Genomic DNA, 461373 nt, shown 5'->3' with positions numbered 1-461373 from the left:
CTGCCCATGCTGACGCGCGGTCACCAGGCCGATAAAGGAAATCACCAGCGCCAGGCCGATGGTCGAAGAAACTTCCATACGATGCTCGGGCGTCACCATCATCACCGCCAACGCTGCGCAGATGAAGGCGATGACCAACCAGGTGAGCCAGGGGAACAACCACATCTTGAAGGTCAGCGTGACGTTCTGCCGAAGCAGAATCTTGCGCATGCGCAGTTGCGACACGGCGATTACCAGGTACACCAGCAAGGCAATGGCGCCGGAGCTGGCGAGCAGAAACTGGAATAAGCCGGCGGGCATGAAGTAGCTGAACAAGGTCACACCGGCACCCAGTACGGTGCTGGCGATCACTGCAGCCCTCGGCACGCCCGCCGACGACGTTACCTTCAGCGGCTGCGGTGCATCACCGCGCTTGCCCAGCGAAAACAACATGCGTGAGGCAATATAAATCGACGAGTTCATGCAGCTGGCCACGGCAATCAACACCACCATATCGACCATGAGCTTGGCGTGGGGAATATTCATCAGCTCAAGCGCTCGTTGGTAAGAACCCACCGACGCCAACAACGGATCGTTCCAGGGCACCACTGAAATGACCACGAAAATGGACAGCACGTAGAACACCCCGATGCGCCAGATCACAGAGCGGGTAGCTTTGGCGATGTTCTGCGCAGGGTTGCTGGATTCAGCCGCAGCGATGGTCACCGCTTCCGTACCGATGAAGCTGAACATGATGGTGATGAATGCCCCTACAACCGCTGACAAGCCGTTGGGCGCGAAACCGCCATGTTCCTCCATGAGTCGGCTCAATCCGCTGGCTTCGCGCTCTGGAATCCATCCCATCAACACCGCAAAACCCAGGCCGATGAATCCAATGATCGCCACGACTTTGGCCATCGCAAACCAGAATTCGAACTCACCGTATTTGGACACACTGAACAGGTTAGTCACCACCAACAAAATGATCGACAGCAAGGCAAACAACCAGGTATCGATCTGCGGGAACCATTGATTCAATACATGCCCGGCCGCAAGCGCCTCGATCGGTATCACCAGCACCCAGAACCACCAATACAGCCAGCCGATGGTGAAGCCTGCCCAACGCCCGATTGCCTGGTCGGCGTAGGTAGAGAAAGATCCGGTGTCCGGGTTGGCAACCGCCATTTCGCCCAGCATGCGCATGACCAGAACGACCAACAGGCCGGAAAACAGATAAGCCAGCAATACTGCCGGCCCTGCGGCAGCGATGGCATGTCCGGAGCCAACAAACAAACCTGCGCCGATAATCCCCGCAATAGAAAGCATTGTGACGTGACGCGGCTTGAAACCCTGCGCCAATTGTCCGTTCGAATCTTTGGAGTTCAGGCTATTCATTGTTTTTTTGTTCTCTGGTGATCGACGTTAGGGCGTACTGACTGAGGGTCAGGCGATCATCATTTCTCCCTGTTGCCGCGTCCGAACGCGGCGCACCTCAAACGCTCCTGAGCTTCTAAATCAGGCATCACGGCTGTACACGACCGTGAAGTGACGCGCCACCTTACGCGTCTTGTCTTGAAAGCCAATAGCCCGAATGCGCCACTTATGAGTCTGATTTCGACATGCGTTGCGCGTAACGCGCCTGGTGAAATGTCGTCCGAAACTAGCCGCCCTCATAACAAGGGCGCGACCTGTCTACCTGTTACAAAGTGTACGAGAAACCCATTTGCACGGTTCTCGGCGCCCCCGGATAGGCGTAAACGTTGCCAAAGGCGCCTTCATCGTAGTCGCTGTCGAACACATTCTTCAGGTCAAGGTTAAGCCGCAGGTGCTCGTTGACTTTGTAAAAGCTGAGCAGGTCGAACACCTCGTAGCTGTCCATGGAGAAGGCATTGGCCGCGGTCTGGCCGGCGCGCTCGTCGACATACTTGGCGCCCAGCCCCAGGCCCAGTCCTTTGAGGCCGCCGTCCTGAAACTCGTAGACGTTCAGCAGGCTGAAACTGTTGCGCGGAATGTTCATCAGGCGGGTGCCTGACTTCAGGTCGTTGTCCTGGGTGACTTCGGCATCCACATAGGCATAGCCACCGATCATGCGCCACTCTGGCGTAAGGTTGCCCGCCACATTCAGATCGAAGCCACGGCTGCGAACTTCACCCGCCGCAACTTTGAAGTTCGGGTCCACCGGGTCGTTGGTCTGGACGTTGCGTTTTTCGATCTGATAAACCGCGGCATCCACGCTCAACTGGCGATCCAGAGCTTGCCACTTGACACCCACCTCGTAGGATTTGCCTTCTTCAGGTTTGAAGCCGCCACCCGTTCGACTGGCACCGCTGTTGGGCTTGAAGGATCGCGCCGTGTCGGCATAGATCGCCACGGTCGGGGTCAAGTCGTAGATCAGCCCAAGACGCGGGGTGACAGCGTTGTCGCTGTTGGTCCAGCTCACACCGTTGACGAGTTTGTTGTCGTAATCATGTTCGAAGCGTTCGAAACGTACGCCTGCCAAAGCTTTCAAGCGCTCGGTCAGCGTTACCTGGTCTTGCACGAAAGCGGCATAGGTCTTGAGGTTTTCCTGATCGTGGGTGGTGGTGCGAGTCAGCGCCGGACGCGGCTGGCCGTAGACCGGATTGAAGATGTCGATGGGGTAGGCACTCACCGCCCCACTGGAGCGACGGATGATCGACTTGTAATCGTAATCCTCATACTCGATGCCCGTGAGCAACGTGTGGTCGAACCCAACGGTGGAAAAATGCCCGGTCAGGTTCAACTGCACATCAAGGTCTTGCCACTCCAGCTTGCGATAGTTGAAATTGCGCCCCAGCGTTCGGCCGTCGGCAGCGACTCCGTTGCCTTCAATGGCATTGCCTTGCAGGCTGCCATCGAGAAATTGCGTGCCGCCACCCAAGGTCCAGTTGTCGTTCAGGAAATGCTCGAAACGCAGTTGCGCCATGTTGTTGTCGTTGTGCAGCTTGCCGATATCCTTTTCACCGAAAAAAGTATCCCGCGAGGCAACGCCGGCCTGATTGCGATAGCGAGTCACGCCCCGATCGAGCGGCGCGTTGTTGCGCATGAAATCGCCTTCGAAGGTGATGCGGGTGGTGTCGTTGACCTGCCAACCGAGCACCGGCGCCACACCGTAACGCTCGTTTTCGACGTGATCACGGAAGGTGTCGCCACCCTCGCCTATCACGTTCAGCCGATAGGCCAGTCGCCCTTCATCGTCCAGCGGTCCTGAGGCATCCAGCGTTCCGCGACGCATACCCTGATCGTTGAGTTGACTGCCCAGGGTGACGGTGCGTTCGGCCAGGGGTTGTTTGGACACCACGTTGAAGGTGCCGCCCGGGTCGCCACGGCCATACAGCGTGGTGGCTGGCCCGCGCAGGACCTCCAGGCGCTCGATGGTATTGGCATCGGGCATGTTCGGATAACCGCGGTTGATCGGGAAACCGTTGCGGTAGAACTCACCGGTGGTAAAGCCACGCACGGTGAAAGTGGTCAGGCCCTGGCCGCCGAAATTGTTCGCACGACCCACGCCCCCGGCGTAATCGAGCGCGTCTTGCAGACGGGTCGCGCCGAGGTCCTCCACGACATCCTTGGTGACAACGCTGATGGATTGTGGGGTTTCATGAATCGGAGTGTCTGTGCGCGTCGCACTGGCCGAACGGGTTGCTCGATAACCCTGAACCGGCCCTTGAGCCTGTTCTTCCAATGTGGCGTTGATGTCGATCGCTTGTAACTCTATTGACGCAGGATCAGTCGGTGCTTGTTCAGCCCAGGCGGTCTGGGAAATAGCTTGGATCACACACAGAGAAACGAGAGTTCGACGCATCGACAGACAACCTTGAGAAGATGCCGGGCACATCAGGAGCTCGGCGAGAATTGATGACGAATAATATCAATTCCCATTCTCTGCTGATACGTTTTATCTCGGTAAAACAGGTGCGAGAGCAAAATTAATTGCGCTCATGGCCGGGCCTCAGTGACGCAATAGCCTGCGCAGCGGAACCCCATCTTTGAGGACCGGCGATTTGATGACGATGTAACTGAAGTACTTGGAGATACCGATGTTCTTGTCCAGCAGACCTTCCATCACTTCCTGATAATGCTGGATGCTGCAGGTCATGAAACGCACCAGGTAATCGTAACCACCGCTGATCAAATGGCACTCAAGTACTTCATCGACCAAACGGATATTGGACTCGAACTTGGCGAAGTCCTCCCGCTTGTGGTCGCTGAGCGTGATCTCGGTAAATACCGTGACCGAGTCGGTGATCTTGGCAAGATTGAGATGGGCTCTGTAACCGGAAATATAGCCGGCCGACTCGAGCCGCTTGACCCGTTGCAAACATGGGCTGGACGACAGACCCACTGCATCGGCCAAGCTGACGTTAGTCATTCGGCCGTCTTTTTGCAGTTCAACCAGGATACTGATATCAATTCGGTCTAGTTTGATCAAACCTTCCATCGCGTACCTCGTGATTGCCGTTCCGATGTCCAAAGATATAGCAAAATCAGCGGTGTAACGATCGCTGATGCTGAGCGACCAGGTCGGCCATGCTATTGATGCAAAAATCCGCAGGACATTGCTGGGTATCATTCCCGTGATCACGATAGATCAGGCACAAACCCGCCGATTTTGGCGGCTCGGCAGGAGGTCTGGAAACCTGCAGGATATCTTCAGGTTTCAGTTTGTTGGCTTGCAGCCAGGCGCTGTCCTCTAACGGATTGCTGACCCGCGATAGCAAATCTTCGGGCGTAATCCCCAAACGCTCACAGAGCTGTTCGCGATCCGCGGCATCACGATCGCAGCACACCAGCAGCCGATAAAACTTGCGCAGGTACAACATGGCGCCGGGTGCGTCCTCGAACAGTGACCAGTTGCCCACCGATCGGGCGAAACTCATCCCCTCCTCCCAACTGGCCTTGAGCCCGAAACGCTCTGCCAACTGACGATGGGCGAAGCACAGCAACCCACTGAAACCCAACTCTGCAAAACGTGGATAGAGCGTACGCACCGCCTCGTCAAACGCAGCCAATACTGCTTCCCTGTCCAGCCTGTCCGAATGGTTTTCGAGCAACGGTTGCAGGGCCGTCCAGATACCCGAATCCCGATCGACCAGAACATCATCGCAATCGATCAGCAGTGCACGATAATCAGTCAGGTACATGGTGTGTAGCCTCCCATGATGCATTCAACAATCCATGCGTTCCAAACGCTCCGGTTGACGCAGCGATGCTGCGCCAACCGAAGTCTGAGGTTAATTCAACACGCGTAACAATGCTGCCTCAAGAATCGCCAGCGCTTCGTCGATCTGTTCCTCTTCGGTGACCAGAGGCGCGAGGAAGCGCAGCACATTACGGTACACGCCGCATTTGATCACCAACAGCCCGCCAACCCTGGCCTGATCGATCAGTTGCTGGGTGAGTTCGGCATCGGGGCTGCGGGCCTCATCGTCTTTGATCAGTTCGATCGCCAACATGAAACCGGTGCCACGTACGTCACCAATACGCGGATGACGTGCCTGCAAGCGCAGCAGGCCCTGACGCAGACGCTCGCCCAATGCCTCACCGCGCGCAAGTAGCTGTTCCTGTTCGTAGGCGTCGATCACCGCCAGCGCCGCCGCGCAAGCCAGGGCATTACCACCATAAGTACCGCCGAGACCACCGGGTAATGGCGCGTCCATGATGTGCGCACGACCCACCACGCCCGATATCGGCAAACCACCGGCCAGGCTCTTGGCGACTGTGACCAGATCCGGCTGAATGCCTGCGTGCTGGAAACCAAACCATTTGCCCGTGCGGCCGAAGCCGGTCTGAATTTCATCGAGAATGAGCACGATGCCATGTTGTTCGGTCAGAGCCCGCAGCGCCTGGAGAAACTCCGGCGGCGCCGAGAGGAAGCCGCCATCGCCCTGCACCGGCTCGATGATGATCGCCGCTACCCGGTCCGCAGGGACTTGAGTCGCCAGCAATTCGTTCAGGGCTTGCAGGGCCATCTCGCTGGTGAAACCGCGATAGGCGTTCGGGTACGGGGTATGAAAGACCTCGGGAGCAAAGGGCCCGAAGTTCTGCTTGTAGGGTTGGCTCATGCCAGTCAAGGTCGTGCCGAGCAACGTGCGTCCATGGAAACCGCCACGAAAGGAGATGACCGCTGGGCGATTGGTGTGCGCGCGAGCGATCTTCACCGCGTTCTCCACAGCCTCTGCACCGGAGGTAAACAGCGCCGCCTTATAGGCTTCGCGACCACCGACCAACTCGCACAAACGCTGGACCAGGTCGAGATAGGGTTTATAGGCCACTACCTGGAAGCATGCATGGCTGACCTTTTGCAATTGGGCTTGCACCGCCGCGACCACCTTCGGGTGATTGTGACCGATGTTCAACACACCGATGCCGCCGACGAAGTCCAGGTAACGCGCCCCGTCCACGTCCCACATCTCGCAACCCTGGGCACGATCGATAACCAGCGGGTGTGCGGTGACCAAACCCCGGGGCACGAATTGATCGCGTTGACGGAGCAAACTCGGGGTTTCTTCGACTTTACTGTTCATTGGCATCTCTCATAGTGGGCCTGGCAACCGGGAAGCGGCTGCGACGTGTTTCACAGGTTAAGCTTTCGACGCAATTGTCTAAGCCGAACTTGGCCTCTGAGAAATTCGGATCGGCTGTTTTCACCCCGGCAAACAGCAGAATCCTTCAGCGGTGGCCAGCCCCATGGAATCTGCCGATAGGTGCCCCCTACAACGCAGCGTCGTGTGTTTACGCAGAGTCTTTCGACATATCCTGCTTTGTCACTCGGGCATGCTTGATGCTCCCTATTTAATGCGAGAATTGACCCATGGCCCTGCTCTATAAAGCTGACCCGGTGCGCGGCGAACATTGGAAGCGCCTATTCGCCGAGCACGCTCCAGATATCGAATGGCGTGCCTGGCCAGACATCGGCGATCCGCAGGATATTCGCTACCTGGCGGCGTGGCAGGCGCCGGACGATCTCGACACCTTGTTGCCAAACCTGCAGGTATTGTTCGCCTTGTCGGCCGGGGTCGATCAGCTTGACCTTGACCGCTTGCCCACGAGCCTGCCGGTGGTCCGTCTGCTCGATCCGAGCATCACCCGGGGCATGTGCGAATACGCCACTTTTGCGGTGCTGAGCCTGCACCGGGATATGCTCCGTTATCGCCAGCAACAAATGGCCCGGTGCTGGCAGGCTCACCTGCTGCAACCGGCAGCCAAACGTCGAGTGGGCGTGATGGGGCTCGGCACACAAGCTCAACAGATTCTGGCCACGTTGCAGCCTTTTGGCTTTGCCTTGTCGGGCTGGGCACGCAGCGAGCATCACATCGACGCAGTGGACTGCTTTGCGGGTGCCGAACAACTTCCGGCCTTCCTCGGCCAGTGCGACATCGTGCTGTGTGTCCTGCCACTGACCGAGCAGACCAAAGGGATTCTCAACCGTCAGTTATTCCAGCACCTGCCCAATGGTGCTGCCTTGGTCAACATGGGCCGCGGTGGGCATCTGGTAGAAGAGGATCTGCTCGAGGCTCTGGCCAGCGGCCAGATCAGCGCGGCGGTGCTCGACGTACTGCAACAGGAACCGGCAGCGCCGGATCATCCCTTCTGGCACCATCCGCAGATATTGCTGACACCGCATATCGCTGCAATGACTCAGCCAGAAAGCGCGTTTAGCGTGCTGCTGGAGAACATCCGTCGGCATCAACGCGGTGAGTCAATGCTTGGCCAGGTTGACCGCAAGCGAAGTTACTAACTGCCGGCCTTACCCCTCGTTTGAGCAATAACTGCGGCCTGTGAAGTCGCAACTTATGCAATCTACCGAATTGACTGCAGCCCATTGCCAGGCTCCGCCGTAGCTGCGATACAGCCACCGCTGCGTGCAGCCCGGCCGTGCAGTGATCGACAAGATCCAGGGTTCTCCCGGTTTGCTTCGCAGTGTTCACCTGAGCAGAACGTTGCCTGCCGTACAGGCAACGAATACTAATAAGATCAAATGAGGTAAGCGATGAACATCGCAAAACAAAGCGCTCTCTCCTTGGCGGTCATTGCCGCCACCGCGCAACTGGCAATAGCGGATCAGCAACAGCAAGCCAAGGGCTTCATTGAAGACAGCAGCCTAGTGCTGCTCAACCGTAATTTCTATATGAACCGCGACTTCCGCCATGGCGGCAGCAACAGCCAGGGTATCAATGGCTCGTTGCCGTCCAGCGAACGCAACGGCTATCGCGAGGAGTGGGCACACGGCGCCATGCTCAACTTCGCCTCCGGTTTCACCCAAGGCACCATCGGCTTCGGCACTGATGCCTTCGCCTACGGCGGGGTCAAGCTGGACACCGGCCGCGGTCGGGTCGGCAACGGCCTGCTGCCGATCAGCAACAACCGCACCAACGAAGCCGACGTGCCGGACTCCTATGGCAAGATTGGCGGCGCAGTGAAGATGCGCATTTCCTTGACCGTGCTGAAGTACGGCGAACAACGCCCGACCGCTCCGGTATTCGCCACCGGCGACAACCGTTTGCTGCCGGAAACCGCGACCGGTTTTCAACTGACCAGCAATGAGTTCGATGCCTTATCCCTCGAGGGTGGCCATTTCACCGCCTTCAACAATCGTAATTCGACCAACTCCGATGACGGCCTGTTCACCACCTACGGAGGGACCGAAGCTGACAGCGTCGACTTCGTCGGCGGCACCTATAAAATCAACGAAAACCTCATCCTGAAGGCGTACACCAGTGAGGCCGTCAATGTCTGGCGCCAACACTTCGGCAGTGCCTCCTATACGATTCCCCTGGCTGACAAGCAGTCGCTCAATTTCGGTCTGACGGCCTACAAGACCAGTGACCAGGGCGAAGCGCGTGCCGGTAAGATCGACACCACCAGCTGGTCAGCCAAAGCGGCTTATTCCTTGGGCGCCCACAAGCTCACCCTGGCCTACCAGAAGATCGATGGCGACGAGTACTTCGACTACATCGGTGTGGATTCAATCTGGTTGGCCAACTCGGTTCAGTACTCCGACTTCAACGCCCCCAACGAGCGTTCAGTCCAGGCTCGTTATGACCTGAACATGGCCTCCTACGGCATACCCGGGCTGAGCTTCATGGCCCGCTATGTCAAAGGCGATCAAATCGATGGCACCAAGGCCGATCCGAATGGCGCTTACGCCAACAAGGTGGGTGACGACCAGAAACATTGGGAACGCGATCTGGAAGCCAAATACGTAATCCAGGAAGGTGCGACCAAGGACCTGTCCTTCCGCCTGCGTCAGGCCACCCACCGCTCCACCTCGTTCGACAGCGATATCGACGAGGTCCGCCTGATCATCGAGTACCCGCTGAGCATTCTGTAACGGCTGTTCCCGGCCGGTTTAGCTCGTGGGCCGGCCGGCTTTTTTAAAGGCCTCCTCCTCGCTCCTTAGCCTTGAGGCGCCCATTCGAACTAATGCCAGTCGGTTAAGACGCAGAACCTGTGGGAGCGTGGCTTGCCCGCGAAGAACGATGACGCGTAGTACCTGAAAAACCGCGGTGCATTCTTCGCGGGCAAGCCACGCTCCCACAGGAATTTCGTCGCTCAAATTTCTTAACAGATCGGCATTACCCATCCGGGCGTCTTTTTTTAAGCAATGTAACCATCAGGAATGTCTTTCGCTTCGACCTGCATCCTGAAAACCGACCCGGTATTTGCTGCCGATCCTGATTCTCATTTGAGCAGTAACTGTGGTCTGCGGAGCCGTCGCTGACGGAATCTGCCGAATCAATTGGAGGCTCTTGTCAGGCCTCGCCGCAGGTGAGATACCAATACTTTGCGCGCAGAAATCCGACCGATTACGCGCCCTGTCAATGGAGACCTGCCATGTCCATTTCGCAACGCCCAGCCTATATCTATCGCCCCATGACCTCAGCCGATGTGGCGTCGGCCCATGCCTTGTCCGTGCAGTTGAAGTGGCCCCACCGCCTGGAAGACTGGGCCATGTTGCAGCGCATCGCGCAGGGTTTTGTCGTAGAAGACGCAGACCGTCTGATCGGTACCGCGTTCACTTGTCCGCAGGGAGATTACGCCACCATCGGCCTGGTGATCGTCAGTGATGAGTACCAGGGCCAGGGTATAGGTCGCAAGCTGATGGAGTTGGCGCTCGAGGCTTGCGGATCGCGTACCGCCGTGCTCAATGCGACGCTGGCCGGCGCCCCGCTTTATGCCAGCCAGGGGTTCATTGAGTTTGGACATATTCAACAACATCAAGGGCTCGCTCGGGTTCCTGCACCCAATGACCTGGCAGCCGGTGAGCGCTGCCGCCCACTGACCGAAGCCGATCGGAGCGTCCAGATTGAACTGGCCAACGCCGGCAGCGGCCTGGACAGACACGCCGTACTCAATGATCTGTTCGATGTTGTCGAACACTCGGTCGGTATCGAGCGCGATGGTCAGCTGCGTGCTTTCGCCCTGCTACGCCCATTCGGCCGTGGTCGCTGTATCGGCCCGGTCATCGCAGAAAATCCAGAGCAGGCCAAGCACTTGATCGCGCTGTTGTTGGCCCACGTGCCGGACGCCTTCGTGCGCATGGATATACCGTCCGACAGCGGTCTGGCCCCTTGGCTGGAAGAGGCCGGGCTGAAGCACGTCGACACCGTCGCACAAATGGCTCGCGGTACCCCACCGCAGGCGATCGGCGAAGTGCACCAGTTTGCGCTGGTGACTCAGGCCATCGGCTGACAAACCCCTCCGTTACATCCAACGCTTCACAATGCACACTCCTGGAGAAACAGCATCATGCTAGAGCCCACTGCAGTGCTGTTGGCACACGCCGACGGCAGTCCCGTTCTAACAAAATTTACCCCTGGTTCGTTGGGCGCCAACGATCCTTTCGAAAGACAGATTGCTTATGTCGGGGCGGATGACATTGCTGCCGGTGTGGTCCAGGCGAGCGGACAATTCAGCGTCGATGACTATCCCTACAGCGAAATGATCGTGGTGCACGCGGGACAAGTTGTCCTGCAGAGCCAGGATCACTCGCTCCAACTCAATCCTGGTGACAGCGCGGTGATCGCCCGCGGCACCTCGATTCAGATCGAGGCGCAACCCGACTCTATCTGGGCGTTCTGCGCCGATACCCAGCCTGTTGAGGCGTGCAATATCGGGCTAACGCCTCTCCCTCAGCGAACCCTGCTCTCTCCCTCGACACCACCGGGTGCAGAAATTCTGCTGACCCCGGCACCACAATGTCGCTCGAACAATTTGTTCGTCGAAGAAGCGACTGACCTGCGCATCGGCGTCTGGGACTCGACACCCTATACCCGCAAGGCGAGGCCGCACCTGCTGCATGAGCTAATGCACCTGCTCGAAGGCAGCGTCACCCTCCAGGTAGCAGACGGGACCCATCTGACGGTCAACAGTGGCGATACGGTGTTCGTGCCCCGAGGTGCCCCATGCGCCTGGAATAGCAGCGTCTATGTGCGCAAGTTCTACGTCGTCAAATAACTCGAACCACGTTAGCGCCGGCAGATGAGTTCTCCTCCGCCGGCCCCACCAAAACAGACCAATCACTTGCGGAGTTCAGACAATGGGATTAGGTGGCTTCAGTACCGGGAAACTCCTGATCATCCTGTTGATCGTGATCATGTTGTTCGGAACCAGGCGTCTGAAAGGTTTGGGGGCGGATATCGGAGATACGATCAGGGGGTTCCGCAAATCCATGGGCGACGATAAGCCAGTCACTGAGGAGCCCGAGGGCCAGTCCATTGACGTCCAGGCACGCACGTTCAAGGATTCGTAAAGGTGCAGCGCGCACTCCAGTAAAACCATCAGCAACATCCGCATTCAAGACGTCCCTCACATTCCGCGCCCCCTCCTTCGTTACCTCCTTCGCAACAGCAAAGGCAGGTTAAACACGAGGGCGATAGGCAAAAAAAAGCCCGCAGTGTGGACGGGCTAAAAGGGTGAGACACAAGAATGAATAAAGCTTCCTGCTGAGCAGTTGTTGCCTCGGCTCAAAGCAACGCGGCGATTGCCCTACCGACATCCTGGGTCGAGCCCTGCCCGCCCAGATCGGGAGTGATCGGCCCCTGGGCGATGACCTGTTCGATCGCCTGCAGAATTCCGTCATGGGCCGCGCGATAGCGTTCATCGCCATTGCCCAGGAAGTCCAGCATCAAGGCACCGGACCAGATCATCGCAATCGGGTTGGCGATGTTCTGCCCATAGATGTCCGGCGCCGAGCCATGCACCGGCTCGAACAGCGAGGGGAAGCGTCGCTCCGGATCGAGGTTGGCCGAGGGTGCGATGCCGATGGTTCCAGCGCAGGCCGGTCCCAAGTCGGACAGAATGTCGCCGAACAGATTCGACGCCACCACCACATCGAAACGATCCGGTTGCAGCACGAAACGCGCGCACAGAATGTCGATGTGTTGCTTGTCCCAGGTGACGTCCGGGTACTTCGCAGCCATCAATGCGGTGCGCTCGTCCCAGTACGGCATGCTGATGGAAATCCCGTTGGACTTGGTCGCCGCCGTCAGGCGCTTGCGCGGCCGGGTCTGGGCCAGATCGAAGGCGAACTTGAGAATCCGGTCCACGCCGCGCCGCGTGAACACCGACTCTTGCAGCACGAACTCATGCTCGGTGCCTTCGAACATCTTGCCGCCGACCGACGAATACTCGCCTTCGGTGTTCTCGCGGATCACCACGAAATCGATGTCCCCGGCTTCACGTCCGGCGAGTGGGCACGGCACACCGGGAAACAGCCGCACCGGACGGATGTTCACGTATTGGTCGAAGTCACGGCGAAACTTCAGCAACGAACCCCACAGGGAAATATGGTCCGGCACCTTGTCCGGCCAGCCAACGGCGCCAAAGTAAATCGCGTCGAAGCCCTTGAGCTGTTCGAACCAGTCGGCGGGCATCATCTGCCCGTGTTCCAGGTAATAATCGCAATGCGCCCAGTCGAGCACTTCGATGCTCAAGTCCAGTTGCCATTTTTTCGCGGCCTGCTCCAGTACCCGCAGCCCTTCCGGCAAGACTTCCTTGCCGATGCCATCGCCGGCAATCGCGGCGATTCTGAATGGTTTGCTCATCAATCGTGGCTCCTCAATGTCTGTTCAAAACGGTAACCGGATCACAGCCCGCCGATGTGGAAGGCTTTGACTTCAAGGTATTCATCCAGGCCGTACTTGCTGCCTTCACGGCCCAGGCCCGATTGCTTGATACCGCCGAATGGGGCGACTTCCATGGAAATGAGCCCGGTGTTGAGACCGATCATGCCGAACTCCAGCGCCTCGCCGAACCGCCATGAACGGCGCAAGTCCTGGGTGAAGAAATAGGCGCCCAAGCCATAAGGCGTGGCATTGGCCAGGGCCAGCGCCTCTTCCTCAGTGGCAAAGCGCATCAGCGGTGCGACTGGGCCGAAGGTTTCTTCGGTGGTCAGCAACATCCCGGCATGGGCGTCACCGAGCACCGTCGGCTGGACGAACTGGCTGTCGCCCTCAGGGATTGCGCCACAGAGCAGACGGGCTCCCTGACTCAAAGCCTCGTCGATATGCCGAGCGACCTTGCTCACCGCCGCCGCATTGATCAGCGGGCCGATGGTCACGTCGGCGTCCAGGCCATTGCCGACCTTGAGCTTGCCCACCTCCTCCACCAGGCGCTGGGCGAAGCGTTCGTAGATACCGTCCTGCACCAGAATCCGGTTGGCACAGACGCAGGTTTGCCCGGCGTTGCGAAACTTGCTGAGCATGATGCCGGTCACTGCCTGCTCAAGGTCAGCGTCGTCGAACACAATGAATGGTGCGTTGCCGCCCAACTCCAGGCTCAAGCGCTTGATGTGTTCGGCGCTCTGGCGCATCAGCAGCCGACCGACAGCGGTGGAACCGGTGAAGGAGATTTTGCGCACCGTCGGGTTGCCAGTCAGTTCTTCGCCGATGCCGGCGGGCATGCCGGTGACGACGTTGAACACCCCGGCCGGAATGCCGACCCGTTCGGCGAGTACGGCCAGCGCCAGCGCCGACAGTGGCGTCAGGTCCGAAGGTTTGACAATGATCGTACAGCCGGCGGCCAGGGCCGGCGCGCACTTGCGAGTGATCATTGCATTGGGGAAGTTCCACGGGGTGATCGCGGCGCAGACCCCGACCGGCTGTTTGAGCGTGAGCAAGCGGCGGTCGCCGCTAGGTGCCGGTATGGTTTCGCCGTAGACCCGTCGAGCTTCTTCGGCGAACCATTTGACGAAGCCGGTACCGTAGCGAATTTCGCCCTTGGCTTCATTCAGCGGTTTGCCCTGTTCGCAAGTCATGATCAGCGCCAGATCGTCGAGGTTGTCGATCATGGCCTGATACCAGCGCTCCAGCAGCGCCGCCCGTTCTGCCGCCGGGCGCGCGCGCCAGGCCGGCCAGGCGCGGTCGGCGGCTTCAATGGCGCGTCGGGTTTCGCTGCCTTGCATCGCGGGTACGCGAGCAAGCAACTGGCCGCTGGCCGGGTCGATGACGTCAAGGGTAGCGGCGTTGTCGGCGCTGATCCACTGACCGTCGATGTAAGCGAGTTCTACCAGCAGGCTGGGGTCTTTCAGGCGATTCTTGAGCATGGTATCGAGTCCTGTTCCGAGACAGCCTTCAGTCTATTGGGTCGTCCCGGACGAGGATGCTGAAAGCGCCGCCCCAGCAGCCTTCGAATGCTGAAAATCGGTATTCGACGGCAGGCTCTACTGTTGGTGGGTGATGGATATTGTCGTGGGATTCACTGTCGGGGCCTGGTGATTGGGAGTACATATCCGTTTCTGCGGTAACGGCCGCTTAGGGTTCCGCCCTGACGGAGGGTCACTTTCGAAAAGCGCGAAAGTAACCAAAGCGCTTTTGCCCCACCATTCGGTGCCTCGCCTAGGCTCGGCATGCCCTCACTCCGGTCCTGCTCCGGGGGCCCGCCGCCATCGGCCATCCATGGCCGGGGGCGGCTACCGCGGCATCCTTGCCGCGGTGCCCCCTGCGCAACGCCTGCGTTCGGCCTCTGGGAAAGGGGCGGCAGGTCAAGATCAAAAGCCAAAGCAACGGCAATGGCAAGATCAACAGCTTCGCGAGCAAGCCCTCTCCCACAGTTGGAGTGGGTACATCCGGGGGAAGATTGATCGGCTGACAGGCCGCCATCGCAGCGATGCGGCAACCCGGCAAGCCAGCTCCCACAGGAGCAGCGGGCATATACAAAATCTGTGTACGACACACATCCTGTGGGAGCGGGCTTGCCCGCGATAGCGGTGGGTCAGTCAATGTGATGTTGAAGGTGCCGCCGCCATCGCAGGCAAGCCAGCTCCCACAAAAAATCAGAGCACATCCAAAATCAGCGCACAGCCACTCTGCCTTTCACCACTCAACAGGCCGAGCGTTAGCTCGCTTGCAGCTCTTGATCTTGAGGCACCGCGCCCTCGAGAGGCCGAGAGGAGGTTCTGCGCAGTGGGCAACCCGGCATGGATGCCGGGTTAGCCGCCCCCGGCCATGGATGGCCGATGGCGGCGGGCCCACGGAGCAGGACCGGAGCGAGGGCATGCCGAGCCTAGGCGAGGCACCGAACGACAGGGGCAAAAGCGCTTTGGTTACTTTGGGGCTTTTCCAAAGTGACTCGCTGTAAAAGCGAAACCAATAGCAGCCGTGACCGCAGCAACGGATATGTACACCGATCAAAATCGGGAAGCGGAACTCTAAAGCCGCATCGAGCCCAACAACCCTTGCAGGAAGCGCTCGCCGGCTTCCATCTGGCTGATCTCGATGAACTCGTCAGGCTTGTGCGCCTGTTCTATCGAGCCCGGGCCGCAGACCACCACCGGCACATCCAGCCGCTGTTTGAACAACCCGCCCTCGGTGCCGAAGGAAACCTTGGCAGTGCCGGTGTCCGGGGCGGCGAAGTTTTTCAGAAAGCGCACCGCCTCGACACTCGGGTGGGTATCGAGACCGGGATAGACGTTCAGGGTTTCAATTTCGATATCCGCCACGCTGGACAGCTTTTTGGCTTCGCGCACGATCACTTCGGCACGCTCGCGCATCTGCTCCAGAAACTGATCCGGGTCGTCCGCCGGCAAGTTACGCACTTCGAAATCCAGGGTGCACAGGTTTGGCACGATATTCAGCGCCTTGCCGCCGACAATCTGCCCGACATGCACAGTGCTGTAAGGCACGTCGTAATCCGCATCCTGGGCGCCCTGCTCTTGCAGTTGCTGCTGGCTCTGACGCAGTGCCGCGATGAAATCGCAGGCCACGTGAATCGCATTGACCGAACGCGGCGCCAGCGAGGAATGCGCTTCCAGGCCGCGACAATAAGTGCGGTAAGAACCCTTGCCCTTGTGCCCGAGCACGAACTGCATGTTGGTCGGCTCACCGATCACGCACAAAAACGGCCGTACCGGCGCCAGGTGCAGCACGTCGAGCAAACGCCGCACACCGACACAACCGATCTCTTCGTCATGGGACAGCGCCAGTTGCAATGGCCGGTTCAATGAATGGTCGGCGGCATCGAGCATGGCGTCGATGGCCAGCGCGATAAAACCCTTCATATCGCAACTGCCACGGCCATAAATCCGTCCGTCCTGCACCGTCGCCTGAAACGCCGGGAAGGTCCAGGCCTGTCCCGCTGCGGGAACCACATCGGTGTGCCCGGACAGCAAAATCCCCGGCACTTCCCGTGGACCGGTACTGGCGAACAGGTTGGCTTTTTTACCGCTTTCGTCCTTGACGATCAACGACTCGATGCCCTTGGTCAGCAGCAGATCGCGCACGTACTCGATCAAGGCCATGTTCGACTCAGAAGAAACGGTGTCGAAGGCCATCAGACGCTTGAGAATGTCCAGTACGCGGGGTTTCATGAGGCCTTGCTCCGTTGCTCGGCTGAAGAAGCGAACCGGTTGATGGAGAACGGTAAAATCGAAGTGCTGGTGCTACCGGTGCTGATCAGTTCGGCCATCACGTCGCCCACGCCCGGACCGAGCTGGAAGCCATGGCCGGAGAAACCGAAGGCATAGAACAAGCCATCAACGGTGCCGCTTGGCCCCATGATCGGCAGGGAATCAGGCAGGTAACCTTCAATACCACTCCAGACCCGAATGATGTTCAGGTTGCCGACACCCGGCAGCAGACGCCGCATCTGATCCATCTGATTGAGAATGCTGCGCGGCTCGACATAGGCCCGGCGGTTGAGCATGTCGGGTTCGCTGCGATAGCCGCCACCAATGATGATGTTGCCGCGAGGTATTTGGCGGAAATAGATCACTTCCTCGGGAATCTTGGTGTACACGCCGATCACCGTCGGCAAGGCGTACGGCACCGGTTCAGTCACGGCCATCTGTGGGCCAAGGGTGTTCAGCGGCACCGGCTCGCCGAACTGCGCCGAGAGTTTCTGGCCCCAAGCGCCGGCAGTAATCAGCAGGCGCTCAGCGCTGAACTGGCGGCCATCGGTGGTGCTGATGCTGAACTCGCCGCCGACCTTCTGCACCTCGGCCACTTCAGTGCGCTCTTCGATCCGCGCACCGAGACGTCGTGCTGCCCGGGCAAACGCCGGGGCCGCCAGACGTGGATTGGCGTGACCATCGTGAGGGGCGTAGGAGCCGCCCTTCACATCCGGGCCGAGGAACGGAAAACGCTTGTGCAACTCGTCGCCACGAAAGATCTTCAAATCCAGTTGCTCCGCCTCAGGGGCGTCTGCGTAGGCTTGCAGCTCAGCGATCTCGTCTTCGCGGTAACACACGCGCAAATGCCCGCTGGCGATGAATTCCAGGTCATCGTCGATCAGCTCCGGCAGACGCTTCCAGAGCCCATACGAGCGATTGGCCAGTTCCAGTTGGCCGAGGAATCGGCCTTGGCGCCGTACGTTGCCGAAATTCACGCCGCTGGCGTACTGACCGATCTGGTCGCGTTCCAGCAGAATCACCGACTGCCCGCGCTGGCGCAGGAAAAACGCCGCTGCCGAACCCATGATGCCACCGCCGACAATCACGACATCGGCTTTCTGTACCGTCATGGCGACACCTCCTCGGTGAGCATCGAAAGGGGTTTGACCGGTGCCTGACCGCGCTGACGACCGACCTGTTCCACGCAAACACCGGCGGCCGCGGCAATCACTTCAGCCCCGGCCTGGGAGCAATAACGCCCTTGGCAGCGGCCCATGCCGACCCGGCTGAAGGCCTTGGCCCGATTGACTTCACACGCACCTTTGTCCCGGACCACTGCACGCAATTCGCCCGCGCTGATCATTTCGCAGCGGCAGACGATGGCCGTGTCCGGCAACGCTTTGGCTTGCGCCGCCGGCCAGGGAAACGCCTGGGCCAGGCCGAGACGAAACTGATCCATTACCGCCAGCGCGTGCCGTTGTTCGTCGCGCAATCCGGCGTTCACCGGTTGCTGCAGATCCTCCAGCAGCGCCATGGCCACCAGTCTCCCGGCGTGCTCGGCGGCATCGGCACCGCGAATTTTCGAACCGTCGCCGGCGGCATATACACCGCTGACCGAGGTCCGGCCATCTTCATCGACGGCCAGCCACCATTGGCTGGAGGCCTCGTCAAAGCGCATACGGCAACCGGCCAGGTCGGCCAACTGGGTTTCCGGACGCAAGTGATAACCCAGCGCCACGGCATCGCATGCCACCGTCAAGGTTTCGCCGCGCGCCGTGCGCACCCGTACGCCACTGACACCATTGGCCGCATCGCCCAGCACTTGAAGCGGCGAAATGCCCAGATGCACCGGGATCTTCGCTCGATAGAGCTGCGCCAGCAGTTTCATCCCGGTAAACAACAGTCCGGGACGCGCCATCAGCTTCGGCAATGCGCCGATTCGCTTGCTCAACGGCGAGGTGTCGAGCACCGCCGCGACCTTGGCCCCGGCTTTCACATACTGACTGGCGACCAGATACAGCAACGGCCCGCTGCCCATGAACACCACGCGGTGGCCGATGGAAACAGCTTGGGACTTGAGCGCAATCTGCGCTCCGCCCAGGCTATAGGTGCCCGCCAATTGCCAGCCTTCGATCGGCATCAAGCGGTCGGTGGCGCCGGTGCACAGGATCAGGGCGTCGTAATCCACCGTCGAGTGCTTGCCCTGGCTGACGCAGCACAGTTGCCCCGGCGTCAGGTTCCACACCAGCGTGTCCGCACGGTAGTCAATCTGCCCGCGCAAGCGGTCGAAGCTCTGGTGCAGGTCGTTGGCCTTGGCGGCTTCGGTGCCATACAGCGTGGCGTAATCGCGGGTAAAGCCTTCGGGTTGGCGACGATAGATCTGCCCGCCATCCCGGCGATTCTCGTCAATCAGGATGGGCTTGAAACCAGCGGCGACCAGGGTTTCGGCACAACGTATGCCGGCCGGCCCGGCACCGACGATCACGACTCGTTGAGTGTTCAGCCGCGCAGTGGCCATATCGCCTCCGGTTGGGTGGTGACAATATCCAGGCCTTCACGGACCTCATTGGAACAGGCGCGCAGACGCTCGCCGCTGCGGGTCCAGACCCAACAGTCCTGACACGCGCCCATCAGGCAAAATCCGGCGCGGCGACCCGAATCGAATTCCGATTGGCGCAACGCCGAGCCCTGAGTCAGCAACGCGACCATCAGCGTATCGCCCTGCAGTGCCTCGATAGGCTTGCCGTCTACCTGCAGTTTGACGGTGGGCCGGCCCTGTTCGGCCAGCCTGACGAAACGCCCGTTCATGCATAGGCTCCCGCGGTCATGCTGTTTGAATCCTTCTGGGTTTTCAGCAACTCGGCACTGTCGTGATGACAAAGGACTTCACTGCCGCCAACAATCAAGTGACGGTCCGGCGGGACGCAATTGCACAGGCCGTCAACCCGCACCGGGCAACGATTGAGGAACGTGCACAGCCCAGGCACATTGGCTTTTGCACCAATGGGCGGCAGCGTGCCGCAGGTCGTTGTTCCGCAGCCTTCCAGCCAGCCCTGGCGCAACTCCGGCACCGAATGGATCAACAGGTCGGTGTAGGGATGGAACGGCGCCTCAGCGTACGACTGGCGACTGCCGGCCTGAATTTTGTGGCCGCTGTACATCACCACAATGTCATCGCACAGCGCTCGCACGGTGGAGATGTCATGGCTGATGAACAGATAGGACACCCCCAGTTGCTGACGCAGGTCACGCAGCAGTTCGAGAATCGCTGCCCCCACCACGGTATCCAGCGCGGAGGTCACTTCGTCGCACAGAATCAGATCCGGCTTGGCCGCCAGGGCCCGGGCCAGATTGACCCGTTGCTTTTGCCCGCCGGAGAGTTCGTTCGGGCGGCGTTCGGCCATGGTTCGCGGCAAGCGCACCAGATCCAGTAGCTCGCCAATACGCTCGCGCAACGCGGCCCCCTTAAGGCCGAAATACATCTTCAGCGGACGACTCAGAATGGTGCTGACGCTGTGCATCGGGTTGAGTGCGGTGTCGGCATTCTGGAAGACCATTTGAATGCGTCGGAACTGCTCGTCGGTGCGCGACGACAGGCTGCCACCCAAGGGTTGGCCATCGAAAGTCAGACCGCCAAGTGCGGGCTCCAACAATCCGGCCACCACCCGTGCCAGGGTCGACTTGCCGGAACCCGACTCACCGATCACGCCGATGGCCTGGCCTCTGCGAACCGTCAGGTCGATGTCTTCCAGCACGCGAATGGCCGGCATGCCTTGCGCGTTCTTGTTGCCGTAACCAGCGGTCAGGCCCTGGATGGTCAGCAGCGGCGTCTCTTCGGCGATGCCGCAAGGCGGACGAATCGTCGTGTCCGGCCGCGCCGCCGCCAGCAGGCTGCGGGTGTATTCATGGGCCGGGCCGTTGAGCAACGGCGCCGTGGCGCTCTGTTCGAAGATCTCGCCGCCATTGAGCACCACGATCTGGTCAGCCATTTGCGCGACCACGGCCAGGTCATGGGAAACATAGACCGCCGTCGCGCCGCGTTCGCGCACCACCCGTTTGAAGGCACGCAGCACATCGATCTGGGTCGTCACATCAAGTGCCGTCGTTGGTTCGTCGAGCACCACCAGCAGCGGATCGCTGATCAGTGCCATGGCCGCCATCACCCGTTGCAGTTGCCCGCCGGAGACTTGATGGGGGTAGCGCTGGCCGATGCGATCGGGATCCGGGAGGGCCAGGTCGCGGAACAACTCGATGGCCTTGGCCTCAAGCACAGCCCGGCTGCCCAGACCATGAATCAACGCGCCCTCCACCACTTGGTCGATAAGTTTTTTCGCCGGGTTGAACGCCGCCGCAGCGCTTTGCGCGATGTACGACACCCGATTGCCGCGCAGGCCTTGCAGCTCGCTTTCGCTCAACGCCAGCATGTCGTGTTCGCCGATTTGCACCACGCCGCCCGACAGACGACAACCGCGTCGGGCATAACCGAGCAACGCCAGGGCGATGGTGGTCTTGCCGGAGCCAGACTCACCGATCAACGCCAGCACTTCACCTTTTTCCAGGGAGAAGCTCACGCCCTTGACGATTTCCACCTCACCGAGCTCGCCACAGGCGACCACTCGCAGGTCCTGGACTCGAATTAATTCGCTCATTTCAATGGCCTCCCGAACGTCGACTACGTCGCGACGACAGCCGGTCGATAAACAGATTCACACCGATGGTCAGCGTGCCGATGGCCAGGGCTGGAATCACGATGGCCGGTGCGCCCTGATTGAGGCCACCGATGTTCTCGCGCACCAGGGAGCCGAGGTCGGCATCCGGCGGTTGCACACCCAGGCCCAGAAAGCTCATGCCGCTGAGCAGCAGGACGATGAAACCGAAGCGCAAGCCCAGGTCCGTCAGCACCGGGTTGAGCATGTTCGGCAGGATTTCCACGCAGGCGATGTACAGCCGACGCTCGCCGCGAGTACGGGCCACTTGCACGTATTCCAGCGCTTCGATATTCACCGCCATGCTGCGGGCGATACGGAACGCGCCCGGGGTGAAACTCAATACAGCCGTGCAGATCAGCAAGGTGACCGAGGAGCCGAAGGCCGAGACCATGATCAATGCCAGCATCTTGCTGGGGATCGAAATGAAGGCGTCCATCAGGCGACTGATCAACTCATCCAGCCACTTGGGTGAAACCACCGACAGCAACGCAAAGCTGGTCCCCAACCCGCTGGCCATTACCGCGGCTATCAACGCCAGGCCAACGGTGAATCGTGCGCCGACGAGGATTCGGCTGAGCATGTCGCGGCCCAGGTAATCGGTGCCGAACGGGTAAGCAGCACTCAGGTTGTCGAAGACATTATCAGAGACCACTTCCCCCACCGGATGCGGCGCCAGCCACGGACCGAAGATGGCCACCAGCAACCAGATCACACACATCGCGGCGCCGATCAGGCCGAGCCAGGACGATCCGTGGGAAACCTTGCCCAGCGCCAATTTGTTAGTAGCCGGCGATTTCACAATGAGATTGTTCATTGATTTCTCAGCCTCGGATTGGAAAGAATCGCGCACAGGTCGGCAATCAGCACCAACGTCAGATACGCCGTACAAAACAACATGGTGCAGGCTTGAACCAATGCCATGTCGCGGTTGGTCACTGCATCGACCATCAGGCTGGCGATGCCGGGGTAGTTGAAGATCGTCTCGACGATCACCACCCCGCCCAACAGATAGGAAAGGCTCAGGGCGATGGCATTGGCGATGGGGCCGATGGCATTGGGCAAGGCATGGCGCAGGACGATCCGAATCTTGCTCACGCCTTTGAGCCGGGCCATTTCCACGTAAGGACTGTCGAGCTGATCGATCACCGCCGCCCGGGTCATGCGTGCCATTTGCGCGACGATGACGCAGCACAGCGTCATCACCGGCAATGCGTAAGTGCGCATGAATTGCCAAGGTGAAGTGATGTCACTGGCGTAGGACAGCGCCGACAACCAGCCCAGGTTCACCGCGAAAATCAGCACCGCCAGGGTCGCCACCAGAAACTCCGGCACCGCCACCATGGTCAAGGTCAAAAAGCTGAGGAAACTGTCGATGCGCCCGCCCCGCCCCATCGCCGAACCGATACCCAGGATCAACGCCACCGGTACTGACACCAGCGCCGTGGCGGCCGCCAGCATCAGGGTGTTGGGCACCCGCCCGGCCATCAACTCGCTGACCGGCATGGCGTTGGAGACGGACAGCCCCATGTCACCACTGAGCAAGTTCATCAACCAGTGCAGGTAACGCAACACACCAGGCTGATCCAGCCCCATTTTCAGGCGCAAGGCTGCCACTTGTTCCGGCGTGGCGAACTGCCCCAGAGACTGTTGCGCCGCGTCCCCCGGCAGCACCGCCGTGATGGCGAAAACCACCATGGACACAATCAACAAGGTCACGATCGCCGCGCCCAGGCGCCGGCCGATCAACCACAGTGTGTTGCTATTCATCACCCTATCCTCATGCAATATCGCTGCAGCAAAAACCCGACTTTCATCAAGCGTCCAGCCAGATCTGCTCGGCAAACATGTAGCCCATGAAACCACCCAGAGGGTTGGTGCCATAACCTTTGACTCGCTGATCGGCGCCATCGATGTTGCTGATGAACACCGGCACGCCGATGCCGCTGTGTTCATGCACCAGGGTTTGCATGTCTGCGTACATCTTGCCGCGCTTGGCCTCGTCGGTTTCGCCTCGGGCTTGTACCAGCAGCTGGTCGAACTGTTCGTTTTTCCAGCCGGACTCATTCCAGGGTGCTGTCGACTGGAAGAACTGCGAGAAAAGCATGTCGGCATTGGGCCGCGGGTTGATGTTGCCGAAACTCAGCGGGTGCTTCGCCCAATGGTTGGACCAGTAGCCATCGCTCGGCAGGCGGTTGACGTCGAGCTTGAGCCCGGCCTGTTTGGCTGACTGCTGCAGTAGCACAGCGATGTCCACCGAACCGGTCGCGGCAGGCGAGCACATCAGCGGCATGGTGATGCTTTCCATACCGGCCTTTTTGAGCAGGAACTTGGCTTTTTCCGGGTCGTAGGCACGTTGTGGCAGGTCGGCGTTGTAGAAGCGCGCACCGGGTGCGATCGGGTGATCGTTGCCGACCCTGGCGTAGCCCCGGAATATCGCCGACTTGATCTGTTCCCGGTCCAGCAGCAACTTCATGGCCTCGGTGAACTCTGGGCTTTTGCCTGGCAACTGGTCCTGACGAATGATCAGGTCGGTGTAGTTACCCGACGGCGAGTCCACGACCCGATGCTTGGTACTGGCCTTGATACGAACCGTTGAACGCGGGTTAACTTCGTTGACGATTTGTACGTCGCCCGACAACAGGGCGTTGATCCGTGACGGCTCGTCGGCAATGGCGATAAATTCGATCTCGTCCAGATACGGCAAACCGGGTTTCCAGTAATTGGTATTGCGCACACCAATCGAACGCACTCCAGGCTTGAACTCTTTGGCCTTGAACGGGCCGGTGCCGATGCCCTGGCTGAAATCACTCGTCCCCTCGGGAACGATCAACATGTGAGAGATGGCAAGCACCGATGGCAGTTCAGCATTTGGGCCGCTCAACTGTATCTGCACTTCATGGGTGCCGTTGGCTTTGACTTCGGCGAACTGCGACGCCAGCGGCAGGACCTTGGAACCGGTGATTGGATCCTTGTGCCGCAACAGAGAGAACACCACGTCGGCGGCGGTCAGAGGCTTGCCGTTGTGGAAGACTACTTCCTTGCGCAGGGTGATCACCCAGAGCGTGGCGTCAGTGGTGTCGATACGCTCGGCCAACTCGAGTTGCGGCACCATATGGCTGTCGAACCGCGTCAGGCCGTTGTAGAACATGTAATGGCGCACGTAGTCGGTGGACGATGAACCTTTGGCCGGGTCCAGGGTGTCGGCGGTGGAACTGGACGAGCCTGCGACGCGGATACGACCGCCAGGTTTGCCTTTGCCAGGGCTTGCGGCTTCATCATCGGCAAACAGCTTGCCGGCGGCGCCGAACAGGCTGCCGGCGCCCGCGACGGCCACCCCTGCCAACCCCAGCATTTGCAATGCATTGCGGCGTGACATGCCGCGATTGAGCCCTTCGAAAATGCGCAGACTTTCTTTCCCTGTGATCAACTGGGAGTCGATACTGTTTTTGTTGTCAGTCATGTCAGTTCTACCTTTCGAAAAATGATAAGGCTCGAGTGCTCGCGATTAATCGTGTGTGGTTGAAACGTAAAGCAAATACCTTGAACTCAGTGCAGGTAGTCCTGCAGGCGGTAATACGCACCCACCAAGGGCAGGAACCAGGGCTTGCCGAAATGCCCGGGAATGGCTGGCCAGTCGAGTTCGCGCCAGGGATTGGCTTCGACCTTGCCGGCCATGACCTCGGCCATGACCTGCCCCATGTGCACCGACATCTGTACGCCATGACCGCTGTAACCCATGGAGTAATAAACGCCTCCATGCTGGCCGGCCCGGGGCAGCCGATCAGAGGTCATGTCCACCAACCCGCCCCAGCAATAGTCGATCTTCACGCCAGCCAGCTGCGGGAACATCTGCACCATCGCCGCTTGCAACACTTTGCCGCTCTTGGCGTCGGAAACGCTGTCAGACATGGCAAACCGCGCACGACCGCCAAACAGCAAGCGGTTGTCCGGCGTCAGGCGGAAGTAGTTACCGATCATGCGGCTGGTGACATAGGAACGCCGTGCCGGCAGCAAGCTGTCGATCAGGGCCTGCGGTAGCACCTCGGTGGCGATCACGAAACTGCCCACCGGCACGATCCGCCGCCGATACCAGCCCAATCCGCCCTGCTGGCACGTGCCTGTAGCCAGCAGAACCTGTTTGGCGTGCAGCGAACCCTTGGTGGTGTTGACCTGATAGCCGCCGGCACGGGCTTTCCAGTCCGTCACCGACACGCCCTGGAAGATCAACGCACCGTGACGTGCGGCCGCTTCGGCCAGACCGACACCGAAGCGCCCGACATGCATCTGCACGCCGTTGCGCTGCAGCAAGCCGCCATGGAACTGGGCCGAGTTGACTTCAGCACGGGCCTCTTGCGCAGAGAGCAATTCAACTTCGGCATCGACCTCCCGCCGAATCAGTTCGCAGGTGCGCGCCAAGCCTTCGTAATGCATCGGTTTGGCGGCCAGTTTGAGCTTGCCATTGCGCTTGAGGTCACAGGCAATCTGCTCCTGCTCTACCAGCGAGACGACACTCTGCACGGCGCTTTCATAGGCCAGGTAATAGGCTCGCGCTTTATCAGCGCCGAGGCTGGCGCTGAGCGCCGCGTAGTCCTGGGCAACGCCGGTGTTGCACTGACCGCCATTGCGCCCTGACGCTTCGCCAATCACCCGCCCACCTTCCAGCACCACCACACTGGCCCCCTTCAAGGCCAGGGCCCGGGCCGCCGCCAGGCCGGTGAAACCACCACCGACGATGGCCACATCGACCTGCCCGGGCAACGCACCGAGCTGGGCACCGGTGAATACCGGTGCGGTATCGAGCCAATAGGACTCACTGCCCATGTCTATCCCCTTTTGCCTTGAAGAGTGCCCTGAGACTCAGAGACCGACCAAACCGGCCAAACCGCCGATATCGGGGATCTGGTGGTAGCCATAGACCGCATTCGCCGGCTGTTCGTGACCACGGGCAACGAAGGCTTTGTGCTTGATCTTCATGTCGTGGGCCGACATCAGGTCATAGCGGAAGCTTGAAGATACGTGCAGAACGTCCTCCGGCCCGCAGCCGAGGTTATCGAGCATGAACTCGAAGGCGGCCAGGCGCGGCTTGTAGGCTTGAGCTTGCTGGGCGGTGAAGACTTTATGGAAAGGCGCGCCGAGCTTGTCGACGTTGGACATGATCTGCTCGTCCATTGCGTTGGAGAAAATCACCAGCGGAATCTTGTCGGCGATTTTCGCCAGGCCAGCCGGCACGTCGGCATGCGGCCCCCACGTCGGTACGGCGTCGTAATAAAGTTGGCCTTCGCCTTTGTACTCGATGCCCCAACGTTTGCAGACCCGCGCCAGAGAGGTCTTGATAATTTCATCATACGGCCGCCAGTCACCCATCACCTGATCCAGACGATAGGCGGAGAAGTCCTTGACGAACTGATCCATTTGCCCGGCAGGGACACGGTCGGCGAACAGCTCGCGCGTCATGTTTCCCATTTGGAAGTTGGTCAACGTGCCGTAGCAGTCAAAGGTAATAAACTTGGGTCGAAGAAAGCTCATGAGTGCAGTCCTGAATGATGGTTGAGGTCATGACGGGGCAAGCAGTTACTCCGTTCGAGAAGCATCGGGGTAACGCTGCATCACGAAATTATTACAACACCAAGAGACCCTGCATAAATCGTTAAAAGTATAGGTTGCTTGGCACAAACCACCGTTTTACAGGGCTTGCTCAGCAGACTGTGCGGGACGCTCCAGACTCGGGCGCTGCCCCCCTTTTTCTGAGCTTTGTGGGCCGTTATGGCACACCGGCGAGCGACTCGGAACCCAACATGCGGCAGAATCTGCCTGCGCAACGAGAACGGGCGCATCCCCCTGAGGAATGCGCCCGTTTATTGTTTTTACGAGTGAGTGACAGGGCCCATTCGGGCCTGTGCCGAGCAGCCGTTTGATTAGATCTGCATCGGTAGGCGGCCCATTTTCAGAATTCCGCGACCTTGCCCCACGCCGAAGACTGGAATCGGTCCGGGTGATAGGGTCGAGGATCAACCAAGGGGTCGCTGCCGCTGACAATGTCGGCGATCAAGTGGCCTGCCCCAGGGCCGATGCCGAAGCCATGGCCACTGAACCCGGCCGCAAGCACCAGGCCAGGGAGGGTCACCATCTCGCCGATTCCCGGGACGCCGTCAGGCGTGCTGTCCACATAGCCTGCCCAGGCTCCGGTGACCGACGACGCTTTCAGCAGCGGGACCAGATCTACTGCGCGTTTGTAAGTCAATTCAACAATCGATGCGTCTGCCTTCGGATCAAGAATTCGCATCCTCTCCATCGGCGTTGGCTGGTCCAAACGCCAGCGGCCCAAGCCTTCATGACCCGACTGGAAGCCTTGCAGGCCGCCAGGCGCAAGCTTGCGCCATCTGCGCTGGAACATTGGCAGGAACTGCGGGGCGAAACGCAGAAGTTGCAGGGTGGGGTCAACACGCCCACTACCGCTGATGGACAGTGTGAACTCTCCATTGGAGCGACGGGTCATGGAGACGTCAGCCGTGTGGAGCGCATCAGGTATCTCTTTGGCGCCCTGGGAAACCGACAACACCGTCTGGCGAATGGTTGCCTGGGGAAACCGAATGCCGTACTGACGGCAGAAAGAGGAGGCCCACGCGCCTCCGGCAAGCACAGCGAGCTTCGTGCGAATGGCGCCCTTCTCGGTGACGACTGCAGACAACCGGCCACCCTCGGTCTCGAGGCCACGTGCTGCGCACCCCTGGTGCACAGTGCCGCCAAGTTTAATGATGGCCCGTGCAACCGCCGGAGCCGCACGAGATGGGTCCGCAATACCGTCGGTAGGCGCAAAGACCCCGCCTTTCCAGGGTTTACCGGTCGCCCGGCCGTGTTGAGCAGCTTGTTCCGCGGTCAGCATATGGGTTTTTACATCGACAGTACGGGCAAATTCACCCCATTGTGCCCAGCCAGCCAGTTCCTTCTCGTTGTTGCTGAGATAGAGCAAGCCGCATCGTCTAAATCCTGTGTCCTCACCAGATTCTGCTGCGAACTGCTCCCACAGCTCCAGGCTTTTGGTCGACAACGGCAGCTCACGGGCGTCTCGATTTTGCTGACGGCACCAGCCCCAGTTTCGACTCGACTGCTCAGCACCGATGCGTCCTTTTTCCACCAGTGCGACCTTCATGCCGCGCTTGGCCAGGTAATAGGCAGTAAAAGTTCCGACAATGCCGCCGCCAATCACGACAACGTCAGCGTCCGTCGCAAGTACAGAATTCGTCTCTACGGGAGTTAAAGGTGCAGGCATTTTAGGGATGTCCATTGAGGGCCGGGGTCGCTGGTGCGCCGGCCATTCGCTGAGGATTGCGACCAAGGCAAGCAGTTGCTCCGTTCGGGAGGCATCGGCGCAATGCTGCATCACGGATTTATTACAACACCAGGCGACCATGCATAAACTATTAAAAATATAGGCTGCCTGGTACAAACCACCGTTTTACAGGACTCGTTCAGCAGACTGTGCGGGACGGTCCTTTCGCGCTCTTGCTCTGCGGCTACGGGGCACTGGCGTAACCGGGTCAAGTGACGTTGATGCAAAGTTAGCCTCGCAGATACAGCAGATTATCCCTTGCAAACTTAAAGAACGGCACATTTTGTCTGGGCCGCTTTGTTAGCTTATTGATGACCGCCCTCTGCTGCTTGCAGTGCCTATTACCGCTCTAAGGAGCTAGTTGGATGACAACACAATCTTCGAATGGCTACAGCGTTGATCCGCAAACGTCTCACCAGTTTTATATCAACGGTTGTTGGTCTTCCCCGGCAATCCCGGCCAGTTTGCCGGTGGTCAATCCGGCAACTGAAGAGGTTGTTGCGCACGTCGCGCAAGGGTCTGCCGAGGATGTTGATCGGGCAGTCGCTGCGGCTCGTGCAGCATTGGCTGGTTGGTCTGCCACCTCGGCAGCATCGCGCGCGCTTTTCCTTGGAAAGATCTATGACCTCATCCTTGAACGAAAAGAACTGCTCGCGCAGGCGATCTCTCTGGAAATGGGCGCTGCCATCGGTTCCGCCCGGGCCATGCAAGTGCCACTCGCGGCCGAACACGTTCGGGTCGCACGCGATTTGCTGTCCACCTATCGTTTCCAAACCGTTGAAGGCAGCACCGCGATTGAACACGAACCGATAGGCGTTTGCGGTCTCATCACTCCGTGGAACTGGCCGCTTTATCAGATCACCGCAAAAGTCGCCCCGGCTATTGCTGCCGGCTGCACAGTGGTCCTGAAACCCAGCGAACTGTCGCCACTGAGCGCCCTTCTTTTTGCACAACTGGTGCATGACGCAGGCCTTCCACCGGGCGTGTTCAACCTTGTGAATGGAAGTGGTTCCGAGGTCGGCGCAGCCATGGCGGCGCACCCTGATATCGATATGATTTCGATCACCGGCTCAAACCGCGCAGGCGCGCTGGTCGCACAGGCGGCCGCCCATACGGTGAAGCGCGTTACGCAAGAACTGGGAGGCAAGTCCCCGAACGTTCTGCTTCCCGACGCCGATTTCGCCAAAGCCGTCCCGCTGGGCGTGATGTCTGCGTTTCGCAACGTCGGACAATCCTGCAGCGCCCCGACAAGAATGATCGTCCCAAAAGACAGACTGGCAGAGGTCGAATCGCTGGCCGCAGCAACCGCCAATGCAATCATCGTCGGTGATCCGCGTTCGGAAGAGACGGTACTCGGCCCCATAGCCAACGACGCCCAGTTCAGCCGGGTGCAAGCAATGATCGAAGCAGGCCTGAATGAGGGCGCAAAACTCGTGTGCGGCGGCCCCGGACGCGTACAGGGTTATGAAAAGGGCTTCTACACCCGACCGACTGTTTTCTCCGAGGTCGATTCCGCCATGCGGATTGCCCAGGAAGAAATTTTTGGTCCAGTGCTGTGCATCATTCCCTATGAGACAGTCGATGAGGCGATCGCTATCGCAAACGACACGGTCTATGGGTTAGGCGCCCATGTCCAGGCTCAGAACCTTGATCTTGCACGTGCCGTCGCCTCTCGTATCCGCGCCGGACAAGTGCACCTGAATTACCCTGCCTGGGATCCAATGGCGCCATTCGGTGGCTACAAGCGATCTGGTAATGGTCGTGAGTATGGTGTCCATGGCTTTGAAGAGTACCTCGAAACCAAGGCAATCATTGGGTTTGGCGAAGATCGATAGAGACTCCTTCGGGGATCACCATGAAGAACTGAGGCGAGCCGTGCGCGGTTCGCCGACATTGAGTGAAGTCTTGTACCCGATTTCAGCAGGACGCCACCAACAAAATAACTTGTTAAAACAATGGGTTGAAGCGCCTTAGTAGATTATTGGACAGAAGGCTATATTTTTGACTAGTGACATTTGACAGGCCGTCTGGAGTGGTCGATACCTAAGAGGGTCGACGTATAACAAAAGATGTAACTCCATTAATAGATATACGTCACCCCCTGCGTTCAAGTTCACGATCGAAAGTGTTTGTTTTTCAAAGGACCGAGAGTTCGGACCCTGCGGTAGCTTTGGCCATCGCAAAGAAACAACCCTCCTTTGATGACGCGACGATATCACTTATAGCGTTAAGTTACGTTTACACTTTTCGATCCAGAGTTCTGCTTGAGTGCAGTTCGGCGAAGAGAATCTTCTGCACTAAGCGGCGCTCGCGCCAGATTATTGACTTGAACTCTACTTGTGCATTAGATGCTTCATTATTGATACACCTGTTCCATTGACTTAACACCTTCGCGATTCCGCATTCTCTATAGAACATTGGAAGCGCAGTGGCATTGCTGATGCGAACAGGCATGCTTAACCAATACTCCGGAGCTTGCCAGAATGCTGACGAGTACCCCAGGTTCCAGTTGGTATCTTTTGCAGTGCAAGCCGCGTCAGGATGAACGGGCTCAAATCAATTTATTGCGTCAAAACTACGTCATATTTTGCCCGCAAATTATTAGCGAGCGCCTGATTCATGGCAAACCCCATCAATCGCTTGAATCTCTCTTTCCGGGGTATCTTTTCATTCAGCTGAGCCGTGACGACAAATGGGCGCCCTTGCGCTCTACCCGCGGGGTCAGCCGCATCGTCGATTTCAATCACGGCCCGGCAACGGTACCGGACGACGTCATCGAACATCTGCGCGCCCGGTGTTTCAAACCACCAGAATCGCACACTCCCCAACCGTTCAAGCCTGGCGAAACGCTGCAAATAACCCGAGGCCCCCTGTCGACACTTGAAGGTATTTTCCTGAGCATGTTAGGTGACGAACGAGTCATGATTCTTCTGCACTTCTTGAATAGAGAACATCAGGTTGGCGTGCCATTGACTGACATTGAGCGACCCCGGCCTCATTTATAAATAAATCATTACGGCTATTAACTAGCGCACTTCACAACAACCTACGCCGCTCCAGCATACTGTGTCTTTACTACTCCCCGGCCAGTTATTAATTAAACTTACAAACTCTTCCCCCACAATTAAATCATTGATAGCTACCGGCATTACACAACCACACTCATCCACTATTTTTCCGGTCTATAGTCATTGAACTCACCCCCAGGAGCAATGATATGGCTCTCAAGACCCGCGGCCCTTTCGCGCTGATCATGATCTATTTATGTCCCGGAACGGCCTGGAGTCTCGATCCCCAGTCCATTGATATTTATGGGTTCGACTTCACCCCTACCCTGCTGTTTTCAGAAAGTTATGATGACAATTTCCGCGAACTGGAGCGCGCGCAGTCATCCATGGTGACCAAAGTGGCACCCACTTTCGAACTCAAGGCTGAAGACCGCAACAGTGCCACCCGACTTATCTGGCAGCCTACCCGGTACATTTATCATGACGACTCGGATGCTTCGAATACGGCACAACGCGTGCGCCTCAACAGCATCATGGAATTCACGGATCGCCATCGCCTGAAACTTGACGCGGAAGCACGTAAATACGAGCGCACGACGTCGACCGCTGTCGATGGCATCAATGACAAGATTCGCAGTAACCGCGTCAATGGCCTCTATACCTATGGCGCCAGAAGCGCTGCCAATCAGATCGATCTGGGCGCCAGTTATGCGCAACTTCGCTACGACAATTCGGGAGGCATCAACGACGACAAAGAGCGCGATACCACTGGCCTGACCACCACTTGGTACCACCGCATCGGCAGCAATACACGTGGATTGCTGGAATACGACCATACCGACTTTGATTACCGATCCAACAGCCGCCTCAATAGCACATCCGATGCGGTGCTTGCCGGTGCCGAATGGGACTTCACCGCACGCACCACCGGTAAAGTCCGCGTTGGTTATGAGCGCAAGAACTTTGATGACAGCAGTGTCGATGACCTCAGTAACCCGACCTGGCAGGTGGATCTGCGATGGAAACCACGAACCTATTCGACCTTCTCGTTTGTTGCCCGCCAGGCCATGGCCGAGGGCGACGACGGTGCTGATGCCGTCAAGACCACCTCGGCCCTGGTCGGCTGGCGTCATGGCTGGACCGAACGCATCACCACGGTGGCCGAAGTCGGGCTGGCCCGCTACGAATACGAAGGGCAGGACCGCACCGATGACCTTCGTGACTACAACCTCGCCGTGGAGTACGCAATGCGCCGCTGGCTGGATATCGAGCTGGGCTATCGCTACCGCAACGATGACTCCGATGTCGACAATCAGAGTTTTGAACGCAACATTTTCCTGCTCAGCTTCAACGTCAGTCTTTAAGAGGTTTTCCCTATGAACGCCCGAATGCTTGGCTTGTTGTTCTTGCCATGGCTGTTGCCCGCGACTTTTGCAGCAGACCCCGGCACCCAGTACAAACTGGCAGCCGGCGATGTGTTGCGCATCACGGTATTCGGTGAGCGGGACCTGAGCTTCGAGAAAATCCGTCTCAACGATGCCGGAATGTTTTCCTATCCATTTTTGGGTGACATTGCCGCCAAGGGGTTTACGCCCAATCAGGTGGAAAAGATCATCGTCGATGGGCTCAAGCAAGGTTACCTGGTCGACCCCAAGGTCAGCGTCAACCTGATCGTCTACCGCTCGTTCTACATCAATGGAGAGGTACAGAAACCCGGTAGCTATCCGTTCGAGCCCGGCTTGACGCTGGAAAAAGCCATCGCCCTGGGCGGCGGCCTGACTGAACGAGCCTCGATCAAACGGGTGACCATCGTGCGCGGCGATGGCTCCCCACCACTGACCGACAAGGTCACGCGCAGCACCGCCATCGCCCCCGGTGACACCATTTCCATTGCACAAGGCTTTTTCTAATCATGGATAACAGCCCAAGCCTATATGTCGAGCGTCCGATCCAGCCGCATGTGCCGCAGCATCAGCCGTACAGCGAGGAAAAGGACACCATTGACCTGCTCAAATACTGGAGGGTGATCTGGCGCGCCCATTGGAAAATCGGCGGGTTGATAGTGCTCGGCTGTGTACTGGCGATGGCCACGCTGTCGTTCATTCCTGCGCAGTACACCGGTAGCACCACCCTCCTGATCAAAGAAAAAACGCCCCCGCTGCTGACATTTCAGCAAGTCACGGATTCAAGCTCCGGTACCGTCGACTATTTGCAGACGCAACTGGCACTCTTGCAATCGCGGGACTTGGCTGAACGCGCAGTCAAAAAGCTGAGCCTGACCACTCATCCGGTCACTGATCCACGTCAGCAACCGAAGTCCTGGTTTGCGCCACGGCGATGGTTGGCCGCGCTTGAACTGGACCAATGGCTGCCAGTACTGGGCCGCTTTATACCCGTGCAGGTGAGGCCCTCCGAAGCCGATGTCTTCAATCAAGTCACGCAGGATCTGATGCGGCGTACCCATGTCAAATTCGTCGGCAAGAGCCAGCTGATCAAGATAGAAGTGGAATTGCCCGACCCTGGTTTGGCTGCCGCTACCGCCAACGCCATTGCCCAAGGCTTCATCGATAGCCAGTTCGACAACAATCTGAGGTCCTCACAGACCAATACCAGCTGGATGAATTCACGCCTGATCGAGTTGCGTAATAACCTGCGCAGTGCCGAAAACAAACTTCAGGCCTATCGGGAAGCACAAGGCCTGGTTGACGTCGGCGGCGTCGGCGGTGTCGCCACCATCAGCGCCAATGAACTGGAAATGACCGGCAACCGCATGATCGATGCGCGCCGTAACCTGGCAGAAGCCGAGAGCCGGTTCCGCCAGGTACAGACCTTGAGCAATGGCAACCTGAGCAAACTGTCCAGTGTGCCGGCCGTCTTGAGCAATCCTCTGGTGCAAAAATTCCAGGCGCAACAGGCCAAGGCTCAAGCCAAGGTCGAAGAACTGTCCGGGCGCTATGGTCCAAAACACCCGACTCTGGCCGCCGCGCGCGCCGAGTTGCGTACGGCCACCGACAGCTTGCGCCTGCAGGTTCGACAGGTGGTGGCTAGCATCGAACAGGATTACCAGCTAGCCCGAACCAGTGAAAACTCACTGCGTAAATCATTCAACAGCAACAAGGCGCAGATACAGGACATTTCGCGCAAGGAGTTCCAGCTGCGTGAATTTCAGCGTGAGGTCGACAGCAGCCGCGCGCTGTATGAGACCTTCATCACCCGTTTGAAAGAAACCACGGCCACGGCCGACATGGACGCTACCAAGGCGCGCATCGTCGACCCTGCGATTGTTCCTCTGGAACCGAGCAAGCCTCGTAAATCATTGATTGTAGCGATTGTTGCCATCGTGGCGGCACTGATCGGTGTTGTGCTGGCATTACTTTCAGAAACCCTTAACAAAACCTTCAAGACCGACGAAGCGATCGAAAGCACGCTTGACGTTCCCCTGCTCAGCGTGGTGCCGCTGGTCACGAGGAAAAGCCGCCGGCAACTCGCGCGACTGTTCGACGACAACGACCATCCGCGTTTCTGCGAGACCATTCGTAACCTGCGCACCTGGTTGATGTTGCACAGCAGCGACATGCCGTCTCATGTGGTTCTCGTTGCCTCGACCATGGCCGATGAAGGTAAAAGCACCATCGCCAACAATCTGGCCTACTCACTCGCCAAGCTGGAACGTGTCCTGTTGATCGACGCCGACATGCGCAGACCCAGCCTGTCGCTCAACTTCGATTTTCCGGCGGACGGCCCGGGGTTGGCCAACGTTCTGGCAGGCACTGCGCGGCTCGAGGACTGCATCCGCACTGTCGGCAATCTCGACATGCTGCCGGCCGGGAAGCTGTCACCGCCACCGCTGGATCTGCTCAGCTCGCCGCGCCTGGCCCCCATGCTAGAGGCGCTGAAGTCGCGGTACCAACGCATCATCATCGACTCCCCGCCTGCGCAAATGGTCAGCGATGCACTGTTGCTGGCCAAGCATTCGGATGCGGTGATCTACGTGATCAAGGCCCAAAGCACGCCTGTCAGCCAGGTGCAGAAGTGCCTCGCGATACTGCAGCAGAGTCATGCGCCGGTGTTCGGTGTGGTGCTTAACCAGGTTGACTTGAGCAAGGCCCGCAAACAGGGCTACAGCCATTCCGATACGTTCCAGAACTACGACTACATGTCCAGGTAAAATCTTGTACCTGTCTGTCCAGTAGTCTCCCTCCAAACATCTACCAAAAGCTGCTTCATTCCAGTCGAGCTATACCAGCGTGCGGGAACGAGGGCGTGCAGTATTCGGCGCCGAAGTCCAACCCATGCCCGGAGGTTGAGCCGATGACATCGCTCTACACCGCTCAAATGACGCGCCGTCGAGGTCTGACCTTCTGGGGCCAATGGCTGTGCGCACTCACCCTGGTCAACCTGCTGCTGGTGTTGCTCGTGTACGGGCGAGTCGGCAGCCTCACCAGCGAATACCGCGTTCTGATGATTCTCACCGTTCTAGGTTCGGTGCCGATCTACAGCGTCATGCAGGTTTACCACAAGCGTCATGAGTGGTTGTCAGGGCTTGCTCGGCTGCTGGCGGCCTGGATGATCTTGCTGGCCGTGCTGATCAGCATTGCCTTCGTCACCCAGACCAGCGTGATTTTCTCGCGTCAGGTGATCATTGTCTGGGCCGTATTGGGATATCTGGTCCAGGCGGCGAGCTTTTTGCCCCTGCATTACCTGGCCCGACTGCATTCACACAAGCTCTGCAACGAGCGCCGCGCGGTGATCATCGGGACGTGTCCGACCGCCCATAAGCTGGCGAGAAAACTGTCCAGACGCAATCGCGTACCGCTACTGGGTTTTATTGCAACCGCCGAACATACCGGCCCGGCCCCGAGCATTCTGCCGCTGCTGGGACGCATCGACGAGATTCGCGAAATTATCACCCGCCTACATGTACGCCGCGTCTACATCGTCTTGCCAATGGCACAAGCCGCCATCATCGAAGCCTTGTACATCGATCTTCTGGACATGAATGTCGACGTGGTCTGGATCCCCGATTTCGGCAGCATGGTGCTGCTCAATCAGTCGATCTCGGAAATAGAGCGAATGCCGGCCATCTACCTCAATGAAAGCCTTATCAGTTCGCACCCCGGCAGCCTGCTCTGCAAAGAGCTGTTCGAACGTAGCCTGGCCGCCGTGGGCATTATTGTGCTCAGCCCCTTGCTGCTGATCGTGGCGGCAGCCATCAAGCTTTCCTCGCCCGGCCCGGTGTTGTTCAAACAAAATCGCTACGGCTGTAACGCTGAGGTGATCAAGGTCTGGAAGTTCCGGTCGATGCGTTTGCACGACGACAACGAAGTCCGTCAGGCCACCCGCGAGGATGACCGCATCACCCCGCTTGGGCGTTTTCTGCGCCGTAGTTCCATCGACGAGTTACCGCAACTGTTCAACGTGCTCTGCGGTGAAATGGCCCTGGTCGGCCCGCGACCGCACGCGGTCACGCACAACATTTATTACACCGGCAAGGTTCGCGCCTACATGGCCCGTCATCGCCTCAAGCCGGGCATCACCGGGTTGGCCCAGATCACCGGGCATCGAGGTGAAACCCAGACGCTGGAAAAAATGCAGCAGCGCGTCGCCCAGGACCTCAACTACATCAACCAATGGTCGCTGTGGCTCGATATCAAGATTCTGGTCAAGACCCCTTTTACGTTGTTCTCAAAAGATATTTATTGAGGTATCAGGCAATGATCGACCTGGAATTAATCGGCCATTACGCACCCACTCTGCTGGACGCCAACAAGGCATTTTCCTTCATCAATTTTGCGTCTGTCGGCAGTCTGTTCGACCGACACCCGACGTCCATCGCCTATTTTTGCGACGGCATGCTGATGTCAACCTTCATGTCGCGCATCACCGGCCGCACGATCGGCCGGGTCAGCTTCGACTTCACGTCCATCGCCGACTCTGTGTTCAGTTGCGCCGAGAAACAAGGCAAGCGCCTCTATTTTGTCGGTGCCCGGCAAGCCGAACTGGACCTGTTCATCGACAAGATCAAGGCTCGCTACCCGGCGCTGATTATCGCCGGTCATCACAACGGCTATTTCGACGCGCCGCAGGCCGCGTGCATTCAAACAGACATCTGCCGCAGTGAAGCGAACATCCTGATCGTAGGCCTGGGCGCCGGGCTGCAGGAACAGTTCGAGCAAGATGCCCTGCGTGCCGGCTTCACCGGTGTGGCATTCACCTGTGGTGGTTTCATTCGCCAAGAAGCCACGGCCACTCATGATTATTACCCTGAGCTGATCAACCGCCTGCATCTGCGCGCGTTCTATCGGATGTACTGCGAACCGCACACCATCAAACGCTACCTGATCGACTACCCGACCAATTTTGTTCATCTATTGGTGAAGATCGTTCGGCGGGAAGTGACCATCAATGTCACTTATCCTGAGCGCCTTGATCAATGCACATTGATCACTGAGCAATAACCATGCATATCCTGTTCATCCTCAAGGACTTCAAGCCCGATGGTGGCCTGGAGCGTGTTCAGCAACGCCTGGCCAGACAGTTTCTCGAGGATGGCCAGCGTGTCAGTTATTTCGTCATGAACGGCGACACGCCGGACGATGAAGGGGCTGCCACGCTCAATGGCGGTGGCAATGGAATCGTCGGTCTGATCAAGTCCATCGTATTGCTGCGGCGGATTATTCGTCGCGAACAGGTGACCCACCTCATCGCCGCCAAGGAACGAGCCAACCTCTGCACCTGGTTTGCCACCTTGGGTAGCCCATGCAAGGTCATCTACAGCCGTCATGCCGCACTGGATTGCAGCGAACAAAAAATCAGTCCCGCCACCCTGCGTCTGCTCTATGCGTTGTACCTCTGTGGCAACGGCCGGGTAGTGACGGTTTCCAACGGGCTGCGCCAGTCCCTCGCCGAGCGGGTGCCCTGGGGTCGCGAGCGCATCCGTTATTGCCCCAATGCAGTGGTCACCGAACAACTGCTCAGCGCCGCACAGACGCCCATGCTCACCGGGTTGCCGGCCGAGTTCTGGTTAGCGGTGGGCCGACTGGTGGAACCGAAGGGTTTCCACCTGCTGCTCGACGCCTATGCCATGGCCTTGCGCAGCGCCGCGCTGCCGGATCTGGTGATCATCGGCGATGGCCCGTTACTCGCCGCGCTGACCTCACAGGCTGGCCGCCTGGGCATCGAGAATCGTGTGCATTTCACCGGTTTCCTGAGCAATCCGTACCCATTGATCAGGCAGGCTCGACTGCTGATCCTGAGTTCGTTTCATGAGGGCTTGCCGACCGTGCTGATCGAAGCCCTGGCGCTGGGCACGCCAGTGTTGGCCTGCGACTGCGAAACCGGGCCCAGGGAACTGCTTGATAACGGCCGCCTTGGCGATCTGGTCAAGGTCAATGATGTACCGGCGCTGGCCGAAGGGATGCTGCGCAGCGTGACCTCGCAACGCCATGCTGCGCCAAGCGGTCAGGTGGCCGCTGACGCCATCCGACAGTACACCAGCCAATACGCCGCGCAGGCGTACTACCAGGTATGGAATCAATGAAAAGGCTGCTGATTATTCTGCAGGACCTGGGCGGGGGCGGCGCCGAAAAAATGATGGTGCGCCTCGCCGGTGCGCTGACTGACGCAGGCAATGACGTGACCTTACTGATGCTCACCGATACAGGTGTGAACTCGGCGTGCATCGACCCAAGGGTCAAGCGCGTCGAGCTGCACAGTGCGCGCAGTTCCAGGGCGGTGCCGGCGCTGGCACGCTTTCTTCGCCAAAACCGCTTTGACGCGCTACTGGCTGCCCTCACCCACGTCAACGTGGTAGCCATCGCCGCGGCCACGCTGTCCGGTACTCTGGCGCGCCTGCATGTCAGTGAGCGCAATGCGTTTTCTCATGACAAACACGTCAACCCCGCATTGGCGGTGCGCACCGCGTATCTGTTGGCACCGCTGCTGTACCGACTCATCCCCAATCCGGTGATCTGCGTCTCGCGCGGTGTCGCCCAGGATCTGGTCGACACCACCATCACCCGTGCGCAGGATGTCACCATCGCCGATAACCCGGTGCTCGATAACGACTTTCGCGACAAGGCGCCGGGACGTCCGAATCACCGCTGGCTGCTGAAAAAAACCACCCCGGTGATTGTCGCCGTAGGTCGCCTGGCACGGCAAAAAGGCTTTGACGTATTGATCGATGCCTTCGCCCGATTAGCCGATCCCGATGTTCGATTGATCATTTTCGGCGAAGGCGCGCTCAGAACCGAGTTATTCGAACAGGCCGTCGCCTTGGGCGTGGCCGACCGCTTCGATCTGCCGGGCTATACCAGCGATCCATTGGCGGAAGTGGCAGCGGCCGATTGCTTTGTGTTGTCGTCGCGTTTCGAGGGCAGCCCCAACGCGCTGGTCGAAGCCATGTCCACGGGCACCCCGGTGGTATCGACCCACTGCCCTTATGGCCCGCAAGAGATTCTCGACAATGGCGCGATTGCACCGCTGGTGGCGGTCGACGACCCTGATGCACTGGCGCAGGCGATCACCGTGGAACTGACGTTGCCACGTGATGCAAACCGTCAGGCGCGCATTGATGCTGCGGCACGCTTCATCAGTGCCCGCGCCGCAAAAACCTATCTCGATGCATTGGCAGGGCTGTCGTCATGAACAAACTGGAAGTCAGGTACACCACCCTGCGCGACGCTTTCACGTTGTTCGGCGTGCTGTTCTACATCCAGGTCATCGGATTTTTTTTCGGGTTGGCTGATGTGTCGAATCTGGGTGCAGCCGAAAAAGACCTCGAAGGCAACGTGGTCAACCAGATCTGCGGCCTGATCACCCTGCTGGTTCCGCTGTTCTTCTTCATCCGCAACAAGGTCTTCATCAGCAAAAGCTTTTACCGGAACAATGCCTTCCTGCTGCTGTTCATACTCGGCCTGGCTGTTTCGATCAGTTGGTCCCACGACCCGATGTTGAGTTTCAAACGTTTTGTGGCGTTGATCAGCGTGGTGTTCTTTGCAGGGTTCATCGCCTACAACTACAGCCTCGAGAAAATCGCCTTCATGCTCGGCTGCATCATTGGTGCCGCTGCGTTGTTCGGCTTGATATTGGGACTTCTCAGGCCTGACATCGCTTTCATTGACGGCGGTATTCGCGATGGTGCGTTCAAGGGGATTTTCCCGGAAAAGAATGCCGGCGCCCGGATCAACGCTATCGCCATTCTGTTACTGCTGCCGATGATTCGTCAGCGCAATCCCTGGGCCATCCTCTACTCGATATTCTCGCTGATCGCGATTGCGCTGGCCCAATCTGCCACGGCCTTGGCGCTGATTGTTGCCGGCACAGTCAGTTATTGGTACTTCCTCACTCTGATCCGCATGCACATCAATCGCTCACTGACAGCATTCCTTGGTACGACATTTATCTATTTGCTGATCTGCCTTTTTCTCTATGGCAATTACACGCTGCTGCTGGGGCTGATCGGGCGTGACGACTCACTCACCGATCGCACGCTGATCTGGGGCCTGCTCGCTCCGCTGATCGATGCCGAATTCCTCAAGGGTTACGGCTTCGGCGCCTTCTGGTCCAGCCCGGGCGCCGAGACATTCATCAACCGCTGGGGTTATATCGGCAATGCCCACAGCGGCTACATGGAAACCTTGCTTAACGGCGGCGTCATTCAGCTGACAGCGCTTATCCTCATGCTGATCGAAGCGCTGATCAAACACTACCGGGCCGTGGTGGCGGATCAGTCGCCACGGTTTCACGCCAGCGCAATGGTCATCATCGGATCGTTCATGCTCACTAACTATGTGGCGTACGTCGTTCCCAACTACCGCAGCGCAGAGTTTCTGGTGTTCTGCATTCTGGCCCTCTCATTTCGGCATCACCACGTGACATACCCCCAGTTGTCACCGGCAACCCTGCGTCAACGTCCGCCTGGCAAGGCATTACCACGCGACTCGGCCAAGGCGTAACAAGAGGAGAAATAACCGTGCCAGACCAAGCCCCCCCTTCACCCCATTCAGTGTGCGTCATAATCGCGATGTACAACGGCGCCGACAGCATTGAGCAAACACTGGCGTCCGTGGCCGGGCAAACGCGACTGCCCGATCATGTCATCGTCATCGACGATGGTTCCACCGATGATGGCCCCCAACGGGTCAAAGACTTCGCGGCGCCGTTTCGCCTGACGCTGTTGCACCAAGCCAACGAAGGCCAAGCCAGTGCCCGCAACCACGGACTGCAGCACTGTGAAGAGACTTTTGTGGCGTTTCTCGATGCCGATGACAGATGGTATCCGCAAAAACTGGAGCAACAAGTGGCACTGTTTGACGAACTGATTCGTCAGGGACGGCCGGTGGGGCTGGTAGATTGCTACGTGCATAACGATTACAGCGACGGAAAGCGAATACTGGAAAACCGGCAAAAAAACGGTAGGCATTTCGACGATTTCATCCGCGCCAACGTCCTCAATGGCGTGTCCTCCGCGATGGCCAGACGCGACGTGATCATGCAACTCGGTGGCTTCAATGCCAGCCTGCGTTACTCCGAAGACCGCTTCATGTGGACCCGGATCGCCGAACACTGGGAGGTCCACACGGTGCCAGAGGTGCTGCTGCAGCGCATGGTCAACAGCGCCAATATGACCGCGCAACCGACAAGGTACTACCCGTACAAGATCAGGTTCATCGAAGCGTACCTCGCCCAGTTTGGCGCGCAGCTCAGCAAGCAGCAACGGATCGATTTCGCGCTGGGCAGCCACAGCGACTTTCTCGAACTGTTTTCCCGCAGAGGCGAGCATGCCCAGGTGATCGGTGTGTACCGGCGAATGCTGGAGTACTCCTGGCAAACGCTGATCTTCAGGAACGGTAAACCGACATTGCGCTTCCTCTACGCGTGCGTCCGATCATTGCGCAAGCCAGCTGCGTCAACCACCGCTCATTGAGCCGGCATCCGCCATGGCCAATCACCGCCTGGTTAAATTGATCTGGATTTTCACCGAGAAATTCGGCCTGATTTTCCTGTCGATGATTACCTTTGTTGCGTATGCCAGGCTGATGTCGCCGGCAGAGCTGGGTGTGGGCACGGTGATCATTGTGATCGTCGAGATGTTCGCCATCCTCTACTCGTCAATGCTCGAAGATCCGCTGGTACGGTTGGAGCGTCTGGAAGAAAAACATATTTGCACGGCCTTCTGGTTCGCGGTGCTGATCAGCTTGGCCTCCATCGTCGTCATATCGTTCGCGGCCATGCTGTATACGAAATCCTCGGTGCTGCAATGGATGACGGCGGTCGCCTCGGTGAAAATTCTCTTCACCATGATGGCGCGGGTCTATGTCGTGGAAATGCGCCGCACCGGCAACTTCAAAATGCTGGCCTCGCGCACGCTATTGGGCAAAGTGGCCGGCGGTGTGGGGGGAATCGCCATTGCGTTCTGGGGATTTGGCGCCTGGGCCGTGATCGCTCAAGCGCTGATCATGGAGTTCGTTTCCATCGTCGTATTGATGCTCGGAAACCGCCGGCGGATTGCCTTCTACATTGACGGACCCTTCCTGCGCGAATTGTTGACGGCCGGAGCACCGCTTGCCATCAACGTAATGAGTTCGCAGACGCTGCAGCGCGGCGTCAATGTGGTACTTGGCATTACGGCCGGCGCCCATGCCGTCGGCATGTTCAATATGGCTATGCGCATCATCGATCTGCCTCGCTCGGCGATCTATAACGGCCTCTTGAGTTATGCGCTGCCGGTGTTCGCCCGGCGCGGAAGCGATACTGCGCGGTTGATCGAGGTGATCAGCGACTCGACGGCCATCAGCGGGTTCCTGCTCACGCCACTGTTCGTCGGTATCGCGTTAACGGCCGAGGACATCATCCTGTTGATATTCGGCGCCAAATGGGCAGACGCCATTCCCTTGCTGCAAGTACTTGCCTGCACGGCGGCCATCGGCAACACCGCCATGTACGCCATGACAGCCCTGGTGGCGGTCAATCGAACCCACCTGATCGTCAAGGCTGAATTGGCAACCACCCTGCTGGCGCTGGCGCTGGTTTACAGCCTGGGTCACCTCTACGCAGGCATGGCTGCCGCCGTGGCCTTGCTGGCGCGGATGGTGATCATGACGCCCCTGCAGGTCCGCGGGCTGAACACGGCAATAGGTTATGGCTGGCGAGTATTCATCGAATCCAATTATCGCAGCATGATCGCCTCGCTCATCATGGCCGCCGCCGTGGTGCTTGTTTCTCCGTACCTGGATTTTCGGGGCTATTGGCATCTGGCCGCCAACATCGGAATCGGCACGCTCACTTATGCGCTGGCCTATAGCGCGTTGCACCCACGATGGCCGCAAGAATTCAAATCGGTGTTCACTGCTCGTTGAATGCTCTGATCGACGCATCGAAGCTTGGTGTCGGTGTACATATCCGTTTCTGCGGTTGTGTTGGCTGGCGATTGTTGCCCCTTTGTAGGAGCGAGGCTTGCCCGCGAAGGCGGCCTGATAGCCGATGGGATTTTTGATGGTGTACATATCCGTTTCTGCGGTAACGGCTTCTATTGGTTTCGCTTTTACAGCGAGTCACTTTCGAAAAGCGCGAAAGTAACCAAAGCGCTTCTGCCCCGCCATTCGGTGCCTCGCTCAGGCTCGGCATGCCCTCACTCCGGCATTGCTCCGGGGGCCCGCCGCCATCGGCCATCCATGGCCGGGGGCGGCTACCGCGGCATCCTTGCCGCGGTGCCCCCTGCGCAATGCCTACGTTCGGCCTCTGGGAAAGGGGCGGCAGATCAAGATCAAAAGCCAAAGCAACGGCAACGGCAACGGCAACGGCAAGATCAACAGCTTCGCGAGCAGGCTCGCACACACTTGGAGTGGGTACATTCGGGGGAAGACTGGTCGGCTGACAGGCCGCCATCGCAGGCAAGCCAGCTCCCACAGGAGGAGCGGGCATATATAAAATCTGTGTACGACACAAATCCTGTGGGAGCGGGCTTGCCCGCGATAGCGGCAGGTCAGTCAATGTGATGTTGAATGTGCCGCCATCATCGCAGCACACAAAAAATCAGAACACATCCCCAACCAACGCACATCCGCTCTGCTGTTCACCACTCAACAGGCCGTGCGTTAGCTCGCCTGCAGCTTTTGATGTTGACGCACCGCCCCCTCGAGAGGCCGAGCGCAGGTTCTGCGCAGTGGGCAACCCGGCATGGATGCCGGGTTAGCCGCGCACGGCCATGGATGGCCGATCGCGGCGGGCCCACGGAGCAGGACCGGAGCGAGGGCATGCCGAGCCTGGGCGAGGCACCGAACGAAAGGGGCAGAAGCGCTTTGGTTACTTTCGCGCTTTTCGAAAGTGACTCGCTGTAAAAGCGAAACCGCCAGCGGCCATGACCGCAAAAACGGATATGTGCACCCTCTCCCGCATCCCGCATCCCGCAAGAACCCAGGAACCACACGACCCGCACGGACCGCACGGACCGCACTCCCCATCTTGTCCAGTCTTCTTGTGACCGGAGCGCCCTATCATGGGAAAAACCACGCTGATTACAGGCGGAGCCGGATACATCGGTTCCCATACCACCTTGGCCCTGATCAACGCCGGCCAGCAGGTACTGGTGCTCGATAATCTATGTAACAGCTGCCGCGAATCGCTCACGCGTCTGGAGCGTTTGACCCAGACACGGGTCGATTTCATTGAAGGCGATATTCGCAACACCAAGCTGCTCGACGACATTTTCAGCCGCTACGATATCGACGCCGTGATGCATTTTGCCGGTCTCAAATCCGTCGAGGAAAGCGTTCGAAAGCCACTGGATTATTACGCCAACAATGTGGTCGGCACGCTCAATCTCTGCCATGCGATGGCCCGACACGAAGTCTTCAAACTGGTGTTCAGCTCATCGGCCACCGTGTATGGCGCCCCCCGGCAGATACCGATCATTGAAGACCTGGGCACCGGCAAACCGATAAGTCCATACGGTCGCACCAAGCTCCTGATCGAAGAATTGCTCACCGACCTATGCCTGTCGGATCCGCGCTGGAGCATCGCTGTATTGCGCTACTTCAACCCGATCGGCGCGCATGAGAGCGGGCAGATCGGGGAAAACCCCAACGGCAGGCCCAACAACCTGTTGCCTTGCCTGACCCAAGTCGCGATGGGGCGAGTGCCCGAATTGATGGTGTTCGGCAGCGACTACCCCACCGTCGACGGAACATGCGTGCGCGACTACGTGCATGTGGTCGACCTTGCCGATGGCCATCTCAAAGCGCTGCAAGCGTTGCAGAGCAGAAATGGCGTCCATGTCTGGAACCTGGGAACCGGTATTGGCTACAGCGTTCTGCAGATCATCCGTGCCTTCGAGGACATCACCGGCATTAGCATCCCCTTCCGATTCGCGCCGCGCCGCGCCGGCGATATCGCTGAATGCTGGGCCAATCCCACCAAGGCCGGGCGTGATCTGGGCTGGTACGCACAGCGCGACCTGGTGCGGATGATCATCGACACCTGGCGATGGCAGCTGCGTAATCCGCATGGCTACCACGCCCAGTCCGAGTTATTGGCAACCGTTGCGTTAAAGCAACGGGTATGAGCAAAAGGCCCATGTCCAGGTATGTTCTGCTGATTGTCCTGGCAGCGGTTGTTTGCCACGCACCTGGAGCGTCCCCGCAGCCGCTTGCCGATGGTTTGGTGCTGTGGCTCGACGCCGCCGACGCCTCGAAAATGACCCTCGATGCCCACGGTCGTCTCTTGCGCTGGCACGACAAGTCCGGCAAGTCCAACGACGTTACCGTAGACGATGCAGCAAGCACCGCGCTGCCGCTGCGCGTGGAGAACGCCATGAATGGTCATTCCGTGGTGCGTTTCAGTGGCGCTTCGGCGTTCCTCGGCAAGACGATTCGCGCTGCAAAAGGCCCCGTTACTGTGTTGGTCGTGTCACGCAGACTGACTGAACAAAGCAGCGGTGAGACCTGGCAACGGCTGTTCAGCTCGCGCCCGCAAATCGCCGATAACGACAACGTGGCACCGAATTTCGCGATCAGCGTGCATCAGCCCACCGCCTATGAGCCGACCCTGTTTTTTCTGGAACTCAACGACGTGCCCATCGGCCCCTACGCGGTGGGGCGCAACGTAGTCGGCAGCACCGAAGACCTGCGCGGCGACATCGCCGAAGTACTGGTGTACGACCGCCGCCTGGCCTCGCTCGAGGAACGGCAGCGCGTGTTTCAGTATCTGGCGAACAAGTGGTCTGTCGCCATGCCCAAGGCTGCCAATACCTGGACCCGTGTCGGCCCTCTGGGCACAACACCGAAACAGATCAACGCCCAACTGCCGCTGTCCGATCAGGGCAATGTCGGCCAATGGAGGCTGGACCCACGATTCTGCGACGACTTCGATGGTGCGACCCTTGATGCCAGTCGCTGGCACGTCAACAATGCTAAAGGCACTGAATCGCTCGGGCGTAAGCCGGCGCTGTTCAAGCCGGACAATGCCTACTTGAGCGATGGCCATCTGAACATCGTATTTCGCAAGGACACCTTGCCGCAAAAGTACGTACGACTCGGCTATGAAGGCTATAGCTCGGCGATGGTCCGTACGATCGAGCGCAGTTTTTACGGTTACTACGAAGCCCGGGCCAAACCGATGGACTCGGCAGGTTCCAGCGCCTTCTGGCTCGCGTGGACGGGGCTTGCCGATAACGCCACGGAAATCGACATCTTCGAAATCGGTGGCAAAACCAAAAACGCCTCCTTCGACCGCATGTACAACATGAACGCCCACGTTTGGGCCACGCCGCACAGCACCGAGCATTTGAGCGATGGCAGCAACTGGATCAGCCCTTGGCGGCTGGCCAGCGACTTCCATGTCTACGGTTTTGACTGGCAGCCCGACACGTTGCGCTGGTACGTAGACGGCGTCCTGGTACGCGAGGCAAAGAACACCCACTGGTTTTTCCCGATGGAGATCGTCTTTGACAGCGAGGCCATGTGGAAGTGGTTCGGTGTTGTCGACGACGCCGACCTGCCCTCCACCTTCAGCGTGGACTACCTCAAGGTGTGGCGTCGCGGCAAATAGCCTGACTCCTGCACTGCACTACCCAAAAACCGGGAACACACTCATAAAAGAGGTCGCAGCAATGAACGGTACGATGACTTCCGATCAAGCGATAGCCTGCCTAAACCTGGCGCTTGAACGTAACAAACAACTGTTCAGCGAAGCCTATCACTTGAGCCACACCGCCCTTGATCTTCTCGACCAGCCCAACATGGACGTCGAACAGTTCACGCAATATCAGAAGAAAAGACGACAGGCCGATCTTAAATACCTGGAAGCTATCGAACACTTGCGATTAATCATGGTTGAATATTCTATTCATTTCCCCGCAGCGGAGCCCCCACTGCATGAGTCGTCGGTTTGGATAGGGATGACGACGGCTTTCAGAGGCTATTGCGGGGACGCCACAGACAGATAGTTCGTTGACACAAAAATGGACCTCTTTTCAGAGGTCCTTTTTTTTTCTAAATAATCGGAAGCCCCTTGTTGATAATCTCACGCGTGTAACTCGCCAGCTCTTTGGTAGTCATGCTCGCGACCACATCCGCCTCGATGGGCTGATGGGCTACGATACTGACTTCAGTAGAGCGCAATGAGTTGTAAGCCACGTCCCCAACAGCAGGACTGATCGTTACTGGAACGATACCCACCCCCATGTCCTTGGCAACCCGGAAGGCTCCCGACTTGAAAGGCAACATATCCCCGCCTTTGTTTCGGGTGCCTTCAGGAAAGATCCAGAGGGAAGTATTGTCAGCAACAACGCTCTTGGAGATCTTGCGCAGACTCTGGATCGACGCCCGAGGGCTGTTCCTGTCAATGAACAGGCTGCCCGTCAGCCAATACAATTGCCCGACCAGAGGCAACCACTTAAGTGATTTTTTACCGACAATAACCGTACCTGGTTTAAGCGCCTCAGCAACAATCAGAACATCATAATTACACTGGTGGTTTGCCACATAGATATACGGTTGGGCGGTGGAGATGGTGTCGAATCCACTGACAGCGACGCGAACCGAGAATATTTTATTGATCACTGTGTATGACCGGCAGGCCACATGCAGGTTTTTGTTCTTTAAAGGATTGACTAACATGAACAAGCATAAAAAGGGAAAACTCAGAACAATGAACAGCAACACCAACAGCCACCGCACAAAAAAAATCATAACTTATCCACCTTGCCTAAATCACTTGAGCCACTGAAAAGACCGCCCCGAACATCAGTACGTTCGATCAGCGCGACACCATAAAAGCCTTCATCATCAACACACACCATCAATCCAAAACCGTGGGCCAGGACGCCATTCGCCAGTTCGGCCAATTGATAGGCCCCCACCAGAGACAGACTCAAAGCCTTTGCCCGATCCAGAATATCGAGCCTCGCCCCGAGGATCAGATTCAGTCCGCCAGTACAACAAACCGAGACCTATGTTAGTAGCTGCCCGAATGGGCAGGTTAATTAAAGCGACATCCCATGACGAGCAGCACTGATCGCTCAATGATGATTAATTTGTCCTCTCCGGCGAGTTGAAAATGGTGACATCTTTATATCGAACGTAAAAAATTTCAGACACTCCAAACCCTGATTCTCTAGTACCTCCGTACCAAAAAAACATATGAAATAACTAACCTTTTTTTCACAAGCTTGACACTCCGCCCCCCTTGCGAGGCATTCATCTGTGCTACGGACCCTACCTGGCGAGGTGCTGCCATTGTATTCAAGAAATTACAACTCAGGCCATCCTTCCTGCAGCGCTTCGATCCTGTATGATAAGCCCCCCGCTCTTCTCACTAAGAGCGCTGACCACGGAAGGTAATATTGGTGAATGACTGGCGCGAATATTTCATAGAGTTGATTTCTGGCTGTACTTCTGAAAATGAATTATTCAATGAACTGATTAAAATAACTTCCAACTTGGGTTTCGAGTTCTGTTCCTATGGATTAAAAACCCACTCACCGTTAGCCCCAGCCCCCCCACAATATTTTCTACGGTCAAACTACCCTGGTGCCTGGGAGAAAAAATATGTAGCCGACGATTATTTTTCTCAGGACCCGACCGTTGAACACGGGCTGACACGCTCCATTCCCATGCGCTGGTCCGCGGAAGAGCAAAGTCAAAAACTGGAGTTCTGGGAAGAAGCGCGACATTACAACCTCAATCATGGTTGGTGCCTTTCTTCGCAACGCGAATACAACACTATTGGCTTGCTCTCTGTTTCCCGCTCCGCTGAATATATTTCCACGGCAGAGTTGGAGAGCAAAGAGACTAAATTAATTTGGTTGACTCAGTTAGTGCATGAGTCCATGACGCGTTTTTTTGCCGAAAAATCCACACCTGAAAAGTACAAGCCATTGACCGCACGCGAAAAAGAAACCCTGAAATGGACGGCCATGGGAAAAACTTATGTCGAAATCAGCATTATTCTGAATATCGACACGCGAACCGTGAAATTTCATTTGGTCAACTCCATGCGCAAACTCCAAGCCTCGAATAAAGCCGAAGCAGCGGTCAAAGCATCCTTGATGGGTTTGCTGCTCTAAGCCAGGGCCTCTGCGGCACCTACAAGAACTGTCGTGCTGGAAGGCAGCGGGAAATAAACCATAGCGCAGGGATACGTCAACGAGGTGACATCGGCGTTGCCGAATTCCACGTTGTAGTCGATACCTGCGGTGCCGCATATGGCACAGGCTGAAGCTGGCCCATGAGGCCGCCTCAGCAGCAGGAAGGACACAGGTCAGGGCGTCAGCTCTTCAAGCTTGCGATCGCCAACCATCGTCCCGTGCAAACACTCATCCAGGAACCTCACTACCGTCCCCATGCAGGCGACCCGCTCCTCGACATGGGGCATGTGGCTGGAGTTCTGGAACAACGCCCAACGCACGTTCGGGATCTGCTCCAGATAAGGTCTGACCACCGTCGGTGTTGCTTCGTCGTAGCGACCGGAGATCACCAGCGTCGGCACGTTGATGTGCCGCAAGCGGTCGACAATGGTCCAGTTTTTCAGGCTGCCTATCACATGAAACTCCGTCGGCCCGCTCATGGCATGGTAAACGGTGGGGTCGGCATCGACCTGGGCAAACGTACGCGCGACTTCGTCCGGCCAGGGAAGGACGCGACACACATGGTTGTCGTAAAAAACCCTCGACGCTTGCTGATAGGCGACCGCTTGAAAATCCCCTGCCCGTTCGTGTTCAAGCAATGTTTCATGTACGCCGGCAGGCAACAATTGACGTAAACGGTTGGCTTCCTCAACCCAGACGCGCATATCCGAAGGGGAATTGGCGGCGATCAAGGCCCGTAGCCCCGCAGGTTGCCGTACGGCGTGTTCACTGGCGAGCATGCCGCCCCAGGATTGCCCCAGCAGCGCGTAATTGTCGCTGATTTCCAGATGATCCAGCAGGTTGTCCAGTTCATCGAGAAACAGCGCTACATTCCAGAACGAGGCGTCTTTTTCCGGTAGGTGAGTCGAGCGACCGTTACCCAGTTGATCGTAATGAACCACTGGATAGCCACTCGCGGCGATGTCCTTGAAAGCGTCGACGTAATCATGCGTGCAGCCCGGGCCGCCATGCAGAATCACCAGCGGCGTGTTCTTACCGTCGAAGTGACCCGTGACGCGGTACCAGGTCTGATAAGGACCAAAAGGTGCGAAGCCTTCACGTATTCCGATAGATTCCATTTCTTCATGCCGCCCCTGAAAAACCGTACGGCACACGATACCGGGATCAGATCCTCGAAATAACTAGAGAAACAAATAGGTTTCTGCCCTATTTCAGCTATCGAGCAATCGATAGTGGGTTGCCCGAACCACGGCCTGGACCCGATTCTTGGCCCCGAGTTTATGCATGGCCGAGGTCAGATGGAGGCTGATGGTGGCCAATGAGCGATTCAATTGGCTGGCAATCTCGCCGGCGGTCAGGCCCTCAGCCGCCCATTTCAGGCACTCGCGTTCACGTTTGGTCAGGTGAATGGGAGGCGTGTGAGCCTCCTTGCCAAGCAACGGATAGGCCGCTTCCTGCAAGGCATGGGAAATCAGGCTGAAATCCGCCAGGGTCCGCCGGGCATCGCACAGGACACTGCTGTTGCCGGTACGCAACCCGGTCAAGGAGGCAAAGCCGCCTCTGGGCAGATGAATCGGGACCGACACACCACAGGTCATCTGCGCGTCCTCCAGATAATTCACCACCGGCGCATGGCGCTGACTGATGACCGGCTCCAGCAAGGTGTCAGTCCCGGGTTTGTAAGACCAGACAAAGGGTGAAACACAATTGAGTGCTACCTGCTGGACAGGGTCGATCTGGTAGTAACCCTCTGTACACCAACGCGCATGCCAATCAGCTGGCGTGTTGCGCAGTTTGAGCACCGCGGGTGTGATCAACTTGCCTTCATGGTCCAGCGGCACCGGGCTGTAGTCGTACACCAAGGCATCAAAGCCAAGCTCCTCGGCCAATAGCATGGCGTTGTCCATCTGCTCATCCAGGCTCTTGCCCGACAACAGACGGGGATTGAGGTCTGATAGCTTGGCCTGCATCCATTGCGCTCCCTAATTAATTTCAATCCTGAAATTCAGCACGTAGAATGCCACGCCTCGGCGAGGGACTGCCAGACAAAACCTATAAGAAATACTAGCTTTTGGACGCATGACTTACTCAGTAGGGTTGAGTGATTTGGTCAGCGTGCGAACCGGCCAGCATCATAAAGGGAGAGTGCGATGTGGCGTGAAATCGAACCGGACCAACAAATAAACGTTGAAGTCGACGGCCACAATCTGGTGGTTTACAGCTTTGGCGAGGGCGATGAGGTCCTGCTGTGCCTCAATGGAGGCCCGGGGCTTCCCTGCGATTATCTGCGTGACGCCCATGGCTGGCTCAAGGACAAGGGGTTGCGCGTTGTCGCCTTCGACCAACTCGGCACCGGGGCGTCTGACAGACCCGAAGACCCATCCCTCTGGGACATCACCCGTTATGTCGCTGAGGTGGAAACCGTCCGGCAGGCCCTCGACCTGGGCCGGGTGCACTTGTTGGGGCACTCCTGGGGCGGCTGGCTGGCAATCGAATATGCCATTTACCACCCTCACGCACTCAAAACGATGATTCTGGAAAACACGGTAGGCGATATCCCGCATCTGTCTCAGGAACTGGAGCGTCTGCGCGGCGCTCTGGGCAGCGAAACCGTGGCCATGATGCAGCGCCATGAAGCCATGGGCACCCTCGATCACCCTCAATACCAAGCGGCGATCACCCTTCTCAACTACCGCCATGTCTGCCGCCTGGACGAGTGGCCGGCGCCGGTCACGCGCTCGCTGGGCGACTGGAACATGGGACCGTACACAACCATGCAGGGGCCGAATGAGTTTCTCTACGTCGGCAACCTGAAAAACTGGAACCGTCTGCAGGAAATGGCCGATTTCACCATGCCGGTATTGATTACCACCGGCCAGCACGACGAACTGACGCCGGCCTGTGCCATGCGCATGAAAATGGCGCTCAAGGATGCTGCACTGCATGTGTTCCCCAACAGCAGCCATATGCCCTTCTACGAAGAACCTCACGCCTACTTTCCGGTGTTGCTGGATTTCCTCCAGCGGCACCGAGGTTAGTCGATGAATCTGTCGCGTTACCGTTTCATCCTGTCACGGCCCCTGCAACTGCTGCCGGTGCTGTTCGGCATCAGTCTCATCACGTTTGTGCTGGTGCGCTCGATTCCCGGCGACCCGGCGCGCGCCCTGCTCGGCTCGCGCAGTACGCCGGAGGGGCTGCTCAGGGTTCGCGCTCAGTTCGGCCTCGATCAGCCGCTGTGGATGCAATATTTCTACTTTCTGAAAAACCTGTTCAACGGCGATCTCGGCCAGTCATTGCTGTACAAGGTCGACGCCTTGAAGTTGATCAGCACGCGGATCGAACCCACGCTGTTTCTGGTGCTTGGCAGTGTGCTGCTGGCAATGTTGATCGCGGTGCCACTGGCCACCGTTGCGGCCCGCAACAAGGGCGGCTGGGGCGACAACCTGATCCGCCTGTTCACCACCGCCGGCCTCGGCATGCCGGCGTTCTGGCTGGGGATCATGTTGATCCTGCTATTCAGTGTGCAACTGGGCTGGTTCCCGGTTTCCGGCTACGGCCGCTCCTGGCTGGACAAACTGCACCATATGGTCCTGCCCTGCCTGACCATTGCCCTGGCGTTATCGGCGGTGTTGGTACGCAATCTGCGGGCAAGCATGCTAATGGAGCTGCAAGCCGACCATGTCACGGCGGCTCGGGCTCGCGGTCTGTCTGAAGACGCGGTGTTTCGTCGCCATGTACTGCCCAACTCGCTCGTACCCGCCGTCAACCTGCTGGCGGTGAACATCGGCTGGCTGATCAGCGGCACAGTGGTCATCGAGAGTCTGTTCGCCATTCCCGGGATCGGCCAGTTATTGGTCCGGGGCATCTTCACCCGTGACTACATGGTGGTCCAGGGCGTGGCAATGGTGCTGGCCTGCGCCACCGTGGCGGTAAACTTCCTCGCAGATGTGATCACGGTAGCCATCGATCCACGCGTGAAAATCCGATGAGCAGTCAGGCAACGACGATTCCCCGACTGAACCTGCGCCTGGGTTTGCGCAACCCTCGATTGGCAATGGGATTGGGCCTGGCAATCCTGCTCGGCTGGCTGGTGCTGGCGATCTTCGCGCCCTGGATCGCGCCCTTTGATCCAATCGCCCAGAACACTGATATTCGTTTGCTGGCGCCGCATCTGGCCCACCCGTTCGGCACCGACAATTTTGGCCGCGACGTCTTGTCTCGAGTGATCTGGTCAGCCCGCATCGACTTGCAGTTGGCGGTGATCGGGGTGATTTTTCCGTTTCTGATCGGCACCTGCGTCGGGGCCTTGTCTGGCTATATCGGCGGGCGTTTCGACACGTTTTGCATGCGCCTGATCGATATCATCCTGGCCTTCCCGTTCCTGGTGTTGATGCTGGCGATCATGGCAATCCTCGGCCCCGGCCTGATGAGTTTTTATATCGCCATGGCCCTGGTGGGCTGGGTGTCCTACGCACGGTTGATCCGCTCGCAGATCCTGATACTCAAGGAAAGCGATTTCGCCCTGGCCGCCAAAAGCCTCGGCTTCGGTCATGGGCGCATCCTGTTTCGGCACCTGCTGCCGAACGCGATGTTCGGCTCGATCGTGTTTTCCATGTCCGATGCGGTGCTGGTACTGCTCAACGGCGCGGCGGTCAGTTACCTCGGCCTCGGGGTTCAACCACCGACCGCCGAGTGGGGCACGATGGTCGCCGAGGGCCAGAGCTTCATCACTTCCGCGTGGTGGATCTGCACCTTCCCGGGATTGGCGATCGTCACCCTGGCCATGGGCTTCAGCCTGCTGGCTGACGCTGTTGCCGAACACTTGGGTAAACGCTCATGAGTGCGCCCGTGCTGAAGGTCGAGGAGCTCAGTGTCATCGCCCGTAAGGGTGAGCACGAAGTGACCCTGGTGGATCGCTTGTCCTTTGACCTGGCCGAGGGTGAAGTGCTCGGACTGGTGGGCGAAAGCGGCTCCGGCAAGACCATGGCTTGTCGGGGTTTGATGCGTCTGCTGCCGTCGCCAAACCTGCGAGTCGAAGGCACAAGCGTGCAGTTGGCCGGGGAAAATCTGTTGCACCTGGACGAGGCTGGCATGCGTCGCATGCGTGGACGTCAGCTGGGTATGATTTTCCAGAACCCCAGCAGCCATCTCGACCCGTTGATGCGCATCGGCGAGCAGATTGGCGAAGGTATTCGTCTGCACCAAGGCGCCAGCAAACGCGAAGCCCGCGCCCAGGCCATCGACGTACTTCGGCAAGTGGGTATTCCCGATCCGCAGCAACGAGTCGACAGTTACCCTCACGAATTTTCCGGCGGCATGCGTCAGCGCGCGATGATCGCCGTGGCACTGGGGTGCAACCCGAACGTGCTGATCGCCGACGAACCGACCACCGCCCTCGACGTTACGGTGCAAGCGCAAATCCTGCGCCTGCTGCTCGATCTTCGTGACCAGCGTGGCCTGTCGATCATCTTGATCACCCATGACCTGGGGGTGGTTGCCCAGACCTGCGACTCGATTGCCGTGATGTACGCCGGACGCTTGTGCGAGCACGGCAACAAACACGAGGTGCTGGCGTATCCGCGCCACCCTTACACCGCTGGATTGATCGACTGTCAGCCGGCCACCAGTCACGGTCACGCATTGCTCAAAACCATCGCCGGGCAACCGCCCCTGCTCGATGCCCTGCCCCAAGGGTGTCGCTTCAATCCGCGCTGCCAGCAAATCGGCAACCGATGCACATCACTGATGCCCAGTTTGCAGCCCGTCAGCCATGGACACCGCATCGCTTGCCATTACCCCTTGGCCGTCGGAGACCGCTCATGACCCTGCTCAAGGTCAAGGATCTGCAGGTGCGCTTCGCCGCTCCGGGCACTGGTTTTCTGGGCATGAACCGGCAATGGCTGACAGCGGTCAACGGCGTTTCGCTGACCCTTTCGGCCGGAGAAACGCTCGGGCTGGTCGGCGAGTCGGGTAGCGGCAAAAGCAGCTTGGGACGGGCGATCCTGCACCTCAACGAGATTTACGCCGGGCAGGTGCTGTTCGATGGCGTCGACATGGCCCACGCCGGGAAGGTCGACATAGAGCGGCTGCGTCATGAGACGGCGATGGTTTTTCAAGACCCTTACGCCGCTCTCAACCCACGCCTGAGCATCGGCCAGACTCTGGCAGAAGTGCTCCGGGTACAGCGCAAAGTGCCGGAGCCACTGATTGCCGCCCGAGTTGATGAACTGCTGACTCTGGTTGGTCTGCGCCCCGAATTAGCCTCGCGCAAGCCGCACGCCTTGAGTGGCGGCCAATGCCAGCGTGTCGGGATCGCCCGTGCGCTGGCCGTGGAGCCGCGCCTGATCGTCGCCGATGAATGCGTGGCCGCGCTGGATGTGTCCATCCAGGGGCAGATCATCAACCTGCTGCTGGAGCTGCGCCAGCGCATGAACCTGGCGATTGTGTTCATTGCCCATGATCTGGCGATCGTTCGCCGGCTCTGTGATCGGGTGGCGGTGATGTACCTGGGCAAGATCGTCGAAGAAGGCCCCGTGGAGGAAGTATTTCGCTCCCCGCGACATCCTTATACCGCCGCACTGATCCAGTCGATTCCGGAAATCGATCCGGCCCGGGCGCTACCCACCGACCCTTTGCCCGGTGAACCGCCCAGCCCTTTGCAGCTGCCATCCGGCTGCGCTTTTCACCCGCGCTGTCGCTACGTTCGTCCGACCTGTAGCCAGGTGGCGCCCCCTACCCGTCAACTCGACGCTCGCCGTTACGACTGCGTACTCGAGGAGCCTCTGCTTTAAAAACAACGTACTCATCAAGAAGGAGTTTGACCATGCGATCCAGGCATTTGAAATTGCTCGCCGCAGCCACATTGACCGCTTGCACCCTTGCCAGCGGCATTGCACAAGCGGCCGGCGTACTCACCATCGGTTGCCGTGAAGAAAGCACCACGTTCGACCCGATCAAGAGCGCGCAAAACCGCGATACCTGGGTGTTTTCCAATGTCTACGACACACTGATCCGGGTCGACAAGGCCGGCAGCAAAATGGAACCCGGCCTGGCTGAAAGCTGGAAAGTCTCCGACGATGGCCTGACCTACACCTTCAAAATGCGCGCGGCGAAATTCTCCGACGGCTCGCCAATCACGGCCGATGATGCGGCATTCAGTCTGTTGCGCACTCGCGATAACAAGGCCTCGCTGTGGAGCGATGCCTACAAACTGATCGACACGGCAAAAGCGACCGATCCGCGTACCCTAGTCGTCACCCTGACCACCCCGTCGGTACCGTTCCTCTCGCAATTGGCCTCGCCGACCGTGTCGGTTCTCTCGCAGAAGGCCATGACCCGTATGGGCGAAGATGCCTATGCTCAGGAGCCTGTGGTCTCAGGGGCATTTTTTGTCAAGGAGTGGCTGCGCGGCGACCGCGTGAAGCTGGAGAAGAACCCGCATTTCTGGCAGGCCGACAAGGTCAGCCTGGATGGCGTGGAGTGGATTTCCATTCCGGACGACAATACCCGGATGCTCAAGGTGCAGGCAGGCGAACTGGACTCCGCGATCTTCGTACCATTTTCGCGAGTCGATGCACTGCGCAAGGACCCCAACCTGACCATCCACTCCGACCCTTCCACTCGGGAAGATCACCTGCTGATCAACCATGAGCACGGGCTACTGAGCAAGCCTGAAGTGCGTCAGGCACTGGACATGGCCATCAACAAAAAATCGGTGGTCGATACCGTCACCTTCGGCCATGGCCAGGAGGCTTACTCCTACATCCCCAAGGGCTCGCTTTACCACTACGCCGACAACTTGAAGCGTCCATTCGACCCAACCAAGGCCAAGCAGATGCTCAGCGATGCCGGCGCAGCGGGCATGAAGCTGAACTATGTCGTCAACGCCGGCAACGAAGCCGATGAGCAGATTGCCGTGCTGGTTCAGCAGCAACTGGCGGCCGTCGGTGTGACCGCCACCCTGCAAAAGGTCGACCCCACCCAGAGCTGGCAGATGCTGGTGGACGGTGACTACGACCTGTCTGTGATGTACTGGACCAACGACATCCTTGACCCGGACCAGAAGACCACCTTCGTTCTGGGCCACGACACCAACATGAACTACATGACCCGCTACAAGAACGACAAGGTCAAGAATCTGGTGTCGGCTGCCCGAGTGGAAGCGGAGCCGGCCAAGCGTGAACAGATGTACGTCGACTTACAGAAGGTCGCCAAACAGGACGTCAACTGGATCGACCTCTACTACAGTCCGTACATCAATATTTCGCGCAAGAACATCGAGCACTTCCAGCAGAATCCACTGGGGCGTTTCTCTCTTGAGGAAACGGTGAAGAACTAAGGAATAAGTTGTGCTGAAGCAAGCAGCTCCAGCGCAACCCAGACTGATCCAGAAAAAAAATGGACCTCTGAAAAGAGGTCCATTTTTTTTGGCATAAAAAAACGCCGGACCGGATCGGCGTTGGCGTTTTCTGTAAAGACAATCATCCGGGACTCCCGCAATACCTGCCGGCGGAGGCCATACTTGGATGAGTATAAGGAAAATGGCAGGGGCGGCTGGATTCGAACCAACGCATGGCAGGATCAAAACCTGCTGCCTTACCGCTTGGCGACGCCCCTGTATCTGTTGCGGCGAGTGCTCGGCACTCTCTTTCTGATTTGTCCTTGTGGACAAGCCCTGTAAGGGCCGCTGCAAGAACGGGCGGGAATTTATCAACTTTCGCTTCGTCTGGGAAGGCCAACACAAAAATATATTTGTTTTAAAACAGATGCTTACTCCTGATCCTGGAGGGTGCCATGGCAGCTGTTACCGACACACTGAAGCTGTTTCTCGCCGGCGATGTCATGACCGCCCGCGGCATCGACTCCGTACTGCCACATCCTGGCGATCCGCGGCTTTACGAAGACTACGTCAAGAATGCCGGCGTTTACGTCCGGCTGGCAGAAAGACTCAATGGCCCGATCCCCCTCCCCGTCGATTTCACCTATGTGTGGGGCGCTGCGCTAGATGAGCTTGAACTTCGCCAGCCACATGCACGCATCATCAATCTGGAAACTGCGGTGTCCCGCCGTGGACGACCGGAGCAAAAGGGCATCAATTACCGCATGACCCCGGAGAACTTCCCGGCCATCAGTGCAGCCGGCATCGACTGCTGCGTGCTGGCCAACAACCATGTGCTGGACTGGGGAGCAGCCGGCCTGGCCGATACGCTGGAGACCTTGTCGAGCAACGGCATGTGCAGCGCCGGCGCCGGGCACAACCGACAATCTGCCGAAGCGCCTGCCGTGCTGCCGCAGTCTGGCGGACGGCGCTTGCTGGTGTTTGGCCTCGGCGCACCCGACAGTGGCATACCGCCGGACTGGGCCGCCACGGATAAGCGAACGGGCGTGGCGCGGCTGGAAGATCTGACTATGCAAAGCCTGCGCCCTGTGGCCAAACGGATTCTCGAAAGCAAAAAACCGGGGGATCTGGTGGTCGCTTCCATTCATTGGGGCGGCAACTGGGGGTTCGATATCCCGCGCGAGCAGGTCCGGTTCGCCCATGCCTTGATCGACGAGGCCGGAGTTGACGTGGTGCATGGGCATTCCTCGCACCACATCAAGGGCATTGAGGTGTATCGCGAACATCTGATTCTTTATGGCTGCGGTGATCTGCTGAACGATTACGAAGGCATCGAGGGCCACACAGCCTTTCGCGGCGACCTGGGGCTGCTGTACTTTGCCTCGCTGGACCCGAGCGGGCACCTGCAGTCGCTGGAGTTGATCCCCACCCGCCTCTGTCGCTTTCGCATCTGTCGCGCCGAAGGTGATGACCGTCAATGGCTGCACGACACCCTTTCCCGCGAGTGCGCACGCTTGGGCAGCAGCATCCAGCCGGGTGCAAAAAATGCCTTCGAGTTGCGTTGAGGTGCCTCTGAACACATGAAAGTTTCCCAATGCCTTTTTTTGTAGGAGCCAGGCTTGCCGGCGAAAGCGCTCTTAAGGACGCCTTCGCCGGCAAGCCTGGCTCCTACAAAAAGCGCTTTGCTCGCTTCCCGTTTTTTTTCATTTCTGCGTCGCTTTTGCATTTTTGTGCGACAGATTCCACTTCCGGGACTCCCGTACCACTCCCTCGTGGTGTTAGTTTGGGAAAGTTTCTGACTCATCGACCAGATATTTCTCACAAACTGCCTGCAAAGGAATGCCTCAACAATGGATTTATCACTCAAGCACCTGGCCGCGACAACCCTGATGCTGGCCAGCCTTTCGTCGTTCACCACGTCAGCGCACGCCAACATCACTGCGCAACAGAGCGCGACCATCCTCAAGACTTTCAGTGACGCATCAGTAACCGATTTCAGGCAGTTCCTGAGTCGCTTGGCCAAGAGCGACCTTGCCAAAACCAGCGATCTCGGCCCGGCAATCAGTGCCTTCCAGAGCAACAAGACCCTTACCCCTGAACAACAGAACGAAATCCATCGCCTGCTTGGCCTCTATGCACGGGTGAAATACGGCAATGCGGCCACCGAGACCCTGCGCGAGCTGGTGGCAATCCCGACCTTCCGCGTGGACGGCGTTGAACAGCACGATAATCCCGAATTCATCAAGATCGCCGACAAGCTCAAGGGCCTTGCCCAGGCCTTCAACCTGAACTTTCGCAACATCGACAACCGCGTCTATGAGATTTCCCTCGCAGGCAACGGCGATGAAGTCGTAGGTATTCACGCGCATGCCGATGTGGTGCCCGTAACCCCAGAGAACTGGGTCCTGAAAGACGGCACCCGACTCGATCCGTTCAAGGTCACCCTGGTCGGCGACCGCATGTATGGCCGGGGCACCGAGGATGACAAGAACGGCATCGTGGTGGCGCTCTACGCCATGAAAATCATCAAGGAAGAGAAGCTGCCGCTGGCCAGGAATTTCAAACTGCTGGTGGACACCACCGAAGAAACCACGGGCGACGCCATCCCCTATTACTTCGAACACAACCCGACACCCAACTACAACCTGGCGCTGGATGGCGGCTATCCGGTGGTGATTGCCGAGAAAGGCTACGGCACCGTCATGGCCAGTTTCCCTCGGCGCGCCGCAGAGGGCAAAGGCGCCGAAATCACCGCAATGACCGGCGGCCTGGCAACCAACCAGATTCCGTCGACTTCGGTCGCCACTCTGGTGACTGCCAAGCCCGCCGAATTGGCCGCCAGCCTGCAGAAGGCAGGTAGCGATTATGCCAAGCGCAATGGCGGCGACTTCGAGGTGGTCGCCAAGGTCGTCGGCAAGGACGTCCAGCTGACGGTCACCGGCGTTTCCGCCCACTCCTCCGAACCCGAGTCAGGCGTCAACCCGGTGGCAAGGATGCTGGACTTCATCAACAGCCTCGACGGGAAGGTTGCGCTCAAACACAACCACATTACCGACGCCGCCCGCTACGCCGCCGAAAACTGGGGACTGGACTACCTGGGAGGCAAATTGGGGGTCGGTTTTTCCGATGACTTCATGGGACCGCTGACCGCATCCCTGACCTATGTCGGAATGGATGAAAAAGCCATCAAACTCGCGGTCAACCTGCGCGTGCCAAAGGGCAAATCCCCTGAAGTGCTCAAGACCGAAATCGCCGACAAGCTTGGCGCCTGGAGCAAGAAGACCCACATTGCAGCGGGTTTCGACTACTCGATCGCCGAGCCGATGCATCGCAACCCCGAGGGTGAATGGGTCAAGGCCCTGCTGGCCGTGGCCAGCGAAAACCTTGGCATGGAACACAAGTTCGGCACCTCGGCCGGCGCCACCTCGGTCCATGAGCTGCCCAATGGCGTGCAGTTCGGTCTGGCCAGGCCCGAGGTCAAGTACACCGGCCACAACGACAACGAGTTCAAGACTGTCGACCAGTTCCTGCTGGACCTGCAGATCGTGACCGAAATGTTCGGGCGCATCGGGCAGTTGCCGAAACTCTGATCCCCCTTTCGGACCCGCTATTCTGGCGGGTCCATTTCTATGCGAATGGGGCTGGGTGGCCTTTAAACGTCAACTCATCCCATGCCTGGTCGACAGGATCTCTTTATGCCGCTGAGTTTTCATAAAATGCACGCCAATGGCGATGACTTCGTCATTGTGGACTCGCGAAATTCGGCCAATCCAATGACAAGTGCCCTGGCTCAGCGATTGGGTGATCGGCACCGAGGAATCGGATTCAATCAACTCGCGGTGGTGCTCGATTGCGATGATGCAGCGGCGCGCTTGATGTTCTGGAACGCCGATGGTTCCACGCTGGATGCGTGTGGCAGCGCAACGCGTGGTGCCGCGGATAGGCTGATGCGTGAATCAAATGTTACTTCGATAGCGCTGCGAACCAACCGTGGTCTGCTCACGTGTGAACGAACCTCAAGCGGCGCGATTTCCGTGAACATGGGGGAACCGCTTTTCGGCTGGTCGGATATTCCCCTGGCCCTGGAACTGGATACTGCTGTTTTACCACTGGCGGGTGACCCAGCAGCGACCAGCATGGGCAATCCGCACTGCACCTATTTTGTCGATGACCTAACCGCCGTTGATATAGCGACCCTCGGACCGACCATTGAAACCAACCCTCTGTTTCCCCTCAAGACGAACGTGCATTTCGTCCAGATCATTAACCGAAAGCACATTCGGTTGCGCATTTGGGAGCGCGGCGGTGGCATTCCGCTCGGTTCAGGCTCCTGCTCTTGTGGCGCCGCGGTTAACGGAATTCGTCGCGGCTTGTTAGACCATTGCGTTGAGGTTGAATGTGATGGCGGCACAGTAACGGTTCGATGGGATGGCGTGGGACCGGTCTTTCTCATCGGGCCGGTAGAAACAACGTTTTCGGGAACGGTTCACGACAGTCTCTCCTTCAGGCTATGAACCGGCGGCCATCGCATAACTGACCTATTCTGAATCGACCGACAAAAGATCACCCTTTTGAGGTACCTGAACTCGTTACAGCAATGGAGGCTGAATGATGAAGGAGCAATCGATTGAGTTTCGCGCTGGAGAGGCGCCTACGCCGCACTCTTCGCCCCTCGCCATGACCCGTCCCACCCAATCCCCCACGCTCAATAGCCGCATCGAGCTTTATACCCAGGAGGCGATGGTCAACTGGCTAGGCCCGTTGCAGCTAATGCGCACGGGCTTGCAAACGGCTGTCGCCACCACGATGGGTGCCTTCGCGGACCCACGTGAGGTGTTGGCCATGCTCAACCCTCGGGACTCTAACCCGCCTATCCAGGTGGCTGCCGACGGTGACGTATGGATCGATTATCTGGCCGATACCGGCGATGGCTGGGACTCCACCTACTCGATGGCGCTGTGCGTCAGCCATGCTGTCGAGTTGCCGGAACACCAGCTCTCGCTGCCGCGCGGTGATGTGCTGCTGCTTGGCGGCGATCAGGTCTATCCCACACCGGCCCGCAACGGCTACCGCACTCGCTTCCTTGATCCCTTCCGCGCCGCATTTCCCGCGCCGGTACCCAAGGAGCGCCCTAATGACCAGGACCAGCCCGTGCGGCAGCCGGGTGCACCGTGGATATTGGCGACGCCCGGCAACCATGATTGGTATGACGGTCTGCGCGGTTTCTCCCAACTGTTTTGCGAGCAGAAGCCCATCGGCGCCTGGGAAACCCGCCAGCGCACCGGTTACTACGTGCTGCAATTGCCCCATGGCTGGTGGATCTGGGGCCTGGATCTGCAGTTTGAGTCCATGATCGACCGACAGCAGAAGCAATACTTCGAGCAGATGCACGCCAAACTGCAGCCAGGCGATCGCGTGATCCTCTGTACACCTGAGCCGAGCTGGGTGGATGAGGCCGAACGGCTGGCACGCGAGGAGAGCAAGGCCTTGCCCTCGATCGAAACCCAGACGCCGCGCTTTCGCAGCCTGCGCGAGATCGAGGAACTCTTGGGTGATCACCTGGCGGTGGTCTTGGCCGGAGACTCGCACCATTACGCGCGCTACCAGCCAAAAGCTGGCACCCAGGCGCCGCAGCGCATCACCTGCGGAGGCGGTGGCGCCTTCTTGAATGCCACACATCAGCTTCCCGATCCGCCCAAGCCGATCAACGTTGGCGGCACCCGGCAGCACTACGAGCTGGCGGCGGTCTACCCGGACAAAAAAACCTCCGAGCAACTGCGTAATCGGGCATGGCGGCTACCTACCCGCAATCTCTCGTTCTGCGGCATGCTGGCCATCTTGTACCTGCTGTTTGACTGGATGGTACAAAGCGCCAGCACGGTGCCCCACCCGGCACGAGGCAACCGCAGCCTGATGGACGTGTTGTCTGACCTCCAAGCGTCTATTTCCAACATCAGCGAAGTGTGGCGACACCTGCTCCTGGTCATGTCACACAGTCCTTCGTCAGTGATGTTCGCCGTGATCATTGTGCTGGGTTGCGCAGTGTTCTCAGCCGCCGGGGTCAAGCGCACCCGAAAGCTCGCCTATGCCATCGGCGCTGCTCACGGGGTACTTCATCTGGGACTGGCGATCGGACTGCTGTGGCTCATGGGCCGCGTCAACATCCACTACTTGCAGCTCGAGGTAGAAAACCTGCACCAGGTTTTGTTGTTCCTGGCGGAGACACTGGTGCTCGGCGGCAGTTTGGGAGGCCTGTTGTTCGGTGCATGGATGGTGATGGGCAACACCTTTTGGGGGCTACATAGCGAGGCGGTTTTTTCCTCGCAGTGCATCGCCGACCACAAATGCTTCCTGCGCATGCACTTCAAAGGCGACCAACTGACCCTTTACCCACTCAAGCTGGAGAAGGTCTGCCGGCGCTGGTCCCTGGGATCAGGAGTCGCCAAACTGGCGAAGGTGCAGCGCACCTGGAGGTTGCGGGCAACGCCTGAAAGCACCGGCCCGCGCTTCGTGCCAGCCTCGGGTGCGCTCGAACTGCAACTGATCGAGCCGCCCATCGAGATTCAGCGTGGAAGAGCTGTCCCGTAGGAGCCAGGATTGCCGGTCAGTTAAGCGAAATTTCTGTAGGAGCGAGGCTTGCCCGCGAAGAATGCACCGCGGTTTTTCAGGTATTACGCGTCATCGTTCTTCGCGGGCAAGCCTCGCTCCTACAGATTTCGCCTTAACTGACAGGCATTACGGCAAGCCTGGCTCCTACAGGTTCGGCCTGTCGCAGATGAAGCAGAAATCAGAACCAGGTTTCCATCTGTATGCCGTACTGCCATACACCACCGGCGTTGAAGTCCGACTTGCCGAAGTTGTCTGTGGAACTGTATCTGTCCAGGTCCGAAGACCAGTTCATGAGGCTTGCGAACAATCGCAATTCGGGGCGTGTGAGCAGGTCTCCAACGTCAGGTTTGAATGTCGGGGCGATCGTGAATTTCCAGAAGTTACCGTCGACCGCATTACGTTGCATGTAGCCCTTGGGGTCGAGGTCCATGGTTTGCCAGCTCATTTCGTAGGCCATCTCGAAATTGCTGTTGATTTCATTGGCCAACCGCACGTTCAGGGTCATCCAGCGGTAATCGTCACCCTTGACGTACCTGTCCTTGCTCTGTTCGGCCAACAAGCTAGGACCGATGCGCCAGCCGGGGGCAATGGGCGTCTCACCATAAACCGCCAGACGCAGCGCGCGGGCGTCGTCGATCAGTTCGCCATCCGAGCCAATGTTCTTGACCTCTGCCCCCAGACCTTGCCCGTAGAGCAGTGCCGTTTTGAAGAAGCCTTCCCTGCCGAAAAAGTCTTTCTGGTGATTGGCCAGCATGCTGTGCAAGCCGGAATCCGCCGGCGCCAGGCCCGCCTCATTGGTGCGGGTGGCAAAGTCGTTTTTCTTCGAGCCAATGCCATTGAACATCCACTGCCATTGACCATTATCGAAGTATTGGTTGGAGGTCAGGATGTAGCTTTCCACATCGGCATTGACACCGCCCTCACTGAAATCCCCGTAGTTACGCCCGATCAAAGAGTAGTTCGAGCGCCAGTCCTTGTTCATCTGCACATCGTAGATTCCACCCCCGGTGCCGGCCAGAAAGATGACGTCCGAGTCCAGCCAGTGGATGTCGAAGTTATCTCTGTCGAATCGTTTGCCTGCCCACAGAGTGGAATTTTCAAACACTGAGTTGCCCTTGAAGGCGGCGAGATGATCGAGTTCGGTAAATACCTGACGCACGTTCAGGTTGCTCTCATCGGCCGTCCAGTCATTGGAACTCTCCACACCGTCGGCGATGGACACCGTGAATTTGGAACGGGTGCCGTTCTGCGCATAGAGCTCTTTCGACAGGTCTATGCGCATGTAAGTATCGTCTTCGTTACCCAGTCGCCCGACTGCGCCACCGACTGAACCGGCAGGGGTTGTGTAAGGACCGCCACGGCCACCACCCAGCCCATCGTTGATCAGCAATCCGGAACGGGCGTAGCCCTTGAAGCTGAAGCCGTCAGTCAGGTGTCCGCTACTGTCCTGCTTTTCCATGCTTTGCTGACGGGCTTCGAGTTTTGCCAGTCGAGTATCCAAAGTGGGCGCCGCAGTGGCTGCTGCAGTAGACGCCGCCGACTGCAAGGCGGGAGTAGCCAGTTTGATCTGCTGCAATTCTCTGGCAAGTGCCTGGGTTTGCTGTTCAGCTGCGGCTGCACGTTTTTCCGCGGCGCTGGCACGGGCTTCAAACGCGGCCATGCGCTCTTCCAGAGTCGCGGCCTGAGAGGTTGCCGCCGAGGTGCCGAGCACGCCTGCGAGTAGCCAGCTTGATGCTTTTTGCATGTGGGTTTCCCTGTTTTGTTTTTATTGTTCTGTTGCCGCGACTGACCTTTTTCCTATGAATTCTGAATTGTCCAAACCCATGAAAAAAAGGATGCCTCATCGCAAATACGCTGCTACATTTGGCGATGTTAACGTTAACTTTTCTTAAAACAAAAATAAAGAGGGCTTTATGAAACAGCTGAAATCTCTCCTTCCAGCAGCACTGCTCACCCTTTTTGCCGGGCTTCCATCCCTCTCGAGCGCAGCCGATTTGACGATCTCGTGTGGGGCGGTGGGGGCGGAGTTACAACTCTGCAAGGAGGCTGTCGAGGCGTGGTCGAAACAGACCGGCAACCACGTCGAGGTGGTCTCAACACCTAACTCGGCAACCGAGAGGTTGTCGTTCTACCAACAGATCCTCAGTGCGCAGTCCAGCGACATCGACATCATTCAAATCGATATGGTGTGGCCGGGAATGCTGGCCAAACATCTGATGGATCTGCGCGAGGTGCTTCCTGCCAACGCAACACAAGGCTACTTCCAGGCACAGGTGGATAACGCCACGGTGAACGGACGGCTGGTGACGATGCCGTGGTTCACCGACTCGGGTCTGCTGTATTACCGCAAGGACTTGCTCGAGAAGTACAACCAACAGGTTCCCCAGACTTGGGAAGAAATGACCGCTACCGCCCGGAATATTCAACAGGCCGAGCGCACTGCCGGGAATCCCAATGCCTGGGGTTACATCTTTCAGGGGCGCGCCTACGAGGGCCTGACGTGTAATGCGCTGGAGTGGATCAGCAGCCAACCGCAAGGCGGGCTGGTCAATCCGCAAGGCGACATCGTGGTCAACAGCCAGGCCTCAAGAACGGCGTTGACCCTGGCGAAAAGCTGGGTAGGAGACATCTCCCCGCGTGGCGTACTCAATTACACCGAGGAAGAAGGCCGGGGCGTATTCCAGTCGGGCAATGCGCTGTTCATGCGTAACTGGCCGTATGTCTGGGCCTTGGTGCAAAGCCAGGACAGTGCGGTAAAAGACAAGGTCGGGGTCGCTCCCCTGCCCCGTGGCGGCGAGACCGGCACCCATGCATCCACCCTCGGTGGCTGGGGTCTGGCGGTATCGCGTTACAGCGCCCATCCAAAACTTGCGGCAGAACTGGTGAGCTACCTGACCAGTGCCCAAGAGCAAAAACGCCGCGCCCTGATAGGCGCCTATAACCCGGTGATCGAGTCACTCTATCAAGACCCCGAATTGCTCGCGGCCATGCCTTATTACGCTCAGCTGCACAGCATTCTCAACGATGGGGTCATGCGCCCCGCCTCAATAACCGCCGATCGCTATCCACGGGTCTCCAATGCGTTCTTCGATCGAGTGCATGGCGTGCTGGCGGGCGAGTTGCCTGTCGATCAGGCGCTGGCCGAGCTGGAAAGCGAACTCACACGCATCAAACGCCGGAACTGGTAAGCCACAAGGAAGAAAATCACCATGTCTGTCTCTACTACCCATGTCCCCTGTGACGAGCTTCTGCTCACCAGGGAAACGCCCGTACAACGACGCCGGGTACGCGCCGCCTGGCTGTTTCTGACACCGATGTTGCTGTGCCTGGCCCTGGTGGCGGCCTGGCCGCTACTGCGCACATTCTGGTTCAGCCTGACCGACGCCAGTCTGTCGGACACCGGTGGCGGATCCTTCATCGGCCTGAGCAATTATCTGTTCCACAACGGTACCAACTGGTCGGGCATCCTGGTCGATCCACAATGGTGGAACGCGGTGCGCAACACCTTGCATTTCACCGTGGTGTCGGTGGGACTGGAAGTCGTACTGGGACTGTTGGTGGCGTTGCTGCTCAACATCAAATTCACCGGACGTTCTCTGGTGCGGGCGATGATTCTGATTCCCTGGGCGATTCCGACCATTGTCTCGGCAAAGATCTGGTCATGGATGCTTAACGACCAGTTCGGCATCATCAATCACCTGATGCTGAGCCTCGGCCTGATTGACGCGCCCCTGGCCTGGACGGCCGATGCGGACCTGTCGATGTGGGCAGTGATCCTCGTCGACGTCTGGAAGACCGTCCCGTTTGTCACGCTGCTGATGCTGGCGGCCTTGCAGATGTTGCCGAGCGATTGCTACGAAGCCGCGAGGGTCGATGGCATTCATCCGCTGAAAGTGTTCTGGCGTGTCACCCTTCCCCTATTAATGCCTGCATTGTTGGTGGCGGCAATCTTCCGCATCCTCGACTCGCTGCGGGTATTCGACGTGATCTATGTGCTGACCTCGAACTCATCGAGCACCATGAGCATGTCGGTGTATGCCCGTCAGCACCTGGTGGAGTTCCAGGACGTCGGTTACGGCAGCGCGGCCTCGACGCTGTTGTTTCTGGTGGTAGCGGTCATCGCCCTGCTTTATCTCTACCTCGGACGTCGTCAACTGGAGGTCCGGTCATGAGCCTGCGCCTACTGAAAAAAGCGCTGTTGCGCCTCGGGTTTTGGTGCCTGATCGGGGTGTTACTGCTCTATGCGGTTTTCCCTTTCTACTACGCCATCGTCACGTCGCTGAAGCCATCCAGCGCCTTGTTCGAGGTGAGCTACTGGATCAAAAACCCCGACTTCTCCAATTACGCGGCAGTGCTCAGCCAAGCCTCATTCCTGCGAGCTATCGGTAATTCACTGGTGGTCGCGCTTAGCGTGGTGACACTGGCGCTGTTCCTCAGCCTGACCGCCGCCTATGCCTTGGGCCGGGTGAAGTTCCGTGGCCGTGGCACCGTCTTGATGATGGTCCTTGGCGTGTCGATGTTTCCCCAAGTCGCGGTGCTGTCGGGGCTGTTCGAAGTGATCCGCGCACTGGGTCTTTACAACACCTCCTGGGCATTGATTCTGAGCTACACGATTTTCACCCTGCCCTTCACCGTTTGGGTGCTGACCACGTTCATGGGGCAACTGCCTCATGAACTGGAAGAAGCGGCAATCATGGATGGCGCCTCGCCCTGGGTCACGCTGACCCGCGTGCTGTTGCCGTTGCTCTGGCCCGCACTGGTCACCACTGGCTTATTGGCCTTCATCGCAGCGTGGAACGAGTTCCTGTTTGCCCTGACCTTCACCCTTACCGACACCCAACGCACGGTACCGGTCGCCATCGCCTTGATTTCCGGCGGCAGCCCCCATGAGTTGCCTTGGGGGTTGTTGATGGCCGCCTCGGTGGTGGTCACCGTCCCATTGGTGATTCTGGTGCTGATCTTCCAGCGCCGAATCGTTTCCGGTCTCACTGCCGGCGCGTTAAAGGGTTGATGCCCAACAAAGACAAGGAACAGCATCGTGATCAAATTGAAACTGGACAACGTGAACAAACAATTGGGCGGCGCGCGGATTCTTCGCGACGTCAACCTGGAAATCGCAGCGGGTGAATTCGTCGTGTTCGTCGGCCCTTCGGGCTGCGGAAAGTCGACCCTGCTAAGACTGATCGCCGGGCTGGATTCGATCTGCGGCGGCGACCTGCTGATCGACGGGCGTCGTGTCAACGACCTGGAGCCGCGCGAGCGTGGCGTCGGCATGGTGTTTCAGTCCTATGCGCTGTACCCGCACATGAGCGTCTACGACAACATCAGCTTTGGCCTCAAACTGGCCAAGACGGAAAAGACCAGCCTGCGCGAGCGCGTGCTGAAAACGGCGCAAATCCTGCAATTGGACAAACTGCTGCAACGTAAGCCAAAGGAACTGTCCGGCGGGCAACGTCAGCGTGTGGCCATGGGCAGAGCCATGGCGCGGGAGCCGGACATTTTGTTGTTCGATGAGCCGCTTTCCAACCTGGACGCGTCCTTGCGGGTGCAGATGCGCAACGAAATCGCCCGGCTGCATGCTCGACTCGGCTCGACCATGATCTACGTCACCCACGATCAAGTTGAAGCGATGACCCTGGCCGACAAAATTGTCGTGCTCAATGGTGGTCGCGTAGAACAGGTCGGCTCACCGCGCGAACTCTATGAGCGCCCGGCCAGCCGCTTTGTCGCCGGTTTTCTCGGTTCGCCCCGGATGAATTTTCTGCCGGCACGCCTGCAAACGCCAGGCGAAACCAGCCTGGTCGACACCTTCGTATGGGGTATCACGTCCCTGCCCTTCGACAGCTCGAAGCTGGTGGCAGGTACGCAGCTGACCCTGGGGATTCGCCCAGAGCACCTGTCGCTCAAGGCGGCAAATGGAACCGCCGGCGTGGTCGTGACCGCCGTCGAATACCTGGGCAGCGAAACCTATGTGCACCTCGAGACAGGCCAGGAGGAACCACTGATCTGTCGTTGCGAAGTCAGCGCCGGATGGCAGGCAGGCGATCGGGTTGAGCTGCAGCTGGACATCGACAACCTGCACCTGTTCGACGCCGACGGCGCGGCCTTGAGCCGTCACCCACACGCCATTGAAACCCTGCCGGATGGCGTTTCACAACGCCCGGTACGAGCACGCGCCCTATGACTGTGTCTTTGAATTCCATGAGTGTTCCAATGTCCGCTGCCCTTGATATTGCGCAGCATGCGCTGCGTGAGGGTCTGTCTCGCGTCGTCGATGATTATCGACCCGGTTATCATATTGCCCCTCTCGTGGGCTGGATGAACGACCCCAACGGGGTGGTGTACTTTCGTGGCGAATACCACGTGTTCTATCAGCACCATCCCTTCGACGCGAAATGGGGCCCGATGTATTGGGGGCATGCCAAGAGTGCCGACCTGGTCCATTGGCAGCATCTGCCCATTGCACTGGCGCCCGGCGATGACTTCGACCGCGACGGTTGTTTTTCCGGTAGCGCGGTGGTGTGTGGAGACACCCTGGCGCTGATCTACACCGGGCACACCTGGCTGGGGGAAGTGGGTGACGAGCGCTCGATACGCCAAGTCCAGTGCCTGGCCACCAGCACCGACGGCATCCGGTTCGTCAAGCATGGCGCCGTCATCGAGACCGCGCCGCAAGACACGATCATGCACTTTCGTGACCCCAAGGTGTGGCAGGAGGATGACTGCTGGTACCTGATTGCCGGCGCGCGTCTGGGCGATGTGCCGTTGCTCCCGCTGTACCGTTCCACGGATCTGCACACCTGGGAATTCCTCGACTATGTGTCCAGCGGCAGCGAGGGCGATGGCTATATGTGGGAGTGCCCGGATCTGTTCCGACTGAACGGACGCGATGTGCTGCTCTACTCCCCCCAAGGCATGCAACCCGAGGGTTACGAACGGCTGAACAAGTACCAGACCGGTTATCGAGTGGGCCAACTCGACAGCGAATGGCACTTCACCGGCGGGCCTTTTATCGAGCTGGATAACGGCCACGATTTCTATGCCGCGCAAACGCTGGTGGCTGCCGATGGTCGGCGCCTGCTGTGGGCGTGGCTCGACATGTGGGAAAGCCCGATGCCGAGCCAGGCCCATCACTGGTGCGGCATGCTCGGTTTACCGCGCGAACTTGAACTGCACGGCGATCGCCTTTGCGTGTATCCGGCACGGGAGCTCACCGCTCTGCGCAAGGCGCCATTGCCGGGTACGCCTTGGTGGGATGAGTCGGGAACCCGGTGCGTGCCGCAAGTGAATGGCGACATGCTCGAAATCCATGTGCATCTGGATTTGCGCGGTTGCAGCGACGGCCACCTCGGAATCGCCTTGCGTTGCAGCGACGATGACCATGAAGAGACCTTGCTTTACTACGATGCATTGCTGCGGCGTCTGGTGCTGGACCGCAGCCGCTCGGGTGCGCAAGTCACCGGTCAGCGCAGCGTGTCGATAGACCCGACACAAGAGCGACTGGAATTGCGCGTGTTTCTCGATCGCTCCTCCATCGAGGTGTTCGACGAACACGGCCGCTTCAGCTTCAGCAGTCGCCTCTATCCGCGGCCCGACAGTCTGGGAGTGAAGCTGTTTGCCAGCGGGAGTGGCGGACGTGTCTCGATTCCCAAGGCATGGCCTCTGGCCTCGGGATGGCTATGAGCGGCGTCATTCGAGTCGCGAGAAGCCCGAGCCCTGTGTCATGATCCTGCGTCAACCTGACCGGCCTCGCCTCGCATGACTTCAGTGAAAGACGTTGCACAGCTGGCCGGCGTATCCCTGATGACGGTTTCTCGAGCGCTCAATAATCCGGAAAAACTGAGCCCCGAAACCCTTCAGCGGGTGCGTCGCGCCATTGACGAACTGCAATTCGTACCGAGCCTGTCGGCGCGCAAGATGCGCGGCGACAACCTCCAGTCGCGCACCATCGGTGTGTTCGCACTGGACACCGCGACCACACCGTTCGCGGTCGAGTTGCTGCTGTCCATCGAACAGACCGCGCAGCAGGCGGGCTGGAATGTGTTCATCCTTAACCTGTTGAGCAACCCGCCCACCGACCAGAACATCGACCTGATGTTGTCACACCGTCCCGACGGGTTGATCTTCAGCGCCATGGGGTTTCGCCAAGTGAGCATTCCCGAGCGCTTGAAGAGCAAACCCTTGGTACTCGCCAATTGCCTGGCCAATGACAGTGACCTGGTCAGTTATGTGCCAGACGACGAAACGGGGCAGTATCGAGCCGTACATCACGCGTTGAGCCAGGGCTATCGGCGCCCTCTGTGCATCAATCTGCCAAAACAGAGTCTGGCCTGGGGCTTGCGACAAAAAGGCTTGCAGCGTGCCTGTCAGGCATTCGGCCTGGCGCCTGACGCGCTCCTGCAATACGACCTTTCCGATCATGACGCCTATGGTGAAACCGCAGCCATCCTCGACCGACACATCATCGAGGGTCGCCCCCAGTTCGATATTCTGATCTGTGGCAACGACCGGATTGCCTTTTGTGCCTATCAGCTGTTGTTGGGCCGTGGCCTGAAAATTCCCGCCGATGTCGCCGTGCTTGGTTACGACAACATGATCGGCATCGCCGAACTGTTCCTCCCGCCGCTGACCACGGTGCAACTGCCGTACTACGAGATCGGTCGCAATGCCGCCCGGCACCTGATCGAGGCCCTGGAGGTCTCGGGCGCCCAGCCGGTTGATTGTCCATTGGTGGTCAGGACGTCGTTGTGAGCCATCAAAACCCTTTACCGAGGGGCAAGCCTCTCGGTAAAGGGCTGAGTGATTACTTGGGTGGAACGAAGTTATCCAGCATTCGATTCACCGCCAGTTCAGCCAGCATGACGACTTGCTGAAGCGCCAGCAGGGTATTGCGGTGGGTGCCCTCCACCAATGCAGCGATGTTGCTGGCCATGACACTGGCCGACGCCAGGTTCTCGCACGTTTGAACCAGCAAGGCTTCATGGTCGACATCCGGCGCAACCATGTACATGGTGCTGGGTTTGCGTGGGGTGTTGTTCATGATCGCTGCCGGGTTGAGGTAGAAATTGAGGGCGCGCTCGGCGGCTTCGTTGAGTTTTTTTGGATCGAGGGATTCGTACGGGGATGCCGGATCGGTATCCGGTGGGTTGGGCGTAACTTTGAACATAAATCAAACTCCTGATACGAGTTTATTAAAAAGAGCCATCACACTCGCTACCAACGAAGGGTGGTGGCCATACGCGGGTTGGTAGACCGGTCGTATCAGTTCCCGGCGCCCTCGAAAGGACCCCGCGCATGACCACCATAATAGGTGACGCGATGCGCCGTGATACGAAACCGGGCTACCAAACCCGATCGCTGTTATTCAGCGACAGGGAAACGATAGAGCCCGGGCCATCGGCGCACAAGCCGGCGGATTCTGTCTTAACCGTAGGTAACGGCGCAAGGTCTTGTAGCCCTTCGGGAAGTAACACGGAGTGTCTTTAAACACGCATCGTTAAACGCGTGAGCGCTATCAAAATCGAGAAAGCGGCCCAACGCCGGTCAGTTAAGCGAAATCCCTGTGGGAGCGGGCTTGCTCGCGAAAGCGGTGTGTCAGACGACATCAATATTGACTGTGCCGCCGTCTTCGCGAGCAAGCCCGCTCCCACAGGTTCCGTGGCTTAACTGACTGGCATCAGGAACCGGCCGGCATTTGTTGGCCACATCTGCCGTCCGCTTAAAGTCAGCCTTTCCCATTAAAAGAGGCGCGGCCCCTTCGCGCCATCCCGTCTCCCCTCCCAAGTAGTCCGAAACTCCCACCCCGCTTGGGAGTATCGGGCAATGCGCAATCCGTGGCGCTTAGCCATAGTGACGACCAAAGGTCAACGGTCAGGCCTCGATGACCGCATCTGCCCGGGAAAAAAGTCATGACTCTTGACGAACAAAACTCATTGCTGACAACGTCGATTACCGCCAACGCTCTGAGCGTCGTGGCCACCGGCGAGGACGTTTCGCTGGACGAAACGACCGGGTTGCAGAACCTCACCGCCACCCCAACCCCTGCGGGAGACGCTGACGACAACGACATTCTGGTGGCGTCCCTGAACTCAACTTTCGCTGCCCGTTTGACCGCACTTGGTGCAGGTACCGCAACGGGTGCGGCCTTGAGTGGCTATACCGGTGTCGCGGGCAACACGGGCAGCAATGCGTTTACCATCAGTGTTGACCCCGGAGCAGGCATTACTGATCTCAGCTTCGTCGGCAGTAACGGCGCACCGCTCAATGGCTTGGACAGCGAGCTGGATACCCTCGATGGAACCAGCATCCTTCTCTATACGGACACGAACAACAACATCGTTCTGGGCCGAGCCGGGGGCCCAACCGGCGCGATAGTGTTCGCTGCCTATATTGAAGAAACCGGATCGCCGGTCACGGGCGGCAAGATCTGGATGGTGGAGTACCAACCGCTCAAGCATCTAAATACTACGAGCGCCGATGATTCGCTCAATCTGCTTAATAAGGTTTTCATCGGAGCCACTCAGGACGCGAATTTCAGCCTGGCTGGGGCGCCGTCGGGTCAGCAGTTGTTCCTGATGTTCACGACCATGGGCGCGACGGCCGATGTGAACGGCCGGATTCCCGGTGTCTCGATCATCGTCACCGGCAAGAATCCGCTGGATCAGTCGGCAAGCAGCGCTGCCATCACCAGCGCCGACACGGTCAATAGTAGCCAGGGCGGCGGCAACACGACCCTGGGCACCAACAACCAGGCGATCACCGAACAGGAAGGCCTGCGCTTCAGCTTCGTCACCGGTGCCAGGGCGGACGTCACGATCCCCAACCTGAGCCCGGGCGAAGCGGGTTTGGAAGCGAACATCGACTTCACCCAGTACTTCGGTGCCCGCGCTGCGACCTTCCAGGTCGTACAGGAGACGGGCGGCACGACCGCGAAGATCTTGCTCACCGCCTTCAAGAACGCCGACAACGTCAACGGGTCGCAGAGCGGCGTCAACTTCATCAATAGCTACGCCAACGACGACGGTGAAAAGGTCGCGATCACCAACGGCAGCGTCACCGTGAAAACGTTCGCGGGCGTCACTATCAGCACCGCCGTCATCACCTACAACGCCGACGGCACGGTGCTGATCACCGGTGTTCCGACCGACGCGCAGATCACCTACGGCACGGCGACCGACCACAACCGCGTGCTGATCGAGAACGCCGGGTTGCTGACCGCCAAGAACGGCGACAAGACACACGCCGACTTCGACATCGGCGGCTTCAAGGTGCTGCAGACCAGCACGTCAGCCACCGAAATCGGCTCCAAGATGATCTTCGACGACGACGGGCCAAGCGCGGATGTGGCTGATGGCGGCGGCGCGGTGACGATCGACGAAACGGCCGGCAACCAGGATAACGACAGCGACTTGGCGGCGGTTCTGGCGCTGTTCGACACGGAAGTGGTGAACAAGGGCACAGACTTGAATCCAACGGAGTTCGCGATCAGCACCACGCCTTTGGTCACCACCACGCTCAGCAGCTTTGGCCAGGACGCGGCGGGAGGGACGAAAGTGCTGTCGCTGGCGATTGTGGGCGGCGACGGCACCGACTCGCTGCTCAACACCACCGATGGCAAGGACATCAAGCTGTTCAAGGAAGGCAATCTGATTGTCGGCCGCTATGACGTGGCCAATGGCACGGTCACGGTCGACGATCCGGCGGCGTTCGCGATTGCGCTGCAGCAGGACGGCAACGTGGCGGTCGCGCAGTATGTCTCGCTCACGCACCCCACCGCCGGCAGCTCGGCGGCGGACCATGACGACCGGATCGATCTGGCGGGCCTGATCAACGCGGTGGTGACGGTGACCGACGGCGACGGCGACACCAGCACCGACAGCGTCGGCATCGGCGACGACATCAACTTCGACGACGACGGGCCGAGCGCGGATGTGGCCGATGGCGGCGGCGCGGTGACGATCGACGAGACGGCCGGCAACCAGGATAACGACAGCGACGCGGCGGCGGTTCTGGCGCTGTTCGACACGGAAGTGGTGAACAAGGGCACGGACTTGAATCCAACGGAGTTCGCGATCAGTACCACGCCTTTGGCCTCCACGGCGCTCAGCAGCTTTGGCCAGGACCAGGAGGGTGGTACGAAAGTGCTGTCGCTGGCGATTGTCGGCGGCGACGGCACTGACTCGCTGCTCAACACCACCGATGGCAAGGACATCAAGCTGTTCAAGGAAGGCGATTTGATTGTCGGCCGCTATGACGTGGCCAATGGCGCGGTCACGGTCGATGATCCGGCGGCGTTCGCGATTGCGCTGCTGCAGGACGGCAACGTGGCGGTGGCGCAGTATGTTTCGCTCACGCACCCCACCGCCGGCAGCTCGGCGGCGGCCCATGACGACCAAGTCGATCTGGCCGGTCTGATCAACGCCGTGGTGACGGTGACCGACGGCGACGGTGACACCAGCACCGACAGCGTTGGCATCGGCAACGACATCAACTTCGATGACGACGGACCAGCGGTGTCAGCCAACAGCACGGTGCTGCTCGACGACGATGCGCTCACGGGTGGCAATGCTGACGGCACGGACGACGACGCAGACTCGGCTAACACAAGCGGCACTCTGGGCCTCGACTTCGGTCAGGACGGGGCCGGCACAGTGGCCTATCTGACCAGCGGAGCGCCCACAGGCTTCACCTATGTGGCCGATGGCACCAGTCTGTTGGTCAAACAGGGCACGACCACGGTGCTGACACTGACGATGGTCGCGGCAACGGGCGCCTACACGGTGGCGCAAAACAACCCGATCCTCCATGCGGCAGGCATGACCGAGAACAACCAGGCGTTCACCATCAACTACCGGGTGACCGATGGTGATGGCGATACGGCCGATGGCACGCTGGGGATCAATGTCGACGACGATACGCCCGTTATAGGGACAGCCCCTGTGCAGGATGCCGATCCCGATTTGGGTGCGACGTCATGGACCTTTTCGGGTGACTTCGCCTACTCGATAGGTGCGGACAAGCGCGGGCCGACCTACTCTTCGGCAGCGGACAGTGATTTTGCCAACCTCGCCCTCTCTGGTTCGGCGAACGATGTTGCGATCGTTGATCCAACGGTCACCTGGGCTTCAGAGAATCTCGACACTGCCACGTTTAACGTGTCGTTCAAATACGATCACGATCGGAGTGCTGCTACCACGCCTGAACTGGTGGAAGGCACGCTGGTGTTTGACAAAGTCAATGACACCTATACCTTCGAGATGGATGCGCTGCAAACGACGCAAGACGTCACGCTGGGCGAAGGCACTGGGTACGAAACGTATGACATGGATGGCACGATCCCTTCCAGTGGCCCATCACCTGTGGCCACCGGGAAGCTTGGGGAAGGTTTCTTCATCCAGATCACGGGCTTCGAGGCACCATTGAGTGCCGGCGGCAATACTGCTGTGGTGGCGGGTGAGCTTGTGAGCGGCTCGGTTGCCGCTGTAACCTTGTCCAGCACTGCTCTGGGCGTCTCCGGAAACACGATCCAGGCAGGTGAAGCGGCCAACATCAATTTCTTCGAGACTGATCCGAAAGGAGATCTGGGCGCCGACGATTTTAGTTACGCGACCGATTTCTTTATCAAGTTCGATGGATACGAGACTGAAAGCGATGATCTTTTGCTAATCGTCAGTCTTGCTGATGCAAATGATTCCTCCATCACTACAACACGTGCCATCTACGTCGACCAAGGCGATGTGTACGAGAACGATACAAACAACTCCGATCTTGTTGGAACCAAGTACGAGGCCCTTATCGCCAACGACCCTGCCGATCCGAACGACCCGTTTTTGGACAATAATGATGCTCTATTGATTGTTGAAAGTAATGACTTCAACATTCAGACCGGTGATAACTGGCTCATCAAGGGTATTCAGATTCTTTCGAATGATGCTGGCCTTACGGGCAGCGCGATAAATCTGAATCGCAATGTCGGTGCCGATGGCGCAAGCAGCACTTCCGCACAGCCGGTCGTTGGTCTGATGGGGCCTGGAAACACGATTGCGGAGGATACGAGTACGAATCCGCTGAAGATCATCGATGCTGGTTTCTCCACCACCACGACTACACCCGCTACCCTTGATCTAGAGCTGGATTTCCAGGTCGTCGATAGAGATAGCGATTTCACCGCTGTCCAGACGATTGATATCGAAAATCCTGTGATCGAACTGGTGGGAGTAACTAACCTGGCACCGACAGATTTGGTGCTTTGATCCGCTAAGAAGAGGTGCACGCGCGAGACAGGACGGCCTGGCTCCCACAAGGGGCCAGGCCGTTTTTTTACTGGGCCATTGCGGTCCCTGAGCCAAGGCCAGACGAGCCTTGCGGCATGTCCTCATTCGCAAACGGAATAGGCGGCTCCGTTTCTTAACGCCCTCGTGCTGTTCCCCCTCCCAAGTAGTCTGAAACTCCCACCCCGCTTGGGAGTATCGGCCAATGCGCAACCCCCTGCGCATGCTCATAGTTGCGAACTATGGTCAACGGTCAGGCCTCGATGACCGCAATCGTTCGGGAGAAAATCATGGCTATTGAAATCACCGGCGAGGACGTTGTGCTGGACGAAACACCCGGCTTGCAGAACGCCACCGCCACGCCAACCCCTGCGGGAGATGCTGACGACAACGACATTCTGGTGGCGTCCCTGCCCTCAGACTTCTCTACCCGTTTGACCGCACTTTCGGCAGGTACCGCAACAGGTGCGGCCTTGAGTGGCTATACCGGTGCCGTGGGTAACACGGGCAGCGATGCGTTCACCGTCACCAACGGAGAAAGCATTACCGATATCAGCTTCGTCGACAGCACTGGCGCACCGCTTGATGGCGCGGACAGCGGACTGTTTACCCTCGATGGCACCAGCATCCTTCTCTATACGGACACGAACAACAACATTCTCCTGGGCCGAGCCGGGAGCGCAACCGGCGCGATCGTGTTCGCGGCCTATATCGAAGAAACCGGATCGCCGGTCTCCGGCGGCAAGATCTGGACCGTGGAGTACCAACCGCTCCAGCATCCAGATGGTACGAACCCCGATGATTCGCTCAATCTGCTGGATAAGGTATTCGTCGGAACCAGTCAGGACCTGGAATTCAGCCTGGCCGGTGTGCCCTCCGGGGCGAACCTCTTCCTGATGTTCACGAAGGCGAACCCGACAGTAGTCGACGTCGGTGGTGTTCTGCGGATCACGGATCCCACCATCATCGCCACCGGTAAGGACCCCGCAGACGAGTCAAGCGGCGCCAATATAAACACTGGCGACACGATCATTACCAGCCAGGCGGCTAACCCGACCACCTTCGGCACCAACAGTCAGATGATTACGGAACAGGATGGCATCCGCTTTTCGTTCGTCACGGGTGCCAGGCAGGATGTGACCATTCCCAACCTTAGTCCGACCGAAGCAGATGTTGAGTCCAACATCGACTTTACCGACGTCGTCAATGCGAAAAAGGCCAGCTTCGACGTCGTGCAGTTGCAAAGCGGCAAGAGTGCCGTGGTAAAAATCAGCGCATTCAGCACCGCTGCTGAACCTGACGTGAATTTCATCAACGGCTATGCGAACGATACGCCAGTTGCCATCACCAACGTTCGCGTCTTCAACAGCGCCGGGGTGGTGATCGAGAATTCAGACGGATCGGTGAATGATCCGACCATTGGCATCAGCTTTTCTGGTGGGGTTGCAACCGTCACCGGCGTTTTGGCCGGCTACCAGATTGAATACACCACAACGGAGGATCACAACCGCGTGCTCGTCGAGAACGGGGCGGCCCTCGACGCCAGGGGCAATACCCACGCCGATTTTGATATCGGTGGGTTCACGCTGCTCCAAACTGCTGTTACGACCGCCGAAATCGGCTCCAAGATCATCTTCGAAGATGACGGCCCAGCACTCGCCTTTGGCAACCTGATCGGGACCGGTAGCGTCCTGCCGCAAACTGGCTTCTGGAGTAATTCGGCCGGCGCCGATGGGCTGGATGCGGCCGGTCTGGATATCTCGGTGAATAGCCAGTTCACCCTCGTCAGGCCAAACAATACGACCACGACCGGGACCGCCACGCTCACCGAAGTGGTGCCCTCACCGGACGGCAATGGCGCGTACCAATTCGCTGGGACGTTGACCGGCGATTTCGATAACAACGCCGACACGGCGGATACCACCGTCGACTACACGCTGACCGCCTTTGACGATGGCAGCTATGCACTGGATCTGGTGCAAGGCTTCAGTTCGACGGTCGTGCTCAGCACTGCCGATGGTTCGCTCGCTGCCGGCGGTCCGGACCCAGTGCGCACATTGTTAATTCCAGATACGAATGACCCGACTATTCCTTCGGCATCTGAGGAGGTTGTGTTCTTTTCCGCGAAGGCGCTTGCGTCGACTACGGACATTCTGGCCGGTATCGGGCTTGGAGCACCCGACCCTACCGAAGCCGAACTACAGACCACCCCCCTGCCCTCGTACATCGACCCGAGGGCCATGAACGTCAGCACGTCCGGCATCGGCGTCGCCAATAACGTCCTCCAGGGAGACAACCTGGTGGCAATCGGCGCTACCGATGAAAGTTTCGTCGTCAATCCGGAGAGTCTGGTGACGGCCATGAAGGTCTTCATTGACAACTCTGTAGCGGGTTACAACACCGCGACCGAGGACCTGTACTACAGGATCTACTACGAAGACGGCACGACTTCGAACCTCATCGAGGTGAATACACTGACTCCAGAGCCCCGTGGACAGGTGTCCTTCCTCATTGAACAGGAGGGCTCGCTGCTGATCGACGCTGTTCAGCTCACGATGGGCCGAGGCGACATCAAGATCCCGGTGATCCAGTTCATTCAGGAGACCGAGAGCCTGGCCAGTGATATCCAACTGACGTTCAACGCGACTGTGACAGACAGGGATGGGGACTCGGCATCAAGTACGTTTGACGCCAACCTGTTCGCCAACGACTTGGCCGGCGCCTTCGACTACACGCTGGTGGGTACGGACGATGAGCTTGATGCCTTCAACGTCGACTTGTCATTCGATGAAAACCTGTACCAGATTACCGGCTTCGATACGGACGCAAACCTGCGAGACACCCTGGTGCTCAACGGCGACCAGAGCGCCGTTGTTCAGATCGACACCAGTGGCGCAGACAGCATCGTGACGGTTACCGAAACGGGCGGAGACGTCACGACCATCACCTTGGTCGGGGTTGATCTTCTGTCTAGCGACATCGTTCTTGGCAGCGCCTGAGGCGTCGTGCGCGTGAGAAATGCGAGGGTGGCGCAAGCCACTCTCGCATTGTTTTTTGCAGTTCCAATAGGCGATCCGCACTCTCGAATCACCTTGGGCACCCTGCAGCAGACCACCAACGAGGACGACTAGGCCGAAACTCCCATTGCGCTTGGGAGTATCGGCCAATGTGCAATTCCCGGCGCTTGGGCATAGTTGTAGAGGTCAATGGTCACACCTCAATGACCGCAATTGCTCGGGAGAACAATCATGGCTATTGCAATCACCGGCGAGGACGTTGTGCTGGACGAAACGGCCGGGTTACAGAACGCCACCGCCACTCCAACCCCTGCAGGCGACGCTGACGACAACGACATTCTGGTGGCATCCCTGCCCTCTTCCTTTTCTACCCGTTTGACCGCACTTGGAGCAGGTACCGCAACGGGTGCAGCTTTGAGTGGCTATACCGGTGCCGCGGGCGACACAGGCAGCAATGCATTCACTTTCACCGGCGGAGGAAGCATTACCGATATCCGCTTCGTCGACAGCGCTGGCGCACCGCTTAATGGCGTGGACAGCGGACTGGACACCCTCGATGGCACCAGCATCCTTCTCTATACCGATACGGACAACAACATCCTTCTGGGCCGAGCCGGGGGCGCAGATGGCGCGATCGTGTTCGCTGCCTACATTGAAGAAACCGGATCGCCGGTCACGGGCGGCAAGATCTGGACCGTGGAGTACCAACCACTCAAGCACCCAGATGCTACGAACCCCGATGATTCGCTCAATCTGCTGGATAAGGTTTTCATCGGAGTCAGTCAGGACCTGGGATTCAGCCTGGCCGGTGCGCCCTCCGGCCAGAACCTCTTCCTGATGTTCACGAAACTGAACCCGACAACTGAAACGGTCGATGGTGTCGTGCGGATCACGGATCCCACCATCATCGCCACCGGCAAGAACCCCGCTGACCAGTCAAGCGGCGCCAATATAAACACTGGCGACACGATCAATACCAGCCAGGGGGGGGGCCCGACCACCATCGGCACCAACAGCCAGATGATTACGGAACAGGAAGGCATCCGCTTTTCGTTCGTCACGGGTGCCAGGCAGAATGTGACCGTTCCCAACCTCAGTCAGACCGAAGCCGATGTTGAGTCCAACATCGACTTTACCAGCGTCTACGATGCGACATCGGCCAGTTTCGACGTCGTGCAGCTGCAAAGCGGCAAGAGTGCCGTGGTAAAAATCAGCGCATTCAGCACCGCTGCTGAACCTGGCGTGAATTTCATCAACGGCTATACGGGCGATGCGCCGGTTGCCATCACCAATGTCAGCGTCATCAACATCAGCACCGGGCTGGTGATCGAGAATTCGGACGGATCGGTGAATGATCCGGCCATTGGCATCAGCTTTTCTGGTGGGGTTGCAACCATCACCGGCGTTTTGGCCGGCTACCAGATTGAATACACCACCACGGCGGATCACAACCGCGTACTCATCGAAAACGGGGCGGCGCTCGACGCCAGGGGCAATGACCACGCCGATTTTGATATCGGCGGCTTCACGCTGCGCGAAGCCTCTACTACGATCGCCGAAATCGGCTCCAAGATGATCTTCGAGGACGATGGGCCGAGCATCAGCGCCACCGGCACGGAGCCAACGCTAACGGTGGACGAAACGGTGCTGGCGACCGACGCCACCCAGAACTTTGCCGCCAACTTCACCTCGGCGTTTGGCGCTGATGGCCCAGGTACGCTGACCTATGCGCTGGGCGTGGTAGCGGGAGCCTCCGGGCTGACCGACACGGCCACCGGTGAGGCGGTCAACTTGTCGCTCAACGGCACCGTGGTCGAAGGCCGCACGGCCACCACCAACCTGCTGGTGTTCACCGTTAGCGTGGCCGCCAACGGTGACGTCACCCTCGATCAACAGCGGGCGGTGGTGCATCCCGATGCCACCAACCCGGATGATTCGACGAGTTTGACCTTGGACGATCTGGTCACGCTGACGGCGACCACCACCGACGGGGACGGCGACAGCGTCCAGGCGACGCTCAACATCGGTTCAAACCTGGTGTTCAAGGATGACGGTCCGAGCATCACCGCCACCGGCGAGGAGCCGACGCTGACGGTCGACGAAACGGTCCTGACCACCGATGCCACCCAGAACTTTGCCGCCAACTTCAGCTCGGCGTTTGGCGCTGATGGCGCGGGTACACTGACCTATGCGCTGGGCGTGGTAGCGGGAGCCTCCGGGCTGACCGACACGGCCACCGGTGAGGCGGTCAACCTGTCGCTCAACGGCACTGTGGTCGAAGGCCGCACGGCCACCACCAACCTGCTGGTGTTCACGGTCAGCGTGGCCGCCAATGGTGACATCACGCTCGATCAACAGCGGGCGGTGGTGCATCCCGATGCCACCAATCCAGATGATTCGACGACGCTGTCGGCGGACAACCTGGTGACACTGACGGCAACCACCACCGACGGGGACGGCGATAGCGTTCAGGCAACCCTCAACATCGGTTCAAACCTGGTGTTCAAGGATGACGGTCCGAGCATCACCGCCACCGGCGAGGAGCCGACGCTGACGGTCGATGAAACGGTGCTGACAACCGATGCCACCCAGAACTTCGCCGCCAACTTCAGCTCGGCGTTTGGCGCTGACGGTGCGGGCACGCTGACCTATGCGCTGGGCGTGGTAGCGGGAGCCTCCGGGCTGACCGACACGGCCACCGGTGAGGCGGTCAACCTGTCGCTCAACGGCACCGTGGTCGAAGGCCGAACGGCGACGACCGGCCTGCTGGTGTTCACGGTCAGCGTCGCCGCCAATGGTGACGTCACCCTCGATCAACAGCGGGCGGTGGTGCATCCCGATGCCACCAACCCGGATGATTCGACGAGTCTGACCTCGGACGATCTGGTCACGCTGACGGCAACTACCACCGACGGGGACGGCGACAGCGTTCAGGCAACCCTCAACATCGGTTCAAACCTGGTGTTCAAGGATGACGGGCCGAGCATCACCACCACCGGCGAGGAGCCAACGCTGACGGTGGACGAAACGGTGCTGGCGACCGGCGCCACGCAGAACTTTGCCGCCAACTTCACCTCGGCGTTTGGCGCTGATGGCCCAGGTACGCTGACCTATGCGCTGGGCGTGGTGGCGGGGGCTTCCGGGCTGACCGACACCGCCACCGGCGAGGCAGTGAACCTGTCACTCAACGGCACCGTGGTCGAAGGCCGCACGGCCACCACCAACCTGCTGGTGTTCACGGTCAGCGTCGCCGCCAATGGTGACGTCACCCTCGATCAACAGCGGGCGGTGGTGCATCCCGATGCCACCAATCCCGATGATTCGACGAGTCTGACCTCGGACGATCTGGTCACGCTGACAGCAACTACCACCGACGGGGACGGCGACAGCGTCCAGGCGACCCTCAACATTGGTTCGAACCTGGTGTTCAAGGACGACGGGCCAAGCATCACCACCACCGGCGAGGAGCCAACGCTGACGGTGGACGAAACGGTGCTGACGACCGACGCCACGCAGAACTTCGCCGCCAACTTCACCTCGGCGTTTGGCGCTGACGGTGCGGGCACGCTGACCTATGCACTGGGCGTGGTAGCGGGAGCCTCCGGGCTGACCGACACCGCCACCGGTGAGGCGGTCAACTTGTCGCTCAACGGCACCGTGGTCGAAGGCCGCACGGCCACCACCAACCTGCTGGTGTTCACCGTTAGCGTGGCCGCCAATGGTGACGTCACGCTCGACCAGAGCCGCGCGGTAGTGCATCCCGATGCCACCAACCCCGATGATTCGACGAGTCTGTCGGCGGACAACCTGGTGACACTGACGGCAACCACTACCGACGGGGACGGCGACAGCGTCCAGGCGACCCTCAACATTGGTTCGAACCTGGTGTTCAAGGACGACGGACCGAGCATCAGCACCACCGGTGAGGAACCAACGCTGACGGTCGACGAAACGGTACTGGCGACCAACGCCACTCAGAACTTCGCCGCCAACTTCAGCTCGACATTTGGCGCTGATGGCGCGGGTACGCTGACCTATGCGCTGGGCGTGGTAGCGGGAGCCTCCGGGCTGACCGACACGGCCACCGGTGAGGCGGTCAACCTGTCGCTCAACGGCGGTGTGGTGCAAGGCCGCACGGCCACCACCAACCTGCTGGTGTTCACGGTCAGCGTCGCCGCCAATGGTGACGTCACGCTCGACCAGAGCCGCGCGGTGGTGCATCCCGACGCGACCGATCCCGATGATTCGACGAGTCTGTCGGCGGACAACCTGGTGACGCTGACGGCGACCAAAACCGATGGCGACGGCGACAGCGCCCAGGCGACCCTCAACATCGGTTCGAACCTGGTGTTCAAGGATGATGGCCCGGCACTCGCGTTCGGTAACCTGATCGGTACCGGTAGCGTCCTGCCGCAAACCGGGTTCTGGAGCAAGTCGGCCGGTGCCGACGGGCTGAGTGCGGCTGGTCTGGATATTTCGGTGAATAGCCAGTTCACCCTCGTCAGACCAGACAACACGACCACCACCGGAACCGCCACGCTCACCGAGCTGGTGCCCTCACCGGACGCCAATGGCGCGTACCAATTCGCAGGGACGTTGACCGGCGATTTCGACAACAACGCCGCCACAGCGGATACCAGCGTCGACTACACGCTGACCGCCTATGCCGACGGCCGCTATGCACTGGATCTGGTGCAAGGCTTCAGTTCGGAGATCGTGCTCAGCACTGCCGATGGCGCGCTCGGTGCCGGAGGTCCGGATCCAGTGCGCACCTTGTTAATTCCAGAGCAGGATCCACCGACTATTCCTTCGCCATCTGAGGAGGTTGTGTTCTTTTCCGCGAAGGCACTTGCGTCCACTTCGGACATCCTGACCGGTATCGGCCTTGGGGAACCCGACCCCACCGAAGCCCAGATACAGACCAACCCCCTGCCCTCGTACATCGACCCGTCGGCCATGAACGTGAGCACGGCCGGCATCGGCGTCGCCAACAACCTGTTCCAGGGAGACAACCTGGCGGCAATCGGCGTTGACGACGAAAGTTTCGTCGTCAATCCGGAGAGCCTGCTGACGGGCATGAGGGTCTTCATCGACAACTCCGTGGGAGGTTACAACACGGCGACCGAGGACCTGTACTACAGGGCCTACTACGAGGATGGCACGTTCTCGAACCTCATCGAAGTGAACACCCTGACTCCGGAGGCAGGCGGACAGGTATCCTTCCTCATTGAGAGCGATGGCACGAATCTGATCGACGCTGTTCAGCTCACGATGGCCCGAGGCGAGATCAAGATCCCGACGATCCAGTTCATTCAGGAGAGCGAGAGCCTGGCCAGCGATGTCCAGCTGACGTTCAACGCGACGCTGACGGACAAGGATGGTGACTCGGCGACAAGTACGTTTGACGCCAACCTGTTCGCCAACGACGCGGTCGACGCCCTCTTCGACTTCTCGCTGGTGGGTACGGGCGGTGAGCGTGATGCCTTCAACATCGATTTGTCAGTCGATGAGAACCTGTATCAGGTCACCGGCTTCGATGCGAACGCAAACCTGCGAGACGCCCTGGTGCTCAACGGCGACCAGAGCGCGGTTGTCCAATCGATCGACATCAGCGGTGCAGACAGCATCGTCACGGTTGCCGAAACGGGCGGACAAGTCACGACCATCACCTTGGTCGGGGTCGATCTTCTGAGTAGCGACATTGTTTACGGCAGCGTCTGAGAAACGCGCGTAAAAAGATGCGAGGGTGGTACAAGCCACCCTCGCATCTTTTTGCACTTCCAGTAGGAAATCCGCACGCTCGCATCAACTTGAACACCCTATGGCAGGCCACCGACAAGGACGGCGATACAGTGTCGGCTCAGGCGCGCCAGAGGGTGTCAGATCGTCTTGTTTCGACGTGCAACCAAATCCAGTTCCACCCACGTGGATTCGGGTGGTTTTTCGTTGTTGATGAGCCCGTGCTTCAGCGCATACATCAGCAAATCGATACGGTTGATCAGATTAAGCTTTTGATAAATGTTGCTGAGGTGGTTGTGCACGGTGTGTTCGCTGATGCCCAGGCGCCCGGCGATGCTCATGTATTTGGCGGACGGATCCCCCACAATGGCGCGAATCAGTTCCCTCTCGCGCAGCGTCAGCCGCGCCTGTTTTGCCTGCTCCAGATTGCATTTCAAGTGAATATTCCCGGTCGCGGAATAGCCTGAAAGCCCACCGGCCCAGGCTCTATCTTTTCCGGTGTCGCGGTGGTGGACCGTGATGATGGCCTGGATGATCGATTCCGTCGGGTCTTCCGCCAGCACGATACCGCGTGCGCCCGCCTCTATTGCCTGGGCAACAGGGACGGCTTCGTACAGGCCCTTGAGCACCAGCACTTTCATTTCGGCGCTGCGGGTGAGCCCCGCAACGACCTCCAATGGGTTCAGCGCATCTGGAAAGAAACTGAAAAAAATCACATTGGGACGCAACTGATCGGCAAGATCCAGCGCATTGGTATAGGTGGTGGCCTGGCCGCTCACTTCCATCTGAGGCTTCCTGGCATTGATCAAATCTTGAAGGCCCATGAGAACGAGGGGACGACAATCGATCAGCATCACGCGTATTGGTTTTTTGTGGGTCGTCATACGTTCCTGACTCCCTTGAAGATTAACTCTGACCTCCCTCCCTTGGCCTTCATGGATCAGCAGCTCCCTCACCTGACCACCGTGATCGAAGGACAGATGCGAGCGCCGACAGGCCTAATGGTGCCCACCCGGCTATTCATCCCTGGGGGACACTTCCACTGGCTTCACCGGCAGGCGTTGCGGACGTTTCCAAAAGCCGGGCAAAGCCATCGAGGCAACATAAATAGGAATAATCATCAATAGCTTGCGCATGATTGATGTGCTCCCTCGATCTGTTCAACTGAGTCTAGGCCAGACCAGCACACTGCCAGCACGCCCATCCGCCAGTCGTCGACTCAAGCTTCATGCGAGTAGCCCGGTCGATCTTCCCAAGGGTGCCCTCCCCCTAAGAAATCAAGGTGTTAGGCTTGCGCCAGGCGAACTGCGAGCAATCCTGATTCCGATCAAAATCGTCAATTAACCGACGAATGGTGTGAAAGCAAGCACGCAATAAACTATGACGTCAATTTTTCGGCGAAGCTCACCTCGCAGAGCCATGGGAAAGCTCTCCCACTCGTGGTTTTTGCCTTCCGGTGCGCTCGGGCAACAGCGACTGCGGTGCTCGAGTTTTTTGCGACAACGCCACAGCAACCACCACCTGAACTGCTGGAGGTTATGGCTCAAATTGGCGGTCAGTCGGGATGGGGATACACGGTCGGTATTGCGGGGATCAGGGGGATGTGAGCTTTTGGCTGGAGCTGCCGGGGCTCAACCAGCCATTAACGCTTTCGACACTTTCGGCAGGCAGCTTTCCCGCCCAGCGGTTGAGCGTGAGGACATTGGTGACGAACTCGTATTGCGTCTTGAGCAGGTCACGACGAGCCCGGAATTCGTTGCGTACGCTGGTCAGTACATCGACGGCATTGACCATTCCGTAATCAAGCGCTTTCTCTGCCGCCACTCTGGACAACTGGGCCGAGGCCAGGGCATTTCGGCTTGCACTGATTTTTTCTCCGCTCGAATTGGCGGTCAGGTAAGCGCTGGTGATCTCCTTGACCACCCGGCGCCGGATCGCTTCCAGTTCCTGTTCGGCGGTAATCTGATCCTGGTAGAGCCCACGGACCCGCGCCGAGGTAGAGCCGCCGCTGTACAGCGGCACCTGCACGCCAATACCGGCGACATAACTGTCGGTGCGCGGCGCCAGGGCATTGTTGTAGCCCTCGTTGGTCTGCTGCGCGCTCAGCGTAAGGCTCAGGGTCGGATAGTGCCCGCCCTTGCCGCTGCGCAACGCAGCGCCCGCTGCTTCGACACCGCTTTCGTTGGCCTTCAGCGCCGGGTTTAGCGCTATACCCTCGCGCACCCAGGTTTCCAGACTCTGCGCCGAAACTCGTAGTTGCACGTCATCGCGAATCCGGTTGAGCTTCTCCTTGACCGGACGGCCGACGATCTCCGCCAGTGCCTCGCGACTGATACTGGCCTGGTTCTGGGCATCCAGCTCCTGCGCCGCCAGCAAATCTACCCGGGCCTTGAGGTCGAGCTGATCAGTAATCATTGCCAGCTGCTTTTCGTACAACGCATTGACTCGGTCCAGACTCTTTTGCGTGGTTCGACGCTCCGCCCTCACCAACTCCAGTTCATCTTCGGCCGCCAACGCGGTGAAGTAACGCTCCGCCAAGTCCACCGTGGCTTCGGCCTGGGCATCCAGCGCTTGCGATTCGGACTGCCTGGCCAGGCTTTTGAATTTTTGGTAGTTCTCCCACGCGGTCTTGTTGTAGAGGTATTGACGCAGCACCAGGCTGTAGTTTTCGCTATCGTAACTTTGCTCCACCAGGTCGCTCTCCTGATGAATCCGATTCGTCCCGGCATTGAGCGATACCTGCGGGAACAGCGCACCCATAGCCTCGCGCTGATGCTCCTTACCCGCCTGCGCTTGCGCATAGGAGGCCAATACCCGCGGATCTTCCAGCCGTGACTCACGATACAACTGCATGAGGTCGGTGGAAAACGTCGAGGCGCTGACCCCGGTCGGCGTTGCCGCAATGGTTTGCGCCAGGGCGGCACCCGCTGCAAGCATAAACACACCGCCCAGCAGAACTGCCGACGCGCTCATGGTTATTCCTCGATCATCGATTGAGCCATGGCATCGCGAGCCGGCTGCATCAAGTACTGCAACAGCGTGCGTTCCCCGGTGATTATCAATACGTCCGCCGGCATCCCAGGCAACAACTTGCGCTCACCCAAGGTGCGCGCGCCCTCCTGGGTTACCCGAACCCGCGCCAGGTAATAGGCAGTCCCGGCCTTTTCGTTGACCAGCCGGTCAGCCGATACGCTGCTGACCTCGCCTTCGATCACGGGAGTGGTCGAGCTATTGAACGCGCCGAAGCGGATATCGGCACGCTTGCCGATGGCGACACGATCAATATCCACTGGCGCCACCTGGGCCTCGATGACCAGCTCGGAAACCGATGGAACAATATCCAGCAACGGCGTCGCCGGGCTCACCACACCACCAATGGTGTGCACCGTCATGCCAATCACCATGCCCGCGTCGGGTGCGCGGATGACGATACGACTGAGCCGGTCTTCCAGGGACGAGGTTTTCTCTTGCAGGTCGTACATCCGGGTCTGAACCTCGGCCAGCTCCTTGACCACCTCGGTACTGAAATCCTTGTCGATTTGCAGTATCTGCAGCTGAGTTTCGTTGATCTGCAGACGAGTCTTGTTAATAGCGGACCGGTGATCAGCCACCTCCGACCTGAGCATCCCCAGCTTGCGCTCCTGATCGAGCAGACGTTGTTTGTCAACGAACCCTTGCTTGAGCAGGTCGGTCAATTCAACGATTTCACCGCTGTAGGATTTCTCCAGATGAACCTTGGCACCAATCATCGCTTCCAGTCCCTTGATCTGTTGATTCAACTGGCCAATGCGCTCGCGTAACACCGCAATCTGGCCCAGCCGCGAGCCCTGCCGGGCGTTGAATACCTGCGTCTCGCCCTGACGCGCTTCCACTCCTCGCAGACTCTCGGAATCGGCTATCTCCCCAAAGCTGATCGCCGACAGTGTGTCGCGCTCGGCCCTGAGCCTTGCCTCCATGGCTCTGGTCGCAACCAGCTGACCTCGGGATATCTCGTATTCGAAGCGCAACTGGGCATCATCAAGAATGATCAGCGGATCACCACCCTTGACGATGTCACCGTCATGGACCAGTACCGCTTTGACGATGCCGCCTTCAGGATGCTGGACCGTTTTGCGGTAAGTCTGCACGGTGACCACCCCCGGCGCGTACGCGGCACCGTCGAGGGGCGCAAGCGCCGCCCAGGTGCCGAACAGGCCGAAGGTCACCCCAACAATACCAATGCCCAGGCGGCGTACTTTACGGTCGGATATCGGCAGGCCGGCGAAGCTTTCAATTTGACGACTGGGCATCGTAGGGTTCATCGGCATCACCCTTGCTGGTTTTGACCGAAGCCATGCTGGCGCCTGCCGACATGGCGTGCTTTTGTGCCTGCTGTCTCTGTGCGTTGAGTTCGGCGAGTACCTGCTCGCGTGGCCCGTAGAGACTGATAACCCCTGCGTTAATCACCATGAGTCGGTCAAGTTGCGACACGATGTTGGTTCGGTGGGTAATGACAAACAGGGTCGCGCCGGTCTGCTTGAGCTGCTGGATGGCTGCCACCAGGGCGCGATCACCGACTTCGTCAAGATTGGAGTTGGGCTCGTCGAGAATAATCAGCCGCGGGCTGCCATACAGGGCACGGGCCAGTCCGATGCGCTGGCGCTGCCCTCCCGACAGCATGAGGCCCTCGCTGCCAATGACGGTGTCGTAGCCATCGGGCAACAGCAAAATCATTTCGTGAACGCCAGCGGTCCTGGCAGCCTGAATGACTTTCGCCGAGTCGACCTCGGTGAAGCGGGCAATGTTCTCGCTGACACTGCCTTCGAATAGTTCAATGTCCTGGGGCAAGTAGCCTATATACGGCCCAAGTTCATGTTTGTCCCACGCGCTGATGTCAGCGCCATCGAGCCGGACCACGCCATACAGCGGCGCCCATACCCCTATCAGTGCCCTGGCCAGGGTCGACTTGCCCGCGGCACTTGGACCGATGATGCCGACAACGCAGCCGGCAGGTACGCTGAAACTTATGTTGTTGATGATCGGGGTTCTCGAGCCAGGTGCCGCGACGACCAGATTCTCCACCTGCACGTGCCCCTGAGGCGCAGGCAATGACATGCGTTCGGGCTGAGCCTGTTGTTTGTCGAGGATGTCGTTGAGACGGCCGTATTGCGAGCGAGCCGCAATAAAGCCCCTCCAACTGCCGATGATCAGATCGATGGGGGCCAATGCGCGCCCTAGCAGCACGGCCCCGGCAAATACCACGCCCGCCCCCACCTGATGGTCCACGGCCAGGTACGCCCCCAGGCCAAGAATCAGTGATTGCACCAGAATCCGGAAGGTCCTGGAAAGCGTGCTGACGATGGCACCTCTATCGCTTGCCTCGGCCTGCAGCAACAGGACGTTTCTTTGGCGAAGTCCCCAACGGTCCATCAGGGTTTCAAGCATGCCCATGGATTCGATGACTTCAGCGTTGCGCAGATTTTTCGTGGTGTAGAGCGTCGCGCCGATATGTTCCTTGTTCGCCTGGGCCAGCGCCGGCCCCGTCAGCCTCTCATTGATAAACGCGAGCAATAACAACAGCAGCGCACTGCCCGTCGCTACCCAGCCAAACCAGGGATGAAACATGAACATCACGGCGATGTAGATAGGCAACCAGGGTGCATCGAAGAAGGCGAACAAACCGTTACCGGAGAGAAATTGTCTCAGGCCCGTCAAGTCGTTGAGCGACTGGGCCGAGGCATCCATCCCGCCACTGTCCAGAGCCCGTTTGAAACTGGCCTTATAGACCTGGCGACTCAGCAACACATCCAGCCGGGTACTGACCCGAACCATGATGCGCGAACGGATCCATTCCAGGGAGCCGAGCGTGATGATCAGCCCGGTCATGATCAGCGTCAGCATTGCCAGGGTTGTCAGGCTTCCGCTGGCCATCACCCGCCCATACACCTGAAGCATATAGAAGGTAGGCACGAGCATTAGCGCGTTGATGAAAAAGCTGAAAAAACCGACAGAAATGAAGCTGTCTCTACAGGCTTTCAACGCATTTTTCAGGCTGTTTTCAGGTGTGCTTCGCATTGCAACCCCTGCTCGAAAAGCCATACCTCGTGGAGCTTAGATCATGCGAAACGACTGTGCGTAGCCATTGGCCGGATCGCTTCAACCCGCGGCAACGACTCGACGGTGAGGAGCGCAAGCGATCGGCGACGACGCCAGGATGCGCTATGACGTGCTGTCGCCCTTATCGCGGGGCTGATGAGAGGTTTGTGGTGCCGGTTACTGGCCAAATAGCACTTCGTCGTGCGCCCTCCTTCACTTATGGCAAATCCGATGGTCGGCACCGACAGGCCGTACTTCGTTGACCAGATCTCTCAATGAGTCTGCACGGTCCACGCCACAAGTCGGGCAACGATTGGGCGCACGACGAGCACGCAGACGAACGCCGAAGGCATTGCCACCTGGTACGCATTCATCACATTTTCCATGTAATGTTCGCCTATTCCGAATTCAGCGATTGTGATGACGAGACACATGAGAAACGCCATGATAGTGGCCATGTAAAGCGCAAAGACGTAAGGCGTCGCGTGTTTAGGCAAGCGAAAACGTGCAGTATTTCTAGCTGTTCTATCGGTCATCGATTTGAGCCTTGTCGATCTTGAGTGGCGAGAGCGGCTAACCTAGCAAGCTGCCGAACGCGCCGGTAGACGCGTGACGCTTGAATCATTCTTAAGAAAAATCAACGAATCGAGCAAGGGCACCCGATGGATATTCTTGGTTTGATCAATACCTATATCCGTGTGGTAGAAAACGGCAGCATCGCGGCGGCGGCCCGTGCCCAAGGCATGAGCGCTGCGGCGGTCAGCCAGAGCATCACGCGGCTCGAAGCCCACTTGGGCGTGCGCCTGCTCTCTCGTACGACCCGGAGCATGGCGCTCACCGAAAGCGGCACCCGCTATTTCGAGAAGGTGCGCCACATTCCGGGCGATATTGATCTCGCCTCGCAAGCTGCCACGGTCGAAACCAAGCCACATGGGTCGCTTTGCATCGCCACCACGGCGGCATTTGGTCGGCATGTACTCGCGCCATTAATGCCCGCATTCAAGGACGCCTACCCGCGCATCAACATCGAACTGATCAGTACGGATCGCAGCGTCGATCATCGGCTCGAGGGCGTCGACGTCAGCATCCGTATTGAAGCGCAGCTGAACGATCAGCTCATCGCCCGGCGTATCGCCTCGCGTCCTTTCGTGTTCTGCGCGTCACCCGCGTATCTCGACCGCGCGGGCATGCCGACAACACCAGAGGAGCTGAAGCAACACACTTGCCTTGTCTTTCGCTATCCAACTGATGGTCGTTTTCTGCCCTGGACCTTTGTACTCAATGGCAGCCGTTTCGAAGCCAAAGTCAATCCGGGCTTCGTCTGCGATGATATTGATACGATCGCGCAGATTGCTGTAAACGGCGGCGGGATCGCACGCCTCGCCAGCTTCGTCGCTCAGCCATTGATCGACAGCGGCCGACTACTGCCATTGTTCGAGTCGGGCAATCGCAATGCAGCTTGCGCAGAGCCTGAACCGATGCACATCTATGCCTGCGTCACCGAGCGATCGGCTTTGAATGCGAAGGTGCGCGCGTTCATCGATTTTCTTGAACGAGAGATGCAAAGCCAGTCGTATGGGCTCGCATAAGCGCTCTTTCTCTTGCGCAGTTCGGCACTCAAAACCAGACCATTAAAGGCTTGCCGTGACCCAACGAGCAGGGCTCACTCCTGAAACCGCACCCGATACCGCCCCGGGCTCTCCCCCGTCCATTTCTTGAACGCCCGATGAAACGCACTCGGCTCCTGAAATCCCAACTGTTCGGCAATATCGCTGATGCTCGCCTTGCTCTGGCGCAACCGTTCAAACGCCACCGCGCGCCGCACTTCATCCTTGATTTCCTGATACGAACAGCCTTCACTTCCCAGCTTCCGGCGAAAGGTGCTGGGGCTCAGGTGCTGCTCCAGGGCGAAGGCCTGCAAGGTCGGCCATTCGCTGTAATGGCTGTGGCGCAGGCGTTGATGCACCTGCGACGCCAGCCCATGCTGGTTGCGGAAGCGGATCACCAGCCATTGCGGTGCGGTGCGCAAAAACACTTTCAGCGAGGCAAGGTCTTGAACCACCGGCAGCCGCAGGTAGTGACTGGCGAACTCGATTTCGGTGCGTTCGGTGCCAAAGGTCAGGTTGGGGCCCCAGAGCATCGCATCATCACGCAGCGACAAACGCTGATGACGAAAGTCCGCACGATCAATCGGAATGCGCCGCCCGCCCAGCCAGCACAGCAGACTGATCATCAACACCAGAAACGTTTCTTCGCCCAACCGGCTGACCTCGCTGTCCTGCGAACGGGTCTGCAAGCTGATGACCGCACGCTTGCCTCGCACACTCAACGTGCCGCGAAAATCACGCAGGAACAGGGCGAAATTGGCCAGGCACTGACGCATGGCCTTTTCCAGCGTCGGCTCCTGAATCAATGCCCGACAGATCAAGGCAAAACTGCCCGGCGGCATACCATGGGAGTCCAACTGGAAAAATTCGTCGTTCAACTCACGAATCTGCACCAGCCATAACGCGGCGAACGCCGTGGCCGGCACCCGTGCCGTCGGCTGATCCAACAGTGCCGGATCAATGCCCACCTGTTCAAGTACTGCCCGCAGACGCTGCGGTTTTTCGCGCAGCGCATGGATCATGGGGTACATGAAGTAAACCGCCACCGAATCCGTTTCTCGCATTTGAATGCCTCTCTCATCACATCTGAACATGGCAAAAAACGCCATCACCCTTGAACAGTTTTGGCATAGGCCAGTGGCGCTGCTGATTCTAGACTCGTGCCCAACAAAAAAGACCTATTCAGAGAGCCAACATGAACCATTCCGATATTTTTGTAGTGAGCGCCGTCCGTTCTGCCATCGGCGGCTTTGGCGGTTCACTCAAGGATGTGTCGCCTATTCAGTTGGCAACCGACGTTTGCCGCGCCGCTATCGAACGATCAGGCCTGGCGCCCGAGCACATCGGCCATGCGGTGATGGGACATGTGATCCCGACCGAGGCGCGCGATGCCTACATCTCCCGGGTCGTAGCGATGAATGCCGGCCTGCCGAAAGAGACCCCCGCCTTCAACGTCAACCGCCTTTGCGGTTCGGGTTTGCAGGCGATTATCAGTGCCGCGCAAAGTTTGATGCTGGGGGATGCGGGCGCTGCGCTGGCAGGTGGCGTCGAGTCCATGAGCCGAGGCGCGTACTTGTTGCCGCAGGCGCGCTGGGGCGCACGAATGGGCGACATGCAGGCCGTCGACTACATGCTTGGGGCGCTGCAAGACCCGTTTGCCGGTTTCCACATGGGTATCACCGCTGAAAATATCGCCGAGCACTATGGCATCACGCGCCAGACCCAAGATGAATTGGCGCTTCTCAGCCAGCAGCGTGCTGCCCGGGCGATCGCCGAAGGGCGTTTTGCCGGGCAGATCGTGCCGATCGAAATTGCGACCCGCAAAGGGACGGTTTCGTTTGCCACGGATGAGCACGTACGGGCCGAGGTCAATGCCGAGCAATTGAGCCGCATGAAACCCGCCTTCAAAAAGGACGGTAGCGTCACCGCCGGCAACGCATCCGGCCTCAATGATGGTGCCGGCGCACTGATCATGGCCACAGGCCAAACTGTTCAGGAACAAAACCTCAAACCTATGGCCCGACTGGTGGGTTATGCCCATGCAGGCGTTGAACCTTCGATGATGGGGCTGGGACCGATTCCCGCCACCCGCCTGGTGCTCAAGCGCGCCGGTCTGACCGTTGCCGACCTTGATGTGATCGAGTCCAACGAAGCCTTTGCCGCCCAGGCCTGTGCCGTAGCGCAAGAGCTGGGCTTCGATCCGCAGAAGGTCAACCCCAACGGTTCGGGCATCTCGCTGGGCCATCCGGTGGGCGCCACTGGCGCGATCATCGCCACCAAAGCCATTCACGAACTGCATCGCTGCCAAGGTCGTTATGCCTTGGCGACCATGTGCATCGGCGGCGGCCAAGGCATCGCCGTGTTGTTCGAGCGGGTTTGATAAGGACATGCGCATGAATCTTCAGAACATTGGCGTCATCGGCGCCGGCACCATGGGCAATGGCATCGCGCAAGTCTGCGCCGTGGCCGGCTTCAACGTGACCTTGATCGACATTTCCGAGAGTGCCTTGAAAAAGGCAATCGCGACCGTCGATAAAAACCTCGATCGGCAGGTCGCCAAAAACACGCTGACGCACGAGCAAAAGCTCGCCGCCCTCGACAAGATTCGCACCAGTACCGATTACAACGGCCTGCAAAACGTGCAGATGGTGATCGAAGCCGCCACCGAAAACCTCGACCTGAAACTGCGCGTGCTGCAACAAATCGCCGCGCAGGTCAGCGCCGACTGTGTGATCGCCTCGAACACGTCGTCGCTGTCCATTACTCAACTCGCCGCCAGCGTCAGCCAGCCTGAGCGTTTCATCGGCCTGCACTTTTTCAACCCGGTGCCGGTAATGGGCCTGATTGAAGTGATTCGTGGCCTGCAAACCAGCGATGCCACCCACGCCCTGGCGCTGGACATGGCGACCACACTCGGCAAAACCGCAATCACCGCGGGCAACCGTCCGGGTTTCGTGGTCAACCGGATTCTGGTGCCGATGATCAATGAAGCGATCCTGGTGTTTCAGGAAGGCCTGGCCAGCGCCGAAGACATCGACGCCGGCATGCGCCTGGGCTGCAACCAGCCGATCGGCCCGCTGGCGTTGGCGGACCTGATCGGCCTGGACACCGTGCTGGCCATCCTTGAAGCCTTCTACGACGGCTTCAACGACAGCAAATACCGCCCCGCTCCGCTGCTCAAGGAAATGGTCGCCGCCGGTTACCTGGGACGCAAAACGGGGCGCGGTTTCCATGCCTACGCCTGAGCGTTGCTCGCGCTTCGCCGAATACCGGGATAAGGTGCTGGAGCTCTTTGCCAGCAAGGGTTTCGGTCAGGTCGGCATGCGTGAGCTCGCGACCTGCCTGGGGCTCGCCCCGGGCTCGCTGTATCACCATTACCCCAGCAAACAGCACATGCTGCTCGACCTGATCGAGGAATTTTACGAAGAGCTGCTCGCCACTCTGGGACGCATCGAACAAACGGCCCCGGCAAAACGCGACAGACTCAACCAATTGATCCGCGCGCACCTGAATCTGCATCAGGAAATGCCCTGGCATTTTCGTCTGGTGGAGCGCGACGGCGGCTGCCTGAATGAAGAGCAACAGGAACGGGTCCGGCAACTGCGCGAGCAGTACGAACGCAAGTTGCTGCTGATGCTCGGCATCCGACTCCGACTCAGTGAGCAGGGCCGGATGGCCGCAAGTCATGCCATTGCCGCCTTGCTCAACAGCGCGCCCAGTTGGCTGACGCACTATTCGCTGGATGAACAAGAGCGCGATAACCTGATGGAAAACATGGTGAGTGGCGCCATCGAGCGGTTGCTGGCACCAAAACGCACACATGAGACGATAAGCGCCCGACGCCCGGAACCAGATAAGGATAGTGATCCGAAAGGAAGTGACGAACATCGCCCTCGCCATTCAGAGTTCCGTGAAAATGGACGATCTTCGCGTCGTGCGTAAAGGACTAGATCGATGATCTTTAGGGAAGAAACTCATCTTTGCCTCCTGTGCTTGACGGCACCGGGCACTCGGCTTCTAGAACAAGAAATACAGGAGAATTTGTCATGGGACGTGCGAGTTGCATGTGTACTATTACGACAGACTAGTCATTCCCTGAAACACAGAGGGGCCTATTCGCATCCTGCCCGAGGTCTGAGCCTCGGACATGCGAATAACGTATATATCCCAAGGTATGGCAGCCTTCTATAAAGGCTCGGCTGTCTGGATAAGCGAGTTCAACACCAGCTTTATCTCAGAGGCCGGATCTTTATGTCCTTGCAGTATCAAACCTTCCGACAAAGCGGTGAAAGTCCTTGCAAGATCGGCATACGCCAAAGGAGGCTTCTTGCCTGCATGATTAAATATGATGGTAATCAGCTTGCCCAAGGCTTCACTGTTTTCCTGATGCAGATCGTAGTAATGCTTTGAGAACTCTTCATCGCGCAAGGCGATTAGTTGCAGCTCAGCATCAAGAATCGCACAGCTGGTGTTATTTTTAAGCGTGTCAATATAGGCATTCAATCCATGGGTCAACTCTTCCGATGAATACCCCGAAGTCAAAGTAACACTCAACCGATTTATTTCAACTCCCTTAAACCTCTGAGTCAACTGCAGAAGCAAGTCCGCCTTACTTGTAAAGTTTGAAAAGAAGGCGCCCTTCGAAAAACCGGCCTCCTCGGAAATAGCGTTGACGCTGGCGGCGTGAAAGCCTTTTCTCACCATAAGCTCAGTGGCAGTATCGAATAATTTGTCTCTTGTTACTTGCTGACTTTCTTCTCGACCTAATCTCTTTTTAATCACGCCTCGGCTCCTTTGGCCAAACAAAAAATCTATTTGTAACTGAATGGAACATATCTGACACACTCACTGCACAAAACCTGTATTAACTATCATATCTTATACCAGACCTTATTAATAACTTTGTGTATAAACTTTTAAGGAGTGCCATGTAAATGCCATGCATCGGGCCGACGGGAGGGGGAACTCCAGATGGGCTGCATCGATGATTTTTCGTGCCTTGTGACTCCCCCAGGAGGCAATCGAGGGGTGACTGACATGTCTTGCGATGACCTTGATCCGCTCGATCCGGGTGAATGCCTGCTGTCGACAACGCTCTAAACCGCTGGATCTTCGTATTTTTGGTCGGGGTTCAAGGACGTCAACCTTCCGGCGCCATTAAATACCGCTTGATTTTCAGATACCGAATGGTTTTTACTTGCCGCCGTTGATGCAACCAACGCCTGATCAAAGATCGAGCCCGGTGACATCAATCTCAATGCAGCAGAAGGTTACCCCACAGGAGCTGGATTTTAATGGAATATGCCTTTGTTACAGGCGCTACAGGCCTGCTCGGTAATAATGTGGTTCATGCGCTTTTAAAGCGAAATATCAAAGTAAAAGCGCTGGTTCGCTCCATCGAAAAAGCCAAGAAGCAGTTTGGCAACCTGCCTGTTGAACTTGTCGAAGGCGACATGCTCAATGTCGATGCCTTCAGTCATGCCTTGCAAGGCTGTGATGCCTTGTTTCATACAGCTGCCTATTTCCGCGATAGTTACAAAGGCGGAAAGCACTGGCAGAAACTGTATGACACTAATGTGACGGGGACCGAGCAATTATTGCAAGCCGCTTATGCCGCCGGTATTCGTCGTGCAGTCCATACCTCCTCGATTGCGGTGTTGAAGGGCGATAGAGATCAAGTGATCGATGAAACAATGTCTCGCAGTGAATTGGAGGCTGACGATTACTACTTGAGTAAAATATTGTCTGAACAAAAAGTTCAGGAATTTCTGTCACAACACCCGGACATGTTTGTCGCCATGGTATTGCCAGGCTGGATGTTTGGCCCCGGTGATATCGGCCCCACCTCATCAGGACAGTTCCTGCTCGACTTTGTCGGAAAAAAATTGCCCGGCGTACTGCCTGGAAGTTTTTCCGTTGTCGATGCCAGAGATGTGGCGGAGCATCAACTTGCGGCAATCACACACGGCAGATCCGGAGAACGCTACCTGGCAGCCGGCAATCACATGGACATGAAAAGCATTTTCCAGGCGCTCGCCAGTGTCAGCGGCGTAAAAGCGCCCGAGCGCAAAGTGCCACTATTCATGCTGCGTGTCATTGCGTTGATCTATGAAGGTTATTACCGGATCACAAAAAAACCGGTACTCATCAGTACCTCCACTGTCAAACTCATCGAGCAAGAACAAGGGCGCACCCATTTTAGCCATAACAAAAGCTTAAATGAGCTGAAGTGCAAGTTCCGCCCCGTAGCTGAAACATTGACCGATACCCTGGACTGGTATCGGAAAAATAACTACATAGATGCCTAATTGAAACAATTCATATATAGCCTGCCTCTGTAGTACTTTTTTGTCTAACCATAAATTCAAGGATTGAGAGAGGTTGGTAAATGAAAAGCCTTTCATATAAAGAAGGTTTTCTGCATCGGTTCGTCGGTTTTTCAAAGTCTTTCCCCGACCACATTGCTATCCGAAATCTGGATGCGGAAGAAGATACCGTCACTTACCGCGAGTTGCGAATAAAGGCTGAAGAGTGCAATGGCACCCTCACAGCATTGGATGTATTGCCGGGCGACAAAGTAGCGCTTGTTCTACCTAATGGGGTGGAGTTCATCGCTTACTATCTGGCGATCATCGGGCGCGGTGCGGTTCCGGTCATTCTCAACTACAAACTGACGTCATTCGAAATGACCAGCGTCATCAGCCTTGCCAGGCCGACGCTGGTCGTGACGACCGAAACGCTGTTCGAACAGCATAGCGAGACATTTCAGCCTGCCTACGGCGTTCGTCACTCCTTGGTGTTGAACGCCGGAAGCGAGCCGTCATCGCCCCTGCCCGACAACGCAACGGCGGATTCTCGGCTTCCACGACAGACCGAGCCCTTGTTATTGCCCGAAGGTAATCCGATTGTCTCGGTACAGTTCACCTATCGGGGCATCGGTAAACCTCTGGCCGTTTCTCACCGCTACCTTGACCTGACGCAATCGAGCGATGGGTTGCATGAGCAGTTTCATCTTCAAGGCGTCGGGTCCGTTCATCTGGTGACGCTGCCGCTGTATGCCATCTTCGGACTGTCCGTGATGATGGTTTTTCCATTGAGCGTGGGCGCCACCCTGCTAATGACCAACACCCTGCTCAATAGGGATCTGGCAGAAGTCTTGTCTGAGCATAAGGTCACCTTTGCCTGCCTGGTGCCCGACGTCATTCGCTACTTCAATACGCGACTGGCCAAACGCAAAGGCGCGCTTTTGCCGATGCACCCACAACTGATGATTTATTCGGGTGGCAGCCATTTACCGGCGGACGAAGCCGAGAAACTGGGCAGGCTGCTGGGCTGCAATCCGGTGCTGCAAGGCTATGGTTTGACCGAGAGCATGCCGGTGATCGTCCAGAGCTCGATTGGCAAGGTCCATCGCGGCGCCATGGGCCAACCGATTAGTGGCGTAGAACTGCGGGTTATCGATGCCGAGGGGCGGGATGTCGCACCTGGACGTATTGGCGAACTGCTGATTCGCGGCTCGATGGTGATTGACGGCTATAACGACGCAGAGGACGCCAATGCCCGGTTCTTCCGTGATGGCTGGCTACACACGGGGGATCTGGTCTGGCGGGACGACGATGGACATGTGTTCTTCTATTGCCAACGCCTGCGAATCTCGAAGATCAAAGCGCAAATGGTCGACCTGACGGAAATCGAATCCATTGCCCTGAAGCATCCGGACGTGGTGCGCGCGAAAGCTTACATCGTCCCGGACAACAAGGAGGTCAACGTACTGCACCTGTGCGTTGAAGGGAGCGGCGGCCTGACCCAGAGCGCTATCTCTACCCTGCTCTCGCGCTACCTCTCGGGCTTCAAGTTGCCCAAAACTATCGAGATCATCTCTCTCAAGGAAGAGATTCATGCAAGCTAATGGCACACAACCGGTACTGGCCGTTTTTGACTTTGACGGCACATTGACCGACAGACATACGTTCTGGCGCTACATGCGTTTTATCGTGGGCACCAAATCGTTCTGGCTCAGGATCATTCCCCTGCTGCCCAAAATGCTCAGTGTGATCCTTGGCATCACGCCGTTGATGCAAGCCCGACTGGCGTTCATCGCCTGTTATCTGGGCGGACTGTCAGTAGAGCAAGAACGCGAGCATGCCAAGTATTTCATTAGCGAGCAGCTACCGCTCTGGCTCAGGCCCGAGGCCCTGCGCCGGCTGCAATGGCATCAGTCCATGGGACATGTCACTGCGCTGGTCAGCAATTCGCCGGAAAACTACCTGATTCCCTGGGGTCAGGCAGCGGGTTTTGACTATATCTGCGGCACCCGCCTGGCGACTTCGAAGAACAAACTGACCGGAGGGATCTCAGGTACCAACTGTGTTGAGAGAGAAAAAGTCACACGGCTCAAAGGCTGTCTGAGCAATCTTGATGACTTTTACATTTATGCCTACGGAGATTCATCAGGTGACGATGCTCTTCTCGGCATTGCCAACTCTCCCTTCTACAGAAACTGGTACTGACAGATGAACACGCTGAGCACTTTGGCCCCCAAGCACTTCAGGCAACCCGGTAACACCCCGACAGTTATGATCGTAGGCGCCGGCCCTATTGGCCTGTCCCTGGCAATCATGCTGAAAAAGTGGGGCGTCTCTTTTCGCATTATTGAAAAGAATGCCGGCCCCTCGACCGCTACCAAAGCGATGGCCATCCACTCCAGAACCCTGGAAATTTTTCGAGATCTGGGCGTTGCCGATCAGGCCATCAGCGACGGGTTCACTATCAACCAGTTTTCGGTGCAGTCGAACGCCAAACGGGTACTGAACTACAACTTCTCCAACCTGGATGCTACCTATCCCCTACTCCTCAGCCTGCCACAACCGCAGACAGAGAAGATTCTGCTCGAGCGACTGAATACGTTGGGAGCAGATGTTGAGTGGAATACCGAACTGGTCGATATAGAAAACCAGCCGGGATCGGTACAGATGACGCTTCATCATGCGGACGGCAGCGACGAATCCTTTTCCAGTCGTTGGGTGGTCGCGTGCGACGGAGCTCGCAGCAACATTAGAAAACGTCTTGATATGACCTTCGAAGGATCGTCCTACGACCGATTCTTCATGCTCGCCGATGCCGATATCGAGTGGTCTGGTAGTAAGGACGAAGGCGCTTTCTTCCTCGGTGCACAGGACGGTTATGTGGCGGTCGCGCCAATCAGCGACCAATCCCGTTATCGACTTTTCATCGAGATGCCCTACAACCTGCCACCAGAAGGTGAGCGCCCTTCCTTGAGTCTGGAGAACTTTCAGCGGTTGTGCGAAGGACGCGGGCAAAAGATGACGCTGTCCAATATTTCATCGACCACCATCGCCTCTTTTCAACATCGCCGCGTGCAGTCAATGCAGCAAGGCTCCGTGTTTCTGGTAGGCGACTCGGCGCATATCGGCAGCCCGATCGGTGGGCAATGGATGAACCTGGGGGTTTCCGAAGCCTATAACCTGGCGTGGAAAATGGCCTATGTCGATCAGGGCCTGGCGGACCCATCATTGCTGGAGAGCTACAACGAAGAGCGCTACCCGGTTGCCCTGGAAGTCGAGAACACGGCACACCGACTGACCGGACTGATTACCGTCAAGCATCGCGCCCTCGTTTGGCTGCGCGACAATGTTCTGCCATTGCTGAGCAACAGGCGCAAGGTTCAGCGCAAATTGCCCTCGATGATTTCCGGTCATCAGTACCACTACGGCAAAAGTGATTACATTCAAGAATCGCTGACGAAAAAGCAGCGCAAGAACTGGAACAAAAAAGGCAAGAAACCCGAATTTCAGGCCTCTGTGCCTCGCGCAGGTCAACTGGCTCCCGATGTCGAGTTGTGGCAACTGCAAGGCATGCCACCAAAACGCTTGATCGACTTGTTCCACGGAACGTTCACGTTGTTGATTTTTAGCGCCGCCGATCAGTTTTCACCTTTATTACCGGGCTATTACTCGCTGGCCGAGTCGGTGGAGAAGGACTACCCGGGCATCAAGGCTTATTGCGTTATTGATGCACTGAATAGCACCGAGTTGCCTTCCTGGCACTCGACATTGCTGGACCCCGATTGGCGGTTGCACAAGCGTTACCATGCCAAAGAGGGCACGTTGATGCTGATTCGTCCTGATGGCTACATCGCTTTCCAGGGGGCTGATGCAATGACGCTCTTCACTTATCTGAACGTAAGATCCGGGCTGCTCAAGGGCGCCAAAAAAACAACATCTTCCGAGATCGACGCAGTGCAACTCCAACTTTAAGTCTCTATATGGCTACTGCCAGTTTGGTTCATTGATTTACACAAGGCCCACCCGTGGGCCATGACTTTTGATTTCTTATTCATAGAAAACATATACCGACTTTGGTTAGGAGAACCTCATGCGCTTCCAACTCAACGATGTTGTGCAGGAATTCATCGTGTCCAATGGAAAAATAGCTCATAGCTATTTCTCTCTTTCAGAAAAGATCATTGATTCACTTTGCGAATCCAATGTAGCAAAAGAATCAATATTGATGCGTCTGCTGGAGCAGGCCGAATCTGTCACGGCACATTACTTCAATGCTCATCAACAAGTTCTCGAGGGCGTTTATGCCCACGGGATTGAAGCCCCCGTCAATAAAAACCTTCCGGTGCTGGAACCCGTGCACTCGAACCCGGTAATACAGGCAGCGGCGCCCGTTGCCGAACAAACACCTGCACTCAGTTACGGGCAATGGTTGCGCGCCGAAATAAGCTCCGTCACTGGATTCAAAAAAGAACAAATCGACTTTGATCAAAGTTTCGAGAGTCTGGGCATCGACTCTCTGGGGTTGGTCGATATTTTCGAATCCCTGGCCCAGCACTTCCCGGAAAAGAAAGAGCTCACCTCACTGCTCTTTGATGCCCCCACCCCTACCGCCTTGCTGGCGCGGCTTGAAGCCAATCCGCAGGCGCCTGGCATGGATATCGAAGCATGGGTACTTGAGCAACTGGCGAATATCACCGGTTTTACGGTTGACCAGATCGACCAAAAGCAAAGCTACGAAAGCCTGGGCCTGGACTCCCTGGTGCAGCTGGACTTCCTTGAGTCGGTTGTCGCATTGTGGCCGCAACTCAAGGCCAACAGCACTGAGCTGGCCAACGCCAAGTTCCCGCAGGAAACAATCACCCTTATTAAAGCCGCCCTGGCCACCCCTGAGTCGACATCAACACTCTCCACCGAAGTGCAATCACCTGCCACAACGGACTCCCAAGGGCAGATAAGCGATCTGCTTTTCAACTCCCTGTCACCCCTGATCCCGGACGCGCCACAGTCGATCGACATTGAGACGCCCTTTGCACAGTTGGGGCTCAACGGTTTCGCCCGAGAAACACTCTGCCAATCAATGGCGCAACAGTGTTCCGCCAGCGAGTTTGCCGGTGAAGCGCTGATGTCGCGTCGTACGCCGCAGGACGCCTTGTCGCTTCTGACAAGACTGAGCTGAGCACTGAGCCGCGGTAAAAAAATGGCATGGAATCCGGGTGATCGAACAGATCACCCGGCATTTGGCAATCAGGAGATAGGGTATGAGTGGCGCGGTAACGACAGAGGGCGATTTTTGCTTCAGCGCAATGGCTGGCGAGTTTCCCGGGGCACCGTCAACGGATGCGCTTTGGCACTTGCTCTGCGAAGGACAGATCGCTCCTGTCAATTCGATGCTGACACGCTGGGAACTGAATAAGGCGTCAATCTATTCAGCAAAGGCAGGAGAAAAGGATCGCGTTTACCTGGACAGTGCTTTTTGCCTGACCGATGACCTATCAATCCCTTCAAGGCATGAAGGACGGCAGGTCGCCATCGGTAAGAAAGTTCTCCAGACTCTCCTCGCCCAGCTTGCCGGACAAGGCTCGGCACTGATCAAGGAACGCACCGCATTGGTGGTCGCGACGTCCTGGAGTGACGAGAGTTATTTCGTCACAGGAATGTCCGAAAAAGCCGATGCACCAAGGGGCCATTCATTCCAAGGCTATACGCCGGGTGAACAAGTTGCTGAACTGGCAGCAGCTTTTGCCTTCGGTGGCCCGGCGTTATCGGTAGACACCGCCTGCAGTTCGTTCCCCTATGCAATCGATATGGCTAAGGCCCTGATCAATAGCGGACAGGCGGATAACGCGATTGTCATGGCACTGAACACCGTGCTGCCACCGGCGCTGTTTCTGGGGTTCTCGCAGTTGACCGCCTTTTCCTCCCGGGCCCAAATGCAGGCGTTCGGCCAGGACGCTGACGGCATAGTGCCGGGCGAATGTGCAGTCGCCTTTCTGGTCGAACCCCTATCCCAGGCGCTGATTGCGCAGCGCCGCCCACTGGGCGTTTTGCGGGCATTGGGACTTTCCGCCGATGGCGCCGAAGGCTCAGTGTTTGCGCCTGGCAAACAGGCCCAGTACACGGCTTACCAGCGTGCCTATGTCGGTCTTGATCCCAATGATGTGGATTACATCGAGACCCATGGCACCGGTACACCGCTGGGTGATGCGACAGAGCTGGGCTCATTGAACAGCTTCTTTGCCCCCCACCGCACAGACGACAAAAAAATCACCATCGGTTCGATCAAGTCCGTCATCGGTCACCCGCTGGCCGCCGCCGGAGGCGCTTCGCTCGCCAAGGCGTTGATGATCTTGCGTCACAAAGGTATTCCGCCTCAGCCCGACTACCGTCCCAGCGCAAAAGTCGACGAGACCTGCCTGCAACTGGCCACAGAGCAGGTACAACCCCTTGCTGATCGTCAGTCGGCAATCCGGGTAGGCATCTCCAGCTTTGGTTTTGGCGGCGCCAATGCGCATCTGGTGGTGGATGAATACATTCCCGACAACCACCCTGCCGCCCCCCTGGCCGTCCCTTTAGCCGCCCCCGGCGTGTTGATGCTGGACCTGGCCATTGTCGAGGCTGAAGCGGCGATTGGCAGTCATTGCTCATTGCAGTCATTCAAGCAACAGCTCGATCAGCCAGCAGCACCCTCCGTCATTTTCCCTTATGGGCGCTTCGTTGATTACGCCGCTGCGCCAGCTCAGCCTTTACTGGGAAAATTCCTGGCGCAGGATCGCGTCATCGACATCGACGGTTTCGGCATGGGCCCCAAGCCTCTGGCCCATGTCGATCCGTTCAAGCTGTTGATCACCGATCGCGTCAACCATTTACTGCGACGCTTGCCGTCGGGTGTGGCCGGCTCATCCGGCACTGCGATGGTCATGTGCTGCAACATGGGTGGCGAACGCTTCAGCAATGCGTATAGCAGCGCTCACAACTTCTACGGCCAGGCTCAAGGCATGCCACCGGGCGTGGAGGTGACGGACGTGGCAACCATGTTGCCGAATATGTTGTCCGGCTACCCGGCGCAGATTTTTGACTTCAAGGGTTTCCATCAAACACTGGTTGGCACCCCGGGTTTGTTCTGGCAAACCTTGCTGGCATCCCGGCAATGGTTCAAGGAGGGCATAACCACTCTCTTGCTCGGTGCAGGACGCTTTATCAGTGCTGAAATCGAGATCGAACGCGCCCGACACTCGGCGACCGTGCAAGGTGAAGGACTGGGGCTGATTGCGCTGCGTCCTTATCAACCGGATTCCAGCGACAAACCTTTGCTGGTGATCCGCGCAGCGGTCCTCGCCCATGCCGCGAACTCGCTGGATGAGGCTTGCCAACTGCTGGGCAAAGAGCGCGGTCATTACCAGAACATTGAAGTCTGCGAGCTGCAGCCTGATGCGACTCATGCAAGCGGATCACTGCAAGAGATTACCGGCTTCCTGGCTGAAGCCAGCGGCATCGAAACCCTGCTGGCGGTGATGTTGAGTGCATCGGCTCACACGGTGATCGAGGTTCGCGAAGCCGGCAAGGCAGTGATGTGGTTATTTACTGAAAAGCTTCAGGAATGGAGCCCGGCGGCGGCCGAAACCACGCCTGCCATCAAGCATCCCTTCACATTGCGCTTTGCTCACTCGGCACCCCACGAACTGCAGCAGGTCATCGCGCCTGCTCGCCCTGTCAGCCTTGTCCGCGAGGCTCAACACGACGGCGTCGACGTGCTGCAACTCAGCGACATGCTGACCAACACCCTCCTCGCAGGGCTGCGTGTCAGAGTTCGCGCCATGGAGGGCCTTTTCACCCTGCACCGTGGCGCTGAAGTCCAGCGCCCGGCGCACTGGCAACGTTGCCCGGAAAACATCGTGATCGCCAACGTCCAGCGAGGCCCTCAGTCACTGCAGGCCCAGCTTGTGGTGAATGAAGCGCACCCTTACTTCTTCGATCACCCGCTTGATCACATCCCCGGCATTTTATTGCTTGAGGGTGTGTTGCAACTGATTGAACTCGCCATGCCACCATTAAGTGGACGAGTCGCCTATGTCAAAACCCTGACTATCAAGTTCCAGCAATACGTACAAAAGCAGGGTGTGATTGATCTGCATCTGGAACACGGCGAAGACCCCCAGGTATTCAATGCGAAGGTCATGCAGGCCGGAAAGCTGATGTGCACCTGCATCCTTGGGATGGCCTACAGCTCGGCGTTCGAGACATTGCCCGCCGGCGAGTTCACGGCCACTCGCTGCCGCGACAAGGCCTTGCTGCACAAGGCCAGAGAAGAAAACGTCATCGTCAGTGACATGAGCGGCATCGCTCAGGGCTTGAGCGTGGACACGCTCAAGCTGCCGGATGAGCACTTCTTCCAGGAAGGCGACCCCGAGCACTATTCGATGGTGTATTTCCTCGAAGTTGCCCGCCAGTGCTACATGCAGATTGCCCACAGCTATCTGCGGATTCCACTCAAGACCCCGATGAACCTGCTGGCCTTGAGTTTCACCCTGGATCGGCCAATCCCCAGGAGCAGTCCGCTGTCATTGGCACCGCAAGCCGGTTTTGACGCGCAACATCAGCCGTTCAAAACCAACCGCATCTATATCGACCTGTTCAACCGGGGCGAAAAAATCGGTCAAGCCAGTATTACAGCTCAAGTGCTGAGTCAATCCGTACCCGCAGCCTGAGACATTGAATTGATCCCACTCTCCAGCATGACCGTGCCCCCAACAATCAAGGTGTCGCCGTGAACGATGTCAAAGTGCAAGTCATAGTCAAATCGCCGCCCGCTGAAATATGGAAGATCTGGAGCAATTTTTCAGAAGCGCCGTTATGGGATACCGACGTCAGCCATTGTGAACTCAATGGCCCGTTTCAACCTGGGACGCGAGGCAAATGCATCCTCAAAAATGGCCTGAACATGCCGTTGAAACTAGAGGCGGTGAGTCTGCATGAAAGCTATCGGAACACGGCAAGACTGCTTTGGATCGACCTTGAATTCGATCACCAGATGCGCAGGCTTTCCCCGAATGAAACCCAGGTCATCCATAGCGCGAAGATCTCTGGCCCCTTGAGTTTTTTATACCGTGGGCTGCTACGCAAAATGCTGACCGCGGCAATGACCACCGCACTGGGCAACCTGTGCACTTTGGCTGAACAACGAGCGAATGCCATCAGTACCCCAGGGCTCGAAAAACCTGGAGCGCATTTGCACCGAGTATGAAATATCCCGGGAGGAGAGTGTTGAACGCTCGCTCCCGAACACGCTTCGCTTACTTATCGATAACGGCACACTTCGGACCGAGCATGAACCTACTAAAAAAACCTCAGTATCTCGTGATGGGCGTCATTGGCATGGGTTTTATCGCCCCGGAGTCCAGTTCCGCCGACACGCTCGGCCCCTACATCAGTGTCATGGGCGGCCTGAACTGGGTTGCTCCGCAGGACCTTAACCAGAACAACCTCGATTTTGTCGAGATGGAGTTCAACCAGCCGTTACACTCCGGCTTCGCCACCGGACTGGCATTGGGCTGGCGATTTCCCATCGGGCTCAGACCTGAAGTGGAAATCAGCTACCGTAAAAACACCCTGACCCAGTTCAATAACCGGGTCTACGAAGGCGGCGGGAGCATCGACGGTAAAGGCGAAGAAGAAGCCACCAGCCTGATGGCCAACCTCTGGTATGACGTCTTGAACCTGCCAGCACCCTTCAGCCGGTTCACCCCCTATATTGGCGGCGGTCTGGGCTACACCACCCTGACGGTCAGTGGCCTGGAAGCCGGCGGCGTCCAGTTCGGCGGCACCCATCGCGACACCGTATCGGCCTTTCAACTCGGAGCCGGGGTAGGTTTCGAGCTCACCGATCAATGGTCCTTGTCCATGGATTATCGATACCTCAAGACTCGCGATGCGCACTTCGGTGACATTCAGGGCCTGCCCCAAGGCGATGTGAGCACTGACTATAGCGCCCAGTCATTAATGCTCGGCCTGCATTATTGGTTCTAAGCGGTACACAGATCGGCGCCTTGCAAGGCGTCGCTACGACAAGCCGGTGAAAAGCTTCGGCGCAGAGTCTCACCGGCTTGCGCCCTATGTCAGAGAGAATTAAACAGGTTCGACACATCTCGCCGTTGTAAGCGCCCCCACGACGTCAATCTAGCGCACCACCTCCAAGACTCAACACCTGTAAATCACATCGATGCTGAAGCCTGTGAAGAAAGTACTGGTTTGACCGCAATGGCTGAGTTGACTACTTTGGTGAGTTAAAGGAAATCATCTCGTGCGACAAGGAGTGTCGACAATGTACCCGTCCGTTCGTTCGTCTTTTACCTTGGCCTGGACTCTGCCCCTGGCGTTCTGTGCGGTTGCCGCCCAGCCGCCGCTCGATCCGCTGCAGACCCTGAACCGCATCAACCACAACTACAACACCCTCAAGGACGCTTGCCAGGAACCCGATACCGGTGCCGCACGCGGTCACTACTACTGCAGCGGCGTGACCTTGCGCATGGTCAACGACGGCCCCTTCAACCCCTGGGACTACAGCCCCTACGCGATCAAGATCGGTGCGACCTCCTACTCCTGGATCCGCAAGGACCTGAGCACCCGGATTCTCATCCACCCGGCCGGTTTCATCCTGCGCACCCCAACCGATGCGGCGGCCTTGAGCCTGCCGGTCAAGGAGCAGGGCTGGACCTGCATCTACGCCTTCGATGGCGGTACCGGGCCGGAGCGCAAGTGGTACGGTTGCGGCTTCTTCGACAGCCGCGAGCCACCGCGTGCGGCCCAGAGCGCGATGAACAATCGCAACTCCGCCCTCGCCTACGGCACCTGCGCGGAAGCCTCGGTGAGCACCGCCGAGCAATGGACCCAGAAATACACCGGGCTGATGAAGGGACCGATCCAATACAGCCAGTGCTCCTGGAACGCGGAAAAACCCAGCGACTGGAACACCATGATCCGGGTCCACGAGTCCCGGCCGAACACCACTCACAAGGATCCCTTCGCCTTCAGTGCCCAGGTCAACGAGTTCATGTTGAAGAATGCCTCGGCGACCAACGATGGCAGCGAAAACATGAAGTACATCGATGCCTTCATCTACAACGTCAACAGCACGCAGAACTTCGCCACCCGCGGTGATCAGGCACCACCGAAACCGGAAGACGGCCTGAACAGCGCGCGCAACTTCCAGAAGAAACTCCAGGCCCAGGGCTACAGCGTGCCGATCCTGCGGCTGGACTTCACCAAGCCTGCGGAGCAGCGTTTCAGCTATGTCGCCGCCGACCAGGCGATAGACCTGACGGTTGCCGGTGGTGCACAGCCAATGCCGGCTGCGCCTGCGCCCAGCTACATCGCTGCAGCCACTTGGGTCAAGCGTTACGACCCGGGCACCCGCAAGGACGAATGGACCTTGAGCGTGGTGCCCACAGCGGCTGGCCGCGCCTTGCCCAACGAGCAGGCCGGGGCTTTGTACAACCAGCTGTTCGCCCTCAAGGGCGCGGATAGCAACTGGCGCGACAATGAAAATTCCGTCGGCAGCATGCGCCAGCAATTGAACTGCGTGCTGGTCAACTACCGCAGCAAGACGCCGTGGAATCTCGAGCCTTTCAGGCCTGCGTTATCTGACAGCGAGACCCGGGCCGCAGGTTGCAACCCAATCCTGCGTTGAATGGCCGGAGTGCTGTGGCGCCCTCGCCCGAGGGCGCTGCCGTTGTCTGCGCAAGGTCGCGCAAGTCGTCGGCGAAAGAGGCCGGCGCGTGCAGCGAACCATTGTGTTTTTTGTATCACCGGCATGGACGCCCGCGCCGGCTATCGGCTCCAACCACAAGGAAGTAGCGCCATGAAAAAACGTCTGAACAGGATCACTCCATTACTCATATTTCCGTTGCTCTTGCAAACGACATTGGCCAACGCCGAATCATGCGAGGAGACGCTGAAACGGGTTGAAACGTTGTACAACAACACAGTCGATAGTTGCAGGCAGGATCCGGCGTCGGACTGTTCGGGGTTGTTGGTCAGGGGCACTCACCGAGCCAACCCGGCGAAGGGGGAGAAATGGGATGTATGGAATCCAAGCCCGAAAGCCAAGGAGTTGGGTACTTTTGCCGCTTCCTGGATGCGTGCCGATGGCATCAGCTATGAAGATCCTGGCATGAGTACTCAGAACGGCTACCTCATTACCCCGATAGATCAAGTACGCGATCCAGAGACTCCGGTGCATGTCTACTGTGCGTTTCCTAACGACGCCTGGACCGATTTTCGAGATGACCGAGGCTGTGGCAACAATAAGAACACCAGCCAGACAGAGGCAGTATGCCAGGCCATGGCGCCGCCTATCACTAGCGCTAACACCTGGGTCGCGCATTTCACCAGGTTCAACAACGACAGGAAGCAGGACCAGTTGCAATGTGGCTTCAATATGCGCAACCCCATGAGCAGCAAGGATCGGGTAGACGCTTTTCGAAACTTTATGGGGGCTCGGCAAGTCATCAACACCCGTGAGTTTCAAACCCAGACAGAATTCCGCCTGGGTAACCCGAAAGATGACGAACTACCGATTCTGGCCTTTTTCTACAGCGATCAACGTGGTTTGAATGATGCTTTGGCCAATCAGCGGGACTATAAAAACAAGACAGGAAAGGATCGCAACGTCATCAAGATTGATTTTCCAAGAACGCCGGTTAGCAAGGCCACCTTCTCCTGCGCCAGAACCACGCCTCCACCCACGCAACAATTTTGTGACAAGTACATCGAGTCAAGCACCTGGTTACGACGCGACGATCCGAAACTCGGGCCCGACACGTGGTCACTTGAGGTAGTGCCCACCGCTTGCGGCCGCGCTATCAAGGACGATCAGACCGACAGAATGTTTGCTGAGTTGTACAACAAGCACAAAAACGATGAGCAATGGAGGCAATACAGCGTCAATGGTGGGTCAATCCGCCGGCAAATGGTTTGTCATCTGGCGGCAACCTTCGACGGCAAGCCTGTCAGGAACAAGCCCGAGTGGAACCTCGAACCGAAGCGGCCATACGTCGACCAGGCCAAGGCCATAGCGCAACACTGTAATCCTTACTGAGGCTTTTGAGCGGCAAACCCGATCTGCCGATACCCCTGGTATCGGCAGGTTGCATTTTTTACACCAGCATTTGTCCTATCCTTCATCCACCCAACAACTCTGGACATCGAAATGCCCGCCCCCGAATCCACCCTCCTCCAGAGCTGGCACCACAACGCCCACTTTTGGATCGAGGCCATCCGTGCCGGCACCATCGAAAGCCGCCTCAAGGTCACCGACCAGGCAATCCTGCTGGCGGTGCTAGGCCGTCAACCCGAGCGCGTGCTCGACCTGGGCTGCGGCGAGGGCTGGCTGTTGCGGGCGCTGGCTGAACGGGCCATCACGGCGGTCGGTGTGGATGGCGATGCGACGCTGGTCGACGCGGCGCGGTCGTCGGGCTCTTCGCCGGTGCATTTGGCGAGTTATGAAGAGTTGGTGGAGGCGAAGGTGGACATCGGCAGCAACTACGACCTGATCTGCGCCAACTTCGCCCTGTTGCACCAGGACATCATCCCTCTGCTCGCCGCCATGAACGCCCTGCTCGCCCCTCGCGGCGCGCTGGTGATCCAGACACTGCATCCGTGGACCGCGGCGGCGGGTGACTATCAGGATGGTTGGCGGGAAGAGACCTTCACTGGGTTCAAGGGGCAGTGGCAACCCATGCCGTGGTACTTCCGCACGTTGTCCAGTTGGCTCAATGCTCTGGACATGGCCGGTTTTCAGCTGGCCGGCCTGCAGGAGCCGCAGCACCCGCAAAGTCCTGTGCCGCAGTCGTTGCTGTTGGTGGCTGAGCAACGGGGTGATTGCGATTAACCCGGGGCAAGCCCTAATGCCAGTCAGTTAAGGGAAAATCGGACCTGTAGGAGCCAGGCTTGCCGGCGAAGGCGTCCTTAAGAACGCCTTCGCCGGCAAGCCTGGCTCCTACAAAAAAGCGGCTTACTCGCTTAACTGACTGGCATTAGGGCGAGCCCAGCAAATGACGCACAAACAAAAACGCCGCTCAAGGAGCGGCGTTTTTGCGTTTGGAGCGCAATACAAGACTCACCTGTATTTTGCACGCCTCAGGGCGTTTCAGCTCCAGGGACGGTCTCCATTCTCATCCTTGATGCGGGTCGGCAGGCCCATCACATCCAGCGCCTTGAGGAACGGCTCGGCCGGCAGCTCCTCGACGTTGGCCATGCGCTGCACATCCCATTCGCCACGGGCGACCAGCAGGGCTGCTGCCACAGGTGGCACGCCAGCGGTATAGGAAATGCCCTGACTGTCGGTTTCCGCAAAGGCTTCTTCGTGGTCGGCGACGTTGTAGATGAACACTTCGCGCGGCTGACCATCCTTGGTGCCTTTTACCAGGTCGCCGATGCAGGTCTTGCCGGTGTAGCCAGGCGCCAGCGAGCTCGGATCAGGAAGCACGGCCTTGACCACTTTCAGCGGCACGACTTCCAGGCCTTCAGCGGTTTTGACCGGTTGCTCGGAGAGCAGGCCGAGGTTCTTGAGTACGGTGAACACATTGATGTAATGCTCGCCAAAGCTCATCCAGAAACGCACGTTGGGCACGCCGAGGTTCTTCGACAGGGAGTGCACTTCATCGTGGCCGGTCAGGTACAGATTCTGCGCCCCTACAACCGGCAGGTCGTCGGTGCGTTTGACTTCGAACATCGTGTTGCTGGTCCACTGGCTGTTCTGCCAGCTCCACACTTGTCCGGTGAATTCGCGGAAGTTGATTTCCGGATCGAAATTGGTGGCGAAATACTTGCCATGGGAACCGGCATTGACGTCGAGAATGTCGATCGAATCAATACGGTCGAAATACTGTTGTTGTGCCAACGCTGCATAGGCGTTGACCACACCCGGGTCGAAGCCCACACCGAGGATCGCGGTGATGTTCTTCTCTTTGCATTCCTCGAGGTGCTTCCACTCGTAGTTGCCGTACCAGGGCGGCGTCTCGCAGATTTTGCCTGGTTCTTCGTGAATGGCGGTGTCCAGGTAGGCCACGCCGGTATCGATGCAGGCACGCAGCACCGACATGTTGAGAAAGGCAGAACCGACGTTGATGACGATCTGCGATCCGGTTTCGCGGATCAGCGCCTTGGTCGCCTCGACATCCATAGCGTTCAGCGAGAAGGCTTTGATGTCAGCGGGCTCTTTGAGGCTGCCCTTGGCCTTGACGCTGTCGATGATGGCCTGGCATTTGGAGATGTTGCGCGACGCGATAGCAATACGACCGAGTTCATCGTTGTGCTGCGCGCACTTGTGGGCCACCACCTTGGCGACACCTCCTGCACCAATGATAAGCACGTTCTTCTTCAATTTTTCTCTCTCTCCTTCTCAGCCAGCTTACGAAAGGCTGGACATGTAGTCGTTGTAACCAAACTCACGAACCACCTCGACACTACCGTCAAGTTGTTTCACTACGATGGACGGCATTTTCAGGCCGTTGAACCAGTTCTTCTTGACCATGGTGTAACCCGCTGCGTCGATGAACGACAGCCGATCGCCGATGGCCAGAGGACGATCAAATTGGTACTCACCGAAAATGTCGCCGGCCAGGCAGGATTTGCCGCACACCATGTAGGTATGTTCGCCTTCGCTGGGCGCCAGCTTGGCATTCAGGCGATAGATCAGCAGATCGAGCATGTGCGCCTCGATGGAGCTGTCCACTACGGCCAGGTGCTTGCCGTTGTAGAGGGTGTCGAGCACGGTGACTTCCAGCGACGCACTCTGAGTGATGGCAGCTTCGCCCGGTTCCAGGTAGACCTGCACGCCGTATTTCTGCGAGAAGGCCTTGAGCCGCGCGCAGAACTCGTCGATCGCATAGCCTTCACCGGTGAAGTGAATACCGCCGCCCAGGCTGACCCACTCGACCTTGTGCAGCAGATGGCCGAAGCGCTCTTCGATGGTGCACAGCATCTGGTCGAACAGGCCGAAGTCGGCGTTCTCGCAGTTGTTGTGGAACATGAAGCCCGAGATCTGCTCGATAACTTGCTCGATCTTCACCGGATCCCACTCGCCCAGACGGCTGAATGGCCGCGCCGGATCGGCTAGCAGGTAATCCGAGCTGCTCACCTGCGGATTGACCCGCAGACCACGCACCTTGCCTGCTGAAGCTTCAGTGTAGCGCTGCAACTGGCCAATGGAGTTGAAGATGATCTTGTCGCAGTTGTCGAGCATCTCCTCGATCTCGTCGTCGGCCCAGGCCACGCTGTAGGCATGGGTCTCGCCAGCGAACTTCTGTCGACCGAGCTTGAGCTCATAGAGCGACGACGACGTAGTGCCGTCCATGTATTGCTGCATCAGATCGAATACCGACCAGGTGGCGAAGCACTTGAGTGCCAGCAGGGCCTTCGCCCCGGACTGTTCGCGCACGTAAGCGATCTTCTGCATGTTCGCCAGCAGCTTTTGTTTGTCGATGAGGTAGTACGGCGTCTTGATCATTTCGAGGCCTCCGGCAAGGCCAGCCAAAAAAAGGATGCGCATTGTGCCTTCACTTGCCACATATCGAAAGAGCAGAGAGCGCAGTTCGCTGAGCCGTCCTTAATTGGATCCAGGAGCCAGCGTCACCGGCACCTTAAACGGCCGTCAGTCAGTTCTGCTCAGAATGATGCATAGCGGGGCGCCGCGCCATTGGATGCTGCCTGGTCTTCACGATGACGAAATGCCGTCTTCGATGCATAAAAATTCGTCATCGTTTTGTAACCTTCCGAAGGCGATACTCAGGCTGCTCAACGCCTGCTGTTTTTTCTGCTGCCACTTTAGGCGGCTTTTTTTTGCTTGATGATTTTGGCGGAATTTACCGAAACGAAAGAAACTAAAAGGTCATAATTTCAATCACTTACAAAACTCAATAGTACTCTGAGGCACCATATTTTTAGCGGGAAACGAGTCTCGGTGATTCCAAGCCACGCTACCGAGTTCTATCTACAACCCATCGAAACAGCAGTCATCAGGCTGACTGTATTAATGGCGTTGGACTGGCCGCGATGGAGTCGAGCTCGCCGGTCAACTCACAACTGTCGGCGCTGATTGAAAACAGGCATACCCGGAGCTGCCCTTACTGCTCTCGCAAACTAGCGTCCATAGCTCGACATCTGGCAAAAACGGACAAATCCAGATCGGTCAGGCGTTTCGAGCGTCTGAAGTTGGCTACAACCTGATTTACACCCTATCCGGTCCGGCAATCAGATATTGCGACCAGGTTTTCAACGGCCAGAGCCAGTCTGCATGTAATGCCTGCCATCTCTGAAATAGCTTGCCTTATACGAAAAAGTATCATTTAAAGCACCACCATTTTTTCAAACCCATCAGTCAACTTCTTTAATACATAACCCAGCATCAAATCATCGAAGGCAATCCATACTCAAACTCTATCGCGCCGAAAGTTATTCCCCCCAACAAATAAACCCATCACCAATCATCACACTGCACCTGACTGTGAAAGTCATTATCTTGACGCACCGACACTAACACTTCCCACAAACAACATAACACTTTAATAACACTCTATTAACATTAACAAGCCTCCCTGACTTTTTATAACATTCATTGACACTCAGACGCAGCCACCCTAGATTAATGGCACTCTGCCAACGCCAAAACGACACATCAACTTTGTCAAGTTAATGGAATGCTGAGTTTCTGAGTTATTTCATTCCTGGTACAACGCATGAAATATGTAGACGATATTACGAAACTCTTTACACGTTTTGGCGCCAATGCGCAGAGTTACCAGGAAATACAACCGAACTATAAAGATTTCAAAGACGATCCGGTTACATCTGCGCTGGCTGAGCCAGGACCGTCGGTGGCCTTGTCTCCCCCAACACCAACACCAACGCCCTCTGTGTTTCTACTGAACGAGCCACAGCCTTCTTTATTGATTGGCGCGCCGGTCGAGCCCGTGAAGAATGTTGTCCTCTCGCTACCTTCGCCCAAATCCCCTCCCCTGACCGAGCCACCTGCGAGTTCTGCTACCGGTGACCGTCAGCGATTGAGCGACCTGTTGCGTGAACTCAACCAGGTTCGTCGAGACGGTCTGCCAGAAACGACTCGCAGGCGGACCAAGGCGAAGGTCATTGCTATCGTTTCAGCGAATGGTGGGGTGGGTAAAAGCACCGTCGCCGCTGGCCTCGCGAAAACATTTCGGCGCCCTGGCGGGCGAACCATCGCGATTGATCTGGACCCTCAGAACGCGCTGTCCAGCCACTTGGGTATCACCAGACAGGTTCCCGGGCTGATCCAGCTCAAAGAGCAAGACGCAGACTGGGGCGCTCATCGTCTGCCGGGCTTTAGCGACAGTGAGTGCCTGCCCTTCGGCACTGGCGAGATGAACGATCGCCGCTTGCTCAGGCAGTTGATGCTTGAAGATGCTGACTGGTTGAATCAGCACCTTGCGTCAATGGACCTCAGCGAAAACGATACCGTGATCCTGGACACGCCTTCGGGTGCGACCGTCTATTCGCAACAGGCGCTCGACGCCGCCGATCTGGTGCTGGTGATGACGGTGGCCGACGCGGCCTCCTACCTGGCACTGGACACCATGACCCAGTGGCTGGAAACCACCCGACGACGCGCGCAGCGGCACCGGTATGTGCTCAACCAACGGGATGACTCGCGCTCGTTCAGCAGGGACATGGGCGTGCTGTTTCTGCGGCGGCTCGGCGCTGACCTGATCGGGACGATTCGCCTCGATCACCAATTCAACGAGTCGCTGGCCTATGGTCGGGACCCCCTCCAGTACGCACCTGAGAGCATTGGCTGCCAGGACATTCTTTCGCTGTCCGGCGCGGTCCATGCCCTGCTTTTCGCGGATACTTCCAGCCAGCAGGGCACGCCATGACCGCGCAGCTGAATCAGCTACCTGCAAAGACGTGGTGGTTGCAGGGGCTACTGGATACTTTCCAGGCTCGCGTCAGTCGATGGCCCCTGCGTTGGCGCCAAGGCCTGAAGGTCTCAGCCGGGCTGGTCGCAGCATCGTTGGTGCTGGGTATCCTCACTGCGCCGCTGAATCTGTATTCCCAAGCCGCGTTTGCCGCCGTCTGTTTTGCCGCCAGCCTGATCATCCGCAAGCAAGCCGGGCGTCTGGCGATCCTGACCCTGATCACCCTCTCGCTGATCGCTTCGTTGCGTTACATGTACTGGCGCCTGTCCGACACCCTGGACTTCGACAACTGGCAGGATGCCGTATTTGGCTACGGGCTGGTGCTGGCCGAACTGTATGCCTTGCTCGTCCTGGTCTTCGGCTATGTACAGACCGCCTGGCCGTTGCGCCGCAAACCGCAGTTTCTGCAACAGCCGCCCGCAGAATGGCCGACGGTAGACGTCTTCATTCCTACCTATAACGAAGCATTGGGTATCGTCAAACTGGTGGTGCTCGCTGCTCAGGCCATTGACTGGCCCGAGGGCAAACTGCGGGTGCACATGCTCGATGACGGACGCCGTGAGGAGTTCAAGGTTTTCTGTCAGCAGATTGGTGTCAACTACATCACCCGCGACAACAATCAACATGCCAAGGCCGGCAACCTCAACGAGGCACTCAAAGTCACCGATGGCGAGTTCATTGCCATATTCGACGCCGACCACGTGCCCACCCGCTCCTTCCTGCAGATCACCATGGGCTGGTTTTTAAAGGACCCGAACCTGGCGTTGCTGCAAACGCCGCACTTTTTCTATTCACCCGATCCGTTCGAAAAAAACCTCGATACCTTTCGCTCGGTACCCAATGAAGGTGAGCTGTTCTACGGCCTGGTGCAGGACGGCAACGACCTGTGGAACGCGGCCTTCTTCTGTGGCTCCTGCGCGGTCATCCGGCGGACTCATTTGCTGGAAGTCGGCGGCATCGCCACCGAAACCGTGACGGAGGATGCGCACACGGCACTCAAGCTCAATCGCCGTGGTTTCAATACCGCTTACCTCGCCGTGCCACAAGCGGCGGGACTGGCCACCGAAAGCCTTTCCCGACACATCAGCCAGCGCATACGCTGGGCGCGGGGCATGGCGCAGATTTTTCGGACCGACAATCCGTTGTTTGGCAAAGGACTGAACCTGGGGCAGCGCATCTGCTACCTCAACGCCATGATGCACTTTTTCTACAGCCTGCCCCGCCTGGTGTTCTTGACCGCGCCCTTGGCCTACCTATTTTTCGACGCGCAGATTTTCCATGCCTCGGCGCTGATGGTCACGGTCTATGTACTGCCGCATATTTTCCATTCCAGCCTGACCAACTCCAGCATCCAGGGGCGCTTCCGCCATTCCTTCTGGAACGAAGTGTATGAGTCGGTATTGGCCTGGTACATCATGCGACCGGTGCTGTTGGCCCTGATCAGCCCTTCGCTGGGCAGATTCAACGTGACCGACAAGGGCGGCACCATCGAAAAGGACTATTTCAACTGGAAGCTCGCGCGGCCTTATATCGTCCTGCTGACCTTGAATATGATCGGTCTGGCGATCGGCGTGGTGAAACTGATCGGGAGTGATTCTGCCGAGGCCACTACCCTGCTGATCAACCTGGCCTGGACCGTGTACAACATCGTCATCGTCAGCACCGCCGTGGCGGTGGCCACTGAATCCTCTCAGGTGCGCAACGAACCCAGGGTGCCCGCGGATCTGCCCGTGCGCGTCTATCGCGAAGACGGCACCTGGTTCGATTGCATAACCCGGGACTTCTCACAAAACGGCGTGGGTCTGGCACTGCCACCGCAGGCTCTGCTCAACGTCAATGAGAAGCTGCGGCTGTGCATTCTGCGCACACCGCCCTCAAGCCTCTTTCCCGCAAAAACGGTCTTCAGCAACGACAACGTGGCGGGCGTGCAATTCGAGGCTTTGACCCTGCGCCAGCAAAGTGAGCTGGTGCGACTGACCTTTTCACGGGCCGACACCTGGGCCAACACGTGGGGTAACGGTCGCCTCGACGCGCCAATGTCGGCGTTGCGCGAGGTCAGCAGCATTGGCTTGCGCGCCATCCTGCGCTTGTTCATTGCAACCCTAAAGGACAGCCAGGCGCTGCTGCGCAAACGCCCGGACGCTCCATCACCTATCGACTCCACCGCGGATACGCAACGATCTTGAAGCCTTCCACTCGCCGGACCTTTCTTCCTCGTCGCTCACTCATGCTGATCACCTGCTCGCTAGTGGGCTGGAGCGGCTGGGCATTGAGTGCTGCCGCCCAAATCAGCGCCACAGAGCCGGCGGTGATGCCGGTCGCAGCGTTACCCGGGACCGATGCCCCGGGCAACAGCTATACCCGCACCCTCAAGGACCTGGGCAAAAGCTATTCGATGACCCTTAAAGGCGTGGAGGCTACCGACAGTGTGAACTTCGATGTACGCGCCGATGAAGTCGTCACGGCGGCGCAGGTCACGCTGCAGTACAGCTACTCACCGGCGCTGCTGGCCGACCTTTCGCAGATCAATGTGCTGGTCAACGATCAAGTGGCCGCCAGCCTGCCCCTCCCGAAGGAAGAGGCCGGTAAATTGCAGACCCGGACCGTGCAGATTCCGCCGCAGACCATCACCGAATTCAACCGGCTCAGCCTGCAGTTCATCGGTCACTACACAATGCAATGTGAAGACCCTTTGCACTCCAGCCTGTGGGCCAGGATCGGCAACGAGAGTCAGCTGAGCCTCCAGGTGTCCTCGATTAAACAGCCCAACGACCTGTCCGCTCTGCCGCTGCCCCTGTTCGATCGTCGAGACGCCTCGCTCCTGAAGCTGCCCTTCGTGTTCACCGGGCGCCCGGGCGGCCCTGAGCTTGAGGCCGCCGGTATCCTGTCGTCCTGGTTTGGCGCCCTGGCCAGCTACCGCGGCGCAACCTTCCCCGCCAGCCTCTCCAGCCTGCCGGCCAAAGGCAACGCCGTGGTGTTTGTCAGCGGCAGCGAATCAACGGCCTTGAGTGGCTTACCGATCAAAGAGGCCACGGGGCCGACATTGACACTCGTGAGCAACCCGAATGATGCTCAGGGCAAACTGTTGATCGTCTCCGGGCGCGATGGCGCCGATCTCAAGGTCGCCGCGACAGCGCTGGCTCTCGGTGGCTCGGCCTTCTCCGGGCAGAGCGTAGTGATCGACCGGATCGACTCGCTCAAGCCACGCCGACCGTACGACGCGCCTAACTGGCTGCCCTCCGATCGCCCGGTTCGCCTGGGTGAACTGGCGAAGCCCGCCGAACTCAATGTGTCGGGTTATAACCCGGGGCAAATGACGGTTGCGCTGCGCTTGCCACCCGACCTGTTCAACTGGCGTGAGCCTGGTGCGCAACTTGACCTGAAATACCGCTATACGCCGCAACCGGTCTCCACCAATTCCTCGTTGCTGGTCAACTTCAACGATACCTTCATCAAGTCGATCGATCTGCCCTCGATCGAGAAACTCGGCAACAGCGACAGCCTGCTGGCAATGCTCAAAACCGACGACAGCCTGGCCCGCACATCGCGCATGCTGTTGCCGCTCAATTCCGTAGCCCTACAATCGCGCCTGCAATTTCGCTTCATGTATGACTACATCAAACAGGGCGAATGCCGCGACATCATCATCGACAACATGCGCGGTGTGATCGACCCAGACTCGACCCTGGACCTCAGCCAATACGAACATTTCATGGCCATGCCCAACCTTGGGGTGTTCAAGGACAGTGGCTTCCCGTTCACCCGCATGGCCGACCTTTCTGAAACATCGGTGATCCTGCCCAACGAGCCAGGCCCGGCCGATCTGAGCGCCTACCTGACCCTGCTGGGCCGCTTCGGCGACTCCACCGGTTATCCGGCCACCGGCATGAAGGTAGTCCACGCCGACCAGATAGCCGAGCAAAGCGACCGGGATTTGCTGGTGCTCGCCTCGGGCAACAATCAGCCGCTGCTGGAGAAATGGCAAAGCCTGCTGCCGGCCAAGGGCGAAGATGCTGCGCAGTACTTTGAACTGTCTGACCTGCCCTTGCGTCTGCGCAACTGGATCAGCCCGGATACGAAAACCAATCTGCGTGAAGCGCGCAACAGCTTCAGGTTTACCGCTGACGACGGCAGTGCTTATCTGACTGGATTCGAATCGCCGCTCAAGAGTGGGCGTAGTGTGGTGTTTATCGCCAGCGCAAGGCCAAACGGCTTGGCCGACGTAACCAACGCCCTGCTCAGCAGCGAAGAAAACGCCCGCGAGTTGCAAGGCAGTCTGGTGGTGGTCAGGGGCAAGCATGTCGAGTCGCTGGTCGCCGAGCAGGATTACTACGTCGGGAGCTTGGGCCCATTGCGCTACCTGCAGTGGTACCTCTCGCAAAACGTAATGGCGCTCATGCTGTTCACTCTCCTCGGGATCCTGCTGCTTGCTTCGATGGCCTACCTGGCCCTGCGCTTACGGGCCAAACGTCGTCTTGGTCAATGAGCCGCGCATGCCTGTGTCGTCCATGAGCAGCCGGGGTGTTTCACTTCGCCATTGCCTGCGCGGTAACACGCGCAGGTTGAGCGCTGTGCTTGCGCTGGCGCTGCTGGCGCCTGGGATAGCGGCCGCAACCCCCTGTGAGCTTCCAGCCTGGCCACTGTGGCAAACCTATGCAACGCGCTTCGTCCAGGCCGACGGCCGGGTTCTGGAATCGAGCCTGGAGAACAATCACAGCACTTCTGAAGGGCAGTCCTACGGCATGCTCTTCGCACTGATCGGCAACGATCAGCCACGCTTTGACAAACTCTGGCGCTGGACCTCAGCCAACCTCGCAGGCTCCGCCACCGCCACACGCCTGCCGGGCTGGTTATGGGGGCAAGGCACGGACGGTCAGTGGCGCCTGCAAGACGCCAATTCGGCCGCCGACGCCGACCTGTGGATCGCCTATGCCCTGCTCGAAGCCGCACGCCTGTGGCATCGGCCGGACTATCACCAGGACGCCCTGCACCTGATGGCGACGATTGAAGCGCAATTGGTCGTCAGGCTCCCCGGGCTGGGCCCGATGGTGTTGCCTGGACCACAGGGCTTCGTCCAGCCGGACGCTCTCTGGCGCCTGAACCCCAGCTACCTGCCACTGCCACTGTTACGACGGCTGGCCAAGGAGGCACCCTCGGGGCCCTGGCAAGCGATTGCCAACAACACCGCGACGATGATTGCCCAATCAAGCCGCCACGGCTTCGTCGCTGACTGGGTCGGTTATCGAGGCACTTCAGCGCAATCGGGCGCCTTCGTAAGCGACCCGATCCACGGCGACACGGGCAGCTACGATGCTATTCGCGTGTACCTCTGGCTGGGCATGAGTGATACCTCCGAACCGCTGACAGCGCTCCTGCTCAAACGGCTGGACGGCATGGCCCGCAGCACTCTCGCGACGGGTTCCCCCCCGGAAACAGTCCAGGTTCTCCACGGCAGTGTTCAGGGTCAGAGCCCGTTCGGATTCTGGGCCGCACTGATTCCCTACCTTGAGGCCAAGGGCCAACCCGGGCTGGCCGATCAGCAACGGCGCCGCGTCGAACTCGCCTTGCACGAGGCGCTGGCCATGCCTGATGCCGATGCCGGGCCGCCGCGTTACTACAACTTCATGCTCAGCCTGTTCGCCCTCGGATGGGCAGATAAACATTACCGATTCCGGGAAGACGGAACGCTGAAACTCTCCTGGGAGACCGCATGCACGCGCACCACCGCACGCTAGCCATCGCCGTCATGAGCGCATGGACGGCCGCTGCTGCCCACGCTCAAAGTCCGACGCCACAGACGTTACTCGTCGAGCAAGGGCAGTACTGGCAGCAGCACAACAACCCACAACGCGCTGCGGAAGTCTGGCTGAAAGTCTTGCTGCTGGACCCGGTCCAGGTTGACGCACTGTATGGCCTGGGCTTGATCGGCGTGCAACAGGGCAAGCCACAACAGGCGCAGCAATACCTCGCCCGCTTGCAGGCCATCCAGCCACCGCCTCGGCAGGCACTGCAATTGGCGCAGGACATCAGCGTGGCCCAACCGCAGAACCAGCAGCGCCTGGAAGAGGCTCGGCGCCTCGTCGATGCCGGTGAGCGTGACAAGGCGAGCGCCGTGTTTCGCTCGCTGTTCGATGGCCGTCCACCCCAAGGTACGATCGGCCGCGAGTATTACAACAACCTTGCCTTCAATCAGGCGGACTGGTCTGAAGCACGCGGCGGATTCCAGCGCCTGCAACGTGAGATGCCCAACGACTCGATCGTCGCGCTGTTTTACGCCAAGCATCTGGTCCGCCGTGAAGACAGCCGTGCCGAGGGCATCCGCGCCCTGGCCGCGCTGACCCAGCGTGCCGACATTGCCGGTGATGCCGACGAAAGCTGGCGCCTGGCGTTGACCTGGATCGGTCCGCCCAATCCGGCACAAGTGCCGTTGTTCGAGGCGTACCTCAAGACGCATCCGGATGACGTGGAAATCCGCGCGCAGATGAACAAGGGCAAGCAACAGGTGGCAACGACGGCCAGCAAGGAATGGCAACCGCCCGCCGAAGTCGCGCGCGGTCTGAAGGCGCTCAAAGAAGGCGATCAAGCCACCGCCGAACAGGCTTTTCAAGCGCGCTTGAAAACCCGGCCCGAGGATGCTGACGCGCTGGGCGGCCTTGGGGTTATTCGCCAGCAGCAACACCGACTGGCCGAAGCGGAAAAACTCCTGGGTCAGGCCACGCGACAAAACGACGGCAGCCGCTGGCAAGTTGCGCTGAACGAAGTGCGCTACTGGTCGGCGTTGCAGCAGGCCCGCGACGCCCAGGCCAAAGGCCAGACAGCCCAGGCACAGGTTTTGGTCAACCAGGCGCTGCGGCTGAATCCAAACGGGGTCGATGCTCGCCTCACCCTGGCGGATATTCAGGCCAGCGCGGGCCAGTTCGATGATGCTCAGCGCAACTATCGGCAGATTTTGATCCAGCGCCGCGACGACCCTCAGGCACTGGAAGGGCTGGTCAATGTGCTGCTCAAGAGCGGCAAGAACGATGAAGCCCTGCAACTGATCAACAGCCTGCCCGCCACCGGTCAGGCAAAGATCGGCCAGTCCGCGCGCCTGCAAGCCTTGCGCGCGACGCAACTGGCCGCACTCGCCGAACAACGCAACGACCTGCCCGCTGCGCGCAACGCCTTGCAAGACGCGCTGCGCTACGAACCGGACAACATCTGGACACGTTTCGCCCTGGCCCGCCTGAACCTGGCGATGGGCGAACCGCAAAAGGCTCGGGACCTGATCAGCGCCATGCTCCAGGCCCATCCCGACAATGCCGATGCGCTTTACGTCAGCGCCTTGCTGTCGGTGCAAATGGGTGAGTGGAAAGCCGCCCAGACAACCTTGGGACGCTTGCGCCCCGACCAGCGCACCCCGGACATGGAAGCGCTGGCCGCTGATGTCAGCCTCAACCTGCAACTCAGCCAGGCGATCGAGTTGGGCAAGCGCGGACAGCGCCAGGAAGCCCTGACCTTGCTCGATCGTATCCAGCCGATGGCCAACAACAGTCCAGATCGCACGGCGAGCCTGGCCTCGGCGTATGTCGACATCGGCGAGCCAACCCGTGCGCTGGCCCTCATGCGCAGCCAGTTGCAAAACACCACGGCGCCCTCGGCGGACTTCATCCTGCAATACGCCGCTGTCCTGCTTAAAACCGGAGAAGACGTACAGGTCAACGAGATTCTGCGCGACCTTCAGAACAGGCCCTTGAACGCGCCGGCTCGCAAGCGCTTTGACGACCTGCTCTATCTCTATCGCATCCGCCAGGCTGACCAGCTGCGTGAACGAGGCAATCTGGCCAGCGCTTATGACACGCTAGCGCCTGCACTGGCGCAACGTCCCGGTGACAGCGCTGCCATCGCGGCGCTGGCGCGAATGTACTCGGCCAACGGCGACACGGCAAAAGCCCTCGAACTCTACAAACCGCTGTTACAACGTCAGCCGAACGACCCGCAACTGCTATTGGGTGCCGCCGACGCCGCGGTATTGGCACATGACAGTGCCTTTGCCGAACAGGCACTGCAACAGCTGCTCAAGACTGAATCCGGCAACCCTCAAACGCTGACAGAGGCCGCCCGCCTCTACCAGAACATGGGCAAGACCGGCACGGCGACCGATCTGCTGCGCAAAGCGGTGGCCATTGAACAGAGCGAGAAACGCAGAAGCCAGAGCGGCCAACTGGCCGGTTCGACGGTGGCGCCCAACCCTTTTGCCGGGGTGTCGGGTTCACGTAACGAAGTCAGTCGCGACACCTTGCTGGCAGCGATCCCGCCACCGGTTCAGGAGATGCCGGGCAGCGTGAGATCTCACAGCCCCTTTGGCATCGACGCCCTGCCAAGTCCGCAGCAGGCGAGCAATCGATTCGAGTCGCAGCTGCCGCGCGCAGCACGGGTGAGCGAGGACATCAGCCCCGCGCAACTGGCGCTGAATAAAATCCTTCAGGAGCGCAGTGCCTACGTCACCCAGGGCGTGAGCATTCGCAGCAACAACAGTGAGTCGGGGCTGAGCAAACTGACTGATATTGAGACACCGCTGGAAATCAATATCCCATTGGATGAAAGCCGCGTCGCCCTGCGCGTGACGCCGGTCTCGCTGAACGCCGGCAGCGTCAGCAGCGACGCGCTGTCGCGTTTTGGTAGCGGTGCGCAGAGCGACGGCGTCGGCTCGCAAAAAGCCGAAGGTGTCGGCCTTTCCGTCGCTATTCAACGGCCCGCGGATGGGTTCAAAGCTGATCTCGGCACCACCCCGCTCGGCTTCAAATACAGCACCGCCACTGGTGGCATCAGCATTGATCGCCCGGTGAGCGACTCCTCTAATGTCCGTTACGGCGTGAGCGTTTCCCGGCGTCCGGTGACTGACAGCGTCACCTCGTTTGCCGGCACCACGGACAAACGCAGCGGGCAGTCCTGGGGCGGCGTGACCGCCAATGGCGGGCGTGGCCAGTTGAGCTTTGACGACAACGAAGTCGGCGTCTATGGCTACGCCTCCTGGCACCAGCTATTGGGCAACCATGTCGAGTCCAATAGCCGCAGTGAACTGGGCAGCGGTGTGTACTGGTACCTGCAAAACGCAACGGACAGCAAGCTGACCGTCGGCCTGAGCATGACCGGCATCAGCTACGCCAACAATCAGGACTATTTCACCTACGGCCACGGCGGCTATTTCAGCCCGCAGACGTTCTTCGCCCTGGGCGTGCCAGTGACCTGGGCACAACGCACCGGGCGCTTGACGTATCAAGTCAAGGGCTCGGTCGGCGTGCAGCATTTCGAGCAGGACAGCGCCGACTATTTCCCCAACGACAAAGCCCTGCAAGCGGCCTCGGGCCTGCGCTACGAAGGGCAAAACAAAACCGGGATCGGCTACAGCGTCGCCGCGGCGGCTGAATACAAGGTCGCTTCGAACTTCCTGCTGGGCGCCAACCTGGGAGTGGACAACGCCCGCGACTACCAACAACTGAGCGGCGCCCTGTCTTTGCGCTACCAGTTCGAGGAGATCAGCGGCCCCATGAGCCTGCCGGTCAGCCCGTACACCTCGCCTTATTCCAACTGATCATTCTGGAGTTTTCGATGCCCACTTCTGCCCTTGCCGGCCTGTCCCTCCTTGTTCTTGGGGAGAGCCATATGAGCCTCGCGGACCATTTGCTGGAGCCGCTGCACGACAACCTGACTCGCCAAGGCGCCCAGGTTCATTCCATCGGTGCCTGCGGTGCCAGCGCCGGCGATTGGCTGATCAGCAAGAAGGTCGACTGCGGCGCCGAGCGCAAAGGCAACGACAAGATCGTGATCAAAGGGCGCGAGGCAACCACCACACCGATTCAGGACCTGATCGCCGCCGAGAAGCCCGACCTGGTGGTACTCGTCATCGGCGACACCATGGCGTCCTATGACAAGCCAGTGTTTCCGAAGGCTTGGGCGTGGCAAAGCGTCACCGGCCTGGCCAAGGCCATCGCGGCCACCGGGACCCGTTGCGCCTGGGTGGGCCCGGCCTGGGGCAAAGCCGGTGGCATGTACCAAAAAAATGATCTGCGCACCCATTTGATGTCCCAATTTCTGGCCGCCAACGTTGCGCCTTGCACCTACATCGATTCGCTGGCGTTCTCCAAACCCGGGCAGTGGATGACCACCGATGGGCAGCACTTCACCGTCGCCGGATATCAAGCATGGGGCACCGCCATCGGCACTGCATTGGCCAAACTGCCCGCCGCCAGCCTCGCCAGCAAAGGAGCCGGAAAATGAATCGAGCAAAGCTGGCCGCTGCCCTGTCCTTGTTGTTGAGCCTGCACGCCCAGGCCGCCGACATTGCCTTGTACCCGACGGGCCCGGATCAGGACTCGGCCTTCCTGCGCTTTATCAACGCCGCCGACCGCCCCTTGCAGCTGCTGGCCGAAGGCTCGCGGGCCAGCCTCAAACTGGATGGCTCGAATGCCGTGTCCGACTACCTGCCCGTGCCCGCCAACCAGCCGATCAAGGGAATCCTGGAACGCAACGGTAAAAGCCAGCCGCTGGACATCCAGGTGGCAGCAGGCGAATTCGCCAGCGTGATCGCTTTGCCAGACAACGCTCAAGGTTTCCGCCAGGTCGTCATCCGTGAGCAACCCGACGACTTCAATAGCCTGAGAGCCTCGCTGGCGTTTATCAGCGCCGATCCAGCGTGCCCCCAGGCCGGTTTACGCGCAGCGGGGAAGAATGCCGACCTGTTCAAGGAGGTGGCCGACGGCAGCGTGCAACGCCGCGCCATCAACCCGGTCAGCCTGTCGGTTCAATTGGTCTGCGCCCAAACCAACGTCGGCGCCCCACTTGACTTGGGCCAGCTCAAGGCCGGCGAGCGCTACAGCGTTGTGCTGCTGCCTGGCGCAAATGGTCCTTACCTGTTGCTCGCGACTGACGTCCTGGCCCACTGATCGGATCTCGCCACCACCATGGTTTTTGCCTCTCTCGAGTTTCTGACGTTGTTCCTGCCGCTGTTCTTGTGCACTTATGCAGTGTGCCCAGCCGCCTGGCGCAACGTCACGCTACTGATCGGCAGCTGGCTGTTCTATGGCTGGTTGAGCCCACGATTCCTCGCTGTGCATGTGATGCTGACGATCACGGCGTGGGTGGGTGGCTTATTGATCGATGCCTGGCGACAGGAGAGCAAGGGCCGTGTGCGAATACTTGTCGCCCTGATCGTGCTCAACACAGCAATGCTCTGCTGGTACAAGTACGCCAACATTGTCGCTGGCACATTGAACGAAGCGATGGTCTGGTCCGGAGCCGCGCCCCTGTCCTGGCAACGGGTCATCATGCCGGCCGGATTGTCGTTTGTCGTGCTGCAGGCGATTTCCTACCTGGTGGATGTGCATCGTCGCACCGTGCCGGTCGAGCGCAGCTTCATCCATTACGCGACCTATATTTCGATGTTCGGCCATTCGGTCGCCGGCCCCATCATTCGCTATGACTGGGTCCGGCGCGAGTTGCATCGGCGTTCCTTCAACGCGCAGAACTTTTCGCTGGGTGCACGCCGGTTCATGGTCGGGATGTGTATGAAGGTACTGGTGGCCGACACCCTGTCGCCCGTCGTCGACGTGGCGTTCAATGTGCAGACCCCCAGTTTTTCTGACGCCTGGCTGGGCTGCCTGGCCTACTCCCTGCAGCTGTTCTTTGACTTCGCTGGCTACAGTTCCATGGCCATTGGTCTGGGACTGATGCTGGGCTTCCACTTTCCAGAGAACTTCAACCATCCTTATCTGGCCAACAGCATCCAGGATTTCTGGCGCCGCTGGCACATGTCGTTGTCCAGTTGGTTGCGTGACTATCTGTATATCCCGCTGGGTGGCAATCGCCACGGCCCCTGGAAAACCTATCGCAACCTGTTCCTGATCATGGCCATCGCCGGCCTCTGGCACGGTGGCGACAATTGGAATTATCTACTGTGGGGCTGCGCCCATGGCATTGCGTTGTGTGTTGATCGTGCCTGGAACCGCTCCTCCCTGCCCCCTGTACCTCCCGTGCTCTCCCATGGGCTGACACTGCTGTTCGTCTGCCTGGCATGGACACTGTTCCGCGCCCCTGACTTTCACAGTGCACTGAACCTGTATGCCGGACAGTTCGGGCTGCAGGGCATTGCCCTCAGTGAGGAACTGTCCGCGACCCTGCGCCCGATCCATGGCCTCGCGGGGTTGTTGGGTGTGCTGAGTATCGTCGCACCGCTGCTACGCCCTTACGCTGAAAAACACCGGGTCGGCGTAGCGCTCGCCCTTTGGCCCATTGTCGGTTTCATGCTGTCGTTCGCGCTGACCGCCAGTCGCGAAACCGTACCCTTTCTGTACTTTCAATTCTGATGAAGACGCCAGAGCACACCATTACGCTTGCTCAACCGGACGATCCGGTCGCACGCACCAGTCCATTGGCAGGCGCATCTCTGCTGATACTCCTGTTCGTCGGGCTGCTGTCCTCTGGCTGGCTGATCGGGTCAGGGCAAATAGCGCCGCTACCACCGGGATTATCGGTGACGCAGATTCTTGACGGAGCTATCACCCATAAAATCGCCAAGTCGCTGTCGAAAGCCGCCTTTCCCACCACGTTCGCCAAGCTGGAGCGCGGTGTCAGTTGGCTGCTCCTCGGTGACACCGGGCCGAGGGTTCGCTCGGGTTGTCCTGACTGGTTGTTTTTGGCCGATGAGCTCAAGGTCGATCATCTAGCGCAGCGCAATGCCGATGCCAAAGTCCAGGCGGTGATTGATCTGAAACAGCAGCTCTCCCAACGTGACATCAGCTTGCTGGTGGTCATCGTTCCAGACAAGAGCCGCATCGCTGCTGAGCAGCGTTGTGCACTGCACCGCCCAGCCGCTCTCGAAGGGCGCATCCAGGCCTGGACCTCGAAGCTGGATGTGGCTGGCGTGTCGAGTCTGGACCTCACCGGTGCGCTAACGCCGCTGGGGGCCAATGCCTTTTTGCGTACCGATACGCACTGGAGTGAATCCGGCGCGAAGGCGGCGGCCGAGGCCATCACCCAGCGCCTGAAGACCCTGGGCATCAGCGCAACGCCACGCAGATCGTTCAACGAAAGTCATGCCCCGCTCGCGGTACGACCTGGCGATCTGGTCCATCTGGCGGGCATCGACTGGCTGCCGCTCAAATGGCAACCCGCACCCGAAATGGTCGCCCAAACCAGCACCCACGAACTTCCCGTTGCTTCAGCCGACAGCCCTGATGCTGAGGCAGACCTCTTCGGCGATGCCGACCTCCCCAACACCGTGCTCATCGGCACTTCATTCTCACGCAACTCCAACTTCGCAGGATTTCTGCAGCAGGCACTGGGTGCCCCCGTGGGTAACTTCGCCAAAGACGGCGGAGCGTTCTCTGGCGCGGCAAACAGCTACCTCAACAACCCGGCCTCCAAAGAAACGCCGCCAAAGCAAATCATCTGGGAGATCCCGGAGCGGGACCTGCAGTCGGCTTACATCGACCCCATTGCCTATCGCTCGTTGCGGTAGGCCAATCGCTCGGACAAGGATGCGGTAGTTACCATAGATACCGGGAGTTTAAACATTGTCTGAGTCCCTCCACTCTACATAACCCTCAAAGCAACCTTTAAATGGCAGAATCTCCTTAACTTGATCGTTTCGGAGACCACCATGCTTCGCGTATTTGAACAAAGACTCGACCCCTTCCCGCCCGACGAGGTACCACCGCCCCCCGAAGGCCTGGCTCGGTTCCTTTGGGCGTGCACACGGGGCGCCCGCGGCTATATTCTTGCGTTTGCGCTGCTCAGTGCCGGAGTGTCGATCTACGAAGCCTGGCTGTTTTCTTTCCTTGGTCAGGTCGTGGATCTGCTCTCGACCTGGCAGGCTGGTGGTGATGCGGCGGCGCAGGAAAGTCGCGTGTTGTGGGGCATGGGCATCGTAATGCTGGCCAGCATCGGGCTGGTGGCGTTGCGTACCATGGTGCAGCACCAGATATTGGCGATCAATCTGCCGTTGCGATTGCGTTGGGACTTCCACCGCCTGATGCTGCGGCAAAGCCTTTCGTTCTTTTCCGATGAGTTCTCCGGCCGGGTCACCACCAAGGTGATGCAGACTGCGCTGGCCGTGCGCGACGTGCTGTTCACCCTTATCGAGATCGCACCCGGAATCGGGGTGTATTTCATCGCGATCATCGCACTGGCCGGCGGCTTCGCACTGAAACTGATGCTGCCTTTCGTTGCCTGGATCGTGTTGTTCGGGCTGGCCATGCTGTACTTCGTCCCCCGCTTGGGGAAAGTCGGACAGGAACAGGCCAATGCGCGGTCGATGATGACCGGGCGTATCTCGGACGCCTACACCAACATCACTACGGTGAAGCTGTTTTCCCACTCCAATCGAGAAGCGCACTTCGCACGTGCTGCGATGGAGGACTTCAAGCAAACCGGCTTCCGTCAGATGCGCCTGGTCAGCCAGTTCGAGATCGTCAACCAGGCATTGGTGGTGGCGTTGATCATGGCAGCAGGTGGTTATGCGCTGTGGCTATGGCACCAGGGTGAGGTCGGCGCAGGCGCTGTGGCGGCAATCACCGCCATGGCGTTGCGTATCAATGGCATGTCGCACTGGATCATGTGGCAAATGACCTCGCTGTTCGAGAGCATCGGCACCGTGCAGGATGGCATGGCAACCCTTACCCGCGGCCCCAAGGTGCAGGATGCGCCGGACGCGGGCGTGCTGGTGACCTCCGGCGGGGCGGTAACCTTCGACAACGTGAGCTTCAACTACAATGGCGAACGCCAAGTGCTCGATGGCCTGAGCCTGAACATTCGTCCGGGCGAAAAAATCGGCCTGGTGGGCCGCTCCGGCGCGGGCAAATCCACGCTCATCAACTTGCTGCTGCGCTTCTATGACGTCGACAGCGGGCAGATTCGCATTGACGGGCAAGACATTGCGCACGTGACGCAAGACAGCCTGCGCGGCGCCATCGGCATGGTCACCCAAGACACTTCCCTGCTGCACCGCTCCATTCGCGACAACATCGCCTACGGCCGTCCCGGCGCGACCGACGCGCAAATCCGCAGCGCCGCGGCCAATGCCCAGGCCGATGAGTTCATCAGCCAACTGAGCGACCGGCAAGGGCGCACCGGCTACGACACCTTGGTGGGCGAGCGCGGCATCAAGCTTTCGGGCGGCCAGCGCCAGCGCGTCGCGATTGCCCGAGTGATGCTCAAGAACGCCCCGATCCTGCTACTTGACGAGGCTACCAGCGCGCTGGATTCGGAAGTCGAAGTGGCCATTCAGGAAAGCCTCGATGAAATGATGGAGGGCAAAACCGTCATCGCCATCGCCCATCGACTGTCCACGATTGCGGCGATGGATCGACTTATTGTCATGGACGATGGACGCATCATCGAACAGGGCACCCACACCGAATTGCTCGCCAGGAACGGCATCTATGCGCGGCTGTGGCACCATCAGAGTGGCGGGTTCCTGGGTGAGGATCGGGGGGTGACCGAGGCTATGGATCAGGTATGAGCGTGAACGACCCGGGGATGATCAGCAAGTGTCTGCTTTGGGTCGTTTTCTCCTCTTCATGACATCGGGGGATTGGTAAAAAGGGACAGGCAATCTCGCCATTTCTGCGCATCGGCAGGGTCGGCCATGTATAGGATGCACATTGAAAACTCCCTATTCGCCTTTCAGATGCGCATAGCTATCTACGAAACGCTTAAATTTGTGTTTGCCACAAGTGTACGCTTCATACTTTGCGGGTAGAGCCTCACTCACGCAGGTTGGCACGGGCTCAACTAGCGCATCGAAATCCAAATCAATAAAGAACGGTATTGAATAACGCTCCAGGCCGCTGGTATTTATGACGCGATGCATTGTCGAGGTGTAGCGATCGTTGGTGAGGGTTTGAACCAGATCACCAATGTTGACGATAAAAGTGCCCTCAACGGGTGGGGCGGTAACCCACTCCCCTGCACGGTTCCTGACTTGCAAACCGCCAACTGCGTCTTGAGACAGGACAGTCAAGAAACCGTAGTCCGTGTGCGCCCCAATACCAATCTCCTCTTGAGAAACCCTTCCGATCTGGGGCGGGTAACGCAAAATTCGCTGAATAGTGATGGGCTTGCGCTGAAGATGCTCAAAGTAATCTTGTGGTAAACCCAAACTCAGCGCGATCCCGCCAATAAGCATTCGCGCGAGCGCCAACACAGAGGAATGGTAATCTTCGGCAACCTTCTCAAATTGCGGCAGTACAGACGGCATTTGATTAGGACCAAAAAATGGAGAGACCTCATCGTAATGAGCTCCGCAATCAAAACACTCTTTGAAATCTCGGGTATTAGCAGGGTCTACGTTTTCCGCGTACATCGGAATATAGCCACGTAGCGTGAGCCCGGAATTCACGACATTAAGCTTGTTCTTCTCCTCAAAAGGAAGCTTGAAAAAGCTTTTGGTAAGCGCATACATCTCATCTATTAACTGCTGGTCAATGCCATGGTTTTTTATATAAAAAAAACCCACCTTTTCGCATGCGTCACCTATTTGGCTTGCCACACTCAGCGGATTTTCGCCGTTTATGAGCAGCGATATATCTATGACTGGAATTTCAGTGAACGCTGTTTGTTTGCTAGCCAGACGAATATCAAATAACTCTGTCACCTATGCTCTCCTTTCCGAAATATCAATAAGGCAGAAAATTTGGAAAGCACGACTGTGCCCTCTTCAATTCCACTGAATCACACCTGAACCGTCACCTATAACACCCACTTTTACGTCCGCCTCAACGAGTGCGGTTTGCCGCTGCGCGCACGTTCATCACTCCGCGGGCACTGACCGCTCAATGCGATGGCAACCAGGCGCGTACGAATCAAATCAGCCCGGGTTTTGACGGATGTTAATCCTGGATTTTCTGGCATGCAAGCAAAATGTACACCTATGTCATCAGCCGTTGACACAGGTGTACATTTATCCTAATTTTAAGTCATCGAGTCTGATGAAGCCCACTTTGGAGCGCACCACGATGTCCAGCGATCCCTTGCTGCAACCCTATAAAATCAAGAATCTGACCCTCAGAAACCGGATCATGACCACCTCCCATGAACCGGCCTACCCTGTGGACGGCATGCCCAAGGATCTCTACCGCGCCTACCACGTGGAGCGCGCCAAAGCCGGTGTCGCACTGACTATGACTGCCGGTTCCGCTGCCGTTTCCCGAGACAGCCCGCCGGTGTTCAACAACGTGCTGGCCTACAAGGACGAAGTGGTCGGTTGGTTGAAGGACCTGACCGATGAGTGCCACGAACATGGCGCGGCAGTGATGATCCAGTTGACTCACCTGGGCCGTCGCACCCGCTGGGACAAGGCCGATTGGTTACCGGTGGTGTCGCCGTCACACCGTCGCGAGGCTTCGCACCGCTCCTTCCCGAAGAAAATGGAGGAATGGGACATTGAGCGGATCATCAAGGACTATGTGGACGCCGCGGAACGCATGAAGGCGGCAGGTCTCGATGGTCTGGAGCTTCAGGCCTACGGGCACTTGATGGACCAGTTCTGGTCGCCGCTGACCAATGACCTCGACGGCCCTTACGGCGGCTCGCTGGAAAACCGCATGCGCTTTACCTTCGACATCCTGCGTGGCATCCGCCAGCGGGTCGGAGAAGATTTTCTGCTCGGGGTTCGCTACACCGGTGACGAAGAATTACCCGGGGGCTTCACTGCCAGCGAGGGCATGCAGATTTCTCACATGCTCAAGGACAGCGGACTGGTCGACTTCCTGAACGTCGTGCGCGGCCACATCGATACGGATGCGGGGCTGACCGATGTCATCCCGATTCAGGGTATGCGCAACTCACCCCACCTCGACTTCGCTGGCGAGATCCGTTCGGCAACAGGCTTCCCGACCTTCCACGCTGCGAAGATTCCCGATGTCGCCACCGCGCGCTACGCGATCGCCTCGGGCAAAGTGGACATGGTGGGCATGACCCGTGCGCACATGACCGATCCGCACATCGTGCGCAAAATCATCGAGAAGCGCGAAGAAGACATTCGCCCGTGCGTGGGCGCCAACTATTGCCTGGATCGCATCTACCAGGGCGGCGCGGCCTACTGCATTCACAACGCGGCGACCGGCCGCGAAACCACCATGCCCCATGACATCCCCAAAGCCGCCGTCAAGCGCAAGGTGCTGGTGGTCGGTACCGGCCCTGCCGGGCTGGAAGCGGCGCGGGTCGCCGGTGAGCGCGGCCATGATGTAACGGTGCTTGAGGCGGCTGACCAACCTGGCGGGCAGATTCGTCTGACTGCGCTGAGCGAGCGTCGTCGCGAGATGATCAGCATCATTGATTGGCGCATGGCGCAATGCGAACGGCTCGGGGTGAAGTTTCACTTCAACACCTGGGCCGAAGCTGACACCGTGCAAGCCTTCGAGCCTGACGTGGTCATCGTTGCGACCGGCGGCCTCCCTGATACCGAGGTGCTCCGCGAAGGCAACGAACTCGTGGTTTCAACCTGGGACATCATTTCCGGTGACATCAAGCCCGGTCGCAACGTACTGATCTTCGACGATGCTGGGGATCATGCCGCCCTGCAGGCTGCCGAGGTCATCGCGCAAAGCGGTGCGACCGTGGAGATCGTCACACCTGACCGCTCGTTTGCACCTGAAGTCATGGCCATGAACCTGGTGCCCTACATGCGCAGCCTGCAGGACCTGGACGTCACCTTCACCGTCACCTACCGGGTCGATACCGTGGAAAAACGTGATGGCGGGCTCGTTGCAACCTTTGGCAGTGATTACGGACAGGTCCACAAGCAGCGCGTGGTCGATCAGGTGGTCGTCAATCACGGCACCCTTCCCCTGGACGACTTGTACTTCGACCTGCGTCCTCTCTCCACCAATGGCGGCGCGGTAGAGCAGCATGACCTGATCGCCGGTACGGCGCAGAACATCGTCACCAACCCCGAAGGACGCTTCCAGCTGTTCCGGATCGGCGATGCGGTGTCGGCCCGTAATACCCACGCGGCCATCTATGACGCTTTGCGCCTGGTGAAAGAAATCTGAAGCCATGAAGGCCCTTCAAAGGGCCTTCATTGCCTATCTCTTCGGCTACATGCCTTTGCGGGCAATTTCAGCGCCTGCCTGCACCGCCCGCCCCACAATCGACTCGATGTTCTGATCGGCCATCGACTGCAGCGCTGCTGCCGTCACGCCACGGTAAGCCATCAACGACTCAATCATTTGCCGCGGATCGCGACTGGCAAGCATCTGGCCGCCCCCCACCACCACGCCTTGTGCAGCACGCTGCGCGATGACAAGAGGAATTCCCGCAGCCACCGCCTGATTAGTCAGTGCCATTTGCAACATTGCCGGGAAGGCCGGCCCAGTCCCGGACAACGCGCTGAGGTAATCAATACAGTCTTCTTCAGGCACTTCGTCCGCCGAACCTACGCACTCGAACAGCCGCTGCACCCACTGGCGGTCGTGTTCAACTAGCTTTCCGACACTGTACCAGGGCGTGAACGACTGCCTGATTTCCACGGCCGCATTCGGCATGGCCCGCACTATTACATCCGCACCGGTTGCCGCGCTGATGGCTGCCGCCGGAACGCCGGCCATCAGAGAAATCACTACCTTGCCGCGGGCGTTGATCAGCAGTTCGCGAAACTGCTCCGGCCGGATAGACAGCACGACAATATCGCTGAGGTCCACCAACTGTTGGTTGTCGGCCAGCAGTCTCACGCCAGGCTCGAAGGTGCTGACGCCGGAGCGGTTCGAGATCAACAAACGGTCAGGCCCGATGAACCCGCTATCGAGCGCCGCCTCGGCGATTGCGCGCCCGAGCCAGCCGGTGCCCCCAATGATGCCCAGAGTTCTATTCTCCATCGGCAGTGGACTCCTCGAAGGTATCAACCAAAGGAACGAAAACGCCGGGCTCTTTTTCTGCGTAGCCGAACTTTCCATAAAAGCGGTCCAGCTCGCGCCGCTTCGGTACCTTGCCGGTAAACACGCTCACGTACTGAGGAATCCGTCGAAATCGAACGACGATATCTTCATTGGTTTTCATGGAGATGTAGCCGATTTGCGTGAGGTAGATCGTCCTGGCCCGAACATCGGCCCCCTCTGCGTCGTAGCCAAACCGTCGGAACATGGCAGCCAGGGCATTCATCCGCGCCTCATCGGCCAGAGCGATTTCAGCCGTGACCTCGTCCGATTGCAGCGCCCAACTGCGCACGGCAAATTCGAATTGCGAGTCGAACAGCTCAGGGTTCACCCAACACTCGAAGACGTTGAGAATCGCTTCGGAAATACTCTCTGCGTAACTCTCACATTGGCTGACCATACCGCCGGTGTTCTTGTCCCGCCATCGAGCCAAGAGTGCCGCGAGCAGCTGCTCCCGATCCTCATAGAACCAGTAGAAGCTGGTACGAGACAAATTCAAGCGTTTGGCCAGCGGCATCACCCGCACAGCATCCACACCCGACTCTTTAAGAGCATCGTAGGCGGCGTCCAGCCAACCATCTACGGAGCCTCGCCAGCCTGCGTCCTGCGCTTTGGTTTTCGCCCTTCCTGTCTGTGACATTCGGGTTGTACCTTTATTAAAAATTCTTCCCCACTGTACACCTCAGGATCTGTGGCGTACACGGCATGTACATAAACGTACATTTTCGAGACGCTTCGATGGGAAACTGTTTTCGAGCAGCCGAACTGACGGCTACCAAACGGCGATATGGGAATCGGCTCGCGGCTCGGTGCCGCCGCACAGCACACCGGTGTCCGGGTCACGGATGATGATCTGCCCTCGGCCATAGTTGATCAGGTCGCAATCAACCTGAATCTGGTGTCCGCGCCGTGCCAGCGAAGCGGCCAAGTCCCGAGACGCCCCGTGTTCGATGCCGACCTTCAGATCGCCCAACCATTGCCACCGCGGAGCGTCCAGCGCGGCTTGGGGGTTGAGGCCAAAATCCACCAGATTCATAACCATCTGCACATGGCCTTGGGGCTGCATGTAGCCACCCATGACGCCGAACGGTCCCACCGGTGCGTCACCTTTACTGATGAAACCGGGAATGATGGTGTGAAAGGTTTTTTTGCCCGGTGCCAGGCAGTTGGCGTGGTCAGGGTCGAGACTGAATTCCTGTCCGCGGTTCTGCAAGGCGATGCCGCTGTCTGGCAGTACCACACCGGAGCCAAAACCGTGGTAGTTGCTCTGGATGAAGGACACCATATTGCCCTCCGCATCCGCCGTGGCCAGATACACCGTACCGCTGGCGTGGGGATCGCCCGGATTGGGTTCACGCGCCTGATCGGTGATCTGTTCGCGACGTTGGCTGCTATAGGCATCGCTGAGAAGGTCAGCCACGGCCACACGCATGTGCAGCGGATCGGTGATGTAATGCAGGCCGTCGCTGTAGGCCAGCTTCATGGCTTCCAACTGACGATGCCATGTCTGCTGGCTGTCTCGGTGATCGAAGTCAAAGCCCTCAAGGATTTTCAGGGTCATCAGGGCCACCAATCCCTGCCCGCTTGGGGGAATTTCCCACACATCGTAGCCGCGGTAGTTGATGCTGATCGGGTCCACCCATTGGGCGCGATAATCCTGCAGGTCGCTGGCTCGCAAGTAGCCGCCGGTGGCGCGAGAATGGGCATCCAGACGCTGAGCGAGATCGCCGCGATAGAGGCTTTCGCAAGCGCTGTCCGCCAGTTCTTCCAGCGTTCGGGCTTGCGCCGGGTTGCGGAATAATTCACCGGCCTTGGGCGCACGGCCATCAATCAGGAACGTGTCGAACCAGACGTCGAGCACTGGGTCTCGATGGGAGCTGAATTCATCCAGAGCAGTCTGCCATTGTTGGGCGACCACCGGTGACAGTGGAAAGCCATCCCGGGCCAGACTGATGGCAGGCTGCAGCAGTTCGGCAAAGGGCAGCTTGCCGAAACGTCTGGACAGCTCCGCCCAGGCCGAAGGGCAACCCGGCACCGTGACCGGCGTCCAGCCATAAAGCGGCATCTGCTCGTGACCACTCGCTTTGACGGCATCGATCGTCAGTGCCGCCGGTGCGTGGCCGTTGCCGTTGAGTCCGTGCAATTGGCCTTTGCTCCAGACCAGGGCAAAGGCGTCACCGCCCAAGCCGCAGCCGGTGGGTTCCACCACAGTAAGCGCTGCCGCCGTGGCGATCGCTGCATCAATGGCATTACCGCCGTTGCGCATGATCTCGATGCCAGCTTCGGCGGCCAGTGGCTGGGAAGCCGCGACCATGCCGCGGCGGGCAAACACACTCTGACGTTGCGACGGATAGGGATACTCGTGGGCAGAAAATTTCAACATGGCAAAAGTTCTTCCAAACAAAGATTCATTGGTCGCAGGTGTCCGGTTCCATTGCCGGGTGAAAAACGACCCGACTGAGAAGGTCACAGCACGCGGCTGAGAAAGGCTTGGGTTCGCGGGTGTGTCGGGCGACTGAAGATCTGCTCCGGCGGCCCCTGTTCGATCAATTCGCCCTGATCGAGGACCACCACGCGGTCAGCGACTTCTCGGGCAAAACCCATTTCATGGGTGACCACCACCATGGTCATGCCGTCATCGGCCAACTGCTTCATCACCTGCAGCACCTCGCCGACGGTTTCCGGATCGAGGGCGCTGGTGGGCTCGTCGAACAACATGGCCTGAGGCTTCATCGCCAGCGCCCGGGCGATTGCCACGCGCTGCTGCTGTCCACCAGACAACATCGACGGGTAATGCATGGCTTTGTCCGCCAGACCGACCCGGGCGAGCAATGCCCGGGCCTGTTCCAAGGCTGCGGCGCGCGGCACACCCAGCACCTGGATCGGTGCCTCAATGATGTTTTCCAGCGCGGTCATGTGGGGGAACAGATTGAAACGCTGGAAGACCATGCCGATGTCCCTACGCTGGCGAGCGATGTTGCGCTCGGAGTCGCGCACCAGGCTGCCGTCGGCGCGCTCGCGATACCCCATGGCACGGCCGTTGACGCGAATGCGCCCGCCCTGAATGTCCTCCAGCAGATTGATGCAGCGGATAAAGGTGGTCTTGCCCGAACCCGAGGCGCCGATCAATACCACCACTTCACCGCGCCGCACCTGCAAGGAAATCCCTTTGAGAATCTCCAGGTCACCAAAGGACTTGTGAATGTCCAGGGCCTCGATGATCAGTTCTTCACTTTTGTGCGCCATGCTTAACGCCCCCTCAGCAATTTGAGCGTGCCGCGGCCGAACATGCGGCTGCCAGCCGCCGGCGGCACGGGTCGATCGGACTGTCCGAAACGCGCTTCCAACCAACGCTGGAAGAAACCCCAGAGGGTAGTCAGCAGCAGGAAATAAATCGCCACCACCAGATACAGTTCAAATACCCGGAATGTCGCCGACGTGACCATTTGCGTACTCAGCAATAACTCCTGCACGCCAATCACACTGACCAGGGTCGTATTCTTGAGCATCACGTTGAACTCGTTGCCCAACGGCGGAACGATGACCCGGAACGCCTGAGGCAGAACGATTCGCCGCATCAGTTTGGCGAAGGTCATGCCCAGCGAACGCCCGGCCTCGTACTGCCCCTTGTCCACGGCGCCGATCCCCGCACGGATAATCTCGGCCATGTAGGCGCCTTCGTTCAGGCCCAGGGCGATGATCGCGGCCTGGATGTTGCCCGGCACCACCAAACCAAACAGTTCCACGTCTTCGAAGCGGAAGATCCCGCCGGCTGCCAATGCGGTGTATAGAAAGACGATCTGCACCAACAGCGGCGTACCGCGCATCAGCCACACGTAAAAACGCACCGGCAGGTTGAGTAACGGGTTGTGCGAAAGACGCATCAACGCCGCCGCCAACCCCAGTACACAGCCCAGCGCCATCGCCAGCACACTGATCAGACAGGTCAGCCAGAGTCCGGTGAGGTACACCCCGCTGGGCTGCAACAGGTATTGCCAGAACACATCCCAATTGAAGTTCATCGAGCGTTCGCCTCAGTCGAGTGTGTCGCTGGAAACATGCCATTTGCTCAGCAACTGCACGTAACTGCCGTCGCTGCGCATGTCACTGATGACCTGTTGTACCGCCGCGGTGAGCTGCGGATCATCCTTGCGAATCCCTAGACCGGTCAGAATCCGGCTGAAGGCCGGCACCCCTTCCTCAAACATATCGGGCGCCATAGTTGCGTAGTAACCAGCGGTTTCCACGGTAGTGCCGTAGGCGTCCACTTGACTGATGCGCAGCGCCTGAAAGGCGTCCGTGTCGCTGTTGTAAACCACCAGTTTCATCGGCGTCTTGCCAGCCTTGGTCAGCTTTTCGTTCTCGGCGTCCAGTAAGGTTTTGATCGTTGAGCCGTTGAGTACTGCCACCTTGTGCCCGGACAGTCCATCGAGGGTCTTGATGCCCTTGGGATTGCCTTTGGGGACTACCACTGACTGGCTGGAATACATGTAGTTGACGATGTCGATCACCTCCCGCCGTTCGGGCTTGTCGAACAGCTGATCAACGATCATGTCGCACTGCTGGGCGAGCAGTGCCGGCAGCAACCCGGAGAACGGAATGACCCGCCATTGCACCGGTTTGTCCCCCAGGCGCTTGGCGATTTCCAGCCCCAGATCGACCGTCAGGCCCCTGGGTTTTTGCGCCTCATCGAAAGACACCAAGGGCGGTGAATCCATGCCCGAGCAATACGTGAGTTTGTCGGCCTTTTGCAGTCGCTCCGGCACCTGGGGCGTGGCGACCGCCCACTGTGCGCAGAGTCCCAGGGATACAGCAGCGAGCAACACACGGCGTTTATGCATGACGAGACACTCCAGTTGTTTAGTAACGGGGCAGTACTCAAAGTCAAAACACGGTCGGGCTCGAGCCCGATTCTATTTTTCCGATTGCAGAAACTGGGTCAGCGCCGGCACTGTGCCCTCGATGTGCTCGCGCACCACGGCCTCGGCCCGGTCGGCATCACCTGAGCGGATGGCGTCAAGGATCACCGCGTGCTCCTGGCGAGCGCTCAGGGGTTTTTCGCTGTGTTGCAACCACAGGCGCATAGGCGCTTCGATCAGCGAATACAGCGCCGAGATCTGCTTCATCAACCGAGGACGGCCGCTGAGGCTGCACAGGTATTCATGGAAGGCACGATGAAGCCTGACCCACTCGGCGCTTTCGTCGCGGTAGTCATCCATTTCATCCAACATGCGTTCCAGCGCCGCCAGCTGACGCTCACCGATCTTGGCCACGGCTACGCGGATGGCCAGGCCCTCGAGGGCGCTGCGCATCTCGAAAACCTCATGCAGTTCGTCGAAATCCAGACCACTGACAATGGCCCCGCGGTTAGGCCGCAATGTCACCAGGCCTTGAGCATCGAGACGGCGAAAGGCTTCGCGCACCGGCATTCGGCTCATGCCGATTTCGCTGGCAATGTCCTCAGCGATCAGCCGGTCGCCTTTGCGATAACGGCCCCCACAGATCGCTTCCAGCAGAAAGTTATAAGCCTCCTCCTCGGCAGTCAGGGGCTGACGTTCAACATAGGTGGGAGCGAATTGCATAAAGTCACCTTTTGCAGTTTTGTATCCAATTATCCATATATTCAAAAAAGCAGAATCCGTGCCAGTCTGTTTGGAACTGCCTCAAGTTATTAATCAGGAAGGAGTTTCGATTCAAAAACCGATGATCTTGAGATCGGCGTAGTACTCACCGAGTGCTACGAAATGGCCCAGCGCGCCCCAAACAGGGGAAAAACGGTATCCAGGTAACAAATAATTTCACCGAATGTTCTCCAAAGTTTTCGTACCACGAAAGAACGCACTACAGAAATTAGCGCTTTAAAAGTTTTACTCGATTAAGTATTTTGCATGGATGATTGGGCGACATCCGCCCCTCCTTTTTCATAGCGACAGGATCTCCCGTGAGCGGACTACGTGAACGTCAGAAAGTCGAACGACGCCAAGCCATCAGCAAGGCAGCCATCGAACTGTTTGAGCGTCAGGGTTTTCAGAACACCACCATCGAACAGATCGCCAACCAGGCTGGGGTGTCGGCGCCCACCGTGTTCAAGTACTTCGGCAACAAGCAGGAAATCATCCTGGAAATCCTGCACGACGCCGACCAGCGTGCACTCAAGGACACCCGCAGTCAGATCCCTGAAATGGAGGATCCAGTCGACACTCTGTGCTATCTGGAACGCTTGCTGACCGGTTACGCCCTGGAAGTCATGCACCCCAGCCTCTGGCGGGAACTGCTGCCATTGATCCTGTTTGGCGGCGACAAAGGGCTGCCCGAAGGCTATCGCGCCATGAACGATGCGCTCAGGGCTGAAATCAGCGGATTGCTCAGAGAGTTGCAGCAGGCCGGCAAACTCCGCGCCGACCTCGACGTAGACCTGGCCGCCTTTTTGTTGAACGACTACTCACACCTGCAGTTGTTCAGGCTGGTCAACCAGGAGCAGCCGGATATCGAGTCGCATTCCGCTCAGGTTCGTCATATCACCGAGCTGCTCTTTTACGGTATGCGGGCCTGAGAAAAGCGCCCCATCGACGCGCAGAGTCAGCACACGTTACAGGTTGGCGCAGCTCCGAAGATTCCTGTCGAGCCCGGCACAAAAAGCGCCGGGCCACGATGATCAGCGATTGGTCTTGATGCTGGTCCAGGTGCGAGTGCGGATCCGCTCCACGGCTGGCGGCATGGGCTGCAAAGCGAACAGGGTTTTGCGCGCTTCGTCCGGCACATACATGTTGGGGTTATTACGGATGTCGGCGTTCACCAGCGCGGTGGCATCCTTGTTCGGGTTGGGGTAACCGATCTTGTTGCTGATCCGGGCGATCACATCCGGGCGCAGGATGTAGTTGATGAACTCGTGGGCCTCCTTGGTGTGGGGGGCGTTAGTCGGCACCATCATCACGTCTGACCACATCGGCGCACCTTCCTTGGGCAACGCCATTTCCACCCGGACACCCTTGCCGGCGGCATCGGCCAGTTGTTTGGCCAGCGCCATGCCTCCCGACCAGCCCACGGCGACGCAGATGTCACCGTTGGCCAGGTCCATGCCATAGCGCGACGAGTTGAAGTAGGTAACGTAAGGACGAATCTTCATCATCGTCGCCTGAGCCTGCGGGTAGTCCTCGCGTTTCTGGCTGTTGGGATCGAGGCCCTGGTAGTGCAAGGCGATGGGCACGATTTCGTTGGCCGCATCGAGAAAACCGACACCACAACTGGCTAGCTTGGCGAGGTTATCTTCCTTGAAGATCATGTCCCACGTATTCATCTGCACATTGGCGCCCAGAATCTGCTGAACCTTGTCGACGTTGTAGCCGATCAGCGTGGTGCCCCAAAGGTATGGCGCAGCATAGCGGTTGCCCGTATCACCCACCGTCTCCAGGGATTTCATGAACTCCGGATCCAGATGCTGCCAGTTCGGCAACTGACTGCGGTCCAGAGGCTGGACGGCACCCGCCTTGATCAGGTGGCTCAGGTTGGCGCTGCCGGGGTAGACCACGTCATAGCCAGAGTTGCCGGTGAGCAATTTTGACTCCAGCGTCTCGACGCTGTCGAACACGTCGTAGATCGGACGGATCCCGGTTTCCTCCTGGAAGCTCTTGAGGATCTCCGGTGGCAAGTACTCGATCCAGTTATAGATCCGCACCGTGCGCTCTTCAGCCAGTGAAACGCCCGCCGTCAGCAACGACAGCGCAACGGACAACAGGGTGTTGCGTACATTCTTGTTCATGGTGAAACACTCCTACGCGGCCGCGTTGGCTCGCGACACTTAATAGCGGTAGGTGAAATAAAGTTCGAGTGCACTGAATTTTTTATCATCGCCGAACACCTGCTTGGCAGCGGCCAGCGGCTTGACCCAGTTATAGGAGAGCGATGTATAGAACGACGGCGTCGGGGTCCAGTCGAGGAAAACCACACTCTCATCGGCAAAACGCCGATCGCTGACGGGTGCCCCCATGTAGTTTTTCTCGTCCAGCCAGAACTGATAGTGAATCGCGCCGAGGGTCACGGTTTCGTTCAGGTGGGTCTTGAGGGAAAACTGTTGGACGTTTTCGTTGCTGTTGAACAGCAGGTAGTTGCCGACAATGTCCCCCACCAGCCAGGTGCTCCAGTCGATGAAGCCTTTGCTCAACGGGTCCCAGGCTTTCTGGCGGTTGTCGGTGAGGTTGTCATCGCCGGAAAAACTGGCGTAGCGATAGCCGATGACCGGCGTCAGCGGCAAGGTATTGAAGGCATAGTCCGCCTGACCATACCAAGCCTTGGCATCGTAATCGACGCCCTCGCCGCTGCCTTTCTCCAGCCCGTATTCGGCGTTGAGCGTCAGGGCGGAAACCCCCGGCACCTTGGCATTGAGTGCCCTTACGTTGTACACCAGCATCCCATCCCGGAATCGAGGGGCCGTACTGCCCTTGGGCCCCAGCGCATTGACCTTCATCGCCATGGCACCCAGCGTCACCTGGTCGTCGAGGTTGTAATCCAGGTTGGCACCCGTCATGCGGAAGTCACCCAGATCATCGTCGGTACGCAAGCTGAAAGCCTGGGCCTTCAACGCACCATGATCCCAGGCCAGGATCGCAGAATCCTTGAAGGCGGTTCTTGGGCCAAGCCAGTAGGCGCCGTCGTCGAGCTGGTCAAGGTTGCCGTCCATGACGATGAAGCCAGTACCGATCATGTAGTTCTGGCGTCCGGCAGTCAGCGTCCACTCCCCGGCCCGGAAACCGCCATAGAGTTCTTCGGCGGCCACATCACCATCAGAGCTGCGCGTAAAGCCGCCGGCATCGCCATCGCCAAAGGTGGTCGCCGCCACGAGCGAGCCGCCGGCCAGCAGACTGAAGTCAGGCTGCAGCGAATAGTCCAGCTTGATACCTGGCTTTACGTAGAACTCCTGCCAGTCGATTTTCGTTCCGCCATTTTTGCCGCTGCGCACATCGACGCGGCCGCTGCCGAAGTTGACGTTACGAGTGGAAAGGGTCGCACCGCCGGCGGTGAAGTTGACCTCGCCCTTAAGGTTGCCGTCCTCGAAGGTGTAGCCCGCCAGCGCCACGTGGGTAGTCAGGGGTAAGCCGAACGCTAAGAGCGCTCGAGAGAAACGCGTCATCGAAACCATATGAAGCTCCTGTGTGATTATTGTTGTTACAGGGCAGTGAAATGGCGGCGCAGAGCGCCGCCAACACCTGGCCGAGCCAGGCGAACAGGACGCAAACTTCTTGTATTTATGGGGCGTTTCAGTGGCTAAGTTGCGCGGCGATGGCACGCAGCATGCGCACGCTGTCAGCATCGAACTGGCTGACAGCGTCGGTCAGCGATGACTGCTTGACGATCACCACACCGGACGGCTTATCGACGAACAGGTATTGGCCGTGAATACCACCCGCCATGATCGCCTGGCTGTGGTCGTTGAAGACGTACCACTGGCTGCGGTAGGAAGCGCCGGGGGTCCATTGCGAGAAGTCGGAGTCTTTGGCGTAGATCGCCGGATCGGCGCCAGCGAAGAGGCGTGCGACAGTCTCGGCGGATAGCAGTTGCAGACCATTATGTCGGCCATCGTTGGCCAGCAGCCGACCGAATCGCGCCATGTCTCGCAAGGTCGCGCTGAAACCGGCGCCGGCAACGCTACGTCCCCAAGGGTCAGCCATGAAGTAGCCGTCGCGCTCACACCCCAACTGGCTCCAGATGTCTTGCAGTAACTGATCGCAGGCCTTGCCCGAGGCGCGCTCCATGACCCAGGCCAAGGCTTCGGTGGTAGCGGTCACGTAATGAAAAAAGCCACCGTGGGTGCCGCGTTTCTTTAGAGACGGCAGGTATTGGTACAGCGACTCGAACTGGGCGTACTGCGCAGGTGCGGGCTGAAAACCGCAGGCATAGCCGTATTGCGAACTCTCCGAGTTGGGGTCGTCATAGACCTCGCTGTAATCGATGCCCACCGCCATGTCGAACAACTGGCGTACGGTGGCATCACCAAACGCGCTGCCCACCAATTCAGGCACGTAATACGCTGCGGGCAACGTTGGGTTGAGTACACCGTCACAGACCAGTTGCTCACCGAGGGTGCCGATCAGTGACTTGGTCACCGAGAACATGATGTGCCGGTCCCGGGGACGCTGACCATTGAAGTAGCGCTCGAACAGCACGGTATCGCCTTGCATCACCAAAAAGGCATCGGTCTGACTGGCCACCAAGTGATCGATGACATTGACACTCAGGCCACACTCACTGTCGAAGTGCAGCTCATCCAACGCTTGTGGTGCTTCCTGCAAAGTACTGACTGGCCCGGAACCCGCCTGCACATCAATCGAGGGACGCAGGCGCGCCAGATTACGGAAACCCCACTGGTTGAACGGTGGGCGCATCCAGTTGTTCCAGGTGACGCGGCGTTGCGGCTCTGCCGGGAAGCCCTGCATAAGCAAAGGCGCCTGGCGCGCGTCGAATGACGATCCATTAGTCTCGACGTAAAGACTGGCCAGTGAAGGCACGGTGTTCTGACTCATCGGGTTGACCCTGAAAATGACTCTGCGTGAGAGCAGATGCAGGAAAATAATTACCCGATATTATTTTTTAGTCAATAAAACATTTATTCGGATTAACATATTTTGTGGCTGCTGTGCTTTTGCGAGCACCCGAGTCGATCCCTTGGCAGAAAAGGCACGGACTCCACACAAAAAAACGCGGCGCACGAAGTACTTCATGCCCCGCGCTGCTGGAGATCAACTCAGCGATATACCGTTACGGGTTCACCGACGACGTCCCGATTGATCGTGATGCCCAATCCTGGGGTCTGCGGGGCACGGCTACCTTTATCACCGGGCAAGTACTGGTGGTGGATGGGGGGCGCACGGCGAAACTGCCACTGCCGTTTTGATCGAATCAGCCCGACTTGCGACGGAGGAGTCACTCCCCCACTTCCGTTGCACCATCTGTTCACGCCTTCGCTTTAATCGCGTACAGCCCCCCAACAATCACCAACGCTGCGCCGACAACCACCCAGGTATCCGGGCGCTCGGCAAAGACGATCACCCCAATCAAAGTGGCGAACACCAGAAGCGCATAGTTGAAAGGCTGCAGGGTAGAAGCGGTCGCGTATTTCAGTGCTTGAATGAAAAGAATCTGAGCGACTACGCCCGTCAATGACAGGATCCCCAACAAGAGGCCCTGGACCAGAGTCGGAGCAACCCAGGCGGGTAGCCCCGCAAATGTGATCGTCAGCGCACCCACACCTGCCATAAAGAGCATGTTCGTCGCAAAGGAGTCGTGCTGGCTGATCCGGCGCGTCAGTACGTTGAACACCGCGAACGCCAAAGCAGCCACCAGGGGAATCAGCGCCGCGAGTTCAAAAACGCCCGCGCCTGGTCGAAGGATGATCAGTGTTCCGGTGAACCCTATGGCGGCGGCAATCCAGCGCCGCAGACCTATGAACTCCCCAAGCACGGCCCCCGCCAATGCCAGTGCCATCAGCGGAAATACGGCATAGAGCGCATGCATTTCGGCCAGGCCCAAATATCGTAGCCCCACTGCAAACAGTATGGTTTCACCCACGGCTAACAGCGCTCGAATGATTTGGAGCCAAGGGTGCTTACTGCGAAATGACTCTTTGCCCCTACCTTGGTAGGCGGCATATCCGAGGGCAAAAACGACAAACACCCAATAGCGCATCATGACCAGTTGGGCAACCGGGAAGTCTTTGACAAGCACCTTGGTTAGTCCGTCCTGGCTCGCAAAGATAAGCATTGAAAGCAGGCATAAAAAAATCCCGAGTTGGGGCCTTGCGACCCCAGGACTAACGGCAACGGTGGGCGTAGTTAAGTACGCCGTGTTTTTTGTTTGATCGCTCTTCAATCGCACCTCGGTCATGCCCTCCTCCTTAGCGTGTGAACAGGCGTTCTTTACTTCACCAGCCGCGTTTCTCTCGAAGGCCGGTAACCAAAATACGAGCTGTAGCATTTGCTGAAATGGCTCGGTGAAACAAAGCCGCATGCGACCAGCACATCAACCTGAGACAGCTCTGTGTGCTGAAGCAATCGCCGTGCTTCGGTAATGCGTAATTCCAGGTAATACCGTTGCGGTGTGCTACCCAGTTGTTCTTTGAACAAACGCTCTATTTGTCGACGGGAACGTCCGGCATAGGCCGCCAGTTGCTCCATTTGCAACGGCTCTTCCAGGTTGGCGTCCATCAGTTTGACCACCTCTTTGAGGGGGGCGCTCAACGAGATGTTCTGCGTCGGTTTGATGCGCCGATACCGCGACTCTTCGAAAGAAAGAATGTCTTCGATGCCTTCGACGAGCGCCTTGCCGTGCAGCCCCTTGATCCACTCCAGAGCCATGTGAAAAGCACCCGCTGGACTCGACGCCGTGAGCCTGTCTCGATCCACGACAAATGCTTCACTGGTGACATGCGTGACTTTTGAAATTTCTGCGAGTGCAGGTCGGTGCTCGGGATGAATCGCACAACGATACCCTTCAAGCAAACCTGACACGCCCAAAAACCACGCCCCATTCCACAGTCCGGCCAGTGTGATACCAAACTCTGATGCTGTTTTGAGGAGGCTGATCAGCTCGTGATTGACTTTGAGTTCCGTGCGGTAGCCGCCGCATACGACCAACAAATTGAGGTCTTTAAGTGCTGCGACCTCCAGACGCGAATCAGGCCGAATGACCAGGCCAAGGTCGCTGGTTACTTCACCGTCTTGCAACCCGAAGGTTCGTGAAGAGAACGACGTGGGATGCAGAAGGTTGGCGGTGACTATCGTATCGAGCGCTTGCGTAAATGCAGGCAACGAGAAGTGTTCGAGCAGTAAAAATCCTGCCCGGGCATGAGCTGTCGGCTCACTCCGAGTCTCTTCCAGATAGCGCAGGTTTTCACCTTTCATACACCCGCTGAAATCTCGCCGTTCGATCACTTTACGCCTCGCTTACACTAAAAAAAGCAGCCTTTGTGCAAACCACGGTTGAATCTGCGCATCGAAGAACCAACCGCTGACGCCGTGACCAAACTGTTTATGCGAGCTGGAACCCTTGGGCTATACGGCCTTTGCCATCCCTTAGTAGTGACTTGTTAAACGGCCTTTATTGGAAAAGCCGACGACTTAACTTGTTAACCTTCTCGCCCGGCCCAAAACTCATGCCAGCGAATAACCGAACTGACACCCAGCTTCGTTATTATCTTGGGGGGTAGCTTGCTGGGGCCTGGTGCGTGACTGAAGCTATCGAGAAACTCCGAACGCGTACCCGACGCCAACTCCGCAGCCATCACACCTGCCAGGGTGCTTTTCACAGTACCCAACCCATTTTCGCAGCAAGCCGAATACAGGTTTTCTTCGATCTCGCCAAATGCAGCGGCGCTGTTACGGCTCAAACACAGGCGGCCGGCCCAGCTGAACTCCAACGCAGTGGATTTCAATTCGGGAAAGCGGGCATCCAAGGAATGTCGCTGTTCTTTGGCCACCGCAGCTACCCGCTCTGGAGTGACCTGGATACTCGGGTCATAGGTGAACTTTGTCCGAATGACAATACGCGAGAGACCGTCTGAAGATATCTTGCGAACGGTCGCGCCCATTGGATCCGCCGGCAACAACGCCCACCTGGCTTTGCCCGGCACCTCTTTCCTGAATGCATCATCACTGTACGCCGCTGTCATGGAGGCGTAAGTGAAGACGTGCAACAGGCGTCCTTGATAATGGCCAAAGTCTTCAATGTGGCCGTTGACCCCAAGAATGACCTTGGGTGCTTGCACCGTCCCGTTATGAGATCGAGCGATCCAACCACTTCCCTGCTTGGTCAATTCAATAATCGGAGAGCGTTCGAACAGCGTGATTTTCCCTTCGAGCCCTGCTGCCAGGTCTCTAATGTATTGCGCGGGTTGAATCATCACTGCGCCGGGGGTGTAGATCCCACCGTGGTAATAGGTGGACCCGGTGATTTCGCGCATTTGCGCGGCATCTAACATCTCGAACTTCTCGCCAATGCGTTCAAGGGATTGAGCGTAATTGACGTTCAGCTTCAATCCCCGCTCAGTGGCGGCCGCGTTGATCTTCCCGGAAGGGTCGAACGTGTCGGCAGACATGCCGTACTCCCGCGCGGCTTCAGCGGCAAAAGCAATCGCAAAACGATTTTGCGTAATCTCCAGCGCCGTTGCAGACTCACTCGCCACGGAGTATTCCCCGGACGACAGACTGTGCGGCACATCGATCATGAAGCCAGAGTTTCTGCCCGACGGCCCCTTGGCGACTTCATGCGCATCGACCACAACAATGCTGTCACCCGGGTGCAGCTGTGAAAGTCTGCGAGCGGCGGACAGGCCGGCAAACCCGGCCCCGATAATCAGCCAGTCCGCCGTCACGTTTCCATCAAGCATGCGGACAGGCGCAGTGCGTGCGGAAATCGCCTCCCAACCTGAAACCCCGGTGTCTACCGGCAGGCGCTTGATGGTATGGGTGCTCATTTTTCGGTCTCTTCATCCGACCGATCAGACACATCGATCCAGATGGTTTTGATTTCGGTGTACTGGTCATGGGCAAAAATGGATTTGTCCCGACCGCCGAACCCGGATTCCTTGTAGCCACCGAAAGGCGTCGATGCATCGCCCTCGCCAAAGCAGTTCACGGTGACGATGCCGGCACGAATTTCACGCGACAACTTGATCGCCCGACGCAGACTGCCGGTATAAACCGAGGCCGCCAGGCCGTATACCGTGTCATTGGCCAGGGCAATGGCTTCGGAGATCGTGTTGAAGGTGGTGACCGAGAGAATCGGGCCGAAGATCTCTTCCTGGAACAGACGGTTGTCTCGACCGACACCGTCAATCACCGTTGGCTCTACAAAGGCACCATCTTTGGTCGCGCCACCGTAAACAACTTCAAGCTTTCCGGCGGCGGCGTGCTCAAGGTACGACTTCACTTTGGCAAAATGCTCAGGGCTGACCAGCGACCCTACGCGGTTTTCCGGATCGAGTGGGTCGCCCATCTTCCATTCGCGGATGTAGGCGCCCATGCGCTCTAGCAGCTCGTCTTTAACAGACGCATGGACGATCAGACGTGACGTCGCGGAGCAGTTTTCGCCCATGTTCCAGAACGCGCCGTTGACGACATGCTGAGCGACGAGATCCAGATCCTGGGCATCGTCCATCACCACGGCCGGGTTTTTCCCGCCGCACTCAAGCACGATGCGTTTCAGGTTCGAATCGGCGGCGTAATGCAGGAAGCGGCGGCCGGTCGCGGTGGAGCCGGTGAAGCTCACCATGTCGACATCGTTATGCAAACCGATCGGCTCACCGACCTCTTTGCCCGTGCCAGTCACAATGTTCAGTACACCAGCGGGTATACCGGCTTCAAACGCCAGTTGAGCGACACGCAACGTGGTCAGCGAGGTTTGTTCAGCAGGTTTGACGATGACCGAACAGCCCGCAGCGAGCGCCGGGCCGATTTTCCAGGCCAGCATCAGCAGCGGGAAGTTCCAGGGCAATACGCAGCCCACCACGCCGATCGGCTCCCGAACTACCATGGTCAGCGCGTCGCTGCCCACCGGGGCGGTGTTGTCATAAATCTTGTCAATCAGTTCTGCGTGCCAGCGGATCGTGTGGATGGTGTCCGGGATGTCGACCAACTGACATTCACTGACCGGTTTGCCGCTATCGAGGCTTTCGAGGACGGCCAGTTCGTGTTGATGGCTTTCGAGCAGGTTTGCAAACTTCAACAGAACAGCTTTGCGCTCCCGAGGAGAAATAGATCTCCAGCGTCCATCCTCAAAGGCCTCCTTGGCATTGCTCACCGCGAAGTCGACATCCTCGGACGAACAAGCTGCGACGTCGGTCAAAAACTCACCGGTCGCCGGATTGTTCGTGGCGAAGGTTTTGCCCGAGATCGCGGGTTTAAACGCGCCATTGATGAACGCCTTGGATGGCAACGAAATGTCTTTGGCCAAAGCGGCATATTCGGCCTTGCTCAGAAGATCACCCATGGCTGGCTCCCGAAGTAATGTTGGCTACGTTACGTTTGAGTTCAGTAATGACCGATGCGAAACTCTGCTTTTCGTCCGCTTCAAGTGGCTGCAATGGCAGGCGCACGTTACCGACTTTCAATCCGGCAACTTCGCAGCCGTACTTGATCGATTGCACGAACTTGCCACCGTCCAACGCATTCATCAGCGGCATCATTGCCGACATGATTTGACGGCCTTTGTCGAAGTTCTTTTCGATCACGCAGGCTTCATAAAGCGCAACGTGTTCCTTGGGCAGGAAGTTGGAACCTGCGCACACCCAACTGCGGGCGCCCCAGGCAAAAAATTCGAGGGCCTGGTCGTCCCATCCGCAGGACAAGGCGATGTTGGGGAACTGCCGGGCCAGCCTATGCACCTGGCCCATGTCGCCGGAACTTTCCTTGATGGCGATGACGTTTTTCGATTGACTGACACGTGTGAAATATTCTTCATCCATCGAAACGCACATGCGCCCCGGATAGTTGTAAAGCATGATCGGCAAGTCCGCTGCGCGATCGATAGTGAGCGCGTGAATCGCGTTTTCCTGTGAGGTTGGCAGCGCGTAAGGTGGGGACGTGACGAGAATCGCGTCCGCTTTGATCGATTTCGCATCCTTGGCGTACTGAACCGCATCTTCGGTGCGAATCGCCCCGGTACTGACGATCAGTTGCACCCGAGTGCCAATCACATCTTTGGCGTAGGCCGCCAACTCGGTGCGTTCTTCCGAAGTCTGCGCATAATACTCGCCGGTCGACCCGCCGATAACAATGCCGTGCACCTTCGCCTCAATCAGCGACTCCAAAACTTCCGAGTACACATTCCAGTCAATCTCCCCATCAGAGTTATAAGGCGTTACTGCTGGCGTATAGATACCTTCAAATTTCAAGATAAATGCTCCGAATGCGAGTTAGGTGGAAGATCAACGAGCGCGTCAGCTTTGATGCCTTGAGGCGCGATAAAAATCTCCATGTTTTCACGGGACAGTTGCCAATGCTCAAACACGAGATCGCCAGAGGTTGTTTTACTGACTAAGTACCGTTAGCTGTTGAATCCAGACTGGCATGGGGCAATAGAGTGGTCAATAGCGTGTCTTCCCCGCGCAGACATCTTTAAAGCGATATAGCGCACAGAGTCGAAAAATATTTATCCTTTAAATTCAATTGGTTACGAATAGCATCTTAACGCTACGCTATCGATCGATAACATTTGTTTATGTATTGATAAGCGTAAAAGTTTCTTGTTGGGGTGTGATTGCAGACGTAGTCTTTACAACAGCGATATTTTATTGGCGAAATGGCGTTACCTAATATCGAGATTGATGCAAACAATGGTCTTTTGTCGTCCCTTTGGTATTTTGGAGTGTGTTGACCGTGAGCACTAAATCGGCAGTTTCAAATCTTATTGCGCAGCGCAAGCCTGACCATGCGCTGCCAGGTGCCCTCTATAGCGACCCAGATGTTTACAGGCAGGATCTGGAACAGATCTGGCACAAAAGCTGGATCTTCGCAGGGCACACATTTGAGCTGGAGAAGTCGGGTCAGTACCTGTCGCTGCAAGTCGGCGACTACCCCGTCGCGGTCGTCCGTGGCGCAGACAAACAGATTCGGGCCTTCCACAACTCCTGCCGTCATCGCGGTTCCAAGGTGTGCCCGGAAGCAAGCGGCAAGGTCGCCAAGCTGGTGTGCCCTTACCACAAATGGACATTCGAACTGGATGGCCGCCTGCTGTTCGCCGGGAACATGGGGGACGATTTCGACAAGTCTCAGCATGGGTTGAAGTCCGTGCATTGTGAGGTCGTCGAAACATACATCTATGTGTGTGTTGCTGACGTCGCCCCAGACTTTTCTTCGTTCAGAAAATCCGTCACCCCTTTCGTTGCGCCTCATAATCTGGACGACTGCAAAGTCGCGTTTGAGTCGAACATCATCGAGAAAGGCAACTGGAAACTGGTTTTCGAGAACAACCGTGAGTGCTACCACTGCGACTGCACTCACCCGGAATTGATGCACTCATTCGTGGACAACCCATCAGTGGGCGGCGCCGGCGGCGATGAAGATCTCGAACTCAAAGAGCACTGGGATCGCTGCGAGGCGGCAGGTCTGCCTAGCCGATTGGTCATGGATGATGAAGGTCGTTTCCGCATGACGCGCATCCCCCTGTTTTCCGGGGCCGTCAGCTACACCATGGATGGCAAGCCTGCGGTCGCTGGCCGGTTGGACACAACCGGTGAAGCCAACATCGGTGCGCTGCTTTATTTCAACTACCCATCAACCTGGAACCACTTTCTGGGCGATCACGCGCTGAGCTTCCGCGTCCTGCCCCTTGGTCCGGGCGAGACAATGGTCACTACAAAATGGCTCGTCAAGAAGGACGCGCAGGAAGGTGTCGACTACGACATCGATCGCCTGACCAAGGTTTGGCTTGCAACCAATGACCAGGATCGCACCTTGGTTGAAGGCGCACAGGTTGGCGTCAGCTCTCCTGCTTACGAGCCGGGTCCATTGTCGGTGGCCAGCGAAATTGGTGTATGTCAGTTTGATGATTGGTACTGCAAAACGATGCTTGAGCAGCTCAATGACACGATCCCGTTAAGATCTGTCGGCTAAGGGCAACACTGCCGGTGGTGAGAACCACGAATGATCACCACCGGTACATCCACGCCATCCGAGTCACTGCTCCGCCAGTGCTCCTATCTTCTAAACAGCTCAGGAAAACTGGGCGAGGATCCAGTCGCGTAGCCGGCAACAGGCGTCGTCATTGATCCGGTCTTCACGAAATGTCAGATAGTGCTGACTTTCATGGAGAACCACTTCTTCTTCGATCGGACGAATCAGCGTGCCGTTTTCGATCAGGTTTTCGACCAGGTGATTCCATCCCAGCGCTACGCCTTGGTGGGTTAACACCATGCTGATTACCAGGTTGTAGTCGTTCGCGTTGAAGACGTGAGGGCTGTCGTGGGGACGTTTCTCGATATCAACATCGTGATAAGCCAGCCAAACGCCCCAGTCAACGTGCTCCGCTACCTGGGATCTGCCATAGGGGCTGAGGTTTAGCAAAACCCCGTCGCGTAATCCTTCCAGGCTGGACAGTTCAGGGTGCTCCTCTTTGTAACGAGGTGTGCACACCGGGTAGATGACGTCATGAAACAACGGATAACTGCGGTAGCCATCCTGAATCCTGGCCATTTTGGTGATGAAGATGTCCGGAGTTACACCCGGCTCCATCGATAAAAAGTTTTGAGTGGTTACCAGATTGAGGTCGATGTCTGCGTTCTTGGTAAAAAACCCCGGTAGCTTCGCTGCGAGCCAGAGGGCTGAAAACGCGGGAGAACAGCAAAGCGTCAACGTGCGTTTGCCTGCATTGTTGGTGCGAATGCGCTCCGCCGCCTGGGAAATGTTGACGAAAGATAACTGTGCCGCATCAAAAAAGATGGATCCGGCTTCCGTCAACTCGACTGCTCGCCCCACCCTCTTGAAGAGATCCACCCCAAGGTACGCCTCAAGCTCCCGAATCTGACGGCTAATTGCCGCTTGAGTAACGCACAGCGCTTCAGCCGCACGCGTAAAACTCTGATATTTGGCGGCGGCTACGAATGACTTCACTGCTTTCAGAGACGGCATTTTCAGCAGCGTCATGTCTGGATCGATGTGCTTAACCATAACCTAGAGTATTGAATATCCGGTTCGGGGCCCTTGGGAGGGCCGTTAGGGACGAGATCGGCAAGAGGGTTTCCACCTAGAACCTATGCTGGAGCGTAGCTGAAACAGAGGGTCTAAGACAGGGCCAGCGGCAGTCCCCTTCGCAACCAGCACTGTCGCAGTCGTAAATTGATACGACTAATTAATTGATAACATGACGTTATTGATTGGCCGGAAGAAATGTTGTTAGACGCTGACTCTATTAGGTAATAACTTGTCACTCAAGGCACTGCCCAATTCAGCGTCGATAAAACAAGAATAATAAACATCACATAATAAAGAGGATGGTCACAATGACTAACTCCCAACCTTTCTCCCAGCTTGACTGCCCTTATAAGCACCGTCTTAACTGATTAAGATACGTATATCTAAACTCTTGATCTTACGTCGTATTTGCAGCAGGAGGGGTTATGAGTCTTGGTGACGAGATACTCTCGGTAAAAAACATTTACAAAGTCTTTGGTACTCAGCCAAAGCTCGCGATGGAGATGCTGGCTCGCGGTGCTGATAAAAGTGAAATTTTCAGCAAAACCGGTCAAGTCGTTGGCGTTTTTGATGCCAGTTTCTCCGTAAAACGTGGAGAGATTTTCGTCATCATGGGGCTTTCCGGTTCCGGGAAGTCGACGATGGTGCGGTTGTTCAATCGACTGATCGAGCCAACCTCCGGAACGATCCATCTTAACGGACAAGAAATCACTGGTCTGTCGGACGCCGATCTTCTCAGCGTTCGTCGCAAAGACATGAGCATGGTGTTTCAGTCGTTTGCCCTGATGCCCCACATGAGTGTTATCGACAACGTTGCTTTCGGCCTGGAAATCTCGGGCGTCGAGGAAAGTGAACGGCATAAGCGTGCTCTCGAGGCACTTAAACAGGTGGGGCTCGATGGCCACGCCTACAGCTATCCGCACCAACTGTCCGGCGGTATGCAACAGCGGGTAGGCCTGGCCCGAGCGCTGGCCAACGACCCCGCCATCCTGCTGATGGACGAAGCCTTCTCGGCACTTGACCCGTTGATTCGCCACGAAATGCAGGGCGAACTGATCCGCCTGCAGGCAGAACAGCATCGCACCATCATCTTCATCTCCCATGACATTGACGAGGCGATTCGCATCGGCCATCGCATTGCGATCATGGAGGGTGGTCGGGTAGTTCAGATCGGTACCCCGCAAGAGTTGCTTTGCAACCCCGCGAACGATTACGTCAGGGCTTTCTTCAAAGGCTTTGATGCCTCGAAGATCCTCAAGGCGGGTGATGTTGCCAAAATTTGCGCAGAGCATCCGTACGCCATGGATCAATCCACGCCTACGCTACGCGACGATGTACTCCTGCAGGACGTCTTCCACATCGTTGCCGATGCAGTTAATCCGGTTGCCGTGCTGGATCGCCAGGGTGTGTTCAAAGGCACGATCTCCAAGAGCCTACTGCTCCAGACAATGAGCCGTCACTAATAGGCTCTACTCGCTGGCTTGCCAGGCTCGGACATTCAGGTGATTAGCATGAACGAATTCAGCTTTCTAGACCCGTTTCAATCCATCAACGTCCCTTTGGGCCAATGGGTAGAAGTTGCCCTTAATTATATGGTTCAGAATTTCCGCGAGGTATTCCGCTCGATAAGATGGCCAATCGACCAGGTACTTAATGGTATTCAGTACGGACTACTGGCCATTCCTCCGTCAATATTCATTATTATCGCCACGCTCTTTGGCTGGCAGGTAGGCGGAAAAAGAATAGGTATTCTTTGCTTTGTTACTCTTACGCTATTAGGCGTGATCGGCGTGTGGAATGACGCCATGATTACCCTTGCTCTGGTGCTCACTTCACTGTTTTTCTGCGCAGTTATTGGCATACCACTAGGTGTCTTGTGTGCCCGTAGTGACCGACTGGAGATGCTTCTGCGTCCGGTACTCGACGCCATGCAAACGCTGCCCGCATTTGTTTACCTGGTACCCGTCGTGATGCTGTTTGGTATCGGCAACGTACCGGGCGTACTGGTCACGATCATCTTTTCGGTAGCACCACTCGTGCGGCTCACCAATCTGGGAATTCGCCAGGTACCGGAAGACAAGGTTGAGGCCGCCCGGGCATTCGGATGCACCCCACGCCAGATGCTGAGGCGGGTTCAACTTCCTTTAGCTGCACCGACGATCATGGCGGGCCTGAATCAGGCATTAATGTTGTCACTTTCCATGGTGGTGATCGCATCAATGATTTCGGTGGGCGGGTTGGGGATGATGGTGCTTCGCGGGATTGGTCGCCTTGATATGGGCTTGGCAACCGTCGGTGGATTGGGGCTGGTATTGCTGGCGATTTTCCTTGACCGCCTGACTCAGGCAATGGGCGAACGCAGTAACAGGGCAACCAAAGGTGAACACTGGTACCAGACCGGCCCGGCGGGTGTCATTTATCGCCTGAAGAGAAAAAACACTGTTACAAAAATAGAAGTTAGTCCCAAAGAAAGTTAACCCGCTTAGCGGCGCGTTGTGAACAAAAAGAAATGCCAACTTAGTAACCCAGCCAAGGTAAACGATAATGAACTTCACAACCTTCGGAATAAAACAGAAATTCATTCATTCTGTGGCGCTTTTAGTTTTAGCGGTATCACCTGTGTTTGCATCGGCCGCAACGGCGCAGGAGCCCGGAAAAGGGGTATCCATCACCCCGATCTTTCCGTCAATCGCCGAGGAGCGGTTTCGCGGAGAGATTGCAATGGCGGGTCTCAAGGAGTTGGGCTACGACGTTGAAACACCAAAGGAAACCGAGTACTCCACCATGATGGTTGCGCTTGCCAATGGTGACGCGGATTTCTCAGTGCATTTGTGGGAGGAACTGCACAAATCTTTCTACCAGAAGGCCGGCGGCGATGAGACGATGGTGAAAACCGGCGACATTATGCCGGGTGTGTTGCAGGGCTATATGATCGATAAGAAAACGGCTGATGAGTATCACATCACCACTATCGATGATTTGAAAAAACCAGAAATTGCCAAGCTGTTCGATAGTAATGGCGACGGTAAAGCCGACCTGACAGGTTGCAATCCCGGTTGGGGCTGTGAGCTCATCATTGCGCACCATATGAAAGCCTATGGCCTGGAAAAAACCGTCACAAATAACCAGGGTTCCTATTTTGCCCTGATGGCGGACACCATCGCTCGTTATAAACAAGGTAAGTCGATTCTCTACTACACCTGGGTACCTCAGTGGATCTCCGGTGTTCTGGTCGAAGGCAAAGATGTTGTCTGGTTAACCGTGCCGCGTACGGATCTTCCAGGTGGCAAAAACGATGTCAACACTACCTTTAATGGTAAAAACCTTGGTTTCGCTGTAGACAGTGTCAAAGCGGTTATTAACAAAGAGTTCGCCGAGAAAAATCCGGCTGCCGTGAAGTTCCTGTCTGAAATGCAGATCACTACCGACGATGAAAGCGCGCAAAATCTCAAAATGCACAATGGTGAAAAAAGTGCAGCTGACATTACTCGTCACGCCAAAGAATGGATCGCGGCCCATCGCGCGAAATACGACAGCTGGCTGGCAGACGCACGAGCCGCGGCTAATACCGCCACCGCAAAAAAATAGTTCCTTCATTTAAATCTGCATAAAAGGTTGCCCTGCCCCGGGCAACTTTTTATCCGTTTCGGCGTTCATCATTCAGGAATCATGAAATGCAGTTGTATTCATTCGTCCAGAATTTCAGTTACAAGGACGCGCCCCTGCATACACGCGAGTTGGTTAAAACTTGCCTGCTCGACATCATTGGTGTGGCCGCCGGTGCTCGCGACAATCAAACCAGCGTGATGCTCAAAACCTACGCAGACACCCACTACTCTGCCAACAAGCTGTCCAGCCGCCTTTGGTTCGACGGCAGAGCCGTACATCCATTGGGCGCCGCGTATGCAGGCGGTTTCTGCGTTGATAGCCTGGATGCACATGAAGGTCACTTCACCTCCAAGGGGCATGCGGGTGCAACCGTTGTCCCGGCCATTGTTGCATTGGTTGACGCGTATCGCAGTCAGGGCAAAGACATCAGTGGCGAAGAATTCCTCAGCGCACTGTGCATCGGTTACGAGACCGCTTTGCGGGCGGGCCAGGCATTGATGGCCACTGCCCCTGAATATCATGCCTCAGGCGCCTTTTCCGGGATCGGGGTCGTTTGCGCTGGCGCCCGCTTGCTGAAGCTTGATGAAACGACGTTCCGTCATGCGCTGGGTATCGCGGAATACTTTGGCCCCAGGTGCCCGATGATGCGCCTGGTGAGCTTTCCGACGATGTTGCGTGATGCTCACGGCGCCGGGGCGTATGCCGGACTGAACGCACTACTGATGGCGCAGCTCGGTGTCACTGGCGCTCCTGCCGCCACCGTTGAACCTTTGGAGATTTCCACTTTCTGGCAGGACATTGGAACCCGCTGGGAAATCGACGAGCAATATTTCAAACCGTGGCCGGTATGTCGCTGGGCGCAACCGGCACTCACGGCCATGACCGATTTGATGCGAGCACATCCAGCCATCACTGCGGAGTTGATCGAGACCATTGATGTCGAAACGTTCCACGAGTCTGTGTGTTTGCAGGGGCATTTTCCGAAGAATGCGGACGAGGCCCAGTATGCGCTAGCGTTCCCGCTGGCTGCCTTGATCGTTCGCGGCAAGCTGGGACCTAAAGAGGTCACCGGGGATTCCATTCATGCGCCAGACATCTTGAGTATCAGCGCGAAAATAACCCTTCATGAGGCGCCTGACCTGTCCACCAGGTTCCCGGAGGAAATTCTGTCCCGCGTCACGGTTACCCTGAAAGACGGCACGTGTCTTACGAGCCCAACCGCGACAGCCAAGGGCGACCCCGGCAACCCTATGTCGAGCGACGAATTCGCTGCTAAATACCATTTACTGGCTGATGACAGTCTGGGATCCACACTCAGCAATGCCATCAAGAACAGTGTTGAAGCATTGCCCGGTAGTGATGACTGCCAATCGTTCTTTGATTTGTTGCTGTCCGCTACAAAAACCGCTCCCTGGATTCCGCAACGGTTTCTTGGCTAGTCGTTCAGGTGTCAAAGAGGATTTATGCCATTCGTATTCGAGAGCGTGCTCAAAGACAAAAACATGGGGTACTCCTATACGGCGGAGAAACCAGTAAAGCCGCAGGCAGTGACTCGTGTAGCTTTCGTGCTTTTGAACAATTTCTCGATGATGTCGTTCACCGGCGCTATCGATGCGCTGGTGACCGCCAACCTGATTAGCGAGACACCAGCGTTTGAGGTGTTGACTGTCGGCATCAGGAGCCGTCTGGTGATGAGCGATCTGGGTATTGCGATTTCAGCAGACTTGGAGCTTTCACAACTACCGGATCGTATCGACGTTCTGATTGTCGCCGGGGGTTTACGGGTCAAACTGATCAGCGACCCGCTATTACGTCGCAAGCTACGTAACGTCGCCTCTCTTGGCGCGACCATGGGCGGTTTGTGGAACGGTGCATTTTTCCTGGCGGAAGCTCAGCTTATGGATGGTGTCGAGTGTGCTTTCCATCCAGACGGGCGAGCGATGATGGAGGATGTTTTTCCCAAGGTGCTGGTCTCTTGTCGAACTCACGTAATAGACAAAAACCGTATCACGTGCGCCGGCGCCAGCAGCTCGTTACGCATGATGCTGGAGCTCATCACCGCTAAACAAGACGTGTCGCTGACCCATGCTGTCGAGGAAATACTCAGTTGCGATCAAACCTCTGAAGTCTCAGGGATATCGACCGTCATAGTTGACTCTGATCCCACCTTGCCACAAACCCTGAAGCTCGCTTTAGAACTGATGCAAAAGAACATCGAAGAGCCGCTATCGATCGACGAACTGGCTGAGTGTGTGAACATTTCCCGACGACAATTGGAGCGTCGCTTCTGCCGTTTTGTGGGTGCGACGCCCACACGCTACTACCTTGAGCTGCGCTTGACTCGAGCGCGGCAGCTTATTCTGCAGAGCAATCGGCCGATCACCGATATCGCGATTGCGACCGGCTTCTGTAGTTTCGCCAACTTCCATATGCGCTTTCGTGACTTCTTTGGCGTTGCGCCAAGCAGTTACAGAGCAACGTATGAGCGCAGGCGCTAAGTTTTCCGAAACCCGGGCACGCGACAAACATACGAAACCCGCACCGTCTAAGCCGAGTAAACGATGGCGAGCGTCATCGATAAGGATTACCGAGAATTATGAATGCTCCATCGCCGATATTGGTACCCACGGCTAACCACAGCGAGCGGATGTCTACACGCATCGCCTTCCTTATCGCGGGCTTACTCATGTCCGCATGGGCGCCTCTGGTCCCATTGGTTAAAGCCCGCGCTGGTCTGGACGATGGTGGCCTGGGGTTGCTGCTGCTTGGCCTGGGCGGTGGATCTATTGTGGCCATGCCCTTCGCTGGGTATCTCACTGCACACTATGGATGCCGACCGGTCGTAATCTGGGCGACGATTGTCTTGTGTGCCGTTTTTCCGCTGTTGAGCACCGTGGCGTGGCTGCCTGGACTGGTCATCGCTGTCGTTATCTTCGGTGCCAGCATGGGCATGCTTGATTGCGCCATGAATATACAGTCCGTCATCGTCGAGAAAAACAGCGGGCAGGCACTTCAGTCCGGCTTCCATGGCCTTTACAGCGTCGGAGGCATATTGGGCGCCGGGGCGATGACCGCTCTGCTGACCTTGGGCCTGCATCCGTTGATTGCTGCGCTCTGCATCGTTGCCACAGTATTGGGAGCGCTTTACAAGGCTGCGCCTGCTTTTCTGACTTATGGCACTGAACGGGGTGGACCCATGTTCGCGGTGCCCAGGGGTATCGTGCTGTTTTTGGGAGCGCTCTGTTTCATCGTCTTCCTCACTGAAGGCGCAATCCTCGACTGGAGCGCGGTTTTCCTGGTCTCGAGCCGAGGGTTAGAGCCGAGCATCGCCGGTTTGGGCTACGCATCCTTCGCCGCTGCGATGACGGTGGGCCGCCTGACAGGAGATGCCATCGTCAGCAAACTTGGCGGTGTGCGCGTCGTTGCACTTGGCGGACTCTGCGCAGCCGCAGGCATGGTGGTGTCGCTTGGGATCGAAGGTTGGGTCGCGTCCTTGATTGGCTACGCTCTGGTCGGTGCTGGATGCTCAAACATTGTCCCAGTGCTCTTTACCGCTGTAGGCCGCCAGCAACGGATGCCACAGGCGGTAGCCATCCCCGCTGTCATCTCGATGGGCTACGCGGGCATTCTGATCGGTCCCGTATTTATCGGAGCAGTCGCCCATCTAAGCACCTTGTCATTCGCTCTGGGTTGCGTGAGTGTTCTGCTGGTTTTTGTCAGTGCGACCGCTCGATTACTTCGCAATTAACCGAATCTTTTCAGGCGCGCTTTCAACCCAAAAGCGAGGATGTTTCAAGATCGGCATACGACGGATTACTCTCGTCGCCGTAATTGACCAGCCAGAAAGTCGAGAAAGGAACACCGGATGCTTTATTTTCAGGAAATGTTAGGCATAGCCGTGTTTTCTGACTGAACGTTGGCCGCCGAGGAGACGTTGCGTCCCCTCGGCGGCAGGGTGTCAGGTAAACAGATCGACGCCCAACTGGAAGGCGACCCACAGCGCGAGGCCTGTAGCAAAAAGCAGCGCGATGTTTTCAAACAGGTTGTTGCGATATTTCTTGTCCAGCAGCTTCTTCTGGTTGGACATGATCAGCAGGCCCAGGGAAATGACCGGCAAGCCAATGATGTTCAACGCGCTGACACCAATGGTCAGGGTCACGAAGTCCGGCATGCCTGGCAGTGACCAGATCAATGGCGTCACGAGGATGAACAGCATGAACCATTTATGCATCGGATCATGATGAAACTCTTTGCCGTACTTCTCGCGACGCTTGGGGAGAACGTGTTGGAAAGCATCGGTAATCAGCATCGGGAATGCAGTGGTCTTGCCGGAAATACTGGCAAACAGTGTCGCGAACACGCCGATAAAGAACACGTACCAACCCATCGGGCCGAAGAAGATTTCCAGCGCCGTGCCCAAGTCACCCAAGGTCTTCACCTCAATGCCGTTGGGCCGCAGGATTTCCGCGCCGACGATCCAGATGGCCAGGTTGATGACGATCCCGACGAACACTGCAAACAGCAAATCGTTACGTTGAACACGCTTGTGCTGCGGCCCTGTCCAGCCCTTTTGGCGCATGACATACGGATGCACGAAATTGGCAATGGAGCCTGCAACCGCGCCGATAACCGATACCGCCACCAGCAGCGCGCCATGCACGCCCTCATCCGGCGGGATGCTGAAGCCGATGGTGCCTTTGACGATGCCGACGACATCGGGACCGGACATCACGGCCAAGGCAATAAAGGCCAGGGTCATGATCGCCAGCAGCACCTTCATCACGCCTTCGATCATCGAATAAATATTTCGACCCACCAGCATCCACACCGCGAGTACCACCGCCAGTGAACACAGCAGTGGCTGGTCGATTTTCAACAGCATCGCCAGCGACTCACCCGCCCCCTTGATCATGTAGGCGTTCATCAAGTGCCCCATCAGCAGGGCATAGACGAGCATGAACCAGGCGAAAAAGGGATTCAGCTGCGCATAGCCTTGCAGGATGGTCATGCCCTGGTTATTGCACAACTGGAAGCGAGCGATGATGTTGACGATCAGGTATCTCAAGAGCAGAGAGACCGCCAGCACCCACATCATTGCGTAACCGTAATTGGCACCGGCCACGGACGACGTGATCAGGTCACCAGCGCCCAGCCAGGACAGTACGGCGATGATTCCGGGGCCCAGCAGTTTGAGAATTCGGGAAAATCGGTTTTGAGCGGGCGCCGCAGCCTGGCCTTCGACGGAAGGAATGCTCGTCATAGAGGGTATCTCCATTTATTTTTTTTGTGAGAACGAGCGCAGTCGAACACAACAGATAAGACGTCGTACAACATTTCTTATACAAGTGTGTTTAGAAATGTTTCAAGCTCGCGGGTTGGCGTCGGGCTGCGTGGATGGCATCGAACCGGGACAAAGTCACGCAAACAATGCGCAGTAGCCACTACGTCTCTTTCCAACCTGAGAAAAACAATATCTTCGGGCGGAAAAAGACGCGACGCATGGAGGTCTGGAGTTGGCTCATTCCAACCTCCATGGTTTGGCGGTCATCCATAAAACGCAGCGCAAGGTGTTTGCCGTGAACCCACCACCATTTTTGAATGACCTCACCCTGTCGCTAGCCTGCCCCTCGCAACATTGAGATATCTCGTTTAGGCGCGACGCCAAACAGTCGGCTGTATTCGCGGCTGAACTGCGAAGGGCTCTCATAGCCGACTTTGAACGCCGCGCTCGATACATCCTGATGCTCGTTGAGCATCAAGCGCCTCGCCTCGTTCAACCGTAGCCATTTCTGGTACTGCAATGGGCTCATCGCGGTGAGCTGACGGAAATGGTGGTGAAAGGTCGGCGTGCTCATCTGTACCCGGGCGGCAAGGTCGTCGACGCGAAGGGCCAAGGTGTAATTCAACTTCAGCCAATCGATGGCTTTGGCGATTCGATAGCCCTGGCCATCGACAGAAGTGATTTGCCGCAACCTGCCCGCCTGATCACTTTTCAAGAGACGGTAGTGAATTTCACGCTGGATCAAAGGGGCGAGAACAGGAATAGCTTCCGGCTCATCGAGCAGCGCCAACAAGCGCTCGAACGGCGCCAGCATGGCTGCGGTCACTGAACCGATGCCTACCCCTTTCGCGACTGAACGTTCACGGGTGGGCGGCAGGTCACTCTGCGCAATCAGCTCTGCCAGCATGCGCAAATCGAGCTTGAACGTCAGCCCCAGGCACGGTTGCTCCGGGCTCGCCGCTAGCACCTGCGAGTTGGCCGGCAAATCCAGTGAGGTGACCAGAAAACGCGAGGTGTCATACGGATAACCCTCACCGCCTACCCACAGCTGTTTCTCGCCTTGGGCGACAAGAATGATGCTCGGTTCGACCATGCAAACAACGGGCGGCGACGGGTGTTCGCGCCTGAAGAAGCCGAGGCCCGCAATCGAGGTTGCGTAGTCACCGGGTTTCAAGACCCGCGAGCCAATGATCTGGGCGAGCGCCTCCTGGGGCGATGCGGCGGTTTCGTGTTGGGTCATCATGTTCGTCTCGTACCTCTTCGCTGAACTCTAACTCGCCCACACGCAAGCGTCCTGCAATAGAACGCAGACTCATAGAATCAAGCAAGTAATCCAGCGGATTGCACTACAGAGCCTCTGGGCAGAGCGGGAGAATGTTCATCCGACACACCATCGAGGACTCTCCCATGCTTGTACAAGCCTATGGTGCTCATGCGGGCGACAAACCCCTTGAGCCTTTGCAGATCATTCGCCGTTCCCCGTGATCGACAACGCCACATTGGCTGGCCAAGCGAAAGACGCCAGCGAATAACCACTCAATCGAAAGGACTATCCAGTGAAAGGCATTTTGCTTGCCCTCGGGCTGCTTGTTACCTCTTTTTCTTCAATGGGCGCCGATAGGTCGAACGGCGCAGAGAATTTCTACAAAAGCGAAAAAGTGACGGTGGAGAAGGTCACCTTTAAGAATCAGTACGGTATGAACGTGGCGGGCAATCTGTTCACTCCGAAGGGCCTCGACCCGAAATCAAAAAATGCCGCCATCATCGTCGGTCACCCCATGGGCGCGGTAAAGGAACAGAGTGCAAACCTGTACGCCACCAAAATGGCCGAGCAGGGATTTGTCACGCTGTCGCTGGATTTATCCTTCTGGGGTGAAAGCGAGGGCACGCCTCGTCAGGCAGTCTCGCCTGATATCTACGCCGAAGACTTCAGTGCCGCCGTGGACTTTCTCGGCACTCGACCCATTGTTGATCGTGAGCGTATCGGTGTTATCGGCATCTGTGGCAGCGGCAGCTTCGCCATCAGCGCGGCCAAGATTGATCCGCGTCTCAGGGCCATCGCCACCGTCAGCATGTACGACATGGGCGCGGCCAATCGTAATGGTCTCAAGCACGGTGTAACGGCTGAACAGCGCCAGCAGATCATTCGCGAGGCGGCGCAGCAGCGCGACGTGGAGTTCCAGGGTGGCCAGACCCGCTATACCAGCGGCTCACCACTCAAACTGACCGGAAACGCCGTGGGTGACGAGTTTTACGACTTCTACCGCACTCCACGAGGAGAGGTTACGCCTGCCGGTGCGTCGGCGCAGACAACCACCATGCCGACGCTGACCAGCAACGTGAAATTCATGAACTTCTATCCGTTCAACGACATCGAGACGATCTCCCCTCGCCCGCTGCTGTTCATTGCTGGCGCCCAGGCCCACTCACTCGAGTTCAGTGAGGACGCCTACAAACGCGCTGCCGAACCCAAAGAACTGCTCATCATTCCTGATGCCGGGCATGTGGATCTCTACGACCGAGTCAACCTCATTCCATTCGCCAAGTTGACCTCGTTCTTCAAAAGCAACCTGAAGTAGCCTGATCGGCGCCCTGGCCGGGCACCGGCTCTCTCTCGCGGCCTCGTTCACGGGGCCGCGACGCTTCGCGCATGACAGGATTCAATCAATGACCAACCACTCTCCCGTCCCCCGGAAAGCCGAACAGTCGTGGGGCGCCGTATTCGCCATGTCACTTGCAGCCTTCGTGCTGGTGGCGTCGGAATTCATGCCCGTCAGCCTGCTGACGCCGATTGCCGCCGATCTGCATATCACCGAGGGGCAAGCGGGCCAGGGCATTTCTGTCTCTGGGCTGTTTGCGCTGTTCGCCAGCCTCCTGATCGCTTCGGTGGCGGCGCGGGTCGACCGCAAACCTCTGCTGTTGTCTCTGACTGTGCTGATGATCGTCTCGGGAACAGTGGTCGCTTTCGCGCCGAATTACTGGGTATTCATGATCGGCCGCGCGTTGATCGGGGTAGCGATAGGCGGCTTCTGGTCGCTGTCGGCGGCAACCGCCATGCGCCTGGTGCCTGAAGACCAGATCACTCGCGCCATGGCAATCGTCAACGGCGGCAACGCTCTGGCAACAGTGATTGCAGCGCCGTTGGGCAGTTTCCTTGGCGAGTTGATCGGCTGGCGCGGTGCCTTCTTGTGCGTCATCCCGGTCGCGGTAATCGCCTCTGTCTGGCTTCTGTTTAGCCTCCCGGCGATGAAGTCGCAAAGTGGTTCAGGCACTGGGAATGTCTTCAGGCTGATGAAAATCCTACCGGTCGCGTTAGGCATGGTGGCGGTCAGTGTCTTTTTCATGGGTCAGTTCATGCTGTTTACCTACCTGCGCCCGTTCCTTGAAACGGTCACGCACGCCAGTGTTTCCATGCTCTCGCTGATGTTGCTCGTCCTCGGTCTGGCGGGCCTCGCGGGAACCTTCCTGATTGAAGCCTTCTTGAAAAATGGCCTGCATCGCACCCTCATCGTCATACCGATCTTGATGGCAACGATCGCACTGGCGCTCGTTTCATTCGGCAGCTCGGCGGCGACCACTACTGTCTTGTTGGGTCTCTGGGGACTGGTTGCAACGGCGGCCCCGGTGGGATGGTGGACATGGCTGGCCAGAACATTGCCAGAGGCTGCTGAAGCGGGAGGCGGCTTAATGGTGGCGATCATTCAACTGGCCATTGCTTCGGGTGCAACCGTTGGCGGGCTGGTGTTTGACTCGAGCGGCTATCGAGCAACCTTCGAGTTGAGCGCCGCGTTGCTGGGCGTGGCGGCTGCTCTTGCCTTCCTGGCTGCACGCGCAGCCACGCGGGAGCCGGTTGCATCGGTGAACATCGCATGAAAAAACCACAAGACACGCCAAGGCGTTTCTTGTGGTTCCGGTGGAGCAATCGTTCACAGGCTGGACGGTAAATCAGCGTGCGCTGTCGATGATTTGGCCACTGTCCGGCGTCAGGCTGTATCCCGTCAGAAATTGCCCATCCTTGCTGGCGAGGAACAGCACCACCGGCGCAATATCTTCCTCCGGCGATCCATAACGGCCAAGTACGTTAGCGGGCGCAGGCACATCGGCCGCTCTTCGTCATGACCCCGTTTATCAGGGCCATGATTTCGTATTGTCTTCGGCCAGCCTTGAGAAGGCGTAACGCTCGCCCTCGCGAACGTTTGCCCGCTCAATCAGGCAGGACGTACATGTGTCGAGAGTTCCTGTGAGGCTTCAGACTTGATCTTGAACCAGAGGGCGTACATCGCTGGCAGGAACACCAGGGTCAGCACGGTGCCGGCAAACGTACCGCCAATCAGGGTGTACGCCAGCGTTCCCCAGAACACCGAATGGGTCAGCGGAATGAACGCCAGCATCGCCGCCAACGCCGTGAGAATCACGGGCCTCGCGCGCTGCACAGTGGCTTCGACCACTGCGTCATAAGGCGACAGGCCGGCTTGCTCATTGGAGTGAATCTGGCCAATGAGGATCAGCGTGTTGCGCATCAGAATCCCTGACAAGGCAATCAATCCCACCAAGGCGTTGATCCCGAACGGCTGCTGGAACAACAGCAGAATTGGCACCACTCCAATCAGGCCCAAAGGCGCGGTGGCGAACACCATCATCATTGCCGACATCGAGCGCACCTGAATGATGATGGTCAGCAACATCAACGCGATCATGATCGGGAACAACGGCAGCAATGCCTTGTTTGCTTTACCCGACTCCTCGATCGCGCCAGCAAACTCAATGCGGTAGCCCGCCGGCAGTTTTTCGATGATCGGCTGCAACTGCGTTATCAAGGCGTTGGAGACATCGGGGGGCTGAAGACCTTCAGCCACGTCACCGCGCACGGTGATGGTCGGCGTCCGATCACGACGCCGCAGGATGGGCTCCTCCATGCGCACATCCACCGCCCCTACCTGGGACAGCGACACGCGCTGGCCTTGAGCGCCGGTCAGCGTGAAGGCGGCAATTTTCGACGGATCCAGACGCGTCTCCCCAGCGGAACGAGCCACCACCTGAACAGCACGAATGTCCTCACGCACCTCGGTGACAGGCACCCCCGTTAGCAGGAATTGCAACTGTTGCGCGACATCGCTCGAGGTCAAGCCGAATGCTTGCAGGCGATCCTGATCCAGCGTGAGATGAAGTGCCGGTGCGCGCTCGCCCAAGTCGGTGTTGACGGTCCTCATCAGGGGGCTGGCGCTCATGACCGCACGCACCTGCGCGGCGATATCTCGTAACACCGCGGGGTCGGCGCCCATCACCCGGAAGGCCACCGGATACGGTGAATAAGGACCAAATACCAACTGCGTTACCCGCACCCGAGCTTCAGGCGCCAAGCCATCGGCCGCGGTTTGTCTGAGGCGGAGCTTGAGCGCTTCACGCTCTTGCTGATTCGCGGTCAGGACGACGATTTTGGCGAAGGATGGATCGGGTAGTTCAGGGGCCATCGCCAAGTAGAAGCGCGGCGCGCCCTGGCCAATGTATGCGGTGACGATCCTGGCCTCCGGCTGCTGAGCCAACCACGCCTCGACCTTGGCCGCCGCCACATCAGTCTGTTCGATAGAGGTGCCGTAAGGCATCTGCACCTCAACCAACACCTCAGGTCGGTCGGACGTTGGGAAGAACTGCTTGTTGACCACGCCCATGCCCAGAATCGCAACAACGAACAAGCCCACGACGGATGTCGCCACCAGGCCTTTGCGGCGGATCACACCGCCCAGCAGGCGCCTGAAACGCTGGTAGTTCGGTGTACCGTAAATCGCCGTATGCCCGCCTTCAGGCACCTTGATCTGCGGCAGCAGTTTGACGCCCAGGTAAGGGGTAAACACCACGGCCACCACCCAGGAAGTGATCAGCGCAATGCCAACGATCCAGAACATGTTCGCGGTGTACTCACCAGCGGTCGACTTGGCAAAACCGTTGGGCATAAAGCCGATCGCCGTCACCAACGTCCCCGACAACATCGGCGCGGCCGTGTGGCTCCAGGCATAAGCGGAGGCCTTGATTCGGTCGTAGCCCTCCTCCATCTTCACCACCATCATTTCAATGGCAATGATTGCATCGTCCACCAGCAGCCCCAGCGCCAAAATCAACGAGCCCAGGGTAATTCGATCGAAGTCCTTGCCCGTGGCCGCCATGACAATGAACACGGCCGCCAGGGTCAGCGGCACCGCCGCGGCAACCACAACGCCAACACGCCAGCCCATGCTGAGAAAACACACCAGCAGCACCACGCCCAGGGCAGCAAAAAACTTCACCATGAACTCGTTGACGGACGCGCCAATATTCACCGCCTGATCCGTGACCTTGGTCAGGCTCATGCCCAAAGGCATTTGCTCGTTGATCGCTGTCGCCTCAGCCTCCAGCGATTTCCCCAGGTCCAGACCGTTCCAGCCATCGCGCATGACCACGCCGAGCAACAATGCGGGCTCGCCATTGTTGCGTACCAGGAACGTCGCAGGGTCCTCATAACCGCGCTTGACCTCAGCCACATCGGACAACTTGAGGGTTCTGCCCTGCACCGTCAGTGGGGTATTGCGAATCTTCTGCAGGTCATCAAACGCGCCATCCAGGCGGATGAAAACCTGTGGGCCCTTCGCTTCAACTGAGCCGGCCGGCGTTATCATGTTTTGCGTGTTCAACGCACTGAAGATGTCTCGTGCGGAAATGCCCAGTGTCGCCAAACGCTCGTAGGACAGCTCGACAAAAATGCGCTCGGCCTGTTCACCGATGATGTTGACCTTCTTCACACCCGCCACATGCAGCAGACGCTGGCGCAAGCTCTCGGCTTCGCGCACCAACAGACGTTGCGGCTCGCCCTTGGCCTTGAGCGCATAGAGCGCGAAGGTGACATCGGAATACTCATCATTGACCATCGGGCCGATCACCCCGGACGGCAACCCCTTCTGCTCATCCAGGATTTTCTTGCGCGCCTGGTAAAACTCCTCCTGGACGGCTGAGGGCGGCGTGCTGTCGAGCAGGTACACCGTAGTGAATGCCAAGCCGGGCCGGGTAAAGGTCTCGGTCCGATCGTACCAACGCAGCTCTTGCATGCGTTTTTCCAGCTTTTCTACCACCTGATCTTGCATCTCCTGGGCCGTCGCCCCAGGCCAGGCGGTGACCACCGTCATTTGTTTAATGGTGAATGCGGGGTCTTCCGCACGCCCCAATTTGAAGAAGGCGTACAACCCACCCACAGAAATCAGCAGGATCAAAAACAGGGTGATCGAGCGCTCGCGTACGGCCAGCGCCGAAAGATTGAAGCCGCTCATCGACTCACCTCAACCACCGTTTTTTGCGTGGCACCGGCAAGTTCTGTCCTGACTTTCTCTCCCTCATTCAATAGGTGCGCACCCAATGCGACGACACGATCACCCACCTGCAGATCACCCGTCACGCGCACGCTGGCCTCGTTACTCAGGCTGCGAACCTTGACCGGGCGCCATGCCACCTGCTCAGGTTCCCCGCCCACCACCCAGACCCCCGGGCCTTTACCGGCGTCGTAGAGGGCCCCCATGGGCACCTGTAATTCCTTGGCATCAGCAACATCCGTGTCAGCGATAACCACCGAGATCGTCGAACCCAGGGTGGCGTTGGAGAGCCCCCCCTCCAGCACATAACGCGCTTCAAACGTTCGGGTCTGTCGGTCGGCAGAGTCGGACAACTGGCGTAAACGCGCTTTACCTGCAGTCTGGTGCTGGCCGTATAGCTCAACCGTCGCCGCCGAGCCCAGCGCAGGACGTAGCGTCTCGGGTAACTGGATAACGGCTTCGCGCTGCCCTGAGTGGGCAACACGCACCACCACCTGACCTGCACCAACCACCTGCCCCGGCTCCGCCAAGGTATCCACTACCACCCCGTCAGCATCCGCCAGCAACGTCGAATAACCGGTCGCGTTTTTCGCCACATCAGCCTGGGCCTGGGCAGCGTTGAGTTGGGCTTTCGCCGAGTCGGCAGCCGCTTTAAACCCTGCGTAAGCTGAAGCAGATACCGCTCCGACGGACACCAGATCACGGTAGCGACGCTCATCATCGGAGGCCTGCCGGGCTCGGGCCATAGCGGCCAGCACCGATTCCTGTTGCGCCCTCGCGGTCAGCGTCAGGTCGTTGGCATCGATGCGCATGAGGGGCTGCCCGCGCTTGACACTCTGCCCAGCATCCACCAAACGCTCCAAGACCTTCCCAGGTACCCGAAAACCGAGATCGCTCTGAACTCGAGCCGCGACGACACCGGTGAATACCCGTGCCGCAGGCGCTGAGGGTTGAACCACGCCGATGCGCACCAAGGGCACTTGAAGGCGAGGATCGGCAGGCGTGGCCGCGTTGCAGGCCGCTAGGGCAAACGGCAACAAGCCAATGAAAATGAATGACAGGTGGGGGCGCGGGATCATAGAGACCTCTCAGTAGCGGATGCCCCATGCTTATTCAAGTGACCAATTATGTCAATAGTCACTACCAAGACGAATGAACATCGCCCACTTGATCAGAGCAAGGCAAAGAGGCTTGATATCCAGTTTTTTTAGGCGCACACGCTGATACGGATGCGCAGCGCATCCGTCAGCAGAGGTTCAAGGCATCAGGCTGCGCAGAACAAGATTGGAGATGAGCGAAGGGGCTTCTTCAACAAAATCGAGGTTGTACTGCAATAGCAGAGGATTGATGAAGGGCCGCAGAGCGAGATGAATCGCCTCTACCGTCTCGTCCAGCGGTGTCTTGCGTTCAAACTCGCCGAGTTCTCGCCCCTCACGCACGATTTGCAACACGAAGCTCTTGATCTGAGCGTCATAGACTTGCGAGCTCGGCCAGCGCTCCGAGGCGGAGAACGCCGCGATGTCATAGAGTTTACGGTCATTAAAGAACAGGCTCACACCTGTGGCGATCAGGGTTTTGACCAATCGCCGAAAACGCTCAGTCTGCGAGATGCCGTCTGCATTGATGGCTTGCTCCACAGCTGCAACGATTTCCGTCAGGCAATTGGTACAGATAGCGTTACCAATCGCCTGCTTGGATTCAAAAAACTTGTAGATGTAAGCCTTGGAAAAACCGATGGCCTTGGCTAGGTCAGAAACCGTTGTCTTGCCGTAACCGTACTGACTGAAATGCTCGTTGGCCGCCGCGACAATCTGGTCTCGAATGTCGTGATCGGCTGGGCCACGGGCGCTGGGCGAAGAAACGGATGGCTGATTCATGCGAGCAGCTTACTCATCCTAAAGGTGGTTGACAACTTGTGACCAAATTGTAATATCGTCACAAACCGACCCTTTCGCAGGTATCGCATGCACCCTCCTCCTCGTTTCGCCGTCTTACTGTGTTTGGGCATGGTTGCAGGTTGCGCAGTGGGCCCCGACTACTCAAAACCCAGCGTGGAATTGCCCGAGCATTTCTCGGCGCAAACGTCCAAGGCACGACAACTGGCCGCCGAAAATGCCGATCTCGCCGCTTGGTGGAACGCATTTAATGACCCAATACTCAGTCAGCTGATAAATCGAGCACTTGAACAGAACCTCGATTTAGCCCAGGCAAACGCAAGGATCGAGCAGGCTCGCGGCGGTTTGGGAGCAGCTAACGCAGCCCTCCTGCCTTCAGCTACCGTCAACGGTCAAGCGGCCCGCGCCCGTCAGTCATTGGAGACTCCGTTGGGCCAATTGCTGAATTCAGACCCTTCCTATAATCGCTACGGCAGTGCCTATGAGGCGAACTTGAATGCCGGCTGGGAGCTGGATGTGTTTGGCGGGCTGCGCCGAGGTAAAGAAGCCGCCTTCGCCGATTATCAGGCCTCGCAAGCCGGAGCGATTGCCACACGCCTGGCGGTGGTCGCGCAGACAGCCGATCTTTACATCAGCATCCGTGGCCTTCAAGCACGCCTGGAAATTGCCCGGCATCAAGTAGACACGCGACAACAACTGCTCACCACCATCGAACACCTCTATGCAAAAGGATTGGCAGCTGAACTGCAGTTGAACCAGACCCAAGGAGCGCTGAATCAAGCGCAGGCAACCCTGCCGGTACTGCAAGCTGGCCTTGACTCGGCAATGAACGCGCTGGATGTCATGCTGGGCAAGGCACCGGGCACTTATAGCGCGCAGTTGACTAAGCTGGCGCCCATCCCTGATGTGCCAGGCCTCGCCTACATGGGCTCTCCGGCCGACCTGCTGCGTCGGCGTCCAGACTTGATCGCCGCTGAGCGCCGTCTTGCGGCATCCAGCGCGCGCATCGGCGAAGCCATGTCCGAGTACTACCCCAAACTGTCTGTGGCTGCGCTGCTCGGCAGTGCTACCTCGGTATCCAGCGCAAACCTGTTCAGCAACGGCGCCAGTCAGGCTTCGGCGGCACTGGGATTACGCTGGCGGCTGTTCGATTTTGGCCGCATCAACGCCCAGATTGATTTGGCAAAGGGCCAGGAAGCCGAAGCCCTGGCCGCTTACCGCCAGTCCGTTCTGCGGGCCTGCGAAGATGTGGAAAGCGCTGTTTCGGCACGGATCAACCGCGAGCAACAATCGACCCGACTCGCCCAGGGCGAGTCGGCGTATGCGAAAGCCAGAGCGACGTCGTTTGCCGCCTATGAAAAAGGCGTGGTCAGCTTGATCGAAGTGCTGGATGCAGATGAACATCTCCTAGCGGCATCTGATGGCAGAGCCCAGGCACAAACTGAATCGGCTCGCGCTGCAGTGGCCACGTTCAAAGCATTGGGTGGCGGTTGGCAGCGAGACGACTCAGGGGCGCGTGTTGCCTCAAAGGCACTATAAGGCCTTGGTTTCGACCCGTTTGGCATCGTGACGTGACGCAGTTCGGCCCAGTCGATAAGCGAGGTCATCGTAGGGGCTAGCGCATGACCCAACCGGACTGATGTACTGGAAAATGCGCCTATTGGGGCTGGATCTGAGTGTTTTCGGGGTGGGCGCGGCAAAAAGTCAAAGAAAGACTTTTCTTTGGACGAAAAAAAATGGACCTCTTTTCAGAGATCCATTTTTTAATGCTTGGAGCGGGAAACGAGACTCGTATCTGGCGTCCGACCCATTGAAATCTATAGGGTTTCTGTTATTCCTGAAGCAGGAATGGACTTGATTCTGGACTTGTTTTTGAAGTATTTCAAGATCCAAGTCTGGTATGACACCAGCGTTGGAGTGGATCAATCACTGCACGCCGCATTCGATGCCCGCGCCGTTTACGCGGGGCTGACCATGGACTTCTAAGGGACATAGGTCAGGGAGCGTTATCGCAGGATGATCCTCCTCTTGGCAGACCTATCGGCGGTTGTCACCTTCTGCCGGTACAGTCTTACCCCCTGAAAGCACCGTCAATGGAATGTTCCATGAGCTCCTGCATTCGTATCAGAGCAAGCGCAAACCCAGCTGATTTCTTCGATGAGGTTATTCCAGAGGAGGTCTTGACCTGAACGGTTGGCGGTTGGAGTGATCAATACAAGGCCTGGGACGCTCCCGCCTGGTTCGAAAATGTGAGTTGACGGCCTCTCTGTTACCCTGAATGGGCTTCTCGCTTCTGTTTCCAGCGCTGGTGTCGAGATCCTGAAACACATTTCCCCACAGAACCGACCTGGCTGGTATCGTTCTCGACGATCAGCTTGATATCGCCGAGTTCCTCCTTGGGAGGCGGCGAGCGCAAGCCGTCGAAGAGGTTGCGGGCAGGCGTCGCGGCTTGCCGACGCTGCAGCTGCGCAATGCCTGCCCTGATGGCGCTCAGCGCGGCTGAAGACGCAGCAGTTTGCCATCCTGTTCGTCGGTGAGCACGTAGAGCAGGCCGTCAGGGCCCTGCCTGACATCCCGAATACGGGCATGCCCGTCCTCCAGCAACTTGTGCTCGGCCACGACCTTACCGTCTTTCAGTTCGATACGGTCGAGGTAACCGAACTTGAGCGAACCGACGAAGAGATTGCCCTTCCATGCCGGCCCATAACGGTCGCTAGTCAGGAAGGCCATGCCGGACGGCGCGATCGAGGGCACCCAGTAATGCAGCGGCTGCTCCATGCCGTCCTTGGCGGTCAGGCCGTCGCCAATCTTCCCGCCGCCATAGTTTTCGCCGTAGGTGATGACCGGCCAGCCGTAGTTGCGCCCCGCCAGCGGAACGTTGATCTCGTCGCCGCCCTGCGGACCGTGATCGTTCATCCAGAAGCGGCCGTCCGGACCGAGCGTAGCGCCCTGGCTATTGCGATGGCCATAGCTCCAGATCTCCGGCAAGGCACCGGCGCGGTCGACGAAAGGGTTGTCGGCCGGTACCGCGCCGTCCTTCTGGATGCGCACCACTTTGCCCAAGTGGTTATCGAGTTCCTGCGCATCCTCCTTCCGGCTGTAACGCTCGCCCAACGTGACGAAAAGCGTCCCGTCCTTCGCCTCGACGATGCGGCAGCCGAAATGCGCGGAGCTGCTCACCTTCGGTCGCTGACTGAAAATCACCTGCAGGTTGTCGAGGCGCACCATGTTGCTCGACAACGTCGCGCGTGCCACTGCCGTGCTATTGCCCGCGCCACCAGCGGCCGGTTCGGAAAAGCAGAAGTAGACCATGCGATTCACGTCGAAAGCACTGTCGGTCACGACATCCAGCAGCCCGCCCTGCCCGCCTGCCGCGATCGCCGGCAGCCCCTCAACCGGCGGGCCGATGCTCCCATCGGCACCAACCACCCGAAGCCGGCCCGGCCGTTCTGTCACCAAGTAGCGATGTGCCGGCAGAAAGGCCACTGCCCAGGGATTCTCCAATCCGGTTGCCACACGCTCAGCCCGCACCTCGGCGGCCAGCGCGCTGGCAGCAAAACCCATGGCAAGAAATGCTGGGACCAGAACCCACTCAAGTTTCAGATTCATGTCTGTTCCAATGGTTGATTTGACAGCCGCTAGCACACCCTACGAAGAAAGATATAAATTAGTAAATCTTTGTGCTACGCATGTGCATCCAGATATTTCTCTGCTTTTGCGATCCCGTTCATGCGCCGAAGTTTCTGCATCGTGAAAGCGCCCCCCTGCGTCCGAACGCCAATGGCGGGAGGCTTCGACGCCAGGTGTTTAGGCAAGGCACCTCAAGTCGGCGGCTCGCTGAACTTGGCGACGAACATCTCTATGAAGCTCGGTGATCCGGCGAGGGTCAGCGTCACTTCGTGCCAGCCTCCCAGCTCGACGGTCACTGCAGGTCGTGGTCCCACAGTACATGCCCACTGAGGTATTTCATCTCGCCCCACCGAGAACGCGTGCGCCACGGCGCCCGTGGTAACGGAGCCTGCGTCAGTCAGCGCACTTGGTCACGACCCTGCCGTCGACCGACGGATGTACCGGAAATGGCGCCATGGTCTCGAACACGCCGTCGCGTCGCACCAGCGCGTGGAACAGAGCGGCCCCGAGGTGCAGCAGGATCAGCGCGAAGAAGCAGAACGAGAGGAACTTGTGAGCGTTCCACAGCCAGCTGTGCAGGCCGGCGTCGGGCGACACGATGGCGGGCAGACGCAGCCCGGCGACGAGCACCGGGTAGTCCGCCGCCGACAACATGGCCCAGCCAAGCAAGGGCATCGCGAGCATCAGCACATAGAACGCGACATGCGAGAGTTTGGCGGCGAGCTTCATCGGCTCGGGCATGTCACGCGGCAGCGGCGGCGCACCAAGGCGCCAGCGGACGATCAGGCGCAGCACCGCGAGCACGAGGATCGCAATGCCCAACGGCTTGTGGATCGAGACCAGCATCAGGTACGCGGGCGTGATCGTCGAGACCATGCCGACGCCGATGAACAGCATCGCGAGGATGCAGATCGCCATGCCCCAATGAAGCGCCCGCTGCAACGGTGCGAATTGCTGGTTGACTTGGCTCATGGCTTGGCTCCGGCGGTGGTGGTGGACGGGGTGCGCGGATAGTCTTTTTCTTCGGCGGTCCGGCGGTTGTACGAGACCGAATAAGCGGCCGAACGTGCGGCGGGGAAAGGGTCGTCGGATGTGCGCATGCCGGCCGGCAGCACGGTGGGATCGAAGTTGATGTCGCGGCATGAGCCATCGGCCTCGGGCTCAATTTTCGTCACCGACAGGGTGCCGACGCCGACGCTGCGGCGATCTTCCGGCCAAACCTTGCTCGGGTCGGCGGTCGGGTCGCCCGGGTCGGCGACCATGACCGTCATAGCCCAGCGCTGCGTCGCCTTCGCGACGCGCTCGGTGATGTCTGCCAGCAGGAAATCGGGCTCGCGCTTCTTGAGTTCGTCGCCCGAGACCAACACAGGTTTGGCGGCCGGCTTAAAGGACCAGCGCACGGCCTGGTCTTGGCCCTGCGCGTTGGTGAAGACGAAGCTGTTGATGCCGTTGTAGCGGTCTTCCGCGTACGAGCTGGTGAACGGCGCGCTGCCGGCCCACTGGCTAAACGCGCCGATCTCGGGGTGCACAGCGGCGAAGCTCTTCAACGCATCCGGATGGCTCTTGTCGGCGGAAGCCACCTGCAAGTCGTAGAAGGCCTGCGGCGTCGCGACTGGGAAGAACGGCGCATTGATCATTGCGGAACGCCACTCCTGGCCGTCGGGCGTTCGGATGCGCAGGCTCAGGGAGCGCACGCGCGCGCTGCCATCGGGCGCCTTGAGGTCGGGCGAGGCGAGGTTGAAGCGGCCGGTCACAGGATAGGTGCCGGCGGCGAACATCTGTGCCTTGGACAAATCGCTGCCAGTGCCGTTGGCCTCGAAGGTACCAGTGAAGCAGATACCCTTGGCATGGGCGCGGCGGAAGCCGAGCGCCGGTCCGGCGGGCGGCGCCAGCACCTCGACGATCTTGGTCGGCGTGAGGCGTGCGGGTGTCAACCAACCGGCTGTGTATGCGAACGCGGCGCCGACGGCGACAACCACCGCCGCGATCAGTACGAGCGGCCCGAGAAAAGACTTATTGGAGTGAGGATGTCGCTCGTTCATCGAAATTTCTTCCGGAGTGCGGGGTGGAGAGTTCTGTAACGAATTTAACGCTTTACCCTAAACCTTGTGCGAAGTCGCTACGGCGCTGAAGACTTCTATACGCACCGACCAGCAACATTACGTTGCCGCCGGCCGCGCGGCTCGGCGAAGAAGCAGTACAGGTGGCGACGATCCTATTCCCCCAGGCAAAACTGCACAGCGAGGTGATGGTGAATCTGCATCCGGGCTCCAGAGTGATGCTCTGCGACGCGTTTTGTCTGCACCCCCTCAACGGGGTGCAGGCTTCTTTGATTTCTACCGTGCCGACCTGAAAGTACGCTGGCCGGAGATAGCTTGGCGCTTAATGGGCAAGACATACTGCGGCAAATGCCGAGTGTCAGTCATGCCTTCCAAACGCTGGCGACGTTTATGCTCGTAGATCAGGGCTTGCCTGTCGAAGCGACGAAAAGTGCCTGCGCATGCCCTTCCGCTCATCCCGATCTGGGGGTCAGGGCATTGCCCGAACGATTGCGGGCTGCAATCACTTTGCCAAACTGGCCATAACCGCACTGTGCCACTTGGTGTTTGACCCAAGAGGCGACGACGCGTTGGCCAACATCATCCTGATCTATCGCCTCAATCGTGGTGATCTTGCGGCCGTATATACCTGCAATGAGGATGACACAGGAACGCGCCACAACGCCGTCGATCAAGACGGAACAAGCGACGCACTGAGCGAGACCACACCCGTAATCCCCTTTGCAGGTATACTTTGTTCCCGTCATACCGATTTCGTCACGAATCACCCACGGCAGAGGCTGTGTCGCCCTCAGCTTCGACCTGATAGGTCTTATCGTTAATCTGAAGCTCCATAACTCTCCAGCCATCTTGGCTCTAAAAAGCGCTATTAACGGGGCATCGCGTAATGGCTACCTATACACCTATACATGGTTTGAAAGTATCACGAGCTTAGTGGGCTCAATCATGCAGCCACGTGCTAGGCCCTATGAATAAAAGTACGCAATGCAAGAAATCACCGCGCTTCGATGGCACATCAACACAGTGATTTAGTGCCCGCTCAACTACGAGCGAGCACGACTCACAACTAAGTAACATGCTTGAGACGATTACTGTTACCGATTCAGGGCTCCGCATTTTTTCTTTTGGAAAAACCTACCAGCCCACAACCTGGATGAAGTATTACTTTTCGGCCAGCGGCTAATTTTTCAAATGGTCTCTTGCCCCTACAGACCTGAAGAACGGGTTTAGAAGCAGCTTCCGCAGGAAGCGCCGGAACGGAAACAGAGGTTGTGATCTCTCTTTCGACGCAGCCCAACAAGCCTTGACCAAACAAGCTTTCACGTCCGTTAAGCACTTGGCGGATGTCCTCTACAAGGTCTCGTCCATCGCCTGTCCCAGACCGAGTCACTCGAATCGGCGACCAACGCAGCCTGCGGCGGGTTTTCCGCCGGTCATCAAGCGAGGCTGAGCTGATGCAGACGGACCGAATACTTCCATGTACGGGACTCGATGATCAATGGTCATCGCAGCGTGGTGATATGTCATTCGAACAAGCATGAACTCATCGGGGTAGGTTTCCATTTCGAACCGCCTGGGACTTGGGGGCGCGATTATCCAATAGCGTGCATAGATGCTTGCAATTTCATGGGATGTTTTGGGGCAGTGACAGGCATACATTAGTTGGCAAAGCCAATCCCGACGCGCGACGCCATTTGCGAAACGAATATTCCCCATGGTTATAAAAGTCTATGACGCCTACGCCGACGACAAGCCCTGCTGCTCGACGGGTATTCAGGCTGGCAGGAACAATCTCAACTACATGTAAGGCAAGCTCATGCAACTGACACAGGAATGGGACAAGACTTTCGCCAAGAGCGACAAGGTGGACCATAAGAAAATCACCTTCACGAACCGCTATGGCATCACCCTGGCGGGCGACCTGTACCAACCGAAGAACGCCAGCGCAAAGCTGGCAGCTATTGTCGTCTGTGGCCCGTTTGGCGCGGTGAAGGAGCAGGCCTCCGGGCTTTATGCGCAAACCATGGCCGAGCGCGGCTTTGTCACGCTGGCCTTCGATGCATCCTACACCGGGGAAAGCAGCGGTGAGCCGCGCAACGTTGCCTCGCCAGACATCAACACCGAGGATGTGAGCGCGGCAGTTGATGCTCTTGGCCTGCAACCCTCCGTTGATCGCGAGCGGATTGGCGTCATCGGCATCTGCGGTTGGGGTGGCATGGCGCTGAATGCCGTGGCCTTGGATAAACGCGTCAAGGCGGTTGTCGCCAGCACCATGTACGACATGACCCGCGTCATGTCCAAGGGCTACAACGATAGCGTAACCCTCGAACAGCGCACGCGAGGGCTCGAACAACTGAGCGCACAACGTTGGGTCGACGCGGAAAATGGGGCCCCTGCATACCAGCCCCCCTACAACGAACTGAGGGGTGGTGAAGCGCAGTTCATGGTCGATTATCACGATTACTACAGCACGACCCGCGGACACCATCCGCGCGCGGTCAACTCGGGCAACTCGTGGACGATCACTACACCCCTGTCGTTCATGAACATGCCGATCCTGACCTACATCGCGGAAATTTCTCCACGCCCGGTCCTGTTCATCCACGGTGAAAGCGCCCACTCGCGCTACTTCAGCGAAACCGCTTACGCGGCCGCGGCGCAGCCGAAGGAGCTGATGATCATTCCAGAGGCCAGCCACACCGATCTGTATGACCGTGTGGACGTGATTCCTTTCGACAAGCTGACGACCTTCTTCACGCAGTACCTGGCCACGGCGGCACGCGCCGCTTGACGTCTTGAGGCAGTCGCATCCAGGCGGACAATGCATCTGGATGCGACTGAGCGGGATGACGCGCCCTACGGTATGGATTCATGCCACTCAGCACTTCTGACTTTCCAGTGAGGATCGCAACCAGAACTGGCAATAGGCCACTCGCTGAGGAGCATCTGCGCCATATTGCTGCGCTAATTCGCGCTCGAAACCTACGAATTCAAGTGCAGGCGCGGCAACGCGTCTGGCCCATTTTTCGCATTGCAAAGGAGAACAACATGCAGGGCAAAACCGTTGACGTCGGTACAGGCGGCGCTCTCTCCTCTCTTGGCGCTGCAAGCCGTAGGCATTCCTGGCACCGGCGGGCCATGCAACAGCTTGGAATGCCGTTGCTTCTCCTTGCACTGTGCAGCGGCCATCCTGCCCACGCCGCCAGCACTGCGCTGCCCGTGGCCGCTGAGCAGGATGTCACTCAAGCACCCAAGAAATCGGATGAATCACGCCTGTGGATGACCGTCGGGGAACGTCGCTTCGCCATCACACTGGCCGACAACGAGGCCACTCGCGCGTTCGCCGCCACGCTGCCGCTGACACTGGACATGGAGGACCTCCACGGAAACGAGAAGAAAAAAGAGCTGCCTGACGCGCTGCCCACCAGTGAGAGCCGGCCCGGCACGATCCGCAACGGAGACCTTATGCTTTGGGGATCGCGCACCGTGGTCATCTTTTACAAGACCTTCGACTCAGCTTACTCATACACCCGTCTAGGCCGCGTGGACGATCCGACTGGCCTGGCCCAGGCGCTCGGCCGTGGCGATGTTCGGGTGGTGTTCTCCCAAGAGCAGCGTGCATTGACAAAGTAGTCGCCCCACGCTCAACACCGACCTGAGATACCGCCTCATCATCTGCTGCGTCTCCTTCGCAGCCAGAATCCAGAGAGAGAAATCATGATCAAAGACAAAGTAGTCATCATCACCGGCGCATCGTCCGGAATCGGCGAGGCAACCGCCAAGCTGCTCGCGAGCAAAGGCGCCAAAATCGTGCTCGGTGCGCGACGCGAAGACAAGCTCAAGCAGATCGCGGACGAGATTCTCCTGAGCGGTGGACAGGTGGTTTATCAGATGCTGGACGTGACAAAGCAAGAGGAAAACGACCGCATCGTTCAACTGGCCAAAGAAACATTCGGCCGTGTGGACGTCATTTTCCTGAACGCAGGGCTGATGCCGAACTCGCCGCTGTCCGCCCTGAAGACCGAAGACTGGCACCAGATGATCGATGTCAACGTGAAAGGTGTTCTGAATGGCGTAGCGGCCGTGCTGCCCGTGTTCCTGGCACAGAAGTCCGGGCACGTGATCACCACCTCGTCGGTGGCGGGGCTCAAGGCCTATCCGGGCGGCGCCGTCTATGGCGGTACGAAGTGGTTCGTGCGCGACTTCATGGAAGTCTTGCGCATGGAGTCCGCCATGGAGGGCAATAACATTCGCACCGCGACGATCTACCCGGCCGCAGTCAACACTGAACTGCTGGCGACAATCAGCGATAAGCAGGCGCTAGACCAGATGCAGGACATCTATGACAAGTACGGCATTTCTCCAGACCGGATCGCCAACGTTGTCGCCTTCGCAATCGACCAGCCCGATGACACGACAATCAACGAGTTCACAGTTGGCCCCGCGAACCAGCCTTGGTGAATGCATTGCAGTCACGCAAGGCGTCCGACAGCCCACCACTGCCCTGATAAGGAGCTCTCATGAAGACCGTAGCACTAGGATCAACCGACACTCGGGTTCCCAACGTCGTCGCGGGCATGATGCGCATCGCCGGCAGCACCGATGACCAGATCCGCGCGCTCTACACCACGGCGCGCGAATCGGGCATCAATTTTTTCGATCACGCGGACCTCTACGGATTCAACCATCCCGGCGGTGGCCCGCATTTGTGCGAGCGCCGGTTCGGCGAGGCGCTGCGACTAAGCAGCGCTGAGCGCGAGCAGATCTTCCTCCAGTCCAAGACCAGTATCGTTGACGACCCGTGGCACTATGATCAGTCGTACGAGCACATCGTGGAATCGGCCGTGAGGTCGCTGAAAGCGTTAGGTACCGACTACCTGGATGTGCTACTGCTGCACCGTCCCGACGCACTCGTGGAGCCGGAAGAAGTCGCCCGCGCGTTCGACCATCTGGAGTCCACCGGCAAGGTTCGCGCGTTCGGCGTTTCCAACCATACTCCCCGTCAGATCGATTTGCTCAAGACGGCCGTGACTCAGCCGATCCTGGCGAACCAGGTCCAGCTTTCGGTGACGCATTCGACGATCGTCGCTCAGGGCCTGTCGTCGAACATGACCGGCTTCGACGACTCAATCACTCGTGACGGCGGCGGCATCGTCGACTATGCGAGGATCAACAAGATCACACTGCAGGCGTGGTCTCCATTCCAGAAAGCTTTTCAGGATGGGGTGTTCTTCGACTCTCCCGACTACCCGCAGCTGAATGCCGAACTCAAACGATTGGCTGAGAAGTACGACGTCACTCCGACCGCAATCGCAACAGCCTGGATCACCCGTCACCCCGCCGGCATCCAAGTAGTGCTGGGTACCACGAGACCCGAGCGCCTCGTCGAGGCAGCCGCGGGCTCGAATATCCCGCTCACCCGCCCCGAATGGTACGGGCTTATCCGAGCGGCTGGTCACAACGTTCCCTGAACTGCCCGGCCGCCGAAAGCGGCGCCCGTCTCCTGATGCGAGCCTCTCGCCTCTCCTGACTCGAGTTCCGCTTGGATCATGCCCGACGAAGCGTAATGATCGAAATTTCCCGCGGCACACCGATACGCAAGGGTAGCCAGTGGCCGAGTCCCGAGGTCACATCAAGAGACGCTGCGCCATCACGATAGATTCCATGCATATAGTCGTAAGCGACGATTACTGGCCGCCCGAAAAGTCGTACCTGTCCGCCGTGTGTATGGCTGGACAGGGTCAATACCGCACCACGCGAGGCAGCAATGGGAAAGAACTCAGGATGGTGCGACAGCGCAATGAGCGTATCGCCAGGCGACGCCTCGGCGAACGCCAGGTCTGCGAACCTGCGCATGGCAGCATCCTGCTCGTCCCGCGGAAGCATGTGACGTCCATCCGAGGCGAGCGGGTAATCTACGCCAGCAATGCGCAACGGCACGCCGCGCGGGTGCACTACGACACTGTTGTTGATGAGTACCTGGATACGAGGGTTGCGCGCACGCAAGGCGGCGACTACGGCGGCTTCGTTAGGGTACTTGTCATGATTTCCCAGGATGGAGAGCACAGGCAGCGCGTCACTTCTCTCCAAAGCGTCCAGCGTCGGCTCCAGCTGGCTGAGATCGTCGATGAGATCACCCGTAATCGCCAGCAAGTCCACCTTACGCGAATTGACGATGTCGATGGCCTGGGCAAAGTCCTCGGGCACGATGAAAGGCCCGATGTGGACATCACCTATGTTAGCGACCCGCAGTCCGTCCAAACCTTCGGGCAGACCGTTCACATGGACCACTTCTTCGCGAACCACTGGGCCTCCGACGGTGCCGAAGCTCACACCAATCCCAACGATCAGTGAAACTGCGACGAAAGTCAGAGGAACGCGCATGCCGACGGTCGAGCGCCGTCCAAGAAGGCCACGCGCAACAAGAAACAGCCCGACGGGCAGAGTCAGGAACAAGGCCGTCAGCACCGCACCGACCCACGCACTGACCAGCCAGCGACCGGCTTCGCTCCATCCACCTTTGAGTTCGGGTAGACACCACCAAATAAGGTGTACCGCGGCAGCCAATACGCAGAACGCCACGATGCAACCCCGCTTGCGGGCGGCGCGACCAGTCACCAGGAGAAACAAGCCTATGATGATCGTCAACACAATCGAACGAACGAACACAAACTCGTAACTCATAGCCGACTCACTTCGTTTCTATAGCGAGGGTCTTGGCGGGACCCTCGCCCTACTCTCTCAACGCATCTGCAGGATGATCGGGTTGCTGCTGGCCGGATTGGTTCGCTCACGCAGTTCCTTCACCTCGTCAGCCTTCACTGCGCCTCCCTGATTACCCCATGACGTGCGAACGAAAGTCAGTACATCGGCGACTTCCTGATCAGAGAGTTGGTTGCGGTACGGGGGCATGCGATACGAATCCGGAATGCCATTGGCAACGACACGTTCGGAACCGTTCAAGGTGGCATTGATGCTCGTAGCGCTTTCCTTCACCATCGACGAAGATGCGCCTGCCAAAGGAGGTATCCATGGCGCCTGCCCGCTGCCGTCACTGCCGTGGCAACTGCTGCACTTGGCCATATAGTTGGCTGCCCCAGGTGTCGACAAGGGTGGTGATTGTTCAGCCGCCAGTGTGGCCGATGGCTTCCATGGCGGCCCGTCACGCTTTGGGTCGCCCGGCAACGACACCAGGTAATGCGCAATGGCTTTCAGGTCCGGGTCGGACATGTATTGCGTCGAGTTGTTGAAGACTTCCGCCATAGTGCCCACGACCACGCTGTGAGCGTTACGTCCGGTCTTCAGGTAGTCGACGATTTGCTGCTCACTCCAGCGACCCAATCCAGTGTTCGGATCCTGGCGCAGGCTCGGCGCGTACCACCCATCGAGCAGCGAACCGCTGAGGAAAGTAGCGCTGCTTTCATCCAGCGACTTCTCGTTCATCGTCAAGCTTCGTGGGGTATGGCAACTACCGCAATGCCCCGCGCCCTGGACGATGTAGGCGCCGCGGTTCCACAGCGCATCCTCTGACGGCTTGGCCTGATAGGCATCGTCATCGACAAACGCGGTATTCCACAAAGCCAGCGGCCAGCGCATGTTGAGCGGCCAGGGGATGTGGCTTTGCTGATTCTGCTGCTGCGCCGGCTTAACGCCGGCCATGAAGAACGCATAAAGCGCCCGCACATCATCATCGCTGAGCTTGGCATAGGATGGATACGGCATAGCCGGATACAGCCTGTGTCCGTCAGCCGCGACTCCGCTGCGTACTGCGCGATCGAAGTCGGCCAGGCTGTAGTTGCCGATGCCCGTTTGTTTGTCCGGGGTAATGTTGGTGGCATAGATCGACCCCATCGGGGTCGCCATCTCTAACCCACCGGCAAACGGCGCACTTTTTGGCGTGCTATGGCAGGCCACACAGTCGCTCAGCCTGGCAACATATTCACCGCGTTGGACAAGTTGTGCATCTGTCGACGGGGGAGCTGTCTCATCAGCAAAAGGCGAAGATGGCGTGCGATTGACAAACCAGCCCAAGCCAGCTGCCACGACGATGCCTGCTGGCAGCAGATACTTTATAGTTTTATTCACGAGCCATTCCTCATCAGGTGTCGAAGCGGTACTGCGATAGAGGCATGCTGCGAATTCGTTGACCGGTCAGTCGCGAGACGGCGTTAGCAACCGCCGGTGCCACCGCAGGCAGAGGCGGTTCGCCGATTCCGCCCATTGGCGCGCCACTTTCAACCACGCGGACATGGACCCTGGCCATCATCTCCGGTGTGAGAATGCGGTAGAGGTCGTAATTGCGCGCTACCGGCGTGCCACCTTTGTAGATGGCTTGTTCGATCAGGGTTTGAGACAAGCCGAGGGCCACGGCTGAGTTGACCTGAGCCTCGATGATGGCGGGATTGACGATGCTACCCGGATCGATTGCCTGCCAGATATCGTGAACCTTCACGGCTCCGTTGCTGATGGAAACCTCTGCGATCACCGCCGTTTCGGTACCAAATGGCGATGCCATTGCAACGCCTCTCGCTCGCTTGGTGCCGTCTTGCGCCGTGAACGGCCCTCGTTTCCACCCCCCGGACAGGTCGGCCACTGTCTTGAGCAGGTGGCTTAACCGATCGTTGCCCTGCAGCAGCTTGGCCCGCAGCTCATAGGGATCTTGACCGCCGGCATCCGCCACTTCATCCAGAAAAGCTTCATACATAAAGTCATTGATGGAGTTCCCGACTGAACGCCAGTAGCCCAGCATCACGGGGGTCTGCGAGTACAGTTGAGCGATCCGACGATGCGCAATGGCGTATTTTTTACCGGCCAGGCCCTCGACGGCGGTCGGGTCGATTTTGTCTCCTTGTTTGTTAGCGATACCCTCGGTTGGCCCTTCCGTGGCACTAATTGCTTCAAAGGCCACCGGTATGCCCTGTTCATCCAGGCCGGCGCGAAAGCGCACTACGGCGGAAGGACGAAGCACGTCACGCAAAAATTCTTCCTCGCGACTCCAGATCACCTTGATCGGTCGACCTGTGGATTGAGCCAGCTGGATAGCCTGAGGGTAAGGTGATGCATTCGGGTATAAAAAATGCCGGCCGAAAAAGCCACCCAGCAGCGGAGAGTGGAGAGTGATTTTGGAAGGGTCCAGACCGGTGCGCTTGGCGACGTCGGCCAAAAACAAATCCGGGGCCTGGTTCGGCAGCCACAAATCGAGATTGCCTTCAGCCCCGAAGCGCGCCAGGGCCGAGGGCGGCTCCAACTGGGCGTGGTTGAGGTATTGGGTATGATAAGTCGCGCTGACGATTTTCTTGGCGCCGGCCAGCCCTTGCTGCAGGTCGCCCTCACGTTCGGCCTCATCCCCAGCGTCGGTGGTTTTACTCAGTTGCTCCGCATAGGCCTGGGTGTCGAAATTAGCCGGCATGTAGCGCACGGTTGAATCGCCACCCGGCTCCGTCCACTCCACTTGCAGAGCCTCGACGGCACGCTTGGCCACCCACCAGCGTTGCGCAACCACCGCCACTGCCCCTTCAAGACGGTGCACCGAATGCACGCCTTTGAGGTTTCTGATCTGATCCTCGTTGCGCACCAGCCCCACTTGCAGACCCAGGCGCGGCGCATGCTGTACCGCGGCGTGGAGCATGCCTTCGACACGAGTATCGATGGTGTATTGCGCCTTACCAGTGGATTTGTCGTAGACGTCTATTCGCTGGACCGGCTTACCGATCCAGCGGAATGTGGCAGGGTCGCGCAGAGTAACGGTTTGCGGATCGGGAATGGGCAAATCGAGCGTTAGCGGCGCGAGTTCACCGTAGGTGATCGATCGATTGGAAGCGGCATGAATGACCCGCCCTGGCTCGGTAGTTAGCTGCGCCAGAGGAACCTTCCAGTGGGAAGACGCGGCCTGCAATAGCATCAGGCGCGCCGATGCGCCCAGTCGGCGCATGGTCATGTAGCTCGCGCGCATCGACCGGCTACCACCCGTGAAGCGCATGCCACCTTCCATGACTTTGAAGTCACTCCCGGGCGCCGCGTTCTCCACCAGAAAGCTGGCTGGATCTATATCGAGCTCCTCACCCACGACCTGTGCCATGCCCGTGAAAATACCCTGCCCACCCTCGATAAAGGGGCTCTGCAGGCGAACGGTATTATCCGGACGAATCTCCAGGAACGCCGGTACACGGGCGCCAGGCAGCAATGCCTGGGCACGCTCGGCAGCACGCAACGGGCCAAGGGGAATTCCGAAGCTGATAACAAGCGCACCCGCCGTGACGCCAGCCGATGCCTGCAAAAAACGGCGGCGAGAGACGTTCACAGGTTGCGCGTCGGAGAGTACGCCGCGCTCGGCGATTGAATCATCCAGTTTTGACATAGTGTTCCCCTGTGTTTGCATTCAATGCTCGGCCTGGCAGCAGACCAATCCCTGCTCCATTAAAGGTGGTCAGGATTAGCCGTCGGCATTGTCACCAGGCACGTCGCAGCTCAGTCGAATTGCGCGTGCTCAAGCACCAGCAAGCTCATCGACAGCAGTCTTGATCGCGTTATAAGTGCCGCAACGGCAGAGATTCGTCATGGCGGCAGCAATATCGGCTTGGGAAGGTTTGGGAATGCGCTGCAACAGCGCAGTGGCGGCCATTACCTGGCCAGACTGGCAATAGCCACACTGGGCGACTTGATGCTTGACCCAGGCGGCCACTACGCGTTTGCCCAACTCGTCGTCTTCAATGGCTTCGATTGTGCGAATCTGTTTGCCCTTTACACCTTCAACCGGTGTAACGCATGAGCGAAGCAGCACGCCGTCCACCATGACCGAACAGGCGCCGCATTGCGCCAAACCGCACCCGTACTTGGTTCCGGTCAGGCCGATATCGTCGCGAATCACCCATAACAATGGTGTATCCGCATCCGCCTCAACCTCATACACAGTGCCATTTACGTTGAGTTCCATTGTAAGAATGCCTCGATTGAAAACAGTGTGAAAAACCTGGCCGAGCACGACCTGCGGATAATCTTTGGCAACTGACCATTCGCAATAACAACAACTGCAACGTCGTTTTTTTAGACGAGCCTTACCCTACTGGGCTCGTCCGTGGCACAGCAAGCGAACCACGTGAGCAAGCTCGCAAGGTGCTATTAATCAGATGAATAAATACTCTCTTCAAACAGCAGGCGTGCCGCGCCAATCATCGGTGCGGCAGCGTTTGGTTTTGGATAGTCGTATCAGGCCTTCAACGACGGCAGTGCTGCGGCTTCCTCGTCAAAGCCATAGACCGATTTGATTTCCAGATACTCTTGCAACCCGAAAACACCCATCGAGCGGCCAATGCCGGATTCCTTGTAACCCCCCATAGGCGTCAGCGAGTTAGTCGGCGCACCGTTAAAACAAACACGCCCGGCACGCAGGCCGCTGGCGAACTCATACGCCTTGCGCCGGTCCCCACCGAATACATAGCCACCCAACCCATAAGGCGAGTCATTGGCTATTTCCAATGCCTGCGCCTCGGTGGAATAAGGCACCACCACCAAGACCGGCCCGAAAATCTCTTCCCGGCAAATAGTCATCTCCGGCGTCACATCGACGAACACGGTCGGACGGGTGAAAAAGCCACGTTCGAAGCCTTCGGGGCGCCCCAGTCCGCCAACAATCAGCCGTGCCCCCTCATCGATGCCCGACTGTATGTGACGCTGGATGCTGTTGAATTGTGCCCGGCTGACAATCGGCCCCATGGTCGTGGCGGGATCTCGCGGGTCTCCGAGACGGAATCGGTTTGCTTCGTCGACCAGAAACGGAATGATCTGCTCCACCTGGCTTTCATGCACCAGCATGCGACTCGGCGCGTGGCAGGATTGTCCAGTATTGAAGAAGCCGCGCTGAATGTTCCAGCGCGCGGCCTTTTCCAGATCGGCGTCTCGCAGCACGATATTCGCCGACTTCCCGCCCAGCTCCAGACACACGCGCTTGATGGTGCGTGCCGCTGTCTCGCCTACCTGCGCACCGGCACCGGTCGAGCCCGTGAAGGAAACCATGTCGACATCGGGATGCCTCGACATCGCCTCGCCAATCACTCGCCCCGAGCCGTTGAGCATGTTGAAAACGCCCTTGGGTACGCCCGCGGCATCCAGCACCTCTGTCAGCAAAATAGCGCTGACCGGAGAGTTGATACTGGACTTGGATACGACTGTACAACCGGCGGCCAGCGCATAGATCAGCTTGATGACGGTTGTCTGGATCGGCCAGTTCCAAGGCGAGATCAGTGCGCAGACACCCAGGGGTTCACGGCGAACGATCGTATTGCCAATTCGCGCCTCGAACTCGTACGTCTTCAACAGGTCGCGAGCGACCTTCATATGTTCGATTGGCCCCATGACCTGAGCACGGGCGCTGCAGGGAATACCCACCTCTTGCGCAATGGCCTGTACAAAATCATCGGCGCGCAATTCGTAGGCTTCGATGATACGGTTGATCAGGTCGTAACGCTCATCGAGGGAAGACTGCGAATAGCTTTTGAATGCACGCCGAGCTGCGGCCACGGCAGTGTCCACCTCTTCAACGGTCGCCATGGCGACCGTGGCAAACGCTTCTTCGGTAGTCGGATCAATCAATTCCTGGCGCTGGGAGGTCGCGGCCTCTACCCATTCACCGTAGATATAAAACTTCGCGTAATCGTGCATCTTGCTGGTGCCTCCAGTTGTTGTTATTCGGTGAGGATTTTCGTGACAGGTGGCAACACGGTACCCGCCGATTCAACCAACAGTTTCGACCGGCGAACTGCTTGCCCGGCGAGCCATTGCATCTTCACGAATCAGGTCGGCGGCTTTCACACCAATCATGATGGACGGCGCATTGGTGTTGCCCGACGTGATGAATGGCATGATCGAGGCATCCACCACCCGCAGTCGCTCGATACCGCGGACACGCAGTCGTTCGTCCACCACCGCCATCGCGTCGTTACCCATCTTGCAGGTGCCGCCCTGGTGGTGGGCCGAATTGCCGGTTTCGACCAGATAGTTGTAGATATCTTCATCGGTACGAATGTGGGGCCCCGGCAACTCTTCCGAAACCACGCGAGACTTGATGGGCTCGCTGTTCATGATTTTGCGTATCCAGCGCACACCACTGATCACGGCATTGATGTCGTAATCGCTGCTCAGGAAATTTGGTGTGTAATCGGCCGGGTCAGACGGGTTGGTTGAGCGCAGCGTCACTGTTCCCGTGGTGCTGGGACGCAACTGATAGACCGACACCCCGAGCCCGGGATGCTTTTCAACGTCAACCGTGCCGTCAGGGAAGTATTGAAAGGTCATGGGCCGAAAGCTGATTTGGAGATCAGCGTAGTCCTCGTCCGGGCTACTTTTAACAAACGCCGCGACCTGGGAAGAGCCAAGGGCAAGATACCCTTTGCGGGTCATCAGGTAACGGAAGCCTTCCCAGTACTTTCGCAGGCCTACGAGGTTGGCGTTGTACGAACTGTCTGGGGTGCAACGGAAGGCTGTGTGAATATAAAAATGATCCTGCAGGTTTTGCCCTACTCCTGGGGAATTCAGAACTTCGGGAATTGCGTGTTTTTCCAGTTCAGCCCTTGGGCCGATGCCGGACAACATCAGCATCTGCGGTGTCTTCAGCGAGCCTGCTGACAGAATCACTTCGCGCGCCGCATAGATACGCTCCAAACGGCCACTCTTCAAAACCTCTATACCGACAGCGGTACGCCCCTCGAATAAAACGCGCTGCAGCTCGCATCCGGTTCGAACCGTCAGGTTCGGCCGTTCAATGACAGGCTCGATAAATGCCCGGTAAGTCGACATCCGTTGCCCGTCCTGGATGTTGTGCTGCATGAAACCTACGCCATCGTGCAAGGCGCCGTTCATGTCCTCGGTCACCGGGATACCGATACGGTTAGCGGCCTCTATAAAATCGTAGCTACTCTTTTCTTTGACGACCGGATCACTGATCCATAGCGGACCATTCGCTCCGCGATATTCATCGCCGCCCCGCTCAAAGTGCTCCATCTTTTTGAAATACGGCAAGACATCTTCATACCCCCAGCCTGGGTTGCCCAAGGCACGCCAGCCGTCAAAATCTTTTTGGTGACCTCGGATGAATACCATGCCGTTGATGGAGCTGGATCCACCGAGCAATTTGCCCCTAGGCCAGTACATCCGACGCCCTTGAAGCTTCTCCATTGGCGAGGTGCGGAAACTCCAGTTCAATGACTTATTGAAATAGAGCTTGCCCATTCCCGCGGGCGTATTGACCCAGAAACGATCTGAAGCAGGTCCCGCCTCAATAAGCAGGACGTTGTTCCGGGGATCGTCAGACAAACCGCGCGCAACCGGACAGCCCGAAGAACCGGCACCGACAACGATGTAATCATAAATCTGCATGTACCCGCTCCTCCCGCTATTTCCCGACGCGGGAAGTGCCTTTGAACAACCTGTCAAAACGCTCGAAGCGATAAGCCCATTCGGGCCCCTGGTCCGTTTCGTAAGCCAACACTGCGGAGAGCATCGCGAAAGGCTCTATATAACGGGCAACCTTCAGAGCCCCAGCGTCCACCGGATCAAAGCCCACCTGACTGATAAGATCCGAAACTGTGGCTTTACTGGCTTCGTCCTCGCCACAGAAGATCAAACTGGGACGTAACGCCTCGCCCCTGGCCGCGAACACATCGAACAGAACTTCACTGGGCGTCGACTGGAAGGCCGCAACGACATGGGCCCCAGGTATCATCTGTGCCAGCGTTTCCGCACCGGAAATCGTGTGGCCGATGACAAGCTCGGTGTCCTCTTCGTTTAAAGGATTGCAGCAGGTCATGACGATTTTGCCGCTCAAGTCATCCACCTGGCTGAGGACGTCAGGCACTTGAAGCCAATGCACAGCCAGGAGGACCAAGTCAGCATTTAATGCCGCGTCTGCCGGTGTGCTGGCCTGTGCATTTTTACCTGCCGACGCAGCCAGATCGGAAAGTTTCTGCTGATTACGCGAGTAACTGAAGGAGACCTCATGGCCAACCCGGGCGAACATGGTGCCCAGATGACTGCCCATTCGGCCGGAGCCCAGGATTCCGATTCTCATGAAAGGCCTCTTGCTATTTTTTCGATTAAAAACACGGATGGCGTTCGGGTGAAAGGCTCGACGGCGAATAGAGGTATGATCCAAATTGATTAATCCCCTACACGATCGGCATGGCCAGCTCATGAACATAGATCCTTGGCGCGGGCGCTTGAGCTGATACAGTATTCGCCCCCACGCAGAGAATGATGAATGGCAAAGGAACACTACAGCGACCTGCTCGCGCTCATTGCAGTTGCACGAGAGCAAAGTTTCACGCGAGCGGCCTCCCAGCTGGGAATCTCTCAATCGATGCTCAGTCATAGCATCCAGAGACTGGAAGCTCGGGTCGGGGTACGTCTGCTCACTCGAACGACCCGCAGCGTATCCGTTACCGAGGCCGGTGAACGTCTGCTCAATACCGTTGAACCGCGGTTACGGGAAATCGAAACCGAACTGATCGCCGTGGCCGAACTTGGCGACACCCCCGCCGGTAACATTCGCATCACCGCAACCGACCATGTCATCGAAACGGTTCTTTGGCCGAAATTGGCGCAAGCCCTGCCGAAATACCCACAAATAAGTGTAGAAGTCGTTATCGACTATGGCTTGACGGACATCGTGGCCGACCATTTCGACTTTGGCATCCGGCTCGGGGACGGATTGGCAAACGGGATCGAAGCCGTTCGTATCGCTCCCGACATGCGTTTTGTAATGGTGGGCGCGCCGTCCTACATGGAGTCTCGTGCCATGCCCACCAGACCTCAGGACCTCATGGAACATGAATGTATAAATATGCGCCTGCCAACACGTGGAGGCCTGTACGCGTGGGAGCTGGAAAAAGACGGCCAGGAAATCAATACGAGAGTCAAAGGCAGGCTCGTATTCAATGGCATCAATCAGATTTTGGATGCCGCTGTATCGGGTTTCGGACTGGCCTATGTTCCCGAGGACATCGCCCATCCCCATCTGGTTGATGGCACCCTGGTCCCTGTCATGGAAGCCTGGTGGAGAACATTTCCGGGACTGCACCTTTACTACTCAAGCGAGCGCGAGAAGTCTCGGGCGATGCAGGTTCTAATCGATGAGTTACGGTACCCCGGATAGTCACCGACGCTCTGAGCCTCTTCCTTCTTCGCATCTGAAAGTGCCATGCAGGGGCACTCAGGGGCAGGTCCCGATCAGTAGAGACCGACTCATACCAATCACTAATGAGGTTGCCGCGCCGGGCATCGGCGCGGGCTTTACCGAACTTAGTTGTCGTACAGACCGGCGGCTTTCGCCCGCTGCACAGCCAGGTCAACCACCAGATCAAGCGCAGGCGTCTCGACATCAGCCAGCCGTGCGAGCTCCAGCGGGGCCCTGAGTATCGTGTCGACTTCCATTGAGCGCCCCAGCTCGAGGTCTTGAAGAATGCTTTGTTTATGCGTCGAAACGGCCAATCGACGAAGCCCCTCCTCGACATCTCCCGGGTCGCATCCCAGCTTCCGAGCAATCGAGGCAGCCTCGTTTGCCATAGCCTGGGCAGTTTTCGAAATTGCTGGGCTAGCCAGGGCTTGCTTCATCGTCGACGCAGTCAGAATGGCCAGCGATCCACCCGTCAGATTGATGACCAGCTTAGTCCAGATAGCGTCCCGTATCCTGTCGGTGACTTCAATTTCCAGCCCCCCTCTGATCAAACACTCGGCCAAAGCATCCAGGCGCGCATCCGATTTCCCATCCGGGCGCCCGAGAATGAGCCGGTTACGTGGATTTTCCGCCTTGATCACTCCCGGCGCGGTAACCGTGCAAGCGGTATAAGCGACCGCACCCACTACGCGCTCGGGGGCAATGGCAGCCGTCAGGAGCGATTGCGGATCGATCCGAGGAAGTGATGCCCCCTCAAGCATTCCTCCTTGGCCTTGCAGGTACCACCAGGGAATGCCATTCAAGGCGAACAACACCAACGTTTCATCGCCCAATAATGGCTTGATACCTGCCACAATCCCGGGAAGCGCTGGTGCCTTGACCGATACAATCACGACGTCCTGTCGACCCAGCGATGAGGGATCATCGGTGGCCACTGGCTGACTCACGAAAACGCCATCCTTTGTTTCCACGCGCAATCCATTTGCGCGGATAGCAGCCAAATGCTCTCCCCGAGCGACCAGAGAAACCTCGGCTCCCCCCTCAGCAAGTCTCGCTGCAATATGCCCGCCGACAGCGCCGGCTCCGTAAATGCAAACTTTCATTCTTCTGCTCCGCTGCACGCACTCCAGCGGGCGAATCAAGGCATCACGCACGGACGCCTTGAGTCACCCTACGTTCGTGCAGTACCGATAGTTGTTGAGGCTTAGCTGCAGATCAGCCGGGTTATGCAAACTGTTGGCGTTTCTGTATCGCCGCCGCGAGAAGAAATGAGATGTCGTTGCCGGTTGAAACATATCGTGCGCCCAACGCCACGAGCTCTTTGATCAAGTCGGGCCGGCTGCCCAACCCTCCTACACCGAGAACCTTATTGTTCGCCAGACAGGCATTCAACACGCGCCTGTAGGCGTTACGCACCAGTTCATGGTCCATCTCGCCAGACACACCGAGGGCGCTGCTGAGGTCGTTGGCCCCCACCAGCAGGATGTCGACGCCTTCTACTGCTGCGATTTCCTCAACCGCTTCAAGACCTTCCAACGATTCGATCATGGCAATAATCATCGTCGCGTCGTCGAGTTGCTGCGTAGCGTCTACTGCGGGCAGGGATCGATAGTGAAATTGCGGCGGCGCGCCGGCCACCGACCGTTCGCCCAGCGGGGCATGCTTGGCCGCTCGTACGATAGCCCTGGCATCTTCCGCCGACTGCACACTTGGAACAATGATGCCCAAGGCGCCGGAGTCAAGCACGCGCGCGATGAAGTGCGGGTCTGTGCTGGGCACGCGCACGAATGGAGTTACGTCCAGACCGAGACACGCCATGCATACTTGCCCAGCAGCTTCCAGGGAATAGCTGCTGTGTTCCATGTCGATGTAGATCGAATCGAAACCTGCCGTATAGGCAATGCTGGCGATGTCAAAGGTTCTGACGAGCCGAGATGTCATCGAATACACCGTCTCGCCCCTGGCGAGCTTTTCTTTGACCCCGTTTCTGAGTGACGCATTCGAAGCATTCATGTTTTTGTTCTCTGAAAAGATTCATAGGCAAGCACTGCACTATTGCCAGGGCTGTGCACAGTAGTGCCGTGGCCCTGGATGGAGCATGGGTATCAGGCCTTCAATGACGGTAGCGTCGCGGCCTCTTCTTCAAAGCCATAGACCGACTTGATTTCCAGGTACTCTTCCAACCCAAATACCCCCATCGAGCGACCGATTCCGGATTGCTTGTAACCCCCCATTGGGGTCAAAGAGTTAGTCGCCGCGCCATTGAAGCAAACACGCCCGGCCCGCAGGCCGCTGGCAAACTCATAGGCTTTGCGCCGGTCCCCGCCAAATACATAGCCACCCAATCCATAAGGCGAGTCATTGGCGATTTCCAGTGCCTGCGCCTCGGAGGAATAGGGCACCACCACCAGGACCGGTCCGAAAATCTCTTCGCGGCAAATACTCATGTCCGGCGTCACGTCGACAAACACGGTAGGGCGAGTGAAGAAGCCACGCTCAAAGCCTTCGGGGCGTCCCGGACCGCCAGCGATCAACCGTGCACCTTCATCGATTCCCGCCTGGATGTGACGCTGAATGCTATTGAATTGAGCCTGGCTGACAATCGGGCCCATCGTTGTGGAAGGATCACGCGGATCCCCTAGACGGAACAGGTTTGCTTCGTCAGCCAGGAACGGAATGATCTGCTCCACTTGGCTTTCATGCACCAGCATGCGGCTCGGTGCGTGGCACGATTGCCCCGTATTGAAGAAGCAACGCTGTACGTTCCAACGTGCGGCCTTTTCCAGATCGGCGTCTCGCAGCACGATATTCGCCGACTTCCCGCCCAGCTCCAGACACACGCGCTTGATGGTGCGTGCCGCTGCCTCGCCTACCTGCGCACCGGCACCGGTCGAGCCCGTGAAGGAAACCATGTCGACATCGGGATGCCTCGACATCGCCTCGCCAATCACTCGCCCCGAGCCGTTGAGCATGTTGAAAACGCCCTTGGGTACGCCCGCGGCATCCAGCACCTCTGTCAGCAAAATAGCGCTGACCGGAGAATTGATACTGGACTTGGACACGACCGTGCAACCAGCGGCCAACGCATAGATCAACTTGATGACGGTTGTCTGAATTGGCCAGTTCCACGGTGAGATCAGCGCACACACGCCCAGGGGTTCGCGGCGAACGATCGTGTTGTCAATCCGAGCTTCGAACTCGTAGGTTTTCAGCAGGTCCCGAGCCACCTTCATGTGTTCGATTGGCCCCATGACCTGAGCCCGAGCGCTACGAGGAATACCCACCTCTTGCGCAATGGCGAGGACAAAATCATCGACGCGCAGTTCGTAGGCTTCGATGATGCGGTTGATCAGGTCGTAACGCTCATCGAGGGAAGACTGCGAGTAGCTTTTGAATGCCCGTCGAGCCGCGGCAACCGCGGTGTCCACCTCCTCAACTGTCGCCATGGCGACTGTCGCAAACACCTCTTCAGTGGTCGGGTCAATCAACTCCTGCCGATGGGGCGTTGCGGACTCTACCCATTCACCGTCGATATAGAACTTGGCGTAATCCTTCATCTTGCGGGTGCCTCCAACTGGTATGCGGCGAGCGTCTGGAATCAGCTGCTGTGGGTGTAGCCGCCATCACAGGCAATGGTCTGGCCGGTGATGAACGACGCCGCCGGGGTGGCCAGGAACAACATGATTCCGACAAGGTCGGTGGGCAGCATTCCACGGGGAATGCACTGCAAGGCCGCCGCGCGCTGACGCAGCTCAACTGTGGGATTGGCGACCCGCTCCACTTCCGTGGCAACGCTACCGGGACGAATGCAGTTCACAGTGATGCCGTGTGGTCCGAGCTCTCGAGCAAGCGAGTTGGTCATGCCGATCAGCGCCGATTTCGACGTGACGTAGTGCAGGTAATTCATCGTGCCGCGGGGCACGGCGTCTGAGGAAATATTGATGATTCGGCCGAATTTCGCGTCACGCATGGCCTGAGCAACGGCGCATACGCACAGATAGGTCCCAGTGATATTGACGTGCAGGACCTTCTGCCATTGTTGATATGGAATTTGATCGAACGCGCATTTTTCCAAGGCTGCGAAAATGGATGCATTGTTGATCAAGACGTCGATACGCCCATGAACCTTCAGGACCTGCGCGACCATGGCGTCAACCGAGGCCTTGTCACCCACGTCGACTTGCACTGCCAAGGCCTGACCACCCGCGACCTCAATTTCTTGCACGACCGAAGCCGCCTTGTCGAGATTCAGATCAGCGATAACCGGAAAGGCACCTGCCGCCGCGTACTGCCGGGCCAGTTCTCGGCCAATGCCCTGGCCCGCACCGGTGATGATCACAACCAGTTCCTTGACGCTGAAATCACGGGCCTGCAGCGGAACGCCGGAGTCGGCGGGGGCGTGGGTAATGGATGATTCGCTCATGTCTATTCCTGGATTGAATTTTTTGTGAGGCCACAGGGACCTTTTTTTAAGTTGTTGTGAGTCACGCTTGGCCCTGGCAGAACCCAAACATCCTGCTCGCCCACAACCGCTGATCAAGGGGGCTGACCGGCAACTGCCCGCCCTCCCCCCAAAAGTCCCGGTCATCGACGATTGATGCAAAACGATGAAACCACCAACCTGCGAATAGAATTATGTCGAATTGTGGGATTTGTCAAGCCAATCGACATCCTAGGATTCCGACTAAAAAAGCTTTATTAACGTCCCTACTCCAGCTCATACCGCCTTTATAGAGCTCATCTCTACCGTGAAGCACCAATGAAAAAGCCGACAACGCCAGCTTGTCCTCCCGCCCAATTCAAAATTTGACCATATCTCACAGTGCGGGATATATTTAATCCGTGGTCACAAATCGATCTTGGGGTTCCCATCACTACACGGGCGCCGAAAAACATCCCGCTGACAGGATTGAATAATCCAGCCACGACCAACATTCAGTTAAACGAGGAATGAAAAATGCGAGTAGGCAAGGCTGCAGACACGAACAGTGAAATGGTTGGAACCATGCGTGAAGGCAAGCTCGCGCAAAAGCATCTGCTGTTTGGCGAAGACGGTTCACCCAACAACTACGACTTGAACATGGGTCGGGCTGGCTCCGGGGGCTGGAGAACGCCACGCCATCGTCATAATTTCGATCAGATCCGCTACGTCATCAAAGGCGTCCTGCCTTACGGCGAGAACCAGTTTCTCAAACAAGGCTGGGTGGGTTACTTCCCGGAAAGCGTTCCCTACGGTCCTCAAGATCGTTCCGAGGGGCTTGAGACGCTCGTGCTGCAACTCGGCGGCGCCAGCGGCTTCGGCTACCTGAGCGTCGCCCAGCGTGAAGCGACAAATGCGATCCTCAACGAGAAAGGCGAGTTCAGGAAAGGCCTTTACTACTGGAAGGATGAGAACGGCAACGAGCAAAGCATGGACGGCTCCGATGCCTGCTTCGAACATGCGACCGGGCGCAAATTGCAGTTCGCCGAGCCTCGCTATACCGATGTGATCGCAATGAACCCCGATGCCTTTGACTGGCTGCCAGAAGGTTCGGAAGGTGTCTCGGTCAAGTGGCTCGGCACCTTTACCGAACGAAACATGCGCATCGGTTTTGTTCGACTGGACGCAAACGCTGTGTTCGGGGCCGGCCAGCACCCTTCCCTCCAGGTTCTCTATCTCACAAAAGGCCGACTCGCCGTTGGCAATGATGAATATGGCCCTGAGACCGGCTTTGAATTGCTGGCAAACGAAGGTCCCGTCGCCATGCGCGCGCTCGAACCAACCGAGCTGCTTTGTGTGGTCTTCCCGCAATTCTAAAGACGATAGCCGCGCGGCTTGTGCTGTGAGCAGCTCGTAAACAGCGCTGCGGTCGGATAGGACTGCAAATAATTATTCAAGGGATACTCCAATGTCTAATGCAAACAATAAGATCACCCTCAACGACCCTGAGCTGCTGAGAAACCAGAACTACATCAACGGTCAGTGGGTGTCCGCCGATAGCGGTGCCGTGATTGAGGTACGCAATCCTTCGACAGGTGAGCTCGTAGGCACTGTCCCATCCATGGGCGCGGAAGAAACCCGCCGGGCAATCGAGGCCGCCGGAGCAGCGCTCCCGGCCTGGCGCGCCATGACTGCCAAGGCTCGTGGCGCAATCATTCGTCGAATCGGCGAACTGATGCTGATCCACAAAGACGACCTGGCTACCATCATGACGGCCGAGCAAGGCAAACCCTGGGCGGAAGCCAAGGGAGAGATCGAATATTCGGCTGGTTTCCTGGAGTGGTTTGCCGAGCAAGGGCGCCGCGTGTATGGCGAAACCATGCCTGGGCACGTGCCGGGCCGGCGTGTCTTGATCACCAAAGAGCCGATCGGGGTTTTCGCTGCGATCACGCCGTGGAATTTCCCGTCAGCGATGATCACCCGTAAAGCTGGCCCCGGCTGGTCGGCAGGCTGCACCGGGATTATTCGCCCCGCCTCGCAGACGCCTTTTTCTGCCCTTGCCATTGCAGCGCTCGCCGAGCGCGCCGGCATGCCCAAAGGCGTTTGTAATGTCATCACCGGCCCTTCAGGTGCGACCGGTGGCGAACTGACCGGCAACCCGATCGTACGCAAGCTGTCTTTCACCGGATCTACCGAAGTGGGCCGTGTGCTGCTGGAGCAATGCGCCAAGACCATCAAGAAAACATCCATGGAGCTCGGGGGCAATGCGCCTTTCATCGTTTTCGACGATGCGAACCTGGATGAGGCGGTCAAAGGCGTCATGGCGTCCAAGTTCCGTAACACCGGCCAAACCTGTGTATGTGCGAACCGCATTCTGGTTCAGGATGGCGTCTACGATGCCTTCACCGAAAAATTGAAAGTCGCCGTGGAAGCCTTGTTCGTGGCGGATGGCATGGAAGAGGGAGCCACCCAAGGACCGCTGATCAACCAGGCATCAGTGCTCAAGGTCGAACAGCACATCAACGATGCCCTGGCCAAAGGAGCATCGGTCATCACTGGTGGTGCCCGACACGCAAGGGGTGGCAACTTCTTCCAACCTACTGTGCTGGCCAATGTGCCGAAAGATGCGTTGATCTTCCGCGATGAGACCTTTGGCCCGGTCGCCCCGCTGTTCCGATTCTCGACGGAGAAAGAAGCCATCGACCTCGCCAACGACACACCGTTTGGCCTGGCAAGCTACTTTTACGCCCGAGACCTGGGCCGCGTTTTCCGTGTGGCGGAAGCTTTGGAGTACGGCATCGTCGGTATCAACGAAGGCTTGATCTCCACCCCTGAAGTACCTTTTGGTGGTGTCAAGGAAAGCGGCCTGGGTCGGGAAGGCGGCCATAACGGTATCGAGGAATACCTCGAAATTAAATACATGGCGCTGGGCGGCCTGTAAGCCAATAGGCCTCGCCATTCTCTAAAAGCACGGGCGCGTTATGCGCCCGAAGCCCTACGACGGCTATTTTGCTGACCACATATCAACCCTGCCAATTCGTGATGCACGAAGGCTCATGTTCGCCTCGAAAACGCGTCACCTCAATCGCCAAACGCCTCCTACCCCCAGCTCGTCGTTGCCTTTGAGCTGCTCCTCCAAAAACTCACAGAAACCTTGTGCTGCCGGAGACATCGCACGTGTGCTTGAATGGTAAATACACACCTGCCTGGTGACTTCCGGCTGAACAATCGGCCGCATCGTCAACCCGAGTAGTCGGGCCAGTAATCCCACGTATGCCGGGCCCAGTGTGGCTGCCATGCCCTGTGCTGCAATCCCCAACGCCGTACTGACATTCTCGACAATGTCCACGGGGATGATTCGTCCTTGCTCGAACTGTCCCCCGTGAGTGAGCGCGACGGTGCGTTCATAGTCGCGACCCGCGACAACAAGCGGTTGATGCCTTAACTGGCTCCACGGAATGCTTTGATATCCCGCGAGCGGATGGCTTGCCGAGCACCACAGCACCCAGGGACTCTTGAAAAGATCCTTGCGCACAATGTCATCTCCCGCCGGCTGATCTGCGCCGATAGCAAAATCGGCGTCTGCATTGCTCACCCTATCTACCAGGCCATCCACGGGTGCGTCGCGTATACGAATTACAAGCTTAGGCCGCGTCCGGGTGTACTCCTTGATCAACGCTGGAAGCACCGAACTGGCCATGATCAGTGGAGCTGCAATCCGAACGACACCTGAAGCCCTGTTGCAGATGTCGTCAGCGGCGTTCTGTGCCAATTGCATGTGTTTGAGAACGCTCGTGGCTGAAGGAAGAAACTCCCTACCTGCCGGGGAAAGGACGACGCTGCGCGTCGTTCGATCAAATAAACGAAGCTCTAGAGCCAACTCCAGATCACCTACCAACTGGCTGACCGCAGAACTTGAAAGACTCAGTTGCTCACCAGCTTTGCGAAAACTTCTTGCCTGCGCCACAGCAACGAACGCAGCCAGCTGACGCGGGGTGAAACGTGGATGCGGCATCGGGCGGCCCTTTGATTATCCAGTTTTGCTTAATGATAGTCCGTAATTCATTGCTTGTTGATTGTAAGTCTCACCGGCAGATTGAAGGCGCTCACTAAGCCCACGGACGGGCTGCACAGGTGCTCAAGGAAGGTCCCAATAACAATTTCCCCGAGTGAAAGCGCCACTATGTCAACGATCGATTTAAGCCATGAAATTGCGCGTCATGTCGCTAATACCCGCTATGAAAATCTACCTGCTGAAGCCATTGAGGCGGCCAAAAAATCCATTCTGGACACCTTGGGCGTCATCCTTGCCGGCAGCGGAATGGAGCCTGCAGTCCAAGGCGTAGCCGATATCGTGCTGAACGGCGGCGGACGTCCAGACTGCTCCGTCCTGGGATTCAACAGCAAAGTTCCTGCCCCGATGGCCGCCTTCGCCAACGGGGTAATGGCCCACTGCTTGGATTACGACAACCAGACCCCATGGGGTGCGCACCCTGACAGTTCCGTGGTACCTGCCGTCCTCGCCATCGCACAGCACAAGGGCGGTGTCAGCGGCATGGACCTGATCACTGCGGTAGCCCTGGGCGAGGACCTTTTCGTCCGGCTGCGATGCAACGTGCGCTGGAAGCAGGATTGGAACCTCTCCTCTGTCCTCGGAGTGTTTTCCGCCGCCGCAGCTGCGGGCCAGATTCTGGGACTGAATGCAAAACAACTTGCTCATGCCCTCGGCATTGCGAGCATGCAGTCTGCCGGGACAATGGAAGTCATCTTCGGTATCGGCAGTGATCTGCGCGGCATGTACGCAGGGTTCACAGCCCAAGGCGCAGTGCTTGCAGCGCTGATGGCGGAGCGAGGGATAACTGGAATCAACGATCTGTTCGAAGGCAAGGCCGGCATTTTCAACGTCTACTTCGGCGGCGAATATGATCGCGCCAAAATGGTTGAAGGACTGGGCAAGACATTTTTTGGCGCTTCGATGATCTACAAAGCCTGGCCTGCGGTCGGCAACGTGCATACCTATATTCACGCAGCGATTGAAATGATGCGTGAACATTCCCTCAAGGCCAGCGAGATCGAGCAGATCTACGCCTACGTGGGCGACTTCCATATGCGCATGTGCACTCCCCTCGACGTGCGCCGCGCCCCGAAAACTCTCGTGGATGCGAAATTCAGTCTTCCTTACTGCGTTGCCTTGGCCCTGGCACGCGGGGAAATCCGAATCAGCGATTTCAATTCGGCAGCCTTGGCCGATCCGGAAGTGCTCGCTTTAGCGCAAAAAATCGTTCCGATTGAGGACAGTGATCTGGACTGGAAAGTGACGATCCCCGATGGCCGCCTGGAAATCCTCATGCGCGACGGCCGACGGCTGCAACGCAAGGGCGACAACGTCCCGGGCAGCCCGGAAACGCCATTGTCCTGGGATCGACTGATTTCAAAATTCCGGGACTGCGCTTCGGTCGCTGCACATCCTGTGGCACCGGATGCCATCGATGCGGCTGTGCAGATGGCGCGAAATCTGGAGTCTTTGGACGACTGCGCCAAATTGCTGAACGCACTGAGCTAACCGCAAAGGCTTCCTCCTCGGCAGCCGGACGTTCGACTGCTTTTCCCAACGTTGAAATCTAGTCACTCATCCAACAATAAGAGGTGCATTCATGAAACGGTTCGAAGGCAGAGCAGTTCTGATAACGGGCGCAGCCAGCGGGATTGGCGCGGCTTGCGTGCAACGCTTGTACGACGAAGGTGCAAGCGTCGCAATCGCGGACATCGATCAGGCTCGAATCAACGATATAGCGGCTCGGTTCGATGAACCCGAGCGGGTTTACGCAGCAGCACTCGATGTATCTGATCCCGAGCAGGCGAAAACATTTGTCGCTGAAGCTCAAAACAAGTTGGGCAACCTGCATGGGCTGATCAATTGTGCCGGGATCAAAGGTGTCGGCAACGTTCTCGACTGCGATCTGGAAAACTGGAAGAGAGTGATGGCGGTGAATCTGGATGGCACGTTCTTGATGTGCCAAGCCTTCGCACGCGCGGTCCGAGACGACAAGAGCCCGCGCGCGATCGTCAACATTTCCTCAGGTGCCGGCATCCTCGGCGTTCCGAATCGTTTGCCCTATGTCGCGTCGAAGTTTGGCGTTTCCGGCATCACCCGCACCATGGGCGCGGAACTCGGAGCCTTCGGAATCCGCGTGAATGCCATTGCACCTGGGATGATCCGCACTCCGTTCACCGCCTATATGTTCGAAGACCCCGAGAAGACCAAGCGCATTCGAGCAGCGCACGCGATCGGTCGCGAAGGCGAACCAGAAGAGATCGCAGCAGTCGCCGCGTTCCTGCTGACCGATGACGCAAGCTTCATGACTGGAGCGGTGGTCAGCGTCGACGGAGGCCAGACCGCCTGCATTCCGCCGGTGTAACGCCGGGCTAAAACCGGCACCTCCCGATGGCGTTTATCTATCAGAAACGCAGGGAGAGTGCCGTCAGCCCGGCGAACAATACGCATGCGAATCGCGGCCCCAAAAAGAGCCTTAGAAGACCTAAGCAATCCAGGCGCTGCGCAGAACAACGCTGAATAATAAGGGAGAACACCATGACAACTGCCGATGACACCGCGGCAAAAAAGGCATTTCGGCGACTGATGCCGTTAATGATTGTCTGCTATTTCGTCGCTTATCTGGATCGCGCAAACGTAGGATTCGCCGCACTTCACATGAGCAAAGACATCGGCCTCACCGCTGCCGCGTTTGGGCTGGGTGCCGGGCTGTTTTTCCTGACTTATTTTTTATTCGAGATCCCCTCCAATCTGATGCTGGCCCGCTATGGTGCACGACGTTGGATAGCGAGAATATTATTTACCTGGGGCCTGATGTCCGGGGCCATGGCCTTCGTTACCACAGATACGGAGTTCTATGCTCTGCGCCTGTTATTAGGCGCAGCAGAGGCAGGATTTTTCCCAGGAATCACTTACTTCGTGACACTCTGGTTCCCCGCCCGTTATCGCGCCCGGGTTATGGGAACGTTTCTGTGCGCAGCTCCAATATCGCTATCACTCGGGGGGCCGGTCTCCGGTGTGCTTCTGGAGCTCGACGGAACCCTCGGCATTCCAGGCTGGCGCTGGATGTTCTTTCTCGAGGCGCTGCCGGCGATTGTTCTTTCGTTCGTCGTTCTTCGGTATTTGACCGATCGCCCCCACGACGCAACCTGGCTATCTCCTCAAGAGAAACAAGCGTTGGCTGCACGTCTGGCCGAGGATGCCGACGCCTGCCCTCCTTTGCCCCATGACAGCCTGTTTCGTGCATTGACCAGCGCACGGGTTCTGCTGCTGGGGCTGGCCAACTTCGCGATCGTCGTAGGCGCCTATGGCGTAAGCTTTTTCCTTCCCAGGATCATCAAGGAATTTGGCCTTGGCGATCTGCAGACCGGATTAATTTCTGCCGTGCCTTATGCTCTGGCCGCAATCGCCATGATCTGGTGGGGAAAACGATCCGATGCCAGGCTGGAACGTCGTTTTCATACCGCCGCCCCGATCGTACTCGCAACGCTGGGTTTAACGGCGGCGGCGTTGCTGAGCGATCCCCTTGCCCGGATGGCGGCTTTTTCCTGCGCAGCGATAGGCTGTTGGGCTTCGATCTCGCCATTCTGGTCGTTGTGCTTCAGTCAGATCCCCACGAAATTCGCTGCCGGCGCGATCGCCGCCATTAATGCGATAGCCAACTTAGGAGGCTTCACGGGTCCCGCCATCATGGGTTTCTTCCGCGACCGCACCGGTGATTTCACCGTGGGCCTGCTGATCCTGGCGGGCATCAATTTGAGCGCCGTGGCAATCGTGTTGTTTATCAACCGAACGCGCACGAATCATGTCCCGGCCGTACAGCCTGAAACGTCACTCAGTTAGGAGATTTTCGTGAAAACTTACGCGCATTGGATTGACGGCAGTTATCGAAATCCGACGAGCATGCAATGGATGGACAGTGTCGATCCTTATCGCGGCGAGCCGTGGGCAAAAATTCCCCTGGGTTCTGCTGCCGACGCGGATGCTGCGGTCGCATGTGCCAAACGCGCCATGACAGTGGGCCCATGGGCACGCATGAGCGCAACCGAACGTGGCAAGATCATGCGGCGTATTGGCGACCTCACGCTAGAACATATTGATCTGCTCGCGGAGCTCGAAGTACGTGACAACGGCAAACTGTTCGCCGAGATGCGGGGGGCGATAAAAAGCGTCGCGGATATCTGGTACTACTACGCGGGGCTCGCCGACAAAATCCAGGGCTCCGTGATGCCGATCGAGAAGACGGGAATAGTCGCAATGACCACCCGGGAACCGGTTGGGGTGGTGCTTGCGTTGACCGCTTGGAACGCCCCCTTGAACTTCCAGGCACTCAAATGTGCCCCCGCGTTGGCAGCCGGTTGCGCTGCAGTCGTAAAACCTTCCGAATACTCCTCGATCAGCTCCCTCGAATTTGCCCAACTGACCAGGCAAGCCGGATTGCCGGATGGCGTCCTCAATGTGGTAACCGGACTTGGTTCGGATATCGGCGCGCCCCTCGTCGAGCACCCGGACGTTGCGATGGTCACCTTCACCGGCTCTGATCTGACCGGGACAAAGGTATACGAAACTGCTGCTCGCCATATGAAACGAGTCGCCCTGGAGCTGGGCGGTAAATCGCCTAATATTGTCTTCGAAGACGCTGACCTGGAGCTGGCCGTTGCCGGGGCGGTTTCCGGTATCTTCGGTGGCGGAGGTCAAATGTGCACGGCAGGCTCACGCCTGTTGGTGCAGAGTTCGATTCTTGAAACCTTCACTGAGCGGTTGCTCGAAAGCGCTCGGTCCGTGAGGCTCGGTAACCCCATGGATCCAGCCACCCAAATGGGTCCCATGTCCACCGCACCACAATACCGAAAAGTACTGGAATACATCGAGATCGCCCTGGGCGAAGGGGCGCATTGCATTCTGGGTGGCAAGCCCGCAACCGGACCCGGCCTCACGGGCGGCCAATTTGTCGAGCCCACAATATTTGTCGGCGTTTCAAACGGTATGCGTATCGCCCAGGAAGAAGTATTCGGTCCAGTCTTGTCCGTCATTGCCTTCGAAGACGAAGCCGAAGCTATTTCGATCGCGAACGACATCCCTTACGGATTGGCTGCAGGCGTTTGGACGCGCGATACTGGACGATTGTTCAGGATGTCCAAAGCACTGGAGGTTGGAACCGTCTGGGGTAACACTTACCGCACCTACAGCTACATGATGCCGTTTGGAGGCATGAAGCGTTCAGGCATCGGTCGCGAAATGGGGATCGAAGCCGTCGACGAGTTCCTGGAGACGAAAAGTCTCATGATCTCGATTGCAGATGCGCGTCCGGGTAACAATTTCATCCCACGCTAAAGCATGACCAAGTTGCTGTTTACCCACTCACTTGGGCGCTAGTCAAACTGGAAGCGGGCACTCAACAAAGCCGCTTCCAGCTCATGCCCCCCTTTACTGATGGGAAAACAGTGGAAGTGCCTGCGCAAACCCTCGCGCCCGGAAAATCATCGACCCTTGTCCCCGATCACCGTCGTTCGCCACAAGATACACTTCCCGGGTGCCTGGCTTGAGAGCCATGCTGGTAGAGAACAGGAAATGCCCCGCTTCTCTACCCGGTAGCAGAATCTGTCCGATTGGTAGACCGTTGGGATTAAGTACCAGTACGCGCCCCTGACTGTATTGCGCGACATAGACGTTGCCGTCTGCATCCACCCTCATCGAGTCAGGCGACGGCCCATGGAAGCGGTAAACCACCACCGCCCCGAACGGCGCAATTGACTGTGCGTCCTTTAGCTCAACGCGGTGCAGCAACCCCGTACCAAACTCTGTGACCCACAATCTCTTCCCATCCGGAGAGAGAGCTATGCCGTTGGCGTTCGCCATATTAGGCAGGATTGGCACAATGCTCTTGTGATCGGCTGGTACGTAATATACGCCGCCAGTGGGCTCCGTGGAGGTGCCCTTAAGGTCGGTAAAGTAGAAGCCGCCGTGAGCATCGAATACCAGATCATCGACCAGGAAACCCTTATTCGCGTCGATAATCACCTCAGGTTTTTTACCGTTGGCATCGTAGACCGTAAGATTGCCTGTATCGACGTAATTCCCCAGCCCGGCGACAAACAAGCGCCCGTCCTTGTGTATGGCGAGGCCCGCAGAACCACGCGCGTTTTTCGCCACCGCCACCTGAAGCTGGCCTTGAGTGTCGACCTTCAGTACCTGTCCGCCTAATACTTCCACAAATAACAGATTGCCTTGGCGATCGAAGGCGGGTCCTTCCAGTTGCCATGCCTCTCCCGTCACTTTGAACCAAGGCTGCGCGGTGATTGTAAGCAGATCCTTTTCTGCTGCGGCTGTGGCGTAGAGCTGTTGGCCCTGGGTCGGGTAGTTCAACGTGGGTAAGGTGTCCGAATTATCTGCCAGTGACAATCTGGAAGTCAGCGCTATGGCAAGGGCTACTAAGGTCGATTTCTGCATGGAACAACACCTCTGTACTTATTTTTGGAGTGGAGTGCCTGGGCCTGCGTACTTTGGATATGAGTGAATAAAACACAGGGACGTAAGCGCTTTTGACATACACCACGGTCCCAAGAATTTTCCTCTTCGTTCAGCTTGCCAAATCCCGCCCGCGGGTTTCTTTCACCAGAAACCGCACAGCCAACACCGCGATAAGTGCCAGCGTCATGAAGTAGAAAATAAAGGCATTGGGCGAAACATATGCCGTCAGCCATGACTTCATGTAGGGCGCGGTTCCGCCGAATATGACGGCTGAAACAGACGAGGGAATGCTGATCACCTGGGCCCGGACCCGGTTGGGGACCAGTTCACTCATAAAGGCGACCTCAGTGGAGGCCACCGCCGCGAAGAAGAACAAGCCGATCGCCATGGGCAGCAGAATCTGCAGAAAGCTTGGACCCAGTAAAAAATGTTGTAGCGGGTAAACGAGCAGGAAAATGGCCCCGAATCCAACTGTGTAGTTGAAGCGCCGCCCGCGACGGTCAGAGATATAAGCCCAGACGGGCAACATGAACAGGTACATGACCTGCGCGACGAGGACCGCCCAATAGGCATCCTTTGGCTTGGCCCCAAGCATGGTGATGGCGTAATCGCCAAAGGTTACGAGCATGGTGTATGAAGCGACATAATTGGCGGGCCAGATCAGGAACAAGATCAGCACCGTCTTTCTGTATCGCCAGACATTTCGCCAATAGCCGTTATCCTCGAGATTCGCCTGGTGCTTGGCATCCTCGTAGGTGGACGATTCGTCCATTCCGTGGCGCAGGAATACCGTCAAAAGCCCATACAGAACGCCAATCGCGAAGGGAATGCGCCAGCCCCAGCCCTGCATGTCTTCTGCACTGAGGACCGAGCTGAGGATCGCGCCGAACAGCGTTCCTTGGATGATGCCAAGAATCAGTCCGATCGGATAAGCGCAGCTCTGCAGCGTTCGCCATTTAGGGTCGGCCATTTCGCCCACATAGACGAACGCCGAGATACTCTCCATCCCATGGGCAAGCCCCTGCATCAGCCGAGCCGCCACAAGCACAAACGCCGCAGTGGCCCCGATGGAACCGTAGGTCGGGGCGCAGGCGATGACCAAGCTGCCCAGGGTGGCAAGCATCAAGGCGCACAGCATGATCGGCTTGCGTCCGAAACGGTCCGCCAGTCTGCCGGCCAGCATCGCTCCAACCGGCCGCGCGAGAAAGCCGATGGCGAAAATGCCGAGCACATTGAGCGACGCGGCAAGCGCGCTGTCCTGAGGGAAAAACAACCTGGAAAAATAAGGAGCGAACGTCGCATAGACGACGAAATCGTAATACTCGAACGAAACCCCCAGCACGCCTCGAATCAGCGATTTTCGACGAGCCTTTTCAGCCGACAAGGTTGCGTCCGAGGGGCGGATCGGATGTTGTTCTTCAATAGGTTTTGCGTAACGCGGAGATGAGTCGGCCGTCTGGCCAAAGGAGTCTGTACCTGCCATTTTTATTGTCCTTGTGATGACCGTAAGACGGCCGCCTTCCATCGCGAAAGACGGCATCCAGGGATACTTCACTCACTGATGATCGATCCAGCTGGCGGGCACGTTGCCAGCCGGCACCCACGTGCCCTGATGTCGCTACCTCTCAATGAAAGGAACGACCACCGTCAACGGCCAACGCCGTACCGGTGACGTAGGAAGATTCCGTAGAGGTCAAGAAGAGGATGGCCGCGGCGATCTCCGATGCATCGGCCAAACGCTTGAGTGCGTAATTGCTGACGTTGGCCCGGTAGCCGTCCGCCATCGGCGTGTCCACCATGCCTGGGCAGACGCTGTTGACCCGCACCCGTGGCGCCAACTCCGCTGCCATGCATCGTGTCAGGTTGATCACTCCACCTTTGGATGCCGCATAGGCGGTAAGGCCCGGCGCATTGGGTAGCAGGCCCGCCGCTGAGGCAATGTTCACGATCGTTGCAAAGGGCTCATCCGTCATCCATCGCAGACAGTTGCGCGAAACGATGTAGGTGCCCACCAGGTTGATCTCGATCTGTTGACGAAACTCATCGGCAGGTACTTCAAGGATGGAGCCCTTGCCCATGATCCCGGCGGCGTTGACGACGCCGTCGATACCGCCCATGTCCCGCGCCGCTTGCTCAGTGACTTGCGCTACAGCCTTCTCGTCGCTGATATCGACAGCGAAGCAATGGCCCCTGCCCTTGAACGCCGCGTTCAATGCCTCGCCATTCCTGTCAAGCAACGCGACGCTGGCCCCTTCCGCTAGAAAGCGCTCCGCTGTCGCTCGCCCGATACCCGATGCAGCGCCAGTGATTACGATTCGCCGTCCGTCCAGACGGGCGTGGCTGGATTGATGAGAAGCCTTATCGGTCATTTTCTTGTTTTCCTTTTTTGTTCTGTAAGGACAAACAGTCATGAGCGCTGATGTCGTCACTCGCTCATGCTGCTATCAGCCGGCTCAACGCGGAATGAAGTTGTTTTGCGGGCGTGCATCTGCGATGGAAATCATCAGGCTTTTGGTTTCGAGGAACTCATCCACCGCCTCGATGCCCATCTCCCGTCCTATGCCGGACTTTTTCATGCCGCCGAAGGGCATCGTGTAGCTGTAGGTGCGGTATGTGTTGCCCCAGACCGTTCCGACCTCGAGCGCCTTGGCCATGCGAAACACGCGACCAATGTCACGGGTCCACACCCCAGCTGTCAGCCCATAAGCAATGTCATTGGCGATGGAGACAGCTTCAGCCTCGTCCTCAAAGCCGATGACGGACAGCACCGGGCCGAATACCTCTTCCTGAGCAATGCGCATCGAATTGGATACGTGGGTAAAAATCGTCGGTTCGACGAACTGACCGCCGCGAATGCCCGGCCCACTGGCAGGCTGACCGCCGAATACGCAGCGCGCTCCTTCTGCCTTGGCTATCTCGATGTAATTGAGCACTTTCTGATATTGCGGAGCGGTGGACATGGGTCCCATCTGGGTGGCCGGGTCCATCGGATTGCCCAATTTTACCGAACGCGCACCGGCAATTAACTGCTCGGTAAAAGCCTCCAAGATAGAATTTTGAACCAATAGCCGGGAGCCGGCCGTGCACATCTGGCCGCCGCCGCCGAAGATACCGGAGACAGCTCCGGCCACAGCTAGCTCCAGGTCCGCATCGGCGAAAACGATATTGGGTGATTTGCCGCCCAGCTCCAGAGCGACTCGTTTCATGTGGCGAGCCGCGGTTTCGTAAACTTTGGCGCCCGTTGCGTCAGATCCGGTAAAGGTGACCATCGCAACGTCGGGGTGCTCAACGAGCGGAGCGCCAATGCCAAGGCCCAAGCCTGTGACCACATTCAGGACGCCGTCCGGCAGACCGGCTTCCTTGGTCAGCGCTGCGAACTCCAGCGAACTGACCGAAGAAAACTCCGAGGGTTTAACCACCACTGCGCAACCTGCGGCTAATGCGGGGGCACACTTAAGCGCCAAAAAATTCAAGGGCGCATTCCAAGCAGTCAACGCAAGCACCACCCCAACCGGTTCCCGGGTAGTCATCGCAACGATGCCTTCTTTCTCGATCGGCATCACGGAGCCTTGGATCTTGTCGGCAAGGCCCGCGTAGTAATACCAAATCTCCGCCACGTTGCTGATCGCGCCGCGCATTTCCGCCAGCAACTTGCCGTTGTCGCGCACCTCAAGTTCGGCTAGACGATCAGCATTCTCCAAGGTCAGGTCACCGATACGCCGCATGATTTTTCCACGCTGGGTTGCGCTCATGCTTGCCCAGGGCCCGGACGTCATCGCGCGTTTGGCCGCAGACACCGCCGCGTCGGCATCAACTGCCACTCCCAGGGGAATTCTTGCCCATGCCTCGCCCAGATAAGGGTCCTGGGTGTCCATCCATTCGCGCCCCGCCGGCTCTTGGTAAGCTCCATCAATCCAATGTGCGTAGGTCTTCAACTGCCATTCTCCTTTCTGCTGGTTTGCGCCCTTGCAAAGGTGCGCGGAAATGCCGCACAGCATAATAAAACTATCTCGCATAGTGGGATAAATCAACAATAAATCTATAGCTGACTTTATTGCCGTCGAGTTCAATATCGTAGGATCAGACAGGAACGATCCTGTCTGACTACGTTAAAAACAGGTGCAAGCACGCAATGGCGCACCGAAGACTCGGTGTTCCGGAGGGCGGGAAAAGCGATCAGTGGGAGGGAAGTAAACCGATAGACGGTGGCTTACGAGCAAAACTCTCTTAGTGGTAACGACCCATCCAGGCGGCCAGAATCAGGCGCCTGGATTCACGTAAGAAGGATGACCTTGGCTGGTCGGAGAGACCATTCACTCTGAGTTGGAACGGCTAGATGTTTACTTCTGCCTGGGCAAGGCGACTGGAGATCTCTCGCGCCGCGCGCTTGACAGATACCACCGCACGCTTGACGTCGACATCGCGCCGCTCCTTTTCATCCCAAGCAACGCCAATACTGCCCAAGACGATATTGCTCTCATTGATAATAGGCGCCGCCACACCATAGACACCGGGATTGAATTCGCCCTTGGTGATGAGATAGCCGTCTTTTTTGATTTTGCTGAGCGTGCTCCGGAACTCCTCCCATGTGTCGCCTAGGCCCGCTCGCTGTATATCGGGTTGCGCACGGCTATAAAGGCTTTTGAGCCGATGATGAGGGAAATAAGCAAGGATGACCTTGGACACGGCGCCTTGGAACAGTGGCCTGCGCTGCCCACGTCGAAAGCGATTTTCGGGACTCAGAGGCGCACGATGCTCCCGAATACATAGCACCGAGTCCCTGAACGCCGTACACAAGAGCGCCGAGTGACCGATCGTATCGACCAATTCCTCCAGCACACCCTTACTGGCCTGCAGCAGCGGATCGGTATTACGGATTTGTAAGTCCAGCTCGATAATGCGCGAACCCAATACGTAGTTGCCATTTCCAACGGTACTTAGCAAACCTGCAGAGTGCAGCGCCTTGATGTAGCGATACCCTGTAGACCGAGAGGTTTCGAGTGCTTCGATGATGGCAGTGGTCGATAACACAGCCTGATTGGAACTGAACAGATCGAGGATGCTGAGCATCTTTGTAAGACTGCTCGCGCCGTCGCGAGCATGCTCTTCTCTCTCGTCTTCAATGGCCGGGTTTTCCCCCTGAAGCGCTTCTATGTCCATTACCCACTCTATCCTACGTTAAAGGGTCCCTCGGAATACCTCAGGCCCCCGTGAAAACCATGATTGCGTTGCGCGCAATTCGGAGTGCGCTGGCTTTTGATCATAGTCTCAAATTGTAGGATCGAGCAAGAAACAGACAAACAACAAAAACTTTAATCCCATAATATGAATAAAATTCGAGATACACAGGAAAAGCCCGAAGTGACGATTGAACGTCATCGGGCTTGCCCTTAACGGCTCGTTTGACCTGTTGCCTATTTGTGGAAGGACAAAGGATGAAAGAAGTTTTCTTCGATCAAACCTTCTGTTTTTCGCAGAAACTCTTTCACATGCGGTGCGTGCACATGAGCCTCGAAATCCTCGTAGGTTTCCCATTCCTCGATGAACACGAAGCGTCTCGGCTCAGTGCGATCACAGTACATTTCATACTGGATCATGCCCTTTTCCTGATGAACAGGCTCGATCAACGCTTCAAGCGCCGCCTTTACCGCATCCAGATGTTCAGGCTTGGCCAGCGTTACAGCTACGCAGTGCACTCTTTCCATCGTACGGACCTCATTTTTGTGGTTCTTCAAAATAGGCTGCGCAGGTATCAACCCGTCATTGCAACGTGCGCATCAACTCGGCAACATCCTCGACGTCTTCCAGTAACTGCACCAGCCGCTGGACTTCTGCAATCCTGTGAGAGCTCAACGGACTCACCGCGACCGCTGCGCATTCGGCGAATTTCGAACAGAGATCGGCCCAGGTCATTGGGTTGTCCGCATTACCGGGAATATGGGTACCGGACCTTTCCCAGCGACGACCATCCGCTGCTACCACTTCGACACGCCCTAGTGGCAGTTCCAGCTTCCAGTCCAGTGACGCATCGGCGACCAAGGAAATTTTGTTGGCGGTGGCCAGGACCTTCGTATCACGCAGGCCCGACTCGGTGAAATCCAGCACACTCATGCCACGACGCACAGCTGCAACCGCGACGAGAAAAGGTAGGCTGAACTTCGCATCCGCCAACGTCGCCGGCGCCTTGCGTACGTCCAGCGGCTCGCACATGAGCGCGTGATAGTCGCCCACGAACAACCGGATTTCGGCGATATCGTCGGGCGCAAGATCGTTGTCCGAAACAATGTCGATAATTGCTTTCATATGACTGTGCGCGGTACCCACCGAGGGCCAGCGCTTGTACAAGGTGACGCTACCCTTGTAGTCGACACCGATATCCTCAAGGATTTTGTCTCGATCGTAACGGCCGTCGAAATAGGTGTTGAAAAACCCGTACCCGCCTTCAAAAAGACAATCGATACCAGGCACGCCTTTTTCCGCCATGAGCGCTGCTAGCACTGCGCCTTTGGCCGAAAAGCCGGCATATAAGCCGCGCAGGTCGCTACCCGTACCACACACCATCTCCATGATGCCCGAACACTGCATACTGGCGATGCCCAGGGCGTTGGCGGTCTGCTTCGCATTGAAGCCCATGACGCGCCCGGCAGCCGCGGTGGCAGCAAACACCCCCATAACAGTGGACAGGTTCCAGTCTTTCTTCCAACCGACATTGCACCGCAGTCGCGCAAAGATGTCCTGCCCGGCAGCCACGGCGGCAATCATGTCCTTGCCAGTCACGCCCCCCTTACGTTCGGCCAAGGCAAACACCGCTGGAATGATCGAGCTCGCCGCGTGCTGCCCCCAAGGTGTTTGATCGTCGTAGTCCAGGCAGTGCGCCAGCGCCCCGTTGGCCAGGGCCGCCATCGTCGCTGGGACGCGCCCCCCAAAGCCCAGAATCGACGCCTGGGGGGTACCTGCAGACTCCTTGACCACCTCGATGACCCCCAATACCGCAGGCTCCATCCCGCTCGCGGCGAGCATTACCCCAAAGGTATCGAGAATGCTTTTCTTCGCGGCTTCGCGTGCGGCCTCAGGCAAGTCTTCGTAACGCAGCCCGGCCGCCAATGCAGAGAAGTGATGGACGATGTCGGCGCTTATGGCCACGTGTTTCGCATTGAATATCTGTTCTGACATGAAACGGTCTCCCGTCGCTGCAACCAAAATCACGGCCCCGTACGCTGATCACAAGCTGGGGCCCCTTGCTTAGACGCGGACCGTCTTTTGCAGCACTGTCTTGCTGACCATGTAGGACTCAAGACTCCACGGCCCCCCTTCTCGACCAATCCCACTGTCCCTCATACCCCCGAACGGCGTATCGGGATCCGGCGCACCGAAATGGTTGATCGACAGAACTCCCAGGTCCAATTCGCGACTCAGCCGCTCGGCCTCCTCGAGAGTATTGGTGAAAGCAAACGCGGCTAAGCCCACGGAAAGGCTGTTGGAGATTTCGATCGCCTCATCAAGGGTCTTGAACGGGACGGCCACCGCGACCGGACCAAACGGCTCTTCGCGCATGATTTCGCAATCGAGCGGGGTATCGACCAGCAGCGTTGGCGCAAAAAAGTAGCCACGATCACCGACGCGATGACCACCCACGGCAGCCTTGCCACCGCGCTCGAGCGCGTCATCGACGAAATGCTGCATTGCCGCCAGCCGTCGCCCGCTGGTGACGGGTCCCATATCTGCCTTGAGGTCTAGCCCATCAGCGACACGCACCTGCTGCGCCGCTGCAACGAACCCAGCGACAAATTCCTCGTAAAGACTTTCGTGAACCAGGAAACGTCCCGGCGCGGCGCACCACTGAGAATTGATACGGATCTTGCTTTTGAGCGCCATCTTGCCGATTTCGCTCGCATCAACCCCAGCACAGACAATCACCGGCGCATGACCACCAAGCTCCATCAGCACCGGTTTCATAGCGGCTCCTGCCAAGGCGCTGAGGTGTTTCCCCACGCCGACCGAGCCAGTCAGCGTGACCATGCGAGTCACTGGAGAGTCAATCAGCGCCAGGGAAACCTCGGCGGGGTTACCAAACACCAGATTCAGGACTCCCTTGGGCAAGCCGGCCTGCTCGAAACATTGAACCATGGCGACAGCCGCCCCAGGCGTTTCTTCCGGAGCCTTCAGGATAATCGAGCAACCCGAACATAACGCGCCGCTGATTTTTCGACCTGGCGCGCTAAGCGGCACATTCCAAGGGGTGAAGGCAGCTACCGGCCCGATCGGTTGGCGTAGAATCAGCTTTTGCATCTGCGCTTCGCCCGGAACAATGGTGCCGTAAGCACGTAACGCCTGCGCCATGTCCCAATCAAAGAAGCTCGCCGAGCGTTCAACTTCGGCCCGCGCATCTGCGATCAACTTGCCATTCTCACGGGTAATGATCTGTGCGATTTCCTCGGCGCGCTCACGCACGCCAGCGATGGCACGAGCAATAATAAGGTTGCGCTCAACCGGTGGCGTCGCTCGCCATACCTTAAACCCCCGCTCCGCAGCGACCAATACGCGCTTCAAATCTTCGGAGTTGGCGCCGGGTACCGTAGTGAGCACGGCTTCGGTGCTTGGATTGCGGACTTCGAAACATGATGGACGATCAAAAATCCATTCACCATCGATGAACAAGCCAACTTGCGGATGCGTAGCATCGGCGACGTGACTTTGAGTTTCTGTGGACATGGGATTTTCCTCTGCAAGTGGCGACACGGTGTTCACCGACTCGCTCAATTAGTTTCGGCCAGGGAGCTGCTTGCGCGGCGCGCCAGCGCATCTTCACGAATCAGGTCGGCGGCTTTCACACCTATCATGATGGACGGCGCATTGGTGTTGCCCGACGTGATGAATGGCATGATCGAAGCATCTACCACCCGCAGTCGCTCGATACCACGGACACGCAGTCGTTCGTCCACCACCGCCATGGCGTCGTTACCCATCTTGCAGGTGCCGCCCTGGTGGTGGGCCGAGTTGCCGGTTTCGACCAGGTAGTTATAAATATCTTCATCCGTACGAACATGGGGCCCCGGCAGTTCTTCGGCGACCACCCGGGACTTGATGGGCTCGCTGTTCATGATTTTGCGTATCCAGCGCACACCACTGATCACGGCATTGACGTCGTAATCGCTGCTCAGGAAATTGGGTGTGTAATCGGCCGGGTCCGACGGGTTGGTCGAACGCAACGTCACTGTTCCCGTGGTGCTGGGACGCAACTGATAGACCGACACCCCGAGGCCAGGATGCTTTTCAACGTCAACCGTGCCGTCAGGGAAGTATTGAAAGGTCATGGGCCTGAAGCTGATTTGGAGATCAGCATAGTCCTCGTCCGGGCTACTTTTAACAAACGCCGCGACCTGGGAAGAGCCGAGGGCAAGATAACCTTTGCGGGTCATCAGGTAACGAAAGCCTTCCCAGTACTTTCGCAGGCCTACGAGATTGGCGTTGTACGAACTGTCTGGGGTGCAACGCCAACCTGTGTGAATATAGAAGTGATCCTGCAGGTTCTGCCCCACCCCCGGGGAATCCAGGACCACAGGTATCGCGTGCTTTTCCAGTTCAGCCCGTGGGCCAACACCCGATAGCATGAGCATCTGCGGAGTCTTCAGTGAACCCGCTGACAAGATCACCTCACGCGCCGCATAGATCCTTTCCAAACGACCGCCCTTCAAAACCTCTACGCCGACGGCGGTGCGTCCATCGAATAAAACGCGCTGCAGTTCGCATCCGGTTCGAACCGTCAGGTTCGGTCGTTCAATGACCGGCTCGATAAATGCCCGGTAAGTCGACATCCGCTGTCCGTCCTGGATGTTATGCTGCATGAAACCCACGCCATCATGCACAGCGCCGTTCATGTCCTCGGTCACCGGGATGCCGATACGGTTCGCGGCCTCTATAAAGTCGTAGCTACTCTTTTCCTTGACGATCGGATCGCTGATCCATAGCGGACCATTCGCTCCCCGGTATCGGTCGCCGCCCCGCTCGAAATTCTCCATTTTTTTGAAGTAGGGCAAAACATCTTCATAGCCCCAGCCTGGGTTGCCCAGGGCACGCCAGCCGTCAAAATCTTTCTGATGCCCGCGAATGAATACCATGCCGTTGATGGAGCTGGATCCACCGAGCAATTTGCCTCGAGGCCAGTACATTTCGCGCCCTTGGAGCTTGTCCATCGGCGCGGTGCGAAAGTTCCAGTTCAACAGCTTGTTAAAATACAGCTTGCCCATTCCTGCCGGCGTGTTGACCCAGAAACGATCTGCCGCGGGACCCGCCTCGATTAGCAGGACGCTGTTCTGTGGGTCGTCAGACAAGCCGCGCGCAACCGGACAGCCGGAAGATCCAGCACCGACAACGATGTAATCATAAATCTGCATTGACCCTATTCCTCGCTCTTTCAAACCTGGTAGCAACGAACAGGCGATGCCTGCCCGGGCTCAACCATGGGATGCCCTAACCGCAAACCGTTGATATCAGCAGCCGATCTGGCTTCGTTGTTCAGGATCCAGCACGAGGAATGTCGACTTGCACTTGGTTAAGCGCCCCAAGTCGCTTGCGCGCTTGCTGGTCAGGGATCGTGCCATCATAGGTAGTAATAAAGAGGGTATGGCCGTCCTCACCGCCCAGTTCGCAGGCAACGGCGCTACCTGGGAAATGCAAACGATGTGTGATTTCCCCTCCCTCCAAGACCCGCAAAACTTCCCCTGTATTGAACGAGCAAACCCAAACACCGCCTTCTGCATCGGCGCACATACCGTCCGGCTCTCGTCCTGCGATGTCGGCAAATAGCCGGCGATTGGACAAAGATCCATCCAGCGCACGATCAAATGCCGTCAGCCGGCCGCGCCAGGTTTCTGCGACCACCAGCGTTCGCCCATGATTAAGAATTACCGCGCCATTGGGGAATTCGACGCCATCGCTACCGTGGCTGACGGTGCCATCCAGCTCGACGATATGGAGAGAGGTTTCGCGCTTCTCTTCGCCCATGAACAGGTCATAGCCAAAATTGCCGACATAGAGACAGCCATTGTCGGCCACCGCGAAATCATTCAAATCACCAGTGGCCCACTTCGAGAGGTCAGCGTGTACAAGCAACTCTCCATCCACCAGCTTCAATATCTGGCGAGCGACGGATGACACGATAAGAGGAGTTCCATCAGACAGGAATCCGAGACTATTAGGCCGCGGTGGCAAATTGTCTTTCAGCACAAGCCGGCGCCCGCTCACGTCGACTTGGTAGAGAATCGAGTCAAAGACGTCTGGCACCCACAGGCAACCGTCGTACCACCGAGGAGCCTCAAGGAAGACGAAATCATCAGCGAAGCGATGCGCCTTTAGCTCTTGCATGTTCTGCCTGCCCTTTCTTTTATTTTTAGATGAAAAACGGTAGAGCGAATGCGATCTGTGCAGACCACCGAGCGAAGCCCAATGAAAACCACCTGCTGTCACAAACCCTATCGAACAATAAAAATTGTGTCAATAAATGGGATTAATTAATTTCTAGACATCCAAAGCTGGCCTGTAAATCCTGCAAACAGGTGAGTTCTGCGTAGGTTATCGGCATCGTGGACGGCTCATTATCATTGTCCTCAAAGGCCCGGCGAGACGCCTGAAGCCACACATCACTCGTGCTTCGGTGTGATCGTAAAACATGATTGGGTTGCCTGTTCCCAAGGCTTGGCACCTTAATCGTTGGGAATGACTGTAGGACTCCCGACGCCAACCGCCTCTTACAAATAGCGAGCGCTCCGATGGTGCAGCGATTCGGCGCGGCGCTGTGCCCCGCCAGACGGTAGACCCGAACCAGGAAATGATCGAATCAAAATCTGTTGCGCAATCCCACAATCAGGGATATGTTGATTTTGAGCAACGCAAAATTGACTCGAATGTGCCTAGCGAGAAACCCACCCTCCAACCGGTAGGGCAGGTATTCACGCAAAAGCGCCTGCAGATCGGATGAATGTGTCGTGCGCATCACGGCGGTTCGCCCTCTGAGTTTCGTGATTGGAAATGCGTGCTTTACCAAGGCAAAACCAAGAAAGACCTGACGCAAAACACAAAAACAACAACGTTTCGACAAGTTTCAGGGAGCTATAAATGCCGAATAAGAATTTCAGCGTGCGCCAAAACCACGCTATCCGTGCGCTTTTCAAACACATGATCCCCGCCGTCCTGGCAGTGACTGCCACCGTCAGTAACGCTGCCGAGCTGACCTTCGGCTATGTTCCAGGCAACCTCGCCTATCCCTACAACGTAGCGACCGCTAAGGGCTTCGAAGCCGCAGCCAAAGCTGCCGGCGTAAAAGCAGTCATCATCGACCCGCGAGGCAGCGTCGAGAAGCAGGGCAATGCGCTCGACGACATGATCGCGCAGCGCGTCGACGCTATCGGTTTTCTGCCCCTGGATTCGGTGGTGGCGCAATCTTTCGTCGACAAGATCGTAGACCACGACATTCCCGTGGCTGCGGTTGCCGTGATGGTAGGTGACCCTCAGGAACGGGCGATCAACAAGCCCTACGAACAACTTGTTGCCTTGGTTACCACTGATGACATCCGCGCTGGCGAAGTGGCCGGTGAGCACGCAGCGACGCTGTTGCCTAAAGACCGTGTCGCAAAAATCGCAGTCGTCGAAGGCGTACCTGGCTACGCCGTGGTCAAGCAGCTCACCGAGGGCTTCAAGACGGGCCTGAAAAAAGCCGGCGCGAAATATGAAATTGTTGCGTCTCAGCCCACCGACTGGACGCCTGAGCAGGGCGAGCGCGTTTGCCAGAACATGCTGACTGCCCATCCAGACCTCGACCTCATCTTTAGTCAGGCCGAGGACATGGCCATTGGTTGCGCACGCGCCTTGGCTGCCCAAGGTTCAGAAATCGCCCTGGTCGCAACAGGGGGCGGTTCCAAGGTCGGGTCTACCGGGATCGCGGCTGGCGAAATCAATGCATCGGTCTGTGTGCGTCCCAAGCTGCTCGGCGAACTTCTCTTCAAGTCTCTTTATGAGTCTGTGACCCATCCGGAAACACCGAAAGGCAAGTACGTGACCTACGACCTGCCATTGCTGACCAAAGACACGCTCAACGCCTGCCCCGACAAGTGGTAAGCCGCTTTATATAAGCCGATAACAAAGAACAAAAACGGATTATCGAGATGACTCATCAAGAAACGCTTCTCATGCGGCTCCAAGGGGTTGCGAAAGAATACCCAAACGGGACTGTCGCACTGCGCGGCGTCGATCTCGACATTGCGAGGGGCAAGGTTCACGGATTGCTTGGCGCCAACGGCGCTGGCAAGTCGACCCTGATAAAGATCCTGTCCGGCGCGAATGCTCCCACGAGCGGTGAAATTGTCTGGCGCGGCAAGCCAGTGACGTGGGCGAGTCCAAAGGTGGCCAACGACATGGGCGTAGCCACCATCCACCAACATATACCGCTCGTGCCCACCCTCTCCGTGATCGAAAACGTCTTTCTCGGAAAGAACGGCACGTGGCGCTATCCCAATTCGATGCGCGAGCGCTTTGATGAGCTCTGCCAGCGCGTCGGCTACAGACTGGATGCCGATAGCAAGGTGTGCGACCTCTCGATAGGTCAGCGCCAGATGGCAGCGATTTACCAAGCCTTTGCCACGGGTGCGGACTTGATTGTCATGGACGAGCCAACCGCCTCTCTGGCTACAGAGGAGCGGGAAATTGTCTATGACACTGTCCGCCGCCTGTCAAAAGTAGAAAACAAAGCGATTCTCTTCGTCTCGCACTTCCTGGACGAAGTCATAGCTCTGACAGACTGCGTCACGGTCCTGCGTGATGGGGTCGCAGCCATGCGAGCCAACACCTGCGATCTGGACGAAAATCTTTTAGCCGAAGCCATTGTCGGCAAACCCATTGCCAAACAAGCGCGTGCGACCGCTCAACGCAACAGTTGCGCCGATCCATCCCGAACCGTGCTGGAACTGCAGAACGTCTCTTCCTCGGGCAAGCTGCACCCGATATCGCTGAAACTCGCAGCAGGCGAGGTCATAGGGATAGCCGGTCTTCTGGGCTCAGGTCGAAGCGAACTGCTGCACGCAGCATTCGGCGCCGACCCGCATGCCTCAGGCAAGGTCATACTCAATGGCCGGGAGATTGGGCGCAGCACCGGGGCTTCCGTGAAAGCAGGCATAGGCCTGGTGCCGGAAGATCGTATAAAGCAGGGCCTGGTACCGGATTTCGAGATCTGGCGTAACACTTCCCTGCCCGCCTTGAATTCCGTGTCGGCATTCAATTGCCTTCCCAACGAGCAACGTGAACTGAACCGTGGCTGGGATGCCATCCAACAACTCTCCATCAAGGCCAGTTCGCCTGACATTCTCGTCAGCGAACTCAGTGGCGGCAATGCCCAGAAGGTGACGATCGCGAAGTGGTTATTCAGCGACGTCAAGGTGCTTCTTTTGGACGAGCCAACCGCCGGCATCGATATCGGTGCAAAGACCGAGATCATCTTCCTGATCCGTCGGCTTGCCGCAGAAGGCAAAGCCATCATCGTCGTGTCGTCAGAGTTTGAAGAACTGCTCGCCGTCAGTGACCGCATCATCGTCATGCGCGATGGATGCTGTGTCGCGGAGCGCCCCGTCCATGAAACATCGGAACATGAACTGCTCCTGCTCGCTGGCGGTAAATGCGTTACTCCTGAAAGCAGAGGTCACTGAGCAATGGACAATCTAGCTATAGAGATAAAAACAATGAGTACAACAACTCAACCAAAAATCGAACCGGTGCGGCTCGCCAGTCAAAATGTAACACCGCCACCGCCCGCGCCTGTCTATCGTCAGGTTGATTGGCGACGCCTCTTCAGCCTGCGTGAAATGGGTGTCTATTATGCATTGCTGCTATTGCTGGTTGGCCTATCGTGTATCACGACTTACCTGGGGAAATCCAACTATCTCAGCGTTTTGAACATTACCAATATCGTCTATCAGTCCTCACTCATCGCCATTATGGCCGTGGCCATGACGGTCATATTGATCAGCGGTAATTTCGATTTGTCAGTCGCGTCGGTCGCGGCGCTTTCGGCCGCGATTCTTATCGGTTTCGCCGATCAGCTGGGCTTCTGGCCCGCCTGCGCCTTTTCGATGACGGTCGCCATTTGCGCCGGCTTGCTGAACGGGTCCATCGTGCAATTCGTGGGTATCAATGCTTTTATTGTTACCCTCGGCACCATGACTGCGCTACGCGGCGCGGTTTTGATTTTCACTGACGGCCAATCTCTGTCTGTGCAAAAACCCGAAGTCATCGAAGCCATGAAAGCGTTCGAGTCGGGTCGCCTGGACGCTGGCGTGGTTGCAATCCTCCTGGGTGCGGTACTGCTCGGCATCAGCGCCCTGCAAGCGGTGCGGGCACGAAAAGCGGCGAGACCCTTGACACCAGCCATGCTCGGAATGGCTCTGGGCGGCCTCTGCCTGCTAGCAATGAGCTGGGGCGCCGGGGGCAAAATCATGCTGCCGAAACCGGTCATCTACATGGCGATTTTCACCACCATCGTTTGGGTGACGCTGAGTTTCACCATGGTAGGCCGTCGCCTTTACGCCGTCGGCGGCAATGCCGAAGCCGCCCGCCTCTCCGGTATCAATGTTGTCCGTTACAAGTTGGTTGCCTTCGTGTTGTGCAGCGCCGCGGCGGGCTTTGCCGGGATCCTTTTTGCGAGCCGCCTGCGCTCCATCAACCCCGCAGCCCTGAGTGGTGCTGAATTGGCTGTTATCGCGGCGGCAATTCTGGGCGGCACTTCGCTGTTTGGCGGCGCCGGCAGTGTTATTAAAACCCTGGCTGGGGCACTGCTGCTTTACTCGCTCACCAACGGCTTCAACATCTTGAATCTGGGGGCGAATTATCAGGGGTTGATCGAGGGCATCGTGCTCATTGGTGCTGCCGCGCTATACACCGTTGGCAACAGCCGAAGCAAAGCCAAATCCAAGTGACCCTATGACCGAGACCGGTGCCCCGCCGCTGTAACAGAAGGCGAGGCACTGGCCCCAATCTCTGCTCGAACCCTTCAGTAAAAAACAAATCAAGAGGACAGCACCATGACCCTATCTACCGCAGGGACCTATACCGGCAAAGTTGCATTTGTTACCGGCGCCGGTAGCGGCATCGGCCGCGCCACGGCCATCGCATTCGCCAAAGCCGGTGCCAGCGTTACGGCTGTAGACATTTCAGAAAAAGGTCTACAAGAAACCGCCGCACTCATCGAAGCGTTTGGTGGTCGGGTCCTCACCATCCCCTGCGATGTGACGAGCAGCAAGGGTATCAAAGCGGCTCTGGATAAAACCGTGGCGACTTTTGGAGGGCTCGACTGCGCTTTCAATAACGCCGGCATCGAGCAACCCGTGAACAAGCTCAAAGACATCGACGAAGACCTCTGGGACCGCGTGCTCGCGGTCAACCTGAAGAGTGTTTATCTGTGCATGAAGCACCAGATCGATATCATGTTGACGAATGGAGGCGGTGCGATCGTTAACACCTCCTCTGGGGCCGGAGTATTGGCGATCCAAGGGCAATCGGCTTACTGCGCTTCAAAGTACGGCGTCACCGCCATCAGTAAATGCGCAGCTCTGGAACATGCCTCCCAAGGTATTCGAGTGAATGCCCTGTGCCCTGGAATTATCGATACCGATATGATCTCTCGCTTCACTGGTGATACCGAACAAGGCCGCGCTCGCGTGATTGCACAGGAACCGATTGGTCGTATGGGTCGCCCCGAGGAAATTGCCAATACCGTCCTGTGGCTCTGCTCCGAACAGGCAGGTTTCGTCACCGGCCATGCCATGGTCATTGACGGTGGTCAGACTGCGGGAATCTGAAGCCCACACATCGTCGCATTGAGATTTCGCTGCCGGGCCTTATGGTTCGGCAGCGACGCCATTCATGGCCCAGCGTCACGTTCGCCAGAACCCAAATGACGCCCGCCCCAAACCGCCCCTGGCCGCCGCCCCGTTTCGTCCGAAACCGAAACCGAAACCGAAACCGAAACCGCCGCATATATCTCTGAGCTTATCAACGCGTCCCAGCGGTTTTTGCCGATATAGAACTCGTCGATGCCAGGGGCTGACTTCGCATTTGCGTTTTGTCTGAAGAGGGACGCGAGTGGAGACTTGAGCGAGGAGCATATAAATCAAACTGCGGATAAGCCAAGGGCGGATCGATGATCCGCCCTTGGCTTCCGGCTGCAGTTTTACCAGTAGTGAAATCAGCGATTGATCAGTTCAAGTACCGCGTCGGTGATCTGCCGAGTAGTGGCTTTACCACCGAGATCAGGTGTATGCAGGCCGCTTTCAGTCACCGCTTCGATGGCCGACATCAAGCGGTTTGCGGCGTCCACTTCACCCAGATGTTCGAGCATCATCGCTGCCGTCCAGAACGTTGCAATCGGGTTGGCCACGCCTTTGCCAGTGATGTCGAAGGCAGAGCCATGGATCGGCTCGAACATCGATGGAAACTTGCGTGAAGGATTAAGGTTAGCCGTCGGAGCGATGCCCAGGCTACCGGACAACGCCGCAGCCAGATCGGACAGGATGTCGGCGTGCAGATTGGTCGCCACGATGACGTCCAAGGTCGAAGGTTTGAGAACCATGCGAGTCGTCACCGCATCGACCAACTCTTTGTCGATTTTTACGTCCGGAAAATCCTTGGCCACTTCGTAAAAAATCTCGTCCCACAACACCATACCGTGGCGTTGGGCATTCGACTTGGTGACCATCGTCAGGTGCTTGCGTGGACGGCTCTGTGCCAGCTGGAAAGCAAAGCGATGGATACGCTCAACACCGGCCCGCGTGAAGACAGACACTTCAGTCGCCACTTCTTCTGGCAGACCACGGTGGACACGACCGCCATTGCCGGAGTACTCGCCTTCGGAATTTTCCCGGACCACCACCCAATCAATTTGGTCGCCGTTGATCAGCGGGCTTTTTACCCCTGGCAACACACGGGCTGGACGCACATTGGCGTATTGGTCAAAGCCCTGGCAAATCGGCAGGCGCAGGCCCCAGAGAGAAATGTGGTCAGGCACATTAAGCGCACCGACAGCGCCAAAGAAGATGGCGTCGAATGTTTTCAATTCCTCAAGGCCGTTCTCAGGGATGTAGTAACCGTTTTTCAGGTAATTGTCCGAATTCCAATCGAAGTGTTTGAACTGCAAATCGAAACCGGATTTTTTTGACAGTGCCTCGAGCACCTCGACGCCCGCTGCAATGACTTCAACACCAATGCCATCACCGGGAACTGCAGCAATTTTGTACGCGCTCATTTTCATCTCCGCTCTTGTTTTGGCTCTTGCAACCCGCCATACCGGACTGGCCAGGCGGGGTCGTGAGCCAATTATATGGAGCGCAAAAAGAAGCAGAGTCGACTCAAAATCACTACATACATAACCTTGAGTTACGAATCAGAATCTTAACTGTGTTCCGGTAGGTGCAAGTGATGCTCCCAATCCGGGAAGTGTCTTGAACAACCTACCGAAATGCCCAAAGCGAATTACAGGAATAACTCAATCGGCGCTCAGTCGTAGCATCCAGAGAAGGAAGCCTGGGTTGGCGTTCGCCTTCTCACACGAACGAGCCGCAGTGTTTCCATCACAGAGACAGGGAACGTCTGCTTCAATCTGTAGAACTCCGACAGAGGGAAATCGAAGCCGAACTGATTGCTGAATATGCGTCCTTTACGCAGCTGAATTATTCGCCAGCATTCATAGGTGCTTTCGGATTTCAGATCATTACAGATCATCCTTAGCACCCTATCATTCCACCTCAAACAATTCGCGATGAGGCAGTGACCCATCGCCCGCCGGGTCAATCCCTGGCGTTCTCAATTTCCTTGCATTCATTCGTCCATTTGCGCAGTGCCCCTATCGTTTGGGGCGTTGTGTATTGGCTATTTCATGGGAACAACGATGACTACCTCAACTTTTACTTCGGCCCAGGTCGACAGCCGGATCTGGAGCGCCGTGGGGTCTTTGACACTCTGCGTCGCTCTGTTGATCGCGGCAGAGTTCATGCCCGTGAGTCTGCTGACTCCAATCGCCAACGACCTTCATACTTCTCAAGGGATGGCTGGACAGGCGATTTCCATTTCCGGTTTCTTTGCGGTGGTGGCAAGCCTCTGCATCGCCTCTATCGCCGGACGCTTCGATAGACGTCATGTCCTGATTTCAATGACCGTGCTGATGCTTGTTTCGCTGGTAGTCATCGCTCTGGCGCCTGGCTTCACTTGGTTGATGATTGCCCGAGCCTTCTTGGGGGTCGCCATCGGCGGTTTCTGGGCTTTATCCACTGCCACTGTCCTGCGAATAGTCCCCGAGGATTCGGTGCCTAAAGCCTTAGGCATGATTTACATGGGGCATTCGGTGGCCGCTGCATTTGCCGCGCCGATTGGGGCTTACGTGGGAGGCCATTTGGGATGGCGCTTCGTGTTCGCTGCGCTGGTGCCGATTGTCATCGTTAACGTGATCTGGCAATACAAAAGCTTGCCCAAGATGCAGCCAGAAAAAACCATTCCCCTTTCCAGGCTGTTCGGCGTACTGAAACGCAGAAATGTAATGTTCGGTCTGCTGGCCGCCATGCTGACTTTCGGTGGTACGTTTACCGCCTTCACCTACTTGCGCCCATTTCTGGAACAAGTCACTGGCGTTGACTCGACCCAACTGTCGGTTTTGCTCTTAAGCCTGGGTATCGCCGGTTTCGGAGGTACATACCTCGTCAGTCGGCTGCTGGAAAAACAGTTTCTCTTCCAACTGTTGCGCTGGTTGCCAGTGGCCCTGGCTGTCATGACGGTGGCTTTGGCCGAGCTTGGATACATCTTCGCGGCCGCCGCCATCATGATGTTTGGCTGGGGGATGCTGTATTCAGCCATCCCGGTATGCTGGTCGACCTGGCTGGCCAAAGAGGTGAGCGATGAGCCAGAAACTGGCGGTGGGTTGATGGTTGCAGCTATTCAGATGGCGATCATGGTCGGCGGCGCGTTCGGCGGGAGCCTGTTGGATCATGTGTCGGTGGCTGCCCCTCTAATCGGCGGCAGCGCACTGCTCATCCTGGCAGCACTGGTGGTTGGAAACGGTGAGCGGCTCACCCAGTCCTCGCCGGCTTGATAGGCCCGATCGAGGCAAGCGGCTGCCAATAGCATCCGCTAGCCCAATAAAATGGTTCCATCGTCTTTAAGGACACTCAGCAACATTTGTGCGGCCGGCGATAAATAGGCGCCCGCGCGGACAAAAACGACGATAGTACGTTTCATAGTGGTCTCCTTCAGTCTCACCTCACGAAGGTGCGTGACCCCCTTGACGTCTTCGAGGGTCTCCCTGGCTAGAAAGCTCAGCAGGTTGGTTTCACCAATCAGGCGTGGCAACAAAGAGATCGAGGTGGTTTCGATCTGTACCTGAGGTAAAGGCAGATCCCTGGACTGGAACACATTGTCTATCCAACGCCGCGCCGGCACAGTGGAGGCCGGCAACACCCATTGGTACTGACACAAATCGCGTAACTCATAACTGGCGCTGAATAACGGATGATGACGGCTGGCGACCACCACCGCCTCGTCGTCAAACAAGGCATGAAACTGCAGTAACGGATCCGCTTCGTATTGTGGGCAAATCACCATATCCAGCCTCCCGGAGAACAGTGATTCGCGCAGTAAATCGTCTTGGCCGATCACCAAGTTCAAGGTGATCTGCGGCGCACGCGAAAGCAGTGTCGCGGTCAGGTGTGGAAGCAGGTGATCAGCCATGGAGGCTGCGCACCCCAAGCGGATGTTTCCCATCACACCGTTTGCAAAATCACGTATTTCTCGCTGGGTTTCGGCAACGCTCTGCTGCAGCTGTTTGCCACGCACTTTTAGCAACTCTCCCACTGGGGTGAGCTTAATCCGCCGCCCATCGCGCTCGAACAGCCGGGTCCCTAGAGACTCCTCAAGCCGCTGGATGCTTTTAGACAGCGCAGGCTGACTGCGGTTGAGCTTTTGCGCAGCCCGGCCCAGGTGCCCCAACTCGGCGATGATTTCAAAATAGGCAAGATCACGCAGGTCCATATCCATCAACCAAAGTTATCAATCAATCGATATTAGAAAATAGACTTTATCAAACCAGGTATCAATAATTATCAGCACATCGATAGCGATGCCACGCCCCCGCGGCGACCAGCGTTTTGGAGTACGACTCTTGTCTTCTTCTGCCAGATTTTCCCTGCATATCTACCCCGCGCCGCTTCAATGGTTGGCGCTTGCACTGTTGGCTGGAGCGGGCGGTCAGTTGCTGAGGTTTCTAGAGGTGCCCGCAGGCCAATTCCTGGGGCCTATGCTGGTTGCCATCATGTTCGGCGTATGCGGTGCGAGCATTCGACTGCACCGCTACGCCTTCAAGCTTGGCCAGGGCTGCATCGGCATTCTTGTCGCTCATTCGATGACACTCGCCGTACTCGTTTCGATAGCACAGTCCTGGCCAATGATGCTGTTTGCGACCGTGGTGACGGTCAGCCTTAGCGCGCTGGTGGGGCTTGCGTTGGTGTGGATGGGCATCCCGGCCAGTACCGCAGCTTGGGGTACATCGCCAGGCGCAGCTTCTGCCATAGTCTTGATGGCTGACGAATATGGCGCCGACTCTCGAGTGGTCGCCACTATGCAATATGTGCGCGTGGTGTGCGTGGTAATGATCGGTGCGTTGGTGAGCAACTTGCTGGAAGCACCGGTCGGAGGAAGCGAGGTGCATGCTGCAGACGTCGCGTTGCAAAGCTTCGGCCTGCTGCATCTGGGCCTCACAATCGTCACTCTACTAATCGGTGTGGCGTTGGGAAATCGATTGCCGGCCGGTGCGCTGCTGATGCCGCTGATGTTGGGCGGAGCGTTACAGATCAGTGGCCTGTTGCATATCACCCTGCCCAGCTGGTTACTCGCTATCGCCTACGGCACTATTGGTTGCTACGTTGGCCTGCGCTTTGATCGAATGACCGTCAAATACGTCTGGCGGCGATTGCCGGCAATGATACTGGGAGCGCTCCTGATGATCGCTTTGTGCGCATTGTCCGCATGGCTGTTGGCAGCAGTGTTGAACAAGGACTTCCTCTCGATTTACCTGGCCACGAGCCCAGGAGGGCTCGATACGATGGCAATCATCGCGGTGGACACGCACTCCGATGTAGGACTGGTATTGGCCATGCAAACCCTACGGCTGTTTGCGGTGATCCTGACGGGGGCTTTTGTGGCCCGATTGATTATTCGCTTGGGCAGTTATCGTCGGATAACGTTATAGACTTGAGCCCCACCGCAACGATCTCCAGCGCAGAAGCCAGCGTCCGCGGCTCTGCTCCTCCCCTTCCCTTCTCCAAGAGGCGGCAGCGTATGGCTGCCGCACATCTAGCACTCTTGCGCATCATTGAAAAATCCGTTTCGGCCAGGTGTCAGCCACTGCATGCCAGGCTGTGCTCTGCGCTGACAACGCATCTCCAACGAATGAGCGCCTTGGGTTAGACGCGCCACGACGAGCTCACTGTGGTTTAGCTCATGAATTCACATCTCAATTTAATCAAATAAATCCCACAATAAGATTTTTTCAAAAAAATAAACGCACAGGCATTAGCTTTTAGGCATCAGCCTGATATTTTACATGTTATAAAATGTATCTAATTCAATCAGTTAATAGATTTATTTGTCTGAATGGTCAATAAAAACCTCAGACTCTCCGCTAAAAATGGAAACCAGACAAAAAATACCATATTGACTAAAAATCCCACCATGTGCATATTTGCCACAACGACGCAAGCGAATGGCAGGTGACAGTCTGATGTCGAGCAAAGCGAGCATTGCTGCTTGGGCGCATGCCCAATGCTGACTGATCAATTCCGTTCTTGACCGACCATCAAGGGCCCATGAGCGCGAATCCAGCTGAACTCGGCTGTAGGACGCCGACCTGAGAATTTTCGATAACGCTAGCCAGCACAGCGTGAAAGTTCATAGGTATTTATAACGAAGTCACGAATGAATCTTCTCCATAACAATCAGAATCGGAGAGTCGCTCCATGGCCAAGGTAAATATGAGCACACGTTCTCTTGCCCCCTATGAGCTGTTGCGCCCTGCCCCATCAAAGCCACTTCTAAAATCTTCTGCCTGTCTTCCCAAGCCCGCTTAGCTAAGCGTTTCGCCCCCCAAATATCCAATTAATAACCCTAGAGGTCGCTATCGCCGAAAAACACTAGACGCGTCGTACCACTCAATGCCATTGCACAACACCCTTAGGCCGATACTCAGTATTCGGTCGACAGCGGGGTGCGCTCAATTATCTGACCAACAAAAACAAAAGCAGAGATCAAGATGATTACCCACTCGAACCGCACTACACGGAACAAGATATCAATGGCACTGCTGCTGCTTTGCGGAGCGACCAGCAGTCAGGCGCAAGAAGCCTTCAATCCCGAGTCCCCCTGGATGTTGGGAGACTGGGGCGGCCTACGCTCAGAATTACTGGAGAAGGGTTATACCTTTAACGTGCTCTACACGGGCGACGCCGCGACGAATCTGGCCGGTGGCTATGATTCGCACACCACGGCGCGGTATACCGACCAACTTGCACTGATGAGCAATTTTGACCTTGAGAAAATACTCGGTTGGGAAGGCGCTGATTTTCAATTCACGATATCGGATCGTAACGGGCGCAATCTCACCAATGATGTCATCACCGATCCTCGGGTAGGCGGCATCAGTCAGGTTCAAGAGGTATACGGGCGCGGCCAGACCTGGCGGCTTACGCAACTCTGGTATCGTCAGAAGTTCTTTGACGGCGGGCTGGATATCAAACTGGGCCGCATGAATTTTGGCGAGGACTTCGGCAGCTTTCCCTGCAAATTCCAGAACTTGGCGTTCTGCGGCGCGCAGCCGGGTAACTGGGCCGGCGATATCATTTATAACTGGCCAATCACTCAATGGGCGGGCCGCGTAAAGGTCGCGTTGAGCGATAACACTTATGCGCAGATCGGTGCGTACGAGCAGAACCCGTCCTACCTGGAAATAGGTAACGGCTTCAAACTCAGCGGCAGCGGTAATGAGGGTACCTTGGTACCTGTCGAGCTGGTCCATACCACGTCGCTGGGAGCCGGACGGCTGCCAGGGGAATATCGCGTAGGGGCATATTACAGCAGCCGTGACGCAAACGACGTCAACACAGAAGAAAACGGCATAGCCAAATCCCGCGACAGTAAATACGGCGCATGGATTGCCGGGCAACAACAAGTCTGGAAAGATCCGGACTTCGCCGCTCGCGGGCTGACGGTGTTTGCCTATGCCACCGTGCATGACAAAGCCACCAATATGATCGATCGTTATGCGCAAGTAGGCGCTTACTACACGGCCCCCTTCAAATCTCGCCCGAATGACGAAATCGGCGTCGCCATCGCCAGTCTCCATGTGAATAACCGCTTCACAGATCATCAGCAGCAACTGAATGACCGGGCGGGCGTCAGCGACTATGACGATCCTCGCTACACGCCGACGCAAAGCTCAGAAACCAACATGGAAATTTACTATGGCTTTGGCGTCACCAAATGGCTGACCGTGCGCCCCAACATCCAGTTTGTTGGTAATCCCGGCGGTGTCAGTGAAGTCAAGGACGCTTGGGTCGCAGGTTTGAAGTTTGAGACCAGCTTGTAATCCAAATCTGAACCCAGATGAAAGAGTTAAACCAGCACAACGCGCTGGTTTAACTCTCGATTAAGCAGCCGACGATAATTAGAAACTCTTCAACAGGCCCACCAGCCATACAAACCAATAAGCCTAGTGATGCGATGAGGAAAATAGAAGTGGATAAAGAAGCAGCCGTTGAATCGTTGACTGACGTCATGGCCAAGTTTACTGCCTATATTGGTAAGCGCTTGCCGACCGACGTAAAAAAGAAGACCGCCCAACTGCGCGCAGCGGAAACCAATCCGCTGGCCATCGCCGTCTACGACTCCATGGCGGAAAACCAGGACTATGCTGACAAGCTCGACAGACCGAGCTGCCAGGACACCGGCGTGATTCAGTACTTCATCGCAGCAGGTGCCAAGTTCCCGCTATTGGGGGAACTTGAAAACATTCTGGAAAATGCAACTCTGGAAGCAACCATCAAAGGCCCGCTACGTCATAACGCCGTAGAGACCTTCGTCGAAAAGAACACAGGGACCAACACGGGCTCCAAAATTCCGTGGCTTGACTGGGAGATTATCCCGGACGCCGATTACGCAATGATCGATGTTTACATGGCTGGCGGCGGTTGCACACTACCGGGCTCCGCTAAGGTTTTGATGCCTGGTCAAGGCTACGAAGGCGTAACGGAATTTGTTTTCGACGTCATTACCTCCCGCGGTGTGAACGCTTGTCCGCCGTTGCTGGTGGGCGTCGGCGTGTCCACCTCCGTAGAGACAGCCGCCCGTTTATCCAAGCGGGCCATCCTGCGACCAGTCGACTCCAGCCATCCCAACGAAAATGCAGCCTTGATGGAACGGCTTCTTGAGGAAGGCCTCAATGAGGTCGGCATCGGCCCACAGGGCCTGACCGGCAACAGCAGTGTGATGGGTGTGAACATCGAGTCTTCAGCGCGCCATCCATCGACCATCGGCGTTGCGGTCTCCACCGGTTGCTGGGCACATCGCCGCGGCAAAATCCGCATCAATGCCGACCTGTCCTACGACATCCTCTCCCATGAAGGAGTAGTCCTGTGATTAAAGTCCTCAACACACCTATCAAGGACGAAGATCTCGCAGAGCTCAATGTCGGCGACGTGGTTTACTTGACTGGGCAATTGGTCACCTGCCGCGACGTGGCTCACCGACGCCTCATCGAGCTCAAACGTGAACTACCGGTAGATTTGCGCGGCGGGGCAATCTTCCATGCGGGCCCCATTGTGCGTAAAAAAGATGATGGCAGCTTTGAGATGGTGTCCATTGGCCCAACTACCAGCATGCGAATGGAGAAATTCGAAAAGCAGTTCATCGAGGAAACCGGCGTCAAGATGATTATTGGCAAAGGTGGCATGGGGCCCGAAACCACCGCAGGCTGCCTGGAGAACAAGGCCGTACATGCCGTATTCCCTGGCGGTTGTGCGGTCCTTGCGGCCACCAAGGTGGAGGAGATCGAACGGGCTGAATGGCAGGATCTTGGCATGCCGGAAACCCTTTGGGTTAACCGGGTTCGGGAGTTCGGTCCGCTGATCATCTCCATCGACACCAAAGGCAATAACCTTTTCGAACAAAACAAAGCGCGATTTAACGAACGCAAAGGTGCAATCATCGATAAAATCAACGCTCAGGTTCGCTTCATCAAGTGACCTGGTAGATCGGCCGCGACCTGGCACCGTGGCGGCCGTTCTTTATCAGAAGACACTTTGGAATCAAGCATGAACAATGCTCAAGACCTGGCTTTTTTTCACTTGCTAGCCAAACAAGGCAGCCTTGTCGCAACCGCCAGAGAACTTGGCGTTACCCCTCCTGCAATCAGCAAAAGACTTTCCGCGCTGGAGAAAAGGTTGGGGGTGCGGCTCGTTAATCGAACTACACGATCGATGAGCCTTACTGCAGAAGGTGAGCTGTATTACACCCACGTCGCCCGCATCCTGACCCAGATCGACGAGGTAGAACAGCTCGTCAGCAGCCGTCGCGCTACGCCCAAGGGCCTGATACGGGTGAATGCATCGCTCGGTTTCGGCCGTCGCCATATCGGACCCGCCTTGGCCGCCTTCTACGCCCTGTACCCGGAAGTGGAGATTCAGCTTGAGATCAGCGACCATCCTTTGGATCTGGCCACTCATGGCTTTGATTTGGGCATTCGCTTCGGCACGTTGCCAGACGCTGCCTTCCACGCACGTAAAATAGCCTCCAACCGCCGCCTGCTTTGCGCCTCCCCTATCTATCTCGAAAAGTATGGAACGCCGCAAAAATTGACGGACCTGCAACACCACAACTGCATCTTTATTCGCCAGAATGAATCGCCCTACGGCGTGTGGAGATTCGCTAACGGCGAACGCACAGAAAATATTAAGGTACACGGCGCCCTGTGCTGCAATGACGGTGAGGTTGCCCTAAACTGGGCCTTGGAGGGCTATGGGTTGTTGCTCCGAGCCGAATGGGATATAGCTCGTTATGTGCGTAGCGGACGACTGCGCCTCGTACTGGAAAACCATATGCCCACCCATGCTGACGTCTACGCAGTCTATCCGCAGCAACTGCATCTCTCGGCACGAGTCCGGCACCTGATCGACTTCTTGATTGAACGCTTCAAACAGATCGACCACATCGACGATCGGGAATAGCCCTGCAGCCTCACCACGACCATCTCAGCGCATAGCAAGGCCTGCGCGCTGTAAGCTCTGCGAACAATGCACCAGAATGTTATTGTTCATGCGCACTCACAAAGATCATTCAAGCCATGCAAGACGACATCCTTAAGCAATCCTTTGGTGGATTGATGGCCTTTATTGCCGTCGCCCGCGAAAAGAGTTTTACTCGAGCAGCGGCGCATCTTGGCCTGTCTCAATCGGCGGTCAGCCATGCCGTCAGCTCACTGGAGCGAAATCTGGGCACGCGCTTGCTCGCGCGCAACTCCCGCTCAGTCTCGCCAACGGAAGCCGGTGAAAGACTACTGGCAACGGTCGGTCCCCGCTTCGAAGAGATAGACGCTGAATTACTGGCATTGTCAGAACTGGGCGAAAGCCCAACCGGGACCGTACGCATCACCGCATCGGATCACGCCATCCGATCGATCATCTCGCCAAAGCTAAAGAAATTCCTACCGAAATACCCTGGGATAAAAGTCGAGCTGTTCGCAGACAATGGACTCATCGACATCGCTGCGGATCGTTTCGATGCCGGCGTTCGATTGGGTGAAGCGGTGGCCCAAGACATGATCGCCGTACGCATCGGTCCTGACATGCGATTTACCGCAGTAGCGACCAGGCGCTACTTCGCCAGTCGCCCAAAACCAGAGACACCCGAAGACCTGATGCAGCACAATTGCGTCAATCTACGTCTTCCCACCCATGGTGGATTGTGGCCTTGGGAGTTCGGGGAGGATGGTCGACAGCTTAACATTCGGGTTGACGGTCAGCTGATTTACAACAGCATTTATGATTGCCTTGACGCAGCCATTGCCGGTTTGGGTATCGCCTATGTACCTGAAGACATCGCCGAGCCCTACGTCAAGGCCGGCCACCTGATTCCGGTACTGAAGGACTGGTGCCCCCTGTGGACAGGACTTCATCTCTATTACCCAAGCCGTAGGCAACCCTCAGGGGCTATGACCTTATTGATCGCCGCCTTGCGACACGAGTCATGACGGATAAAAAAAAGGCCCTGCACAGCGTGCAGGGCCTGAAAGAGCCATGAAGACTCAAGGGATGAACGTTCCACCAAGGGCAAGTCGAGCGATGCGCACTACGACCTACGTTCAGACTTGAAGCCACAACATCCTATGCAAACCGGGCAGTTGCGGCTTCAAAGATGGGTTACTTCAGGTTGGTCCGGAAGAAAGAAGTCAGCTTGTCGAACGGAATGAGATTTACCCGATCATACAAGTCCACGTGGCCTGCGCCTGGCACGATGACCAATTCCTTAGGCTCACCCGCCAGCTTGAAAGCCTCTTGGCTGAATTCCAGCGAGTGTGCTTCAGAACCTGCGATGAACAGCATAGGACGAGGCGAAATCGACGCAATATCGTTGAACGGATAGAAGTTCATGAACTTCACGTTGCTGGTCAGCGTTGGATGCGTCGTCACGTCAGGCGAAGACCCGGCCGGGGTGTACTCACCGCGAGGCGTGCGATAGAAATCGAAGAATTCGCGCTGGATGGGATGGGTGTTCGCGTCCAGTTTATGCACGGTGCCGCCGGTGTACTTGGTTTCGCCACCGGTGAATTCCACATAACGCTGCTCAGCCGCCTCTGCGATGATCTGCTTGCGCTGCTCAAGTGTTTGCGAGTGCTTGAGCGCGTCGCGGTTGGCTGCGCCCATGTCATACATACTGACCGTGGCAATCGCCCTCATCCGAGGATCGATTTTTGCCGCACTGATGACAAAGCTGCCGCTGCCACAGATACCGAGAACGCCGATGCGGTTACGATCGATATACGACTGGGTTCCCAGGTAATCGACCGCTGCGCTGAACGCTTCGGAGTAAATATCCGGCGCCACGGCGTTACGCGGTTGTCCCTCGCTTTCGCCCCAGAATGATTGGTCTATCGCAAGGGTCACAAAGCCTTGTTCAGCGAGTTTCTGAGCGTAAAGGTTTGAGCTTTGCTCTTTGACCGCACCCATCGGGTGGCCAATGATAATCGCAGGGCTTTTGTTGGCCTTATTCAAATTCTTCGGCACATACAGATTCCCAACGACTTTCATGCGGTACTGATTATTGAAGGATACCTTCTGCTCAGTCACCTTATCACTCTTGAAAAAGTTGTTCGCGCCGTTGGACATATCGGCTGCCATCGCAGTAAACGAACTAGCCAGCAGGGCCAGCGTTAAAAAAAATTTCTTCATGGTGTTGTTCCTAATTAAGAACCGATGTGTGGACATCCAGAACGACTGCGGCCTGACCCAGGCTCGATGAACGCCAGTAGAGTCCAATCCAGTTGGCCAGCTACGCTGAACGAGGCATTGGGCTTTTATGCTGGGCACTTCCCTTCATGGCATTACGTCTAAGCCCACAAAGGATCAATTCGTCGACGTCAATGTATTCGAGGCGCTGCCCGAAAAACACCACATCCAATTGAATGGCACCATGCATAAAAGTAATTAATAGAGGTCGAATCGCCTGAGACCGAGGACTGGTGCACTGACGATTTTATTAGCGGCAGCTCAGGGACCGCCCACGGAGTCCGGGAGGCTCATCGACCTACCCTTCAATAAATAACAAAAAAGATACCGGCGACCCACTGCGCCAAGCATCAATGTAACAGAATAATGCAAACCTAGTTGTCGACTTTTCCATCCCAGTTTCAAACTAGACTGCGTGGAACCGCAGATGCCTGGAGGGCTTCATTGCAAGTGCCCGTACTGCTCATCAGTAACCGGTTCCAGCCACTCGACATTTTTCCCGTCCTGTACCTCTTGAATTGCCAAATGCGTCATGCCGGTGGAATTCGTGGCCCCGTGCCAATGCTTGACACCCGGAGGGGTCCAAATCACATCGCCAGGCTTGATGACGATTTTCTCACCCCCTTCTTGCTGGATCCATCCAACGCCGGAGGTGACGATCAGATTCTGGCCCGCAGGATGAGTGTGCCAAGCTGATCGGGCCCCTGGTTGAAAGGTTACAGCACCTGCCGTAACCCTCGATGGCGGTCGCGCTGCAAATAATGGATCAACCCTGACGGTGCCGACGAAATTGCTGGACGAGCCCAGGACAGAAGGTTGCTCCCCGTTTCTGGCAATTTGCATCGTATTCTCAGGCTCATCGGCAGCGTGCAACCAACTTGAAATCATTAAGGTTGCGCTCAGCACTGACACGGCAAACGTTATTCTCATCGATAAGCTCCTGATTGAAATGGGTACTCAAAAAAAGAAGGGACGGTACTGCCGATCATCCTCCAGAGGGACGTATAACGTCCTGGATTCTCATCAATGCCGGCGCCAACCCCCGCACGATTTCGGTGGCCTTGGCCGTGGGCACTAGCTCCTTCGAACGTCGGATAAACAAGGGGTCTTTAAAGTGGACGCGCAGCTTCGCCAGCGTATTGCTCACCGCTGGCTGCTTTACGTTCAGTCGTTCGGCTGCCCGCGTCACGCCTCGCTCGCGATAGACCACCAAGAGAATGAACAAGGCATTGAGATCGATCGCCGTAAATAGCGCTTCATCAAGCTTCATCGTGCGGTCCCCTTCCGATTTGGGGCGTGAAACTGGCAAACGTCAGGTTGGAACAGGACGTTACCAAATGATTGACCAACGCCGTCATCGACTCACTCTCAAAGTGCTCAGTCATCATCGATGCCGCGCTCCAGTAGCCACTGAAGACCCACAAACCATGATCGCTGGAGCTACGAATCACGCTATAGCCCAGGCATCCGTGTACTTTTTCAAAAGTCTCCGCGTACGCCTTTAAACGCTGTTCAAAGTGTTGGTCAACCTCTTCGATCACTCGAATCTCCAAGGTATTAACTGCGGCGATATTCATATCCGGCCCTGCTTTGCTTGGGTAATAAAATTAAATTACGACTGCGTGCAATGCCTGTGGTGCGCGCGTTCAAGTCCCGCATCCAACGAAAGCATTTCCGCTGCAGCAGCGAGACAAACCTAGCCCCGGCATCGGCCGCTGGCTATACGGCACCTTGTTGATACGCTCATGAACTTTTCTCAACAGTGCTCGTGCTTGAACTGCGCCACCACGAGTCCCGTTGAACAACGGTGGCTAAGCCATGAGCGGCAAGTTCTACAAAGACAGATGTCGCCGAATCAAGAAGGCCCCCATGAAAACAACGAGTTAAGAGGTATCGCGATAAACAGAACGGCATCACTCGAACATCGCCGGGTCGCGATTCGGTGACTGCCGACTGAGCATAAGGCAGCAATGAAACGCAGTCGTGAGGATTGCATCTACGCCGCGCGCTCTTCCTGGGAGATATATCCCGCAATAATTTACTGCCGTGGAAAGGCGTGACGTCTCCCTCCCATGACCACCACGAGGGAAGCGCTAACGATGAGCAGCGCAAAACCCGAGAGACTTACTATCCCGAAGTAGCTTAGGAACAAACCACCTACGGCACCTCCGCCAAAAATCCCCAAGTTGTAGATGGTCGTCAATATCGCCGTTGCCAGCTCCGCATTATCTTCTGCCACCCGCCCCGTCGCTGATTGGAAAACAGTAGGCATGCCGCCGAACGAAGCCCCCCACACAAATATCGCAGCCGAAGCGATCATTTGATACGGAGCCGCTATCAGCACAAGCATCGTCACAGCCGTGCACGTCAACGCGGTGGTCGCTATAAGCCGCAGCCTCGTATCGACGAAACGTCCGGCGATCAGTACGCCCAGGATGGCGCCCGTACCGAACAGAAACAGGCCCTGAGCGGTCCCGCCCGATAGCCTGGTTTTTTCCGCGAGCGGCGCCATATAGGTGTACAGCGTGTAATGAGCCAGGATCGCGCAAAAAGCCGACAGCAAGATCACTCTCAACCCCGGGGTGCGAATGACGTCATGAATCGAAGTGCCGTCCTTGCGCTCCTCTCCCGGCATGGGCGGCACGACCAGCAAAACCCAAACGATGACAAGCAGCGCGAGCAGCGAAAGCAATCCATAGCTGAAACGCCATCCAAGCAATGAACCCAGCATGCTACCCAAGGGCAAACCGGCGACCATGGCCACGGTACTCCCCGCCAGGGTAATCGCGACAGCCCGTCCCATGTCTTTGCGATCGACCAAGCGGATGGCATAACCACAGATGACCGGCCAGACAACTCCTGCGGCCAGGCCAGCCACCACCCGTGACGCGGCCGTCAGCGCATAAGACGTCGAGATGGCGGTAATACCGTTAGCCACTGCAAAGCTCAGCACGAGCATGATGTACAACGATTTGCGAGGCATACTTCGAGTGAGCGCCACAATGGGGATTGCGGCTGCAGCGGAGGCCAATGCATAGATGGAAACCAATAAACCGATACCAGCGGGGGGCTGTTCAAGGCTCTCCGACATCGCAGGCAGAACCGCTGCCGGCATCGTCTCGGTCAGAATGGTGAGAAACGCTGTAGTGGACAGGGCAAGTAGCCCAATCATAGGCAGGCGACCACTATGGGCACTCATGGCCAGACTCCTTAGTCGGATGCGTTCTTGCGAAGGCGCATTGATGCCTTGCGTATCAAAAAAACTCCGACGTTAGCAGGAAGCTGCTTCAGGAAATGCCTGCCTCAGTGAATGCTCCTATGAATCCAAGTGGTCACTGGATTGGCCTTGATCATCAAATAAAGCCAAAGCCCCCAACGCCCGTCACGGAAACTGGGGGCACTGAGTCAAACGCGAGCAGTTTTCTGTAGCACGGTCTTGCTGACCATGTAGGAGTCCAGGCTCCACGGCCCCCCCTCTCTTCCAATACCACTGTCCTTCACACCGCCAAACGGCGTGTCAGGATCCGGCGCACCGAAATGGTTAATCGACAGGACTCCAACATCCAGCTCACGACTCAATCGTTCAGCCTGTTCCAGTGAATTGGTGAACGCAAAAGCAGCCAAACCCACGGATAGACTGTTGGAAATCTCGATGGCCTCCTCAAGGGTCGAGAAACGAACCGCGACAGCGACCGGACCAAAAGGCTCATCGGTCATGATGGCGCAATCCAGTGGAGTGTCGACCAGCAGAGTCGGCGCAAAATAATAACCACGCTCACCTACACGATGCCCACCCACGGCAACCTTGCCGCCACGCGCCAATGCGTCATCGACAAAATGCTGCATCGCGGCGAGGCGCCGGACACTGGTGACCGGCCCCATGTCAGACTTTGTATCCATGCCGTTGGCCACACGTACCTGATCGGCGGTTGCCACAAACGCAGCGACGAACTCGTCGTAGATGCTCTCGTGTACCAGGAAACGACCTGGCGCAGCACACCACTGAGCGTTGATCCGAATTTTGCTCTTGAGTGCCATCTTGCCGATTTCCGCGGCATTGACCCCATCGCAAACGATGACCGGGGCATGGCCGCCGAGCTCCATCAGCACCGGCTTCATGGCCGCACCCGCCAGCTGGCTCAAATGCTTGCCGACTGCCACCGACCCCGTCAGGGTCACCATGCGGGTCACTGGCGACTCGATCAGGGTCGAGGACACTAGCGCCGGGTTGCCAAACACCAGATTCAATACGCCCTTGGGCAAACCGGCTCGCTCGAAGCACTGAACCATGGCTACTGCCGCGCCAGGGGTTTCTTCTGGGGCTTTCAAAATGATGGAGCACCCGGCGCACAGTGCACCGCTGATCTTTCGCGACGGCGCGCTCAGCGGCACATTCCATGGCGTGAACGCCGCAACTGGACCGATTGGCTGACGAAGAATCGATTTCTGCATTTGGGCTTCGCCCGGAACGATGGTCCCGTAGGCTCGCAGGGCCTGTGCCATGTCCCAATCGAAGAAGCTCGCCGAACGCTCCACCTCCGCACGCGCATCTGCAATTAATTTGCCGTTCTCTCGGGTGATGATCTGCGCGATTTCTTCGGAACGTGCACGCACGCCTGCGATGGCACGACTGATGATGATATTACGCTCAGCCGCTGGTGTGTCCCGCCAGATTCTGAACCCCCGCTCAGCGGCGGCCAACACGCGTTCCAGGTCAGCGGTCGTGGCCCCAGGAACGCTGGTGAGCGATGCTTCGGTGCTGGGGTCCAACACTTCAAAGCAAGAGGGGCGGTCGAAAATCCATTCACCGTCGATGAAGAGGCCGACGCGCGGATGATCAGCATCGGCGATGACATTATTATTGGTTTCAATGGACATCTGAATTCCCTCTACATTTGGCGCCAAGGGGCTCGGTTGATATCGCCCTCAATCACCAAAAAAAACACTGCGCCGGAAAGGCTATTAATCAAATCTCGACCATCTCGAAGTCCAGCTTCGTCGCCGAACACTCAGGGCAAATCCAATCCTGGGGAACATCTTCCCACCGAGTTCCGGCAGGTATGCCCTCTTCCGGAATACCTTCGGCTTCGTCATACATGAAGCCGCATAAAATGCATTGCCAAATTTTGAATTCGCCCTCGGACAAGGCTTGTGTGGACGTGTCACTGCTCATGATTTTTCTTCCGTTTCGTTTCTACTTGTTGGCCCCTTTGCCGACCATGGGAAGCGTTTCGTAACCCTTGGGGGACAGCAACCAGGGCGTTGCTTTCATTAAAAGAACAACCGTTACCGGCCGCACACGGCCATCGTTGCCGTGCTTTTCATATGACTGATTTCAGCTCTCTCAGGGACAGCCCTTCATTGGCCGCTTTCGACAGCAGCGGACTAGGAGTCCAACGCCTGCCGTATTGCTCATGCCATTGCTGCACTTGCAGATGGATTTCCTTGGCCCCGATCGTGTCAGCCCAGTACAGCAGCCCTCCTCGATGGCGAGGAAATCCAAAGCCGTACAACCACATGACATCAATGTCACTGGCTCGATATGCCTTGCCTTCATCCAGGATCTTGCAGGCCTCGTTGATCGAGGCGAATAACAGACGTTTGAGGATTTCACTGTCGGTAAAGGTACGCTGAGGCGTGCCAAGCTCATGGGCGACGGTCGCGATGATCCGCATCACTTCTTCATCGTGACGAGGTGTGCGGCCACCTTCTTCATAGCGATACCATCCGGCCCCATTTTTCTGGCCCTTGCGGCCCAGCTCGACCATCCGATCCGGGACATGGAGCTTCCTGTATTGAGGGTCAGCTGCCGCGCGACGCTTGCGCGTGTCATAGCTGACATCCAGACCGGACAGATCGCTCACAGCGAACGGCCCCATCGGATAGCCAAATTCAACCATGACCCTGTCGATCTGCTCAGGGCGTGCTCCCTCCTCAAGCAGTAGCATCATTTCCGTGACCAGCGGCGCGCGACTGCGATTTGCCGCGAAGCCATCGCACGTCCCGGAGACCGCACAGACTTTTTTAAGATCGCGGCCCATCTTCATGGCCCGCACAACTGTCTCGATCGAGGTTTGATCGCCCTTCACGATTTCGCACAGTTTCATCGCGTTCGCGGGAGCGAAGAAATGAGCGCCGGCGACGTACTGCGGTCGGCTTGTCATGTTGGCCATGACGTTGATGTCAATCGCGGACGAATTCGTCAGCAACAGCGCGCCAGGTTTCATCACGGCATCGAGTTTGGTGAATACGTCCTTCTTCAGATCTATCCGTTCAAACACCGCTTCAACCACAACATCGCAGTCGCCGATCTCTTCGTAGTGGGAGACAGGCTGGACAAACTGAAGGCACGCATCCATCTCTTCCACGGTCATGCGTCCGCGCTTGACCTTTACGGCGTAGATGTCACGTATGCGCTGCAGGCCCCTGTCGAGTGCTTCGGCACTCGCTTCCAGGAGCTTCACCACAATGCCTGCGTCAGCGAAGCAAATGGCAATACCCGCGCCCATTGTTCCCGCGCCGATCACCGCAGCGGACCTCACTTCAACAGGCTTGAAACCCGGGGGCGCATCCGGGACCTTGGCAGCCTCACGCTCAGCAAAAAATGCATAGCGAAGTGCCTTGGCAACATCAGAACCCTCCAGCTCAGAAAACAAGCGGCTCTCAACCTCCAAAGCCTCATCAAACGGCAGGCTGAAAGCTGCTTCGATACAGTCGATCGCGTACTGTGGCGCCTTGTTGTGAGGAGACTTTTTGGCTGCTTCACGTCGTGCCGCTTGCAGCACATCCATGGTTGTCGCATCCATCGGTTCGAGCACCAAATCGCGTACGCGCTGCGGTTGAGCGTGCGCCACGGCCTTTGCATAGCTTACGGCGGCGTCACGAAGCTCTTGGCTTTGTGTTCCTGGAACAATCTGGGAGATAAGCCCGATCTTCAATGCTTCGGCGGCATGGACATGGCGGCTGGAGACGAGCAAATCGGTGGCTACGGCAGCCCCGACCAGCCTCGGCAATCGCTGCGTACCGCCGCCTCCCGGTATCAACCCGAGAGCGACCTCGGGCAATCCGAGCTTGGCTGTGGGCAATGCAATCCGGTAATGGCAAGCGAGGGCGTGCTCGAGACCGCCTCCCAGCGCATATCCATGAATAGCAGCGACAGTCGGCTTGGCGCTGGCGTCGAGTGCCGCAGCACTCATGCGGGTAGTGATTGTTCTCGCCTTGCCGAACCGTCGAATATCAGCACCCGCGATGAAATTCTGACCGCCCCCAATCAACACGATCGCCGCGACAGCCGGGTCGGCGTTCGCATGGGCAACGGCGTCAATGATGCTCCCTCTCATCTCGGGAGTCAGGGCGTTGACGGGCGGATTGTTGACTGTGATTACGGCCACAACGCCTTCGACTTCGTAACTGACCATCAGGCTTTCGCTCATCTCATCTTCCTGTCTCAAAAAAATAAGGCCTGCCCCTACCCCGCGACCGCTCGCATCCAATGAGCATCCTGGTTTGGCCCGGAAATTTGAGTGCAGCGCCATCCTGCGCTCCAAACAACGTTGAATCGATGGTAGCATGAGTTTTGATAATCAGCACAGATTTCACTGATCGAAACTTTGCGTCATACTACTTTTGTCTTTTACGGTGGGCCGCCCCCCCCCTGAACGAAGGTACCGGAAAGCACATTCGAGCTTCATCTTCATGCACTGAGGAAACCCTAGAGATGACAATAAAAGGCAGGGCATACATCGTCGGAGCGTATGAGCACCCCCTACGCAAGGCCCCCCATCATTCGGTGGCGCAGCTACATGCGGAGGCGGCGAAAGGAGCAATTGAAGACGCGGGATTAAGCAAAGATGACATCGACGGATATTTCTGCGCGGGCGATGCACCCGGCGGGAATGTATGGTCGATGGCCAACTACCTGAATCTGGACAAGCTGAGGCATGTCGATTCGACCGATATGGGAGGATGCTCTTATCTCGCCCATATCGCCCACGCTGCAGAATCAATAGCAGCGGGCAGATGCAACGTGGCGCTGATTACACTGGCCGGTCGCCCCAACTCTGAAGGCATCTCTGGGATACAGGCGCGCGTACGAGGCGTCAATCTACCGGACGCGCCATTCGAGATGCCCTATAACCCAGTCACGTTGAACCTCTATGCCATGTGTGCGATGCGCCACATGCATGAGTACGGCACAACCAGCGAGCAACTGGCCTGGGTCAAGGTCGCTGCCTCTCATCATGCGCAACACAACCCTCTGGCGATGTTGCGCAAAGTGGTCTCGGTCGAAGATGTATTGGCATCGCCGATGATTTCTGACCCCCTGCGGCGTCTCGACTCCTGCGTCGTGAGCGACGGCGGCGGCGCAGTTATCGTTGCCCGCCCGGAGATTGCCAAGGCCCTCAACAGACCACGGGTACGGATACTTGGCTGCGGTGAATCCACTAAACACCAGATGGGTGGACGCCTCGACTTGAGCTATACCGGCGCCGCGTGGACCGGCCCTCGAGCTTTCGAAGAGGCAGGTGTGACGCCGGCCGACATCCAGTACGCCTCCATCTATGACAGCTTCACCATCACCGTCATCCTGCAACTTGAAGACCTGGGATTCTGCAAAAAAGGCGAAGGCGGAAAATTCGTGTCGGACGGCAACCTTATTTCGGGCATCGGCAAGTTGCCGTTCAACACCGATGGCGGCGGCCTGTGCAACAACCATCCCGCCAATCGCGGCGGGATCACAAAAATAATCGAAGCCGTACGACAGCTTCGAGGCGAGGCTCATCCAAAGGTGCAAGTTCCCAACTGTTCGCTAGCCCTCGCCACCGGCATCGGCGGCGCGATAGGTCATCGGCACGGTGCAGCCACCGTCATCATGGAAAGGGAGTAAAAACATGTCGACCCCCTACACAGAACGCCCCATCAGCGACCCCATCCTGAACCCCGGTGATGAACCCTATTTCGACGCGGCGGCCGAGGGGCGTCTGCTCTTGAAGAGCTGCAATGCCTGCCATCAACCGCATCATTATCCTCGTGCGTTGTGCCCGTTTTGCTGGAGCACCGATGTCGAATGGATCACCGCAAGCGGGACTGGGGCGATCTACACCTTCAGCATCACACGACGTGGCGCATCAGCACCGTACTGCATTGCCTATGTGCGCCTCGACGAGGGACTGATGATGCTTACGAACATTGTCGATGTTGATCTGGACAGTGTTCGCATCGGGCAGCGGGTCAGGGTCGCGTTTAAAGAATCAGAAAGCGGCATGTCCGTTCCCATGTTCACCATTGACCATTCGGAGGCTTGAATGAGCAGCCGCGCCGTACTCTACAGCGCCGTAGGTGATGTCATCACGCGCTATATGATTGACGTAGACAGCGCAACGCTCCACAGGATGGAAAGCGTCACTGTGGCCTCAAAGGTGCAATACGCATGGCCTCATCCATCCGGCGGCTTCCTGTATGTCTCAACAAGCGACGGTGGCCCGAGGGTGGAGTCCCATCACAATCACGTCAGCGCTTACTCGTTGGGACCTGACGGGCAACTCAACACTCACGGCTTACCTGCGCGACTTCCCTACCGAGCGGTACATTTGTGTATCGACCCCCTGGGACGATTTATCGTCAATGCCCACAATTTCAAGCGCGGCTCATTGACTGTGCACCGCATCAACGCAGACTGCACAATTGGCAGCTGCCAGGCTCAGGATCCGAACACCGACTTTGGGGTCTATCCGCACCAGGTCATGTTTTATCCATCCGCCAAACACGTCCTGGTAGTTGACCGCGGCAATAACGCAACGACAGACAAGCTGGAAGATCCCGGGGCACTCCGTTCATTTCGGCTAACTGAAGAACATCTCCAAATGAGCGATGTGGTTGCGCCGAATCATGGCCATGACTTCGGCCCGCGGCATGTCGACTTTCATCCGACGCATCCATGGCTTTACGCAGCCGACGAGCGAACCAACCGTCTCTACATGTTCCGACATGACGGTGACCGGATCGAGGCCGAGCCAGCCTTCACGCGGGGAACGCTGCGAACCCCTGAGCACGTGCACCCGCGACAACTCGCCGGTGCAATCCATGTCCATCCAAGCGGGAAGTTTGTTTACCTGGTAAATCGCGCAGATGCGACGCACTCCCACCAGGGGCACCCAGTGTTCTCCGGAGGTGAAAACAACATAGCCGTCTACGCTATCAACCCTGAAACAGGCGAGCCCACACTTGTTCAGCATGTGGACACTCGTTCCTTTCACGTCCGAACATTTGCCTGTGATCCCAGTGGCCGCTTGCTCGTCACGGCGAGTATCAAGGCCTTGGCCGCATACGATGATGAAAAAGGGCTGACTGTAACGCCCGCGACACTGTCGATATTCCGGATAGGTGATGACGGGCATCTCAAGTACGCTCGAAGCGTTGATGTCGAGACGTCAGGAAATCAACTTCAGTACTGGATGGGTATTGTCGGGCTACGTTGATTGAGCGGTAATGCGCCGATGGTCCCCCACTGCCAGCAGTGGGGGACTACGATTAAATACGATTGAGCAACCGGCCGCCGTCCACCGCCAATGAGATACCCGTGATGAAATTGGCTTCATCGGACGCAAGAAACAGGGCCGCGTTCGCAACATCCCAAGCGGTTCCCTGGCGGCCGAGCGGCACCTTGGCGTTGCGCTCCGCGCTGACCTGCTCACGCGTCTGGTTCCACGCTTGAATACGCGCCTCGACCGCCATCGGCGTCGAGATCAAGCCTGGCAGGATGCAGTTCGCCCTGATCCCATAAGGGGCATTTTGAAGCGCCAACTGCTCGGTGAAAGCAATGACACCCGCTTTTGTAGCCTTGTACGTTACGTAGGGATACTTACCCAATGCCGCCGCGGATGACACATTGACGATAACCCCGCCCCCTTGTTCACGCATGATTGCTACTGCGTGCTTACAAGCAAAGACGGTACCGCGAAGATTGATACGGCAAATGTTATCGAACTGATCTTCGGTGATGTCCATCAAGTCGCCGTCACCACCGGCGAGGCTGACCCCCACATTGTTGTGCAGGACGTCCAGGGACCCCCAACGTTTTTTTGCCATCTGCATGGCAAGGGCCAACTCGTGTTCCCGGGTCACATCCGCAGAAAATGCTGCAGCGGAACCGCCCTCCTGAATGATCATCGCCGCAGTTTCCTCAGCGGACTCGATTTGCCGATCAACGGCCAGGACGTGCGCCCCTTCACGCGCAAATCGAATGGCCGCCGCTCGACCGTTACCCATGCCTTCGCCCGGGCTTTGTCCAGCACCAATAACAACAGCAACTTTCCCGGCAAGCCGCCCTGCCGGTGTGTGCCCCTGCGTTTGATCCAGTGAGCTTGCCATTTCCGCCCTCTCTTATTTTCATGTAAGCGATTGAACTAACTAATAATTTCAAATAGTAGACTGGCACCAACGTCGTTTTCCTGAACAGGTGTCGACCCTCGACCTGCCATAGAGACGGTCAGGTAGGTAACGCCTGCGCCCGGACGGATGTCAAAATCGATACTATCACATGTTCTTATTATCGATACCTGTTCCAATCATCAGAACCACGAAAATCCAGACTGACTTTTTATCCAACGACATGATGCCTGTACAAATCGTGGTCATGCCGTTTTCGCGGTGCTATTATTAGTTCTATCTAGCAGCATCTGTTTCATTGACCGAAACCATAAATTTCCCACAAAAATAATAGGAGGGAAAAATGACATCGAACGCCACCATACTGATCGGCGGGGACTGCGGCCCCACGCATGGAGCGAAAGACGGCTTCCCGGTGGAGGGGTACACAGAACTCGTCCTGCCGACTCTTGCCTCGGCCGATATGCGTTTCATCAACTGCATGCGCACCTACTCGGATCGCACCGTGCGCGCAGACCATGCCCCTCAAGTCGGTCAGCCCGTTGAAATGGCTGCTATTTTCACCAATGGCAGGTTCGACGCGGTGACTCTGGCAAACAATCACAGCTACGACAGCGGCCCGGATGCCCTCGTGGATACCCGGGACTTTTTTGTCTCGCGCGGCATCCAGGTGACAGGCGCAGGTCGGGATCTGGAAGAAGCACGACGTCCAGCCATCATTGAACACGACGGCATCAAGGTCGGTTACTTGGGCTATACCTCGCTCGGTCCTGCCGGCAGCGAGGCAGGACTGCAAAAACCTGGCGTGACCAGTATCAAGGTCGATACCTCCTATGAAACACGAGGTCCCCACCAGCCCGTTCGCATTCGCACGGAACCTGACTCCAGCGACCTGGCGAACCTGGTCGAGGACATCAAGAAGCTGAAAGGTGAGGTAGACGTCGTTATCCTGGCTTTTCACTCCGGCGTCATCCGGCTGCCTCGCGTGATCTCCGATTACCAGGTGACCGTAGCCCATGCTGCCATTGATGCAGGTGCAGATATGGTGGTGTGCCACGCACCGCATATTCCCAAAGCGATCGAGATGTATAAGGGCAAAGCCGTCTTCTACAGTCTCGGTGTGTTCGCAATGACCAAGTCGTTTCCCGCGCCTTCATGGAGCGAGCCCGCCTGGTCTCACGGTGCGGTTCGCAATCACGCGGACCTCGATCCCGAATATCCTTTTATGCCCTACGGCAAGGCCTGTACGTTGAGCTTGCTCGCCAAAGCAGTGGCGACCAAAGACGGCATACAAAAGGTTTCGTTCCTTCCGATGGTCATGGACGCACGGTATCGGCCTGAAGTGCTGAATCACGACGATCCTCGATTCCAGGAAGTGCTTTCCTACCTGGAGTGGGCCTCCGAAGACATGCCACATCGATTCAGCGTCGAAGGCAATGAAATCATCGTGTCGGAGTAAATCATGGACTTGAAGATCAACGGAAAAGTGGCAGTCATCACCGCCGCCAGCGCAGGTTTAGGCAAAAACATTGCTCACGCGCTGGCAGCCGAAGGCGTTCATGTGGTGCTGTTTGCACGTTCGGCGGACAAACTGACCGCCCTCGCCCAGGAAATAACGGCAAAGCACGGCGTGCGTGCAGTCGCGGTTCCCGGCGACATGCGCGTCGCCGCTGATGTAAAGCGCCTCGCCGACACGGTGAACGCTACATTCAACGGCACCGACATCCTCGTCCTGAACACGGGACGAGCCCCCAATCCGCTGCGGGCGACGCTCGACGAAACTGAAGAGGAACGGTGGCAAGAGGCCTATCAAAATCAACTCTGGGGGACCATCCAGGTCGCCAAGGAAATGGTTCCTCAGATGCTCAAGAAACAATGGGGTCGCGTCATCGCCATTACCTCGGCATCGGTGAAGCAGCCCATGCCGCACCATAGCCTTTCAACCGTTTTTCGCGCCGGCGTCACCGCGTACATGAAACATCTCGCGAACGAGGTGGGCTCTTGCGGCATCACTGTCAATTGTGTAGCGCCGGCATTGATCGACACATCGCACCGCACCGGCACCGCCGCGTACACCCCGGAGCAGGCAGAGGCACGCCGCAAACTCACACCGCTCGGCCGCATGGGGGAGCAAGACGAGGTCTGTGGCGTGGTCGCGTTTCTCGCATCCACACAGGCGGGTTTCATCACTGGATCGAGCATCAGCGTTGATGGCGGCATGATCGGTTCATTGCTTTAGCGTTCAGGCAATACGCTTTCATCGCACCCCAGGACAATAAAAGTATCTGCACCATTCCCCCGATACGCCGCATGCGTCGGTTGAATGGTCACAAGAGAGGCGACAGGCAATGAAAATCGGATACATCGGACTCGGTGCCCTCGGCAGTCAACTCGCTCGTCGATTCCTGTCTCACTCGTTATGCGTGTGGGATATCAACACGGCCGCCGTCGACACGTTCAAGAAACTGGGCGCCGACGTCGCGCCCACGGCGGCCGACCTGGCTCGCCGGTGTGACGTCATCTTCCTGTGCCTGCCACGCAGCTCGGACGTCAGGTCTGCGCTGTTCGGTCCAAACGGCCTCGCGGCCGGATTGGTGCCGGGGACACTGATCATTGATCAGACAAGTGGCATTCCGGGTGAGACCAGACGTATGGCCGAAGAACTGGCCGAACGCGGTATCGACATGATGGATGCTGCGGTGTCTGCAAGTCCGCTGGTCGTTGCCGAAGGCAAAGCCACGCTGATGGTTGCGGGCTCGGATACGGTATACGAGCGCGCCCTCCCCGTTTTACAAGTTATTACCCAAACGATTTATCGTTGTGGCGACAGGGTCGGCGACGGCCAAGCCATGAAAATGGTCAACAACGCCATGAATGCTGGCTGCCGACTAGGGACCCTTGAGGTCGTGGCCATGGGCAAAAAAGCCGGCCTTTCACTGCCCCTGATGGCGGACGTGTTGAACCGCAACAAAGCGCGAAATCAAACCACAGACAGGATGCTGCCCGCGCTCGCCCAGGGAAAACCCTCCACCAATTTCGCCCTCGCTTTGATGCTCAAAGACGTCGATCAAGCCGTCGCGCTGGGAATGTCCAGGGATGTCCCGATGCCGCTAACCGCTCTGGTCAGGGCATTGTTGCAAATCGGAACCAACACCTTGGGGCCAAACGCGCAGCTCGAAGACATGGTCGGGCTCATCGAAAGCATGGCGGCGACAAAATTGTACGACGGCGATGCCGTGACGCCGAACACGGATGGTGCCCCTCAAGCGTGCCCTGAAGATCACGCCATCGAGCTGGTCACAGGTGCGATCGCATCGCTATGCAGCGCGATTACTTATGAATGCACGGCGGCAGGCCTGCGATATGGGCTGGCATTGGAAGACATGGCACTGGTCCTGGAAAAGACATCGGGATGGAGTGAATCCTCTCGCTCTATTTATACCCAATTGTTATCCAGTCACGCCCTGGATAACACGGCACTCTCGAGCGAAAAAACCATCCTCAAAGCGGCCTGTTTGCGCGGCAACGATCTTGGCGCTCCCATGTTGATCGCCAATGCTGCACGAAGCCTCTTCGAGCAAGCGGATCATCAGATCAGCGAACCCGTCCCGATAAAAGACTTGAGCACGTTCTACAGCTCTATTTCCGCGGTTCAGTTCAAGCCCTCCTCCAACTGCAATTGATTGGCGGCTCACGAATAGTGAGCGTGGAATCGATCGAGGTCTATATGAAAACCAAAATCTGTCCTGATGCGGCGGTAAGCCAGTGGCACCTTCTGCAGGAAACAAGCCCACGCTCGGCTACCTGCCTGGCCCGGCAAACCTCGCCAACCTATTAACAAATAGTGAACGCGTATTGCTTTTAAACCCCAGCAACACGCGTCTTTCTAACATAACCTCCGTTAGCGGATTGCGTCATCGCAGAAACGCTTTTCACAAACGTTACGCTCGCTGACTACCACGATTCATCCGGCGAAAACGCAACATTGATCCACGCCTCGAACATCTCTAAGGCCTGATGGCGAAGCAACACTGTTTCATCCTGCAGTCTTGATGCATCAGCTTTGCATCAACTAATAAAAACCATCCTGTCACAGGAGAAGACGCATGACGAAGACGAAAACGACCAGCTCTCGGCGATCGCTAGCCGCTGGCGCTATCGGGAACTTCGGTGAGATCTACGATTTCGCTGTATTCGGGTTCTCAATACCCATTTTATCCGTCCATTTTTTTCCCGGCTCAGATCGAACTGCCGCGCTTCTGAGCACGTTCGCAGTCTATGCAGTGGCCTTCGTAGCCCGCCCCCTGGGTGGCTTGATGTTTGGCTATCTGGCGGACCGCCTTGGCCGTATCAGGGTCATGGCGATGACCGTTTGGCTCATGGCACTAGGCACCGCGATCATCGGGCTGCTTCCGACCTACGCAACCATCGGGATCGCCGCACCGTTACTGCTGTTGCTCTGTCGAATCGCACAAGGCTTGGCACTGGGTGGCGAAACGACCGGCTCGACCAGCTACATCGTCGAGTCGGCACCGGAGAATCGCAGAGGATACTGGCTTGGCTTCACGCTGATTTTCTCTCACCTGCCCAACGCCGTCGTGGCCGGTTTGGTCGTCGCACTCCAGCTTGGAGCGGGGGATCAAGCGTATTCAGACTGGGCGTGGCGCATCCCTTTCCTTCTTGGAGGCATTATCGGAGTGGTCGGGTTCTGGCTGCGCCGCAACATCGATGAGCCTGAAGAGTACAAGCAAGCCCGCCAGGCCAGTAAAGCCAGCAAAATCAAGAAGAATCCGCTGATAGCGGCCATTCGCTGCGGTGGATTGAGGGGTATGTTGCACGTGTTCATGGTCCAACCGGTTTTTTCGGTAGGGGCTTACCTATTGCTCGGCTTTATGTACACCTTTCTAATTGAGGTCGGAAAGCTGGATTCCACCTCGGCTTTGATCTCAAACGCCATCGCCGTCATCGTACTTTCAGCCCTACTTCCGTTAGGAGGTTTATTGAGTGATCGGTTTGGCCGCAAGCGAGTACTGACATTTGGTGCGGCATGGATAGCGCTCTCGGCATATCCGGCCATGTACTTGGCTGCCTCGGGTTCTTTCGCTAGCGCCGTGGCCGGGCAAACACTCCTCGCTGCCGGATTGGGGATTTATGGGGCAGCCAGCTTTGTGGCCGCAGCGGAATTTTTCCCGACATCGTTCCGTGCAACCGGACACGCCATTTCCTATCAGACAAGTGTCGCGATGTTCGGCGGAACGTGCCCATTGATCGCTGCGTACCTGTCCCAGGCGTTTGGCTCCCCGCTGGCGCCGGCCTTTTACGTCACGTTGATTGCCGTGCTCTGTCTGATCACAACTCAGTTTGTTCCTGAGACTCGTGGAATAAACCTGCGCACCTCAGTGGGCAACAAGGCAAGCAACAAGGCGAGTGAACTACCGCAGCCCCAGAAGACAATGCGGCAAGAGCTCTCTACATAACCCTTTTTGCAATCAACTGATCGGTGAGCGGCTCAAGATGTGTGCGGACTGAAAACAGTCCGCTTCATCGGCGGAGCCGCCGAACATATCGCACCCGAGCAGAGTCGGGTGTAAAGGCGACTACCGCGTGAAATTGGCCGTTTGCCCGTCCTCCCTGTTTATGGGCTTCACAATGAAAATAAAAAACAAGCTTGTGCTGACGTTCGTATTGGTCGCCTTTATACCCGTGAGCCTGGTCGCAGCGGTTTCCGTGACCAACACGCGAACGCTAGCGGCTGATCAGTTTATGGATGGCAGTACGCGGGAAATACGCCAGATCGATGGCAACATTCGCCAGTTTTTCGAGGCCAGCCTGCAAAATGTCGATCAAATGGCAACCGATCCAGTTTATGTATCGGTTGGCGCGCTGAAGAACTATCAGACCGGTGATGCCGCCAGCCGGCCATTGCCTCCTGCGGCCCAGCAACTGATCGAAAGGTTTGCTCATTACGGCGCAGCCCACCCGTCCGCGGCGATTCTCTCCATCGGCCTGGAGGACGGCTCCTATGCCAAATGGCCAGATGATCCTCAGTTGGCCAACTACGATCCACGTTCACGCCCCTGGTATAAAGCGGCGATGGCGAGCCCTGGCAAAACCGTACGAACACCCGCTTTTTACCCGGCTTATGATTACGGTAAGGAAGATGCAGCACTGGTGGGGACAGCCAGGGCAATGATCACGAGCGATGGCATCGTCAAAGGTGTGTTAGCCGTGAACGTGTCTTTGAAAAACCTCACCGAGCTGGTCAAAAGCATCAAGCTTGGCGAAAGCGGCTACGTGATGTTGATCGAGGACGGCGTCGTACTGGTAGACCCCCGCGACACAACGCATAGCTTCAAGCCGCTCAAGGACCTGGGCGAGGCCTATGCAAAGTTGGCCGCCACCCCGCAGGGATCAACCGAGGTTGAACTCAATGGGATCCCTTACATGGCCAACGTCTGGACGTCGCCTGATCTTGGCTGGCGCTATATCGGCTTGATCGAGCGCAGTGAAGTCATGAGCGCGGCCACTCGCATGACCTACCTCACCGCCCTCATCGTGGGAGGATTGACAGTCATTTTTGCCCTGGTCGCCGTGGCATTTTCCAAGTCCATCGTCAAACCCATCAGCCAGGTCAGCACCGGACTGCAATCGATCGCACAGGGCGAGGGAGATCTGCGTCGCGAACTAGAGTTTCAGGGTAACGACGAAACCGCTGAGCTGGCAGGCTGGTTCAATAAGTTTCTCACCGCCATACGTCAGTTGATCCAACACATCGGCGCCGCATCGAGCAATCTGCAAAATGCCTCGAGGGTTAACAGCGAGGTTGCCAACAACATGAACGAGGCCGCCGGGAGACAGCGCGAAGCGGTGGAATTGGTGTCGACCGCGTTCAACGAGATGGTCGCAACCGCCAATGAGGTGGCCCGCTCATGCAGCGGCGCAGCAGAGTCCGCCGAGAACGGACATCGCCGTGTGGCGGAGGGCAAGCAGCAGATCGAGATCACCACGGACAACGTGAATCGCCTGGGACGCCGTCTGACCGAGTCGTCGCAGTCCATGACAGAGCTCGAAGCCGGCAGCCGCAGCATCAACCAGATCCTTGGCACCATTCGCGCCATTGCCGAGCAAACCAATCTGCTGGCCCTGAATGCAGCCATCGAAGCCGCCAGGGCGGGTGATCAAGGTCGAGGATTTGCAGTGGTGGCAGATGAAGTCAGAGCACTGGCCAAACGCACATCCGATTCGACCGGCGAAATCGAGCAACTGCTCGGCGCCCTAGGCAGCAAGACCCAGGAGGTGATGGGCAAAATGGGAAGTTGCCTTGAGCTTTCGCGAGCCAGTGTGTCGTCCATCGAAAGCACCCGGGACAGCTTTGAAGGCATCCAATTGTCGGTCAATGAAATAAGGGATCAAAACCTGCAGATATCCGCCGCCGCTGAAGAGCAGCATAGCGTGGCCGAAGAGATCAATCGGCATATCCAGCAGATTTATGACGAGGCTCGGCTGGTGGAGAGCTTGGCCAACTCTGCACAGGATGACTCCGGCAAGTTGTCGAGTCTGTCAGATGAGCTGAACGGTCTGGTGGGGCGCTTCAAATCGTGAAACGTCGTCGTTCGCCTGGAAGTCCCAACTGGTCCATTCGCATGGAAGTGACCAGCGGAGCGTTTCTTTCTCGCGATGAGCCGCTGTCAAGAAGTCCAGGCTTGAGGCCAGGCGCACATCATCAGTCGGATGTAGGCGCGGGCAAGGCCACCTCTCCACCGAATTGTCGCGATATGACTTCAGCACCTTTGACCGCCAACTCGATAAACTCCTTTTCATTCATGTTCATTCGGACAGTCGGTGCCCCCACCGACAAGCAATAGTGCACTTCTTGATTGACGTCCTTGATGGGTACCGAGATCGCCGAGATGCCTAACAGCCGTTCCCCATGGGAAACGGCATAACCCTGCTCCCGGATCATGGCGAACTCTTCAAGCACCGCGCCATTGGTGCGCTTCGTCGCTTTGGCAACATTTTTGACTAACGGGGTGAGCTGGGCTTTGGGCATATAGGCCATCAAGACCTTTGAAGCAGATCCTACCAACAAGGGAATCTGTTCACCCGCCTGGACCACCGCGCGCAACGGTGCCGAGCTGGTAGTGACCGAGTCGAGACAGACTCGATTGCGATCACTCACCGCATGGATGGAGACTGTTTCTTCAGTCTGCTCAGCGAGTTCTTGCAATACGGGTCGAGCGATCTCACGAATACCCAGGGTACTTTTTACCAGGCCAGCCAAGCGCGTGAACCGGAAGGACAAGCAATATTGCTGCTCGAGACGTACCAGGTAGCCAGCCTTTTCAAGACTCTGGACAATACGAAACGTCGTCGACTTCGGTAGCTCGATACGGTCTGCAATGTCTTGAAGCGTAAGGCTGCTGCGGTCTGAACTAAAGCTTTCGAAAACTGCCAAGATACGTTGCACAGAGCGCATCATTCTTGAAAAACCCCATCAAAATCGTTGATCGTAACGATCCTCCTCGACACGAAATGCTTCATTCGCCAACAAACGAGAATCAGTCTCAAAATAACATACTAGCATGACGCTATTTCACTCGCCAACTTCAGTTCCACCCACCGAACTCGAGAACGGAGCCACATCGAGACGGCTGGCTACCGCGCCTTGTTCAGTCGGGCACCGTTACCAGTTGCGTGCCCAGCCAACGTTTATCCGAAACCAACGTGCGAACGACGTCAGCCAAAACAACACGTGCTGCCAAACCCGCCGGCGACAACTCATCGTCCGACAAACTGGCGACTTGATTCAAGCGGGTAAAATTGAACTCGGAAATGGGTACCGTATCGAAACGGTCTTTATCATGCCTTGCAAGTGCCGCGCTAGGTTGCACCGTCATCCCCAAGCCCGCCCCCACCGCGTCCATGAGTATCGCAAGCCCGTCGATTTCCGCGATGACGTTCATCGTGCAGCCTTCTCTTTCAAAAGCATTGTTTATCAGCGCCCTGAGGCCGTGCGTACTGCCGGGCAATATAAGGGGGACGTTGGAAAGCTCACTGATTGACAGCGATTCACTCTTGCGGACCAGGGAAAAGTCAGCTGCGGAAATAGCGAAAAGACGTTCATTTACCAGCGGTTGAGTGCTGAATCTGCGCCCATGATCAGCGCCAAACAATATCGCAAGATCGATCTGTCTAGCACTCAGCATCCGCTCCAGGTTGCCCGATAACGCCTCGACAATACGAAGGGAAATATCCGGGTATCGCTCTCGCATCGCCTCCATGAACGGCAGTGCAACGACGCCTGAGGTGGATGGAGCCAATCCCACCGTGACATGCCCGGCGAACCGTCCAGTCCTGGCCGCGTGGGCCGCATCCTCTGCGTTGCGCAACACCAGTTGTGCTCGATGCCAGAATGCCAATCCGGCGCTGGTGGGCTGCACGCCGCTCTTCTTTCTTAGCAGCAACCGAACGGACAGTTCATTCTCCAGTCGACTGATTTGTTGACTGAGGGCCGAGGTGACAACATCGAGTTCAAGCGCTGCTCGCCCCATGCTTCCACACTCAACTACCCGGACAAAGTAGCGCAGTTGACGCAGTTCCATCGGACACCTCCACTATCACAACGATGCCTGGACCGGTCGGTCCAGGCACGACACGCTATTTGCCGATAAAACGCGGTTTCCTTTTTTCCTTGTAAGCTTTGATGGCCTCCTTGTAGTCATCCGTGGATTGCACCACGGCCATCTGCGCAGCCACCGACTCCAAGCTCGTCCGCAAATCAGTCCGCAGCGATTGGTATAGCAGCTTCTTTATGCTGCGTTGCTGGATGGGAGGGCCATCCGCCAGGCGTGTAGCAAAATCCAGCGTTTGCTGCATGAGTTCGTCATCACTGAATACTCGGTTGACGATGCCCAATGCCAACGCCTCCTCAGCACTGACGAAATCGCCCGTCCATAATAATTCCAGGGCTTTCGCGGTACCGACTATGCGCGGCAGCAAATAGCAGCCGCCATTTCCAGGGATCAGGCCAACACGAATATAAGCCTCAGCAAATCGAGCCGACTCTGATGCGAAACGCATATCGCACTGCAACGAAAGATCCATGCCCGCCCCCACCGCCGCGCCGTTTACCGCCGCGATGAGTGGCTTTTCAAAGTTCTCGATCGCTAATGCCACCTGGTGGGTGACTTTTTGCAATCTGATTTTACGCTCGAGCGGCGTTGGATCCCCCTCTGCGCTTTCGGCGGCCCGACGGCCCAGGTCGCCTCCGGAGCAGAATGCATCACCGGCACCGGTGATAACGAAACAACCGATGTCATCATTTTCATCGGCAGCCAGCAATGCAGCGCGAAGTGAATCCAGCATGCTCTCGCTCAAGGCGTTCTTTTTTTCGGGCCGGTTTAGCTTGGCTACCATGACCCGGCCAACGGTACTGACTTCTAGATCAGACATCATATTCCCTCAGTTCGATATGGACACGCCGCCCGTGCAAAACCACACTCGTTGCCCGCTGCGCTATTGCTCGGCCTGAGCCAGTGCACGGTGTCGTGCATGCTCGTCCCGAGCCTGCAACAATGCAGCTCTCAGCGAACGATTGAGCCACCGCTTGTTTTCGGCAAACGTGCGCGGGTTCTTTGCCCCCAACGCCTGCCCCAGCGCCGAAGCTTTCAAATGGAGTTCGTCTCGCAGGGCTACCTCGCGGACCAGCCCTCTCGCCAATGCTTCGGTAGCCTTCATCGCCCTGCCGCTCTGAATCAGATCAAGCGCCAAAGCGCGCCCGCCGATGACCTCTAAAATGTTCGCACCCGAGAAGGTGGCGATACCCAAATCAATTTCGGGCAGCGACAGTTTCGCGGTATCGACGGCGACACAGGCATCTGCCAAGAGCGCAAGCATCGCGCCACCTCCCGTCGCGGTACCATTGAGCACTGTGACAACTGGCTTGGGGCAGTCCATCACGGCGTCCTGCAGCGCCGCCAACGCCAACGACCTTCGTTCACGCTGGCGTGCCGTATCACCGTCCGCCGGTTGTTCACGAATATCGACCCCTGCGCAGAACACGCGCTCGCCAGAGCCGGTCAGCATCACCGCGTTTATCTGCGGGTCATCAGTGGCTGCCTGCAGTGCAGCCGTCACACGCTCCATCATATCCACCGTCATGGCATTCGCCTTGGCGGCACGATTCAGAGTGATCCACAGGAGCGACTCATGTCGCTCAACCGTCAACTCGCTGGCTAGTTCATCCACGGACATCTTCCTCCACGTGCTTGTTTTTATTTTCAATCGAGACACACGACACGAGTTCTACTGGGCAGCCTTTTGTCCCGACACAAACATGTCCGCGAAGAACTCTTCCTCGGGGAGGTTGCGTAACGCCACAAAATCCTGCCTTGCCGATTGCACGACGATGGGCGCTCCACAGGCATAGACCTGATGCTGGGAAAGATCCTCGTAATCTTCCATGACTGCACGGTGAACAAAGCCGACCCGGCCTTCCCATAGATCGTCGGGGTGTGCTTCTGACAGGACAGGTATGAACGTGATGTTGTGACTTTTCGCCCAAGCCTCGGCAACGGAACTCAAATACAGATCCGAGGCCCTTCGCCCGCCCCAATAGAGCGTTATTTCACGACTCGATGCTTTTTCAAGTTCGCGCTCAATCATGGCTTTGATCGGTGCGAACCCTGTGCCGCTGGCAACGAAGACCATTGGTTTACTACTGTCTTCACGCACAAAAAAAGTACCTAGCGGGCCTTCAAGGCGCACCAGGTCGTTTTCTTTCATGACATTGAAAACGTGTTGGCTAAACGGGCCACCGTAATTCCTGAGATGCAATTCCAACACGTTGTCGTCGGGCACGTTTGCCAGCGACAAACTGCGACGAATACCGCCTGGCATCACGACGTTGATGTATTGCCCAGGCAAAAACCTGAAAGACTCCTTGGCAGGAAGGCGCAGGCGAATTCTCATCACATCCTCGGCCAGGCGCTCGAGACGATCGACACGGGAAACAAGCCGTCGAATAGGGATGTCTTGTGTTGCTTCCACCACCTCGCAGGCGATCGTCAATGCGGTTAAAGCCTTTGCCTGGCACAGGAGCGCGTAGCCCTGCTGCCGGTCCTCGTTGGAAAGTATCGCCATGCTGGACCCCGCATGATCGACCACCCCGTCGAGTACTTTGGCCCGACAGGTTCCGCAGATGCCATTTTGACAACTGTAGGGCAGTTGACACCCGCTTTTGAGGGCGGCAGCAAGTATCGTATCGTCTTGCTGCACCTCGAACGTGCGGTCGATAGGCTTCACATTGACCCGATGCATCAATGTGGCGGACAGGCTGTCATTCATAGCGATTCACCCCTTTACAGAATGTTTTGTACATTGCTCTTTCTCGCGACAAGCTTGGGGGCGGTTCATTAACCGCGCACAATCAAGGCGTCCGCGGCAATCACACCGTGGGGCAATACAAACATTGGATTGATGTCGATTTCGGCTATATCGCCGCGCTGCTCCCAGGCAAACTGCGATAACGCCACCAACGCGCGGGCAACAGCATCGACGTCAAGGGGAAGCGCGCCCCGAACCCCGCGCATGATCACGCTGCATTGCAGTTCATCGAGCATTTCCATAGCGGTTGGCAGGCCGAAAGGAGCGATTCGACACGCGGAATCCTTCAGTACTTCCGCATAAATCCCACCTGCGCCGACTACCACCACTGGGCCAAATGAAGGATCCTTGACCACCCCGGCAATCAGTTCGAAGCCACCTGTCACCATCTCGGAAACGAGGACACCTTCAATGTAGGCGGCAGGCACATGCCGCTGCGCATTGGCCAACACCTGCTCGATCGCTGACTCAAGCTCCTGGGCGGTCCGAATGCCGACCTTTACGCCGCCTATTTCGGTTTTGTGCGCAATGTCCGCAGAGACAATCTTGACGACTAGTGGCGCTTTGACTTTGTCGAACAGCGCAGCGTCAAAACCCTTCACGATCAGGTCGGTTGTGACGGGGATCCCGATGGAACGCAGCATTTCCTTGGACTCGACCTCGGACAACGATGACCGACTGCCAACGGCGGTGCTAAGCGGTACAGAAGCTCGCTCTACTTTGAGCCCCTCATCCTCTTGCATCTGCAAAATGCGCGATTGAGTCCGCTTGAATCGCATCAGCATTGCGATAGCTTTGGCGGCTCGCGACGGCGAAGGCAACACCGGAATTCCCGCATCAGCGAATACACGCAGCGCCTCTGCAATCTGAACGCTGGGGGCTGAGGAAAAAACCAGGATCGGCTTCGACGCCGACGCGGCAATTCGAGCCAATACCTGGGCTGCCGCCAGGCTGCCGGAGACGCCTGTGGTTGCCAGGTTAATGCAAAGCGATCCTACGGCGGGGTCTTCAAGCGTCGCGCCTACAGCGGCTTCCAACTTCTGCGCATTGGCCGCTGAAAAATACCCTGCGGTAAGGTCGATTGGATTATGGACGGCGCCGATGTTAGGCACGACCGCCAGCAGCTTTTGCTGGGTATCGTTACCCAGTTCACACAAGGTCAGACCTTGAGGCTCACCCGCATCTGCGAATACGATCGCAGACCCGCCCGATACCCCCATCACCGCGACACCCCCATTGTCCGGGTATTTTTTGCTTTCCAATGCCTTGAGGAAATCCACTGCTTCATGGATCTCTCTGATCTCGACGATCCCCGTTTGCTTGAACAGGGCACGATAGAAATCATAGACACCCGTCATACTGGCGGTATGCGATGCGGCCGCTAGTGCGCCCTGCTCGGTGACGCCCCCCTTCCACAGCAGGATCGGCTTGCCGCGCGCCGTAGCCTTGCGGCCGATTTCCAACAGCGCACGACCGTCGTTGGTTCCCTCGATATAGGCAACAATGGTGTGTGTCTCGTCATCATCAAGCAGCGCCTCAATGAGCTGTACCGTGTTGACATCACTTTCGTTGCCCGTCGCGATGACATGCCGGAAACCAATCCCGGCTTCGGCGCATGCAAGGGCGATGCTGTAGCCGAATCCCCCACTCTGCGTCACCAGCGATACCGACCCTTTCTCGAGTTTCGGTTCACGCGTAATGCTGCCGAATGCGGCGTAGACACGAGAATGGATGTTGGCAAAACCGAGGCAGTTGGGCCCGATGATACGCATGCCCGCCGCCCGGGCAATCGCGAGCATTTTCTCCTCTCGGAGAACCCCTTCCGGACCGCTCTCTCGAAAGCCACCGCTCAGAACCACCGCAAAAGGAACCTTCTTCTGCGCACTCGATTCCAGCACGGCTAAAACGCCCTGCGCTGGGACACCAATCACTACGAGGTCGACATCTCCTTCGATATCAGCAACGGACCCATAGCACTTCAAACCTTCAAAGGTTTCGTATTTTGGATTCACTGGATAGATCGTGCCGGTATATCCATTGCTCATCAGAGCTCTCACAGCCTGAGAGCCGGGACGTCCCGCATCCTCCGACACGCCTACAACCGCAATCGAACGTGGTTCAAGCAAGTTTTTGTAATTATTCATATCGGTACTGAAGCCCTTGATCGCTATCGAAAATCGGGAGACGAGGTAAAGAGATGCAGTCGTTTCTCTGCTCTCCCCAAAAGCAGAGCTGCCACGATGCACTGTCGTCCGCAGCCAGCCGAAAGTCAATTATTTTTGGAATAGGTTTCAATGAATGAAACTACAAACACCATCTTACACAAGCTTGCACCGGCGCTAACCCAGCACGCAGCCGTTACGCAAAAGTTCCATTCATTGAAACTTGTGCTAATTATCAAAACACATGCTAGTATGATTTTGCGTCGACCGAGGGCACGCTACGGCCTCGTATGGACGGTTGATTTGTCCTGCATACATGCAGATTCAATAGGAGCATTGGTGATGATTTACACGCGCAGTGGGGCAGACGCCCTTGCAAATCGGAGCGTTATCGTTTCGCCCGGTACCGGAAACCAGCATTGGGGAACGACCTTCTTTGGCCCGCGGAGCTCTCAAGAGCGGGCCCCAGGCCCCCAGGCGACAATGTCTGAACTCAGAGCACACGAAGCAGTAGTGCCTCATTTCCACGGGGTGTCGATGTTTCAGTTGTTCATCGCTGGCAGTGGCACACTGGGTAATCGCGGGCAGGTACTTGAACCGCTCACCGTCCAGTTCAAAGATCATCACACGGCTTACGGACCGATCGTGGCGGGTCCGCAAGGGCTGTCCTTCGTTGCCATGCGGATGTACACCGGAAACTCCCAACCGGTCTATTTGAGTGAACCTGGCTACCGAGAGCAACTGCGTCCAAGCAAACGCCGGCACCTGACGTCCGAGCCCATCAAGTTCTCCATTGCCCCTGTGATGCAGGCCCGCGAAGAAGCGAGTTGGGAACTGCTTTTTGAAGATGAGGCAGATGGGCTGCGCGCTCAGGTATTGCGATTGGGCGCTGGTATGAAAGTGGACGGTCCGCCCCCTGGTATTGCATCCGGTTATTACGTTTTCGTCGGAAACGGCAGCGTGCTGCATGGCGAAGAAGAGCTTCCTCTCTGGTCCATGATCGTCGTGGAATCAATTGAGGAAAAGTTCGAGATCCAAGCAGGTGGCGAAGGTGCCGAGGTCCTCGTGCTCCAGTACCCACGGGAAGAGATTTGAAGTAGGGGTTCCCTCCGGCGGACTGACATTCGCTGGTCGTGTGCCCAACGTTAGCGCGCAAGAAACACAGCTTCACCCTATCAAACAATAAACAAGTCTACGCCCCTGAGGGGGAGTAAAAGGCTTTGCACAATGGAGTTCGTTATGAGCATTGGCGTAACGTTCAATTTCAAAGGGCTGGTCGCGCCGATATCCGGCGCGCCCCCCAGCCGGCTATTCGCTACGACCGCTTTACCCACGCTGACACAACTCGACATGCCTGCGGTGCACACAGCGATCAACACGACAAGCATTCATGCCGGTAGGAAACGTTCGGATAGAAGAAGCAGCGCTCGTGTCCCTGGAGTGCTCAGAAAGCTCCAGCTAAGCAGCCTGCTGGCCTGTCTGGCTATCGGCGCCGCCGGCATCGCTACAGGCGCATACGCTGGACAACTCCCCGCCTCTTCAGCATTGGCCTACGACAAGCAGACACAAAGCCCTGTACCCATTCCAGTATCGGAACGAGGCCTTCCAACGGTTACTGCTCAAACCTGGTTCAAAGCATCCAACGAAGGTCGGATACTGGAAGGCGCGATATTTGACCGCGAGGGCAACCTGCTTTTCTGTGATGTTTCGGGTAAACGCGTACTTCGCCTCTCGCCGACCAAACAGCTTTCAATCGTAGCCACGATAGAGAACCTCTCCCCTGGCGGACTGGCATTTCATCCCGACGGACGTCTGTTCATCGCGGCTCTCGATCTGAACCGCAACCTCGGCGCGATTTTCGCGGTCAAACCCGATGGCACGGGAATGCAAACCATCATCGCGCAAGACGCCGGATTCATGCCCAATGACTTGGCGTTCAACAAACAGGGTGGTTTCTACTTCAGTGATTTCAAAGGTATCTCGACCGAGCCAAAGGGCGGGATCTATTACGTTTCTCCCGATCTTTCGCCTCCTGTTGTCGTCTTGCCGCATCTCTCGATGGCCAACGGCGTTACGCTAAGTCCAGACGGAAAAACGCTGTGGGCAACCGAATTTGGCCGCAACCTTCTACATCGCATCGACCTGGCCAACGCTACTACCATCGCCACCATCAGTTCGTCCATCCCCTACCGTTTCACGGGGCCCTCCCCCGATTCGATGCGGGTCGACGCCGATGGCAATGTCTATGTGGCGATCTATGGGCAAGGTCGTGTAATGGTCTTTAACCAGATCGGTATCCCGATTGGCCAGGTGCTGCTGCCGGGGCGCGAACAAGGGCACAACCTGCTATCGACTAGCCTCGCCATTGATCCCAATACGAACACCTTGTACTCCGTCACCAGTGATGGAGATAAGGGGCAAGGAGCGACAATATTCAGCGCCAAGGTGTTCACCCATGGCTTGCCTCCGGCGTCATTCAAATGAGCCGCCTCAATGCTTGTTCCCAACACGTGTGTCCTATTGATCACATGGAGAAACCCTTATGACCCCTATTGGCGCAGAGCCTGACTCTTTGAATGCCAAGCGCGATACGACGAAAGCTTCACGATGGGTGTGTCGTATCTTTGCCATTGTATTACTGATACTCGGCCTGGCCCTTTCCATTGGCGGTGTCATCTTGGTTGCGGACGCAGGTTCTGCGTACTACCTGATCACCGGACTGGCCTTCATCACAAGCGCTGTATTTCTCTGGCGCGGCGATGCGCGAGGGATTTGGGTCTATGCCGCAATGCTGGTCTGGACCACGGCCTGGAGCTTGTGGGAAGTGGGTTTTAACGGCTGGCAGCTGGCGCCCCGACTGATTGGTCCGTTCGTTCTCGGCGCAGTACTTCTGCTACCGCATTTCACCCGACTCACGCCTGCGCCGAACACCCGGAAGCTTCCACGCGGCTGGCCATCGTTTGCCGGCGGCCTGGCCGCTGCAATCGCCTTGGGGAGCGTCAGTCACGCTTTCGGACCTGACGCGCCGGACTTTCCGATGTTGAGACGCGGCTTGCAATCGCAGGCGCCAGCGAAACTGCCTGAGCCAATGGCCAACAACGAACGTACCGACTGGCAAGCCTACGGCAATGACCAGGGTGGGACCCGCTTCAGCCCGCTTGCCGACATAGACACAACCAACGTCTCGAAGCTGGTCAAAGTCTGGGAAGCCGACATGGCGCCGGTGAACGGCGATCTCAACGCGATCGAAGGCACCCCCATCATGATGGGTAGTTCCCTGTACGCGTGTGATGGCAATAACGGCATCCATGCATTCGATGCGGAAACCGGCAAGGAATTGTGGCGCCGCGACATTTCCAACGGTGTACCGCAGTCAGGTAAACCTTGTCGGGGTGTGGCGTACTACAAAGTGCCTGACGCCAATGGGTTTTGCTCGGAACGCATCTACGCCCCCAGCCACAACCCCACGCTGGTGGCACTGGATGCGAAAACCGGTGAATATTGCCCAGGGTTTGGTAACAACGGCGCGGTCGATCTGACAAAGGGCGTCGCACCTTACCCACATGGCTTGTTCTACGTCAGCTCGGCACCGCAAGTTATCCGCGGCAAGATTGTCGTCGGTGGCGGCATCCCCGACGGGCAATATTGGGGTGGTCCGTCGGGCGTCATCAGGGCTTTCGACGCGGTGACAGGCGAACTCGCCTGGGCTTTTGATGCCGGCGCGCCGAATCGCCTCGGCCTGCCACCTGAAGGACAGTATTACACGCCTTCCACGCCCAACAGCTGGGCCCCCATCAGCGCGGATGAGAAGCTCGGCCTGATTTATTTGCCCGTGGGCAACGCGACACCTGATGCTTACGGTGGCCAGCGCCGTCCCTATGACGAGGACATCTCCAGTGCGGTGATCGCTCTCGACGCGGAGACGGGTCGGCTGCGCTGGAAATTCCAGGCCACGCACCACGACATCTGGGATTATGACGTCGCCTCTCAGCCCACCCTGTTGAACTGGCCTACCGCAAAGGGCATGCGGCCAGCACTGATCCAACCGACCAAGCGCGGCGAGATTTTCGTGCTCGACCGCGAGACTGGCGAGCCGATCAAGGCGGTGGAAGAACAGCCTGTGCCTCAGCGTGATATTGCCAAAGGCGAATGGCTGTCCCCTACCCAACCTGCCTCTGTCGAGCTCCCTGCTTTCAGGGGGCCTCAACTGCGCGAAAAAGACATGTGGGGGGCGACGCCGATCGACCAGATGGTTTGCCGGATCATGTTCAAACAATCGCGCTACGAGGGCCAGTTCACGCCCATCACGCTCGACAAGAATGTCTTGATCGATCCCGGTTCAATGGGTGGTGTGAACTGGAATGGCATCTCGCTGGACGTTGATCGCGGGCTGATGATCGTCAACTGGACTCAGGTCCCTGACCGAATCGAGTTGGTAACACGCGAAGAAGCAACGCAACGCAATTTCAAGATTGCACCTGGTCTGGACGCAGGGGGACAAGCCGAGCAGCCTATGCTTGACACGCCATACGGTGCTTATCGGGTCAACTTCCTTTCGCAGCTTGGCATTCCTTGCAATGCGCCGCCTTGGGGCCTGATTGGCGCTGTTGATCTTGTCAGCGGCAAGCTCATCTGGTCCAAGCCATTTGGCTCACCGCGTGACATTGGCCCGTTCGGTCTGCCGACCCTGGTCTCCATCCCGATCGGTACACCGACCGCCGGTGGCGCCGTGACGACCCGTGGCGGCCTGGTATTTATCGGTGGCGCAGCAGAGCATACGTTCCGTGCCCTGGATGCCGCCACCGGTCGGGAGCTGTGGAGCAGCCGCCTGGCCACCAGCGCAAATGCTACGCCCATGACCTATCGCAGTCCGGTCAGCGGAAGGCAATTTGTGGTGGTCGCCGAGGGTGGGCGCCCGCATTATCGTACGAAGCCTGGTTCGAAGCTGGTTGCTTTTGCAATTCCAGACGGCAAGTAATGACGGCTGACAATAGCTGATCAACTAAGGAGCCGGTCCATCGTGACCTGTCTCCAAAGTCTTGGACTGGGTAAATCTGCCTGTCTCTGAAATGGGTCTATATCCATTTCACTATCAAAGCGCCCGGTGCATTTGCATCGGGCGCTTTGTATTTCAGGGAGCGTGGTAACGCCCGCCACATATCCCCCTGCACAGAAACATCACCCTTCACTAAAACTGAAGCCCTCACCTCTAAATCCGCCTTTCGCGGCGATAAGCCCATCCCTATGGTTAATCCACTGGCCGGCAGTCACTTCGACCTGCCAGTGAATCGAGGAGATACGATGGTCGACGTTCTGGTGATAGGTGGCGGCAACGCTGCGTTATGTGCCGCATTGATGGCACGAGAGGCAGGCGCCAGCGTGATGCTGCTGGAAGGCTCGCCGAAAGTCTGGCGCGGCGGAAATTCGCAGCACACGCGCAACCTGCGCTGCATGCACGATGCGCCTCAGGATGTGCTGGTCGATGCCTATCCCGAAGAAGAATATTGGCAGGATCTGCTTAAAGTCACCGGTGGCCTTACCAACGAGAAACTGGCGCGCATCGCCATTCGTGCCTCGTCATCTTGCCGTGATTGGATGCGTTCACATGGCGTGCACTTTCAGCCGCCCTTGTCGGGTGCTCTTCATGTGGCTCGCACCAACGCGTTTTTCATGGGCGGCGGAAAGGCACTGGTCAATGCCTACTTTCGCAGCGCCGAACGCCTGGGCGTGAAGATCCGTTATGACGCTCAGGTCACTGACATAGAACTGGAAAACGGTGCTTTCGTCGCAGCTCACCTGGCCGAACGCGAGGTAGATGGACAACGATTGCCAGCGGAGCGTATCGAAGCACGCGCCTGCGTCTTGGCTGCTGGCGGGTTTGAATCCAACCGCGAATGGCTACGGGAGGCTTGGGGGCAAAACGAGCGCGGTGAATGGCCATCGGACAACTTCCTGATTCGCGGCACCCGCTTCAATACTGGTGTGTTGTTGCGACGGATGCTCGATCTTGGCGCCGATGCAGTCGGCGACCCGACTCAGGCGCATATGGTGGCCATCGACGCACGGGCTCCGCTTTACGACGGCGGTATCTGTACCCGCATCGACTGCGTATCCCTGGGCGTGGTTGTCAACCGCGATGGCGAACGGTTTTACGATGAGGGTGAGGATTTCTGGCCCAAACGTTATGCGATCTGGGGCCGTCTCGTTGCAGGACAACCCAACCAGCAGGCCTACTCGATTATCGACCAACAGGCACTTGGCCGCTTCATGCCGCCGGTGTTCCCTGGAACCACAGCACGGACATTGCCAGAACTTGCTCGCCTGTTGAACTTGCCGCAAACGCAGTTCGTTAAAACCATCGAAGACTACAACAACGCTTGCCATGTCGGCACGTTCGACCACACCACGCTCGATGACTGCCATACCGAAGGGCTTACTCCCGCCAAGACTCACTGGGCAAGGCCGCTCACCAAACCACCCTACTACGCCTACCCCCTCAAGCCAGGTGTCACCTTTACCTATCTCGGCTTGGCGACCGACGAAACGGCCGCCGTGCACTTTGATGGCAAGGCCAGCCCGAACCTGTTTGTCGCCGGAGAAATGATGGCTGGCAACGTACTGGGCAAGGGTTATACCGCGGGTATTGGCATGGCCATCGGTACCGCCTTCGGACGAATCGCCGGCGTACAGGCCGCGCTTTGTGCGGGGTTTGGTCTTTCTCCTGTGAACTCGGAGCTTCAACATGCAGCTGTTTGATCCCCAGGTATCCAGCCAACTGATCCCGGTCCTCAACCTGCAGGAAACCGAAGTCGAACGGCAGATGACCATTTGCAATGCCTGCCGCTATTGCGAAGGTTTCTGTGCCGTATTCCCCGCAATGACCCGGCATCTGGAATTCGGCCAGGCCGACATTCATTACTTGGCGAACCTTTGCCACAACTGCGGCGCGTGCCTGTCGGCCTGTCAATACGCTGCCCCGCACGAATTTGCAGTCAACGTACCCAAAGCCATGGCCAAGGTACGGCTGGAAACCTACACCAATTACGCCTGGCCGCAGCCACTGGGTAAATTGTACCAACGCAACGGCCTTACCTTGGGGCTGGCTTCAGGCGCTGGGTTGGCGCTGTTCCTGTCGCTTACCTTGATGATCATGGGCAACCTGTTCGTTGCCATGCCAGGCGGTAACTTCTACGGGATTTTCCCACACAACACGTTGGCACTGATGTTCAGCGCGGTGTTCGGTTTTGCCGTGTTGGCCCTGGGCATCGGCGTGCGTCGATTCTGGCGCGAAATCTCACCCGCCGAGGCACCTCTGCCGTTGAAAGCCAGTGCAGCACTGGAGGCCGGCGCCAACGTCGCACAACTCAAATACCTGGACGGCGGACATGGGGAAGGCTGCAACAACGCCGACGACGCATTCACCCTATGGCGCCGCCGCTTTCACCACCTCACCTTCTATGGGTTCATGCTGTGCTTCGCAGCCACAGGCGTTGCCACTCTCTATCATTTTTTGCTGGATTGGTCGGCCCCCTACCCGGTTTTAAGCCTGCCAGTGCTACTCGGCATTTTCGGTGGCGTAGGTCTGCTGATCGGCCCAGCAGGTTTGCTCTGGATGAATCTGCGGCGTAACCCGCAACAAGGGGACGAGAATCAGAAACCGATGGATCGTGGCTTCATCGCGCTTCTGTTCCTGGTCAGCGCTAGCGGTCTTGCATTGCTTGCCGGGCGCGAAACCAGCGCGTTGGGCTTGTTGCTTGCGATCCACCTAGGTCTGGTCATGGCGTTCTTTCTGACCATGCCCTATAGCAAATTCGCCCACGGCATATTCCGCAGCGCTGCGTTGCTGAAATACACCATTGAAAAACGCCAACCCAACCCGATCAGTGCGGCCGGCGAATGACCGGTATTTTCAAGAGCGTGCCGACGGCATCATCGGCGCCGCTAAGTTGAAAGCAACCTTCATAGCAATCACAAGGAGAGCATTACCGATGCTCAAATAAATTACCGAGCTGTTTCGCAAGAACAGACGAGGCATGAGTTAGGTCCCGTCTTTTCATCAACTTACCGTGTGTCACGTCAAGCTCGACGCCTTTACAAACCCAGACTCCAGTCGCTCTTCGCTGGGATCAACCCGTTGCAGACATTCTTTAATGCTCTTCCGGGCGGAGGATCAACCTGAAGATGTGTTCGATTATCTGACTAATAAAAACAAAAGCAGAGATTATCATGACCACTCATTTGAACTGCAACACGCTTAATACTTCCGTCGCATTGCTGCTGCTTTGCGGAGCGGCCAACAGTCATGCACAAGAAGCCTTCAGTCCTGAATCCCCTTGGATGTTGGGAGACTGGGGCGGCCTACGCTCAGAATTACTGGAGAAGGGTTATACCTTTAACGTGCTCTACACGGGCGACGCCGCGACGAATCTGGCCGGTGGCTATGATTCGCACACCACGGCGCGGTATACCGACCAACTTGCACTGATGAGCAATTTTGACCTTGAGAAAATACTCGGTTGGGAAGGCGCTGATTTTCAATTCACGATATCGGATCGTAACGGGCGCAATCTCACCAATGATGTCATCACCGATCCTCGGGTAGGCGGCATCAGTCAGGTTCAAGAGGTATACGGGCGCGGCCAGACCTGGCGGCTTACGCAACTCTGGTATCGTCAGAAGTTCTTTGACGGCGGGCTGGATATCAAACTGGGCCGCATGAATTTTGGCGAGGACTTCGGCAGCTTTCCCTGCAAATTCCAGAACTTGGCGTTCTGCGGCGCGCAGCCGGGTAACTGGGCCGGCGATATCATTTATAACTGGCCAATCACTCAATGGGCGGGCCGCGTAAAGGTCGCGTTGAGCGATAACACTTATGCGCAGATCGGTGCGTACGAGCAGAACCCGTCCTACCTGGAAATAGGTAACGGCTTCAAACTCAGCGGCAGCGGTAATGAGGGTACCTTGGTACCTGTCGAGCTGGTCCATACCACGTCGCTGGGAGCCGGACGGCTGCCAGGGGAATATCGCGTAGGGGCATATTACAGCAGCCGTGACGCAAACGACGTCAACACAGAAGAAAACGGCATAGCCAAATCCCGCGACAGTAAATACGGCGCATGGATTGCCGGGCAACAACAAGTCTGGAAAGATCCGGACTTCGCCGCTCGCGGGCTGACGGTGTTTGCCTATGCCACCGTGCATGACAAAGCCACCAATATGATCGATCGTTATGCGCAAGTAGGCGCTTACTACACGGCCCCCTTCAAATCTCGCCCGAATGACGAAATCGGCGTCGCCATCGCCAGTCTCCATGTGAATAACCGCTTCACAGATCATCAGCAGCAACTGAATGACCGGGCGGGTGTCAGCGATTATGACGACCCTCGCTATACACCAACGCAAAGCTCAGAAACCAACATGGAAATTTACTATGGCTTTGGCGTGACCAAGTGGCTGACCGTGCGCCCCAACCTGCAATTTGTAGGCAATCCTGGCGGAGTCAGCGAGGTCAGGGATGCGTGGGTGGCCGGTTTGAAATTCGAGACCAGCCTGTAAGGGGGTTCTCCCAATGCACTTTATTTTCGTACAAACATGGGAGAGCACGACAATGACATTTTGTGCCCTGCAGAATCGAGTTCAATCGTTCGCGAAGTGCTTCGTTGCCCTGGTTGCTAAATTGTCGAGTCACTCGTTCTCGTACTTGGAGCAGTTTCCTGAAGCTGTCCTATTATCCGACCGTACGGCAGCAAAAGACGAGGTATGACAACCGAAACACGGCGTCGTGGGTTGGGCGCGCCTTGGAACGCTGCAAAAATGATCCCAACCAAACTCAGAAATATGTACCTGACAAACGTCTCATCACTTGATAGGAGTACTTTCATGTCTTGGTCCAAACCTGCTTACACCGACCTGCGTATCGGTTTTGAAGTCACCATGTACTTCGCAAACCGTTAAGTTTGTACCTGATGGACAGCGCCTCGGTCTGCCGAGGCGTTTTATTTTCGGTTCCAGAATGATGGAGCAACCATGTTCGTCCAGATACTAGGTTCTGCCGCCGGTGGCGGTTTCCCCCAGTGGAACTGCAACTGCGCCAACTGCGCAGGTTTTCGCGACGGCAGCCTGCGGGCCCAGGCGCGCACCCAATCGTCCATCGCCCTGTCCGATGACGGTGTGAACTGGGTGCTGTGCAACGCCTCTCCGGACATTCGCGCCCAGCTCCAGGCGTTTGCCTCGATGCAGCCGGGCCGGGCCCTGCGCGACACCGGCATTGGCGCGATCATCCTGATGGACAGCCAGATCGACCACACCACCGGCCTGCTCAGCCTGCGCGAAGGCTGCCCGCATCAGGTCTGGTGCACCGACATGGTCCATGAAGACCTGAGCACCGGTTTCCCGCTGTTCAACATGCTGACCCACTGGAACGGCGGGCTGAGCTGGAACCGTATCGAACTCGACCAGTCTTTCACCATCCCGGCCTGCCCGAACCTGCGCTTCACCCCGTTGCCATTACGCAGCGCCGCACCGCCCTATTCACCGCATCGCTTCGACCCGCACCCGGGCGACAACATCGGGTTGATCGTCGAAGACCTGAGCACGGGTGGCAAGCTGTTCTATGCCCCGGGCCTGGGCAAGATCGACGAGTCGTTGCTGGAGATCATGGCCGGCAGCGATTGTCTGCTGGTGGACGGCACGGTGTGGGACGACGATGAAATGCAACGCCGTGGCGTCGGCACCCGCACTGGCCGGGAAATGGGCCACCTGGCCCAGAATGGTCCGGGCGGCATGCTCGAAGTGCTGGAGCATTTGCCGAAGCAGCGCAAGGTGCTGATCCACATCAACAACACCAACCCAATCCTCGATGAAGACTCCCCCGAGCGGGCCGAGTTGGTGCGACGCAATGTCGAAGTCGCTTACGACGGCATGAGTATCGAACTGTAGGAGCGCCCGAAATGACTGACACACCATTGACCACCGCAGAATTTGAAGCCGCCTTGCGCGCCAAGGGCGCGTATTACCACATCCATCACCCGTATCAAGTGGCAATGTATGAAGGCCGCGCGACTCGCGAGCAGATCCAGGGCTGGGTCGCGAACCGTTTTTACTACCAGGTGAATATCCCGCTCAAGGATGCCGCGATCCTGGCCAACTGCCCGGACCGGGAGATCCGCCGCGAGTGGATTCAGCGCCTGCTCGACCATGACGGCGCGCCCGGCGAAGACGGCGGCATCGAAGCCTGGCTGCGGCTGGGCCAGGCGGTGGGCCTGGACCCCGATCAACTGCGTTCCCAGGAGCTGGTGTTGCCCGGGGTGCGTTTCGCCGTGGATGCCTATGTCAACTTCGCCCGCCGGGCCTGCTGGCAGGAAGCCGCCAGCAGCTCGCTGACCGAACTGTTCGCCCCGCAGATCCACCAGTCGCGCCTGGACAGTTGGCCCCAGCACTACCCATGGATCGACCCGACCGGCTATGAGTACTTCCGCACCCGCCTGGGCCAGGCCCGACGTGACGTGGAACATGGCCTGGCGATCACCTTGCAGCACTACACCACCCGCGCAGGGCAGGAACGCATGCTGGAGATTCTCCAGTTCAAACTGGACATCCTCTGGAGCATGCTCGACGCCATGAGCATGGCCTACGAACTGAACCGCCCGCCCTATCACGCCGTGACCGACCAACGGGTCTGGCACAAAGGAATTGCCTTATGAGTTTCGATCGCAGCAGAAAACCCAACTGGCGCCCCGGCTATCGCTTCCAGTACGAACCGGCCCAGAAAGGCCACGTGCTGCTCTATCCTGAAGGCATGATCAAGCTGAACGACAGCGCAGCGCTGATCGGTGACCTGATCGATGGCGAGCGCAATGTGGCGGCAATCATCGCTGAACTGGACAAACAATTTCCCGGTGTGCCTGAGCTCGGTGACGACATCGAGCAATTCATGGAGGTCGCCCGTGCTGAGCACTGGATCACCCTTGCCTGAGAAGCCTGCCGTTGGCCTGCCGCTGTGGCTGCTGGCGGAGCTAACCTATCGTTGCCCGCTGCAATGCCCGTACTGCTCCAACCCGCTGGACTTCGCCGAGCAGGGCAAGGAACTGAGCACGGAGCAATGGTTCAAGGTGTTCCGCGAAGCGCGAGAAATGGGCGCCGCGCAGTTGGGTTTTTCCGGCGGCGAGCCGCTGGTGCGCCAGGACCTGGCCGAGCTGATCGGCGAGGCGCGCAAGCTGGGTTTCTACACCAACCTGATCACCTCCGGCATCGGCTTGACCGAGCAGAAAATCAGCGACTTCAAGAAGGCCGGCCTCGACCATATCCAGATCAGCTTCCAGGCCAGCGACGAGCAGGTGAACAACCTCTTGGCCGGCTCGAAGAAAGCCTTCGCGCAAAAACTGGAAATGGCCCGGGCGGTGAAGGCCCACGGCTATCCGATGGTGCTGAACTTCGTGACCCATCGGCACAACATCGACAAGATCGATCGCATCATCGAGCTGTGCATCGCCCTGGAAGCCGACTTCGTCGAACTCGCCACGTGCCAGTTCTACGGCTGGGCGCAGCTCAACCGCGTCGGCCTGCTGCCCACCCGGGAGCAACTGGTACGCGCCGAGCGTGTCACCAACGAATACCGCGCCAAGCTGGAAGCGCAAGGCAACCCGTGCAAGCTGATCTTCGTCACGCCGGACTACTACGAAGAACGCCCCAAGGGCTGCATGAATGGCTGGGGCAGCATTTTCCTCACCGTCACGCCGGACGGCACGGCATTGCCCTGTCACGGTGCCCGCCAGCTGCCGGTGCAATTTCCCAACGTGCGCGACCACAGCATGCAGCACATCTGGTACGACTCGTTCGGCTTCAACCGCTTCCGCGGTTATGACTGGATGCCCGAACCGTGCCGCTCCTGCGATGAAAAAGAAAAAGACTTCGGCGGCTGCCGCTGCCAGGCGTTCATGCTCACGGGCGACGCCAGCAACGCCGACCCGGTGTGCAGCAAGTCCGAACATCACGGGGTGATTCTCAAGGCGCGTGAAGACGCCGAGCACGCTACGCAAACCATCGAACAATTGGCCTTTCGCAATGACCGAAACTCGCGCCTCATCGTTAAGGGCTGATCGTCTCAGCGACAGAAATGACTGACTGATCGACGATCGATTCGAACGGTAACGTCCGACGCGCAGAAAATACCACGTGCGACACACCTGAGGGATTCAAGTTCTCGGCGTCACAGATGGCACATCATTGGTGAATAAAGCTCAGCACTGCATCAATAGCTCACAGGCTAATCAATTAAAAAATAGCCTGTAGAATATCCCCATACCGACAACAAAATCATTCCAGATATCGAGTAGGCATCTTAGTCCTTGCCGTCCTCGATCATCTTGCGTCATCTGCAGAAACAATAACGGGCGCACGTTCCCAAGCCAATGCGCTATTAGGCTGAAACAGCTTATTTAAAACATCACCTATTTAACGGTACAGAACAAGCTTATAGCTATTCTCGGACCCCAAAGAATTCAGGACATTTATGAACCTTGCAAAACTAACAGTTTCCATCATTTTAATCACCGGTCTGGCTGGCTGTGCGACTGAACTTCCGACGCTTAAGGATGGCGAATCCATTGTCAACCTTCACGAGCAGATCGGTGATGAAATGCTGGCCAGACGCCTGGATACACAACGCGCAGAGAACCTGACTTATTTCAAAGTATCGCCAGGGGCGCATACGATGGAACTTGGGGTGGTTACCAAGGGCTACCAGGAAAGCCAACACCGCTGTGTTGCCACCCTATCCTATGACAATTTTTTACCGAACGAACGTTACACCTTGATGGAAAGTAGTGCGGGAAAAGAGGTAAAGATTGAACTTATGGACAGTAAAGGCAATACCTTGGCTCAAACTGACAAAATGCCCTGCTTGTAATTTCCCGCAGAGCAGGTGACAGCGAGGCGCCACCTAAGTACACAGCGATCATGACAGTTTCACTCCACGCTAAAACAATAACGCCCGGCCTATCGTCGGGCGTTTTTGTTTAGTCGTCGTCCTCAGAGTTTGTGCATGCCCCGCTCGTTCCATCCTCCACCCAGTGCACGATACAAGCTCACTTCAGCCTGCAACTGCGCAAGACGATCGTTGATCAGCCCTTGTTGGTTGCTAAACAGCGAGCGCTGCGCGTCCAGAAAGGTCAGGTGGCTGTCCACGCCGATTCGATAACGACGCTCGGCAAGGCGATAATAATCTTGGCTGGCGCTAACGAGATCCTTCTGTGCCTGCAACTGATCGACGTAGGTTTTACGTGCGGTCAATCCGTCGGAGACTTCCTGGAAAGCGGTCTGGATAGCTTTCTCGTAGTTGGCCACGCCAATATCTTTCTGAATCTCCGAGTAATTCAGGCTGGCGCGTAACGCGCCTGCGTTGAAAATCGGCAAGCTGATGGTAGGGGTAAACGCCCAACTGCCTGAGCCGCTCTTGAACAACCCATCCAGATTCGCGCTCGAGGTGCCGGCATTTGCCGTAAGGCTGATGCTAGGGAAAAACGCCGCCCGCGCCGCGCCGATGTTAGCGTTAGCGGCCAATAGCGAATGCTCGGCGGCAAGGATATCGGGGCGACGGGTGAGTAAATCACTGGGCAGACCGGCCGGTACGTTGGCGAGCAGATCGCCATCCAAGGACTGCGGCTCCGGCAAATCGGCGGGCAGTCCTGTGCCAAGAAGAAGCACCAACGCATTCTCATCTTCGGCCACTCGGCGCCGGTAGTTTGCCAGGCTCGCCCGCGCACCTTGCACCGAAGTACGCGCCTGTGCGAGATCAAGCGCCGAAGCCACACCCACCTGATTGCTCCGAGCGGTCAGACGCAAGCTCTCTTCATAGGCGCCCAATGTATTCTCGGTGAGCTTGAGCAATTCACGGTCAGCTTGCCAGGTGAGGTAGGCATTGGCCACGCTCGAAACGATGCTGATCTGGGTCGAGCGTCGGGCCTGGGCGGTAGACAGATACGTTTCCAATGCCTGCTGGCTGAGACTGGCGATGCGACCAAACAGATCCAACTCGTACGAACTGATTCCCAGGTTGACGTCATATTGGCTGGAAATACTGGCCTGACCGGACTGCGTCTGAGCACTCGGCAGTCGCTGTCGTGTTCCGCTGGCGTTGGCGCCAATCGCCGGAAACAGGTCAGCTCTCTGGATTCGGTATTGCGCCCGGTACGCCTCAACGTTCAGTGCCGCGACCTTCAGGTCGCGGTTATTGATCAAGGCAGTCTGGATCAATCGCTGCAATGCCGGATCGTGGAAAAACTCGCGCCACCCCTGCTCCACAGCGGCCTGGTCGGCAGCGCTGGTTGCCTGATAGGCAGGACCCTGCGGATATTGCGCCGCAACCGGTGCCTGCGGTCGTTGATACTCAGGGATCAGCGAGCAACCACTCAGAACAGCGGCAGTGATCGCGAGACCGATTAAGGAGCGAGTCATTGGCCTACCTCCTCACGCATAGCAGTTTCGTCCTGCTTCTTGCGGCTGCCTTTAAACAAGGTTGAAACGGAAACGAAGAACAGGGGAACCCAAAAAATCGCCAGAACGGTGGCCGTTATCATGCCGCCGATCACCCCCGTGCCGATGGCGTGTTGACTGCCCGAGCCGGCTCCGCTGGAAATGGTCAGAGGCAGCACACCGAGAATGAATGCCAAGGACGTCATGACGATCGGACGCAGACGCATACGACAAGCCTCGACCGTCGCTTCAAGCAACGGTTGACCTTTCTCATTCAATTCCTTGGCAAACTCGACGATCAGGATCGCATTCTTCGCCGCCAACCCCACCGTCACCAACAGACCCACTTGGAAGAACACGTCGTTGGACAGTCCCCGCAATGCCGTGGCCATCAGCGCGCCGATTACCCCAAGAGGCACGACCAAGATGACCGCAATCGGAATCGACCAGCTTTCATAGAGTGCCGCCAGACATAGAAACACGACGAGAATCGACAGCGCATACAGAGCAGGCGCTTGTGACCCTGAAAGACGCTCTTCATAGGACAACCCGGTAAAAGAGATGCCTACGCCGGGCGGCAGTTGCGCTGCAATTCGCTCGACTTCCGCCATCGCCTGGCCAGAGCTGTAACCCGGGGCGGGAGTCCCAAGAATTTGCTCGGCAGGGACGCCGTTGTAGCGTGACAGTTTTGGTGAGCCGAAGATCCACTCTGCACTCGCAAATGCCGAGAACGGGACCATCTGACCCTGGTTGTTACGCACGAACCATTTACTCAGATCCTCTGCGGTGCTGCGCGAGTCAGGCTGGCCCTGTACGTACACCCGCTTAACTCGGCCGCGATCAACGAAATCGTTCACATAACTACTGCCGTATGCCACTGACAGCGTGGTGTTGATATCGGCCAGAGAAATACCCATCGCCCGCGCGCGCTCGTCGTCGATGGTCAGGTGGTACTGTGGCTCGTCGGCCAAGCCGTTTGGGCGAACACCGGCGAGGACCGGGCTCTGGGCAGCCAGCTCAAGAAACTTGCCGCGCGCTTCCATGAGTTTTTGATGGCCCACGCTATCCTGGTCCTGCAGGTAGAAATCGAAGCCGGTGGCGTTACCCAACTCCAGTACCGATGGCGGAACCACCGCATATACCAGGGCGTCGCGGTACTTCAGGAACTCTTGCTGGGCACGCTGGGCAATTTTGAACACAGTATTGTCACTGTCTCGTTCATCCCATGGCTTCAGGTTGACGAACGCAATCCCTGAATTCTGCCCGCGGCCCGCAAAGTTGAAGCCGTTAACGGTGAAAACTGTAGCAACGGCTTTACCTTCTCCGTGCTCTTTGTCCAGCAGGTATTGAGTCATGCGATCAAGCACTTTTTGCGTGCTCTCAGCCGAGCTGTTGGCCGGCGTCTGCACCTGCGTGAAAATCAAACCCTGATCTTCATCGGGCAGGAACGAGGTCGGTATCCGGGCGAACATCCAGATCGTGCCGGCGACGATTACCAGGTAAACCATAAAGCCCGGCACCCTATGCCGGATGATCTGGCCTACGCCCTGCTCATATCCGTTGACGCAGGCATCGAACCGTCTGTTGAACCATCCAAAAAAACCGCGCTTGGGCTGACCGTGCTTTGTCGGATCGATTGGTTTGAGCAGCGTGGCGCAAAGCGCCGGGGTGAATACCAAAGCAACAAATACCGAAAGCGCCATGGCCGATACGATAGTGATCGAGAACTGCCGGTAGATCACGCCAGTGGAGCCACCAAAGAAAGCCATGGGCAACAGCACCGCCGAAAGCACCAAGGCAATCCCCACCAGCGCTCCCTGGATCTGCCCCATCGATTTGCGCGTGGCCTCCCTGGGTGACAGGTGCTCCTCCGCCATCACCCGTTCGACGTTTTCAACCACCACAATCGCATCGTCGACGAGTAATCCAATCGCCAGGATCATGCCGAACATGGTCAAGGTATTGATAGAGAAACCGGCCGCGGCAAGGACGCCGAAGGTACCTAACAACACAACGGGCACTGTCAAAGTCGTAATGATGGTGGCGCGCAGATTTTGCAAAAACAGCAGCATGACCAGAAAGACCAGAACCACCGCCTCGCCCAGTGTATGCATCACTCCGCTGATGGATTCGGTGACCACCGGCGTCGTGTCATACGGGTACACCGCTTCAATTCCGGCCGGGAAGAATGGTTTCAGTCGGTCGACCGTGGCGCGAATCGCCTTGGCGGTATCAAGGGCGTTGGCGCCTGTGGCCAAGCGGATGGCGATACCCGAGGCAGGCTTGCCATTGGCTTGGGCGTTGATGCTGTAGTTTTCACCGCCCAAACTGATATCAGCCACATCACTCAGGCGCACCTGGGAGCCGTCGCTATTGACCTTAAGCAAAATGTCACCAAATTGCTCGGAGGTCTGCAGTCGCGTCTTGCCGATGATAGTTGCGGTAAACACCGTACCTTTGCGCGCAGGAAGACCACCGATCGTGCCCGAAGCTACCTGTACGTTCTGCGCCTCAATCGCCTCGGTCACGTCGACTGGCGTCAACTGGAACTGGTTCAGTTTGGCCGGGTCCAGCCAGACTCGCATGGCGTATTGCGTGCCCCAAATCTGAAAGTCACCGACACCTGAAGTCCTCGAAATCGGGTCCTGGATGTTTGAGACGATGTAGTTGGATAGATCCTCCTTGGTGTGTTTTCCATCGGTGGAAACCAGACCGATGAACATCATGAAATTCTGTTGGAATTTTGTGACGCGAAGGCCTTGCTGCTGCACTTCACGCGGCAACAGCGGCGTGGCCAGGTTCAGCTTGTTCTGCACCTGAACCTGGGCAATATCCGGGTTGGTACCCTGGTTGAAGGTCACGATGATTCGCATGCTGCCATCGGCATTACTCTCCGAAGAGATGTAGCGCAGATTGTCGATGCCGTTCATCTGCTGCTCGATTACTTGCACGACGGTATCTTGCACTGTCTGCGCGGAAGCACCGGGATAAGAAACCTGAATCGCGACAGCGGGTGGTGCGATGTCAGGGTATTGATTAATCGGCAAATTGAGGATCGACAATGCCCCAACGAGCATAATGATCAGTGCAAGCACCCACGCGAAGATCGGTCTATCAATAAAATACTTCGACATGGTCTACTCCGCCTTAGCGCTGGTGTTTAGCGCTACAGGGGCTCTGTTCGCCTCATCTGTCATCGCTTCCTGAGCGACCACGGAGCTCCCCGGCTTAATGAACTGAAGCCCTTCGACGATGATTTTGTCTCCGGCGCTCAAACCGCTTTCCACCAGCACATTCGCACCGACGGTGCGGCCAACCTTGAGCTGGCGTTGCTCGACTTTGTTATCGGCGGTAACGACCATGGCGGTCGGGGTGCCCTTGAGATCCCGGGTCACACCAATCTGTGGAGCAAGAATGGCCTGCTCGGCGACCCCCTCCTGCAACCGCGCATGCACAAAAATCCCGGGCAGCAGCAAGTGATCAGGGTTGGGGAACACGGCGCGCAGGGTGACCGAGCCGGTTGCTTCGTCGACCGAGACTTCTGAAAACTCCAGCGAACCCTGCAGCGGGTACTGGCTACCGTCCTGAAGTGTCAGGCTAACTTTCGCAGCCTTATCAGCAGTTTTCTGCAACTGCCCGCTTTCAAGAGCCCGACGCAGTTTGAGCACCTCGCCATAAGGCTGAGTGACATCGACATAAATGGGGTCGAGTTGCTGGATAATCGCAAGGGCGGCTGCTTGGCCATTAGAAACTAGCGCACCTTCGGTCACAGCCGAACGTCCAATTCGCCCGCTGATGGGCGCGAACATTTTGGTATATCTCAGATTGATCTGGGCGCCCTTGACTTGTGCCTCTGCCTGCATCTGCTGAGATCGAGCAGTGTCATACTCCTGCTTGCTCACCGCCTGCTCATCGATCAGTTGCCGATACCGGGTGGTCAGCGAGCGAGATTGCTCCAAACTGGCCTGCGCACTGGCGAGCGTCACCTCGTAAGTTGATGGATCGATCTGATAAAGCTGCTGACCAGCCTTGATATCTGCGCCTTCCTTGAACAAGCGTTTCAGGACGATGCCATCCACCTGCGGCCGAACCTCAGCAAGTCGGTAGGCACTGGTACGCCCGGGCAGGTCGTTAAACAAGGTCACAGCCTGAGGTTTCAGGGTCACCACACTGACTTGAGGGGCTTGCGCCGGGGTAGCAGCAACCTGCTCCTTGTTGCATCCACTGAGCATCGTGGCAAAAGCAATGGCGGTCACCAAAGCAGGAAAGACGGGCTTGAATGGCATAAATTCCTCGAACATCGCGCTGAAAAATGCGCGCATGAGTTTGCAAACTGCCGCAGCACAGGCTGAAACAGCTGCTGACGGCAATGGGGAGAAAGAGTTCGGCAAGTACGCGCAAGAGGCGCGGTGCGAAGATCAAGCTTATTGACCGGGTCAAATAAAACCCGACGAGCCAATGCGCTGCGCATTGGATTGTTATGTAGGCATGCTAACAATCGAGGGGCCTGAGGATTAGCCCGACTTTACTGAAATCACCAATGAGTGATATTCAGCAATAAAATGGTTTCAGAATTTTGCATATTACTCACAACGCTCTATATCCAGTGATTAACGGAGGACAGTATTTCGATTAGTGAGTTTTTATCAGCTTTGGCCTCTAATGCGTGCAGCGCATCGGCGAGGCTCATATCCTGCAGGACCTTCCAACTCAAGTCCTCTACGACTCTGCCATGGATAACTCACGGGAAAATCTGGGCTCAAGCTGACAAGTTTCGTGGATCGTTGACGTCCGCAACTTCAAACTTCCACCCGCTCGCCCATTCAGGACGGCCTGCATCTCCCCAAGCACCGCCATCGCCACACTTTCCGGGGTGTCTCCACCCAAATCCAAACCCATTGGATAGTGCAATCGGTCCAGCGCAGGCAGGCTGTTTGTCTGTCGCGTTATTTCATCAAGCAGACGCTCGGTCCGATCACGCGGCCCGAGCTGACCGATGTAACGGGGATTACCTTGTAACGCGCCTTTCAACCAATGCGCATCCTGGCTCAGGCTATGGGACATCACCGCCACACACGCCCCCTCCACGAACTTTCGAAATTCGAAAGGCCCGCCTATATCGGCGCTCAACACCCGATCCGCTTCGGGAAAACGTTCCGGACGGGCAAAATGTGGGCGACTATCAACAACGGTGACATGCCACCCCAAGATTTTTGCGATCCGTACCAACGGCTGCGCATCATGGCCCGCCCCAAAGATCATCAGACGCGGTGGTGGCGCGACGTATTCTAGAAAAACCTCTACCTCTGCGTAGCCTTCGGTATAGCGTTGCCGCGTAGATTTTTGCTGGTCCAATGTGAGACGCAGATCAGCGGTAATTCGCTCGTTCAGTGCAGGATGGTAGAGTCCCCCGAAGGGCGCTGCGCCAGATTCCAGGAACACACGGTCTCCAACATCTGCACGGCTATTGCGTGAGCCTGCTATTACCGTTGCGATCGCCACGGGTCTCTGGTTGTTTCTTACTTTGCGTAACGCATCAAGCACAGCGCATTGCTTTGCAGCTGGTATTCGCTCAAACAACACATACACCTTGCCGTTGCAGCCCAGCCCAAAACCAAGGGACTCTTCACCGCCCTCTTCGTCTGTGGCCTCGGCCGTGCTGTAGCTACGAATCACAGGGCCCGACTCACTTAGCCACCAAGCCTTTCGCACCACATCAGCCTCCAGACAGCCACCACTGATAGTGCCCTCCGGACGTCCATATTGTGAAACGAGCATGCGCGCCCCCGGACGGCGATACGCCGAACCCTCGACTTTCACAACGGTGGCGAGTACAGACTCTCGACCCTCGTTCTGCTCGGCCTGGATGGCATCGAGCAATGCGTTCAAACTGGACATATCAGATATCTCTCCCAAAGCGAATCCGGCGAAGTCGCTGTCGATCGCCAACTATCCAAGCGGGCGCAACTCTCTGATCAAGTCGATCAGCAAACGTAGCGTGATCGGCACCTGCCGGTAGCTTGAGTAATAGATATGGAAGCCTGGACCGACACTGACCCAATCCTCCAAAACCACTTGTAACGTTCCTTCTGCTATAAGCGGCGCGACAATGGGTTCGGCACAATAAGTCAGCCCGGCGCCCTGGGTGACCATGGCGAGCATCATCCGCGTCTCATCCAGCACGACATTACCGGACACTGGGATCTCTAATTTTTCACCCTCTCTCTCAAACTCCCAGTTGTACATCCGGCCGTTGCCTAGCCGAAACCTTAAACAACTGTGCTGTTTCAAATCCTCTGGGTGCAACGGCATGCCACATCGGTCGAGGTAATCGGGGGTTCCTACCACGACCCATCGAACAGGGGGAGAAAGGCTTTGGGCAATCATGCCTTCAGGTACGGTAGCGCCATACCTGATCCCAGCGTCGAAGCCTCCTTCAACAATGTCCACCATACTGTTGGTGGTTGAGACTTCCACTTCGATATCGGGATAACGATGAGCAAATGTCGATAAAACGGGTGCCAACAAAAGGAGCGCCGCGTCACTGAAAACATTCAGCCGTATACGACCCGTGGGCTCATCACGGAACTTATTCAACAGTTCAATGGCCTGGTCGATTTTGTCGACAGGTTCGCTTATCAATGCCAGCAGCTCCTCACCGGCTGCCGTCAGGGTGACGCTGCGGGTCGTGCGATTGAGCAAACGAACCCCCAATCTCGCCTCCAGCCCCTTGATCGCATGGCTCAGCGCAGATGCACTTATCCCTACTTCAACACCCGCACGACTGAAGCTGGAATGGCGGGCAACGGCTAAAAAGTAGATAAAATCGCCAAAGTTGGCACGAGTCAGCTGCATGAGTTCTCTGCCATTGGTGTGAAACGTATGAACGAAAGGACCTCACCCGCCCCCTACGCCACAGACAGTTTTTGCCGGCGTGGTTCTGACTGTTTTGGGGTATCACTCATCGACCAAGGTGATCGTCACTTCAAGGGACCCAGGGCGCGCGAGTACTTCCAGGCCGGAATCAATCTTGCCGAGTTTGATAAGGCCGCTCGAATACTTGAAGCCTTTATGAAAAATGGCGAGATTTCCCCAAGGCGCATAGAAGGCAATAACACCCACCGAAGGCGTGAAGCCAGCTGGCGCGCCCTGTGTCGATAATGGCTTGGGCAGGACGCTGATCTTCTCGGTCGAGGCGTAGTCGTCCAGTGTCAGTTTCATCGGCAGCTGTTTAACGAAATCTATGGAGGAATCGTTGTTGTCGAGCGTTGCCGTAACCGGACCGCCTGAAACATCGATGCGTATTTTCATAGTTGCTCCACTTTGCTCCGATGGGCTGCGGGGCACGCCCTACCCCCGACCCGAATTGATCTGACAGCCAAATTGCTTTCCCGCCAGAAGGTATCAGCTGACAGAAAAACTGAAATACCTTGCAGCGATTGAAGTCATGAATGAGATTTATCAATCGTCCTTACACACGCAGTGCATTCATAACCAGCGTGAAGGCCCGCGATGGCTGTCTGCGACTTGGGTAATACAAATGGTACCCCGGGAAGGGAGCACACCAATCTTCCAGCACACGAACCAGGCGGCCATTTTCCAGATGCGGTGCGAATTCTTCTTCAGGAAGATAGGCGATGCCCAGGCCGGCCAAGGCTGCATCCACCATGCTGGGAGAGGTGTTGAAAACGAGCTGGCCATCCACTCGTACGTTTAACGGTTGGCCACGACGCTCAAACTCCCAAACGTATAGCCCCCCTGCTGTTTGCATACGCTGATTGATACAACTGTGCTTTAGCAGGTCCCGTGGATTTTTGGGCGTTGGATGCCTTTCGAAATACATCGGGGAGGCCGCAGCGGCCATGCGCAGTTGAGGACCGATGGGTACCGCAACCATATCCTTGTCGATGGTATCGCCCATACGCACGCCTGCATCGAAACGGTCGGCGACGATGTCTCGAAAACCATAATTGATATCGAACTCTATCTTGATATCCGGATAATCGAGCAAAAGCGGCGTGAGCTTGGGAAGCAAATGTGCTCGAAGAATGTGCTCACCACAGGTGATGCGCACGGTGCCGGCGGGTTTATCGCGCATCTCGGTCAGTTCGTCGAGTTCTGCCTCGATTTCGTCAAAGCGATGACCAATGGCTTTTAGTAAACGCTCGCCCGCTGCCGTAGGCGATACGCTACGGGTGGTTCGTGTAAGCAAGCGAATCTCCAGCCTGGCCTCTAACCCGCTCATTGCCTGGCTGAGGGCAGATTGAGTCACGCCCAGTACGGAAGCTGCCCGCGTGAAGCTGCCTTCACGGGCAATCGTTACGAACGATAAGAGATCATTGAGGTTACGTCTGACCATCGCCCAAGTCTCTCATAAATCATTAATTAGCAGGCCTTATAGCCCCTTTAAGGACTGATTAGCTAGTGGCGCCGAAGGGGGCCGGTTACATTAACAACCTCTTTTTAACCAACCCTTCGTTATATTCAGCGCGAGCGATCGCCATGGCGCTTGGGATGAGAGGCGCGAAGCGACCCGAGGGGACGTGCATGGATCGTAGAGACTTTCTCATCAGAGGCGCCGGACTGGGTTCGGCGTTGATCGCAGGCTCACTTCTGGAAGCAACGGCATCCTGGGCAGAGGCCCCAACCAATTCCCGAAGGGAGGCTCCCGCGTCCAACGCACAACGGGACAACAATGCAAGCGGCAAAGCCCGCGTATTCATTACCGGCTCGGCCGATGGACTGGGCCATGCCACCGCCAAGACCCTGCTTGCCCAAGGCCACGAGGTTGTCGTGCATGTGCGCTCCCCTGCCCGGTTGTCTGCCGTGCAAGAACTGGTGGACCAGGGCGCCATCGCGACAGTCGGCGACTTGGGCGATCTTGAACAGGTTCGCGACCTTGCCCGCCAGGTCAATGCCATCGGCGCGATGGATGCCATTGTTCACAACGCTGGCATCCTCAGCGGGGCGCAACTGCTAGTCGTCAACGTCGTCGCCCCCTATATGCTCACGGCCCTGATTCAGCGCCCCAAGCGTCTGATCTACCTGAGCAGCAGCATGCATAGGGGGGGACGAGCCAGCCTGACGGGATTGGACTGGTCGGGCAGCACCCCCACAGGCAGCTATTCGGACAGCAAACTCTTTGTAACCGCACTCGCAGCAGCCGTTGCGCGGTTGTACCCCGACGTCCTCAGTAATGCGGTCGATCCGGGCTGGGTCCCAACGAAGATGGGAGGTCCCAACGCACCTGACGACCTGCGCCTGGGACACCTGACCCAGGAATGGCTTGCCACCAGCAATGACCCTGAGGCACTCACCAGCGGCGGCTATTGGCACCATCAGCGACGCGAACAGCCGCATTCCGCGGTCCAAGACTCCCGATTCCAAGACTTGCTGCTGGCTGAACTCACGCGCGCCAGCGGCACGAACCTGTCGTGACCACCTCCACGGTAACTACTGCATGAAATTATTCTGGGGTCGTTTTCTCATGGCCGTTGTCGGTATCGCTCTGCTAGGCATCGTTGGCGCCTTCGCCTATTTACAGCAGCCGGTCTTCGGCGACCTGCCCAGCGGCGAGCGGCTGACGCGCATCGAACATTCGCCCAATCATGCCGACGGAGTGTTCCGCAACCAGATCGACACGCCCATGAAGACCACGGACCAATCCGAGATATCGATGTGGATGCAGACCCTTTTCGGGCAAGAGGGGCAGCCTCGACCGCCAAGCCCGATTCCCGCCGTCAAGACCGACCTCAAAGCACTCGACCCTACACAGGATATAGTCGTTTGGCTGGGCCATTCCTCCTACTTCGTGCAACTGGGCGGACAACGCATCCTGATCGATCCGGTGTTCAGCACTTACGCCGCGCCGATCCCCGAAGTGAACAAGGCATTCGAGGGCACCAGCCTCTACACGGCCGATGACATACCCGAGATCGACGCTTTGTTGATCAGCCACGATCATTACGATCACTTGGACTATCCAACCGTTCAGGCGCTTCAGCCCAAAGTCAGAAAGGTTATCGTGGGGTTGGGTGTAGGCGCGCATTTCGAGCGCTGGGGCTACGACATGGGAGTCGTACGTGAAGCCGACTGGAACGAAGTCATCGCGCTAACACCGAACGTCAGAGTCCACGTCACCACAGCTCGACACTACTCTGGACGCACCTTTACCCGCGATCAGTCGCTGTGGGTCGGCTTTGCACTTTTGTCTCCTGAGCAGCGGTTGTTTTTCAGTGGCGACTCGGGTTATGGCCCGCACTTTGCCGAGATCGGCCAGCGGCTGGGTCCGTTCGACTATGTCGCCATTGATGCCGGTCAGTACGATCCGCGCTGGGCGAACGTCCACATGAATCCGGAACAGGCCGCGCAGGCAGCCAAGGACCTGCGCGCCCGAGTGCTGATGCAGACGCATGTGGGCCGCTTCTCCATCGCCCCTCACGATTGGGATGATCCGTTCAAGCGCATGCAAGTCGCCAGTCAGGGGCAAACCTTCGCGCTGTGGACGCCCGAAATCGGCCGCACGGTCTACCTTGACGGCCGTGCGCAGTCGTTCACGGCATGGTGGGAAGACGACGCAGCGAAGACTCCGCCTCAGCTCGCGGCTGGAGCCAGGGAGGAGTAAGTCGTGCAATCTCCCTTATCGCTGTTGCAGCGCCAGGCCAAGGTGCGCCCCGAAGAAGCACCCGCAGTCCTGTGGTCGATGCTCTACGTCACCGCGCTATTTCTGGCGTATTACCTGTTGCGACCGATCCGCGACGAACTCGGTGTGGCCGGCGGGGTCCAGAACTTGCCCTGGCTATTCACTGGTACGTTGTTGGCGATGCTGGTAGCCAGCCCGCTGTTCGCGCTGGCCGTGCGCAAACTGCCACGCAAGCAGTTCATCGTCGTGGCCTATCGCTTCTTCGCTGCCAACCTGATGTTGTTTGCACTGCTGCTGCATCTCGCCGATCCACAGTGGCAGGTGTGGCTGGGACGTGCCTTTTTCATCTGGGTCTCGGTGTTTAACCTGTTCGTCGTCTCGGTGTTCTGGTCCTTCATGGTGGATATCTTCGACAGCGAGCAGGGCAAACGGCTGTTCGGGCTACTCGCGGCAGGAGCAACGATTGGCGGCCTCTTGGGCTCGGCTATCACTTCCAGCCTGATCCAACAGTTGGACCGCTCCTGGCTGATGGTGATTGCCATCCTGTTTCTGGAAGTGGCGGTACTTGCATCACGCCGTTTATCTCGCCTTGCTCCGATGTTCAGCCACACCACGCTCAAAGAAAACCCGGACCAGCCCTTGGGTGGCGGCATCTTTACCGGCATGGTCCACACGTTGCGCTCGCCCTACTTGGTCGGGTTGGCACTATTCATTCTGCTGTACTCGGTCACGTCGACTTTCTTGTATTTTCAGCAGGCCAGCATCGCCGAGTCCTCGTTCCCTGATCGTGCGGCCCGCACGGCGTTCTTTGCCAATATCGACCTGATCGTCAATGCGATCACACTGGTATTCCAGCTGTTCATCACCGGCAGGATGATCGCCACCGCGGGCATCGTGGCAACGCTGTGTGTCCTGCCGCTGGTCAGCCTGTTCGGCTTCGCTGCCTTGGCCGCCAGCCCTAGCGTCGCAGTCATCGTGGCCGCGCAGGTCGCCCGCCGGGTAGCGAACTTCGCACTGGCCAGACCCGCCAGGGAAATCCTGTTTACCTCCAGCACACGTGAAGATCGCTACAAAGCCAAGAACTTCATCGACACGGTCGTTTATCGTGGCGGTGACCAAATCGCCAGTTGGGGATACGCAAGCCTGATGGGCGTTGGCCTGACCCTGGCGCAGATTCCCATGATCTCGGTCCCCCTCTCAGCTATCTGGCTGGGCTTGAGTGTCTGGTTGGGACGAACCCACCTGAAGCAGGAACAGCGCGATGCTACGGTCTCACCATCATTGATTGAGGACAGGACATGAAGTCTACCCGCCGCTCCATAGTGAAATCCCTTGGCGTATTGGCCGCTCTGCCTTGGCTCATCCCCGCGAGTCGCGCCTTTGCGGTCGCGCCAACACGCATCGGCGTGATCGGTAGCGGATCGCTGGGCGGCACGGTAGGTCGGCTGTGGGTCGAGGCTGGACATGAGGTCATGTTCTCTTCCCGCCATCCAGAGCAATTGCAAGACATGGTTGAGGCGTTAGGGCCACGCGCTTCGGCCGGCCTGCCGATGGTGGCAGCGGAATTCGGCACCGTGCTTCTGTTGGCTATTCCGTTTGAAGCGCTGCCCCAGGTCGGGCGAGACCTGCACAGTGCCTACCGTGGCAAGATCGTTCTGGACTCCACCAATCCTTGGGGCACAAGCAGCAGCGATGTATACCGCGAAGCGCACAACCTGGGCGTTGCTCAAACCGTCGCGAAGTACATGACCGGCGCGCGACTGGTACGCGCATTCAGTGCCGTCGATGCCACCGTGGTGGCAACGTCTGCCTCACGAGCGGGCGGGCGCATTGGCATGCCCATCGCCGGAGATGACGCCGAGGCCTTGCGGGTCGCCGCCGACCTGGTACGCGATGCTGGTTGCGATCCAGTCGTCGTGGGCAACCTGGCAGCCTCCGCCTCGTTCCAGCCCGGCAGGCCGGGTTTCCGCGCCCATCTGACCGCACCGGAACTGCGCCGCCTCCTCGGCCTGTAGCGCAGAGCACAGGTGGCCGCGCAGATAAGCAAGAAACCTTGCTGCTAGCACCCACCTCAATAATCGGCCGGTGGATCACACTGCCGGGCTCTCATGAGTCGGGCAGCGTGATCGCGAGGAAGCTGAATCGAACCGCCGGGTGATCGAAAAATGTGCCGCTCTCCTGTCACCCGAACACCCTTCTGCACTCAGCTCATCCAGTTCCCGCCATCAACGTTGTACGTTTGTGCGACGATGTAATCGCTCTCCGAGCCTGCCAGGAAAATAGCCATTCCTACCAGATCCTCTGCCGTCCCCATTCTTCCATACGGAACCTCAAGACCGACGAGCCGCTTCTTCTCACCCAGGGGTCGGTTCTCGTGTTTGGCAAAGAGCGCGTCGACACCGTCCCAGTGTTCGCCATCGACAACCCCCGGGGCAATCGCATTGACATTGATTTTGTGCTTGATGAGGTTAAGGCCAGCAGACTGTGTAAGGCTGATGACGGCCGCCTTGGTGGCGCAGTAGACGCCTACCAACGCCTCACCGCGGCGACCCGCCTGGCTGGCCATGTTGATGATCTTACCGCCATGCCCCTGACTGATCATCTGCTTCGCCGCTGCCTGAAGCGTGAACAGCGTCCCGCTGACATTGATTGCAAAAAGCTTGTCATAGCTTTCCCGAGTGATCTCGGTGATCGGTGCAAGATCGAACAACGCCGCATTGTTCACAAGGATGTCCAGCTTTCCTGCGTGGGCAACGACCTCGGCGATCGCTGCATCAATGGAAGCCTGGCGGGTAACGTCCATCTCCACCGCGTAAGCTTGCGGCCCAAGCTCGGAGGCCGTCGCTTGAGCTCTTTCCAAATTGATGTCGGCGATAGCGACCGTAGCGCCTTCACCGATATAGGCCTGGGCAAACGAGCGTCCAATACCGCGCGCGGAACCAGTGATCAAAGCGCTTTTACCTTCGAGACGTTTCATTGAATCTACCTTTGTGGTTCGTGGCGCGCTTCATCGAAAGAGCGCGCGTGATGGAAGTCAGGCCGCGCGTGATGCCGCAGGGCTTACCGAAAGACCGCTCTCATCAAATAGATGGCAATGAGCGACATCGAGGGTGAGATAACGCCGGGCGGCGTACGGCACTTCGCAATCCCCCTGGACACGTACCGTCAGGCTTTCTCCTGAATCGACATTCACGTGGCAGAAGGTATCGCTGCCCAGGCGCTCGGTGACATCCGTCGTGACCGGCACTTGGCCTTCAGCGCCCAGGGTCAAATGCTCCGGCCGTATCCCGATCGTCACGGATTGCCCGACCGACAACGCACTGCTGTCGCGTGGAATGAGCAAAGTGGTTCCAGAGGCGAATCTAACCTCCACCCCCGATGCATGCACGGCATGCACAGTCGCCTGCAAGAATCCCATTTTTGGTGTCCCAAGGAAGCCGGCAACGAACAGGTTGGCAGGGTGATGGTAGAGCTCGAGCGGCGAACCAATCTGCTCGATCCGCCCAGCGTTAAGCACAACGACCTTGGTGGCGAGCGTCATGGCTTCGACCTGGTCATGGGTCACGTAGATCATGGTCGCCTGCAGCTCCTTATGCAGTCGGGACAGCTCCAAGCGCGTCTGTACACGCAGCGCAGCATCAAGGTTCGACAGTGGCTCATCGAAAAGGAAAATTTTCGGGTTTCGGACAATCGCACGCCCAATAGCGACTCGTTGGCGCTGACCACCTGACAACTGCTTAGGCTTGCGGTCGAGCAGAGAACCAAGTTCGAGAATCCTTGCGGCCTCGGCGACCTTCCTTTCCACATCCGGCTTCTTCTCACCGGCCAGATCCAAGGCAAATGACAAATTCTTGCGTACCGTCATGTGCGGATACAGAGCATAGGTCTGGAATACCATGGCCAGGTCTCGTTTGGCAGGAGTCACCTCAGTGATGTCTCGGCCGTCGAGCTCGATCGTGCCGCTCGTGACGTCTTCCAAACCTGCAATCAGGCGCAACAGGGTCGACTTGCCACACCCCGACGGCCCTACGAACACCACAAATTCCTTGTCCTTAACCTCGAGATCGATGCCCTTGATGATGGACAGTCCCTCGAAACCTTTCTTGAGATTTTCTATTTTCAAAGTAGCCATGCGTAAAGTCCTGTATGAAATTGGAGCCTTCGCGAAATCATTGAATGCTCGACGTCGTCATTTGACGGCGCCAAAAGACAGCCCACGAACCAATTGCTTCTGACTGATCCAGCCGAAGATCAAGATAGGTGCGCAGGCCAATGTGGAAACCGCGGAAAGCTTCGCCCAGAACAGACCCTCAGGGCTCGAGTAGGAAGCGATCAGCGCGGTCAGAGGTGCGGCGCTGGAGCTCGTCAGGTTGAGCGACCAGAAGGCCTCGTTCCAGCACAGGATCATCGACAGCAGCATGGTCGACGCCAGCCCACCCTTGCTGATGGGCAGCAGCACGCGCAGCATCTCCTGCCCCAGGGTCGCGCCGTCCAGCCTGGCCGCCTCCAGAATCTCCCGGGGGATGTCTTTGAAGTACGTGTAAATCATCCACACCACGATGGGCAGGTTGATCAGGGTGTAGATCACGATCAGCGCGATCCGGGTGTCCAGCAACCCCGCCCCCTTCGCCAGAAGGTAGATAGGCATGAGCACCCCAACTGGAGGAAGCATCTTGGTCGATAGCATCCAAAGCAGCGTCTGCTTAGTGCGCTTGGTCTCATAGAACGCCATCGAGTAGGCCGCCGGCACCGCGATCAGCATGCACAACGCTGTAGCGGAGAAGGAAATCAGCACCGAGTTCCACGCAAAGTGGAAGTAGTCGCTGCGCTCCTGGATGTGCAAGTAATTCTCCAGCGTAGGCATGAAGATGAACTGTGGCGGCGTAGCGAAGGCGTCGATCTCGGTCTTGAAACTGGTAAGCACCATCCAAAAGATCGGAAAGAACAACAGCAAAGCGGTGACCCAGGCCAAGGTGCCGAGCAGTACGCTTTGCAGAGACCGGGATTGTTTAAGCGTCATCATGGCGTTGTCCTCAGGCTTTGTCGGTCAGGTTCTTGCCAATCATGCGCACCAGCACAATCGCCGCGATGTTGGCGATCACCACCGCAATCAGACCACCGGCCGAGGCCATGCCCACATCGAACTGCACCAGCGCCTGGTTGTAGATCAGATAGGCGAGGTTGGTCGAAGCGAACCCAGGTCCGCCATTTGTCGTGGTGAAGATTTCTGCAAATACCGACAGCAGGAAAATCGTCTCGATCATCACCACCACCGCGATGGGCCTGGCCAAATGTGGCAGGGTCAGATGCCAGAAGATGGCCAGGGCACCCGCCCCATCCAATCGAGCGGCCTCTTTCTGCTCTTGATCGAGCGACTGCATGGCTGTCATCAGCAACAAGATCGCAAAAGGCAGCCACTGCCAGGAAACGATGACGATGATCGAGAAGAGTGGGTAATGAGCTAGCCAATCGACGGGCTGTGCCCCGAAGAACTTCCATACCGCCGCGAGGATCCCGGAGACAGGGTGGAAGATCAGGTTCTTGAAGATCAGCGAACCCACGGTCGGCATGATAAAAAACGGCGAAATGAGCAGCACCCTGACTATGCCGCGTCCAAAGAACTCGCTTGCCTCAAGCAAGGCTGCAATCAAGACACCAAAAATCACGCTGATCAGCAACACGCTGCCCACCAATATCAACGTGTTAAGCGCTCCGGGAAGAAAACCCGAATCTGTCACGAAATAGGCAAAGTTCTCCAGGCCAACGAACTCGTTTTCCCCTGGATTTAGCAGGTTGTACCGGATCACCGAAAAATAAACGGTCATGGCCAGCGGCACGATCATCCAGAGCAACAAAAGTGCAACCGATGGCGACACCAGAAACCATCCTGGATTGATCAAACGGCGTGCGCGTGATGGCGCCGAGGCCGCAAGCTGGGCTCGAATAATGGACGTGTTCATGATTATTTACCTGTGCGGCTGTGACCGCCGGCGCTAAGCCGGCGGAGGTAAGGGGCTATTTATTTTTTGGGATAGCCCGCACGCTTCATCTCGCGCTCGGTTGTGGACTGGGCAGAAGCCAGCGCTTGCTCAACCGACATTTGTCCTGTCAATGCTGCGGAGAAAAGCTTGCCTACAGATGTACCGATCGACTGAAACTCGGGGATCACCACGTATTGAATGCCCACGTACGGAACAGGTTTGGCTGAAGGCTGCGACGGGTCAGCGTGCTTCATCATTTGCAACGTTACCTGAGCAAACGGCGCGGCCTTGAGGTAAGCGTCACTGTAGGTCGAGATGCGTGTACCGGGTGGCACGTTCGTGATGCCATCCTTATCGGTAACTAGCTGGATGTACTCTTTGGAGGTGGCCCAGGTAACGAACGATTTGGCGGCCTCTTTGTGCTTGGAGGTGGCAGGAATTGCCAATGACCAGGCATACAACCACGAGGACCCCTTGTCGGTAACCTCAGTAGGCGCAGGAGCGAAACCTACGCTGTCCACCACCCGGCTCTGCTCCTTATCGGTGGTGAAAGATCCAGCCACGCTTGCATCAACCCAAATCGCGCATTTTCCACTGTTGAAAAGGGCCAGTGTTTCGTTGAACCCGTTACTGGATACTCCCGGAGGGCCGTATTTCTTCAGGGTATCAACATAAAACGTCGCGGCTGCCTTCCACTCAGGACCATTGAGTTCAGGCTGCCATTTCTCATCGAACCAGCGCGCCCCGAAGGCGTTGGCCATCGTGGTAAGCAAGGCCATGTTTTCGCCCCAGCCAGCTTTGCCACGCAAGCACATGCCATATTGATCCTTCGAAGGATCATTGAGCTTGGCAGCGAACTCGCCCAGTTGCGACCAGGTCGGCTGCCCCGGCATCGTCAGCCCTGCAGCCTTGAACAGATCGGTGCGGTAATACGTGATGGTGCTTTCGCCGTAGAACGGCAGTGCGTAGAGCGTATCGTTAACGGAAAGGCCCTGACGCACGGCAGGAAAGATATCGTCGACGTCGTAGCCGGCCGGGAGGTCCTTCATCGGCTCTAGCCAGTTCTTGGCACCCCAGATCGGGGTCTCGTAGGTGCCAATCGTCAACACGTCGAACTGACCACCTTGAGTGGCAATGTCAGTGGTCAGGCGCTGACGCAGAACGTTCTCTTCGAGCACGACCCAGTTCAGTTTGATGTCGGGATGCTGCTGCTCGAAGACCTTGGATAGCCGTTGCATTCGGATCATGTCACCGTTGTTGACCGTCGCGATGGTCAGCGTCTCAGCGGCATGGCTGGCAAGGGCGTATGACAGACCAGTAGAAAGAATTAGCGCATTCGTAATCTTCATGGGGCTCTCCACTCCAAGCCAGATGACCGGAGCTATTATTGTTGTTGTTCACCACTTGTGAGCAAAACAAGACCGCATTGCAGTGGTGGGCGAATTGATTAGACCACCTACCCGCCCCGCCCTCAAACGAATCGCGGACGCCGAATCGATACTTTTTTGATCGCGACAACCGGCAGCCACGAGGGTTAAAAAAGTATCAACAAGCTGCAATAGTTGGGCTAGCAGCCCCGGACGAATTCGGCGTATGGTTGGCGCATTCGATCCACCGCATAACTATAAAAAGGGGCACGAGATGCCTGATAACCGCGCTGCTTTGTTCGAGCACCGACCAGCCGACCTTGAAGTCATCCTTCCTGAACCCGATCAGAGCTTTCGATGGTACGAGCACGACTATCCATACGCCCTCGCCCGCTGGAACCACCATCCGGAATATGAAATCCACCTGATTCGACAAGGAAGTGGCAAGCTTTTGGCTGGGGATTACATCGGGCCCTTCACCGCAGGACATGTCGCACTGATTGGCCCAGGTCTTCCCCATGATTGGATGGGAGATATCGCGCCGGGGGAACAGCTCGTAGGCCGCGACGTGGTTCTGCAGTTTGACGGTGCTGCCCTGCTCGACCTCCAAGGTTCATTACCTGAGCTATCAGAGCTGAAAACGCTATTTGAGCTGGCACAACGTGGGATCGAGTTTACTGGGGGGACGGCCGTCGAGGCCGCTTTGCTGCTTGAGAGAATCGGCGAGGCGACGGGGCTTCAGCGCCTGATCATGTTCCTGCAATTGATAGGCACCCTCGCAAGGGCGCCAAAGCGAGAAATTCGGGTATTGGCCAGCGCCTGCTACTCGCCTTCGTTGAACGAGCGCAGCTCGGAGCGAATTAATCAGGCATTCGACTACTTGATCAATGAGCTCACGTCTGACGTCCGGCTATCTGTCATCGCCGAGCGAGTTGGGATGAGCGAGGCCGGTTTTTCACGCTTTTTCAAACGAATCACTGGCCACGGATTCATGGACCTGATGCGCAAGCTGCGCATCCAGCGTGCATGTCGACTACTCGTCCAGACACAGCTCTCGGTCGCCGAAATCTGCTTCGAGGTAGGCTACGAAAACGTCTCCAATTTCAATCGCCACTTCCGTCATGAAATGCATCAGACCCCGAGCGACTACCGGCGTACTACTGCCGTGAAGCTCTTCAACCGAGACAGTCTTCACCCATCGCTACCGATCACGCAGGTGCGGTGAGACCGCGCCTGTCGATGTGACGCACGATAGTGCCCCCAGCCCGATACAAGAGAGAATGAATATGCAATTGCCGAGCGTTGTTGTGTTTGGTGAAGCACTGACCGACGTGGTTCAACACTCGCCCGGACGGTGGCAGGGCTATCCAGGTGGCGCGCCCTGGAACGTGGCCCGCGCAATGAGCCGCCTCGGCGTGCCCACTGCATTCGCCGGCTCGATCAGTACCGACTCATTGGGCGATGAGCTCGCACAGCAATCGAAGGCTGCCGGCCTGGACATGAGATTCCTCCAGAGAGTTGACGCTGCCCCTCTGGTAGCTATCGTGCCCTCCAGCCACCCTCCCCGGTATTTCTTTGCGGGCGAGGCCGATCTACTTTTTGATGTGGACCAACTCCCGGCAGGTTGGTTGGATGCCGCTCGACTCTGTCACTTCAGCTGTATCAGCCTTGCCCGTCAGCCATTGGGGGACAGGCTTGTTGAGGTGGCCAGGAGGGTGAAGGAAGAAGACAAGCTGATCAGCTATGACCCGAACTGGCGCAACCTGATGGACACCCGCTACCGCGAGCTGACTTTCCCGGCCATGGTGGAGCTTGCAGACATCATCAAGCTCTCGGATGAGGATCTTCGTCAGATATACCCTGGATTGAACGAAGAACAGGCCCTTCGAGAATTGCGGACAATGAATACTCGTGCCCAGATTCTTTTCACCCGTGGAGCGAAAGGCATGGTGTTGTATGACACCGACCTAAAGTTTGAACAGCCCGCGATCGCCGTTGAGGTCGCGGATACAGTGGGTGCCGGAGATTCGAGTATGGCCGGCTGGCTCGCCTCGACGCTTCTAGGCATCCAAGAGCCGCGTGCACGATTGGAGTTCTCCGCGGCTTGTGCGTCGGTGTCTTGCTCACATGCAGGGGCTTACGCGCCTAGTCGTGAAGAAGTGAACAACTTGCTGTCATACCGCATGCAACATTGACGCTGAAATTCGCATTGAACACAGCCATCTTGTCAGGTGACGGGGCTCAAGGCGCAGTGGATAGAGTACACATGCGGGTTGAGCCAGATGGACCAGTCCACCACTAGCCAGTTGAACCCGCACCAGTGTTCGTGGCCCAGGTGCAACAAACGCTCCCCCACCAGTTATTACAAGTTTTTGATCTGGCGCCCGGCAAGTCGGGCCTGCTCCATCTGCGGAAACCCCGAAGGTGAAAAGCAGTGTGCCGCCCCCAACCGCCAAACTGTTCTCTTCATCCGTCAAATTTCTTTGCTTACTTCGTCTGTCGGCGTCCCGAGCCGTCTTTCGTTCAAAGCTGAGGTCGTCAAGAATGAATACTCGTAAGTTATCAGCTGAGTAAAACTGGCATACGTCGCAGCGATTGAGACCAGAAATGAGACCTTTCAACCTCACCGGCGACGCAATGATGATATTGACGCCCAGCCATCAATTCAGCTCATGGTCATATGCAGTCACGCAGCTAGCTCTTCGTCATCCCTGTCGTAAAATCATGCCACGGTTGCGCGGTCCCCTGCCTTATCGTCAATAGGTTCCACGCCCGTCCTGATAGAAGTCATAAGGCTTCTTTTGAATGACCTGAAGCTCCCATAGGCGCGCATACCCCGGCCACTGCCATGACCGCACCAGACCAGAATGAGGATCCCAACTCATACCCTCTGGAATTTTCTGCCGCAACAAATGGAGCCCCATTGATGCCCGATCCGATCAAGCTTGAATTTTCCGAAAAGTACGACGATAAGCACGCGCAGAGTTATTTACTCAAGCATCAGGACAATCTGGCCCGCCGTTTATCCCACAAACGCGACGAGCAATTGGCGCGTAGTGCGTTGGTCGCCGCTGGCGAGCCTGGCTTGGTGCTGGACTTGCCGTGTGGGGCCGGGCGTTTCTGGCCGTTACTGGCGCAAAAGCCTGGTCGCGTGATCATCGGCGCAGACAATTCTGAGTCGATGTTGAAGGTCGCAACCATCGCCCAACCGGCGGAGGTGGTGAAACGGGTTCGCCCGTTGCAGACCTCTGCCTTTGCTATCGATTTACCGGACAACGCGGTCGACAACATATTCTGCATGCGCTTGATGCACCACATCGGCGCCCCGGAGCACAGACTCGCGATTCTGCGTGAGTTTCAACGCGTTACTCGCGACAGCGTAATTATCTCACTATGGGTGGACGGCAACTTCAAGGCTTGGAAACGCAAGCGTACCGAAGTGCGTCGTCGCAACAAAGGAGAACAGGACGGTTACCAAAATCGGTTCGTGTTGCCGGCTACTACTGTCGAGGCAGAGTTTGAACAGGCCGGTTTCCGTGTTCAGAAATCCCTGGACTTCATACCGCTCTACGCCATGTGGCGAGTTTATGTATTACGCAAAAAATAACAAAATGGCCATCAGCCACTTATCCAAGCTTTATGGAATTGATAGTTCATGCCCCCTCGAATCATATGCCACATGATCAGCTCGGTGGACGGGCGCCTCGTGTCTTCTCGTTGGACATCTCTACCCAATGGGGACAGTGAGCAAACGATTAGCAATCATTACGAGCGAATTGCCGCCCGCCTAGGCGGCGACGGTTTCATCATAGGCCGAAAGACCATGGAAGCATTTGATGGTATTTCTTCAAGACCACCGTTTGTAGGGAAACACAGCGGTGGTCTGCGGGACCACAACATAGCGCATGAACCAGGGGACCCGGTTGCGATCGTGATTGACCCCTCCGGGAAGCTGCACTACCAGACGAATACCATTGATGGCGGGCATCGGATTATCTCCATTCTCGGCGACTCGGTATCGGATGCCTATTTGCAGGCGTTGCGAAACCAGGGCATTTCCTATCTCTTCGCAGGCCCTCATTGTGAAAACCTTAAGCAAGCGTTAGCGATGCTAGGCGCCCAGTTTGGATTGAAGACCCTGCTACTCGAAGGTGGCGGCGTGATCAATGGGACCTTTTTGAAGGCCGGTCTGATCGATGAGATCAGCCTTTTGATTTACCCAGGAATAGATGGTTTGAGCGGGGTACCAAGCATATTTGAATATCACGGCCAGTCGGATGAACGCCCTGCGTCCGGCCAGTCCCTGCGCCATATCAGTACGCAAACGATTGAGGATGGTTTCATCTGGGCCAGGTACCTCGTTGCGAAGATGTCACCGCACACATGACACTCGCAACAACGGCAAACCTCTAACGGCGGGAGCCCTCGCGTCAGGCTCTAGTCGCGCAAGTGCTTACGCTTCCAGTATTTAAGACGCTCGCTCCTGCATATAGGGCCGGGTCACCTGAGTGAGCCAGTTCAGCACTGCTTCCACGCGCGGAGCAACGTGCCTACGATGAGGGAGAAGCAACGAAGCCTGTATCGGGGGCGGCCTGAACTCTGGCAGTACCTCAACCAGCTCCCCGCTATCGATCAGGCGCTGGCTTGCCGGTACGGACACTTGCATGATGCCCAACCCGTTTCTGCAGGCCGCCAGCAGGAGTGAGCCACTGTTTATGGCGAGTGCACTGACCATGGGTACTGACTGCACCTCGCCATCTACCGCATAGCGCCAAGCAGCCTCTTCACTACGCAAGTTATTTGCGTAGTGAATAACACGATGACCAGCGAGGTCAGCGAGTGAACTCGGCACACCATACTGTCGCAAGTACGCTGGACTGGCTAAATTGCAGGCCTTCATTGTGCCTAATTTTCGTGCGACCAGATCCGAATCCGGCAGCGGGCCTATCCTGATCAAGCAATCAACACCCTCCTGTATCATGTCCACCCGACGGTCGTTGATACTGATTCTGAGATCAAGCAGCGGATGCGCGGACAGCAATTCCCGCAAATGCGGCATTACCAGCTCCTGCCCAAATAAGCTCGGCATATCGAGACGCACCCTACCTTGCAAAGCTCCGGCAGCAGGCCGAAACATCCCCTGCAAATGATCTGACTCCCTCAGCAGTTCTCTGCAGCGCTCGAAAAACAGCTCGCCATCAGGCGTCAACCGAACGCTGCGGGTGTTGCGTTGCAATAGCCGGCTACCCACATCGGCTTCCAGCGTCCGCACAATGGCAGAAGCCCGGCTCTTGGCAACACCGAGCTGCTCGGCCGCTTTAGTAAAACTGCCCAATTGGGCAACGCGGCAAAAAACCCGTAGATCATTCAACTCCATCGTCGATTGTTCTCTATAGATGAACAGAGGGTTAATTTTTCCCGACTTTATTCGCGCTCTTCAGAACCGTAAAGTCTGACCTCCGAATCTTTTCCGAGAACTGTATGACGATGACTAAAAAATCAGATCGCATTGCCCTTATTACTGGTGCCAGCCGAGGAATTGGACGGAGTAATGCCTTGAAACTCGCCGAAAATGGCGTCGATGTGATCATTACCTATCTGAGTAGTGCAGACGCAGCTGCGGCAGTTGTAAGCGAAATCGAAGCCTTGGGTCGTCGCGCCGTAGCCTTGCACCTTGATGTCGGCAATGCAGGTACGTTTGCTAAATTCGCAAACGATGTGAAAACCACGCTGCAGCAAAAGTGGCAGCGCGATCGATTCGACTACCTGATCAACAACGCAGGTGGTGGTACATACGCGACGGTTGCCGACACCACCGAGCAAGAGTTCGACCTCATGATCAACACTCATCTCAAAGGCACGTTCTTTTTGACCCAAAAATTGCTTCCGCTGATAGAGGATGGCGGACGCATTCTTAACACCTCGTCAGGTTTGACCCGCTTCACAGTGAGCGGCTACGCCGCCTACGCCGCAGCGAAAGCCGGCGTCGACGTGCTGACGCGCTATATGGCCAGAGAGTTAGGTTCGCGGAGGATCAGCGTTAACGCTATCGCGCCGGGCGCGACGGAAACAGACTTCGGCGGAGGCGCTCTGCGCGATGACTCGGCCCTGAACGCGCAATTTGCTGGCATGACCGCACTGGGTCGTAATGCGCGCCCGGATGACATCGGTTCTGTAGTCGCCGCATTGCTTGGCGAAGGTACCGGCTGGATTACCGGGCAACGCATAGAGGCGTCGGGGGGCCTGCTCCTCTGAGCCAACGGTAGCGGTAGCGGTGGAGATGGCAGATGCCTGCACTCTCCACTTGCGTGCAGCGTCAACGAATATATTTGTCAGCGGCTGGGCAGACGGTGGCTTACAGCGATGGTAGCTTAGTGAATACACCGCGCGTCTGCTCGTAGGCCTGCACAACAGGTAATGCCAACGCATCCTTGTCGCGCATTATTGCTACAGAGGATCTGCGGCCCTATACATTCCCAATTTATCATTTTCGTGCATAGCAGTATTCTGTCTCACCAACTTTTAACAAGAATCCTGCCCAGATATTATCTCCGCGCGAAGCCGCAACCTCATAAAGCCAGGTTGCGCAACATTTATTCACGAACAACTAATGATCAAAAAGACCCGTTTGGACGCATTCAGAATGTGAGATCGTTACATAAGAGCCTCGCAATTAGGCTTCTCAGCCACTGTCTTCCATTCCTGAAAATCTCACCGCGGTTCTGGATCATAGGGCTATCCAACAAATGGAAGTTAATAATAGCTAAAGCTCTTCGTTAGATCTCCCTAGACCATCATAAGGACGGAGCTTATCAAGGGACCGATCTGAACCAAGAGACAGGCACCGCAAGGAAGCAAAGGCCAGTACAGGCGTCTAAGAAGGTACCTAGCGGTTCTGCATCCCGGATGAGGCCGCTAGCATGTACACAGCTCACAGTTTCAATCCATGGGAAAAATCGTTTTACCGGCCGATTGATGCTGCCATACGCTGGTGTGGGCTGATGGATCACGAGGCTCAAATTCTAGACAGCGCCTGGGATTGTCCAGGTTTGCTGTCAAAGCAATTTCCACAATGGCCATGTCTGCATATCAATGTAGGGAAAATTCTCGATGCCATACGAAACAACGAGATCCCTTATGGTTATTTCGGTGTGACGACTCGGCCAGACAGCCCTATCGACTGCAGACTCGTAACTGTCAGGCATACGGATCTCAAATATTGGATGATTCACTATTATCCAGACCAACACCCCGCTTTTCTATTTGGAAGAAAGCCGCCTGATGATTCAAAAATAAGTATTGATACCTACTTGACGCTGCGAGCTGATCGAGACGCCCTCGAAGTCAAGCTTAGGGCGATAGAGCTCGCTCATGCGGCCCTCCTGGAGGAGCTCAAGGCGATAGGCTTAGAAAGGGAACGCTTACACGATCTAGTCGAGACGCAAGGCGAGCTGAATGACCGTAGCGAGGCTGGATATCTGTGCGCCATCGGAGCTTTAATCGAAACCCTTCTTGGGTCCTCACCAGGAGGAGTACCTAACTCTGTCTTCAAGTCGCAAGCCGCTATAGTTGACTCAATCACTGCGCACTTTGAAGGTGTTCCAGGATTGAGCAAGCGCTCCCTGGATAAAAAATTTGCTGCGGCAAGACGTAGCCTTTCTCGGAATTGAAGCATTGCATTGCAATCTTATCTATTGCAATGCAATGACACTCTCCCATCAGTGCTATTCAATTCAGGTCACTTCCCACTATGCGCCAACCCGCGCCAGGAGTGACCACTATGCCCAGCCAACCTTTCCCCATAGCTGAAGCGCCTCAATCCATTAACGAACGTCACATCATGCGGCGTGAAGAGGTGGAGCGGAAAACCGGGTTTAAACGGGCGCACATTTATCACTTGATGAAAGAAGGTAACTTCCCTCAAGCCAAACGCATTGGACTGCGTGCCGTAGGCTGGGACTCACTGGAGATCGAACAGTGGATCACTGAACGTTTGGCGCAGCAGGCCTGATGTCATGCGTGTGGTGTCAGTGGTATCCACCAAAGGTGGAGTGGGAAAAACAACAGTGGCTGCCAATCTTGGCGGTCTGCTAGCGGATGCTGGCCTACGCGTCCTGCTGCTCGATCTGGATAGTCAACCCACTCTCTCGAGCTATTACGCTTTGAACCACGAGGCCCCCGCCGGTGCGTACGAACTCATTGCACTCAATCAAACAGATCCTGAGCAGATAATCTCCATGACCGAGGTCGTCGGTCTCGATCTGATCCTCTCGAACGATGACCAAGGCCGACTGAGTACCTTGCTACTTCACGCCCCGGACGGGCGATTACGGCTGCACAATTTGCTCGACCATTTCCGTACCCGTTATGACCTGCTGTTGATCGACACCCAAGGCGCACGTAGCGTGCTACTGGAGATGGCCGTCCTGGCATCCGATCTCGCCCTTTCTCCCATCACACCGGAAATGCTCGCAGCGCGCGAGCTACGTCGTGGCACCTTGAAGTTGCTCAGCGAACTCGAACCGTTCCGCCACTTGGGCATTTCACCACCCCCCTTGCGATTGCTACTGAACCAAGTGAACGCCCTTCGGATGGACACTCGAATGATCATCTGCGGTCTGCGGAAGACCTTCGCTGGGGCTACCAACATCTTCGTTCTAGACACCGTAGTTCCAGACCGAGTGGCGTATCTCAATGCCGCCTCTCTCGGTCTGCCCGTACACCGAATTGAGACGCGCCGGTCAGGTAAACGACGCTCAGCCTCGGCACTGGAAACTATGCAAGCGCTGGCCATCGAGTTATTTCCGGAGTGGAGCACAGCAATCTCTACAGTAAGCAGGTACGAGGAGGCTCAATAAAATGAGTCGCCAAGCCGGTATCTCTCGCCAAGTCATTTTAGTTTGATTGACCTTGAGGCCAACGGTGTTTGGCAAGGAGTCTCTTTATGCTGGATCACCTTCCCATCATCGTTCAACCACCTCTTCGACTAAACCACCCACCTTGCGAGGAGTACTGCACCGTAGTTTTTCGCCTGCAGGGTGGGCGCTCGGCCATAGGATGGCTCCTCGCAGAGCTTTCTCACCATTTCGAAGGTTCGGGCACTGCCGAGATCGTCAAGTTCGAGGTCGACGACAATTTGTACAACCAGCGTTGACTGAGGTTGCTCAAATGAAAAAGCTTAATCAGGAGCAGATCACCGACAAACTGCATCAAGACCACTTCCCTCGGGGTCCAGAACTGGAGCGGCTTTCCGATCCACTCATCGACACGCCTATGCTGGTCACGCTGGAGCAGCTACGCCCCTACGAACACAACCCGCGCTTCATTCGTAATCCGCTGTACGACGATATCAAGGCGTCCATCCGTGAACGCGGATTGGATCAACCTCCGCCGATTACCCGCCGCCCGGGAGAAACCTATTTCATCATCCGCAACGGCGGTAATACGCGCTTGGCGATTCTCGGCGAGTTGTGGCAGGAAACCCGCGATGAACGCTTCTTCCGCATTCATTGCCTGTTCCGCCCCTGGAGCAATGAAATCACCGCCCTGCTCGGCCATCTGGCTGAAAGCGATCTGCACGGCCAACTCACCTTCATTGAGCGTGCTCTGGCGGTAGCCAAACTCAAAACCATGTTCGAACTAGATGGAGCGACACTCTCGCAACGAGAGCTGGCGCGCCGTCTTGCCGCTGGGGGCTACCCCATTTCACAGCCGCACATCAGCCGGATGCTCGACACCCTCGAACACCTCCTGCCCGCCATTCCACAAACCCTGTATGCCGGATTGGGTAAACCCAAAATTGAACGTTTGATCGGTCTGCGTAGCCAGGCTGAACGAACCTGGAATCGTTATCCAACCGACATCATTGCGTTCCCCGAGTTTTGGCTCGAAACCTTGAGCCAATTTGATGCCGATCCCGAGTCTTTCGATCTTGAGCAAATCCAGGATGAGCTGCTCGAACGTATGAGCCGCTTGCTCGGACAGTCCTACCGCATGTTGGCCTTGGAGCTGAGCGCCACACAACGGCCTGGCATTGTCATCACGCCTTCAGAGAACAGCCACCTGCCGAGCGTTGATGAAGCCGCGGCAGGACCTCCCCCCTCCGAGTCCCGCCCCCCATCAGTTGAAACTAGAACCCGGACCGAAACAGCGCGAGACGAGCAGCTCACGCTGCCCGAAACGAATGTCGCATCAGCAGTCAGCCCTCCGTCACGTGTCCAAAAAATTCGCGAACAGATTGATCGCGACACTGCCACCGAACCAACACCGAACGTCGCAACCTGCACGATCGACGACATCTGGATCATCGCACCAACACTGGATACCCCCGAACAACTACGTTTAGCCATTGCCGGACTGGCTCGGGAAATGGCGGCCTATGCAGGACATCCCGAGAGCATCATCGATCAGAAGTATGGCTTGGGCTTCGCCCTGAATATCGAGCAACTTGATCTTGCAGCACCTCGTGCAACCGGCGTTCACCTATTGCTCCTGGCCCTGCTGCGTGCCCAAGACGACGTGAACTGGGAGGATCGCAAGCAATTGCCCTCAGCCTTGTTCGGGCAACTGCTATTGGGGGTCTATGAACTCCCGCTGACAGATCGTCCCGCCGTGGACGTAGGACTGGAGCGTCTGCCCGACGGTCTCTTAATCAAACTGTATCGCCTCATTCGCTTAGCTCGACGCTTGATCGACTTGACGCTTACCGCTGAAGGCGGCTCACCAAGGGAGGAGCTATGAACCTGTCCTTCAATGTGCTCAACCAGGCCATGCTGACTCAGGTCCTTCACGAGTTGCGCCTGGGTAACCTGCAACGCTGCAAAGCACTCGGGCTGGGTGAAGAGGACATTTACCTGTTGCAATCCTTACCGCCCACCACACTGTCACGCCTGGCCCATGCCACCGTCCCCTGGGTTGAGATCAAGATTGATTCGTCGGTGCTACATCGCTTGATCGACCAGGCCGAACGCGACGAACAGAACGAGCGCCTGATCAACCGAGCGCTCAAGCTCGGTGCCAGCAGTACTATCATGTATCAATGCTTTGGCTTGGCGCATTCGGAAACCGCCCTGCGCCGACGTCTGCTCAAGATAGAAACCCGTAAGGGCCGCCCTCAGAACTTGAGCGAAGCGCAGGAACATGCGCTCTGGCAGCGTTGGTGCCAGCTACGCGCTCAGGACGGTGCTGAGGATCAGCTCGACGCCATGATGATGTTGGCGGAGGAGCAACAGATTAGCTTGGCCATCGTTTGGCAGCAGATCGACCATTACAGCAACGGAACATGAATACCACCCCTTCCAGTCGCTGGCAGCGTGTTCTGCAGCAATGCACCCAACAGTTGAGTGAACACTGGCCCGCACGCCCGACCACGGAACCACCCTCCAACCAGGCCCTTCAGGCTGGCTTTCTTTTCAGCGGCCAATCACACGAAGTCGTGCCGCGTCGCCTGCTGCTGGATTGTCGGCTGACTCCGTTGGAACGTAATGCATGGCAAGTATTTCGACTCATGCTGCAGGGCCAGGGAGTGGTCACCCCGCGTTATGAAGATCTGCAACCTTACCTGTCGAGCGTTCCCTATGGTGTATCAGCCTCCCGCGAAACCATCGCTCGCGTCCTTACGATGCTTAGGTTGACGCGCTGGCTTAGCTTGGTGAGTCGTGGCCGCGATCAGCTCAGCGGGCGCCTACAAGGTTCTCTGTATGTCCTGCACGATGAACCGTTAACTCCCGCCGAAGCCATGGAGCTGGATCAGGATTATCTAGAGCTGGTCGGAAATGCCCTCGATCATGCGACCAAAGCTGTACGTATTGTCGCGCAGCACATTGTGAAAGACATCCACCAAGACACGGATATCGACCTGGGTCGACTCCCCACCCGGCTCGACAGTTGGAGCGAACATTGGACACATCAAGGATTGGATCAAGGAACCGATGAAGCGCTACACGATTCCGAACTGGCAGGTGATCACCGCGTTCGGAATCGAGTGAAACCTAGTCCGGATTCCGAACCGGGTCTGAACGCCACTGTTTCCGGCACCGTTCGGAATCCGAACGCCGCTTGTACTGTATTAAAAGAAAGTATTTGTACTGTACCGCGAGCAACCCCAGCGGTGGATAACCTGCACTGGCCCGATCCTCTGCAGCTGAGCCCAAGCGAACGTCAGGCGGTCACCGTGGCGCTGGGCAAACTTAAACCAGCGGATCGACAGGCAGTGCTCAACGAAGCGGGCGCGCGATGTGCCGCCGGTGGTATCCGCAAACCAGCGGCCTATCTGATGAGCCTGATCCAGCGAGCGCTGAAAGGCGAGTTTCGTCCTTGGGCCGGTCAGGCTGAATCGCTACCTATTGCAGAACCGCCACCCGTCCCGTCACGCCCACTTAGAAAACGGGGCGAACCCGCCTCTGCCCTTGCCCAAGCATGCCTGAATGAGTTGCGCCAGCTGCGCGGCAAACGCCCTGGACGTCGGTAGATTTGATGCCACTGGCATCAGTGTCGAGCGTCTCGGAAATTAGCCCTCTCGAACCAAACCGAACAGACCGCATTCAGCTTTTTTGCTGTCCTAGACCTTTATCTGTCGCAACGTTCCCGTCCAAGCAGATGCGAGGACAACACCGTGGCCGATCACTATCAGCTCAACCTGGGCTCATTGCGCAGCAGCATCACCCTGACACTGCACACCCACCACGCCGCCCGTATCTGGCAAGGTCGAACCGCACGTGAAGGCGTCCATTCGATCATGGGCATGGCCGGCTACATCAGCGTCACCAATCTGATCAAACAAGCCGCAGCGCAGGACGACCCTTATGCCGATTGGGCTATCGTGCAGCTCGAAGAAAAACTGCTGCAGGCTAAGGCTGGGATGCTGGAACTGACCCAACAATTGGATCAGATCAGACGGGACCTGCCGACGCAGATCGACATGAGCGATAACCTCAATATCCACCCCGTCACCTTGCCCTTGTACATCGGCAGCCAACTAGGATTCCTCGCCGTCTACCTGCTGACTGACTACGACACACTGGTGCGCCACACCCTATTGGCCCATCACACCGCCTTGATTGGTCGCAGAGACATGGAAGCCTGGATCGACGACGGTGCCCATCTGCTGCGCAGCCTGTTCGGCCAGGCACAGCGTTATCGACTTGCCGGTGTCACACGCGATGACATGGCCGCAAACAATGCCCGCGCACTGGCGGCCATGGAAAAGTTTGGATTGCCCCCCATGGACATCCTTGAGGGACATCGCCGTTCCCAGTTCGCGCCACCGATCATTCGTCGTGGCGCTGTGCCAGTGGATGACGCTGATGCGTTGATGGAGGACGCGGTAGCCCCATCTGCGGCAGTGAATGGGCCGGAGGACGAAGCATGAGTCCCATGACACCCGTTCAACCATTGCCCCGCGAAGCATTGACACCGGATGCCTATCGACAACTCGAACACGCTGCCTCCCTAAAAGGCCTTTTAAAACCATTTAAGGGTAAGGGGGAGCTGGAACACCTGGCGCAGATGGCGAGGGAAATCGAGGCGCAGTTATGTCACCTGATGGAGGCTGTGGTGCAGCAAGCCGGACAACCTCCTTACTCACTGCTGAATATTCGATTGGTGCTGCAGAACACCAGTGCGGGCAGCACCTTTTTGCGTTGGCGTACCCGTGACTTCGCTCGTATGGGGGTTGCGGTCTGGGAACGCCAGATCTCCAACCAAGCACTGCCGCAGATCGTACGAGAGGGATTGCACCGTTTCGAATGCGAGCGCATTGCACTGAACTTGCAGATGAGCGTGGTGCATTCGCTCTACCGCCAGGCATCGACCTGCGCGATCAAAATGGCCAGTGCCGAACGGCTACTGCGCCAACTCACAACCGCAGTGGAGGTATCAGGATGAGTACTTTTTTTGTCGGCGAAGGCAACATTGGCAGTGCGCCAGAGTTTCAGGAATTTCCATCAGGTAATGACGAGCCACGGCGTTTGCTACGGCTGAATGTGTACTTCGACAACCCGGTGCCACGCGAGGGTAGCTATGAAGATCGTGGCGGCTATTGGGCGCCAGTTGAGCTCTGGCACCGCGAGGCTGAACACTGGAGTACGCTGTACCAGAAAGGTATGCGTGTGTTGGTCGAAGGCCGGACAGTGCGCGATGAGTGGGAGGACGCCGAAGATAACGCCCGGGTGACGTTCAAAATCGAAGCCCGTCGAGTCGGCATCCTGCCTCATCGCGTGCAGAACGTGGTCATGCGGGAACGATCCAGTGAACAGACGACGGCTGCAAAACAGGTCGAGCAAAGTGCAGAGCGGACCAACAATCAGAGTTCGTCAGCGACGTCAAAACCCAGAAAACGTAAAGAGTAATTGGTCAATAAATGATGTAACTAGGTATGTAATTGCGCCCCTGCGCGATACAACAGTACGAGGTACCATTGCCCCATCGACATCATGCAATGGATACGCACTGTGGGACTGCTTGCCTATAGGTTGGATGGGACACCCGTTGTCTCGGTATTCCTAACGGACGAAGAATGGAAAACCGAAGCACTGAACAAATCCCGGGATCTCTTCATGCCCGAGACCAAAAGCCGAGCGGTGCTCAAGGTCTCACGGCTTGGGCATCGTTTCTTTTCCCACAAGCCAGGTGAGCGCAAACTCAGTCAAACAGGCGGCGAAAGCGATGATCATGTCATGCTTAAAATTAAAACGCTTTTTGCTGCCACAGCCGCGGGTTGGTCTGCACTTCCTGAGCAGTCAGGGGTAACAGCTTCCGGCAAATTCTATCGGGCTGACGTTCTTTGTACTCATCCGAATGGCAAGACCAAGGTGGCTGTCGAAATACAACGATCAACACAGCGTGATGTCGACTACGAGGAGCGTCAGAGAGTCTACGTGGAAGCAGGTATTCGCTGTATCTGGATCGACATTTCCAAGAAAGCGTATCGTCATCACATCAGCAAGCCAACCAAAGCACTTCCTCGATTTGAGTGCAAGCGTCAGTCTCCCGACAGTACTGGCACCTACCTCGTATCCATCGAAAAGCAAGACATCGACTTCCCTGAATTTATTCAAGGAGCACTCACGGGAAAACTCAGATTCATTGAGCACGAAGTGAATACCTCCCTTCACCACATCAGAATCCATCGAAAGCGGTGCTGGAGCTGCAAAATTCACATCTGTTTACTAGACCCGGAATTTACTGAGGATCTAGTACGGCAGATGCCGAAAATCGTCTCCACGATCCATCGCAAGACCAGGCACATTCAAGATATGTGCAGGATCAAGCTGATTCACTTCAAAAAAAGAGGAGTCAAAGAGCACGTCTCATGCTGCCCACACTGTGGTATTGCGCAATCCTATTCTGAACTGGACCACAGGTTTGAATTGGCTGATCACGTGGCGTTTCTCGCCATTGCCCGACCTACCGGTCTTTTACCCAGAAGGTTCTGGTCTTGGGAGACTCACCCGAAACTTGAAATGCTTCCGGTCCCAGGAGCCGCATTTCTTATCACAGGAGAGCCTGACGACGACTCCGCATTGCTTGAGATCCTGCGCGAAAACCTTAAAGGGTGCCATTGGTAAAATCTGTACTTATTGATGACTGCTGACCTGGCAGTTTTCCGGTTCTTGGCTTCCCGTCAAAATTAATATGGGTAACTTAGCAATCCGGTTTCCCATATCTCGCCATTACTGTTTCCAACAACGCTGCTCCGAACTCAATCCGGAGCAGTTCTATGCGCCTCTTTCTTTGCGAGAAACCTTCCCAAGGTCGTGACATCGCCAAGGTTCTCGGAGCCAACCGGCGCAGTGATGGCTGCCTGATCGGACCCGAAATAACCGTTACCTGGTGTGTCGGCCACCTGCTTGAGGCCGCCCCACCCGAAGCCTATGGCAAGCATCTCAAATCCTGGTCACTGGACCACCTACCGATCATTCCCCAGCAATGGCAGGTCGAGGTCAAGCCCAAGACAGCGGCACAGTTCAACGTCATCAAACGTCTGCTCAGCGAAGCTCGCACCGTTGTCATCGCCACCGATGCCGATCGAGAAGGCGAAATGATTGCCCGCGAGCTACTGGAACTCTGCAATTACCGAGGCCCCGTTCAACGCCTCTGGTTGTCGGCACTCAATGAGGCGTCGATTCGCAAGGCATTGTCCTCGCTCAAGTCTGGTCAGGAGACTTTTCCACTCTACTACTCAGCCCTCGCCCGCAGCCGGGCTGACTGGCTGATCGGCATGAACCTCAGTCGTTTGTTCACCCTTCTCGGACGGCGGGCGGGCTACGAGGGCGTATTGTCCGTTGGACGCGTACAGACACCCACCTTGCGTCTGGTGGTCGATCGAGATCGTGCAATTGCCAGCTTCGTCTCGGAGCCCTACTGGGAAGTGGATGTGCACCTGTCCTCAATGGGACAACCATTCATCGCGTCGTGGTTACCACCCAGCTCAGGGAGTGACGAGGCCGGCCGTTGCCTAGAGCAGGCGCTTGCCAGTCAGACCGTCGAAGCGATCTTCAGCAGTAAAACCGCCACAGTACTCTCGCTGCAGACTGAGCATTTCCGCGAAGCGCCACCCCTACCCTTCGACCTGAGCACACTGCAAGAAGTCTGTTCACGCAAGCTGGGGCTTGGCGTTCAAGAAACCCTGAACATAGCCCAAGCCCTATATGAAACGCACAAAGCCACCAGCTATCCGCGCAGCGATTGCCGCTATTTGCCAGAGAGTATGTTTAACGAGGTACCCACAGTTTTCGATGCCCTGCTCGAAACGGATCCCGCACTACGGCCTGCGCTCGGAAGCCTCGATCAATCATTGCACTCCCGCGTTTGGAACGATGCCAAGGTCACCGCGCACCACGCCATTATCCCCACCAGCGAGCTGGCGAACCTTGCGCGGATGTCCGAACAAGAACGCCAAGTCTACGAACTGATTCGCAGCCACTACCTTGTGCAGTTTCTTCCACATCATGAGTTTGATCGGACCCACGTAGAACTGGAGTGTGGTGAAGAACGACTGACCGCCGTTGGCAAACAGATCCTGGTTCAGGGTTGGAAAGGTTTGCTCTACGAAAACACCGAGGAGGATGAGCCCAATCAAAAGGCCCAAGCTTTACCAGTCTTGCAACAGGGTACTCATTGCGCCGTGGACGACGTCGAACTCAAGTCCATGCGCACCGCCGCTCCCAAAGCGCTGACCGAGGGCGATCTGATCAAGGCCATGAAAAATGTGGCCAAGTTGGTCAACGATCCACGCCTGAAACAGAAACTTCGGGAAACCACCGGTATCGGTACCGAAGCCACACGAGCCGGCATCATCAAGGGATTGATTGATCGTGGTTATTTGCTAAAGAAAAAACGCGCCTTAATAGCCTCGGCGGCGGCCCATACCCTGATCGAGTCGGTACCCGTTGCAGTCACTGATCCGGGTATGACCGCGATCTGGGAGCAGGCTCTGGACGAAATCGAAGCGGGACGTCTGAGCCTGGATGCGTTCGTCGCCAAGCAAGTGAATTGGATAGCGCAGCTGGTCGCAAGCTGCGGCTCACTTACTTTAGCCATGCCTATCGAAGCCGGTCCGGTCTGCCCCATTTGCGATGCCTCAATGCTCAGGCGTAAGGGAAAGTCAGGGCCGTTCTGGTCATGCTCGCACTATCCGGACTGTAAGGGCACTGTGCCCATCAGAAAAGATACGCGTCGCCCGTGACGCGCCATTGGAGATCAATATGAGTGTTGGGGCGATGTAAGGGTCAGTGCATCATTAACGGCGGCTGATCCCTCTCCAACTCACTTAGTGGTTGTCCAATTTCACGGGCCAAGGCGAGACCTGTCGCAATCCATATCTGCCCCAGTTCGTTGAACGCTTCCAGGTGAGCAGGATCTTCGTTGAGCCAATGGACAAGGCTGTCGAAATGCTCGGAATTCTCAGGGCAATCATGAATCTTGATGAACAGCTCCAGTGTTCGCTCCCAGATCCGATCCATAACATCCTTGCTCTCCTCTTCCATGCTCAACCAATCCTCAGCTTGTCCTTATCAGACCGTTCATTCTCAATGGCCATCTTGGAGTCTGACCCTGGAGGAACAGAACCCTCGTCGCATTACACAGCTATTTCAGCCAATATAGCAACCTTACAAGTCGATACACAACCTTTAAGGATGTTCATGTCAACGGGTCTTTGCTCAACCATTCGGGTTGAACTGGAGAACTCATCACTTGGCACATAAACATCCGACCCAAGCCCAAATCGGGCGCATGATCGCTAAGCACCGAACCCAGCGTAATCTGACCCAGGAAGAGGTGGCTGAACGCCTGGGGATTGGCAGTGAAGCCATCTCGCGCCTGGAGCGAGGCGTGGTGGAGCTCTCCGTGGTCAAGCTGATGCAGTTAGCAGATATTTTCGACTGCCGGATGGATGAACTGCTGACGGAGTCGAGCAATCGCCCCAATGACCAAGGCCAGATGATCGCGGGTTTGCTGCGTGGACTGAAAGAAAGCGACCGTGCCTTTATCCTGGCTACTGTCGAACAACTGGCTGCTCATCTCGCCAACAAATGAGCTTATGCGCTGGTATTCGATATCCGGGCCTTTGAGGGGAGGCTCTCTGCCTTGACGTCATCTCCCCCTCTCTGCTGTAGTGCCTCAGGATCATCGCCAACGGCGACCCAAGACCGATTCGCTCCGGGTAGCTCGGTCGAACTCCTTGAGTTCGGAGCCTTCTCTTCTGCGGAATTTTTCATTCCCGTTTTGTGCTCGGCCTGATCGTGGTGGCGGATGACCACTGTTGCCTCCAAGGCAACAGTGGTCATCCGCTTCGGCGATCATATTCAGTCCCGGAGCCCGCCGGGGAATCACTGGGCACCCTTTGTGCGCGGATGCGTGCCAGCGTGTTCCGACCCAGGCCACGACAAGGGTCGGTTGGCGGGTCATGGCGCAGGTAAATCAAGTTTTGCGAGGAGCTTGTCGACTGCGTCAGACCGCCTAAGGTGGCTTTTCTATTCCTCGCCTGGCCCCCAGCCAGGCCCACTCTTCACTTTCTTCAGTCCAGTAATTTCCACTGTATTCCGGCCATAAAAAACCGGCTTGCGGCGTCTTGACGCTCCCCTATGACAGGCTTATACAAAGGGTGTGGTTCGCTGTCGTTGACAGCCCAGCCCAGGTAGCTTGAACCTTCAAGGCTACGCCACGCTTGTGGTGGTTTACCCAAGTGCGATCAGCGTTCGGAGGCTCGCACGATTGCCGCTTCAGCGGTGATGAATGCCTACTACCCCAGGTCCGCAGACCGCTGCTGCGGATTCTCTTTTGCTGCACCGCTATTCCCACGGTGCATCGTTCTGTTTGTCATTGGCTTGCCGGTGGCGTGTCGTCATCGCTTGCCTTCACCTTACCCACCCTGACGGGGCTCACTTCCCCGTCAGGGGTCGTGCGTCGCCGTTTTCCCCTGAAAGGAGAACCACCATGGCCCACGCCAACCAATCCCAAGAAGCGACCTCTTACTTCAATCTGCACACCATCGGTATCGGCTACCTGAACCGTGTTCGTGAAGTACAAGTCCGCCGTGGCCAGCCGTTCATGGCCTGCGATATCGCCGCCCTGCACGGTGCCACAGATGCGGTCGAGTACACTCGCTTCGACTGCAAAGTCGCTGGAGGCGAAGCTGAACGCTTGATTCGTCTCTATATGGACGCCGTCAAAGCCGAGAAAAAGGTTTTGCTGTCGTTCCGTATCGGCGACCTGTGGATCGACCCATTTCTCTATGAGAAAGGCGATAAACAAGGCCAACCGGGCGCTAGCCTGAAAGGTCGTCTGCTGTACATCGACTGGATCAAGGTCAACGGCACGTTCGAATACAAAGCGCCTGCCAGGCAGGAGGCAACAGCACCAGCTGAGCAAGCGCCAAACAGTGAGCCATCCCCAACGTCGGCTGATGCCGAAGCTGAGGATACCGACAACCCAGCAGAGTCCAGGATTGAATCTGAATCTGCACCCCGCACGGCCCGCCGTGTCACCACACGCACTGTTCAGCCCGCCTGAACAATTCACGATGTTTACATTAAGGCGCTCAATCGAGCGCCTTTTCTTCAATCAGCACAGGAGACCCCACATGGAATCCTTCTGGCTTTGCGACGACTGCCTGTTCGCTGCGGCTTACGAGGACTACAGCACGTTATCGCTCTACTACACGACCGATGAGATCGAGAAACGCATCGCCGGTATCCATCTTGGACTGGTCCGGCTAATGCCCATCAGTGCCGACTTCGATCCCGAAACTGGCCGGGGAATAAGAACCTTCTCTCCGTTGCCCTGCGACGGTTGTGACTCACATCTGCACGGACAACGCCACCGATTCACTCGGCTGTAAACAGCGCGTCATCGGGCAATGCCCGTCACTCTATATCCACCTCGGGGACAACACTCCCCTCGGGTGTGTACCCCCGGATTGTTCCCTTCGGAGGTACCTCATGAACACCCAGCTCACCCTGATTGAAGCCTCGGATGTCGAGGCTGATCGTATCGCCCAGGAAAACCAGCTGATCGACGAAGCGCTGCACATTCTGGATCGTCGGCTGTTCACCCGCGGCCCCAACCTGACGTCACCTGACGCCGTGGCCTCATACTTAAAACTGCATATCGCACCCCAAGAGCATGAGGTTTTCGGTGTGATTTTTCTCGATGCTCGCCATCGCGTTCTGGCATTCGAGATCCTCTTTCACGGGAGCATCGATGGCGCCAGCGTTTACCCCCGCCAAGTCGTCAAGCGCTCCCTAGCGCATAACGCAGCAGCCGCGATTTTTGTTCACAACCATCCCTCCGGTTGCACGGAACCCAGCCTGGCGGATCGCGCCTTGACCGCACGATTGAAAGAGGCCTTGGATTTGATCGAAGTGCGCTTACTGGATCACTTCATCGTAGGCGAAGGTCGTCCTCTCTCCCTTGCCGAGCATGGCTGGCTTTAACCCCCCAATAGGCGTCTTCGGACGCCTTGTTCATTTCCTTCTGGAGCACCCTCATGAACCCTTCACCCCAACCCCCAGCTCTGCTGGAAACATCAAACCCATTTGCTCGCGGCTACGACTACTTGCATATTGAACGACTGCTACAGATCACCTACGCAAACGACTGCCCTCCCTGCTTTCGCCCCGTACATGACGCACAAGCCCACCTGCCCGACGATGCGTTAGAACTGTTTCCCTGCCTGTTCAATGACGACTTCGCTCTGATCAGCGAGGGTCAATCCATTCCGGATGAATTGAATGAACGCTGCCAGTCCACCGGGCTGGTGCGGCAAGTGATCTATGCCGTGACTGGCGAAATGCTCAACGAACGACATCATGTCGGTGACCTGTACTCCTTGGAAGAAGCCCAAGCCATGGTCCATCGTTTGAGCTTCGACACAGGACACTACAGTCGAGCCTGGGAGATCAGTACCGCACACCTCACTGACGAAGCGCTGCGCCACCTGGAAAGCTGGGTTGGCAATTTCGACTCCAAGCCAACCGGACTGCTGTTTGAACCCTTTGCCCTGCCAGACTGCAATGGCGTCGGATGTAAGCTGATCGGCACGCCCTGGACCGACGATAACTTGGTGAAGATCGAGGGCAATCCTTACTCTTCGCTGAGGCAAGAGCAGCTCGACGCCGGTACGCCAGAGGCCTTGGTCAACGTACTGTATCTGGCGGCATTAGCGGATGTGAGGTTGTTGATTTTCGACCCCGACGCTGCCGTCTTGGATGGGCTAGCCATTTTTGATGAGTAGCAATGCCTTCGGCGTTAACACGACTCGCCTTGAATCAACTTTCTCACTGAATGACTCCTTCACCTCATGTCAGGTTCTGCACGGAATCTGACATGAGGTTTTTTCCATGGAGCGTTTTTTCACGCCTGTCTGCCTGCTGGGCTTGTTGAGTGCCTGCACCGCACCAATCCCAACCCCATTGCCGACTCATCCAGAGATTGACGGTGGCTCCAATCGACCCCAGTTATCGAGGAGCCCAGCCGACGAAAGCCATCCGTCAGAGCTCCGCTATGGCCGCTATACGCTGGTCAGCACCGAGCCCACCACGGAACAACGTGATCTTCTCGCTCAAATCGTTGACGTGAGCATTCCGTCCAACCTGAATCCTTCGGTACAGGAAGCAATGCAATACGTGCTGCAGCGCTCGGGTTATTCGCTCTGCCCTGCCGAAGAACCAGTGAAAATACTGTTTACCCGGGCTCTGCCCGCCGCCCATTACCGACTCGGCCCGATCTCATTACGCAACGCGCTACAAGTGCTGGCAGGCCCCGCATGGCAACTCACGACCGATGAGGTCAGCCGTTCGGTCTGCTTCGAACGGGAGAAAAATGATGCTGGCAAGGTGCGGGTCACACCAACCTCGTCCCATCAGTCGGAGGCACGCCCATGAAAGCCTCGACATTTCAAACTCTCATTGTCGGCTCCCTTTGTCTGGCGGTCTCCGGGCTTAGTGGTGGCTTGTATAACCAGTATCAACGCGTGACCGAGCTGGAAAATGCGAACGCCCAACGCTTACAGACCCTGGATACCCTGCAACGTGATTCAAGCACCCTCATGGATGCACAGGAGAAGCTGCAGTACGCACTGAAAGACCTGAAGCAAATGGTCGATACCGGTGAGCAACAGGCCAATACCCTCGATCCGATGTTGGATCAATGGGCGCAGGAGATACAGGAGCTACGCGACGGTCTGGCAGACCGCGCCACCGAAGCCGACATGATCGCGCTACGCGCACGACTTGAGCACGTCGAGCAGCAACTCCTGGACATCAAGACCCAGCCACCACTCCCACCACCAACGCCCTCCTCGGCCAAGCCGAATAAAGCCGCTCGCGCCAAACCTGTCCCGCTCTCACCGCCATTCTCAATGCTGGGTGTTGAATCTCGCGGTGGCGAGCGTTTTCTGGCCGTCTCACCTCCTGATAGTCGCTCGCTCACAGATATCCGGTTGCTGCACAACGGCGAGCAGCTCGGCACATGGCAGCTGAAGGCGCTGGAGCCGAACGCGGCCATCTTCACGGTGCCCACTCAGCCAGACCAGACCGTGCAACTCCCTTGAGAAACGATCATGAACCGAGCGCTACTGTCCCCTGTCGTCTGTCTCGTTTCATTGCTTAGCACGGGCGCTGCGATGGGTAACCCTGTCACGACACCGTCACGGGTCCAGGACACACAGTCCACTCCGCTGGGGCGCTCGCACCCTGAACAGGCGACAAGCTGGGGGCTCACGGAGCAGGAATGGACACGCTTCGAACAGATCCAAGCCGGCCCGCGTGGTTACTGGAGCCCGAATCTCGATCCGCTGACTGCACTCGGCGTCGAAGCAGAGAACGACCAGGAGCGTCAGCGCTATGCCGAATTGCAGGTAGCGCTGGAAGCCAAACGTGCCGAGCGCGAGTTGGCCTACCAAAATGCTTACACCGCGGCCTGGGCCAAGCTGTTTCCGGGGCTGTTGCCGATCCAGGGTATGGCATCCCCGTCCCCTGCCAGCTCATCGGTAGAGCCGCGCCAAGCTCTGTTTGTCGAGGACCATTGCCCAGCGTGCACCGCTGAAGCGCAGCGTCTGCAAAGCAGTGATACGGCGTTTGATATTTACATGGTGGGCAGCCAGGGCGAGGATGAACGCGTCCGTCGCTGGGCTCGGCAAGCGGACATCGATCCGGCCAAGGTTCAGCGCCGGCAGATTACCCTGAACCATGACCGAGATCGCTGGTTCAGCCTGGGTGCTGCGGGGCCATTGCCCGCCACATTTCAACAGGTGAACGGACAATGGCAACGCTTAGACTGAGTGGACTTGCGCTCATGCTGACGATGCTCGCAGCCCAGGCTGACGAACTTCCGCCGCCTGCCTATCAACTAGCGGCGCATGACGCCAGCATCCCTTCAAAGGTGCTGTTCGCGATTGCGCTGCAGGAGAGTGGTATCCGCGTCCGTGATCAACTGCTGCCCTGGCCCTGGACCCTGAACATCGCAGGAATACCTTACCGATTCACCACCCGAGCGGCCGCCTGTCACGCCTTGCTTCAAGCACTCGCCCGGCATGACGCCAAGCGAGTTGATGTCGGTCTTGGACAAACCAACCTGGGTTACCACGGACAACGTTTCCCCAGCCCTTGCGAAGCCCTCGATCCCTACCGAAATCTCGCCGTGACTGCCGCGCTGCTGCAAGAGCATCACGCCGTCACCGGTGATTGGGTGTCAGCAGCCGGCCGCTATCACCGCCCGGCAGGAGGAACGCCGGCCGCGCGTTACCGCGCCGGCTTTTCCCAACAACTCGAACGATTGCAGGTTTCCTTCAAACAGGGCACACCACCATGAAGCGAATACCCCTTATCTGCTATTTCATCCTGCTCTTGGCTACTTTCGCCCAGCCGGAACTGACCGTAGCCGAGGATCAGCCTAGCGACTTCACCCGCCTCCATTTTCAGGTCGCCAGGCCGCCAATAAACAACGAGATCCAGCCTAATCGGGCCATGCATGCGGACCTGTCCACTTTTGCCGATGAAGCCTGGATACTACCCGTCCGCAGCTCTCACTTGAGCCCCGGCCAAATCACGTCTCGCGCCCTGAACATGCCGGGCTTACGGCCATTTTTCCTGGTGGGTGAGGATCCCCAGTCACTGGCTTGGTTGCGTCAACGCGCGACTGAACTGCAGGAAATGGGCGCGGCAGGTCTAGCGGTTGAAGTAACCGATACCGAAGCTTTGGCCCGAATTCGAGCAGCCGCTCCGGACATCACCATTCTGCCGGTCAACGGCAACGACGTCGCCACACGCCTGCAGATTGAGCACTACCCCGTCCTAATCACCGCCACCTCATTGGAACAGTGAGTCAGGTCATGGCCGAGCATGCGATGGAGTCCAAGCTCCGGCCAGCGGCGGAGCTGTACACCGTAGCGATCTGCATCGCCGCCGCGGTGTTGTGCGTGTACTCGCCCTGGGCTGTGGCCCTCTCACCCGAGATCGGGCTGGCTGCGGCGCTGGCCTATACCCTGTTCGGTCTGATCCGACTGCGACAAGCCTGGGAGGTGTTGCGCTATCGGCGCAATATCCGTCGGCTGCCTCGCTACGAACTGACCAGCCGGCAGATTCCGGTCAGCCGCAAACGTCTGTTCATGGGCCGCGGCTTTCGCTGGACCCGCCTGCACACCCAGCGCTTGGTCGAGGCTCAGGATCCGGCGGTCGCTCACTATGTCGACCAACCGACACACTACCGTCTGGCCCGCGGACTCGAACGTCGCCTGGAGCACGCACCGTTTCCACTCTCAACACTGGCGCGTGTCACAGCCTGGGACAATGCCTTCAATCCGTTACGCCCGTTACCACCGGTCGGTGGCTCGCCGCTGTTGCACGGGGTCGAGCCCGACGAAACAGAAGTCAGTCTGCCATTAGGTGAACGGGTCGGACATACCCTGGTGCTGGGCACTACCCGCGTTGGCAAGACCCGGCTCGCCGAGGTTTACATCACTCAAGACATTCATCGCATCGAACATGAGGTGGTCATCGTCTTCGATCCGAAGGGTGATGCCGACCTGCTCAAGCGCATGTACGTCGAAGCCAAACGCGCCGGTCGGGAGAAAGAGTTTTATGTGTTCCATCTGGGTTGGCCAGAGATCTCTGCCCGCTACAACGCCGTAGGACGTTTCGGACGCATCTCGGAAGTGGCGTCACGCATCGCAGGGCAACTCAGTGGTGAAGGTAACTCGGCGGCGTTTCGTGAGTTCGCCTGGCGTTTCGTCAACATCATCGCCCGGGCTCTGATCGAGTTGGGTCGACGTCCAGACTACCTGCAAATCCAACGGCATGTGGTCAACATCGACGCATTGTTCATCGAGTACGCCCAGCAGTTTTTCGCCAAGATCGACCCGAAGGCGTGGGAAGTGATTGTCCAGCTTGAAGGCAAGCTCACCGAGAAGAACATTCCCCGGCATATGATCGGGCGCGAAAAGCGTGTGGTAGCGATCGAGCAATATCTGGCGGTGAAGCGAGTATTTGATCCGGTAATGGACGGATTGCGTTCAGCGGTGCGTTACGACCGTACCTATTTCGACAAAATCGTCGCCTCGCTGCTACCGCTACTGGAAAAACTCACCACCGGCAAGACGGCCCAGTTGCTGGCCCCTGACTACACAGACCTAAATGACCCACGACCGATCTTTGACTGGATGCAGATCATCCGAAAGCGAGGAATCGTTTATGTCGGCCTCGATGCCCTGACCGACGCTGAAGTCGCCGCAGCTGTGGGCAACTCCATGTTCGCCGATCTGGTCTCGGTGGCCGGACATATCTACAAGCATGGCATCGACCATGGCTTGCCTCAGTCGGGCAGTAGCAGCGAAAAACTACCGATCAACCTGCACGCTGATGAGTTCAACGAGTTGATGGGCGATGAGTTCATCCCGCTAATCAACAAGGGCGGTGGCGCCGGCATCCAGGTAACTGCCTACACCCAGACCCTCAGCGATATTGAAGCGCGAATCGGTAATCGGGCCAAAGCCGGCCAAGTGATCGGCAACTTCAACACTCTGCAGATGCTCCGTGTGCGCGAGACCGCCACCGCTGAATTGCTCACCCAGCAGCTACCCAAGGTCAACGTGCTTACCAAGACCCTTGTTTCGGGCGCTACAGACACCTCCGATCCTGAAGCCAATACAGACTTCACTTCGTCCTCGCAGGATCGCGTCAGCAGCACCAGTGTGCCGCTGATCGAGCCAGCGCATGTCGTCAGTTTGCCCAAGGGGCAGATGTTCTCCTTCCAGGCCGGTGGCCAGCTCTGGAAAGTCCGCATGCCGTTGCCAAAACCCTCTAACGACGATGCCATGCCAAAGGACCTGCTTGAGCTCACCCAGCGGATGCGGGCCACCTACAACGAGCAAGCGGGGCAATGGTGGAGCGCAAGCGGTGGCGGCCCAACAACCAACTTCGATCTGGAGCAGATGGGATAGTCCGGCCTGCCACAGGTTTCGATACAGCAAAAAACTATCCAGCAGACGTCGTGACGATACCGACACTGCAGCGCGCAATGGAGTGAACGATGGCGACCTCCGTTCAGAACACGCCGCGACAACCGATTCAACGCCCTGGATTGATCATCTCCGCGATCGGCCTGATCCTGCGCATCATCGGATTGCTCATTGCCTCATTGCTGTTCTCGATCCTAATCGAGTGGGCTGGCCTGCTTTTTTTCTGGGGCGATCAGGGGTGGCGGCACAGCGAAGCCATGTTGACGAACGAACTGCGCTGGCTGAGTGAACACTTCAGATTTTCGCTCATCGTCCAGCAACCTGGGCAGACCATCGTCCAGATATTGGACTTCCTCAAGCAATGGCTATTGGTCAAGACTGGTTTTGCGGACTTTGCCCAACAGGCGCGCGCGTCGAGCCAGGGTGAGGGCTTCTGGAGCCGGACCAGTCTGATCTACATGAGCATTGAGGATTTCGTGCTGGCGGCAGTGTATGTGACCTTTATCTTCGTGGTGCGCCTGACCATTCTGGTCCTAGTCACTCCATTATTTATGTTGGCTTCGTTTACTGGTTTTATCGATGGCTTGATGCGTCGCGACCTACGCAAATTTGGAGCCGGACGAGAAAGCAGCTTTGTGTATCACAGAGCTAAGCGAGCAGTGATGCCACTGCTGATTATTCCGTGGATCATTTACCTGTCCCTGCCCTTTTCGCTCAATCCCATCGCTATTTTTTTGCCTTGCGCAGTAATACTCGGAGCAACATTAGCGATTACAGCGACGACATTCAAAAAGTATCTGTAAGTGTTTAGTTCGCCCTTTTTCTGGAAAAGTTAGAGGTGACCACCCTTCGTGGCGCATGAAATTTCCAAGATGATGCATCCAATGCATTTTCTGAGGCTAAGCACTAAAAATAGAGGCTACCTTTAATCACTCAAAATCACCCCAAACGGAGATATGTGTCTTCGTTTGGGTCAATGACTTCAATACCGTTGGACAAATTTACCGACGCTTAGGCTCTTGAGAATTCTCAGTTGTTTCTCTCTGCCTGGTTCCTTGACCTCATAACTCAACCAGTTAATACCAGGCTCGTCGGGCATCAAAGAATAAAGAGTACTTTTTTGCTCAACGCACGCCTGATGCGTTTCAATTATGGTTGGGTGCAACGCATAGCTTAGAAAGTTGCACTCCGCCTCCTCTAAATTTTCGTAAAATACCACCCCATAACGATAATTAGAACGATCATCATGCGAGCCACAAAATTTCGCCGTACCGTCCTTCAAAAAATGCTTCAGTAAATGCTCATCTAAAATCGGGGTTTCACCACATGGAAATCCGGCGTGAAATTGATCATTTACAATAACCATGGGAAGGACCATGACAGAATTTATTTTTTCGCTCAGCCTCGGATAGTAGTCTCGACAAAAATCAGCTAGATTATTGCGAACGTACGCGGCCTTCCGCTCGGCCTGCTCGACCTTTGTGAAAATCCCCCCATCCTCGTAGAGTGCATTATGATAATCAAGCGGAGTGATCGGCGTGCGACGACTCCGGAGCTCTGCCACCACTAAAACATTACCAAAACTAAATGTCAGATCAATCTCTTCCCGCACTTGTTCTCGATCATACTTTAGCATTAGAGAACCAGTCCAACTCAAATTATGACGCATAACGTCATTACTCGATCTGCACTCCTCCATCACACCCTCTAAATATTTTTCAAAATATTTTCCTCTCAAATGTGATTTGGGATCAACAAGCCTAAGCCAAGTATCTACATTTCTGCGCAGGCTTGCGCTCATCAACGCAGATATCGCAAGAGCAACCTCCCCGCCCACTTGAAGGATAGGCTTCGTCCAAAGATCATCCTGTCTATCCACAGCTTTAAAAGTCAGAAACTCTATGATCGCCTCAACAACCTCTTCCGACATCTCAGTAACAACTACCAACGCATTCACTAGATTTTTTCGATCAAGCCACGTGCTATGTTCGAGCAATTGCGCCCAGCTATCCGGATTCTCCTCGCTTGCCGCCAGGACTCTCTGCCGAGCTAGGACGGCCAAGTGAAACCACACTACAAGCACATCACGAACAGAATAATTTTGATCAGTCACGCCCTTAGAGCGATGAACCTTCACCAATTCAAAGAGATGAGGTTCAATAACCAAATAAGGCTCCGCCCATTTATATCTAATAAAACAGTCCGCACCTTCACCTAGCTCTTCGGCTGCCGCGATAGAAACACCTGACACACCATCGTATTTCAATAACGATTTCGGATAATTCAAACCGCGCCAAAATAGCGCATTGTACGCAACACCTTGTGTTTCTAGCGCCATTGTTGCTTGGTGATGCTCTCTGCGATAGTCGCATATAGCTTTCATTTTACCCAAGTCATTCAACTGCGATATAAGGATCCTGTTGCGCTGTAAATCATAAGCGAAGAAGGCTTCTCCATAAAGTAATTGCTGCCACATCACCACACCGTTGTAATACAGCTGAGAGCAACGAAACTCATTTACAACAAAGTCCAACTTCGGCAACCCACTCGAAGACTCCGCATCGCCACGCACTGACGCGCCCAAATCTTTTCGAGCATGTAGAATTTCATAAATTGGGGAGCATAAGCTATCCAACCTGAACATATTCAATTGGTTTGCATTAACCTCAACCCCACTCAAAGTAAGATCGGTTTTGTAGTCCAAATAAGTTTCCATCGTAGGCACAGCGTCGGGCGAAAAATCACGCATCTGCTTTTTAGTCAGCAGTACGAATGAAAAATTTGCGCCTGCCAAATGTGCATGCAATAGCTCTTTTCCAGACAAGCTATCGCTACTATTTAATCTATAATAGTCTCGCGTCGCATACACTCTTGAGAAATGCGTCGCCAACCAACCAGCGCCTTCACATAACGACTTATCGATAAGATTTCCGCCGCTGTACTTTTTGTAAGCATCAAGCCATTGATCCGTATCAAAAGGCCTACGCTCGGTCGGATGAGTAAGTTTTTTCTTCCGCGCCAAGGACACAACAGGAGTTATAAAATTTTCCACTTCGCCACCAAATCAATCCCAACAAACGAATAATAAATACACGCACACTTTATTACGTATCCCTGCAAAGCTAACTAACAATGTTAGGCATCTAGTGATGGACACCCGAATCGCTCTCGGGGACATGATAGGTCCCGAGCGACGAGCAGCATACGGGCACTTTGGGCACTCTGTGGCGACATGACTGTTCTCCTGGGGAAAATTCGAGCGTAGCCCCTCTCACACATCGAAAGTCAAAAATCACTATATCTGTAATGCTGACATGCTTGTCCTTCACCAGAAAAGCGACTCATCAAACCTCAGTTTTCTTACTGAAAAAAATGCTCTCTGACTTGATTCTGCTCACAGATCCATAAGGGCCAGCATCATGCCGACGACCATCTTTCGTTGCTTACTACTCTCGTTAGCTGCCGTCTATAGCAGCAGCTATGCCGCATCTGGACATGAACAGGGTCAGCTCAGCATGGTCCAGCAGCAGCTGGATATTATCCAACGTCTAGCTGCTCAAGCCGAGAGTTCAGGCAGCGCTCAACCGAATGAACGCTACCGCTTCGACTATCCCCGCCTGGCTGAGGATATCCAGCGTATCCGCCAAGGTGTGCAGAGCTATCTATCTCCTACCCGCGCTCAACCTAGCGATGCTGGTGAGCTGGTCGGTGACTACCGCCTCGATACTCCGGCCGCGGAGCCGTCCCCATGAGCATGACTGACGCCCAAACCGCTGCCTTCCAAAACGCCTCCGGTTTCTCGGCACAAAACAGTTCCACACTGTGGCTGTCCCTGGTTCTCGTCCTGGCTTTGCTCTGGTGTGCCTGGGTGATGTGGACGGCTTACAGGGGTTGGGCGGCAGGCAGTGTGCGCTTCGGTGCCTTCGGCGGCAGTGTCGCGCGCGTACTTCTCACCTTGCTTGTTTTGATGTTCTTCACCCTGTCATAACCCAGGAGATCACCGTCATGCTCAAGTGCCTTGTCCCCCTGAAAAAAAACCTGCGCGATCGTGCGAGCCAGCGCTTGATCGGTCTGCTACTGGTACTCGGTCCAAGCCTGGCTTTTGCTGAACTCCCGACCATGGAAGCCCCTTCGCGCGGCGAAGGATCCGGGTTGATCGAGACGATCAAAAACTACGCCTACGACGGCGGCATCCTGCTCGGCCTGTTGATCGCCCTGCTCTCTTTTCTCGGCGTAGCTTGGCACTCGCTGACCGTCTATGCCGACGTGCAGAACCAGCGCAAGACCTGGAAAGACCTCGGCGCCGTAGTCGGCATCGGAGCCCTGCTGGTGGTAATTATCATCTGGTTCCTGACCAAGGCTGCCGCGATTCTGTGAGGTTGGCATGAACGACACTATCGAACGCCTTGCCGACGGCACCTTGGTCTTTCTACCCGAACGGCTCAATCGTAATCCTGCCGTATTACGCGGTTTAACCAACGATGAGATGTGGGTGGCGCTCGGTGCCGGCGCACTCGTTGGCCTGGTGCTGGGTGTTCCTCTGGCGATCGCCACCGCCTCCATTGCCGTGGCGCCGACCAGCATGATCGCAAGCATGGCGCTGGTGCTATTTGCCGGTGGCACGCTACTGCGTCGAGCCAAACGGGCTCGCCCCGAGATCTGGTTGTACCGCAAACTCGAATGGATAATCGCCAGCCGTTGGCGCCTGGGTGGAGGGACTTTGATCCTGCACTCCGGCGCCTGGACGGTTCGCCGTTCGTGTCGACTGCGCCCAGCCCTGTCCCGGTGGCAACCATGAGTCGCTTTCGGAACAAGGTGGACGCGCAACAGGCCCATATCTTCAGCCTGCGTCTGGCAGTAATGGTCCTCGCCCTGCTCTGTGCCGGACTCTGGTACGGCTGGCGCTCGGCACCGACCGATCTGACCGTGCATGTCCCCCCGGATCTACGCTCGGGCAGCACGCGCAAGTGGTGGGATATCCCCTCAGAGAATGTCTATGCCTTTGCCCTGTACATCTTCGGTCAGCTCAACCGCTGGCCCTCGGATGGCGAGAAGGACTATCGCCGCGCTATCTATGGCTTGCAGTCTTATCTGACACCCTCCTGCAAGACCTTCCTCGACGGCGACTACGAATACCGCAAGGCCGCCGGCGAACTCCGCCAGCGGGTGCGTGGCGTCTACGAAATTCTGGGCCGAGGCTACAGCGAAGATCCGGAACTCAGGGTCAAGCAACTCGATCGCGACAGCTGGCTGGTCACCCTCGACCTCAACGCCGATGAGTATTACGCCGCCGAACCGGTGAAACGGGTGGTGGTGCGTTATCCATTACGCGTGGTGCGTTTTGATCTGGACCCCGAACGCAATAAGTGGGGGCTTGCACTGGACTGTTATCAGGGCACGCCGCAAAAAATCGCTCTGCCTGGAGGTGAGCCATGACGCGGATTTCTACCCTGGGGCTCACCATCGCACTGATGCTATGGGGAGTTGCAGCGCAGGCCGTCGAGTTGATGCGCTGGGAACGCCTCCCTCTCGCAGTCCCACTGGTGATCAATCAGGAGCGGGTGGTCTTTATCGGAGAGGATGTCCGAGTCGGCGTACCCTCAACTCTGACCGGCAAGCTGCGCGTGCAATCTACCGGCGGAACGCTGTACCTGCGCGCGTCAGAAGCCATTGCACCTACCCGATTACAACTGCAATCGGTCGCGACGGGCGAAATCATCCTCTTGGACATTGCAGCCACGCCTGGCGATCAACCGCTGGAACCCGTGCGTATTCTCAAGAATGCTCAGCGGCAGCCTACCGAGGCTGAATCGAGCACTGTCCCTGTTCCAGAACGTACGCCAATCCCAGTCGCTTTGACGCGCTACGCCGCGCAAAGCCTATACGCGCCGCTGCGCACCGTGGAGTCCTTGCCGGGTGTGCGTCGCGTCCCGCTCAAGCTGCGTACCGAACTGCCAACCCTGCTGCCGACCGAGAACGTATCCAGCACTCCCATCGCCGCCTGGCGACTCGATGATTACTGGGTAACGGCGGTGAAGTTACGCAATCGTGGATCAAAGACGGTGCAACTCGATCCACGTCGATTTCAGGCCAAGCTATTCGCCGCGGCATTCCAGCACACCTTCCTCGGACCTGTCGGCAGCGCCGAAGACACTACGGTTGCCTACCTCGTCACCCGCGGTGCCGGTCTTGAACACGCCGTGATGCTCCTGTCTGTTTCGGAAGGTGCCGACGATGAAAGCTAACGCCTTACTTAAATGGCTAGTACCAGCTGTGCTGCTGGGCGTGGCTATTATCATCCTGAAAACCTGGGTAGCGGGTAGTACCTCCTCTCCAGAGCACCCAGTTGATCAGGGCAATATTCAGTTATCCGCCGAGCAAGCCAAATCGCTCGGCATTGCGGGCGACACTCCACGCGATACGGTCGCCACCTTGATCGGCCAAGTGAAGGCCATGCGTAGCGACATGCTCGGTTTGAAGAAACACAACGATTCGCTGCAGGCGGAAAACAACCGCCTGCGCGACAGGGAAAACAGTGTTGATTCGCGAATCCAAACAGCGCTTGGCAGTGTGACCCAACAGGTCGACGAAGGCCGCCGACAAGCCAACGAGGCCCGACTCAAAGCAGAACAAGACAGTCGTCAGGCTCGCGGTCTGCTGACGCAATTGCAGGAGCAGTTGTCGGGGCTGACCGGCAAAGACAAGGATATGCCTATCGGACTGGGGCTTGAGCCGGGCGACGGCTCCCAGTTCGAACGGCAGCATTCTGCCAATGATGCACTGCAGTGGATTGAGCCCTCGGATGCTCTGTCCACCGCCCCCCAGGGCAAAACCAAGACCGCGTCCGCCCTGAGTCTGCCTACTGCCTTCAACACACTGGAGGGTTTGAAGGACAATGCCATCGACCGCAGCCAGAAGCAGTTACGCCAGGTCACCAAGGGTGAACGTGACCTGACACGCTCCGCTGATCGTACCGAAGGCGCGAAGCCGGTCTACACCATTCCCGAAAACGCAATATTGATGGGTTCGGTCGCCATGACCGCGCTGATCGGCAGAGTCCCTGTCGACGGCACCGTGAATGATCCCTACCCCTTCAAGGCGCTGGTTGGCCCGGAGAACCTGACCGCCAACGGCATCGATCTGCCGGACGTCGCGGGGGCCGTTATGAGCGGCACGGCGTCCGGTGACTGGACCCTGTCGTGCGTGCGCGGACAGGTCGAGTCAATTACCTTTGTGTTTACCGACGGCACTATCCGCACGGTGCCTCAGCCGAAGGCAGTAGCCAGCCGCAACGCCTCCACCGCCCAGAGTTCGGACACCGACAAGATTCGTGGCGGACTCGGTTACCTGTCCGATCCGTATGGCATTCCTTGCATCGCTGGTGAGCGCCGCTCAAACGCTCAACAGTACCTCGGCAGCCAGAGCTTGATCACTGCCGCCGGCGCCGGTGTCGCCGCCTTGCTCGGGGATGAGCAGAACAACAGCAGCGTGATCAGTTCGGGCGGCAGTACGCTCGGGGTCGCCAGCAGCAGTGGCAATAGCGCGCTGAATTCAATTCTCAGTGGTGGGGTCAGCGACATCCGTGAGTGGGTCAACAAGCTGTATGGCGAGGCCTTTGCTGCCGTGTACGTGCCACCGGCCGCCCAAGTCGCGCTGCACCTCGACCATGAGATCACCATCGACTACGAGCCCAAGGGCCGGAGCGTTCGCCATGAAAAAGACCACGTTTCTCTGCCTGACCTGGATTAGCGTGTTTTCCTTGGTCCTCACAGGGTGTTCCACTGACAAGGAGACGCTGCTGCCCCATGGTGAGCAAACCATGCTGGACATATGGAACGGCGCCGGCTCACAGGGTACTCAGCAGCAGCTGCTGGATGCTCGGCAACAGTTACGCCGCCCGCTGGCTCAAGCAGATCTCTCCGTTGCTCTCCAGGAGCCCTACACGCGTACAGCAGCGAACGAGATCCGCAATCTGTTCCCTCGCCTGCCCAATCCCGATCTGGTGCTGTACGTGTACCCGCACCTGAGTGGTACCGAGCAGGCACCGATCCCAGGCTACTCGACAGTCTTTCCGTTCTACCAACGGGTGCAGTACGCATTGCCGGGTGAACGTCAGGAAGACTTGTAGTGCGTACCGGCGATTTGGGCAGCCGCACTTCTGCATGGAAAGCCTGGCGCCACCGATTGCGCCCTCGTGCCACCTTGGCCGATGAAGCTGCACTGTATGCACACAACCCCAGCTTCACCGATCATCTGCCTTGGGTCGAATACCTCGACACCGAGCAGTGTTTTCTGCTGGAGGACAATCACTCGGTGGGTGCGGTGTTCGAGTTACTGCCCATCGGCACCGAAGGGCGCGAACCCGATTGGCTGATGGCGACCCGCGATGCCCTTGAGGATGCCCTGCAGGATAGCTTTGACGAGCGGGATCAAGCGCCTTGGGTGGCGCAGTTTTTCTGCCAGGACGACAACGACTTCACTCCCTTTCTGACCCGGCTCACAGGCTATATTCAGGACCGCGCGCGAGGCACGGTTTTCACCGACGCGTACCTGGAACTTACTCGCCGACACCTGAAGGCCATCGCCAAGCCAGGAGGATTGTTCGAGGACAAGGCAGTCACGCGCCTGCCGTGGCGCGGTAACAACCGTCGGGTGCGCCTGGTTGTCTATCGCTGGCTTGAGTCTGGCGCTGAGGAAACGGGACTCACCCCGGTGCAATCCCTGCAACAGACTTGCGAACGTATCGCGGCTTCGTTGCAGGCGTGCGGGGTGCAATCGATGCGAGTCGATGGCCGAGGTCTGTATGCCTGGTTAGTGCCCTGGTTCAATCCTGCGCCCAGGCTCACCAATGAAGCACCCGAGGATTTCTACCGCCGCGTGGCCTATCCGGAGTTAGACGATGGCGAGTCGCTGGAACTGCCCTTCGATCATGACTTTGCCGAGCGACTGTTCTTCAACGAACCGCGCTCGGATGTGCAGCACGGGTTCTGGTTTTTCGATGATCAGCCCCACCGGGTGATGGTGGTGGACAAACTGCGGCGCGCACCATCGATTGGTCAGCTCACGGGCGAAACCCGTAAGGGTGATGCGGTGAACGCATTGTTTGACCAGTTACCCGAAGGCACGGTGATGAGTCTGACCTTAGTGGTCAAACCACAGGATGTACTCGAGGATCAGTTGAACCGCCTGGCCCGCAAAGCCATCGGTGAAAACCTGGCCTCGACCCAAACCCGTCAGGATGTCGAAGAGGCTCGTGCGATCATCGGTCGCCAGCACAAGCTGTACCGCGGCACCCTGGCATTTTACTTGCGAGGTCACGACGAACAGCAACTGCACCAGCACTCGGTCAGCCTGGCCAACGCGCTGTTGGGCGCGGGGCTGCAACCGGTACGCGAAGGCGATGAAGTCGCCGCCTGCAACAGCTACCTGCGTTGGTTACCGATGGCTTACAACCCGGCCCGCGACACGCGCAACTGGTACACCCGCCTGATGTTTGCCCAGCACCTGGCGAATCTGGTTCCGGTGTGGGGCCGCAGCACCGGCACCCGCCACCCAGGCATCACCCTGTTCAATCGTGGTGGCTCGCCGTTGAGTTTTGATCCGTTGTCACGTCTAGACCGGGCCATGAACGGCCATCTGCTGTTGTTCGGTCCGACCGGCGCCGGTAAGTCGGCCACCCTGGTCACCCTGCTGATGCAGGTCATGGCGGTGTACCGTCCTCGTCTGTTTATCGTCGAGGCCGGTAACTCATTCGGCTTGCAGGGCGACTACTTCGCAACGCAAGGCCTGTCAGTCAATAAGGTCCAATTGAAACCAGGTGCCTCGGTCAGTCTTGCCCCCTTTGCCGATGCCTGGCGCCTGGTCGAGCAACCGGATCAGATGGCGAGTCTGTCGATCGACGAATGGGACGATGAGGCGATAGCCAGTCGTGAGGACCAGCGCGATGTGCTCGGCGAACTGGAAATCACTGCCCGACTGATGATCACCGGTGGCGAGGCCAAGGAAGAAGCCCGCCTGAGTCGAGCCGATCGCAGTCTGATCCGCGAGTGCATTCTCGATGCGGCGCAGACCTGTGCCGCGGCGATTCGCCAGGTACTGACCCGCGACGTGCGCGAAGCGTTGCTGCGCGTCGCCGCCGACCCGCACTTGCCGGAGAAGCGTCGTGAGCGCGCCCAGGAAATGGGCGAGTCCATGGACCTGTTTTGCCAGGGTTTCGAGGGTGAACTGTTCGATCGCGAAGGCACACCTTGGCCCGAGAGCGATGTGACCATTGTCGACCTGGCCACTTACGCTCGCGAAGGCTACGAGGCACAGATGTCCATCATCTACATCAGCCTGATGAACACCGTGAATAACCTTGCCGAACGAGACCAGTACCTGGGCCGACCGATCATCATGGTCACCGACGAGGGCCATATCATCACCAAGAACCCGCTGCTGGCACCCTTCGTGGTCAAGGGCACGAAGATGTGGCGCAAGCTCGGCGCGTGGTTCTGGCTGGCGACGCAAAACCTTGCCGACTTCCCCACCGCCGCGCAGACCATGCTCAACATGATCGAATGGTGGATTTGCTTGAACATGCCGCCCGCGGAAATCGAAGAAATCGCACGGTTCAAGAAACTCACGCCGGCACAGAAAGCCTTGCTGCTCTCCGCCAGTAAGGAGCCGGGGAAATACACTGAGGGGGTCGTGCTATCGAAGAAGCTCGAGACGCTGTTTCGGGCCGTGCCGCCAAGTCTTTATCTCGCCCTGGCCATGACGGAGCCCGAGGAAAAAGCCGAACGCCGGACACTGATGCAGAGCACCGGCTGCTCGGAACTGGAGGCGGCTTACCGGGTAGCTGAACGGATCGATAGGATGCGAGGAATTAAGTGAAACGGAGCTGATCCTAGGTTTCGATCAACCCGGCAGCAAATCCTTGAAAACCTTCTCCACGTAGGCTTGCATGAACCAGTCAGGGATCTCATCAGCCCTGAATTCAAGATCAGTCCCGTCCGTTACTTCAGCGAGCAGCACCAGATCAGCGCCGGAGTTATCAAAGATATAAGCCCGGTTCGAGGCTGCGATGGCTGCTGGCAATAGGTTCAGGCAACGACCGTAGCGCTGCACAATTTTTTCCGTGGGGACTGGGTGCCCACCTGCCGCGACACGGTTCTTGACCCTGTTGATATTGATGTCAGGATCTTCAGTGGCGACAAAGTAGAGGTAGGTTCGATATCCCGACGCTTTTGCCTTAAGCATAAAAGCGACTTTGTCCTCGCTAGACATCACCGTTTCGAAGGTGAAAGACAACTGGGCTTCAAGGAGCTTGTGCCGCATGAAATCAGAGAGCACGGAAGCAAAATAGGAATTCATCGCGACGGACTGGAAATTCAGGCCGTTATTGCTGAAGTCTATATTGGATGCCTCTTCAACGAGCTGGGTCGACCGAATCAGTCGGTGCGCCTTGATAAAGCCGAGAACCTCGTCGCCTTCGACTTCCAGTTGAAAATCGCTGAATTCCAGGCGTCCGCCCTCTTTGGCAGCCTTTTCGATTTCATCCGGGTTGATGTAGATCCCAATCAGGTGGGAAGGGACGGCACTTTTCATTGTGCTTTTACCGGAACCATTAGGGCCGGCAAACACCCTCAGCCGAGGGACGGTCATGAGCTGCGGTGCACCTTGATAATCCCGCCCAAGGTCACTTTATGCTTGGGCTTGGCCACTCGAATAACCTTGTGCTTACCGTCGGCAGTCGTCTCAACGAGCTTGCCGTCCATCACTTCCATCACGCTGCGTCCGGCCGCCAGCGCGTTGATATAGGCCGTATTGATCGCACCTTCAGCCATGGCTGGGATTTTACCCTCCAGTCGGCTCACCAGATCGTCACTCAACACTTGGTCGGCTTTCATATCGCGCTCCACGTTCTCAGAGCGTGCAGAATCTGCACTTATCAGAATCCTAGCTACGTAAATCTGTTTATCACAGATCAACGCCACTTCTGTCAGATCTCCATTCTAGAGGAATGGAGCCTGGAACCATACCTTCCAGTAAATTTTCCCGTGTAGGCCATATCGTCAGGGTTGGAGCCGCACGGCTACGGTAAAACGCCTTGAAGCCGTTGCTGAATTCTCAATAAAAATCCTGCTTCGAAAGCATCCTGAGAGTCTCCTGCCGGACAAGTCTTCCGTGCCTGCGCCAGTTCCCACCACAGCGGTACGTCACCGGGTGTATTAAGCCAGGCCTGGGCGCATTGCACGCCACGTTCGATCATAGGCGCAAATTCGCTGCCCCATGGTGTCAAAAGGCTCGGGCAGCCGTCCGCCGCCGGAATTGAAACGTAATTTTCGTCCATAGACACCTTAGCTTTCGATTATTTATTAATGCTCGGTCTGTTCTAAGCAGCATAGAAACAAAATTGACACTCGGCTTAAGCATCAAAAAAGCCCGAATCAGAGCCAATGTAGACTATATCCCGTGGATTGAGAGTCCCTCAAGGCGCAGTTTGCGCGCATGACTCAAGACTACGAACAGCTCCGTCTGCAACTCGCGGAAAACATCCGCTCGATGCGACGCGTGAAGAACCTTACCCAGGAGCAATTGGCGCTCATGGCCGAGGTGGATCGTACCTATGTGAGTCAAATCGAACGAGGGGTAGGCAACCCGTCGTTATTGGTCCTCTGCAAACTCGCCAACATTTTCGAGATCAAAACGGATCAGCTGCTCATCGAGTCTGACGCGCTTGCTCGTACGCTGAGCGTTGAATGACCCTCTGCTGATCTAGAAGGTCGCTGTAAACCGACGATCCAACGTTCGGCTTTCTCACTGACACCCCTCTCTCGATTATTGAACCTGTCCAGGCCATACAACCAGAGCCTGGATCATGTCTGCTGCCTACCCGCACATTTCGCCCCAGAAGTTGCATCCTTTGGTGCTGAGCATTCTGCTGGCATCCGGGCCAAGCGTAGCGCTTGACACTGGCAGCATTACCGCCTCCGTGCTCTCTCCGGACTGCCTTGAATATAAGGTCGTCGGCATCTGCTTTTGGTTGCTCTGCACCCCCTTCGGCTGCACGGTTAAAACCTCAACCAAGATTCGTCACTTCATTCCTGAGCTGGTGGTCTCGAGCTATGCCACCACCGGTGCCAATCCTTGGACCGAGATGGCCACCCTATCCTCTCCTATCAGTGGTGCAGAAGGAGGCGGTAACCTGATCACGCCGAACACCCAGCGCGATAATCTGCCTCGTTTCAAAAACGTTGATGCCATCGGTCATCCAGGTGGCTGGGCCGCCACGCAACTGGCCTCGCAATCCGGCTACGCCTGCGCCAGCGGTGCCACGGCGTTCATACCCTACTACCTGAGCACTTGGGACTCACTGGCCTGGCGTCATGGCATCCCGGAAAGCCTCTACCCCGAGTCACTCGTGCCGGGAATCCGTGAAATCGGTCGTCAGCTCGCGGGAAACATGTGGGGCAACGTCTATCCCCGGCAAGGATTTTTGGTGCAACCTGACGACTTCAAAGCCGCTGCGGTGATGGCGCAGCGAGCGGGTGACGTCATTACCCGCAACTGGCAACCGCACGTGTATGTCCCGCTCACACCCGTACCACGCGATGGTTATTGGCCGCCTGGCCCAATCGTTGAAAACGACGCTTCGACCCACAAATGGCAATTGCTCTCCCCCGTGGTTCAACCCACATGTGCCATCTTCCCCAGCGATCCGGTGCAGAGCGCGGATGGTGGCTACGCCTGGTCGCTGTGGCGTCCTTATAGCTGCTGCAAGCGTGAGGGACAGACCTTCCTGTTCAGCATCGACTTCGAAGGTGGTGCTTCATGAGTCGGCTTCTTGCAGGACCATGGTTGGGCCCGATGAGTTTTTTGCTCTGCGGACTGCTCGCCGTGGCCGCGCATGCCCACGCCGCCGAGGACGATTACCGTCTAGGCACTCAAGGAGAAGTGCTCGACGACCGGGTGATGTACACCATCGGTGGCGGCTCGGCAGCGGGCTCGCCGAGCTCGCTCTATCGCCCCAACGGACTCGGTGTCGGTGGATCTTGGCAGGCGAACATGATGTGCGGAAACATGAGCCTCACCAACACCTTGCAAAACCAGTTGAACGGCGTCACCGAAGGTTTCCAGCAGATCATGGGCAGCATCGTGCAGAACGCGACCCAAGCGGTGATGTCGCTGCCGGCGTTGATCATCCAGCGCGCCAACCCCGGGCTTTATGAGTTGTTGAGTAACGGGGTGATGCAAGGACGTATTGACTTCGACCGTTCCAAGCTGACCTGCCAGGCCATGGCCGAAAAGATGGCGGATAAGGTCGGTCAAGCCGGCTGGGGCGCATTGGCCAAGAACCAGGAGATGCAGGGCAACCTCGAACAAACCGGCGGCGATGCGGTGGCCGCGGTGAAAAACACCGAGGCCCGTAACGGCAATAATGGGGTGTCTTGGGTCGGCGGGCAGAAGGCTGGAGGTAGCGGACAAACACCCATCCGGGCAACCTCCGATGTGGTGCGCGCGGGTTATAACCTGCTGCATAACCGCGCAGTGGATGACAACACCTCGATCAGTAACAGTGATTGCCTGGGCGGCGCTATTTGCCAGGCATGGACCTCACCGCAAGAGGAGTCCGAATGGGCTGTTCGCGTGTTGGGCGAGACCGAAGTCGCGACCTGCGACACCTGCGAGACTCTGCGGGCTACCGCAGGCAGCGGACTGACGCCGCTGATCCAGGAGGCCTACAGTGAACACCTCAAAACCCTGCAAGGCTTACTGTCCGGATCTCTGCCGCCGAACCCTGACAATCTGAGCAAAGCCTCCAGCCCGATGCTGCCGGTGACTCGTGGTGTGATCGAAGCCCTGCGCGACGATCCTGATCAGGAACTCCTGGCGCGGCGCCTGGCCAGTGAGACGGCCCTGTCCAGCGTACTCGACAAAGCGCTCCTGCTATTGCGCACGCTGCTGGCAGGCAGCCACGAACCTAACATCGCTTCCGCCGAACCGGCCCAAACGGCCTTGACGAAAGACATCGACGCACTGGAGCGCGAGATACGCCTGCTACAAACCGAGTTGCAGGTCCGGCAGATGCTCACTACCAATACCGCCAGCCTCGTGCTCGATCGACATGCCGGAGGTGCCGATGCGTCACGCATCGTCGAGCAAGGCGACCCCGAACCTGGCCGACTCAACGACGCTGATGCCAGGCACAAGTGAGCCATGAAACGCTCACGGCTATTCACTTTACTTGCAAGTCTAGGAATCGCCGCAGGGATGATCCTGACCGCCGCACTGATCGCCTGGATCGGCTGCACTGCGCTGGGCAGTTTCGGGGCCTGGCAGCAAGCCTTGGAATCGATACGGCCTTATCTGGGGTGGTGGCGTGTCCTGCTCTACGGCGTCCTCTTTGCACTCTGGTGGGACCTGCTGAGGCGCTACCGACATCGACCACAGGACCGACTGCGCGTGAAACGCGTCGGGACATTAGGGCTCTTGCTCTTTACCTGCGTCGAGCTCACTCGATTGTGAGGTCACCACGATGCTCATGAGCGCCAACAGCTACCTGGAGTTTTACCTCTCCCTCCTGGCATGGATCATCAACAACGGTATCTGGAACGTCCTGTCCGATACTGGCCTGTTCGCCGCCCCCTTTGGTGCAATCATCTTGCAAGAATGGTTGTCGGCCCGTCAGCAAGGCGCGGATGAAGGCAACAAAGGATTGCTCTCGGTACCTCGAATCGAGAATCGGCTTTGGCTGGCCTACATTGTCGTATTGTTCGGCTGCGCGCCGGTCTTTCCGCTAAACCTCGCTTCAATGGCGTTCGACGATGCAGCGAGCCAACGCTGCGGTGTCAGCGTGGCCAAGCCAGCGGAAACCGCCTGGGGTACCACTTTCAACACCATCGGAGAACGCTCTGCCAACGTGCCAATCTGGTGGTTTCTGGTGCACGCCTTGAGTAAAGGAGTGACCGCAGCGGCCACCGCCTCCATTCCCTGCGCACCGGACATCCGACAGATGCGCATGGAGATCGACAGTTCTCGCATTGATAACCAAGTGTTGCTACAGGAAGTCGCCGATTTTACTCGCGACTGCTACGGCTATTCCCGCTCTCGGCTGTTCACCAATCGCCCGCAGTTGGACAAGGCACAAAGTCATGATGCGTCCTGGGTCGGCTCAAGCTATTTTCTCGACACTCCGGGCTACTACGACATCGATCGCTCACGGACACCGCGTGTCAGCTGGCCCTATGATGAAACCCGCGATGTTTCATTGCCACGGCTGGAGAATGGCGCAGGCTACCCCACTTGCAAACAGTGGTGGAGTGATAGCGGTATCGGGTTGCGAGCGCGCTTGATCGAGCAAGTCGATCCTTCGCTGCTGACCCAGCTGAAAGGCTGGTGGACTGGCCGCTCAAGCAACGAGATCGAGGATGCCACCCTGCGCGAACTGGTCAGCCCGCGCCAACAATCGATGTCCATGTCGCCCGGACAGGTGTACCAGGACTATGGCTCCAGTGCTCGCGGAGGGTCGATCAATCAGGGGCTCAATAACCTGGCGACCAACACTGGGCTGGCCCTCGGTTCCTTCAGCAACTTCCCGGCGATGAATGCGCTACGCGCCGCCCTGCCCATGGTGCAGGCTTTCCTGATCATGGGCGTCATCATCAGCCTGCCACTGATCCTGCTGGTCAGTACCTACCAGCTAAAGACCGTCATGACGGTGACGTTCGCGCTGTTCACGCTGCACATGCTGACCTTCTGGTGGGAGTTGGCCCGCTGGGTCGACTCCAGCATGCTCGATATCTTGTACAACCAAGTGTCGGCGTCCAATCAGGTGCTGCTGTCGCTGCCCACATCCGGTTTTATGGACGGGACCGTCACGGCACAGGTGATTGAGTATGTGATGGGGGCGATGTTCTTGGTTCTGCCAGGACTATTTCTAGTTGCCATGAGCTGGGCAGGCTACTCAATTGGCAGCAGCCTTGAAGGGATGCTAGGAAGTGCGAGCAAGGCAGCGCATGGCGCGGCAAGCAAAGGCACAGATCAGTTGATGGGAGCTACGAAAAGGATCATCTGACGTCACTACTCGATGATTTGGAATGCCCGATGTAATGGCCGTTGTCGTCGTAATTGCCTAGATAGGAGTTGGCCCCTAAAAAGTCTGGACCTGGATCATTGCCTTCAAGATCCCCATCAATGGCAGCCCTGGACAATAGGAGACCAATCACAGCAATCATCGTTACGACAGAAGCTACCAACCAGAAACCGATAAAGAGCAACCCAAGGATGAGTGCCAGCTTCGTAACCAGAAAGCTCCCACGAACCAATAGCCCACCCGCAGGCATACCTGTCGCCACCGCACGTTTAGCCACACGAGATTCAAATCCTTTCAACCTGCGATAAACACGTTTTACGGACATACCGCATGCATATGCCCAGCGGTGTGCGCGGGAGATCTGAAGTGGCTGCTGAGCCGGCATGGTTGCGCCCTCTTCTGAGCGTGTTCCTGTGGAAATCGAGATTACAGACTACTACTGAAAACCGCCCATGCTTAACCGTTTATCAGCTTACTCGGTCGAAAAACTCTTCACTGGAAGACAGAAGACGCAGCTCGTGCACCAGCGCCTCTATGGCCGTTGACCCATCTATATCATCCAGCTACATAGAGGGTACGGATCGCTGTTATCGACAGCACCTTCCCAGGTAGCCAGAGCCTTCAAAGCTACGTCACTCCGGTGATGGTTCCCCCCAAGTGCGATTAGCGTTCGGTGGCTCGCACGGTCACGCTTCACGGTGATGAACGCCTACTGCTCTCCCGAGCGTCTTTCGAGCTCGGCTCGTCCTAACCCCTCTTGTTTTTCTTCAACCCACCGCGGGGAATTCTTTCCCCCTATGGGACAGGTTTCTTCGCGCTATAAACGGAGGCACCCCATGTCCGACTCACTCACAAGCGAAGCACTGAACACTCTGCGCTTGCCCGTTGTGTTCACTCCAGACGCGTGGCAACACGCAGTATTGCTCGATGGTTCAAATCATCCTGAAAAACTGCAGCTCGATAGGCTGAGCAACATCGTACGCGCAGCCTTCAAAGCTCACCTGGCCGATCCAAACGCACCCTACGTGGTGTTGGAGATAGCCAAGCTCGGCTCAGTGAGTGATGCAGAACATGAACCATTGCTGCAACTGAGCCTCAGCCTACTTCAGGCATCAGACCAACCTAACGCCTTACTGATAGCGCTTGCGGAAGAGCAGCAACGCTAAACGCAAACGGCCATACCTGGCCACTGATCCAACTCAGGCTATACGCAGTCCTGCACCAATCCAACCAATACCCACCGGGGAACCCTTCCCGACGGGAAAGGCGTTCCTCCGTTTTCTCCGAGGAAAATGCCATGCGCAACATCTACCAAGACGTGACTGACAAGATCGTTACCGCGTTAGACCAAGGCGTAGCGCCCTGGATCAAACCCTGGTCCTCAAATGGCTCAACTGACGTCGCTCATCACCAGCCCTATCCCATCAACGCCATTACGCAGCGTCCCTATTCGGGCATCAATTTACCGTTGCTCTGGGCCGAGGCCAGGTTGCAGGGGTTCACTCAAGATCGCTGGCTGACCTTCAATCAAGCCAAAAAAGCCGGCGGGCACATCCGTAAGGGTGAGCACAGCACTCTGGCAGTGCTCTACAAACCGATGGAGCGCGAGGAACAGACCGAATCAGGCCAACCCGTACTCGATGAAAACGGTCAGCCCAAGGTCGCTCACTTCGGCATTCTCAGGACACATTTTCTGTTCAACATCGAGCAAACGGAAGGGCTCGAAACGCTCAACGAAACTTTAATCGAGACGGAACCGAGCGATCCCTTCTTCCCCAACGCTGCTGCAGAAAGTTTGTTGCGAAGTTCGGGCGCAAATATCATTCATCGATTTGCCGACGAAGCCTTTTACCACCCAATCAGGGATCTCATCCAACTGCCGACAAAAGCGCAATTTCACGATCAGGGTGGGTACTACGCCACCGCGCTTCACGAGCTGACGCACTGGACCGGGCACCACTCTCGGTTGCAGCGTGAAGGCGTGACCACACCTTGCCCATTCGGCTCGCCAGGTTATGCATTTGAAGAGTTGATCGCCGAAATGGGGGCCGCTTTTTTATGTGCCTACGCCGGTATACGGGGAGAGCTTCGGCACGAGGGCTATATCGACTCCTGGCTCGGCCTGCTCAAGGCTGACAACCGCGCGATTTTCCGCGCCAGTGGCCAGGCCCGATGCGCTTCGGAGTATGTGCTCAACCTGGAGCAGCAACGGAAGCAGACGGTAATGGATGACTCGCGATGCATGAACGATGGCGCTTGATCGTCACCTCACCGCTGCAAACGCTTCATAGGGTCCAACACGAGTTGGACCCTTTTTCTATGCCCAGAAAAATCCCCACACTGCGGAGCTCTGACGCAAAGAACATGAGGTAACCCCGTAACCGCAGTACGCCGTTACGTATCCAGATTCTCCGCCAGGTAATCCACCAGATCGAGCGGACTCCGGCTGTCGATCACCTTGTAGATAAGGTCACGTTTGCTGCGCGGTAGCTTCTTGACCACGCTCTTCGCCGAGGCCCTGACGGCTTCGTCTGTTCCATGGATACGTGCTGCGAGCAGCAGTATGAGCGTGGCGTCAGTAAGGTTCATGGCAAGACCCGATAAAATTCGCACCGCAGTGTACCGACACTTTCCTTTTTCGTACCAGCATGCGCATCCAACAAAACGGCACCAGGACAAATCGATATTCCGATTGCCGCATAAAGGGGTACACGGCAAAAGGACAAGCAAGGGTCGGAAGGGGAATGGGGATTCAAGGGTAAGAGCCCTATCCGAAAAGGCTAAAAGGCCACTGACTCTGCCAGTTCCCGGGAGGACCATGATGCTCAGTCTGTTTCGGCACAAAAGGCAAAAGCCTCCTCCTCCACCAACCGGAAACGTCGCCGATGGGTACCTGCCCATCGAATCGTCCCAGAGCTTGTTAGCAGCCGAGCACCGCCGCCAGTTGCTTGATCGCATTTGGCAGTACACCGCCCTCTCCCATCCGCAATTCAGCCAGCTCTATATAAATCCGATCCATCGATACGCCGAGCTGGTCCAGCAGCTTCCAGCCAGCGAGACGCACCACCATGCTTATCTTGGCGGCATGCTCGACCATGGATTGGAGCTGGTCGCTTGTAGTTTGAAATTGCGTCAGTCCTATCTGCTCCCCACGGGTGCTGCGCCCGAAGACCAAGCCGCCCAGACCGACGCCTGGTCTGCTGGCATCGCCTATGGTGCCCTGCTGCATGACATTGGCAAGATCGCCGTGGACCTGCTGGTCGAGCGCCAGGATGGCCGTGTCTGGCATCCTTGGCAGGGATCCCTGGATCAGCCGTATCGTTTTCGCTACCTCAAGGGTCGCGACTACCACCTGCACGGCGCGGCCGCAGGCTTGATCTATACCCAGATTCTTGACTGCCCGATCCTCGATTGGCTCAGTGGGTTCCCATCGCTCTGGGCCAACCTGCTGTATGTCCTGGCGGGCCAGTACGAACGTGCCGGCGTGCTCGGTGAGTTGGTGATGCAGGCCGACCGCGTTTCTACTGCGCAGAACATCGGTGGTAACCCGAACAAGGCGCTGCAAGCACCGATTCATTCGCTGCAACATCACTTGATCGGCGGACTGCGTCATCTAGTTCTGAACGAGCTGAAACTCAACCAGCCAGGTGCCGCGGGATGGCTGACCCAGGACGCACTCTGGCTCGTCAGCAAGACGGTCACAGACAAGCTCCGGGCCTATCTGCTGTCGCAATCGATTGAAGGGATTCCCTCGTCCAATCTCGCGGTGTTTGACGAGCTGCAATCGCATGGATTGGTTGAGTCCACGCCGGAAGGCAAAGCCATCTGGACCGCGCTTGTGGCACAGGGAAATTGGCAGCAGAGTTTCACCTTTCTGCGCCTTCAACCCGCACTGATTTGGGGAAACGAAGACCGGCCCAAAATTTTCAGCGGAACAGTGACCATGGTAGTCGATGACCACCCGACTGACGCTCCGGTATCACCACCAGTGCCCAAGGCAGGCGGAACAGGATCACATCAAAACCAATCGCTGGAAGATTCACTAGCGATGGATGCCGATTACCTCGGAACGTTGCTGAATATGTTCGAATTGGCAGAGCCCGAGACTCCTGAATCACCACCCGAAAGAGCTCTTGAAATCCGAAGCTCCCCTTCGGACAACCCCGGTCGGGCATTCCTGAAATGGGTCAAGGAAGGCATCCAGAGCCACAAGCTGATCATCAACGACAGCAAGGCTAAAATCCACACGGTGAGCGGCAGCGTGCTATTGGTCACACCAGGTCTCTTCCAACGCTATGTGCAGGAGTTTCCTGGTATCTCACAGGATTTCGATCAAGAGATTGAAGAATGGCGTTGGGTGCAGAAGCAGTTCGAAAAACTGAAGGTCCACAGGAAACGAGACGATGGCTTGAACATCTGGATCTGTCATGTCGAAGGTCCTCGGAAGAAAGCAAATCTTAAAGGTTATTTGCTCGAGACCCCGGCGTTGTTGTTCAATATTGTGCCGGCCGATAATCCTTTTCTTAAAATCGTAAATGCTTAGATTTCCATAGAAATCTATTGGATCCTACGACATTCTGCACCGCGAGTATTAGGACTGCCGAACTCATGGCCGGCCACAATACTGTGACGCCGTTGCAGTTTGAGAGACCGCATACTACAGCCTACACCGACGCGGTGAAATTATGACAGCGTGCCCCGGTTTGACACAGGGTCGGCCAGGGGGGGCTCCGTCTCTCTTCGCCCCCTTTCTATCTCATCCCTGAACCCGCAGATGATCACTAGTAAGGATGTTTGTCCACGCAGTCCTGAAGTCTCGCAACGCCTGGTTCGATGCTGGCTTCCCACGGAAAATCATTGGTGAGCTAGGCTCGTGCCAAGCTCACAGCCAAAAGCGCGCATTCGCACCGAAGGAATTGTCAAACACAAATGACTTTGTATTTGATGACGGTATGGCTACAGAAGAGCTCACCTTTAGCGATCCATTGAGTCTCCTGTTTTGCTCTCACCATCAACCGAGCTGGGTGGAAAAAACAAGTCTCAGATGGATAGGCGTTCTTCTGGCAGAGATTCATACCGAATCACACCTCGTGCCCATAGATCGCCTTTGCGAGCGGCCCTCCGGATGGATGAAGGCGAGATCACGAGCCACTTCCCAATTTTCGGCTTAACCAAAGGCCTCCCCATTCGGGCGTGACAGGCCGCAAGGAACGGCTCCATCTTTTCGATGATATGCGGTGCGAGCTGGGCTACCTCCGACGATGCATAGCTGGCTTCGGGTGCATAGGTCAGTCCTTTCGGAAAAGCGTACGCTGTATCCCAAAATACTGCCGGCATTTCGCACGCTAAGAAACCTGCACCCGCAGGTAGGTAGTACGTACCCAAGTCGATAATCGAGCCATCGAGTTCCACCCAATAATGAGAATGCTCGCCGGACTCAGATGCATACCCGTGAACGAAGCCCCTTCGCTGATCCTGCGAAACCACAAAGGCTGAAAATCTACCCCCCAGCACCTCAGGGCTATGTCCCAGCGACTGCAAGAGACTGTGCACACCAAAAGATGCATACAAACATCGTTTGTAGTAGTCATCGGGAAACTGGGCCTTCAGGCATCTATCTACTACACAGAGAACGCGCTCAACAACCGTAGCATCGACCAAAGCAAGCTCCTTCTCGGATTTGGTGCTCGAAGATAAATATAGTGGCCATTACATGACATAACATGACTAAAATCCACCCCGGCACCTGACGGATCGCCTTGCGCTGGAACGCCGAATTACCACGCCCAGCGCAACATGCGACGTCAGGGCCATCTATATACCTCTCTCAGCGGTAGCAGGCGACTGATGAGACTCTCTGCAGGTAAGCTATATGGATGAGCAGGTTGCGCTGAAGTTGATCGCCGAGAAGGCCTATGACGTCGGGTACTCCGCCAAACTTCACTTCTCCACCTACGACATTGTGGAGAAAGCTCCAGGCTGGATCGGCCTGATCTCCCTGGTGATTGGCGTGCTAGCGCTCTACATCGATTTCTTGGCGGCAAAACACATCTCGGCGCTCATTACGGTGATCGGCATCTGCAGCCTCTACATCACCTATTACGGCGATACCAAAGAGCAGTATTTCCAGGCTGGGAACAAGCTGACGCAGTTGCTGGATCAGCTGAAGAGCATGTCTGCCCGGTGCAAATCCAATCACCAGTTCACCTCCGCCGATCAAGCCGAACTGGATCAAATCACCACCGATTTCCGCTCAGCCTGTCAGAGAAAGCACATCCTGTTCTCAGGCTGGCTTGCTCACAAGAAATTCTTCTGGGATCAACAGGTCGACTGGATCGCTGAGCACCGTGAGTTTTCGTTTTTCAGGGACAAGATCCCGTTTTCCGTTTACGCGCTAATTGTGGTGGTTCTGATCGCTTATGCCGGCGGGTCATGGCTTGCCGCGCATCCAGATCTTCTGCTCTCCCTAAAGGACGCTTGCACCCATGAGTAAAGAGCTTTTTGAGCAATTTCGAAGAAACCTGGCCGTCAAGAACGCCGACGAGATCTCCAAAAGCTACCGGCAGATCACCGAGAAACTGAACGGAAAATACTACGACAGTGCCTCAGACATCCTCCACTGCCGCCAGGTCGGCTCGTACGGTCGCCATACCGCCGTCCACGGCGTAAGCGATCTGGACATGGCGTTCGTGCTGCCATGGTCGGTCTACGATCGCTTCCAGCGTTACGAAAATAACAAACAGTCGGCGTTACTCGGAGAGATACGCCTAGCCCTGAAGGAGCGCTTTCCTAATCATGAGGTCAGGGCTCAGCAGCAGGTAGTGTCGATCAACTTCACGGATTACGTGGTCGAGGTGCTACCTGCGTTCGAGCATGAGGATGATAGCTACACTTATCCGGATGCGAATGACGGGGGCAACTGGGAAACCTGCAACCCGGTCGCTGAAATCGATGAGATTAACGCGCTGAACCAGGCCAAAAACCATAACCTCAAGCGCCTATGCAAAATGGTGCGGGCCTGGAAGAACGACCACGGCGTGCCGCTTAAAGGGATGATGATCGACACTCTCTGCTACCAGTTCCTCAAGAACACCGCAGACTACGACGCCAACTCCTATTCCGCCTACGGCGAAATGACTCGGGATTTCTTCGCATACCTGGTGGATATCGACGAGGACAAGGAGCAATGGCGTGCGCCTGGAAGCGGCTCGATCGTCACGAAGTCAGGTAACTTCCACCCCAAAGCCAAGAAGGCCCTGAGGCGTTTACAGGAGGCTCTGGACGATGCTGAGGTTGCCCATGAGCGGTGGAGCACTGTCTTTGGCGAACATTTCCCAGAGTATGTCGAGCAGGAAAAGAAGCAGGCGATAGCGGAAAATCGCGTCAAAAATGGCGAACAGTTCATTGGCCGAAAATTCAGCCTCGACATCCAGTACACCCTTCGTATCGATTGCTCGGTCAAAAATGAGGGTGACCGACTTCGCAACCTCATGTCACGCGTTATGACCTACCGGATCCCGAAACAGCGTGAGCTGACATTTTGGGTAGCCGAGATCGATGTGCCGCCACCTTATAAAATCTACTGGAAGGTGAAGAATCTCGGCCCGGAGGCCATCGAGCGGAACATGATTCGCGGGGAAATCCGTATCGACAGCGGCCACCATCAAATCACCGAGCACTCAACCTTCCAAGGCGACCATTACGTGGAATGCTATGCGGTGAAAGACAACGTGTGCGTTGCCCGCAGCCGAATCATCGTGCCGATATGAGTACTGTCGAAGTGTTTCAGGAGACAGTCCGCACTTACGCAACTTTTTGCGACGAAACTACAAAGCACTGGTAAAAAACAATGCCATACGCTATCGGCGAGGGAGGCAGCTTTGAAGCAATATGCAGCGAATAGCGTCGACGAGTTAAACCAGCTCCTTGGGACCTTCGGTGAGGATATTTTGTTTCGTGGCCAGATCTCCCATTACGGTGAGGTGGGAGCCCCCTCCATAGGAACGTCCTTCGACAGGAAGGGGTGCATACCGAGCGAAATGCTCAAGTGGTGTCGCTACTCCCAAGGCGTGTTGGATGCCTACATCGCCCAGCACCGATCAGACTTTGCCTACCAGCAGGCCCTCCTTCAGCACTACGGGTGGCGTTCGTTTTACGTCGATTGCACTTCAAGTGCAGCCGTAGCCGCATGGTTCGCCAGCCACAAATACAGTGAAGCAACCACGCTGGAGCTGTGCGAGGACTGTGACGAGGTGGCGGTGATGGTCAGAAAGCGCATGGCCCGCTATGCACCTGTGATCGGCACTGGCCATCTGTATGTGCTCAGTAAGCAGGCCGCCAATCATGTAGGCCTAGTCAACTTGGCTACGTTGACGGTTGAGGGCTACAGGCCGCGCACCGTGGCTCAGTCAGCTTGGCTTCTTGGCCCTCTGCACAATCCGATTCCACAGAATTGCTATCTCGCACAAATCACTGTCCCGAGCGACGTTCTGCAGGCGTATGCCGCTGCCCGTGGCTTAACCGACACGAACACGCTCTTCCCCTCTCCCGCAGACGATCCGATCTTAAGATCACTGCTGGGCTTGCCGTGGGAGGAGATCAAGTTTGAAGCAAGCCTCAAAAATCTGCCTGCGTTCAAGCGAGCACTGGAGCTTCCGGAGTACCATCCAAGCTTAGTGAAAATCGCAGGTGCGCAAACGGCGTTCTATCGTGGTGCAAGGATTCTGGATACCCAGGATTCGATTGATGGTAACCCTCACAGTGGAATCTTCGTCGAAATCCCGGACATGGTGCTCTATGGCTCAGCCGACCCGAGCAAGCCCCTTCGCTTCCCTGAAATCGAGAAGCTAATCAACGAGAATGGCACGGTAGCATTCGAAGCAGACACGTTGATCAAGCATCCAACCCTAGATCACCTGACGCTCTACCAGAAGGGCGTCGGCGTCATACCTCGCGGGCCCGACCTATTTGAGGTTTGTGAACTCACCGTCAACCACCCAGGGCTCCGACTGAGCGGCGCCGGCTTCATCACGGGCTGGACATATCGGAGGCAGGCAAGCGGAGTGTGGACACGGGAAGCGCAGACCACAGATTGCTCATGCGGCAATCCCATCGTCCATGCACAGCACATCAGCGCACTGCACATCGCCGAAGAGTTCCTGAGAGATCCCAAAGGCTTCAATTGACGAAGCTCGTGCACTCAGCCGTGCCGATCACTAAGGAGCACGGACGGCTAGCCTCGACCAATGTCGGGATGAATCTCGACTCATCGCTGTACCCGACTCACTACGCTATCCTGATCAAACTCGCAGGCGCTTCCAAAATCTTCAATCAGATGGGTTTGAGGTTCATCTTGGCTTCAAAAATCAGCAGATCGCTTTCCTCGTTGGTGATCATCATGTTGACTAGGCGAGGGCTCACTTCGATCTCGCCGCCGAGCGTCGCACGCACAGTTTCGGGATACCGTTCGAGCATCAGATCCGCCAGGCCATGGCTGTAACCATCGCGGATGAGCTTGATCTTGGTGTCATCCGCAGTGCCGTATTTGATGAGTTTGTAGAACCCTGGATCCAGGGCGCCTACCCCATTCAGCACCTCGACGAACTTGAAGATCTTGTTGTCGAAGAAATCGTCCTCGTCCTTGAGACGGACGATTGCCAGGTTAATACGCTCGCCGTCATCCTTCTGGGAGATCCTTACCCAGTTCTCGTACTTGCTGTCGCGATATTTGGTATCACCCCATTTACCCACGAACACGTGATCGCTATGGCTAGTCTCGACCAGCTTTTTCCAGTACGCGAGCGTCTGTCGGATCGTCTGCTTGACGCTGAGTTTCTTCAGCTTCCAATCCAGGATCATGGCGTAGAAATTCCGGGCAGGCTCTTGCTTGAGACGCACCAGGTCGCTGTACTCTCGGCTGTTGTCGAAGTGATCGACGAACGATTTGGAGATCGCAAGCATCAGCCGGTCAACGGTGTTGATGACGCCGTTCGCCTCGATGCCTCGCCTGATCTTCCGTTCAATAGCCTCCTCCTCTGAGAACACGTCAATTTCACTGACACTGTTCGCGATTAGGAGCTTGCCCACCTGAGTGGTAACGTACCGACACTCTCGATCTTTAACCACGCCAGGATGCAGATTCTCAAGACGAGCCACGGCGTCGTCGTAGAGAACCGACACCTTCCCATCGATGATCTTGGTGGCTTCAAGCAGAACGTTGCTGACAGTGTCCTTGACCACCTTTGTAACGTTGACGGATTTATCGTAGAAAGTCTCAAGCGCTGCATTGTCGCGGGTGTAGCCATTTACGCCCAACAGGTAGATGCTGGACTCCAGCTTTCTCAACGCAGCCTTAGCTCCAGGCGCGAAGACCTCACTGAACCGGTTGACGCGTCCGACCAGGTTCTTGAATTGAGATGGCGTCAGCTTTTGCTTCCCTTTGAAAAAATCAAAGACGAAGAGTCGTTCGATCGGCAGGTTCACCCCTTCCAGAAGCGTGGAGTTGCAGACCAAAAACCTCATCTGCTTGGAGCTGCTGAACAGGTTCTCCAAGTAAAGACGGATGGTGTCAGGGATCGAACCATGGTGGTACATAACCCCTTTGCGCAGGCAGCCGATCAGTTTGTAGCGTCGGTCAAAAAGCTCTTCTAGCTCGGCACAGGCGGTCTGGATCAGCGGACAATCTACGAGCGGCAGCACGGCTGCCAGTTCAACCGCAAATGACTCAATGCTTTTTTTCCTGTTGCCGTAAACGATGTTTTTGGACAGTGCTTCGCCTTTGATGAGCTCGAAGCAGTTGGCATACCTCCGATCGAATTCCATCCAGTCATTCAGGAAATGGTCGTAGAGCTTGAGCTTCGTCTGGCCCCTCCCTGCCCTAAAATCCTTAATGTAGAAGCGCTCAGACTTGATGTACTCGTCGATCTTGAATCCGCTCGGGATCATGTCCAAGAAGCGCACACGGACATTGAGTTCATCGCATAGGAAGGGAGTCAGGAACTTGAATGATGTTTCCGGATTACGAGCCCCCAGGATGCACAGCATGGCAGCCAGTAATTCACTTCTGCGGTCGCTCTGCAGCAGGTTGTGGGCCTCGTCGACGAAGACCATATCGAAGCTCAGCCCGGCGTTCTCGTTCAAGAGCCTGTTGAGCCGCTCCTGGGTCAGGACAAATGCCCTGTTCTTCCGCTCAACCGAATACATCTCGGGGTGGGTCACCACCTTGCCCAGCCCCTCAATGTCCGCGTAGATCAACCGTTTTTTCGTCTGGGCCAGCAGAGCCTTAGAAGGCACGAGGATCAGGATCCGCTGCCCTGGATTTTCCCTCACCGATTGGATGATGAGCTCAGATTTACCGTAACTGGTCGGAGCAACCACGACTGACGACTTACGGTACTCCGACTGAACAAATGTCCGCAGGGCATCCTGTTGCTCAGTCAGCACGATGCCTTGATCACGGAAGGTATCGATGTAGCTGCCCACGATGTTTCGGATGAACGACTCGCTGCGGTGATCATCCTCGGAAAAGTAGCTGCTGATTACTGCTGAGACAGGGTGCAGACCACTGTTGAGTGCAACATCGTACAGCGCCTGGTACTGACCCGAAGCGTTACCGTAAAACAGGATAATGCGGTAGCCGAGACGCCGAATTTCGAGGGTCTTGTGGTTAAGGAGCAGCACGGCGATCGCCAAAAGTTTCACAATCTCTGTGTTACCCAGTTCGTCTCCCTTGAGGAGTTGGAAATACAGATCCTTGAACTTGGTGTTGCCCAGTTTCCTGATAGTCAGCTCTTCCATGCTACTGCTCCGCCTCCTGCCTCAAAAACTCTTCCAGCTTTTCCATGGTGCCTTTGTGGAGGGACAGCACCCACACCGTTTTGAACACAGCTTCAGCTACCAGCTTGGTGGTGAAATTTGACACGGTATTTTCGGCGATAGCCTGGGACACTTCGCTGAACAGGGCAGAGACCAGAAACACATTGTTGTCCGAAGCACTCGCCCCGTCTTCTTCAGCCAAATCACCTTCCATCTCCAAGATCTCAATAACCGAGTCCCGGTAATTAGCTTTGTTGTGGATCGCATTTTTCGCGGCATTGATCGCGTTAAGCCAGTGATTGAGCTCCGGCTCAGCCAAACGCCTCTTGAGGTCATCCCGAGCCAAACGCAATTGCGCACTTGTGGCCGAGCAAGAAGTCTTGTCCGCCCCTCTGCCGCCCGACTTGACCTCGGTGATCCAGACGTTGTTGGTTGAGGTCTCGTATAGGAGGAGATCGAAGCCCTTCCGGATACTCTTCTCTTCCATATTGAAGAACGGGGAGACCACATCGAAGTTGGGGAAGAGCTTCAGAATGATGACGTGAGACAGGAGCTCACCCAGCATACCAATCCGGGTTTCCCAAGTTTTCTTGGAATAGCGCTCGTTCCAGAAGTGCTTAATCGTCGCAGAGTATTTGTAGATCGCCCTGTCCTTGCTGGCCTGATCAGCACCATGGCAGATACGGGTGAGGTTTTCCCTCAGCGCGAGCTTAAGCTCATCAGAAAAATTCTCGACACAACACAGCGCATACTGGTCTACCTGCTTGAAGCTCACGCCATCCATAACACTTCCTACAAACACTAAACCGCAGAATCCTCTTGCGGTTGCTGCGCGCGATCAATGATCCCGCCCTGAATAAGGGTAGGCACCAGCTGAGCAGCCGTGCGCGCGAGTGAGATCTAGTCAGGGATGACCGATAGCGGCACTGTGCCAGCGTTACCGCAAGTTAACGTGATTGACGGGACCGGTAAACAAGATCGGAGACTATTTTTGGTGCAAATCGTCGGAGTTTGCGTAACAGCTGTATAAATATCCAATTGTTCGTAGGTCAATCAGCGTCGGACTGAAAGATACGCAGCACTGTAGACAGCCCCATCCAACGCCGCTGGTCATTCCCGACTGAGAGGTAGGCAGCGTGAGCCACTCCCCCGCACTTATGAACTACTGAAAGCCATCTGAATCCATCTGGCTCTGTCGGAAATCGCCACTCGCGAACCTGATGCACTGGGGCAAAATTGGGGGCACATTTGAATTTTTTCCGCCTGAAAATACCTTCCTAGAGCCAAGTCAAAATGTTTTTCGGATATAACGACCTTGACTGTATTTACAGGCTTGGGATTCATCAAGCTTTCCGACGGGCTCAGCATCAACCTCAATCACGTAAGGACGGCATCCATAGCTCTAGCAATTAGGTTAATGCGTGTGATCGCGGCCCGAGCTTCCATCACCAGGAAGTTGATAGCCCCCATCGAAAAGAACCTCCGCCGTGGGAAGCATGTGCTATCCGATGACTCTACCGGAGTCTGAGCGACTGTCCGGATCACCTCACCAGCAATAGAAAGCTCCGCGCTCCCTACAGCCGTAACCCGAAGCTTGCCTTGCGGAATGTCCAGATAGGCAACCCACTGATGAATGTCTTCGCATCTTCAGACTCTCGAACGCCATCTGAGACGGCATACCGAGATCCACGATATCCGTGGGAGTAAATGTGGGAGTAATTTTCAGATATGAAAAAGCCGAACTGATTAGAGTTCGGCTAAGTCATTGAATTAAATGGTCGGGACGGAGTGATTCGAACACTCGACCCCTAGCACCCTATACGAGGGGTAGATTAATTCCATGTTTATCCGCCGGCCGTATCTGCCGAACGCATAAAAAACCCGGCACGAAGCCGGGTGATTACCCGCCCCTCAAAAACACAGCCCCCAAATGAGAGGGATGGAGAGCTGATAAGAGAACGCGGGAACGGGATATTGCCAAATGGTGTCTTCCTGCGCAATAGAATCCTCTAGCCGACCAACTCCGAAACATCAGGCGACGTGTGTAGTCCACGCATTCAGGAGTAGCGCTAGATGACCCCAAGGAAGCAGCCACATTCGTTATCACCGCACGAGACAGCACCTCAGCTTGAGCCTAGGGCACTGCAAACGATCCGCGCGGTTACATCGAAATTCTCCTTAGTAAGCACATCGATTGGCGCGCGACCTTTTAATCGCTCATGAGGTTTACAAAGGGCGCCATAAAGCCTCCACCCATCAACATCCGGAAACCGCGCTAACGCAGCAAGTACCAACTTGTGCCGCAGTGGATCAAGCTGCCAATCAGGAATGCGCTGACCGCGATTCCCAAGGCTCAGAGACAGCAGGTGCCGAGCCTTGATATCGCGGTTGATCTGATCTCGGGATTTGCCTGCCAGCTTGGCGAAGACAAGCAGCGGCAGACTACTCGAAGCTTCATAAGTGGCGAGCATCTCGGCGCGCTGACGTTGTATGTCTGATACCTGGGGTTCGCGCAGCTGTCCAGTCTGCGTTGGAGCAGGTAGGACAGGTGGATGCTGAGCCGCATTAAGGACCGGTTCGTTGCTGATGGACATTGTGGAGACTGGGACGGTCGTCGCGGGGGAGCCGCTGTTGTACAGAACGGCGTTTGCGTTCGCGTTTTCCAACGAAGGTAACGAAGCTGCCCCCTCTAAACGAATAGTCAGCGGAGAACTTGCCGCTTTTAGCTGGCCCTGCCCCCATAGATCCAGACGGTTCGCCCAATCCTGCATCATGGTCCGGCGCTGCTCGACGTACTCCGCGTGGTTGTAAGCCGCACTCACCTTATCCGGATCAGCATGAGAAAGCTGAGCATCCACCCACACCTTCGGGTAGCCGATCTCGTTCAGCGCCGTCGAGATCGTCGCCCTCATCCCATGACCCGTGAGTTGATCGGCGTACCCCATCCGGCGTAACGCGCCGTTCAGCGTGTTTTCGCTGATGCGCTTGCTCAGGTCGCTTCGATGCGCAAACAAGTAGCGCTGTGCGGGGACAACCTGGTCCAGCAAGTGACGCACGATCTCCAGCGCCTGAACCGACAGCGGGACAATGTACGGCGGCACATTTTGAATCTGCTTACCTGGCTTCCGCATCGCTAGCTGGAGTTGTTTCACCACTTCCGCCGGTATGACCCACAAGCGCTTCTCCAGATCGAACTGGTCTGGTGTCGCCAACCGCAACTCGCCCGTGCGGACACCGGTCAGCAGCAACAACCGAAGGCCAAGCCGCGTTTGGCTGGCGCCACCGTAATTTCGAAGAGCAACCATCAATCCTGGGAGCTCGTCCATTCGGAGAAATGGATTGTGCGTAACAGGAGGTTTGGGAAGTGCCACCACATCAAGGTCTGAAGCCGGGTTGTGTTCCAGCCCCTCGATTTTCACCAGCGCATAGCGGAACAATTGGTTGAACCAGGTCCGGCATTTTTCGGCGGTCGTTAAGGCCTTGCGCTGTTCGATCCTGCTCAGTAAATCCAGCAGATCGTGACGATTGATATCGTAGATAGACCGCCCGCCCAGGCTGGGCAGGACGTCTTTATTGAAGATTCTCAATATCTGCGAGAGCGTGCTTTGACGCCCTTCCTTCAGGCTCAGCCTGCGGAACTCCACCCACTGATTGAACACAGCCTCGAAGGTGTGCTCCTTCGCAGCATGAACAGCAAGCCGCTGTTGTTTGCGATGCTCATAGGGATTGATGCCTTGGGCAACCAAGGTACGGGCTTCATCACGACGGGTACGGGCTTCTTTAAGCCCAATTTGGGGATAACTACCGAGGGACATGCGCTTCTGCTTGCCCGCCCAGTAGTAGCGGAAGAGCCAGACTTTGCCGCCTCTGGCCGTCACATTGAGTGTGAGACCATCACTGTCGCCGAGGGTGTAGTCATTACCGGTGATTCGGGCGTGCCGAACTGTCATTTCTGAGAGTGCCATCGCGAGCTCCTGAACAGAGTCAGGGCCAGATGCTCGTCTCGTTGCGCAAACTGCTCCAGCAACAAACCGATTCAGTGCTCGTCAGAATTCTGGACTCAATTCTGGACTTAAACGCACCGGATAGTGCTGGATTTCAGTGGTTCCCGCTGGAACGAAAAAAGGGCCTAAAGGCCCTGATTTCAATCACTTACAGAATTCAGTGGAACTCCGTAGCGCAATATTTGGAGCGGGAAACGAGACTCGAACTCGCGACCCCGACCTTGGCAAGGTCGTGCTCTACCAACTGAGCTATTCCCGCGTCTTGGTGAGGCGCATTCTATAGAATCCAGATGCCCCGTCAACCCCTTGATTCAAAAAAGTTTATTTCTTTTCCACGTCCGTCTTCAGATGCGGCCAGGCAGCCCGCAAGTATTGGACCATGGACCATAACGTCAGACCAGCAGACACCAGCAGCAAGGCGTACCCCATCAGGACCCAGAAGCTGAAGCTAGACGGATTGGCCAGCAGGATCACCAGCGCCAGCATTTGCGCGGCGGTTTTCCATTTGCCCAGGTTCGACACCGCTACATGGGCGCGGGCACCGAGTTCGGCCATCCACTCGCGCAGTGCCGAGACGACAATTTCGCGACCGATGATAACGGCGGCCGGCAGCGTGAGCCACAGGTTGCCATGCTCTTGCACCAGCAGAACCAGGGCAACGGCGACCATCAGCTTGTCCGCAACAGGATCGAGGAAGGCCCCGAACGGTGTGCTTTGTTCCAGACGTCGGGCCAGATACCCGTCGAGCCAGTCGGTCGCGGCGGCAAAGGCAAAGACCGAAGCGGACGCCAAATAGCTCCAGTGGTAAGGCAAGTAAAACAGCAAAATGAAGATCGGGATGAGCAGGACGCGTAGAACGGTAATCAGATTAGGGATATTCATCGGCACAACTGGCTACGAGGTGAGTTGGGCATTCTACTCGCTGTGCAGATTTGCATAAATCAACTCTGCGAGCTTTTTGCTGATTCCGGGTGCTTTGGCGATCTCTTCGATGCTGGCACGAGACAGCTCCTGCAATCCACCAAAATGTTTCAACAAATCGCGTCGACGTGTCGGTCCGACACCGGCAACGCCCTCAAGCGTAGACGTACGGCGAGTTTTTCCACGACGTGCGCGGTGCCCGGTAATGGCGAAACGGTGGGCTTCGTCGCGTATCTGCTGGATCAAATGCAGCGCGGGGGAATCGCCGCGCAAGGTAAATTCATGAGCCGCGTCATTGAGGTACAGGGTTTCGAAACCGGCCTTGCGCGTCGCGCCCTTGGCAACGCCCAGCAAAATCAGGTCGGGCACCGCCAGTTCGTTAAGCACGTCACGGGCCATGGACAGCTGACCTTTACCGCCGTCGACCAGAAGGATGTCCGGCAACTTGCCCTCGCCGTCCTTCAACTTGCTGAAGCGTCGGGTCAGGGCCTGGTGCATCGCGGCATAGTCATCGCCCGGCGTAACGCCTTCAATGTTGTAGCGGCGGTAGTCGGACTTGATCGGGCCTTCCGGGCCGAACACCACGCAGGACGCCACGGTGGCTTCGCCGCTGGAATGGCTGATGTCGTAACACTCGAGACGTTGCGGCGGCTCGTCCAGTTTCAGCACTTCGGCCAGGGCATCGAAACGTGCCGCAACGTGTTGCCGGTTAGCCAGACGTGCGCCCAGCGCTTGCTCGGCATTGGTGACCGCCAATTGCTGCCAGCGGGCTCGGGTGCCGCGCACTCGATGGCTGATGGTCAATTCGCGACCGCGCAGCTCTTCGATGGCTGCGATCAGGGTCGGAAAGTCTTCGTGAACCACATTGACGATCAGCTCGCTCGGCAAGTCGCGCTCGGGACTGCTGATGAAGTATTGGCCGAGAAACGCGGCCATGACTTCGGAAACGTCCTCCTCGATACCCACCTGCGGAAAGAAGTTCTTGCTCCCCAACACCCGGCCACCGCGCACGCTGATCAAGTGCACGCAGGCACCACCTGGGTTGACGAACGCCGCAATCACATCGACATCGCCCGTCCCGCCTTCCATGCTCTGTTGGTCCTGGACCCGACGCAGCAAAGAGATCTGGTCACGCAGCTCGGCGGCGCGCTCGAACTCGAGGTTGACCGCCGCTTCCTCCATGGCCGCAGACAACTCGTCCGCCAGGGCGTTGCTGCGCCCTTCAAGAAACATCACCGAGTGGCGTACATCTTCGGCGTACACCTCGGGCTCCACCAGCCCCACACACGGCGCCTTGCAGCGCTTGATCTGGTATTGCAGACAAGGTCGGGCACGGTTCTTGTAGAAGCTGTCTTCACACTGACGAACAAAAAAAGCCTTCTGCAGCAGACTCAGGCTTTCGCGAATCGCACCGGCGCTGGGATAAGGGCCGAAATATTTGCCCTTGGCCTTTTTCGCCCCCCGATGAATGCTCAAGCGTGGGAACTGGCCATCCGAGAGAAAGACGTAAGGGTAGGATTTGTCGTCGCGCAGCAGGATGTTGTAAGGCGGACGCCATTCCTTGATCAGCGTCTGCTCAAGCAGCAAGGCTTCGGTTTCATTGGCCGTGATGGTGGTTTCGACCTGGGCGATACGGCCCACCAACGCGGCGGTCTTGGGGGCAAGACCGGCTTTGCGGAAATAGCTCGCCAAGCGCTTCTTGAGATTTTTGGCTTTGCCGACATAAAGCAGCCGCGCATCGCTGTCGAACATGCGATAGACGCCCGGCCGCCCACTGACCGTCGACAGAAAAGCACTTGGATCGAAGATTTCAGTCATTTTCAGAGGCTGGCATCAACCATGCCGTGACGAACCGCCAACAGCGTCAACTCGACATCGCTGCTGATCGAAAGCTTCTCGAAAATACGGTAACGGTAGGTATTCACTGTTTTTGGCGACAGGCACAGTTTGTCGGAAATGATCTGCACCTTCTGACAGCCGACAATCATCAACGCAATCTGGATCTCCCGCTCCGACAACGCGTCGAAGGGCGAATCATTGGTTGGCTGGAACGACTTGATCGCCAATTGCTGGGCAATCTGCGGGCTGATGTAACGTTGCCCGGCAAACACCAGGCGAATGGCCTGGACCATTTCCGGTAATCCGGCGCCCTTGGTCAGGTAACCCGCAGCCCCTGCCTGTAACAGCCGGGTAGGAAACGGATCTTCTTCGCACACGGTGACCGCGACGACTTTGATGTCCGGATGACTGCGCAATAATTTGCGCGTGGCTTCAAGACCGCCGATCCCGGGCATCTTGACGTCCATCAGCACCACATCGGGTTTCAACTCACGCGCTTTAAGCAGGGATTCCTCCCCTGACTCAGCCTGGCCGACTACTTGCAGGCCATCGATGTCAGCCAGCATTCGTGTAATGCCTGTACGAACGAGATCATGGTCATCGACTACTAGCCCCCTAATCAAGCAGACACCTCGCGATTTGGTCTTATTGGGTTGTCGGACACCTTAGCAAAAAGCAACTGGCAGACCTAGCGGCAAGCAGCATATAAAAAGTGTCAATTCTTCTTGCGAGGCTTGCCGCCAGTGTGTTTCAGCGATGCAGTTCATTGATATCACGCTGCATTCTCAGGAAACACTGGTCTTGACCGACCACCTTGAGACCCTTTCTCTCGTAAAGCATTTTTGCCGGATTATTTTCAAAGACGGTCAGACGCAATGCCGGGCGTCGTTCCTTGCACGCCATGGCGAATACCTGATCGATCGTCCAGGAACCGGCGCCCTGCCCCCGGTACGCCTCAAGTAAATGCAATTCGCGGATATACAAGGCTCTGGCGTCACGGCTCAGACTGACATACCCCATCAATGTGTCATCACGCACAATCAGCCAGTTTTCGCGTCCCTCCCAGGCGACATCAAAGGCCTCGTCCAGCCACAACAGCTCATGTTGGATGTAGTACCGAAGCATATTTCGACAAGTCAGGTCACGAGCGAAGTCCAGATCCCGAGACGTTGCCGGACGCAATTCGAAACCCATTCAAGCCTCCGCCACAGCGACGATTTGCCCTTTCCAGCCATCAGCATTGCGACGTGCAACGACCATAAGGTTCCCCGTACCCGGCGCCGCCACAATCAACATCCCGTCCGCCGCCCAGATTGCACTGCGCCCTGCCGACTCCCAGCCACCCGTTGCGCCACCATGGTTGGCCATCAGTACCGCCATCGAGTGGGTACAAGCATAGCCCTGCAATAGTGCGGTATCTGGAGCGTAGCCGTTTTCTGTGATCAACACGCCCGCGGCATAAAGGTCAGCGCCCTGCAGTGCCGCGGCTGCCGCGTGGCTGGCATGAGAAAAATCGGCGCATACCGCTAGCGCGACGGTGTCGCTACCGATCTTTAATGTCGAACCGCCCGCTCCCGGGGCAAATGCCACTTCCTCACCCGGGTGCAGATGCTGCTTGCTGTAAACACCAAGCGAACCGTCGGCACCCAATACCAGCGCACCGATCAATACCGGCGAATCGTCCGACAGACGAATCGGCATCCCAACGACACTGGTCACACCGACTTCCCGCGCGAAATCGCGCAACGGTTGCAACACATCGGCGCCTGGCGCTATGGCCAGCTCCGCCGCCAGGCCGCGTTCGTACCCGGTCAGCGACAGTTCCGGAAACACCAGCAATTGCACGCCCTGCTCCGCAGCAACCTGCATGAAGCGCTGATGCCAGGCCATATTGGCGGCAAGATCACCGGCGATGGAAATCGATTGAGCGGCGGCAATGGTCAGTGTCGTCATGGTTCGTCCTTGTGACGTTGTGGTAGTTGGGCGCAGCGCAAAGTGTGTCACAACCCCCGACGTACTCAAGCGATAGAAAAGCCCATGATCATCGATAGCATTTTCTGATTGAATCCGCGTACCGGCCTCTAGTAAGCTCGGTGCATTCATCGGAGACAGACCATGCTCAACGCCCTCTCACCGCTTCGTACCGCCAGCGCCCCGCGCTCGGTTGCGGCTGCCCGGGCGAATGACGTTTGTGCTTCGGTCAGCTTTTATTTTGGGTATTGGTTTAGCCACTGGCGCGCCTGATACCCACACGGCGCCCACTTTAAACGGGTCGCCACCAGAGAACTCTCAACCCCCGGTCGGCTCCCCGACCGGGGGTTTTGTTTTTTCAGCTCCCTGCATTTAGCTGCATACATTTTTAGCGTCAACCAGACAATTTGAGGATTCACGACATGAACTACGCCACTTATTACCGTTACGACAGTTTTACCGCCTGGCGATTTACCAGCCTCCGCTCGGGACAGCCTGCCGCCTCCGATCGGTCACCCACAGGTGGCAAGCACACACACGCAGCCAATCCGGCCAATTGTCGAACACCCCAGTAGGGCCGAGCGCGCGGGAACGAACCCGCCGCCAGCCCAGGAAGCCCGAATATGAACTCGTCCGTCTCTGCTCTGCCGCTGTCCACCCTGAGCCCTGCCAATGAAGCGCTGACCTTGCGCCTGCCCAGCTCATTGCAACTCAAACAGCAATTACCCCTCAGCAATGCCCTGACCCGGCAAGTCGCCGACCACCGTCAGGCGGTTCGCGCGATCCTCAACGGTGAAGACTCCCGTCTGCTGGTCATCGTCGGCCCCTGCTCGATTCACGATCCCCGTTCAGCCCTCGAATACGCCGCCAACCTGGCCCGGCTGGCCGCCGAAGTCAGCGATGAAATGCTGCTGGTGATGCGCGCCTACGTCGAAAAACCCCGCACCACGATCGGCTGGAAAGGCCTGGCCTACGACCCGCATCTGGATGGCAGCGATGACATGGCGGGCGGTTTGACGCTGTCCCGCGAATTGATGCGCGAAATGCTCCAACTGGGCTTACCCGTTGCCACCGAACTGCTGCAACCGATGGCCGCCGGCTACTTCGACGACTTGCTGAGCTGGGTCGCGATTGGCGCCCGTACCACCGAATCACAGATCCACCGGGAAATGGCCAGCGGCCTGAGCATGCCGGTAGGGTTCAAGAACGGTACCGATGGCGGTGTGACTGTCGCCAGCGACGCCATGCGCTCGGCCGCCCACCCGCATCGCCATTTCGGCGTCGATAGCCAAGGGCACCCCGCAATCATTCAGACATCGGGCAACCCCGACACCCACCTGGTACTGCGTGGCGGCCATCGCGGGCCGAACTACGACCGCGACAGCATCGCCCAAGTGCACAGCGATTTGACCAGACTGAAGATCCCGGCACGGATCATGGTCGACTGCAGCCACGCTAACAGCGGAAAAGATCCATTGCGCCAGCCAGCCGTGTTCAACGACGTGCTCGAACAGCGCCTGCAAGGTGATCGTTCGCTGGTCGGCATGATGATTGAGAGCCATCTGTTCGAAGGCTGCCAACCGTTGAGCCCGTCGTTGCGTTACGGGGTGTCGGTAACGGACGGCTGCCTTGGCTGGACCGGAACGGAACAGTTGTTGCTGCAGGCAGCCGAGCGACTTCGTACGCAGCGCCTTACTCAACAGCCAAAGTGACCCATCCCCGCCTTCCGGTTTTCAATCGAAAACCGGAAGGCGATCGACGTTAAAACCGGTTTACGAGTGCACTTGCACCAACGTGACTTCGGACTGCTGGCTCACATCGTCGAGACGCTCGACCGAATAAGATACTCGGATCGTCAAGTCCTGATGCTCGCGCCAAAACCTGTAGGGAACGATAAATACCAGCGGTTGACCGGCCATTTCCCTGGAGACTTCACGATCATCGCGGTGATTGAAATGCTCACCGTCACATTTCAGATAAACCAGTTCTCCCTCTTCGGCCTGAGCGTTGTCGATAACGACGGTGACACCATCGATCGCATCTTGCACATCCAGCCAACCTTCGTCGGCTTCCAGCACGGTAGGTGGCAGAAGCGGTTCTCGCTCCAACGGGCCGATCAACAGTTGTGCAGGCTCCGAGAAACGTGACGCTTGCCCCTTCTGCTCGACACAGTAGCCGATCGTAACGGCTGCCCCGAGATTGAGCGCAATACAGTCGGGATTTACCCAGAACGACAACTCGCCGCCCACTGCAAAGGACTCGATTCTCAATGTGTCATTGAAGCTCGCTTGTGGCGTAACACTTGCCCAGGACAGCAAGACCCGATCTCCAGCCGCCATCCGGGCATACGGCCTGATCGTTACGCGTGCACCCTGGGCGACTCGGTCCGGATCGAGTGTGCCGCCCACTGCATCGTTCACAATCACAGGCAGCAAATCTGACCGGGCATCACCGACGCTCAGGTATAAACGCCCGGACTCCACAGGTTCACAAAGGCGCGCAGTGTAGAGAGCGTAATAAACCTCGAGTGACCCGCCGTCCAATGCGGCGATATGTGTGGCCGATACACAAAAGACAATCGCCCTGCCCACCTGAGCTTCGCTGACAAAACGCGATACCTCATGCCGATACGCAACACCCTCGGAATCGATACCTGACCAGAACATGACCAGTTTGTCTCCGCAGGCCATGTCCGGGTAAGGAGAGACAGTAATAATGGCCTTATTGTCAGATGGATCGAGGATGGCGTTATACGCCTGATCCAACTGTGGTGCCGCCATGCATTGCTCTACAACATTCAAGATATCTGCTTTACAAGTAGTCATTCAACGCTCCAGTCCTTGGAATAAATGCCGCCTTGAGGTCGGCATCGAACGAAGCCTATTGAAACCCGCGGTGCTGATTCGCGCTGCCGGACAATTGCGTCGGCTTGCACGGTAAAAGGACGTTTCAGCGGTAGGTCATTGCGAGGAAGCTCGCAGTCATCGTTAAAAAGATGTCCGGATATTCCGACCAAGACCTCATGCTCATTCGAGTTTTCGTACAATTTCTATTCCGTTTTCATCAGGTTACAGCGGCTTTTTCATACATCGCCGAGCGGGTGGTGTGCTTTAGAGTGCGCCCTTGAGCACACACCTGACCTACTGCGAAAAAGGAATGTACATGCTACGGAATGCAACCACTCAGTATCCGATCCTGCTGGCCCACGGGCTCTTCGGCTTCGATCGCATCGGCAACCTGGAACTGTTCCATGACGTCAAACTGGCCCTGAGAAGTGCCGGCGCGAGGGTTTTCATCCCACACCTGTCAGCCACCCACAGTAATGAAACCCGCGGCGAACAACTGTTGGCGCAGATCGACCGGGTATTGCAAGGAACCGGTGCAAGCAAAGTCAACCTGATCGGTCACAGTCAGGGCGCACTGGCTGCACGGTATGCGGGGGCGCTGGCGCCAGAGGCGGTCGCTTCGGTGACATCGGTCAGCGGGCCGAACCATGGCTCGGAACTGGCCGACTTCCTGCGCAAGGCACTGACGCCCGGGCGCCTGCCGGAGCATGTTGCCGGAGCGGTGGCCACTCTGTTCGCCGATTTCCTGTCGCTGCTCAGTGGCAACCGGCACCTGCCGCAGAACGCCATCGCCGCACTCAATGCACTGACCACCGAAGGCGTTGGCGCATTCAATGACAAGTACCCTCAAGGGTTACCGAAAATCTGGGGCGGCAAGGGTCGCGAATTGGTGAACGGCGTGCGTTACTACTCTTGGAGCGGCACCCTGCAAGGAAGCATTCTCAATGAGGGGCTCCATGCACTCAATCCGCTGCACGGGTTCCTCCGCGCCTTCTCTCACTATTTCACCACCGAAGCCGAGCAGAATGACGGCATGGTCGGCCGATTCAGCACCCACTTGGGTAAAGTGATCCGTTCGGACTATCCGCTGGATCATCTGGACAGCCTCGGCCAGACAACCGGTCAGGTCCGCAAGGGTATCGACCCGATCGCTCTGTACGTACAGCATGCCGAACGCTTGAGAAACGCCGGCCTTTAAGCGATGCCACAATGTCACGCGATAAAGACGGAACTTTGAGAGAGAAATAGCCCACTGAATCCGGTAGGCTCCGCACTTTATTGAACATTGAATGGAGTATTTTCCCATGGCCAAAGCCACTGCCCGTCACATCCTGGTTGCCAGCGAAGAAAAGTGCAACGAACTCAAAGCCCAGATCGAGGCCGGTGCCGACTTCGCCGAAGTCGCTAAAGCCAACTCCAGCTGCCCGTCCAGCCGCCAGGGCGGTGACTTGGGTTCGTTCGGTCCAGGCCAGATGGTCAAGGAATTCGACACCGTAGTCTTCAGCGCACCGATCAACGTGGTGCAAGGCCCGGTCAAGACCCAGTTCGGTTACCACCTGCTGGAAGTGACCAGCCGTCAGGACTGATCAACGCTTGAGTTTGCTACACAACGGCCCGCCTTTTGGTGGGCCGTTGTGTTTTCGTTACGTGATACGGCTGGCGAGGGACGCGCCGCTAGCGTACAAATTGTGGTTATCGACCACCCGGCTCTAAGGCTGACAATGCGACTGGCTTTCCCCACTTTATTGTTCACTGCCGTGGCCCTGTTGTTGGGCGCCGCCGGTGTGAACGCTGCACCGCAACATGCGTTGACCGTGTACGGTGAACCGGCGAAATATCCCGCGGGCTTCAGCCATTTCGCCTACACCAACCCGCGCGCGCCCAAGGGCGGCACGATGCGTCGCTCGGCGATGGAAATCGGCCATTTCGACCATATGCTGCCGTACATCGACAAGGGCACGGGTGTCACGCAGATCGACGGCTTGATCTACTCGCCTCTGGCCCAGCGTTCGCTGGACGAGCCCTATACCGTTTACGGCCTGGTCGCCCAACAGATGGAGCGCTCCGACGACGGACTGTCGCTGCGTTTCTACCTGAATCCGAAGGCCCGTTTCGCCGACGGCAAGCCGATTACCGCCGAAGACGTTCGCTATACCTTCGACCTGCTGATGACCCAGGGCAGCCTGCGCTATCGCACGCAATTCGCCGACGTCAAAGGCGTCGAAGTAGAGTCGCCACTCACCGTTCGGTTCGACTTCAAGAGCAACGAAAACCGCACCCTGCCCCTCGACATCGCCACTTTGCCGGTATTTCCCGAGCACTGGTGGAAAACCCGCGACTTTGCCAGCGGCGGTGGTTACGAGCCACCGCTGGGCAGCGGGCCGTACCGCGTGAACAAGGTCGACTCCGGGCGTAGCATCACCTTCGAGCGTAACGCCGACTGGTGGGGCAAGGATTTACCGGTCAGCCGCGGCCTCTACAATTTCGATCATTTCAGCATCGAGTATTTCGGCGATACCGACGTTGCCCGTCAGGTCCTGCGTGGCGGCGCCTACGATTACAACCGCGAATTCTCCGCCACCGCCTATTCCATCGGCTACGAAAGCCCGGCCCTGAGCGACGGTCGCCTGCAAAAAGCCCACCTGGCCAAAGAGGCACCGCAAACGGCTCAGGGCTTTGTGTTCAACCTGCAAAACCCGATATTCCAGGACCGCCGCGTGCGTCAGGCCCTGGCCATGCTCTGGGATTTCGAGTGGAGCAATCGGCAGATGATGCGCGAACTCTACATCCGCCAGCAGAGCTACTTTTCCAATACCGACCTCGCCGCACGACAACTGCCTGACACAGGTGAACGGGCGATTCTCGAACCGCTGCGCGGGCAGATTCCCGACGAGGTCTTTACGCAGGTCTTCGAAGCACCGAAAACCGATGGCAGCGGCGTGATCCGCGATAAACAGTTGCAGGCCCTGAAACTGCTCGAACAGGCCGGCTGGAAACCCGATGGCGATCAACTGGTCAATGCCCAGGGTCAACCGCTGAGCTTCACCTTCCTGATCAGCCAGAACGGTATGGATCGATTGCTGCTGCCTTATAAGCGCACCTTGAAACAAATCGGCATCGACCTGAATATTCGCCGCATCGACGCCTCCCAGTACGTAAACCGCCTGATGTCCCGGGACTACGACATGATCGTCACCGGCTACCCGGTCACCACGTCGCCGGGCAACGAGTTGTACAATTATTTTGGCTCGGCGGCGGCCAACGATCCCGGTTCCAACAACTACATGGTGCTGAAGAATCCGGCGGTCGATACGCTGGTCAACGGCCTGGTTCGCGCCACCACCAAGGCTGACATGCTGCGCTACGCACATGCCCTGGACCGTGTCCTGCAATGGAACTTCTATTGGATTCCCAATTATTACCCGCCAGGCAGCTCGACTGTGTGGTGGAACCGCTTCGGCATTCCCTCTGTACAGGCGAGCAATGACGAAGCCATCGAGAGTTGGTGGGAAGTGAGTTCCACTCCCTTGACCAACCAACAGATGACTGCCGAGCTCATCAAACGCGGCAAGCCCGGAGGACCGCACTGATGTGGGCTTACGTACTGCGGCGCTTGCTGCTGATCATTCCGACACTGGTGATCATTCTTCTGGTCAATTTCGTTATCGTCCAGGCCGCGCCGGGTGGCCCGGTGGAACAGGCCATCGCGCGCCTGCAAGGCATCGGCGGCGCAAATGTCGGCGGCGGTTCCAGCGAAGCCGTGCTGGGCAGCTCGCGTGCCAGTCGCGGGCTCGATCCGCAGCTGATCAAAGAGATCGAAAAGCAATACGGCTTCGATAAACCGGCGCCGGAACGCCTGTGGCTGATGCTCAAGAGCTACGCCCGCCTCGACTTCGGCAAGAGCTTTTTCCGCGGTGCCACCGTCACCGACCTGATTCTGGAAAAAATGCCAGTGACCATTTCTCTCGGGCTCTGGGCCACGCTGATCACTTATCTGGTGTCGATCCCTCTGGGCATCCGCAAGGCTGTGCACCATGGCAGCCATTTCGATATCTGGAGCAGCACCGCGATCATCATCGGTTATGCGATGCCGGCGTTCCTGTTCGCGATGTTCCTGATCGTGGTCTTCGCCGGCGGTACTTCGTTGAACTGGTTCCCGGTGCGCGGCCTGGTCTCGGACAATTTCGAGTCACTGTCGACCTTGGGCAAAATCACCGATTACTTCTGGCACCTGGTGCTGCCGGTGACGGCGCTGGTGGTCGGCGGTTTCGCCACCCTGACTATCCTCACCAAGAACTCCTTCCTCAATGAAATCACCCGCCAATACGTGGTCACCGCCCGGGCCAAGGGCTTGAGTGAACGTCGGGTGCTTTACGGCCATGTGTTTCGCAACGCCATGCTGCTGGTGGTGTCGGGGATTCCGCAGGCCTTCATCAGCGTATTTTTCGCTGGTTCGCTGCTGATCGAAGTGATTTTTTCCCTCGATGGCCTGGGCCGCATGAGTTACGAAGCCGCGGTATCACGGGACTATCCGGTAGTCTTCGGTTCGCTGTTCATCTTCACCTTGTTCGGCCTGCTGATAAAACTCATCGGCGACCTTTGCTACACCCTGGTCGACCCACGCATCGACTTCGCCGCGAGGAACGCCTGATGTTCAAGCTCTCGCCGCTGGGCCGTCGCCGTTTCGAGCGTTTCAAGAAAAACCGCCGGGGCTGGTGGTCGCTGTGGTTATTTATCGGCCTGTTCCTGCTGACCCTGGGCGGCGAGCTGATCGCCAACGACAAACCGCTGATGGTCAGTTATCAGGGCTCGCTGTATTTCCCGGCATTCAAACGCCACACCGAACAGGAATTTGGCGGGCAACTGCCCTTTCAAGCCGACTACCGCAGCGAATACGTGCAAAAGCTGATTCACAAGGACGGCGGCTGGATGCTGTTTCCGCCGATCCCGTTCAGCGACGACACACCCAATTACGACCTCAACCAACCGGCGCCGAGTCCACCGTCGAAGGTCAACTGGCTGGGCACCGACGATCAGGCCCGGGACGTGTTGGCCCGGGTGATTTTCGGCGCGCGGGTGTCGATCCTGTTCGCGCTGGCGCTGACCTTCATCAGCGCGTTGATCGGCATCGCCGCCGGTGCGCTGCAAGGCTATTACGGCGGCTGGGTCGACCTGCTCGGTCAGCGCTTGCTGGAAGTCTGGTCGGGGCTGCCGGTGCTGTACCTGTTGATCATTCTGTCGGGGTTCGTCGAGCCTAATTTCTGGTGGCTGCTGGGAATCATGGCGCTGTTTTCCTGGCTGGCCCTGGTGGACGTGGTGCGCGCCGAGTTCCTGCGCGGACGCAACCTGGAATACGTCAAGGCCGCCCGTGCACTGGGGCTGACCGATCGCAAGGTAATCGTGCGGCACATTCTGCCCAACGCCATGAACGCCACCCTGAGTTATCTGCCGTTCATTTTGACCGGCGCGATTTCCACCCTCACGGCGCTAGATTTTCTCGGCTTCGGTATGCCCGCTGGCAGTGCTTCCCTGGGCGAATTGATCGGTCAAGGCAAGCAGAACCTGCAGGCACCGTGGCTGGGTCTCACAGCGTTTTTCACCCTGGCGCTGATTCTTTCTTTACTGGTGTTCATTGGCGAGGCATTACGTGATGCCTTTGACCCTAGATCTTGATCACGATCATGAAGCGGACCGTTGATATGAGTGACAACCTGATCGAAATCCGTGACCTCTCCGTGGCCTTCAGCGGCCAGACCGTGGTGCGCAACCTGTGCCTGGACATCCGCCCCGGCGAGTGCCTGGCGTTGGTCGGCGAGTCGGGTTGCGGCAAATCGGTGACCGCCCACTCGATCCTGCAACTGCTGCCCGAGACCGGCACTGAAACCACTGGTAGCATTCGCTATCGCGGCCAGGAATTGATCGGCGCTGACATCAAGACTTTGCGCGAGCTGCGCGGCAACCGGATCGCGATGATTTTTCAGGAGCCGATGAGCTCCCTCAATCCTCTGCACAACATCGAAAAACAAATTGGCGAAACCCTGTTGCTGCATAAAGGACTGGGCGGCAAAGCGGCGCAAGCGCGGATTCTCGAGTTGCTGCAACTGGTGGGCATCCAGAAGCCCGAAGAGCGGCTCAAGGCCTATCCCCATCAACTGTCCGGCGGTCAACGGCAACGGGTGATGATCGCCATGGCCCTGGCCTGCGAGCCGGAATTGCTGATCGCCGATGAGCCGACCACTGCGCTGGATGTGACAGTGCAGCGCAAGATCCTGCTGTTGCTCAAATCCCTGCAACGGAGGCTCGGCATGTCGCTGCTGCTGATCAGCCACGACCTCAATCTGGTGCGCAGCATTGCTCAGCGAGTGTGTGTGATGCACGCCGGGGAAATCGTCGAGCAGGCACCCTGCGAAACACTGTTCACTGAGCCGAAACACCCTTACAGCTGCGTGCTGCTGAACGCCGAACCGGAAGGCGAAGCCCTGCCCCGGGACGAGCGCGAAAAAGTGCTGGAAGTGGATAATTTGCAGGTGCAGTTCGCCCTCGGTGGCGGCCTGTTTCAGCGAAAAACTTACCTGCGCGCGGTGAATGGCATCAGCCTGAACGTCCAGCGCGGCAAGACGTTGGGCATCGTCGGCGAGTCCGGTTCGGGCAAGTCCACGCTGGGTCAGGCGATCCTGCGCTTGCTCGACTCGCAGGGCAGCATTCGCTTTCAGGGTGAGGCCCTGGATGGCTTGACGCAAAAGCAGCTGCGACCGTGGCGCAAGAAAATGCAGGTGGTGTTCCAGGACCCCTTCGGCAGTCTCAGCCCGCGAATGTCAGTGGCGCAGATCATCAGTGAAGGTCTTGAGGTGCACAGCCAATCCACCCCGGATGAATGCGAAGCCCAGGTGATCCGGGTGCTGGAAGAAGTCGGCCTCGACCCGCAAAGCCGTCATCGCTACCCGCACGAATTCTCCGGCGGCCAACGCCAGCGCATCGCCATTGCCCGCGCACTGGTGCTGAAACCGGCGCTGATCCTGCTCGACGAACCGACCTCGGCGCTGGATCGCACGGTACAAAAACAAGTGGTCGCCCTGCTCCGTCAGCTTCAGGAGAAACATGGCCTGACTTACCTGTTCATCAGCCACGACCTGGCGGTGGTGCGCGCCCTGGCCCACGACATGATCGTGATCAAGGACGGCAAAGTGGTGGAAAGCGGCGCCAGCCACGACGTGTTCGACTCGCCGCAGCATCCGTATACCAAAGAGCTGTTGGCGGCGGCGCGTCCGGGGTGGGCATAATCCCGTGTACGCCGATGAACCGCGTCGCGGCCATCGCGGGCAAGCCCGGCTCCCACAGGTTTTATGTCGTGCCCAAATTCAGCGGCAACCCCAAATCCTGTGGGAGCGGGCTTGCCCGCGATTGGGCCAGCACAGGCAATACTTAATCAGGATCAGCCCCCATGAACACCACCGAAAGCCTCAAGGACTACCAGCGCGTTCGCACCCTGGCGATCCGCTCGCTGTTCGAAATCATCGAGCAATCGAGCGAAGGCACGGTGATTGTCGACCGCGATGCGAACATCGTCTGGATGAACGAGCGTTATGCCCGGCGTTTCGGCCTCGAATCGGCCGAAGGTGCGATCGGCAGGGCCTGTGAAAGCGTGATCCCCGGCAGCCTGTTGCGCGACGTGGTGCGCACCGGACGACCCATCCTGCTGGACATGCAGGACACCCCCAAGGAACCGCTGGTGGTGATGCGCCTGCCGATTCACGACGATGCCGGCGCGGTGATTGGCGCCATCGGTTTTGCCCTGTTCGACGAGTTGCGCAGCCTGTCGCCGATGCTCAAGCGCTACCTGAGCATGCAGGAAGAACTGGCCTCGACCCGCTCGCTGCTGCGGGCGCGGCAGACCAAGTACAACTTCGCCCATTTCATCGGCACCAGCGCCGCCAGCCTGGAAGTCAAACGCCGCGCCCGGCGCAGCGCCAGTGCCGAGTCACCGGTGTTGTTGCTCGGCGAAACCGGCACCGGCAAGGAGCTGCTGGCCCAGGCGATCCACGGCGCTTCGCCTCGGGCGCATAAAGCTTTCGTCAGTATCAACAGCGCGGCGATTCCCGAGTCACTGCTGGAAGCCGAGTTCTTTGGCACCGCCCCCGGCGCATTCACCGGCGCCGATCGCAAGGGCCGCACCGGCAAGTTGCAAATCGCTCAGGGCGGCACGCTGTTTCTCGATGAAATCGGCGATATGCCGCTGCCACTGCAAAGCAAACTGCTGCGAGTGTTGCAGGAAAAGGAGTTCGAGCCGGTGGGCTCCAATGAAGTGATCCAGAGCGATGTGCGGGTGATCGCGGCCACTTCCACCGATCTGGAAGCGGCGATCAAACGCGGCGAGTTTCGCGCCGATTTGTATTACCGCCTCAACGTGCTGCCGATTCAGGTCCCGCCCCTGCGTGATCGCCTCGACGACCTGCCGGCCCTCAGCGAAGCGATCCTCGAGGAGCTGCGCAGTCAGCACGAACTGAACCCCGAAGCTTTGGATTTGTTGGGTCAACACGCCTGGCCAGGGAACATCCGCGAACTGCGCAACGTGCTGGAGCGCGCGGCGTTGCTCAGTGATGATTTGATGCTGAACGCAGCGGATATCCGCGCGGCGATTGGCAGTTTTACCCCGGTGCAGCGTGTGGCGCCCCTAGCCATCGAGCCGGTTGCCCATGAAACCTTCAGTGAGGCTCGCGAACGGTTTGATCGGCAATTGATTGAATCCGCCCTCGCGCAATGCGGGGGGAAGGTTATCGACGCGGCGGCTCGGTTGGGGCTGGGGCGGTCGACGTTGTACAAGAAGATGGTGGCGTTGGGGATTGCCGAGTCTACATAAAGAGACATTGGTCTCCATTGGTAGATATATTTTCAAGATCAAAAGATCGCAGCCTTCGGCAGCTCCTACAGTGAATTTCCGCGTTCCCCTGTAGGAGCTGCCGAAGGCTGCGATCTTTTTGGGCGCTGCACGTCTCAAAATAGAGACCGCAGTCTTCCAAGCGCTCAAAAAAATCATAATAAAATCTTATATTTCAATAACTTAATCTTATGGCACGAAACTCGCTATAGCCCTCCCCACAAAGCCTCACCCTACAAAAATAACAATCCAGGAGACACACCATGAGTGTGATCATTGCCTTGGCAGCTCTCACGCTGCTGATGGTGGCTGCTTACCGTGGCTACAGCGTTATCCTCTTTGCCCCGATCGCCGCCCTCGGCGCCGTCCTGCTCACCGACCCTTCCGCCGTTGCCCCAGTCTTCACCGGGGTGTTCATGGAAAAAATGGTCGGCTTCGTCAAACTGTATTTCCCAGTGTTCCTGCTCGGTGCCGTGTTCGGCAAGCTGATCGAGTTGTCGGGCTTCTCGCGCTCCATCGTCGCAGCGGCCATTCGCTTGCTCGGCACACGCCAGGCGATGCTGGTGATCGTGCTGGTCTGCGCCCTGCTCACTTACGGCGGCGTGTCGCTGTTTGTGGTGGTGTTTGCGGTCTACCCGTTTGCCGCAGAGATGTTCCGCCAGAGCAATATCCCCAAACGCCTGATCCCGGCGACCATCGCCCTCGGCGCATTCTCGTTCACCATGGATGCCCTGCCCGGCACGCCGCAGATCCAGAACATCATCCCCAGCACCTTCTTCAACACCACCGCCTGGGCGGCGCCGTGGCTGGGGGTGATCGGCACGATTTTCGTGTTCAGCGCCGGCATGCTGTTCCTTCAGAGCCAACGCAACAAGGCCCAGCGCAGGGGTGAGGGTTATGGTTCCGAGCTGCGCAACGAGCCGGAAACCGCGCCGGACATCAAGCTGCCTAATCCATGGATCGCACTGTCGCCGCTGTTAATGGTGGGCCTGATGAACCTGCTGTTCACCCGCTGGATTCCAGAGTGGTACGGCAAGACTCACAGCCTCTCGCTGCCGGGAATGGCAGCACCGGTGACCACCGACATCGCCAAACTGACGGCGATCTGGGCGGTTCAGGCAGCCTTGCTGGTAGGCATCGTCATGGTGCTGGTGTTCGCCTTTCAGACGATTCGCGGCAAGTTGGCCGAAGGCAGTAAAAGTGCGGTCAGCGGCGCGCTGCTGGCGGCGATGAACACCGCGTCGGAATACGGTTTCGGCGCGGTGATCGCCTCGCTGCCGGGTTTTCTGGTGTTGTCCGGCTGGCTCAAAAGCATTCCCAACCCGCTGGTCAATGAAGCGATTACCGTGACCCTGCTGGCCGGCATCACCGGTTCGGCGTCGGGCGGCATGAGCATTGCCCTGGCGGCGATGTCCGAGACGTTCATCAGCGCCGCCCACGCCGCCAATATTCCATTGGAAGTGCTGCACCGGGTCGCCGCGATGGCCAGTGGCGGCATGGACACCCTGCCGCACAACGGCGCGGTGATTACTTTGCTGGCGGTTACCGGTTTGACCCACCGCGAGGCCTACAAAGACATTTTCTGTATTACGCTGATCAAGACACTCGCTGTTTTTGTGGTGATCGGTACTTTCTACGCCACTGGCATTGTGTGAGGTATTCATGACGACTCTTTCGGGCAAGACCGCACTGGTCACCGGTTCCACCAGCGGCATCGGTCTGGGAATCGCCCTGAGCCTGGCCAAGGCTGGCGCCAACCTGATCCTCAACGGCTTCGGCGACGCATCCAGGATAATTGCCGAAGTTGAACAATTCGGCGGCAAGGTCGGCCATCACCCGGCCGACGTCAGCGACCCGGTGCAGATCGCCGAGATGATTGAATACGCCGAGCGTGAGTTCGGCGGCGTGGATATCCTGGTCAACAACGCGGGCATCCAGCACGTGGCGTCGGTGGAAGATTTTCCGGTGGAGCGCTGGGACTCGATCATTGCGATCAACCTGTCGTCCGTGTTTCACAGCACCCGCTTGAGTTTGCCGGGGATGCGCGCCAAGGGCTGGGGACGGATCATCAACATCGCCTCGGTGCATGGCCAGGTCGGTTCGGTGGGCAAGGCGGCGTACGTCGCGGCCAAGCATGGAGTGATCGGTTTGACCAAGGTGGTCGGCTTGGAAACCGCTACGACGAACGTCACCTGCAATGCCATCTGCCCGGGTTGGGTGCTGACGCCGCTGGTGCAGAAGCAGATCGATGATCGCGCCGCGACCGGGATCGACCCGCAGCAGGCGCAACATGATTTGCTCGCCGAGAAGCAGCCGTCGCTGGAATTCGTGACGCCGCCGCAGCTGGGTGAGTTGGTGCTGTTTTTATGCAGCGAGGCCGGTAGCCAGGTGCGTGGCGCGGCGTGGAATATTGATGGTGGGTGGTTGGCGCAGTAACCCGCCAGCCTGCATGATCGTTCCCACGCTCTGCGTGGGAATGCAGCCCGGGACGCTCCGCGTCCCAAAGCGGACGCCGAGCGTCCATTGAGGCATCCCACGCAGAGCGCGGGAACGAGAGAGGCCAAGCCATGTCCGACATCCTCTGGCAACCCGGCACCGAGCGCATCGTCAAGACCCGCATGGAGGCCTTCCGGCGCTTCGTCAATCAGCGACACACCCTTGAGATCGCCGACTATCCTGCCCTCCATCAATGGAGCATCGATCAGCGGGCAGCTTTCTGGCAGGCCATCGTCGATTTCTTCGACATTCGTTTTCACGATCAGCCAGACGCGGTGCTGATAGAAGGCGCACAAATGCCCAGCGCCCAGTGGTTCCCCGGCGCCACGCTGAACTTCGCCGAACACCTGCTGCGCCGTCGCGACGATGCCGTGGCGGTAGTGGCCATCGGCGAAAACGGCCAACGGGAACAACTGACCTGGGCCGAACTGGCGAGCCATGTCGCCGGTTTTCAAAACGGCCTGAAAGCTGCCGGTGTCGGCCTCGGCGACCGCGTGGCCGCGTGCATGCCGAACACCTGGCAAACCCTGGTGGCCATGCTCGCGACGACCAGCCTGGGCGCGATCTGGTCCTGTTCTTCACCCGACTTCGGCACCCATGGGGTGATCGACCGCTTCGGCCAGATCGAGCCGAAAGTGCTGATCACCTGCGCCGGTTACCGCTACGCCGGCAAAGACATCGACCAGACAGCCAAGGTTAATGAAATCCTTGGGCAACTGCCGTCCTTGCAGCAGTTGATCGTTGTGCCTTACGCACGCCCCCAGGCGCGCATCGAGGATTTCTGCAGCCAGGCCAACGTGACGCTCTGGGACGACTTCTACGACCCGGGCGGCGAGCCGCAATTCGTTCCCGTGCCCTTCGCCCATCCGCTGTACATCCTTTATTCCAGCGGCACCACCGGCGTGCCGAAGTGCATTGTTCACAGCACCGGCGGCGTGCTGCTGCAACATGTCAAAGAACATGGTCTGCACACCGATCTCGGCCCCGGCGACCGCTTGTTCTACTACACCACATGCGGCTGGATGATGTGGAACTGGCTGGTCTCGGCCTTGGCCGTCGATAGCGCCGTGGTGCTGTATGACGGCTCGCCGTTTCATCCAGGCCCGGAGCGCTTGATCGACCTGATCGACGACGAACGCATCAACGTCTTCGGCACCAGCCCCAAGTTCCTCACCGCGCTGGAAAGCAACGGCGTGAAGCCGTGCGAAAGTCATGACCTGAGCAGCCTCAAAACCGTGCTGTCCACCGGTTCCGCGCTATCCCCGCAAAGCTTCGATTACGTCTATCGCGCGTTCAAGTCCGACCTGTGCCTGTCCTCGATGTCTGGCGGCACCGACATCGTTTCGTGCTTTGTGATCGGTAATCCGGTGCTGCCGGTACGCCGTGGCGAAATGCAGTGCAAGAGCCTGGGCATGGCGGTCGAAGTCTGGAACGACGCCGGGCAGCCTGTGATCGGGGAAAAAGGCGAACTGGTGTGCACCCGACATTTTCCAGCCATGCCCATCGGTTTGTGGCATGACCCTGACGGGGAGAAACTGCGAAAGTCCTATTTCAGCCTGTTCCCCGGCGTCTGGGCCCAGGGCGATTACGCCGAGCAACTGCCTCACGGCGGCATGCTGATCCACGGCCGCTCCGACGCGGTGCTCAACCCTGGTGGCGTGCGCATCGGCACGGCGGAAATCTATCGTCAGGTGGAGAAAGTCCCGCAGGTGCTGGACAGCGTTGCCATCGGCCAGCAATGGCAGGATGACGTGCGGGTGGTGCTGTTCGTGAAGTTGCGCGACGGTGTCGAACTGGACGAAGCGCTGCAACAACAGATTCGCCAGGTCATCCGCGCCAACACCACACCACGGCATGTGCCGGCGAAGATTGTCGCGGTGACGGACATTCCGCGGACCATCAGCGGCAAGGTGGTCGAGCTGGCGGTGAGGAATGTGGTGCACGGCCAGAAGGTGAAGAACACCGATGCACTGGCCAATCCCGAGGCACTGGAGCAGTTTCGTGACCGCCCTGAATTGAATGATTGAAACGTAGATCCACTGTGGGAGCGGGCTTGCTCGCGAAAGCGGTCTATCAGCCAACATCCATGTTGAATGTGAAATCGTCTTCGCGAGCAAGCCCGCTCCCACATTTGATCGTCGTTGCCGGCGCTAGTCCACCAATCCCCATTCCCCCGGCGGTGTATGGGGCCCGGGCGTAGTCTCGGCGTGCATTTTCAGGCGCAGTCGCAAGTTGTTCACCGAATCCGCATGTTTCAACGCCTCTGCCTCATCGATCGCGCCCTCGGCAAACAGCTCGAACAGCGCCCCATCAAACGTCTGCATACCCACCTCTGAAGACTTCTCCATGATCCCTTTGAGTTCGGAAAGCTCATTGTGCCGGATCAGGTCGCCGATGGTCGGCGTTCCCAGCATGATCTCCACCGCCGCCCGGCGCTGCCCATCGCAGGTCCGCACCAGGCGCTGAGAAACAAAGGCCTTGAGGTTATTGCCCAAGTCATGGAGCAGTTGCGTCCGACGTTCTTCGGGGAAGAAGTTGATCACGCGGTCCAGCGCCTGATTGGCGTTGTGCGCATGTAAAGTGGAAATTACCAGATGACCGGTATCGGCAAACGCCAGCGCGTGCTCCATAGTCTCGCGGTCACGGATTTCGCCGATCAGCACCACGTCCGGCGCCTGGCGCAGGGTGTTTTTCAACGCTGCATGAAAACTGCGGGTGTCTACGCCGACCTCACGCTGGTTGACGATCGACTTCTTGTGTCGATGGATAAACTCGACCGGGTCTTCGATAGTGATGATATGGCCGCTGCTGTGGCGATTGCGGTAATCGATCAGCGCCGCCAGCGAGGTTGACTTGCCGGAACCGGTCGAACCGACGAACAATATCAGCCCCTGTTTGAGCATGACGGTTTCGAGCAGCACCGCAGGCAACTTGAGGTCTTCGAAGCGTGGAATGTCGAGTTTGATGTTGCGCGCCACGATAGACACATCGTTGCGCTGCTTGAAGATATTGAGCCGAAAGCGCCCGACGCCGGCCAGGGAAAGCGCCAGGTTCATTTCCAGTTCCCGGTCGAACTCCAGGCGCTGTTCGGCGTCCATGATGGACGCGGCAATGGCGGCGATTTCTCCGGGTTTGAACGGGTACTCGGCCAAGGGTTTGAGTACACCGTCAAATTTCGCGCTGGGAGGCGCGCCCGTCGACAGGTAAAGATCGGAGCCATTGCGGCTGGCCAGAATTTGCAACAGTGCATCGATTTCCATGGCAAAAAACACCCGCGAAGCATTCAATTGAAAAAATGACCCAAAACGGATCATCAAGCGTCTACCGCCCTGCAAGGATAGTAGACGCCGCCACACCGACTGACGCGCAGGACATTGTAATGAACGCACCACCGACCGCCAGCGACTCCCAGGCCTTGATTGCTCGACTGGACTGGACAAACAACCCGCTGGGCGCCGCCGATCACTGGCCACAGAGCCTGCGCACCGCCGTGGACATTGTGATTCACTCGCCCATGCCGATGCTGTTGCTATGGGGCCCGCAGCTTACGCAGATCTACAACGACGGCTTCGCCTTCCTCGCCGGCAGCAAACACCCTCATGCTTTCGGACAACCGACGCACCAGATCTGGCCAGAACTGAAAGACTTCACCGACCCGATTTACAGCGCAGTCCTACAGGGCCAGGTGCGGACCTACAGCGAACAGCGCTTTACCTTGCAGCGCGACGGGCGAGATTCCGACTTCTGGCTGGATTTGACCTACAGCCCCATTCGCAATGAAAGCGCCGAGGTTGCCGGGATTCTGGTCACGGCCATCGAAACCAACGAACGCCGCCGCATCGCCCTGGAACTCGAACAACGCTCCGCCGCCAGCCTCAAGGCCCAGCAGGAAACCGAGCAGCGCCTGCAACTGGCGCTGGCCGCCACCGATGCCGTCGGCACCTGGGACTGGGACATCGGCGAAGACCGTTTCATCGCCGATGCCCACTTCGCCCAATTGCATGGCGTCGACCCGACCATGGCCAGCCAGTTGCCCATCAGCGAATACCTCCACGGCGTACACCCGGAAGACCGCGCCATGATTGCCCGCAGCATCAAGCACTGCATTACTCATGGCAGCGAGTACGCCGAGGAGTATCGCTTGCTGCAAGCCGACGGCCAATTGCGCTGGGTGTTTGCCCGAGGCCGCTGCTACAAGGACCATCATGGCCGGCCCATCCGCTTCCTCGGCGCCGCGCTGGACCTGACCGAACGCAAACACATCGAACAAGCCCTTCGCCAGAGCCAGACCGAGCTGCAACTGATCATCAACGCCATGCCGATCCTGATCAGTTACGTCGACAGTGAGGAGTGCTTTCGCCTGAACAATGCTGCTTATCTGGAATGGTACGGCCTGACGCCCCAGGAGCTTTACGGCCGCACCATCCGTGAAGTGCTGGGCGACGAAGCCTATGCCCTGCGCGCCGAATACATTGCCGAGGCGCTGAAAGGCAAGGCTTGCAGTTTCAGCATCAGCGCCGCTCACCGCGATGGCAGCACCCGCCAGGCCCTGATGAACTACCTGCCACGTCATGGCTCGGACGGCGCGGTCAATGGTTTTTACATCTTCGTGATCGACGAGACTGAGCGCAAACAGACCGAAGAAGCCCTGCGCAACCTCAACGAAACCCTTGAAGAACGCGTCAGCGCCCGCACTCAACAACTGGCCGAAGCCAATCAGCGGCTGCAGAACGAGATGTTCGAGCGCGAGCGCGCCGAAGACGCCTTGCGGCATGCGCAGAAAATGGAAGCGGTGGGACAGCTCACCGGCGGCATCGCCCATGACTTCAACAACATGCTCACCGGGATCATCGGCAGCCTCGATTTGATGCAGCGCTACATCGCCGACGGGCGTGCCGCCGAGATCGGGCGTTTTACCGAAGCCGCGGTGTCTTCGGCACACCGCGCCGCCGCCCTGACCCATCGCCTGCTGGCGTTCTCCCGGCGTCAGTCGCTGGATCGCAAGCCGCTTGATGCCAACCAGCTCGTGCATTCCCTGGAAGATTTGTTCCGCCGGACCAAGGGCGATCATATCGAACTCAAAATGCAGCTGGCCGATGAAGTCTGGCCGGTCAGTACTGATGTCAGCCAACTGGAAAACGCTCTGCTCAACCTCGTCATCAATGCCCGGGATGCGATGCCCGAAGGCGGCGAGCTCCTGATCGAAACCGCCAACGTTCACCTCGACGGTAGCGACATTACCCCTCTGGAACCGGTCAGGGCTGGGGATTACCTGATGATTGCCGTCAGCGACAACGGCGCCGGCATGACCCCGTCAGTGTTGGCCAAGGCCTTCGACCCGTTCTTCACCACCAAACCCATCGGCCAGGGCACCGGCCTTGGACTGTCGATGATCTATGGCTTCGCCCAGCAGTCGGGCGGGCACGTCAGCCTTCACAGCCTGCCGGGCCAGGGCACCTGCGTTCGCCTGTATTTGCCACGGCTGCACGTCGCGGTGCCGGAACACACGTTGGTGCCGATCACCGGCGAAACACCGGCAGCGGTTGCCGGTGAAACCGTGGTGCTGGTGGAAGACGATCCGGCGGTGCGCATGCTGGTGCTCGACCTGCTCAACGAGTTGGGTTATCACGCTCATGAAGCCGAAGACGCCAAGGCCGCCCTGCCCTTGCTGGAATCCGACCTGCGGGTCGATCTGCTGGTGACCGATGTCGGGTTGCCGGGCATGAACGGTCGGCAACTGGCGGAAATCGCGCGTCAGCACCGCCCGGGCCTCAAGGTGCTGTTCATGACCGGTTATGCGGAGAAAGCCGCCGAACGCCAGGGTTTCCTGGAGGAAGGCATGGACATGGTGGCCAAACCCTTTTCCATTGACCTGCTGGCCAACAAGATTCGCACGATGATCGGCCAAGCGGACTGAGTTAAGGCATAATCGCGCGCCCCACGCTGGCACCAACATAGCCACCACCGTTGCAAGGTACGCCTCAATGAAAGCCCAAGCCCGCCATATTCTGGTGAAAACCTCGGAAGAAGCCGAGCAGCTCAAACAACGCATCGCCAAGGGCGAAGCCTTCGATGTGCTGGCCAAGAAATACTCCACGTGCCCGTCCGGCAAACGCGGCGGCGACCTGGGCGAAGTACGGCCCGGGCAGATGGTCGGCGTGATCGATGCGGTGATCTTCAAAAAACCGCTGCGAGTGGTGCATGGGCCGATCAAGAGCAAGTTCGGGTATCACCTGGTGCAGGTGTTTTACCGGGATTGATGGGTTGGAAGCTGGGCTAATTCCCTCCCCCTGATACACACAATCCCGTAGGAGCTGCCGAAGGCTGCGATCTTTTGATCTTGATTTTCAGCGCTCCCGGGAAGATCAAGATCAAAAGATCGCAGCCTTCGGCAGCTCCTACAGGGATTGCATTTCAATCTCCGGGAATGAGTGCCCCAGGCACCTGAATCACCCGACTCGCCAACCGATGCCCAGCCTCGGCAGCCTCAACCGGGCTGCCACCCTTGAGCCGACAAGCCAAATACGCCGCGCTGAACGAATCCCCCGCCGCCGTGGTGTCCACCACCCGTTCGACCACTTGCGCCGGCACTTCGAACGACTCTCCATCACAGCGAATCAGACACGCCTCGGCGCCGCGCTTGAGCACCACTTCGGGCGTGCCCATCTGCTCATAAGCGGCAAACACCGCCGCGCAATCGGAAAAGTCGAACAGCGCCTGCTCGTCGTCAACCGTCAGCAACGCCAGGTCGATATAGGGCAGAACACTGCGATAAGCCGCCCGTGCCTCTTCAATCGACGCCCACAAGCGTGGCCGGTAGTTGTTGTCGAACACGACCCGCGCATCCCGTTGCCGGGCCTCGATCAGGGTTTCCAGAAGCTTTTCCCGCCCCTGCTCACCGAGTACCGCCAGGGTGATGCCGCTGAAATACAACACGTCGTAATCCGGCAGCGCCGCCAGAATCGGCGCGGCGGCCGGCGTGGTAAAGCAATCGCGCACCGCCGCTTCGTTGCGCCAGTAGAGAAAACGCCGCTCGCCGGCCGCATCGGTCTGGATGCAATACAGGCCGGGCAAGCGACCGGGCAAACGCTGGACCATTTCCAGGCCAATGCCTTCGCTGGCCCAGCTCTGGCACATCGCGTCGCTGAAACTGTCATCGCCCAGGGCGGTGACGTAATCCACCTCGGCACCCTTGCCCAACTCTCGGGACAGGTAAACCGCAGTATTCAGGGTATCGCCGCCGAAGCTTTGTTGCAGCGTGCCATCGGCGCGCTGCTGCAATTCGATCATGCACTCACCGATCAGGGCGATGCGCGGGGTGTTGGGGCCCAGGGTGTTGATGCTGCTCATCGTTGTGGGGTCTCTGGTATTGCGATGTTGTTTGGTAGGCCGTCATCGCGGGCAAGCCCGCTCCCACAGATTTATTGGTGTGATTGCAATCTGTGGCAACTCACAAATCCCTGTGGGAGCGGGCTTGCCCGCGATGGCCGCACCTCGGTCTGGAACCTTAAAAACACGTTTCCATGGTCTCGATGACATTCAACTGCTGATCCACCAAACACCCAATGCGCCACTTGTCGAATGTCAAACACGGGTGCGAAGTACCGAACGAAATGATATCGCCCACCCGCAACTCAACCCCCGGCGCCACGGTCATGAACGCATGCTGATCCATCACCGCCGTCACCTTGCAGGCACTCACGTCCTCGCCGGTCGCCGGCACCACACCGGCCTTGTAACGCAGCAACGGCACCGGCAGACCGGCGTCATAGGCGACGTCGCGTTTGCCGAGGGCGATCACCGCAAAACCCGGTTCCGGCAATGACTGCACATGCGCCCAGACTTCCAGCGCCGGGCGCAAACCTTCGTGCAGGTCGCTGCGACGGTCGAGCACGCAGCATTGCGCTTCTTTGTAGATGCCATGGTCGTGGGCCACGTAACTGCCGGGGCGCAGCACGCTGAGGAAACGCCCGCCGGCATTCTGCGCTTCGAACGACTCAGCGATCAGGTCGTACCAGGCCGAACCCGACGCCGTGATGATCGGTTTGGCAATGGCGAACGCACCGCTGTCCTGCAACTGCACCGCCAGACGCACCAGGGAATCGGCGAACTCACGGATGCCGCTCACCGCGTGATCGCCGTGAATCACCCCTTCGTAACCCTCGATACCGGTCAATGCCAGCGCCGGTTGAGCTGCGATCGCCTCGGCCAGCGCCAGGACTTCGGCTTCGGTGCGGCAGCCGCAACGACCGCCGACCACGCCGTACTCGATCATCACGTTCAGGCGCACACCGCGCGAAGCGAAATACGCGCCGAGGTCCGCGACGTTATCCGGGTGATCGACCATGCAATAGAAATCGAAGGTCGGGTCTGCCAACAGATCGGCGATCAGTGCCATGTTCGGCGTACCGACCAATTGATTGGCCATCAGCACCCGGTGCACGCCATGGGCGTAAGCCGCGCGGGTTTGCGTGGCGCTGGCCAGGGTGATGCCCCAGGCACCGGCGTCCAGTTGGCGACGAAACAGCGCCGGGGTCATGCTGGTTTTACCGTGCGGCGCCAGTTCTGCGCCGCTGTTGCTGACGAAGTCCTGCATCCAGCGAATGTTGTGTTCCAGCGCTTCGCGGTGCAGCACCAGCGCAGGCAGGCTGACGTCGCGCACAAGATTGGCGCCTGTGTGGGCAAAGCCCTTTTCCACGGCGGCAGTATTTTTGGCAGAAGACATGGTCGAACTCCTCACATTCGCGGCCGCAGGCAGCCGCTGTTATTCGTTGATACGCCGGGCGAGGCTGTTGGCACTGTCGATCAGCACCCGGCGATAGTCGTTGTAATTGCTCTTCGCATCGGCCCGTGGGGCGACGATGCACAGGGTCGCAATGGCCACGCCGTTCGGGTCTTTCACCGGGGCGGCGAAGCAATGGGTAAAGGTGTCGGCGACGCTATCGAAGGAAAAGAACCCATCGATTCCGGCCTGGCGGATTTCCTCGAGAAACCGCTCCAGCGGCAGGTGTTCACCGCCGGGGAGGATGAAGTCGTCGGGGTCGATCAAATCGACGATCTGCTCATCGCTCAGATGCGCCAGCAACAGGCGCCCGGAAGCGGTCCAGGGGATTGGCGCGTTCTCGCCGATGTCCGAGGAAATGCGGAAATGCCGCTCGCCCTCTTTCATCAACGCCACGGTGTATTTGCGCCCGTTGAGCAGGCACATCTGCGCGGTTTCGCGGGTCTGGCTGACGATCTCTTGCAAGGCAAGATCGGCCTCGCGGGTCAGGTCGAAATGACGCAGATGCGCCTGACCGAGGAAGTACAGCTGACGACCGAGGTAAACGTGACCGTCCTTGCCCACAGGTTCAAGAATGCGCCGCTCCAACAAGGACGCGACCAATTCGTAGACCGTGGATTTCGGGCTGCCGATGCCGCTGGCGATTTCGTTCGGGCGCAAGGGCTGGCCGATTTCCTTGAGGAAATCAAGAATGTCGAACGCCCGGTCCAGACCGCGAGCCCGGCGCTTGATGGTGTCTTCGGTCATGTTAGTGGTTCCCATTAATATGCCGGGAGTTTAACCAGAGTGCTGCGGCGACTGTTAGGCCGCCTTCGCGGGCAAGCCACGCTCCCACAGGGTTCTATGTGCCGCCACAGATTGCAGACACACCTTCCATCCCTGTGGGAGCGGGCTTGCCCGCGATGGGCGCGCCTCGGTTCAGGTCTTTTTCTTGTACGCGACGCAATCAATCTCGACCTTGCAATCGACCATCATGTTCGCCTGCACACAGGCTCGGGCCGGGGCGTGTTCGCTTTTGAAGTACTCGGAAAACACTTTATTGAAACTCCAGAAATCCCGTGGGTCTTCCAGCCACACCCCGGTACGGACTACGTCTTCCAGACCGTAACCGGCCTCTTCCAGAATCGCGATCAGGTTTTTCATGGTCTGGTGAGTCTGCTCGACGATGCCGCCCACAATGATTTCACCATCCAGCGCCGGCACCTGGCCGGACACGTGCAGCCAGCCATCAGCTTCGACGGCGCGGGCGAAAGGACGGGGCTGGCCGCCACCGGCGGTGCTGCCGGTGCCGTAACGAGTAATGCTCATGAGTGTTTCTCCTGCTTGAAAAAGTTAAAAGCGAGTGTTCTTGAGAAATTCCGCCAGACGCGGCGACTGCGGGCGTTCGAACAGTTCCTTGGGCGGCCCCTGCTCTTCGATCCGCCCCTGATTCATGAACACGATCTTGTCTGACACTTCAAAGGCAAAGCGCATTTCGTGGGTCACCAGCAGCATGGTCATGCCGTCTTCGGCCAGCCCCTTGATCACGTTCAACACTTCGCCGACCAGTTCCGGATCGAGGGCCGAGGTGACTTCATCGAACAGCATCAGGCTCGGGTTCATCGCAATCGCCCGGGCAATCGCCACGCGCTGTTGCTGACCACCAGACAACTGACCGGGGTAATGGTCGCGACGTTCCAGCAGCCCCACCCGCTCCAGCCATTTTTCCGCCAGCACCACGGCTTCATCCTTGTGCAACTTTTTGACCTTGAGCAACCCGAGGGTGACGTTCTGCAACGCGGTGAGGTGCGGGAACAGATTGAATTGCTGGAACGCCATGCCGGTCATCGCTCGATGCCGGGCGATGACTTTTTCCGGGTGCCGCACGCGCTTGCCGTTGACCTCGTGATAGCCGATGGATTCGCCATCGAGCAGAATCTGCCCGCCCTGGAACTCTTCGAGCATGTTCACGCAGCGCAGCAGCGTGGTCTTGCCCGAGCCGCTGGAGCCGATCAGCGTGACCACGTTGCCGCGCTGCATGGTCAAGTCGACGCCCTTGAGCACTTCGAGCTGGCCGTATTGTTTGTGCAGGCCGTGGATGTCCAGCAGCGCTTGATCCTGTGTCGAAACTTGAGCTTGTGTCATGGCAAGGCCACCCGCTTTTCAATGTGCCGGCCGAGTAATTCGATGGCGTAATTGATGATGAAAAAGAGCAAACCGGCGAACAGGTAAAACTCCAGGGTCATGAACGTCCGGGCGATGATCTGCTGGGTGCTGAGCAGCAATTCGGCAACGCCGATCACCGACAACAGCGTCGAGGCCTTGACGATCTCGGTGGACGAGTTGACCCAGGTCGGCAAGATCTGCCGCAGCGCCTGGGGTAACAACACGTAGCCCAGCGCCTGGTAAAACGTCAGGCCGATGGCCTTGCTCGCTTCCATCTGGCCACTGGGCAGCGCCTGCAATGCACCGCGCACAATCTCCGCGACGTGGGAGCCGCAAAACAGTGTCAGCCCCAGGGTGCCGGCCCCGAATGCGCTGATTTGCCAGCCCAGTGCCGGCGCCATGTAGAAGCAGGCCAACACCAATACAAACACCGGCGTGCCGCGAATGATGTCGACGTAAAACCGGAACGGCGCGCGCATCCAGACCGAGCCATAGGTGAGCACCAGACCTGCAACGATGCCGACCAGCGTGCCCAACAAAATCGCCAGCGCCGAGCACTGCACACTGGTCAGAAAACCCTGCCACAGGACTTCCCGCGCCACCCATAACTCATGCAACCAGCTGGGGGATTCGTACATGGGGGCCTCCTATCGGCGAATCGCCAGACGCTGCTCGAGGTAACGCAGCATCATGGCAATGAGGTAACAGGCCGCAACATAGAGCGCTGTGGTCACCAGCCAGGTTTCAATCACCCGGTAGCTCTCGACATTGATCTTGCGCGCGTAATAGGTCAGCTCCGGCACGGCAATCGCCGCCGCCAGCGAGGTGTCCTTGAACAGCGAAATGAAGTTGTTCGACAGGGCCGGCAGCACATTGCGCAGCATCACCGGCACGGTGATGTACGCCTTGACCTGCCATTCACCGAGCCCGATGGCCAGGCCGGCTTCACGTAGTCCCTTGGGAATGCTCAACAACCCGCCGCGAAACACTTCGGTCAGGTATGCCCCGGCATACAGCGACAGGGTGATGATGAAGGACGGGATCTTGTCCAGACGAATGCCAAGGCTCGGCAACGCGAAGTAGATCAACAGAATCAACACCAGAATCGGCGTATTACGGATCACCGTCACATACACCGACGCCAGCGCCCGCAATGCGCGGTGCTTTGACAGCAAAGCAAACGCCATCAGCAGGCCGATCACGCAGCCGATGGCGATCGACACCAGCGCCAGCTCAAGACCCAGACCGAGCCCCGCCAGCAAGGTGTCGAAATCGCGCCAGACGGCGGCAAAATTCAACTGATAGTTCATGGTCAGCAGTACCTTGAGCGGGGCGATTTAAAACCGCCCTGCTCTCACGGGATCATTTGTATTCGACGGGGAAACCGATCGTAGGTGTCGGAAGGTCTACACCGAACCACTGCTTGAACGACGCGGCGTAAGTCGGGAACTCAACGCCCGTCATGGCTTCATGCAGCACGGTGTTGACGAAGTTCAGCCAGTCCTGATCGCCGCGTTTGACCGCACATGCGTAAGTCTGCGGACTCCAGGCATAAGCCGGGCTGCGATAGCGACCAGCGTTCTGCACCATCAGGTATTTCACCGACGACTGATCGGTGGCCGCGGCATCGGCACGGCCGGAGTTCACCGCCTGATACATCAAATCCACGCTGTCGTACTGATCGACCTTGGCCTTGGGCAACGCCTGATGCACCAGTTCTTCGGCGTACACGTTCTGCAGCACCGCCACGATCACACCGTCGCCGGCGGCCTTCAGGTCTTCGATTTCCTTGTATTTGCTGTTGGCCGGTAACAACAGGCCCACGCCTTCGCGGTAGTACGGCAGGGTGAACGCCACTTGCTGGGCGCGGCTGGCGGTCACGGTGATGAACTGGCAACTCATGTCGACCTTGTCGGTCAGCAGATTGGGAATCCGCGCATCGGACGACTGCACCACGAACTCGACTTTGCTCGGGTCGTTGAACAACCCTTTGGCCACCATCCGCGCGATATCAATATCAAAACCCTGCAACTTGCCATCCGCTCCCTGGAAGTGCCACGGCGCATTGGTACTGCCCGTGCCCACGATCAACTTCCCACGGGCCAGCACGCTGTCGAGCTTGCTGTCTGCCGCTTGGGCGACACCCATGACAGCGGCCGAAGCCGCGAACAGAAAAACACACGCTTTAAACAACGAAGGTCGGCGATGCATGGCAAGCACTCCAGGTCATGTTTATTCCGCTATACCGGAACTTAGTATGTAACAACGGAATAGACAGCAGAAAGTGTGCCACAGGTTGTGGGCCGAATCTCGGGAGAATTGAAAAGTGTTTTGAATCAGATGGATGCGCGTTAGCGCCAGGAAGGCGTTACGAAACGCACAAATAAGAGAACGCTACCGTGGGACACAACGCTCGAGTACTTGCACCACATCTGAAGCCATAGCGATTCAAAACGAAGCAGGAGCCCCACCTGTAATTTCTGACAGTAGACCCCACCTGCTCGCCTCCTTTAACGTCGACAGGCCTTCGATTGTCTTTGAAAAGGAGATTTCAATGAGCTCGATGACCACCCACACGACCATGGCTGCGGTCTACCGCAAGGCGCTGAAAACCTGGCGCCCGGTGATCCTGTATTTCGGCAGCCAACACTGTCCCGCCTGCGAAATGGCCGAGCCGGTTTTTCGTCAGATTGCAGAGCCCTATCGGCATCACGCGCAAATCTACATGCTCAACACCGGCGAATCGCCCAGGCATCCGGATGTCACCGGCACACCCACCGTGCTGTTTTACAAGGAAGGGAAATTACTGAAGAAGCTCAAGGGGATTGGAACCCGGGAAACCCTGGAAGAAAACTTCAAAAAGCACATCGGCAAGCTCAGGCCCAAACAGATTGCCCGCAAACCCCGCCACGACTTGCCGTGGTTGCAGAAAACCTTCAGCACTTTATGCACAGCGCCTCGGGCACGGGGGCTGTTGAATGCACGGTTGTGAGTCATGTTTGAGTCGTCTGACAAATCGCTATCGCGAGCAGGCCCTGATGCCGGTGACACGCAAACCCTGTGGGAGCGTGGCTTGCCCGCGAAGACGGCGGCACAGCCAACATTGATGTCGCCTGACACACTGCTTTCGCGAGCAAGCTTCGCTCCTACAGCGACCCGTCAGGCTGTTTATCGTCCGGCAAAGCGCAACCGCGACAACATGCGTAGATCGCCTTGGAGGTAATAATCATCGGTCCAGCTGTCATCCGGAGCCAACGGTCGGACCTGCTTGAGTTGCAGTTTCTTTGCGAAGTAGCGGAACCGGTAATGCTCGTAAAAGCGCAGCAGTTCCAGTCCGTAACGATCGGCCAGGTCGGTGTCGCCACGGATGATCAGGTAGTTCTCGTCATTGCCGTTGCTGGCCGCGGCGCTGAGGTTGTGGCTGCCGCTGATGATCGTCGGTGTGTCGGTGGTGAAGTCGACGACGATGGCTTTGGTGTGCACCAGCAGGTTGCCCTTCTGGCCTTTCATGTTTTCCTTGAGCCAGCCTTCCAGACCCGTATTGAGCAGCGCGGTGGCGGCAAATTGAGCGGTGCGGTCGGCGTGGAAACCGGTGATGCTGCTGGCGGTATTTTGCAGGCCGTAACGCAAGATGTCGTCGTGGGGCTGGCCGAGCAAGGCGTTGAGTATTTCGTCCGGCAAGGCAAACGCCGTGACAAACAGCAGGTCTTTTTTGGCTGACTCGATGATTTCGACGAACTCACGCAAATCGCCCTGGCCCGAGCGCGGTGAAAAGCCGGCGAACAGCGCCTGCTCCGGCTGCATCGGATTGTTTTCCGTGAGCCATTCCCGGGTGGCGCCGACGTCTGCTGGCGTGGCCCAGACTTGCTCGAAGGTTTGCAGATAACTGGCACTAACCCGAGCATCGTCCAGCACATGCACAACGTTGGCCTGACGATAAACGCCGTTGGCGGTGAAATTGGTGCTGCCGCAGAGTACCGCTTCGGGCTGATGCTGCCCCGCCGCGTCGAGCCGGCTCAGGACCATGAACTTGTTGTGAAAGATGTTGTGCGTGACTCGCCCGCGCTTGTTCGCCGCCGGGATTTTTTCCAGGCTGGCTTCGTTCAGTGCTGTGGTGTCTTCGTCCGGTTGGGCGTGGTACAGAACCCGAACCTTTACGCCGCGCTCGAAGGCGGCGTTCACCGCATCGACGATCACCTTCAACTGGTATTCGTAGATCGCGATGTCCAACGCCCATTGGCCATCCTCGGCCCGTTCGATGAACCCCAACAAACGTGCGAGCAGACCGTTTTCCAGCCATTGTCGCGGCGCGTCGGGCCAGGCTTCGATGGGCAGTTTTTTGTTGGCGCTGAGCAACGCATCGACATCGGCGAATTTGCGCTGGAAGGCCTGACTCGCGGCCACCGCCCGATTGAAGATGACGTTTTGGTCCGCTGGAAGGCCATTGTCGGTGGTGAGCGTTACTTCCAGAAACTCACCCAACTGCGGCGCATCGGCGGTGCCGTAGGCCAGGTGAATCCGATAATGGATCGTCACACCCGGATTGACCGCGTAGTCGGCCCAGCGAAACTTCTGCAACGGCGCGGTATCGCTGGGGGTGGCGCGAAACTGAGGGAATGTATGAGCCTTGCCGGGGAAGGTCAGGCTGTTGAACAGAAACAACCAGGGTTTGCTGCCTTGCTGTTTTTCGATGGCGAACCCCAGCAGACCTTTGCGACGGTGCTCAGCCAGATCGATCGCCAGCAACACGCCGTTGGTGCCAGCGTAGGCTTTGACGCGAAAATCGTCCTGATCGTTGCGGGCTAGAACGCGCATGGGTCACTCCTGTGAAGATCAAAAGATCGCCGCCTTCGGCAGCTCCTACATTGATTGTTGCACACCCATCATTCGCGGATGCACCCGCTATACCCACGTCCTGTAGGAGCTGCCGAAGGCTGCGATCTTTTCGGCTACAAATCATCGATATGCTGGTAATGCGTTTGCAGTTGATCCGCCAACACTTTAGCCCGTCCGAGGCGAATCGGTCCGCGCTCAATGTCGATCAGCAACCCCGGACACTCCAGCGCCGGCAACGTTGACCATTCCTTCACCCGCCCATCCGTCACCAGCAACAGCCTTTGCTGTTCAGCCGGAAAACGCTTTTGCCGTGCTGCTAACCAACGCCCCGCCTCACCCAGCGCCGCCAGCATCGGCGTTCCGCCGCCGGCACCGAGCCCGTCAAGCCAGTCGCGCAAGCCAGCGGAGGCTTTCAACCCTTGCACCTGCCACTTCGGCGCATGGCCGCTGGCGGTCAGCAAAGCCAGGCGCACACGCTGTCGATAGGCATCGTCGAACAGTTGCGCCAGCAAGCCCTTGGCATCGCTCAATGCCAGATGACGTCGGGTCGAGGCCGAAGCGTCGACGATTACCAGCCATAATTCATGAGGACTGCGGGTGCGCAGGTGAAACAGCACATCGTCGCGTTGACGCGGTCGGCCATTGAGCAAGGTGCCGGGCCAATTGATCGATCCGCTACGGGCTGCGTGACGCTTGCCCTGTCTGCCGTGATCCAGCCGTCCTGCGCGGGGTCTGGCATTCGCCCCCGCGTCTGATCGAGGGCGAATGCCTAGGGCTTTTTTGGCCAGCTCGGCACTTCACGTCGTGCGCCGACCGGCAGCGCCTGGGCAGGCATTTCGCCCCACTGGCCCTGACTTTCGCTTGGGTTGGGATTCTGATTGGAAGCCGGCTGTGCGGGTGATTGTTGCGGCGCCGGTGGTGAATGTTCGCGACGGCGATGGCGCAAGGCAAACTCGGCGACCGCGTCGATATCTTCTTCGCCAATGGCATTCGCTCCGCGCCAGGCCGCATGAGCCCGAGCTGCACGTAGCCAGACCAGATCGGCCCGCAGGCCATCGACGCTGGCAGCGAAACAACGCTCGGTAATCTGCACCAGCGCGGCATCGTCGAGGGGAATATTCGCCAGTGCCGAGCGCGCCTTTTGGCAACGCTCGCGCAGTGCGTGTTGCTGGCTTTCCCACTCGGCGCAGAACCCTTGCGGGTCGCTGTCGAAATCCAGTCGACGACGGATGATCTGACCGCGCCCGGCGGGTGGGGTGTGGCCACTGAGGGCAACGTTCAGGCCAAAGCGGTCGAGCAATTGCGGGCGCAGTTCGCCCTCTTCCGGGTTCATGGTGCCGATCAGCACAAACTTCGCCGAATGCCGATGGGAAATCCCGTCGCGCTCGATCAGGTTGGTGCCGCTGGCGGCCACGTCGAGCAGCAAGTCCACGAGGTGATCGGGCAGCAGATTGACTTCATCGACATACAACACGCCGCCGTCGGCTTTGGCCAGTACGCCGGGGGAAAACTGTGCGCGCCCCTCGCTCAGGGCCGCGTCGAGATCGAGGGTGCCCACCAATCGTTCTTCGGTGGCACCCAGGGGCAAGGTGACGAATTGACCGCTGGCCAACAGGTCCGCCAAGCCTCGGGCCAGGGTCGATTTGGCCATACCGCGCGGGCCCTCGATCAGCACGCCGCCGATTTTTGGATCGATGGCGGTCAGGTACAGCGCGAGCTTCAAGTCATCGGCGCCGACCACGGCGGAGAGCGGGAAATGGGGGGTGTCGGTCATTTTCAAATCTCAGTTATGGTCGGTGGCAGGCACACCTTGTACCTGTGGGAGCGTGGCTTGCCCGCGAAGGCGCCCGCTCAGTCGAAATCAATGTTGATTGTTAGGACCTCTTCGCGGGCAAGCCACGCTCCCACAGGTTAGCGGTGCCACAGAGTTACCCGTCTTCTTCGATGTCCAGCAACAAATTCTCCAGCGCCTCGCGGTACTCGCCCGGTTCTTTCCACATCCCCCGCTGCTGCGCTTCGAGCATGCGCTCGGTCATGTCGCGCAAGGCATGGGGATTGTGTTCGCGGACAAACTCCCGAGTCGCTGGATCAAGCAAATAGGCGTCCGCCAGCAACGCATATTGGTGATCGTCGATCAACTGCGTGGTGGCGTCGAACGCAAACAGGTTATCGACTGTCGCCGCCAGTTCGAACGCGCCTTTATAGCCATGACGCTTGACCCCGTCGATCCATTTCGGATTGGCCGCACGGGAACGGATCACCCGGTTCAGCTCTTCCTTCAACGTGCGAATCTTCGGCAAGTCCGGCTGACTGTGATCGCCGTGATAACTGGCCGCCGCTTCACCACTGAGGCTTTCGACGGCCGCCAGCATGCCACCCTGGAACTGGTAATAGTCGTTGGAATCGAGCAAGTCATGCTCACGGTTATCCTGATTTTGTAGCACCGCCTGCACCTGGCTCAGGCGCTGGGCGAATTGTTCGCGTGCGGCGGTGCCTTCGTCAGAGCCACCGTAAGCGTAGCCACCCCAGTTCAGGTAAACCTCGGCCAAATCTTCGCGGCTTTGCCACAAACGACCGTCGATAGCGCCTTGCACGCCCGCTCCGTAAGCACCCGGCTTGGCCCCGAAGATGCGCCAGCCGGCCTGCCGTCGCGCCGCGTCTTCATCCAGACCGGATTCCAGCAGCGCTTGCCGCTCGGCGCGGACCTTGGCCGCCAACGGGTTGAGATCGTCCGGTTCATCCAGCGCGGCGACCGCTTGCACGGCGGCATCGAACAACCGGATCAGGTTGGCAAAGGCATCGCGGAAAAATCCGGAGACGCGCAAGGTCACATCCACCCGTGGCCGGTCCAGCAAACTCAACGGCAGAATTTCGAAGTCATCGACACGCTGGCTGCCAGTCGCCCACACCGGCCGCACGCCCATCAGCGCCATGGCCTGGGCGATGTCGTCGCCGCCGGTGCGCATGGTCGCGGTGCCCCAGACCGACAGGCCGAGCTGACGCAGGTGATCGCCGTGGTCCTGCAAGTGCCGCTCAAGAATCAGGTTCGCGGATTGGAAGCCGATGCGCCATGCGGTGGTGGTTGGCAGGTTGCGCACGTCCACCGAATAGAAATTGCGCCCGGTGGGCAGCACGTCCAGACGGCCGCGACTTGGCGCACCGCTAGGGCCGGCGGGGACGAATCGGCCGCTGAGGGCGTCGAGCAGACCGCGCATTTCTGCCGGGCCGCAGGCGTCCAGACGTGGGGCAACGACGTTGCGCAGGCTGTCGATGATCGCGTTCACCTCCGACCAACTTGCTTCCTGTGGGAGCGGGCTTGCTCGCGAAAGCGGTGTGTCAGGCAAATCAATGTCGACTGACACTCCGCTTTCGCGAGCAAGCCCGCTCCCACAGGGGCCGGGTTGGGCTTGAGGCTGGTTCAACGTATGCGAAATCAGTTGAGTGGCGAACAGCTCCAGGCGTTCACGGGTATCCCCGGCGGTGCGCCAGGGTTCATCGTTAAGCAATTGCAGTTCCGCGGGACGTGGTCCGGTCCACGGCTCGGCCAACGCACAATCCAACGGATCAAACCCCAACGCAAACGCCTTGGCCAATGCCCGCAGCAAGCTCGATTGCGCCCCGCGACCATCGCCGCGAGGAATACGCAGCAAGGCCAATAAGGTGTCGATGCGCAACCGCCCGACCGGCGATTCGCCAAACACGTGCAGGCCATCGCGGATCTGCGACTCCTTCAAGTCGCACAGGTACGTGTCCAGGCGCGGCAACCAGATCGCCGCGTCGGCGTCACTGTCGAGCTTTTCGTCCAGTTGCAGTTCACGGTCGATGTGCGTGTCGCGCACCAGTTGCAGAATGTCGCGCTGCAACTCCCGGGCGCGGCGCGGATCGAGCAATTGCGCTTCGTAATATTCGTCGGCCAACAATTCGAGATTACGCAGCGGACCGTAGGTTTCAGCGCGAGTCAGCGGCGGCATCAGGTGATCGATAATCACCGCTTGGGTGCGACGCTTGGCTTGGGCACCCTCGCCCGGATCGTTGACGATAAACGGATAGATGTTCGGCAGCGGCCCGAGCAATGCGTCCGGCCAGCAGTTTTCCGACAGCCCGACGCCCTTGCCCGGCAGCCATTCGAGGTTGCCGTGCTTGCCGACGTGGATCACGCCGTGAGCGCCGTAGGTGTTGCGCAACCAGAAGTAGAACGCCAGATAGCCGTGAGGCGGCACCAGGTCCGGGTCGTGATAGACAGCACTTGGATCGACCTGGTAACCCCGGGCCGGCTGAATGCCAACGAAAGTCAGGCCGAAGCGCAGACCGGCAATCATCATTCGTCCGCCACGGAACATTGGATCGTTTTCGGGCGAACCCCAACGTTCCAGCACGGCTTGGTGATTGGCCTCGGGCAGCGCGTTGAACATCAGGTTGTAGTCGTCCAGCGCGAGGCTTTGATGGCAGGGGCGCTGGTCGAGGGTGTCGAGGTCGTTGCTGACGCCGCCGAGCAATTGCTGGATCAGCGCGGTGCCGCTGTCCGGCAGTTCAGCTGGCAATGGATAACCTTCGGCATGCAAGGCCCGCAGGATATTCAACGCAGCGGCCGGGGTATCCAGGCCAACGCCATTGCCGATGCGCCCGTCGCGAGTCGGGTAGTTGGCGAGGATCAGGGCAATGCGTTTTTCGCCATTGGGCACCCGCGCCAGATCGATCCAGCGCCGTGCCAGTTCAGCGACAAAATCCATGCGCTCAGGTTGCGGCCGGTAGCAGACCACGTCGGACTGACTGCGCTCACTGCGCCAGGCCAGGTCCTTGAAACTGATCGGCCGGCTGATGATCCGCCCGTCCAGTTCTGGCAGCGCGATGTGCATCGCCAGATCCCGTGGGCCGAGGCCCTGTTCGCTGGCGCGCCAACCGGGTTCATTGTCCTGGGCGCAGATCGCCTGGATCACCGGAATATTGCGGCGAAACGGCCGCAAATGGGGTGCTTCGGGGCTGGACTGGGCGAAACCAGTGGTGTTGAGAATCACCCCCGCCTCGACTTCATCCAGCAAGTCCTCAACCACCGTCAGGCAGCCGGGCTCTTTCAGACTGGCCAGCGCAATCGGCAACGGGTTCAACCCCGCCGCCTGCAAACGCTGGCAGAAAATATCGATGAAACCAGTGTTCGCCGCCTGCAAATGCGAGCGGTAAAACAGCACTGCCGCCACCGGCTGATCAGCTTGCCAGTCGGCTTGCCAATCCTTCAGTTCTGCGGGGCTTTTTTGCGGGTGGTAAATCGCGGTGCGTGGCAGGGTTTGCGGCTCGGACCAGGCGTAATCACGGTCCAACCAGCGATTGGCCAGGCAGCGAAACAGGTCGAGCGCATTGGCCATGCCGCCCTGACGCAGGAAGTACCAGAGCCGGTCGCGGTCTTGCGGAGTTACGGTGCTCAGGTCACTGAGTTCCGGGTCCGGACGATCGTCCCCCGGCACCAGAATCAGTTGCACGCCGCGCTCGGACAATTCCACCAGACGCTCGATGCCATAACGCCAATAGGCGATGCCACCGTGCAGCGAGATCAGAATCACCTTGGCGTGGCGCAGCACTTCGTCGACGTAGAGATCGACCGAGGCGTGATTCTGCACCTGCATCGGGTTGGCCAGGCGCACGCTCGGGTAATCGTCGGGCAACTGCTGCGCCGCTTCGGCGAGCAACGCCAGGCTGGAATCGCCGCTGCACAGGATCACCAGCTCGGCGGGGGTTTGTCCAAGGTCGGCAATGTTGTCATCCGACACGAAACCGCCGGGCTGGGTCCTGAGCAGGTGCATGGTTTAAACGCTGAGCGCAGCGCGCAATTGCGCTTCGAGCGCAGCGGCATCCAGGTCCTGACCGATTAACACCAGACGGGTGGTGCGCGCTTCTTCAGCGCCCCACTGACGGTCGAAGTGCTTGTCGAAGCGCGTGCCCACGCCCTGGATCAGCAGGCGCATCGGCTTGTTCGGCACTGCTGCAAAACCTTTGACCCGAAGGATGCCGTGCTGGACCACCAATTGAGTCAGCGCATCCATCAGCAGGCTTTCGTCGGCTTGCGGCAGCTCGATCGAGATGGAATCGAACGCGTCGTGGTCATGCTCATCGTGATGGCCGTCTTCACCCTCATGGTGATGATCGTGATGGCTGTGGCGGCTGTCGATGTGTTCTTCGGAACCGGCACCGAGGCCGATCAGCACGTCCAGTGGCAGACGACCGCTGCTGGCTTCGATGACTTTCACCGCCGGCGGCAGTTCTTCGGCGACTTCCAGGCGCACGCGGGCCAGGTCTTCAGCGCTGATCAGGTCGGCCTTGTTGAGGATCACCAGATCGGCGCTGGCCAGTTGGTCGGCAAACAGCTCGTGCAGCGGCGATTCGTGGTCCAGGTTCGGGTCGAGTTTGCGCTGGGCATCCACTTGATCCGGGAACGCAGCGAAGGTGCCAGCTGCAACGGCCGGGCTGTCGACCACGGTGATCACCGCGTCAACCGTGCAGGCGCTACGGATTTCTGGCCATTGGAAGGCTTGAACCAAAGGCTTTGGCAGGGCCAGGCCCGAGGTTTCGATGAGGATGTGGTCGAGGTCGCCGCGACGAGCGACCAGTTCGCGCATCACCGGGAAGAACTCTTCCTGAACCGTGCAGCACAGGCAGCCGTTGGCCAGTTCGTAGACGCGACCGTTGGCTTCTTCTTCGGTGCAACCGATCGAGCACTGCTTGAGGATTTCGCCGTCGATGCCCAGCTCGCCGAACTCGTTGACGATCACCGCGATGCGACGACCCTGAGCGTTGTCGAGCATGTGGCGCAGCAAAGTGGTTTTGCCCGAGCCGAGGAAGCCGGTAACGATGGTGACGGGGAGTTTGGCCAGTGTTTTCATCGGATGCCCTTTGGCAAGGTGGCGGGCATACGGGACGACGACCGCTGCTGCAAATGCGCGCGGAAGATTTCGCCACCGGATCACCCCGCCCGGTTGTAGTGAGAATTCGTTTCGAGGCAGGTCTCCTGGCTGACGGTGTGCCGGCCTTATTGGCCTGGCATTCGCTGCGCCTTCCCGCGAACCTGAGGGATCAGGGCTTGCAGTGGCGTGGCAGCGAACATCACCGTTCACAGTTGCGGGGGCAGCCGCGGCATCGACCGCGTTCCCTTCTTAGCTTCGGCAAACGCCGAAGAACCTCGAAAGCGCAAGGCTACGCATCGTGTGGGGGCGGGTCAATGTCCACATGACATCTGCGGCGCTCCCTTCGCGAGCAAGCCCGCTCCCACTTTTGACCGCATTCCCATGGAAGAACTCGGTTCAATGTGGGAGCGTGGCTTGCCCGCGATGCAGGCGACTGGGTTCCGAGTTGAGAACCCATGCCAATTGACGCCCAACCCCCGCCCATGCTCTCCTACACGCCTTGTTACGGGTGCCCTTCACAGGGTGAAACGGGAAACCGGTGAATCATGTGCTTTACTCAAAGCCATGTCAGTCCGGTGCTGCCCCCGCAACGGTAAGCGAGTGAAGCGTCAGATCCACTGTGCCTGTCATACGGCATGGGAAGGTGATGCTTGCAGGTGTCGGCGCAAGCCCTGCCCCTCGCGAGCCCGGAGACCGGCCCGCAACACAAAGTGACTTTTACGTTCACTGAATAACAAACCCGCGGTGGGCGGGCGCTGTTCGAAATCTCTGCGTGCCCCGGCGTGCGGAGGTTTTCATGCGCTCTATTCACCCGCTGACAGACCAGAGGGAAGCGCCATGTCGATCATCAGCAGCACCGGCAGCAACACCGATAAAAAGAGCACCATCAGCACCACCACTACCCTGAGCCAACGCCTGACCGCCGCTTTTTGTGCGTCGATCCTTGGCGCCAGTCTTGTGTATTTCGCCGGTTTCTCGCACATCGAAGCGGTGCACAACGCCGCGCACGACACCCGTCACAGCTCCGCCTTTCCGTGCCATTGAGACCTGCTGACATGATCAAGCGTATTGCGCAAACCGCAGGTTTCAGCGGGCTGCTGGCCGCCCTGCTGCTGACCCTGCTGCAAAGTTTCTGGGTGGCCCCGCTGATTTTGCAGGCCGAGACCTACGAAAAATCCGAGCCGGCCGCTGTCGAAATCCACGAGCACGCCGCGGGTGCTGTCACCGCTCACACCCACGATGCCGAAGCCTGGGAGCCGGAAGACGGCTGGCAGCGCGTGCTGTCGACCACCGGCGGCAATCTGGTGGTAGCAGTCGGTTTCGCTTTGATGCTCGCGGGCCTCTACACCTTGCGCGCTCCACGCCGTACCTCTCAGGGCCTGCTCTGGGGTCTGGCCGGTTATGCGACATTCGTGCTGGCGCCAACTCTCGGCCTGCCACCTGAGCTGCCGGGCACTGCCGCGGCGGATCTGGCGCAACGACAGATCTGGTGGATCGGCACTGCAGCATCCACCGCTGTCGGCATCGCACTGATCGTGTTCAGCCGTCACTGGCTGATGAAGATCCTCGGCGTGGCGATTCTGGCTGTGCCTCATGTGATCGGCGCGCCACAACCGGAAGTGCATTCGATGCTGGCGCCGCAAGCCTTGGAAGCGCAGTTCAAAATCGCTTCGCAGCTGACCAACATGGCGTTCTGGCTGGCCCTGGGCCTGATCAGCGCCTGGTTGTTCCGCCGCAAAAGCGATGGCCAATACTCCGCATGACTGACGTCAGCGCAGCGCCGACCTTGGTGGTCGGCCTGGGCTGCCAGCGCGGCTGCCCCGTCAGCACGCTGCGGGCGCTGCTTGATCAGGCGTTACAGGCCCATCAAATCGAGCTTCGTGAGATCAAGGCCCTGGCCAGCATCGACCTCAAGCGCGAAGAGCCCGCCCTGATCGAACTGGCCGAACAGCTGGCATTGCCGTTGATGTATTTCAGCAGCGAACAATTGGCCGGTTATGAACCGCAACTCAGTCACCACTCGGACATCGCGTTCGAACGCACCGGCTGTTACGGCGTAGCGGAAAGTGCCGCGCTGGCATTGGCCGAACAGTTGGCTCAGGCACCGGCAAAGTTGCTGATTCCACGACAAAAATACGCCCAGGCCACCCTTGCATTGGCCAGCGCCGCGTAAAATCCCCGATAATCCCCGTCTTCGATCATGAGCAATCTTCATCTGAAGCGTGCCCATACCCTTTTTCTGACAGGAAACGACGATGACCGTCTACTTCATTGGCGCAGGCCCCGGCGACCCGGAACTGATCACCGTCAAAGGCCAGCGGCTGATTCGTAGCTGCCCGGTCATCATCTATGCAGGCTCCCTGGTGCCTGCCGCTGTGCTGGAGGGTCACCGGGCCGAACAGGTGGTCAACAGCGCCGAATTGCACCTGGAACAGATCATCGAGCTGGTCAAGGCCGCCCATGCCAACGGCCAGGACGTGGCCCGGGTGCATTCCGGCGATCCGAGCCTGTATGGCGCGATTGGCGAGCAGATTCGCTACTTGCGTGAACTCGACATCCCTTTCGAAATCATTCCCGGCGTCACCGCCACCGCCGCCTGCGCGGCCCTTTTGGGTGCCGAGCTAACCTTGCCGGACGTGTCACAGAGCGTGATTCTGACCCGCTACGCCGACAAGACCGCCATGCCGGCCGGTGAAGAGCTGGGCAGTCTGGCGCAGCATGGGGCGACCATGGCGATCCACTTGGGGGTCAATCATCTGGAGAAGATCCTCGTCGAATTGCTGCCGCACTACGGCGCCGATTGCCCGATAGCGGTGATTCATCGGGCAACCTGGCCGGATCAGGATTGGGTGGTGGGGACGCTGGCGGATATTGCCGGGAAGGTTGAAGCCAAGGGATTTCGCCGCACGGCGCTGATTCTGGTGGGCCGGGTGCTGGGCAGCGATCATTTCAGTGAATCGTCGCTGTATCGCGCGGGGCATGCGCATCTATACCGCCCTTGAGCCAACCACACCCTGTGGCGAGGGGGCTTGCCCCCGTTCGGCTGCGCAGCAGTCGTAAAACCGGACAACTCGGTGTATCTGAAAAATGTAGAGGGCCGCTTCGCGACCCAACGGGGGCAAGCCCCCTCGCCACAGGTTATCGATCGCCCATAAAAAAACGGCACTCACGGGTGCCGTTTTTTCGTTTCTGCAGCGAACACCTTAGTAGTAGGCGTTTTCTTTCTGCGTGTGGTCGGTCACGTCACGAACGCCCTTGAGCTCAGGAATACGCTCGAGCAAGGTGCGCTCGATGCCTTCGCGCAGGGTGACGTCTGCCTGGCCGCAGCCCTGACAACCGCCGCCGAATTTCAGCACCGCAATGCCGTCTTCGACCACATCGATCAGGCTGACCTGACCGCCGTGGCTGGCCAGCCCCGGGTTGATTTCGGTTTGCAGGTAGTAGTTGATGCGCTCGTTGACCGGGCTGTCAGCGTTGACCATCGGTACTTTGGCGTTTGGCGCCTTGATGGTCAGTTGGCCGCCCATACGGTCGGTGGCATAGTCGACTACCGCATCGTCCAGGAATGCTTCGCTGAAGTGGTCGATGTACGCGGTGAAGCTTTTCAGCCCAAGCGCCGTGTCTTCAGGTTTTTCTTCGCCCGGCTTGCAATAGGCAATGCAGGTTTCGGCGTACTGGGTGCCAGGCTGGGTGATAAAGACGCGGATGCCAATACCCGGGGTGTTCTGCTTGGAGAGCAGATCAGCCAGGTAATCGTGGGCGGCGTCGGTAATGGTAATAGCGGTCATGGAAACTCCTCGCAGGCTTGGACGCAGTTTACGCCAATCATCGCGCCGGACAAAGTCCTAGTATTTTTGTCGGGAAAGATGCACTGATCACTGTGGGAGCGACCTGTGGCGAGGGGGCTTGCCCCCGTTGGGTTGCGAAGCAGCCCCAAAATTTCTGACATACCGAAAATCTTGTGAGTGCTGCGCACTCAAACGGGGGCAAGCCCCCTCGCCACAGTTCGCTCCCACATTGAATTGCAGACTTTCAAAGATTCTCGTAGCGGTTCATGTCCAGCACGCCCTCTTCCACCGGGTCGGTGTCGTGGATGTAGCGGCTCAGATCATGGAAATACTGCCAGAACTGCGGATGACTGCGACGAATACCCCAGCGTTCGACGATTTTCTCGAAACTGGCGGCGTCTTTGGCATTCTCCATCGCGTCGACGAACGTGGGCACTTGCCCGGCCGGGATGTTGAACACGAAGTTCGGGTAGCTGCTGAGTACACCCGGATAAATCGTCAACGTGTCGAGCCCTGGCTGATAGCGCAGCGACTCACCGAGCAGGAACGCCACGTTGCTGTGGGCCCGATTGCGCAGCAGGCTGTAGACCTCGCGTTTGCCGCTTTGGGTCTCGATGCGCAACATCGTGGCTTCCGGCAACAGATCGATGACTTTCAAACCGGCGGCCGGGCGTGAAGTCAGGCGGCTCAAGGCCTGTTCGGCGTTCTGCAACGCCAGACCGATGTTCGGCCGCGAGCAATAAGCGCCATCGCAGCGGTTGATCGGATCGGGTTTGGCGTTGAGTTCGCCATACCGGGCCAACAATTGCTGGGTGAAATCGCGTTTCGGGTCCTTTTCGTCCAGCGTCAGCGCCGTTGGCTTGTCGTTATCGATGTACTCATAATCCAGCCACATCTTGAACTTGCCGCCGTTCTGGTACCAATCGTCGAGGTAGCCGTCCCGTGAGTCGGCCGGCATCAGACGCAGGAAGTTCTGCTCGGCACCGTTGCGAATCAGGTCGAAGTACAACCGGGTCTGGGCTTGATGGGAAACGTTGCCGAACACATCGAAGTTGACCGCCAACTGGTAATACGTGCGTTCCAGCAACGGGTAATCGAACAGCCAAATAGTTTGCGGGACGTCACCGATCAGGCCTTTGTTCACCGAGGCGCTGTCGAAATGCCGGAAAATACTCAGCAAAGCGTTGTCATTGCCGGCCCACAGGGTCGACCAGCTCGGTGCCGGCAGGTCGGCGTAGCTGTCCCGGCGCAAGGCTTCGTACTCGTTGCGTTTGTCGCGGTAGTCACGCCACAGGCTCAGGACACTGCCGACGTCATCGTTCTGCCCCGGCATCGCCAGCAACGGCGTGGCCTGCCCGCGATAGTTCGGGTCGGTGATGTAAAGGTCATGCTCCGGGGCCTGGAACAGCGCCCAGAAGTTATCGCGGATCACGTCGGTGGCGATCTGGCCGCGGCAGACCGGGCCACGAATAAAGGTGCGCACGAAGTACTCGGCGTTATCGAGCATGAACTGGTAACGCGCCTGAGCCGGAATGGCCTCAAAGGTCGTGAACGGATTAGCCCGTCGCTCCGGCCCATAACCCGGCAGCGCGTTGACCTGCCAGTTACCGCTGTAAAACAGGCTTTTGATCCGCGCCATCTTCGCCGCGCTGAGCGGATAGGTGATGTGGGTCTTGTGCACGATCACGCCTTGCACCGGCCATAGACGGTAATAGACCTGAGTGCCCGGATCGTCATTCGGACGGCGAGTGTTAATCAGGTCGATCGGCTGCCCCGTTGGCGTGCGCGAACGCACCCACTGAAAGAAATGCCCCGGCTCGCCGTCCTTGAAATAGAGGTGCGCCAGGAACCAGTGCTCGAACAACCAGCGCCCGACCAGGCTCTCCCGGGCGCCCGGCGCGTTGAGCAGGTTTTCCCACTGCACCACCTGCAAGGCTTCCTTGGCGCTGGGTACCAGGCCCTGTTCATCGATTGGCGCGCCGGAGGCCAGCCAGCGTTGCAACGTCTGGTATTGCTGATCGGTCAGGCCGGTGACCGCCAACGGCATGCCTTCTTTCGGATGGGAGCTGGCGTAGCCGTCGAACTCCGCCGACATGGCGCACATGTTCTCCCGGTTCAGGCCCAGGACGATGTCTTCCGGCAACTTGGCGTTGGGTTGCAACGGGGTTTTGTGGCCCAGTTCGAGCATCCGCGCCATCAGCGCCGCTTGGCTGCCTTGGGCGTCAAGCACCGAATAAAAGCCCTTTTGCTGCCAGGCACGTTTGCCAAAGGCGTCATAAAACAGCCGGGTCGGTGCTGCGGCCTGACGGCGTTCGCCATCATAGACAGGCGCTTTGGTCGCGCCTCGGGCCGCCCCTTCGCCACTGCCCAGATTGAGCTGACAGGCGGAGTCGTAGCAGGCATGGCAGGCCACGCACTTTTCGGTGAAGATCGGTTGAATGTCGCGGACGTAGGAAATATCCGGACCTTGTGCAGCGGCGCCCCCGCTTAAAAACAGCATCAATAGGCTGGTGACGACGCGATACGACATATCCCTGGTCCTGATCATGAGAAAACGCCGCGATTCTACCGGTGTGGCCCGCGCACCAACATGAACGATATTCATGCAAAACCCGCACATGCTCCAAAAGCGCACAGGTTTGTTATTATCCCGCCCCTTCGTCATGGCCTTACCGAGTAGTCCAAATGTCCGATCGCAGCGTTCGCCTTCAAGCTCTCAAGCACGCCCTCAAAGAGCGCATCCTGATTCTCGATGGCGGCATGGGTACGATGATCCAGAGCTACAAGCTCGAGGAGCAGGATTACCGTGGCAAACGCTTCGCCGACTGGCCGAGCGATGTAAAAGGCAACAACGACCTGTTGGTGCTGACGCGCCCGGACGTGATCGGTGCTATTGAAAAAGCCTACCTGGATGCCGGCGCCGACATTCTGGAAACCAACACCTTCAACGCCACCCAAGTGTCCCAGGCCGACTACGGCATGCAGGGCCTGGCGTACGAACTCAACGTAGAAGGCGCACGCCTGGCGCGTAAGGTGGCGGACGCCAAGACCCTGGAAACCCCGGACAAGCCGCGTTTCGTCGCCGGCGTGCTCGGCCCTACCAGCCGCACCTGCTCGCTGTCGCCTGACGTGAACAACCCCGGCTACCGCAACGTGACCTTCGATGAACTGGTGGAAAACTACACCGAGGCCACCAAAGGCCTGATCGAAGGCGGCGCCGACCTGATCCTGATCGAAACCATCTTCGACACCCTCAACGCCAAGGCTGCGATCTTCGCCGTGCAGGGTGTTTACGAAGAGTTGGGCGTCGAGTTGCCGATCATGATTTCCGGCACCATCACCGACGCCTCCGGCCGCACTCTCTCCGGCCAGACCACCGAAGCGTTCTGGAACTCCGTGGCCCACGCCAAGCCGATCTCCGTCGGCCTGAACTGCGCCCTGGGCGCCAGTGAACTGCGCCCCTACCTGGAAGAACTGTCGAACAAGGCCAGCACCTACGTGTCGGCGCACCCGAACGCCGGCCTGCCGAACGAATTCGGCGAGTACGACGAACTGCCATCGGAAACCGCCAAGGTCATCGAAGAATTCGCCCAAAGCGGCTTCCTGAACATCGTCGGCGGCTGCTGCGGCACCACGCCGGGCCACATCGAAGCCATCGCCAAAGCGGTGGCCGGTTATGCGCCGCGCGAGATTCCGGACATTCCCAAGGCTTGCCGCCTCTCGGGCCTGGAACCGTTCACCATCGATCGCAGCTCGTTGTTCGTCAACGTCGGCGAGCGCACCAACATCACCGGTTCCGCCAAATTCGCACGGCTGATCCGTGACGACAACTACACCGAAGCCCTGGAAGTCGCCCTGCAGCAGGTCGAAGCCGGCGCCCAGGTGATCGACATCAACATGGACGAAGGGATGCTCGATTCGAAGAAGGCCATGGTGACCTTCCTCAATCTGATTGCCGGTGAACCGGACATCTCCCGCGTGCCGATCATGATCGACTCCTCCAAGTGGGAAGTGATCGAAGCCGGCCTCAAGTGCATCCAGGGCAAGGGCATCGTCAACTCGATCAGCATGAAAGAAGGCGTCGAGCAGTTCATTCATCACGCCAAACTGTGCAAGCGCTACGGCGCCGCAGTGGTGGTGATGGCCTTCGACGAAGCCGGCCAGGCCGACACCGAAGCGCGCAAGAAAGAAATCTGCAAACGCTCCTACGACATTCTGGTCAACGAAGTCGGCTTCCCGCCGGAAGACATCATCTTCGACCCGAACATCTTCGCCGTGGCCACCGGCATCGAAGAACACAACAACTACGCTGTGGACTTCATCAACGCCTGTGCCTACATCCGCGACGAACTGCCGTACGCCCTCACCTCCGGCGGCGTGTCGAACGTATCGTTCTCGTTCCGTGGCAACAATCCGGTGCGTGAGGCGATTCACTCGGTGTTCCTGCTGTATGCGATCCGCAACGGCCTGACCATGGGTATCGTCAACGCCGGCCAACTGGAGATCTACGACCAGATTCCGGCGGAACTGCGCGACGCCGTCGAAGATGTGATCCTCAACCGCACCCCGGAAGGCACCGACGCCCTCCTCGCCATCGCCGACAAGTACAAGGGCGACGGCAGCGTCAAGGAAGCCGAGACCGAAGAGTGGCGCAACTGGGACGTCAACAAGCGTCTCGAACATGCGCTGGTCAAGGGCATCACCACCCACATCGTGGAAGACACCGAAGAGTCGCGCCTGTCCTTTGCTCGCCCGATCGAAGTGATCGAAGGCCCGCTGATGTCCGGCATGAACATCGTCGGCGACCTGTTCGGCGCCGGCAAAATGTTCCTGCCGCAGGTGGTGAAATCCGCCCGCGTGATGAAACAGGCCGTGGCCCACTTGATCCCGTTCATCGAGCTGGAAAAAGGCGACAAACCGGAAGCCAAGGGCAAAATCCTCATGGCCACGGTCAAGGGTGACGTGCATGACATCGGCAAGAACATCGTCGGCGTGGTGCTGGGCTGCAACGGCTATGACATCGTCGACCTCGGCGTGATGGTGCCGGCGGAGAAGATCCTGCAGGTCGCCAAAGAGCAGAAATGCGACATCATCGGCCTGTCCGGTTTGATCACGCCTTCGCTGGACGAAATGGTTCACGTGGCCCGCGAGATGCAGCGTCAGGACTTCCATCTGCCGTTGATGATCGGTGGCGCGACCACGTCCAAGGCGCACACGGCGGTGAAGATCGAGCCCAAGTACAGCAACGACGCGGTGATCTACGTCACCGACGCCTCCCGCGCCGTGGGCGTGGCGACGCAGTTGCTGTCCAAGGAACTGAAGGCCGGTTTCGTCGAGAAGACTCGCCTGGAATACATCGACGTTCGCGAGCGCACTGCCAATCGCAGTGCCCGTACCGAACGCCTGAGCTACCCGGTGGCCATCGCCAAGAAACCGCAGTTCGACTGGGCCAGCTATGAACCGGTCAAACCGACGTTCACCGGCGCCAAGGTGCTGGACAACATCGACCTGAAGGTGCTGGCCGAATACATCGACTGGACGCCGTTTTTCATCTCTTGGGACTTGGCCGGTAAGTTCCCGCGCATCCTCAAGGACGAAGTGGTCGGTGAAGCCGCCACCGCGCTGTACGCCGATGCCCAGGAAATGCTCGCCAAGCTGATCGACGAAAAACTCATCAGCGCCCGTGCGGTGTTCGGCTTCTGGCCGGCCAATCAGGTGCGCGACGATGACATCGAAGTCTACGGCGATGACGGCAAGCCATTGGCCAAGCTGCATCACTTGCGCCAGCAGATCATCAAGACCGACGGCAAACCGAACTTCTCCCTGGCCGACTTCGTTGCGCCCAAAGACAGCGGCGTGACCGACTACGTGGGAGGCTTCATCACCACCGCCGGGATCGGCGCCGAAGAAGTGGCCAAGGCCTATCAGGATGCGGGCGACGACTACAACTCGATCATGGTCAAGGCCTTGGCCGACCGCTTGGCCGAGGCCTGTGCCGAGTGGCTGCACCAACAGGTGCGTAAAGACTACTGGGGCTACGCCAAGGACGAGACGCTGGACAACGAGGCGCTGATCAAAGAGCAATACACCGGCATCCGCCCTGCTCCGGGCTACCCGGCGTGCCCGGATCACACCGAGAAAGCCACGCTGTTCAAACTGCTGGACCCGGAAGCGGAAGAGCTCAAGGCCGGCCGCAGCGGCGTGTTCCTCACCGAACACTACGCCATGTTCCCGGCGGCAGCGGTCAGCGGCTGGTACTTCGCTCACCCACAGGCGCAGTACTTCGCCGTGGGCAAGATCGACAAGGATCAGGTGCAGAGTTACACCTCGCGCAAAGGTCAGGAATTGAGCGTGACCGAGCGTTGGTTGGCGCCTAATCTGGGTTACGACAACTGAGTCATCCGCTGAAAAACCCCCGACGCCGGGCAATCCGGTGTCGAGGGCCTTTTGGGCAAGACTTGTTTAGCTGATTGAAGCGCCCGGCAGACGGGGCGATGTCCCCGGCGGAGATCCTCCATCCGTCAGCTCCGAGACCTCTTTACGGGACAAGTCGATCATCTTCGCGTTGCGCGCCGCCGCGTGATCAAAAAGCTGGCTCAAGAATGCAGGGTCGTCAGCGCTATCAATCCCATCTTCATCCACCTCCTGAATGTCCACCTCATCGAGTGCCTTGAAGACCTCAGGGTATTTCTCCTTGAGGTAGCTCACCCAGCAATCTCGCTGGATCAAGTCTGCAAAAAACCCATCGGACCGTTCTGCATTGGAGATCTCAATGCGAGCGTCCGCCAGTTGTTGGGGTGTTACTCCTGAGGCATAGGTCATATGTCTTGGTTGCCCAGGCAGGCTCAGGCCGTCATCCCATCCATCCGTCAGGCCGATTCGATAACCCAGGCGCACCTCGGCCTCATCCTGACCGGTACGAGCGGCGGTTCTCGTCGCCAACTCGTCTACCTTGTCCAGGCGGAATAACTGCCTGGACAACTTCAACAGTGCTTCGCCCTTCGCACCCAGGCGTCCGGCAGGAATATCGAGCAAGGCATTGTGTGTGAACACTGTGCTTTCCAGCCCGCTGAAGGTGAGGATTCGACCGTCGACACAGGTGCCATGGGTAGCGGAACTGGCAAACAGGATTTCCCGAAGTTCGGTGTTGCTGGCGGCGGCCTCCATCACAGTCCACACCCGCCGCGTCAGATCGGCGTTCGCCACCCGGAACTCCTGCGTATCCTGCAATCGCGAAAGTAGATGAAAGAACGCAGCATTGTCCGGCTCTGCCGCGAGTTGATTCCATATCTCGGTTTTACTCGCCAACGCCTCAGGTGGAGCATTGGCTAGCCAGGGTGTTTTTTGTTCTGAGTCAGACGCAACATCAGAGAGTTCTTCATCCGACTCGATGCTTTCACTGCTGCCTTCGCCGTAACCGTGGGCGTCATCAATCAACTCATCAAGATCAGCACGTGAAAACCCCAGCACGGTGTCGTGTAATCCCGCATCGCGATAAGCCCTCAATCGTTCAAAACTCTCAAGCAACAAGTTGTAGTTGTCGCTCAGGTCTGTACCGGCCAGCAGCACGTCGTGGTTGCCATCCAGAGCCTGCGCTGGAATCGACGTGATGTCGTTACCACTGAGGTTCAGGGTTCTGAGGCGGTTGGCATCCAGCACGCCGCCCGGCCATTCGGTCAAATTGTTGTTGCGCAGATCGAGTGTCTCCAATACCTCAAAAACGCCGACATCAAAGGCCTCCAGTTCGTTGTAGCTCAGATCCAGCCACTGCAAATGTTCCAGATTGCTCAATGAGGCATACAAGTGTTCGGTATCGCTTATCCGGTTTGAGGACATTTCCAGTCGCACAAGTTTATCCATGTGCTGGACCGGCTCAGGAACGGCCTCCAGTTCATTGCCATTAAGCTCCAGCGATTTCAGCTGAGTAAACGCCTTGAGGAACCCATCAGAGCCTTGCCCGGTAAGCTTCACACTCGTCAGGTTCAACGTGCCGACGTGATCGAATGATGCCGGCAGCTCGGGAAGTTCGCCCAATTGCAGACCATTTAGATTCAACACGGCATCGGCAACAGCATCCGTGCCGGTCAGGCCTTCGCGCCAGCATTCAAGAATTCGCAAAGCACCCAGCCGGCGAGTGCTGGACGACGTCATCCAGCCAGCACCGCGAGATCCCCAGGTAAATAGCCAGCCATTCAATCGGCGCGTCAGCGCTTCAAACGTCTGCTCCCATCCGGCAAGTCGCTCGCTGATTTGCACGTCCGCGGCCCCGCGCTCTCGCATCTGCTCGATCACTTGCAATGCGTCATCATCGGCGAGTGTCGGTTTCAGCCGTTGCAGGCGTTTTACCAAAACCGCATCCCCTTCTCCCGCTGGAGTTTCTGACAGCGGCAGCAAATGACGTGCGATCGAACTCCCGCTCTCGGACGGCGGGAAATCCTGTGGCACCTCTTCCCTATCGAACCGTTCCAGAGCCCCGACAGGAAGGCCTTTGGCAACCTCCATGCGCTGCCGGGCTGCATTGAGCGTTGCGACGCTTGGTGGGGATAAAGGCGTGCCGGTCAGATTGGTCGTGAGCAGCCTCTCATCCGATAGCTGCGCTGGCAGCGAGGAGATTTGGCTGTCACGCAAATCCAGCCAGGTCAGATCCGGCAGGTGTTGCACCCCTGCCGGCCACTCCTGCAAATCTGTCGCCCGCAAACCGAGGGCCTTGAGGCGAGTCATTGCACTGACGTCCAGCGAGTGCAGCGGGTTGTTGCGCAAATCCAGGTATTCGATCGACTGCAGCCCGTCAAAACCTTGCTGAACCGCTGAATCGACAACAATCCGGTTGTTGGAGAGATCCAGATGACTCAACTTCCCAAGGTCGCCGGGCGCAATCGGAACTTCGATCAAATCGCTGCCACTCAGATCGAGTTTTTGTACGTCGGAAAACCCGTGTAAAAAACCGCGAATCTGCTCGGCAGGTACTCTCGCCCCATTCAGATGCACCGTTTGTACATGAGGGAAAACATTGGCGGGGAAATCGGGAAGATCATTGAGTTCCAGATTCGGCAAATCGAGCACCGAGGCCTCTACGGCCGAGCCATAGCGTTTAAATGCACCGTTGCGCCAACAGGCTCTAAGGGTAGTTGCCACCCGCGCGCGCCCCATGACGTCTTTGATCACTATTGGCTTTTGCATCGCGCGGTGGGACCAATCATTCAGTTGCCGGTCAAGCACGCTGTATTCCTGGCTCAACGCCTCGATGGCTTCGAATCTCGTCTCGGCGCCCTGCCATTGCTGGACAAACTGACTGAACATGCTCTCGAAGGACTCGTTGATCCCCTCGCCGAGGCGTCTTAGCTCACCTTTGCAGTAGTCCCTGACCATTTCCTCGCGATCAACAAGGTGTTCCGGGTGACTCTTGACGTATTCATAGGCCGGCTTGAAGTTTTCACGAAGGAAGTTCGACCAGTCCAGCGACAACCCGGACCAGAGCTTTTCATGCCCCTCGAAAATGCCGTCGGGCAAGGCTCTGATGCCTGTCCCACCGAGATCCAAACGCTCAAGCTGGGGAAGTTCAAACACACCCGCAGGCCATTCAAACATCGCAGGTGCCAGGACTTCCAGCCTGCGCAGATTGCGCAAGCGCGAGACATCTACTGTTAGCGGTGCATAGCCCGAGGAAAAAACACTGAGTTCTTCAAGCGTCGTCAACGTACTCAGTCTGGACGGCATGTCCACCGCGTAGGGAGCGACTGAATACAGGCTCAGCCCAGTGAGGTCCGGCATCGCGCTCAACGCCTCGGGTACGTTACTGAACTCATACCCCGTGGCATTGATCCGCAGTCTTTTCAGCTTGGGAAAATTTGCCAGAAGCGCATCGACATTGGCGTCAGTGATGCATTGGCCCCGGACATACAGATCATGCACATGTGAGAAATCCGCCGACAACGAAGGGATCGGGTCATCACAGACCACATCAAGCAACCTGTAGCGGGAGTGCTCCTCAGCCAGCGGCGAGTTGCGCCAGCATTGCTTGATGTTCTGCGCGACCGAGGCCTTGCCTCCCAGCATGGACTGCAAAACCGATTCCGGTATTGGCTCGCCGACCCATTGATCGAGCGTCGACTCGAGCGTCTCCCACTCCCGCAGACGTGCCTGCAAAAGGCTATAAATCTGGGCGTCGGTTTTCCCCGAGCGCAACTGCGCCAGGATAAATCCGTTGGCTTGCTGGTCGGTCAGCGCCGGATAGACATCCTGAACCCGGGCGACCAGCGAAGGACTCAAGCCTTGCCCGCGCCCGCTGGCGTAATACCCCACCCTGCGCTCTGTTACACGAACGGGCGGCTTGAATGTCTTGCTGTGCCCGGTGCGTTTTTCCAGCCGTTGCGACAACTCAGCCCGATGCTCGATGGCCGAGTCGATAACCGCCCGCTTCAGGCTGGCGCTTTGACTCACCTGTGGAACGCCCAATGCGCGGCGGACCTCATCGGGCAAAGCGTGCATGATCGAGGCGAAAAAGTTGTCGCCACTGGCGGGTGCACTGTTGAGCGCCTCTCCGCGTTCATCAAACGCTTGATAAGAAGGCCCGCGTTTAACGACATACTTGCGACGGGGGGCCGCTTCATTGCCAATGCCATCAATGAGCGGGCCGTTGATGTGGCCGTCGCGAACCTCCAGGCGCACCTCGCCGGTCCAGCCCGGCAATTGTTCCAGTGCATGCAGTGCGAGCCACTGGCTGTCAGCCGTCACCATGCTCTCCAGGTGCAGACCGGCGAAGGCCCGGGCCTGACGCCCCTGCTGTGCATACCAACGGGCCTCCTCGAGCATTTTCAACGGAACTCGAGGCGTCGTTTTCAGACGTGAGAGTTCCTCGGCATTGGCATCCAGCAGAATCCTTTGCGCTGCGGACTCGCCAAGCCCTGGGCAGGCACGTTGTAACTTATTGATTAATTGCCCGCCGCCGCCATGTTCGGCTTTGAAAGGCCGCAAGGCGTCTGCCAGCTCAAGGGGCGGGGGCAGATGATCCATGTGCATTTTGCGCAAGGTATTGTCATCGACACCGCAAACGTCAGCGATTGTGAGCAGTTGCTCATCAGTAAACGCCTCGGTGATGTGGCCCATGCGCCGTAACAGGGTCAGACGATCCCACGCAAGCGGACGCTCCAGCGAATGACGCCAGGCACCCTGCCCGTTGTGCTCGAGTACCGGCTGCCAGGCGTGTGTATCAGTCGGATGCTTAATACGCCATTTTTTCAGCGATTGATCGAAGGTGGTTTCATAGACCTTGTCACCCTGCCGGATGTAGGTTTTATCGTTCACCCGGTGCTGTCCCAATCTATCAGGGCCTGAGTTGCGATCCAGCGCGACATGACGCTCATAGGCACTCAGGTCCGGCTTCCACAATCGGGTTTCTCCGTCGGCACACTGGACTGGCTCCAGTTGCTCGACCACAGGTTCGGCTTTCACCGCAAGTAGCTTGCCCAGCCCTTTGCCTGCACCGGCCATCACGGCGATCAGCGCCAGATTCTCGGCCACATCGACCAGATGCGCCTTGGCTGCGGTGCGATCGCCTTCGCTCCACTCGATTGCGCCCTCGAACGATTCGTAAAGCAATTGACCGGCCATCACCGTCAGCATGATCTCGCCCAGCACCGGTACGAACATCGACACCATGTTCAATCCCAGCATGCCGATTTCCAGCAAATGATTGAGCTTTTCTGCCCGTACCCGTGCATCGACATCAGCCGTTGGGACCGCATGGCTGCGCGCATCGGCGATGACCTTTTTCCGGTTTTGCTCGTAGAGATAAGCCCAGAGGTCGGTGTTGGCGGACCAGATGCCAGCCACGCCTTCCCGAATGATCCCGAAAGGGTTGAGATAAGGGTCTTCAACCGGTTCGCGCTTGCCCGAACGCTCAGGCGGTAACTCTTTGATACGAACGATGCTGGACAGCGGCGGAATGTACTGCGCGACTTTCACCCAGATGGAATGCAAGGGATCGGCTGGAGCGTCCGCGGCTTTACGGGTGAACTGACTGAAGTAATAAGGGCGGTCGGCGTAGGCCACGAACTGGCTGAAAAAACGCTGGTGAGCCGTCGGACCACCGCTGCTGGACGACGATGTACCTCGAGCCGTGAACTGTCGCTTGAACTCTTCACGCAACTGCGCAGAGGTGTAGCGCTTGAGCGGGTGCTCTGGATCATGGGGAATGTAAACGATGAACTCATTGGTATAGCGGTACTGCTCGCTGATACTGAACACGACGCAGCCTGTCATCCTGCGCTTCATCAAACTCAAATCCCGAAACCAGACTGACTTGTTACCCAGCCTGGGATGGACTTCGCCATTAATGATCGAAAGGACCATCGTGTAATCGTCGGGCTCGATATCCTTTTTCAGCAGGGCCAGTTCGGCAGCTGCCCTCAATGCCGCTTTCTGACTGGCAATGAACTGCCTGCGAAGTGTCATTTCCTTCTGCGCATCCGCTGGTTGGAAAAACGCCTGCACACAGGTTTGATACTGCGCTCCGATATCCAGTTGGCGACAAAGCGACAGGAACTGCCTGACCGTCATATTGACGGCAGCGACCTGGAACGTGCCAGGGGTCGATGTCTCGACAACAAACCCGGACCTGCGATGAAAGGCGCCTTCCTCGCACTCGGATGCTTCGAAGTTATGTAGTGCTGCCTGTAACAAAGAAAGCTTCAACACTTCGAACGATGCGACTTCTATTTCAAGGTCGCTGACCTCCAGCGGTTGCCTCAGACATACCAGGGTTTTGTTGACGTCTACCTCAATACCAAGACGGTCCTTCAGGGCCTTGGTGAGTATCAGCTCGGCAAAACTGTCGATGTCTTGAAGCGACGACATCGTCTTGTCCAGTCGAGCCTGCGAAGCAAAACTGGCGTCGAAACTTTCCTTCAGCGCCCGTTGTTGCCCGATGGACGCGCGCTGATACCAGTCCGGTGGGAGCGTGCCAGTCGCCTTTATTGCAGCCCGTCTTGCTGGCGTGGCATTGATCAACCAGTCGGGCGCCAGCTGTTCAAGAAGCTCACGATGAATACTGCTTCGTCCTGAAGCCAAATGTTTACGAATCAAGGGCCTGTGGGAAGTGGACGAAGTGGGGAGATGGGTAGGCATACTGCCTCTCCTGAGAAGTGGAGCGACAGGACACCATTTCAGCAAGCCACAGCTGCGGTAGATAGTTATTGCACTGACGAAGACTGGTTACCAAATGCGTCGATCCGCAGGCAGGCCAGCCATAACACGCACCGCCGTATTGGCTATGCTTTGAGGACTTACTGAGAGACGAGGGATTTATGGACGATCCAGTCGACAACAACAAACCGCCGACCTTCTGGCAGATGCTGCACAGCGTCATGGCGGCGGCGTTCGGGGTGCAGAGCGGGAAGAACCGGGCCCGGGATTTCACCCACGGCAAGCCGAGTCATTTCGTGATTCTGGGGATTCTGTTCACGGCAGTGTTCGCGTTGACGCTGTTTGGCATCGTCAAACTGGTGGTGCACCTGGCGGGTATCTGAACCGGCTCAGTGCATCAGGGCTTGCAAGCTGAACGGGTAGCGATACGACGTGGGTCGGCCCTTGGCCGAGAGTTTCTGGAAATCCACGCCGTAGTCCTGAGTAGCACTCAACGCCAGCAATCGCTTGGCTTGTGCGTGATCGATCAGCTGCAACAACGAAATTTGCCGGTCGCGCCCGCCGTACTGGCTGACATCCACCCCCTGGTCATAGTCATGCAGTTGCACCAGGGCCCAACCACCCAGAGTGAAGTGCCCGCCCAACAGCACACTCAACCGCCCTTCCAACAGCGCCTGTAACGCGGTCGGTGAATTGTTGACGGCGCTGAACAGTACGTCCTTGCCGGGTTGGCCGCCCGTTTCGGCGTGAGCCTGCATGGCGCCAAAGGCCATTTCATCGTTGGCCGACCAGACCAGCGACGTTTGCGGATAACGCTTGAACAATAACCTGGCCTGTTCATAGGCGCGCTCGCGGGTCCAGCCGCCGTAGACCAACTGGCGCAACCGCACTTCAGGGTGTTCGGCCAATGCGCGCATCATGCCCTGCTCACGCTGTTGCGCGGCTGGCGTGATTTTCAGGCCGGAAAAGGCCACGAGATCAATGATCTGACCGGGTGCGACCGGGCGATGCAGGCGAATCAGCTCCTTGAGCATCAAGTAGCCGCCCTCCTCATTGTTGGGCACCAGGCTGCCCAACCAGTCGGGATACTTGTCCGGCTGGGCGCCGAGCAGGCGCATCTGGTCTGCGGTCAGGCCGTTGTTGACCAAAAACAGTTTCACACCGCTGCCTTGAGCCAGGCGCAAGATTTCGGGCGCGACATACAGTTCGTTGACGAACACCAGATAGTCCGGCCGATTCGGCCCTTGCAGGGCTTCGCGGGCCTGTTTGAGTGTGGTTTCAGCGTTTCGCTCGGAATACTGGATGTGCAAATCCATGCCCAGGTCCTTGGCGGCGGCCTGCATGAACTGCGAGTAACTGACCCAGAAGACCTCTTGGGAGGTCCCGGGATTGAGGAACAATACCGACGCGGCCTGGGCGCACGGTCCCAAGACCGTACCAAGCGCCAGCACTACCCCACAAAAGAACTTCAACATTAAACGTCCGAGCCCCCGAAAATCCGCTGCGCATTATAGCCAGCGAAGTTCCCTGGAACGGTGCTTATTCCGGATTTTGTCCGACAATCGTCGGCGCCGGGCCCGGACGGGGTCGTTTATTGATGGCTGACCCAGAACACTGCCGTTCCCACGACCAGGATGATCAGGAACAAAATCGCCCAAGCATCGACCGTGCTATCGCTTTTCCCTGCTTTGGTTGGGTTGCTCATTGCATCGCCTCTTGTCGGTTTTATCGGTGATTGCATAAAGACTCGAGCACAGTTAAGACGATGATTGCCCGCACCACAAATGTGGGTTTTGCTCCCGTGAGTTTCATTAGTCGTTTTGGTTCTTTACATATACTCAAACATCACTTTTGCGCATAACTGCAAACTGGTATCTTGCCTCCGCTCCGTTGGGAGTGCGCGGCCGTGCGCGCAGAATTGCCGAGGCAGTATCGGAGACTTCAGCAAGCGAAAAACGCAACTGGATCCGACCGGCCCAAGCCTGAGAACAGGACTTATATGTACGTATACGACGAGTACGATCAGCGGATCATCGAGGACCGCGTCAAGCAGTTCCGTGATCAGACCCGACGCTATCTGGCAGGCGAGCTGAGCGAAGAAGAATTCCGCCCCCTGCGCCTGCAAAATGGCCTTTATATCCAGCGCTTCGCGCCGATGCTGCGTGTGGCGGTGCCTTATGGCCAACTGACTTCGCGCCAGACGCGAATGATGGCCAAAGTTGCCCGCGACTATGACAAGGGCTACGCCCACATCAGTACCCGGCAGAACGTGCAGTTCAACTGGCCGGCCCTGGAAGACATCCCGGACATCCTGGCTGAACTGGCGACCGTGCAGATGCATGCGATCCAGACCAGCGGCAACTGCCTGCGCAACGTCACCACCGACCAGTTCGCCGGTGTCGCGGCCGATGAGTTGATCGACCCGCGTCCGTGGTGCGAAATTGTGCGCCAATGGACTACTTTCCACCCGGAATTCGCTTATTTACCGCGCAAGTTCAAAATCGCCATCAACGGTTCGACGTCCGACCGTGCGGCCATTGAAGTCCATGACATCGGCCTTGAGCCGGTGCACAACGCCGCGGGCGAACTGGGTTTCCGTGTGCTGGTCGGTGGTGGCTTGGGCCGTACGCCGGTGGTGGGCGCGTTCATCAACGAATTCCTGCCATGGCAGGACCTGTTGAGCTACCTCGACGCCATCCTGCGGGTGTACAACCGCTACGGCCGTCGCGACAACAAGTACAAGGCGCGGATCAAGATTCTGGTCAAGGCCCTGACGCCTGAAGTGTTCGCGCAGAAAGTCGACGCGGAAATGGAACACCTTCGCGGTGGCCAGACCACGTTGACCGACGCCGAAGTGCATCGCGTGGCCAAACACTTTGTCGATCCGGACTACAAGGCTCTGGACAACCAGACCTTGGCGTTGGCCGAGCTCGATAAAGAACACCCGGGCTTCGCGCGCTGGCGCACCCGCAATACCCTGGCCCACAAGAAGCCGGGTTATGTGGCCGTGACCCTGTCCCTGAAGCCGACTGGCGTTGCGCCGGGCGACATCACCGACAAGCAGCTCGATGCCGTTGCCGACCTCGCCGATCGTTACAGCTTCGGTCAGCTGCGCACCTCCCACGAGCAGAACATCATTCTGGCCGATGTCGAGCAGAGCCAATTGTTCGCCCTGTGGGGCGAGTTGCGCGAGCAAGGTTTCGCCACGCCGAACATCGGCTTGCTGACCGACATCATCTGCTGCCCGGGCGGCGATTTCTGCTCCTTGGCCAACGCCAAATCGATCCCGATCGCCGAATCGATCCAGCGCCGTTTCGACGACCTGGACTACCTGTTCGACATTGGCGAGCTGGACCTGAACATCTCCGGCTGCATGAACGCCTGTGGTCACCACCACGTCGGCCACATCGGCATCCTCGGGGTGGACAAGAAAGGCGAAGAGTTCTACCAGGTGTCCCTGGGTGGCAGCGCCAGTCGCGATGCGAGCCTGGGCAAAATCCTCGGCCCGTCTTTCGCACAGGAAGCCATGCCTGACGTGATCGAAAAGCTGATTGACGTGTACATCGAACAACGTACCGAAGACGAGCGCTTTATCGACACCTATCAGCGTATCGGCATCGACCTCTTCAAGGAGCGCGTCTATGCAGCGAATAATTAAGAACAACGAAGTCGTCGACGAAACCTGGCACTTGTTGCCCAAGGACTTCAACATCGACGAGATCAGCAACTGCGACGACCTGATCGTCCCGTTGCAGCTGTGGCGCGAGCACAGCCGCATGCTCAAGGCCCGCGATGGCGGCCTGGGCGTATGGCTGGATGCCGATGAAGAAGCGGAAGAAATCGGTGACGACGTGGAAAATTTCCAGGTGATCGCCCTGAATTTCCCAGCCTTCACTGATGGTCGCAACTACTCCAACGCCCGTCTGCTGCGTGACCGTTATGGTTTCAAAGGCGAATTGCGGGCGATCGGCGATGTGCTGCGCGACCAGCTGTTCTACCTGCACCGCTGCGGTTTCGACGCCTTTGCGATCCGCGCCGATAAAGACCCGTACGAAGCTCTGGAAGGTCTCAAGGACTTCTCTGTGACCTATCAGGCTGCTACCGACGAACCGCTGCCGCTGTTCCGTCGCCGCTAAGTACGCGTACAACAAAAAGCCCTGAATCGAAAATCCGGTTCAGGGCTTTTTTGTGTCCGGCGTAAGCGATTACGCGAGGGGGCTTACCAGAAGCGTTGCTGGGTCAACCGGTTCCACCAGTTCAGCAGCACGCGATCAACCGAACCGCTGGCCGCAATACCGATGCGCTCCTGCAGGCTTTTGCGTTCGGCGTAATGCAAGTGATAGAGCTCGGACTGCTTGGCTCGTTCGGCAAGGTATTCATCGCTGGTCTTGAGCTCATCCACCAGTTGCTTGTCCAAGGCCGAGACACCTAGCCAGATTTCCCCGGTGGCCACGTCATCAATGGCCAGTTGCGGGCGATAGCGCGAAACGAAGTTCTTGAACAGCTGATGGGTGATGTCCAGGTCTTCCTGGAATTTCTCCCGGCCCTTCTCGGTGTTTTCGCCAAACACTGTCAGGGTGCGCTTGTACTCGCCGGCCGTCAGTACTTCGAAGTCGATGTCGTGTTTTTTCAACAGACGATTGACGTTGGGCAACTGCGCCACCACGCCGATCGAGCCGAGGATCGCGAACGGCGCACTGATAATCTTCTCGCCGATGCACGCCATCATGTAGCCGCCGCTGGCCGCGACCTTGTCGATGCACACGGTCAACGGCACGCCGGCTTCACGAATCCGCGCCAGTTGCGAAGACGCCAAGCCATAGCTATGAACCATGCCGCCGCCGCTTTCCAGGCGCAGCACCACCTCGTCCTTTGGCGTGGCGAGGGTCAGCAGCGCGGTGATTTCGTGGCGCAGGCTCTCAGTGGCCGACGCCTTGATGTCACCGTCGAAATCCAGCACAAACACCCGCGGTTTGGCCTCGGGTGTCTTCTTTTGCTTTTTCTCGGTTTTAGCCTGGGACTTGCGCAGGGCCTTGAGCTGATCCTTGTCGAGCAAGGTTTGCTCCAGGCGTTCGCGCAGCCCTTTGTAGAAATCATTGAGTTTGCTGACTTGCAGCTGCCCGGCCGACTTGCGTCGACCTTTGCTGCGCAACGCCGCAAAACTGGCCAGGACCACCAGAATGGCGATCACCAGAGTCACGGTCTTGGCCAGAAAAATGGCGTACTCGAACAAAAGCTCCACAGGGACTCCTTCAATCAATGCGCGGGTTAAACACGCGCGGGATACCTCCAGCATACCCATCCGCCAGCCTGACGACCAGCCGTGAAACCTCTGGCAACAAGCCTGTAACGGGCATTTCAAACAAGCGTATGTTTTTTCATTGACAGCTCACCGCCATCCTCATAACCTCGCCAAACCTTCAACGTACCGGGATGACGCGGACGTGGGCAGCATCTACTTGATTCGACATGGCCAGGCCTCCTTCGGTGCAGACGACTATGACGTCCTGTCGCCGACCGGTATTCGCCAGGCAGAACTCCTCGGCCAGCACCTGGCTGAACTCGGTGTCAGCTTCGATCGCTGCCTGTCGGGAGACCTGCGCCGCCAGCAACACACTGCCAACAGCGCGCTGGAACAATTCGCCGCCGTCGGGATGCCGGTGCCGGTGCTGGAAATCGATTCCGCCTTCAACGAATTCGACGCCGATGCGGTGATCCGCGCCCTGCTGCCGGCCATGTTGGATGACGAGCCCCAAGCGCTGGATATCCTGCGCAACGCCGCACAAAACCGTGCTGAATTCCAACGCATCTTTGCCTTGATCATCGAGCGCTGGCTCGCCGGCACCTACGACACACCGGGGCTGGAGAGCTGGCTGGGTTTCGTCGAACGCGTGCAGGCCGGTCTGCATCGATTGCTCGAACACGCCGACAATACCCAGAAAATCGCCGTGTTCACCTCCGGCGGCACCATCACTGCCCTGCTCCACCTGATTACGCAAATGCCCGCAAAGCAGGCCTTTGAACTGAACTGGCAAATCGTCAACACCTCGCTCAACCTGCTTAAGTTTCGTGGTCGCGAGGTGGCCCTGGCTTCCTTCAACAGTCATGCACACCTGCAACTGCTGAAGGCCCCGGAACTCATCACGTTTCGCTGAGTCCGGACTATTGTGACCCTGGCTGTAATCACCCAGCTCTAATTACCCAAGAAAGGATCGAACCATGACCTCCGTAGCTGATGCCGTACAAGCAATGAAAGCCAAGTTCAACCCAGCCGCTGCTGCCGGTCTGGACCTGGTATTCGGTTTCCGCATTGACGACACCAAGAACTTCTCGCTGATCGTCAAAGACGGCACCTGCGAACTGCAAGAAGGCGAGAACCCGGACGCCCAGGTCACTCTGGTAATGGACGGCGAAACCCTGGAAGGCATCGTTGACGGTTCGACCGACGGCATGCAAGCGTTCATGGGCGGCAAACTGCGTGCTGAAGGCGACATGATGCTGGCCATGAAACTGTCCGAGCTGTTCCCGAGCTAAGACAACGGCTCCCGCTCTCGGGAGCCTTTCTGGCTGCACACGAATCCCGCTTAAATGGCGGGATTCGTCGTTTCAGCGTTCAGCGAGTCCCGGCGTCATCCATTTCTTCGAATACTTTGACGTAGGCTTCGTGCTCTTCGTTTGTGTCGTCTACTTCCACCACCTCACCGTCATAAACGAGGTTGCCGTCATCTCCGTCGAGCTGAACGCCGATGACAAACTTGCGATAACTCACCTGCAGGTAAAGATTGTAAAGATCCGCCGGCTTATCCGGGGCACTGAAGACGCTGTAGGTGTAACGCACACGCCGGGTCAGCACCGGCCATGTATCCCAAACGGGTTGAGTATTCACTTCAGGCTGAACATCCTCCAGCGCCTCAATGGCCGCCTGAATCAGAAACTCGTTGTCCTTGGCCGTGAAAACAAATGGCTTGCTGCGCGTCATGATGAACGGATTCAACTTGCCCTCCAGCTCTTGGGGCACATACATGCCATTGCGAAACCACTTCGTGGCATCGAACGTTGGCCCATTAGCACCCGTGGCTCGAGTCGTCATCATCACGGTGTCGGGGGTGCTGCTGCCCTGACTGGCGTACAGATAAGTCCCGACCAGGCCAATGGCTATCAGCGCCGCCACCAAGAGACCTTTCGGGTTACCGACTTTAAGAGATGTCACTGAACAGTTGTCCTTGTCGTTTGGATCGAGCGGCAGCGTTCGCCATCGTCTACGTCCATGTTTGAGCCGGGCGGGAAATCTAACCGATCTGTCGGGTAGTTAAAACAGGCCGCTGGCGGATTTGCGGTCTATATTCCTTCTGGCCGCATGCGTCAGACATCGGCTGTTTGCCCTCACTTCTTTTGGAAGAATTTTGTGGAGAGCACTGCCATGAGCCCACCTGACTACCGCGACGGATTCAACCGTCGCCGTGTACTGCAAGGCCTTACGGCAGGCGCCGTCGGTGCCTGGGTCAGCCCACTATTCGCAGGGAGTAAAACCATGCCCGATGCCCCGGCCGATCTGATTCTGTACAACGGACGCCTGCACACCGTCGACCGCAAGAAACCCCAGGCCAGTGCCGTCGCGATCAAGGACGGACGCTTCGTGGTGGTCGGCAGCGATGCCCAGGCCATGGCGCTCCAAGGCCCCGGCAGCCAGATCATCGACCTGCATGGCCGAACGGTGATTCCCGGACTCAACGACTCTCACCTGCACTTGATCCGTGGCGGTCTGAATTACAATCTCGAACTGCGCTGGGAAGGCGTACCGTCCCTGGCCGATGCCTTGCGCATGCTCAAGGATCAGGCCGATCGCACGCCAACGCCGCAATGGGTGCGAGTGGTCGGTGGCTGGAACGAGTTCCAGTTTGCCGAGAAGCGTCTGCCAACGATTGAAGAACTGAACAAGGCCGCGCCGGACACCCCGGTGTTCGTCCTGCATCTCTATGATCGCGCCCTGCTCAACCGCGCGGCATTGAAAGTGGTCGGCTATACCCGCGACACGCCGAACCCGCCGGGTGGCGAGATCCAGCGCGATGCCAACGGCGACCCCACCGGCATGCTGATCGCCCGACCCAATGCGATGATCCTTTACTCGACCCTGGCCAAGGGACCGAAATTACCGCTGGAGTATCAAGTCAACTCGACCCGTCAGTTCATGCGCGAACTCAATCGGCTGGGCGTCACCAGCGCCATCGATGCCGGCGGCGGATATCAAAACTATCCGGACGATTATCAAGTCATTCAGCAACTGGCCAAGGACCAACAACTCACGGTGCGCATTGCCTACAACCTGTTCACTCAAAAACCCAAGGAAGAGCTGACCGATTTCAAAAACTGGACCAGCACTTCCCATTACGGTCAGGGCGATGACTTCCTGCGGCACAACGGTGCCGGGGAAATGCTGGTGTTCTCGGCAGCGGATTTCGAAGACTTCCTCGAACCCCGCCCCGACCTGCCGCAAACCATGGAACAGGAGCTGGAGCCGGTGGTGCGGCATCTGGTGGAACAACGCTGGCCCTTCCGCCTGCACGCCACCTACAACGAATCCATCAGCCGCATGCTCGACGTGTTCGAGAAGGTCAACCGGGATATTCCATTCGACGGTTTGCCGTGGTTCTTCGATCACGCCGAAACCATCAGCCCACGCAATATTGAACGGGTCAAAGCCCTCGGTGGCGGCATCGCCATCCAGGACCGCATGGCGTTCCAGGGCGAGTACTTTGTCGACCGTTACGGCGCGAAAGCAGCCGAAGCGACACCCCCGATCGCGCGCATGCTGGCCGAGGGTGTGCCGGTGGGCGCGGGCACCGATGCCACGCGCGTGTCTAGCTACAACCCCTGGACCTCGCTGTACTGGCTGGTCAGCGGCCGCACCGTCGGCGGGCTAGCGCTGTACCCGCAAGGCTTGAGCCGCGATACGGCGCTGGAACTGTTCACCCACGGCAGCGCCTGGTTTTCCTCCGAACAAGGCAAGAAAGGCCAGATCAAGGTCGGGCAACTGGCGGATCTGATTGCATTGTCGGCGGACTACTTTCACATCGAAGACGAAGCCATCAAATGGATCGAGTCGGTGCTGACCATTGTCGACGGCAAGATCGTCCATGGCAGCGTCGAGTTCGAAAAGCTGGGGCCACCTCCAATTCCGGTGGTGCCTGAGTGGTCGCCCGTGGTGAATGTACCGGGACACTGGAAACCATTGGCGCCGCTGACCGCACAAGTGCACCAGTGTGTGGGCGCTTGCGCGGTGCATGCCCACAGCCATGAGCGGGCGCGGTTGTCGTCGGCGCCGGTCAGTGACTTTCAAGGGTTCTGGGGGGCGTTTGGCTGTTCGTGTTTTGCGTTCTGAAAAAGAAAAGATCGCAGCCTGCGGCAGCTCCTACAGGATTGATGTTCACCCGCAATATTTCGGTGAATATAAATCCTGTAGGAGCTGCCGCAGGCTGCGATCTTTTGATCTTCAGCCCCAGTATTCCCCACATACATTTGAAGCAATAAAGAAATCAGGATCCACTCACCCACAGAAATAAGCCGCTCGGCCGCCAATGAAACACCCACTGACACAAGCTTGACCTCGATCAGTTGTTCCCCACCGCACAATCACTACCATCACGCTTCCATCGAAGGCCACGGACGGCTCATTGGGAGCCTGTTGGCCCGTCATTCTCAAGGAAGAGTCAATCATGCGGTCATTGAAAATCATTCTGCTGGCGTCAGCCTTCAACGGGCTGACCCAACGGGCCTGGCTGGACTTGCGTCAGGCCGGCCACTCGCCCAGCGTGGTGCTATTCACCGATGCAGACACCGTGTGCGAGCAGATCGAACACTCCGGCGCCGATCTGGTGATCTGCCCGTTCCTCAAGGACCGGGTACCGCAACAGTTGTGGAGCAACCGCCAGCGTCCCGTGGTGATCATTCATCCGGGTATCGTCGGCGACCGTGGCGCCAGTGCACTGGACTGGGCGATCACCCGTGAACTCAGCCGCTGGGGCGTGACAGCGTTGCAAGCGGTGGAGGAACTGGACGCCGGGCCGGTCTGGGCCACCTGTGAATTCAACCTTCCCCAAGGCTTGCGCAAATCCGAGTTGTACAACGGGCGCGTCAGCGATGCGGCGATCTCCTGCATCCGCGAAGTCGTGGAAAAATTCATCGCCGGTTTCATTCCGGTGCCCTTGGATTACAGCCAACGCCATGTGATTGGCCGCTTGCAGCCGAACATGAAGCAAGCTGACCGATCCTTCAGCTGGCACGACAGCTCACGCTTTATCAAACGCTGCATCGATGCGGCCGATGGCCAGCCCGGCGTATTGGCGAGCCTGGCCGGCGGTCAGTATTACCTGTATGACGCTCACCTGGATTCGCGCAGCGGCACGCCGGGGGAGATTCTCGCGGTGCATGACGATGCGGTGCTGGTGGCGACCGGTGATACCAGCCTGTGGATCGGCTCGCTGCGACACAAACCCCAGCCCGGTGAAGAAACGTTCAAACGTCCGGCCCGGCATGTGCTCGCCGAACAGCTGGCGCAAGTGCCGACCCTTGATTGGTCGATCGCTTCCCTGCCCTTCAACAATGAGTCCTATCAACCGATCCGCTATCGCGAATCAGGCCATGTCGGCGAACTGACCTTCGAGTTTTACAACGGCGCGATGAGCACCGAACAGTGCCAGCGACTGGTGGAAGCCTTGCGCTGGGCCAAGTCCCGGGATACCCAAGTGCTGCTGATCAAGGGTGGACGCGGCAGTTTCTCCAACGGCGTGCACCTCAACGTGATCCAGGCCGCAGCGGTTCCGGGGCTGGAAGCCTGGGCCAATATTCAGGCGATCGATGACGTCTGCCAGGAACTGCTCAGCGCCCGGCAACTGGTGGTCAGCGGCTTGACCGGCAACGCCGGAGCTGGCGGCGTGATGCTGGCGCTGGTTGCCGATATTGTCTTCGCCCGATCCGACATCGTGCTCAATCCCCATTACAAAACCATGGGCCTGTACGGTTCCGAGTACTGGACCTACAGCCTGCCTCGCGCTGTCGGCCAGGCAATGGCGGAAAAACTCACGGAAGATTGCCTGCCGATCAGCGCCACCCAGGCCTTGCAACTGGGCATGGTCCAGGAAATCGGCCCGCGCTGCCCCGACGAGTTTGGCCTGTGGTTGTTGCAGCGGGCCAATGGTGCGTTGAGTGATCCGGCTTATCAGGCGGTGCGCGAGCGTAAAAGCCAGCTCGATAATCAACTGATGCAGCACTGTCGCAATGCCGAGCTGGAAGATATGCAGCTGGACATGGTGCAGAACCGCAAACAGTTTGCCGAAAAGTGCCGAAATTTTGTGCTCAAGCGCAAGGCGTGTGGCACGCCGCAGCGGTTGGTGGCGCAGTGGGCGACTGCGCGGGATGTTGAATTGGTCGGGTGATCGGTAGCGCCTGCAAAAGATCGCAGCCTTCGGCAGCTCCTACATTGACCGAGCTCGTCACAATACCGTGGATGAACATCGATCAATGTAGGAGCTGCCGAAGGTTGCGATCTTTTGATCTTGATTTCTATCCGCTAGCGGCGCCTGCTCTTACAATGCCCGCACCTCCCACATCGACCTGCCCATGGACATCGACCTCGCCCGCACCTTTCTGGAAATCGTCCGCCACGGCAGCCTGGCCGCGGCGGCCGAAAAGCTGCACGTCACCCAGACCGCGATCACCGCCCGCGTGCAGAAGCTCGAAAGTCAGCTCGGCAGCACGCTGTTCGTGCGCAACCGCGCCGGGGCGCGCCTGACGCCGAACGGTGAGGCCTTTGTGGTTTACGCCAATCAACTGGTGCAGACCTGGGAAGCGGCGCGCCGGGACTTGCCGCTGCCCGAGGGCTACCGCGACGTGCTACACATCGGTGGCGAAGTCAGTCTGTGCAACCCGTTGATGCTCAGCTGGGCCGGCGAACTGCGCGAGAAAATCCCCAGCCACGCCCTGCGCATGGAAATCCGTGACGGCGAAAACCTCCTGCGCCAACTGGAGCTGGGGGTGCTGGATGCGGCGCTGGTCTATCAGCCCGAGTACTGGCCACGCCTGCAAGTCGAGCAGGTGCTGGAAGAAAAACTCATCCTGGTACGCCTGGCCGGACAGCCCGATCCTTATGTGTATATCGACTGGGGCCCGGACTTTCGTCGTCAGCACGATGCCGCACTGCCAGAAAAAGCCAAGGCGGCCTTGAGCTTCAACCTCGGACCGCTGGCCTTGCAATACATCCTGGAAAACGGCGGCAGCGGCTATTTTCGTACCCGCGTGGTCCAGAGCTATCTGGAAAGCGGCGTGCTGGAGCCAGTGCCCAAAGCTCCGGAGTTCAGCTATCCGACCTACCTGGTCTACTCCCGGGACCGCGACTCGGCGACCTTGCAACGAGCCTTCGATTTGCTGCGCGAAGTGATCAAGACGGACGATGACTGGTCCCAGCGCTGGAACCCATTGACCTGACGCCAGGCGTCTTGCACCGGAGCATGGCGCTTGTGTCCTCAAGGTTGGACCAGCCTCTGCGGTGGGATCGACTAATCTGCTGGTTATAACAATAACCACAGGTGAACGCAGTGAGGCAGACCACCGAAGCATTCCGCGCGCGCTACCGTGCCGACATTCATCCGCTCTACAACCCTTGGTTGCACGGCGCCTTTGTGCTGCTGTTCGGGTTGCTGGCCATCGGCGCGTTCTGGAGCACCGTGCATCAGGTACACCCCCTGGAATGGCTGGCGGTGCCGCTGACCCTGTTGTTCTTCAACTTCGGCGTCTACGTCGTGCATCGGCATCTGGGGCACCACAAAAAGCGCTTGGCGCGAATGTTCTACGCCCGTCACGCCGGCGACCATCACAGCTTTTTCACCCCCGGCCATATGACCTACGACAGTGCCCGCGACTGGCGGGTGATTCTGTTTCCGGCCTGGCTGATCGTGTTGCATACCCTCGTCACCACCACGCCCGCCTGGTGGCTGTTGGCTCAGATCAACGGCAACGTCGCGGGGTTGTTCGGCGGTTGTATGGTCCTCGGTTACCTGACTTATGAAGTGTTTCATGCCTGCGAACATCTACCGCCCGGCAACCCGCTGACACGTCTGCCGTGGATCCGCCAGATGCGCCGTCTGCACGCACTGCACCATCGCCGTGAGCTGATGCAGGAGCGCAATTTCAATATCGTGTTTCCACTGATGGATTACCTGTTCGGAACCTTGTACTGGGAACCGGAGCAAGCGTCCCCGCACCTGACGAGAACGCCCACCCGTCTGCAGCACGTGGTCGACATCGCCGGAAATCCGCTCGCCGTGCTCGCCTACGCCAGCACCGCGACACGTTGGCCGGAGTGGCATCCGTCCTCCCTCAAGGTCGATGGCCAGAGCGGCCCGCTGTATGCCGGTGCGCGGTTCGAGGAAGACATTCGGGCCGGCGGGCGTGAGGGGCATTTGCGCTGGGAGGTCGACGAATACCTGCCCGGTCGCCGCTGGAGCGCTCGGGCTTGGGGCGATCATGGACTGTCGCTGGTGGTGACTTACGAGTGCGAGGCTTTTGGCGACGGCACGCGGTTTGTCCGCACCCTGGAATATTGCTTCAGCGGTGTAGGAATGCGCATCGCCAATCGATTGTTGCTCAAGCGGCGCATCGAGCGTGAATCAGCGCAATCGATGCTGGCATTACGCGAGATGGCGCAAAAACATCTGGCCTCGACAGGAGTCACCGCGTGAAAAGAACTTTCAAATTTCGCCATTTATTGTTGCTGTTGATCATTGTGGTTGGCGGCTTCCTGTTGTTATTACCGACCAAAGTCCAGCCGATCGCCTGGACACCGTCACCGGCGCCCTCCCTCATCGATGGCATCTACACAGACAATCAGCGCCTCAAAGGCGTGGAACGTGTCGGCGCCGCTGACATCGACGGTCCAGAGGCGTTGCTGCTGGAGGAAGACGTCCTCATCACCGGCCTGCATGACGGTCGGTTGATTCGCACCAGCCTCGACGGCAAAACCACCAAGGTGCTGGCCGATACCGGTGGCAGGCCATTGGGCCTGGCGCGACACCCCAATGGTTTGCTGGTGATCGCCGATGGGGTCAAAGGTTTGCTGTCGCTCGATGCTCAAGGCCGGTTGATTGCATTGAGCACCACGGCCAACAACGTGCCCTTCGGTTTTACCGATGACGTGACCATCGACAAGGCCGGGCATTACGCCTATTTCAGCGATGCTTCCAGCCGCTGGGGTTACGGCAAGGATGGCGAGGCGATCATCGAGCACGGCGGCGACGGTCGCTTGCTGCGTTATGACTTCCAGACCGGCACGACGACGGTCTTGCTGGATAAGCTGGAGTTCGCCAACGGCGTGACCCTGGGGCCTGACGATGCGTTTGTGCTGGTCAACGAAACCGGCGCCTATCGCATCAGCCGCTATTGGCTGACCGGACCGAAAGCCGGGACCCACGATCTGTTCATCGACAATTTGCCGGGGCTGCCGGACAACCTGGCATTCAATGGTCGCGACCGTTTCTGGGTGGCGCTGTATGCACCGCGCAATGCGCTGCTCGACGCCACGGCGCCCTACCCTCTGGTACGCAAAATGATCGTGCGCGCGATGACGGTCCTGCCCAAACCGGTGGAGAAACGCGCCTTCGTCCTCGGACTGGACCTCGACGGCAAAGTGATTGCCAACCTGCAGGACGCCAGCAGCGGCAACTACTCACCCATCACCACCGTGCGCGAGTATGGGGACTGGTTGTATCTGGGGTCGCTGAAAGCGCGGCACATGGCGCGGTTGCCGTTGAGTACGGCATTAAAATAGGGCGTGGCAGCCAAAAAAAGATCGCAGCCTTCGGCAGCTCCTACATTGGGCCGGCGTAGGAGCTGCCGAAGGCTGCGATCTTTTGATCTTGAATTGTTCAGTCACTGGTCATCGGGACTCGACATAACGCCTCAGGACCGTGTCTGAAGTTGCTGGACGATCTTGTCCTTCACTTGCAAGCGCTTCTCTTTGAGTTTCTTCAGTGCCTCATCGCTGGGCGCATCTGATTGTGCGGACTCGGCCTTCAACACCTCGGCGTCCGCCTGCGAATACTTGTTGATCAGTGAATCCAGTAACGGATCCTTGGTGCGTTTTTGCTGGATTTCTTCCTTTGAAAGTTTCAGATCCTGATACAGATCATGAGTCACCGGCATGGAACACCTCCGTTTGTTAATCGGTAGCAAACGCGATCGATTGCGCTCACCAGCTATCAGAATGACCTCGCTTGCCCTGTTCTGTCGACCGTCTATCAGACCAGCGGTGTCCGTTCGTCGTCCTGTCGCAAATGCGATAAAACCTTTGTTCGAAAGCCGGCCTCCATTGATTAACGATCATCCGGATCGCCCATATAAACCTGAGTGGAGAATGACCAATGGACGGATTCAATCTGCGTCACCTCGCCCTGGCCGTTGCCTTGAGCACCAGCATGGGCACAGCTTTCGCTGCCGACTCCAATGACTTCGTCGATGACGCCACTGCCGGTGGTATCGCGGAAGTCGAAACCAGCAAATTGGCCCTGGAAAAAAGCTCATCGGCTGACGTCAAGGCGTTTGCCAACATGATGATCACCGATCATTCCAAAGCCAATGATGAACTGGCGGCACTGGCGAAAAAACATGACATTGAGGTGCCGGACACGACGACGTTGGTCAAACAGGCCAAGGAAAAAATTCTCGACTGGCGCGATGAATCCTTCGACAACGCCTATGCAAACAATCAGGTAAAGGCTCACGAAGAAGCCATTGAACGGTTCAAAAAAGAAGCCAACACAGTGACGGACGACAAGACCAAAGGCGCCACCGAACTCAAGGCTTTTGCACAAAAAATGTTGCCGGCGCTGGAAAAACACCTGGGTATGGCGAAAAAACTCCAGGCCGCTCATCCCGACAAATAATCCCAAGCCTTGATGCCAGGTGTGGAACCTGTGGCGAGGGAGCTTGCTCCCTCGCCACAATAATCAACCACCCAGCACGCTGCGGATCATGCTCAACAGTGCTTCAGGGCCATAGGGTTTGCTCAGCAGATAAGTGTCGGAGCTGAGTTGGTGATTGCGCGAAATAATGTCCCGGGTGTGCCCGGAGGTAAACAGCACCGCCACCGGAGGGTTCTGCACCTTGGCCCAAGCGGCCAGGTCTGAGCTTTTGATCAGACCGGGCATGACCACATCGGTGAAGATCAGGTCCACCGCCACGCCATCGAGCAACATCTGCATGGCCAAGTCACCGTTGGCCGCAGTCAGGACCTGATAGCCCTCCTCACACAACAAGTCCACCGCCGAGCCACGCACTGCTTCATTGTCCTCAACCACCAGAATGGTTTCGTGCCCGCCTCGGTGCAGCAGATCATGGCGCGTTGTTTCACCGGGCAACGGGCGCAGGCTGCGCGGGAAATACAGCTGCACCCGAGTGCCCTGTCCGACGACGCTGGAAATCTCGATATGCCCATCGCTCTGTTTGACGAAACCGAACACCATGCTCAAACCCAGGCCGGTACCCTGGCCGTCAGCCTTGGTGGTAAAGAATGGTTCGAAGGCCTGTGCGAGCACTTGAGGCGGCATGCCGACACCCGTGTCAGCCACCGCGACGCAAACATAGTCGCCAGCGACGATGCCTTTGCCCGCGCAAAACTTGTGGTCGAGGGCAATGTTCTCGGCGCTCAGGGCAATGGTCCCCTCGCCGTTCATCGCGTCTCGGGCGTTGATCGCGAGGTTGAGAATGGCGTTTTCCAGTTGATTGCGGTCCACGTAGAAATGCCAGGGATCGTCAGGCGCCGTCATCTTGATCTGGATGGTTTCCCCCAGCGCCCGCTGTAACAATTCCCCCAGGCCTTCGAAGATCTGCCGTGGATCGCAGACCGCCGGCGACAAAGGCTGACGACGGGCGAATGCGAGCAATTGCGAAGACAGTTTGGCACCGCGCTCGACTGCGGCAATCGACGCACTGACCCGGCGTTGCACGTTGGCGTTGTCCGGCTCGTGACGCGCCAGCAAATGCAGGTTGCCGGCGATGACCTGCAACAGGTTGTTGAAGTCATGGGCCACGCCGCCGGTAAGACCGCCGATGGCTTCGAGTTTTTGTGACTGGCGCAACTGCTCTTCGGCCGCCAGCCGCGCTTCGACTTCGTCGGCGACTCGCTGCTCCAGGTTGCGGGTGAATTTGAGCAAGGACTCTTCGGCGGTCTTGCGTTCGTGGATATCGATCAATACCCCGGGAAAGCGGAACGCCTCGCCTTGCTCATCGAACTCGCAACACCCGCTGGCAAGCACCCACAGGTAACTGCCATCGGGACGCAAAACCCGGTATTCGGCGTTATAGGGTATGCCGGTTTCCACCGATTGGTTGATCCGCTCCTGAACCCAACTGCGGTCGTCGGGGTGAATCTGCATCTCGGCGATGAGCGGTGGCAGGTTGGCCAGGTCCTGGTCGGGCGGGTAGGAAAATGTGCGGGCGAAGCGTTCGTCGGCAGACAGCACGTTAGCCTTGATGTCCCAGACGAATGAGCCGAGCAATGCCCCGGCATTGAGCGCCAGGCGAACTCTTTCATTGTCGGCGCGATAAGCGCTTTCGGCTTCCTGGCGGCGGCGCTCGGAAATCACATGGTCAGTGGTATCGACCACCATCGCCATGACCCCGGCGGGGTGCCCGTCGTCATCGGCGACGGGGCTGTAGTAAAGATCCATCCAGACGTCTTCGGGTACGCCGTCACGTAACAGCACCAGGGCTTTGTTGTGATAGGACAAGGTTCCGCCCGCAAGGCAGGTGTCCACCACGTGCCGATTGAATTCGGCGACCTCTGGCCAGCCCAACTCCACCGGGGAACCCAGCAGGTAAGGATGGCGCCCACCGGCAAATCTCGAGTAGGCATCGTTATAGATCATGTAACCGGGCCGCCCCCACAGCATCACCATCGGCAGGGGTGAGGCGAGTAATAACTGCACCGCGCTGCACAGGCTCCCGGGCCAGGTATCGATGCTTCCAAGCTCGGTCAGGCTCCAGTCGAACGCGCGAATGCGTCCGGCCATTTCGCCGCTCCAGCCGGTACATCCGTGGCTATTGTCTAGAAACTGCATCGACTGGCCTATGTCCTGTGAGTGACATGTTTTCAGGCAGTGCAACGGCATGAGAAGACGGTGCGCGCCCGTTTGTTTCGAGCACCGCCGACGCCAATGGTTTCATAGAGGTATAGCTTATTCTCGAGCGGCTCTTGTCGGGGCCGTATTTCGGCGAACGTGATTGCTTCTGTAGGAGCATATGATCAGGGTCAGCGGAAATCCCGGCTGCGCACATGGATACCGTCGAGCAATGAACTCAGGTCGCTCAAGCGTCCGGCAATCAGGTGCCGCACCTCGCCTTCCTTTTCCCAGCGCCCATCGACCTTGAGCAATTGCGAGCCAACCAATACCTGTCGTTGCCGTTCGGCCAGGTCACGCCAGACCACCACGTTGACGTTGCCGAACTCGTCTTCAAGCGTCACGAAGGTCACGCCGCTGGCAGTGCCCGGGCGTTGCCGGCCGGTGACCAGCCCGGCGACGCTGACCGGTCGGCCGTGCTCGACATCCATAAGTTCTTTCGAACTGCGGCAACGCCGGGCTTTCAATTCACCCCGCAGCAATGCCAGCGGATGCGGGCCGAGGGTGGTGCCGACACTGTTGTAATCAGCTTGCAGGTCCTCGCCCACGGTGGGTTTTGGCAGAGATACCGCCGGCTCTTCCTGACTCGGCAAACCGGCAAACAAGCCGAGCTGCTTCTGCACCCCCGCCACTTCCCAACGCGCCCGATGCCGGTCACCGGCCAACCCGCGCAACGCACCGGCATCGGCCAGTTGCTCCTGGGCGCGAGCATCAAGTCGCGCCCGTTCGCCAAGGTCGGCGATGTCGGCAAACGCCCCTTTCGACCGTGCGACTTCAATGCGCCTGGCATCGTCCTCGCGAAAGCCTTTGATCATCCGCAACCCCATGCGAATGGCCGGTTGCGCGTCGGTGATCGGTTCCAGGCTGCAATCCCAGTCACTGGCCCGCACGTCCACCGGACGAATCTGCAAATGATGCCGGCGGGCGTCCTGAAGAATCTGATCCGGGCTGTAGAACCCCATGGGCCAGCTGTTGATCAGCGCACAGGCAAAGGCTGCCGGCTCGTGGCATTTCAACCAGCAACTGGCGTAGGTCAGCAAGGCGAAACTGGCGGCGTGGGATTCGGGAAAGCCGTAATCGCCGAAGCCTTTGATCTGCTCGAAAATCTGCGCGGCGAACTCCGCCGTGTAGCCGTTTTTCTTCATTCCGTCCGCCAGGCGTTCCTTGTGCGGTTCCAGTCCGCCGTGGCGTTTCCAGGCTGCCATGGAACGGCGTAATTGATCGGCCTCGCCGGGGCTGTAGTCGGCGGCGACAATCGCAATCTGCATCACCTGCTCCTGGAACAGCGGCACGCCCAACGTACGCTCCAGCACCGCTTCGAGTTCTTTCGACGGGTAGATCACCTCTTCTTCGCCCTTACGCCGCCGCAGATAGGGATGCACCATCCCGCCCTGGATCGGCCCCGGCCGAACGATCGCCACCTCGATCACCAGATCGTAGAAATTCTTGGGCTTGAGCCTTGGCAACATCGACATCTGTGCCCGGGATTCGATCTGGAACACCCCGATGGTGTCCGCATGGCCAATCATCTCGTAGGTTTGCGGGTCTTCGGCCGGCACCGTCGCCAGGCTCAGGTCACGGCCACGGTGCCGACGCAGCAGGTCGAAACAACGACGAATCGCACTGAGCATGCCCAGCGCCAGAATATCGACCTTGAGCAGCCCGACCGCATCCAGATCGTCCTTGTCCCACTGGATGATGGTGCGTTCGGCCATGGCGGCGTTTTCCACCGGCACCAGGCTGTCCAGGGGCTGTTCGGAAATCACGAAACCGCCAGGGTGCTGGGACAGGTGCCGAGGGAAACCGATCAACTGCCCCGTCAGGCTCAGCACCCGGCGCAACACCGGGCTGTCGGGGTCGAAACCGCCCTCACGCAGGCGCTCGACCGGCGGCGCCTGATCACTCCAGTGGCCGCAACAGTCGGCCAAGGCGTTGACCTGATCCGACGGCAAACCCAGTGCCTTGGCCACATCGCGCACTGCGCCGGCCCCATGGTAAGTGCTGACCACCGCCGTCAACGCCGCGCGGGCCCGACCATAACGCTGAAACACGTACTGCAGGACTTCTTCACGCCGCTCGTGTTCGAAATCCACGTCGATGTCCGGCGGCTCGTTGCGCTCTTTGGAGAGAAAACGCTCGAACAGCAGCGTGCTCCGCTCCGGATCGATTTCCGTGATGCCCAGCACGTAGCACACCGCCGAGTTGGCGGCAGAACCGCGCCCCTGACAGAGAATGTGTTGCTTGCGGGCGAAATTCACAATGTCGTGAACCGTCAGGAAATAACTTTCGTACCCCAACTCGGCAATCAGCTGCAGTTCCTTGTCGATCTGCGCCAACACTTCGGCTTTAGGGCCTTTTTCCCAGCGCCACCGAATACCCTTTTCAGCCAACGCCCGCAGCCAGGACGTGGCCGTTTGACCGTCAGGCACCAGCTCCCGGGGATATTGATAACGCAACTGACCAAGGTCGAACGTGCAGCGCCGGGCGATGTTCAGCGTTTCGTCGAGCAGTGCCTGCGAATAGAGATCGCGCAAGGCGTCGAGGCTGCGCAGATGCCGCTCGCCATTAGGGTGCAGACGCAACCCGGCCTCGGCCACCGGCAGGTGATGGCGGATCGCGGTCATGGTGTCCTGCAAGGCGCGCCGGCCGCGGGCGTGCATGTGCACATCGCCGCTGGCCACCGCCGGGATCCGCAGTTCCCGTGCCAGGGTCAGCAACGCCGCCAGTCGCCGGGTGTCGTCCTGCCCGCGATGCAATTGAACGCTCAGCCACAGGCGCTCGGCGAAGGTCTGCTTCAGCCAGTGGCCCTGCTCAAAGTCATCGACGGCGTCCGGCACCCACAACGCCAACAGTCCCGGCAACGGCTCGCCGAAATCCTCACGCAGCACCTGATACTGGCCTTTCTGCGTGCGGCGTCTGGCGCGGGTAATCAGTCGGCACAGGGTTTGGTAACCCTCGAGATTTTCCACCAGCAGCACCAGTTTCGGGCCGTCTTCGATGCGTATTTCACTGCCGATGATCAGCGGCAACTCCACAGCCTTGGCCGCCTGCCAGGCGCGGACGATACCTGCCAGCGTGCATTCGTCGGTGATCGCCAGCGCTTGATAGCCCTGCTTTTTCGCCCGTTGAAAAAGCTCAAGCGCGCTGGAAGCACCGCGCTGGAAACTGAAGTTCGACAGGCAGTGCAGTTCGGCATAGTCGCCACTCATGCGAACCAGCCTTGCAGCCACAACGGACCGTCTTCACCCACCACCCGATAGGCCCAGCCCTGCTGACCGGAGCGGGTTTCGATCAGGTAGTAATCGCGGCGCACGTCGTCGCCGTCCCACCAGCCTGACTCGATGCGTTCCGGCCCCATGAGGATGCGCGTCGAACCTTCGTGTACTGCCTGCGGTTCAGTCAGTAGCCAGCCCGGGCGTTGCACGGCAGGCAGCCCCCCACAGGCCTGGCTGTCGACACTAGCCTGCCACGCGCATTCCGGCCGGTGATCGGCCTGGAACCGCAAGCCTTGCACCGCGTCATCTCCCAATCGCGCGCGCAAGCGTTCGCGCAGTTGCTCCCAAGGCAAGGATTGCTGCGGACGATCATCGAACAGTTCCTGGTACTGGGGCACAAAGGCCGGTAGTTCTTCGGCGCGCAGACGAAAACCGCGCACCGGCGCCTCGACCTGAACCTGTTCCAGACGCCCCCGGGCCAGTTCGAACAGCATCGCCGGATCACGCTCGGCACTGAGCAGGCCGACCTTGATCAGCGTGTCTGGCAACCCGGCGTGTTCCAGGTGCAGGTCAAAACGCTGCACACCGCTGTCCCGCCCGCAGAGGAACGCCGCCAGATCGCCGGTCAGCCTGCGCAACGGAAACAGCAATGCCTGATGGGATTGCACATCGAAATTAAGCTCGATGCGCACATCGAAACGGTCCGGCGGCAGGTAGAACGCCAGCGCCAGCCGTCGCTCGCCGAACAGGGTGTCCAGATGCTTGAGCACCTGAGCTTCGAAACGCCGGGCCAGGCTATGTCGTGGCAGCGTTTGCACCTGACTCAAAGTGCGCAGCCCCATGCGCGACAGTGCCGTGGCAACGCTTGGCTCCAGAGCGATCCGGTCAACGGGCAACTGCCCCAGGTGGTGCTGCAAAGCGTCATTGTCCGGCACCACCAGACCGTCATAAACGTTGGCCAATACCCGCGCCGCCACCGGGTTGGGCGCGGCGACAATCCGGTGACGAAACCCCAGCTCGCCGAGTTCGGCCCGCAACCGCGCCTCGAACTGCGGCCAGGGCCCGAACAAGCCCAGGCTGGATTCGATTTCAAACACCACGGCTCGCGGGTAATGCACGCTGACCTGAGAGCTGAACCGATAGGCCCAGGCAGCCAGGAACTGCTGCCAGTGTTCGATCTCCGTTGCGTCGTATTCGGCGGTGACAAAACCTTTGCTCAAGGCCTGAGCGGCGGTCATCGACTGGCCGGGCCGCAAGCCCAGCGCCCGCGCCGAACCGTTGACCGCTTGCAGCACCCGACGCTGGGCCGGACCGGTCAGCAGCGCCAGCGGTTCGTTGGGGTCGGGGCGCTGACGCAGTACCGCGTCCAGCGCCAATTGCGGGAAGAGAATGCAAACCCAGCGCATGGCAACCTCAATGCCCGACGGCAAAGGCAATCGGCGCCGAACGGGCCAGCCCGCCCCGGCACTTGAGCACCCGCAATTGCGCAGGTTTGGCGTCGATGGCGATGCGCAGGGCCGCTGGCGACGGGTTGATGGCTTCACTGATCGAGCGATAGGCGAACGCCAGGGTCTGACCGGTTTCCGCCGCCACCTGCAAACGTCGCAATGCCCGATCGTCGGCTTTGTGCGGCCAGCACAACACCGCCCCGCAACTGCCCGAACGCAGGCATTGTTCCGCCGCCCACAGCGCATCGCGCTCACTGGCGTGGATGATCGACAGTTGCCGCAAATCAACCCCGGCGTTCTGCCAGGCCTGGGGATACGGCACGTAAGGCGGCGCCACCAGCACGATGCGCTCCCCCGCCGCCGACAGCCGCGCCAGCGCCGGCCACACCAGTTGCAACTCACCCACGCCCTGCCCGGCCAGCAGGATTTCAGTCAGCGCCGCTTCCGGCCAGCCGCCCGTGGGCAATGCCGCATCCAGCGCCGCATGCCCGGTGGGTTGTGGGCTGACGGCCGGTGGCGCAGGCCGGCCCTTCCAGACCTGGCCACCATTGAACAGCGTATCCAACGCAACGACGGCGCCCATCACCCTTGCCTCACCAGACCGCAAAACACCCCTTCGATGGCCAGATCCTGATCGGCTCGAACAATGATCGGCTTGTAAGCCGGGTTGCGCGGTAACAGGCGAACAGAATCGCCGACCCGCTCAAAACGCTTGATGGTGACTTCGCCATCGAGCCGCGCCACCACAATCTGACCGTTGACCGCTTCGGGATTGCGCCGCACACCCACCAGATCACCGTCGAGAATGCCGTCCTCAATCATCGAATCGCCCTGCACCCGCAGCATGTAATCCGGCACCCGCGAGAAGATCGACGGATCAAGCAGCAAACGGCTGTGGACTTCGGCATCGGCACCGATCGGCGCACCGGCCGCCACTCGACCGAGTACCGGAACGTCCAGCAACTCGGGCCGCGGCGGTTGATTCAGCAGCCGGATACCGCGCGCCTGATGCGCATTGACCTCGATAAAACCGGCCTCGGTCAGCGCCAACACATGCTTGCGCGCCACGCTACGAGAGGCGAAGCCAAAGGCCTCGCTGATTTCAGCGAGGCTCGGGGGCTGACCGTGTTCGGCGATTCGATCGCGGATGAAGGTCAGGATGGCGGTACGGCGGGGAGTTAAAGTCGTCATGGAGTACATTTGTACTCTTTTGCGTTTTTCCTGACAAGCACTTGTAGGAGCTGTCGAGAGAAACGAGGCTGCGATCTTTTGATGTGTTTTTAAAGAACAAGATCAAAAGATCGCAGCCTCGTTTCACTCGACAGCTCCTACACAGCTCCTACGGGGGTGGGGTTAACCCGGACAGGTAGGGCCACGGGTAGATGCCGCGCTCATGGCCATCACTGAAGATCAGTTGCAGGCCGTAGCCCTGGGCATTGAGTTCGACCACGCGGATGCGCTCATCCACTTTCACCGTCAGGCCTTGCAGACGAAATGCCCGGCATTGCGAACACGGGCATTGGCGGCGCAGTTCGGTGTGATCGAGTACCTGCTCACGGCCATCCGGCCAGTTCAATCGCAGCTGTTGTTTGCTCTTGGAATTACCAATCGCCACCGGGTTCATTGCAGCTGACTCAACGCAATGCGCACGGCTTTGCGCACTTCCGGGTCGCCGTCATCTTGCGCCGCCTGTAATGCGGCGATGGCGCCTTGATCGTTCAATTCGCCAAGGGCCAGGGCGGCTTCCTTGCGCAAATTGCTGATGCGATGGCCGAGGGTTTCGATCAACGCTTCGAGCGCCGGAACGTAACGCAAACGGCCAAGGCTGCGGGTGGCGCGCAGGCGGACTTGCCAGTAATCATCGCTCAAGGCTTCGACCAAGGCAGAACCGGCGTCGGCGTGTCCGACCTTGCCCAATGTGGTGGCGGCTTCTTCGCGCACTTGCCAGGCTTGGTCCTGCAACGCCTGACGCAAGGCTGGCAGCACTTGCGCGTCAGACGCCAGGCCAAGGGCGCCAGTGGCGGCGCGACGGACTTCGGTGTCCGGGTCGTAGCTGGCGAGTCGGGCCAAGGCAGGCAACGCATCGAGTTGCTTGAGCCAGCCGAGTACGCCGACCGCTTCACGCCGGACATTGGCGTCCCTATCGTCCAACGCTGACAATGCCGCGGAGGCAGCCTCGGGAAAACGCAACTCGCGCAAGGCCCTGAAAGCCGCGACGCGCACGCTGATATCGGCATGCCCGGTCCACGGCAGAATCACCCTCCCCGCTGCTTCGCTTTTGAGCAGGCTGAGGCTTTGCGCAGCGGCAGACTGCACTGCCAGCGACGGGTCGGTCAGCGCCTGGCACAGCGCTTCGACCACCGATTCATCCTCCCAGGCTTCCAGCAATCGCGCGGCTTCGGCGCGCACTTCTTCGGTCGGGTCTTCGGCCAGTCGATTGACCAGCCACAGCAAGCCATCCGGTTCTTCGAGGTCGGCCAGCTCGATCAGCGCAATGCGGCGCACGCCAGGGTCGTCATCGGTCAGGCGCGGTTGCAGGGCAAGGATGTCGTCGTTATCGGTTACATCGAATAGAGAGGTCATAGGGCAAATCGCGGCAGTGGGTTTTCAGGAGGAAGTCCGAGAGGGTTCAGGCGCGGTAACTGCCGACCGTCTTCGTGACGCAGCAACTCGAGGCAATGACGCTTCAAGCGGGAAAATTCAGGGCTCGTCACCAGTTCGGTGGTGCGTGGCCGGGGGAAGTCGAGGCGCAGGTCTTCGATGATCCGGCCCGGACGCGAACTCATGACCAGCAGGCGATCGGCGAGGAACAGCGCTTCGTCGATATCATGGGTAACGAACACCACGGTGGTGCGAATTCGCGTCCAGATGTCCAGCAGCAGCTCCTGCATGTTCAACCGGGTCAGCGCATCGAGGGCGCCGAAGGGTTCGTCCATCAGCAACAGGCGCGGACGATTGATCAGCACCCGGGCGATTTCCACCCGTTGCTGCATGCCGCCGGAGAGCTGATTCGGCCAACACTCGGCAAAGCCTTCGAGGCCTACCAGGGCGAGCATTTCGTCAGCCGCTGTATGGCGTTCGGCTTTGCCGATGCCGCGCATTTTCAGGCCGAAAGCCACGTTGTCGCGCACCGTGCGCCACGGGAACAGCGTGTGTTGCTGGAAGACCATGCCACGCTGCGGCGATGGCCCCGAGACCTGCGCACCGTCGACACTCAACGTACCGCTGCGCGGTTGCAGGTGCCCGGCCAGCGCGCCGAGCAAGGTCGATTTACCGCAACCGGACGGCCCGAGAATGCACACGAACTGCCCCGGCTCGATCTGGCAATCCAGACCTTGCACGGCTTCGAAGGCTTGCTTGTATTCGCCGAGGACGATGGACAATTGGTGGATGTCGATCCGCCCTTCAGGACTTTGCATCACGCTCATCAGGCTTTTCCTCGTGGTCGGTGCCAGGGCGTGAATAGCCCGCCCAAGCGTTTGATCAGCAGGCTGCTGCCCATCCCCAGTACGCCGATCAGCAACATGCCGACCACGATGTCGGCGTAGTTCTGAATGGTGTAGGACTCCCAGGTGTAGTAGCCGATGCCGTACTGGCCGGAGATCATTTCTGCGGTCACCAGGCAGAACCACGAGGTGCCCATGCCGATGGCGAGGCCAGTGATGATGCTCGGCGCGGCGCCCGGCAGAATCACCTCCAGCAGAATCGCCCGACGCCCTGCCCCGAGGCTTTTCGCCGAGGCGATCAATCGCGGGTCGACGCCTTCGACGCCGTGCACGGTGTTGAGCAGAATCGGGAATAACGCGCCGGTGAAGGTGATGAAAACCATGGACAGCTCTGACGACGGGAACATCAGGATCGCCAGGGGAATCCAGGCCACGGCCGGAATCGGGCGCAGGACTTCCAGAGGTGGTAGCAATAAATCTTCGGCCCATTTCGAACGACCGATGGCCAGGCCCAAAGCGATGCCGATGATCAGCGCCGCGAGGTAACCGGCGAAGACCCGGCCGAGGCTGCTGCTCAGGTGTTGAGCGAGCTTGCCGGAATCGCCTAGACCGAGGGCTGCTTCGATGACTGCCATGGGTGTCGGGACGTTAGCGAAGGTGACCAGACCGAGGTTCCAGTGGTGAGTGGCGGCGAGTTGCCAGAACAGCAGGCAAAGCAGTAATGAGGAGGCCCGGGGGAGCCAGCGTGAAAATGATCGGGACATACATAATTTCCAATGGCGAACACATCACCTGTAGGAGCTGCCGAAGGCTGCGATCTTTTGGCGGTTTCAAAGCCACCGAAGAACAAGATCAAAAGATCGCAGCCTTCGGCAGCTCCTACATTGACCGTGTTTAAATCGCGAGCCATCGGGTACAGAGGATCGGGGTTAGCGAACGGCGACGGCCTGGGTGGTGGCGTCGGTGAAGTCGAAGACTTTGCCGCCCTGGGCCGTGGCGAATTGTTGGGCCTGGCCTTTGAGCAAGAACGCGCTGAGGCGCCCTTTCGCATCGCTGGCAAACCACGCCTGATCCGCCAGCAATTTGATCCCGCTGTCACTGGCCTGGGCATACACCGCGCGGATGTTTTTGCCTTCCTGCTTCAGGCTGGCTAACGCGGTGAAAGCCGATTCCGCCGAGGCGTATTGGCGGACTTTCGGCTCGCCACGCACCCAGATTTCCGCCACGTGGCTGAAGTCGGTAATGGTTTTACCGTCCAGCGCATCCACCGCCTTCAGAGGTGCTTGTGCGTAGTTGGCCAGTTGCGCGGTGTAGTCCAGTTTCGACGCCTTGAACGCGGCACGAATGTACTGGTCGTCGATGAAGGTATTCAGATCGAGACCACGATCAGCCTTCTTCAACAACTTGAGGGTATCGATGGCCGTGCCCACCGCCTGACGGTATTCCGGCTTCCAGCTCAGGTCCCGGGTTTGTACGCCCAGCGGACCGTGGAACAGGTAATTGACCTCGGCATCGACACCGGTGACTTTGGCGATCAGCTCGCTGTATTTCTCCGGTTCCGCCGCCAGCAACTGATTGGCCTCGATGCTCGCGCGCAGATAGGCGACGACGATTTCCGGGTACTTGTTCGCATAGCTCTGGTCGACCAAGGCGCCGTGGAAGGTCGGCGTGTTGGCCTGTGAACCGTCATAAATCTTGCGAGCGAAACCGCGGCTGGTGAACAGTTCGGCGAATGGCACAAAGTCGGCGTGCGCTTCGATCTTGCCGGCCTGCAGTGCGGAACCGGCGACTTCCGGCGCCTGGGCGATGATGTTCACATCCTTGAGCGGGTCCCAGCCTTGAGCCGCGACGGCGCGCAACAACATGCCATGGGCAGTGGACGCGAACGGCACGGAAATGGTCTTGCCTTTGAGCTCCGCCAACGACTGCACGCCCGATGCGCTCGGCACCACGATGCCGTTGCCACTGCCCTTGATACTGCCCGACAGCACGCTGATGAACAGGCTGTGCTTGCCCGCCGTTTCGAACGCCACACCGTTGAACGAACCGGGGAAATCGGCCATGGCGCCGAAGTCGAGTTTGCCGGCGACCATCTCGTTGGTCAGGGGCGCGCCGCTGGTGAAGTTCTTCCACTGCACGTCGTATTGGGCGTCCTTGTAGGGGCCGTCGTGGGGCAGGTATTTGTCCAGCAGACCGAGCTCGCGAATCAGCAGACCGCCGGCGGCGCAGTTGATGGTGGTGTCCTGGGTGCCGATGGCGATGCGGATGGTTTCGGCCGACGCAGACAAGGTGAATGAGGCCAGTACCAGACCGGCAAATGCTGCACGCAACATAGGTGTATCCCCTCGAATCATTTATAGGATGTTCGTCTCCGCCACGATCAGGGCGCGGTGGGAAACGAGGGGTGTTTTGAATCGAGCGTCCGGGGGTTGCCGGATGGCTTTGTGGTTGTTTGGGCTGGCCTCTTCGCGAGCAAGCCCGCTCCCACAGGGTTCTTTGGAGTTTTCAAAATCTGAGGCACAGCACAAATCATTGTGGGAGCGGGCTTGCTCGCGAAGGCGTCCGATCTATCAATGGAGATGCCATCTGTGTCCACACTCAGCGCAACAGATACGGGATTTCAACTTTCACCGCCCCGGTCGGGCAGTCCTTTTCACACGGCATGCAGTACCAGCACTCGTCGAACGCCATGTAGGCCTTTTGCGTGGCCGGGTTGATCGCCAGCAGGTCCATCGGGCAGACGTCGACGCACACGGTGCAGCCTTTGTGGGCGATGCATTTATCCTCGTCGACCGTGACGGGAGCATTGGAGCGGAAGAAGATTTCCTGGGGTTGACAGGCCATTGGCGGTTTCTCTCTTGGGTGGTGCTCAGGCGGCAAAGGCACCGACCCGCAGCCGGTCGTAGGCCTGCATTTCTTCGGCGTCCAGCGGGACGATGTAAGGCTCGACGGCTTTCTTGAAACTGGTCATCGCGCCGTCATCGCCCTTCTTCAGGTGGCAGTGGCAGAACCACTCGCTGTCATTGCGTTGCGGGTGGTCGACCCGATAGTGGTAAAGCCCCCAGCGACTTTCGGCGCGAAACAGCGAAGCGCGGGCGGCCATTTCGGCGCAGTCGCGGATCATGCTGACTTCCATCGCGCGCATCAGTTCGTGGGCGTTGTGGGCCTTGATCTGATCCAGATCGCGCTGGATATCGCTGAAGCGTTGCAGGCCGATTTGCATCTTCTTGGTCACTTTCGGCGGTTGCAGGTAGTCGTTCACGAAGCGCCGCAGTTTGTACTCGACCTGAGCCGGCGGCAGACCATGTTCGCGCTCCAGCGGTGCATAAACCCGAGCCTTTTCTGTTTCGATCTGATCCGCATCCAGCGCTGAAAACTCGCGCTCGACGACAAAATCCGCCGCGTTGCTGCCGGCAAACCAGCCATAGGTGAACGCGCCGAGCATGTAGTTGTGCGGCACCGCCGCCATGTCACCCGCCGAGTACAAACCCTTCACCGACGTCTCGGCTTTCTCGTTGACCCACACGCCGGACGCCGAATGACCGCTGCAAAAACCGATTTCGGAGATGTGCATCTCGACCATCTGCGTGCGGTAATCGGTGCCGCGATTGGCGTGAAACTGGCCGCGACTCGGGCGTTCGTTGCTGTGCAGGATCTCTTCGATGTTCTGGATGGTTTCCTCGGCCAGGTGATCGAGTTTGAGGAACACCGGGCCATTGCCGCTTTCGAGTTCCTGGTGGAACTCCCACATCATCTGCCCGCTCCAGTAGTCGCACTCGATGAAGCGCTCGCCCTTGTTGTTGGCGGTGTAGCCACCCAGCGGGCCGGTGACGTAGGCGCAGGCCGGGCCGTTGTAATCCTTGATCAGCGGGTTGATCTGAAAGCATTCGAGGTTCGCCAGTTCGGCCCCGGCGTGATAAGCCATGGCGTAACCGTCGCCGGCATTGGTGGGGTTTTCGTAGGTGCCCATCAGGTAACCCGAGGATGGCAAACCCAGACGCCCGGCGGCGCCGCAGCACAGGATCACCGCTTTGGCCTTGATCACATGGAAGTCGGCTGTACGGCAATCGAAGCCCATCACACCGTTGACCGCGCCCTCCTCGTCCGTCAGCAAGCGCGTGCAGACCAGCCGATTAGTGATGCTCACTCGCGCTCGTTTCAACTGGCGGTACAGGACTTTCTTGATGTCATGCCCTTCCGGCATCGGCAGCACGTAGGCGCCCATGTGGTGGACTTTCTTGACCGCGTAATCGCCGGTTTCGTCCTTCTCGAATTTCACACCCCAGCGGTCCAGCTGCTCGATCGTTTCGAAACTGTGGGTCGCGTAGGCATACACCGCCGCCTGATTGACGATGCCGTCGTTGGCGATGGTGATTTCCTTGGTGTACTGCTCCGGTGTCGAGTGTCCGGGAATGATCGCGTTGTTCAACCCGTCCATGCCCATGCTGATTGCGCCGCTGCGTTTGACGTTAGCCTTGTCGATCAGCAGCACGCGCAAATCGCGGTTGCGCTCCTTGGCCTTGATCGCCGCCATCGGCCCGGCAGTGCCGCCGCCGATCACGACGATGTCGTATTCCTGTTCGAGAGTCTTTCTAATCATGGGGCTGCTAGTCATGGAGCTATGGGTCATACCTGATCCCCTTTTTGCCGGTCGATCCGCAAGCGGTACTGGAAGGCATCGCCGCGGTAGTAAAGGTGTTCGAAGTCCAGGGGCTGGCCATCGGCACTATGGGTCAGACGCTCGATGTGCATGATCGGCGAGCCGGCTTCGACGTTCAGCGCCTGGGTCAGGTCGCTGTCGGCCAGCACCGCGTCGATGGCCAGATCGGCGTGCCCGAGGGCCAGGCCGCAGTCGTTTTCCAGGATCAGGAAAATGTCGCGAGTCACCAGGTCGGCCTTCTCCAGCCGCTCGCCGATGGCTTTGGGCAGATACGTGATTTCCAGCGAGATCGGCTCGCGATTGATCAGCCGCACGCGTTTGATCTGCGCCACGATCCCGCCTTCGGTCACCTGTAAACGTTCGGCGACGAGCTTGTCGGCGGCAATGTATTTGAAGCTGCGCAGGCGGTTGATTACCTCGTAGCCGCGACCGGTCATGGACTCGGCCAGGCCTTGCAGGGTGCTGACGTTCTGGAAGGTTTTCGGTTTGGCCACGAACGTGCCCTTGCCGTGAATCTTGAAGATCAGCCCTTCTTTTTGCAGATCGCCGAGAGCCTGGCGCACGGTGATGCGGCTGACTTTAAAAAAGGTGCCGAGTTCGCTTTCGGAGGGCATCTGGCTGTCTTGCGGGTATTCGCCGTCGAGAATCCGGGCGCGAAGCACATCACGCAGTTGGGTGTGCAGCGGGATGCTGCTGAGGGAAAGAACGCTATCAGTCATGGAAGATCACTTGTTATAACGAGTTATGACGTGATCTTAGAGAGGCGGTGCGCGGGTTGAGAAATATTGTTTGGGCATAAGGTTAGATTCGCGCAAAACGCGAAGATCAAAAGATCGCAGCCTTCGGCAGCTCCTACAGGGGAAAGCGTACATCCGTAGGAGCTGCCGAAGGCTGCGATCTTTTGATTTATTTCTTCAGCTGCGCTTGAGGATCTGGTCCATCACCCAATCGGTTTTCAACGCTTGCTCGGCCAGCGCCGGGTGCTGAGCCCCACCACGGATGTGGGCGTTCATGCCCAGCACGTGGTGCCACTGGATGTGGTCGTGATGTTCGATGTTCAGGCTGAGGTGTTCATCGGCTTCAAGCTGTACCGGGTGTTCGTCGAACACCGAAAAGCTGATCCGGCCTTGGCTGCCGATCACCTCCACCCGGTCCTCGCGACGGTCTGCCACGAAATTCCAGCAGCCCATGCCCAACGCCCCGGAGGCAAACCGCCAACTGGCGCTGACGGCGTCTTCGGCGGCATAGAGGCCAGCCTGATGCGCGGTGAAACCGGCGACTTCGACGATGTCGCCTAGCAGGTACTGGAACAGGTCGAAGCCATGACTGGCGAGGTCGGCGAAGTAACCACCGCCGGCAATCGCCGGGTCGGTGCGCCAGTTGTCTGTGCCGCCAAGGTCGCTCGGTGAAGGCGCTTTGGTCAACGTCCAGGTCAAGTGCCGGACTTCGCCGATCCGGCCCTCCTCCAGCCATTGCCGCACCTGCTGGAAGCGCGGCAACGAGCGTCGATAATAAGAAACGAACAAGTGCAATCCGGCCTCGGTAAAGACCTTTTGCATCTCACGGCTTTGCCCGGCATTCAGCGACATCGGTTTTTCGACGCAGCAATGTTTGCCAGCGGCAGCCACTTGCAGGCTGTAAGCGTGATGGCTGTCGGGAGGCGTGGCGATGTACACCGCGTCCACCTCTGGGTCATTGATCAATGCGTCGGCGTCGGTGTAGGCCCGGGCAATGCCGTGGCGCGCGGCGTAATCGGTCACCGCATCCAAACGCCGCCCCATCACCGCCACCAGCGCCGAGCCGGGCGCCTTGTAGAACGCCGGCCCGCTCTTGCGCTCGGCCACACTGCCGCATCCAATCATGCCCCAGCGCACCACGCTCATAGACACTCCTTGAGGTTCAACCGATGCGCAGTGCGCGCAGGTCGAGGCGACCGTCCTTGAGCGGTGGGCACCAGTAGTAGCCGCCGGTGATCGGTCGGCTGATGCGATACAGACCGTCGGTGATGCCGTCTTCCAGACCGCTCATGCGCCGCAGCTGGGATTCGAACGCGTCGAGGGAAAAACCGAAGGCCAGGAACATCAGGCCGGCACGATCGCCTTCGATCCACGGCATCGAACGACGGACCACGAAGGCTTCGGGTGTGAAACTTTCCTGGGCGGTGCGTTTGACGTGGGCGGAGATCGGCGCGTCGTCGAGTTCTTCGTTGTCGCTCAGGCGCCGACCCATGATGTTGTCCTTCTCGTGGGACGGCATCGCGTGAAAGCCCTTCAAGTCATGCTGCCATTGCTGGATCGCGGCGAAGCTGCCACCGACCAGCCCGTCCGCGCCTTCGCTCAGTAATGCGGCCGCGACAGCGGCTTCGTCGTGAGGGTTTTCGGTGCCGTCTTCGTAACCGGTCAGGTCATGGCCGCTCATGTGGCGGAAGGTTTCGTTCATCTGCACCAGACGCAGGGCCGGTGCCAGCGCGGCTTCGATCGCATGACTGCGATTGAGCAGTTCGCCACGGTCAACACCGTGTAGCCAGCACCAGAGCGCGTGTTGGGTCGACGGGTTGTCGACGCCGACACCGACCAGCGCAGGAAAGGCACGCAGCCCGTCGATCTGCGCGTGCAGCGCCTTGACCAGGGATTCACCGAAGCCGACCACCGCCGACTTTCCGTCCACCAGGCGCATCAGGTTATCCAGCGCAGCCGGCAGTGCCTCGGCGGATTCGAGGGCGAAGAACATATGACGAGCTTGAGGCGGAACAGGGGTGGCGAGAATGCCCGGCTGGTAATAACTCATATGAACTCCTTCAGAAAGAGCGTGAAGTTTAACCGGGGGATGCTCAGTTGTGTGCGCTCAGGTCAAAAGATCAGCGGGTCATGACAATGTGTTGCGATCTTGGTAAAACGATTCAGCTATGCTGATCAGGCCTTGACCTAATAACGGAACGTAGCGATAACACCTTATCCGCATCACCCAATCCAGACGGGGTAGCGACATGACCACAGCACAAATCCTTGGCAACCTGTTTCCCTCCGCCGACAACGTCCCGGAAAAGTACCGCCTCAACGGCCAGACCGAACAGCGCGAATACCTGGTCGACGGTGAACTGAAAACCTGGTCCGGCCCCCTCGCCCAAGTTCGCAGCCCGGTATACCTGAGCGGCGCGAATGGCGATGAACAAGTGATCCTCGGCAGCACGCCGCTGCTCGATGCCGACACCGCACTGACCGCGCTCGACGCCGCCGTCCGCGCCTATGATCGCGGCCAGGGCCTGTGGCCGACCATGCGCGTGGCCGAGCGTATCCAGCACGTCGAAACCTTCCTGGCTCGCATGCGCGAACAGCGCGAGGCGGTGGTCAAGTTGCTGATGTGGGAGATCGGCAAAAACCTCAAGGACTCGGAGAAAGAGTTCGACCGCACCTGCGACTACATCGTCGACACCATCAACGCCCTCAAGGAACTCGACCGCCGCTCCAGCCGCTTCGAACTGGAGCAGGACACCCTCGGCCAGATCCGCCGCGTGCCGTTGGGCGTGGCGTTGTGCATGGGGCCTTACAACTATCCGCTGAACGAAACCTTCACCACGCTGATTCCGGCGCTGATCATGGGCAACACCGTGGTGTTCAAGCCGGCCAAGCTTGGCGTGCTGTTGATTCGCCCGCTGCTCGAAGCGTTCCGCGACAGCTTCCCGGCCGGGGTGATCAACGTCATTTACGGCAGCGGCCGCGAAACCGTCAGTGCGCTGATGGCCAGCGGCAAGATCGATATCTTTGCGTTCATCGGCACCAACAAGGCCGCCAGCGACCTGAAAAAACTCCACCCAAGGCCTCACCGCTTGCGCGCGGCGCTGGGCCTGGATGCGAAGAACCCCGGCATCGTTCTGCCAGAGGTCGATCTGGACAACGCGGTCAGCGAAGCCGTCACCGGTTCCCTGTCGTTCAACGGCCAGCGTTGCACTGCGTTGAAAATCCTCTTCGTCCATGAAGATGTGGTCGAGGCGTTCATCGAAAAATTCAACGCCAAACTCGCCAGCCTCAAACCCGGCATGCCGTGGGACAGCGGCGTGGCCCTCACGCCATTGCCGGAATCAGGCAAGGTCGATTACCTGCACACGCTGGTGGCGGACGCGGTCAGCAAAGGTGCAGCCGTGGTCAATCCTAATGGCGGTGAATCCCGCGCATCATTCTTCTACCCGGCCGTGTTGTACCCGGTGACACCGCAGATGCGCGTCTACCAAGAAGAACAGTTCGGCCCGGTCGTACCGATCGTGCCCTACCGTCATCTGGACACCGTGATCGATTACGTCCTGGAATCCGACTTCGGCCAGCAACTGAGCATCTTCGGCACCAACCCGGTGGCGGTCGGCAGACTGGTGGACACCTTCGCCAACCAGGTCGGCCGGATCAACCTCAACGCCCAGTGCCAGCGCGGTCCTGACACCTATCCGTTCAATGGTCGCAAGAACTCCGCCGAAGGCACGCTGTCGGTACATGATGCGCTGCGAGTGTTTTCGATTCGGACCCTGGTGGCGACCAAATTCCAGGAGAGCAGCAAAGAGCTTCTCAGCGAGATCATCAGCGGACGAAACTCGAGCTTCCTGACCACTGACTACATCTTCTGAGGTCTGTTATTGCGCCGCCACCCGCCGAAGCTTCAGACCCCAACCCTGTTGCATCCCGGCGGCGGCCAACAGAATCGCGGCGACACCGATCCATTGCAGCGGTTCCAGGCGATGGCCGAAGGCGAACCAGTCAACGAAAATCGCTGCAATCGGATAGATGAACGACAGCGCGCCGGTCAGCGCTGTCGGCAGTTTTTGAATCGCGCCGTAGAGCAACACATACATCAAACCGGTATGCACGATGCCCAGTGTCACCAGGCTGGCCCAGGCACTGGGGGTTTGCGGTATCGCCGAGAAATGCGCAAAGGGCGCGAGCAACAGCACGCCGGTGCAGACCTGGATCAACGCAATCAGATGCGGTGGTGTACCGGTCAGGCGTTTGATGATCAGCGCGGCAATCGCGTACAGAAATGCAGCCCCCAGCGCCAGAGCAATCCCCATCAGGTAATCGTTGCCGCCCTCACCCTGCTCACCATGTGCGCTGACAATCGCCAGCATTCCGAGAAACGAAATGCCCAGCCAGAACAGTTTCTGCAGGGTGATCTTCTCGTTGAGGAACAACGCGGCAAGCCCTACCAGCATGAACGGCTGGACGTTATAAACTGCCGTGCCAATGGCAATCGAGGCGCGGGAGTAAGACGCGAATAACAGCACCCAGTTGCCGACAATCGCCACGCCGCTGAGCACGGCCAGCAAGAACGTGGTGCGGGTCAGAATGCCGGGGCGCAGGAAACCGAATGCCGCACAAATCAGCAACAACGTGCCGGCGCCGAACACGCAACGCCAGAACACTACATCCAGCACCGGTTGCCCGGACACCAGCACGAACCAACCAATGGTCCCGGAAATCAGCATGGCGGCGGTCATTTCGAATGAGCCGCGACGTAGTGTTTTGTCCATCATCAACCTCCCGTGTTTGAGCCCAAAGTATGCCAATCCACCGGGGGGCTTCTCCAGCGCAAAAAGCAGGCTAAACTCGGCTTCTGCCTTTTTTATCAAGGCTTATTCAGCCGATTGCCTATCAGGGGATTCGCCATGACCGACGACATCGACCAAGTGCTGATCAGCGCGCTGATGGAAGACTCACGCCGCTCGCTCAAGGCCCTGGCACAGATCAGTGGCCTGTCCTCGCCCAGTGTCGCCGAGCGCCTGCGCCGCCTCGAAGAACGTGGCGTGCTCAAGGGCTACACCGTCGAGATCGACCCCAAATGCTTCGGCTACCAACTCCAGGCCATCGTCCGCATCCGCCCGTTGCCAGGCCAGTTACAGGAAGTGGAGCGACAGATTCAGGCCATCCCCGAATTCACCGAGTGCGACAAAGTCACCGGCGACGACTGTTTCATCGCCCGCCTGCATGTGCGCTCGATGGAACAACTGGACACCCTCCTCGACCGCCTCAACAGCCACGCCGAAACCAACACCGCCATCGTCAAGAAGACCCCGGTCAAGCGCCGGCTGCCGCCGATGGCTTGAGTGCTGTTTTGTTGAAACCCACGAACTGAGCCAAATCACGAACAATAAAAAACCCGCCGAAGCGGGTTTTTTACTCAAGGCTGGCGATCAATCATCGCGGCTCATGATGCCGAACAGTTGCAGCAAGCTGACGAACAGGTTGTAGATCGATACATACAGGCTGATGGTCGCCATGATGTAGTTACGCTCGCCGCCGTGAATGATGGAGCTGGTCTGGAACAGAATGCACACCGACGAGAACAGCACGAAACCTGCGCTGATCGCCAGTTGCAGACCGCTGATCTGGAAGAACAAGCTTGCCAGAGTCGTGCCCAGCAGCACAAAGAAACCGGCCGTGATGAAACCGCCGAGGAAGCTCATGTCCTTGCGGGTGATCAGCACATAAGCCGACAGGCCGCCAAACACCAGCGCGGTCATCGCGAAGGCCGAACTGACCACTTCCGCGCCGCCCTGCATACCCAGGTAACGGTTGAGGATCGGGCCGAGCAGGAAACCCATGAAACCGGTCAGCGCGAACGCAGACACCAGGCCCCAGGCCGAGTCACGGAGTTTGTTGGTGAGAAAGAAAAGGCCGTAGAAGCCGATCAGCACCACGAAGATATTCGGGTAGCCGACACGCATCTGCTGCGCGACAAACGCCATCACGCCGCTGAATGCGAGGGTGAGAGCGAGCAAGCCGTATGTGTTGCGCAGGACGCGGCTAACCTCTAGCTGCTCAGCCTGCACGCTGTTATTAACTGCGTAATCCTGTTCGCGCATGGCGACACTCCTGTTGGGTTTGAAACGTTCAGTCGCAAAGATCATAACAGACGCTCTGTAACAAGCCATGCAGAGAGTTTGACAGTGTGTTTCATTCAGGTATTATGGCGCCCGCAACGCAAACGGAGGTGTGGCCGAGTGGTTTAAGGCAACGGTCTTGAAAACCGTCGACTGTAACAGGTCCATGAGTTCGAATCCCATCGCCTCCGCCATCTTTATACGACAAAGCCCTGATTATTCAGGGCTTTGTCGTTTCTGAGGCTTGGGCTGGGTCCTATTTTTTTGAAGGCGTTACAAAACCATTTGGTAACCGTTACAAAACTTTCCGCTTTTCTCCCCTTCTTCCGGCGTCCTGCCGACCGT

At 57.8% G+C, this 461373-nt stretch carries 373 protein-coding genes, 3 tRNA genes, 3 pseudogenes and 2 riboswitches (1 of these 381 running past the window's edge); of the genes and pseudogenes, 207 read left to right on the top strand and 172 right to left on the bottom strand.

Translation table 11 applies throughout. The annotated features are described in order from the left end of the window. The 5 genes from gabP to gabT all read right to left on the bottom strand — a co-directional run. Positions 1-1374: the 5' portion of a GABA permease gene (gabP, locus tag TU81_RS02515; protein ID WP_048393176.1), read on the bottom strand. It extends 30 nt beyond the left edge of the window; the window shows 1374 of its 1404 coding nt (coding positions 1-1374); it begins with the start codon at positions 1372-1374; the stop codon falls past the left edge of the window. Between the two features lie 304 nt (positions 1375-1678). Continuing rightward, positions 1679-3802, bottom strand: coding sequence for a TonB-dependent siderophore receptor (locus TU81_RS02510; RefSeq protein ID WP_048393174.1), 2124 nt, complete (start codon positions 3800-3802; stop codon positions 1679-1681). 147 nt (positions 3803-3949) lie between these two features. Beyond that, on the bottom strand, positions 3950-4438 hold the full coding sequence (locus TU81_RS02505) for an Lrp/AsnC family transcriptional regulator (RefSeq protein WP_048393171.1): 489 nt from the start codon (positions 4436-4438) through the stop codon (positions 3950-3952). A 46-nt stretch (positions 4439-4484) separates the two neighbouring features. Continuing rightward, positions 4485-5141: an HAD family hydrolase gene (locus tag TU81_RS02500; protein ID WP_048393170.1), complete on the bottom strand. Its 657-nt coding sequence runs from the start codon at positions 5139-5141 to the stop codon at positions 4485-4487. A gap of 90 nt (positions 5142-5231) precedes the next feature. Next, positions 5232-6524, bottom strand: a complete 1293-nt coding sequence (gene gabT / locus TU81_RS02495; RefSeq protein WP_048393168.1) for a 4-aminobutyrate--2-oxoglutarate transaminase — start codon at positions 6522-6524, stop codon at positions 5232-5234. 287 nt (positions 6525-6811) lie between these two features. Here gabT and TU81_RS02490 point away from each other — a divergent pair, with 287 nt between their 5' ends. The 5 genes from TU81_RS02490 (at position 6812) to tatA (ending at position 11752) form a co-directional block, all read left to right on the top strand. Continuing rightward, positions 6812-7738 (top strand): 2-hydroxyacid dehydrogenase, encoded by a 927-nt coding sequence (locus TU81_RS02490; RefSeq protein WP_048393160.1) that lies wholly within the window; start codon positions 6812-6814, stop codon positions 7736-7738. A 252-nt stretch (positions 7739-7990) separates the two neighbouring features. Beyond that, positions 7991-9331, top strand: coding sequence for an OprD family porin (locus tag TU81_RS02485; RefSeq protein WP_048393158.1), 1341 nt, complete (start codon positions 7991-7993; stop codon positions 9329-9331). Between the two features lie 503 nt (positions 9332-9834). Further along, on the top strand, positions 9835-10692 hold the full coding sequence (locus TU81_RS02475) for a GNAT family N-acetyltransferase (RefSeq protein WP_048393154.1): 858 nt from the start codon (positions 9835-9837) through the stop codon (positions 10690-10692). Positions 10693-10749: 57 nt separating this feature from the next. Then, positions 10750-11457, top strand: coding sequence for a cupin domain-containing protein (locus TU81_RS02470; RefSeq protein ID WP_038983092.1), 708 nt, complete (start codon positions 10750-10752; stop codon positions 11455-11457). 82 nt (positions 11458-11539) lie between these two features. Then, on the top strand, positions 11540-11752 hold the full coding sequence (gene tatA / locus TU81_RS02465; RefSeq protein WP_048393152.1) for a twin-arginine translocase TatA/TatE family subunit: 213 nt from the start codon (positions 11540-11542) through the stop codon (positions 11750-11752). A gap of 214 nt (positions 11753-11966) precedes the next feature. Here the strand turns inward: tatA and TU81_RS02460 are convergent, their stop codons facing one another. The 13 genes from TU81_RS02460 to TU81_RS02400 form a co-directional block, all read right to left on the bottom strand. Continuing rightward, entirely contained in the window at positions 11967-13046 is a 1080-nt protein-coding gene (locus TU81_RS02460; protein ID WP_030128884.1) for a tartrate dehydrogenase, read from the bottom strand. 41 nt (positions 13047-13087) lie between these two features. Beyond that, positions 13088-14545: an NAD-dependent succinate-semialdehyde dehydrogenase gene (locus TU81_RS02455; protein WP_048393150.1), complete on the bottom strand. Its 1458-nt coding sequence runs from the start codon at positions 14543-14545 to the stop codon at positions 13088-13090. Positions 14546-15649: 1104 nt separating this feature from the next. Then, positions 15650-16807 carry an acetylornithine deacetylase gene (argE, locus tag TU81_RS02450; RefSeq protein ID WP_048393148.1) on the bottom strand — a complete coding sequence of 386 codons (1158 nt, stop codon included), beginning with the start codon at positions 16805-16807 and terminating at the stop codon, positions 15650-15652. After that, positions 16804-17958, bottom strand: a complete 1155-nt coding sequence (locus TU81_RS02445; protein WP_048393146.1) for an NAD(P)/FAD-dependent oxidoreductase — start codon at positions 17956-17958, stop codon at positions 16804-16806. Before TU81_RS02445 ends, argE begins: the two co-directional genes overlap by 4 nt. Further along, the gene (locus tag TU81_RS02440) at positions 17955-19346 is read right to left on the bottom strand and encodes an FAD/NAD(P)-dependent oxidoreductase (protein WP_048393144.1); all 1392 of its coding nucleotides are present in this window, start codon (positions 19344-19346) and stop codon (positions 17955-17957) included. The genes TU81_RS02445 and TU81_RS02440 overlap by 4 nt, the downstream gene beginning before the upstream one ends. Next, complete coding sequence (locus tag TU81_RS02435; RefSeq protein WP_048393142.1) at positions 19328-19636, bottom strand: (2Fe-2S)-binding protein; 309 nt, start codon at positions 19634-19636, stop codon at positions 19328-19330. The genes TU81_RS02440 and TU81_RS02435 overlap by 19 nt, the downstream gene beginning before the upstream one ends. Then, complete coding sequence (locus TU81_RS02430; RefSeq protein WP_038983085.1) at positions 19633-21477, bottom strand: ABC transporter ATP-binding protein; 1845 nt, start codon at positions 21475-21477, stop codon at positions 19633-19635. The genes TU81_RS02435 and TU81_RS02430 overlap by 4 nt, the downstream gene beginning before the upstream one ends. Before the next feature lies 1 nt (position 21478). Further along, on the bottom strand, positions 21479-22351 hold the full coding sequence (locus tag TU81_RS02425; RefSeq protein ID WP_038983084.1) for an ABC transporter permease: 873 nt from the start codon (positions 22349-22351) through the stop codon (positions 21479-21481). Continuing rightward, a complete protein-coding gene (locus TU81_RS02420) occupies positions 22348-23304 on the bottom strand; it encodes an ABC transporter permease (RefSeq protein WP_038983083.1) in 957 nt (318 codons plus the stop codon). Before TU81_RS02420 ends, TU81_RS02425 begins: the two co-directional genes overlap by 4 nt. Before the next feature lie 46 nt (positions 23305-23350). Continuing rightward, the gene (locus TU81_RS02415) at positions 23351-24997 is read right to left on the bottom strand and encodes an ABC transporter substrate-binding protein (protein ID WP_048393139.1); all 1647 of its coding nucleotides are present in this window, start codon (positions 24995-24997) and stop codon (positions 23351-23353) included. A gap of 86 nt (positions 24998-25083) precedes the next feature. Further along, positions 25084-26358, bottom strand: coding sequence for an NAD(P)/FAD-dependent oxidoreductase (locus TU81_RS02410; RefSeq protein ID WP_038983081.1), 1275 nt, complete (start codon positions 26356-26358; stop codon positions 25084-25086). Between the two features lie 36 nt (positions 26359-26394). Then, entirely contained in the window at positions 26395-27063 is a 669-nt protein-coding gene (locus TU81_RS02405; RefSeq protein WP_030128895.1) for a haloacid dehalogenase type II, read from the bottom strand. 418 nt (positions 27064-27481) lie between these two features. Continuing rightward, complete coding sequence (locus TU81_RS02400; RefSeq protein ID WP_048393643.1) at positions 27482-28807, bottom strand: NAD(P)/FAD-dependent oxidoreductase; 1326 nt, start codon at positions 28805-28807, stop codon at positions 27482-27484. 425 nt (positions 28808-29232) lie between these two features. Here TU81_RS02400 and TU81_RS02395 point away from each other — a divergent pair, with 425 nt between their 5' ends. From TU81_RS02395 to TU81_RS02325, 15 genes are all read left to right on the top strand, one after another. Further along, positions 29233-30702, top strand: coding sequence for an aldehyde dehydrogenase family protein (locus TU81_RS02395; RefSeq protein ID WP_038983080.1), 1470 nt, complete (start codon positions 29233-29235; stop codon positions 30700-30702). A 648-nt stretch (positions 30703-31350) separates the two neighbouring features. Beyond that, entirely contained in the window at positions 31351-31872 is a 522-nt protein-coding gene (gene rfaH, locus TU81_RS29215; RefSeq protein WP_080772128.1) for a transcription/translation regulatory transformer protein RfaH, read from the top strand. A gap of 212 nt (positions 31873-32084) precedes the next feature. Further along, complete coding sequence (locus tag TU81_RS02385) at positions 32085-33239, top strand: outer membrane beta-barrel protein (protein ID WP_048393133.1); 1155 nt, start codon at positions 32085-32087, stop codon at positions 33237-33239. A gap of 12 nt (positions 33240-33251) precedes the next feature. Beyond that, positions 33252-33785, top strand: a complete 534-nt coding sequence (locus TU81_RS02380) for a polysaccharide biosynthesis/export family protein (protein ID WP_038983077.1) — start codon at positions 33252-33254, stop codon at positions 33783-33785. 2 nt (positions 33786-33787) lie between these two features. Further along, positions 33788-36043, top strand: coding sequence for a GumC family protein (locus tag TU81_RS02375; RefSeq protein WP_038983076.1), 2256 nt, complete (start codon positions 33788-33790; stop codon positions 36041-36043). Between the two features lie 143 nt (positions 36044-36186). Next, on the top strand, positions 36187-37578 hold the full coding sequence (locus TU81_RS02370; protein ID WP_048393131.1) for an undecaprenyl-phosphate glucose phosphotransferase: 1392 nt from the start codon (positions 36187-36189) through the stop codon (positions 37576-37578). A gap of 11 nt (positions 37579-37589) precedes the next feature. Further along, the gene (locus tag TU81_RS02365; protein WP_048393129.1) at positions 37590-38333 is read left to right on the top strand and encodes a WecB/TagA/CpsF family glycosyltransferase; all 744 of its coding nucleotides are present in this window, start codon (positions 37590-37592) and stop codon (positions 38331-38333) included. A gap of 2 nt (positions 38334-38335) precedes the next feature. Then, on the top strand, positions 38336-39415 hold the full coding sequence (locus TU81_RS02360; RefSeq protein ID WP_048393127.1) for a glycosyltransferase: 1080 nt from the start codon (positions 38336-38338) through the stop codon (positions 39413-39415). Continuing rightward, the gene (locus tag TU81_RS02355) at positions 39412-40521 is read left to right on the top strand and encodes a glycosyltransferase (RefSeq protein WP_048393124.1); all 1110 of its coding nucleotides are present in this window, start codon (positions 39412-39414) and stop codon (positions 40519-40521) included. Before TU81_RS02360 ends, TU81_RS02355 begins: the two co-directional genes overlap by 4 nt. Next, positions 40518-41831: an O-antigen ligase family protein gene (locus tag TU81_RS02350; protein WP_048393122.1), complete on the top strand. Its 1314-nt coding sequence runs from the start codon at positions 40518-40520 to the stop codon at positions 41829-41831. Before TU81_RS02355 ends, TU81_RS02350 begins: the two co-directional genes overlap by 4 nt. 17 nt (positions 41832-41848) lie before the next feature. Beyond that, complete coding sequence (locus tag TU81_RS02345) at positions 41849-42802, top strand: glycosyltransferase family 2 protein (protein WP_048393121.1); 954 nt, start codon at positions 41849-41851, stop codon at positions 42800-42802. Positions 42803-42815: 13 nt separating this feature from the next. After that, positions 42816-44234 carry an oligosaccharide flippase family protein gene (locus TU81_RS02340; RefSeq protein ID WP_048393119.1) on the top strand — a complete coding sequence of 473 codons (1419 nt, stop codon included), beginning with the start codon at positions 42816-42818 and terminating at the stop codon, positions 44232-44234. A gap of 1139 nt (positions 44235-45373) precedes the next feature. Continuing rightward, complete coding sequence (gene galE, locus TU81_RS02335) at positions 45374-46438, top strand: UDP-glucose 4-epimerase GalE (RefSeq protein ID WP_048393117.1); 1065 nt, start codon at positions 45374-45376, stop codon at positions 46436-46438. Positions 46439-46449: 11 nt separating this feature from the next. Further along, positions 46450-47922: a family 16 glycosylhydrolase gene (locus TU81_RS02330; RefSeq protein ID WP_048393115.1), complete on the top strand. Its 1473-nt coding sequence runs from the start codon at positions 46450-46452 to the stop codon at positions 47920-47922. Between the two features lie 61 nt (positions 47923-47983). Next, positions 47984-48319, top strand: a complete 336-nt coding sequence (locus TU81_RS02325) for a hypothetical protein (RefSeq protein ID WP_048393113.1) — start codon at positions 47984-47986, stop codon at positions 48317-48319. 46 nt (positions 48320-48365) lie between these two features. Here the strand turns inward: TU81_RS02325 and TU81_RS02320 are convergent, their stop codons facing one another. Together TU81_RS02320 and TU81_RS02315 are read right to left on the bottom strand one after the other, a co-directional pair. Further along, a complete protein-coding gene (locus TU81_RS02320) occupies positions 48366-49064 on the bottom strand; it encodes a lysophospholipid acyltransferase family protein (RefSeq protein ID WP_053078270.1) in 699 nt (232 codons plus the stop codon). Further along, positions 49061-49249: a hypothetical protein gene (locus TU81_RS02315; RefSeq protein WP_038983066.1), complete on the bottom strand. Its 189-nt coding sequence runs from the start codon at positions 49247-49249 to the stop codon at positions 49061-49063. The genes TU81_RS02320 and TU81_RS02315 overlap by 4 nt, the downstream gene beginning before the upstream one ends. Before the next feature lie 471 nt (positions 49250-49720). Between TU81_RS02315 and TU81_RS02310 the strand changes: the two genes are divergently transcribed. Continuing rightward, positions 49721-50440 (top strand): autoinducer binding domain-containing protein, encoded by a 720-nt coding sequence (locus TU81_RS02310; protein ID WP_048393640.1) that lies wholly within the window; start codon positions 49721-49723, stop codon positions 50438-50440. 194 nt (positions 50441-50634) lie between these two features. Here TU81_RS02310 and TU81_RS02305 read toward each other — a convergent pair whose 3' ends face one another. Further along, positions 50635-51579 carry a proline iminopeptidase-family hydrolase gene (locus TU81_RS02305; RefSeq protein ID WP_038983065.1) on the bottom strand — a complete coding sequence of 315 codons (945 nt, stop codon included), beginning with the start codon at positions 51577-51579 and terminating at the stop codon, positions 50635-50637. A 93-nt stretch (positions 51580-51672) separates the two neighbouring features. Then, positions 51673-52431: a LuxR family transcriptional regulator gene (locus TU81_RS02300; protein ID WP_038983064.1), complete on the bottom strand. Its 759-nt coding sequence runs from the start codon at positions 52429-52431 to the stop codon at positions 51673-51675. Positions 52432-52611: 180 nt separating this feature from the next. Between TU81_RS02300 and TU81_RS02295 the strand changes: the two genes are divergently transcribed. Genes TU81_RS02295 through TU81_RS02270 form a run of 6 tightly spaced genes read left to right on the top strand, consistent with a single transcriptional unit; the run spans position 52612 to position 58799 of the window. Continuing rightward, positions 52612-53499: a proline iminopeptidase-family hydrolase gene (locus TU81_RS02295; protein ID WP_038983063.1), complete on the top strand. Its 888-nt coding sequence runs from the start codon at positions 52612-52614 to the stop codon at positions 53497-53499. A gap of 3 nt (positions 53500-53502) precedes the next feature. Then, positions 53503-54450, top strand: coding sequence for an ABC transporter permease (locus TU81_RS02290; RefSeq protein ID WP_038983062.1), 948 nt, complete (start codon positions 53503-53505; stop codon positions 54448-54450). Continuing rightward, entirely contained in the window at positions 54447-55301 is an 855-nt protein-coding gene (locus TU81_RS02285; RefSeq protein ID WP_038983061.1) for an ABC transporter permease, read from the top strand. Before TU81_RS02290 ends, TU81_RS02285 begins: the two co-directional genes overlap by 4 nt. Next, a complete protein-coding gene (locus TU81_RS02280) occupies positions 55298-56284 on the top strand; it encodes an ABC transporter ATP-binding protein (protein ID WP_048393110.1) in 987 nt (328 codons plus the stop codon). The genes TU81_RS02285 and TU81_RS02280 overlap by 4 nt, the downstream gene beginning before the upstream one ends. Then, a complete protein-coding gene (locus tag TU81_RS02275; RefSeq protein WP_048393108.1) occupies positions 56281-57252 on the top strand; it encodes an ABC transporter ATP-binding protein in 972 nt (323 codons plus the stop codon). The genes TU81_RS02280 and TU81_RS02275 overlap by 4 nt, the downstream gene beginning before the upstream one ends. A 32-nt stretch (positions 57253-57284) precedes the next feature. Then, the gene (locus TU81_RS02270) at positions 57285-58799 is read left to right on the top strand and encodes an ABC transporter substrate-binding protein (protein ID WP_048393106.1); all 1515 of its coding nucleotides are present in this window, start codon (positions 57285-57287) and stop codon (positions 58797-58799) included. Here the strand turns inward: TU81_RS02270 and TU81_RS30175 are convergent. Both TU81_RS30175 and TU81_RS02265 read right to left on the bottom strand, forming a co-directional pair. Then, the gene (locus TU81_RS30175) at positions 58796-58945 is read right to left on the bottom strand and encodes a hypothetical protein (RefSeq protein ID WP_156877852.1); all 150 of its coding nucleotides are present in this window, start codon (positions 58943-58945) and stop codon (positions 58796-58798) included. The genes TU81_RS02270 and TU81_RS30175 overlap by 4 nt on opposite strands. A gap of 57 nt (positions 58946-59002) precedes the next feature. Beyond that, positions 59003-59077 (bottom strand) — tRNA-Gln (locus tag TU81_RS02265). A gap of 177 nt (positions 59078-59254) precedes the next feature. Between TU81_RS02265 and TU81_RS02260 the strand changes: the two genes are divergently transcribed. The 4 genes from TU81_RS02260 (at position 59255) to TU81_RS02245 (ending at position 65387) form a co-directional block, all read left to right on the top strand. Then, complete coding sequence (locus TU81_RS02260; RefSeq protein ID WP_048393104.1) at positions 59255-60364, top strand: CapA family protein; 1110 nt, start codon at positions 59255-59257, stop codon at positions 60362-60364. A 285-nt stretch (positions 60365-60649) separates the two neighbouring features. Next, positions 60650-62389 (top strand): dipeptidase, encoded by a 1740-nt coding sequence (locus TU81_RS02255; protein ID WP_048393102.1) that lies wholly within the window; start codon positions 60650-60652, stop codon positions 62387-62389. Positions 62390-62494: 105 nt separating this feature from the next. After that, positions 62495-63313: a diaminopimelate epimerase gene (dapF, locus tag TU81_RS02250; protein ID WP_048393101.1), complete on the top strand. Its 819-nt coding sequence runs from the start codon at positions 62495-62497 to the stop codon at positions 63311-63313. A 97-nt stretch (positions 63314-63410) separates the two neighbouring features. Then, entirely contained in the window at positions 63411-65387 is a 1977-nt protein-coding gene (locus tag TU81_RS02245) for a metallophosphoesterase (RefSeq protein ID WP_048393638.1), read from the top strand. 199 nt (positions 65388-65586) lie between these two features. On the opposite strand, the gene TU81_RS02240 is transcribed toward TU81_RS02245, so the two are convergent. Then, on the bottom strand, positions 65587-67152 hold the full coding sequence (locus TU81_RS02240; RefSeq protein WP_038983053.1) for a carbohydrate porin: 1566 nt from the start codon (positions 67150-67152) through the stop codon (positions 65587-65589). Positions 67153-67321: 169 nt separating this feature from the next. Between TU81_RS02240 and TU81_RS02235 the strand changes: the two genes are divergently transcribed. The 6 genes from TU81_RS02235 (at position 67322) to TU81_RS02210 (ending at position 74159) form a co-directional block, all read left to right on the top strand. Continuing rightward, complete coding sequence (locus TU81_RS02235) at positions 67322-68596, top strand: ABC transporter substrate-binding protein (protein ID WP_038983052.1); 1275 nt, start codon at positions 67322-67324, stop codon at positions 68594-68596. A 21-nt stretch (positions 68597-68617) separates the two neighbouring features. After that, positions 68618-69580 (top strand): carbohydrate ABC transporter permease, encoded by a 963-nt coding sequence (locus tag TU81_RS02230; RefSeq protein WP_048393099.1) that lies wholly within the window; start codon positions 68618-68620, stop codon positions 69578-69580. Then, entirely contained in the window at positions 69577-70419 is an 843-nt protein-coding gene (locus TU81_RS02225; protein ID WP_038983050.1) for a carbohydrate ABC transporter permease, read from the top strand. Before TU81_RS02230 ends, TU81_RS02225 begins: the two co-directional genes overlap by 4 nt. Positions 70420-70446: 27 nt before the next feature. Next, entirely contained in the window at positions 70447-71592 is a 1146-nt protein-coding gene (locus TU81_RS02220; protein ID WP_038983049.1) for an ABC transporter ATP-binding protein, read from the top strand. Then, positions 71589-73091, top strand: a complete 1503-nt coding sequence (locus tag TU81_RS02215) for a glycoside hydrolase family 32 protein (protein WP_080772127.1) — start codon at positions 71589-71591, stop codon at positions 73089-73091. The genes TU81_RS02220 and TU81_RS02215 overlap by 4 nt, the downstream gene beginning before the upstream one ends. A 75-nt stretch (positions 73092-73166) precedes the next feature. Next, positions 73167-74159: a LacI family DNA-binding transcriptional regulator gene (locus TU81_RS02210; RefSeq protein ID WP_038983047.1), complete on the top strand. Its 993-nt coding sequence runs from the start codon at positions 73167-73169 to the stop codon at positions 74157-74159. Between the two features lie 52 nt (positions 74160-74211). On the opposite strand, the gene TU81_RS02205 is transcribed toward TU81_RS02210, so the two are convergent. Then, positions 74212-74574 carry a DUF6124 family protein gene (locus TU81_RS02205; RefSeq protein WP_038983708.1) on the bottom strand — a complete coding sequence of 121 codons (363 nt, stop codon included), beginning with the start codon at positions 74572-74574 and terminating at the stop codon, positions 74212-74214. A 742-nt stretch (positions 74575-75316) separates the two neighbouring features. Here TU81_RS02205 and TU81_RS02200 point away from each other — a divergent pair. From TU81_RS02200 to TU81_RS30625, 3 genes are all read left to right on the top strand, one after another. After that, positions 75317-79660 (top strand): beta strand repeat-containing protein, encoded by a 4344-nt coding sequence (locus TU81_RS02200; RefSeq protein WP_053078269.1) that lies wholly within the window; start codon positions 75317-75319, stop codon positions 79658-79660. A gap of 308 nt (positions 79661-79968) precedes the next feature. Continuing rightward, positions 79969-82677 carry a DUF5801 repeats-in-toxin domain-containing protein gene (locus TU81_RS02195; protein ID WP_048393634.1) on the top strand — a complete coding sequence of 903 codons (2709 nt, stop codon included), beginning with the start codon at positions 79969-79971 and terminating at the stop codon, positions 82675-82677. A gap of 249 nt (positions 82678-82926) precedes the next feature. After that, the gene (locus TU81_RS30625) at positions 82927-88416 is read left to right on the top strand and encodes a DUF5801 repeats-in-toxin domain-containing protein (protein ID WP_233427260.1); all 5490 of its coding nucleotides are present in this window, start codon (positions 82927-82929) and stop codon (positions 88414-88416) included. A 158-nt stretch (positions 88417-88574) separates the two neighbouring features. Here TU81_RS30625 and TU81_RS02185 read toward each other — a convergent pair whose 3' ends face one another. From TU81_RS02185 to TU81_RS02165, 5 genes are all read right to left on the bottom strand, one after another. Then, positions 88575-89318, bottom strand: a complete 744-nt coding sequence (locus TU81_RS02185; protein WP_048393096.1) for a response regulator transcription factor — start codon at positions 89316-89318, stop codon at positions 88575-88577. A gap of 709 nt (positions 89319-90027) precedes the next feature. Next, the gene (locus TU81_RS02180) at positions 90028-91407 is read right to left on the bottom strand and encodes a TolC family outer membrane protein (protein WP_038983044.1); all 1380 of its coding nucleotides are present in this window, start codon (positions 91405-91407) and stop codon (positions 90028-90030) included. 2 nt (positions 91408-91409) lie between these two features. Then, on the bottom strand, positions 91410-92723 hold the full coding sequence (locus tag TU81_RS02175) for an HlyD family type I secretion periplasmic adaptor subunit (protein WP_048393094.1): 1314 nt from the start codon (positions 92721-92723) through the stop codon (positions 91410-91412). Continuing rightward, the gene (locus TU81_RS02170; RefSeq protein ID WP_048393092.1) at positions 92704-94488 is read right to left on the bottom strand and encodes a type I secretion system permease/ATPase; all 1785 of its coding nucleotides are present in this window, start codon (positions 94486-94488) and stop codon (positions 92704-92706) included. The genes TU81_RS02175 and TU81_RS02170 overlap by 20 nt, the downstream gene beginning before the upstream one ends. A gap of 293 nt (positions 94489-94781) precedes the next feature. Next, positions 94782-95045, bottom strand: a complete 264-nt coding sequence (locus tag TU81_RS02165) for a DUF2798 domain-containing protein (protein ID WP_038983041.1) — start codon at positions 95043-95045, stop codon at positions 94782-94784. A gap of 126 nt (positions 95046-95171) precedes the next feature. On the opposite strand from TU81_RS02165, the gene TU81_RS02160 reads away from it, so the two are divergent. Then, entirely contained in the window at positions 95172-96098 is a 927-nt protein-coding gene (locus tag TU81_RS02160) for a LysR family transcriptional regulator (protein ID WP_038983040.1), read from the top strand. A gap of 74 nt (positions 96099-96172) precedes the next feature. On the opposite strand, the gene TU81_RS02155 is transcribed toward TU81_RS02160, so the two are convergent. Continuing rightward, a complete protein-coding gene (locus TU81_RS02155; RefSeq protein WP_048393090.1) occupies positions 96173-97180 on the bottom strand; it encodes an AraC family transcriptional regulator in 1008 nt (335 codons plus the stop codon). A 131-nt stretch (positions 97181-97311) separates the two neighbouring features. Between TU81_RS02155 and TU81_RS02150 the strand changes: the two genes are divergently transcribed. The 3 genes from TU81_RS02150 to TU81_RS02140 are packed head-to-tail and all read left to right on the top strand — an operon-like array spanning position 97312 to position 100058. Beyond that, entirely contained in the window at positions 97312-98496 is a 1185-nt protein-coding gene (locus TU81_RS02150) for an acetyl-CoA C-acyltransferase family protein (protein WP_048393089.1), read from the top strand. Between the two features lie 13 nt (positions 98497-98509). Next, entirely contained in the window at positions 98510-99361 is an 852-nt protein-coding gene (locus tag TU81_RS02145) for a 3-hydroxybutyryl-CoA dehydrogenase (protein WP_038983037.1), read from the top strand. Then, entirely contained in the window at positions 99348-100058 is a 711-nt protein-coding gene (locus TU81_RS02140; RefSeq protein WP_231983784.1) for a TetR/AcrR family transcriptional regulator, read from the top strand. The genes TU81_RS02145 and TU81_RS02140 overlap by 14 nt, the downstream gene beginning before the upstream one ends. 243 nt (positions 100059-100301) lie before the next feature. Here the strand turns inward: TU81_RS02140 and TU81_RS02135 are convergent, their stop codons facing one another. Beyond that, positions 100302-100898, bottom strand: a complete 597-nt coding sequence (locus TU81_RS02135) for a TetR/AcrR family transcriptional regulator (RefSeq protein WP_038983036.1) — start codon at positions 100896-100898, stop codon at positions 100302-100304. A 512-nt stretch (positions 100899-101410) separates the two neighbouring features. On the opposite strand from TU81_RS02135, the gene TU81_RS02130 reads away from it, so the two are divergent. The 11 genes from TU81_RS02130 (at position 101411) to TU81_RS02080 (ending at position 116306) form a co-directional block, all read left to right on the top strand. Continuing rightward, positions 101411-102424 (top strand): SDR family oxidoreductase, encoded by a 1014-nt coding sequence (locus tag TU81_RS02130; protein WP_048393087.1) that lies wholly within the window; start codon positions 101411-101413, stop codon positions 102422-102424. Between the two features lie 80 nt (positions 102425-102504). After that, positions 102505-104025 carry a class I adenylate-forming enzyme family protein gene (locus TU81_RS02125; protein WP_048393084.1) on the top strand — a complete coding sequence of 507 codons (1521 nt, stop codon included), beginning with the start codon at positions 102505-102507 and terminating at the stop codon, positions 104023-104025. Beyond that, positions 104015-104626, top strand: coding sequence for an HAD-IB family hydrolase (locus TU81_RS02120; protein ID WP_038983033.1), 612 nt, complete (start codon positions 104015-104017; stop codon positions 104624-104626). Before TU81_RS02125 ends, TU81_RS02120 begins: the two co-directional genes overlap by 11 nt. Positions 104627-104629: 3 nt before the next feature. Then, entirely contained in the window at positions 104630-106393 is a 1764-nt protein-coding gene (locus tag TU81_RS02115) for an FAD-dependent monooxygenase (RefSeq protein WP_048393081.1), read from the top strand. A gap of 118 nt (positions 106394-106511) precedes the next feature. Then, entirely contained in the window at positions 106512-107597 is a 1086-nt protein-coding gene (locus tag TU81_RS02110; protein WP_038983031.1) for an acyl carrier protein, read from the top strand. Between the two features lie 82 nt (positions 107598-107679). Continuing rightward, complete coding sequence (locus tag TU81_RS02105; protein WP_048393078.1) at positions 107680-111126, top strand: polyketide synthase family protein; 3447 nt, start codon at positions 107680-107682, stop codon at positions 111124-111126. A 59-nt stretch (positions 111127-111185) separates the two neighbouring features. Continuing rightward, positions 111186-111662 carry an SRPBCC family protein gene (locus TU81_RS02100; protein ID WP_038983029.1) on the top strand — a complete coding sequence of 159 codons (477 nt, stop codon included), beginning with the start codon at positions 111186-111188 and terminating at the stop codon, positions 111660-111662. 83 nt (positions 111663-111745) lie between these two features. Next, positions 111746-112444: an outer membrane protein gene (locus TU81_RS02095; protein WP_038983028.1), complete on the top strand. Its 699-nt coding sequence runs from the start codon at positions 111746-111748 to the stop codon at positions 112442-112444. 295 nt (positions 112445-112739) lie between these two features. Continuing rightward, entirely contained in the window at positions 112740-114104 is a 1365-nt protein-coding gene (locus tag TU81_RS02090; protein ID WP_048393072.1) for a DUF2599 domain-containing protein, read from the top strand. 171 nt (positions 114105-114275) lie between these two features. Further along, positions 114276-115514, top strand: coding sequence for a DUF2599 domain-containing protein (locus TU81_RS02085; RefSeq protein ID WP_048393070.1), 1239 nt, complete (start codon positions 114276-114278; stop codon positions 115512-115514). 111 nt (positions 115515-115625) lie between these two features. Next, positions 115626-116306, top strand: a complete 681-nt coding sequence (locus tag TU81_RS02080) for a class I SAM-dependent methyltransferase (protein ID WP_048393069.1) — start codon at positions 115626-115628, stop codon at positions 116304-116306. Positions 116307-116564: 258 nt separating this feature from the next. On the opposite strand, the gene TU81_RS02075 is transcribed toward TU81_RS02080, so the two are convergent. Both TU81_RS02075 and nspC read right to left on the bottom strand, forming a co-directional pair. After that, positions 116565-117800: a saccharopine dehydrogenase family protein gene (locus tag TU81_RS02075; RefSeq protein WP_033036557.1), complete on the bottom strand. Its 1236-nt coding sequence runs from the start codon at positions 117798-117800 to the stop codon at positions 116565-116567. Between the two features lie 27 nt (positions 117801-117827). Beyond that, entirely contained in the window at positions 117828-118925 is a 1098-nt protein-coding gene (gene nspC / locus TU81_RS02070) for a carboxynorspermidine decarboxylase (RefSeq protein WP_048393627.1), read from the bottom strand. Between the two features lie 1228 nt (positions 118926-120153). On the opposite strand from nspC, the gene bcsQ reads away from it, so the two are divergent. The 10 genes from bcsQ (at position 120154) to TU81_RS02020 (ending at position 136867) form a co-directional block, all read left to right on the top strand. Next, entirely contained in the window at positions 120154-121326 is a 1173-nt protein-coding gene (bcsQ, locus tag TU81_RS02065) for a cellulose biosynthesis protein BcsQ (RefSeq protein ID WP_048393063.1), read from the top strand. Beyond that, positions 121323-123554 (top strand): UDP-forming cellulose synthase catalytic subunit, encoded by a 2232-nt coding sequence (bcsA, locus tag TU81_RS02060; protein ID WP_048393061.1) that lies wholly within the window; start codon positions 121323-121325, stop codon positions 123552-123554. Before bcsQ ends, bcsA begins: the two co-directional genes overlap by 4 nt. A gap of 41 nt (positions 123555-123595) precedes the next feature. Next, positions 123596-125854: a cellulose biosynthesis cyclic di-GMP-binding regulatory protein BcsB gene (gene bcsB / locus TU81_RS02055; protein WP_048393059.1), complete on the top strand. Its 2259-nt coding sequence runs from the start codon at positions 123596-123598 to the stop codon at positions 125852-125854. Between the two features lie 7 nt (positions 125855-125861). Beyond that, positions 125862-127103: a cellulose synthase complex periplasmic endoglucanase BcsZ gene (gene bcsZ, locus TU81_RS02050; protein ID WP_082157793.1), complete on the top strand. Its 1242-nt coding sequence runs from the start codon at positions 125862-125864 to the stop codon at positions 127101-127103. Beyond that, positions 127079-130942 carry a cellulose biosynthesis protein BcsC gene (locus TU81_RS02045; protein WP_048393057.1) on the top strand — a complete coding sequence of 1288 codons (3864 nt, stop codon included), beginning with the start codon at positions 127079-127081 and terminating at the stop codon, positions 130940-130942. The genes bcsZ and TU81_RS02045 overlap by 25 nt, the downstream gene beginning before the upstream one ends. Before the next feature lie 17 nt (positions 130943-130959). Then, on the top strand, positions 130960-131628 hold the full coding sequence (locus tag TU81_RS02040) for an SGNH/GDSL hydrolase family protein (protein WP_038983019.1): 669 nt from the start codon (positions 130960-130962) through the stop codon (positions 131626-131628). After that, positions 131625-132293: an alginate O-acetyltransferase AlgF gene (locus TU81_RS02035; RefSeq protein WP_038983018.1), complete on the top strand. Its 669-nt coding sequence runs from the start codon at positions 131625-131627 to the stop codon at positions 132291-132293. The genes TU81_RS02040 and TU81_RS02035 overlap by 4 nt, the downstream gene beginning before the upstream one ends. 18 nt (positions 132294-132311) lie before the next feature. Further along, complete coding sequence (locus tag TU81_RS02030) at positions 132312-133712, top strand: MBOAT family O-acyltransferase (RefSeq protein WP_038983017.1); 1401 nt, start codon at positions 132312-132314, stop codon at positions 133710-133712. Further along, entirely contained in the window at positions 133712-134866 is a 1155-nt protein-coding gene (locus TU81_RS02025) for an alginate O-acetyltransferase AlgX-related protein (protein WP_048393054.1), read from the top strand. The genes TU81_RS02030 and TU81_RS02025 overlap by 1 nt, the downstream gene beginning before the upstream one ends. 141 nt (positions 134867-135007) lie before the next feature. Further along, complete coding sequence (locus TU81_RS02020) at positions 135008-136867, top strand: ABC transporter ATP-binding protein (RefSeq protein WP_048393053.1); 1860 nt, start codon at positions 135008-135010, stop codon at positions 136865-136867. Between the two features lie 153 nt (positions 136868-137020). Here the strand turns inward: TU81_RS02020 and TU81_RS02015 are convergent, their stop codons facing one another. Then, the gene (locus TU81_RS02015) at positions 137021-138001 is read right to left on the bottom strand and encodes an isopenicillin N synthase family dioxygenase (RefSeq protein ID WP_048393051.1); all 981 of its coding nucleotides are present in this window, start codon (positions 137999-138001) and stop codon (positions 137021-137023) included. Positions 138002-138362: 361 nt separating this feature from the next. Here TU81_RS02015 and TU81_RS02010 point away from each other — a divergent pair, with 361 nt between their 5' ends. Then, a complete protein-coding gene (locus TU81_RS02010) occupies positions 138363-140399 on the top strand; it encodes an NADH:flavin oxidoreductase (RefSeq protein WP_038983015.1) in 2037 nt (678 codons plus the stop codon). A gap of 45 nt (positions 140400-140444) precedes the next feature. Here TU81_RS02010 and TU81_RS02005 read toward each other — a convergent pair whose 3' ends face one another. The 7 genes from TU81_RS02005 to TU81_RS01975 form a co-directional block, all read right to left on the bottom strand. Then, the gene (locus tag TU81_RS02005) at positions 140445-141221 is read right to left on the bottom strand and encodes a pyrroline-5-carboxylate reductase family protein (RefSeq protein ID WP_038983014.1); all 777 of its coding nucleotides are present in this window, start codon (positions 141219-141221) and stop codon (positions 140445-140447) included. Continuing rightward, complete coding sequence (locus tag TU81_RS02000) at positions 141211-141918, bottom strand: TetR/AcrR family transcriptional regulator (protein WP_038983013.1); 708 nt, start codon at positions 141916-141918, stop codon at positions 141211-141213. Before TU81_RS02000 ends, TU81_RS02005 begins: the two co-directional genes overlap by 11 nt. Positions 141919-142050: 132 nt before the next feature. Then, positions 142051-143661 (bottom strand): gamma-glutamyltransferase family protein, encoded by a 1611-nt coding sequence (locus TU81_RS01995; RefSeq protein WP_038983012.1) that lies wholly within the window; start codon positions 143659-143661, stop codon positions 142051-142053. 83 nt (positions 143662-143744) lie between these two features. Then, on the bottom strand, positions 143745-144524 hold the full coding sequence (locus TU81_RS01990) for an amino acid ABC transporter ATP-binding protein (RefSeq protein ID WP_038983011.1): 780 nt from the start codon (positions 144522-144524) through the stop codon (positions 143745-143747). Positions 144525-144526: 2 nt separating this feature from the next. Further along, positions 144527-145300, bottom strand: coding sequence for an amino acid ABC transporter permease (locus TU81_RS01985; protein WP_038983010.1), 774 nt, complete (start codon positions 145298-145300; stop codon positions 144527-144529). Positions 145301-145312: 12 nt separating this feature from the next. Beyond that, complete coding sequence (locus TU81_RS01980; protein ID WP_038983009.1) at positions 145313-146119, bottom strand: ABC transporter substrate-binding protein; 807 nt, start codon at positions 146117-146119, stop codon at positions 145313-145315. A gap of 72 nt (positions 146120-146191) precedes the next feature. After that, positions 146192-146860: a GntR family transcriptional regulator gene (locus tag TU81_RS01975; RefSeq protein ID WP_038983008.1), complete on the bottom strand. Its 669-nt coding sequence runs from the start codon at positions 146858-146860 to the stop codon at positions 146192-146194. 359 nt (positions 146861-147219) lie between these two features. Here TU81_RS01975 and TU81_RS01970 point away from each other — a divergent pair, with 359 nt between their 5' ends. Beyond that, complete coding sequence (locus TU81_RS01970) at positions 147220-147831, top strand: TetR/AcrR family transcriptional regulator (protein WP_048393049.1); 612 nt, start codon at positions 147220-147222, stop codon at positions 147829-147831. Positions 147832-147933: 102 nt separating this feature from the next. On the opposite strand, the gene TU81_RS01965 is transcribed toward TU81_RS01970, so the two are convergent. From TU81_RS01965 to TU81_RS30990, 9 genes and pseudogenes are all read right to left on the bottom strand, one after another. Beyond that, positions 147934-149037 (bottom strand): polyamine ABC transporter substrate-binding protein, encoded by a 1104-nt coding sequence (locus TU81_RS01965; RefSeq protein ID WP_048393047.1) that lies wholly within the window; start codon positions 149035-149037, stop codon positions 147934-147936. Between the two features lie 39 nt (positions 149038-149076). Then, positions 149077-150414 carry an alginate export family protein gene (locus TU81_RS01960; protein WP_048393045.1) on the bottom strand — a complete coding sequence of 446 codons (1338 nt, stop codon included), beginning with the start codon at positions 150412-150414 and terminating at the stop codon, positions 149077-149079. Between the two features lie 118 nt (positions 150415-150532). After that, on the bottom strand, positions 150533-151795 hold the full coding sequence (locus tag TU81_RS01955) for a serine hydrolase domain-containing protein (protein WP_038983004.1): 1263 nt from the start codon (positions 151793-151795) through the stop codon (positions 150533-150535). Between the two features lie 430 nt (positions 151796-152225). Continuing rightward, complete coding sequence (locus TU81_RS01950; RefSeq protein ID WP_082157792.1) at positions 152226-153155, bottom strand: DMT family transporter; 930 nt, start codon at positions 153153-153155, stop codon at positions 152226-152228. Between the two features lie 32 nt (positions 153156-153187). Continuing rightward, the gene (locus TU81_RS01945) at positions 153188-154201 is read right to left on the bottom strand and encodes a GlxA family transcriptional regulator (protein WP_173667525.1); all 1014 of its coding nucleotides are present in this window, start codon (positions 154199-154201) and stop codon (positions 153188-153190) included. Between the two features lie 194 nt (positions 154202-154395). Beyond that, entirely contained in the window at positions 154396-155742 is a 1347-nt protein-coding gene (locus tag TU81_RS01940; protein WP_048393041.1) for an NAD(P)/FAD-dependent oxidoreductase, read from the bottom strand. Beyond that, positions 155739-157256 (bottom strand): aldehyde dehydrogenase, encoded by a 1518-nt coding sequence (locus tag TU81_RS01935; protein ID WP_048393039.1) that lies wholly within the window; start codon positions 157254-157256, stop codon positions 155739-155741. The genes TU81_RS01940 and TU81_RS01935 overlap by 4 nt, the downstream gene beginning before the upstream one ends. Continuing rightward, positions 157249-158160: a dihydrodipicolinate synthase family protein gene (locus tag TU81_RS01930; RefSeq protein ID WP_048393037.1), complete on the bottom strand. Its 912-nt coding sequence runs from the start codon at positions 158158-158160 to the stop codon at positions 157249-157251. The genes TU81_RS01935 and TU81_RS01930 overlap by 8 nt, the downstream gene beginning before the upstream one ends. Then, positions 158157-158282, bottom strand: a pseudogene (locus TU81_RS30990) (GntR family transcriptional regulator); the annotation flags it as partial. The pseudogene TU81_RS30990 and the gene TU81_RS01930, both read right to left, overlap by 4 nt. A gap of 362 nt (positions 158283-158644) precedes the next feature. On the opposite strand from TU81_RS30990, the gene TU81_RS01925 reads away from it, so the two are divergent. Continuing rightward, positions 158645-159880: an aromatic ring-hydroxylating oxygenase subunit alpha gene (locus TU81_RS01925; protein WP_048393036.1), complete on the top strand. Its 1236-nt coding sequence runs from the start codon at positions 158645-158647 to the stop codon at positions 159878-159880. A 99-nt stretch (positions 159881-159979) separates the two neighbouring features. Here TU81_RS01925 and TU81_RS01920 read toward each other — a convergent pair whose 3' ends face one another. Next, complete coding sequence (locus TU81_RS01920) at positions 159980-160933, bottom strand: LysR family transcriptional regulator (RefSeq protein WP_048393034.1); 954 nt, start codon at positions 160931-160933, stop codon at positions 159980-159982. A 449-nt stretch (positions 160934-161382) separates the two neighbouring features. On the opposite strand from TU81_RS01920, the gene TU81_RS01915 reads away from it, so the two are divergent. The 6 genes from TU81_RS01915 (at position 161383) to TU81_RS01890 (ending at position 168314) form a co-directional block, all read left to right on the top strand. Next, a complete protein-coding gene (locus tag TU81_RS01915) occupies positions 161383-162420 on the top strand; it encodes a quaternary amine ABC transporter ATP-binding protein (protein ID WP_038982996.1) in 1038 nt (345 codons plus the stop codon). A gap of 48 nt (positions 162421-162468) precedes the next feature. After that, positions 162469-163434: a glycine betaine/L-proline ABC transporter permease ProW gene (gene proW / locus TU81_RS01910; protein ID WP_038982995.1), complete on the top strand. Its 966-nt coding sequence runs from the start codon at positions 162469-162471 to the stop codon at positions 163432-163434. 67 nt (positions 163435-163501) lie between these two features. Continuing rightward, entirely contained in the window at positions 163502-164545 is a 1044-nt protein-coding gene (gene proX / locus TU81_RS01905; RefSeq protein WP_080772124.1) for a glycine betaine/L-proline ABC transporter substrate-binding protein ProX, read from the top strand. Positions 164546-164631: 86 nt separating this feature from the next. Further along, the gene (locus tag TU81_RS01900; RefSeq protein WP_048393032.1) at positions 164632-166005 is read left to right on the top strand and encodes an MmgE/PrpD family protein; all 1374 of its coding nucleotides are present in this window, start codon (positions 164632-164634) and stop codon (positions 166003-166005) included. A 24-nt stretch (positions 166006-166029) separates the two neighbouring features. Further along, positions 166030-167064, top strand: a complete 1035-nt coding sequence (locus tag TU81_RS01895) for a GlxA family transcriptional regulator (protein WP_048393030.1) — start codon at positions 166030-166032, stop codon at positions 167062-167064. A gap of 98 nt (positions 167065-167162) precedes the next feature. Then, on the top strand, positions 167163-168314 hold the full coding sequence (locus TU81_RS01890) for an MFS transporter (protein WP_048393028.1): 1152 nt from the start codon (positions 167163-167165) through the stop codon (positions 168312-168314). 210 nt (positions 168315-168524) lie between these two features. Here TU81_RS01890 and TU81_RS01885 read toward each other — a convergent pair whose 3' ends face one another. Together TU81_RS01885 and TU81_RS01880 are read right to left on the bottom strand one after the other, a co-directional pair. Then, positions 168525-169826, bottom strand: a complete 1302-nt coding sequence (locus TU81_RS01885) for an Nramp family divalent metal transporter (protein WP_048393026.1) — start codon at positions 169824-169826, stop codon at positions 168525-168527. Between the two features lie 355 nt (positions 169827-170181). Further along, a complete protein-coding gene (locus TU81_RS01880; protein ID WP_088500316.1) occupies positions 170182-171090 on the bottom strand; it encodes an AraC family transcriptional regulator in 909 nt (302 codons plus the stop codon). Between the two features lie 313 nt (positions 171091-171403). Here TU81_RS01880 and TU81_RS01875 point away from each other — a divergent pair, with 313 nt between their 5' ends. Together TU81_RS01875 and TU81_RS01870 are read left to right on the top strand one after the other, a co-directional pair. Further along, positions 171404-172426: an alpha/beta hydrolase gene (locus TU81_RS01875; RefSeq protein WP_038982990.1), complete on the top strand. Its 1023-nt coding sequence runs from the start codon at positions 171404-171406 to the stop codon at positions 172424-172426. An 88-nt stretch (positions 172427-172514) separates the two neighbouring features. Beyond that, positions 172515-173720 carry an MFS transporter gene (locus TU81_RS01870; protein ID WP_048393025.1) on the top strand — a complete coding sequence of 402 codons (1206 nt, stop codon included), beginning with the start codon at positions 172515-172517 and terminating at the stop codon, positions 173718-173720. 72 nt (positions 173721-173792) lie between these two features. On the opposite strand, the gene TU81_RS29195 is transcribed toward TU81_RS01870, so the two are convergent. The 4 genes from TU81_RS29195 to TU81_RS01855 all read right to left on the bottom strand — a co-directional run bounded on the left by TU81_RS29195 (position 173793) and on the right by TU81_RS01855 (position 179058). Beyond that, positions 173793-173945, bottom strand: a complete 153-nt coding sequence (locus TU81_RS29195) for a short-chain dehydrogenase/reductase (RefSeq protein ID WP_080772123.1) — start codon at positions 173943-173945, stop codon at positions 173793-173795. A 110-nt stretch (positions 173946-174055) separates the two neighbouring features. Further along, a complete protein-coding gene (locus TU81_RS01865; RefSeq protein WP_048393023.1) occupies positions 174056-177142 on the bottom strand; it encodes an efflux RND transporter permease subunit in 3087 nt (1028 codons plus the stop codon). Continuing rightward, positions 177139-178260 carry an efflux RND transporter periplasmic adaptor subunit gene (locus TU81_RS01860; protein ID WP_038982987.1) on the bottom strand — a complete coding sequence of 374 codons (1122 nt, stop codon included), beginning with the start codon at positions 178258-178260 and terminating at the stop codon, positions 177139-177141. The genes TU81_RS01865 and TU81_RS01860 overlap by 4 nt, the downstream gene beginning before the upstream one ends. 177 nt (positions 178261-178437) lie before the next feature. Next, the gene (locus tag TU81_RS01855; protein WP_038982986.1) at positions 178438-179058 is read right to left on the bottom strand and encodes a TetR/AcrR family transcriptional regulator; all 621 of its coding nucleotides are present in this window, start codon (positions 179056-179058) and stop codon (positions 178438-178440) included. Positions 179059-179145: 87 nt separating this feature from the next. On the opposite strand from TU81_RS01855, the gene TU81_RS01850 reads away from it, so the two are divergent. Both TU81_RS01850 and TU81_RS30160 read left to right on the top strand, forming a co-directional pair. Then, on the top strand, positions 179146-180615 hold the full coding sequence (locus TU81_RS01850) for an efflux transporter outer membrane subunit (RefSeq protein ID WP_048393021.1): 1470 nt from the start codon (positions 179146-179148) through the stop codon (positions 180613-180615). 309 nt (positions 180616-180924) lie between these two features. Then, positions 180925-181062, top strand: coding sequence for a hypothetical protein (locus TU81_RS30160; RefSeq protein ID WP_156877850.1), 138 nt, complete (start codon positions 180925-180927; stop codon positions 181060-181062). Positions 181063-181566: 504 nt separating this feature from the next. Here the strand turns inward: TU81_RS30160 and TU81_RS01845 are convergent. From TU81_RS01845 to TU81_RS30620, 5 genes and pseudogenes are all read right to left on the bottom strand, one after another. Beyond that, entirely contained in the window at positions 181567-182685 is a 1119-nt protein-coding gene (locus tag TU81_RS01845; RefSeq protein WP_197679443.1) for a PQQ-dependent sugar dehydrogenase, read from the bottom strand. 212 nt (positions 182686-182897) lie between these two features. Next, positions 182898-183020, bottom strand: coding sequence for a hypothetical protein (locus tag TU81_RS30915; RefSeq protein ID WP_267885882.1), 123 nt, complete (start codon positions 183018-183020; stop codon positions 182898-182900). 79 nt (positions 183021-183099) lie between these two features. Then, positions 183100-183678: a cytochrome b gene (locus TU81_RS01840; RefSeq protein WP_048393019.1), complete on the bottom strand. Its 579-nt coding sequence runs from the start codon at positions 183676-183678 to the stop codon at positions 183100-183102. Then, entirely contained in the window at positions 183675-184748 is a 1074-nt protein-coding gene (locus TU81_RS01835; protein ID WP_048393018.1) for a catalase family peroxidase, read from the bottom strand. Before TU81_RS01835 ends, TU81_RS01840 begins: the two co-directional genes overlap by 4 nt. Before the next feature lie 512 nt (positions 184749-185260). Next, positions 185261-185600: pseudogene (locus tag TU81_RS30620) on the bottom strand ((2Fe-2S)-binding protein); the annotation flags it as partial. Between the two features lie 982 nt (positions 185601-186582). On the opposite strand from TU81_RS30620, the gene TU81_RS01825 reads away from it, so the two are divergent. The 4 genes from TU81_RS01825 (at position 186583) to TU81_RS01810 (ending at position 190237) form a co-directional block, all read left to right on the top strand. Then, entirely contained in the window at positions 186583-187557 is a 975-nt protein-coding gene (locus TU81_RS01825; RefSeq protein ID WP_048393016.1) for an alpha/beta hydrolase, read from the top strand. Between the two features lie 257 nt (positions 187558-187814). Next, entirely contained in the window at positions 187815-188399 is a 585-nt protein-coding gene (locus TU81_RS01820; RefSeq protein WP_231983783.1) for a cyclophilin-like fold protein, read from the top strand. An 84-nt stretch (positions 188400-188483) separates the two neighbouring features. Continuing rightward, positions 188484-189227, top strand: a complete 744-nt coding sequence (locus tag TU81_RS01815) for an SDR family oxidoreductase (protein ID WP_048393014.1) — start codon at positions 188484-188486, stop codon at positions 189225-189227. A 59-nt stretch (positions 189228-189286) separates the two neighbouring features. After that, the gene (locus tag TU81_RS01810; protein ID WP_048393012.1) at positions 189287-190237 is read left to right on the top strand and encodes an aldo/keto reductase; all 951 of its coding nucleotides are present in this window, start codon (positions 189287-189289) and stop codon (positions 190235-190237) included. A 76-nt stretch (positions 190238-190313) separates the two neighbouring features. Here TU81_RS01810 and TU81_RS01805 read toward each other — a convergent pair whose 3' ends face one another. From TU81_RS01805 to TU81_RS01775, 7 genes are all read right to left on the bottom strand, one after another. Further along, entirely contained in the window at positions 190314-191450 is a 1137-nt protein-coding gene (locus TU81_RS01805; RefSeq protein ID WP_053078267.1) for a metallophosphoesterase, read from the bottom strand. 57 nt (positions 191451-191507) lie between these two features. Next, entirely contained in the window at positions 191508-192851 is a 1344-nt protein-coding gene (locus TU81_RS01800) for a c-type cytochrome (RefSeq protein ID WP_048393010.1), read from the bottom strand. 13 nt (positions 192852-192864) lie between these two features. Continuing rightward, positions 192865-195123: a xanthine dehydrogenase family protein molybdopterin-binding subunit gene (locus TU81_RS01795; protein WP_048393007.1), complete on the bottom strand. Its 2259-nt coding sequence runs from the start codon at positions 195121-195123 to the stop codon at positions 192865-192867. 129 nt (positions 195124-195252) lie between these two features. After that, complete coding sequence (locus TU81_RS01790; protein WP_013692840.1) at positions 195253-195699, bottom strand: (2Fe-2S)-binding protein; 447 nt, start codon at positions 195697-195699, stop codon at positions 195253-195255. Between the two features lie 272 nt (positions 195700-195971). Further along, a complete protein-coding gene (locus tag TU81_RS01785; RefSeq protein ID WP_048393005.1) occupies positions 195972-197423 on the bottom strand; it encodes an aldehyde dehydrogenase family protein in 1452 nt (483 codons plus the stop codon). A gap of 72 nt (positions 197424-197495) precedes the next feature. Further along, a complete protein-coding gene (locus TU81_RS01780) occupies positions 197496-199136 on the bottom strand; it encodes a GMC family oxidoreductase (RefSeq protein WP_048393003.1) in 1641 nt (546 codons plus the stop codon). Between the two features lie 16 nt (positions 199137-199152). Beyond that, a complete protein-coding gene (locus TU81_RS01775; RefSeq protein WP_048393001.1) occupies positions 199153-199827 on the bottom strand; it encodes an NADPH-dependent F420 reductase in 675 nt (224 codons plus the stop codon). Positions 199828-200016: 189 nt separating this feature from the next. Between TU81_RS01775 and TU81_RS01770 the strand changes: the two genes are divergently transcribed. Beyond that, positions 200017-200910, top strand: a complete 894-nt coding sequence (locus TU81_RS01770) for a LysR family transcriptional regulator (protein WP_048392999.1) — start codon at positions 200017-200019, stop codon at positions 200908-200910. A 146-nt stretch (positions 200911-201056) separates the two neighbouring features. Here TU81_RS01770 and TU81_RS01765 read toward each other — a convergent pair whose 3' ends face one another. The 4 genes from TU81_RS01765 to TU81_RS01750 form a co-directional block, all read right to left on the bottom strand. Next, positions 201057-202034: a ketopantoate reductase family protein gene (locus tag TU81_RS01765; protein ID WP_048392997.1), complete on the bottom strand. Its 978-nt coding sequence runs from the start codon at positions 202032-202034 to the stop codon at positions 201057-201059. 121 nt (positions 202035-202155) lie between these two features. Next, positions 202156-202944 (bottom strand): HpcH/HpaI aldolase family protein, encoded by a 789-nt coding sequence (locus TU81_RS01760; protein ID WP_048392996.1) that lies wholly within the window; start codon positions 202942-202944, stop codon positions 202156-202158. A 92-nt stretch (positions 202945-203036) separates the two neighbouring features. Continuing rightward, the gene (locus TU81_RS01755) at positions 203037-204488 is read right to left on the bottom strand and encodes an aldehyde dehydrogenase family protein (protein ID WP_048392994.1); all 1452 of its coding nucleotides are present in this window, start codon (positions 204486-204488) and stop codon (positions 203037-203039) included. 41 nt (positions 204489-204529) lie between these two features. After that, positions 204530-205354 (bottom strand): SDR family NAD(P)-dependent oxidoreductase, encoded by an 825-nt coding sequence (locus TU81_RS01750; RefSeq protein ID WP_048392992.1) that lies wholly within the window; start codon positions 205352-205354, stop codon positions 204530-204532. 582 nt (positions 205355-205936) lie between these two features. On the opposite strand from TU81_RS01750, the gene TU81_RS01745 reads away from it, so the two are divergent. Both TU81_RS01745 and TU81_RS01740 read left to right on the top strand, forming a co-directional pair. After that, complete coding sequence (locus TU81_RS01745; RefSeq protein ID WP_197679442.1) at positions 205937-206728, top strand: hypothetical protein; 792 nt, start codon at positions 205937-205939, stop codon at positions 206726-206728. A 112-nt stretch (positions 206729-206840) separates the two neighbouring features. Further along, entirely contained in the window at positions 206841-208292 is a 1452-nt protein-coding gene (locus TU81_RS01740) for an NAD-dependent succinate-semialdehyde dehydrogenase (RefSeq protein ID WP_197679452.1), read from the top strand. Between the two features lie 135 nt (positions 208293-208427). Here TU81_RS01740 and TU81_RS01735 read toward each other — a convergent pair whose 3' ends face one another. Continuing rightward, positions 208428-209366 (bottom strand): LysR family transcriptional regulator, encoded by a 939-nt coding sequence (locus tag TU81_RS01735; protein ID WP_048392986.1) that lies wholly within the window; start codon positions 209364-209366, stop codon positions 208428-208430. Between the two features lie 168 nt (positions 209367-209534). Here TU81_RS01735 and TU81_RS01730 point away from each other — a divergent pair, with 168 nt between their 5' ends. The 4 genes from TU81_RS01730 (at position 209535) to TU81_RS01715 (ending at position 214739) form a co-directional block, all read left to right on the top strand. Further along, entirely contained in the window at positions 209535-210914 is a 1380-nt protein-coding gene (locus TU81_RS01730; protein WP_048392984.1) for an MmgE/PrpD family protein, read from the top strand. A gap of 91 nt (positions 210915-211005) precedes the next feature. Further along, positions 211006-211770 carry an SDR family NAD(P)-dependent oxidoreductase gene (locus TU81_RS01725; protein WP_048392982.1) on the top strand — a complete coding sequence of 255 codons (765 nt, stop codon included), beginning with the start codon at positions 211006-211008 and terminating at the stop codon, positions 211768-211770. A 173-nt stretch (positions 211771-211943) separates the two neighbouring features. Then, the gene (locus tag TU81_RS01720; protein ID WP_048392980.1) at positions 211944-213248 is read left to right on the top strand and encodes an MFS transporter; all 1305 of its coding nucleotides are present in this window, start codon (positions 211944-211946) and stop codon (positions 213246-213248) included. A 9-nt stretch (positions 213249-213257) separates the two neighbouring features. Next, positions 213258-214739 carry an aldehyde dehydrogenase gene (locus TU81_RS01715; RefSeq protein ID WP_048392977.1) on the top strand — a complete coding sequence of 494 codons (1482 nt, stop codon included), beginning with the start codon at positions 213258-213260 and terminating at the stop codon, positions 214737-214739. Between the two features lie 93 nt (positions 214740-214832). On the opposite strand, the gene TU81_RS01710 is transcribed toward TU81_RS01715, so the two are convergent. The 10 genes from TU81_RS01710 to TU81_RS01665 all read right to left on the bottom strand — a co-directional run bounded on the left by TU81_RS01710 (position 214833) and on the right by TU81_RS01665 (position 227240). Further along, on the bottom strand, positions 214833-215855 hold the full coding sequence (locus TU81_RS01710; protein WP_048392975.1) for an SMP-30/gluconolactonase/LRE family protein: 1023 nt from the start codon (positions 215853-215855) through the stop codon (positions 214833-214835). 130 nt (positions 215856-215985) lie between these two features. Further along, entirely contained in the window at positions 215986-217359 is a 1374-nt protein-coding gene (locus tag TU81_RS01705) for an MFS transporter (RefSeq protein ID WP_048392973.1), read from the bottom strand. A gap of 142 nt (positions 217360-217501) precedes the next feature. Further along, positions 217502-218245, bottom strand: coding sequence for an SDR family NAD(P)-dependent oxidoreductase (locus tag TU81_RS01700; RefSeq protein WP_048392971.1), 744 nt, complete (start codon positions 218243-218245; stop codon positions 217502-217504). A gap of 84 nt (positions 218246-218329) precedes the next feature. Then, on the bottom strand, positions 218330-219907 hold the full coding sequence (locus tag TU81_RS01695) for an aldehyde dehydrogenase (protein ID WP_231983782.1): 1578 nt from the start codon (positions 219905-219907) through the stop codon (positions 218330-218332). A gap of 301 nt (positions 219908-220208) precedes the next feature. Next, complete coding sequence (locus TU81_RS01690) at positions 220209-221036, bottom strand: IclR family transcriptional regulator (RefSeq protein ID WP_053078266.1); 828 nt, start codon at positions 221034-221036, stop codon at positions 220209-220211. 254 nt (positions 221037-221290) lie between these two features. Next, positions 221291-221581, bottom strand: a complete 291-nt coding sequence (locus TU81_RS01685; protein WP_048392967.1) for a putative quinol monooxygenase — start codon at positions 221579-221581, stop codon at positions 221291-221293. Positions 221582-221636: 55 nt separating this feature from the next. Next, positions 221637-223049, bottom strand: a complete 1413-nt coding sequence (locus tag TU81_RS01680; protein ID WP_048392965.1) for an MmgE/PrpD family protein — start codon at positions 223047-223049, stop codon at positions 221637-221639. Positions 223050-223118: 69 nt separating this feature from the next. Continuing rightward, positions 223119-224588: an NAD-dependent succinate-semialdehyde dehydrogenase gene (locus TU81_RS01675; RefSeq protein ID WP_048392963.1), complete on the bottom strand. Its 1470-nt coding sequence runs from the start codon at positions 224586-224588 to the stop codon at positions 223119-223121. Between the two features lie 44 nt (positions 224589-224632). After that, the gene (locus tag TU81_RS01670) at positions 224633-226270 is read right to left on the bottom strand and encodes a GMC family oxidoreductase (protein WP_048392960.1); all 1638 of its coding nucleotides are present in this window, start codon (positions 226268-226270) and stop codon (positions 224633-224635) included. A gap of 121 nt (positions 226271-226391) precedes the next feature. After that, entirely contained in the window at positions 226392-227240 is an 849-nt protein-coding gene (locus TU81_RS01665) for an SMP-30/gluconolactonase/LRE family protein (RefSeq protein WP_048392957.1), read from the bottom strand. A 771-nt stretch (positions 227241-228011) separates the two neighbouring features. On the opposite strand from TU81_RS01665, the gene TU81_RS01660 reads away from it, so the two are divergent. The 4 genes from TU81_RS01660 to TU81_RS01645 all read left to right on the top strand — a co-directional run bounded on the left by TU81_RS01660 (position 228012) and on the right by TU81_RS01645 (position 232717). After that, entirely contained in the window at positions 228012-228989 is a 978-nt protein-coding gene (locus TU81_RS01660) for a sugar ABC transporter substrate-binding protein (RefSeq protein ID WP_197679441.1), read from the top strand. Between the two features lie 47 nt (positions 228990-229036). Then, positions 229037-230569 (top strand): sugar ABC transporter ATP-binding protein, encoded by a 1533-nt coding sequence (locus TU81_RS01655; RefSeq protein ID WP_048392955.1) that lies wholly within the window; start codon positions 229037-229039, stop codon positions 230567-230569. Between the two features lie 3 nt (positions 230570-230572). Beyond that, positions 230573-231835 (top strand): ABC transporter permease, encoded by a 1263-nt coding sequence (locus tag TU81_RS01650; RefSeq protein WP_197679440.1) that lies wholly within the window; start codon positions 230573-230575, stop codon positions 231833-231835. A gap of 105 nt (positions 231836-231940) precedes the next feature. Beyond that, the gene (locus TU81_RS01645) at positions 231941-232717 is read left to right on the top strand and encodes a glucose 1-dehydrogenase (RefSeq protein ID WP_048392950.1); all 777 of its coding nucleotides are present in this window, start codon (positions 231941-231943) and stop codon (positions 232715-232717) included. Positions 232718-233103: 386 nt separating this feature from the next. On the opposite strand, the gene TU81_RS01640 is transcribed toward TU81_RS01645, so the two are convergent. After that, the gene (locus TU81_RS01640) at positions 233104-234159 is read right to left on the bottom strand and encodes a tartrate dehydrogenase (protein ID WP_048393611.1); all 1056 of its coding nucleotides are present in this window, start codon (positions 234157-234159) and stop codon (positions 233104-233106) included. Between the two features lie 642 nt (positions 234160-234801). On the opposite strand from TU81_RS01640, the gene TU81_RS01635 reads away from it, so the two are divergent. Beyond that, positions 234802-235995 carry an MFS transporter gene (locus TU81_RS01635; protein ID WP_088500315.1) on the top strand — a complete coding sequence of 398 codons (1194 nt, stop codon included), beginning with the start codon at positions 234802-234804 and terminating at the stop codon, positions 235993-235995. A gap of 38 nt (positions 235996-236033) precedes the next feature. On the opposite strand, the gene TU81_RS01630 is transcribed toward TU81_RS01635, so the two are convergent. Next, positions 236034-236930 (bottom strand): LysR family transcriptional regulator, encoded by an 897-nt coding sequence (locus TU81_RS01630; protein ID WP_048393608.1) that lies wholly within the window; start codon positions 236928-236930, stop codon positions 236034-236036. Positions 236931-237060: 130 nt separating this feature from the next. On the opposite strand from TU81_RS01630, the gene TU81_RS01625 reads away from it, so the two are divergent. The 6 genes from TU81_RS01625 to TU81_RS01600 all read left to right on the top strand — a co-directional run bounded on the left by TU81_RS01625 (position 237061) and on the right by TU81_RS01600 (position 244194). Further along, positions 237061-238146 carry an AbrB family transcriptional regulator gene (locus TU81_RS01625; RefSeq protein WP_048392948.1) on the top strand — a complete coding sequence of 362 codons (1086 nt, stop codon included), beginning with the start codon at positions 237061-237063 and terminating at the stop codon, positions 238144-238146. A 1059-nt stretch (positions 238147-239205) separates the two neighbouring features. After that, positions 239206-240537, top strand: a complete 1332-nt coding sequence (locus TU81_RS01620; protein WP_048392946.1) for a carbohydrate porin — start codon at positions 239206-239208, stop codon at positions 240535-240537. Between the two features lie 149 nt (positions 240538-240686). Next, complete coding sequence (ttdA, locus tag TU81_RS01615; protein WP_172898744.1) at positions 240687-241586, top strand: L(+)-tartrate dehydratase subunit alpha; 900 nt, start codon at positions 240687-240689, stop codon at positions 241584-241586. Continuing rightward, the gene (gene ttdB, locus TU81_RS01610) at positions 241583-242191 is read left to right on the top strand and encodes a L(+)-tartrate dehydratase subunit beta (protein WP_048392943.1); all 609 of its coding nucleotides are present in this window, start codon (positions 241583-241585) and stop codon (positions 242189-242191) included. The genes ttdA and ttdB overlap by 4 nt, the downstream gene beginning before the upstream one ends. A gap of 69 nt (positions 242192-242260) precedes the next feature. Continuing rightward, positions 242261-243172 (top strand): LysR family transcriptional regulator, encoded by a 912-nt coding sequence (locus TU81_RS01605; protein ID WP_048392942.1) that lies wholly within the window; start codon positions 242261-242263, stop codon positions 243170-243172. A gap of 116 nt (positions 243173-243288) precedes the next feature. Next, on the top strand, positions 243289-244194 hold the full coding sequence (locus TU81_RS01600) for a LysR family transcriptional regulator (protein ID WP_048392940.1): 906 nt from the start codon (positions 243289-243291) through the stop codon (positions 244192-244194). Positions 244195-244363: 169 nt separating this feature from the next. Here TU81_RS01600 and TU81_RS01595 read toward each other — a convergent pair whose 3' ends face one another. The 8 genes from TU81_RS01595 to TU81_RS01560 form a co-directional block, all read right to left on the bottom strand. Continuing rightward, positions 244364-245392 (bottom strand): alpha/beta hydrolase, encoded by a 1029-nt coding sequence (locus tag TU81_RS01595; protein ID WP_048392937.1) that lies wholly within the window; start codon positions 245390-245392, stop codon positions 244364-244366. Between the two features lie 498 nt (positions 245393-245890). Next, positions 245891-246379 (bottom strand): (R)-mandelonitrile lyase, encoded by a 489-nt coding sequence (locus TU81_RS01590; RefSeq protein ID WP_048392935.1) that lies wholly within the window; start codon positions 246377-246379, stop codon positions 245891-245893. A 55-nt stretch (positions 246380-246434) separates the two neighbouring features. Further along, positions 246435-246719, bottom strand: a complete 285-nt coding sequence (locus TU81_RS01585) for a LysR family transcriptional regulator (protein ID WP_048392933.1) — start codon at positions 246717-246719, stop codon at positions 246435-246437. Further along, positions 246709-247026: an antibiotic biosynthesis monooxygenase family protein gene (locus TU81_RS01580; RefSeq protein ID WP_048392931.1), complete on the bottom strand. Its 318-nt coding sequence runs from the start codon at positions 247024-247026 to the stop codon at positions 246709-246711. The genes TU81_RS01585 and TU81_RS01580 overlap by 11 nt, the downstream gene beginning before the upstream one ends. 461 nt (positions 247027-247487) lie before the next feature. Beyond that, positions 247488-248648 (bottom strand): MFS transporter, encoded by a 1161-nt coding sequence (locus TU81_RS01575; RefSeq protein ID WP_048392929.1) that lies wholly within the window; start codon positions 248646-248648, stop codon positions 247488-247490. Between the two features lie 206 nt (positions 248649-248854). Then, positions 248855-250327 carry an NAD-dependent succinate-semialdehyde dehydrogenase gene (locus tag TU81_RS01570; protein ID WP_048392927.1) on the bottom strand — a complete coding sequence of 491 codons (1473 nt, stop codon included), beginning with the start codon at positions 250325-250327 and terminating at the stop codon, positions 248855-248857. Positions 250328-250415: 88 nt separating this feature from the next. Further along, a complete protein-coding gene (locus TU81_RS01565) occupies positions 250416-250595 on the bottom strand; it encodes a rubredoxin (protein ID WP_343226763.1) in 180 nt (59 codons plus the stop codon). A gap of 175 nt (positions 250596-250770) precedes the next feature. Then, positions 250771-252882 (bottom strand): 3-hydroxyacyl-CoA dehydrogenase NAD-binding domain-containing protein, encoded by a 2112-nt coding sequence (locus tag TU81_RS01560; RefSeq protein WP_053078265.1) that lies wholly within the window; start codon positions 252880-252882, stop codon positions 250771-250773. 284 nt (positions 252883-253166) lie between these two features. Here TU81_RS01560 and TU81_RS01555 point away from each other — a divergent pair, with 284 nt between their 5' ends. Genes TU81_RS01555 through TU81_RS01545 form a run of 3 tightly spaced genes read left to right on the top strand, consistent with a single transcriptional unit; the run spans position 253167 to position 255927 of the window. Beyond that, complete coding sequence (locus tag TU81_RS01555; protein ID WP_013692824.1) at positions 253167-254336, top strand: thiolase domain-containing protein; 1170 nt, start codon at positions 253167-253169, stop codon at positions 254334-254336. Between the two features lie 4 nt (positions 254337-254340). Continuing rightward, positions 254341-254754: a Zn-ribbon domain-containing OB-fold protein gene (locus TU81_RS01550; RefSeq protein ID WP_048392922.1), complete on the top strand. Its 414-nt coding sequence runs from the start codon at positions 254341-254343 to the stop codon at positions 254752-254754. Then, complete coding sequence (locus TU81_RS01545) at positions 254755-255927, top strand: lactonase family protein (protein ID WP_048392920.1); 1173 nt, start codon at positions 254755-254757, stop codon at positions 255925-255927. Between the two features lie 52 nt (positions 255928-255979). Here the strand turns inward: TU81_RS01545 and TU81_RS01540 are convergent, their stop codons facing one another. Next, complete coding sequence (locus tag TU81_RS01540) at positions 255980-256819, bottom strand: SDR family NAD(P)-dependent oxidoreductase (RefSeq protein WP_013692821.1); 840 nt, start codon at positions 256817-256819, stop codon at positions 255980-255982. Between the two features lie 361 nt (positions 256820-257180). Here TU81_RS01540 and TU81_RS01535 point away from each other — a divergent pair, with 361 nt between their 5' ends. The 6 genes and pseudogenes from TU81_RS01535 (at position 257181) to TU81_RS31055 (ending at position 264439) form a co-directional block, all read left to right on the top strand. Further along, entirely contained in the window at positions 257181-258296 is a 1116-nt protein-coding gene (locus tag TU81_RS01535; RefSeq protein WP_048392918.1) for a CapA family protein, read from the top strand. A gap of 3 nt (positions 258297-258299) precedes the next feature. After that, the gene (locus tag TU81_RS01530) at positions 258300-259076 is read left to right on the top strand and encodes an SDR family oxidoreductase (RefSeq protein ID WP_048392916.1); all 777 of its coding nucleotides are present in this window, start codon (positions 258300-258302) and stop codon (positions 259074-259076) included. A gap of 109 nt (positions 259077-259185) precedes the next feature. Beyond that, positions 259186-260520, top strand: a complete 1335-nt coding sequence (locus TU81_RS01525) for an NAD(P)-dependent oxidoreductase (RefSeq protein WP_048392915.1) — start codon at positions 259186-259188, stop codon at positions 260518-260520. A gap of 423 nt (positions 260521-260943) precedes the next feature. Continuing rightward, positions 260944-262314, top strand: a complete 1371-nt coding sequence (locus TU81_RS01520; protein WP_048392913.1) for an MFS transporter — start codon at positions 260944-260946, stop codon at positions 262312-262314. 160 nt (positions 262315-262474) lie between these two features. Then, positions 262475-263584, top strand: a pseudogene (locus tag TU81_RS31060) (cache domain-containing sensor histidine kinase); the annotation flags it as partial. Between the two features lie 87 nt (positions 263585-263671). Further along, positions 263672-264439: a methyl-accepting chemotaxis protein gene (locus TU81_RS31055; RefSeq protein ID WP_371856347.1), complete on the top strand. Its 768-nt coding sequence runs from the start codon at positions 263672-263674 to the stop codon at positions 264437-264439. 121 nt (positions 264440-264560) lie between these two features. Here TU81_RS31055 and TU81_RS01510 read toward each other — a convergent pair whose 3' ends face one another. The 6 genes from TU81_RS01510 to TU81_RS01485 all read right to left on the bottom strand — a co-directional run bounded on the left by TU81_RS01510 (position 264561) and on the right by TU81_RS01485 (position 271365). Then, entirely contained in the window at positions 264561-265313 is a 753-nt protein-coding gene (locus TU81_RS01510) for an IclR family transcriptional regulator (RefSeq protein WP_013692815.1), read from the bottom strand. 193 nt (positions 265314-265506) lie between these two features. Then, entirely contained in the window at positions 265507-266439 is a 933-nt protein-coding gene (locus TU81_RS01505) for a LysR family transcriptional regulator (protein ID WP_013692814.1), read from the bottom strand. A 55-nt stretch (positions 266440-266494) separates the two neighbouring features. Continuing rightward, positions 266495-267289 carry an enoyl-CoA hydratase/isomerase family protein gene (locus TU81_RS01500; protein ID WP_048393601.1) on the bottom strand — a complete coding sequence of 265 codons (795 nt, stop codon included), beginning with the start codon at positions 267287-267289 and terminating at the stop codon, positions 266495-266497. A gap of 63 nt (positions 267290-267352) precedes the next feature. Continuing rightward, positions 267353-268090: an enoyl-CoA hydratase/isomerase family protein gene (locus TU81_RS01495; protein WP_048392910.1), complete on the bottom strand. Its 738-nt coding sequence runs from the start codon at positions 268088-268090 to the stop codon at positions 267353-267355. A 51-nt stretch (positions 268091-268141) separates the two neighbouring features. Further along, positions 268142-269182, bottom strand: coding sequence for a CDP-6-deoxy-delta-3,4-glucoseen reductase (locus tag TU81_RS01490; protein ID WP_048392909.1), 1041 nt, complete (start codon positions 269180-269182; stop codon positions 268142-268144). 68 nt (positions 269183-269250) lie between these two features. Next, positions 269251-271365, bottom strand: coding sequence for an acetate--CoA ligase family protein (locus tag TU81_RS01485; protein WP_048392907.1), 2115 nt, complete (start codon positions 271363-271365; stop codon positions 269251-269253). A 555-nt stretch (positions 271366-271920) separates the two neighbouring features. Between TU81_RS01485 and TU81_RS01480 the strand changes: the two genes are divergently transcribed. From TU81_RS01480 to TU81_RS01425, 12 genes are all read left to right on the top strand, one after another. Then, complete coding sequence (locus tag TU81_RS01480; protein WP_082157788.1) at positions 271921-272478, top strand: hypothetical protein; 558 nt, start codon at positions 271921-271923, stop codon at positions 272476-272478. Positions 272479-272622: 144 nt separating this feature from the next. Continuing rightward, positions 272623-273867, top strand: coding sequence for an SMP-30/gluconolactonase/LRE family protein (locus tag TU81_RS01475; protein WP_197679438.1), 1245 nt, complete (start codon positions 272623-272625; stop codon positions 273865-273867). A gap of 58 nt (positions 273868-273925) precedes the next feature. Further along, positions 273926-276361: a pyrroloquinoline quinone-dependent dehydrogenase gene (locus TU81_RS01470; RefSeq protein ID WP_053078263.1), complete on the top strand. Its 2436-nt coding sequence runs from the start codon at positions 273926-273928 to the stop codon at positions 276359-276361. Positions 276362-276684: 323 nt separating this feature from the next. After that, positions 276685-278139: an FAD-dependent tricarballylate dehydrogenase TcuA gene (tcuA, locus tag TU81_RS01465; protein WP_013692806.1), complete on the top strand. Its 1455-nt coding sequence runs from the start codon at positions 276685-276687 to the stop codon at positions 278137-278139. Continuing rightward, positions 278126-279283 carry a tricarballylate utilization 4Fe-4S protein TcuB gene (gene tcuB, locus TU81_RS01460; RefSeq protein ID WP_013692805.1) on the top strand — a complete coding sequence of 386 codons (1158 nt, stop codon included), beginning with the start codon at positions 278126-278128 and terminating at the stop codon, positions 279281-279283. The genes tcuA and tcuB overlap by 14 nt, the downstream gene beginning before the upstream one ends. Positions 279284-279609: 326 nt before the next feature. After that, positions 279610-280938 (top strand): carbohydrate porin, encoded by a 1329-nt coding sequence (locus TU81_RS01455; RefSeq protein WP_048392905.1) that lies wholly within the window; start codon positions 279610-279612, stop codon positions 280936-280938. A 324-nt stretch (positions 280939-281262) separates the two neighbouring features. Then, positions 281263-281337, top strand: a complete 75-nt coding sequence (gene pqqA / locus TU81_RS29190) for a pyrroloquinoline quinone precursor peptide PqqA (protein ID WP_020295432.1) — start codon at positions 281263-281265, stop codon at positions 281335-281337. A gap of 72 nt (positions 281338-281409) precedes the next feature. Further along, positions 281410-282321, top strand: coding sequence for a pyrroloquinoline quinone biosynthesis protein PqqB (pqqB, locus tag TU81_RS01445; RefSeq protein ID WP_048392900.1), 912 nt, complete (start codon positions 281410-281412; stop codon positions 282319-282321). A gap of 11 nt (positions 282322-282332) precedes the next feature. Next, positions 282333-283085, top strand: coding sequence for a pyrroloquinoline-quinone synthase PqqC (gene pqqC, locus TU81_RS01440; protein WP_048392898.1), 753 nt, complete (start codon positions 282333-282335; stop codon positions 283083-283085). Continuing rightward, positions 283082-283357 (top strand): pyrroloquinoline quinone biosynthesis peptide chaperone PqqD, encoded by a 276-nt coding sequence (gene pqqD / locus TU81_RS01435; RefSeq protein ID WP_048392896.1) that lies wholly within the window; start codon positions 283082-283084, stop codon positions 283355-283357. The genes pqqC and pqqD overlap by 4 nt, the downstream gene beginning before the upstream one ends. Beyond that, positions 283350-284480 carry a pyrroloquinoline quinone biosynthesis protein PqqE gene (pqqE, locus tag TU81_RS01430; protein ID WP_048392895.1) on the top strand — a complete coding sequence of 377 codons (1131 nt, stop codon included), beginning with the start codon at positions 283350-283352 and terminating at the stop codon, positions 284478-284480. The genes pqqD and pqqE overlap by 8 nt, the downstream gene beginning before the upstream one ends. A gap of 413 nt (positions 284481-284893) precedes the next feature. Then, positions 284894-285289 carry a PA0061/PA0062 family lipoprotein gene (locus tag TU81_RS01425; RefSeq protein ID WP_048392893.1) on the top strand — a complete coding sequence of 132 codons (396 nt, stop codon included), beginning with the start codon at positions 284894-284896 and terminating at the stop codon, positions 285287-285289. 122 nt (positions 285290-285411) lie between these two features. On the opposite strand, the gene adeC is transcribed toward TU81_RS01425, so the two are convergent. From adeC to TU81_RS01390, 7 genes are all read right to left on the bottom strand, one after another. Further along, positions 285412-286836, bottom strand: a complete 1425-nt coding sequence (adeC, locus tag TU81_RS01420; protein WP_048392891.1) for an AdeC/AdeK/OprM family multidrug efflux complex outer membrane factor — start codon at positions 286834-286836, stop codon at positions 285412-285414. Next, a complete protein-coding gene (locus tag TU81_RS01415; RefSeq protein WP_048392888.1) occupies positions 286833-289988 on the bottom strand; it encodes an efflux RND transporter permease subunit in 3156 nt (1051 codons plus the stop codon). The genes adeC and TU81_RS01415 overlap by 4 nt, the downstream gene beginning before the upstream one ends. 3 nt (positions 289989-289991) lie before the next feature. Next, positions 289992-291140, bottom strand: coding sequence for an efflux RND transporter periplasmic adaptor subunit (locus TU81_RS01410; protein WP_048393594.1), 1149 nt, complete (start codon positions 291138-291140; stop codon positions 289992-289994). 433 nt (positions 291141-291573) lie between these two features. Next, positions 291574-292752, bottom strand: a complete 1179-nt coding sequence (locus TU81_RS01405; protein WP_048393592.1) for an XdhC family protein — start codon at positions 292750-292752, stop codon at positions 291574-291576. A 51-nt stretch (positions 292753-292803) separates the two neighbouring features. Continuing rightward, entirely contained in the window at positions 292804-293709 is a 906-nt protein-coding gene (locus TU81_RS01400; RefSeq protein WP_048392886.1) for a LysR family transcriptional regulator, read from the bottom strand. 102 nt (positions 293710-293811) lie between these two features. Then, the gene (locus tag TU81_RS01395) at positions 293812-294165 is read right to left on the bottom strand and encodes a cyclophilin-like fold protein (protein WP_048392885.1); all 354 of its coding nucleotides are present in this window, start codon (positions 294163-294165) and stop codon (positions 293812-293814) included. A gap of 160 nt (positions 294166-294325) precedes the next feature. Next, the gene (locus TU81_RS01390) at positions 294326-295213 is read right to left on the bottom strand and encodes a LysR family transcriptional regulator (RefSeq protein WP_048392883.1); all 888 of its coding nucleotides are present in this window, start codon (positions 295211-295213) and stop codon (positions 294326-294328) included. Positions 295214-295401: 188 nt separating this feature from the next. Between TU81_RS01390 and TU81_RS01385 the strand changes: the two genes are divergently transcribed. From TU81_RS01385 to TU81_RS01370, 4 genes are read left to right on the top strand one after another with little or no spacing between them, the layout of a single operon-like run. Beyond that, positions 295402-296292, top strand: coding sequence for an SDR family NAD(P)-dependent oxidoreductase (locus tag TU81_RS01385; protein ID WP_088500320.1), 891 nt, complete (start codon positions 295402-295404; stop codon positions 296290-296292). Between the two features lie 22 nt (positions 296293-296314). Then, positions 296315-297478, top strand: coding sequence for an MBL fold metallo-hydrolase (locus tag TU81_RS01380; RefSeq protein WP_048392881.1), 1164 nt, complete (start codon positions 296315-296317; stop codon positions 297476-297478). A gap of 3 nt (positions 297479-297481) precedes the next feature. Beyond that, the gene (locus TU81_RS01375) at positions 297482-298798 is read left to right on the top strand and encodes an NTP/NDP exchange transporter (RefSeq protein WP_048392880.1); all 1317 of its coding nucleotides are present in this window, start codon (positions 297482-297484) and stop codon (positions 298796-298798) included. Next, entirely contained in the window at positions 298795-299511 is a 717-nt protein-coding gene (locus TU81_RS01370; protein WP_048392878.1) for an NADPH-dependent F420 reductase, read from the top strand. Before TU81_RS01375 ends, TU81_RS01370 begins: the two co-directional genes overlap by 4 nt. Positions 299512-299699: 188 nt before the next feature. Here the strand turns inward: TU81_RS01370 and TU81_RS01365 are convergent, their stop codons facing one another. The 5 genes from TU81_RS01365 to TU81_RS01345 are packed head-to-tail and all read right to left on the bottom strand — an operon-like array spanning position 299700 to position 304826. Continuing rightward, the gene (locus TU81_RS01365; protein WP_013692788.1) at positions 299700-300473 is read right to left on the bottom strand and encodes an L-iditol 2-dehydrogenase; all 774 of its coding nucleotides are present in this window, start codon (positions 300471-300473) and stop codon (positions 299700-299702) included. Positions 300474-300530: 57 nt separating this feature from the next. Beyond that, positions 300531-301628, bottom strand: a complete 1098-nt coding sequence (locus tag TU81_RS01360) for an ABC transporter ATP-binding protein (RefSeq protein WP_013692787.1) — start codon at positions 301626-301628, stop codon at positions 300531-300533. Positions 301629-301685: 57 nt separating this feature from the next. Then, entirely contained in the window at positions 301686-302519 is an 834-nt protein-coding gene (locus TU81_RS01355) for a carbohydrate ABC transporter permease (protein WP_013692786.1), read from the bottom strand. A 10-nt stretch (positions 302520-302529) separates the two neighbouring features. Then, positions 302530-303456: a carbohydrate ABC transporter permease gene (locus TU81_RS01350; RefSeq protein WP_013692785.1), complete on the bottom strand. Its 927-nt coding sequence runs from the start codon at positions 303454-303456 to the stop codon at positions 302530-302532. A gap of 59 nt (positions 303457-303515) precedes the next feature. Then, positions 303516-304826: an ABC transporter substrate-binding protein gene (locus TU81_RS01345; RefSeq protein ID WP_048392871.1), complete on the bottom strand. Its 1311-nt coding sequence runs from the start codon at positions 304824-304826 to the stop codon at positions 303516-303518. 292 nt (positions 304827-305118) lie between these two features. Here TU81_RS01345 and TU81_RS01340 point away from each other — a divergent pair, with 292 nt between their 5' ends. From TU81_RS01340 to TU81_RS01325, 4 genes are all read left to right on the top strand, one after another. Further along, positions 305119-306069 (top strand): AraC family transcriptional regulator, encoded by a 951-nt coding sequence (locus TU81_RS01340; protein ID WP_013692783.1) that lies wholly within the window; start codon positions 305119-305121, stop codon positions 306067-306069. Positions 306070-306130: 61 nt separating this feature from the next. Continuing rightward, positions 306131-307039, top strand: coding sequence for a carbohydrate kinase family protein (locus TU81_RS01335; RefSeq protein ID WP_048392869.1), 909 nt, complete (start codon positions 306131-306133; stop codon positions 307037-307039). Positions 307040-307770: 731 nt separating this feature from the next. Beyond that, positions 307771-308451 (top strand): class I SAM-dependent methyltransferase, encoded by a 681-nt coding sequence (locus tag TU81_RS01330; RefSeq protein ID WP_048392867.1) that lies wholly within the window; start codon positions 307771-307773, stop codon positions 308449-308451. 48 nt (positions 308452-308499) lie between these two features. Continuing rightward, positions 308500-309231, top strand: coding sequence for a RibD family protein (locus TU81_RS01325; RefSeq protein ID WP_053078262.1), 732 nt, complete (start codon positions 308500-308502; stop codon positions 309229-309231). Between the two features lie 81 nt (positions 309232-309312). Here the strand turns inward: TU81_RS01325 and TU81_RS01320 are convergent, their stop codons facing one another. Next, on the bottom strand, positions 309313-310221 hold the full coding sequence (locus TU81_RS01320; protein ID WP_048392865.1) for a LysR family transcriptional regulator: 909 nt from the start codon (positions 310219-310221) through the stop codon (positions 309313-309315). Positions 310222-310331: 110 nt separating this feature from the next. Here TU81_RS01320 and TU81_RS01315 point away from each other — a divergent pair, with 110 nt between their 5' ends. From TU81_RS01315 to TU81_RS01255, 13 genes are all read left to right on the top strand, one after another. Next, positions 310332-311099, top strand: coding sequence for an SDR family NAD(P)-dependent oxidoreductase (locus TU81_RS01315; protein WP_048393587.1), 768 nt, complete (start codon positions 310332-310334; stop codon positions 311097-311099). A 665-nt stretch (positions 311100-311764) separates the two neighbouring features. Then, positions 311765-312514: a hypothetical protein gene (locus tag TU81_RS01310; RefSeq protein WP_048392862.1), complete on the top strand. Its 750-nt coding sequence runs from the start codon at positions 311765-311767 to the stop codon at positions 312512-312514. Positions 312515-312624: 110 nt separating this feature from the next. Then, positions 312625-312855 carry an AlpA family transcriptional regulator gene (locus tag TU81_RS01305; RefSeq protein ID WP_048392860.1) on the top strand — a complete coding sequence of 77 codons (231 nt, stop codon included), beginning with the start codon at positions 312625-312627 and terminating at the stop codon, positions 312853-312855. 4 nt (positions 312856-312859) lie between these two features. After that, positions 312860-313702 carry a ParA family protein gene (locus tag TU81_RS01300; protein ID WP_048392858.1) on the top strand — a complete coding sequence of 281 codons (843 nt, stop codon included), beginning with the start codon at positions 312860-312862 and terminating at the stop codon, positions 313700-313702. An 86-nt stretch (positions 313703-313788) separates the two neighbouring features. Then, complete coding sequence (locus TU81_RS01295; protein WP_048392855.1) at positions 313789-313998, top strand: hypothetical protein; 210 nt, start codon at positions 313789-313791, stop codon at positions 313996-313998. A 14-nt stretch (positions 313999-314012) separates the two neighbouring features. Then, positions 314013-315584 (top strand): ParB family protein, encoded by a 1572-nt coding sequence (locus tag TU81_RS01290; protein ID WP_048392853.1) that lies wholly within the window; start codon positions 314013-314015, stop codon positions 315582-315584. Further along, complete coding sequence (locus TU81_RS01285; RefSeq protein ID WP_048392851.1) at positions 315581-316129, top strand: DUF2857 domain-containing protein; 549 nt, start codon at positions 315581-315583, stop codon at positions 316127-316129. Before TU81_RS01290 ends, TU81_RS01285 begins: the two co-directional genes overlap by 4 nt. Next, complete coding sequence (locus TU81_RS01280) at positions 316126-317313, top strand: STY4528 family pathogenicity island replication protein (protein ID WP_048392849.1); 1188 nt, start codon at positions 316126-316128, stop codon at positions 317311-317313. Before TU81_RS01285 ends, TU81_RS01280 begins: the two co-directional genes overlap by 4 nt. Positions 317314-317457: 144 nt before the next feature. Continuing rightward, the gene (locus TU81_RS01275) at positions 317458-318213 is read left to right on the top strand and encodes a PFL_4669 family integrating conjugative element protein (RefSeq protein WP_048392848.1); all 756 of its coding nucleotides are present in this window, start codon (positions 317458-317460) and stop codon (positions 318211-318213) included. After that, on the top strand, positions 318210-318728 hold the full coding sequence (locus TU81_RS01270; RefSeq protein ID WP_048392846.1) for a DUF3158 family protein: 519 nt from the start codon (positions 318210-318212) through the stop codon (positions 318726-318728). Before TU81_RS01275 ends, TU81_RS01270 begins: the two co-directional genes overlap by 4 nt. Next, on the top strand, positions 318725-319192 hold the full coding sequence (locus tag TU81_RS01265; RefSeq protein WP_048392845.1) for a single-stranded DNA-binding protein: 468 nt from the start codon (positions 318725-318727) through the stop codon (positions 319190-319192). Before TU81_RS01270 ends, TU81_RS01265 begins: the two co-directional genes overlap by 4 nt. Before the next feature lie 207 nt (positions 319193-319399). Continuing rightward, a complete protein-coding gene (locus TU81_RS01260) occupies positions 319400-320410 on the top strand; it encodes a competence protein CoiA family protein (protein ID WP_151152239.1) in 1011 nt (336 codons plus the stop codon). A 152-nt stretch (positions 320411-320562) separates the two neighbouring features. After that, complete coding sequence (locus TU81_RS01255) at positions 320563-322530, top strand: DNA topoisomerase III (protein ID WP_048392842.1); 1968 nt, start codon at positions 320563-320565, stop codon at positions 322528-322530. A gap of 43 nt (positions 322531-322573) precedes the next feature. Here the strand turns inward: TU81_RS01255 and TU81_RS01250 are convergent, their stop codons facing one another. Then, positions 322574-322831, bottom strand: a complete 258-nt coding sequence (locus TU81_RS01250; RefSeq protein ID WP_048392840.1) for a hypothetical protein — start codon at positions 322829-322831, stop codon at positions 322574-322576. A 208-nt stretch (positions 322832-323039) separates the two neighbouring features. Here TU81_RS01250 and TU81_RS01245 point away from each other — a divergent pair, with 208 nt between their 5' ends. The 12 genes from TU81_RS01245 to TU81_RS01185 all read left to right on the top strand — a co-directional run bounded on the left by TU81_RS01245 (position 323040) and on the right by TU81_RS01185 (position 332603). Then, positions 323040-323381: a helix-turn-helix domain-containing protein gene (locus tag TU81_RS01245; RefSeq protein WP_048392839.1), complete on the top strand. Its 342-nt coding sequence runs from the start codon at positions 323040-323042 to the stop codon at positions 323379-323381. Between the two features lie 900 nt (positions 323382-324281). After that, on the top strand, positions 324282-324857 hold the full coding sequence (locus TU81_RS01235; RefSeq protein ID WP_048392835.1) for an STY4534 family ICE replication protein: 576 nt from the start codon (positions 324282-324284) through the stop codon (positions 324855-324857). A gap of 70 nt (positions 324858-324927) precedes the next feature. Continuing rightward, positions 324928-325185: a hypothetical protein gene (locus TU81_RS01230; RefSeq protein WP_048392834.1), complete on the top strand. Its 258-nt coding sequence runs from the start codon at positions 324928-324930 to the stop codon at positions 325183-325185. A gap of 100 nt (positions 325186-325285) precedes the next feature. Then, positions 325286-325780 (top strand): RadC family protein, encoded by a 495-nt coding sequence (gene radC / locus TU81_RS01225; RefSeq protein ID WP_048392832.1) that lies wholly within the window; start codon positions 325286-325288, stop codon positions 325778-325780. A 53-nt stretch (positions 325781-325833) separates the two neighbouring features. Beyond that, a complete protein-coding gene (locus TU81_RS01220) occupies positions 325834-326580 on the top strand; it encodes a DUF5983 family protein (RefSeq protein WP_048392830.1) in 747 nt (248 codons plus the stop codon). Positions 326581-326686: 106 nt separating this feature from the next. Continuing rightward, complete coding sequence (pilL2, locus tag TU81_RS01215; RefSeq protein ID WP_048392828.1) at positions 326687-327229, top strand: PFGI-1 class ICE element type IV pilus protein PilL2; 543 nt, start codon at positions 326687-326689, stop codon at positions 327227-327229. After that, on the top strand, positions 327226-327897 hold the full coding sequence (locus tag TU81_RS01210; RefSeq protein ID WP_048392827.1) for a chemotaxis protein: 672 nt from the start codon (positions 327226-327228) through the stop codon (positions 327895-327897). The genes pilL2 and TU81_RS01210 overlap by 4 nt, the downstream gene beginning before the upstream one ends. Positions 327898-327906: 9 nt before the next feature. Beyond that, entirely contained in the window at positions 327907-328626 is a 720-nt protein-coding gene (locus TU81_RS01205) for a TIGR03759 family integrating conjugative element protein (protein WP_048392826.1), read from the top strand. Continuing rightward, entirely contained in the window at positions 328608-329156 is a 549-nt protein-coding gene (locus tag TU81_RS01200; RefSeq protein WP_048392824.1) for a lysozyme family protein, read from the top strand. The genes TU81_RS01205 and TU81_RS01200 overlap by 19 nt, the downstream gene beginning before the upstream one ends. After that, positions 329153-329668, top strand: a complete 516-nt coding sequence (locus tag TU81_RS01195; protein ID WP_048392822.1) for an integrating conjugative element protein — start codon at positions 329153-329155, stop codon at positions 329666-329668. The genes TU81_RS01200 and TU81_RS01195 overlap by 4 nt, the downstream gene beginning before the upstream one ends. 8 nt (positions 329669-329676) lie before the next feature. Beyond that, entirely contained in the window at positions 329677-331782 is a 2106-nt protein-coding gene (traD, locus tag TU81_RS01190; protein WP_048392820.1) for a type IV conjugative transfer system coupling protein TraD, read from the top strand. Positions 331783-331871: 89 nt separating this feature from the next. Then, complete coding sequence (locus TU81_RS01185) at positions 331872-332603, top strand: TIGR03747 family integrating conjugative element membrane protein (RefSeq protein ID WP_048392818.1); 732 nt, start codon at positions 331872-331874, stop codon at positions 332601-332603. Between the two features lie 179 nt (positions 332604-332782). Here the strand turns inward: TU81_RS01185 and TU81_RS01180 are convergent, their stop codons facing one another. Then, positions 332783-334852 (bottom strand): hypothetical protein, encoded by a 2070-nt coding sequence (locus tag TU81_RS01180; RefSeq protein WP_231983781.1) that lies wholly within the window; start codon positions 334850-334852, stop codon positions 332783-332785. A 367-nt stretch (positions 334853-335219) separates the two neighbouring features. Here TU81_RS01180 and TU81_RS01175 point away from each other — a divergent pair, with 367 nt between their 5' ends. The 9 genes from TU81_RS01175 to TU81_RS01135 are packed head-to-tail and all read left to right on the top strand — an operon-like array spanning position 335220 to position 342675. Continuing rightward, on the top strand, positions 335220-335552 hold the full coding sequence (locus TU81_RS01175) for an integrative conjugative element protein, RAQPRD family (RefSeq protein WP_048392817.1): 333 nt from the start codon (positions 335220-335222) through the stop codon (positions 335550-335552). Then, complete coding sequence (locus TU81_RS01170; protein WP_048392815.1) at positions 335549-335788, top strand: TIGR03758 family integrating conjugative element protein; 240 nt, start codon at positions 335549-335551, stop codon at positions 335786-335788. Before TU81_RS01175 ends, TU81_RS01170 begins: the two co-directional genes overlap by 4 nt. A gap of 17 nt (positions 335789-335805) precedes the next feature. Then, positions 335806-336177, top strand: a complete 372-nt coding sequence (locus TU81_RS01165) for a TIGR03745 family integrating conjugative element membrane protein (protein WP_048392813.1) — start codon at positions 335806-335808, stop codon at positions 336175-336177. A 7-nt stretch (positions 336178-336184) separates the two neighbouring features. Beyond that, positions 336185-336598 (top strand): TIGR03750 family conjugal transfer protein, encoded by a 414-nt coding sequence (locus TU81_RS01160; RefSeq protein ID WP_048392811.1) that lies wholly within the window; start codon positions 336185-336187, stop codon positions 336596-336598. Next, positions 336595-337236: a PFL_4703 family integrating conjugative element protein gene (locus TU81_RS01155; protein ID WP_048392809.1), complete on the top strand. Its 642-nt coding sequence runs from the start codon at positions 336595-336597 to the stop codon at positions 337234-337236. Before TU81_RS01160 ends, TU81_RS01155 begins: the two co-directional genes overlap by 4 nt. Beyond that, a complete protein-coding gene (locus TU81_RS01150) occupies positions 337233-338045 on the top strand; it encodes a TIGR03749 family integrating conjugative element protein (RefSeq protein ID WP_048392807.1) in 813 nt (270 codons plus the stop codon). The genes TU81_RS01155 and TU81_RS01150 overlap by 4 nt, the downstream gene beginning before the upstream one ends. Then, positions 338035-339549: a TIGR03752 family integrating conjugative element protein gene (locus tag TU81_RS01145; RefSeq protein ID WP_048392805.1), complete on the top strand. Its 1515-nt coding sequence runs from the start codon at positions 338035-338037 to the stop codon at positions 339547-339549. Before TU81_RS01150 ends, TU81_RS01145 begins: the two co-directional genes overlap by 11 nt. After that, positions 339512-339928, top strand: a complete 417-nt coding sequence (locus TU81_RS01140) for a TIGR03751 family conjugal transfer lipoprotein (protein ID WP_048392803.1) — start codon at positions 339512-339514, stop codon at positions 339926-339928. Before TU81_RS01145 ends, TU81_RS01140 begins: the two co-directional genes overlap by 38 nt. Beyond that, positions 339928-342675, top strand: a complete 2748-nt coding sequence (locus TU81_RS01135; RefSeq protein WP_048392801.1) for a conjugative transfer ATPase — start codon at positions 339928-339930, stop codon at positions 342673-342675. The genes TU81_RS01140 and TU81_RS01135 overlap by 1 nt, the downstream gene beginning before the upstream one ends. Before the next feature lie 24 nt (positions 342676-342699). On the opposite strand, the gene TU81_RS01130 is transcribed toward TU81_RS01135, so the two are convergent. The 3 genes from TU81_RS01130 to TU81_RS29185 form a co-directional block, all read right to left on the bottom strand. After that, positions 342700-343446: a zeta toxin family protein gene (locus TU81_RS01130; RefSeq protein ID WP_025214491.1), complete on the bottom strand. Its 747-nt coding sequence runs from the start codon at positions 343444-343446 to the stop codon at positions 342700-342702. After that, the gene (locus TU81_RS01125; protein WP_041022608.1) at positions 343443-343691 is read right to left on the bottom strand and encodes a hypothetical protein; all 249 of its coding nucleotides are present in this window, start codon (positions 343689-343691) and stop codon (positions 343443-343445) included. The genes TU81_RS01130 and TU81_RS01125 overlap by 4 nt, the downstream gene beginning before the upstream one ends. 185 nt (positions 343692-343876) lie before the next feature. Then, complete coding sequence (locus TU81_RS29185) at positions 343877-344134, bottom strand: LasR-specific antiactivator QslA (protein ID WP_082157787.1); 258 nt, start codon at positions 344132-344134, stop codon at positions 343877-343879. Positions 344135-344292: 158 nt separating this feature from the next. Between TU81_RS29185 and TU81_RS01120 the strand changes: the two genes are divergently transcribed. The 5 genes from TU81_RS01120 (at position 344293) to TU81_RS01100 (ending at position 348859) form a co-directional block, all read left to right on the top strand. After that, entirely contained in the window at positions 344293-344547 is a 255-nt protein-coding gene (locus TU81_RS01120) for a helix-turn-helix domain-containing protein (RefSeq protein ID WP_048392796.1), read from the top strand. Positions 344548-344662: 115 nt separating this feature from the next. Beyond that, the gene (locus tag TU81_RS01115) at positions 344663-345619 is read left to right on the top strand and encodes a TIGR03756 family integrating conjugative element protein (protein ID WP_048392794.1); all 957 of its coding nucleotides are present in this window, start codon (positions 344663-344665) and stop codon (positions 345617-345619) included. Continuing rightward, positions 345616-346998 (top strand): integrating conjugative element protein, encoded by a 1383-nt coding sequence (locus TU81_RS01110; RefSeq protein WP_048392793.1) that lies wholly within the window; start codon positions 345616-345618, stop codon positions 346996-346998. The genes TU81_RS01115 and TU81_RS01110 overlap by 4 nt, the downstream gene beginning before the upstream one ends. A 3-nt stretch (positions 346999-347001) precedes the next feature. Continuing rightward, positions 347002-347310 carry a hypothetical protein gene (locus tag TU81_RS01105; protein ID WP_048392791.1) on the top strand — a complete coding sequence of 103 codons (309 nt, stop codon included), beginning with the start codon at positions 347002-347004 and terminating at the stop codon, positions 347308-347310. A gap of 10 nt (positions 347311-347320) precedes the next feature. Continuing rightward, entirely contained in the window at positions 347321-348859 is a 1539-nt protein-coding gene (locus TU81_RS01100) for a conjugal transfer protein TraG N-terminal domain-containing protein (protein WP_048392789.1), read from the top strand. Here TU81_RS01100 and TU81_RS01095 read toward each other — a convergent pair. After that, positions 348852-349262, bottom strand: coding sequence for a DUF3742 family protein (locus tag TU81_RS01095; protein ID WP_025214497.1), 411 nt, complete (start codon positions 349260-349262; stop codon positions 348852-348854). The genes TU81_RS01100 and TU81_RS01095 overlap by 8 nt on opposite strands. A gap of 451 nt (positions 349263-349713) precedes the next feature. On the opposite strand from TU81_RS01095, the gene TU81_RS01090 reads away from it, so the two are divergent. After that, positions 349714-350043 (top strand): hypothetical protein, encoded by a 330-nt coding sequence (locus TU81_RS01090; RefSeq protein ID WP_048392786.1) that lies wholly within the window; start codon positions 349714-349716, stop codon positions 350041-350043. A gap of 131 nt (positions 350044-350174) precedes the next feature. After that, positions 350175-351137: an ArdC family protein gene (locus TU81_RS01085; protein ID WP_048392784.1), complete on the top strand. Its 963-nt coding sequence runs from the start codon at positions 350175-350177 to the stop codon at positions 351135-351137. 134 nt (positions 351138-351271) lie between these two features. Here TU81_RS01085 and TU81_RS01080 read toward each other — a convergent pair whose 3' ends face one another. After that, the gene (locus tag TU81_RS01080) at positions 351272-351466 is read right to left on the bottom strand and encodes a DUF7740 domain-containing protein (RefSeq protein WP_026067412.1); all 195 of its coding nucleotides are present in this window, start codon (positions 351464-351466) and stop codon (positions 351272-351274) included. A gap of 232 nt (positions 351467-351698) precedes the next feature. Between TU81_RS01080 and mobH the strand changes: the two genes are divergently transcribed. Continuing rightward, positions 351699-353420 carry a MobH family relaxase gene (gene mobH / locus TU81_RS01075; RefSeq protein WP_048392781.1) on the top strand — a complete coding sequence of 574 codons (1722 nt, stop codon included), beginning with the start codon at positions 351699-351701 and terminating at the stop codon, positions 353418-353420. Positions 353421-353917: 497 nt separating this feature from the next. Here mobH and TU81_RS01070 read toward each other — a convergent pair whose 3' ends face one another. Continuing rightward, positions 353918-354538 carry a hypothetical protein gene (locus TU81_RS01070; RefSeq protein WP_048392779.1) on the bottom strand — a complete coding sequence of 207 codons (621 nt, stop codon included), beginning with the start codon at positions 354536-354538 and terminating at the stop codon, positions 353918-353920. Between the two features lie 211 nt (positions 354539-354749). Between TU81_RS01070 and TU81_RS01065 the strand changes: the two genes are divergently transcribed. The 3 genes from TU81_RS01065 (at position 354750) to TU81_RS01055 (ending at position 358062) form a co-directional block, all read left to right on the top strand. Next, complete coding sequence (locus tag TU81_RS01065; RefSeq protein ID WP_048392778.1) at positions 354750-355370, top strand: SLATT domain-containing protein; 621 nt, start codon at positions 354750-354752, stop codon at positions 355368-355370. Continuing rightward, entirely contained in the window at positions 355363-356646 is a 1284-nt protein-coding gene (locus tag TU81_RS01060; protein WP_048392776.1) for an SMODS domain-containing nucleotidyltransferase, read from the top strand. The genes TU81_RS01065 and TU81_RS01060 overlap by 8 nt, the downstream gene beginning before the upstream one ends. Before the next feature lie 111 nt (positions 356647-356757). Then, entirely contained in the window at positions 356758-358062 is a 1305-nt protein-coding gene (locus TU81_RS01055) for an FRG domain-containing protein (RefSeq protein ID WP_048392774.1), read from the top strand. Positions 358063-358207: 145 nt separating this feature from the next. On the opposite strand, the gene TU81_RS01050 is transcribed toward TU81_RS01055, so the two are convergent. The 9 genes from TU81_RS01050 to TU81_RS01010 form a co-directional block, all read right to left on the bottom strand. Beyond that, a complete protein-coding gene (locus TU81_RS01050; RefSeq protein WP_048392772.1) occupies positions 358208-360673 on the bottom strand; it encodes a DEAD/DEAH box helicase in 2466 nt (821 codons plus the stop codon). A gap of 1 nt (position 360674) precedes the next feature. Further along, positions 360675-361475, bottom strand: coding sequence for a hypothetical protein (locus tag TU81_RS01045; protein WP_048392770.1), 801 nt, complete (start codon positions 361473-361475; stop codon positions 360675-360677). 1339 nt (positions 361476-362814) lie between these two features. Continuing rightward, positions 362815-364656, bottom strand: coding sequence for a tyrosine-type recombinase/integrase (locus tag TU81_RS01040; protein ID WP_048392768.1), 1842 nt, complete (start codon positions 364654-364656; stop codon positions 362815-362817). Between the two features lie 222 nt (positions 364657-364878). Next, positions 364879-364954 (bottom strand) — tRNA-Gly (locus tag TU81_RS01035). A 62-nt stretch (positions 364955-365016) separates the two neighbouring features. Then, complete coding sequence (gene pgsA, locus TU81_RS01030) at positions 365017-365577, bottom strand: CDP-diacylglycerol--glycerol-3-phosphate 3-phosphatidyltransferase (protein ID WP_007896267.1); 561 nt, start codon at positions 365575-365577, stop codon at positions 365017-365019. 33 nt (positions 365578-365610) lie between these two features. Next, on the bottom strand, positions 365611-367434 hold the full coding sequence (gene uvrC / locus TU81_RS01025; protein WP_008066868.1) for an excinuclease ABC subunit UvrC: 1824 nt from the start codon (positions 367432-367434) through the stop codon (positions 365611-365613). Between the two features lie 2 nt (positions 367435-367436). Further along, positions 367437-368078 (bottom strand): response regulator transcription factor GacA, encoded by a 642-nt coding sequence (gene gacA, locus TU81_RS01020; RefSeq protein WP_082157786.1) that lies wholly within the window; start codon positions 368076-368078, stop codon positions 367437-367439. Positions 368079-368205: 127 nt separating this feature from the next. After that, complete coding sequence (locus TU81_RS01015; RefSeq protein ID WP_038982983.1) at positions 368206-368649, bottom strand: GNAT family N-acetyltransferase; 444 nt, start codon at positions 368647-368649, stop codon at positions 368206-368208. Then, complete coding sequence (locus TU81_RS01010) at positions 368650-369408, bottom strand: carbon-nitrogen hydrolase family protein (RefSeq protein WP_048392765.1); 759 nt, start codon at positions 369406-369408, stop codon at positions 368650-368652. 641 nt (positions 369409-370049) lie between these two features. Between TU81_RS01010 and TU81_RS01005 the strand changes: the two genes are divergently transcribed. Continuing rightward, the gene (locus TU81_RS01005) at positions 370050-371138 is read left to right on the top strand and encodes a 3-deoxy-7-phosphoheptulonate synthase (protein WP_038982981.1); all 1089 of its coding nucleotides are present in this window, start codon (positions 370050-370052) and stop codon (positions 371136-371138) included. A gap of 60 nt (positions 371139-371198) precedes the next feature. On the opposite strand, the gene TU81_RS01000 is transcribed toward TU81_RS01005, so the two are convergent. Then, a complete protein-coding gene (locus TU81_RS01000) occupies positions 371199-372251 on the bottom strand; it encodes a hypothetical protein (RefSeq protein WP_048392763.1) in 1053 nt (350 codons plus the stop codon). Between the two features lie 337 nt (positions 372252-372588). On the opposite strand from TU81_RS01000, the gene TU81_RS00995 reads away from it, so the two are divergent. The 10 genes from TU81_RS00995 (at position 372589) to TU81_RS00950 (ending at position 385670) form a co-directional block, all read left to right on the top strand. Further along, positions 372589-373470, top strand: a complete 882-nt coding sequence (locus TU81_RS00995; protein ID WP_048392761.1) for an esterase/lipase family protein — start codon at positions 372589-372591, stop codon at positions 373468-373470. A gap of 106 nt (positions 373471-373576) precedes the next feature. Next, positions 373577-373858, top strand: coding sequence for a peptidylprolyl isomerase (locus TU81_RS00990; RefSeq protein WP_048392758.1), 282 nt, complete (start codon positions 373577-373579; stop codon positions 373856-373858). A gap of 135 nt (positions 373859-373993) precedes the next feature. After that, positions 373994-375862 carry an extracellular solute-binding protein gene (locus tag TU81_RS00985; protein WP_038982978.1) on the top strand — a complete coding sequence of 623 codons (1869 nt, stop codon included), beginning with the start codon at positions 373994-373996 and terminating at the stop codon, positions 375860-375862. After that, positions 375862-376923, top strand: a complete 1062-nt coding sequence (locus TU81_RS00980; RefSeq protein ID WP_038982977.1) for a microcin C ABC transporter permease YejB — start codon at positions 375862-375864, stop codon at positions 376921-376923. Before TU81_RS00985 ends, TU81_RS00980 begins: the two co-directional genes overlap by 1 nt. Further along, complete coding sequence (locus TU81_RS00975; protein WP_038982976.1) at positions 376923-377945, top strand: ABC transporter permease; 1023 nt, start codon at positions 376923-376925, stop codon at positions 377943-377945. Before TU81_RS00980 ends, TU81_RS00975 begins: the two co-directional genes overlap by 1 nt. A gap of 26 nt (positions 377946-377971) precedes the next feature. After that, positions 377972-379552 carry an ABC transporter ATP-binding protein gene (locus TU81_RS00970; protein WP_048393583.1) on the top strand — a complete coding sequence of 527 codons (1581 nt, stop codon included), beginning with the start codon at positions 377972-377974 and terminating at the stop codon, positions 379550-379552. 161 nt (positions 379553-379713) lie between these two features. Beyond that, a complete protein-coding gene (locus TU81_RS00965) occupies positions 379714-381129 on the top strand; it encodes a sigma-54 interaction domain-containing protein (protein WP_048392757.1) in 1416 nt (471 codons plus the stop codon). 281 nt (positions 381130-381410) lie between these two features. After that, a complete protein-coding gene (locus TU81_RS00960) occupies positions 381411-382802 on the top strand; it encodes a GntP family permease (protein ID WP_038982974.1) in 1392 nt (463 codons plus the stop codon). Between the two features lie 7 nt (positions 382803-382809). Next, positions 382810-383583, top strand: a complete 774-nt coding sequence (hbdH, locus tag TU81_RS00955) for a 3-hydroxybutyrate dehydrogenase (protein ID WP_038982973.1) — start codon at positions 382810-382812, stop codon at positions 383581-383583. A gap of 131 nt (positions 383584-383714) precedes the next feature. Continuing rightward, a complete protein-coding gene (locus TU81_RS00950) occupies positions 383715-385670 on the top strand; it encodes an acetoacetate--CoA ligase (protein WP_048392751.1) in 1956 nt (651 codons plus the stop codon). Positions 385671-385793: 123 nt separating this feature from the next. Here the strand turns inward: TU81_RS00950 and TU81_RS00945 are convergent, their stop codons facing one another. After that, positions 385794-386903: a PilT/PilU family type 4a pilus ATPase gene (locus TU81_RS00945; protein ID WP_048393580.1), complete on the bottom strand. Its 1110-nt coding sequence runs from the start codon at positions 386901-386903 to the stop codon at positions 385794-385796. A gap of 119 nt (positions 386904-387022) precedes the next feature. On the opposite strand from TU81_RS00945, the gene TU81_RS00940 reads away from it, so the two are divergent. Both TU81_RS00940 and TU81_RS00935 read left to right on the top strand, forming a co-directional pair. After that, a complete protein-coding gene (locus tag TU81_RS00940; protein WP_048392749.1) occupies positions 387023-389560 on the top strand; it encodes a PAS domain-containing hybrid sensor histidine kinase/response regulator in 2538 nt (845 codons plus the stop codon). Positions 389561-389627: 67 nt separating this feature from the next. Beyond that, positions 389628-389903, top strand: coding sequence for a peptidylprolyl isomerase (locus TU81_RS00935; RefSeq protein WP_007898282.1), 276 nt, complete (start codon positions 389628-389630; stop codon positions 389901-389903). A gap of 154 nt (positions 389904-390057) precedes the next feature. Here TU81_RS00935 and TU81_RS00930 read toward each other — a convergent pair whose 3' ends face one another. From TU81_RS00930 to TU81_RS00895, 8 genes are all read right to left on the bottom strand, one after another. Continuing rightward, on the bottom strand, positions 390058-390993 hold the full coding sequence (locus TU81_RS00930; protein WP_048392746.1) for a sugar kinase: 936 nt from the start codon (positions 390991-390993) through the stop codon (positions 390058-390060). A 157-nt stretch (positions 390994-391150) separates the two neighbouring features. After that, the gene (locus TU81_RS00925; RefSeq protein ID WP_048392743.1) at positions 391151-392368 is read right to left on the bottom strand and encodes an amino acid deaminase; all 1218 of its coding nucleotides are present in this window, start codon (positions 392366-392368) and stop codon (positions 391151-391153) included. 39 nt (positions 392369-392407) lie between these two features. Next, positions 392408-393172 (bottom strand): IclR family transcriptional regulator, encoded by a 765-nt coding sequence (locus tag TU81_RS00920; protein WP_048392741.1) that lies wholly within the window; start codon positions 393170-393172, stop codon positions 392408-392410. Between the two features lie 171 nt (positions 393173-393343). Next, positions 393344-393733, bottom strand: a complete 390-nt coding sequence (locus TU81_RS00915; RefSeq protein WP_048392740.1) for a RidA family protein — start codon at positions 393731-393733, stop codon at positions 393344-393346. Positions 393734-393757: 24 nt separating this feature from the next. Beyond that, positions 393758-394549, bottom strand: coding sequence for an amino acid ABC transporter ATP-binding protein (locus tag TU81_RS00910; RefSeq protein ID WP_048392737.1), 792 nt, complete (start codon positions 394547-394549; stop codon positions 393758-393760). After that, a complete protein-coding gene (locus TU81_RS00905; protein WP_038982961.1) occupies positions 394546-395208 on the bottom strand; it encodes an amino acid ABC transporter permease in 663 nt (220 codons plus the stop codon). Before TU81_RS00905 ends, TU81_RS00910 begins: the two co-directional genes overlap by 4 nt. Before the next feature lie 9 nt (positions 395209-395217). After that, positions 395218-395880, bottom strand: a complete 663-nt coding sequence (locus tag TU81_RS00900) for an amino acid ABC transporter permease (RefSeq protein WP_038982959.1) — start codon at positions 395878-395880, stop codon at positions 395218-395220. 52 nt (positions 395881-395932) lie between these two features. After that, the gene (locus TU81_RS00895) at positions 395933-396781 is read right to left on the bottom strand and encodes a transporter substrate-binding domain-containing protein (protein ID WP_038982957.1); all 849 of its coding nucleotides are present in this window, start codon (positions 396779-396781) and stop codon (positions 395933-395935) included. Between the two features lie 343 nt (positions 396782-397124). On the opposite strand from TU81_RS00895, the gene TU81_RS00890 reads away from it, so the two are divergent. Then, complete coding sequence (locus tag TU81_RS00890) at positions 397125-397562, top strand: thioredoxin family protein (RefSeq protein ID WP_038982955.1); 438 nt, start codon at positions 397125-397127, stop codon at positions 397560-397562. A 176-nt stretch (positions 397563-397738) separates the two neighbouring features. On the opposite strand, the gene TU81_RS00885 is transcribed toward TU81_RS00890, so the two are convergent. From TU81_RS00885 to cobW, 5 genes are all read right to left on the bottom strand, one after another. Beyond that, a complete protein-coding gene (locus tag TU81_RS00885; protein WP_048392736.1) occupies positions 397739-399385 on the bottom strand; it encodes a phospholipase D-like domain-containing protein in 1647 nt (548 codons plus the stop codon). A 134-nt stretch (positions 399386-399519) separates the two neighbouring features. Continuing rightward, on the bottom strand, positions 399520-400056 hold the full coding sequence (locus TU81_RS00880; RefSeq protein ID WP_048392733.1) for a vWA domain-containing protein: 537 nt from the start codon (positions 400054-400056) through the stop codon (positions 399520-399522). Between the two features lie 119 nt (positions 400057-400175). Further along, complete coding sequence (locus TU81_RS00875; RefSeq protein WP_048392731.1) at positions 400176-401180, bottom strand: ATP-binding protein; 1005 nt, start codon at positions 401178-401180, stop codon at positions 400176-400178. 154 nt (positions 401181-401334) lie between these two features. Next, positions 401335-405201: a cobaltochelatase subunit CobN gene (gene cobN, locus TU81_RS00870; RefSeq protein ID WP_048392728.1), complete on the bottom strand. Its 3867-nt coding sequence runs from the start codon at positions 405199-405201 to the stop codon at positions 401335-401337. 3 nt (positions 405202-405204) lie between these two features. After that, positions 405205-406278 carry a cobalamin biosynthesis protein CobW gene (gene cobW, locus TU81_RS00865; protein ID WP_038982949.1) on the bottom strand — a complete coding sequence of 358 codons (1074 nt, stop codon included), beginning with the start codon at positions 406276-406278 and terminating at the stop codon, positions 405205-405207. Between the two features lie 98 nt (positions 406279-406376). Next, positions 406377-406592: riboswitch (cobalamin riboswitch) on the bottom strand. Positions 406593-406788: 196 nt separating this feature from the next. Then, a riboswitch (cobalamin riboswitch) is annotated at positions 406789-407015 on the top strand. A 121-nt stretch (positions 407016-407136) separates the two neighbouring features. Between cobW and TU81_RS00860 the strand changes: the two genes are divergently transcribed. The 4 genes from TU81_RS00860 to cobM all read left to right on the top strand — a co-directional run bounded on the left by TU81_RS00860 (position 407137) and on the right by cobM (position 409301). Then, on the top strand, positions 407137-407343 hold the full coding sequence (locus tag TU81_RS00860; RefSeq protein ID WP_038982947.1) for a CbtB domain-containing protein: 207 nt from the start codon (positions 407137-407139) through the stop codon (positions 407341-407343). Between the two features lie 11 nt (positions 407344-407354). Further along, complete coding sequence (locus TU81_RS00855; protein ID WP_038982946.1) at positions 407355-408062, top strand: CbtA family protein; 708 nt, start codon at positions 407355-407357, stop codon at positions 408060-408062. Further along, on the top strand, positions 408059-408472 hold the full coding sequence (locus tag TU81_RS00850) for a cobalamin biosynthesis protein (protein WP_007898224.1): 414 nt from the start codon (positions 408059-408061) through the stop codon (positions 408470-408472). The genes TU81_RS00855 and TU81_RS00850 overlap by 4 nt, the downstream gene beginning before the upstream one ends. A gap of 82 nt (positions 408473-408554) precedes the next feature. Then, entirely contained in the window at positions 408555-409301 is a 747-nt protein-coding gene (gene cobM / locus TU81_RS00845; protein WP_048392726.1) for a precorrin-4 C(11)-methyltransferase, read from the top strand. A gap of 201 nt (positions 409302-409502) precedes the next feature. Here the strand turns inward: cobM and nfuA are convergent, their stop codons facing one another. Both nfuA and TU81_RS00835 read right to left on the bottom strand, forming a co-directional pair. Further along, positions 409503-410087 carry a Fe-S biogenesis protein NfuA gene (gene nfuA, locus TU81_RS00840; protein WP_008011019.1) on the bottom strand — a complete coding sequence of 195 codons (585 nt, stop codon included), beginning with the start codon at positions 410085-410087 and terminating at the stop codon, positions 409503-409505. A 244-nt stretch (positions 410088-410331) separates the two neighbouring features. Further along, complete coding sequence (locus tag TU81_RS00835) at positions 410332-412617, bottom strand: fatty acid cis/trans isomerase (protein WP_048392723.1); 2286 nt, start codon at positions 412615-412617, stop codon at positions 410332-410334. 155 nt (positions 412618-412772) lie between these two features. Between TU81_RS00835 and metH the strand changes: the two genes are divergently transcribed. Continuing rightward, the gene (metH, locus tag TU81_RS00830; protein ID WP_048392721.1) at positions 412773-416483 is read left to right on the top strand and encodes a methionine synthase; all 3711 of its coding nucleotides are present in this window, start codon (positions 412773-412775) and stop codon (positions 416481-416483) included. Positions 416484-416549: 66 nt separating this feature from the next. Here the strand turns inward: metH and TU81_RS00825 are convergent, their stop codons facing one another. Then, the gene (locus tag TU81_RS00825) at positions 416550-423257 is read right to left on the bottom strand and encodes an NEL-type E3 ubiquitin ligase domain-containing protein (protein WP_233427259.1); all 6708 of its coding nucleotides are present in this window, start codon (positions 423255-423257) and stop codon (positions 416550-416552) included. 134 nt (positions 423258-423391) lie between these two features. Here TU81_RS00825 and TU81_RS00820 point away from each other — a divergent pair, with 134 nt between their 5' ends. After that, the gene (locus TU81_RS00820) at positions 423392-423613 is read left to right on the top strand and encodes a DUF2970 domain-containing protein (RefSeq protein ID WP_038982938.1); all 222 of its coding nucleotides are present in this window, start codon (positions 423392-423394) and stop codon (positions 423611-423613) included. A gap of 6 nt (positions 423614-423619) precedes the next feature. Here TU81_RS00820 and TU81_RS00815 read toward each other — a convergent pair whose 3' ends face one another. Next, a complete protein-coding gene (locus TU81_RS00815) occupies positions 423620-424705 on the bottom strand; it encodes an ABC transporter substrate-binding protein (protein WP_038982937.1) in 1086 nt (361 codons plus the stop codon). A 524-nt stretch (positions 424706-425229) separates the two neighbouring features. On the opposite strand from TU81_RS00815, the gene TU81_RS00810 reads away from it, so the two are divergent. Both TU81_RS00810 and TU81_RS00805 read left to right on the top strand, forming a co-directional pair. Further along, on the top strand, positions 425230-426888 hold the full coding sequence (locus tag TU81_RS00810) for a nitrite/sulfite reductase (protein WP_038982935.1): 1659 nt from the start codon (positions 425230-425232) through the stop codon (positions 426886-426888). Next, positions 426872-427366 carry a DUF934 domain-containing protein gene (locus tag TU81_RS00805; protein ID WP_038982933.1) on the top strand — a complete coding sequence of 165 codons (495 nt, stop codon included), beginning with the start codon at positions 426872-426874 and terminating at the stop codon, positions 427364-427366. Before TU81_RS00810 ends, TU81_RS00805 begins: the two co-directional genes overlap by 17 nt. 83 nt (positions 427367-427449) lie before the next feature. Here TU81_RS00805 and sohB read toward each other — a convergent pair whose 3' ends face one another. Beyond that, complete coding sequence (sohB, locus tag TU81_RS00800; RefSeq protein WP_048392716.1) at positions 427450-428472, bottom strand: protease SohB; 1023 nt, start codon at positions 428470-428472, stop codon at positions 427450-427452. Between the two features lie 202 nt (positions 428473-428674). On the opposite strand from sohB, the gene TU81_RS00795 reads away from it, so the two are divergent. Together TU81_RS00795 and TU81_RS00790 are read left to right on the top strand one after the other, a co-directional pair. Further along, positions 428675-429385, top strand: a complete 711-nt coding sequence (locus tag TU81_RS00795; RefSeq protein ID WP_048392714.1) for a histidine phosphatase family protein — start codon at positions 428675-428677, stop codon at positions 429383-429385. A 64-nt stretch (positions 429386-429449) separates the two neighbouring features. Beyond that, positions 429450-429764, top strand: a complete 315-nt coding sequence (locus TU81_RS00790; RefSeq protein WP_038982927.1) for an SCP2 sterol-binding domain-containing protein — start codon at positions 429450-429452, stop codon at positions 429762-429764. A 79-nt stretch (positions 429765-429843) separates the two neighbouring features. Here TU81_RS00790 and TU81_RS00785 read toward each other — a convergent pair whose 3' ends face one another. Next, the gene (locus TU81_RS00785) at positions 429844-430440 is read right to left on the bottom strand and encodes a hypothetical protein (protein ID WP_048392712.1); all 597 of its coding nucleotides are present in this window, start codon (positions 430438-430440) and stop codon (positions 429844-429846) included. 321 nt (positions 430441-430761) lie between these two features. On the opposite strand from TU81_RS00785, the gene TU81_RS00780 reads away from it, so the two are divergent. From TU81_RS00780 to TU81_RS00760, 5 genes are all read left to right on the top strand, one after another. Continuing rightward, positions 430762-432609, top strand: a complete 1848-nt coding sequence (locus TU81_RS00780) for an amidohydrolase (RefSeq protein WP_048393578.1) — start codon at positions 430762-430764, stop codon at positions 432607-432609. 334 nt (positions 432610-432943) lie between these two features. Then, the gene (locus TU81_RS00775) at positions 432944-434662 is read left to right on the top strand and encodes a hydrogenase maturation protein (protein ID WP_048392710.1); all 1719 of its coding nucleotides are present in this window, start codon (positions 432944-432946) and stop codon (positions 434660-434662) included. Between the two features lie 184 nt (positions 434663-434846). Then, on the top strand, positions 434847-435710 hold the full coding sequence (locus tag TU81_RS00770; protein WP_007898206.1) for a LysR family transcriptional regulator: 864 nt from the start codon (positions 434847-434849) through the stop codon (positions 435708-435710). A 110-nt stretch (positions 435711-435820) separates the two neighbouring features. Then, positions 435821-436963: an SRPBCC family protein gene (locus TU81_RS00765; RefSeq protein ID WP_048392707.1), complete on the top strand. Its 1143-nt coding sequence runs from the start codon at positions 435821-435823 to the stop codon at positions 436961-436963. Then, complete coding sequence (locus TU81_RS00760; RefSeq protein ID WP_048392705.1) at positions 436960-438048, top strand: SMP-30/gluconolactonase/LRE family protein; 1089 nt, start codon at positions 436960-436962, stop codon at positions 438046-438048. Before TU81_RS00765 ends, TU81_RS00760 begins: the two co-directional genes overlap by 4 nt. Positions 438049-438179: 131 nt before the next feature. On the opposite strand, the gene TU81_RS00755 is transcribed toward TU81_RS00760, so the two are convergent. Beyond that, positions 438180-438422 carry a DUF465 domain-containing protein gene (locus tag TU81_RS00755; protein ID WP_038982918.1) on the bottom strand — a complete coding sequence of 81 codons (243 nt, stop codon included), beginning with the start codon at positions 438420-438422 and terminating at the stop codon, positions 438180-438182. Positions 438423-438640: 218 nt separating this feature from the next. On the opposite strand from TU81_RS00755, the gene TU81_RS00750 reads away from it, so the two are divergent. Then, complete coding sequence (locus tag TU81_RS00750; protein ID WP_038982916.1) at positions 438641-439162, top strand: DUF4142 domain-containing protein; 522 nt, start codon at positions 438641-438643, stop codon at positions 439160-439162. Between the two features lie 63 nt (positions 439163-439225). Here TU81_RS00750 and TU81_RS00745 read toward each other — a convergent pair whose 3' ends face one another. The 15 genes from TU81_RS00745 to TU81_RS00675 all read right to left on the bottom strand — a co-directional run bounded on the left by TU81_RS00745 (position 439226) and on the right by TU81_RS00675 (position 456953). Next, positions 439226-441337 carry a hybrid sensor histidine kinase/response regulator gene (locus TU81_RS00745; protein WP_048392703.1) on the bottom strand — a complete coding sequence of 704 codons (2112 nt, stop codon included), beginning with the start codon at positions 441335-441337 and terminating at the stop codon, positions 439226-439228. 191 nt (positions 441338-441528) lie between these two features. Beyond that, positions 441529-444627 carry an error-prone DNA polymerase gene (locus TU81_RS00740; protein WP_197679437.1) on the bottom strand — a complete coding sequence of 1033 codons (3099 nt, stop codon included), beginning with the start codon at positions 444625-444627 and terminating at the stop codon, positions 441529-441531. After that, on the bottom strand, positions 444603-446018 hold the full coding sequence (locus TU81_RS00735; protein WP_048392699.1) for a Y-family DNA polymerase: 1416 nt from the start codon (positions 446016-446018) through the stop codon (positions 444603-444605). The genes TU81_RS00740 and TU81_RS00735 overlap by 25 nt, the downstream gene beginning before the upstream one ends. Before the next feature lie 7 nt (positions 446019-446025). Beyond that, a complete protein-coding gene (imuA, locus tag TU81_RS00730; protein ID WP_038982909.1) occupies positions 446026-446643 on the bottom strand; it encodes a translesion DNA synthesis-associated protein ImuA in 618 nt (205 codons plus the stop codon). Next, positions 446643-447260 (bottom strand): transcriptional repressor LexA, encoded by a 618-nt coding sequence (gene lexA / locus TU81_RS00725; protein WP_048392697.1) that lies wholly within the window; start codon positions 447258-447260, stop codon positions 446643-446645. Before lexA ends, imuA begins: the two co-directional genes overlap by 1 nt. A gap of 139 nt (positions 447261-447399) precedes the next feature. Beyond that, a complete protein-coding gene (locus TU81_RS00720) occupies positions 447400-447684 on the bottom strand; it encodes a DUF971 domain-containing protein (protein ID WP_048392695.1) in 285 nt (94 codons plus the stop codon). After that, positions 447681-448643 carry a HEAT repeat domain-containing protein gene (locus TU81_RS00715; protein WP_048392693.1) on the bottom strand — a complete coding sequence of 321 codons (963 nt, stop codon included), beginning with the start codon at positions 448641-448643 and terminating at the stop codon, positions 447681-447683. The genes TU81_RS00720 and TU81_RS00715 overlap by 4 nt, the downstream gene beginning before the upstream one ends. Then, a complete protein-coding gene (locus tag TU81_RS00710; protein ID WP_048392691.1) occupies positions 448640-449488 on the bottom strand; it encodes an ABC transporter ATP-binding protein in 849 nt (282 codons plus the stop codon). Before TU81_RS00710 ends, TU81_RS00715 begins: the two co-directional genes overlap by 4 nt. Next, positions 449488-450270 (bottom strand): ABC transporter permease, encoded by a 783-nt coding sequence (locus TU81_RS00705; protein WP_048392689.1) that lies wholly within the window; start codon positions 450268-450270, stop codon positions 449488-449490. The genes TU81_RS00710 and TU81_RS00705 overlap by 1 nt, the downstream gene beginning before the upstream one ends. Positions 450271-450435: 165 nt before the next feature. Beyond that, on the bottom strand, positions 450436-451839 hold the full coding sequence (locus TU81_RS00700; RefSeq protein WP_048392687.1) for an ABC transporter substrate-binding protein: 1404 nt from the start codon (positions 451837-451839) through the stop codon (positions 450436-450438). A gap of 265 nt (positions 451840-452104) precedes the next feature. After that, positions 452105-452350: a 4Fe-4S dicluster domain-containing protein gene (locus tag TU81_RS00695; protein WP_048392685.1), complete on the bottom strand. Its 246-nt coding sequence runs from the start codon at positions 452348-452350 to the stop codon at positions 452105-452107. A gap of 25 nt (positions 452351-452375) precedes the next feature. After that, the gene (locus TU81_RS00690) at positions 452376-454106 is read right to left on the bottom strand and encodes a fumarate reductase/succinate dehydrogenase flavoprotein subunit (protein ID WP_048392684.1); all 1731 of its coding nucleotides are present in this window, start codon (positions 454104-454106) and stop codon (positions 452376-452378) included. Between the two features lie 26 nt (positions 454107-454132). Beyond that, positions 454133-454885, bottom strand: a complete 753-nt coding sequence (locus TU81_RS00685) for a GntR family transcriptional regulator (RefSeq protein ID WP_048392682.1) — start codon at positions 454883-454885, stop codon at positions 454133-454135. Positions 454886-455080: 195 nt separating this feature from the next. Continuing rightward, positions 455081-456049: a Gfo/Idh/MocA family protein gene (locus TU81_RS00680; protein WP_048392680.1), complete on the bottom strand. Its 969-nt coding sequence runs from the start codon at positions 456047-456049 to the stop codon at positions 455081-455083. A 16-nt stretch (positions 456050-456065) separates the two neighbouring features. Further along, on the bottom strand, positions 456066-456953 hold the full coding sequence (locus TU81_RS00675; RefSeq protein WP_038982892.1) for a Dyp-type peroxidase: 888 nt from the start codon (positions 456951-456953) through the stop codon (positions 456066-456068). A 199-nt stretch (positions 456954-457152) separates the two neighbouring features. Between TU81_RS00675 and TU81_RS00670 the strand changes: the two genes are divergently transcribed. After that, a complete protein-coding gene (locus TU81_RS00670) occupies positions 457153-458778 on the top strand; it encodes an NADP-dependent glyceraldehyde-3-phosphate dehydrogenase (RefSeq protein ID WP_048392678.1) in 1626 nt (541 codons plus the stop codon). Positions 458779-458784: 6 nt separating this feature from the next. Here the strand turns inward: TU81_RS00670 and TU81_RS00665 are convergent, their stop codons facing one another. Beyond that, entirely contained in the window at positions 458785-459678 is an 894-nt protein-coding gene (locus tag TU81_RS00665; RefSeq protein ID WP_048392676.1) for a DMT family transporter, read from the bottom strand. Between the two features lie 135 nt (positions 459679-459813). Between TU81_RS00665 and TU81_RS00660 the strand changes: the two genes are divergently transcribed. Next, complete coding sequence (locus TU81_RS00660) at positions 459814-460251, top strand: Lrp/AsnC family transcriptional regulator (protein ID WP_008006559.1); 438 nt, start codon at positions 459814-459816, stop codon at positions 460249-460251. A gap of 87 nt (positions 460252-460338) precedes the next feature. On the opposite strand, the gene TU81_RS00655 is transcribed toward TU81_RS00660, so the two are convergent. Continuing rightward, the gene (locus TU81_RS00655; RefSeq protein ID WP_048392673.1) at positions 460339-461010 is read right to left on the bottom strand and encodes a Bax inhibitor-1/YccA family protein; all 672 of its coding nucleotides are present in this window, start codon (positions 461008-461010) and stop codon (positions 460339-460341) included. A gap of 124 nt (positions 461011-461134) precedes the next feature. Between TU81_RS00655 and TU81_RS00650 the strand changes: the two genes are divergently transcribed. Next, positions 461135-461222, top strand: a tRNA-Ser gene (locus tag TU81_RS00650). Positions 461223-461373 lie beyond the last annotated feature (151 nt).

The sequence above is a fragment of the Pseudomonas lini genome, assembly GCF_001042905.1.
Taxonomy (GTDB): Bacteria; Pseudomonadota; Gammaproteobacteria; order Pseudomonadales; family Pseudomonadaceae; genus Aquipseudomonas; species Aquipseudomonas lini.
Note: the sequence above shows the minus strand (reverse complement) of the source record. Positions and strands in the feature narration are given on the sequence as shown.

Excerpts from the sequence above, each read along its gene's own strand:
- TU81_RS01250 (WP_048392840.1), bottom strand. The coding sequence starts at position 322,831 with ATGGAAGAGGAGAGCAAGGATGTTATGGATCGGATCTGGGAGCGAACA.
- TU81_RS02095 (WP_038983028.1), top strand. The coding sequence starts at position 111,746 with ATGAACCTACTAAAAAAACCTCAGTATCTCGTGATGGGCGTCATTGGC.
- TU81_RS01050 (WP_048392772.1), bottom strand. The coding sequence starts at position 360,673 with ATGGAAGAGCTGACTATCAGGAAACTGGGCAACACCAAGTTCAAGGAT.
- TU81_RS31055 (WP_371856347.1), top strand. The coding sequence starts at position 263,672 with ATGAACGAGGCCGCCGGGAGACAGCGCGAAGCGGTGGAATTGGTGTCG.
- TU81_RS01380 (WP_048392881.1), top strand. The coding sequence starts at position 296,315 with ATGAAATTATTCTGGGGTCGTTTTCTCATGGCCGTTGTCGGTATCGCT.
- TU81_RS00985 (WP_038982978.1), top strand. The coding sequence starts at position 373,994 with ATGCGACTGGCTTTCCCCACTTTATTGTTCACTGCCGTGGCCCTGTTG.
- TU81_RS01650 (WP_197679440.1), top strand. The coding sequence starts at position 230,573 with ATGGACAATCTAGCTATAGAGATAAAAACAATGAGTACAACAACTCAA.
- TU81_RS00990 (WP_048392758.1), top strand. The coding sequence starts at position 373,577 with ATGGCCAAAGCCACTGCCCGTCACATCCTGGTTGCCAGCGAAGAAAAG.
- TU81_RS01675 (WP_048392963.1), bottom strand. The coding sequence starts at position 224,588 with ATGTCCACAGAAACTCAAAGTCACGTCGCCGATGCTACGCATCCGCAA.
- TU81_RS01920 (WP_048393034.1), bottom strand. The coding sequence starts at position 160,933 with ATGGTTAAGCACATCGATCCAGACATGACGCTGCTGAAAATGCCGTCT.
- TU81_RS01005 (WP_038982981.1), top strand. The coding sequence starts at position 370,050 with ATGAACTCGTCCGTCTCTGCTCTGCCGCTGTCCACCCTGAGCCCTGCC.
- TU81_RS02305 (WP_038983065.1), bottom strand. The coding sequence starts at position 51,579 with ATGGAATCTATCGGAATACGTGAAGGCTTCGCACCTTTTGGTCCTTAT.
- TU81_RS00685 (WP_048392682.1), bottom strand. The coding sequence starts at position 454,885 with ATGACTGATAGCGTTCTTTCCCTCAGCAGCATCCCGCTGCACACCCAA.
- TU81_RS02025 (WP_048393054.1), top strand. The coding sequence starts at position 133,712 with ATGAAGACGCCAGAGCACACCATTACGCTTGCTCAACCGGACGATCCG.
- TU81_RS02255 (WP_048393102.1), top strand. The coding sequence starts at position 60,650 with ATGGATTTATCACTCAAGCACCTGGCCGCGACAACCCTGATGCTGGCC.
- TU81_RS02290 (WP_038983062.1), top strand. The coding sequence starts at position 53,503 with ATGAATCTGTCGCGTTACCGTTTCATCCTGTCACGGCCCCTGCAACTG.
- TU81_RS02300 (WP_038983064.1), bottom strand. The coding sequence starts at position 52,431 with ATGCAGGCCAAGCTATCAGACCTCAATCCCCGTCTGTTGTCGGGCAAG.
- TU81_RS00815 (WP_038982937.1), bottom strand. The coding sequence starts at position 424,705 with ATGTTGAAGTTCTTTTGTGGGGTAGTGCTGGCGCTTGGTACGGTCTTG.
- TU81_RS01285 (WP_048392851.1), top strand. The coding sequence starts at position 315,581 with ATGAACCTGTCCTTCAATGTGCTCAACCAGGCCATGCTGACTCAGGTC.
- TU81_RS01315 (WP_048393587.1), top strand. The coding sequence starts at position 310,332 with ATGACTAAAAAATCAGATCGCATTGCCCTTATTACTGGTGCCAGCCGA.
- TU81_RS02330 (WP_048393115.1), top strand. The coding sequence starts at position 46,450 with ATGTCCAGGTATGTTCTGCTGATTGTCCTGGCAGCGGTTGTTTGCCAC.
- TU81_RS02410 (WP_038983081.1), bottom strand. The coding sequence starts at position 26,358 with ATGGGCAGTGAGTCCTATTGGCTCGATACCGCACCGGTATTCACCGGT.
- nfuA (WP_008011019.1), bottom strand. The coding sequence starts at position 410,087 with ATGACCGCTATTACCATTACCGACGCCGCCCACGATTACCTGGCTGAT.
- TU81_RS01665 (WP_048392957.1), bottom strand. The coding sequence starts at position 227,240 with ATGCAAGAGCTAAAGGCGCATCGCTTCGCTGATGATTTCGTCTTCCTT.
- TU81_RS00850 (WP_007898224.1), top strand. The coding sequence starts at position 408,059 with ATGACTGACGTCAGCGCAGCGCCGACCTTGGTGGTCGGCCTGGGCTGC.
- TU81_RS02320 (WP_053078270.1), bottom strand. The coding sequence starts at position 49,064 with ATGATTTTTTTTGTGCGGTGGCTGTTGGTGTTGCTGTTCATTGTTCTG.
- TU81_RS01965 (WP_048393047.1), bottom strand. The coding sequence starts at position 149,037 with ATGAACAAGAATGTACGCAACACCCTGTTGTCCGTTGCGCTGTCGTTG.
- TU81_RS01360 (WP_013692787.1), bottom strand. The coding sequence starts at position 301,628 with ATGGCTACTTTGAAAATAGAAAATCTCAAGAAAGGTTTCGAGGGACTG.
- TU81_RS02260 (WP_048393104.1), top strand. The coding sequence starts at position 59,255 with ATGGCAGCTGTTACCGACACACTGAAGCTGTTTCTCGCCGGCGATGTC.
- TU81_RS00980 (WP_038982977.1), top strand. The coding sequence starts at position 375,862 with ATGTGGGCTTACGTACTGCGGCGCTTGCTGCTGATCATTCCGACACTG.
- TU81_RS00675 (WP_038982892.1), bottom strand. The coding sequence starts at position 456,953 with ATGAGTTATTACCAGCCGGGCATTCTCGCCACCCCTGTTCCGCCTCAA.
- TU81_RS01600 (WP_048392940.1), top strand. The coding sequence starts at position 243,289 with ATGCAAGACGACATCCTTAAGCAATCCTTTGGTGGATTGATGGCCTTT.
- TU81_RS01330 (WP_048392867.1), top strand. The coding sequence starts at position 307,771 with ATGCCCGATCCGATCAAGCTTGAATTTTCCGAAAAGTACGACGATAAG.
- TU81_RS01305 (WP_048392860.1), top strand. The coding sequence starts at position 312,625 with ATGCCCAGCCAACCTTTCCCCATAGCTGAAGCGCCTCAATCCATTAAC.
- bcsB (WP_048393059.1), top strand. The coding sequence starts at position 123,596 with ATGCTGATCACCTGCTCGCTAGTGGGCTGGAGCGGCTGGGCATTGAGT.
- TU81_RS02500 (WP_048393170.1), bottom strand. The coding sequence starts at position 5,141 with ATGTACCTGACTGATTATCGTGCACTGCTGATCGATTGCGATGATGTT.
- TU81_RS01760 (WP_048392996.1), bottom strand. The coding sequence starts at position 202,944 with ATGAATGCTTCGAATGCGTCACTCAGAAACGGGGTCAAAGAAAAGCTC.
- TU81_RS01840 (WP_048393019.1), bottom strand. The coding sequence starts at position 183,678 with ATGAGCCAAGTCAACCAGCAATTCGCACCGTTGCAGCGGGCGCTTCAT.
- TU81_RS00665 (WP_048392676.1), bottom strand. The coding sequence starts at position 459,678 with ATGGACAAAACACTACGTCGCGGCTCATTCGAAATGACCGCCGCCATG.
- TU81_RS01655 (WP_048392955.1), top strand. The coding sequence starts at position 229,037 with ATGACTCATCAAGAAACGCTTCTCATGCGGCTCCAAGGGGTTGCGAAA.
- TU81_RS01505 (WP_013692814.1), bottom strand. The coding sequence starts at position 266,439 with ATGGAACTGCGTCAACTGCGCTACTTTGTCCGGGTAGTTGAGTGTGGA.
- TU81_RS01235 (WP_048392835.1), top strand. The coding sequence starts at position 324,282 with ATGGCCCACGCCAACCAATCCCAAGAAGCGACCTCTTACTTCAATCTG.
- TU81_RS00770 (WP_007898206.1), top strand. The coding sequence starts at position 434,847 with ATGGACATCGACCTCGCCCGCACCTTTCTGGAAATCGTCCGCCACGGC.
- TU81_RS01405 (WP_048393592.1), bottom strand. The coding sequence starts at position 292,752 with ATGTCCAGTTTGAACGCATTGCTCGATGCCATCCAGGCCGAGCAGAAC.
- TU81_RS00875 (WP_048392731.1), bottom strand. The coding sequence starts at position 401,180 with ATGACCGACACCCCCCATTTCCCGCTCTCCGCCGTGGTCGGCGCCGAT.
- TU81_RS01345 (WP_048392871.1), bottom strand. The coding sequence starts at position 304,826 with ATGAAGATTACGAATGCGCTAATTCTTTCTACTGGTCTGTCATACGCC.
- TU81_RS01940 (WP_048393041.1), bottom strand. The coding sequence starts at position 155,742 with ATGAGCACCCATACCATCAAGCGCCTGCCGGTAGACACCGGGGTTTCA.
- TU81_RS02400 (WP_048393643.1), bottom strand. The coding sequence starts at position 28,807 with ATGCCTGCACCTTTAACTCCCGTAGAGACGAATTCTGTACTTGCGACG.
- TU81_RS00750 (WP_038982916.1), top strand. The coding sequence starts at position 438,641 with ATGGACGGATTCAATCTGCGTCACCTCGCCCTGGCCGTTGCCTTGAGC.
- TU81_RS01645 (WP_048392950.1), top strand. The coding sequence starts at position 231,941 with ATGACCCTATCTACCGCAGGGACCTATACCGGCAAAGTTGCATTTGTT.
- TU81_RS02365 (WP_048393129.1), top strand. The coding sequence starts at position 37,590 with ATGATCGACCTGGAATTAATCGGCCATTACGCACCCACTCTGCTGGAC.
- pqqB (WP_048392900.1), top strand. The coding sequence starts at position 281,410 with ATGTTCGTCCAGATACTAGGTTCTGCCGCCGGTGGCGGTTTCCCCCAG.
- bcsZ (WP_082157793.1), top strand. The coding sequence starts at position 125,862 with ATGCCTGTGTCGTCCATGAGCAGCCGGGGTGTTTCACTTCGCCATTGC.
- TU81_RS02420 (WP_038983083.1), bottom strand. The coding sequence starts at position 23,304 with ATGAATAGCAACACACTGTGGTTGATCGGCCGGCGCCTGGGCGCGGCG.
- TU81_RS02030 (WP_038983017.1), top strand. The coding sequence starts at position 132,312 with ATGGTTTTTGCCTCTCTCGAGTTTCTGACGTTGTTCCTGCCGCTGTTC.
- TU81_RS00835 (WP_048392723.1), bottom strand. The coding sequence starts at position 412,617 with ATGTCGTATCGCGTCGTCACCAGCCTATTGATGCTGTTTTTAAGCGGG.
- TU81_RS01570 (WP_048392927.1), bottom strand. The coding sequence starts at position 250,327 with ATGTCCATTGAAACCAATAATAATGTCATCGCCGATGCTGATCATCCG.
- TU81_RS02020 (WP_048393053.1), top strand. The coding sequence starts at position 135,008 with ATGCTTCGCGTATTTGAACAAAGACTCGACCCCTTCCCGCCCGACGAG.
- TU81_RS00895 (WP_038982957.1), bottom strand. The coding sequence starts at position 396,781 with ATGCATCGCCGACCTTCGTTGTTTAAAGCGTGTGTTTTTCTGTTCGCG.
- TU81_RS01880 (WP_088500316.1), bottom strand. The coding sequence starts at position 171,090 with ATGATGACCCAACACGAAACCGCCGCATCGCCCCAGGAGGCGCTCGCC.
- TU81_RS01770 (WP_048392999.1), top strand. The coding sequence starts at position 200,017 with ATGGCAAAGGAACACTACAGCGACCTGCTCGCGCTCATTGCAGTTGCA.
- TU81_RS01630 (WP_048393608.1), bottom strand. The coding sequence starts at position 236,930 with ATGGACCTGCGTGATCTTGCCTATTTTGAAATCATCGCCGAGTTGGGG.
- TU81_RS00780 (WP_048393578.1), top strand. The coding sequence starts at position 430,762 with ATGCCCGATGCCCCGGCCGATCTGATTCTGTACAACGGACGCCTGCAC.
- TU81_RS01755 (WP_048392994.1), bottom strand. The coding sequence starts at position 204,488 with ATGAAGGATTACGCCAAGTTCTATATCGACGGTGAATGGGTAGAGTCC.
- dapF (WP_048393101.1), top strand. The coding sequence starts at position 62,495 with ATGCCGCTGAGTTTTCATAAAATGCACGCCAATGGCGATGACTTCGTC.
- TU81_RS02145 (WP_038983037.1), top strand. The coding sequence starts at position 98,510 with ATGAATCTTCAGAACATTGGCGTCATCGGCGCCGGCACCATGGGCAAT.
- TU81_RS01900 (WP_048393032.1), top strand. The coding sequence starts at position 164,632 with ATGCAGTTGTATTCATTCGTCCAGAATTTCAGTTACAAGGACGCGCCC.
- TU81_RS00680 (WP_048392680.1), bottom strand. The coding sequence starts at position 456,049 with ATGAGCGTGGTGCGCTGGGGCATGATTGGATGCGGCAGTGTGGCCGAG.
- TU81_RS02105 (WP_048393078.1), top strand. The coding sequence starts at position 107,680 with ATGAGTGGCGCGGTAACGACAGAGGGCGATTTTTGCTTCAGCGCAATG.
- TU81_RS00930 (WP_048392746.1), bottom strand. The coding sequence starts at position 390,993 with ATGAGCAGCATCAACACCCTGGGCCCCAACACCCCGCGCATCGCCCTG.
- TU81_RS01230 (WP_048392834.1), top strand. The coding sequence starts at position 324,928 with ATGGAATCCTTCTGGCTTTGCGACGACTGCCTGTTCGCTGCGGCTTAC.
- TU81_RS02000 (WP_038983013.1), bottom strand. The coding sequence starts at position 141,918 with ATGTCACAGACAGGAAGGGCGAAAACCAAAGCGCAGGACGCAGGCTGG.
- TU81_RS01145 (WP_048392805.1), top strand. The coding sequence starts at position 338,035 with ATGAAAGCTAACGCCTTACTTAAATGGCTAGTACCAGCTGTGCTGCTG.
- TU81_RS02090 (WP_048393072.1), top strand. The coding sequence starts at position 112,740 with ATGTACCCGTCCGTTCGTTCGTCTTTTACCTTGGCCTGGACTCTGCCC.
- TU81_RS01730 (WP_048392984.1), top strand. The coding sequence starts at position 209,535 with ATGTCAACGATCGATTTAAGCCATGAAATTGCGCGTCATGTCGCTAAT.
- TU81_RS00965 (WP_048392757.1), top strand. The coding sequence starts at position 379,714 with ATGAACACCACCGAAAGCCTCAAGGACTACCAGCGCGTTCGCACCCTG.
- TU81_RS01700 (WP_048392971.1), bottom strand. The coding sequence starts at position 218,245 with ATGACCGATAAGGCTTCTCATCAATCCAGCCACGCCCGTCTGGACGGA.
- TU81_RS01835 (WP_048393018.1), bottom strand. The coding sequence starts at position 184,748 with ATGAACGAGCGACATCCTCACTCCAATAAGTCTTTTCTCGGGCCGCTC.
- proX (WP_080772124.1), top strand. The coding sequence starts at position 163,502 with ATGAACTTCACAACCTTCGGAATAAAACAGAAATTCATTCATTCTGTG.
- TU81_RS00655 (WP_048392673.1), bottom strand. The coding sequence starts at position 461,010 with ATGCGCGAACAGGATTACGCAGTTAATAACAGCGTGCAGGCTGAGCAG.
- TU81_RS01795 (WP_048393007.1), bottom strand. The coding sequence starts at position 195,123 with ATGTCAAAACTGGATGATTCAATCGCCGAGCGCGGCGTACTCTCCGAC.
- TU81_RS02085 (WP_048393070.1), top strand. The coding sequence starts at position 114,276 with ATGAAAAAACGTCTGAACAGGATCACTCCATTACTCATATTTCCGTTG.
- TU81_RS02380 (WP_038983077.1), top strand. The coding sequence starts at position 33,252 with ATGAACGCCCGAATGCTTGGCTTGTTGTTCTTGCCATGGCTGTTGCCC.
- pilL2 (WP_048392828.1), top strand. The coding sequence starts at position 326,687 with ATGGAGCGTTTTTTCACGCCTGTCTGCCTGCTGGGCTTGTTGAGTGCC.
- TU81_RS00975 (WP_038982976.1), top strand. The coding sequence starts at position 376,923 with ATGTTCAAGCTCTCGCCGCTGGGCCGTCGCCGTTTCGAGCGTTTCAAG.
- TU81_RS02140 (WP_231983784.1), top strand. The coding sequence starts at position 99,348 with ATGCCTACGCCTGAGCGTTGCTCGCGCTTCGCCGAATACCGGGATAAG.
- TU81_RS01335 (WP_048392869.1), top strand. The coding sequence starts at position 306,131 with ATGCAATTGCCGAGCGTTGTTGTGTTTGGTGAAGCACTGACCGACGTG.
- TU81_RS01635 (WP_088500315.1), top strand. The coding sequence starts at position 234,802 with ATGACTACCTCAACTTTTACTTCGGCCCAGGTCGACAGCCGGATCTGG.
- TU81_RS01165 (WP_048392813.1), top strand. The coding sequence starts at position 335,806 with ATGCTCAAGTGCCTTGTCCCCCTGAAAAAAAACCTGCGCGATCGTGCG.
- TU81_RS00995 (WP_048392761.1), top strand. The coding sequence starts at position 372,589 with ATGCTACGGAATGCAACCACTCAGTATCCGATCCTGCTGGCCCACGGG.
- TU81_RS01725 (WP_048392982.1), top strand. The coding sequence starts at position 211,006 with ATGAAACGGTTCGAAGGCAGAGCAGTTCTGATAACGGGCGCAGCCAGC.
- TU81_RS02160 (WP_038983040.1), top strand. The coding sequence starts at position 95,172 with ATGGATATTCTTGGTTTGATCAATACCTATATCCGTGTGGTAGAAAAC.
- TU81_RS01820 (WP_231983783.1), top strand. The coding sequence starts at position 187,815 with ATGCAGGGCAAAACCGTTGACGTCGGTACAGGCGGCGCTCTCTCCTCT.
- TU81_RS01370 (WP_048392878.1), top strand. The coding sequence starts at position 298,795 with ATGAAGTCTACCCGCCGCTCCATAGTGAAATCCCTTGGCGTATTGGCC.
- TU81_RS00940 (WP_048392749.1), top strand. The coding sequence starts at position 387,023 with ATGAACGCACCACCGACCGCCAGCGACTCCCAGGCCTTGATTGCTCGA.
- TU81_RS01575 (WP_048392929.1), bottom strand. The coding sequence starts at position 248,648 with ATGAGTGCCCATAGTGGTCGCCTGCCTATGATTGGGCTACTTGCCCTG.
- TU81_RS01775 (WP_048393001.1), bottom strand. The coding sequence starts at position 199,827 with ATGAGAATCGGAATCCTGGGCTCCGGCCGAATGGGCAGTCATCTGGGC.
- TU81_RS02205 (WP_038983708.1), bottom strand. The coding sequence starts at position 74,574 with ATGTTCAAAGTTACGCCCAACCCACCGGATACCGATCCGGCATCCCCG.
- TU81_RS00900 (WP_038982959.1), bottom strand. The coding sequence starts at position 395,880 with ATGAACTATCAGTTGAATTTTGCCGCCGTCTGGCGCGATTTCGACACC.
- TU81_RS02125 (WP_048393084.1), top strand. The coding sequence starts at position 102,505 with ATGAAAAGCCTTTCATATAAAGAAGGTTTTCTGCATCGGTTCGTCGGT.
- TU81_RS02475 (WP_048393154.1), top strand. The coding sequence starts at position 9,835 with ATGTCCATTTCGCAACGCCCAGCCTATATCTATCGCCCCATGACCTCA.
- TU81_RS02200 (WP_053078269.1), top strand. The coding sequence starts at position 75,317 with ATGACTCTTGACGAACAAAACTCATTGCTGACAACGTCGATTACCGCC.
- TU81_RS01085 (WP_048392784.1), top strand. The coding sequence starts at position 350,175 with ATGCGCAACATCTACCAAGACGTGACTGACAAGATCGTTACCGCGTTA.
- TU81_RS01265 (WP_048392845.1), top strand. The coding sequence starts at position 318,725 with ATGAGTACTTTTTTTGTCGGCGAAGGCAACATTGGCAGTGCGCCAGAG.
- TU81_RS00820 (WP_038982938.1), top strand. The coding sequence starts at position 423,392 with ATGGACGATCCAGTCGACAACAACAAACCGCCGACCTTCTGGCAGATG.
- TU81_RS02510 (WP_048393174.1), bottom strand. The coding sequence starts at position 3,802 with ATGCGTCGAACTCTCGTTTCTCTGTGTGTGATCCAAGCTATTTCCCAG.
- TU81_RS01390 (WP_048392883.1), bottom strand. The coding sequence starts at position 295,213 with ATGGTCAGACGTAACCTCAATGATCTCTTATCGTTCGTAACGATTGCC.
- TU81_RS01790 (WP_013692840.1), bottom strand. The coding sequence starts at position 195,699 with ATGGAACTCAACGTAAATGGCACTGTGTATGAGGTTGAGGCGGATGCG.
- TU81_RS01670 (WP_048392960.1), bottom strand. The coding sequence starts at position 226,270 with ATGCAGATTTATGATTACATCGTTGTCGGTGCTGGATCTTCCGGCTGT.
- TU81_RS02435 (WP_048393142.1), bottom strand. The coding sequence starts at position 19,636 with ATGAACGGGCGTTTCGTCAGGCTGGCCGAACAGGGCCGGCCCACCGTC.
- TU81_RS01685 (WP_048392967.1), bottom strand. The coding sequence starts at position 221,581 with ATGGAAAGAGTGCACTGCGTAGCTGTAACGCTGGCCAAGCCTGAACAT.
- radC (WP_048392832.1), top strand. The coding sequence starts at position 325,286 with ATGAACACCCAGCTCACCCTGATTGAAGCCTCGGATGTCGAGGCTGAT.
- TU81_RS01750 (WP_048392992.1), bottom strand. The coding sequence starts at position 205,354 with ATGAGCGAATCATCCATTACCCACGCCCCCGCCGACTCCGGCGTTCCG.
- TU81_RS01560 (WP_053078265.1), bottom strand. The coding sequence starts at position 252,882 with ATGAGCGAAAGCCTGATGGTCAGTTACGAAGTCGAAGGCGTTGTGGCC.
- TU81_RS01620 (WP_048392946.1), top strand. The coding sequence starts at position 239,206 with ATGATTACCCACTCGAACCGCACTACACGGAACAAGATATCAATGGCA.
- TU81_RS00745 (WP_048392703.1), bottom strand. The coding sequence starts at position 441,337 with ATGCAGTTTCTAGACAATAGCCACGGATGTACCGGCTGGAGCGGCGAA.
- TU81_RS01340 (WP_013692783.1), top strand. The coding sequence starts at position 305,119 with ATGCCTGATAACCGCGCTGCTTTGTTCGAGCACCGACCAGCCGACCTT.
- TU81_RS30625 (WP_233427260.1), top strand. The coding sequence starts at position 82,927 with ATGGCTATTGCAATCACCGGCGAGGACGTTGTGCTGGACGAAACGGCC.
- TU81_RS01325 (WP_053078262.1), top strand. The coding sequence starts at position 308,500 with ATGCCCCCTCGAATCATATGCCACATGATCAGCTCGGTGGACGGGCGC.
- TU81_RS02280 (WP_048393110.1), top strand. The coding sequence starts at position 55,298 with ATGAGTGCGCCCGTGCTGAAGGTCGAGGAGCTCAGTGTCATCGCCCGT.
- TU81_RS02170 (WP_048393092.1), bottom strand. The coding sequence starts at position 94,488 with ATGCGAAGCACACCTGAAAACAGCCTGAAAAATGCGTTGAAAGCCTGT.
- TU81_RS01365 (WP_013692788.1), bottom strand. The coding sequence starts at position 300,473 with ATGAAACGTCTCGAAGGTAAAAGCGCTTTGATCACTGGTTCCGCGCGC.
- TU81_RS01090 (WP_048392786.1), top strand. The coding sequence starts at position 349,714 with ATGTCCGACTCACTCACAAGCGAAGCACTGAACACTCTGCGCTTGCCC.
- TU81_RS02225 (WP_038983050.1), top strand. The coding sequence starts at position 69,577 with ATGAGCCTGCGCCTACTGAAAAAAGCGCTGTTGCGCCTCGGGTTTTGG.
- TU81_RS01455 (WP_048392905.1), top strand. The coding sequence starts at position 279,610 with ATGACCACTCATTTGAACTGCAACACGCTTAATACTTCCGTCGCATTG.
- cobN (WP_048392728.1), bottom strand. The coding sequence starts at position 405,201 with ATGCACCTGCTCAGGACCCAGCCCGGCGGTTTCGTGTCGGATGACAAC.
- TU81_RS00935 (WP_007898282.1), top strand. The coding sequence starts at position 389,628 with ATGAAAGCCCAAGCCCGCCATATTCTGGTGAAAACCTCGGAAGAAGCC.
- TU81_RS01150 (WP_048392807.1), top strand. The coding sequence starts at position 337,233 with ATGACGCGGATTTCTACCCTGGGGCTCACCATCGCACTGATGCTATGG.
- TU81_RS01535 (WP_048392918.1), top strand. The coding sequence starts at position 257,181 with ATGACATCGAACGCCACCATACTGATCGGCGGGGACTGCGGCCCCACG.
- TU81_RS02155 (WP_048393090.1), bottom strand. The coding sequence starts at position 97,180 with ATGCGAGAAACGGATTCGGTGGCGGTTTACTTCATGTACCCCATGATC.
- TU81_RS02490 (WP_048393160.1), top strand. The coding sequence starts at position 6,812 with ATGGCCCTGCTCTATAAAGCTGACCCGGTGCGCGGCGAACATTGGAAG.
- TU81_RS01120 (WP_048392796.1), top strand. The coding sequence starts at position 344,293 with ATGACTCAAGACTACGAACAGCTCCGTCTGCAACTCGCGGAAAACATC.
- TU81_RS01825 (WP_048393016.1), top strand. The coding sequence starts at position 186,583 with ATGCAACTGACACAGGAATGGGACAAGACTTTCGCCAAGAGCGACAAG.
- TU81_RS02405 (WP_030128895.1), bottom strand. The coding sequence starts at position 27,063 with ATGAGCTTTCTTCGACCCAAGTTTATTACCTTTGACTGCTACGGCACG.
- TU81_RS01690 (WP_053078266.1), bottom strand. The coding sequence starts at position 221,036 with ATGGACATAGAAGCGCTTCAGGGGGAAAACCCGGCCATTGAAGACGAG.
- TU81_RS01200 (WP_048392824.1), top strand. The coding sequence starts at position 328,608 with ATGGCAACGCTTAGACTGAGTGGACTTGCGCTCATGCTGACGATGCTC.
- TU81_RS02485 (WP_048393158.1), top strand. The coding sequence starts at position 7,991 with ATGAACATCGCAAAACAAAGCGCTCTCTCCTTGGCGGTCATTGCCGCC.
- TU81_RS01780 (WP_048393003.1), bottom strand. The coding sequence starts at position 199,136 with ATGCAGATTTATGATTACATCGTTGTCGGTGCCGGTTCTTCGGGCTGT.
- TU81_RS02340 (WP_048393119.1), top strand. The coding sequence starts at position 42,816 with ATGGCCAATCACCGCCTGGTTAAATTGATCTGGATTTTCACCGAGAAA.
- TU81_RS01710 (WP_048392975.1), bottom strand. The coding sequence starts at position 215,855 with ATGCAGAAATCGACCTTAGTAGCCCTTGCCATAGCGCTGACTTCCAGA.
- argE (WP_048393148.1), bottom strand. The coding sequence starts at position 16,807 with ATGAAACCCCGCGTACTGGACATTCTCAAGCGTCTGATGGCCTTCGAC.
- TU81_RS01350 (WP_013692785.1), bottom strand. The coding sequence starts at position 303,456 with ATGAACACGTCCATTATTCGAGCCCAGCTTGCGGCCTCGGCGCCATCA.
- TU81_RS01410 (WP_048393594.1), bottom strand. The coding sequence starts at position 291,140 with ATGCCATTCAAGCCCGTCTTTCCTGCTTTGGTGACCGCCATTGCTTTT.
- TU81_RS01980 (WP_038983009.1), bottom strand. The coding sequence starts at position 146,119 with ATGCATAAACGCCGTGTGTTGCTCGCTGCTGTATCCCTGGGACTCTGC.
- TU81_RS02035 (WP_038983018.1), top strand. The coding sequence starts at position 131,625 with ATGAATCGAGCAAAGCTGGCCGCTGCCCTGTCCTTGTTGTTGAGCCTG.
- pqqC (WP_048392898.1), top strand. The coding sequence starts at position 282,333 with ATGACTGACACACCATTGACCACCGCAGAATTTGAAGCCGCCTTGCGC.
- TU81_RS01205 (WP_048392826.1), top strand. The coding sequence starts at position 327,907 with ATGAACCGAGCGCTACTGTCCCCTGTCGTCTGTCTCGTTTCATTGCTT.
- TU81_RS02470 (WP_038983092.1), top strand. The coding sequence starts at position 10,750 with ATGCTAGAGCCCACTGCAGTGCTGTTGGCACACGCCGACGGCAGTCCC.
- TU81_RS01425 (WP_048392893.1), top strand. The coding sequence starts at position 284,894 with ATGAACCTTGCAAAACTAACAGTTTCCATCATTTTAATCACCGGTCTG.
- TU81_RS00890 (WP_038982955.1), top strand. The coding sequence starts at position 397,125 with ATGAGCTCGATGACCACCCACACGACCATGGCTGCGGTCTACCGCAAG.
- TU81_RS01355 (WP_013692786.1), bottom strand. The coding sequence starts at position 302,519 with ATGATGACGCTTAAACAATCCCGGTCTCTGCAAAGCGTACTGCTCGGC.
- TU81_RS01185 (WP_048392818.1), top strand. The coding sequence starts at position 331,872 with ATGGCGACCTCCGTTCAGAACACGCCGCGACAACCGATTCAACGCCCT.
- TU81_RS01300 (WP_048392858.1), top strand. The coding sequence starts at position 312,860 with ATGCGTGTGGTGTCAGTGGTATCCACCAAAGGTGGAGTGGGAAAAACA.
- TU81_RS01040 (WP_048392768.1), bottom strand. The coding sequence starts at position 364,656 with ATGGCACTCTCAGAAATGACAGTTCGGCACGCCCGAATCACCGGTAAT.
- lexA (WP_048392697.1), bottom strand. The coding sequence starts at position 447,260 with ATGTACTCCATGACGACTTTAACTCCCCGCCGTACCGCCATCCTGACC.
- TU81_RS02230 (WP_048393099.1), top strand. The coding sequence starts at position 68,618 with ATGTCTGTCTCTACTACCCATGTCCCCTGTGACGAGCTTCTGCTCACC.
- TU81_RS00790 (WP_038982927.1), top strand. The coding sequence starts at position 429,450 with ATGACCTCCGTAGCTGATGCCGTACAAGCAATGAAAGCCAAGTTCAAC.
- TU81_RS01960 (WP_048393045.1), bottom strand. The coding sequence starts at position 150,414 with ATGGTTTCGATGACGCGTTTCTCTCGAGCGCTCTTAGCGTTCGGCTTA.
- TU81_RS01815 (WP_048393014.1), top strand. The coding sequence starts at position 188,484 with ATGATCAAAGACAAAGTAGTCATCATCACCGGCGCATCGTCCGGAATC.
- TU81_RS02165 (WP_038983041.1), bottom strand. The coding sequence starts at position 95,045 with ATGACCGATAGAACAGCTAGAAATACTGCACGTTTTCGCTTGCCTAAA.
- TU81_RS01860 (WP_038982987.1), bottom strand. The coding sequence starts at position 178,260 with ATGATCCCGCGCCCCCACCTGTCATTCATTTTCATTGGCTTGTTGCCG.
- TU81_RS01495 (WP_048392910.1), bottom strand. The coding sequence starts at position 268,090 with ATGTCCGTGGATGAACTAGCCAGCGAGTTGACGGTTGAGCGACATGAG.
- TU81_RS02245 (WP_048393638.1), top strand. The coding sequence starts at position 63,411 with ATGAAGGAGCAATCGATTGAGTTTCGCGCTGGAGAGGCGCCTACGCCG.
- TU81_RS02270 (WP_048393106.1), top strand. The coding sequence starts at position 57,285 with ATGCGATCCAGGCATTTGAAATTGCTCGCCGCAGCCACATTGACCGCT.
- TU81_RS01160 (WP_048392811.1), top strand. The coding sequence starts at position 336,185 with ATGAACGACACTATCGAACGCCTTGCCGACGGCACCTTGGTCTTTCTA.
- TU81_RS01985 (WP_038983010.1), bottom strand. The coding sequence starts at position 145,300 with ATGAACTTCAATTGGGATGTGTTCTGGCAATACCTGTTGCAGCCCAGC.
- TU81_RS01130 (WP_025214491.1), bottom strand. The coding sequence starts at position 343,446 with ATGACCGTCCCTCGGCTGAGGGTGTTTGCCGGCCCTAATGGTTCCGGT.
- TU81_RS01540 (WP_013692821.1), bottom strand. The coding sequence starts at position 256,819 with ATGGCAAGCTCACTGGATCAAACGCAGGGGCACACACCGGCAGGGCGG.
- TU81_RS02185 (WP_048393096.1), bottom strand. The coding sequence starts at position 89,318 with ATGACGACCCACAAAAAACCAATACGCGTGATGCTGATCGATTGTCGT.
- TU81_RS00670 (WP_048392678.1), top strand. The coding sequence starts at position 457,153 with ATGACCACAGCACAAATCCTTGGCAACCTGTTTCCCTCCGCCGACAAC.
- TU81_RS01810 (WP_048393012.1), top strand. The coding sequence starts at position 189,287 with ATGAAGACCGTAGCACTAGGATCAACCGACACTCGGGTTCCCAACGTC.
- TU81_RS00960 (WP_038982974.1), top strand. The coding sequence starts at position 381,411 with ATGAGTGTGATCATTGCCTTGGCAGCTCTCACGCTGCTGATGGTGGCT.
- TU81_RS01545 (WP_048392920.1), top strand. The coding sequence starts at position 254,755 with ATGAGCAGCCGCGCCGTACTCTACAGCGCCGTAGGTGATGTCATCACG.
- TU81_RS01705 (WP_048392973.1), bottom strand. The coding sequence starts at position 217,359 with ATGGCAGGTACAGACTCCTTTGGCCAGACGGCCGACTCATCTCCGCGT.
- TU81_RS00720 (WP_048392695.1), bottom strand. The coding sequence starts at position 447,684 with ATGAACCCGGTGGCGATTGGTAATTCCAAGAGCAAACAACAGCTGCGA.
- TU81_RS01470 (WP_053078263.1), top strand. The coding sequence starts at position 273,926 with ATGACCCCTATTGGCGCAGAGCCTGACTCTTTGAATGCCAAGCGCGAT.
- imuA (WP_038982909.1), bottom strand. The coding sequence starts at position 446,643 with ATGGGCGCCGTCGTTGCGTTGGATACGCTGTTCAATGGTGGCCAGGTC.
- TU81_RS02115 (WP_048393081.1), top strand. The coding sequence starts at position 104,630 with ATGAACACGCTGAGCACTTTGGCCCCCAAGCACTTCAGGCAACCCGGT.
- TU81_RS01785 (WP_048393005.1), bottom strand. The coding sequence starts at position 197,423 with ATGCACGATTACGCGAAGTTTTATATCTACGGTGAATGGGTAGAGGCC.
- TU81_RS02375 (WP_038983076.1), top strand. The coding sequence starts at position 33,788 with ATGGATAACAGCCCAAGCCTATATGTCGAGCGTCCGATCCAGCCGCAT.
- TU81_RS01890 (WP_048393028.1), top strand. The coding sequence starts at position 167,163 with ATGAATGCTCCATCGCCGATATTGGTACCCACGGCTAACCACAGCGAG.
- TU81_RS02395 (WP_038983080.1), top strand. The coding sequence starts at position 29,233 with ATGACAACACAATCTTCGAATGGCTACAGCGTTGATCCGCAAACGTCT.
- TU81_RS01845 (WP_197679443.1), bottom strand. The coding sequence starts at position 182,685 with ATGAATCTGAAACTTGAGTGGGTTCTGGTCCCAGCATTTCTTGCCATG.
- TU81_RS01745 (WP_197679442.1), top strand. The coding sequence starts at position 205,937 with ATGCGTGAAGGCAAGCTCGCGCAAAAGCATCTGCTGTTTGGCGAAGAC.
- TU81_RS01475 (WP_197679438.1), top strand. The coding sequence starts at position 272,623 with ATGAGCATTGGCGTAACGTTCAATTTCAAAGGGCTGGTCGCGCCGATA.
- TU81_RS02240 (WP_038983053.1), bottom strand. The coding sequence starts at position 67,152 with ATGCAAAAAGCATCAAGCTGGCTACTCGCAGGCGTGCTCGGCACCTCG.
- TU81_RS02275 (WP_048393108.1), top strand. The coding sequence starts at position 56,281 with ATGACCCTGCTCAAGGTCAAGGATCTGCAGGTGCGCTTCGCCGCTCCG.
- TU81_RS00970 (WP_048393583.1), top strand. The coding sequence starts at position 377,972 with ATGAGTGACAACCTGATCGAAATCCGTGACCTCTCCGTGGCCTTCAGC.
- TU81_RS01680 (WP_048392965.1), bottom strand. The coding sequence starts at position 223,049 with ATGTCAGAACAGATATTCAATGCGAAACACGTGGCCATAAGCGCCGAC.
- TU81_RS02235 (WP_038983052.1), top strand. The coding sequence starts at position 67,322 with ATGAAACAGCTGAAATCTCTCCTTCCAGCAGCACTGCTCACCCTTTTT.
- TU81_RS01510 (WP_013692815.1), bottom strand. The coding sequence starts at position 265,313 with ATGCGCTCTGTGCAACGTATCTTGGCAGTTTTCGAAAGCTTTAGTTCA.
- TU81_RS01480 (WP_082157788.1), top strand. The coding sequence starts at position 271,921 with ATGTTTCAGTTGTTCATCGCTGGCAGTGGCACACTGGGTAATCGCGGG.
- TU81_RS01590 (WP_048392935.1), bottom strand. The coding sequence starts at position 246,379 with ATGAGAATAACGTTTGCCGTGTCAGTGCTGAGCGCAACCTTAATGATT.
- TU81_RS01115 (WP_048392794.1), top strand. The coding sequence starts at position 344,663 with ATGTCTGCTGCCTACCCGCACATTTCGCCCCAGAAGTTGCATCCTTTG.
- bcsQ (WP_048393063.1), top strand. The coding sequence starts at position 120,154 with ATGAAATATGTAGACGATATTACGAAACTCTTTACACGTTTTGGCGCC.
- metH (WP_048392721.1), top strand. The coding sequence starts at position 412,773 with ATGTCCGATCGCAGCGTTCGCCTTCAAGCTCTCAAGCACGCCCTCAAA.
- TU81_RS00855 (WP_038982946.1), top strand. The coding sequence starts at position 407,355 with ATGATCAAGCGTATTGCGCAAACCGCAGGTTTCAGCGGGCTGCTGGCC.
- TU81_RS01260 (WP_151152239.1), top strand. The coding sequence starts at position 319,400 with ATGCCCGAGACCAAAAGCCGAGCGGTGCTCAAGGTCTCACGGCTTGGG.
- TU81_RS00905 (WP_038982961.1), bottom strand. The coding sequence starts at position 395,208 with ATGTACGAATCCCCCAGCTGGTTGCATGAGTTATGGGTGGCGCGGGAA.
- TU81_RS01170 (WP_048392815.1), top strand. The coding sequence starts at position 335,549 with ATGAGCATGACTGACGCCCAAACCGCTGCCTTCCAAAACGCCTCCGGT.
- TU81_RS01155 (WP_048392809.1), top strand. The coding sequence starts at position 336,595 with ATGAGTCGCTTTCGGAACAAGGTGGACGCGCAACAGGCCCATATCTTC.
- TU81_RS01995 (WP_038983012.1), bottom strand. The coding sequence starts at position 143,661 with ATGTTGAAATTTTCTGCCCACGAGTATCCCTATCCGTCGCAACGTCAG.
- TU81_RS00735 (WP_048392699.1), bottom strand. The coding sequence starts at position 446,018 with ATGCGCTGGGTTTGCATTCTCTTCCCGCAATTGGCGCTGGACGCGGTA.
- TU81_RS02445 (WP_048393146.1), bottom strand. The coding sequence starts at position 17,958 with ATGACGGTACAGAAAGCCGATGTCGTGATTGTCGGCGGTGGCATCATG.
- TU81_RS01850 (WP_048393021.1), top strand. The coding sequence starts at position 179,146 with ATGCACCCTCCTCCTCGTTTCGCCGTCTTACTGTGTTTGGGCATGGTT.
- TU81_RS00715 (WP_048392693.1), bottom strand. The coding sequence starts at position 448,643 with ATGACCTCTCTATTCGATGTAACCGATAACGACGACATCCTTGCCCTG.
- bcsA (WP_048393061.1), top strand. The coding sequence starts at position 121,323 with ATGACCGCGCAGCTGAATCAGCTACCTGCAAAGACGTGGTGGTTGCAG.
- TU81_RS00755 (WP_038982918.1), bottom strand. The coding sequence starts at position 438,422 with ATGCCGGTGACTCATGATCTGTATCAGGATCTGAAACTTTCAAAGGAA.
- TU81_RS01140 (WP_048392803.1), top strand. The coding sequence starts at position 339,512 with ATGAAAAAGACCACGTTTCTCTGCCTGACCTGGATTAGCGTGTTTTCC.
- TU81_RS02425 (WP_038983084.1), bottom strand. The coding sequence starts at position 22,351 with ATGAACAATCTCATTGTGAAATCGCCGGCTACTAACAAATTGGCGCTG.
- TU81_RS02430 (WP_038983085.1), bottom strand. The coding sequence starts at position 21,477 with ATGAGCGAATTAATTCGAGTCCAGGACCTGCGAGTGGTCGCCTGTGGC.
- TU81_RS29185 (WP_082157787.1), bottom strand. The coding sequence starts at position 344,134 with ATGGACGAAAATTACGTTTCAATTCCGGCGGCGGACGGCTGCCCGAGC.
- TU81_RS01105 (WP_048392791.1), top strand. The coding sequence starts at position 347,002 with ATGAAACGCTCACGGCTATTCACTTTACTTGCAAGTCTAGGAATCGCC.
- TU81_RS01295 (WP_048392855.1), top strand. The coding sequence starts at position 313,789 with ATGCTGGATCACCTTCCCATCATCGTTCAACCACCTCTTCGACTAAAC.
- TU81_RS01490 (WP_048392909.1), bottom strand. The coding sequence starts at position 269,182 with ATGAATGACAGCCTGTCCGCCACATTGATGCATCGGGTCAATGTGAAG.
- TU81_RS01310 (WP_048392862.1), top strand. The coding sequence starts at position 311,765 with ATGTACACAGCTCACAGTTTCAATCCATGGGAAAAATCGTTTTACCGG.
- TU81_RS01765 (WP_048392997.1), bottom strand. The coding sequence starts at position 202,034 with ATGAAAGTTTGCATTTACGGAGCCGGCGCTGTCGGCGGGCATATTGCA.
- TU81_RS01555 (WP_013692824.1), top strand. The coding sequence starts at position 253,167 with ATGACAATAAAAGGCAGGGCATACATCGTCGGAGCGTATGAGCACCCC.
- TU81_RS01080 (WP_026067412.1), bottom strand. The coding sequence starts at position 351,466 with ATGAACCTTACTGACGCCACGCTCATACTGCTGCTCGCAGCACGTATC.
- TU81_RS01320 (WP_048392865.1), bottom strand. The coding sequence starts at position 310,221 with ATGGAGTTGAATGATCTACGGGTTTTTTGCCGCGTTGCCCAATTGGGC.
- tcuA (WP_013692806.1), top strand. The coding sequence starts at position 276,685 with ATGGTCGACGTTCTGGTGATAGGTGGCGGCAACGCTGCGTTATGTGCC.
- traD (WP_048392820.1), top strand. The coding sequence starts at position 329,677 with ATGGCCGAGCATGCGATGGAGTCCAAGCTCCGGCCAGCGGCGGAGCTG.
- TU81_RS00925 (WP_048392743.1), bottom strand. The coding sequence starts at position 392,368 with ATGTCTTCTGCCAAAAATACTGCCGCCGTGGAAAAGGGCTTTGCCCAC.
- TU81_RS01045 (WP_048392770.1), bottom strand. The coding sequence starts at position 361,475 with ATGGATGGCGTGAGCTTCAAGCAGGTAGACCAGTATGCGCTGTGTTGT.
- TU81_RS02370 (WP_048393131.1), top strand. The coding sequence starts at position 36,187 with ATGACATCGCTCTACACCGCTCAAATGACGCGCCGTCGAGGTCTGACC.
- TU81_RS02180 (WP_038983044.1), bottom strand. The coding sequence starts at position 91,407 with ATGAGCGCGTCGGCAGTTCTGCTGGGCGGTGTGTTTATGCTTGCAGCG.
- tatA (WP_048393152.1), top strand. The coding sequence starts at position 11,540 with ATGGGATTAGGTGGCTTCAGTACCGGGAAACTCCTGATCATCCTGTTG.
- TU81_RS01520 (WP_048392913.1), top strand. The coding sequence starts at position 260,944 with ATGACGAAGACGAAAACGACCAGCTCTCGGCGATCGCTAGCCGCTGGC.
- TU81_RS02360 (WP_048393127.1), top strand. The coding sequence starts at position 38,336 with ATGCATATCCTGTTCATCCTCAAGGACTTCAAGCCCGATGGTGGCCTG.
- TU81_RS01895 (WP_048393030.1), top strand. The coding sequence starts at position 166,030 with ATGCCATTCGTATTCGAGAGCGTGCTCAAAGACAAAAACATGGGGTAC.
- TU81_RS02040 (WP_038983019.1), top strand. The coding sequence starts at position 130,960 with ATGCCCACTTCTGCCCTTGCCGGCCTGTCCCTCCTTGTTCTTGGGGAG.
- TU81_RS01855 (WP_038982986.1), bottom strand. The coding sequence starts at position 179,058 with ATGAATCAGCCATCCGTTTCTTCGCCCAGCGCCCGTGGCCCAGCCGAT.
- TU81_RS02505 (WP_048393171.1), bottom strand. The coding sequence starts at position 4,438 with ATGGAAGGTTTGATCAAACTAGACCGAATTGATATCAGTATCCTGGTT.
- TU81_RS00915 (WP_048392740.1), bottom strand. The coding sequence starts at position 393,733 with ATGAGCATTACTCGTTACGGCACCGGCAGCACCGCCGGTGGCGGCCAG.
- TU81_RS01065 (WP_048392778.1), top strand. The coding sequence starts at position 354,750 with ATGGATGAGCAGGTTGCGCTGAAGTTGATCGCCGAGAAGGCCTATGAC.
- TU81_RS01060 (WP_048392776.1), top strand. The coding sequence starts at position 355,363 with ATGAGTAAAGAGCTTTTTGAGCAATTTCGAAGAAACCTGGCCGTCAAG.
- TU81_RS01415 (WP_048392888.1), bottom strand. The coding sequence starts at position 289,988 with ATGTCGAAGTATTTTATTGATAGACCGATCTTCGCGTGGGTGCTTGCA.
- proW (WP_038982995.1), top strand. The coding sequence starts at position 162,469 with ATGAACGAATTCAGCTTTCTAGACCCGTTTCAATCCATCAACGTCCCT.
- TU81_RS00885 (WP_048392736.1), bottom strand. The coding sequence starts at position 399,385 with ATGCGCGTTCTAGCCCGCAACGATCAGGACGATTTTCGCGTCAAAGCC.
- TU81_RS01385 (WP_088500320.1), top strand. The coding sequence starts at position 295,402 with ATGGATCGTAGAGACTTTCTCATCAGAGGCGCCGGACTGGGTTCGGCG.
- adeC (WP_048392891.1), bottom strand. The coding sequence starts at position 286,836 with ATGACTCGCTCCTTAATCGGTCTCGCGATCACTGCCGCTGTTCTGAGT.
- TU81_RS01885 (WP_048393026.1), bottom strand. The coding sequence starts at position 169,826 with ATGACGAGCATTCCTTCCGTCGAAGGCCAGGCTGCGGCGCCCGCTCAA.
- TU81_RS01735 (WP_048392986.1), bottom strand. The coding sequence starts at position 209,366 with ATGCCGCATCCACGTTTCACCCCGCGTCAGCTGGCTGCGTTCGTTGCT.
- TU81_RS02440 (WP_048393144.1), bottom strand. The coding sequence starts at position 19,346 with ATGGCCACTGCGCGGCTGAACACTCAACGAGTCGTGATCGTCGGTGCC.
- TU81_RS00810 (WP_038982935.1), top strand. The coding sequence starts at position 425,230 with ATGTACGTATACGACGAGTACGATCAGCGGATCATCGAGGACCGCGTC.
- TU81_RS01095 (WP_025214497.1), bottom strand. The coding sequence starts at position 349,262 with ATGCCGGCTCAGCAGCCACTTCAGATCTCCCGCGCACACCGCTGGGCA.
- TU81_RS01220 (WP_048392830.1), top strand. The coding sequence starts at position 325,834 with ATGAACCCTTCACCCCAACCCCCAGCTCTGCTGGAAACATCAAACCCA.
- TU81_RS01580 (WP_048392931.1), bottom strand. The coding sequence starts at position 247,026 with ATGAATATCGCCGCAGTTAATACCTTGGAGATTCGAGTGATCGAAGAG.
- TU81_RS01280 (WP_048392849.1), top strand. The coding sequence starts at position 316,126 with ATGAATACCACCCCTTCCAGTCGCTGGCAGCGTGTTCTGCAGCAATGC.
- TU81_RS02120 (WP_038983033.1), top strand. The coding sequence starts at position 104,015 with ATGCAAGCTAATGGCACACAACCGGTACTGGCCGTTTTTGACTTTGAC.
- TU81_RS01550 (WP_048392922.1), top strand. The coding sequence starts at position 254,341 with ATGTCGACCCCCTACACAGAACGCCCCATCAGCGACCCCATCCTGAAC.
- TU81_RS01950 (WP_082157792.1), bottom strand. The coding sequence starts at position 153,155 with ATGACCGAGGTGCGATTGAAGAGCGATCAAACAAAAAACACGGCGTAC.
- cobM (WP_048392726.1), top strand. The coding sequence starts at position 408,555 with ATGACCGTCTACTTCATTGGCGCAGGCCCCGGCGACCCGGAACTGATC.
- cobW (WP_038982949.1), bottom strand. The coding sequence starts at position 406,278 with ATGAAAACACTGGCCAAACTCCCCGTCACCATCGTTACCGGCTTCCTC.
- galE (WP_048393117.1), top strand. The coding sequence starts at position 45,374 with ATGGGAAAAACCACGCTGATTACAGGCGGAGCCGGATACATCGGTTCC.
- TU81_RS00775 (WP_048392710.1), top strand. The coding sequence starts at position 432,944 with ATGCGGTCATTGAAAATCATTCTGCTGGCGTCAGCCTTCAACGGGCTG.
- rfaH (WP_080772128.1), top strand. The coding sequence starts at position 31,351 with ATGCTGACGAGTACCCCAGGTTCCAGTTGGTATCTTTTGCAGTGCAAG.
- TU81_RS02460 (WP_030128884.1), bottom strand. The coding sequence starts at position 13,046 with ATGAGCAAACCATTCAGAATCGCCGCGATTGCCGGCGATGGCATCGGC.
- TU81_RS01395 (WP_048392885.1), bottom strand. The coding sequence starts at position 294,165 with ATGAAAATACGCATCGATGTTTCAGGCGGTCCGGTTACGGCAACGCTC.
- TU81_RS02295 (WP_038983063.1), top strand. The coding sequence starts at position 52,612 with ATGTGGCGTGAAATCGAACCGGACCAACAAATAAACGTTGAAGTCGAC.
- TU81_RS01720 (WP_048392980.1), top strand. The coding sequence starts at position 211,944 with ATGACAACTGCCGATGACACCGCGGCAAAAAAGGCATTTCGGCGACTG.
- nspC (WP_048393627.1), bottom strand. The coding sequence starts at position 118,925 with ATGATCAAGACGCCGTACTACCTCATCGACAAACAAAAGCTGCTGGCG.
- TU81_RS02350 (WP_048393122.1), top strand. The coding sequence starts at position 40,518 with ATGAACAAACTGGAAGTCAGGTACACCACCCTGCGCGACGCTTTCACG.
- mobH (WP_048392781.1), top strand. The coding sequence starts at position 351,699 with ATGCTCAGTCTGTTTCGGCACAAAAGGCAAAAGCCTCCTCCTCCACCA.
- TU81_RS01100 (WP_048392789.1), top strand. The coding sequence starts at position 347,321 with ATGCTCATGAGCGCCAACAGCTACCTGGAGTTTTACCTCTCCCTCCTG.
- TU81_RS00920 (WP_048392741.1), bottom strand. The coding sequence starts at position 393,172 with ATGACCGAAGACACCATCAAGCGCCGGGCTCGCGGTCTGGACCGGGCG.
- TU81_RS02130 (WP_048393087.1), top strand. The coding sequence starts at position 101,411 with ATGGAATATGCCTTTGTTACAGGCGCTACAGGCCTGCTCGGTAATAAT.
- TU81_RS01110 (WP_048392793.1), top strand. The coding sequence starts at position 345,616 with ATGAGTCGGCTTCTTGCAGGACCATGGTTGGGCCCGATGAGTTTTTTG.
- TU81_RS01195 (WP_048392822.1), top strand. The coding sequence starts at position 329,153 with ATGAAGCGAATACCCCTTATCTGCTATTTCATCCTGCTCTTGGCTACT.
- TU81_RS00690 (WP_048392684.1), bottom strand. The coding sequence starts at position 454,106 with ATGATTAGAAAGACTCTCGAACAGGAATACGACATCGTCGTGATCGGC.
- pqqD (WP_048392896.1), top strand. The coding sequence starts at position 283,082 with ATGAGTTTCGATCGCAGCAGAAAACCCAACTGGCGCCCCGGCTATCGC.
- TU81_RS01255 (WP_048392842.1), top strand. The coding sequence starts at position 320,563 with ATGCGCCTCTTTCTTTGCGAGAAACCTTCCCAAGGTCGTGACATCGCC.
- TU81_RS00860 (WP_038982947.1), top strand. The coding sequence starts at position 407,137 with ATGTCGATCATCAGCAGCACCGGCAGCAACACCGATAAAAAGAGCACC.
- TU81_RS02175 (WP_048393094.1), bottom strand. The coding sequence starts at position 92,723 with ATGCCCAGTCGTCAAATTGAAAGCTTCGCCGGCCTGCCGATATCCGAC.
- TU81_RS00910 (WP_048392737.1), bottom strand. The coding sequence starts at position 394,549 with ATGACACAAGCTCAAGTTTCGACACAGGATCAAGCGCTGCTGGACATC.
- TU81_RS01525 (WP_048392915.1), top strand. The coding sequence starts at position 259,186 with ATGAAAATCGGATACATCGGACTCGGTGCCCTCGGCAGTCAACTCGCT.
- TU81_RS00705 (WP_048392689.1), bottom strand. The coding sequence starts at position 450,270 with ATGTCCCGATCATTTTCACGCTGGCTCCCCCGGGCCTCCTCATTACTG.
- TU81_RS01500 (WP_048393601.1), bottom strand. The coding sequence starts at position 267,289 with ATGTCTGATCTAGAAGTCAGTACCGTTGGCCGGGTCATGGTAGCCAAG.
- TU81_RS00950 (WP_048392751.1), top strand. The coding sequence starts at position 383,715 with ATGTCCGACATCCTCTGGCAACCCGGCACCGAGCGCATCGTCAAGACC.
- TU81_RS01485 (WP_048392907.1), bottom strand. The coding sequence starts at position 271,365 with ATGAATAATTACAAAAACTTGCTTGAACCACGTTCGATTGCGGTTGTA.
- TU81_RS01915 (WP_038982996.1), top strand. The coding sequence starts at position 161,383 with ATGAGTCTTGGTGACGAGATACTCTCGGTAAAAAACATTTACAAAGTC.
- TU81_RS00700 (WP_048392687.1), bottom strand. The coding sequence starts at position 451,839 with ATGTTGCGTGCAGCATTTGCCGGTCTGGTACTGGCCTCATTCACCTTG.
- TU81_RS01270 (WP_048392846.1), top strand. The coding sequence starts at position 318,210 with ATGAGTCCCATGACACCCGTTCAACCATTGCCCCGCGAAGCATTGACA.
- TU81_RS01290 (WP_048392853.1), top strand. The coding sequence starts at position 314,013 with ATGAAAAAGCTTAATCAGGAGCAGATCACCGACAAACTGCATCAAGAC.
- TU81_RS01605 (WP_048392942.1), top strand. The coding sequence starts at position 242,261 with ATGAACAATGCTCAAGACCTGGCTTTTTTTCACTTGCTAGCCAAACAA.
- TU81_RS02385 (WP_048393133.1), top strand. The coding sequence starts at position 32,085 with ATGGCTCTCAAGACCCGCGGCCCTTTCGCGCTGATCATGATCTATTTA.
- TU81_RS02045 (WP_048393057.1), top strand. The coding sequence starts at position 127,079 with ATGCACGCGCACCACCGCACGCTAGCCATCGCCGTCATGAGCGCATGG.
- TU81_RS30160 (WP_156877850.1), top strand. The coding sequence starts at position 180,925 with ATGGACTTGATTCTGGACTTGTTTTTGAAGTATTTCAAGATCCAAGTC.
- TU81_RS01955 (WP_038983004.1), bottom strand. The coding sequence starts at position 151,795 with ATGAGTCAGAACACCGTGCCTTCACTGGCCAGTCTTTACGTCGAGACT.
- TU81_RS01975 (WP_038983008.1), bottom strand. The coding sequence starts at position 146,860 with ATGCAATTCGCTCCCACCTATGTTGAACGTCAGCCCCTGACTGCCGAG.
- TU81_RS01935 (WP_048393039.1), bottom strand. The coding sequence starts at position 157,256 with ATGGGTGATCTTCTGAGCAAGGCCGAATATGCCGCTTTGGCCAAAGAC.
- TU81_RS01010 (WP_048392765.1), bottom strand. The coding sequence starts at position 369,408 with ATGACGACACTGACCATTGCCGCCGCTCAATCGATTTCCATCGCCGGT.
- TU81_RS01990 (WP_038983011.1), bottom strand. The coding sequence starts at position 144,524 with ATGGCGCACAAAAGTGAAGAACTGATCATCGAGGCCCTGGACATTCAC.
- hbdH (WP_038982973.1), top strand. The coding sequence starts at position 382,810 with ATGACGACTCTTTCGGGCAAGACCGCACTGGTCACCGGTTCCACCAGC.
- TU81_RS01015 (WP_038982983.1), bottom strand. The coding sequence starts at position 368,649 with ATGGGTTTCGAATTGCGTCCGGCAACGTCTCGGGATCTGGACTTCGCT.
- TU81_RS02080 (WP_048393069.1), top strand. The coding sequence starts at position 115,626 with ATGCCCGCCCCCGAATCCACCCTCCTCCAGAGCTGGCACCACAACGCC.
- TU81_RS02150 (WP_048393089.1), top strand. The coding sequence starts at position 97,312 with ATGAACCATTCCGATATTTTTGTAGTGAGCGCCGTCCGTTCTGCCATC.
- TU81_RS02110 (WP_038983031.1), top strand. The coding sequence starts at position 106,512 with ATGCGCTTCCAACTCAACGATGTTGTGCAGGAATTCATCGTGTCCAAT.
- TU81_RS01125 (WP_041022608.1), bottom strand. The coding sequence starts at position 343,691 with ATGAAAGCCGACCAAGTGTTGAGTGACGATCTGGTGAGCCGACTGGAG.
- TU81_RS00660 (WP_008006559.1), top strand. The coding sequence starts at position 459,814 with ATGACCGACGACATCGACCAAGTGCTGATCAGCGCGCTGATGGAAGAC.
- TU81_RS00710 (WP_048392691.1), bottom strand. The coding sequence starts at position 449,488 with ATGAGCGTGATGCAAAGTCCTGAAGGGCGGATCGACATCCACCAATTG.
- TU81_RS02005 (WP_038983014.1), bottom strand. The coding sequence starts at position 141,221 with ATGGAGAATAGAACTCTGGGCATCATTGGGGGCACCGGCTGGCTCGGG.
- TU81_RS02285 (WP_038983061.1), top strand. The coding sequence starts at position 54,447 with ATGAGCAGTCAGGCAACGACGATTCCCCGACTGAACCTGCGCCTGGGT.
- TU81_RS01400 (WP_048392886.1), bottom strand. The coding sequence starts at position 293,709 with ATGCAGCTGACTCGTGCCAACTTTGGCGATTTTATCTACTTTTTAGCC.
- TU81_RS01530 (WP_048392916.1), top strand. The coding sequence starts at position 258,300 with ATGGACTTGAAGATCAACGGAAAAGTGGCAGTCATCACCGCCGCCAGC.
- TU81_RS01870 (WP_048393025.1), top strand. The coding sequence starts at position 172,515 with ATGACCAACCACTCTCCCGTCCCCCGGAAAGCCGAACAGTCGTGGGGC.
- tcuB (WP_013692805.1), top strand. The coding sequence starts at position 278,126 with ATGCAGCTGTTTGATCCCCAGGTATCCAGCCAACTGATCCCGGTCCTC.
- TU81_RS02455 (WP_048393150.1), bottom strand. The coding sequence starts at position 14,545 with ATGCTCAAGAATCGCCTGAAAGACCCCAGCCTGCTGGTAGAACTCGCT.
- TU81_RS02195 (WP_048393634.1), top strand. The coding sequence starts at position 79,969 with ATGGCTATTGAAATCACCGGCGAGGACGTTGTGCTGGACGAAACACCC.
- TU81_RS02210 (WP_038983047.1), top strand. The coding sequence starts at position 73,167 with ATGACTTCAGTGAAAGACGTTGCACAGCTGGCCGGCGTATCCCTGATG.
- gabT (WP_048393168.1), bottom strand. The coding sequence starts at position 6,524 with ATGAACAGTAAAGTCGAAGAAACCCCGAGTTTGCTCCGTCAACGCGAT.
- TU81_RS00695 (WP_048392685.1), bottom strand. The coding sequence starts at position 452,350 with ATGGCCTGTCAACCCCAGGAAATCTTCTTCCGCTCCAATGCTCCCGTC.
- TU81_RS01640 (WP_048393611.1), bottom strand. The coding sequence starts at position 234,159 with ATGAGCGCGTACAAAATTGCTGCAGTTCCCGGTGATGGCATTGGTGTT.
- TU81_RS02010 (WP_038983015.1), top strand. The coding sequence starts at position 138,363 with ATGTCCAGCGATCCCTTGCTGCAACCCTATAAAATCAAGAATCTGACC.
- TU81_RS01175 (WP_048392817.1), top strand. The coding sequence starts at position 335,220 with ATGCCGACGACCATCTTTCGTTGCTTACTACTCTCGTTAGCTGCCGTC.
- TU81_RS01595 (WP_048392937.1), bottom strand. The coding sequence starts at position 245,392 with ATGAAGAAATTTTTTTTAACGCTGGCCCTGCTGGCTAGTTCGTTTACT.
- TU81_RS02325 (WP_048393113.1), top strand. The coding sequence starts at position 47,984 with ATGAACGGTACGATGACTTCCGATCAAGCGATAGCCTGCCTAAACCTG.
- TU81_RS01805 (WP_053078267.1), bottom strand. The coding sequence starts at position 191,450 with ATGAGTTACGAGTTTGTGTTCGTTCGTTCGATTGTGTTGACGATCATC.
- TU81_RS02215 (WP_080772127.1), top strand. The coding sequence starts at position 71,589 with ATGACTGTGTCTTTGAATTCCATGAGTGTTCCAATGTCCGCTGCCCTT.
- TU81_RS01000 (WP_048392763.1), bottom strand. The coding sequence starts at position 372,251 with ATGACTACTTGTAAAGCAGATATCTTGAATGTTGTAGAGCAATGCATG.
- TU81_RS30175 (WP_156877852.1), bottom strand. The coding sequence starts at position 58,945 with ATGATTGTCTTTACAGAAAACGCCAACGCCGATCCGGTCCGGCGTTTT.
- TU81_RS01210 (WP_048392827.1), top strand. The coding sequence starts at position 327,226 with ATGAAAGCCTCGACATTTCAAACTCTCATTGTCGGCTCCCTTTGTCTG.
- TU81_RS02415 (WP_048393139.1), bottom strand. The coding sequence starts at position 24,997 with ATGACTGACAACAAAAACAGTATCGACTCCCAGTTGATCACAGGGAAA.
- TU81_RS00805 (WP_038982933.1), top strand. The coding sequence starts at position 426,872 with ATGCAGCGAATAATTAAGAACAACGAAGTCGTCGACGAAACCTGGCAC.
- TU81_RS00945 (WP_048393580.1), bottom strand. The coding sequence starts at position 386,903 with ATGGAAATCGATGCACTGTTGCAAATTCTGGCCAGCCGCAATGGCTCC.
- TU81_RS01865 (WP_048393023.1), bottom strand. The coding sequence starts at position 177,142 with ATGAGCGGCTTCAATCTTTCGGCGCTGGCCGTACGCGAGCGCTCGATC.
- uvrC (WP_008066868.1), bottom strand. The coding sequence starts at position 367,434 with ATGACTGAAATCTTCGATCCAAGTGCTTTTCTGTCGACGGTCAGTGGG.
- TU81_RS02355 (WP_048393124.1), top strand. The coding sequence starts at position 39,412 with ATGAAAAGGCTGCTGATTATTCTGCAGGACCTGGGCGGGGGCGGCGCC.
- TU81_RS01585 (WP_048392933.1), bottom strand. The coding sequence starts at position 246,719 with ATGAAGCTTGATGAAGCGCTATTTACGGCGATCGATCTCAATGCCTTG.
- pgsA (WP_007896267.1), bottom strand. The coding sequence starts at position 365,577 with ATGAATATCCCTAATCTGATTACCGTTCTACGCGTCCTGCTCATCCCG.